428 protein-coding genes, 4 tRNA genes, 9 pseudogenes and 4 riboswitches are annotated in these 453,715 nt (G+C 67.7%); of the genes and pseudogenes, 185 read left to right on the forward strand and 256 right to left on the reverse strand.

The genetic code is table 11. The features are described from left to right. Window positions 1-144 precede the first annotated feature (144 nt). Window positions 145-1,359, reverse strand: a complete 1,215-nt coding sequence (glgC, locus tag ACJH5R_RS00005) for a glucose-1-phosphate adenylyltransferase (protein WP_406758815.1) — start codon at window positions 1,357-1,359, stop codon at window positions 145-147. A 139-nt stretch (window positions 1,360-1,498) separates the two neighbouring features. Between glgC and glgA the strand changes: the two genes are divergently transcribed. Then, the gene (gene glgA / locus ACJH5R_RS00010) at window positions 1,499-2,659 is read left to right on the forward strand and encodes a glycogen synthase (protein ID WP_406781044.1); all 1,161 of its coding nucleotides are present in this window, start codon (window positions 1,499-1,501) and stop codon (window positions 2,657-2,659) included. A gap of 69 nt (window positions 2,660-2,728) precedes the next feature. On the opposite strand, the gene ACJH5R_RS00015 is transcribed toward glgA, so the two are convergent. From ACJH5R_RS00015 to ACJH5R_RS00045, 7 genes are all read right to left on the reverse strand, one after another. Further along, window positions 2,729-2,899 carry a DUF3117 domain-containing protein gene (locus ACJH5R_RS00015; protein ID WP_064998965.1) on the reverse strand — a complete coding sequence of 57 codons (171 nt, stop codon included), beginning with the start codon at window positions 2,897-2,899 and terminating at the stop codon, window positions 2,729-2,731. 166 nt (window positions 2,900-3,065) lie between these two features. Beyond that, a complete protein-coding gene (locus ACJH5R_RS00020; protein ID WP_406781045.1) occupies window positions 3,066-3,641 on the reverse strand; it encodes a DNA-3-methyladenine glycosylase I in 576 nt (191 codons plus the stop codon). Continuing rightward, complete coding sequence (locus ACJH5R_RS00025) at window positions 3,638-3,949, reverse strand: DivIVA domain-containing protein (protein WP_406758812.1); 312 nt, start codon at window positions 3,947-3,949, stop codon at window positions 3,638-3,640. The genes ACJH5R_RS00020 and ACJH5R_RS00025 overlap by 4 nt, the downstream gene beginning before the upstream one ends. A gap of 50 nt (window positions 3,950-3,999) precedes the next feature. Beyond that, complete coding sequence (locus ACJH5R_RS00030; RefSeq protein WP_406758811.1) at window positions 4,000-4,947, reverse strand: glucosyl-3-phosphoglycerate synthase; 948 nt, start codon at window positions 4,945-4,947, stop codon at window positions 4,000-4,002. Beyond that, window positions 4,944-5,768 (reverse strand): dihydropteroate synthase, encoded by an 825-nt coding sequence (gene folP, locus ACJH5R_RS00035; RefSeq protein ID WP_406781349.1) that lies wholly within the window; start codon window positions 5,766-5,768, stop codon window positions 4,944-4,946. Before folP ends, ACJH5R_RS00030 begins: the two co-directional genes overlap by 4 nt. Before the next feature lie 177 nt (window positions 5,769-5,945). Continuing rightward, on the reverse strand, window positions 5,946-7,733 hold the full coding sequence (gene fadD6 / locus ACJH5R_RS00040; protein WP_406781046.1) for a long-chain-acyl-CoA synthetase FadD6: 1,788 nt from the start codon (window positions 7,731-7,733) through the stop codon (window positions 5,946-5,948). A 32-nt stretch (window positions 7,734-7,765) separates the two neighbouring features. Then, a complete protein-coding gene (locus tag ACJH5R_RS00045; RefSeq protein WP_406781047.1) occupies window positions 7,766-8,329 on the reverse strand; it encodes a TIGR00730 family Rossman fold protein in 564 nt (187 codons plus the stop codon). Between the two features lie 46 nt (window positions 8,330-8,375). Here ACJH5R_RS00045 and ACJH5R_RS00050 point away from each other — a divergent pair, with 46 nt between their 5' ends. Further along, window positions 8,376-10,406 carry an AAA family ATPase gene (locus ACJH5R_RS00050; protein ID WP_406781048.1) on the forward strand — a complete coding sequence of 677 codons (2,031 nt, stop codon included), beginning with the start codon at window positions 8,376-8,378 and terminating at the stop codon, window positions 10,404-10,406. Here ACJH5R_RS00050 and dapE read toward each other — a convergent pair. Next, on the reverse strand, window positions 10,396-11,475 hold the full coding sequence (gene dapE, locus ACJH5R_RS00055; RefSeq protein WP_406781049.1) for a succinyl-diaminopimelate desuccinylase: 1,080 nt from the start codon (window positions 11,473-11,475) through the stop codon (window positions 10,396-10,398). The genes ACJH5R_RS00050 and dapE overlap by 11 nt on opposite strands. 61 nt (window positions 11,476-11,536) lie before the next feature. On the opposite strand from dapE, the gene dapD reads away from it, so the two are divergent. After that, window positions 11,537-12,490 (forward strand): 2,3,4,5-tetrahydropyridine-2,6-dicarboxylate N-succinyltransferase, encoded by a 954-nt coding sequence (gene dapD, locus ACJH5R_RS00060; protein ID WP_406758859.1) that lies wholly within the window; start codon window positions 11,537-11,539, stop codon window positions 12,488-12,490. Here the strand turns inward: dapD and ACJH5R_RS00065 are convergent. Both ACJH5R_RS00065 and ACJH5R_RS00070 read right to left on the reverse strand, forming a co-directional pair. After that, a complete protein-coding gene (locus tag ACJH5R_RS00065; RefSeq protein WP_406758806.1) occupies window positions 12,487-15,384 on the reverse strand; it encodes an RND family transporter in 2,898 nt (965 codons plus the stop codon). The genes dapD and ACJH5R_RS00065 overlap by 4 nt on opposite strands. Beyond that, window positions 15,381-15,806 carry an MmpS family transport accessory protein gene (locus tag ACJH5R_RS00070; RefSeq protein WP_406758805.1) on the reverse strand — a complete coding sequence of 142 codons (426 nt, stop codon included), beginning with the start codon at window positions 15,804-15,806 and terminating at the stop codon, window positions 15,381-15,383. Before ACJH5R_RS00070 ends, ACJH5R_RS00065 begins: the two co-directional genes overlap by 4 nt. A gap of 124 nt (window positions 15,807-15,930) precedes the next feature. Between ACJH5R_RS00070 and ACJH5R_RS00075 the strand changes: the two genes are divergently transcribed. Further along, window positions 15,931-16,608 (forward strand): TetR/AcrR family transcriptional regulator, encoded by a 678-nt coding sequence (locus ACJH5R_RS00075; RefSeq protein ID WP_406758858.1) that lies wholly within the window; start codon window positions 15,931-15,933, stop codon window positions 16,606-16,608. Between the two features lie 8 nt (window positions 16,609-16,616). Here the strand turns inward: ACJH5R_RS00075 and ACJH5R_RS00080 are convergent, their stop codons facing one another. After that, window positions 16,617-16,913, reverse strand: coding sequence for a hypothetical protein (locus ACJH5R_RS00080; protein WP_406758804.1), 297 nt, complete (start codon window positions 16,911-16,913; stop codon window positions 16,617-16,619). 38 nt (window positions 16,914-16,951) lie between these two features. Then, window positions 16,952-18,358, reverse strand: coding sequence for an acyl-CoA synthetase (locus tag ACJH5R_RS00085; protein WP_406758803.1), 1,407 nt, complete (start codon window positions 18,356-18,358; stop codon window positions 16,952-16,954). Between the two features lie 128 nt (window positions 18,359-18,486). Between ACJH5R_RS00085 and ACJH5R_RS00090 the strand changes: the two genes are divergently transcribed. Then, window positions 18,487-19,203, forward strand: coding sequence for a helix-turn-helix transcriptional regulator (locus tag ACJH5R_RS00090; protein WP_406758802.1), 717 nt, complete (start codon window positions 18,487-18,489; stop codon window positions 19,201-19,203). Window positions 19,204-19,227: 24 nt separating this feature from the next. Here the strand turns inward: ACJH5R_RS00090 and ACJH5R_RS00095 are convergent, their stop codons facing one another. The 3 genes from ACJH5R_RS00095 to ACJH5R_RS00105 are packed head-to-tail and all read right to left on the reverse strand — an operon-like array spanning window position 19,228 to window position 22,165. Beyond that, entirely contained in the window at window positions 19,228-19,575 is a 348-nt protein-coding gene (locus tag ACJH5R_RS00095) for a carboxymuconolactone decarboxylase family protein (RefSeq protein WP_406758801.1), read from the reverse strand. Between the two features lie 19 nt (window positions 19,576-19,594). Then, entirely contained in the window at window positions 19,595-21,226 is a 1,632-nt protein-coding gene (pruA, locus tag ACJH5R_RS00100; RefSeq protein ID WP_406758800.1) for an L-glutamate gamma-semialdehyde dehydrogenase, read from the reverse strand. A 36-nt stretch (window positions 21,227-21,262) separates the two neighbouring features. Then, window positions 21,263-22,165 (reverse strand): pseudouridine-5'-phosphate glycosidase, encoded by a 903-nt coding sequence (locus ACJH5R_RS00105; protein WP_406758799.1) that lies wholly within the window; start codon window positions 22,163-22,165, stop codon window positions 21,263-21,265. Window positions 22,166-22,373: 208 nt separating this feature from the next. On the opposite strand from ACJH5R_RS00105, the pseudogene ACJH5R_RS00110 reads away from it, so the two are divergent. Beyond that, window positions 22,374-23,057: pseudogene (locus ACJH5R_RS00110) on the forward strand (HNH endonuclease family protein); the annotation flags it as partial. 8 nt (window positions 23,058-23,065) lie between these two features. On the opposite strand, the gene dapC reads toward ACJH5R_RS00110, so the two are convergent. Beyond that, complete coding sequence (gene dapC, locus ACJH5R_RS00115) at window positions 23,066-24,163, reverse strand: succinyldiaminopimelate transaminase (RefSeq protein ID WP_406758857.1); 1,098 nt, start codon at window positions 24,161-24,163, stop codon at window positions 23,066-23,068. Between the two features lie 162 nt (window positions 24,164-24,325). Between dapC and ACJH5R_RS00120 the strand changes: the two genes are divergently transcribed. Next, window positions 24,326-24,874, forward strand: a complete 549-nt coding sequence (locus ACJH5R_RS00120) for a PadR family transcriptional regulator (RefSeq protein ID WP_406758798.1) — start codon at window positions 24,326-24,328, stop codon at window positions 24,872-24,874. 46 nt (window positions 24,875-24,920) lie between these two features. Then, window positions 24,921-26,927, forward strand: coding sequence for an FAD-dependent oxidoreductase (locus tag ACJH5R_RS00125; protein WP_406758856.1), 2,007 nt, complete (start codon window positions 24,921-24,923; stop codon window positions 26,925-26,927). Window positions 26,928-27,008: 81 nt separating this feature from the next. Here the strand turns inward: ACJH5R_RS00125 and ACJH5R_RS00130 are convergent, their stop codons facing one another. The 14 genes from ACJH5R_RS00130 to ACJH5R_RS00195 form a co-directional block, all read right to left on the reverse strand. Continuing rightward, entirely contained in the window at window positions 27,009-29,555 is a 2,547-nt protein-coding gene (locus tag ACJH5R_RS00130) for a bifunctional FO biosynthesis protein CofGH (protein WP_406781050.1), read from the reverse strand. Window positions 29,556-29,633: 78 nt separating this feature from the next. Further along, complete coding sequence (locus ACJH5R_RS00135; protein WP_406781051.1) at window positions 29,634-30,038, reverse strand: hypothetical protein; 405 nt, start codon at window positions 30,036-30,038, stop codon at window positions 29,634-29,636. Window positions 30,039-30,213: 175 nt separating this feature from the next. After that, entirely contained in the window at window positions 30,214-31,143 is a 930-nt protein-coding gene (mshB, locus tag ACJH5R_RS00140) for an N-acetyl-1-D-myo-inositol-2-amino-2-deoxy-alpha-D-glucopyranoside deacetylase (RefSeq protein ID WP_406758795.1), read from the reverse strand. 51 nt (window positions 31,144-31,194) lie between these two features. Next, a complete protein-coding gene (locus ACJH5R_RS00145; RefSeq protein ID WP_406758794.1) occupies window positions 31,195-32,079 on the reverse strand; it encodes a hypothetical protein in 885 nt (294 codons plus the stop codon). Window positions 32,080-32,238: 159 nt separating this feature from the next. Beyond that, window positions 32,239-34,152, reverse strand: coding sequence for an ABC transporter family substrate-binding protein (locus ACJH5R_RS00150; protein WP_406758793.1), 1,914 nt, complete (start codon window positions 34,150-34,152; stop codon window positions 32,239-32,241). A gap of 65 nt (window positions 34,153-34,217) precedes the next feature. After that, window positions 34,218-36,101 carry a translational GTPase TypA gene (gene typA / locus ACJH5R_RS00155; RefSeq protein WP_406781052.1) on the reverse strand — a complete coding sequence of 628 codons (1,884 nt, stop codon included), beginning with the start codon at window positions 36,099-36,101 and terminating at the stop codon, window positions 34,218-34,220. Between the two features lie 51 nt (window positions 36,102-36,152). Continuing rightward, window positions 36,153-36,542: a MarR family winged helix-turn-helix transcriptional regulator gene (locus ACJH5R_RS00160; protein ID WP_125079740.1), complete on the reverse strand. Its 390-nt coding sequence runs from the start codon at window positions 36,540-36,542 to the stop codon at window positions 36,153-36,155. A 39-nt stretch (window positions 36,543-36,581) separates the two neighbouring features. Beyond that, window positions 36,582-36,965 (reverse strand): RidA family protein, encoded by a 384-nt coding sequence (locus ACJH5R_RS00165; protein ID WP_406758791.1) that lies wholly within the window; start codon window positions 36,963-36,965, stop codon window positions 36,582-36,584. Between the two features lie 8 nt (window positions 36,966-36,973). Continuing rightward, window positions 36,974-37,291: a DUF732 domain-containing protein gene (locus ACJH5R_RS00170; protein ID WP_406758790.1), complete on the reverse strand. Its 318-nt coding sequence runs from the start codon at window positions 37,289-37,291 to the stop codon at window positions 36,974-36,976. Continuing rightward, window positions 37,288-38,037, reverse strand: a complete 750-nt coding sequence (gene narI / locus ACJH5R_RS00175) for a respiratory nitrate reductase subunit gamma (protein ID WP_406758789.1) — start codon at window positions 38,035-38,037, stop codon at window positions 37,288-37,290. Before narI ends, ACJH5R_RS00170 begins: the two co-directional genes overlap by 4 nt. Continuing rightward, a complete protein-coding gene (gene narJ, locus ACJH5R_RS00180; RefSeq protein ID WP_406758788.1) occupies window positions 38,034-38,702 on the reverse strand; it encodes a nitrate reductase molybdenum cofactor assembly chaperone in 669 nt (222 codons plus the stop codon). The genes narI and narJ overlap by 4 nt, the downstream gene beginning before the upstream one ends. Further along, window positions 38,699-40,306: a nitrate reductase subunit beta gene (narH, locus tag ACJH5R_RS00185; protein WP_406758787.1), complete on the reverse strand. Its 1,608-nt coding sequence runs from the start codon at window positions 40,304-40,306 to the stop codon at window positions 38,699-38,701. Before narH ends, narJ begins: the two co-directional genes overlap by 4 nt. A gap of 4 nt (window positions 40,307-40,310) precedes the next feature. Continuing rightward, the gene (locus tag ACJH5R_RS00190; RefSeq protein ID WP_406758786.1) at window positions 40,311-44,111 is read right to left on the reverse strand and encodes a nitrate reductase subunit alpha; all 3,801 of its coding nucleotides are present in this window, start codon (window positions 44,109-44,111) and stop codon (window positions 40,311-40,313) included. Window positions 44,112-44,261: 150 nt separating this feature from the next. After that, on the reverse strand, window positions 44,262-44,669 hold the full coding sequence (locus ACJH5R_RS00195; protein WP_406758785.1) for a (deoxy)nucleoside triphosphate pyrophosphohydrolase: 408 nt from the start codon (window positions 44,667-44,669) through the stop codon (window positions 44,262-44,264). A gap of 33 nt (window positions 44,670-44,702) precedes the next feature. Here ACJH5R_RS00195 and ACJH5R_RS00200 point away from each other — a divergent pair, with 33 nt between their 5' ends. Continuing rightward, window positions 44,703-44,987 carry a 4a-hydroxytetrahydrobiopterin dehydratase gene (locus tag ACJH5R_RS00200; protein WP_406758784.1) on the forward strand — a complete coding sequence of 95 codons (285 nt, stop codon included), beginning with the start codon at window positions 44,703-44,705 and terminating at the stop codon, window positions 44,985-44,987. On the opposite strand, the gene ACJH5R_RS00205 is transcribed toward ACJH5R_RS00200, so the two are convergent. Further along, window positions 44,965-46,314 carry a mannosyltransferase gene (locus tag ACJH5R_RS00205; protein WP_406781053.1) on the reverse strand — a complete coding sequence of 450 codons (1,350 nt, stop codon included), beginning with the start codon at window positions 46,312-46,314 and terminating at the stop codon, window positions 44,965-44,967. The two genes, ACJH5R_RS00200 and ACJH5R_RS00205, sit on opposite strands and share 23 nt — an antisense overlap. A gap of 84 nt (window positions 46,315-46,398) precedes the next feature. Here ACJH5R_RS00205 and ACJH5R_RS00210 point away from each other — a divergent pair, with 84 nt between their 5' ends. Next, window positions 46,399-47,388 (forward strand): hypothetical protein, encoded by a 990-nt coding sequence (locus ACJH5R_RS00210; protein WP_406758782.1) that lies wholly within the window; start codon window positions 46,399-46,401, stop codon window positions 47,386-47,388. 5 nt (window positions 47,389-47,393) lie between these two features. After that, complete coding sequence (locus ACJH5R_RS00215) at window positions 47,394-48,215, forward strand: DUF4349 domain-containing protein (RefSeq protein WP_406781054.1); 822 nt, start codon at window positions 47,394-47,396, stop codon at window positions 48,213-48,215. Here ACJH5R_RS00215 and ACJH5R_RS00220 read toward each other — a convergent pair. Both ACJH5R_RS00220 and ACJH5R_RS00225 read right to left on the reverse strand, forming a co-directional pair. Then, window positions 48,209-48,355, reverse strand: coding sequence for a DUF1059 domain-containing protein (locus ACJH5R_RS00220; protein WP_308486008.1), 147 nt, complete (start codon window positions 48,353-48,355; stop codon window positions 48,209-48,211). The two genes, ACJH5R_RS00215 and ACJH5R_RS00220, sit on opposite strands and share 7 nt — an antisense overlap. Next, window positions 48,352-48,951: an HhH-GPD-type base excision DNA repair protein gene (locus ACJH5R_RS00225; RefSeq protein WP_406758780.1), complete on the reverse strand. Its 600-nt coding sequence runs from the start codon at window positions 48,949-48,951 to the stop codon at window positions 48,352-48,354. The genes ACJH5R_RS00220 and ACJH5R_RS00225 overlap by 4 nt, the downstream gene beginning before the upstream one ends. A gap of 137 nt (window positions 48,952-49,088) precedes the next feature. Between ACJH5R_RS00225 and ACJH5R_RS00230 the strand changes: the two genes are divergently transcribed. Then, window positions 49,089-49,385, forward strand: a complete 297-nt coding sequence (locus ACJH5R_RS00230; protein ID WP_406758779.1) for a DUF732 domain-containing protein — start codon at window positions 49,089-49,091, stop codon at window positions 49,383-49,385. Here the strand turns inward: ACJH5R_RS00230 and ACJH5R_RS00235 are convergent, their stop codons facing one another. Both ACJH5R_RS00235 and ACJH5R_RS00240 read right to left on the reverse strand, forming a co-directional pair. Beyond that, a complete protein-coding gene (locus ACJH5R_RS00235; RefSeq protein WP_308486005.1) occupies window positions 49,386-49,559 on the reverse strand; it encodes a DUF5302 domain-containing protein in 174 nt (57 codons plus the stop codon). 44 nt (window positions 49,560-49,603) lie between these two features. Then, window positions 49,604-50,047, reverse strand: a complete 444-nt coding sequence (locus ACJH5R_RS00240) for a PPOX class F420-dependent oxidoreductase (protein ID WP_406758778.1) — start codon at window positions 50,045-50,047, stop codon at window positions 49,604-49,606. A gap of 62 nt (window positions 50,048-50,109) precedes the next feature. Here ACJH5R_RS00240 and ACJH5R_RS00245 point away from each other — a divergent pair, with 62 nt between their 5' ends. Both ACJH5R_RS00245 and ACJH5R_RS00250 read left to right on the forward strand, forming a co-directional pair. Next, the gene (locus tag ACJH5R_RS00245; RefSeq protein ID WP_406781055.1) at window positions 50,110-50,625 is read left to right on the forward strand and encodes a DUF1697 domain-containing protein; all 516 of its coding nucleotides are present in this window, start codon (window positions 50,110-50,112) and stop codon (window positions 50,623-50,625) included. A gap of 25 nt (window positions 50,626-50,650) precedes the next feature. Further along, window positions 50,651-51,472 (forward strand): class I SAM-dependent methyltransferase, encoded by an 822-nt coding sequence (locus tag ACJH5R_RS00250; RefSeq protein WP_406781056.1) that lies wholly within the window; start codon window positions 50,651-50,653, stop codon window positions 51,470-51,472. Here ACJH5R_RS00250 and ACJH5R_RS00255 read toward each other — a convergent pair. Continuing rightward, window positions 51,469-51,846 carry a GntR family transcriptional regulator gene (locus tag ACJH5R_RS00255; RefSeq protein WP_406781057.1) on the reverse strand — a complete coding sequence of 126 codons (378 nt, stop codon included), beginning with the start codon at window positions 51,844-51,846 and terminating at the stop codon, window positions 51,469-51,471. The genes ACJH5R_RS00250 and ACJH5R_RS00255 overlap by 4 nt on opposite strands. 28 nt (window positions 51,847-51,874) lie before the next feature. Here ACJH5R_RS00255 and ACJH5R_RS00260 point away from each other — a divergent pair, with 28 nt between their 5' ends. Continuing rightward, window positions 51,875-52,588 carry an SIR2 family NAD-dependent protein deacylase gene (locus ACJH5R_RS00260; RefSeq protein ID WP_406781058.1) on the forward strand — a complete coding sequence of 238 codons (714 nt, stop codon included), beginning with the start codon at window positions 51,875-51,877 and terminating at the stop codon, window positions 52,586-52,588. 7 nt (window positions 52,589-52,595) lie between these two features. Here ACJH5R_RS00260 and ACJH5R_RS00265 read toward each other — a convergent pair whose 3' ends face one another. Continuing rightward, window positions 52,596-53,234, reverse strand: a complete 639-nt coding sequence (locus ACJH5R_RS00265; protein ID WP_406781059.1) for a class I SAM-dependent methyltransferase — start codon at window positions 53,232-53,234, stop codon at window positions 52,596-52,598. Window positions 53,235-53,377: 143 nt separating this feature from the next. On the opposite strand from ACJH5R_RS00265, the gene ACJH5R_RS00270 reads away from it, so the two are divergent. Then, the gene (locus ACJH5R_RS00270; RefSeq protein WP_096867583.1) at window positions 53,378-53,503 is read left to right on the forward strand and encodes a hypothetical protein; all 126 of its coding nucleotides are present in this window, start codon (window positions 53,378-53,380) and stop codon (window positions 53,501-53,503) included. A 293-nt stretch (window positions 53,504-53,796) separates the two neighbouring features. Here ACJH5R_RS00270 and ACJH5R_RS00275 read toward each other — a convergent pair whose 3' ends face one another. From ACJH5R_RS00275 to ACJH5R_RS00285, 3 genes are read right to left on the reverse strand one after another with little or no spacing between them, the layout of a single operon-like run. Beyond that, window positions 53,797-54,795 carry a nitronate monooxygenase family protein gene (locus tag ACJH5R_RS00275; RefSeq protein WP_406758772.1) on the reverse strand — a complete coding sequence of 333 codons (999 nt, stop codon included), beginning with the start codon at window positions 54,793-54,795 and terminating at the stop codon, window positions 53,797-53,799. Window positions 54,796-54,803: 8 nt separating this feature from the next. Beyond that, complete coding sequence (locus tag ACJH5R_RS00280) at window positions 54,804-55,556, reverse strand: 3-hydroxyacyl-CoA dehydrogenase (protein WP_406758771.1); 753 nt, start codon at window positions 55,554-55,556, stop codon at window positions 54,804-54,806. A gap of 42 nt (window positions 55,557-55,598) precedes the next feature. After that, window positions 55,599-56,684, reverse strand: a complete 1,086-nt coding sequence (locus ACJH5R_RS00285; protein ID WP_406758770.1) for a CaiB/BaiF CoA transferase family protein — start codon at window positions 56,682-56,684, stop codon at window positions 55,599-55,601. 51 nt (window positions 56,685-56,735) lie between these two features. Here ACJH5R_RS00285 and ACJH5R_RS00290 point away from each other — a divergent pair, with 51 nt between their 5' ends. Beyond that, the gene (locus ACJH5R_RS00290) at window positions 56,736-57,545 is read left to right on the forward strand and encodes an enoyl-CoA hydratase (protein ID WP_406781060.1); all 810 of its coding nucleotides are present in this window, start codon (window positions 56,736-56,738) and stop codon (window positions 57,543-57,545) included. 82 nt (window positions 57,546-57,627) lie between these two features. Here the strand turns inward: ACJH5R_RS00290 and ACJH5R_RS00295 are convergent, their stop codons facing one another. The 4 genes from ACJH5R_RS00295 to ACJH5R_RS00310 form a co-directional block, all read right to left on the reverse strand. Next, window positions 57,628-58,347 carry a lysostaphin resistance A-like protein gene (locus tag ACJH5R_RS00295; RefSeq protein ID WP_406781061.1) on the reverse strand — a complete coding sequence of 240 codons (720 nt, stop codon included), beginning with the start codon at window positions 58,345-58,347 and terminating at the stop codon, window positions 57,628-57,630. Between the two features lie 80 nt (window positions 58,348-58,427). After that, window positions 58,428-58,946 (reverse strand): gamma carbonic anhydrase family protein, encoded by a 519-nt coding sequence (locus ACJH5R_RS00300; protein WP_047317638.1) that lies wholly within the window; start codon window positions 58,944-58,946, stop codon window positions 58,428-58,430. A 5-nt stretch (window positions 58,947-58,951) separates the two neighbouring features. After that, the gene (locus ACJH5R_RS00305) at window positions 58,952-59,740 is read right to left on the reverse strand and encodes a crotonase/enoyl-CoA hydratase family protein (protein WP_406781062.1); all 789 of its coding nucleotides are present in this window, start codon (window positions 59,738-59,740) and stop codon (window positions 58,952-58,954) included. Continuing rightward, window positions 59,737-60,882 carry a thiolase family protein gene (locus ACJH5R_RS00310; protein WP_406758766.1) on the reverse strand — a complete coding sequence of 382 codons (1,146 nt, stop codon included), beginning with the start codon at window positions 60,880-60,882 and terminating at the stop codon, window positions 59,737-59,739. The genes ACJH5R_RS00305 and ACJH5R_RS00310 overlap by 4 nt, the downstream gene beginning before the upstream one ends. 106 nt (window positions 60,883-60,988) lie before the next feature. Here ACJH5R_RS00310 and ACJH5R_RS00315 point away from each other — a divergent pair, with 106 nt between their 5' ends. The 4 genes from ACJH5R_RS00315 to ACJH5R_RS00330 all read left to right on the forward strand — a co-directional run bounded on the left by ACJH5R_RS00315 (window position 60,989) and on the right by ACJH5R_RS00330 (window position 69,526). Continuing rightward, window positions 60,989-61,639, forward strand: a complete 651-nt coding sequence (locus ACJH5R_RS00315; RefSeq protein WP_406781063.1) for an SDR family oxidoreductase — start codon at window positions 60,989-60,991, stop codon at window positions 61,637-61,639. 54 nt (window positions 61,640-61,693) lie between these two features. Then, window positions 61,694-61,898: riboswitch (cobalamin riboswitch) on the forward strand. A 120-nt stretch (window positions 61,899-62,018) separates the two neighbouring features. Then, entirely contained in the window at window positions 62,019-64,313 is a 2,295-nt protein-coding gene (metE, locus tag ACJH5R_RS00320) for a 5-methyltetrahydropteroyltriglutamate--homocysteine S-methyltransferase (RefSeq protein ID WP_406781064.1), read from the forward strand. Between the two features lie 73 nt (window positions 64,314-64,386). Then, window positions 64,387-65,277 carry a mycobacterial-type methylenetetrahydrofolate reductase gene (locus ACJH5R_RS00325; protein WP_406781065.1) on the forward strand — a complete coding sequence of 297 codons (891 nt, stop codon included), beginning with the start codon at window positions 64,387-64,389 and terminating at the stop codon, window positions 65,275-65,277. 292 nt (window positions 65,278-65,569) lie between these two features. Further along, window positions 65,570-69,526, forward strand: a complete 3,957-nt coding sequence (locus tag ACJH5R_RS00330) for an HAD-IC family P-type ATPase (RefSeq protein ID WP_406781066.1) — start codon at window positions 65,570-65,572, stop codon at window positions 69,524-69,526. Window positions 69,527-69,534: 8 nt separating this feature from the next. Here ACJH5R_RS00330 and ACJH5R_RS00335 read toward each other — a convergent pair whose 3' ends face one another. Genes ACJH5R_RS00335 through ACJH5R_RS00345 form a run of 3 tightly spaced genes read right to left on the reverse strand, consistent with a single transcriptional unit; the run spans window position 69,535 to window position 71,194 of the window. Beyond that, the gene (locus ACJH5R_RS00335) at window positions 69,535-70,014 is read right to left on the reverse strand and encodes a hypothetical protein (RefSeq protein WP_406758761.1); all 480 of its coding nucleotides are present in this window, start codon (window positions 70,012-70,014) and stop codon (window positions 69,535-69,537) included. Window position 70,015: 1 nt separating this feature from the next. Further along, window positions 70,016-70,366 carry a VOC family protein gene (locus ACJH5R_RS00340; protein WP_406758760.1) on the reverse strand — a complete coding sequence of 117 codons (351 nt, stop codon included), beginning with the start codon at window positions 70,364-70,366 and terminating at the stop codon, window positions 70,016-70,018. Between the two features lie 21 nt (window positions 70,367-70,387). Continuing rightward, a complete protein-coding gene (locus ACJH5R_RS00345) occupies window positions 70,388-71,194 on the reverse strand; it encodes a MerR family transcriptional regulator (protein WP_406758759.1) in 807 nt (268 codons plus the stop codon). Window positions 71,195-71,258: 64 nt separating this feature from the next. On the opposite strand from ACJH5R_RS00345, the gene ACJH5R_RS00350 reads away from it, so the two are divergent. Continuing rightward, the gene (locus ACJH5R_RS00350; protein WP_406758758.1) at window positions 71,259-72,137 is read left to right on the forward strand and encodes a crotonase/enoyl-CoA hydratase family protein; all 879 of its coding nucleotides are present in this window, start codon (window positions 71,259-71,261) and stop codon (window positions 72,135-72,137) included. Window positions 72,138-72,421: 284 nt separating this feature from the next. Beyond that, entirely contained in the window at window positions 72,422-76,441 is a 4,020-nt protein-coding gene (locus ACJH5R_RS00355) for an HAD-IC family P-type ATPase (RefSeq protein ID WP_406781067.1), read from the forward strand. Here the strand turns inward: ACJH5R_RS00355 and ACJH5R_RS00360 are convergent. Both ACJH5R_RS00360 and ACJH5R_RS00365 read right to left on the reverse strand, forming a co-directional pair. Continuing rightward, a complete protein-coding gene (locus tag ACJH5R_RS00360; RefSeq protein ID WP_406758756.1) occupies window positions 76,438-77,265 on the reverse strand; it encodes a sterol desaturase family protein in 828 nt (275 codons plus the stop codon). The genes ACJH5R_RS00355 and ACJH5R_RS00360 overlap by 4 nt on opposite strands. Before the next feature lie 4 nt (window positions 77,266-77,269). Beyond that, window positions 77,270-77,986 (reverse strand): FadR/GntR family transcriptional regulator, encoded by a 717-nt coding sequence (locus ACJH5R_RS00365; RefSeq protein WP_406758755.1) that lies wholly within the window; start codon window positions 77,984-77,986, stop codon window positions 77,270-77,272. A gap of 86 nt (window positions 77,987-78,072) precedes the next feature. Here ACJH5R_RS00365 and ACJH5R_RS00370 point away from each other — a divergent pair, with 86 nt between their 5' ends. Further along, window positions 78,073-78,711 carry a hypothetical protein gene (locus ACJH5R_RS00370; RefSeq protein ID WP_406758754.1) on the forward strand — a complete coding sequence of 213 codons (639 nt, stop codon included), beginning with the start codon at window positions 78,073-78,075 and terminating at the stop codon, window positions 78,709-78,711. Here ACJH5R_RS00370 and ACJH5R_RS00375 read toward each other — a convergent pair whose 3' ends face one another. Together ACJH5R_RS00375 and ACJH5R_RS00380 are read right to left on the reverse strand one after the other, a co-directional pair. After that, window positions 78,712-80,439, reverse strand: coding sequence for a DUF3556 domain-containing protein (locus tag ACJH5R_RS00375; RefSeq protein ID WP_406758753.1), 1,728 nt, complete (start codon window positions 80,437-80,439; stop codon window positions 78,712-78,714). It abuts the gene before it with no gap. A 22-nt stretch (window positions 80,440-80,461) separates the two neighbouring features. Beyond that, window positions 80,462-81,034 carry a TetR/AcrR family transcriptional regulator gene (locus tag ACJH5R_RS00380; protein ID WP_406758752.1) on the reverse strand — a complete coding sequence of 191 codons (573 nt, stop codon included), beginning with the start codon at window positions 81,032-81,034 and terminating at the stop codon, window positions 80,462-80,464. A gap of 180 nt (window positions 81,035-81,214) precedes the next feature. Between ACJH5R_RS00380 and ACJH5R_RS00385 the strand changes: the two genes are divergently transcribed. Continuing rightward, window positions 81,215-82,435, forward strand: coding sequence for a cytochrome P450 (locus tag ACJH5R_RS00385; protein WP_406758751.1), 1,221 nt, complete (start codon window positions 81,215-81,217; stop codon window positions 82,433-82,435). Here the strand turns inward: ACJH5R_RS00385 and ACJH5R_RS00390 are convergent. Genes ACJH5R_RS00390 through prpD form a run of 4 tightly spaced genes read right to left on the reverse strand, consistent with a single transcriptional unit; the run spans window position 82,419 to window position 87,163 of the window. Continuing rightward, window positions 82,419-83,579 carry an acyl-CoA dehydrogenase family protein gene (locus tag ACJH5R_RS00390; RefSeq protein ID WP_406758750.1) on the reverse strand — a complete coding sequence of 387 codons (1,161 nt, stop codon included), beginning with the start codon at window positions 83,577-83,579 and terminating at the stop codon, window positions 82,419-82,421. The genes ACJH5R_RS00385 and ACJH5R_RS00390 overlap by 17 nt on opposite strands. Before the next feature lie 28 nt (window positions 83,580-83,607). After that, the gene (locus ACJH5R_RS00395) at window positions 83,608-84,750 is read right to left on the reverse strand and encodes a bifunctional 2-methylcitrate synthase/citrate synthase (RefSeq protein ID WP_406758749.1); all 1,143 of its coding nucleotides are present in this window, start codon (window positions 84,748-84,750) and stop codon (window positions 83,608-83,610) included. Next, window positions 84,747-85,661 (reverse strand): methylisocitrate lyase, encoded by a 915-nt coding sequence (gene prpB / locus ACJH5R_RS00400; protein WP_406758748.1) that lies wholly within the window; start codon window positions 85,659-85,661, stop codon window positions 84,747-84,749. The genes ACJH5R_RS00395 and prpB overlap by 4 nt, the downstream gene beginning before the upstream one ends. Beyond that, window positions 85,658-87,163: a 2-methylcitrate dehydratase PrpD gene (gene prpD / locus ACJH5R_RS00405; RefSeq protein ID WP_406758747.1), complete on the reverse strand. Its 1,506-nt coding sequence runs from the start codon at window positions 87,161-87,163 to the stop codon at window positions 85,658-85,660. Before prpD ends, prpB begins: the two co-directional genes overlap by 4 nt. Window positions 87,164-87,283: 120 nt before the next feature. On the opposite strand from prpD, the gene ACJH5R_RS00410 reads away from it, so the two are divergent. Further along, the gene (locus ACJH5R_RS00410; RefSeq protein ID WP_406758746.1) at window positions 87,284-88,729 is read left to right on the forward strand and encodes a short-chain fatty acyl-CoA regulator family protein; all 1,446 of its coding nucleotides are present in this window, start codon (window positions 87,284-87,286) and stop codon (window positions 88,727-88,729) included. Here the strand turns inward: ACJH5R_RS00410 and ACJH5R_RS00415 are convergent. From ACJH5R_RS00415 to ACJH5R_RS00425, 3 genes are read right to left on the reverse strand one after another with little or no spacing between them, the layout of a single operon-like run. Beyond that, the gene (locus ACJH5R_RS00415; protein WP_406758745.1) at window positions 88,693-89,211 is read right to left on the reverse strand and encodes a DoxX family protein; all 519 of its coding nucleotides are present in this window, start codon (window positions 89,209-89,211) and stop codon (window positions 88,693-88,695) included. The genes ACJH5R_RS00410 and ACJH5R_RS00415 overlap by 37 nt on opposite strands. 9 nt (window positions 89,212-89,220) lie before the next feature. Continuing rightward, entirely contained in the window at window positions 89,221-90,462 is a 1,242-nt protein-coding gene (locus tag ACJH5R_RS00420; RefSeq protein WP_406758744.1) for a DUF1298 domain-containing protein, read from the reverse strand. A gap of 15 nt (window positions 90,463-90,477) precedes the next feature. Further along, the gene (locus ACJH5R_RS00425) at window positions 90,478-91,371 is read right to left on the reverse strand and encodes an alpha/beta fold hydrolase (protein WP_406758743.1); all 894 of its coding nucleotides are present in this window, start codon (window positions 91,369-91,371) and stop codon (window positions 90,478-90,480) included. Window positions 91,372-91,443: 72 nt separating this feature from the next. Here ACJH5R_RS00425 and ACJH5R_RS00430 point away from each other — a divergent pair, with 72 nt between their 5' ends. Both ACJH5R_RS00430 and ACJH5R_RS00435 read left to right on the forward strand, forming a co-directional pair. Beyond that, window positions 91,444-92,295 carry an alpha/beta fold hydrolase gene (locus tag ACJH5R_RS00430; protein WP_406758742.1) on the forward strand — a complete coding sequence of 284 codons (852 nt, stop codon included), beginning with the start codon at window positions 91,444-91,446 and terminating at the stop codon, window positions 92,293-92,295. Then, on the forward strand, window positions 92,296-93,123 hold the full coding sequence (locus ACJH5R_RS00435) for an adenylate/guanylate cyclase domain-containing protein (RefSeq protein ID WP_406758741.1): 828 nt from the start codon (window positions 92,296-92,298) through the stop codon (window positions 93,121-93,123). It begins immediately after the preceding gene. 6 nt (window positions 93,124-93,129) lie between these two features. Here ACJH5R_RS00435 and ACJH5R_RS00440 read toward each other — a convergent pair whose 3' ends face one another. After that, a complete protein-coding gene (locus ACJH5R_RS00440) occupies window positions 93,130-93,291 on the reverse strand; it encodes a hypothetical protein (protein WP_109519456.1) in 162 nt (53 codons plus the stop codon). 11 nt (window positions 93,292-93,302) lie between these two features. Between ACJH5R_RS00440 and ACJH5R_RS00445 the strand changes: the two genes are divergently transcribed. Next, window positions 93,303-94,007 carry a guanylate cyclase gene (locus tag ACJH5R_RS00445; protein WP_192830881.1) on the forward strand — a complete coding sequence of 235 codons (705 nt, stop codon included), beginning with the start codon at window positions 93,303-93,305 and terminating at the stop codon, window positions 94,005-94,007. Between the two features lie 52 nt (window positions 94,008-94,059). Here the strand turns inward: ACJH5R_RS00445 and ACJH5R_RS00450 are convergent, their stop codons facing one another. Together ACJH5R_RS00450 and ACJH5R_RS00455 are read right to left on the reverse strand one after the other, a co-directional pair. After that, window positions 94,060-94,380 (reverse strand): putative quinol monooxygenase, encoded by a 321-nt coding sequence (locus ACJH5R_RS00450; protein ID WP_406781068.1) that lies wholly within the window; start codon window positions 94,378-94,380, stop codon window positions 94,060-94,062. Window positions 94,381-94,385: 5 nt separating this feature from the next. After that, on the reverse strand, window positions 94,386-94,898 hold the full coding sequence (locus ACJH5R_RS00455) for an OsmC family protein (RefSeq protein ID WP_406781069.1): 513 nt from the start codon (window positions 94,896-94,898) through the stop codon (window positions 94,386-94,388). A 102-nt stretch (window positions 94,899-95,000) separates the two neighbouring features. Between ACJH5R_RS00455 and ACJH5R_RS00460 the strand changes: the two genes are divergently transcribed. Both ACJH5R_RS00460 and ACJH5R_RS00465 read left to right on the forward strand, forming a co-directional pair. Further along, window positions 95,001-95,354 carry a Fe-S protein gene (locus tag ACJH5R_RS00460; protein WP_406781070.1) on the forward strand — a complete coding sequence of 118 codons (354 nt, stop codon included), beginning with the start codon at window positions 95,001-95,003 and terminating at the stop codon, window positions 95,352-95,354. Between the two features lie 46 nt (window positions 95,355-95,400). Next, the gene (locus ACJH5R_RS00465; protein ID WP_406781071.1) at window positions 95,401-95,682 is read left to right on the forward strand and encodes a hypothetical protein; all 282 of its coding nucleotides are present in this window, start codon (window positions 95,401-95,403) and stop codon (window positions 95,680-95,682) included. A gap of 124 nt (window positions 95,683-95,806) precedes the next feature. On the opposite strand, the gene ACJH5R_RS00470 is transcribed toward ACJH5R_RS00465, so the two are convergent. From ACJH5R_RS00470 to ACJH5R_RS00480, 3 genes are all read right to left on the reverse strand, one after another. Continuing rightward, window positions 95,807-96,109, reverse strand: coding sequence for a hypothetical protein (locus tag ACJH5R_RS00470; protein ID WP_406781072.1), 303 nt, complete (start codon window positions 96,107-96,109; stop codon window positions 95,807-95,809). 114 nt (window positions 96,110-96,223) lie between these two features. Beyond that, window positions 96,224-97,435, reverse strand: coding sequence for an acetyltransferase (locus ACJH5R_RS00475; protein ID WP_406781073.1), 1,212 nt, complete (start codon window positions 97,433-97,435; stop codon window positions 96,224-96,226). A gap of 10 nt (window positions 97,436-97,445) precedes the next feature. Then, complete coding sequence (locus ACJH5R_RS00480; RefSeq protein WP_406781074.1) at window positions 97,446-97,838, reverse strand: nuclear transport factor 2 family protein; 393 nt, start codon at window positions 97,836-97,838, stop codon at window positions 97,446-97,448. Between the two features lie 75 nt (window positions 97,839-97,913). Here ACJH5R_RS00480 and arr point away from each other — a divergent pair, with 75 nt between their 5' ends. Next, on the forward strand, window positions 97,914-98,324 hold the full coding sequence (arr, locus tag ACJH5R_RS00485; RefSeq protein WP_406781075.1) for an NAD(+)--rifampin ADP-ribosyltransferase: 411 nt from the start codon (window positions 97,914-97,916) through the stop codon (window positions 98,322-98,324). Here the strand turns inward: arr and ACJH5R_RS00490 are convergent. The 4 genes from ACJH5R_RS00490 to ACJH5R_RS00505 form a co-directional block, all read right to left on the reverse strand. Beyond that, window positions 98,261-98,572, reverse strand: coding sequence for a hypothetical protein (locus ACJH5R_RS00490; protein ID WP_406781076.1), 312 nt, complete (start codon window positions 98,570-98,572; stop codon window positions 98,261-98,263). The genes arr and ACJH5R_RS00490 overlap by 64 nt on opposite strands. A 151-nt stretch (window positions 98,573-98,723) precedes the next feature. Next, window positions 98,724-99,731 carry an alpha/beta fold hydrolase gene (locus ACJH5R_RS00495; RefSeq protein WP_406781077.1) on the reverse strand — a complete coding sequence of 336 codons (1,008 nt, stop codon included), beginning with the start codon at window positions 99,729-99,731 and terminating at the stop codon, window positions 98,724-98,726. A 130-nt stretch (window positions 99,732-99,861) separates the two neighbouring features. Then, complete coding sequence (locus ACJH5R_RS00500) at window positions 99,862-100,125, reverse strand: type II toxin-antitoxin system RelE family toxin (RefSeq protein WP_406781078.1); 264 nt, start codon at window positions 100,123-100,125, stop codon at window positions 99,862-99,864. Next, on the reverse strand, window positions 100,125-100,406 hold the full coding sequence (locus ACJH5R_RS00505) for a type II toxin-antitoxin system Phd/YefM family antitoxin (protein ID WP_406781079.1): 282 nt from the start codon (window positions 100,404-100,406) through the stop codon (window positions 100,125-100,127). The genes ACJH5R_RS00500 and ACJH5R_RS00505 overlap by 1 nt, the downstream gene beginning before the upstream one ends. Window positions 100,407-100,527: 121 nt before the next feature. Here ACJH5R_RS00505 and ACJH5R_RS00510 point away from each other — a divergent pair. Together ACJH5R_RS00510 and ACJH5R_RS00515 are read left to right on the forward strand one after the other, a co-directional pair. After that, window positions 100,528-100,746, forward strand: a pseudogene (locus ACJH5R_RS00510) (VOC family protein); the annotation flags it as partial. Between the two features lie 237 nt (window positions 100,747-100,983). Further along, window positions 100,984-101,655: a hypothetical protein gene (locus tag ACJH5R_RS00515; protein ID WP_406781080.1), complete on the forward strand. Its 672-nt coding sequence runs from the start codon at window positions 100,984-100,986 to the stop codon at window positions 101,653-101,655. Window positions 101,656-101,747: 92 nt separating this feature from the next. Here ACJH5R_RS00515 and ychF read toward each other — a convergent pair whose 3' ends face one another. Beyond that, window positions 101,748-102,821, reverse strand: a complete 1,074-nt coding sequence (gene ychF / locus ACJH5R_RS00520; protein WP_406758729.1) for a redox-regulated ATPase YchF — start codon at window positions 102,819-102,821, stop codon at window positions 101,748-101,750. A gap of 71 nt (window positions 102,822-102,892) precedes the next feature. Here ychF and ACJH5R_RS00525 point away from each other — a divergent pair, with 71 nt between their 5' ends. Further along, window positions 102,893-104,062: a DUF6542 domain-containing protein gene (locus tag ACJH5R_RS00525; RefSeq protein ID WP_406781081.1), complete on the forward strand. Its 1,170-nt coding sequence runs from the start codon at window positions 102,893-102,895 to the stop codon at window positions 104,060-104,062. Here ACJH5R_RS00525 and ACJH5R_RS00530 read toward each other — a convergent pair whose 3' ends face one another. Further along, window positions 104,063-105,079: a 4-hydroxy-3-methylbut-2-enyl diphosphate reductase gene (locus ACJH5R_RS00530; protein WP_406758727.1), complete on the reverse strand. Its 1,017-nt coding sequence runs from the start codon at window positions 105,077-105,079 to the stop codon at window positions 104,063-104,065. Window positions 105,080-105,175: 96 nt separating this feature from the next. Between ACJH5R_RS00530 and ACJH5R_RS00535 the strand changes: the two genes are divergently transcribed. The 5 genes from ACJH5R_RS00535 to ACJH5R_RS00555 all read left to right on the forward strand — a co-directional run bounded on the left by ACJH5R_RS00535 (window position 105,176) and on the right by ACJH5R_RS00555 (window position 111,670). Continuing rightward, complete coding sequence (locus tag ACJH5R_RS00535) at window positions 105,176-105,763, forward strand: lipid droplet-associated protein (protein WP_406758726.1); 588 nt, start codon at window positions 105,176-105,178, stop codon at window positions 105,761-105,763. Continuing rightward, entirely contained in the window at window positions 105,760-107,001 is a 1,242-nt protein-coding gene (gene xseA / locus ACJH5R_RS00540) for an exodeoxyribonuclease VII large subunit (protein ID WP_406781082.1), read from the forward strand. The genes ACJH5R_RS00535 and xseA overlap by 4 nt, the downstream gene beginning before the upstream one ends. Continuing rightward, window positions 106,991-107,233, forward strand: coding sequence for an exodeoxyribonuclease VII small subunit (locus ACJH5R_RS00545; protein ID WP_406758724.1), 243 nt, complete (start codon window positions 106,991-106,993; stop codon window positions 107,231-107,233). The genes xseA and ACJH5R_RS00545 overlap by 11 nt, the downstream gene beginning before the upstream one ends. 43 nt (window positions 107,234-107,276) lie before the next feature. Continuing rightward, entirely contained in the window at window positions 107,277-108,386 is a 1,110-nt protein-coding gene (locus ACJH5R_RS00550) for an NAD-dependent epimerase/dehydratase family protein (protein WP_406758723.1), read from the forward strand. Between the two features lie 74 nt (window positions 108,387-108,460). Further along, a complete protein-coding gene (locus tag ACJH5R_RS00555; protein ID WP_406758722.1) occupies window positions 108,461-111,670 on the forward strand; it encodes an adenylate/guanylate cyclase domain-containing protein in 3,210 nt (1,069 codons plus the stop codon). Here the strand turns inward: ACJH5R_RS00555 and ACJH5R_RS00560 are convergent. The 3 genes from ACJH5R_RS00560 to ACJH5R_RS00570 all read right to left on the reverse strand — a co-directional run bounded on the left by ACJH5R_RS00560 (window position 111,651) and on the right by ACJH5R_RS00570 (window position 116,495). Further along, window positions 111,651-113,126, reverse strand: coding sequence for a PE-PPE domain-containing protein (locus ACJH5R_RS00560; protein WP_406781083.1), 1,476 nt, complete (start codon window positions 113,124-113,126; stop codon window positions 111,651-111,653). The two genes, ACJH5R_RS00555 and ACJH5R_RS00560, sit on opposite strands and share 20 nt — an antisense overlap. A gap of 65 nt (window positions 113,127-113,191) precedes the next feature. Beyond that, on the reverse strand, window positions 113,192-113,377 hold the full coding sequence (locus ACJH5R_RS00565) for a hypothetical protein (protein WP_406758720.1): 186 nt from the start codon (window positions 113,375-113,377) through the stop codon (window positions 113,192-113,194). A gap of 547 nt (window positions 113,378-113,924) precedes the next feature. Then, window positions 113,925-116,495: a LuxR C-terminal-related transcriptional regulator gene (locus tag ACJH5R_RS00570; protein WP_406781084.1), complete on the reverse strand. Its 2,571-nt coding sequence runs from the start codon at window positions 116,493-116,495 to the stop codon at window positions 113,925-113,927. A 286-nt stretch (window positions 116,496-116,781) separates the two neighbouring features. Between ACJH5R_RS00570 and ACJH5R_RS00575 the strand changes: the two genes are divergently transcribed. Then, on the forward strand, window positions 116,782-117,831 hold the full coding sequence (locus ACJH5R_RS00575; protein WP_406758718.1) for an NAD-dependent epimerase/dehydratase family protein: 1,050 nt from the start codon (window positions 116,782-116,784) through the stop codon (window positions 117,829-117,831). Further along, on the forward strand, window positions 117,828-118,916 hold the full coding sequence (locus tag ACJH5R_RS00580; protein WP_406758717.1) for an AI-2E family transporter: 1,089 nt from the start codon (window positions 117,828-117,830) through the stop codon (window positions 118,914-118,916). The genes ACJH5R_RS00575 and ACJH5R_RS00580 overlap by 4 nt, the downstream gene beginning before the upstream one ends. Here the strand turns inward: ACJH5R_RS00580 and ACJH5R_RS00585 are convergent, their stop codons facing one another. Continuing rightward, window positions 118,917-119,546 (reverse strand): DUF4245 domain-containing protein, encoded by a 630-nt coding sequence (locus ACJH5R_RS00585; protein WP_406758716.1) that lies wholly within the window; start codon window positions 119,544-119,546, stop codon window positions 118,917-118,919. It lies immediately after the preceding gene. Between the two features lie 65 nt (window positions 119,547-119,611). Here ACJH5R_RS00585 and glpX point away from each other — a divergent pair, with 65 nt between their 5' ends. From glpX to ACJH5R_RS00600, 3 genes are read left to right on the forward strand one after another with little or no spacing between them, the layout of a single operon-like run. Further along, a complete protein-coding gene (glpX, locus tag ACJH5R_RS00590) occupies window positions 119,612-120,643 on the forward strand; it encodes a class II fructose-bisphosphatase (protein WP_406758715.1) in 1,032 nt (343 codons plus the stop codon). Between the two features lie 25 nt (window positions 120,644-120,668). Next, window positions 120,669-122,063 (forward strand): class II fumarate hydratase, encoded by a 1,395-nt coding sequence (locus ACJH5R_RS00595; RefSeq protein WP_406758714.1) that lies wholly within the window; start codon window positions 120,669-120,671, stop codon window positions 122,061-122,063. A gap of 15 nt (window positions 122,064-122,078) precedes the next feature. Further along, complete coding sequence (locus tag ACJH5R_RS00600) at window positions 122,079-123,428, forward strand: MFS transporter (RefSeq protein ID WP_406758713.1); 1,350 nt, start codon at window positions 122,079-122,081, stop codon at window positions 123,426-123,428. Here the strand turns inward: ACJH5R_RS00600 and ACJH5R_RS00605 are convergent. From ACJH5R_RS00605 to ACJH5R_RS00635, 7 genes are all read right to left on the reverse strand, one after another. Further along, entirely contained in the window at window positions 123,385-123,972 is a 588-nt protein-coding gene (locus tag ACJH5R_RS00605) for a TetR/AcrR family transcriptional regulator (RefSeq protein WP_406758712.1), read from the reverse strand. The genes ACJH5R_RS00600 and ACJH5R_RS00605 overlap by 44 nt on opposite strands. Before the next feature lie 13 nt (window positions 123,973-123,985). Next, window positions 123,986-124,942 carry an oxygenase MpaB family protein gene (locus ACJH5R_RS00610; protein WP_406758711.1) on the reverse strand — a complete coding sequence of 319 codons (957 nt, stop codon included), beginning with the start codon at window positions 124,940-124,942 and terminating at the stop codon, window positions 123,986-123,988. A gap of 150 nt (window positions 124,943-125,092) precedes the next feature. Next, window positions 125,093-125,908 (reverse strand): polysaccharide deacetylase family protein, encoded by an 816-nt coding sequence (locus ACJH5R_RS00615; RefSeq protein WP_406758855.1) that lies wholly within the window; start codon window positions 125,906-125,908, stop codon window positions 125,093-125,095. Between the two features lie 53 nt (window positions 125,909-125,961). Beyond that, the gene (locus ACJH5R_RS00620; RefSeq protein ID WP_406758710.1) at window positions 125,962-127,269 is read right to left on the reverse strand and encodes a PhoH family protein; all 1,308 of its coding nucleotides are present in this window, start codon (window positions 127,267-127,269) and stop codon (window positions 125,962-125,964) included. A 192-nt stretch (window positions 127,270-127,461) separates the two neighbouring features. Further along, complete coding sequence (locus ACJH5R_RS00625) at window positions 127,462-128,289, reverse strand: acyl-ACP desaturase (protein WP_406758709.1); 828 nt, start codon at window positions 128,287-128,289, stop codon at window positions 127,462-127,464. 62 nt (window positions 128,290-128,351) lie between these two features. Then, window positions 128,352-129,626 (reverse strand): serine hydroxymethyltransferase, encoded by a 1,275-nt coding sequence (glyA, locus tag ACJH5R_RS00630; protein WP_406758854.1) that lies wholly within the window; start codon window positions 129,624-129,626, stop codon window positions 128,352-128,354. Window positions 129,627-129,809: 183 nt separating this feature from the next. After that, a complete protein-coding gene (locus tag ACJH5R_RS00635) occupies window positions 129,810-131,006 on the reverse strand; it encodes a DUF885 domain-containing protein (RefSeq protein ID WP_406758708.1) in 1,197 nt (398 codons plus the stop codon). A gap of 45 nt (window positions 131,007-131,051) precedes the next feature. Between ACJH5R_RS00635 and coaA the strand changes: the two genes are divergently transcribed. Then, window positions 131,052-131,993, forward strand: a complete 942-nt coding sequence (coaA, locus tag ACJH5R_RS00640) for a type I pantothenate kinase (RefSeq protein WP_406758707.1) — start codon at window positions 131,052-131,054, stop codon at window positions 131,991-131,993. Window positions 131,994-132,015: 22 nt separating this feature from the next. Here coaA and ACJH5R_RS00645 read toward each other — a convergent pair whose 3' ends face one another. The 4 genes from ACJH5R_RS00645 to ACJH5R_RS00660 all read right to left on the reverse strand — a co-directional run bounded on the left by ACJH5R_RS00645 (window position 132,016) and on the right by ACJH5R_RS00660 (window position 135,354). Further along, window positions 132,016-132,609, reverse strand: a complete 594-nt coding sequence (locus tag ACJH5R_RS00645; RefSeq protein ID WP_406758706.1) for a DUF732 domain-containing protein — start codon at window positions 132,607-132,609, stop codon at window positions 132,016-132,018. Between the two features lie 54 nt (window positions 132,610-132,663). After that, complete coding sequence (locus ACJH5R_RS00650; protein WP_406758705.1) at window positions 132,664-133,071, reverse strand: hypothetical protein; 408 nt, start codon at window positions 133,069-133,071, stop codon at window positions 132,664-132,666. Window positions 133,072-133,170: 99 nt separating this feature from the next. Next, the gene (locus ACJH5R_RS00655; protein ID WP_406758704.1) at window positions 133,171-134,538 is read right to left on the reverse strand and encodes a hypothetical protein; all 1,368 of its coding nucleotides are present in this window, start codon (window positions 134,536-134,538) and stop codon (window positions 133,171-133,173) included. 6 nt (window positions 134,539-134,544) lie between these two features. After that, window positions 134,545-135,354, reverse strand: coding sequence for a (2Z,6E)-farnesyl diphosphate synthase (locus tag ACJH5R_RS00660; RefSeq protein ID WP_406758703.1), 810 nt, complete (start codon window positions 135,352-135,354; stop codon window positions 134,545-134,547). A gap of 75 nt (window positions 135,355-135,429) precedes the next feature. Between ACJH5R_RS00660 and trhA the strand changes: the two genes are divergently transcribed. Next, window positions 135,430-136,143, forward strand: a complete 714-nt coding sequence (trhA, locus tag ACJH5R_RS00665; protein WP_406758702.1) for a PAQR family membrane homeostasis protein TrhA — start codon at window positions 135,430-135,432, stop codon at window positions 136,141-136,143. Window positions 136,144-136,151: 8 nt separating this feature from the next. On the opposite strand, the gene ACJH5R_RS00670 is transcribed toward trhA, so the two are convergent. Continuing rightward, window positions 136,152-136,535 (reverse strand): nuclear transport factor 2 family protein, encoded by a 384-nt coding sequence (locus ACJH5R_RS00670; RefSeq protein ID WP_406758701.1) that lies wholly within the window; start codon window positions 136,533-136,535, stop codon window positions 136,152-136,154. 10 nt (window positions 136,536-136,545) lie between these two features. Next, window positions 136,546-138,564, reverse strand: a complete 2,019-nt coding sequence (locus tag ACJH5R_RS00675; RefSeq protein WP_406758700.1) for a thioredoxin domain-containing protein — start codon at window positions 138,562-138,564, stop codon at window positions 136,546-136,548. 175 nt (window positions 138,565-138,739) lie between these two features. Here ACJH5R_RS00675 and pstS point away from each other — a divergent pair, with 175 nt between their 5' ends. Together pstS and ACJH5R_RS00685 are read left to right on the forward strand one after the other, a co-directional pair. Next, window positions 138,740-139,852 carry a phosphate ABC transporter substrate-binding protein PstS gene (gene pstS / locus ACJH5R_RS00680; protein ID WP_406758699.1) on the forward strand — a complete coding sequence of 371 codons (1,113 nt, stop codon included), beginning with the start codon at window positions 138,740-138,742 and terminating at the stop codon, window positions 139,850-139,852. 20 nt (window positions 139,853-139,872) lie between these two features. After that, window positions 139,873-140,985: a PPE family protein gene (locus ACJH5R_RS00685; RefSeq protein WP_406758698.1), complete on the forward strand. Its 1,113-nt coding sequence runs from the start codon at window positions 139,873-139,875 to the stop codon at window positions 140,983-140,985. 6 nt (window positions 140,986-140,991) lie between these two features. Here the strand turns inward: ACJH5R_RS00685 and ACJH5R_RS00690 are convergent, their stop codons facing one another. The 3 genes from ACJH5R_RS00690 to mca form a co-directional block, all read right to left on the reverse strand. Next, window positions 140,992-141,315, reverse strand: a complete 324-nt coding sequence (locus ACJH5R_RS00690) for a DUF732 domain-containing protein (RefSeq protein ID WP_406758697.1) — start codon at window positions 141,313-141,315, stop codon at window positions 140,992-140,994. Between the two features lie 150 nt (window positions 141,316-141,465). Continuing rightward, window positions 141,466-141,768: a hypothetical protein gene (locus tag ACJH5R_RS00695; protein WP_406758696.1), complete on the reverse strand. Its 303-nt coding sequence runs from the start codon at window positions 141,766-141,768 to the stop codon at window positions 141,466-141,468. Next, window positions 141,765-142,637, reverse strand: coding sequence for a mycothiol conjugate amidase Mca (gene mca / locus ACJH5R_RS00700; RefSeq protein WP_406758695.1), 873 nt, complete (start codon window positions 142,635-142,637; stop codon window positions 141,765-141,767). The genes ACJH5R_RS00695 and mca overlap by 4 nt, the downstream gene beginning before the upstream one ends. Before the next feature lie 155 nt (window positions 142,638-142,792). Between mca and ACJH5R_RS00705 the strand changes: the two genes are divergently transcribed. Together ACJH5R_RS00705 and greA are read left to right on the forward strand one after the other, a co-directional pair. Next, a complete protein-coding gene (locus ACJH5R_RS00705) occupies window positions 142,793-143,215 on the forward strand; it encodes a DUF4307 domain-containing protein (protein ID WP_406758694.1) in 423 nt (140 codons plus the stop codon). 121 nt (window positions 143,216-143,336) lie between these two features. After that, window positions 143,337-143,831 (forward strand): transcription elongation factor GreA, encoded by a 495-nt coding sequence (gene greA, locus ACJH5R_RS00710; RefSeq protein WP_308485921.1) that lies wholly within the window; start codon window positions 143,337-143,339, stop codon window positions 143,829-143,831. A gap of 24 nt (window positions 143,832-143,855) precedes the next feature. On the opposite strand, the gene ACJH5R_RS00715 is transcribed toward greA, so the two are convergent. The 4 genes from ACJH5R_RS00715 to ACJH5R_RS00730 form a co-directional block, all read right to left on the reverse strand. Beyond that, entirely contained in the window at window positions 143,856-145,016 is a 1,161-nt protein-coding gene (locus ACJH5R_RS00715; RefSeq protein WP_406758693.1) for a cystathionine gamma-synthase, read from the reverse strand. Beyond that, complete coding sequence (locus tag ACJH5R_RS00720; RefSeq protein WP_406758692.1) at window positions 145,013-145,732, reverse strand: RDD family protein; 720 nt, start codon at window positions 145,730-145,732, stop codon at window positions 145,013-145,015. Before ACJH5R_RS00720 ends, ACJH5R_RS00715 begins: the two co-directional genes overlap by 4 nt. A gap of 67 nt (window positions 145,733-145,799) precedes the next feature. Continuing rightward, window positions 145,800-147,194 (reverse strand): cystathionine beta-synthase, encoded by a 1,395-nt coding sequence (locus ACJH5R_RS00725; RefSeq protein ID WP_406758853.1) that lies wholly within the window; start codon window positions 147,192-147,194, stop codon window positions 145,800-145,802. 92 nt (window positions 147,195-147,286) lie between these two features. After that, a complete protein-coding gene (locus tag ACJH5R_RS00730) occupies window positions 147,287-148,339 on the reverse strand; it encodes an alpha/beta hydrolase (RefSeq protein WP_406758691.1) in 1,053 nt (350 codons plus the stop codon). Window positions 148,340-148,521: 182 nt separating this feature from the next. On the opposite strand from ACJH5R_RS00730, the gene ACJH5R_RS00735 reads away from it, so the two are divergent. Beyond that, window positions 148,522-149,376 carry an SGNH/GDSL hydrolase family protein gene (locus ACJH5R_RS00735; RefSeq protein ID WP_406758690.1) on the forward strand — a complete coding sequence of 285 codons (855 nt, stop codon included), beginning with the start codon at window positions 148,522-148,524 and terminating at the stop codon, window positions 149,374-149,376. Between the two features lie 36 nt (window positions 149,377-149,412). Then, on the forward strand, window positions 149,413-150,630 hold the full coding sequence (locus tag ACJH5R_RS00740; protein ID WP_406758689.1) for an acetyl-CoA C-acetyltransferase: 1,218 nt from the start codon (window positions 149,413-149,415) through the stop codon (window positions 150,628-150,630). 60 nt (window positions 150,631-150,690) lie between these two features. Here ACJH5R_RS00740 and ACJH5R_RS00745 read toward each other — a convergent pair. Together ACJH5R_RS00745 and ACJH5R_RS00750 are read right to left on the reverse strand one after the other, a co-directional pair. After that, window positions 150,691-151,258 (reverse strand): annotated as a pseudogene (locus tag ACJH5R_RS00745) (hypothetical protein). Between the two features lie 109 nt (window positions 151,259-151,367). After that, window positions 151,368-152,219, reverse strand: a complete 852-nt coding sequence (locus ACJH5R_RS00750) for a Bax inhibitor-1/YccA family protein (RefSeq protein WP_406758688.1) — start codon at window positions 152,217-152,219, stop codon at window positions 151,368-151,370. 158 nt (window positions 152,220-152,377) lie between these two features. Between ACJH5R_RS00750 and ACJH5R_RS00755 the strand changes: the two genes are divergently transcribed. From ACJH5R_RS00755 to ACJH5R_RS00765, 3 genes are read left to right on the forward strand one after another with little or no spacing between them, the layout of a single operon-like run. Beyond that, complete coding sequence (locus ACJH5R_RS00755; protein ID WP_406758687.1) at window positions 152,378-153,415, forward strand: enoyl-CoA hydratase/isomerase family protein; 1,038 nt, start codon at window positions 152,378-152,380, stop codon at window positions 153,413-153,415. A 9-nt stretch (window positions 153,416-153,424) separates the two neighbouring features. Next, window positions 153,425-154,198: an enoyl-CoA hydratase gene (locus ACJH5R_RS00760; protein WP_406758686.1), complete on the forward strand. Its 774-nt coding sequence runs from the start codon at window positions 153,425-153,427 to the stop codon at window positions 154,196-154,198. An 11-nt stretch (window positions 154,199-154,209) separates the two neighbouring features. Then, on the forward strand, window positions 154,210-155,910 hold the full coding sequence (locus ACJH5R_RS00765; RefSeq protein ID WP_406758685.1) for an alpha/beta hydrolase: 1,701 nt from the start codon (window positions 154,210-154,212) through the stop codon (window positions 155,908-155,910). Here ACJH5R_RS00765 and ACJH5R_RS00770 read toward each other — a convergent pair. Both ACJH5R_RS00770 and ACJH5R_RS00775 read right to left on the reverse strand, forming a co-directional pair. Continuing rightward, a pseudogene (locus ACJH5R_RS00770) lies at window positions 155,911-156,318 on the reverse strand (rhodanese-like domain-containing protein); the annotation flags it as partial. Continuing rightward, window positions 156,315-156,860, reverse strand: a complete 546-nt coding sequence (locus ACJH5R_RS00775; protein ID WP_406758684.1) for a cysteine dioxygenase — start codon at window positions 156,858-156,860, stop codon at window positions 156,315-156,317. The gene ACJH5R_RS00775 and the pseudogene ACJH5R_RS00770, both read right to left, overlap by 4 nt. Before the next feature lie 279 nt (window positions 156,861-157,139). Here ACJH5R_RS00775 and ACJH5R_RS00780 point away from each other — a divergent pair, with 279 nt between their 5' ends. Then, complete coding sequence (locus ACJH5R_RS00780) at window positions 157,140-158,189, forward strand: patatin-like phospholipase family protein (protein ID WP_406758683.1); 1,050 nt, start codon at window positions 157,140-157,142, stop codon at window positions 158,187-158,189. 56 nt (window positions 158,190-158,245) lie between these two features. Here ACJH5R_RS00780 and ACJH5R_RS00785 read toward each other — a convergent pair whose 3' ends face one another. The 7 genes from ACJH5R_RS00785 to ACJH5R_RS00815 form a co-directional block, all read right to left on the reverse strand. Further along, complete coding sequence (locus ACJH5R_RS00785) at window positions 158,246-159,079, reverse strand: patatin-like phospholipase family protein (protein WP_406758682.1); 834 nt, start codon at window positions 159,077-159,079, stop codon at window positions 158,246-158,248. Then, window positions 159,076-159,951: a class II glutamine amidotransferase gene (locus ACJH5R_RS00790; RefSeq protein ID WP_406758681.1), complete on the reverse strand. Its 876-nt coding sequence runs from the start codon at window positions 159,949-159,951 to the stop codon at window positions 159,076-159,078. The genes ACJH5R_RS00785 and ACJH5R_RS00790 overlap by 4 nt, the downstream gene beginning before the upstream one ends. An 8-nt stretch (window positions 159,952-159,959) precedes the next feature. Continuing rightward, window positions 159,960-160,484, reverse strand: a complete 525-nt coding sequence (locus tag ACJH5R_RS00795; RefSeq protein ID WP_406758680.1) for an SRPBCC family protein — start codon at window positions 160,482-160,484, stop codon at window positions 159,960-159,962. 16 nt (window positions 160,485-160,500) lie between these two features. Further along, window positions 160,501-161,559 (reverse strand): dihydrodipicolinate reductase, encoded by a 1,059-nt coding sequence (locus tag ACJH5R_RS00800; protein ID WP_406758679.1) that lies wholly within the window; start codon window positions 161,557-161,559, stop codon window positions 160,501-160,503. Then, window positions 161,559-163,190, reverse strand: coding sequence for a long-chain fatty acid--CoA ligase (locus ACJH5R_RS00805; RefSeq protein ID WP_406758678.1), 1,632 nt, complete (start codon window positions 163,188-163,190; stop codon window positions 161,559-161,561). The genes ACJH5R_RS00800 and ACJH5R_RS00805 overlap by 1 nt, the downstream gene beginning before the upstream one ends. Window positions 163,191-163,231: 41 nt before the next feature. Next, window positions 163,232-164,269 carry a YncE family protein gene (locus tag ACJH5R_RS00810; protein WP_406781085.1) on the reverse strand — a complete coding sequence of 346 codons (1,038 nt, stop codon included), beginning with the start codon at window positions 164,267-164,269 and terminating at the stop codon, window positions 163,232-163,234. A gap of 1,002 nt (window positions 164,270-165,271) precedes the next feature. After that, window positions 165,272-165,829: a DUF4145 domain-containing protein gene (locus tag ACJH5R_RS00815; protein WP_406758676.1), complete on the reverse strand. Its 558-nt coding sequence runs from the start codon at window positions 165,827-165,829 to the stop codon at window positions 165,272-165,274. A 268-nt stretch (window positions 165,830-166,097) separates the two neighbouring features. Here ACJH5R_RS00815 and ACJH5R_RS00820 point away from each other — a divergent pair, with 268 nt between their 5' ends. Then, the gene (locus ACJH5R_RS00820) at window positions 166,098-166,457 is read left to right on the forward strand and encodes a hypothetical protein (protein WP_406758675.1); all 360 of its coding nucleotides are present in this window, start codon (window positions 166,098-166,100) and stop codon (window positions 166,455-166,457) included. Here ACJH5R_RS00820 and ACJH5R_RS00825 read toward each other — a convergent pair. The 3 genes from ACJH5R_RS00825 to ACJH5R_RS00835 all read right to left on the reverse strand — a co-directional run bounded on the left by ACJH5R_RS00825 (window position 166,443) and on the right by ACJH5R_RS00835 (window position 167,761). After that, window positions 166,443-167,201: a hypothetical protein gene (locus ACJH5R_RS00825; protein ID WP_406758674.1), complete on the reverse strand. Its 759-nt coding sequence runs from the start codon at window positions 167,199-167,201 to the stop codon at window positions 166,443-166,445. The two genes, ACJH5R_RS00820 and ACJH5R_RS00825, sit on opposite strands and share 15 nt — an antisense overlap. Window positions 167,202-167,317: 116 nt before the next feature. Then, window positions 167,318-167,391, reverse strand: a tRNA-Leu gene (locus ACJH5R_RS00830). Between the two features lie 64 nt (window positions 167,392-167,455). After that, window positions 167,456-167,761 (reverse strand): DUF732 domain-containing protein, encoded by a 306-nt coding sequence (locus ACJH5R_RS00835; protein ID WP_105295776.1) that lies wholly within the window; start codon window positions 167,759-167,761, stop codon window positions 167,456-167,458. Between the two features lie 481 nt (window positions 167,762-168,242). Between ACJH5R_RS00835 and ACJH5R_RS00840 the strand changes: the two genes are divergently transcribed. From ACJH5R_RS00840 to ACJH5R_RS00905, 14 genes are all read left to right on the forward strand, one after another. Beyond that, entirely contained in the window at window positions 168,243-168,542 is a 300-nt protein-coding gene (locus tag ACJH5R_RS00840) for a PE family protein (protein WP_406758673.1), read from the forward strand. Between the two features lie 9 nt (window positions 168,543-168,551). Continuing rightward, complete coding sequence (locus tag ACJH5R_RS00845; RefSeq protein ID WP_406758672.1) at window positions 168,552-169,790, forward strand: PPE family protein, SVP subgroup; 1,239 nt, start codon at window positions 168,552-168,554, stop codon at window positions 169,788-169,790. A gap of 11 nt (window positions 169,791-169,801) precedes the next feature. Next, window positions 169,802-171,043 (forward strand): PPE family protein, encoded by a 1,242-nt coding sequence (locus tag ACJH5R_RS00850; protein WP_406758852.1) that lies wholly within the window; start codon window positions 169,802-169,804, stop codon window positions 171,041-171,043. A gap of 45 nt (window positions 171,044-171,088) precedes the next feature. Further along, window positions 171,089-171,385 carry a WXG100 family type VII secretion target gene (locus ACJH5R_RS00855; protein ID WP_406757180.1) on the forward strand — a complete coding sequence of 99 codons (297 nt, stop codon included), beginning with the start codon at window positions 171,089-171,091 and terminating at the stop codon, window positions 171,383-171,385. A gap of 14 nt (window positions 171,386-171,399) precedes the next feature. Beyond that, complete coding sequence (locus tag ACJH5R_RS00860) at window positions 171,400-171,684, forward strand: WXG100 family type VII secretion target (RefSeq protein WP_047317298.1); 285 nt, start codon at window positions 171,400-171,402, stop codon at window positions 171,682-171,684. 203 nt (window positions 171,685-171,887) lie between these two features. Then, window positions 171,888-172,187: a PE family protein gene (locus ACJH5R_RS00865; RefSeq protein ID WP_406758851.1), complete on the forward strand. Its 300-nt coding sequence runs from the start codon at window positions 171,888-171,890 to the stop codon at window positions 172,185-172,187. 41 nt (window positions 172,188-172,228) lie between these two features. Next, window positions 172,229-173,437 carry a PPE family protein gene (locus tag ACJH5R_RS00870; protein WP_406758850.1) on the forward strand — a complete coding sequence of 403 codons (1,209 nt, stop codon included), beginning with the start codon at window positions 172,229-172,231 and terminating at the stop codon, window positions 173,435-173,437. 39 nt (window positions 173,438-173,476) lie between these two features. Further along, complete coding sequence (locus ACJH5R_RS00875; RefSeq protein WP_406758671.1) at window positions 173,477-173,773, forward strand: WXG100 family type VII secretion target; 297 nt, start codon at window positions 173,477-173,479, stop codon at window positions 173,771-173,773. A gap of 20 nt (window positions 173,774-173,793) precedes the next feature. Further along, window positions 173,794-174,078 carry a WXG100 family type VII secretion target gene (locus ACJH5R_RS00880; RefSeq protein ID WP_406758670.1) on the forward strand — a complete coding sequence of 95 codons (285 nt, stop codon included), beginning with the start codon at window positions 173,794-173,796 and terminating at the stop codon, window positions 174,076-174,078. Window positions 174,079-174,213: 135 nt separating this feature from the next. Further along, window positions 174,214-175,029, forward strand: coding sequence for a PE family protein (locus tag ACJH5R_RS00885; protein ID WP_406758669.1), 816 nt, complete (start codon window positions 174,214-174,216; stop codon window positions 175,027-175,029). 51 nt (window positions 175,030-175,080) lie between these two features. Then, window positions 175,081-176,256, forward strand: coding sequence for a PPE family protein (locus tag ACJH5R_RS00890; protein WP_406758668.1), 1,176 nt, complete (start codon window positions 175,081-175,083; stop codon window positions 176,254-176,256). A gap of 37 nt (window positions 176,257-176,293) precedes the next feature. Then, complete coding sequence (locus tag ACJH5R_RS00895) at window positions 176,294-178,807, forward strand: ATP-binding protein (RefSeq protein ID WP_406758849.1); 2,514 nt, start codon at window positions 176,294-176,296, stop codon at window positions 178,805-178,807. Beyond that, complete coding sequence (locus ACJH5R_RS00900; protein WP_406758667.1) at window positions 178,807-179,490, forward strand: response regulator; 684 nt, start codon at window positions 178,807-178,809, stop codon at window positions 179,488-179,490. Before ACJH5R_RS00895 ends, ACJH5R_RS00900 begins: the two co-directional genes overlap by 1 nt. A 67-nt stretch (window positions 179,491-179,557) precedes the next feature. Then, window positions 179,558-180,016, forward strand: coding sequence for a DUF1942 domain-containing protein (locus ACJH5R_RS00905; RefSeq protein ID WP_406758666.1), 459 nt, complete (start codon window positions 179,558-179,560; stop codon window positions 180,014-180,016). Between the two features lie 10 nt (window positions 180,017-180,026). Here the strand turns inward: ACJH5R_RS00905 and ACJH5R_RS00910 are convergent, their stop codons facing one another. From ACJH5R_RS00910 to ACJH5R_RS00965, 12 genes and pseudogenes are all read right to left on the reverse strand, one after another. After that, the gene (locus ACJH5R_RS00910) at window positions 180,027-182,579 is read right to left on the reverse strand and encodes a DUF4118 domain-containing protein (protein WP_406758665.1); all 2,553 of its coding nucleotides are present in this window, start codon (window positions 182,577-182,579) and stop codon (window positions 180,027-180,029) included. Continuing rightward, the gene (locus ACJH5R_RS00915; protein WP_406758664.1) at window positions 182,572-183,474 is read right to left on the reverse strand and encodes a potassium-transporting ATPase subunit C; all 903 of its coding nucleotides are present in this window, start codon (window positions 183,472-183,474) and stop codon (window positions 182,572-182,574) included. The genes ACJH5R_RS00910 and ACJH5R_RS00915 overlap by 8 nt, the downstream gene beginning before the upstream one ends. A gap of 1 nt (window position 183,475) precedes the next feature. After that, window positions 183,476-185,614 carry a potassium-transporting ATPase subunit KdpB gene (gene kdpB / locus ACJH5R_RS00920; RefSeq protein WP_406758663.1) on the reverse strand — a complete coding sequence of 713 codons (2,139 nt, stop codon included), beginning with the start codon at window positions 185,612-185,614 and terminating at the stop codon, window positions 183,476-183,478. 1 nt (window position 185,615) lies between these two features. Then, window positions 185,616-187,286 carry a potassium-transporting ATPase subunit KdpA gene (gene kdpA, locus ACJH5R_RS00925; protein ID WP_406758662.1) on the reverse strand — a complete coding sequence of 557 codons (1,671 nt, stop codon included), beginning with the start codon at window positions 187,284-187,286 and terminating at the stop codon, window positions 185,616-185,618. Then, on the reverse strand, window positions 187,287-187,376 hold the full coding sequence (locus tag ACJH5R_RS00930; RefSeq protein ID WP_406758661.1) for a potassium-transporting ATPase subunit F: 90 nt from the start codon (window positions 187,374-187,376) through the stop codon (window positions 187,287-187,289). A gap of 211 nt (window positions 187,377-187,587) precedes the next feature. Continuing rightward, complete coding sequence (locus ACJH5R_RS00935) at window positions 187,588-188,538, reverse strand: exopolyphosphatase (protein WP_406758660.1); 951 nt, start codon at window positions 188,536-188,538, stop codon at window positions 187,588-187,590. After that, window positions 188,529-189,020 (reverse strand): DUF501 domain-containing protein, encoded by a 492-nt coding sequence (locus tag ACJH5R_RS00940; RefSeq protein WP_406758659.1) that lies wholly within the window; start codon window positions 189,018-189,020, stop codon window positions 188,529-188,531. The genes ACJH5R_RS00935 and ACJH5R_RS00940 overlap by 10 nt, the downstream gene beginning before the upstream one ends. After that, window positions 189,013-189,657, reverse strand: coding sequence for a septum formation initiator family protein (locus ACJH5R_RS00945; protein ID WP_406758658.1), 645 nt, complete (start codon window positions 189,655-189,657; stop codon window positions 189,013-189,015). The genes ACJH5R_RS00940 and ACJH5R_RS00945 overlap by 8 nt, the downstream gene beginning before the upstream one ends. A gap of 18 nt (window positions 189,658-189,675) precedes the next feature. Further along, on the reverse strand, window positions 189,676-190,965 hold the full coding sequence (gene eno / locus ACJH5R_RS00950) for a phosphopyruvate hydratase (protein WP_406758657.1): 1,290 nt from the start codon (window positions 190,963-190,965) through the stop codon (window positions 189,676-189,678). 80 nt (window positions 190,966-191,045) lie between these two features. Then, a complete protein-coding gene (locus tag ACJH5R_RS00955; RefSeq protein ID WP_406758656.1) occupies window positions 191,046-191,780 on the reverse strand; it encodes a lytic transglycosylase domain-containing protein in 735 nt (244 codons plus the stop codon). A gap of 190 nt (window positions 191,781-191,970) precedes the next feature. Further along, window positions 191,971-192,531 carry an RNA polymerase sigma factor SigC gene (gene sigC / locus ACJH5R_RS00960; protein WP_406758848.1) on the reverse strand — a complete coding sequence of 187 codons (561 nt, stop codon included), beginning with the start codon at window positions 192,529-192,531 and terminating at the stop codon, window positions 191,971-191,973. Between the two features lie 108 nt (window positions 192,532-192,639). Further along, window positions 192,640-193,368: pseudogene (locus tag ACJH5R_RS00965) on the reverse strand (DUF2275 domain-containing protein); the annotation flags it as partial. A gap of 116 nt (window positions 193,369-193,484) precedes the next feature. Here ACJH5R_RS00965 and ACJH5R_RS00970 point away from each other — a divergent pair. Beyond that, a complete protein-coding gene (locus ACJH5R_RS00970; RefSeq protein WP_406781086.1) occupies window positions 193,485-195,002 on the forward strand; it encodes a PPE family protein in 1,518 nt (505 codons plus the stop codon). A 97-nt stretch (window positions 195,003-195,099) separates the two neighbouring features. Here the strand turns inward: ACJH5R_RS00970 and ACJH5R_RS00975 are convergent, their stop codons facing one another. The 3 genes from ACJH5R_RS00975 to ACJH5R_RS00985 are packed head-to-tail and all read right to left on the reverse strand — an operon-like array spanning window position 195,100 to window position 200,296. Continuing rightward, window positions 195,100-195,984, reverse strand: a complete 885-nt coding sequence (locus ACJH5R_RS00975; RefSeq protein WP_406781087.1) for a nucleoside triphosphate pyrophosphohydrolase — start codon at window positions 195,982-195,984, stop codon at window positions 195,100-195,102. Window positions 195,985-195,989: 5 nt separating this feature from the next. After that, window positions 195,990-199,634, reverse strand: coding sequence for a transcription-repair coupling factor (mfd, locus tag ACJH5R_RS00980; RefSeq protein WP_406781088.1), 3,645 nt, complete (start codon window positions 199,632-199,634; stop codon window positions 195,990-195,992). Between the two features lie 59 nt (window positions 199,635-199,693). Further along, window positions 199,694-200,296 (reverse strand): TetR/AcrR family transcriptional regulator, encoded by a 603-nt coding sequence (locus ACJH5R_RS00985; RefSeq protein WP_024442510.1) that lies wholly within the window; start codon window positions 200,294-200,296, stop codon window positions 199,694-199,696. 145 nt (window positions 200,297-200,441) lie between these two features. On the opposite strand from ACJH5R_RS00985, the gene ACJH5R_RS00990 reads away from it, so the two are divergent. The 7 genes from ACJH5R_RS00990 (at window position 200,442) to ACJH5R_RS01020 (ending at window position 204,874) form a co-directional block, all read left to right on the forward strand. Next, a tRNA-Gln gene (locus ACJH5R_RS00990) sits at window positions 200,442-200,513 on the forward strand. Between the two features lie 59 nt (window positions 200,514-200,572). Continuing rightward, a complete protein-coding gene (gene glmU, locus ACJH5R_RS00995; protein ID WP_406781089.1) occupies window positions 200,573-202,078 on the forward strand; it encodes a bifunctional UDP-N-acetylglucosamine diphosphorylase/glucosamine-1-phosphate N-acetyltransferase GlmU in 1,506 nt (501 codons plus the stop codon). 109 nt (window positions 202,079-202,187) lie between these two features. Then, window positions 202,188-203,174 carry a ribose-phosphate diphosphokinase gene (locus ACJH5R_RS01000; protein ID WP_308485882.1) on the forward strand — a complete coding sequence of 329 codons (987 nt, stop codon included), beginning with the start codon at window positions 202,188-202,190 and terminating at the stop codon, window positions 203,172-203,174. 1 nt (window position 203,175) lies between these two features. Beyond that, window positions 203,176-203,520, forward strand: coding sequence for an arsenate reductase (glutaredoxin) (gene arsC / locus ACJH5R_RS01005; RefSeq protein ID WP_406781090.1), 345 nt, complete (start codon window positions 203,176-203,178; stop codon window positions 203,518-203,520). Next, entirely contained in the window at window positions 203,517-204,173 is a 657-nt protein-coding gene (locus ACJH5R_RS01010; RefSeq protein ID WP_406758650.1) for an LpqN/LpqT family lipoprotein, read from the forward strand. Before arsC ends, ACJH5R_RS01010 begins: the two co-directional genes overlap by 4 nt. A gap of 57 nt (window positions 204,174-204,230) precedes the next feature. After that, window positions 204,231-204,599, forward strand: a complete 369-nt coding sequence (locus ACJH5R_RS01015; protein WP_406781091.1) for a heme-binding protein — start codon at window positions 204,231-204,233, stop codon at window positions 204,597-204,599. Further along, window positions 204,599-204,874, forward strand: coding sequence for a hypothetical protein (locus tag ACJH5R_RS01020; protein ID WP_406758648.1), 276 nt, complete (start codon window positions 204,599-204,601; stop codon window positions 204,872-204,874). Before ACJH5R_RS01015 ends, ACJH5R_RS01020 begins: the two co-directional genes overlap by 1 nt. A gap of 6 nt (window positions 204,875-204,880) precedes the next feature. On the opposite strand, the gene ACJH5R_RS01025 is transcribed toward ACJH5R_RS01020, so the two are convergent. Next, window positions 204,881-206,266 (reverse strand): DUF1254 domain-containing protein, encoded by a 1,386-nt coding sequence (locus ACJH5R_RS01025; RefSeq protein WP_406781350.1) that lies wholly within the window; start codon window positions 206,264-206,266, stop codon window positions 204,881-204,883. A 99-nt stretch (window positions 206,267-206,365) separates the two neighbouring features. Here ACJH5R_RS01025 and ACJH5R_RS01030 point away from each other — a divergent pair, with 99 nt between their 5' ends. From ACJH5R_RS01030 to pth, 3 genes are all read left to right on the forward strand, one after another. Further along, on the forward strand, window positions 206,366-207,238 hold the full coding sequence (locus ACJH5R_RS01030) for an oxidoreductase (RefSeq protein WP_406781092.1): 873 nt from the start codon (window positions 206,366-206,368) through the stop codon (window positions 207,236-207,238). Window positions 207,239-207,376: 138 nt separating this feature from the next. After that, window positions 207,377-208,006, forward strand: a complete 630-nt coding sequence (locus ACJH5R_RS01035; protein ID WP_406758646.1) for a 50S ribosomal protein L25/general stress protein Ctc — start codon at window positions 207,377-207,379, stop codon at window positions 208,004-208,006. A gap of 12 nt (window positions 208,007-208,018) precedes the next feature. Beyond that, window positions 208,019-208,603, forward strand: a complete 585-nt coding sequence (gene pth, locus ACJH5R_RS01040; protein ID WP_406758645.1) for an aminoacyl-tRNA hydrolase — start codon at window positions 208,019-208,021, stop codon at window positions 208,601-208,603. A 103-nt stretch (window positions 208,604-208,706) separates the two neighbouring features. Here pth and ACJH5R_RS01045 read toward each other — a convergent pair whose 3' ends face one another. The 3 genes from ACJH5R_RS01045 to ACJH5R_RS01055 all read right to left on the reverse strand — a co-directional run bounded on the left by ACJH5R_RS01045 (window position 208,707) and on the right by ACJH5R_RS01055 (window position 213,095). Next, complete coding sequence (locus ACJH5R_RS01045) at window positions 208,707-210,341, reverse strand: fatty acyl-AMP ligase (RefSeq protein ID WP_406756009.1); 1,635 nt, start codon at window positions 210,339-210,341, stop codon at window positions 208,707-208,709. Between the two features lie 251 nt (window positions 210,342-210,592). Continuing rightward, window positions 210,593-211,555 carry a 4-(cytidine 5'-diphospho)-2-C-methyl-D-erythritol kinase gene (locus tag ACJH5R_RS01050; protein ID WP_406756010.1) on the reverse strand — a complete coding sequence of 321 codons (963 nt, stop codon included), beginning with the start codon at window positions 211,553-211,555 and terminating at the stop codon, window positions 210,593-210,595. A 76-nt stretch (window positions 211,556-211,631) separates the two neighbouring features. Next, window positions 211,632-213,095 (reverse strand): PE-PPE domain-containing protein, encoded by a 1,464-nt coding sequence (locus ACJH5R_RS01055; RefSeq protein WP_406756011.1) that lies wholly within the window; start codon window positions 213,093-213,095, stop codon window positions 211,632-211,634. A 135-nt stretch (window positions 213,096-213,230) separates the two neighbouring features. Here ACJH5R_RS01055 and ACJH5R_RS01060 point away from each other — a divergent pair, with 135 nt between their 5' ends. Further along, complete coding sequence (locus ACJH5R_RS01060) at window positions 213,231-214,067, forward strand: serine/threonine-protein kinase (RefSeq protein WP_406781093.1); 837 nt, start codon at window positions 213,231-213,233, stop codon at window positions 214,065-214,067. Here ACJH5R_RS01060 and rsmA read toward each other — a convergent pair. From rsmA to ACJH5R_RS01075, 3 genes are all read right to left on the reverse strand, one after another. Continuing rightward, the gene (gene rsmA, locus ACJH5R_RS01065) at window positions 213,983-214,933 is read right to left on the reverse strand and encodes a 16S rRNA (adenine(1518)-N(6)/adenine(1519)-N(6))-dimethyltransferase RsmA (protein WP_406781351.1); all 951 of its coding nucleotides are present in this window, start codon (window positions 214,931-214,933) and stop codon (window positions 213,983-213,985) included. The two genes, ACJH5R_RS01060 and rsmA, sit on opposite strands and share 85 nt — an antisense overlap. Further along, on the reverse strand, window positions 214,906-216,024 hold the full coding sequence (locus tag ACJH5R_RS01070; protein WP_406756013.1) for a transglycosylase family protein: 1,119 nt from the start codon (window positions 216,022-216,024) through the stop codon (window positions 214,906-214,908). Before ACJH5R_RS01070 ends, rsmA begins: the two co-directional genes overlap by 28 nt. Before the next feature lie 122 nt (window positions 216,025-216,146). Continuing rightward, entirely contained in the window at window positions 216,147-216,992 is an 846-nt protein-coding gene (locus tag ACJH5R_RS01075; RefSeq protein ID WP_406781094.1) for a TatD family hydrolase, read from the reverse strand. Between the two features lie 18 nt (window positions 216,993-217,010). Here ACJH5R_RS01075 and metG point away from each other — a divergent pair, with 18 nt between their 5' ends. The 4 genes from metG (at window position 217,011) to ACJH5R_RS01095 (ending at window position 221,995) form a co-directional block, all read left to right on the forward strand. Then, complete coding sequence (metG, locus tag ACJH5R_RS01080; RefSeq protein ID WP_406781095.1) at window positions 217,011-218,552, forward strand: methionine--tRNA ligase; 1,542 nt, start codon at window positions 217,011-217,013, stop codon at window positions 218,550-218,552. Between the two features lie 96 nt (window positions 218,553-218,648). Continuing rightward, complete coding sequence (locus ACJH5R_RS01085) at window positions 218,649-219,827, forward strand: NAD(P)/FAD-dependent oxidoreductase (protein ID WP_406781096.1); 1,179 nt, start codon at window positions 218,649-218,651, stop codon at window positions 219,825-219,827. Then, complete coding sequence (locus ACJH5R_RS01090) at window positions 219,824-220,729, forward strand: RNA polymerase sigma-70 factor (protein WP_406756017.1); 906 nt, start codon at window positions 219,824-219,826, stop codon at window positions 220,727-220,729. The genes ACJH5R_RS01085 and ACJH5R_RS01090 overlap by 4 nt, the downstream gene beginning before the upstream one ends. Before the next feature lie 12 nt (window positions 220,730-220,741). Beyond that, window positions 220,742-221,995 (forward strand): aminodeoxychorismate synthase component I, encoded by a 1,254-nt coding sequence (locus ACJH5R_RS01095; protein ID WP_406781097.1) that lies wholly within the window; start codon window positions 220,742-220,744, stop codon window positions 221,993-221,995. Here ACJH5R_RS01095 and rsmI read toward each other — a convergent pair. Further along, the gene (gene rsmI / locus ACJH5R_RS01100) at window positions 221,965-222,801 is read right to left on the reverse strand and encodes a 16S rRNA (cytidine(1402)-2'-O)-methyltransferase (RefSeq protein WP_406756019.1); all 837 of its coding nucleotides are present in this window, start codon (window positions 222,799-222,801) and stop codon (window positions 221,965-221,967) included. The two genes, ACJH5R_RS01095 and rsmI, sit on opposite strands and share 31 nt — an antisense overlap. A 24-nt stretch (window positions 222,802-222,825) precedes the next feature. On the opposite strand from rsmI, the gene ACJH5R_RS01105 reads away from it, so the two are divergent. Next, complete coding sequence (locus ACJH5R_RS01105) at window positions 222,826-224,385, forward strand: dolichyl-phosphate-mannose--protein mannosyltransferase (protein WP_406756020.1); 1,560 nt, start codon at window positions 222,826-222,828, stop codon at window positions 224,383-224,385. A gap of 42 nt (window positions 224,386-224,427) precedes the next feature. Next, complete coding sequence (locus ACJH5R_RS01110) at window positions 224,428-225,027, forward strand: alpha-ketoglutarate-dependent dioxygenase AlkB (protein ID WP_406781098.1); 600 nt, start codon at window positions 224,428-224,430, stop codon at window positions 225,025-225,027. 17 nt (window positions 225,028-225,044) lie between these two features. On the opposite strand, the gene ACJH5R_RS01115 is transcribed toward ACJH5R_RS01110, so the two are convergent. Further along, window positions 225,045-225,701 (reverse strand): DUF5642 family protein, encoded by a 657-nt coding sequence (locus tag ACJH5R_RS01115; protein ID WP_406756022.1) that lies wholly within the window; start codon window positions 225,699-225,701, stop codon window positions 225,045-225,047. 42 nt (window positions 225,702-225,743) lie between these two features. Beyond that, complete coding sequence (locus ACJH5R_RS01120) at window positions 225,744-226,769, reverse strand: GNAT family N-acetyltransferase (RefSeq protein WP_406756023.1); 1,026 nt, start codon at window positions 226,767-226,769, stop codon at window positions 225,744-225,746. 157 nt (window positions 226,770-226,926) lie between these two features. On the opposite strand from ACJH5R_RS01120, the gene gdhA reads away from it, so the two are divergent. Beyond that, on the forward strand, window positions 226,927-228,276 hold the full coding sequence (gdhA, locus tag ACJH5R_RS01125; RefSeq protein ID WP_406781099.1) for an NADP-specific glutamate dehydrogenase: 1,350 nt from the start codon (window positions 226,927-226,929) through the stop codon (window positions 228,274-228,276). Between the two features lie 101 nt (window positions 228,277-228,377). Then, a complete protein-coding gene (locus ACJH5R_RS01130) occupies window positions 228,378-228,707 on the forward strand; it encodes a DUF732 domain-containing protein (protein WP_406781100.1) in 330 nt (109 codons plus the stop codon). Between the two features lie 9 nt (window positions 228,708-228,716). Here the strand turns inward: ACJH5R_RS01130 and ACJH5R_RS01135 are convergent, their stop codons facing one another. Continuing rightward, window positions 228,717-229,166, reverse strand: coding sequence for an SRPBCC family protein (locus ACJH5R_RS01135; RefSeq protein WP_406781101.1), 450 nt, complete (start codon window positions 229,164-229,166; stop codon window positions 228,717-228,719). Between the two features lie 39 nt (window positions 229,167-229,205). On the opposite strand from ACJH5R_RS01135, the gene ACJH5R_RS01140 reads away from it, so the two are divergent. Beyond that, a complete protein-coding gene (locus ACJH5R_RS01140) occupies window positions 229,206-229,817 on the forward strand; it encodes a TetR/AcrR family transcriptional regulator (protein ID WP_406781102.1) in 612 nt (203 codons plus the stop codon). Here the strand turns inward: ACJH5R_RS01140 and ACJH5R_RS01145 are convergent. Together ACJH5R_RS01145 and ACJH5R_RS01150 are read right to left on the reverse strand one after the other, a co-directional pair. Then, a complete protein-coding gene (locus ACJH5R_RS01145; protein WP_406756027.1) occupies window positions 229,770-230,822 on the reverse strand; it encodes an EcsC family protein in 1,053 nt (350 codons plus the stop codon). The genes ACJH5R_RS01140 and ACJH5R_RS01145 overlap by 48 nt on opposite strands. A gap of 17 nt (window positions 230,823-230,839) precedes the next feature. After that, window positions 230,840-231,742, reverse strand: coding sequence for an SCO6745 family protein (locus ACJH5R_RS01150; RefSeq protein ID WP_406756028.1), 903 nt, complete (start codon window positions 231,740-231,742; stop codon window positions 230,840-230,842). Between the two features lie 166 nt (window positions 231,743-231,908). Here ACJH5R_RS01150 and ACJH5R_RS01155 point away from each other — a divergent pair, with 166 nt between their 5' ends. Next, on the forward strand, window positions 231,909-232,388 hold the full coding sequence (locus tag ACJH5R_RS01155; protein ID WP_406781103.1) for a hypothetical protein: 480 nt from the start codon (window positions 231,909-231,911) through the stop codon (window positions 232,386-232,388). Here ACJH5R_RS01155 and ACJH5R_RS01160 read toward each other — a convergent pair. Both ACJH5R_RS01160 and ACJH5R_RS01165 read right to left on the reverse strand, forming a co-directional pair. Beyond that, window positions 232,369-233,019 (reverse strand): TetR/AcrR family transcriptional regulator, encoded by a 651-nt coding sequence (locus ACJH5R_RS01160; protein WP_406781104.1) that lies wholly within the window; start codon window positions 233,017-233,019, stop codon window positions 232,369-232,371. The genes ACJH5R_RS01155 and ACJH5R_RS01160 overlap by 20 nt on opposite strands. Continuing rightward, window positions 233,012-234,265, reverse strand: a complete 1,254-nt coding sequence (locus ACJH5R_RS01165) for a cytochrome P450 (RefSeq protein WP_406781352.1) — start codon at window positions 234,263-234,265, stop codon at window positions 233,012-233,014. Before ACJH5R_RS01165 ends, ACJH5R_RS01160 begins: the two co-directional genes overlap by 8 nt. 353 nt (window positions 234,266-234,618) lie before the next feature. Between ACJH5R_RS01165 and ACJH5R_RS01170 the strand changes: the two genes are divergently transcribed. Next, on the forward strand, window positions 234,619-235,668 hold the full coding sequence (locus tag ACJH5R_RS01170) for a MinD/ParA family protein (RefSeq protein WP_406781353.1): 1,050 nt from the start codon (window positions 234,619-234,621) through the stop codon (window positions 235,666-235,668). A gap of 198 nt (window positions 235,669-235,866) precedes the next feature. Here the strand turns inward: ACJH5R_RS01170 and ACJH5R_RS01175 are convergent, their stop codons facing one another. The 3 genes and pseudogenes from ACJH5R_RS01175 to ACJH5R_RS01185 all read right to left on the reverse strand — a co-directional run. Next, window positions 235,867-237,120 carry a type II toxin-antitoxin system HipA family toxin gene (locus ACJH5R_RS01175; protein ID WP_406781105.1) on the reverse strand — a complete coding sequence of 418 codons (1,254 nt, stop codon included), beginning with the start codon at window positions 237,118-237,120 and terminating at the stop codon, window positions 235,867-235,869. After that, window positions 237,117-237,491 (reverse strand): helix-turn-helix domain-containing protein, encoded by a 375-nt coding sequence (locus ACJH5R_RS01180; RefSeq protein WP_406781106.1) that lies wholly within the window; start codon window positions 237,489-237,491, stop codon window positions 237,117-237,119. The genes ACJH5R_RS01175 and ACJH5R_RS01180 overlap by 4 nt, the downstream gene beginning before the upstream one ends. Before the next feature lie 633 nt (window positions 237,492-238,124). Continuing rightward, window positions 238,125-238,232, reverse strand: a pseudogene (locus ACJH5R_RS01185) (helix-turn-helix domain-containing protein); the annotation flags it as partial. A 71-nt stretch (window positions 238,233-238,303) separates the two neighbouring features. On the opposite strand from ACJH5R_RS01185, the gene ACJH5R_RS01190 reads away from it, so the two are divergent. After that, window positions 238,304-238,630 (forward strand): hypothetical protein, encoded by a 327-nt coding sequence (locus ACJH5R_RS01190; protein ID WP_406781107.1) that lies wholly within the window; start codon window positions 238,304-238,306, stop codon window positions 238,628-238,630. Window positions 238,631-239,048: 418 nt separating this feature from the next. Further along, entirely contained in the window at window positions 239,049-239,813 is a 765-nt protein-coding gene (locus ACJH5R_RS01195; RefSeq protein ID WP_406781108.1) for a hypothetical protein, read from the forward strand. 288 nt (window positions 239,814-240,101) lie between these two features. Here the strand turns inward: ACJH5R_RS01195 and ACJH5R_RS01200 are convergent, their stop codons facing one another. Next, window positions 240,102-241,340, reverse strand: coding sequence for a DUF3631 domain-containing protein (locus ACJH5R_RS01200; protein ID WP_406781109.1), 1,239 nt, complete (start codon window positions 241,338-241,340; stop codon window positions 240,102-240,104). Window positions 241,341-241,637: 297 nt separating this feature from the next. Here ACJH5R_RS01200 and ACJH5R_RS01205 point away from each other — a divergent pair, with 297 nt between their 5' ends. Together ACJH5R_RS01205 and ACJH5R_RS01210 are read left to right on the forward strand one after the other, a co-directional pair. Next, window positions 241,638-242,225, forward strand: coding sequence for a helix-turn-helix transcriptional regulator (locus ACJH5R_RS01205; protein ID WP_406781110.1), 588 nt, complete (start codon window positions 241,638-241,640; stop codon window positions 242,223-242,225). Continuing rightward, a complete protein-coding gene (locus ACJH5R_RS01210; protein WP_406781111.1) occupies window positions 242,209-243,384 on the forward strand; it encodes a tyrosine-type recombinase/integrase in 1,176 nt (391 codons plus the stop codon). The genes ACJH5R_RS01205 and ACJH5R_RS01210 overlap by 17 nt, the downstream gene beginning before the upstream one ends. A 40-nt stretch (window positions 243,385-243,424) precedes the next feature. Here ACJH5R_RS01210 and ACJH5R_RS01215 read toward each other — a convergent pair. The 5 genes from ACJH5R_RS01215 to ACJH5R_RS01235 form a co-directional block, all read right to left on the reverse strand. Further along, window positions 243,425-243,497: transfer RNA gene (locus ACJH5R_RS01215), tRNA-Ala, on the reverse strand. A gap of 49 nt (window positions 243,498-243,546) precedes the next feature. Then, window positions 243,547-244,671 (reverse strand): gephyrin-like molybdotransferase receptor GlpR, encoded by a 1,125-nt coding sequence (gene glpR, locus ACJH5R_RS01220; protein ID WP_406781112.1) that lies wholly within the window; start codon window positions 244,669-244,671, stop codon window positions 243,547-243,549. Between the two features lie 147 nt (window positions 244,672-244,818). Continuing rightward, window positions 244,819-245,481 (reverse strand): GNAT family N-acetyltransferase, encoded by a 663-nt coding sequence (locus ACJH5R_RS01225; protein WP_406781113.1) that lies wholly within the window; start codon window positions 245,479-245,481, stop codon window positions 244,819-244,821. Between the two features lie 10 nt (window positions 245,482-245,491). Next, complete coding sequence (gene glp, locus ACJH5R_RS01230) at window positions 245,492-246,769, reverse strand: gephyrin-like molybdotransferase Glp (RefSeq protein ID WP_406781114.1); 1,278 nt, start codon at window positions 246,767-246,769, stop codon at window positions 245,492-245,494. Between the two features lie 51 nt (window positions 246,770-246,820). Beyond that, on the reverse strand, window positions 246,821-247,732 hold the full coding sequence (locus tag ACJH5R_RS01235; RefSeq protein ID WP_406756035.1) for a UTP--glucose-1-phosphate uridylyltransferase: 912 nt from the start codon (window positions 247,730-247,732) through the stop codon (window positions 246,821-246,823). Window positions 247,733-247,808: 76 nt separating this feature from the next. On the opposite strand from ACJH5R_RS01235, the gene ACJH5R_RS01240 reads away from it, so the two are divergent. From ACJH5R_RS01240 to ACJH5R_RS01250, 3 genes are all read left to right on the forward strand, one after another. Next, the gene (locus ACJH5R_RS01240) at window positions 247,809-248,405 is read left to right on the forward strand and encodes a 5-formyltetrahydrofolate cyclo-ligase (RefSeq protein ID WP_406781115.1); all 597 of its coding nucleotides are present in this window, start codon (window positions 247,809-247,811) and stop codon (window positions 248,403-248,405) included. Between the two features lie 94 nt (window positions 248,406-248,499). Then, window positions 248,500-248,877 carry an FmdB family zinc ribbon protein gene (locus ACJH5R_RS01245; RefSeq protein WP_406781116.1) on the forward strand — a complete coding sequence of 126 codons (378 nt, stop codon included), beginning with the start codon at window positions 248,500-248,502 and terminating at the stop codon, window positions 248,875-248,877. A gap of 65 nt (window positions 248,878-248,942) precedes the next feature. Beyond that, entirely contained in the window at window positions 248,943-249,593 is a 651-nt protein-coding gene (locus tag ACJH5R_RS01250) for an SAF domain-containing protein (RefSeq protein WP_406781117.1), read from the forward strand. Between the two features lie 6 nt (window positions 249,594-249,599). On the opposite strand, the gene ACJH5R_RS01255 is transcribed toward ACJH5R_RS01250, so the two are convergent. The 6 genes from ACJH5R_RS01255 to rpmF form a co-directional block, all read right to left on the reverse strand. Next, window positions 249,600-250,028, reverse strand: coding sequence for an MscL family protein (locus ACJH5R_RS01255; protein ID WP_406781118.1), 429 nt, complete (start codon window positions 250,026-250,028; stop codon window positions 249,600-249,602). Window positions 250,029-250,258: 230 nt separating this feature from the next. Beyond that, window positions 250,259-250,753: a molybdenum cofactor biosynthesis protein B gene (locus tag ACJH5R_RS01260; RefSeq protein ID WP_406781119.1), complete on the reverse strand. Its 495-nt coding sequence runs from the start codon at window positions 250,751-250,753 to the stop codon at window positions 250,259-250,261. 46 nt (window positions 250,754-250,799) lie between these two features. Beyond that, window positions 250,800-252,227, reverse strand: a complete 1,428-nt coding sequence (locus tag ACJH5R_RS01265; protein WP_406781120.1) for a S1C family serine protease — start codon at window positions 252,225-252,227, stop codon at window positions 250,800-250,802. Window positions 252,228-252,282: 55 nt separating this feature from the next. Then, window positions 252,283-253,734 carry an ATP-binding protein gene (locus tag ACJH5R_RS01270; RefSeq protein WP_406781121.1) on the reverse strand — a complete coding sequence of 484 codons (1,452 nt, stop codon included), beginning with the start codon at window positions 253,732-253,734 and terminating at the stop codon, window positions 252,283-252,285. After that, entirely contained in the window at window positions 253,734-254,426 is a 693-nt protein-coding gene (locus tag ACJH5R_RS01275) for a response regulator transcription factor (protein ID WP_024442851.1), read from the reverse strand. Before ACJH5R_RS01275 ends, ACJH5R_RS01270 begins: the two co-directional genes overlap by 1 nt. Window positions 254,427-254,490: 64 nt before the next feature. Then, window positions 254,491-254,664, reverse strand: a complete 174-nt coding sequence (gene rpmF / locus ACJH5R_RS01280) for a 50S ribosomal protein L32 (protein ID WP_024442852.1) — start codon at window positions 254,662-254,664, stop codon at window positions 254,491-254,493. Between the two features lie 214 nt (window positions 254,665-254,878). Here rpmF and ACJH5R_RS01285 point away from each other — a divergent pair, with 214 nt between their 5' ends. The 9 genes from ACJH5R_RS01285 to ACJH5R_RS01325 are packed head-to-tail and all read left to right on the forward strand — an operon-like array spanning window position 254,879 to window position 266,687. Further along, complete coding sequence (locus tag ACJH5R_RS01285) at window positions 254,879-256,594, forward strand: acyclic terpene utilization AtuA family protein (protein ID WP_406781122.1); 1,716 nt, start codon at window positions 254,879-254,881, stop codon at window positions 256,592-256,594. Further along, window positions 256,591-257,739 carry an acyl-CoA dehydrogenase family protein gene (locus tag ACJH5R_RS01290; protein ID WP_406781123.1) on the forward strand — a complete coding sequence of 383 codons (1,149 nt, stop codon included), beginning with the start codon at window positions 256,591-256,593 and terminating at the stop codon, window positions 257,737-257,739. Before ACJH5R_RS01285 ends, ACJH5R_RS01290 begins: the two co-directional genes overlap by 4 nt. Then, window positions 257,736-259,331 carry an acyl-CoA carboxylase subunit beta gene (locus ACJH5R_RS01295; protein ID WP_406781124.1) on the forward strand — a complete coding sequence of 532 codons (1,596 nt, stop codon included), beginning with the start codon at window positions 257,736-257,738 and terminating at the stop codon, window positions 259,329-259,331. The genes ACJH5R_RS01290 and ACJH5R_RS01295 overlap by 4 nt, the downstream gene beginning before the upstream one ends. A gap of 40 nt (window positions 259,332-259,371) precedes the next feature. Further along, complete coding sequence (locus tag ACJH5R_RS01300; RefSeq protein ID WP_406781125.1) at window positions 259,372-261,363, forward strand: acetyl/propionyl/methylcrotonyl-CoA carboxylase subunit alpha; 1,992 nt, start codon at window positions 259,372-259,374, stop codon at window positions 261,361-261,363. Continuing rightward, entirely contained in the window at window positions 261,360-262,538 is a 1,179-nt protein-coding gene (locus ACJH5R_RS01305) for an acyl-CoA dehydrogenase family protein (RefSeq protein WP_406781126.1), read from the forward strand. Before ACJH5R_RS01300 ends, ACJH5R_RS01305 begins: the two co-directional genes overlap by 4 nt. A 10-nt stretch (window positions 262,539-262,548) precedes the next feature. Then, window positions 262,549-263,328 (forward strand): enoyl-CoA hydratase family protein, encoded by a 780-nt coding sequence (locus ACJH5R_RS01310; protein ID WP_406756048.1) that lies wholly within the window; start codon window positions 262,549-262,551, stop codon window positions 263,326-263,328. A gap of 56 nt (window positions 263,329-263,384) precedes the next feature. Beyond that, window positions 263,385-263,987, forward strand: coding sequence for a DUF1707 domain-containing protein (locus tag ACJH5R_RS01315; RefSeq protein WP_406756049.1), 603 nt, complete (start codon window positions 263,385-263,387; stop codon window positions 263,985-263,987). Between the two features lie 55 nt (window positions 263,988-264,042). Then, window positions 264,043-265,503, forward strand: a complete 1,461-nt coding sequence (locus ACJH5R_RS01320) for a biotin carboxylase (RefSeq protein ID WP_406781127.1) — start codon at window positions 264,043-264,045, stop codon at window positions 265,501-265,503. Next, entirely contained in the window at window positions 265,500-266,687 is a 1,188-nt protein-coding gene (locus ACJH5R_RS01325; RefSeq protein ID WP_406781128.1) for a serine hydrolase domain-containing protein, read from the forward strand. The genes ACJH5R_RS01320 and ACJH5R_RS01325 overlap by 4 nt, the downstream gene beginning before the upstream one ends. 61 nt (window positions 266,688-266,748) lie before the next feature. Here ACJH5R_RS01325 and ACJH5R_RS01330 read toward each other — a convergent pair whose 3' ends face one another. Next, the gene (locus ACJH5R_RS01330; protein WP_406756052.1) at window positions 266,749-267,384 is read right to left on the reverse strand and encodes a TetR/AcrR family transcriptional regulator; all 636 of its coding nucleotides are present in this window, start codon (window positions 267,382-267,384) and stop codon (window positions 266,749-266,751) included. Window positions 267,385-267,452: 68 nt separating this feature from the next. On the opposite strand from ACJH5R_RS01330, the gene ACJH5R_RS01335 reads away from it, so the two are divergent. Then, window positions 267,453-268,367: an oxygenase MpaB family protein gene (locus ACJH5R_RS01335; protein WP_406756053.1), complete on the forward strand. Its 915-nt coding sequence runs from the start codon at window positions 267,453-267,455 to the stop codon at window positions 268,365-268,367. Between the two features lie 11 nt (window positions 268,368-268,378). Here the strand turns inward: ACJH5R_RS01335 and ACJH5R_RS01340 are convergent, their stop codons facing one another. Beyond that, a complete protein-coding gene (locus ACJH5R_RS01340; protein ID WP_406781129.1) occupies window positions 268,379-268,735 on the reverse strand; it encodes a hypothetical protein in 357 nt (118 codons plus the stop codon). A 178-nt stretch (window positions 268,736-268,913) separates the two neighbouring features. Between ACJH5R_RS01340 and ACJH5R_RS01345 the strand changes: the two genes are divergently transcribed. The 5 genes from ACJH5R_RS01345 (at window position 268,914) to ACJH5R_RS01365 (ending at window position 272,100) form a co-directional block, all read left to right on the forward strand. After that, entirely contained in the window at window positions 268,914-269,225 is a 312-nt protein-coding gene (locus ACJH5R_RS01345; protein ID WP_406756055.1) for a DUF2563 family protein, read from the forward strand. Next, window positions 269,222-270,613, forward strand: coding sequence for a hypothetical protein (locus ACJH5R_RS01350; protein WP_406756056.1), 1,392 nt, complete (start codon window positions 269,222-269,224; stop codon window positions 270,611-270,613). Before ACJH5R_RS01345 ends, ACJH5R_RS01350 begins: the two co-directional genes overlap by 4 nt. Window positions 270,614-270,764: 151 nt before the next feature. Beyond that, a complete protein-coding gene (locus ACJH5R_RS01355) occupies window positions 270,765-270,935 on the forward strand; it encodes a hypothetical protein (protein ID WP_192830995.1) in 171 nt (56 codons plus the stop codon). Window positions 270,936-270,954: 19 nt separating this feature from the next. Continuing rightward, window positions 270,955-271,461, forward strand: coding sequence for an LpqN/LpqT family lipoprotein (locus ACJH5R_RS01360; protein WP_406781130.1), 507 nt, complete (start codon window positions 270,955-270,957; stop codon window positions 271,459-271,461). Between the two features lie 21 nt (window positions 271,462-271,482). Next, window positions 271,483-272,100 carry a class I SAM-dependent methyltransferase gene (locus ACJH5R_RS01365; protein WP_406781131.1) on the forward strand — a complete coding sequence of 206 codons (618 nt, stop codon included), beginning with the start codon at window positions 271,483-271,485 and terminating at the stop codon, window positions 272,098-272,100. On the opposite strand, the gene mnhG is transcribed toward ACJH5R_RS01365, so the two are convergent. The 8 genes from mnhG to ACJH5R_RS01405 all read right to left on the reverse strand — a co-directional run bounded on the left by mnhG (window position 272,085) and on the right by ACJH5R_RS01405 (window position 280,103). Next, a complete protein-coding gene (gene mnhG / locus ACJH5R_RS01370) occupies window positions 272,085-272,432 on the reverse strand; it encodes a monovalent cation/H(+) antiporter subunit G (RefSeq protein WP_406756059.1) in 348 nt (115 codons plus the stop codon). The two genes, ACJH5R_RS01365 and mnhG, sit on opposite strands and share 16 nt — an antisense overlap. Continuing rightward, window positions 272,429-272,710 (reverse strand): monovalent cation/H+ antiporter complex subunit F, encoded by a 282-nt coding sequence (locus ACJH5R_RS01375; protein WP_406756060.1) that lies wholly within the window; start codon window positions 272,708-272,710, stop codon window positions 272,429-272,431. Before ACJH5R_RS01375 ends, mnhG begins: the two co-directional genes overlap by 4 nt. After that, the gene (locus tag ACJH5R_RS01380; RefSeq protein ID WP_406781132.1) at window positions 272,707-273,234 is read right to left on the reverse strand and encodes a Na+/H+ antiporter subunit E; all 528 of its coding nucleotides are present in this window, start codon (window positions 273,232-273,234) and stop codon (window positions 272,707-272,709) included. The genes ACJH5R_RS01375 and ACJH5R_RS01380 overlap by 4 nt, the downstream gene beginning before the upstream one ends. Continuing rightward, window positions 273,231-274,829 carry a Na+/H+ antiporter subunit D gene (locus tag ACJH5R_RS01385; RefSeq protein WP_406781133.1) on the reverse strand — a complete coding sequence of 533 codons (1,599 nt, stop codon included), beginning with the start codon at window positions 274,827-274,829 and terminating at the stop codon, window positions 273,231-273,233. Before ACJH5R_RS01385 ends, ACJH5R_RS01380 begins: the two co-directional genes overlap by 4 nt. Next, entirely contained in the window at window positions 274,826-275,275 is a 450-nt protein-coding gene (locus ACJH5R_RS01390; protein WP_406781134.1) for a Na(+)/H(+) antiporter subunit C, read from the reverse strand. The genes ACJH5R_RS01385 and ACJH5R_RS01390 overlap by 4 nt, the downstream gene beginning before the upstream one ends. Then, window positions 275,272-278,169: a Na+/H+ antiporter subunit A gene (locus tag ACJH5R_RS01395; protein ID WP_406756064.1), complete on the reverse strand. Its 2,898-nt coding sequence runs from the start codon at window positions 278,167-278,169 to the stop codon at window positions 275,272-275,274. Before ACJH5R_RS01395 ends, ACJH5R_RS01390 begins: the two co-directional genes overlap by 4 nt. Window positions 278,170-278,430: 261 nt before the next feature. Further along, window positions 278,431-279,087, reverse strand: coding sequence for a response regulator transcription factor (locus tag ACJH5R_RS01400; RefSeq protein ID WP_024443568.1), 657 nt, complete (start codon window positions 279,085-279,087; stop codon window positions 278,431-278,433). Then, window positions 279,087-280,103 carry a histidine kinase gene (locus ACJH5R_RS01405; RefSeq protein ID WP_406756065.1) on the reverse strand — a complete coding sequence of 339 codons (1,017 nt, stop codon included), beginning with the start codon at window positions 280,101-280,103 and terminating at the stop codon, window positions 279,087-279,089. The genes ACJH5R_RS01400 and ACJH5R_RS01405 overlap by 1 nt, the downstream gene beginning before the upstream one ends. 319 nt (window positions 280,104-280,422) lie before the next feature. Between ACJH5R_RS01405 and ACJH5R_RS01410 the strand changes: the two genes are divergently transcribed. Next, window positions 280,423-281,784, forward strand: a complete 1,362-nt coding sequence (locus ACJH5R_RS01410; protein ID WP_406756066.1) for a PPE family protein, SVP subgroup — start codon at window positions 280,423-280,425, stop codon at window positions 281,782-281,784. 21 nt (window positions 281,785-281,805) lie between these two features. On the opposite strand, the gene ACJH5R_RS01415 is transcribed toward ACJH5R_RS01410, so the two are convergent. After that, a complete protein-coding gene (locus tag ACJH5R_RS01415; protein WP_406756067.1) occupies window positions 281,806-283,794 on the reverse strand; it encodes a vWA domain-containing protein in 1,989 nt (662 codons plus the stop codon). Further along, window positions 283,787-285,184, reverse strand: a complete 1,398-nt coding sequence (locus ACJH5R_RS01420) for a sigma 54-interacting transcriptional regulator (RefSeq protein WP_406781135.1) — start codon at window positions 285,182-285,184, stop codon at window positions 283,787-283,789. Before ACJH5R_RS01420 ends, ACJH5R_RS01415 begins: the two co-directional genes overlap by 8 nt. An 83-nt stretch (window positions 285,185-285,267) precedes the next feature. Between ACJH5R_RS01420 and ACJH5R_RS01425 the strand changes: the two genes are divergently transcribed. After that, window positions 285,268-286,293, forward strand: coding sequence for an alpha/beta hydrolase (locus tag ACJH5R_RS01425; RefSeq protein WP_406781136.1), 1,026 nt, complete (start codon window positions 285,268-285,270; stop codon window positions 286,291-286,293). Here the strand turns inward: ACJH5R_RS01425 and ACJH5R_RS01430 are convergent. Next, entirely contained in the window at window positions 286,290-286,877 is a 588-nt protein-coding gene (locus ACJH5R_RS01430) for a TetR/AcrR family transcriptional regulator (protein WP_406756070.1), read from the reverse strand. The genes ACJH5R_RS01425 and ACJH5R_RS01430 overlap by 4 nt on opposite strands. Before the next feature lie 3 nt (window positions 286,878-286,880). After that, window positions 286,881-288,683, reverse strand: a complete 1,803-nt coding sequence (locus ACJH5R_RS01435) for an amidohydrolase family protein (protein WP_406781354.1) — start codon at window positions 288,681-288,683, stop codon at window positions 286,881-286,883. Between the two features lie 127 nt (window positions 288,684-288,810). Between ACJH5R_RS01435 and ACJH5R_RS01440 the strand changes: the two genes are divergently transcribed. Beyond that, window positions 288,811-290,187 carry an HNH endonuclease signature motif containing protein gene (locus ACJH5R_RS01440; protein ID WP_406781137.1) on the forward strand — a complete coding sequence of 459 codons (1,377 nt, stop codon included), beginning with the start codon at window positions 288,811-288,813 and terminating at the stop codon, window positions 290,185-290,187. Window position 290,188: 1 nt separating this feature from the next. Here ACJH5R_RS01440 and purH read toward each other — a convergent pair whose 3' ends face one another. The 5 genes from purH to ACJH5R_RS01465 all read right to left on the reverse strand — a co-directional run bounded on the left by purH (window position 290,189) and on the right by ACJH5R_RS01465 (window position 295,410). Further along, complete coding sequence (gene purH / locus ACJH5R_RS01445) at window positions 290,189-291,766, reverse strand: bifunctional phosphoribosylaminoimidazolecarboxamide formyltransferase/IMP cyclohydrolase (RefSeq protein WP_406781138.1); 1,578 nt, start codon at window positions 291,764-291,766, stop codon at window positions 290,189-290,191. Further along, the gene (purN, locus tag ACJH5R_RS01450; RefSeq protein WP_406756554.1) at window positions 291,763-292,350 is read right to left on the reverse strand and encodes a phosphoribosylglycinamide formyltransferase; all 588 of its coding nucleotides are present in this window, start codon (window positions 292,348-292,350) and stop codon (window positions 291,763-291,765) included. Before purN ends, purH begins: the two co-directional genes overlap by 4 nt. A gap of 96 nt (window positions 292,351-292,446) precedes the next feature. Then, window positions 292,447-292,926, reverse strand: coding sequence for a hypothetical protein (locus ACJH5R_RS01455; RefSeq protein WP_406756073.1), 480 nt, complete (start codon window positions 292,924-292,926; stop codon window positions 292,447-292,449). An 84-nt stretch (window positions 292,927-293,010) separates the two neighbouring features. Beyond that, window positions 293,011-294,471, reverse strand: coding sequence for a DUF6350 family protein (locus ACJH5R_RS01460; protein ID WP_406781355.1), 1,461 nt, complete (start codon window positions 294,469-294,471; stop codon window positions 293,011-293,013). 45 nt (window positions 294,472-294,516) lie between these two features. Continuing rightward, the gene (locus ACJH5R_RS01465; protein ID WP_406781139.1) at window positions 294,517-295,410 is read right to left on the reverse strand and encodes a DUF5336 domain-containing protein; all 894 of its coding nucleotides are present in this window, start codon (window positions 295,408-295,410) and stop codon (window positions 294,517-294,519) included. Window positions 295,411-295,564: 154 nt separating this feature from the next. Here ACJH5R_RS01465 and ACJH5R_RS01470 point away from each other — a divergent pair, with 154 nt between their 5' ends. Beyond that, a complete protein-coding gene (locus ACJH5R_RS01470) occupies window positions 295,565-296,413 on the forward strand; it encodes an LLM class F420-dependent oxidoreductase (protein WP_406756075.1) in 849 nt (282 codons plus the stop codon). Between the two features lie 97 nt (window positions 296,414-296,510). On the opposite strand, the gene ACJH5R_RS01475 is transcribed toward ACJH5R_RS01470, so the two are convergent. The 3 genes from ACJH5R_RS01475 to sucC all read right to left on the reverse strand — a co-directional run bounded on the left by ACJH5R_RS01475 (window position 296,511) and on the right by sucC (window position 300,215). Then, window positions 296,511-298,043 (reverse strand): acetyl-CoA acetyltransferase, encoded by a 1,533-nt coding sequence (locus ACJH5R_RS01475; protein ID WP_406781140.1) that lies wholly within the window; start codon window positions 298,041-298,043, stop codon window positions 296,511-296,513. A gap of 90 nt (window positions 298,044-298,133) precedes the next feature. Further along, window positions 298,134-299,036 carry a succinate--CoA ligase subunit alpha gene (sucD, locus tag ACJH5R_RS01480; protein WP_046286308.1) on the reverse strand — a complete coding sequence of 301 codons (903 nt, stop codon included), beginning with the start codon at window positions 299,034-299,036 and terminating at the stop codon, window positions 298,134-298,136. A gap of 3 nt (window positions 299,037-299,039) precedes the next feature. Next, on the reverse strand, window positions 299,040-300,215 hold the full coding sequence (gene sucC / locus ACJH5R_RS01485; RefSeq protein ID WP_406756077.1) for an ADP-forming succinate--CoA ligase subunit beta: 1,176 nt from the start codon (window positions 300,213-300,215) through the stop codon (window positions 299,040-299,042). Between the two features lie 288 nt (window positions 300,216-300,503). Here sucC and ACJH5R_RS01490 point away from each other — a divergent pair, with 288 nt between their 5' ends. Continuing rightward, window positions 300,504-301,505, forward strand: coding sequence for a M23 family metallopeptidase (locus ACJH5R_RS01490; RefSeq protein ID WP_406781141.1), 1,002 nt, complete (start codon window positions 300,504-300,506; stop codon window positions 301,503-301,505). 9 nt (window positions 301,506-301,514) lie between these two features. After that, the gene (locus ACJH5R_RS01495; protein ID WP_406781142.1) at window positions 301,515-302,057 is read left to right on the forward strand and encodes a hypothetical protein; all 543 of its coding nucleotides are present in this window, start codon (window positions 301,515-301,517) and stop codon (window positions 302,055-302,057) included. 124 nt (window positions 302,058-302,181) lie between these two features. Here the strand turns inward: ACJH5R_RS01495 and pcrA are convergent, their stop codons facing one another. Further along, complete coding sequence (pcrA, locus tag ACJH5R_RS01500; RefSeq protein ID WP_406781143.1) at window positions 302,182-304,491, reverse strand: DNA helicase PcrA; 2,310 nt, start codon at window positions 304,489-304,491, stop codon at window positions 302,182-302,184. A gap of 258 nt (window positions 304,492-304,749) precedes the next feature. Between pcrA and ACJH5R_RS01505 the strand changes: the two genes are divergently transcribed. Then, a complete protein-coding gene (locus tag ACJH5R_RS01505) occupies window positions 304,750-305,013 on the forward strand; it encodes a chorismate mutase (RefSeq protein WP_406756081.1) in 264 nt (87 codons plus the stop codon). A gap of 98 nt (window positions 305,014-305,111) precedes the next feature. After that, window positions 305,112-306,779 (forward strand): glucose-6-phosphate isomerase, encoded by a 1,668-nt coding sequence (gene pgi / locus ACJH5R_RS01510; protein WP_406756082.1) that lies wholly within the window; start codon window positions 305,112-305,114, stop codon window positions 306,777-306,779. Between the two features lie 20 nt (window positions 306,780-306,799). On the opposite strand, the gene ACJH5R_RS01515 is transcribed toward pgi, so the two are convergent. Continuing rightward, window positions 306,800-307,408 (reverse strand): TetR/AcrR family transcriptional regulator, encoded by a 609-nt coding sequence (locus ACJH5R_RS01515; RefSeq protein WP_406756556.1) that lies wholly within the window; start codon window positions 307,406-307,408, stop codon window positions 306,800-306,802. A gap of 169 nt (window positions 307,409-307,577) precedes the next feature. On the opposite strand from ACJH5R_RS01515, the gene ACJH5R_RS01520 reads away from it, so the two are divergent. From ACJH5R_RS01520 to cysW, 5 genes are all read left to right on the forward strand, one after another. Further along, window positions 307,578-308,024, forward strand: coding sequence for an MmpS family transport accessory protein (locus ACJH5R_RS01520; RefSeq protein ID WP_406781144.1), 447 nt, complete (start codon window positions 307,578-307,580; stop codon window positions 308,022-308,024). Beyond that, window positions 308,021-310,897, forward strand: coding sequence for an RND family transporter (locus tag ACJH5R_RS01525; protein ID WP_406781145.1), 2,877 nt, complete (start codon window positions 308,021-308,023; stop codon window positions 310,895-310,897). Before ACJH5R_RS01520 ends, ACJH5R_RS01525 begins: the two co-directional genes overlap by 4 nt. Beyond that, window positions 310,894-311,340 (forward strand): DUF5078 domain-containing protein, encoded by a 447-nt coding sequence (locus tag ACJH5R_RS01530; RefSeq protein WP_406781146.1) that lies wholly within the window; start codon window positions 310,894-310,896, stop codon window positions 311,338-311,340. Before ACJH5R_RS01525 ends, ACJH5R_RS01530 begins: the two co-directional genes overlap by 4 nt. Before the next feature lie 346 nt (window positions 311,341-311,686). After that, window positions 311,687-312,571 (forward strand): sulfate ABC transporter permease subunit CysT, encoded by an 885-nt coding sequence (gene cysT / locus ACJH5R_RS01535; protein WP_406781147.1) that lies wholly within the window; start codon window positions 311,687-311,689, stop codon window positions 312,569-312,571. Further along, entirely contained in the window at window positions 312,568-313,398 is an 831-nt protein-coding gene (cysW, locus tag ACJH5R_RS01540) for a sulfate ABC transporter permease subunit CysW (protein ID WP_406756087.1), read from the forward strand. The genes cysT and cysW overlap by 4 nt, the downstream gene beginning before the upstream one ends. 16 nt (window positions 313,399-313,414) lie before the next feature. Here cysW and ACJH5R_RS01545 read toward each other — a convergent pair whose 3' ends face one another. The 4 genes and pseudogenes from ACJH5R_RS01545 to ACJH5R_RS01560 all read right to left on the reverse strand — a co-directional run bounded on the left by ACJH5R_RS01545 (window position 313,415) and on the right by ACJH5R_RS01560 (window position 317,446). Then, the gene (locus ACJH5R_RS01545) at window positions 313,415-314,164 is read right to left on the reverse strand and encodes an SDR family oxidoreductase (RefSeq protein ID WP_406781148.1); all 750 of its coding nucleotides are present in this window, start codon (window positions 314,162-314,164) and stop codon (window positions 313,415-313,417) included. 57 nt (window positions 314,165-314,221) lie between these two features. Continuing rightward, complete coding sequence (locus ACJH5R_RS01550) at window positions 314,222-314,689, reverse strand: zinc finger domain-containing protein (protein ID WP_406781356.1); 468 nt, start codon at window positions 314,687-314,689, stop codon at window positions 314,222-314,224. 162 nt (window positions 314,690-314,851) lie between these two features. Continuing rightward, window positions 314,852-315,085: pseudogene (locus tag ACJH5R_RS01555) on the reverse strand (DNA-formamidopyrimidine glycosylase family protein); the annotation flags it as partial. Between the two features lie 63 nt (window positions 315,086-315,148). Then, a complete protein-coding gene (locus tag ACJH5R_RS01560; RefSeq protein ID WP_406781149.1) occupies window positions 315,149-317,446 on the reverse strand; it encodes a cellulase family glycosylhydrolase in 2,298 nt (765 codons plus the stop codon). 109 nt (window positions 317,447-317,555) lie between these two features. On the opposite strand from ACJH5R_RS01560, the gene ACJH5R_RS01565 reads away from it, so the two are divergent. Then, window positions 317,556-320,339, forward strand: coding sequence for an AAA family ATPase (locus tag ACJH5R_RS01565; RefSeq protein WP_406781150.1), 2,784 nt, complete (start codon window positions 317,556-317,558; stop codon window positions 320,337-320,339). Between the two features lie 14 nt (window positions 320,340-320,353). Here the strand turns inward: ACJH5R_RS01565 and ACJH5R_RS01570 are convergent, their stop codons facing one another. The 3 genes from ACJH5R_RS01570 to ACJH5R_RS01580 all read right to left on the reverse strand — a co-directional run bounded on the left by ACJH5R_RS01570 (window position 320,354) and on the right by ACJH5R_RS01580 (window position 323,928). Further along, window positions 320,354-320,746: a phage holin family protein gene (locus ACJH5R_RS01570; protein ID WP_406756091.1), complete on the reverse strand. Its 393-nt coding sequence runs from the start codon at window positions 320,744-320,746 to the stop codon at window positions 320,354-320,356. An 84-nt stretch (window positions 320,747-320,830) separates the two neighbouring features. Continuing rightward, a complete protein-coding gene (locus ACJH5R_RS01575) occupies window positions 320,831-321,121 on the reverse strand; it encodes a hypothetical protein (protein ID WP_406781151.1) in 291 nt (96 codons plus the stop codon). 35 nt (window positions 321,122-321,156) lie between these two features. Then, window positions 321,157-323,928 (reverse strand): AAA family ATPase, encoded by a 2,772-nt coding sequence (locus tag ACJH5R_RS01580; protein WP_406781152.1) that lies wholly within the window; start codon window positions 323,926-323,928, stop codon window positions 321,157-321,159. A 202-nt stretch (window positions 323,929-324,130) separates the two neighbouring features. On the opposite strand from ACJH5R_RS01580, the gene ACJH5R_RS01585 reads away from it, so the two are divergent. From ACJH5R_RS01585 to ACJH5R_RS01610, 6 genes are all read left to right on the forward strand, one after another. After that, entirely contained in the window at window positions 324,131-325,033 is a 903-nt protein-coding gene (locus tag ACJH5R_RS01585; protein WP_406781153.1) for a diiron oxygenase, read from the forward strand. Next, a complete protein-coding gene (locus ACJH5R_RS01590) occupies window positions 325,030-325,755 on the forward strand; it encodes a DUF4873 domain-containing protein (protein WP_406781154.1) in 726 nt (241 codons plus the stop codon). The genes ACJH5R_RS01585 and ACJH5R_RS01590 overlap by 4 nt, the downstream gene beginning before the upstream one ends. A gap of 82 nt (window positions 325,756-325,837) precedes the next feature. Beyond that, on the forward strand, window positions 325,838-326,710 hold the full coding sequence (locus tag ACJH5R_RS01595) for a TIGR03619 family F420-dependent LLM class oxidoreductase (protein WP_406781155.1): 873 nt from the start codon (window positions 325,838-325,840) through the stop codon (window positions 326,708-326,710). A 164-nt stretch (window positions 326,711-326,874) separates the two neighbouring features. Continuing rightward, on the forward strand, window positions 326,875-327,021 hold the full coding sequence (locus ACJH5R_RS01600) for a hypothetical protein (protein WP_406756097.1): 147 nt from the start codon (window positions 326,875-326,877) through the stop codon (window positions 327,019-327,021). A gap of 229 nt (window positions 327,022-327,250) precedes the next feature. Then, window positions 327,251-329,362, forward strand: coding sequence for a cellulase family glycosylhydrolase (locus ACJH5R_RS01605; protein ID WP_406781156.1), 2,112 nt, complete (start codon window positions 327,251-327,253; stop codon window positions 329,360-329,362). 137 nt (window positions 329,363-329,499) lie between these two features. Then, the gene (locus ACJH5R_RS01610) at window positions 329,500-331,614 is read left to right on the forward strand and encodes a cellulase family glycosylhydrolase (RefSeq protein WP_406756099.1); all 2,115 of its coding nucleotides are present in this window, start codon (window positions 329,500-329,502) and stop codon (window positions 331,612-331,614) included. 17 nt (window positions 331,615-331,631) lie between these two features. Here ACJH5R_RS01610 and ACJH5R_RS01615 read toward each other — a convergent pair. Together ACJH5R_RS01615 and ACJH5R_RS01620 are read right to left on the reverse strand one after the other, a co-directional pair. Further along, a pseudogene (locus tag ACJH5R_RS01615) lies at window positions 331,632-332,579 on the reverse strand (fumarylacetoacetate hydrolase family protein); the annotation flags it as partial. 3 nt (window positions 332,580-332,582) lie between these two features. Next, the gene (locus tag ACJH5R_RS01620; protein ID WP_406781157.1) at window positions 332,583-334,877 is read right to left on the reverse strand and encodes an ATP-dependent DNA ligase; all 2,295 of its coding nucleotides are present in this window, start codon (window positions 334,875-334,877) and stop codon (window positions 332,583-332,585) included. A 62-nt stretch (window positions 334,878-334,939) separates the two neighbouring features. On the opposite strand from ACJH5R_RS01620, the gene ACJH5R_RS01625 reads away from it, so the two are divergent. Then, window positions 334,940-335,803 carry a Ku protein gene (locus ACJH5R_RS01625; RefSeq protein ID WP_406781158.1) on the forward strand — a complete coding sequence of 288 codons (864 nt, stop codon included), beginning with the start codon at window positions 334,940-334,942 and terminating at the stop codon, window positions 335,801-335,803. A 5-nt stretch (window positions 335,804-335,808) separates the two neighbouring features. Here ACJH5R_RS01625 and ACJH5R_RS01630 read toward each other — a convergent pair whose 3' ends face one another. The 3 genes from ACJH5R_RS01630 to ACJH5R_RS01640 all read right to left on the reverse strand — a co-directional run bounded on the left by ACJH5R_RS01630 (window position 335,809) and on the right by ACJH5R_RS01640 (window position 339,779). Further along, window positions 335,809-338,625, reverse strand: coding sequence for an RND family transporter (locus ACJH5R_RS01630; RefSeq protein WP_406781159.1), 2,817 nt, complete (start codon window positions 338,623-338,625; stop codon window positions 335,809-335,811). After that, window positions 338,622-339,026, reverse strand: coding sequence for an MmpS family transport accessory protein (locus tag ACJH5R_RS01635; RefSeq protein WP_406781357.1), 405 nt, complete (start codon window positions 339,024-339,026; stop codon window positions 338,622-338,624). Before ACJH5R_RS01635 ends, ACJH5R_RS01630 begins: the two co-directional genes overlap by 4 nt. Window positions 339,027-339,173: 147 nt before the next feature. Further along, window positions 339,174-339,779 (reverse strand): TetR/AcrR family transcriptional regulator, encoded by a 606-nt coding sequence (locus ACJH5R_RS01640; protein ID WP_406781160.1) that lies wholly within the window; start codon window positions 339,777-339,779, stop codon window positions 339,174-339,176. Between the two features lie 102 nt (window positions 339,780-339,881). Here ACJH5R_RS01640 and ACJH5R_RS01645 point away from each other — a divergent pair, with 102 nt between their 5' ends. The 5 genes from ACJH5R_RS01645 (at window position 339,882) to ACJH5R_RS01665 (ending at window position 345,637) form a co-directional block, all read left to right on the forward strand. Then, a complete protein-coding gene (locus tag ACJH5R_RS01645) occupies window positions 339,882-340,673 on the forward strand; it encodes an SDR family oxidoreductase (protein ID WP_406781161.1) in 792 nt (263 codons plus the stop codon). Between the two features lie 67 nt (window positions 340,674-340,740). Further along, window positions 340,741-341,817 (forward strand): diacylglycerol kinase, encoded by a 1,077-nt coding sequence (locus ACJH5R_RS01650; RefSeq protein ID WP_406781162.1) that lies wholly within the window; start codon window positions 340,741-340,743, stop codon window positions 341,815-341,817. Between the two features lie 72 nt (window positions 341,818-341,889). Beyond that, window positions 341,890-343,128: an Nramp family divalent metal transporter gene (locus tag ACJH5R_RS01655; RefSeq protein WP_406781163.1), complete on the forward strand. Its 1,239-nt coding sequence runs from the start codon at window positions 341,890-341,892 to the stop codon at window positions 343,126-343,128. Between the two features lie 159 nt (window positions 343,129-343,287). Beyond that, window positions 343,288-344,637, forward strand: a complete 1,350-nt coding sequence (locus tag ACJH5R_RS01660) for a PPE family protein (RefSeq protein ID WP_406781164.1) — start codon at window positions 343,288-343,290, stop codon at window positions 344,635-344,637. A 70-nt stretch (window positions 344,638-344,707) separates the two neighbouring features. Next, entirely contained in the window at window positions 344,708-345,637 is a 930-nt protein-coding gene (locus ACJH5R_RS01665; protein ID WP_406756108.1) for a class I SAM-dependent methyltransferase, read from the forward strand. On the opposite strand, the gene ACJH5R_RS01670 is transcribed toward ACJH5R_RS01665, so the two are convergent. From ACJH5R_RS01670 to ACJH5R_RS01680, 3 genes are all read right to left on the reverse strand, one after another. Then, the gene (locus tag ACJH5R_RS01670; RefSeq protein WP_406756109.1) at window positions 345,634-346,551 is read right to left on the reverse strand and encodes an acyl-ACP desaturase; all 918 of its coding nucleotides are present in this window, start codon (window positions 346,549-346,551) and stop codon (window positions 345,634-345,636) included. The genes ACJH5R_RS01665 and ACJH5R_RS01670 overlap by 4 nt on opposite strands. 204 nt (window positions 346,552-346,755) lie before the next feature. Then, on the reverse strand, window positions 346,756-347,184 hold the full coding sequence (locus tag ACJH5R_RS01675; RefSeq protein WP_406781165.1) for an SRPBCC family protein: 429 nt from the start codon (window positions 347,182-347,184) through the stop codon (window positions 346,756-346,758). A gap of 27 nt (window positions 347,185-347,211) precedes the next feature. Beyond that, window positions 347,212-348,051 (reverse strand): SDR family oxidoreductase, encoded by an 840-nt coding sequence (locus ACJH5R_RS01680; RefSeq protein WP_406781166.1) that lies wholly within the window; start codon window positions 348,049-348,051, stop codon window positions 347,212-347,214. A 60-nt stretch (window positions 348,052-348,111) separates the two neighbouring features. On the opposite strand from ACJH5R_RS01680, the gene ACJH5R_RS01685 reads away from it, so the two are divergent. The 3 genes from ACJH5R_RS01685 to ACJH5R_RS01695 all read left to right on the forward strand — a co-directional run bounded on the left by ACJH5R_RS01685 (window position 348,112) and on the right by ACJH5R_RS01695 (window position 350,187). Continuing rightward, complete coding sequence (locus tag ACJH5R_RS01685; protein ID WP_308485778.1) at window positions 348,112-348,852, forward strand: SDR family NAD(P)-dependent oxidoreductase; 741 nt, start codon at window positions 348,112-348,114, stop codon at window positions 348,850-348,852. A 52-nt stretch (window positions 348,853-348,904) separates the two neighbouring features. Continuing rightward, the gene (locus ACJH5R_RS01690; protein WP_406781167.1) at window positions 348,905-349,411 is read left to right on the forward strand and encodes a pyridoxamine 5'-phosphate oxidase family protein; all 507 of its coding nucleotides are present in this window, start codon (window positions 348,905-348,907) and stop codon (window positions 349,409-349,411) included. 401 nt (window positions 349,412-349,812) lie between these two features. Beyond that, entirely contained in the window at window positions 349,813-350,187 is a 375-nt protein-coding gene (locus ACJH5R_RS01695; protein ID WP_406781168.1) for a hypothetical protein, read from the forward strand. Here ACJH5R_RS01695 and ACJH5R_RS01700 read toward each other — a convergent pair. Beyond that, window positions 350,073-351,284, reverse strand: a complete 1,212-nt coding sequence (locus ACJH5R_RS01700; RefSeq protein WP_406781169.1) for an acyl-CoA dehydrogenase family protein — start codon at window positions 351,282-351,284, stop codon at window positions 350,073-350,075. The two genes, ACJH5R_RS01695 and ACJH5R_RS01700, sit on opposite strands and share 115 nt — an antisense overlap. A 124-nt stretch (window positions 351,285-351,408) precedes the next feature. Next, a riboswitch (Fluoride riboswitch) is annotated at window positions 351,409-351,470 on the forward strand. A 26-nt stretch (window positions 351,471-351,496) separates the two neighbouring features. On the opposite strand from ACJH5R_RS01700, the gene ACJH5R_RS01705 reads away from it, so the two are divergent. Both ACJH5R_RS01705 and ACJH5R_RS01710 read left to right on the forward strand, forming a co-directional pair. Beyond that, a complete protein-coding gene (locus ACJH5R_RS01705; RefSeq protein ID WP_406781170.1) occupies window positions 351,497-352,543 on the forward strand; it encodes a PPE family protein in 1,047 nt (348 codons plus the stop codon). A 42-nt stretch (window positions 352,544-352,585) separates the two neighbouring features. After that, the gene (locus ACJH5R_RS01710) at window positions 352,586-353,644 is read left to right on the forward strand and encodes a PPE family protein (protein ID WP_406756117.1); all 1,059 of its coding nucleotides are present in this window, start codon (window positions 352,586-352,588) and stop codon (window positions 353,642-353,644) included. 6 nt (window positions 353,645-353,650) lie between these two features. On the opposite strand, the gene crcB is transcribed toward ACJH5R_RS01710, so the two are convergent. From crcB to ACJH5R_RS01745, 7 genes are all read right to left on the reverse strand, one after another. Beyond that, window positions 353,651-354,019, reverse strand: a complete 369-nt coding sequence (gene crcB, locus ACJH5R_RS01715) for a fluoride efflux transporter CrcB (RefSeq protein WP_406756118.1) — start codon at window positions 354,017-354,019, stop codon at window positions 353,651-353,653. Next, window positions 354,016-354,366 (reverse strand): DUF190 domain-containing protein, encoded by a 351-nt coding sequence (locus ACJH5R_RS01720; RefSeq protein WP_406756119.1) that lies wholly within the window; start codon window positions 354,364-354,366, stop codon window positions 354,016-354,018. The genes crcB and ACJH5R_RS01720 overlap by 4 nt, the downstream gene beginning before the upstream one ends. Continuing rightward, on the reverse strand, window positions 354,363-354,764 hold the full coding sequence (locus ACJH5R_RS01725; protein ID WP_406756120.1) for a fluoride efflux transporter FluC: 402 nt from the start codon (window positions 354,762-354,764) through the stop codon (window positions 354,363-354,365). The genes ACJH5R_RS01720 and ACJH5R_RS01725 overlap by 4 nt, the downstream gene beginning before the upstream one ends. Window positions 354,765-354,836: 72 nt before the next feature. After that, on the reverse strand, window positions 354,837-356,618 hold the full coding sequence (locus ACJH5R_RS01730; protein WP_406756121.1) for a molybdopterin-dependent oxidoreductase: 1,782 nt from the start codon (window positions 356,616-356,618) through the stop codon (window positions 354,837-354,839). 36 nt (window positions 356,619-356,654) lie between these two features. After that, window positions 356,655-356,716, reverse strand: a riboswitch (Fluoride riboswitch). Between the two features lie 41 nt (window positions 356,717-356,757). Next, window positions 356,758-357,174 carry a nuclear transport factor 2 family protein gene (locus tag ACJH5R_RS01735; protein ID WP_406756122.1) on the reverse strand — a complete coding sequence of 139 codons (417 nt, stop codon included), beginning with the start codon at window positions 357,172-357,174 and terminating at the stop codon, window positions 356,758-356,760. 83 nt (window positions 357,175-357,257) lie between these two features. Further along, window positions 357,258-357,608, reverse strand: coding sequence for a glyoxalase (locus ACJH5R_RS01740; RefSeq protein WP_406756123.1), 351 nt, complete (start codon window positions 357,606-357,608; stop codon window positions 357,258-357,260). Window positions 357,609-357,687: 79 nt separating this feature from the next. Continuing rightward, window positions 357,688-358,227, reverse strand: coding sequence for a DUF5994 family protein (locus ACJH5R_RS01745; protein ID WP_406756124.1), 540 nt, complete (start codon window positions 358,225-358,227; stop codon window positions 357,688-357,690). Between the two features lie 456 nt (window positions 358,228-358,683). Here ACJH5R_RS01745 and ACJH5R_RS01750 point away from each other — a divergent pair, with 456 nt between their 5' ends. From ACJH5R_RS01750 to ACJH5R_RS01765, 4 genes are all read left to right on the forward strand, one after another. Beyond that, window positions 358,684-358,863 carry a DUF6131 family protein gene (locus tag ACJH5R_RS01750; protein WP_406756125.1) on the forward strand — a complete coding sequence of 60 codons (180 nt, stop codon included), beginning with the start codon at window positions 358,684-358,686 and terminating at the stop codon, window positions 358,861-358,863. 62 nt (window positions 358,864-358,925) lie between these two features. Continuing rightward, window positions 358,926-360,260 carry a fatty acid desaturase family protein gene (locus ACJH5R_RS01755; RefSeq protein ID WP_406756126.1) on the forward strand — a complete coding sequence of 445 codons (1,335 nt, stop codon included), beginning with the start codon at window positions 358,926-358,928 and terminating at the stop codon, window positions 360,258-360,260. Beyond that, a complete protein-coding gene (locus ACJH5R_RS01760) occupies window positions 360,257-361,051 on the forward strand; it encodes an ANTAR domain-containing protein (protein ID WP_406756127.1) in 795 nt (264 codons plus the stop codon). The genes ACJH5R_RS01755 and ACJH5R_RS01760 overlap by 4 nt, the downstream gene beginning before the upstream one ends. Before the next feature lie 145 nt (window positions 361,052-361,196). Next, window positions 361,197-361,790: an ANTAR domain-containing protein gene (locus ACJH5R_RS01765; protein WP_406756128.1), complete on the forward strand. Its 594-nt coding sequence runs from the start codon at window positions 361,197-361,199 to the stop codon at window positions 361,788-361,790. A 16-nt stretch (window positions 361,791-361,806) separates the two neighbouring features. Here ACJH5R_RS01765 and ACJH5R_RS01770 read toward each other — a convergent pair whose 3' ends face one another. Beyond that, on the reverse strand, window positions 361,807-366,129 hold the full coding sequence (locus tag ACJH5R_RS01770) for an HAD-IC family P-type ATPase (protein ID WP_406781358.1): 4,323 nt from the start codon (window positions 366,127-366,129) through the stop codon (window positions 361,807-361,809). Between the two features lie 214 nt (window positions 366,130-366,343). Here ACJH5R_RS01770 and ACJH5R_RS01775 point away from each other — a divergent pair, with 214 nt between their 5' ends. Both ACJH5R_RS01775 and ACJH5R_RS01780 read left to right on the forward strand, forming a co-directional pair. After that, on the forward strand, window positions 366,344-366,730 hold the full coding sequence (locus ACJH5R_RS01775; protein ID WP_406756129.1) for an ArsR/SmtB family transcription factor: 387 nt from the start codon (window positions 366,344-366,346) through the stop codon (window positions 366,728-366,730). 67 nt (window positions 366,731-366,797) lie between these two features. Then, on the forward strand, window positions 366,798-369,125 hold the full coding sequence (locus ACJH5R_RS01780) for an arylsulfatase (protein WP_406781171.1): 2,328 nt from the start codon (window positions 366,798-366,800) through the stop codon (window positions 369,123-369,125). A 221-nt stretch (window positions 369,126-369,346) separates the two neighbouring features. On the opposite strand, the gene ACJH5R_RS01785 is transcribed toward ACJH5R_RS01780, so the two are convergent. Then, complete coding sequence (locus ACJH5R_RS01785) at window positions 369,347-369,910, reverse strand: TetR/AcrR family transcriptional regulator (protein ID WP_406756131.1); 564 nt, start codon at window positions 369,908-369,910, stop codon at window positions 369,347-369,349. A 135-nt stretch (window positions 369,911-370,045) separates the two neighbouring features. On the opposite strand from ACJH5R_RS01785, the gene ACJH5R_RS01790 reads away from it, so the two are divergent. The 3 genes from ACJH5R_RS01790 to ACJH5R_RS01800 are packed head-to-tail and all read left to right on the forward strand — an operon-like array spanning window position 370,046 to window position 373,729. Beyond that, window positions 370,046-370,498 (forward strand): nitroreductase family deazaflavin-dependent oxidoreductase, encoded by a 453-nt coding sequence (locus ACJH5R_RS01790; RefSeq protein ID WP_406756132.1) that lies wholly within the window; start codon window positions 370,046-370,048, stop codon window positions 370,496-370,498. Window position 370,499: 1 nt separating this feature from the next. Continuing rightward, window positions 370,500-370,907: an MmpS family transport accessory protein gene (locus ACJH5R_RS01795; protein WP_406756133.1), complete on the forward strand. Its 408-nt coding sequence runs from the start codon at window positions 370,500-370,502 to the stop codon at window positions 370,905-370,907. After that, window positions 370,904-373,729: an RND family transporter gene (locus ACJH5R_RS01800; RefSeq protein WP_406781172.1), complete on the forward strand. Its 2,826-nt coding sequence runs from the start codon at window positions 370,904-370,906 to the stop codon at window positions 373,727-373,729. The genes ACJH5R_RS01795 and ACJH5R_RS01800 overlap by 4 nt, the downstream gene beginning before the upstream one ends. Before the next feature lie 17 nt (window positions 373,730-373,746). On the opposite strand, the gene rpsR is transcribed toward ACJH5R_RS01800, so the two are convergent. From rpsR to rpmB, 4 genes are read right to left on the reverse strand one after another with little or no spacing between them, the layout of a single operon-like run. Then, entirely contained in the window at window positions 373,747-374,013 is a 267-nt protein-coding gene (gene rpsR / locus ACJH5R_RS01805; RefSeq protein WP_406756135.1) for a 30S ribosomal protein S18, read from the reverse strand. Then, on the reverse strand, window positions 374,014-374,319 hold the full coding sequence (rpsN, locus tag ACJH5R_RS01810; RefSeq protein ID WP_406756136.1) for a 30S ribosomal protein S14: 306 nt from the start codon (window positions 374,317-374,319) through the stop codon (window positions 374,014-374,016). A gap of 3 nt (window positions 374,320-374,322) precedes the next feature. Next, entirely contained in the window at window positions 374,323-374,487 is a 165-nt protein-coding gene (rpmG, locus tag ACJH5R_RS01815) for a 50S ribosomal protein L33 (protein ID WP_024441797.1), read from the reverse strand. After that, entirely contained in the window at window positions 374,487-374,723 is a 237-nt protein-coding gene (gene rpmB, locus ACJH5R_RS01820; RefSeq protein ID WP_406756137.1) for a 50S ribosomal protein L28, read from the reverse strand. Before rpmB ends, rpmG begins: the two co-directional genes overlap by 1 nt. Before the next feature lie 104 nt (window positions 374,724-374,827). Here rpmB and mrf point away from each other — a divergent pair, with 104 nt between their 5' ends. Both mrf and ACJH5R_RS01830 read left to right on the forward strand, forming a co-directional pair. Beyond that, window positions 374,828-376,018, forward strand: coding sequence for a ribosome hibernation factor-recruiting GTPase MRF (gene mrf / locus ACJH5R_RS01825; protein ID WP_406756138.1), 1,191 nt, complete (start codon window positions 374,828-374,830; stop codon window positions 376,016-376,018). Continuing rightward, a complete protein-coding gene (locus ACJH5R_RS01830; protein ID WP_220695731.1) occupies window positions 376,015-376,275 on the forward strand; it encodes a type B 50S ribosomal protein L31 in 261 nt (86 codons plus the stop codon). Before mrf ends, ACJH5R_RS01830 begins: the two co-directional genes overlap by 4 nt. Window positions 376,276-376,287: 12 nt before the next feature. Here the strand turns inward: ACJH5R_RS01830 and ACJH5R_RS01835 are convergent, their stop codons facing one another. From ACJH5R_RS01835 to ACJH5R_RS01850, 4 genes are all read right to left on the reverse strand, one after another. Beyond that, on the reverse strand, window positions 376,288-377,604 hold the full coding sequence (locus ACJH5R_RS01835; RefSeq protein WP_406756139.1) for a flavin monoamine oxidase family protein: 1,317 nt from the start codon (window positions 377,602-377,604) through the stop codon (window positions 376,288-376,290). Window positions 377,605-377,674: 70 nt separating this feature from the next. After that, window positions 377,675-378,304, reverse strand: coding sequence for a TetR/AcrR family transcriptional regulator (locus tag ACJH5R_RS01840; protein WP_406756140.1), 630 nt, complete (start codon window positions 378,302-378,304; stop codon window positions 377,675-377,677). Between the two features lie 28 nt (window positions 378,305-378,332). Further along, window positions 378,333-378,719: a hypothetical protein gene (locus ACJH5R_RS01845; protein WP_406756141.1), complete on the reverse strand. Its 387-nt coding sequence runs from the start codon at window positions 378,717-378,719 to the stop codon at window positions 378,333-378,335. A gap of 32 nt (window positions 378,720-378,751) precedes the next feature. Further along, entirely contained in the window at window positions 378,752-379,963 is a 1,212-nt protein-coding gene (locus ACJH5R_RS01850) for a TetR/AcrR family transcriptional regulator (RefSeq protein WP_406756142.1), read from the reverse strand. 117 nt (window positions 379,964-380,080) lie between these two features. On the opposite strand from ACJH5R_RS01850, the gene ACJH5R_RS01855 reads away from it, so the two are divergent. Genes ACJH5R_RS01855 through ACJH5R_RS01865 form a run of 3 tightly spaced genes read left to right on the forward strand, consistent with a single transcriptional unit; the run spans window position 380,081 to window position 383,796 of the window. Continuing rightward, window positions 380,081-380,863 carry an enoyl-CoA hydratase gene (locus ACJH5R_RS01855; RefSeq protein ID WP_406756143.1) on the forward strand — a complete coding sequence of 261 codons (783 nt, stop codon included), beginning with the start codon at window positions 380,081-380,083 and terminating at the stop codon, window positions 380,861-380,863. Further along, window positions 380,860-382,392 (forward strand): fatty-acid--CoA ligase FadD5, encoded by a 1,533-nt coding sequence (fadD5, locus tag ACJH5R_RS01860; RefSeq protein ID WP_406756144.1) that lies wholly within the window; start codon window positions 380,860-380,862, stop codon window positions 382,390-382,392. The genes ACJH5R_RS01855 and fadD5 overlap by 4 nt, the downstream gene beginning before the upstream one ends. Before the next feature lie 36 nt (window positions 382,393-382,428). Continuing rightward, window positions 382,429-383,796, forward strand: coding sequence for a TIGR01777 family oxidoreductase (locus ACJH5R_RS01865; protein WP_406756145.1), 1,368 nt, complete (start codon window positions 382,429-382,431; stop codon window positions 383,794-383,796). On the opposite strand, the gene ACJH5R_RS01870 is transcribed toward ACJH5R_RS01865, so the two are convergent. The 6 genes from ACJH5R_RS01870 to ACJH5R_RS01895 are packed head-to-tail and all read right to left on the reverse strand — an operon-like array spanning window position 383,786 to window position 390,046. Then, a complete protein-coding gene (locus tag ACJH5R_RS01870) occupies window positions 383,786-385,132 on the reverse strand; it encodes a cryptochrome/photolyase family protein (RefSeq protein WP_406781173.1) in 1,347 nt (448 codons plus the stop codon). The two genes, ACJH5R_RS01865 and ACJH5R_RS01870, sit on opposite strands and share 11 nt — an antisense overlap. Before the next feature lie 18 nt (window positions 385,133-385,150). Continuing rightward, entirely contained in the window at window positions 385,151-386,827 is a 1,677-nt protein-coding gene (locus ACJH5R_RS01875; protein WP_406781174.1) for a GMC oxidoreductase, read from the reverse strand. Beyond that, entirely contained in the window at window positions 386,824-387,285 is a 462-nt protein-coding gene (locus ACJH5R_RS01880) for a hypothetical protein (protein ID WP_406756148.1), read from the reverse strand. The genes ACJH5R_RS01875 and ACJH5R_RS01880 overlap by 4 nt, the downstream gene beginning before the upstream one ends. 9 nt (window positions 387,286-387,294) lie before the next feature. After that, window positions 387,295-388,047, reverse strand: coding sequence for an SDR family oxidoreductase (locus ACJH5R_RS01885; RefSeq protein WP_406781175.1), 753 nt, complete (start codon window positions 388,045-388,047; stop codon window positions 387,295-387,297). A 27-nt stretch (window positions 388,048-388,074) separates the two neighbouring features. Further along, window positions 388,075-389,130: a zinc-binding alcohol dehydrogenase family protein gene (locus ACJH5R_RS01890; protein ID WP_406756150.1), complete on the reverse strand. Its 1,056-nt coding sequence runs from the start codon at window positions 389,128-389,130 to the stop codon at window positions 388,075-388,077. Window positions 389,131-389,176: 46 nt separating this feature from the next. Next, on the reverse strand, window positions 389,177-390,046 hold the full coding sequence (locus tag ACJH5R_RS01895; RefSeq protein ID WP_406756151.1) for an alpha/beta fold hydrolase: 870 nt from the start codon (window positions 390,044-390,046) through the stop codon (window positions 389,177-389,179). An 80-nt stretch (window positions 390,047-390,126) separates the two neighbouring features. Between ACJH5R_RS01895 and ACJH5R_RS01900 the strand changes: the two genes are divergently transcribed. Continuing rightward, window positions 390,127-390,651, forward strand: coding sequence for a CGNR zinc finger domain-containing protein (locus tag ACJH5R_RS01900; RefSeq protein ID WP_406756152.1), 525 nt, complete (start codon window positions 390,127-390,129; stop codon window positions 390,649-390,651). Window positions 390,652-390,751: 100 nt separating this feature from the next. After that, a tRNA-Arg gene (locus ACJH5R_RS01905) sits at window positions 390,752-390,827 on the forward strand. A 109-nt stretch (window positions 390,828-390,936) separates the two neighbouring features. Here ACJH5R_RS01905 and ACJH5R_RS01910 read toward each other — a convergent pair. Continuing rightward, a complete protein-coding gene (locus tag ACJH5R_RS01910) occupies window positions 390,937-392,709 on the reverse strand; it encodes an alkaline phosphatase family protein (RefSeq protein WP_406781176.1) in 1,773 nt (590 codons plus the stop codon). Between the two features lie 124 nt (window positions 392,710-392,833). After that, a complete protein-coding gene (locus ACJH5R_RS01915) occupies window positions 392,834-394,828 on the reverse strand; it encodes a hypothetical protein (RefSeq protein WP_406781177.1) in 1,995 nt (664 codons plus the stop codon). Between the two features lie 308 nt (window positions 394,829-395,136). Here ACJH5R_RS01915 and ACJH5R_RS01920 point away from each other — a divergent pair, with 308 nt between their 5' ends. The 3 genes and pseudogenes from ACJH5R_RS01920 to ACJH5R_RS01930 all read left to right on the forward strand — a co-directional run bounded on the left by ACJH5R_RS01920 (window position 395,137) and on the right by ACJH5R_RS01930 (window position 397,957). Next, a complete protein-coding gene (locus ACJH5R_RS01920; RefSeq protein WP_406756560.1) occupies window positions 395,137-396,171 on the forward strand; it encodes a DUF1214 domain-containing protein in 1,035 nt (344 codons plus the stop codon). A 71-nt stretch (window positions 396,172-396,242) separates the two neighbouring features. Next, a pseudogene (locus ACJH5R_RS01925) lies at window positions 396,243-397,128 on the forward strand (poly-gamma-glutamate hydrolase family protein). A 10-nt stretch (window positions 397,129-397,138) separates the two neighbouring features. Then, window positions 397,139-397,957, forward strand: coding sequence for an LLM class F420-dependent oxidoreductase (locus ACJH5R_RS01930; protein WP_406781178.1), 819 nt, complete (start codon window positions 397,139-397,141; stop codon window positions 397,955-397,957). Here ACJH5R_RS01930 and ACJH5R_RS01935 read toward each other — a convergent pair. The 7 genes from ACJH5R_RS01935 to ACJH5R_RS01965 all read right to left on the reverse strand — a co-directional run bounded on the left by ACJH5R_RS01935 (window position 397,938) and on the right by ACJH5R_RS01965 (window position 406,472). Continuing rightward, window positions 397,938-398,354 carry a hypothetical protein gene (locus tag ACJH5R_RS01935; RefSeq protein WP_406756157.1) on the reverse strand — a complete coding sequence of 139 codons (417 nt, stop codon included), beginning with the start codon at window positions 398,352-398,354 and terminating at the stop codon, window positions 397,938-397,940. The two genes, ACJH5R_RS01930 and ACJH5R_RS01935, sit on opposite strands and share 20 nt — an antisense overlap. Window positions 398,355-398,363: 9 nt before the next feature. Next, window positions 398,364-399,950, reverse strand: coding sequence for an ABC-F family ATP-binding cassette domain-containing protein (locus ACJH5R_RS01940; RefSeq protein WP_406781179.1), 1,587 nt, complete (start codon window positions 399,948-399,950; stop codon window positions 398,364-398,366). A 173-nt stretch (window positions 399,951-400,123) separates the two neighbouring features. Further along, window positions 400,124-400,561, reverse strand: a complete 438-nt coding sequence (locus tag ACJH5R_RS01945; protein WP_406756159.1) for an SRPBCC family protein — start codon at window positions 400,559-400,561, stop codon at window positions 400,124-400,126. Between the two features lie 26 nt (window positions 400,562-400,587). Continuing rightward, the gene (locus ACJH5R_RS01950) at window positions 400,588-403,002 is read right to left on the reverse strand and encodes a cation-translocating P-type ATPase (RefSeq protein WP_406756160.1); all 2,415 of its coding nucleotides are present in this window, start codon (window positions 403,000-403,002) and stop codon (window positions 400,588-400,590) included. Next, complete coding sequence (locus ACJH5R_RS01955; protein WP_406756161.1) at window positions 402,999-404,570, reverse strand: serine hydrolase; 1,572 nt, start codon at window positions 404,568-404,570, stop codon at window positions 402,999-403,001. Before ACJH5R_RS01955 ends, ACJH5R_RS01950 begins: the two co-directional genes overlap by 4 nt. Before the next feature lie 4 nt (window positions 404,571-404,574). Then, the gene (locus ACJH5R_RS01960) at window positions 404,575-405,687 is read right to left on the reverse strand and encodes an MBL fold metallo-hydrolase (RefSeq protein WP_406781180.1); all 1,113 of its coding nucleotides are present in this window, start codon (window positions 405,685-405,687) and stop codon (window positions 404,575-404,577) included. 53 nt (window positions 405,688-405,740) lie between these two features. Further along, on the reverse strand, window positions 405,741-406,472 hold the full coding sequence (locus ACJH5R_RS01965) for an enoyl-CoA hydratase (protein WP_406781181.1): 732 nt from the start codon (window positions 406,470-406,472) through the stop codon (window positions 405,741-405,743). Between the two features lie 27 nt (window positions 406,473-406,499). Here ACJH5R_RS01965 and ACJH5R_RS01970 point away from each other — a divergent pair, with 27 nt between their 5' ends. After that, window positions 406,500-407,978, forward strand: a complete 1,479-nt coding sequence (locus tag ACJH5R_RS01970) for a carboxyl transferase domain-containing protein (protein WP_406781182.1) — start codon at window positions 406,500-406,502, stop codon at window positions 407,976-407,978. 74 nt (window positions 407,979-408,052) lie between these two features. Here the strand turns inward: ACJH5R_RS01970 and ACJH5R_RS01975 are convergent, their stop codons facing one another. The 3 genes from ACJH5R_RS01975 to ACJH5R_RS01985 form a co-directional block, all read right to left on the reverse strand. Continuing rightward, entirely contained in the window at window positions 408,053-408,907 is an 855-nt protein-coding gene (locus tag ACJH5R_RS01975) for an EamA family transporter (protein ID WP_406756165.1), read from the reverse strand. 190 nt (window positions 408,908-409,097) lie between these two features. Continuing rightward, complete coding sequence (locus tag ACJH5R_RS01980; protein WP_406781183.1) at window positions 409,098-410,867, reverse strand: ABC transporter ATP-binding protein; 1,770 nt, start codon at window positions 410,865-410,867, stop codon at window positions 409,098-409,100. Further along, on the reverse strand, window positions 410,864-412,567 hold the full coding sequence (locus ACJH5R_RS01985; RefSeq protein WP_406756561.1) for an ABC transporter ATP-binding protein: 1,704 nt from the start codon (window positions 412,565-412,567) through the stop codon (window positions 410,864-410,866). Before ACJH5R_RS01985 ends, ACJH5R_RS01980 begins: the two co-directional genes overlap by 4 nt. A 201-nt stretch (window positions 412,568-412,768) precedes the next feature. On the opposite strand from ACJH5R_RS01985, the gene ACJH5R_RS01990 reads away from it, so the two are divergent. Both ACJH5R_RS01990 and ACJH5R_RS01995 read left to right on the forward strand, forming a co-directional pair. Beyond that, window positions 412,769-413,470, forward strand: a complete 702-nt coding sequence (locus tag ACJH5R_RS01990; protein WP_109413587.1) for a response regulator transcription factor — start codon at window positions 412,769-412,771, stop codon at window positions 413,468-413,470. A gap of 17 nt (window positions 413,471-413,487) precedes the next feature. Further along, window positions 413,488-414,822 carry an ATP-binding protein gene (locus ACJH5R_RS01995; RefSeq protein ID WP_406756167.1) on the forward strand — a complete coding sequence of 445 codons (1,335 nt, stop codon included), beginning with the start codon at window positions 413,488-413,490 and terminating at the stop codon, window positions 414,820-414,822. Between the two features lie 19 nt (window positions 414,823-414,841). Here the strand turns inward: ACJH5R_RS01995 and ACJH5R_RS02000 are convergent, their stop codons facing one another. From ACJH5R_RS02000 to pdxH, 8 genes are all read right to left on the reverse strand, one after another. Continuing rightward, the gene (locus ACJH5R_RS02000; RefSeq protein ID WP_406781184.1) at window positions 414,842-415,558 is read right to left on the reverse strand and encodes a hypothetical protein; all 717 of its coding nucleotides are present in this window, start codon (window positions 415,556-415,558) and stop codon (window positions 414,842-414,844) included. Beyond that, the gene (locus ACJH5R_RS02005; protein ID WP_406781185.1) at window positions 415,558-415,710 is read right to left on the reverse strand and encodes a hypothetical protein; all 153 of its coding nucleotides are present in this window, start codon (window positions 415,708-415,710) and stop codon (window positions 415,558-415,560) included. Before ACJH5R_RS02005 ends, ACJH5R_RS02000 begins: the two co-directional genes overlap by 1 nt. Before the next feature lie 12 nt (window positions 415,711-415,722). Further along, on the reverse strand, window positions 415,723-416,808 hold the full coding sequence (locus tag ACJH5R_RS02010) for an OmpA family protein (protein WP_406756169.1): 1,086 nt from the start codon (window positions 416,806-416,808) through the stop codon (window positions 415,723-415,725). 80 nt (window positions 416,809-416,888) lie between these two features. Continuing rightward, complete coding sequence (locus ACJH5R_RS02015) at window positions 416,889-417,395, reverse strand: hypothetical protein (RefSeq protein ID WP_406781186.1); 507 nt, start codon at window positions 417,393-417,395, stop codon at window positions 416,889-416,891. Further along, window positions 417,396-417,764 carry an FKBP-type peptidyl-prolyl cis-trans isomerase gene (locus tag ACJH5R_RS02020; RefSeq protein ID WP_067967344.1) on the reverse strand — a complete coding sequence of 123 codons (369 nt, stop codon included), beginning with the start codon at window positions 417,762-417,764 and terminating at the stop codon, window positions 417,396-417,398. Window positions 417,765-417,769: 5 nt separating this feature from the next. After that, entirely contained in the window at window positions 417,770-419,068 is a 1,299-nt protein-coding gene (locus tag ACJH5R_RS02025; protein WP_406756171.1) for a citrate synthase, read from the reverse strand. Window positions 419,069-419,167: 99 nt separating this feature from the next. Next, complete coding sequence (locus ACJH5R_RS02030) at window positions 419,168-420,460, reverse strand: MFS transporter (protein WP_406756172.1); 1,293 nt, start codon at window positions 420,458-420,460, stop codon at window positions 419,168-419,170. 16 nt (window positions 420,461-420,476) lie between these two features. After that, window positions 420,477-421,136: a pyridoxamine 5'-phosphate oxidase gene (gene pdxH / locus ACJH5R_RS02035; RefSeq protein WP_406756173.1), complete on the reverse strand. Its 660-nt coding sequence runs from the start codon at window positions 421,134-421,136 to the stop codon at window positions 420,477-420,479. An 85-nt stretch (window positions 421,137-421,221) separates the two neighbouring features. Between pdxH and ACJH5R_RS02040 the strand changes: the two genes are divergently transcribed. After that, entirely contained in the window at window positions 421,222-422,337 is a 1,116-nt protein-coding gene (locus ACJH5R_RS02040; protein ID WP_406781187.1) for a citrate synthase 2, read from the forward strand. A gap of 95 nt (window positions 422,338-422,432) precedes the next feature. Here the strand turns inward: ACJH5R_RS02040 and ACJH5R_RS02045 are convergent, their stop codons facing one another. Further along, the gene (locus ACJH5R_RS02045) at window positions 422,433-424,124 is read right to left on the reverse strand and encodes an FAD-dependent oxidoreductase (RefSeq protein WP_406781188.1); all 1,692 of its coding nucleotides are present in this window, start codon (window positions 424,122-424,124) and stop codon (window positions 422,433-422,435) included. A 15-nt stretch (window positions 424,125-424,139) separates the two neighbouring features. Next, window positions 424,140-425,180, reverse strand: a complete 1,041-nt coding sequence (locus tag ACJH5R_RS02050; RefSeq protein ID WP_406756176.1) for a diiron oxygenase — start codon at window positions 425,178-425,180, stop codon at window positions 424,140-424,142. Between the two features lie 186 nt (window positions 425,181-425,366). Here ACJH5R_RS02050 and serC point away from each other — a divergent pair, with 186 nt between their 5' ends. After that, window positions 425,367-426,485, forward strand: coding sequence for a phosphoserine transaminase (gene serC, locus ACJH5R_RS02055; protein WP_406781189.1), 1,119 nt, complete (start codon window positions 425,367-425,369; stop codon window positions 426,483-426,485). A 138-nt stretch (window positions 426,486-426,623) separates the two neighbouring features. After that, the gene (sepH, locus tag ACJH5R_RS02060; protein WP_406756178.1) at window positions 426,624-427,400 is read left to right on the forward strand and encodes a septation protein SepH; all 777 of its coding nucleotides are present in this window, start codon (window positions 426,624-426,626) and stop codon (window positions 427,398-427,400) included. Here the strand turns inward: sepH and ACJH5R_RS02065 are convergent. Beyond that, window positions 427,391-427,666 (reverse strand): DUF2537 domain-containing protein, encoded by a 276-nt coding sequence (locus ACJH5R_RS02065; protein ID WP_046283597.1) that lies wholly within the window; start codon window positions 427,664-427,666, stop codon window positions 427,391-427,393. The two genes, sepH and ACJH5R_RS02065, sit on opposite strands and share 10 nt — an antisense overlap. Beyond that, window positions 427,663-428,496 (reverse strand): TrmH family RNA methyltransferase, encoded by an 834-nt coding sequence (locus ACJH5R_RS02070; protein WP_406756179.1) that lies wholly within the window; start codon window positions 428,494-428,496, stop codon window positions 427,663-427,665. Before ACJH5R_RS02070 ends, ACJH5R_RS02065 begins: the two co-directional genes overlap by 4 nt. Before the next feature lie 39 nt (window positions 428,497-428,535). On the opposite strand from ACJH5R_RS02070, the gene ACJH5R_RS02075 reads away from it, so the two are divergent. Genes ACJH5R_RS02075 through ACJH5R_RS02085 form a run of 3 tightly spaced genes read left to right on the forward strand, consistent with a single transcriptional unit; the run spans window position 428,536 to window position 429,917 of the window. Then, window positions 428,536-428,793 carry a DUF2530 domain-containing protein gene (locus tag ACJH5R_RS02075; protein ID WP_406756180.1) on the forward strand — a complete coding sequence of 86 codons (258 nt, stop codon included), beginning with the start codon at window positions 428,536-428,538 and terminating at the stop codon, window positions 428,791-428,793. A gap of 32 nt (window positions 428,794-428,825) precedes the next feature. Beyond that, window positions 428,826-429,284, forward strand: a complete 459-nt coding sequence (locus ACJH5R_RS02080) for an SRPBCC family protein (protein WP_406756181.1) — start codon at window positions 428,826-428,828, stop codon at window positions 429,282-429,284. A gap of 57 nt (window positions 429,285-429,341) precedes the next feature. Next, the gene (locus ACJH5R_RS02085; protein WP_406756182.1) at window positions 429,342-429,917 is read left to right on the forward strand and encodes a hypothetical protein; all 576 of its coding nucleotides are present in this window, start codon (window positions 429,342-429,344) and stop codon (window positions 429,915-429,917) included. Here ACJH5R_RS02085 and ACJH5R_RS02090 read toward each other — a convergent pair. Beyond that, window positions 429,914-430,948, reverse strand: coding sequence for a DUF3027 domain-containing protein (locus tag ACJH5R_RS02090; protein ID WP_406756183.1), 1,035 nt, complete (start codon window positions 430,946-430,948; stop codon window positions 429,914-429,916). The two genes, ACJH5R_RS02085 and ACJH5R_RS02090, sit on opposite strands and share 4 nt — an antisense overlap. A gap of 224 nt (window positions 430,949-431,172) precedes the next feature. Here ACJH5R_RS02090 and ACJH5R_RS02095 point away from each other — a divergent pair, with 224 nt between their 5' ends. Both ACJH5R_RS02095 and ACJH5R_RS02100 read left to right on the forward strand, forming a co-directional pair. Continuing rightward, on the forward strand, window positions 431,173-432,759 hold the full coding sequence (locus tag ACJH5R_RS02095; RefSeq protein WP_406756562.1) for an MFS transporter: 1,587 nt from the start codon (window positions 431,173-431,175) through the stop codon (window positions 432,757-432,759). Window positions 432,760-432,766: 7 nt separating this feature from the next. After that, the gene (locus ACJH5R_RS02100) at window positions 432,767-433,276 is read left to right on the forward strand and encodes a DUF2771 domain-containing protein (RefSeq protein ID WP_406781190.1); all 510 of its coding nucleotides are present in this window, start codon (window positions 432,767-432,769) and stop codon (window positions 433,274-433,276) included. A 3-nt stretch (window positions 433,277-433,279) separates the two neighbouring features. On the opposite strand, the gene ACJH5R_RS02105 is transcribed toward ACJH5R_RS02100, so the two are convergent. The 5 genes from ACJH5R_RS02105 to ACJH5R_RS02125 all read right to left on the reverse strand — a co-directional run bounded on the left by ACJH5R_RS02105 (window position 433,280) and on the right by ACJH5R_RS02125 (window position 438,293). Continuing rightward, window positions 433,280-434,281 (reverse strand): glutathione S-transferase family protein, encoded by a 1,002-nt coding sequence (locus tag ACJH5R_RS02105; RefSeq protein WP_406781191.1) that lies wholly within the window; start codon window positions 434,279-434,281, stop codon window positions 433,280-433,282. Between the two features lie 51 nt (window positions 434,282-434,332). Next, on the reverse strand, window positions 434,333-436,255 hold the full coding sequence (locus ACJH5R_RS02110; RefSeq protein WP_406781192.1) for an acyl-CoA dehydrogenase family protein: 1,923 nt from the start codon (window positions 436,253-436,255) through the stop codon (window positions 434,333-434,335). 112 nt (window positions 436,256-436,367) lie between these two features. After that, on the reverse strand, window positions 436,368-437,018 hold the full coding sequence (locus tag ACJH5R_RS02115) for a sterol desaturase family protein (protein ID WP_406781193.1): 651 nt from the start codon (window positions 437,016-437,018) through the stop codon (window positions 436,368-436,370). Continuing rightward, window positions 437,015-437,737, reverse strand: coding sequence for a FadR/GntR family transcriptional regulator (locus ACJH5R_RS02120; protein WP_406781194.1), 723 nt, complete (start codon window positions 437,735-437,737; stop codon window positions 437,015-437,017). Before ACJH5R_RS02120 ends, ACJH5R_RS02115 begins: the two co-directional genes overlap by 4 nt. 142 nt (window positions 437,738-437,879) lie before the next feature. Then, the gene (locus ACJH5R_RS02125; protein ID WP_406756189.1) at window positions 437,880-438,293 is read right to left on the reverse strand and encodes a cold-shock protein; all 414 of its coding nucleotides are present in this window, start codon (window positions 438,291-438,293) and stop codon (window positions 437,880-437,882) included. Between the two features lie 339 nt (window positions 438,294-438,632). On the opposite strand from ACJH5R_RS02125, the gene moaA reads away from it, so the two are divergent. From moaA to ACJH5R_RS02140, 3 genes are all read left to right on the forward strand, one after another. Next, entirely contained in the window at window positions 438,633-439,646 is a 1,014-nt protein-coding gene (gene moaA, locus ACJH5R_RS02130) for a GTP 3',8-cyclase MoaA (protein WP_406756563.1), read from the forward strand. A gap of 3 nt (window positions 439,647-439,649) precedes the next feature. Beyond that, on the forward strand, window positions 439,650-439,931 hold the full coding sequence (locus ACJH5R_RS02135; protein WP_406756190.1) for a MoaD/ThiS family protein: 282 nt from the start codon (window positions 439,650-439,652) through the stop codon (window positions 439,929-439,931). A gap of 358 nt (window positions 439,932-440,289) precedes the next feature. Further along, a riboswitch (cyclic di-AMP (ydaO/yuaA leader) is annotated at window positions 440,290-440,466 on the forward strand. 9 nt (window positions 440,467-440,475) lie between these two features. Beyond that, window positions 440,476-441,414, forward strand: coding sequence for a transglycosylase family protein (locus tag ACJH5R_RS02140; protein ID WP_406781195.1), 939 nt, complete (start codon window positions 440,476-440,478; stop codon window positions 441,412-441,414). Between the two features lie 60 nt (window positions 441,415-441,474). On the opposite strand, the gene ACJH5R_RS02145 is transcribed toward ACJH5R_RS02140, so the two are convergent. The 4 genes from ACJH5R_RS02145 to ACJH5R_RS02160 are packed head-to-tail and all read right to left on the reverse strand — an operon-like array spanning window position 441,475 to window position 443,057. After that, the gene (locus tag ACJH5R_RS02145; protein WP_406756192.1) at window positions 441,475-441,912 is read right to left on the reverse strand and encodes a molybdenum cofactor biosynthesis protein MoaE; all 438 of its coding nucleotides are present in this window, start codon (window positions 441,910-441,912) and stop codon (window positions 441,475-441,477) included. Continuing rightward, the gene (locus ACJH5R_RS02150) at window positions 441,909-442,388 is read right to left on the reverse strand and encodes a molybdenum cofactor biosynthesis protein B (protein WP_406781196.1); all 480 of its coding nucleotides are present in this window, start codon (window positions 442,386-442,388) and stop codon (window positions 441,909-441,911) included. Before ACJH5R_RS02150 ends, ACJH5R_RS02145 begins: the two co-directional genes overlap by 4 nt. Further along, on the reverse strand, window positions 442,385-442,858 hold the full coding sequence (gene moaC, locus ACJH5R_RS02155; protein ID WP_406781197.1) for a cyclic pyranopterin monophosphate synthase MoaC: 474 nt from the start codon (window positions 442,856-442,858) through the stop codon (window positions 442,385-442,387). The genes ACJH5R_RS02150 and moaC overlap by 4 nt, the downstream gene beginning before the upstream one ends. A gap of 10 nt (window positions 442,859-442,868) precedes the next feature. Continuing rightward, window positions 442,869-443,057 (reverse strand): hypothetical protein, encoded by a 189-nt coding sequence (locus ACJH5R_RS02160; protein ID WP_046282658.1) that lies wholly within the window; start codon window positions 443,055-443,057, stop codon window positions 442,869-442,871. A 62-nt stretch (window positions 443,058-443,119) separates the two neighbouring features. On the opposite strand from ACJH5R_RS02160, the gene ACJH5R_RS02165 reads away from it, so the two are divergent. The 3 genes from ACJH5R_RS02165 (at window position 443,120) to ACJH5R_RS02175 (ending at window position 447,639) form a co-directional block, all read left to right on the forward strand. Next, complete coding sequence (locus ACJH5R_RS02165) at window positions 443,120-445,438, forward strand: helicase-associated domain-containing protein (protein WP_406781198.1); 2,319 nt, start codon at window positions 443,120-443,122, stop codon at window positions 445,436-445,438. 84 nt (window positions 445,439-445,522) lie between these two features. Further along, a complete protein-coding gene (locus ACJH5R_RS02170; RefSeq protein WP_406781199.1) occupies window positions 445,523-447,178 on the forward strand; it encodes a DNA repair helicase XPB in 1,656 nt (551 codons plus the stop codon). A 35-nt stretch (window positions 447,179-447,213) separates the two neighbouring features. Continuing rightward, entirely contained in the window at window positions 447,214-447,639 is a 426-nt protein-coding gene (locus ACJH5R_RS02175; RefSeq protein ID WP_406781200.1) for a pyridoxamine 5'-phosphate oxidase family protein, read from the forward strand. A gap of 15 nt (window positions 447,640-447,654) precedes the next feature. On the opposite strand, the gene ACJH5R_RS02180 is transcribed toward ACJH5R_RS02175, so the two are convergent. Genes ACJH5R_RS02180 through ACJH5R_RS02190 form a run of 3 tightly spaced genes read right to left on the reverse strand, consistent with a single transcriptional unit; the run spans window position 447,655 to window position 451,311 of the window. Beyond that, window positions 447,655-447,939: a hypothetical protein gene (locus ACJH5R_RS02180; RefSeq protein WP_406781201.1), complete on the reverse strand. Its 285-nt coding sequence runs from the start codon at window positions 447,937-447,939 to the stop codon at window positions 447,655-447,657. Between the two features lie 12 nt (window positions 447,940-447,951). Then, complete coding sequence (locus ACJH5R_RS02185) at window positions 447,952-450,084, reverse strand: 3-hydroxyacyl-CoA dehydrogenase NAD-binding domain-containing protein (protein WP_406781202.1); 2,133 nt, start codon at window positions 450,082-450,084, stop codon at window positions 447,952-447,954. Between the two features lie 15 nt (window positions 450,085-450,099). Further along, window positions 450,100-451,311: an acetyl-CoA C-acetyltransferase gene (locus tag ACJH5R_RS02190; protein WP_406781203.1), complete on the reverse strand. Its 1,212-nt coding sequence runs from the start codon at window positions 451,309-451,311 to the stop codon at window positions 450,100-450,102. Between the two features lie 235 nt (window positions 451,312-451,546). On the opposite strand from ACJH5R_RS02190, the gene ACJH5R_RS02195 reads away from it, so the two are divergent. After that, window positions 451,547-452,737: a pyridoxal phosphate-dependent aminotransferase gene (locus tag ACJH5R_RS02195; RefSeq protein ID WP_406756564.1), complete on the forward strand. Its 1,191-nt coding sequence runs from the start codon at window positions 451,547-451,549 to the stop codon at window positions 452,735-452,737. Here ACJH5R_RS02195 and ACJH5R_RS02200 read toward each other — a convergent pair. Beyond that, window positions 452,724-453,176 (reverse strand): SRPBCC family protein, encoded by a 453-nt coding sequence (locus ACJH5R_RS02200; RefSeq protein WP_406756201.1) that lies wholly within the window; start codon window positions 453,174-453,176, stop codon window positions 452,724-452,726. The two genes, ACJH5R_RS02195 and ACJH5R_RS02200, sit on opposite strands and share 14 nt — an antisense overlap. A 57-nt stretch (window positions 453,177-453,233) precedes the next feature. Further along, entirely contained in the window at window positions 453,234-453,677 is a 444-nt protein-coding gene (locus ACJH5R_RS02205; RefSeq protein ID WP_406781204.1) for an SRPBCC family protein, read from the reverse strand. Window positions 453,678-453,715 lie beyond the last annotated feature (38 nt).

Here is a 453,715-nt window from a genome sequence, read left to right on the forward strand (position 1 = left end):
CAATCACCATCGGCAACACTCCGCGATCGGCAAGATTCCGCCCATCACCAGGTTGACCAACCTGCCTGGGCAGTACATCTAGCGCGGCAACATCCTGCCTGAGCGTGACGCCGGCTTCACGCTCGGCGAGATGGCGCCGACCCGCTAGATCCAGACGCCCTTGCCGACGGCGACCACGCCGCCGGCGCTGATGGAGAACCGTTCCCGGTCCTTCTCCAAGTCGACACCGATCATCTCGCCGGGGCCGACCACGACGTTCTTGTCGAGGATCGCGTGGCGCACCACCGCACCGCGCCCCACCCGGGCCCCGGGCATGATCACGCTGTCCTCCACGATCGCGCCGTCGTCGATCACCACATTCGACGACAGCACCGAGTTGCGCACCGAGCCCGCCGAGATGACACTGCCGGCGCCGACCACCGACTCCTGCGCCGAGCCCCCGTTGACGAACTTCGCCGGCGCCAGGTTCTCGGTCGCACCGTGAATCGGCCAGCGGTTGTTGTACAGGTTGAACACCGGGTGCGCGGACACCAAGTCCATGTGCGCGTCGTAGAACGCGTCCAGGGTTCCGACGTCACGCCAGTAGCCGCGGTCGCGCTCGGTGGCGCCGGGCACCTCGTTGTCGGAGAAGTCGTAGACCGCGGCCATGCCGTCGCCCACCAGGCGCGGCATGATGTCGCCGCCCATGTCGTGGTCGGAGTGATCATCGTCGGCGTCCGCGCGGATCGCGTCGATCAGCACCTTGGTGGTGAAGACGTAATTGCCCATCGACACATACGTGCTGAGCGGATCATCGGGCGTGCCAGGCGGGTTCGCCGGCTTCTCCAGGAAGCCACGGATCCGGCCGGACTCGTCGGCATCGATGCAACCGAACGAGGATGCTTCCGCGCGCGGCACCCGAACCCCCGCGACCGTGGCCCCGGCGCCGCTGGCGATGTGGAAGCGCACCATCTGTTCGGGGTCCATCCGGTACACGTGGTCGGCGCCGAAGACCACGATGTAGTCAGGGTCTTCGTCGAAGATCAGGTTCAGCGACTGGTAGATGGCGTCGGCGGACCCGGTGTACCAGCGCGGGCCGAGGCGCTGCTGCGCCGGCACCGGGGTGATGTACTCCCCCGCCAGGCCGCTCAACCGCCAGTTCTGCGAGATGTGCCGGTCCAGCGAATGCGACTTGTACTGCGTCAGAACGCAGATCCGCAGGTAGCGCGCATTGACCAGATTCGACAGCACGAAGTCGATCAACCGGTAGGCACCCCCGAAAGGGACCGCCGGCTTGGCCCGGTCCGCGGTCAGCGGGTGCAGCCGCTTGCCCTCCCCACCGGCCAGGACGATGCCCAGCACATGCGGCGCTTCCCTCATGGCCACAAACCTATCGGCCACTTCGAAGCCCTGCCAGGTTGACCGCACGATTGACGACGGTTCTTTACAAAAGACCGGCGACAAATCGTCGGTCGATCCGCTGTGCGGCCGGCGATCTGCGCCCGCTACCGTGCCGGTTATGCGGGTGGCGATGCTGACTCGGGAATACCCTCCGGAGATTTACGGCGGTGCGGGTGTCCATGTCACCAACCTGGTCGAGGCGCTGCGGCGGTTATGCCACGTCGACGTGCACTGCATGGGCGCACCCCGCCCGGGCGCGCACGCGCATCAGCCCGATCCGGCGCTGCGGGACGCCAATCCGGCGCTCGGCACCCTCTCGGCCGACCTGACGATGGTCGACGCCGTCAGCACAGCCGATGTCGCGCACTCCCACACCTGGTACACCGCCCTGGCCGGCCGGCTGGCGGCGCTGCTGTACGACATCCCGCATGTGCTGACCGCGCATTCGCTGGAGCCGCTGCGCCCCTGGAAGGCCGAACAGCTGGGCGGCGGCTACCGGGTGTCGTCCTGGGCCGAAAAAGAGGGGACGATCGCCGCCGACGCGGTCATCGCGGTCAGCTCGGCCATGCGCGACGATCTGCTGCGGGTCTACCCGGACCTGCGCCCGGACCGCGTGCACGTGATCTACAGCGGCATCGACACCGACGTCTGGCGTCCGCAGCCGACCGGTCCGGACTCGATGCCGGCCGAACTCGGTGTCGACCCCGACCGGCCGATGGTGGCCTTCGTCGGGCGGATCACCCGGCAGAAGGGGGTTGCCCATCTGGTGGCCGCCGCCCACCGGTTCCACCCGGAGGCGCAATTGGTGTTGTGTGCGGGCGCTCCGGACACACCGGAGATCGCCGATGAGGTCGGTGCCGCCGTCGCCGATCTGGCGGCCACCCGCAGCGGGGTGTTCTGGATACAGGAAACCCTGCCTGCCCGGCAGATCCGCGAATTATTGTCGGCGGCAACGGTTTTTGTATGCCCGTCGGTCTACGAGCCGTTGGGCATCGTCAATCTGGAGGCGATGGCCTGTGGCACCGCGGTGGTCGCCTCCGACGTCGGGGGCATCCCGGAGGTGGTCACCGACGGTGAGACCGGCACCCTGGTCCACTACGACGCCGCCGATCCGGACGGCTATCACGCCGCACTCGCCGAAGCGGTCAACGCGTTGATCGCCGACCCGGCCCGTGCGCAGCGCTACGGCGACGCCGGCAGGCGTCGCTGCGAGGAGGTGTTCTCCTGGGCGCGGGTGGCCGAGCAGACCTTGGCGGTCTACCGGCAGGCGGGCCGCTAGCCCCCGACCGTCACGCCTCGGTCCTAACGGCGACCCGCTTCGCCCGGCTCCGCCGCGCTTGCGATCGCCTTAGCCGCTGGTGACGGCTTTGAGTTCGTCGCCGAGCGCGGCGGCCTCATCCGGAGTCAACTCGACGACCAGTCGTCCACCGCCCTCAAGCGGTACGCGCATTACGATGCCTCGCCCCTCTTTGGTCGCTTCCAACGGACCGTCGCCGGTCCGGGGCTTCATCGCCGCCATCGAGTGCTCCCTCCAGGTACCAGCCCGCAGGCCGTGCCCATGATCTGCGCCGGGTGTGCACGGCAGTCGCAGCGTCCGGCTTCGAACTGCAAATTCACTCCGCCATTCTCCCCTATCGGCGACGGCGCGTGCACAAGACCCGATTCCGTAGTGCATTTTAGTGGATCTAGGCGGTTACCGGTGGCACCCAACATGCCTGGACGTGGTCGTCCACCATGCCCGTGGCCTGCATCAACGCGTAAGCGGTGGTGGGCCCGACGAATCGGAACCCGCGACGCTTCAATTCGCGCGCCATCGCCGTCGATTCCGGCGTGACGGCTGGAATTGCCGAGAGGTCCGCCGGGCGCGGACGCCGCGGCGGGGCGAATGACCACAACAGGTCCGCCAAATCGGTGGCCCCGAGGTCAATGGTTGCCCGGGCGTTGGCGATCGTGGCCTCGATTTTGGCTCGGTTGCGCACGATGCCGGCGTCGTCCATCAGCCGTGCCACGTCGGCGTCGGTGAAACGCGCGACGGTTTCGACGTCGAAACCGGCGAACGCCCGCCGGAAGTTCTCCCGCTTGCGCAGGATCACCAGCCACGACAGCCCGCTCTGGAAGGCTTCCAGGCTGACCCGCTCGAACAGTGCCGCCGGGTCCCGCACCGGACGGCCCCACTCCTGGTCGTGGTAGTCGCGGTAGAGCACCGAGGCGCTGTCGACCCAACCGCACCGGATCTGGCCGTCGTCGGTCGCGCTGCTCACCGCGACTCCGGCGCGGATGCGGCGGCCGCATTCGCCGCGGCGAGCTGGCCGCGGAGCTGGTCAAGCTCGGCACCGAGGCGCTCCAGCACCCAGTCGACCTCACCGGTGTTGTAGCCGCGCAGCACCTGGGAGAACTTGACCGCGTCGACATCGGCACCGGTGACGCCGGAAGCCGGCAGCATGGTCGCCGTCGTGGCCCGAGGCAGCGGCGGCAACTGCTCACCCCGGCCGAACAGCGTGCTGGCCACCCCGAACAGCAGCAACGCGGTGAGCACAAGGACAACGAGGTACAGCAACACCAGTGTCACGGCATCGATAGTGCCTCATCGCACCGACACGAGGGGCGGTGCCGACGGGATCAGCGCTGACGCAAGGTGTTCATCGGCGGCCGGTCGACCAGCGACAACGGCGTGGTGCGCGGCAGATAGTCCATTCCGTCCGGGCCGTCGGCTACGAACTGGGTGAGGCCCACCCCGGAATCCGGGACACCGCACCGCGACAGCAGCGTCGCGACGACTTGGCGGCTCATCACGGCCAACTCCGACAGCGGGCGATTGCGATGGGCGCGCACACCCAGGTTGACCTGGGCGATCGCCTCCAGCCCCAACCGGTCGTAGGTGTCGATCAACAGCCCGATCTCCACCCCGTAGCCGGGCGCGAACGGAACCGACGCCAACAGCTCACGACTGCCCGCGTACTCACCGCCCAACGGCTGGATCACCGCACCCAGATCGGGGCGCAGCGCGGTCAACAGCGGTCGGGCCACCAGCTCGGTGACCCGGCCGCCGCCGGTGGGTTCCTCGGTGCCGTTGACCTTCAGCGGCCGCCGGTAGAAACCTTTGACGAGGTGGACGCCGTCTCCGGTGAGCAGGGGCCCCACCAGGTTCGGCACGAACATCGGATCGGGCTCGATCAGGTCGGAGTCGATGAACACCACGATGTCGCCGCTGGTGGCCGCCAGCGACCGCCACAGGGCTTCGCCCTTACCGGGCTGCGTTGCAACCTCTGGGACGGCCTGTTCACGGCTGACGACACGCGCGCCGGCGGCGATGGAGCGGATCTCGGTGTCGTCGGTGGAGCCGGAGTCCAGCACGATCAGCTCGTCGACCAGGTTGTCGACCAGCGGCGTGATGCTGTCGATCACCGACTCGATGGTCGCCTGTTCGTTCAAAGCGGGCAGCACCACCGAGACGCTGCGACCGGTCTTGGCCTTGGCCGCCAGCAGCTCGGCCACCGTCCACTGCGGCCGGGTCCAGGTGCGCCCGGACAGCCGGGTATCGCCCGGCGCCGAGACCAGGTCGGTCATGCCAATCCCCTCACTGTGCGGGTCGGGGCCCGCACGCCCTGGATCGATGCCACCATCTCCAGTACGCGCCGGGTCGGCCCGACCTCGTGAACCCGAAACATCCGGGCTCCGGCGGCCGCCGCCAACGCGGTGGCCGCCAATGTTCCATCCAGTCGTTCGGTGAGGCCCACTCCAAGAGTCTCCCCGATGAAGTCTTTGTTGGAGAGCGCCATCAGCACCGGCCATCCGGTACCGACCAGGTCCTCCGTGTGTCGCAACAACGCTAGCCCGTGGAAGGTGTTCTTGCCGAAATCATGGGTGGGATCGATCAGCACCCGATCGCGGCCCACGCCGGCCGCCACTGCCCGCTCGGCGGCCGCGGTGACCTCGCTGATCACCGCTTTCACCACTCCGTCGACGCTGGTGCCGTAGCTCACCCGGAATGGGCGGGTGCGCGGTTTCGCCCCTCCGGTGTGCGAGCACACCAACCCTGCCCCGAACTCGGCGGCCACGGCCGGCAGCTCCGGGTCGATCCCGGCCCAGGTGTCGTTGATCAGGTCGGCACCTGCCGCGCAGGCGCGTTTGGCCACCTCGGCACGCCAGGTGTCCACGCTGATCAGCTGGTCGGGGTAGGCGCTGCGCAGCCATTCGATGAACGGCACCACCCGTGCGGTCTCGGTGTCGGCGTCGACGGTCTCCCCCGGCCCCGCCTTGACTCCGCCGACGTCGATGACATCGGCGCCGTCGGCCACTGCGCGGTGCACGGCGGACTTGGCCGCCTCGTCGGTGAACGTGGCGCCCGCGTCGTAGAACGAGTCCGGGGTGCGGTTGACGATCGCCATGATCAGCGCTCGATCAGCCGCCACCGGGCGACCGCAGAAATGGGACTGCACCGCTCTATGGTGCCTGGTGGATGTGCGACCGCGATCGTCAGCCCTGACCCGCCGAAACCGACGTTTCGCAGAGAAAGTCCGAGTAGCGGCCTGCAAAACGTCGGTTTCGGTGCACAAGCAGAAAGGTCAGCCCTGCGGACGCTTGCCCGCGGCTACTTCGGCCGGATAGTCCGCGTAGTAGGGGACGTAGCCCTCGCCCCGGCCGGCCAACACGTACAGCGGGTCCTCGATGACGGCACCCCCGCCGCCGTAGCCCTGCTCACGCAGCTCCACCTTGCGACTCTTGAACGTGGTGGTGTGGGCCATCGACGCCACCACCCGCACGAACAGCGGTACCGCATAGGACGGCAGCTGGTCATTGACCACGGCGGCCAGCCCGGGCCCGTCGAACGTCGCGCCGTCACGCAGTTTGACCGCGGCCATCCCGGCACGGCCACCGGTACCGGGGACCTCCACGCCGTAGACGGCGCACTCCTCAACCGACTCGTCGGCGCTCAACGCGGCCTCGACCTGCGTCGTAGCCACGTTCTCGCCCTTCCACCGGAAGGTGTCCCCCAGCCGGTCGACGAAGGCGGCGTGGCCCATGCCCTGTGGGCGCATCAGGTCACCGGTGTTGAACCAGCAGTCGCCGTCCCGAAACGCGTTGCGCACCAGCTTCTTCTCGTTGGCCTCCGGGTCGGTGTAGCCATCGAACGGGGAGAACCGGTTCACCGGGCTCAGCAACAACCCGGGCTGGCCGGCAGGCACCCGCTGCACCCACCCGTCGTCGCCGCGCAGCGGCAGGCCGGTGTCGGGGTCGTACTGCACGTAGGCCAGCGGCAGCGGGTAGACGCCGGTGCTGCGCGGCACGTTGAACACGTTGAGGAAGGCGCTGTTGCTCTCGCTGGCGGCGTAGAACTCGCAGACCCGCTTGATGCCGAACCGCTGGGTGAACTCGTCCCAGATCTCCGGCCGCAGCCCGTTGCCGGCGATCACCCGCACCTTGTGCGCCCGATCGGTTGCCTTGGCGGGCTGGTTGAGCAGGTACCGGCAGAGCTCGCCGATGTAGACGAACGCCGTGGCGTCCGCGGCGATCACCTCGTCCCAGAACCGCGACGCCGAGAACGAGCGGCCCAGGGCAAGCGTGGCACCGGCGTTGAGCACCGACGACACCGCGACCGTCAGCGCATTGTTGTGATACAGCGGCAGGCAGCAGTACAGCGTGTCGCTGCCGCGCAGCCGCAGCCCGACGCCCCCGAAGGTCGCCAGCGCGCGCAGCCACCGGTAGTGCGTCATCACGCTGGCTTTGGGGTAGCCGGTGGTGCCGGAGGTGAAGATGTAGAACGCGGTGTCCTTGGCCAGGACCGCGTTGACCGAGGCGGGGTTGCCGGCCGGCGCGGTGGCGGCCAGTCGCCGGAACTCCTCGATGGTCACGGGCACGTCGGTGCAACCGCATTCCTTGACGGCATCGACCAGGTCGGACTCCGCGACCAGCAGGGTGGCGTTCAGCACGCCCAGGCTGTGGGCCAGCACGTCGCCGCGCTGGTGGTAGTTGAGCATGCCGGCGACCCCACCGCATTTGGCGACGGCCAGCATCATCAACACCGCGTCCGGGGAGTTGCGCAGCATGATCCCGACGACATCGCCGTGGCCGACGCCGCGCGCGGCCAGCACGGCGGCGTAGCGATTGACGGTCTCGTTGGCTTCGCGGTAGGTCAGTTGCTGCTCACCGAACCGGATGAAGACCCGGTCACCGACTTGGGCCGCGCGGTCCTGGAAGACCTTGCCGATCGAGGCCTTGGAGGTGGGGCGGGCCCGCAGCCCGGTCCACAGCCCGCGCAGGATGGTCGGCGCGTCGGCCAACAGCCGTGGCGTACGGGCCAGAATGTCGACCAGTCCCACCTGGGTGACGGTGCCGGAGTCGTGGTCGGACACGTTATCGCCTCATTTCGCCGAAAATCGAGAGCTTAACCGGTACCGGCGGTACCGGGTGAACAGGCGTCCAGTGCCGCCTCCATCTCGCCGAACACCAGCAGGCGGTCCATCGCACGGCGGGACACGAACCCGGTGTCGATCAGCCCCGACAGCCACGTCCACAGCCCCTCGTAGTGGCCGTCGGGATCCAGCAGCACCACCTCTTTGTCGTGCATGCCCAGATACCCGGCGGTCCATGTCTCGAACAACTCTTCGAGCGTGCCGATACCGCCGGGCAGGGTCAGGAACGCGTCGGCGCGGTCATCCATCACCTGCTTTCGCTCCCGCATGGTGTCGGTGACGATCAGCTCGTCGGCGTCGACATCGGCCACCTCGCGGTGCAGCAGCGCTTTGGGGATCACCCCGACGGTGTGCCCGCCCCGCTCGCGGGCGGCCACGGCGAGCGCACCCATCGCCGAGACGTTGCCGCCTCCCCACACCAACGTCCAACCCCGCTCGGCCATCGCCGCACCGACCTTGGCGGCCAGCGCCAACAGTCCCGGATCGGTGGGACCCGACGCGCAGTAGACACAGACCGCCCATTCGCTCGACCGCACACCGAAAGGCTATCGGGCCGTTGGCTCAGACCGTAAACTCTCGGCGATGCCGATCCGGTGGAACGTCCCCGAGCATTCGGCGGCGTTGCATCAGCTCACCGCAGCGCTCGACCCCGACGCGCCCCGGGCCGGCGCGGTGGTGCTCGGTCCCGACGGGTGCGGCAAGTCCACCCTGGCCCGGTTGGCCGCTGAAGACCACGCCGACCGCCACCCCGGGACCCGAGTGTGCTGGGTGATCGGCACTCCCGCCGAGCGCGACGTGCCGTTCGGCGCCTTCAGCCATCTGATCGCGGTGGCCGACATCGGTAAGCCCGCCGCGCTGCTGCGGGCGGCGCGCGCATCGTTGGTTGATGCGGCGGGCGATCTGCTGCTGGTGGTCGACGACGCCCATCTCCTCGACATCTTGTCGGCGACGCTGGTCTACCAGTTGGCGCTGACCGGGACGGCCCGAGTGATCGCCACCGGCCGCGCCGACTGCTCCCCTGCTCCCCCGCCGCCGATCACCGCGCTGTGGGGCGACGATCTGCTGACCCGCATCGACATCACCGCCTCCGACGAAGCGGGTGAGGCCGATCGTGACGTGGACGCCTTCGTGGCGGGCTTGCCGGCCGACGCGCGTTCGGCGCTGGACTACCTGGCCGTCTTCGAACCGCTGGCGCTGGTCGACCTAATCGACCTGACCAGCGCCGACGCGGTCCGGCGGGCCGAGGAGCTGGGCGCGGTGGAGACCCGCGCTCGCGGCGGCCGCGAACCGGACCCCGTCGTCTACACGGCTCACCCGCTGTTCGCCGAGCGGGCTCGCGGCGCGCTGGGGGTGGTCGGCGCCCGCGCTCGGCGCACCGAGGTGGTGCGGGTGCTGGCGACCCGGCCGTGCGCACACGTCGGCGAGCAGCTGCGGCTGGCGGCATTGGCCGCCGACAGCGACGCCCCGCAGCCCGCCGCGGACGTGGTGGACGCGGCCCAGCAGGCGCTGCGGCTGGGCGATCTGCAGCTGGGTGAGCGGCTGGCCCGCAACGCCCTGGATCGGGCGGACGAATTGCCGGCCCGGCTGGCGCTGGCGCACGCACTCGGGTGGCAGGGTCGCGGGCGTGACGCCGACGCGGTGCTGGCCGCGGTCGACCCGGCCGGGCTCAGTGAGCCGGAGTTGATGGCCTGGGCACTGCCGCGGGCCGCCAATCAGTTCTTCATGCTCGGCGAGCCCGAACGCGCCGCCGCTTTCCTGGCCGCCACGCGCGGCCGGGTTGAGGGCCTGGCGCCGCGCATCACCCTGGACGCACTCGGCGCCACCTTCGCGATGAATGCCGGCAACATCGGCCGTGCCATGCAGGCCGCCACCGCGGTCCTGGCGGACCCGGCCGCCGACGACATGGCGGTGGCCTGGGCGGGCAGCGCCGCGGCGCTGTGCGCGGCGCGGGCCGGCCGCTTCGACGACGTCGCTCCCCTGGCACGCCGTGCGCTGGACGCCGAACATCCCGGGGTGCTGCGATTCACCGTCGGGCTCGCCGAGATCACCGCACTGCTGATGGCCGACCGACTCGATCAGGCCCGCGAGTTGGCCTGGCAGTTCACCGATTTCGCCGAGCTGTCCCAGCCCGGCCGGGCGATCGGCGAGGTGCTGGTGGCCAAGGTGCTGATCGCCGCCGAAGAGTTCGACGCCGCGACCAAGCTGTTGGCACCGGCGGCGGCCACTCTGGAGCGCACCGGCTACTCCTGGGGCCCGCTGTCGCTGACGCTGCTGGCCACCGCGCTGGCCCGCCAATCCGACATCGCCGGCGCGGCAAAAGCGTTGAGCCGGGCCGAATCCCGGCACGGCACCAAATCGGCGCTGTTCGCTCCGGAGTTGGGAGTGGCGCGGGCCTGGCAGCGGGCCGGCATGCGCGATCAGCACGGCGCGATCGCCGCTGCCCGGGATGCCGCCCGGATGGCCGAACGCACCGGGCAGTCGGCGGTGGCGCTGCAGGCCTGGTACGTGGCCGCCCAGCTGGGCGACGCCCGGGCCGTCGAGCCGTTGGGCCGGCTGTGCGCGGAGGTCGACTGCGCGTTCGGCCGGGCCGCGCTGGACCGGGTTAAGGGCTGAGGTAACCGCGCAGCAGCGCGGCCACCGTGCTGATCTGCTCGACCGGCACCCGCTCGTCGACGGTGTGAGCGAGGTTGGGATCGCCCGGCCCGTAGTTGACCGCGGGGATGCCGCGGGCGGCGAACCGCGACACGTCGGTCCAGCCGTACTTGGCCCGCACCTGACCGCCGGCGGCGGCCACCAGCGCGGCGGCGGCGGGCGCGGTCAGCCCCGGCAGGGCGCCGGCGGCGGAGTCGGTCTGCTCGATCACGACGTGCAGGCCGTCGAACACCTCCTGCACGTGGATCAGCGCCTCGTGGGGCGTGCGGTCCGGGGCGAAGCGGAAGTTCACGGTCACGCTCGCGGCATCGGGGATGACGTTGCCGGCCACCCCGCCGTCGATGCGCACCGCGGACAGTCCCTCGCGGTAGACGCAGCCGTCGATATCGACACTGCGCGGTTGGTACTCGGCCAGGCGATTCAGCACCGCCCCCAGTTTGTGGATGGCGTTGTCGCCCAGCCAGGAGCGCGCCGAATGCGCCCGGGTGCCCGCCGCGCTGATCACCACCCGTAGCGTGCCCTGGCAGCCGGCCTCGATGTAGCCGCCGGTGGGCTCGCCGAGGATGGCGACGTCGGCCGTCAGCCAGTCCGGCAGGTTGCGTTCGATGCGGCCCAGCCCGTTGGCTGCCGCCTCGATCTCCTCGCAGTCGTAGAACACGCAGGTCAGATCGTGTACAGGTTCGACGATGGTGGCAGCCAGGTGCAGGAAGACGGCGACACCGGATTTCATGTCGACGGTGCCGCAACCGTGCAGCACGTCACCCTCGTCACCGGTGGTGGTGCGCCGGCTGGGCAGGTTGCCGGCCGCCGGCACGGTGTCCAGATGCCCGGCCAGCAGCACCCGGGTCGGGCGCCCGAATTGGGTGCGGGCCAGCACCGCGTCGCCGTCACGAATGATCTCGAAACCGGAGGTCTGGGCTCGCAGGGCGGCTTCCACCTGGTCGGCGATCTGCGCTTCGTGCCGCGACTCGCTGGGGATGTCCACCAGGGCCGCGGTCAGGGCAATCGGGTCGGAGCGCAGGTCCAGCACGGCCTCAGCCTAACGGCGATCGCAAGCGGGGCGTCGTCATCGGTCCAGCCGTCCGGGTAACCTGGCCGGCGTGACTGGAGCTTCGGGCGTCGGGATAGCGACGCTGGCCGCAGATGGATCTGTACTCGACACCTGGTTTCCCGCACCGGAGTTGGGTGGCTCGGGCCAGCCCGGAACCACTCGCCTTAGCGCTGACGAGGTGCCTGCCGATCTGGCTGGGCTGCTCGGTGCCGACGAGGACCGCGGCATCGAAACGGTCGCAGTGCGCACCGTGATCGGGTCGCTGGACGACGCCGCCGTCGACGCCTACGACGCCTACCTGCGTCTGCACCTGCTGTCGCACCGGCTGGTGGTGCCGCACGGGCTCAACGCCGGCGGACTGTTCGGGGTGCTGACCAACGTGGTGTGGACCAACTACGGGCCGTGCGCCGTCGAGGGCTTCGAGTCGACTCGTGCCCGGTTGCGCCGGCGCGGCCCGGTGACGGTCTATGGGGTGGACAAGTTCCCCCGCATGGTCGACTACGTGCTGCCCGCGGGCGTGCGCATCGCCGACGCGGACCGGGTGCGACTCGGCGCGCACCTGGCTTCGGGTACCACGGTGATGCACGAAGGATTCGTCAATTTCAACGCCGGCACGCTGGGCGCCTCGATGGTCGAGGGCCGCATCTCGGCGGGCGTGGTGGTCGGCGACGGCTCCGATGTCGGTGGCGGCGCGTCGATCATGGGAACGCTGTCCGGCGGTGGGACCCAGGTGATTTCGATCGGCAAGCGCTGCCTGCTGGGGGCGAACGCCGGACTGGGCATCCCGCTGGGCGACGACTGCGTGGTCGAGGCCGGACTGTATGTCACCGCCGGCACCAAGGTCACCCTGCCCGACGGCAGCACGGCCAAGGCCCGCGACCTGGCCGGCGGGAACAACCTGCTGTTCCGCCGTAACTCACAGACCGGTGCGGTCGAGGTGGTGGCCCGCGACGGTCAGGGCATCGCGCTCAACGAGGACCTGCACGCCAACTAAACCAGCGCCTCCTCCGGCTCCCGCTGGATCGGCTGCGGCCAAGGCTGCGGAACCGGGCGTGGACGCACGATCTGCGGCCACCAGAACCAGCGCCCGAGCAGAGTCGCAACCGACGGTGTCATCAGGGACCGCACGATCAGGGTGTCGAAGAGCAGGCCCAGCCCGATGGTGGTGCCGACCTGGCCGATCACGATCAGGGCGCTGACCGCCATGGAGGCCATGGTGAAGGCGAACACCAGACCCGCGGCCGTGACCACGGCACCGGTGCCGACCATGGCGCGTATCAGCCCGGTGTGCAGACCCGCGTGGATCTCCTCCTTGATGCGCGAGACCAGCAGCAGGTTGTAATCCGCGCCGACGGCGAGCAGCACGATGACCGACATCGGCAGCACCATCCAGTGCAGCGGGATGCCCACGAGGTGTTGCCAGATCAGCACTGACAGACCGAACGCCGAACCGAGACTGAGCACCACCGTGCCGACGATCACCGTCGCGGCGACCACGGCGCGGGTGAGCACCATCATGATGATGAAGATCAGGATCAGTGCGGCCGTCGCCACGATCAGCAGGTCGTAGTTGGCGCCCTGCTGCATGTCGTAGAACATCGCCGCGCTGCCGCCGAGGTAGATCTTGGCCCCCTCGAACGGTGTCCCCTTGATCGCATCGGCCGCCGCGACCTTGAGCGACTCGATGCGCGAGATTCCCTCGGGCGTCAACGGATCACCCTGGTGAATGATGGTGAATCGCACCGCATGACCGTCCGGCGACATGAACAGCTTGATGCCGCGCTTGAAGTCGGCGGTGTCGAAGGCCTCCGGCGGCAGGTAGAACGAATCGTCGTTCTTGGCGGTGTCGAACGCCTCGCCCATGGCCGTGGAGTTCTCCTGCATCGCCATGTTCTGGTCCTGCTGGGCCTTCTGCACCTGGTACTGGTTGAGCAACGTCTGCTTCTGATTCTTCATGGACTGGATCTGCGCCGGCATCACCGCGACCATCCGGGGCATCAGCTCGGCCATGCGTTGCATGTCGGGCACGATCTCGTCGAAGTCGGCGGACATGGTGTCCACGCCGTCGAGGGCATCGAAGATCGACCGCAACGACCAGCAGATCGGGATGTCGAAGCAGTGCGGCTCCCAGTAGAAGTAGTTGCGGAACACCCGGAAGAAATCGTCGAAATCGGCCATGTGGTTGCGCATTTCGCCGATGTCGACCGCGGTGTTGGACATCTTGTCGGCCATCCGCTGCGACACTTCGGCCAGGTCCTGCTGGATGCTCATCATCTCGGTCATCGAGTCGATGCTGGCCTGCAGATCATCGGCCTGCTTGAGCAGGTTCTCCAGGTTGGACTGCATGTAGTCGTTGTTCATCAGCTGGGCTGTGCCGCTCTGGCCGACGGTATACGGGATCGTGGAATGTTTGATCGGGTCCCCGTCGGGGCGGGTGATGGTCTGCACCTGGGCGATCCCGTGCACGTTCTTGAGGGCTTTGGCGATCTTGTCTATCACCAGGAAGTCCGCCGGGTTACGCAGATCCCGATCGGTTTCGATCATCATCAGGTCCGGGTTCATCTTCGCCTGGGAGAAGTGCCGGAACGCCGCCGAGTAGCCCACATTCGCCGCGACGTCATCGGGTAGATAGATGCGGTCGTTGTAGCTCGTGTGGTACCCGGGCAGCGTGAGCAGGCCGATCAGCGCCGCCGCGACGGCGGCCACCAGTATCGCTCCGGGCCAGCGGACGGTGGCAGTACCGACCCGGTGCCACCCGGTCGACCGGGTGACGCGCTTGGGTTCCAGAATCTTGCCGAACCGACTGCACACCGAGATGACTGCGGGCCCCAGGGTTAACGCCGCGGCGACCACGATCACCATGCCGATCGACAGCGGGAAACCCATCGTCTGGAAGTACGGCAACCGGGTGAAGTGCAGACAGAACGTGGCCCCGGCAATGGTCAGACCCGAGGCCAACACCACATGGGCGGTCCCGTGGAACATGCTGTAATAAGCGGTTTCTCGGTCCTCGCCGGCTTTGCGCGCCTCCTGATATCGACCGATCAGGAAGATCGCGTAATCGGTGGAGGCGGCGATGGCCAACGTCACCAGCATGTTGGTGGCGAAGGTTGTCAGGCCGAACAGGTTGTGAAATCCCAGGAATGCCACCAGCCCTCGGGCGGCCGACAGTTCGAAGACGACCATCAGCAGCACGATCAGCGTCGTGATGATGGATCGGTAGACGCCCAACAACATCACCGTGATGACGGCGAAGGTGAGCATCTCGATGGTTTCCATGCTCTTGTCGCCGACGTGGTTCTGGTCCGAACTTGTTGCCGCCGGCCCCGTCACGTAGGCCTTCACACCGGCGGGAGCGGGCCCTTCGGACGCGATCTGGCGCACCGCGTCCACCGACTCGTTGGCCAGCGTCTCGCCCTGGTCGCCGGCGATGTAGACCTGAACGTAGGCGGCCTTGCCGTCGGCGCTCTGGGCGCCCTTGGCCGTCAGCGTGTCGCCCCAGAAGTCTTGGACGTGCTGCACGTGGGCGGTGTCGGCCCGCAGATCGCGCACCATCTGGTCATAGAACTCGTGTGCTTGGGCGCCCAGCGGCTCTTCGCCTTCGAGCACGATCATCACCGAGCTGGAAGTGTCGTACTCTTCGAACACCTTTCCGACGCGCTTGGTGGCGATCATCGACGGTGCGTCGTTGGGACTCATCGACACCGCACGCATTTTGCCGACTTCCTCGAGCTGCGGCACGACGATGTTCAGTACGGCAACGAAGGCGATCCAGGCCAAGATGATCGGCACCGCGAACTTGCGGATGAATCGGGGTAGTCCCGGGCGCGCAGCGTGACGCGCGGCCGGAATGGGTTCGGTCGGCGCTCCGGCCGTCGGCGCGTTCATGCGGCCTTCACAAAGCAGTAGGTTTCGGCGTTCACTCCGGTAGCCGTCCTTTCCTGTTTGACCTCGTCGTCGACGGTCACTCGGCAGCTGATGCTGTCGCCGTCGCCCTGGGCCAGGATGTTGGGCATCACCGAGGGCAAGGTGGTCTGCAGGGTCAGAGTCCACGGCAAAGCCACATCGGTGACGCGCTGCGGCTTGCCTTCGAGGTCCATGTAATTGATGACGGCAGTGGTGCCCGAACCGAAGATCTCGTATGTCACGAACTTCGGATTGAAGTCCTCGGCGTTATCGGAGGACAAGTCGGTCACCACGACCGGATGCGCACCGAACACGGTCCGCAGCTGTGCGACGGTGACGGCTCCCGCCACAACCGCCAGCACGATCAAAGCAGGCAGCCAAACCCGGCTGATCAGCCTTTTCATCGTCCGCCTTCCCCGACGTTGACCAGGCCGGTCGCCGTCTCCGCTCCAGGTAGCTAAGCTAACTATGTAAGCGGATTAAGTCAATCCGGTTTGATGTTGCGCCCATTACACTTGGCAGGTGAACGTGAGTGAGACGACGGACCGCCCGTTGCGCAAGGACGCCGAGCGCAACAGGAAGCGCATCCTGGAAGCGGCCCGCGACCTGTTTGCCAGCAAGGGCCTGGAGCCCAATCTCAACGATGTCGCACACCATGCGGGGGTGGGAGTGGGCACCGTATATCGGAGGTTCGCCAGCAAGGAGGAGCTGCTCGAGGCGATCTTCGTAGACGGCCTGAACCAGCTGGCGGACTTGGCGGAATCAGCTCTGCAACAACCAGATCCCTGGCAGGGGTTCGTGTGGTACGTCGAGCAGATGTGTGAGATCACCGCGACCGACCGAGGATTGCGGGAGATCGCCTTCAGCAAGTCCTACGGCGGCGACCGTGTGACGGCGGCGCAGGAGCGACTCATTCCCGTTCAGAAGAGACTCGTGGAGCGAGCGCGCAGCGACGGTCGCCTGCGCCCCGAACTGTCCGATACCGACATGCCAATCCTCGGGCTGCTGGCCGGCACGGTGAGCGAGTTCGCCGGCCATGTCGACGCGGAGCTGTGGCGCCGTTATGTGGCCATCCTTATCGACGGTATGCGCTGCCGGAGTGATCAATTACCCCTGCCGGTGTCCGCGCTCGATGACGACGGAGTCGAGTGCGCGATGCGAAGCTGGGAACCGGCCGGGCCCTGTGGCGACCGCCTCCGCGGCTGAGATGAGCGCTACAGCATCGCCCTGCTGATCTTGTCGCTGTCTTTCCCGATCGTCTTGCAGTAGGCGCTGACCGCGATCTGCGTTCCCGACAGCTCCAGGTTCGACGGCTCGCCGCCCTTGGAGTCCTTGAGCATCTTGGAGATTTCGGAGCGCTGCTTCTCGTCGGTGTGGCCGTTGAACTCTCCGCACGTGGTATCGCCACCCTTGTTGATGACCTTCTCCACCTCCGAGCACCCGCCGAGCAGGACCGTCGTGCAGGCGAGGACGGTGACAGCGGCGAGACTGAATCGGTTCCTTGGCTTCACACGGCCACCCTTCTGGTATCGATTCGCGCAAGCGGAGCCTACGTCAGCAACGCCTTCTTGAGTACCTTTCCCATCGCATTGCGCGGCAGGGCATCCACGATCCGTACCTCACGTGGCCGCTTGTGAGCCGAAAGCTGTTGACCGACATAGTCGATCAATTCGCTGGGCTGCGCAGAACTGTCCGGTGAAGCAACGACGAACGCGACGATCCGCTGCCCCAGGTCTTCGTCGGGCAATCCGACGACGGCCACTTCGGAAACCGCCGGATGGCCCAGCAACGCCGTCTCGATCTCACCGGCCCCGACCCGGAAGCCGCCAGACTTGATCAGATCGACCGATTCACGGCCGACGATCCGATGCATGCCATCGCCGTCGATCACCGCCACATCCCCGGTGCGGTACCACCCATCGGCATCGATCGCCTCGGCGGTCGCGTCGGGCCGGTTGAGGTATCCGTTGAAAAGCGTCGGTCCGCGCACCGCGAGCCGCCCGATCGTCGCGCCGTCGTGCGGCACCGGGCCGCCGTCATCAGCGACAAGCTTGGTCTGTACCCCGTGCAACGGCAGGCCCACCCATCCCGGGCGGCGTTCGCCGTCGACGCGGGTGCTCACCGTGATCAGCGATTCGGTGCTGCCGTACCGCTCGATCGGGGCGTGACCGGTCTGCGCGACGAGTGCGTCGAAGACCGGGACGGGCAGCGCCGCGCTGCCCGAGACGAACAACCGCGCCGGCCGCAACGCTGCGGCGGCGCCCGCGTCGGCCACCACCCGCGACCACACGGTGGGCACCCCGAAATACAGCGTGCCGCCCGCGGCTGCGTACGCCTCTGGCGTCGGCTTGCCGGTGTGTATGAAGCGGTTGCCCACCCGCAGCGAGCCCAACAGACCCAGCACCAAGCCGTGCACGTGGTACATCGGCAGGCCGTGCACCAGCACGTCATCGGGGCTCCACTGCCAGGCCTGGGCCAGCGCGTCGAGGTCCGCGGCCAGCGCCCGCCGGCTCAGCTGCACACCCTTGGGCGGGCCGGTGGTGCCGGAGGTATAGATGATCAACGCGGTGTCGTCTTCTTCGCCCACTTCGGGCACCTGGTGCGACGATCCGGCGCGCGCCGGGAAGTGCGGCAGGCCGGCGAGGTCGTCGGGTCGCTCCCCCAGCCAGGCCCCCGCACCCGAGTCGCGCAGGATGTGCTGGCGTTCGGCGACGCCCACGTCAGCCGGGACCGGCACCACCGGTACCCCGGCGAGCAGACATCCGGTGACCGCCAGCACGGTCTGCGCCGTTGGGGTGGCCAACACCGCGACCGTCGGCACGCCGGCAAGATCTTCGTGCACTGCCGCCGAAGTGGCACTCAACTCGGCACGGCTCAGTAGGGTGTTATCGATACGCACCGCATCGGCGATGTCCGAGGCGTTCGAGCCGTCGGCAGCCAGCGAGGTCAGCAGCATCTGGGGGACGTTACCCGGTCCCCAGCGCTGGCCCAGCCGACCAACCGGACGACGGCCGACCGCCCCAAGTGGTATTAACGAATTAGTTCCCTTAATTTGTGGGCAACTCCTCAAGGAGAGGTACTCCCATGCACGACCAGTCCGGCCAGCGGCACGGCACCCCTCGCAGTCAGCGGTTGCCACGCAACCAGCAGCGGGAACGGGTGCTGCGGTTGGTGGGCGCTGCCAGTGGTGCAGTCGATGCCGCCGAGCTCGCCGAGCGGATGCACCTGCACGTCACCACGGTGCGGTTCCACCTCGACGCCTTGTGCGAGGACGGGGCGGTTGCCCGGACCCGGATCAAACGCGACGGCGTCGGGCGACCCCGCACGGGTTACGTGGCTGTCCGTGATCGGTTGGACTACCGCAGCCTGGCCGAGATATTGGCGATGGAACTCGGCGAGACCGTCGCCGAGCGTCAGGAACGCGCCGAACGGGCCGGCCAACGCTGGGCCGATCGGATCGTGGCCTCCGACGACTCCGCCGAGGATGCCGCCACGCCGAACGGATCGGCCCCCGACGCCGGGATCGACGCGTGCGCCGACCGGATCGCGGGGATCTTCGCGCGGATGGGGTTCGGCGCGGAACTCACCGCCGCCGAAGACGGCGATGGCAGCCGCCGCACGATCCTGCTGCACGCGTGTCCGGTTCGCGATTTGGCGCGGGCGCACCCGGAGGTCAGCTGCGCCATGCACCGGGGCCTGCTGCGTGGGCTGCTCAACGCCGAGAACGCTCCCGGCGGCAGCGCGGAGTTGGAACCGTTCGTCGAACCGGAAATGTGCATCGCCAGGGTGATCGGCCGCTAGCCCGGCCGGCTCAACACCGAATCGTCAATCGGTGGCGTCGGCGAATTCGCAGAACGCCGTGTAGGCACGGGCCCCGTAAATGGTGGCCGGACCGCCGTGCATGAGAATGCTGACGCCGATGGCCTCGGCGGCCTCTTGCTTGGTGGCCCCGGCGCGTGCCGCCGCCCGGGCGTGGGAGGCGATGCATCCGTCGCAGCCCTGCACCACCCCGATCGCCATGGCCATCAGCTCTTTGACCTTGCGGTCCAAGGCGCCGGATTCGAACGTGGCCTTGCTCATTTCGCCGAACGCTTGGTAGACGCCGGGAATCTGCTGCCGAAGGTCGCGGTGCTGTGGGTTCAGCTCGTTGAGGACTTCCTGGTAATGACTCATACCCCCCAGGGTATCAGGTTCACGGCGCCGCCATGTGCGGGTAGCCGTGCTCGGTGGGCGGCAGGAAGGTCTCCTTGATCGTTCGCGCCGACGTCCAGCGCAGCAGGTTCAGCGGCGAACCCGCCTTGTCGTTGGTGCCCGAGTTGCGCGACCCGCCAAACGGCTGCTGCCCCACCACCGCACCGGTCGGTTTGTCGTTGACGTAGAAGTTCCCGGCAGCAAACCGCAGCCGCTGCAGCGCGTTACGCACCGCGTGCCGGTCCTCGGCGATGACCGCCCCGGTCAGCGCGTAGCGCGATCCGGTGTCGATGAGCTCGAGAATCTGCTCGTAATGCTCGTCGGGGTAAACGTGCACCGACAGCAGCGGGCCGAAGTATTCCGTGCTGAACATCTCGTCGGCCGGATCGTCGGCGAGCAGCACCGTGGGCCGCACGAAATAGCCCACGCTGTCGTCGTAGCCACCGCCGACCGCAACCTCGACACCAGCGGCGGCCTTGGCGCGCTCGATGGCGCGCACGTTCTTGGCGAACGCCCGCCCGTCGATGAGTGCGCCACCGAAATTCGTCAGGTCGGTGACGTCGCCGTAGCGCAGCTCTGCCGTGGCGGCCAGCAGGTCGTCGCCGAATCGCCGCCACAGCGAGCGGGGAATATACGCCCGCGAGGCGGCCGAGCACTTCTGACCTTGGTAGTCAAAGGCACCGCGAATCAGCGCCGTACGCAGTACCTCCGGCTGCGCCGAAGCGTGCGCCACCACGAAATCCTTTCCGCCGGTCTCCCCCACCAGTCGTGGATAGCTGCCGTACCGGTCGATGTTGGCACCCACCTGACGCCACAGCGCGCGGAATGTCTCCGTCGAGCCGGTGAAGTGAATTCCGGCCAGCCGCGAATCCGCCAGCGCCACCTCGGAAACCGCGTACCCGTCACCGGTGAGCAGGTTGATCACCCCCGGCGGCAGCCCGGCCTCTTCCAGCAGCTGCATGGTCAGGAACGCGGCAAGGGTCTGGGTGATAGATGGCTTCCAGATCACCGTGTTGCCCATCAGCGCCGGGGCGGTGGGCAGGTTGCCGGCGATCGAGGAGAAGTTGAACGGGGTGATGGCGTAGACGAACCCGTCCAGCGGCCGGTAATCGGTGCGGTTCCACACCCCCGGGCTGCTGATGGGTTGCTGCGTCAGGATCTGACGGGCGAACGCGACGTTGAACCGCCAGAAGTCGATGAGTTCGCACGGCGCGTCGATCTCGGCCTGATAGACGGTTTTGGACTGACCGAGCATGCCCGCGGCGGCGATGGTCTCCCGCCACGGGCCGGCCAGCAGATCGGCGGCTCGCAGGAAGATGGCCGCGCGCTCGTCGAATGGGGTTGCCGCCCAGTCGTTCTTGGCCTTGGCGGCGGCTTCAACGGCGGCGGTGGCGTCGGCGTGGGTGGCGTTGGTCAGTGTGCCCAGCACGGCGGCGTGCCGGTGCGGGGCGACGATGTCGATGCGCTCACCATCGCCCATCCGATGCCGGCCGGCGATGACGTGCGGCAAGTCGCGTGGTTGGTCGGCGAGCGCGGCCAGTGCGGCGCGCAGCCGAGTGCGCTCGGGCGAGTCCGGGGCGTAGTCATGGACCGGCTCGTTGACCGGAACCGGTACTTCGGTGATGGCGTCCATAACCCAGGATGCGCCCAGATGCGCTGCCGTGCTCGGTCACCCGGCGGCGTAAGCCACGGCGATCTCGGCGGCCAGCCGCGCATTGGCCAGCACCAGCGCGACGTTGGCGGACACCGATGCGCCGTGCGTCTCGCGGTGGAAGTAGTCGAGCAAGAACGGGGTGACGTCCTTGCCGTGGACGTCCGCGGCCTGGGCGGCGGCCAGCCCGTCGGCCAGCACCCGGTCATGCAGCTCGCGGTCCAGCTCGGCATCGGCGGGGATCGGGTTGGCCAGCACCAAACCGTAGCCGTCGGTGCCCAGCCGGTCGCGGGCGCGCAGCACCGCGGCAGCCTGTTTCGGCGTCTGCACCCACCAGTCCAGCGGGTGGCCGGAGTCGGCGAGGTAGAACGCTGGGAAACGGTCGGTGCGGTAGCCGATCACCCCGACCGACAGCGTCTCCAACCGCTCCAACGTGGCGCCGATGTCCAGAATCGACTTCACGCCCGAACACACCACCAGTACCGGGGTGCGCGACAGCGTGGTCAGGTCCGCCGACTCGTCGTAGCTGTCGCCGGCGCCGCGGTGCACACCGCCCAACCCGCCGGTGGCGAACACCGTGATACCGGCCGCCGCCGCCAGGTGCGCGGTCGAGGCGACCGTGGTCGCACCGTCGCCGCCCACCGCGGCCAGCATCGCGATCTCGCGGACACTGACTTTGATCGCCGTGCCACCGGTGGCGATACGGTGCAGCGCGTCGTCGTCGAGACCGATGTGCGGCTGGCCGTCGAGGATCGCGATGGTGGCCGGTACCGCGCCCGCCGCGCGCACGGCGTGCTCGATGGCGCGGGCGATGCGCAGATTGTCCGGACGAGGCAGACCGTGGCTGATGATCGTGCTCTCCAGCGCCACCACGGCCCGGCCGGCGGCCAACGCATCGGCGACCTCGGGATGGATGCGCATCCGCTCAGCCTATGGCGCGCGGCGAACAGCGCGCATCGCTTGTGTCGGGGCACGCTGGTAGCGTCCGCGACTGTTCACCGGTTTCATGCGGCGGTTCCAGCTTCGCCTCTCCTTCGTCGAGCCTCGCTGAACCACCGGGTTCATGCGGCGGTTCCAGCTTCGCCTCTCCTTCGTCGAGCCTCGCTGAACCACCGGGAGTGGAGGTGCCGTGGTCGACCAGCGACGCAGGTGGCCGGCGTGTTTTGCCGCGCTCACCGCGGCCCTGCTGAGCGTCGTACCGGCCGCAGCCGACCCGGTTCCGGTGGGCAGCGCCGACGGTCCGGCCGAGCTGGCCATGCTGGACACGCTGCCGATCAAGGGCCGCGCGCCCAAGACCGGCTACTCGCGCGCACTGTTCGGCGAGGCCTGGACCGATGACGTGACGGTGCCCGGCGGGCACAACGGCTGCGACACCCGCAATGACATCCTGCGCCGCGACCTGGTCGACATCGAGGTCAAGCCGGGCACCACCGATTGCGTGGTGACATCCGGTGTCTTGAACGATCCCTACACCGGCACCGCGATCGCCTTCCAGCGCGGTCGGGGTACTTCTCAGGCGGTACAGATCGACCATGTGGTGGCGTTGTCGGATGCCTGGCAGAAAGGCGCCCAGCAGTGGGATGAGCTGACCCGCCGCAACTTCGCCAACGATCCGCTGAACCTGCAGGCCACCAGCGGGCCGATCAACGAGCAGAAGGGCGACGGCGACGCGGCCACCTGGCTACCGCCCAACAAGTCCTACCGCTGCACCTACGTCTCGCGGATCGTCGCGGTGAAGTCGGGTTACGGCCTGTGGGTGACCCAGGCGGAGCACGACGCGATCGAGCGGATTCTGACCGGCGAATGCGGCGCGCCGGGCGGCTAACCCAGCCGGGTGGCCGCTGCGGCAATCCGCTCGTCGGTGGCGGTGAGCGCCACCCGCACGTGGTGCGCACCGGCCGGTCCGTAAAACTCGCCGGGCGCCACCAGGATGCCGCGCTGGGCCAGCCATTCGACGGTGTTCCGGCACGCCTCGCCGCGGGTGGCCCACAAGTAGAGCCCGCCCTGGGACAACTCGATGGTGAACCCGGCGGCCTGCATCGCGGGCAGCAGCGTTGCGCGGCGACGGGCATAGCGCTCACGCTGCTGCTGCTCGTGGGCGTCGTCGTCGAGGGCGGCGACCATGGCCGCCTGGATCGGGGTGGGCACCATCATCCCGGCGTGTTTGCGTACGGCGAGCAGTTCGGCCACCGCCGCCGCGTCCCCGGCGACGAAGCCGGCCCGGTACCCGGCCAGCGAGGACGTCTTCGACAGCGAATGCACCGCCAGTAGTCCGCGGTGGTCGCCGTCGCAGACCGCCGGGTGCAGCACCGAGCGCGGCTCGGCGTCCCAGCCCAGGCCCAGGTAGCACTCGTCGGAGACCAGCAGCACGTCGTGCTCGCGGGCCCAGCCCACGACGGCGCGCAGCTCGTCGGCGGTCGCGATCGCCCCGGTCGGGTTGCTCGGCGAATTCAGGTACACCAAGGCCGGCGGCGGGCCCTCGAGAAGCTGCGGAGCATCGCTGCGCACCCATGGAGCCCCGGCCAGCCGGGCGCCCACCTCGTAGGTCGGGTAGGCCAGTTCCGGGACCACGACCACGTCCTGGTCGCCCAGGCCGAGCAGGCTCGGCAACCAGGCGATGAGTTCCTTGGTGCCGATGACGGGCAGAATCGCTGACTCCGCCAGGCCGGTGATCCCGTAACGCCGCTGCAGCGCGGCGACCGCCGAGGCGCGCAGCGCCGCAGTGCCGGCGGTGGTGGGGTAACCCGGCGCGGACGAGGCCGCGGCCAATGCCTCGCGGATCACCGGGGCAACCGGGTCGACCGGGGTGCCGACGGACAGGTCCACGATGCCGTCGGGGTGCGCCTTGGCCAGCGCCGTCACCTCGGCCAGGGTGTCCCACGGAAATGTCGGCAGTGCGGCCGATCTGCCGCCGCGCACGGGACTCACGGGGCTGCGGCGACGCAGGGCGGATTCATCGGTCCTGATAGTAGAGGCCGCTGCCGCGCCGCGACCACCACGGCCCACTCGGCTATAGCCTATGCACTCAGTTGCTGTGCAACTAGTTGCATAGGTGGCGTACGGCTGCCTATGCTTCCCGGCGTGGCACTTCCCCACGCGATCCTGGTGTCGCTGAGCGAGCAGTCGGGTTCGGGCTATGAGCTCGCGCACCGCTTCGACCGCTCGATCGGCTACTTCTGGAGCGCCACCCACCAACAGATCTACCGAACGCTGCGGGCGATGGAGACCGACGGCTGGGTGCAGGTCACCGAGGTGGCCCAGCAGGGTCGCCCGGACAAGAAGGTCTACACCGTCGCCGAGCCCGGCCGCGCGGAGTTGGCCCGCTGGATCGCGGCCCCGCTGGCCGGGCACGGAAGCTCGGTGGTGGACAACCGGCTGCGCGAACTGGCGGTCAAGATCCGCGGCGCCGGCCACAACGACCGCGCCACGGTGCGCGAGCAGGCGCTTGCCCTGCGCGCCGAACGTGGCGAGCGCTTGGACGTCTACCGCGCCCTGGAGAAGAAGCAATTCCCGGATCCGCGCTCGCTGACCGGCGCCGCGCTCCATCAGTACCTGGTGTTGCGCGGCGGTATTCGCGCGGAGGAAAGCGCAATCGACTGGCTCGACGAGGTCGAACAGGCACTGAGGTGAAGGGGGCACTGTGACCACACAATCCACCAGTCCGTACCCGATCTTGATGTCCCCGCTGGATCTGGGCTTCACGACCCTGCCCAACCGGGTGGTGATGGGTTCCATGCACACCGGCCTGGAAGACCGCGCCGGCGACACCACCAAACTGGCCGAATACTTCGCGGCGCGTGCCCGCGGCGGCGTCGGGCTGATCATCACCGGTGGCTACGCCCCGAACCGGTCGGGCTGGCTGCTGCCGTTCGCCTCGGCCATGACCACCCGCGCCGACGCGCGACGCCATCGGCGCATCACCGATGCCGTGCACGATGCCGGCGGCAAGATCGCGCTGCAGCTACTGCACGCCGGACGCTATGCCTACCATCCGTTTTCGGTCAGCGCGTCGAGTCTCAAAGCGCCGATCAATCCCTTCCGGCCACGGGCGTTGTCCACGCGCGGGGTCGAGTCGACGATCGCCGACTTCGCCCGAGCCGCTGAATTAGCCCGCGAGGCCGGCTATGACGGCGTGGAGATCATGGGCAGCGAGGGCTACCTGCTCAACCAGTTCCTGGCACCGCGTACTAACCGGCGCACCGATCGCTACGGCGGCACGGCCGCCAACCGGCGCCGCTTCCCGGTGCAGATCGTCGCTCGCACCCGCGCGGCGGTCGGCGACGACTTCATCATCTGCTATCGGATGTCGATGGCCGACTACGTCGAGGATGGCCAGAGCTGGGAGGAGATCCTCACGCTGGCAACCGAAGTCGAGGCGGCCGGGGCCAGCATGATCAACTCCGGCTTCGGCTGGCATGAAGCGCGGGTGCCGACCATCGTGACCTCGGTCCCGGGCAATGCGTTCGTCAACATCAGCAGCGCGGTCGCCGACCACCTCACGATCCCGGTGGTGGCGTCCAACCGGATCAACATGCCGCAGGCCGCCGAACAGACCCTCGCCGAGACGTCGGTGCGCCTGATCTCGATGGCCCGCCCGATGCTGGCCGATCCGGACTGGGTGCGCAAGGCCGCCGACGGCCGGGCCGAGGAGATCAATACCTGCATCGCGTGCAATCAGGCCTGCCTGGATCACGCCTTCGTACACAAGAAGGTCTCCTGCCTGGTCAACCCGCGGGCCGGTCACGAGACCACGCTGGTGCTGGGCCCGACGCGGCGGCGCCGGCGCATCGCGGTGGTGGGTGCTGGGCCCGCCGGGTTGTCCGCGGCGGTCTCGGCCGCCGAACGCGGCCACGACGTGACGCTGTTCGAGGCGAACGAGTTCATCGGGGGCCAATTCGACCTGGCCAAGAGGATTCCCGGCAAAGAGGAGTTCGCCGAGACGATCCGCTACTTCACCACCATGCTGGACAAGCACGCCGTGACGGTGCGTCTGGGCAGCCGCGCCCACGTCGACGAGTTGACCGGATTCGACGAGGTGGTGCTGGCCACCGGGGTCAAACCGCGGATCCCGCGGATCCCCGGCATCGAGCATCCGATGGTGATGTCGTATGCCGAGGCGATCGCGGGCAGGCCGGTGGGCTCTTCGGTGGCGGTGGTGGGCGCCGGCGGGATCGGGTTCGACGTCAGCGAGTTCCTGGTCCTGGATTCACCCGATGCCTCACCGACGCTGCACCTCAAGGAGTGGAAGGCCGAGTGGGGTGCCGCCGATCCCTGGGAGGCCAGGGGCGCGCTGATTCCGCCGGACCCGGCGCCCCCGGCCCGCCAGGTCTACCTGTTGGCCCGCACCGAAGGTCCCCAGGGCCGCAAGTTGGGCAAGACCAGCGGCTGGGTGCACCGGGCGTCCTTGAAAGCCAAGAACGTCCAGCAGCTCTCCGGGGTGAACTACGACCGCATCGATGATGACGGGCTGCACATCAGCTACGGCCCGAACAAGTCACGCCCGCAGGTGTTGGCCGTGGACAACGTGGTGATCTGCGCCGGCCAGGAGTCGGTGCGCGACCTCGAGGACGGATTGCGGGCGCAAGGCATGACACCGCACATCATCGGCGGGGCCGCACTGGCCTCGGAGCTCGACGCCAAGCGGGCCATCAAGCAGGGCACCGAACTCGCCGCGCGACTGTAACTGGCCTTCGCCGAGATTGCATTCAGGGCTGTGAATTCGTCGAACTGTACGACCCTGGACGCAATCTCGACGAGGAAGCAGTCAGATCGCTAGCGGTGCGTAGTCGGTGCTGCGCTGACGGGCCGGGCGGCCGATCCCCTCGGCGATCGTCGTCAGCTCCGCGATGGTCTTGGCCGATCCGTGCTCGGAGCCGGCCATCCGCGAGATGGTCTCCTCCATCAGGGTGCCGCCCAGGTCGTTGGCTCCGCCGTTGAGCATCACCTGGGTGCGTTCCACCCCCAACTTGACCCAACTGGTCTGGATGTTGGGGATGCGACCGTGCAGCATGATGCGCGCCAATGCGTGCACGGCGCGGTTGTCGCGATGGCTTGGGCCGGGCCGCGCGCCGCCGGCCAGGTACAGCGGCGAGCTCTGATGCACGAACGGCAACGGCACAAACTCGGTGAAACCACCGGTGCGGTCCTGGATGTCGCGCAGCACCCGCATGTGCCCGACCCAGTGCCGCGGGGAATCGATGTGGCCGTACATCATCGTCGAGCTGGACCGCAGTCCCACCTCGTGCGCGGTGCTGACCACCTCAACCCACATCGAGGTCGGCAGCTTGCCTTTGGTCAGCACCCAACGGATCTCGTCGTCGAGGATTTCGGCGGCGGTGCCCGGAATGCTGCCCAGGCCGGCCTCGCGCAGGCTGATCAGCCACTCTCGAATGCTCAAGCCGCTCTTGGACACCCCGTTAGTGATCTCCATCGGCGAGAACGCGTGCACGTGCATCGACGGCACCCGCGCCTTGACCGCGCGGACCAGATCGGCATACCCGGTGACCGGCAGCTCGGGATCGATGCCGCCCTGCATACAGACCTCGGTGGCGCCCGCCAGGTGCGCCTCGTAGGCGCGTTCGCCGACCTCGGCATTCGACAGCGAAAAGGCGTCCGCGTCCCCCTTGCGCTGCGCGAAGGCACAGAACCGGCAACCGACGTAGCAGATGTTGGTGAAGTTGATGTTGCGGTTGACCACGTAGGTCACGTCGTCGCCGACGACGTCGCGGCGCAGCGAATCGGCCAGTGCGGCAACGGCATCCATGGCCGGCCCGTCCGCGGTGGCCAGCGCCAGATACTCGGCGTCGGTGCAGCCGGCTGGGTCGCGTTCGGCGGAACGCAGCGCCGCCAGCACATCGGTGTCCACACGTTCCGGCGCACGGGCGGCCAGGTCGTGGATCTGCTCGCGAATCGACTCCCAGTCTCCGAAGGCGCTGCCCAGGTCGCTGCGCGTCTCGGTGGCTCGACCGTCGACGTCGATCGCGGTGTGCAGATCCACCCGGCCGGCGGACTGCACCTCGTCGGGCTCCTGCCAGGCCAGCCCGACCGGATTGACGTCGCGGGCCCAGCCGGTGTCCGGGTCGGCCAGCGCCGCGACATGCGGGCGCACCCGCGGATCGATCCACGCGGCGCCGGCGAGCACGTAGTCCGGTTGGGCGGTAAGCCGCTGCACCAGGTCGTAGCCGGCCTGCTCGGTGATCGCGGCCAGGTCGTCCAGTGCCGGCCAGGGCCGCTCCGGGTTGACATGGTCGGGGGTCAGCGGCGACACCCCGCCCCAGTCGTCGACCCCGGCACCGACCAGCGCCAGGCATTCCTGCGCCGACACCAGGTTGGGCGGTGCCTGCACCCGCATCTTGGGGCCCAGCACCAGCCGGGTCGCCGCTACCGTGGCCAGGAAATCCTCGAAACCCGTGTCGGGCACCGCCGCCATCGCGGTGTGCTCCTTGGCCCGGAAGTTCTGCACGATGACTTCTTGAATGTGCCCGAACTCCTTGTGCACCTTGCGGATCGCGTGCAAGGTGTCGGCACGCTCGGCCAGCGTCTCGCCGATACCGACCAACAGGCCGGTGGTGAACGGGATCGAGAGTCGGCCCGCGTCGGCCAGCGTCCGCAGGCGCACCACCGGGTCCTTGTCCGGGCTGCCGTAGTGCGCCAGGCCTTTGGTCTCGAACAGCCGCCGGGACGTGGTCTCGAGCATCATGCCCATCGACGGCGCCACCGGCTTGAGCCGCGACATCTCCGACCAGCTCATCACTCCGGGGTTGAGGTGCGGCAGCAGGCCGGTCTCCTCCAGCACCCGGATGGCCATCGCCCGGACATAGGCCAGCGTGCTGTCATAACCGCGCTCGTCGAGCCACTGGCGCGCCTCGGGCCAACGGTCCTCGGGCCGGTCCCCCAGTGTGAACAGCGCCTCCTTGCAACCCAACTCGGCACCGCGGCGGGCGATGTCGAGGATCTCGTCGGGCCCCAGATACATCTGCTTGCCCTGGGCTCGCAGCACGCCGGGCACGGTGACGAAGGTGCAGTAGTGGCAGGTGTCGCGGCACAGGTGGGTGACCGGGATGAAAACCTTGCGCGAATAACTGACCGGCAGTCGTCCGCCCGGCCCACGCCGGCCACCCGACACCAGTCCGGCGTCGCGGACCCGGGCGGCGCTCGCACACAGGTCGGCCAGGTCGGCGCCGCGCGCGGTCATCGCGACGGCGGTTTCCTCGGGATTGAGGAGCACGCCGTCGCGGGCCCGTCGCAGTACGCGGCGCAGTGCCGACGAGTTCGTCATCCGCGCGTCACCCGCATCCGGAATCTCGCGCATGCCATAAACGTCACAGTAGCCGCCGCGCCAATCGGGCCTTTCAGGTAGCCCAGCGCGCACCCCGAGCCCGCCGGCCCGTCAGGCCTGCCTGGCCGTCGAGGCCGCTGCCAGCTCCTGACGGCGCCGCCACAGGACCCACCCGGGCGGCGCGCTGCCCAGCACGATCATCAACAGCACGCCGTAGGCCATCACGCCGCGGTCGGCGAAGATCAGGTCGTCCCCCGGACCGCCGAAGGTCATCAGCGCGATCGTCAGCAACCAGGCCCACAGCGGCAGCGCCGCCAACCGCAGCGACGACGCGCAGCGCAGCGCCACCCAGACCAGGCCGGCGTTGACCAGACCCCCGATCAGGGCACTGAGCGGGAAGGGCACCGCGCCCAGGTGCGCGGGCAACAGTAGCGCGGTGGCCACGGCGCAGAGCGCGCCGTCAAGGGCGAGCAGCGCCAGCACGACGAAGTTGAATACCGGCGTTTCAGTGGGCATCGCGGGCTCGATGAGCGACGCGACGGGGCTCAAGTGGGGATGCTCTCCAGCTGACTGACCAACGAACCGACCATCCACTGGTAGCTGTCGAGCCACCACTGCCAGTGTTCCAAGTTCGGGTCCAGATCGGGATCCATGCCTAAACCACCTAAGTCCGTGCCTCTACAGAAACTGCTCAGCAGGAGCCTACCTTGTGGCCGTCGTCACCGAGCTCAAGTCCGGCCAGGAGATCGGTTTCCCATCCTCGGGCGTCACGCGGACCGGCATCACCGGCGACCAGAACGTAATGCTCGGCGTCCACGATCGGCTGGACCACGTTGTTCGACAGCGCGAACGCCCGTCCGGTCGGCCCGACGGTGACCTGGGTGGCGTGGGCGGTCATGGCTGCCACCTTGGCGGCGCGAGCCTCGGCGGCCTCGATCACCGCATCGATCCGGTCGTCGGGGAAGTCCCCGACTACCTGCGCGTCCGCCGCGTCGGCCGCCATCGTCCAATGCGGCAGCCGATCGGGGTCCTGCAGCTCTGCCAGGGCGGTTCGCCGGGCGCTGCCTGCGGTCACCGTCCAGTAGAACTTCGGCGTGACCCATCCCGGTTCGGAGCCGCCATCGGCGTCCTGTGCCGCGGCGGCCAGCGCCGCAGTGGCCACGTGATGGGCGTGTATGTGGTCGGGGTGTCCGTACCCACCGTTCGGGTCGTAGCTGACGAGCACGTGCGGGCGCAGCTTCCGGATGATGTCCGCCAGTGCCCCGACGGTCTCGGCGTCGTCGGCGTCGATGAACCGCTGCTGTCGGCGCGCCGGGGTGCCGGTCATCCCCGAGTCACGCCAGCGGCCGGCGCCGCCGAGAAACTGCGGCGCGCCCACGCCCAGCGCCCGCAGCGCGGCAGTCAGCTCACCGATCCGGTAGCCACCCAGTTGGTCGGCCCCCGCCACCGCCAGGTGTGCCCAACGGTCTCCGATGACCTCGCCCTCCTCCCCCAGCGTGCAGGTCACCACTTGCACATGGGCGCCGCGGGCGGCGTAGTGGGCGATCGTCGCCCCGGTCGTCAGGGTCTCGTCATCGGGGTGGGCATGCACGAACAGCAACCGTGGAATCGGATCCGACACGCCAAAACCCTACCGCCACAGCGGTGAACGGACCTGCGAACCTCGCGTCGATCAGAACAGGCCGGCGAAGAACCCATCCCAGTCGATGCCGTCCAACAGCAGGGCAAGGTTGTCGCCCTGAATCATGTTGACGATGTCGTTGAACGCGTCTGGACTGAACCCGAGCATGGTGGTCCAGTCGGTGTCGAGGATCGCCGGGTCGAAGTGCCCGAGCAGGCTGTCGTGGGTGTCGAAGCTGATGCCCAGCATGTTGTTGAACGCGGCCTCATTCTGCGCCAGCACCGTGTTGTTGAGGCTGAAGATCCAGTTCACGACGTCGTTCAACTCGGGATTGTCGCCGGCCAGGCGCTCAGCGGCGGCCTGCTGCGCTTCGACAAGGGCATTGTTGAAATCCGCCTGCATCGCGACGATGGCGGCGTTCATGGCCTCCCTCGCGTCCGGGATCGCCTGCAGCATGAGGCTGAAGCCGGCTGCTGCGTCGGCCGCGGCGATGTTGGCGGCCTGACTGGTTCCGCCGCTGAACGCTCCGGCGCCCGGGATCTCCAACCCACTCAGGTCCGGCGTGAAAGGCACCCCGATCGGCAGGTTCTGCGGGTCGAAGCTGCCCCCGGTCAGCTCGTTCAACACGGTCTCGTCCACCTCGCCCGCGTTGAACGTCGAGCCGATGCCGAAAGCATCGTCGCCACTCCCGAAGAGCAGAGAACCCAGGTTGATCTCCTGGGCGTCGGCACCACCATTACCGACGAAGTCCGGGCGGACGTGATTTTCGATGACGTCGAGGCCCGGGCTCACGTCGACGTTCGCCGCGGCCAGGTCGATGTCACGAATCTGTACATCGGGCATGGCCGGGGTCATCGACGTCAGTACCGCGACCAGACCGCCGACACCCAGGGCTGCGGCAGCCACCGTGCCGCAGCGGTGAGCGAGGTGTTCCATGGACTAATCCCCCTCCGACGAGTCCCGCGCAGGTTTACTTAATCTTACCCAAGAATTGCCTGTGCGCAAGACTTCGTTAACGCCGATTCCAGCTGGCGGCCACCTGATTTCTCCCCCGTCGCCGCCGGTCCGGGCAAGCCTAGCGTCTGCGGCGCACCGTCAGGGCAGCTTGAGCCAGGTTCCGGCCCCGCCCACGATGCCCACCGGGACGGCCCCGGTCAGGCTGACATTGGCGACGCTGGGGCCCACGGCCACGATCGTGGTGTCCTGCAGGATCGGCAGCACCGTCGCCATGTTCCACAGCCGTGGTTCGACGGAGGCGATCACGTCGCCGATGGACTTACTGCCATCGAGGGCCGCGTCGATCTCGGCCTGGATGGCATGGTCGCAGACACCGGTGATGTTCGACGGAGCCTGTACCAGCGCCCCCGGCGAGGAGGAGCGCGGTGGAACCTTCGAAGTCGGCTTGGCCGGTGCCGGTGCAGGCGCTGGGGACTGCGGGGCCGGAGTCGTCGAGGGTGCCGGCACCGGGCTGCCCGAGGTGGGCACGGTCGTGGGGGCCAGCGCCCCGCAGCCGTAGCGCGACGCCAGCAGCGTCGCGAGATCCCCACCGGCCTGCTGCCAGCCGACGATCGCATCGACCTGCTGGGTGGCCAGCGCCTCCCGGTAGAGCTTCACCGGGTCCAGTGCAAGCACTGTGGCGGCAATGCCGACGTTGCGCAGCTGGTCCGCGGCCGTGTTGGCCACCGCCAGGGAGGTCGGGTCGTTGGCCGCCACCCCGATGACCAGCGACAGCTGTTCCCCACCCTTGCTGATCCGCCCCCGGGTGATCTCCGGCGGATGCGGCACACCGGTGGCGGAGCCGGCAGGTGGGACCAATGCGGACGGGGGCGCATCCTTCTCGACCCGGTAGCCGGCCGCCAGCAGCAGTGCCAGCGCCGCCGATTCGGACATCGCCGGCGGTGCGGTGGGCACGTAGCCGGGATCGCTGGGCGTCCGGATCTGGGCCTGGTCCAAGGTGACGGTGTTGTCGCTGCCGGCCCCCACCGTGGCCAGCAGGCCGACGTCGAGGAGGCCCAGAATGGCCCGGCGGACCCGCACATCGGCCAACTTGGGGTCCGCAGCCCGCAGTGCGAGTTGCATGATTCGCGGCGTGACCACCCGAGTGGTCTGCACGCCGGGGATCACCGACAGCTGAGCAAACGCCGCCGAGCCGCCGTGCACCTGAGCCACCTGGGTATCACCGTTGCGGATGGAGTCGGCCAGCGCCGCCGCTGAGCCGGCGCGGCGGAACAGGACCAGATCCGGCTTCGCCGGCGGGCCCCAGTAGCGGTCGTTGCGGGCAAGCAGGATCGCGTCGCGCTGCGGGTCGATGTTCTCCACCCGGAATTGGCCACCGGTGACCGGCAGCGCCCGGGCCAGGCCCGCCGGGAAACCACCGGGCACGTCCTTGACGATGTGCGCCGGAACGATGTTGTTGAACAGCTCCCGCCAGGCCGGATACGGCTTGGCGAAGGTGACCACCACCTGCTTGCCGCCTTCGACGGAGTGCACACCGGTGATCAGGTCATAGCCCGCCGGATCGACGACGCCGGGCTGGCTGACCATCTGCTGCCACAGGTACCAGAAATCGTCGGCGGCGATCGGCGCGTTGTCGGTCCAGGAAGCCTCGGGGCGGATCCGGTAGGTCACCGTGAACGGCGCTTCGGCGGTCACCTTGGCCGACACCAGCAGGGTCGGGTCCATCTCCCACCGAGACCCGGTGGGCGTGCTGGAGTCTGGGATCGGCCGAAACGCGCTGGGCAGCACCAGCGCGCTGATCGCCGCGGTGACCGGCGACAGGTCCGAGCGCAGGTGGGGGTTGAAGCCGGCCCCGATGGAATCGATGCCCATGATGATCTGGCTGATCCGCTGGGGCGGCGGCGCCGAGCTCTTAGGCGTCTCCGTACTCTGCGGCGCCGGCGGCGGATTCACCGTGCACGCCGAGGTCGCCTGCGTCAGTACCAGCATCGTCGCCGAAACCAGTGCCCCCGCCGTGACATGGGCGCGGCGGGCTGGTTTCGGCACGGCCACCAGGGTATCTGGGCGGCGATTCCGGCGCGAAGACCGTCGAGCAGCGCGCAAAACCGCGCCCAAACCTAGAGGTTCTTGGCCCGGGAGCGGCTGCGTGCCCGCAGCGTCGAGTCCAGTTCGACCTTGCGGACCCGGACCACCTCGGGGGTGACCTCGACGCACTCGTCGGCCGCGCAGAACTCCATCGCCTGCTCCAGATCGAGCTCGATCGGACGGGCCAGCGTCTCCATCACATCGGCCGTCGACGACCGCATGTTGGTCAGCTTCTTCTCCTTGGTGACATTGATGTCGAGGTCCTCGGCTCGAGGATTGATCCCCACCACCATGCCCTGGTACGTGTCCTGACCCGGCTCGACGAAGAACTGCCCACGGTCGGCCAACTGGATCAGCGCGAACGGAGTGATGGACCCGGCCCGGTCGCTCACCAGCGACCCGGTGTGCCGGGCGCGGATCTCGCCGGCCCACGGCTGGTAGCCCTCGAACACGGCATTGGCTATACCGGTGCCACGAGTCTCGGTGAGAAAGTCGGTGCGCCACCCGATCAGACCGCGGCTGGGGATGATGAACTCCATCCGTACCCACCCGGTGGTGTGGTTAGCCATCTCGGTCATCCGGCCCTTGCGTGCCGCCGCCAGCTGGGTGATGGCGCCGACGTACTCCTCCGGGCAGTCGACCGTGAGGTGCTCGAACGGCTCGTGCACCTTGCCGTCGACCTTGCGCGTCACCACCTGCGGCTTGCCGACGGTCAGCTCGAAGCCCTCCCGGCGCATCTGCTCGACGAGGATGGCCAGCGCCAGCTCGCCACGGCCCTGCACCTCCCAGGCGTCGGGACGGCCGATGTCGACCACCCGGATCGACACGTTGCCGATCAGCTCGGTGTCCAGGCGCGACTTGACCATCCGCGCGGTCAACTTGTGGCCGGAGACCTTGCCCGCCAGCGGCGAGGAGTTGGTGCCGATCGTCACCGAGATCGCCGGTTCGTCGACGGTGATGCGCGGCAGTGCGACCGGCGTGGCCAGATCGGCCAGGGTGTCACCGATCATGATGTCGCTGATGCCGGCGACGGCGACGATGTCGCCGGCGCTGGCCTCTTCGGTCGGGTTGCGTTCGACCCCCTCGGTGACCAGCAGCTCGGTGATCTTCGCGGTGGTGGTCATCGGTTCGCCGTCGACCTCACGCATCCAGGCGACCTGCTGGCCCTTGCGGATGCGGCCGTTGTAGACCCGGATCAGGGCGAGCCGGCCCAGGAAGGGCGAGGCGTCGAGGTTGGTGACCAGCGCCTGTAGCGGCGCTTCCGGGTCGCCCGACGGCGGCGGGACGTGCTCGAGCAGCACGTCGAACAGCGGGTCCAGGTTGTCGCCGTCTGGAATCTGGCCGTCGGCGGGCGCGGTGGTGCTCGCCACCCCGGCCCGGCCGGATGCGTACAGCGTCGGCAGACCGAGGGCGTGTTCCGCGGCGGCCTGCGCTTCGTCGTCGAGGTCGCTGGCCACGTCGAGCAGCAGGTCGTGGCTGGCGTCGACCACCTCGGCAATGCGGGCGTCGGGCCGGTCGGTCTTGTTGACCACCAGGATCACCGGCAGATGAGCGGCCAGCGCCTTGCGCAGCACGAATCGGGTCTGCGGCAGCGGCCCCTCGGACGCGTCGACCAGCAGAACCACGCCGTCGACCATGGACAGCCCGCGCTCCACCTCGCCGCCGAAGTCGGCGTGGCCCGGAGTGTCGATAACGTTGATGACGGTGACGGTTCCATCGGCGTTGTGGCGATGCACGGCCGTGTTCTTGGCCAGGATCGTGATGCCCTTTTCCCGCTCCAGGTCACCGGAGTCCATCACCCGCTCCTGCGCCTCACCGCGTTCTTGCAGGGCGCCGGACTGGCGGAGCATGGCGTCGACCAAAGTCGTCTTGCCGTGGTCTACGTGCGCGACGATGGCGACGTTACGAAAGTTCACCGGGCGATTCTGCCAGCGCACCCTGTCAATCGCGAAAACATGAAAGCCATGTCACAGCCCGAGGGGGGACTCCGCGGAGAACCTCTCGAGCTCCTTGACGTGCAGTTCGGTCAGCGATTGCAGACACTGCGCCGCCGTTTCGGTGAGCTGCAGCCGGATCACCCGCTGGTCGCCGCTGTCGCGGACCCGGGTGACCAGACCGGCGGCTTCGGCCCGCTGGATCAGCTCCCCGGCGCTGTGGTGGCGTAACAGCAGGTATTCCGCGATGTCGCCGACCGTCGGCCCCCGCGAGTCACCGTGGCCCCGGATCGCCAACAACAACTGGTGCTGTGCAGGGGTGAGTCCGGCCGCTTGCGCCTGGTCGGCACTCCACCGCTCAAAGCGCCTCAGCCGCGTGCGGAAAGCAAGCAGCCGGGAATAGACCTCGTCAGGCAGTGGCACGTCTGTAACTTTATGCCGACCCCCGCCGTCGCGCGCAGCTCAGCTCAGCTGTGCGGTGATGCGGATTTCAACCACCGCGCCCGGGATGGCCAATTCGGAGATCCCGACGGCCGTCCACGCGGGGTACGGCGCGGCCACAAAGGTGTCCTTGACCGCCACGAAGTTGTCGATCTGAGCGCTCAGCCCGACGTGGTAGGTGGTCATCTCCGTGACGTCGGCGAAGGTCAGCCCCACTTCGCCGAGCAGGCCGCGCAGATTTTCGAAGGCCAGCGTGATCTGCTCGGTCGGGTCTGCCGGCACGGACATGTCGGGCCGGATGCCGATCATGCCCGAGCAGCGCAGCTGATCTCCGACGATGACGGCCGGGGCGTAGTGAAAGTTGTCGTAGATCGGCTTCATCCACTCGGGAATCACGACCTTCATGGCTGCTCCTAGGTGCCGTTGCGCACCAGCTGGTCGGGGCAGTACACCTGGGCGGCGATCCCCACGAACTGGGTGCCATGCTCGGTCGTCAGGCCCGGATTGCGTGCCTTGAGGCCCTCGAGTACCTGCGGGCTGGGTTGGCCCTCGGCGATGAACCCGCACACCATTTTCGCGGTGATGATGGCCTGGTCGGCGTTGTTGTAGGTGATGCCCGCCGCCCGCAACGACACCAGAAAGGCGGTGTCGGTCTCGGAGGGATCGGCATGAGCGGGCGCCGCAAAACAGACACAGCCCAGCGCGCCGAGCAGCGCCGCGCGGATTCTCACCAGCCCCTCCGTTGCGGTCGTGAACCCATCGGCTGATTCCTCCTTGCGACGTCGCGGCTGCGATAGACGATGTACGGCCGAAACAGATACCCGATCGGCGCGCTGAAAGCGTGCACCAGACGAGTGAACGGCCACAGCGCGAACAAAGTCAACGCAATCATGACGTGAACCTGGAAATACAGCGGCGCTTGCAGCATCAAATCGCCCCGTGGATCGAGCGTGAAGATCGACCGGAACCAGACCGAGACCGTCTGCCGGTAGTCGTGCTCCTCGCCGTAGGTGGTGGTCCCCATCAGGGTGCAGCTCATCCCGACCACCAGCGCACACACCAGCACCGCGTACATCAGCTTGTCGCTGACGCTGGTGGCCTTGAACACCGAGCGCTCGGTGCGGCGCCGGTAGATCAGCAGCCCGACACCGATCAGGGTGGCGATCCCGGCGGGCAGACCCAGGATCAGCGCCTGCAGGTGATAGAGCCGGTCGCTCATGCCCAGCGCTTCGGTCCACGACTCCGGGACGAACAGTCCCATGATGTGTCCTGCGATCACCACGAAGCTGCCGAAGTGGAACATCGGGCTGCCGATCCGCAGCAGCTTGGACTCATACAGCTGCGACGAGCGGGTGGTCCAGCCGAACTTGTCGTACTTGTATCGCCACCAGGTGGCGACGCCCGCGATCGCCAGCACGAAGTAGGGCACGATGTCCCACCACAGCTCCGCGGGGCTGGTGAGGGTGACGTCCGTCATCGGGTCGGAACCTTCGGCATTCCGAGCGGTACTGCTGCCGTGAACGGTTGCAGCCCAACGGCTTCCGCCGGCGGCCCGGATGCCATCAGCTGACTCACCTGTCGCACCTCCTGATCGGTTACCGCTGGGAGTGTCGCGCAGACCGCGGCCACGGCGAAGGCATACGGCGACCCGGCGTCGCTCAACGCACGGTGCAGGATGTCCAGCGGTGCGCGGTGCGCCAGCAGCAGCCGGCGACCGGCCTGCGGAGCCACCGTCGCGGCGAACTCCAGAACCACCGGCAGGTGGTCGGGCGCCTCGCCCACCGGCGGCTCGGCCCCGGCCTCGCGGTAGGCGGTGGCAAAGGCCAGCATCTGCATCCCGCGGTTGCGGGTGTCCCCACCGGTCCAGTAGGTCAGAAACATCGTCGAGCGCCGGCGCATGTCGAAGGTTTCGACGTAGTCGACTGCGGCCGCCATCGGGTCAGCAGCACGCAGCGCGGTAACCGTGCGCCGCAACAGATTCGCCGCCGATTCCTCGGCATGGGCGAGCAGTGCCTCAACGGTGTCGAGCCGCTGAGGCAGTTGGTCATCGGGATAGGACAGCAGCAGCGACGCCGCCTGCCACACCGCCCGGTCGGCGGGTCCGCCGGCCTGGCGTCGCAGGGAATGTATGAATCGCTTCACTGGTGCTCCGGGAACATCTCCGGCACGGCCCGCTCGCCGCCACCCCAGTTGAGCAGGTTGGTCCGGCCCCGCGGCCGCTGCGCGTGCCCGTTTTCGACCAGATGGAACGACGACTTCGCCACGTCATCGGCGCCGACGAACGGATCCTCCTCGTACGCCTCCGGTCCGCCGGTGATCGAACATCCCAGGTGTTCGAGATCGTGCGCCTGTTGGCTGTAGGCGGTGGGAATCACATAGCGCTCTTCGTATTTCGCGATCGCGAGCAGCCGGTACATGTTGTACATCTGCTCCTCGGTCATTCCGACCGAGTCGGGTATGTGCGGCTGGGTCTCGCGCCCCAGGCTGATGTCACGCATGTAGGAGCGCATCGCCGCCAGCCGGCGCAGCACGCCCTCGACCACTCCGGTGTCACCGGCGGTGAACAGCTCGGCGAGATAGGCCATCGGAATACGCAACGCGGAAAGCGCCCCGAAAAGGTTGCCCAGATCTTCGCCGTCGTGCCCGTCGCGGCTGACGGCGTCGACCACCGGAGACAACGGCGGGATGTACCAGACCATCGGCATGGTCCGGTACTCCGGGTGCAGGGGCAACGCCACCTTGTAGGTGTTGATCAGCGCGTAGATCGGCGACCGTTGCGCCGCCTCGATCCAGGCATCGGAGATCCCCTCGGCGCGCGCGCCCGCGATCACCTGCGGGTCGGTCGGGTCCAGGAACACCCCGCACTGCGCCTCATACAGGTCGGTGTCCTTGTCGACCGAAGCCGCTTCGAGCACCTTGTCGGCGTCGTAGAGCACCAGGCCGATGTAGCGCAGCCGGCCGACGCAGGTCTCCGAACAGACCGTCGGCAGGCCGACTTCGATACGGGGGTAACAGAAATGGCACTTCTCGGCCTTGCCGGTCTTGTGGTTGAAGTACACCTTCTTGTACGGGCATCCCGACACGCACAGCCGCCAGCCGCGACAGCGGTCCTGGTCAACCAGCACGATGCCGTCTTCTTCGCGCTTGTAGATGGCTCCGGTCGGGCACGACGCCACGCATGACGGATTCAGGCAGTGCTCGCAGATCCGCGGCAGGTAGAACATGAACGTTTCTTCGAGCTCGGTTTTGACCTGGTCGCTGACCTTCGCCAGGATCGGGTCGTTGACCAGGGTCTCCGGTGCCCCGGCGAGGTTGTCGTCCCAGTTGGGTCCCCACTCGATCTTCATCGGCTCGCCGGTGATCGAACTCTTCGGTGCCGCAACCGGGATGGTGTCCCCCAGCGGCGCGGTGGTGAGGTTCTCGTAGTCGTAGGTCCACGGCTCGTAGTAGTCCTTCAGGCCCGGCAGGTTGGGGTTGGCGAAGATGTTGAGCAGCTTGTGGAACCGGCCGCCGGCCAGCAGGCGCAACCGACCCCGCTTGTCCAGCGTCCAACCGCCCTTCCAGCGGCTCTGGTCTTCGTAGGTCCGCGGATACCCGCCGCCGGGGCGGGTTTCGACATTGTTGAACCAGACGTACTCGGTCCCCTCGCGGTTGGTCCAGGCCTGCTTGCACGTCACCGAACAGGTATGGCACCCAATGCATTTGTCCAGGTTCATCACCATGGCCATCTGCGCCATTACTTTCATGACTTCAGTACCTCACGTCCTGGCTGCGGCGCCGCACCACCGTCACCTCGTCGCGCTGATTGCCGGTCGGCCCCAGGTAGTTGAACGCGAACGCGTGTTGGCCGTAGCCACCGGCCAAGTGGCTGGGCTTGACCCGGATCCGGGTCAACGAGTTGTGGGTGCCGCCACGCTTGTTGTTGGTCTCGGCCCGCGGGGTGTCCACGGTGCGTTCCTGCACGTGGTAGACGAACACCACCCCGTCCGGCATCCGCTGGCTCACGATCGCGCGACCCACGAACACGCCGTTGACGTTGACGGCCTCGATCCAATCGTTGTCCTTGACACCGATTTTCGCCGCATCGCCCGGGCTCATCCACATGGTGGGGCCGCCGCGCGACAGCGACAGCATGTAGAGGTTGTCTTGGTAGGTGGAGTGGAACGACCACTTCGAATGCGGGGTCAGGTAGCGCACGGTGATCCCGATGCCGTCCCCGGTCTCGCCGAGTTCGGGGGCATCGAACAGCCTCGCCATGTCCAGTGGCGGGCGGTAGACCGGCAGATGTTCGCCGAGCTCCTCGATCCAGTCATGCGCGGTGTAGAAGTGCATCCGGCCGGTCAGGGTGTGGAACGGCTTGAGACATTCGATGTTGATCGTGAACGGGGCGTAGCGCCGTCCTCCGGTCTCACTGCCAGACCATTCCGGGCTGGTGACCACCGGCACCGGCCGCGCCTGGGTGTCGGCGTAGGTGATCCGCTTCTCCTCGCTGCCCTCGGACAGGTGCGCCAGCCGCTGGCCGGTGCGCTTCTCCAGCTCCCGGAAGCCCTCCGTCGCGATCCGGCCATTGGTGGTGCCCGACAGTGCCAGCACGGTGTCGGCCATCCGCGTCGCGGTGGTGAGCGCGGGGCGCCCGGTCCCGGCACCGGACTTCATCACCCCGAATCTGGCGGCCAGGTCCTCGACCTCTTCGTGCGGAAACACCGTGTAGCCCTTGGTGGTCAGCCCCAGGGTGTCCACCAGCGGGCCCAACGTCTGCCATTTGTCACCGATAGCGGAGTAATCACGCTCCACCACAGTGACTTTGGGCATAGTCTTGCCGGGAACCGGCGTCTCGCCGCTGCGCAGCCAGTCGCGCTCGGTGCCGTCGGGATAGGCCATCGCATCCGCGGTGTCGTGCTGCATCGCGGTGAGCACGACGTCGTTGCGGACGCCGAGGTGCTTGGCCGCCAGGGTGCTGAACGTCCGGGCGATCGCGCCGAAAGCGTCAAAGTCGCTGCGGGTCTCCCAGGGCGGGTCGATCGCCGCGCTGAACGAGTGCACGTAGGGGTGCATGTCGGTCGACGACAGGTCGGCCTTCTCGTACCAGGTGGCCGCCGGCAGCACGACATCGGACATCAGCGTGGTCGAGGTCATCCGAAAATCGATCGACATGAGCAGATCGAGCTTGCCCTCGGGAATGTCGCGGTCCCAGCGCACATCGGCCGGTTTCACCCCGCCGGCGGGCGGCTCGCCGATCACGCTGGCATCGGTGCCCAGCAGGTGCTTGAGGAAGTACTCACCGCCCTTGCCGGACGCGCCGATGAGGTTGGCCCGCCACACCGTGAGCACGCGCGGCCAGTTCACCGGGTTGTCCGGATCGGTGACCGACAGCTTCAAGTCGCCGGCGGCGAGTTTCTCTGCGACGTACTCCCCCGCATCACGGCCGGCGGCCTCGGCCTCATCGGCCACCTCCAGGCTGGAGCGGTCGAACTGCGGATAGAACGGGCTCCAGCCCATCGCGGTGGCCGACGCCAGGATGTCCATGGTGTGTCGGCCGTCGAATCGGCCGCGCCCGAGCGGCGTGGTCAGCTTCTCCGCCCCGTAGGCGTCGTAGCGCCATTGGTCGGTGTGGGCATACCAGTAGGAGGTGCCCGGCACCTGTCGCGCCGGCCGCGTCCAATCGCTGCCCGCGGCCATCGTGGCCCACCCGGTCAGCGGGCGCACCTTCTCCTGACCGACGTAGTGCGCCCAGCCGCCGCCGTTGCGGCCCATCGAGCCGGTGAGCATCAGCAGCGCGAGCACCGCGCGGTAGGTGGCGTCGCCGTGGAACCACTGGCAGATGCCACTGCCCATGATGATCATCGACCGGCCGCCGGATTCTTCTGCGTTGCGGGCGAATTCGCGCGCGACCCGGATCGCCTGCGCCGCGGAGACCCCGGTTATCGATTCCTGCCACGCCGGGGTGTTGACCTGCGTGCCGTCGTCATAACCGGTCGGCCACTCGCCGGGCAGCCAGGGCCGGCGCACCGAGTAGTTGGCCAGCATCAGGTCGAACACGGTGCAGACCAGGTGCTCGCCGACCTGTCGCACCGGCACCCCGCGCTCGACGACGGTGCCGTGGCCGGTCACGGCATCGAAGCCGGGCAGCGAGACCAGCGCCGCGGGCTGATCGCCGTTGCGGAATTTCGGGTTCCGGACGCTCAACGCCGGCCGCACGTCACCGAGGTCCAGGTTCCACTTGCCCATGCCCTCGTCGCCCCAGCGGAAGCCCAGCGAGCCGTGCGGCACAACGACACTGTCGGTGACCTCATCGAGCAGGGCCGGCTTGAACGCCGAGTTCTCGGTGTCCGCCAGATCTCCGCCCAGGTCGGCGGCGGTCAGGTTCTTGCCCGGAATCAGGCGGCCGTCACGCTCCTCCAGCTTGATCAGGAACGGCAGGTCGGTGTAGCGGCGCACGTAGTCGGTGAAGAACGGCACCTCCTGCTTGACGTAGCACTCGGTGAGGATGACGTGGCCCATCGCCATTGCCAATGCGCCGTCGGTGCCGGCCGCACACGGCATCCACTCGTCGGCGAACTTGGTGTTGTCGGCGTAGTCCGGGCTGACGGTGACCACCTTGGTGCCGCGGTATCGCACCTCGGCCATCCAGTGCGCGTCGGGCGTGCGGGTGATCGGGACGTTGGAGCCCCACATCATCAGATAGGCGGCGTCCCACCAGTCCCCGGATTCCGGGACGTCGGTCTGGTCGCCGAACACCTGGGGCGAGGCGACCGGCAGGTCGGCGTACCAGTCGTAGAACGACGTCATCACCCCGCCGAGCATCTGGATGAATCGGGAGCCTGCGGCGAACGACACCATCGACATCGCCGGAATCGGGGAGAACCCCGCGACCCGGTCCGGGCCGTAGGTCTTGATGGTGTGCACGTGGGCGGCGGCGATCATCTCGGTGGCTTCGGCCCAGGTCACCCGAACCAGCCCGCCCATGCCGCGGGCCTGCTGGTAGCGCCGGCGACGTTCGGGGTCGGCCTGGATGTCCGCCCAGGCCAGCACCGGGTCGCCCAGGCGCGCCTTGGCCTCCCGGAACATCTCGACCAGTACCCCGCGCGCGTAGGGGTAACGCACCCGAGTCGGCGAGTAGGAGTACCAGGAGAACGAGGCGCCGCGCGGGCAGCCTCGCGGCTCGTACTCGGGACGGTCCGGGCCCACCGAGGGATAGTCGGTGGCCTGGTTCTCCCAGGTGATGATGCCGTCCTTGACGAAGATCTTCCAGGAACACGACCCGGTGCAGTTCACCCCGTGCGTGGACCGGACCACCTTGTCGTGGCTCCAGCGGTCCCGGTAGAAGATGTCGGCCTCGCGCCCGCCCCGGTGGGTGACGGTGCGCAGGTCCGGGGAGACCTGTCCCCGGGTGAAGAACCGGCCGCTGCGTTCCAGTAGTTCTTCGAGGGGACCACCGACCCCGGTGGTTCGGCGAGGCTCGCCGGAGTCGGCCCCCGGGCCGGCGGAGGCGAGGGGAAGCCGGGACCGCCGTAGGAACCCGGTGGTGGGCGGTCGCGCTGCGCGTGTCATTTCCGATTCTCCTTCGGCGGGTCGGCGCGCTCCGACGGACTTCACGTAGGCCGGAGCCACCGCCGCACGCCCTATCAGGCCCGAAACACCAGCGTAGCGGGATATATCGCCCAACGACCCAATCCGTCGGGAAGATTTAACAGAGCCTTTTCACCAGAGTGCCTGAGCCAGCTCCGGCAGCCAAGCTCGATCAGCAGGTACCCAGTCAACGTCGGCCAGTTGCACAGCCGTCACCCAGCGGAGCGCCTGATGGTCATGGGGATGAGGTTCGCCGCCGGTCAGGCTGACCAGGTAGGCGCGCAGGGTCATGTCCGGGTTCAGCACCACATCGGCACCGAGGCGCTCCCCCACCGTGATCGCCCCGGCGTCCAGGCCCAACTCTTCGCCGAGTTCGCGGGCCAGGGCTGCTAGTTCGCTCTCCCCGGGCTTGACCTTGCCGCCGGGCAGTTCCCAGCGACCGGCCAGCTCCGGCGGGCGGAGCCGCTGCGCGATCAGCACCGTTCGCCCGGCCGCCGATTCGGCGATGACGGCTCCGGCGACGACGATCTGGGGTGACATGGCGTGTGAGGCTATACCGTCCTACCGTCGGGTATGGCTTTGTTGACTGACGACCAGGTAAACGCGGCGCTGCCCGACCTCGATGGCTGGGAGCACGCCGAGGGAGCGCTGCGGCGCTCGGTCAAGTTCGGCTCGTTTCTGGCCGGGATCGATGCCGTGCGTCGAGTCGCCGAACGTGCCGAAGCGGCCGATCACCACCCGGATATCGATATTCGCTGGCGCACCGTGACTTTCGTGCTGGTGACGCACTCCGAAGGCGGGATCACCGACAAGGACGTGGCGATGGCCGGTGAGATCAACCAGCTTCTCGCGGCGTGACCCGCGTGGTCGCCATCCAGCCCAAGGTGACCACGGCGCCGACGATGTAGACCAGGCCGGCCCACGCCAGGTACCAGGGCCTGCCGTCCTGCCAGATCGTCGGCTGGAAGAAGCTCAGCAACCACGGCACCCCGATAAGGGTGAGCGTCAGCCACATCCAGCCCAGGATTCGGGCGCCCGGGCGATCCGCGCACGGTCCGTAGAACAGCCAGATCATCAGCGGCAGCAGCCACACCCAGTGATGGGTCCAGGAGATCGGCGAGGCCAGCAGCCCGAAGAGCTCGACCACCAGTAACGACCCCAGGGGGTCGGGGCGGGCGGGAGTACTGTTCAGCGCCCGCCAGGCCAGTACGGCCAGCACCGCGGTGACGCCGATCGCGATCAGCACCGGCGGGCTGTAACCGGCGTCGTGTCCGAGGATGCGAGAGATCCCGCCCCGCCAGGACTGGTTGAACGAGGTTCCGATCGGCCCTACCCGGTGAGCGTCACCGAGAAGCTCGGTGAAGTAGCGCCGAGCCTGATCGCCGGTGGCCCAAACCGACACCGCAATGGTGCCGGCGAAGACGACGGCCGAGAACACCGCTGCGGCCCAGCGCCGTGCCGCGGCCAGATAGACCCCGGCGATCGCCGGGGTCAGCTTCACCCCGGCGGCCAGCCCGACCAACAGCCCCGACACCCACCACCGCCGGCTGTAGACCGCGTAGAGCACCGCCAGCACCAGGATCACATTGATCTGGCCGTAGTCGAAGGTGCTGCGCAACGGTTCGGACCAGATCCCCGCGGCCGTCCACAACATCGCGACCCGGCGGTTCAGCGAGGCTCGACGAAGGAGAGGCGAAGCTGGGACCGCCGCATCAGCCGAGCGGTTCGGCAAGGCTCCGCCGAGGAGGCGCTGGCACAACCGCACCACGCCATACAGGGCGGCCATCGTGCCGATCTGCCATCCGAGCGCAACCAGACCGAACGGCAGGAAATGCAGCGGGTAGAACACCACCGCGGCGAACGGCGGGTAGGTGAACGGCAGCGGGAAGTCCGGGGTCTGGTCGGCGTAGACGTAGTCATACAGCGCGCCGGGCTGGGCCAGCGCGGCCGCGCCACTGATGTAGACGTGCAGGTCGACGAAGTTGGCGCCGTGCGGAGTCAGGTAGGTCCAGGCAAGTCGCGCCGCGATGCTGACCACCAGCAGCCATGGAGCCCACGCAGTCAGGCGATTCGTCAGGGAACGCGCAGGCAAGGTGGCCCCGGTGTTCAAGGTGGTGTCTACCGGCACGACTCTAGCGAACGGCCGCCAGATCACCGTCGCGGTTCGGGTCCGTAACGGTTCCATAAATGACACACGTGTCACTTGAGCCTCACCAGCAACAGGCTAGCTTCAGTTTTCAGGAAGCCATCGCCGACGATTGGGGAAGTCATGTCGCGCCTCCAGACGCTGATCACCACCACACGCGCCACCGCCGCCAAAGCTGCCGTCGCAGCCGGATCATCGGCCGTGCTGGTCCTCGGCGCCGTCGGCGGGGTGGCCACAGCAGACCCGGCCATGCCGGCACTGCCGCTGCCCACCGCGGGATTTCCCGGGCTGCCCGCCATCGAGCAGTTGAGCCCGGTGATCCAGCAGGCCGCCGCCGACCCCGCCGGCGCGACCTCGCTGCTGATGGCCGCGGCCGCCGCATTCACCGGAAACTCCAACACGCCCGCAAGCTCGCGGCAGGTGGCCGACTCGGTGGCGCAGTTCGTGCAGGCGCCGCCGGAGGCACTGCCGAGCAATCACGTACCGACGGCCGGCTCGGAACCCGGGCTGGTGGCCCACCTGCCCAGCGGCATCGACCCGGCCAAGTCGGTGGGCCCGCTCCCGCAGGCCGCCATCAACGCACCCGAAGCCCTGCCCGCGCCCGCCGAAGCCCTCCCCGAGGCGGCCCCGGCAGCTCCCGAAGCCGCCTCGACCGTCGCGGCACCCGACGCGGCGACGGCGGCCACCCCCGGCTTCGGCCCGGACGCCCCACCGACCCAGGACTTCATGTACCCGTCCATCGGCCAGAACTGCCAGGCCGACGGCGGCAACGTCATCGCCACTGCGCTGTCGGTGGCCGGCCCGGCCACGATTCCGACCCCCGGCCCCAAGCCCGGCCAGACCGCCTACGTGTTCACCGCCATGGGAACCCCCGGCCCGGCCGAGACGCAGAAGCTGCCGCTGAACGTCACGTGGGTGAACCTGACCACCGGCAAGTCCGGTAGCGCCACCCTGCAGCCGCGCACCGACATCAACCCCGAAGGGCCGACGACGCTGACGGCGATCGTCGACACCGGTTCGGGCAGCATCATGTCGACGATCTTCGGTCAGGTCAGCACCAAGGACCACCAGTGCAACTTCCTGCCCACCATCGGCTCGACAGTGGTGCCCTGACGGCCATGACCGTCCCCCGCACGTCGGCACCTTGGACGTTGTTGATCGGCCTGGCTGCGATGTTGCTCCTGGCGATCAGCGGTTGCGCCGGCGAACGGCCGTCGCCGGAACGGTCGCCATCCGCGGACGCGGTTTCCGCGCCGGCGCCGATGAGCCCGCCGACTCAGCAGCTGCAACGCGATGTCGTGACCACCGGCAGCCTCAATATCGCGGTGACCGACGTCGGCGCATCGGTGGAACGGCTCACCGACCTGACCACCGAACTGGGTGGCCGCGTCGATGACCGCACCGAAAGCACGGCAGCGGGACGTTCCCACACCGCCGAGCTGACGGTGCGCATCCCCTCCCCCAAGGTCGATGAATTCCTCGACGACGCAAAGCAACTGGGCGACGTCTCGTCGATCGCGTTGCGGCACGACGACGTCACCGGCCAGCGTGTCGACCTCGATGCGCGGGTCGCCGCGTTGCAGGCGTCGGTGGACCGGTTGACCGCGCTGATGAAGTCGGCCTCCACCACGGCCGATCTGCTGCAGGCCGAGAAGGAGCTGGCGTCGCGGCAGGCCGACCTCGACAGCCTGCGCGCGCAGCGCACCCAGCTCGGCGACCAGATCAGCTACGCGACGCTCACCGTTTCGCTGGCCTCCGAGTTCGAGTCGTCCGCCCCCGGATTCCTCACGTCGGTTCGCCACGGCTGGCACGCCCTGCTGTCGTTCACCCACGGCCTGATCTCGATCGCGGGTTTCCTACTGCCCTGGCTACCGGTGATCGTGGTGATCACCGGCGTCGTGGTGGTCCTGCGCCGCAGGACCCGCCGGCCGCGTCAGTAGGCCATGAACAAGATGGCGTCCCGGTCGTACTCCATACCGGGGTGCACATCGGCGAGGTGCTTTTGCACCACTACGACGAGTTCGTCCTCGTCTTTGCCCGTCATCGCCTCGCCACACGGACAGTTCAGGTGAGTTTTCACTTCGTCGCCTTTCCCTTACTCTCTCGGGCCTGCTTCGCAGCCAATTTCTGGGCCTTCTTGGTGGATCGCACCTGCTGCAGCGACGACGCATCCACGACGTCGGCGATCGACAGGTGTGTTCCGGGCTCACCGTATGCCCCGGCAGCCTCCCGCCATCCCGACGGGGTCACGCCGTATTGCTTGCCGAGCAGGGCCAGAAAGATCCGGGCCTTCTGCTCGCCGTAGCCGGGCAGTGCCTTGAGGCGCTTGAGCACCTCGGCGCCATCGGGATCACCGACCGTCCACAATGCGGTCGTGTCGCCGCCGTACTGATCCAACACAGCTTTGGCCAGGGCTTGAACACGACCCGCCATCGAACCCGGAAACCGGTGCACCGCAGGCGTTTCAGCGAACAACGCTGCGAACTCGTCCGGATCACGCTCGGCGATGTCGTGCGGATCCAGCCCACCCATCCGGTCGGCGATCTTCTTCGGGCCGGCGAACGCGACCTCCATCGGGATCTGCTGATCGAGCAGCATTCCGACCAGCAGCGCGAACGGATCTGCGCTCAGCAACGCGTCGACAGGAGGGTCCCCGACCAGCTGCAGCTTCGGCACCCGGCCAGTCTAGAACCACCCGCGACCACCCCGCAGCGCTCTACCCCGGCCAACTAAAGAGTTCCGCAGGTCTGTGTCGGTGGAGTGTGCAACCGTGTAACGACACCACGAGCGGACGCATCTCCAGGAGAAGGACCATGAGACGTGTAGCGGCAGCGCTGATTGCAGCGGCGGTTTCCGCGCTTGCCTTGGCCGCCACGGCCGGCGCAATACCGGACCAGGGCACCCCGGAATTCGACACCTACATGGAGGGCCTGGAACGCAACGGGTTCAACCTGAATCCGGACACCGCCTGGCGCCTGGCCCACCAGGCATGCGAAGGCGGACTTCCGGGCTATATCGGGTTGGAACTCGCTGCACAGGGGGTCGTCGGGCCCGGCGCGAACCAGCGGGTGATGGACGTGGCACGCAAGTACGCCTGCCCGGTGCAGTAGCTACCCGCTCTTGCGGCGGAATTCCCGACGGCTCTCCAGCGGCCCGTGCGACCGTGACTGCTTGGCGCCGCCGTCCTTGTGGTCGGAGCCGCCCGCCGACTTCGCCTTCTTACGCTCCAGCGCCTCCCGGAACTTGCGCTTGTTCTCGTCTGCGGCGGAATCTGATTCGGGCATACCCCGGAGCCTAGCCCAGCGCATGGCCTACCGGTGGCAGATGCTCAGCGCACGCCCGGTGGCATGCCGTAAAGGTGATGGATGGGCAGCGTCAGCAGCACGCGACGGTCGGTCACCATGGCCTGGCGGTACTCGTCCCAGTCCGGGTGTTCCCCGGCGATGTTGCGGTACAACGTAATCAACGCCTCGACGGTGTCGTCGTCGGGCGCGGCGGCCGGCGGCGTCAGCTGGGCATCCCCCTCGGCGACGGCATAGGACCAGCCGTCGTCGGAATCGACCAGCAGCGACGCCCTGGGATCACGGCGCAGGTTGCGGGTCTTGGCTCGCGGTTCGGTGACCGAGACCTGCACCACCAGAGACCGCGGATCGAAGTAGTACTGCACGTTCGACAGCTGCGGGCGCCCGTCGCGTTTGAGGGTGGCCAAGACACCGAGTGAGTTCCCGCTGATCAAGGCAAGCAACTTGTCGTCGAATACCTGGCGTCCCATGATCGAAGCCTACCGACGCGTCCGGTTATTGCCATCGTTCTTCCACCGATTGGAGTCGTCTCATGACCCGGTATGCACTGTTTCTGCGCGGCGTGAACGTCGGCGGAGTCAACCTCAAGATGGCCGAGGTCGCCGCCACGCTGACCACCGCCGGATTCTCCGAGGTCCGCACCCTTCTTGCCAGCGGCAACGTGCTGCTGGACTCGCCCGCCAATGCCGCGAAGGTGCGTACCACCGCCGAGGCGGCGTTGCGGGAGCGCTTCGGCTATGAGGCCTGGGTGCTGGTCTATGACGTGGAGACGGTGCGCGACATCGTGGCTGCCTATCCCTTCGAACCCGAGATCCCCGACCAGCACTCCTATGTCACGTTCGTCGCCGACGACGCGGCGCTGTCCGAACTGTCTGGGCTCGCAGCCGATGCCGAGGAGAAGATCACCCCCGGTGACGGGGTGATCTACTGGCAGATCCCCAAGGGCGACACCCTGACCAGCACGGTGGGAAAGACGATGGGCAACAAGCGGTACAAGTCCGCCACCACCACCCGCAACCTGCGCACTCTGAACAAAATGCTGCGCTAATGCGCGCACCGGTAAGGTCGCAGACGTGAGCCAGGCACAGAAAGTCACCCTGACCGGGGTCTCCGAAACCGCGTTGCTGACGTTGAACGCTCGGGCGACAGAAGCCCGCCGCTCCGACGGGATCATCGATGACCCGATGGCGATCCGCCTCGCCGATTCGATCGACTTCGATTTCGCGAAGTTCGGGCCGACGCGCCAGGACATCGCCCTGCGCGCCTTGGCCTTCGACGAGCAGACCCGGCAGTTTCTGGATCAGCACCCGTCGGGCACCGTGGTGGCCCTGGCCGAGGGCCTGCAGACCAGCTTCTGGCGGGTGAGCGCGAGCGTTCCCGGCGCCGCGTTCCGCTGGCTCACCGTCGATCTCCCGCCGATCGTCGACATCCGCACCCGGCTGCTGCCGGCGTCGCCGCAGGTCTCAGTGTGCGCCCAATCCGCCTTGGACTACACCTGGATGGACCGGGTCGATCCGGACAACGGCGTGTTCATCAGCGCCGAGGGCCTGCTGATGTACCTGCAGCCCGAGCAGTCGCTGGCACTGATCGCCGAGTGTGCCCGCCGATTCCCGGGTGGGCGGCTGCTCTTCGATGTACCGCCGCCGTTGATGGCGATGCTGATTCGCCGCGGGGTGTGGACCTCGCTGCGCTACAAGGCTCCGCCGATGCCGTTCAACCTGTCGGTGAGCGAGGCCGCCGATCTGGTGAACACCATGCCCGGCATCCGGGCCGTTCGCGATCTGCCGTTGCCGGCCGGGCGCGGCTGGCTGTTCAACACCCTGCTCTCGAGCGCCTATCGGCTGCGCTTCCTCGACCCGGTCCGTCCGTCACTGACCCTGCTGGAATTCGGCTAGGTAGCGTCGGCGCTGCCGAAGGCCGCGTCGAGGTAGCGCAGCGCATCGGCCTTGCCCAAACCGACCGCGCGGGCCGCGGCCGCGAAAGCGCCGGCCGCCTGCGTCATGGTCGCATCTGCTGGGTCACTGCTCGCCACGAAAGTGCCGAACCGGCCCCGCGTTTCGACGACGCCGCCGGCCTCCAGCTCGCGGTAGGCGCGCGCGACCGTGTTGACCGCAAGTCCCAGCTGACTCGCCAGTTCGCGCACCGTCGGCAGCCGCGTTCCCGCGGGCAGGGCCCCGGCCCGGACCGCCGCGATCAGCGCAACCCTGATCTGATCGAACAGCGGCACGTCGGCATGCGCGTCGGTTTTCAGCAGGTCCGCGAAGTCCATTGGGCCAGTATCCCGCTATCTTGGTGGCGTGCGGGTGGTGGTGTTCAGCGGTGCAGGGATCTCGGCGGAGAGCGGGATACCTACCTTCCGCGACGACGAGAAGGGGCTCTGGTCGCAGTACGACCCCTACGAGGTGTCCAGCATCGACGGCTGGAATCGGCAGCCGGAACTGGTCTGGGGCTGGTATGTGTGGCGCTGCCAGCTGGCACGCCGCTATGAGCCGAACCTGGGCCATACCGCGATTGCGGACTGGGAACAGCACGCCGACGTCCAGGTCATCACCCAGAACGTCGACAATCTGCACGAGCGCGGCGGCAGTTCCGCGGTTCACCATCTGCACGGCCGGATGTTCACGTTCCGCTGCTCGGACTGCGAGCAACCGCACGACACGCAGCTGCCGGAGCTGGCGGAGCCCGTACTCGAAATCATGCCCCCGCAGTGCGAGTGCGGCGGCTTGATCCGCCCGGACGTGGTGTGGTTCGGCGAACAGCTACCCGACGAGCCGTGGAACGCAGCGGTCGATGCCATCGATGCCGCCGACGCGGTGATCGTGGTCGGCACGTCCGGGGTGGTCTATCCGGCGGCCAGCCTGCCCGAACGGGCGCTGGAGCTGGGCAAGACCGTCATCCAGGTGAATCCGGAACCGACACCGCTGTCGGAGCGGGCCACGGTTTTTCTGCAAACCACTGCGTCGGCGGCGCTGCCGGGAATGGCACAGCGGTTGCCGTTCCTGCTGGGCTGACTCGGTATCAGGCCGGGCGGTTGGCCGAGCCCAGCGCGAATTCCGACACCGGCACCGGGGCCCATGCCGGGAATTGGTGCCCGCGCCGCGATTTGCCGACGACGAAGCCTGCGGCGGTGATCATCTGCTCGGTCTCGCGGTGGGTGTGGCAGTTGCCGAACAGTCGAGGCCAGAAGGTGGCGTCGGCCAGCCGTTGCAGTCCGCCGCGTACCCCGGCGCTGGCGACATGCTCGAAGTAGCGCAGCTCGCCGCCGGGCTTCAGCAATGCGAACAGCTGGCGCAGCACGTCCTCCGGTTGGTCGACGGAACACAAGACCAGGGAGCACACGATCGCGTCGAAGGGCTCCCCGGCGTCCAGGGCCTCCACGGTGCTCGCCACCACGGTGATCGGCACCGGAGCCGCCGCCGCGACAGATACGGCGGTATCCCGCAGCCGTGACTCGGGCTCGGCGGCCACCACCTCGGTCACGGTGCCCGGGTAGAAGCCGAAGTTGCTGCCGGTGCCGGCCCCGATCTCCAGCACGCGCCCGGACAGACCCTCCAGGTTCTCTCGGCGACGGTCCCGCAACCAGTCGGTTTCGCGGCTGGACATGAAGGTCCAGATCCGGGCGAACAGCGGGTTGTCCAGGGTGTCCGGTGCGCTCATGGCAGCCACCCTAGCTGGGCGGAGCGGGTCACCGGCACGTCCCCGAGCACAGGCCCCGCAAAGGCTACCGGTCAGTAGTATTGCCACCATTTCCCGAAACGTGACTCAATGATTCCTTAATAGTGACCAATAAGCTCAGGGTCATGTGGATCGACGACTCAAGTGCCGACGTCATCAAGGTTGACTTCGAGGCCCTCTACCACGGCGATTTCCTCGTCGAGGGCGACACCTCGGAGCAGTTCGACGGCTTGCATTCGCTGGCCAGCTGATTGTGATCGGCGCCGCGACAGCGGCGCCTTTCAATGTCGCGTGATGACGCGACGGCGGCCGCCCCCATCCGGGTAGGACGCCATCTGTGAGCCAATCCATTTTTCTAGCATTCAGGTTGAGCCCCGGGGCCGCCCTAGCCGAGCCCCGTGTGTGGCCGCCAGTCAGCACTCTCGCTGGGTCCTTCAACGCCAAACGCCGAACGTGTAACCAGACTGGAAAATCCGCGGATTCTCCGGTCTGATCGCACGTTCGGCGCTGGTAAGCGTCAGGCCGACGACCTAAAACACCGCCGTCAGGCGACGTTCTCCTCGTCCTCGTCCTCGACCATGTTGCCCAGGCGGCCCAGGATGATCTCCTCGGCCTCGGACACCATCCGCGACACCAGTTCGTCGCAGGTCGGGATGTCGTTGATCAGCCCCATCGCGGTGCCCACGGTCCAGATCCCGGCGTCGACGTCGCCTTCGTCGAACACGCGGCGGCCGCGCACACCGGCCACCAGCTCTTGGACGTCGGGGAACTGACCGCCGTTCTTGAGGATCTCCACGACCTCGCGAGACACCGCGTTGCTGGCCACCCGAGCGGTATTGTGCAGCGAGCGGAAGATCAGCTCGGTGCCGCGCTCGTCGCCGGCGACGATGGCTTCCTTGACGTTCTGGTGGATGCAGGACTCCACGGTGCACATGAACCGCGAGCCCATGTTGACGCCGTCGGCGCCCAGGGCCAGCGCCGCGACCAGGCCGCGGGCGTCGGCGAAACCGCCGGAGGCGATCATCGGGATCTCGATCTGCGCCGCGGCAGCCGGGATCAGCACCAGGCCCGGGATATCGTCCTCACCCGGGTGACCGGCACACTCGAACCCGTCGATGCTGATGCCGTCCACGCCCAGGCTCTGCGCCTTGACGGCGTGCCGCACCGAGGTGCACTTGTGCAGCACCTTGATTCCGTTGTCGTGAAACATCGGCAGGTGCGGCGCCGGGTTGGATCCGGCGGTCTCGACGATCTTGATGCCGGCGTCGACGATCACCTGGCGGTACTCGTCGTAGGGCGGCGGGTTGATCGCCGGCAGGATGGTCAGGTTCACCCCGAACGGCTTGTCAGTGAGATCCCGGGTCTTGGCAATCTCATTGGCCAGGTCGGCCGGCGTCGGCTGGGTGAGCGCGGTGAGGAAACCCAGCGCCCCGGCGTTGGCGACCGCAGCCACCAGCTCCGCACGACCCACCCACTGCATGCCGCCTTGGGCGATGGGGTGCTCGACCCCGAATGTCTCGGTGAACTTCGTTGTAATAGCCATCGTCTCTCCTACCTGGGGGCCATCCGGATCGCACCGTCGAGGCGGATGACCTCGCCGTTGAGCATCGGGTTGTTGATGATGTGCTCGGCCAGCGCGCCGTACTCGTCGGGGTCACCGAGCCGCGACGGGTGCGGCACCTGCGCACCCAGCGACTTCTGCGCCTCCTCGGGCAGCGAGCCCAGCAGCGGCGTCTTGAACAGGCCCGGCGCGATGGTGCAGACCCGGATCAGGTCACGGGACAGATCCCGGGCGATCGGCAGCGTCATACCGACCACGCCGCCCTTGGACGCCGAGTAGGCGGCCTGCCCGATCTGGCCCTCGAACGCCGCCACCGAGGCGGTGTTGATGATCACGCCACGCTCGCCGTTGATCGGCTCGGTCTTGGCGATCCGCTCGGCCGAGAGCCGCAGCACGTTGAACGTGCCGATCAGGTTGACCTGGATGATCTTGGTGAAGGCATCCAATGGGAACGCGCCGTCCTTGCTCAGCGTCTTGATCGCGTTGCCGATACCGGCGCAGTTGACGTTGATCCGCACGGGGCCAAGAGATTCCGCGACATCCAGGGCCGCGCCGACCGCCTCGGGGTCGGCCACGTTGGCCTCCACGAAGCGGGCCCGGTCACCGAGCTCGGAGACCACGTCCTCGCCCTTGAGGTCGATCACCACGACCTGGCCACCGGCGTCCAGCAGGCGTTTTGCCGTCGCCAATCCCAACCCGGAGGCACCGCCGGTGACAACGGCTACCGCGTCCTTGATCTGCACTCTCTTGGCCCCTCTCAATCCCAACCGTCTGGTTGGTCGGGACTATACCCAGTCGCTCAGGATGGACTCGTTGTCGGCTCCCAGAACGGCGGGCGGGGTCGGGACGTCGGGAACGCTGCGGGAGAACCGCGGCGCCGGCATCGGCTGCAGATAGCCGTTGACGTCGTAGAAGGTGTCACGCTCGGTGATGTGCGAGTCGGCCTGCACCTCGTTGAAGGCCAACACCGGCGCCACGCAGGCATCGGAGGTGGCGAACACCTTGGCCCAGTGGTCCCGGTCGTGGGCGGCGAACGCCGCGGTCAGCTTCTCCCGCAGCACCGGCCAACCGCTGACATCGTTCTGCGCCGGCAACTCGGCGGGGTCCAGCTCCAGCTTCGCCAGCAGTTCGGCGTAGAACTGCGGCTCGATCGAGCCGACCGACACGTACTTCCCGTCGGCACATTCGTAGGTGTCGTAGTACGGCGCACCGGTGTCGAGCATGTTGACGCCACGCTCGTCGCTCCAGAGCCCCTGCGAGCGGAAGCTCCACATCATCGCCGAGAGCACACTGGCCCCGTCGACCATCGCCGCATCGATCACCTGCCCCTTGCCGGAACGCTGCAGCTCCCACAGCGCGGCCAGGATGCCGACCAGCAGGAACATCGACCCACCGCCGAAGTCACCGGTCAGGTTCAGCGGCGGTACGGGGCGCTCGCCCTTGCGCCCGACGGAGTGCAACAGCCCGTTCAGCGAGATGTAGTTGATGTCGTGGCCGGCCTGCTGAGCACGCGGGCCGGTCTGCCCCCAGCCGGTCATCCGGCCGTAGATCAGCCGCTCGTTGACCTTGGCGCAGTCCTCCGGGCCCAGGCCGAGTCGCTCGGTGACGCCCGGCCGGAAACCCTCGATCAGCACATCGGCCTTGGCGACCAGTTGCAGCACCAGGTCGCGGCCCTCCGGCGACTTCAGGTCAGCGGTCACCGAGCGGCGGTTGCGCAGCATGGTGTCCTTGCTGGCCCCGCCACCGAATTTCGGCGGCCGCTCCACGCGGACCACATCAGCACCCAGGTCGCCGAGGATCATCGCCGCGTGCGGTCCCGGCCCGATCCCGGCCAGTTCGATGACCCGCAGCCCCGCCAGTGGTCCCGCCATATCTGCCTCCTCGTCGTGTGCCTGTGTGATCTGCATCTTAGGGTGAGGGCCATGACTGCAATCGACTCCGGCATCGACACCCTGGCCCCGGTGGCGGGCGTGTCCGTCACCCTGACCGACGGGGTGCTCTCGGTGACCATCGACCGCCCCGACAGCCTCAACTCGGTGACCACCGGTGTGCTGGCCGGTATCGCCGACGCCATGGAAGCCGCCGCCCGCGACCCGCGGGTCCGTGCGGTCCGGTTCGGCGGCGCGGGGCGCGGCTTCTGCTCCGGTGCCGGGATCAGTGCCGACGACGCGGCCGAAGGAGTGCCGACCGAGATCATCGTCGAGGCCAATCGCGCGATCCGGGCGATCGTCGCGTTGCCGCGGCCGGTGGTGGCCGTTGTGCAGGGTCCGGCGGCCGGTATCGGCGTGTCCCTGGCACTGGCCTGCGACCTGATCGTGGCCTCGGACAAGGCCTTTTTCCTGTTGGCGTTCACCAAGATTGGACTGATGCCCGACGGCGGTGCGTCCGCGTTGGTTGCTGCGGCCGTGGGCCGGACCCGCGCCATGCGGCTGGCACTGCTGGCCGAACGACTGACTGCCGCCGACGCCCTGGAATGGGGACTGATCAGCGCGGTGTACCCGGCCGAGGAGTTCGACGCCGAGGTGGACAAGCTCCTGGCCGGTTTGCTGGCCGGGCCCGCCGCGGCGTTCGCCAAGACCAAACACGCCATCAACACCGCGACCTTGACCGAGCTGGATGCGACCCTGGACCGCGAATACGTCGGGCAGTCAATCCTGTTGAACGCCCACGACTTCCGCGAAGGCGCCCGCGCGTTTCAGGAGCGGCGCTCCCCCAATTTCACCGACTCCTAAGCGGCGACGAGCGTGCGCAGAATGCCACGCTCAAGGGCGTGTCGCCGTGCAAACACGCACGCTCGCGCAAAGTTTGGAGCCGCTACATCCCGAAGATCGGGGGCAGCGCCAGCACCATCACCAGCCCCCACACCAAGTGGGTCAGCACCGGGGCCAGCACTCCACCGGTAGCGCGCCGTTCGAGAGCGCAGACGGTACCGAGCACCAGCGCGGCGACCCCCACCATGAGGTTGCCGGCGGCCATCATCGCCGCGACGTAGAGCAGGGTGGAGAACACCAGCGGGGAGCGGCGGCCGAACGCACTGAACAGTGCACCACGGAAGAACAACTCCTCGGCGATCGCGTTGACGAGGGCGATCAGCACCACCAGCCGCCAGGAGACTTCGGTGGTGTAGGCCAAGATCGCGACCACCTGATCGGCCAACGGCGGAATGTCCTGTACCGCAAGCCCGCCCAGCAGGAACACCCCGCCGAGCACCAGGCCGACGCCGGTGCCGGTGAACACCGGCCGCTCGTTACGTCCGCGGAACCGCAACACACCCAGGTGCAGCGGTCCGGCCGCCACCGCCCCCACCGTCCACACCACGGCCAAGACCAGCGACAGCCAGTAGAACGCCGCATCGCCTGGAAGCTTGCTGTGCATGGCGGCCAGTACCGCGGCGCCGATCACCACGACCACTCCGACGACGGCACGCCGCCGCTGCACCACGGCCCGTGGCTCGTGATAGGGCAGGGCGACCCTGGTCATGATGTCGGTGATCTCACGCAGCAGGCCGGGGCGGGTTGGACTGATCTGGGTCATAGGAGGACGTCCCCTCAGCGGCGGGTTGAGCAACGTCCCTAAAACGTAGCGGCCGAACGGCGGCCGGTGGCCCAAATGCGTTAGTTCGCTCGATGGACTTCGATCAGTCGCCGGTACGCCGCGGCGTTGTACCGATTGTTGCGGACCTCGGCCTCGCTCAGGTCTCGTCGTACCCGGCCCGGCACCCCCGACACCAGCGATCGGGGCGGCACCACCATCCCCTGCGGGATGACGGCACCCGCCGCGACCAGCGAGCCCTCCCCCACGACGGCACCATTGAGGACGATCGCTCCCATGCCGATCAGGCAGTCGTCCTCAATGGTGCAACCGTGCAGCACCGCGTTGTGCCCGACGCTGACGTGTGCCCCCACTCGACAGGGGAACTCCTTGTCGACGTGGACGGTCACGCCGTCCTGGATGTTGGTGTCGATGCCGATCTCGATCGGCTCGACCTCGGCGCGCAGCGTCGCCGAGTACCAGACGCTGGCCCGAGCGGCCAGGCTGACCTGGCCGATCAGGCTGGCGTTGGGTGCCACCCAGGCCTCCGGGTGTAGCTGCGGGGCGCGCCCGCGGATGGAGATCAGAAGCGGCTCCGGCACGCCGCTCAACGCGCCTTCCACACCGGTGCGCGCTTCTCGGCGAACGCCCGGGGTCCCTCCTTGGCGTCCTCGGACCGCAGCAGGGCGGAGAACTCCCGGCCGGTGCGAGCCCACCCGTCCACTTCGCCGGGGATGGCCCCGTCGTCGACGCCGTAGGCGATCCGCTTGCTGGCGCGCACCGACAGCGGCGCGTTACCGGTGATCCGTTCGGCCAGCTCCAGGGCTGCCTCCAGCGCGCCGCCGTCTTCGACCACTCGGTTGACCAGTCCCCAGCGGGCCGCGTCGGCCGCCGAGATGGGCTCCCCGGTGTAGAGCAACTCCAGGGCAACCTTGCGGGGCAGCTGATCGATGATGCGGAACACCCCGCCGGCACCGGCGATCAGGCCGCGCTTGACCTCGGGCAGGCCGAATTGGGCACGCTGCTCGGCGATCACCAGGTCGCTGGCCAGCGCGATCTCGGTGCCGCCGCCCAGCGCTGTGCCGTTGACCGCTGCGATGACGGGCTTGTCGATGAAGTGCTGCACGAAGCCGGCGAAACCCCACTCCGGGTGCTCGGGGTGGTAGATGTTCTCCCGGTTGGCGATCGCCTTGAGGTCGGCTCCGGCACTGAACGACTTGTCGCCGGCGCCGGTGAGCACTACCGCGCGGACCTCGTCGTCGTCTTGAGCCTGCGCCAAGGCGTCGCCGATGCCGGCACTGACGGCCCCATTGATCGCGTTGCGCGCGTCGGGCCGGTTGATCGTGATCAGCAGGACATTTCCGCGCCGTTCTACCAGAACGGCCGCGTCACTCACAGCAGCTCCAGGATGGTGGCGTTGGCCTGGCCGCCGCCTTCGCACATGGTCTGCAGTCCGTAGCGAATTCCGTTGGCGCGCATGTGGTAAAGCATGGTGGTCATGATCCGGGCGCCGGAACCACCGAGCGGGTGACCCAGCGCGATCGCCCCGCCGTTGGGGTTGAGCCGCTTCGGGTCGGCACCGATTTCGGCGAGCCAGGCCATGGGAACCGGGGCGAAAGCCTCGTTGACCTCGAACACCCCGATGTCGTCGACACTCAGGCCCGAGCGCTGCAGCGCCTTCTGGGTTGCCGGGATCGGACCGGACAGCATCATCACCGGGTCAGATCCGGCCAGCGTCGCGGTGTGCACCCGCGCCAGCGGGGTCAGGCCCAGTTCGCGGGCCTTGGCCGCCGACATGAACAGCAGCGCTGCCGAGCCGTCGGAGATCTGGCTGGAGTTGCCGGCGTGAATCACGCCGTCCTCCTTGAACGCGGGCTTGAGCTGGGCCATCTTCTCCAGCGTGGTGCCGCGGCGGATGCCCTCGTCTTCGCTGACCACGTTGCCCTCGGAGTCCGTGATCGAGACGATCTCGTCCTTGAAGGCGCCGGCATCCTGTGCGTTGCCGGCCTTTTCGTGCGAGGCCAGTGCGAACTCGTCGAGCGCGGTACGGCTCAGTCCCCACTGGGTGGCCATCATCTCCGCACCGATGCCCTGGTTGGGGGTCTGGCTGTAGCGCGCCTTGAAGGAATCCCCGTACGGCCGGCCGCCGTTGGCCAGCGAGGAACCCATCGGCGTACGCGACATCGACTCCACACCACCGGCGACCACGACGTCGTAGTGTCCGGCGACCACACCGGCGGCGGCGAAGTGCACCGACTGCTGGCTGGATCCACACTGGCGGTCCACCGTCACCGCGGGCACGCTCTCCGGCCATCCCGCACTCAGCACCGCCGTGCGGCCGATGTCCAGGGCCTGCTCACCGGCCTGCATGACACAACCCCAGATCACGTCGTCGACCAGGGCCGGGTCCACGCCGGCCCGGTTGACCAGCCCGTTGAGCACCTGGGCGGACAGCTCGGCCGGGTGTACCCCGGACAGTCCGCCGTTGCGCTTGCCGACAGGCGCGCGCACCGCTTCGACGATGACGGCTTCAGCCATTGGGTGCTCCTTAGTTCGTTCGGGGTCTTGTTGCCTCGATTGTCGACTGGCGCGCTCGGCCGGCGTCAGCGGGGGTCACTCCACGCTCCCGCGTACCGTCGAATCCATGGCACGCATCGTGATCATCGGCGGCCACGGCAAGATTGCCCTGCTGCTCGCCCCCGTCCTCGCCCATAGCGGCCACCAGGTCAGTTCGGTGTTCCGCAATCCCGACCACGCCGAGGAGGTCGCGGTCACCGGTGCGGTCCCGGTGGTGGCCGACATCGAGCAACTCGATACGGGTGGCCTGGCTCGGCTGGTGGCCGGCCACGACGCGGTGGTGTTCTCCGCCGGAGCCGGCGGCGGCAACCCGGCACGCACCTACGCCGTCGATCGCGATGCCGCCATCCGCAGCGTCGACGCCGCCGAGCAGGCCGGTGTGCGGCGCTTCGTAATGGTGTCCTACTTCGGTGCAGGTCCTGATCACAGTGTTCCCGCCGACGATCCGTTCTTTCCGTACGCGCAGGCCAAAGCCGCCGCCGACGCCCACCTGCGTGCCACCGATCTGGACTGGACGGTGCTGGGCCCGAGCCGGCTCACCCTTGAGCCGGCGACCGGCCGGATTGCCGTCGGCCCCGAGACCGGCAAGGGGCAGGTCTCCCGCGGCAACGTCGCAGAGATGATCGCGGCCTGCCTGGCCGACAACTCGACCATCGGCCGCACCATCGAATTCAACGACGGTCCGACCCCGATCCCGGAGGCGCTTCGAGCCGATTGACCAGGTAATCTTCATTACGCAACTGGTTTGCCGTAGCTGCCGTAAGGCGGTGTCGGCATCGAGCGCAATGCGGTTTTCCGCGGAGCGCAAGAGGGAACCCGGTGAGAATCCGGGACTGTCCCGCAGCGGTATGCAGGAACGACCGCCGTCACAAAGCACTGGTCACGGGTTCGCCCACCGACTGGGAAGCGACGGCCATTAGGAGCACCTCGGTGCGCGCCTGCGAGTCCGAATACCTGCCCGTTGTGCTGGGCGCGCCGCGCCCGGCGGATCAACGCCTCGCGGAATGGGCGTCTGGTTTTGAGGGTTATAGTGCTTTATATATAGGCACGGGACCGGATCAGCTGGGCGACTGCTGGCGTTGACCCACCCTCGTCAATTGAAGGATCAAATCGTGATCGCTCAACCCTTTACCGCCACCGTTCTCGGCTCACCTCGTATCGGGCCGCGCCGCGAACTCAAGCGCGCCACCGAAAGCTACTGGGCCGGCCGGATCGGCCAGGACGAACTGAAGACGGTGGCCGCCGGCCTGCGCCGCGACACCTGGGCCCAGCTGGCCGCCGCCGGGCTGGACTCGGTGCCGGTGAACACGTTCTCCTACTACGACCAGATGCTCGACACCGCGGTGCTGCTGGGCGCACTCCCCGCGCGGGTGGCCGGCGTCGCCGACGAGCTGGACCGCTACTTCGCCGCAGCCCGGGGCAACAAGGACATCGCCCCGCTGGAGATGACGAAGTGGTTCGACACCAACTACCACTACATCGTTCCCGAGATCGGCCCGGACACGAAGTTCGCGCTGAACCCGGCCAAGGTGCTCTCCGAGCTCGCCGAGGCCCAGGAGCAGGGCTTCGGCGGAAACGTGGCTCGTCCGGTGATCATCGGGCCGGTCACCTTCCTGCTGCTGAGCAAGGCCGTCGACGGTGCGGACGCACCGATCGCCCGCCTCGATGAGCTGACCGACATCTACGCCGAGCTGCTGGGCAAGCTGGCCGACGCCGGCGCGCAGTGGGTGCAGATCGACGAGCCGGTGCTGGTGACCGACATCTCCGCCGACGCCCCCGCGCTGGCCGAGCAGGTCTACAACCGTCTCGGCGGGCTGAGCAAGCGGCCGTCGATCTTCGTGGCCACCTACTTCGGTGACCCGGGCGCGGGGCTGCCCGCCCTGGCCCGTACTCCGGTCGAGGCGATCGGCGTCGACCTGGTCTATGGCGCGGACACCAAGATCGCGTCGGTGCCGGAGCTGGCTTCCAAGACGCTGGTTGCGGGTGTGGTCGACGGCCGCAACATCTGGCGCACCGACCTGCAGGCGGCGCTGGCCAAGCTGGCGTCGCTGCTGGGGCCGGCGGCGGCGGTGGCAGTTTCGACGTCGTGCTCGACGTTGCACGTGCCCTACTCGCTGGAGCCCGAGACCGGCCTGGACGACGCGCTGCGCAGCTGGCTGGCGTTCGGTGCCGAGAAGGTGACCGAGGTGGCCGCCCTGGCTCGCGCCCTGCGCGAGGGCCGGGACGCGGTCGCCGCGGAGATCGCCGCGTCCAACGCCGCGGTCGCCTCCCGCAAGTCCGACCCGCGACTGAACAACGCGGCGCTGCGCTCCCAGATCGCCAAGATCAAGGAAGCGGGCATCCAGCGCGGTTCGGCCGAGGAGCGTCGCGCCGCTCAGGACGAGCGTCTGCACCTGCCGCCGCTGCCCACCACCACGATCGGCTCCTTCCCGCAGACCGTGGAGATCCGCAAGGCCCGTGCCGCGCTGGTGGCCGGAGAGATCGACGACGCGGAGTACACCAACCGGATGAAGGCCGAGGTCGCCGCGGTCATCAAGCTGCAGGAAGAACTCGGCCTCGATGTGCTGGTGCACGGCGAGCCGGAGCGCAACGACATGGTGCAGTACTTCGCCGAGCAGCTGGACGGCTTCTTCGCCACCAGCAACGGCTGGGTGCAGTCCTACGGCAGCCGCTGCGTGCGCCCGCCGGTGCTGTTCGGCGACGTCACGCGGCCCAAGCCGATGACGGTGGACTGGGCCACTTACGCCCAGTCGCTGACCGACAAGCCGGTCAAGGGCATGCTCACCGGTCCGGTCACCATCCTGGCCTGGTCGTTCGTCCGTGACGACCAGCCGCTGGCTGACACCGCCTACCAGGTGGCGCTGGCGATCCGCGAGGAGACGGTGGATCTGGAATCCGCCGGCATCGCGGTGATTCAGGTCGACGAGCCCGCCCTGCGTGAGCTGTTGCCGGTGCGCGACGCCGACAAGGCGGCCTACCTGGACTGGGCGGTCGGATCGTTCCGGATGTCCACCTCGGGTGTCTCGAACGCGACGCAGATCCACACCCACCTGTGCTACTCGGAGTTCGGTGAGGTGATCGGTGCGATCGCCGATCTGGATGCCGACGTCACGTCGATCGAGGCGGCCCGCTCGCACATGGAGGTGCTCGACGACCTCAACGCGATCGGCTTCTCCAACGGGGTGGGCCCGGGTGTCTACGACATCCACTCGCCGCGGGTGCCGTCCACTGACGAGATGGCCGCTTCGCTCCGCGAGGCACTGGATGCCGTTCCGGCGCAACGTCTCTGGGTCAACCCGGACTGCGGCCTGAAGACCCGCAAAACCGACGAGGTGACGGCTTCGCTGGCCAACCTCGTCGCGGCGGCTAAGGAAGCCCGCACCGGCCTGTGACCGTCTGACATGTTGCGCCCCAGAGCGATCTCTGGGGCGCAACATGTCCATTCCATGAGATCGGAGTCCCCTGGTGCCGTTGAACACCATCGCACTGGAATTGGTGCCGCCCAACACCGATCGCGGGCCTGAGCACGCCCGCGAAGAGGCATACAAGGTTCTACAGCTATCCGAGCAAGCGGGTATCGCAGGCCGGATCGGTCACGTCATGATCCCCGGATTGATCCCCGAGGATGACGATCGGCCGGTCGAGATGAAGGCCAAACTCGACGTATCCGACTTCTGGTCGATCATTCACCCCGAACTGCCCGGCGTCCGCGGACTGTGCACGCAGGTAACCGCATTCCTCGATGAGGCGGCGCTGCGGACGCGCCTTACCGGCCTGCGTCAGTCCGGGTTCGACGGAATCATCTTCGTAGGTGTCCCCCGCACGCTGAACGACGGTGAGGGCGGCGGCGTCGCACCCACCGACGCGCTGTCGAAGTTCGACGACCTGGTCGATAACCGGGGCGTCATCCTCATCCCGACCCGGGACGGCGAGCGCGAACGCTTCGACTTCAAATGCGACCGGGGCGCCACCTTCGGAATGACGCAGCTGCTCTACTCCGATGCGATGGTCGGATTCCTCCGCGACTTCTCCGAAGTCAGCGACCACCGGCCCGAGGTCCTGTTGTCGTTCGGCTTCGTGCCGAAGATGGAGTCCAAGGTCGGACTGGTCGATTGGCTGATCCAGGACCCGGGCAACGAAGCCGTCGCCGCCGAGCAGGCCTTCGTGCGGACACTGGCCGCGGGCGAACCCGACGTCAAACGCCGCCAGTTGCTCGATCTGTATAAGCGGGTCATCGACGGCGTGGCCGAGTTGGGCTTCCCGTTGAGCCTGCACTTCGAGGCTCCTTACGGTATTTCGAAACCGGCATTCGACACCTTCGCCGAGATGCTCGCCTATTGGTCGCCGCGGGCCTGAACCCGGCCCGAAACCGTCTGCAACGCAGAGCATTCACCGGCATTTCAAGTAGGGTCTCGCCGGTGTTCAGCTGGACGCTGCCTACCGGTCCTACCTTCGAGCGTGAAGGGGAGTAGTTCCTACCCGCCACACCGGTGGCGGATGTGAATGGTCGTCAATACGGCGAGTCGCCTCGCCCGGTCATTCAGCGGACCCAGGACTTTCGCGAGCGAGACCTTCGGACGATTCACCATGTCGACCGAAGGTTCCGCAGGCTGTCTCTGAGGCTTCGGTCGCCGAGCGAAGGAGACCGATGCCCCCCTCGATACCCGCCCTGATCGACGATGCCGAACCCGGCTATGACGTGGTTGCCGGCCCACCGGCGGAGGCTGATCGCCCACGGCGACACCTTCGCGCGGCCCCCGAACCCGGCGATGGTTTGATAGCGGTCAGCAGCGCCGCGATGGCCGGCATCAACGCCGTCGGCCTGGGTCTCGCAGTTGCCAGTCGCGTTCTGCGGTTTCGCCGGTTGCCCTCCAGTCTCCAGGGCGCTGTAATCACCCTGGACCACCAGCCGCAACTGCGCCGCCTGCTGGAGGAACGAATCGGCAAGCGCGCCACCGCCACTGCGTTGGGGATGGCGACCACCGCGGTCAACGCACTCGGTGCGGCGCCGTCGATGCTGGCGGTGGACCTGGCGATCAACACCATCAGGGCCGCCGAAGCGCGCGCGGACACCCGGGCCTGGGCGCGGCGAGAGCCGGAGCTGGCCCGCCCGGTTGCCTCATCGGCCCGGCGCACGGCGGAATCCCCGGAGAGCCCGGTCGACCAACACCTACAACGCGGGACCTGGATTCAGGCGATCGGCGCAGCCGTCGTCGCCGCGACCAGTCGCGACCCCGAACTGGCCGGTAATGCCGCATTGGTCGCGGTGCCCAAAGCTGCCCGAGCCACTCACGAGTCGTTCGCAGCCACGTTGGGCCGCGGGCTGGCCAACCGGGACGAGGCACTGCAGATCGACCCTGACAGCCTGCGTCGACTGGACCGCATCGACGTGGTGATCCTCGATCCGCGGGTGCTGCGGACCGAATCGTTGCGCTTGACGCGACTTCGCGGCGCCGACGAGAAGGATCTGACCGCCTGGGAGAGCGCCCGGGCGATGCTTGCGGAAGGTGACCTGCGGCCAGGTTGGCATCCCGTCACCGGCCGCCCCGGCACCGAGGCGCTGTTTGCTCCGGCGCCGCATCCGCTGGCGGCCGCGACGCTCGCTGAGACACAGCGCGCCCAGGTGCAAACAGTCACCGTGGACGACTCCACCGGCCTAGGAGTACTGCGGCCCGCATTCGACGAAATCGCGCCAATGACAGGCGATTCGATCGATGACGCGCTGCTCGATGCGGTACGCGACTACCAGCAGGAAGGCCACACCGTCGCGGTGATCTCCTCGACGGCCGCCCAGGCGCTGTCGGCGGCCGACCTCGGGGTCGGCATCCTGCCCGACGTTAGCGAGCCGGTGGCGGATCTGATCGTCGATGACCTGTCCGGGGTATGGCGAGTACTGCATGCCCTGCCCGCGGCCCAGTCGGCCACCCGCCTTGGTATCGCATTATCCACCGGCGCTTCAGCATTGGGTTCGATGCTGCTCATTCCCACGGTGCGAGGACGCGGTCCCGAACCGGTCGCGCTGGGCGCGGCTGTGGGTCTGGTGTCCGGCTACTGGTCGGCCCGTCAAGTGATCACGGCGCCGCTGCCCCGACCGGTCCCCGTCGACGAATGGCATGCGATGTCGGTCGAACAGGTGCGTGACGCCTTGGCCTCGCCGTCGCAGCCCGACTTCGCACCGGACGCCGGAACTGCCACCCGGCACGTGGTCTGGCAGTTCCTCGACGCGGTGCGTGACGAACTGTCCGACCCGCTGACGCCCGTGCTCGGGCTGGGTGCCACTGCCACCGCGCTGCTGGGCGCACCAATCGACGCGCTCATGGTGGGCTCTGTCCTGGTCAGCAACGCCGTCCTGGCGGCCGGTCAACGGTTGAGCGCCGAGCTGCGGCTGGATCGGCTACTGGCCGAGCAGATCCCGCCCGCCTGGAAGGTGACGATCCGGCCCGATGGCACCCGCGACCGGGTTCAGGTGCTCCCCGAACAGCTGCAGCGTGGCGATCTGATCGAGGTGGGTCCCGACGATGTGGTGCCCGCCGACGCCCGTGTGATCGAACTGGAGAAGTTGGAGGTCGACGAGGCCTCACTGACCGGTGAGTCGTTGCCGGTGACCAAGCAGATCGACGCCACTCCGGGCGCCGAGCTGGCCGAGCGGCGCTGCATGCTGTTCGCTGGCACCACCGTGGCCTCCGGGACCGGTCTGGCGTTGGTGACCGCGGTGGGTCCCGACACTGAGGTGCGGCGCGCCGCCGACCTTGTCACCAGCCGGCATGGGGATATCGGCCTGACCCATCAGCTCGGACAGATCACCAGCCGGACCTGGCCGCTGAGTCTGATGGCCGGCGGTCTGGTCAGCGTGCTCGGGGTGTTGCGGGCCACCCGGCTGCAGCAGGCGGTGGCCAACGGAGTGTCGGTGGCCGTCGCCGCTGTCCCCGAGGGCCTGCCGGTGGTGGCGACGCTGGCTCAGCACGCCTCGGCGCAGCGCCTCACCAAATCCGGTGTGCTGGTGCGGGTCCCCCGCTCCGTGGAGGCCCTGGGCCGCGTCGACGTGGTGTGCTTCGACAAGACCGGGACCCTAAGCGAGAACCGGTTGCGGGTCACTGAGGTGCGCACGGCAGCCGATCATTCCCGTGACGAGGTGCTGCGGTGCGCGGTGCGCGCAACCCCGTCGGCCAAGGGGCAGAGCCACGTCGACGCCACCGACGCCGCGATCGTGGCGGCGGCGGCACCGGTGTCCGGCGCCGTCGCGCCGGGGGCCGCCGACGCCCATCTGCCGTTCCGTTCCGGGCGGCCCTTCGCGGCATCGGTGTTCGGTACCGAATTGACCATCAAGGGGGCACCCGAGGTGGTGCTCGCCGCCTGCGACAGCGTCCCGGCCGATATCAACGATGTGGTGGAGCAGCTGGCCGACGAAGGGCTGCGGGTTCTCGCGGTTGCCCGACGCGAGCTCAGTCCGGCTCAGGTGCAATCGCTTTCGGCTGATCCCGACGACGCCGAAGCCCAGCTTGCCGCCATGGCCCGCCAATGCGCCGACGGTTTGACCCTGGTCGGTTTCGTCGGCATCTCCGACACTCCGCGCGCCGGGTCGGCCGGCCTGCTCGCCGAGCTGCACCGCCGCCAGGTGCCGGTTCGGATGATCACCGGCGATCACCCGACCACCGGCCGGGCCATCGCCCGCAAGATGGGCGTGCAGCTGTCTCCCGATCAGGTCATCACCGGCTCGGAATGGGAAACCCTCTCGGGTAAGGAGCAGGAACGTGCGGTGGCTGAGCGGGTGGTGTTCGCCCGCATGTCGCCGGCGAACAAGGTGCAGGTGGTGCAGGCGCTGGAACGCAGCGGCAAGGTGTCGGCGATGGTCGGCGACGGCGCCAACGACGCCGCCGCAATCCGGGCCGCCACGGTCGGGATCGGCATCGTCGCGCACGGCAGCGACGCCGCGCACACGGCCGCCGACGTGGTGCTGCTCGACGGCAAGATCGAGACCCTGCTGGACGCCCTCAACGAGGGCAGCCAACTGTGGCAGCGGGTGCAGGCGGCGGTGGCGGTGCTGCTGGGCGGTAACGCCAGCGGCGCACTGTTCGCGATCATCGGCAGCGCGCTGACGGGTCAGTCGCCGTTGAGCACCCGGCAACTGCTGCTGGTCAACATCGTGACCGACGCGTTCCCGGCCACCGCGCTGGCGATCAGCCAACCGCGGCGCCCGATGCCCTTCGGGGGACGCGGGCCCGACGAGAAGGCGTTATTGCGCGCGGTGGCGCTGCGTGGCTCGACCACCGCCGGTGCCACGATCGCGGCATGGATGATGGCCCGGCTCACCGGCTTTCCCCGACGCGCCTCCACCGTGGCACTGGTCGCGCTGGTGACCACTCAGCTGGGACAGACCCTGTTGGAGTCACGCTCGCCGGTGCTGGTGGCTACCGCGGCCGGCTCGTTCGCGGCGATGGCACTGCTGATCAGCATCCCGGGGATCAGCCAGTTCATGGGATGCACGCCGCTGGGCCCGATCGGCTGGACCCAGGCATTGGGATCGGCGGCGATCGCGACCACCGCGGCGGGCATCGCACCCCGGTTCCTCTCGCGTACCGAGGCGAAAGACGCTGTCACCGCCTGACACCGGATTCAGCGGCGGCGGGCGAGATACTCCTGCTTGAGCACCCAGGTGCGCCCGTCGTCGCTGCGTTCATCGCGCCAGCGAAACGAGTCCGGGCCGATGTCGCGGAAGCTCCATCGGATGGCGGAGCCATCCGGCAGCGTGCCGTCCTGCACGATCCCGTCCGCGTCGGCCTTGCCCAGTTGGTGCAGCCGAAGTCCCAGTTGCGGTTCCGTCCACTGGATGTGCCAGGCATCGATAGCCGGGTCAAAGATGCGCAGCGTCGACCCGTGAAAGAGTCCTTCGGCGTGCCAGACGTCCTGGACGGCCCGTCCGTCGAGCACCCAGTCCGCGACCATCCAACCCGCGACGTGCCGGGTGCCCTCGTCGCCGAACCAGGTGATGTCAAGATCCCAGCGGCCACCGACCAACCACCCGTAGAGGGCCATCGCGTCCCGATGTTCGGCGGTCGGTCCGGCGGCGACCAATGCGTTTGTCAGCAAGGACATGTCAGGCCGCCACGAGGTCGAACTCGTTGCCCTCGGGGTCTGTCAGTGTGGTCCACCGGTAACCGCCCTCGGCATGATCGGCCAACCGGGCGGCGCCCAGTTCCAGGGCCCGTTCGACTGCGGCGGTCAGGTCCGCCGCGACCAGGTCGAGATGGATTCGGTTCTTGACCTGCTTGGCTTCTGGCACCTGCACGAACACCAGGCGTGGAGGCGTCTGCGCTGAGATGCCGATTGAGGCGATCTCGGCGCTGGCTCCCTCGTCGACCGGTCGGGCCAGCAGCTGCGACCAGAATCGCGCCAGCTTGCCGGCGTCGGCGCAGTCGAAGGTGACGGTGTGCAGCGTGATGTCCATGGGAGAACTCCTTGTCGTGGGTCAGGATTTGGTGCGAAAGATCGGCCAGCACACCTCGGTGCGATGCGCTGTCTCGTCGTCGGTGTCGTAGCCGGACACCCGGTAGTACTCGCGGATCGGTCCGTCGACACCCAGTTCGCGTTCGGCAACATGGGTGCCCAGCGCGCCGTAGGTGCGGTCCAGCTCGCCGAACGCCCCGCGGTGCACCGCGACCGCCAGTTCCGCTGCAGGAATCTCCAGCGTGCGCACCCTGCCCCGGGCCGTCGCGGCGCTCGCCGGCCGGAACGCGATCACCTCTCCCCCGCCGGCTTCGAAGAACTCCGCCGAGTACAACGCAGCGCGAACCCCGGGGGCGTCATCGGCGACCGCGGCATCGAGCTCGGAGAACGCCTGCGCCCACCAGTCATCGATGTCTGCCATCGCCACCTGGTCGACGACCGCGGCCGCCGACGTGGCCGGCACCGACCGGTAAGTGACGTCGCAGGCGTCGCCGGAGTCTTCGAGCAGCGCCCGCAGCGATTCCACGCTGGCCTGGGTTTGCGCCAGGCGGTCTTGGAGCCGTTGCAGGTGAGCCACGATGGCCCGGTTGCGGTCGGTGACCTGCTCGGCGCGGACCACTTCGGTCAGCTCGTCCAGCGGCATGCCCAGATCGCGCAGCCGGCGGATGACTTGGGCGATCGGCACCTGGTCCGGGCTGTAGTAGCGGTACCCCGACGACGGGTCCACCTGCACGGGTGCCAGCAGGCCGCGCTCGTGGTAGAGCCGCAACGCCTTGACGGTCAGATAGGTCATCCGGGAGAAGTCCCCGATGGGCAACAGTGTCGTCATGCGCTCCAGTGTCGAAGCTCCCCCGGGGGCAGAGTCAACAGGTCGGTGCAACTAGCCTCGGGAGATGGAGTTCAACACGCTGCGCCACGAGGTCGAAGACGGCATTCTCACCGTCTACCTGGACCGACCGGACAATCTCAACGCGTTCACCGTCGAAATGGCCGAGGAGCTGGAGCGCACCTTCGTCGAGGTCAACGACGACGATGCCGTTCGCGCGGTGATCGTCACCGGCTCCGGACGCGCGTTCTGTGCGGGCATGGACCTGTCCAGCTCGGGCAATGTGTTCGGGCTCGACGAGTCCAAGTCGCCGTCGCTGGCCGCCATGGCCGACCTCGATGATCCCGAGCTGGCCCGGGTGCGCGACACCGGCGGGCGGGTGACGCTGGCGATCTATGGCTGTCGCAAGCCGGTGATCGCCGCGGTCAACGGTGCGGCGGTCGGGATCGGCGCCACCATGATGCTGGCGATGGACGCGCGGCTGTTCTCGACCAAGGCGCGTTTCGGTCTGGTGTTCGGGAAGCTGGGCATCACCCCGGAGGCGTGCTCGACGTGGTTCCTGCCCCGTATCGTCGGTGTCCCAACGGCTTTGGACCTGCTATACCGCGCCGACATCCTCGACGCCGAGGGGGCGCGCGCCTGTGGGATCGCCCAGTCCATCCACGAACCAGAGACACTGCTGACGCAGGCTCGGGCGCTGGCCGACGCGTGGACCAAGGGCCGCTCGCCGGTTTCGTTCGCGTTGATCCGCCAGATGCTCTACCGCAACTCCGCGCAACCCGACCCGGTCGAGGCGCACCGGGTGGACTCGCTGGCGATGTTCTACACCAGCATCGGCGACGGCGCCGACGGGGTGCGGGCCTTCCTGGAGAAGCGCGACGCGCAATTCACCGCGCGGGCCTCGGCCATGCCGCCGTTCTACGACGAGTGGGTCGGCAAGCACTAGGCATCACCAGACCCGGTGCTAGGTAAAGCATTCACCGGAACTTCAAGTCAAATCTCGCGGACGTTCAGCCGACCGCCGCCAAGCGGTTCTAGCGTCGGCCGCGAAGGGGAGTAACTCCTACCCGCCGCACCCGTGGCGGATGTGAATGGTCGTCAATCCGGTGGGCCCGCCCCACCCGGTCATTCAGCGGACCTCTGACACACCGCGAGCCAGACCTTCGGACGATTGGCCATGTCGACCGAAGTTTTCGCCCGGCAGATTCGGTCGCCAAGCAAAGGAGACCGATGCCCCCCGCGATGCCTGTTCTCGCCGAAGACCTCATCCCGGCACTGGACGCGCTCTACGAGGCCGAACCCGACGACGACCCCGATAATCCACCGCCCCTCGGCGACCTGTACGACGTCACCGAGGGGCGACCCACCACCCGCTCCACCCCCGAACCCGGCGACGGGTTGATCGCGGTCAGCAGCGCAGCGATGGCGGGTATCACCGCCGTCGGCATGGGCATCGCACTGGCCGGCCGCGCCCTGCGGATCCCCCGTCTGCCGGCCAGCATCCAAGGCGCCGTGGTCGCCTTGGATCATCAGCCGCGGTTGCGCCGCCTGATCGAGGAGCGAATCGGCAAGCGCGCCACCGACACTGCATTGGGGCTGGCGACCACTGCCGCCAACGCGCTCGCCGCAGCACCGTCGATGGTGGCAGTGGACCTGGCAATCAACTCCTTCAAGGCTGCCGAAGCACGGGCCGAAGAACGGGCACGGACTCGACGTGAACCGCAATTGACCCGCCTGACCGGCCGGCCCCACGAACTGCCGGACCCCGCCACCGATATCCGGCCGACTGGACCAGTCGAACGACACTTGCTGCGCGGCAGTTGGATTCAGGCGATCGGCGCGGCCGTGGTCGGTGCCGTCAGCCGCGACCCGAACCTGGCCGGAAACGCCGCGCTGGTTGCCGTACCCAAGGCCGTCCGGTCCACACAGGAATCATTCGCGGCGACTTTGGTCCGCGGCTTGGCCGACAACGACGAGGCCTTACAGCTGCACACGGACGCCTTACGTCAGCTGGACCGAATCGACGTGGTGATCCTCGATCCGCGGGTGCTCCGCAGCGACAAGTTGCGCCTGGTGCGGCTTCGCGGCGCCGGCGACAAGGATCTGACCATGTGGGAGCGCGCTCAGGCCATGCTGGCGGCGGGCGACCTGCAGCCAGGCTGGCACTCAGTGGCCGGCACGCACCGCAACAACGGGTGGAACGGCACGGAGGCGCTCTTCGCACCGGCGCACCATCCGCTGGCGGCCTCGACGCTCGCCGAGACACAACGAGCTGACGTGCGGGTGGTTTCGGTGGACGACCCCGCCGGGTTGGGTGAGTTGAGGCCGGCGTTCGATGAGATCGCACCGGCGACGGGCAACTCGATCGACAACACCCTGCTCGACGCTGTGCGTCGCCATCAGCAGGACGGTCACAGCGTCGCAGTGATCTCCTCGACGGCCAACCGGGCGCTGGCGGCCGCCGATCTCGGGGTGGGCATCCTGCCCGACGGTGCCGCCGAGACCCAGCCGTGGAGCGCGGACCTGATCGTGGATGATCTCGCCGGGGTGTGGCGGGTGCTGCATGCGATCCCCGCAGCCAAGGCCGCCAGCAAACGGGGTATCGAGTTGTCCATCGGCGCTTCGGCGATGGGTTCGCTCATGCTGATTCCGACCGTCCAGGGTCGCGGCCCAGAAGCGGTCGTCGTGGGCGCGGCTGCGGGCCTGTGGTCCGGATACCGGTTGGCGCGCGCGGTGATCAATGCACCGCTGCCCCGGCCGGTTCCCGTCGATGAGTGGCATGCCATGTCGGTCGAACGGGTTCGTGCCACGTTGGCTTCATCGTCGGACCCCGCATCCGCTGGGCTCGCCGCGGATGCGGCGCCGCGCCACATGATCTGGCAATTCGTCGAGGCGGTGCGTGAGGAATTGTCTGACCCGCTGACTCCGATACTGGGGCTGGGTGCCACGGCCACTGCGATCCTGGGCTCGCCGATCGACGCCGCCCTGGTCTGCTCGGTATTGGTCAGTAACGCGTTCCTGGCTGCCGGGCAACGCCTGAGTACCGAGCTACGGCTGGATCGGCTACTGGCCGAGCAGATCCCGCCTGCATGGAAGGTGACGATCCGGCCCGACGGCACCCGCGAACGCGTACAGGTGCTGCCCGACGAGCTGCAGTGTGGTGACCTGATCGAAGTGGGGGCCAATGATGTGGTGCCTGCCGATGCCCGCCTGGTCGAGCAGGAGAAGTTGGAGGTCGACGAAGCATCGCTGACCGGTGAGTCGTTGCCGGTGGCCAAGCAGATCGATGCCACCCCGGGCGCCGAGCTGGCTGAGCGGCGCTGCATGCTTTTCGCCGGCACCATCGTGGCGGCCGGAACGGGCCTGGCGTTGGTGACCGCGGTGGGTCCCGACACCGAGGTGCGCCGCGCCGCCGACCTGGTCACCAGCCGGCATCACGATATCGGGCTCGGTCATCAGCTCGGCCAGATCACCACCCGGATTTGGCCGCTGAGCCTGGTGGCCGGCGGCTTGGTCAGCGCATTCGGGTTGTTGCGTGGTACCGGGTTGCACCAGACAGCGACCGACGGTGTTTCCGTGGCCGTCGCCGCCGTCCCCGAGGGCATGCCGGTGGTGGCGACGCTGGCACAGCAGGCGTCTGCACGTCGACTCACCAAGTCCGGTGTACTGGTGCGGGTCCCGCGCTCGGTAGAAGCCCTCGGCCGGGTCGACGTGGTCTGTTTTGACAAGACCGGGACCCTCAGCGAGAACCGGTTGCGGGTCACCGAGGTGCGCACGGCAGCCGATCATTCCCGTGACGAGGTGCTGCGGTGCGCGGTGCGCGCGACCCCGTCGGCCAAGGGGCAGAGCCACGTCGACGCCACCGACGCCGCGATCGTGGCGGCGGCGGAGCCGGTGATCGGTGCCGCCGAACCGGGTGGTGCTGACATTCATCTGCCGTTCCGTTCCGGGAGGCCGTTCTCGGCGTCGGTGATCGGGACCGAACTGACCATCAAGGGAGCACCCGAGGTACTGCTCGCCGCGTGCACCGATGTTGCGGCCGACGTCTATGAACTGGTCGAGCAGCTCGCGGCCGACGGACTGCGGGTCCTGGCTGTGGCCCGGCGCGAGCTCAGCCTCGAACAGGCGCAGTCACTTTCGGAAGGCCCTGACGATCCCGACGCTCAGCTGGCTGCCATGGCTGCGCTGTGTACCGGGGGGCTGACTCTGGTCGGGTTCGTCGGCATCTCCGATACCCCGCGCGCCGGGTCGGCGGGCCTGCTGGCCGAGCTGTCCCTGCGGGAGGTGCCGGTTCGGATGATCACCGGCGATCATCCGACCACCGGTCGTGCGATCGCCCGCAAGATGGGCCTGCAGGTCACCGCCGAGCAGGTCATCACCGGCATGGAGTGGGAGGCCCTGTCGGGTAAGGAGCAGGAGCTCGCGGTGGCCGAGCGGGTGGTCTTCGCCCGCATGTCACCGGCGAACAAGGTGCAGGTCGTCCAGGCCCTGGAACGCAGCGGCAAGGTGTCGGCGATGGTCGGTGACGGCGCCAACGACGCCGCCGCCATCCGCGCGGCCACGGTCGGGATCGGCATCGTCGCCCAGGGCAGCGACGCTGCCCACACCGCCGCCGACGTGGTGCTGCTCGACGGCCGGATCGAGACGCTGCTGGATGCTCTCAACGAGGGCAGCCAACTATGGCAGCGGGTACAGGCGGCAGTGGCGGTGCTGTTGGGCGGCAACGCCAGCGGCGCGGCATTCGCGCTCCTTGGCTGCGCGCTGACCGGCCGGGCTCCACTGAACACCCGCCAGTTGCTGCTGGTGAACATGGCGATCGACGCATTTCCCGCCACCGCGCTGGCGATCAGCCAACCGCGGCGCCCCATACCGTTCGGGGGGCGTGGGCCCGACGAGAAGGCGCTGATGCGCGCGGTGGCGCTGCGTGGCACGACCACCGCCGGCGCCACCATCGCGGCGTGGATGATGGCGCGGCTCACCGGCTTTCCCCGGCGTGCCGCCACGGTGGCTCTGGTCGCGTTCGTCACCACCCAGCTGAGCCAGACCCTGTTGGAGTCACGCTCACCGCTGGTAGCAGTCACTGCGGGCGGTTCGTTCGCGGCGCTGGCGATCCTGATCAGCACACCGGGGGTCAGCCAGTTCCTGGGCTGCACACCGCTGGGCCCGATCGGCTGGACTCAGGCGCTGGGATCGGCGGCGGTCGCCACCACCGCGGCGAGCATCGCACCGCGGTTCTTGTCGCGTGCCTAGCCGGCCGGCTGCCATCCCGGGCCGCGAAACAGGTGACCCAGCGCGGCACGCCAACTGCGCGCCGCACGGATGTCACGCCAGATCGCGACGTACTCGTGGGTGGCCACCCGCACCGGATTGAACGTGTCGATGTTCTTGGTCAAGCCGTAGACCACGCGCTCGTCTTCGGGCTGGAAGGTGCCGAACAGCCGGTCCCAGACGATGAGGATTCCCCCGTAGTTCTTGTCGAGGTACTGGGCGTTCGCCCCGTGGTGCACTCGGTGGTGCGATGGGGTGTTGAAGATGAATTCGATTGGCCGCCAGAGCTTGCCGACGCGCTCGGTGTGGATGAAGAACTGGTAGAGCAGGCTGACCGACTGCTGCAGCAGGATCATCCACGGGGCGAAACCGGCGAACGCCAACAGGATCCAGAACGGCACCGCGGTGAACGGCGTCCAGGTCTGGCGCAGGGCGGTGGACAGGTTGTAGTGCTGACTGGAGTGGTGCACGACGTGGCTGGCCCAGAACACCCGGATGGTGTGGTGGGTGCGGTGATACCAGTAGTAGGCGACGTCGTCTGCGACGAACAGCGCGATCCAGGTCAGCGGGTTGCCGGCCGGCAGGTGCACCGGGGCCAGCAGGTAGACCCCGCTGAAGACCGCCAGCACCACCAGCTTCCAGCCGATGTTGATGACCACATTGCCGATGCCCATCGTCAGGCTGGTCCGGGTGTCCCGCAGTTCGTAGCCGCGCTCGTCGTCGTCGGGCCGCACGACGAACGACACGGCCTCCAGGATCAGGCAGAGCACGAAGACCGGGATGGCGTGCGCGATGAGGTCGAACATGCGGCTATTCCTCTTCCTCGGCGCCGGCCTGGCACGCCGTGACGAACCGGGTCAGCAACTCGTCGGCGAGGCGGTACGCCGTATCCTCGTCGGCGGCGGCGATCGCGGCGGCCAGGTCGATGTGTGCGCTTCGGTCGGCGAACTCGGCGGCTCCCAGCGCGTAGATGGCCTCGCGGCCGATCTCGTCGTAGGCGGCGACCAAGGTGTTGAGAGCCAGCCGATAAGCGATATTGCCGGATCCGTCAATTACGGCGACCCAGAACGCCAGGTCGGCATCGCTGATCGCCGCGAGATCCCCGGCGGGCGGGTATTCCGCGGCGGCAGCGGTGATCGCGGACCGCTGCTGTTCTGAGGCGTTCCGCGCGCACAGGCGTGCGGCGTCCGCGGCGATCGAGCGCCGCATAACAGCCACGTCGCCGATGATCTGGCGTGCCGGGATCGCCCCGGCGACGGCCAATCCGGTCAGGGCGTCCAGGCCGGCGCTTTGGCGCCAGTCCAGCACCCGGGTCTTTCCGCCGTGACTGATCCGGACCAGTCCCGCCTGCTGCAGCCGCTTGAGCGCTTCGCGGACCGCGTGCCGGTTGACCTGCAGGGTCAGCGCCAGTTCGCGTTCCGATGGCAGCGGCTCGCCGGCAGGCAGGCGTCCGGTCAATATCTCTTCGACAAGCCGCACGAAGATCGTGTCGGAGAGTGCGGTGCGGGAGATGGGCGCCAGGTCCATGGTCTACATGGTCAGGCACCCCGCCCCACTGGTCAACTGGTTGTACCAGTTATCTGGATCACATCGCGGCGGCGCACAATGGGGCGATGCGCACACAGTTGATCGCGGCCGCCGCGCTGCTGGCCAGCACCGCGCTCCTGGCAGGGTGTCGCCACGACGCGGTCGCGGCACCCTCGACCGACGATGTGTCGGTGCCCAATCCCGACCCGAGCCCCCAAATCAGGGGCTGGCTGACACAGATGCGCGGCGCGACGACGAATTCCATCGTTGACTACCCCACCTGCGACAAGGACGACGCCAACTGCCTGTGGTACTTCCCGAACTCAACATCGTTCCGCACCCCGGCTGGCGCGGTGTTCTGCACCGCATTCGACGCGCCGGCCCATGGGACGTTCAATTGTGCGGTACGCAATGCGCAATTCACCCTGCCTACGCGACCGCCTGAGCCGCATAGCCAATGGCATGCGAGCGACATCCGTCAGGGCGACCAGGGCTGGACGATCGGTAATTTCGTCGGCCAGCCCAGCGTTGCCCTCGAAGCCAATCCGCTGCCGTATGACACCAAATTGGTGCTTTCACACCTGAAGAGCCCGTCTGGCGAGGCACCGCGGCTGGAATGCGGGAGCTTTACCCACGGTATGGTCTGCCTGGACCACATGTCGGCCAAGGGCTTTCACGCCTCACGTGATGACTTCACTCCGTTTTCTTACCCCTCGGCACTGTAGTCACGCACCCGCCTCGACGTAGATCGGCAGGTCGTCCTGCCAGGGCTGGCGCTCCACCATGTCCGCCACGTTGACGTGGCCGCGTTCGAACTCACCGGTGGCGGCGTCCACTAGCCGATAGGCCTGGGTCTGGCGGTGGATCGGCTGCGCGTCGAGAATCACCACGCGCACCTCCCCCGGTTCGAAGCCGCAGCGCTGCTGCAACGCCTCGATCAGCTGCTCGTTGGTCATGTGGCCATCACCGAAGTTCCAGCCGACCGCCGTAGAACAGATCCGCTCGCCATCGGTCAGCGAGTAGTCGCTCTCGTCGCCGTCGGCCATCGCCCGATGCGCCAGGCTGAACAGCGCCCGGCCGTGGGTGTTGAAGCCGCGGAACGCATATCCCATGTAGATCGGAATCTGCGCGGCCTCCGCGCTGCCGTAGAACCGTTCCAGCTGCGCGGCCGGCATGCTGGCGATCGCGAGGACGCCGCGCGCGATCTTCTCTTCGGCCGACGGCTTTAAGCACCACAGCGTGGTGTCCCAGTTGCCGGCGTAGTACCGCATGCCGGGAAGGAACGAAACCTTGTGCGGGAACAGGTTGCCCAGCACCACCGTGCCCGCGCTGACAGCGAACAGCAGCGCCACCGCCAGCGGGTTGTTGAGGTCCGACAGTCCGAGATCGGCGTGCGCGACGAACAGCGACAGCACCCCGAAGATCATGAACACGTTCCACTCCAGCGGCACCCCCATCGGGATCGCCGCCAGGATGCCGAGGTGGAAACAGACCATGACGAAGGCGGCGATCGCGGTGGGCAGGCCGCCGTGGCAGAAGAACAGCGGTAGCGGAACCAGCATCTCGATCGCCGTGCTCAGATGCGCCAGCGCCTTCGACGGCCCACCGGGGCGCAGGTCTTCGGGGAAATTCTTGAAGAAGGCGCGCTTGAGTGCCTTCGGCCGAATCAGCGGGTTGTTGCTCATCATCGTCGAGATCACGAACGGGAAATGCCGGTTGAGTTTTGAGGTCGCCGCGCCCATCCAGATCACCATGAAGATCGCCTTTGCCGCGATGATCATGTCCACACCGGTGAACAGGAACGCCGCCGCCAGCGGCGCATAGACCTCGCCGCGCGCGGCCAGGAAGATCACCTTGTCCCGTAGGCCGATCGCCGCCAGGATGCCCAGAATCGTCAGGATCTGCCAGTGCGGCAACACCCCGACTTCGGTGTGCAGCGCGGCGATGGGGCCGGTCCCGTCCGAGACCAGTGCGACCAGCAGCATCACCAGTAATGCCGCGTACAGCGCGGCGTCCGCCGGGGTGCGGCCGGTGCCGCTGGTCAGCGGAATGCGCCGCGGCCACGGTGGCAGCCGAATGGTGCCGGGCCGCAACCAGTACAGGATCGAGCCCATCGGCGGGAAGAAGCGGTTGTTGAGGGGACCGAAGCCGCAGCCCAGGCCGATCACCTCGAACAACATCGTGTAGAGCACGACCTTCTCGAAGACGATCGGTTCGCTCCACCACTGCCGCACCTCGGTGAAGCCGTCGACACCGGCGGTGCTCAACGCGAACAGCCACGCGCCCAGCACGTAGAGGCCGATCTTGAGCACGTAGAACAGGTGCAGCACCACCGGCGTGCCGAAACCCACCTCGGCCCAGTGCCGGGCCATCGGCCGGATCTTCTCGCTGCGCGTGCCCTTGCTCCATTCGGCGAAGTCGACAACGGGCAGTTCAGGTTTGAGAAATCCCATGACGGCCAGACTAGAACGTGTTCTAGGTCTGCGCGGCGAAACCGTCCCCCGCGAACGCCGGCGCGACGAAGCGCTCCAGAATCTGCTGCTCGGCCTCGGCATCGCCGATGGGCCAACACAACAGCGACAGCACCACCCGCACGACCCACTGCGCGGCCTGTCGATCGTCCTCGCTCAGGCCGCTCAGATCGCGGGCGAAACCGGCGACCATGGGCGATGCGGCCAGTCGAGTCATCTCCTGTGCGCCGCGCACCGAGCCGACCATCGGTTGGACGAGCGGATCCGAGCGGATGCGCTGCAGTGCCGCCGCTATCGCGGCCACCACCCGTTCGGCCCCGCTGCGCCCGGCGACCGCCTGCCGCACGGTGTCCACGATGCGTGCGGCCGCCCGGGCCAGCACGGCATCGCGAATCTCGGCCTTGCCGCCGGCATGCCGATAGATGGTGGCCCGCGAGCAGTGCACCCGGGCGGCCAAGACGTCGATATCGAGGGCATCCAGCCCATCGCGAATCACCAGGTCCATCGCGGCGGTGTAGATGCGTTCGGCGCCGGCGGTACGGCGGTCCTCGCCCACCAGCCAGTCATGCCCCGCCATCGCAAGCTCCCTCCGCCTGGAAACTTTATCTCAGCGTGAGACAGAAAACGACTGAATTCTCACCGGGTCTGCAGGTCCGCGACGCGCTCTGAGACGATTCCCGGCGGTCGGCTCCGTCGGCGGCTTTCAACTTTGCGCGGCGCATTGACGCAGGTAGCACGCCCTGAGCAGCCTAGAGCCATGCCAGTACGAATAGACCCGATGGGCCTGCGCCTGTTCGACGACGCGTGCATTCAGGACCCGTATCCGCTCTATGAGCGGATGATCACGCAGTCGCCCGTCCACCCGGTCGGTGATTCCGGCTTCTATCTCGTGTGCGGCTGGGATGCGGTCACCGAGGCCGTGGCGCGAGTGCAGGACTTCTCCTCGAACCTGACCGGGACGATGCTCTATCAACCCGACGGCACGGTGGCCACGTTCCCGATGCCCGGACTCGGCGACCCCACCCATGTGCTGGCCACCGCCGACGACCCGGCACACGCCGCGCACCGCAAGATGCTGGTGCCGCAGCTGGCGGCCAAGCGGATTCGTGCCTTGGAACCGTTCATCTCCGAGACGTTGGACCAGCTATGGCACGACGGCGTCCGCGATGGGCGCATCGAGTGGATGAGCACCGTCGCCAACCGGCTGCCGATGATGATCGTGGCACGGCTGATCGGTGTGCCCGACGAGGACGTGGATCAGCTGGCGGCATGGGGTTACGCCGGCACCCAAGTGGTGGAGGGGCTGGTCGACGCCGACCAGCTCGCCAGCGCGGGTGTCGCCGTCATGGAGCTCGCGGGCTATATCAGCGACCACTTCGGGCGGGCCGCGCACGATCCGCGCGACAACCTGCTCGGCGACCTGGCCACCGCCTGCGCCTCCGGCGCCCTCGACACCCTCACCGCCCAGGTCATGATGATCACCCTGTTCAGCGCCGGCGGCGAATCGACGGCATCGCTGATCGGTTCGGCCGCCTGGACTTTGGCGACGCGCCCGGAGATTCAGCGTCGGGTTCGCGAGTCACCGGAGCTGATCGGCCCGTTCCTCGAAGAGGTGCTGCGGTGCGAGTCGCCGTTTCGCGGTCACTACCGGCACGTCCGCCGCGACACCAGCCTCGGCGGGGTGGACCTGCCGGCCGGATCACGCCTGCTGCTGCTGTGGGGGGCGGCCAACCGGGACCCGTCGCGCTACGCCGAGCCGAACGACTTCCGCTTAGACCGGCCGCCGCAAAGTCACCTTGCCTTCGGCAAGGGCGCGCATTTCTGCGTCGGCGCCGCCCTGGCGCGCCTGGAGGCCAGAATCGTGATCGGCGAACTGCTGGCACGCACCGCACACATCGCCGTCGCGGAGGCCAGCCGTTGGTTGCCCAGCCTGCTGGTGCGCCGGCTCGAGCACCTGGAGCTCACAGCGATCGGCTGATGATCTCCTTCATGATCTCGCTGGTGCCGCCGTAGATCCGGTTCACCCGCGAACCGGTGTACATGTTGGCGATCGGGTATTCGGCCATGTAGCCGTAGCCGCCGAAGATCTGCAGGCACTTGTCGACCACCTGATCGGATTTCTCCGCGGCGAACAGTTTGGCCATCGACGCGGTCATCGGGTCGTTCTTGCCGCCGACGTACTGGCTGATCGCGTAGTCGACCAGGGTCTTGATCGCGAGCGTGTCCGTCTTGCATTCGGCCAGCACGAATTTGGTGTGCTGAAAGTTGCCGATGGGCCGGCCGAACGCCTCGCGCTCCTTGGAGTACCGGATGGCCTCCAGTACGGCGGCCTCGGCCAGCGCCGCGCACAGCGTCCCGATGATCAGCCGCTCCCGGGCCAGCTGGTCCATCAGCTGGTAGAAGCCCAGGCCTTCCTTCTCCCCGAGCAGGTTGGCGACCGGCACCCGCATGTCGGTGAAGTACAGCTCCCGGGTGTCCTGGCCGTGCTGGCCGATCTTCTGCAGCACCCGACCACGCTCGAAGCCGGCCAGTCCGTTGGTCTCGGCGACGATCAGCGACACCCCCGCCGCCCCCTGGGACGGGTCGGTCTTGGCGACGATCACCAGCAGATCGCAGTGGGTCCCGTTGGAGATGAACGTCTTCGAGCCGTTGATGATGTAGTGGTCGCCGTCGCGCACCGCGGTGGTGCGCACCGACTGCAGATCCGAGCCGGTGCCCGGCTCGGTCATCGCGATCGCCAGCACCGCCTCGCCGCTGATGACCTTGGGCAGCCAGCGTTTGCGCTGCTCGTCGTTGCCGTAGGCGTACAGGTAATGCGCCACGATCGGCGAATGCACCGAGAAGCCGAAGCACTGGTCGTGGGCGTAGACCAGTTCTTCCTGGACCACCGAGTGCATGGCGTAGTCGCCGCCGGCTCCGCCGAACTCCTCGGGCAGATCCAGTCCCAGCAGACCGGCGTCACCGGCCTTGTTCCAGAACTCGCGGTCCACGCCGTGTTGGGCGACCCAGCGCTCCTGATGCGGGGTGGCCTCCTTGCGCAGGAACTCCGCGGCGTGCTTGCGCAGTTCGCGGTGCTGGTCGGTCTCCCAAAGCGGGCGGTAATCGGGGAACAGTTGCGACATCCCCGGATGGTAGCCCCCTGGGCGAACCTCAGACCGCGCCGACGACGCGCTGCGGACTTCCCGAATAGGCACTCAGCGGGCGGATCAGCGCATTGGACGCAGTCTGCTCGATGATGTGCGCGGTCCACCCGGTGATGCGGCTCATCACGAACAGCGGGGTGAACATCGGGATGTCGAAGCCCATCAGGTAGTAGGCCGGCCCGGTCGGGAAGTCCAGGTTGGGCTTGATCCCGGTGGCCGCGAACATCTCGGCCTCCAGGATCTGGTAGATGTCCAACCAGCGCTGGCCGCCGCGGGCCGCCACCACCCGTTCCAGCGCCGCCTTCATGGTCGGCACCCGGGAGTCACCGTGCTTGTACACCCGGTGACCGAAGCCCATCACCTTGTCCTTGCGAGACAGCTTGCCGTGCAGCCACTCTGCGGCCTTCTCTGGCTCACCGATCTCGATCATGTCGTGCATGACCGCCTCGTTGGCTCCACCGTGCAGCGAGCCCTTGAGCGCGCCGATGGCCGCGGTGACCGCGCTGTAGATGTCGGACTGGGTGGAGGTGACCACCCGCGCGGCGAAGGTGGACGCGTTGAAGCTGTGCTCGGCGTAGAGGGTCATGGACTGCTCGAACGCCTGCACGATCACCGGCTCGGGCACCTCACCGAAGCACATCCGCAGGAAGTTCTCCGAGTAGCCGAGATGGCTGTGCGGCGCGATCGGGTCCAGACCGCGCCGGCGGCGCATGTCCGCGGCCACGATGGTCGGCAGCACCGCGAACATCCGCAGCGCCTTGGCGAAGTTCGCCGACTCGGACGGGTCGTCCTCTTCCGCGTCCTCGGCACCCAGGTAGCTGATCGCGGTACGCACCACGTCCATCGGGTGACAGTTCTCCGGGAGCTTTTCCACCAGCGACAACAGCGACCGGTCCGCCCGCCGGGCCGCCCGCTCGCGCTGGCAGAACAGTGCCAGTTCGGCGTCGGTCGGCAGCTCACCGTGCCAGAGCAGGTAGGCGACCTGCTCGAAGCTGCAGTGCGCGGCCAGGTCCTGCACGGGATAGCCGCGGTAGGTCAGCGAGTTGGTCTCCGGCACCACCTTGGAGATCGAGGTGGTGTCGACGACGACGCCCGCGAGTCCCTTGCGGATTTCCGGTGCTGAGGCGGCGTCGGAGGGGGCGATCGTCATTGGGACGCTCCTAACGTGAAGTTGAAGATGTCGTCGTCGAACTGGCTGTACTCGGCGTACCGCAGCAGCTCGTAGAGCCGACTGCGGTGCTGCATCTGATCCAGAAGCCCGGATTGCGTTCCGGCCGTGTCGATCTCCCGCAGCCCGACTTCGACGGCGAACATGGCCAGCCGCAGGGTGGTGACGGGATAGATGACCGCGTTGTAGCCGAGGTCGGTCAGTTGAGCGGCGGTCAGCAGCTCCGATTTGCCGAACTCGGTCATGTTGGCCAGCAGCGGAACATCGACCGCGGCGCGGAACTGTTCGAAATCGGCCGGCCCGCGTAGCGCTTCGGTGAAGATCAGGTCCGCTCCGGCGTCGGCGTAGGCCTTGGCCCGGTCGATCGCGGACGAAAGCCCTTCGATGCCCGCGGCATCGGTGCGGGCGCAGATGATGAAGTTCGGGTCCCGGCGTGCGGCGACCGCGGCCCGCAGGCGCTTGACCATCTCGCCTGCCGGCACCACGGCCTTGCCGTCGAGGTGCCCGCACCGCTTGGGGTTGACCTGATCCTCGAGGTGACAGCCGGCCAGCCCGGCGTCTTCGAGCGCCGTGATGGTGCGGGCGGCACTCATCGGCTCGCCGAAGCCGGTGTCGGCGTCGATGAAAGTCGGTAGGTCGGTGGCGGCCGCGATCTGCGCGCCGCGCCCGGCCACCTCGGTCAGCGTGGTCAGCCCGATGTCCGGCAGCCCCAGATCGGCCGAGAGCACCGCACCGGAGACGTAGACGCCCTCGAAGCCGATCTCGGCAACCAACTTGGCGACCAGGGGCGAGAACGCCCCCGGGAACCGTTGCAGCCGACCGGATTGCAGTCCGGCCCGAAAGTCCGCCCGCTTGTCCGCCGGGACCGCGGCGGCCCCGAGCAACCCACTCACCGGAAGATCCCGTCGGGCGTCGCCGGCGACTGGCTCAGCACCGCGGGCTCGACCACGATGTTGAGTTCGCCGAGCTGAGCACCGGAAAGCCCCGCCAGACCTTCTGCGGCGGCGAGGAACCGTTCCTGCTCGGCAGGCGTCACCACGCCCTCGGCGAGCTCGGTGAACTTGGCGATGTACTGCTTGCGTTCGAACGGCCGCGCCCCCAGCGGGTGCGCGTCGGCGATCGCGAGCTCGTCGGTGATGACTTCCCCACTGGCCAAAGTGATCTCGGCGCGCGCCCCGAAGGCCTTCTCATTGGGGTCGGTCGAGTGGTAGCGCCGGGTCCACTCCGGGTCCTCGACGGTGGAGATCTTGCGCCACAACGCGATGGTCTCGGGCCGGTGCGCACGCTCCGGGGAGTACGACCGCACGTGGTGCCAGCTGCCGTCCTCCAGGGCGACGGCGAAGATGTACATCACCGAGTGGTCCAGGGTCTCCCGCGAGGCGTCCGGGTCGAACTTCTGCGGGTCGCCGGAGCCGGTTCCGATCACGTAGTGGGTGTGGTGGCTGGTGTGCAACTTGATCGTGGCCACCTGGCTCAGGTCACCGACCCGCTCCCGCAGCCGCTTGGCCAGGTCGATCAGCGCCTGGCTCTGGTATTCCGCGGAGTATTCCTTGGTGTAGGTGTCCAGGATGGCGCGCTTGGCCTCGCCGGGGCCGGGCAGCGGCACCTGGTAGGTGTGGTCCTTGCCGGACAGCATCCAGGCGATGACGCCGTCCTCGCCCTCCCAGATCGGAGCCGGTGCGCCCTCACCGCGCATCGCCCGGTCCACGGCCTCGATGCCGACCTTGCCGGCCCAGGCCGGCGCGTAGGCCTTCCAGCTCGAGATCAGGCCCTTGCGGGACTGGCGGGTGGCGGTGGTCAGGTGCAGCGCCTGGCCGACCGCCTGGTAGATGACCTCGGGGTCCAGCCGCAGCATGGTGCCGATCCCGGCGGCCACCGACGGGCCGAGGTGCGCGACGTGGTCGATCTTGTGCTCGTGCAGGCAGATGCCCTTGACCAGGTCGACCTGGATCTCGTAAGCGGTGGCCAGGCCGCGGATCAGGTCGGCGCCGGAGAGGCCGAGCTGCTGGGCGACCGCTACCAGCGGCGGGATGTTGTCGCCGGGGTGCGAGTACTCCGCGGCCAGGAAGGTGTCGTGGAAGTCCAGTTCGCGCACCGCGGTGCCGTTGGCCCAGGCCGCCCACTCGGCGGAGTAGGTGCCCTCGATACCGAAGACCGCGGCACCTGGCTTCGACGGGTGCGCCTGAGCCTGCCGGCGGGCCACCGTCACCGGCCGACGCAGTACCGAGGCAGCACTGACCGACGCGTTGTCGATGATCCGGTTGATCACCATTGCCGCGGTGTCGTCGGGAACGGCCACCGGGTCGGCGGCCACCTGTGCGATCTTCCAGGCGAGGTGCTCGGAGCGGGGGAAGTCATCGGCACTGCGGCGGGTCTTCACGTCATGTAGCTGCATGTTCCACACCCTACGCACGACCGGTAAACACCGATATGCATGGGAAATGCGTATTAATGCGTCCTAAGTTGGCCAGAATTGCGAACCTCGCGAATGCATCCGCAGGTTACGCTCCACGACATGGCACCCACCACAACCCGGACCTTCGCCGGGGCCCGGCTGCGACGCCTGCGCGAGGAGCGCGGACTGACCCAGGTGGCACTGGCACGCGCGCTGAACCTGTCGACCAGCTACGTCAACCAGCTCGAGAACGACCAGCGGCCGATCACCGTGCCGGTATTGCTGGCGCTCACCGACCGATTCAGCCTGCCCGCCCAGTACTTCTCCGGGGACGCCGATGCCCGGCTGGTGGCCGACCTGCGTGACATGTTCACCGCAACCGCCGGCGAACACGCCGCCAGCGACAGCCAGATCGAGGAACTCGTCGCGCGGATGCCCGATATCGGCAACAGCCTGCTGACCATGCATCGCCAGCTGCGCGGTGCCACCGAGGAATTGGAGTCGTACCGGTCACAGATCTCCGGCGACTCGGCACAGTCGGTGGCCCGGCCCATGCCGTTCGAGGAGGTCCGCGACTTCTTCTACGACCGCAACAACTACATCGGCGAACTCGACAACGCCGCCGAGAAACTGTTCGTCGAGACCGGGATGCGCTTCGGCGGCTTGGACATTCAGCTGTCGACGCTGATGGCCGAGCGATTCGACATCACCGTCGCGATCGTCGACGACCTGCCGGCGGGCACCAAGCGGGTCTTCGACCCGGCGACTCGGGTGCTGCGCATCGCGCATTGGCTGCTGGCGGGGCAACGGGCCTTCCAGATCGCCACCCAACTGGCACTGCTCACCCAACAGCAGCTGATGTCGGACATCGTGGCGCAAGACCAATCGTTGAGCCCGGAGTCCCGCGAAGTCGCCAAAATCGGGCTGGCCAACTACTTCGCCGGCGCTTTCCTGCTGCCGTATCGGCAGTTTCAGCGTTCCGCAACCGACCTGCGCTACGACATCGACCTGCTGGGACGCCGCTTCGAGGTCGGGTTCGAGACGGTGTGCCATCGGCTCTCGACCCTGCAACAGCCCGGACGACGCGGGGTGCCGTTCATCTTCGTGCGTACCGACAAGGCGGGAAACATCTCGAAGCGTCAGTCAGCCACCGCGTTTCACTTCAGCCGGGTCGGTGGCAGCTGTCCGCTGTGGGTGGTGCACGACGCGTTCAGCCAACCCGGCCGGATCATCACTCAGGTGGCGCAGATGCCCGACGGCCGCAAGTACTTCTGGATCGCCACCACCACGCCGCCCGAGGGGCGCGGCTATCTGGGGCAGCACAAGACTTTCGCCGTCGGACTGGGGTGCGATCTGGCGCATGCCGACAAGCTGGTGTACTCCACCGGCGTCGCCCTGGGTGACGCCGCCACCGTGGTACCGATCGGTGCGGGTTGCAAGATCTGCGAACGCGAGGCGTGCCCGCAGCGGGCATTTCCGTTTCTGGGCCGGCGAGTGGTCGTCGACGAGAACGCCGGCAGCGGGCTGCCCTACTCGCCGGTCGTGTCGACTGCACCCGGACGGTAGAACAGCGCCAGCTGGCCGACGGCGCCCGCCAGCCCGAGACCGACCGAGATCCACAGGCCCGGCCAGCCGTTCTTCCAGCAATGGCAGAACATCTGGTGGTCCACGCTGAGGTAGCCCGGCCCGAGCATCGCCACCACGACGGCGCCGGTGGCCAGCACCAGGTTGTACTCCCAGCCGTTGGTCAGCACGAAGAAGCCGTTCGCGCGGTGCACGGTCCACACCGCCACCGCCATCAGAGCCACGAATCCGGCGGCGGCGATCGGGGTCAGCAGACCCACCGCCAGGCCCAGCCCGGCGGCGATCTCCGCGGTAGCAGCCGTCACCGCCTGGAACTTGCCGTACTTCATCCCGATGCTTTCGAACCAGCCCGCGGTGCCGGGGATTCGGCCTCCGCCGAAGAACTTGTTGAACCCGTGCGCCGCCATAGTCAGGCCGAGAACCAGGCGCAGGAGCAGCAATGCGACATCAGCAGCAGTGACCATCTGCTCAAACTACAACGCAGCGTCCAGCAATCGCAGATATACCTCGATATCCCGGACCGCCGACTGGGCGGCATGCACGCTGATCACCACGGTGTCGCCGATGCCGTGTACCCCGTGGGTCAGGCCCATCGCCGGGGACAACGACGGGAACCCCGCGGTCAGCAGTACCGGTGCCGCACCGAAACGCAGGTCTTTGGCGCCGCGGTGCACGCTGGAGACCACGGTGTTGCCGGTGACCCGCTCCGGCCGGGCGTCGGGGTCGAAATTGTCGATGCCCCAGCGCAGCAGCGCCGCGGGTGTCGCGGCGAAGGCCCGATCGGCCGCGGCCGCGGCCGGGTGGCGACCGCGCAGCCGGCCTCCGGCGATGTCGGCGGCGATCCGTTCGCAGCGGGTGTCGGGGCCCAGATGCGGGTACAGGCCAACCGGAATACTGCCGAAGTGGTTGTGGGCCTGGCGCTCACCGGCTTTGGCCATCGGCACTTCGGCGCCCAGATCCTCGCAGGGTTCGTCGAGATACTCCGACAGCGCCGCCGACACCGCTGACAGCACCGCCACGGTGACCGTCGGCCCGCGCAGTTCCTGTCGCTGCCGCACCAGGGTGCGCACTGTCCGGCCACCGGCCGGCCGGTTGTTGGTGGCCAGCGCCGGGCGGTCGCCGACTGGAGGCGGCAGGAGTCCCGCCGCAGTGTCCTCGACCCGCTTGCGGTGGGCCCGCGCCGCGGCGACCGCACGCCACGGCAGAAAGCCACGGCCCGGTGTTTGCACCGCGGGCACCGGTGCGGCCCGGCCGAACAGCCAGGCGGCCAACGCTGAAGCCCGCCCGCCGTCGGCGAGGGCATGCGCCACTTGCAGCACCAACACCGTGCCCGCACCGCGGTGCCCGGGAATGCCGTGGACCGGCGCGAACACGTGCAACCGCCAGGGTGCCGCCCGGACGTCAAGCTGGTCGTCGGTCAGGCGCGCGACGGCATCCAGGCAACCGGCCCAATTGTCACCGGGGGCCCGGGTCGCGGCTAAGTCCTCGCTGAGCTCGGTGAGCGGCACCCACCGCGGGTAGCGCAGCGCACCGGCGTCGGCGACTCGGATGGCCAGGTCCGGGATCGTTCGGGATCGGTCGAGTACGTCTGCGATCGCGTCGTCGAGGTCGGCCGGTACCCCGGCGAAGGCGTAGAGCAGGAACTGGTCGCTGGGGATCTTCGCGGACATCCAGTAGAACTGCGCGTCGATCGCGGTCATGGGGCGTCCGCGCATCAGGTCAAACCCCGCTCATCGGGACAGAAAGGGCAGCACCCGATCGGCGACCTCGTCGGGCTGCTCGAGTTGCAGGAAATGACCGGCATTCTCGATGACGGCCACCGCACTGCCTGCGGGCAACGCCGGCTGCACCCACTGCGTGAATCCCGGCGACATGCAGCCATCGGTGCGCCCGTGCAGGTACAGGGTCTGCAACCGCGGGAGCTGCAGCCAGTACCGGTGCAGGTCGGCGTAGCGATCGGGAGCCCGCAGACTGCGCAGCGCCCGGTACGGACCGAGTGCGGCGCGCCAGCCCTCCGGCGTTCCGATGGCCGCGTCGACGTGCCGCAGATCCTCTTCGGCGGCATACCCCGGCGACCACCGCCGCCACAACAGCGGCAGCACCCACGAGGCGGACCGATCCGGCAGCCACGGCAGTTGGAAGTAGCTGATGTACCAGCTGCGCAGCAGTTGCGCCGGCAGATAGCCGGCCAGGGTCAGTCGGTCTTTCCCGCGGACCGCCCGCAGCGATGCCGGCGGCGGCACCGACATGATCACCGCCTTGGTGAACGGACTGTCCGGCAACGCGGCCAGCCCGGTGGCGGCCATCGCGCCCCAGTCATGACCGATCACCACGTCGCGACCGGTCCCGCCGACGGCGGCGTGCACCCGCAGTGCGTCGTCCATCAGCGCGCCGATGTGGTAGCTGCCGTCGGTGGGAATCGACGACGGCGCGTAGCCCCGCATGAACGGCGCCACCACATGCCAGCCGGCCGCGACCAGGTGCGGGGCCAGCCGGCGCCACCCGTAGGCGGTGTCAGGAAACCCGTGCAGGCACAACGCCACCGGGTCACCCGGTGTCCCCCAACTCAGTGCCTTGAGCGCGACTCCGGGCGTAGACACGTCGATCCACCGCGGTTCAGTCATCACATACCCCCAAGACCGGGCCGGGCAGGCGTTTCTGTCCGCCCTGTCGTTCAAACTATCTACCATCTTGAGATGCGCACAGCCCAGACCGTCGAGTACGACGGCGTCGGCGGAGTAACGCTGGTCGCCGACGAGTGGAACCGGGGCGCCACCGAGGCCGCCGAGCATCCGACGATCGTGATGCTGCACGGCGGTGGACAGAATCGGCACTCCTGGCACAAGACCGGCCAGATCCTGGCCGACCGCGGTTATCACGTCGTCGCGCTCGACACCCGCGGCCACGGTGACAGCGACCGCGCACCCAACGCCGACTACGCCATCGAGACGCTCACCGCCGACGCCGTCGCCGTCATCGAGGCGATCGGCCGGCCGGTGGCGCTGATCGGGGCCAGTATGGGTGGGCTGACCGGCATCCTGGTGGCCGATGAGGCCGGGCCACAGCGGGTGACCAAGTTGGTGTTGGTCGACGTGGTGCCGCGTTACGAGAAGGACGGCAGCGCCCGGATCCGCGACTTCATGTTCGGCCACATCGACGGCTTCGACTCCCTGGAGCAGGCCGCCGACGCGGTGGCCGCGTACCTGCCGCACCGGGCCAAGCCCCGCAGCCCCGAGGGGCTGAAGAAGAATCTGCGGTTCCGCGACGGCCGCTGGTACTGGCACTGGGATCCGGCGCTGATGACCAAACCCGGCGACGATCCGGCGCTGCGCACCGAGAAGATCGAGGCCGCCGCCATGGGGCTGCAGATCCCGATCCTGCTGATCCGCGGCAAGTTGTCCGACGTGGTCAGCGCCGAGGGTGTCGCCGACTTCTTGTCCAAGGTGCCCGGCGCGCGCCTGGTCGAGTTGTCCGACGCCGGGCACACCGCGGCCGGCGACGACAACGATGCCTTCAGCGCAGCCGTCGTCGAGTTCGTGTCGGGCTGAATGTTCGGGATCGGATGGCTGACGCCGACGCTGCTGGCGGCCGGTGTGCTGGCGGCGGTGGCGGTCACCGAGGCCGTCGCCCTGGCGGTGTTGACCCGACAGTTACGGACGGCTCAAGCCGAGATCGATGCGCTGCGCGGTCGGGTCGACACCCGCAACCTTCTGCTGGCCGGCGGACGTGAGGCCGTCAAGACGGTGTGGCAGACCGCGAACCTGGTGCGCAAGCAGGGGTTTGGTGCGGCCGTGCGCAGTTCGATCGAAGACCTCGCCGACTGGGCCGAAGTGGAGCGCCCCGATCTGGCCCGGATGACCCCGAACGGGCATGTGGTGGTGCTGTTCACCGACATCGAGGGGTCCACCGCGCTCAACGAGCGGATCGGCGATCGCGCGTGGGTGAAGCTGATCGCCCGGCACGACGAGATGGTGCAACGATTGGTCGCCCAACACTGCGGGCATGTGGTCAAGAGCCAGGGCGACGGCTTCATGATCGCCTTCGCCCAGCCCGACCAGGCGGTGCGCTGCGCCATCGGCATCCAGCACGCGCTGGCTTCGCGACGCGGGCGCAAACCGCAGCACCCGATCCGGGTCCGCATCGGGGTGCACATGGGCCGCTCGGTGCGCCGCGGTGACGACCTGTTCGGACGCAACGTCGCGATGGCCGCCCGGGTGGCCGCGGCCGCCGAGGGCGGCCAGATCCTGATCAGTGGACCGGTGCGCGACGCCGTCAAGGAATGCGACGACATCACCGTCGGCGCCGGCCGCGACGCCGAGCTGAAGGGCTTCGCCGGCACGCACCGCCTCTACGCCGTCGACGTCACCACGGAATAGTCCGCGCTAGTCCTCGCCGCCGGCCTCGGCCAGCCGCTCATGCAGCCGGGCACGGATTTCGTCGGGCGTGTAGGCCCGTCGCCGTCGCTGGTCCCGCGCCACCAGCACTCCCCCGGCGGCAACCCCGACCACGCCCGCCAGGCCGATCCATTTCCAGATGCTGCGCACGCTCACACTTTATGGTGCTGAGCGTGGACGAACACACCGTGACTTTGGAGCGGGCGCTGGCTGAGACGCGCACCGGCGACATCTGGCTGTTCCGGGGCCGCTCCGGCCCAGACCGCGCCATCCAAACGCTGTCCAACTCTCCGGTGAACCACGTCGGGATGACGGTGGCCCTCGATGACCTGCCGCCGCTGATCTGGCATGCCGAGCTCGGCGACAAGCTGCACGACTTCTGGACCGGCACCAACCACCGCGGAGTGCAGCTCAACGACGCCCGGGCCGCCGTCGAACAGTGGATGGGCCGCTACGAGCAGCGCTGCTGGTTTCGCCAGCTCAGCGGGACCATCACCCGCAAGCAGGAGAACCACCTGCTGCAGGCGATCGCGCGGATGGACGGCACCGCGTTTCCCACCACCGCACGGCTGACCGGCCGGTGGCTGCGGGGGCGGCTGCCGACCGCCAGCGACTGGACCCGCGGTATCCCGTTCCTGGACCGCAAGGTTCACGAGATCAGCCAGCGGCGTAAGGCCCGCAACAGCAAAGTCGCGTTGCAGACCGCGTACTGCGCCGAGACGGTGGCCATCACCTATGAGGAGATGGGACTGCTGTCGACCGACAAGAATTCGAACTGGTTCGACCCCGGGTCGTTCTGGAGCGGCGACATCTTGCCGTTGACCCCGGGTTATCAGCTGGGCCGGGAGATCGTCGTCGTGCGTTAGGCGATTTCGGCGCGGTTTCGCCCGCTCAGCGGGAGTTATCGCGCCGAAATCGCTAGACCGTCAGCTCGCCCATCTCCGACCAGTCCGTCGCGTCGATCTGCTGGCTGATGATCTTCGGCGTCGACACCAGCGCCTGCGGCATGTCGGCCATGGCCTGCTTGAAGTGGTCGCTATTGACGTGTGCACTGCCGGCGTCGCCGTCGCGGAAAGCCTCGACGAGCACGTACTCGTTCGGATCCTCCAGACTGCGCGACCAGTCGAACCACAGGTTGCCCGGCTCGGCACGGGTGGCCTCGGTGAAGCCGGCCACCAGCTGCGGCCAGCGCTCGGCCCACTCCGGCTTGACCGCGAACTTGACCACGATGAAGATCATCGCCGCTACCCGATTTCCAGCGTGCTGCGCACCGGGGTGATGTTGGTGGTCAGATCCAGTACCGGGCAGTGCTTTTCGACGACCCCGTGCAGTTCGCGGTAGCGCTCCTCGGTTTCCGGGCCGGTCACCGTGACGACCACCCGCACCTCTTTGAAGCCGGGGCGCACCGAGTCGTCCAGGCCGAAGAACCCGCGCACGTCCAGGTCGCCCTCGGCCCGCCCGGTGATCTCATCGACCGCGATACCGAGCTTCTCGGCCCAGTACCGCCAGGTGACCACCTGGCAGGACAGCAGCGACCCCAGGTAGTACTCGACCGGGTTGGGTGCGGTGTTCTCACCGCCGAGCGCCGGCGGTTCATCGACCTCGACGCTGTAGCGGCCCATGGTGATGGTGCTGGCCACTGCGTCGTGCGCGACGGCCGAGGCACGGAAGACCACCTGGGAGCCGGCGGGGTCGGCGGCAGCCGGGTCACTGGTGGCGGCGACGACGGCGGCCAGGCGAGTTGTCGAAGAAGTCATGCCGGTAAGGGTAGAGACCCCTCCGACAGGTCGGCGAACGACGCGACCACCAGGTCGCCGAAGGAATACCATTTGCCGCCGCCAGGGGCTAGCCTGAGCGACGTGGAGGTACTACGGCACGTAATAGTTCTGCTGCACATCGTCGGATTCGCGGTGACCTTCGGTGCGTTGGTCGCCGAAGCCGTTGCGCGGCGCTTCCAGCTCACCCCGGTGATGGACTACGGCGTGGTGCTGTCGCTGCTGACCGGACTCGCGTTGGCCGCCCCCTGGCCCGCCGGCGTGGTACTCAACTACCCCAAGATCGAGATCAAGCTGGTGATCCTGATCGCCCTCGGTGCCGTGCTGGGCATCGGCCGGGCCCGGCAGCGCAAGTCAGGCGGGGAAGCCCCTCGCCCGCTGTTCTACGCCGCAGGCGCGCTGGCCTTGACCGCCGCCGGGCTCGCCGTCATCTGGTAGTCGTCACGTCACGCTGATTTCGCTCAGCGTGATCGGGGCGGCGAACATGGGTGCCCTCGGTGCCCTACGGCAGATAGCCCAGATCTCGTCGGGACTGGGCCATCGCGCGTCGTACTTCGGCGTTCTCCCGGCTAGCCGCGGCCTGCCTGCGATCCGCATGGTCGTCCACCCGTTGCATTCGCTCGCGTTCGCGCTGCGCAGTCGCTCCCTCACGCTGGTCCGCACGCGCCTCTCGCTCGTCTGCGTCCTGTTCACGGGCGTCTGCGATCCGGTCCCGCTGGTCAGCGATCCGATCTCGTTCGTCGGCGACCCGCTCGCGCCGCAATAGCTCCGCCTCGCGCCGTGCGAGGACCTGCCGACGGTCATCGGATGCGACCACCACACAACCCTAGCGCCGCGACCGCTCCCTGCGTTGCCACGCCAAGACCGCCCAGGAGTGCCCGCTCCCGGTCTCAGCCGGCGCTGACCAAGGCGATGTCGATCGGCGGAAGCATCGGGCACTGATAAGTACCGGTAAGCGAAGACTCGTCGAGAGTGGTCTTACAGCCGCCGGTCGTGGTGCCCGCCCATGCATTGCCTTGCCTGTGCAGCTGCCCCGACGGCGCAATGGTCAGACAGTCCGAACCGCACGAGCTGAGCTCCCAGTAGAAATCGTCCTGCAGACCTTGCCCGGTGACGTGGTATCTGCCGCTCGGCGGATCGGCGCAGGCCGGACCGGCCAGCACCATCGCACCGCCAGCTAACACTCCCGCCAAGATCGCAATTCTTTGACCTCGCATTTTCATCTCCATCGCGATCGGTGGGCCAACTTTTTGCCCACTATTCCCGGAGCCTAACAGCGGCTGCCGAACCTGATTGCAGATCGCGATCTAGCCGCCCACCGCGACGTCGCCGGCCTCGCGGATCAGCCCGACCAGCGTCGACACCAACGCCACGACGTGCTCGTAGTGGTCGCCCCAGTCCACCTGGGCGAGGCCGAGGTAATCCTGCCCGGCAAGCTCCAGCAGCGCACGATCCTGTCCCGTCAGTCTCGGTGCGACACGTTGCGCGGCAACGTCCTTGGGCACAATGTGCCCGGTCTCGATGGTGACCAGCATGCGAGCCAAGGTCAGCAGGAAGAACCGCTCCTCGCCCGCCGGGTCGTTCAGGAGCTCGGGCAGCAACGCGAGCTGGGCGTTCCGGAGCAGCTCGGGCGGCACCGGAGCGACGAGATCTTCGAGCGGCTGGCCAAGCAACACCCGGTGAGCGCTCTGGGCGGTGGCCAGCAGCACGACCACATCGGGATCGATAACAGCAGGCGGCATCTGGCCATCCAGCAGCTCCGCGCGCAGCCATTCGCCGAATTGAAAGTCGCGCCGGGGCGTCTGCGGCAATGGATCCACATCGGCCACCACGAGGCTGGTCAGCTCCAACGGCCGCCGGTCGGCGACTTCGGGGAACCGGGCAGCGTGCCCGCGCCACCCGGACACACTCAGCAGCACGGAGACCAGCGACGTCCGCTCGGACTCCGACAGCGATCTGCGGGTGAGAACCAACAGATCGACGTCGCTGTCCGGCCGCAGCCCGGAGGTTGCCGCCGAACCGTAGAGGTAGACCCCGACCAGGTCTCCTGGCCGATGGTCGTCCAGATAGCTCAGGACCGATGTGAGCAGTGCCTCCATGTGCAGGATCGGATATGGCCGACCCGCATCGTCAAGCTCGCTGCGTCCGGTGACGACGAAACCGCGTCGCACGTAGAACCCGACCGCCTGCTCGTTCTGCTCGTTGACGTCCACCAAGCGGATCTGCTGTTCGGCGATCGCGTGATCGAGGAGAGCTGTCCCGACGCCGTGGCCGCGAGCATCGGCGTGGACGAACAACATCTCCAGGTTCTCCCCCGCCGTGCCGGCGAAACCCACCGGCTTACCGTCGATCTCGGCGACGGTCAGACGAACATTCGGGAAATAGGCCTCCGCCAGTTGGCCCTCGATGGCCGCGCGGTCGGCTTCTGCCAGAAAGTCGTGCGTCGCATCGACGGCGCTGCGCCAGATCGCCACCAGCCGGGGATATTCGGCCGGGCCGACGCAGTCACGAACACGCACCGCGATCAGGTTACCGGCCAAGGGCAGCCGAAAGCGCTTTGGTGTCAGGAAGAATGATCTCCTCCACGACCTTGCCCCACACCACGCGCCCGAAATAGACGCCGCGATAAACGAGCTGGCCGTCTTGTTCGGTGTGGTAGCGAGTCGCCACCCGGGTCGACCAAGGGCCGCCTTCGACGAGCGTCTCGTCGACCACGAACCGTAGGTTCGGCAGCCGGGCCAGCAACTGATCGCGCAGCCAATTGCGCACCGTCTCGGCCCCGCGAAGGTCGGCCGCCAATTCGTGGTCGCCGAGGAAGACAAAGTGCATGTCGTCGGCGAGTGGAGTTTCGTCGAACCGCTGCTCGGACAGTCGTTGCCACCCAGCCGCAGCCTGTCTGCGTACCAACCAGCGATAGATCATCCTGCGAGCGTAGGCCGTGCGCCGCGCGGTCAAGCCGAAAACGGCAGTCCACCGCGGATCGCTACCCTCTAACCGATGGACGCGATCGACGACGAAGGCCCGTTCTTCCACGGCACCAAGGCCGACCTGACTGTTGGGGATCTACTCCTCCCGGGCTTCCGTTCCAACTACCGGCCCGAAATCGTCATGAACCACATCTATTTCACTGCCCTGCACGACGGTGCCGGCCTGGCGGCCGAGCTCGCCGCCGGCCACGGCACGCCTCGGGTGTATCGGGTCGAACCGACCGGAGAGTACGAGAACGATCCGAACGTCACCGACAAGAAGTTCCCCGGCAATCCGACCCGCTCCTACCGCAGCAGCGAACCCCTGCGCGTCGTCGAAGAGATCCACGATTGGCCGCGCCTGACACCCGAAGCCCTTCAGGAGTGGCGTGACCGCTTGGCGGCGATGCGGGCAGAGGGAATCGACGTCATCATCAACTGAGCGATGCTCCCGAGGATGCCGCTGCCGGCAACCACCCGCTGAAGAACGACGGCACCGCCGGCGGCCAGTGCCCGGTACGGGACGATGGCGCGCTCGATGGACAGCCGCACGGTGTCGATCAGCCCGGTCACTTGGCGCCGCCTGGCGCGAAGCTTGACCAGGTAGTGGCCTCCGATGCACGCCGCGGCCACCACCACGACAATCCACAGCACCGCCGCGACCAGATAGATCGCCTCAACCACCGACATGAGGACGAGCCTCCCCTACCGCCGTCGCGGTGAGGTTACCGGTGAGACACACGTCGGAGACTTCTCTGCGGGCGAACCGCAGCTGCTGGCGCTGCCCCTTCCCCCATTCGGGGGCGTTCAGACCATCGCTTATCAGGCCAGAACCCGCGGGTCAGGTGGCGCTGCGGCTGTCCGTCAACGCGCGCAGCAACTCCTCGTCCGGATCCGCCACCCCTGGGTCGGCCGCTCCGTCGGTGAGCAGCCGACGCCACCGTTCCAGATCGAAATCCAGCGGCACCGTGCTGGTTATGAAGTCGTCGACGAGGTCGGCGAACCGCAGGGGGTCGTCACGGAACGGGAAATGACCGGAATCGACGAAGGTTTCCAGCCGCGAATGCGGCATGGCGGCGTGTGCGAGCTTGGCGTGCGAATACGGCAGCACCAGATCGTGGGTGCCCCAGACGATCATGATCGGGAGCCGTTCGGTGAGATAACTGCGGTCGAGCATCGTGACCATCTGCCCGCGCCAATCCACCACTGCGCGCAGCGTCCGCACGAATGCCGCCCGCTTTTTCGGCGAACTCAAATCACCTAGCACCCGCAGGATCTCGGGCAGATCGACCAGAAGCGCCGGCAGGTTCACCTTGTCGATCCGCCCCCGAACCATCCGAAGCGCTGTCTCAAATCCTGGCACTGAAAGTGCGGCCAGCGCCTGCGGTGCGGCCGGCAGCGACGCCAGCCGCAGCGCGGGGTTGACCTCGCGCTTCACACCGCCGGCGGCCACCAACACCAGCCGCCCAACCATCTGTGGGTACTGGTAGCAGAACTGCATCGCCACCCCGCCGCCCAAGGAGTGCCCGATGACCGTCGCCTGGTCAAAATTCAAGACCGACAGCAGATCTCGCATGCCGTTGGCGAACGCGGCGACGGAATAATCAGCGCGCGGCTGATCCGAGAGCCCGTGACCGAGGAGATCCGGGGCGATCACCGTGTACTTCTGCGCCAGCAGCGGGATCAGCGGCTCCCAGGTCGACGAATTGTCTCCAATCCCGTGGATCAACAGCAGCGGCGGCCCGTCCCCGGCCACCCGATACGCCCGGCGATATCCGTGCACGGTTCGGTATTCGACTCGGGCCGGATCATTCGAGACCCGCCGCAATCGCGGCTTATGCGCAGCCATCCGGCGCCCCCTCTGTCCGCAGTTACCGCCAGCTAACCGCCTATTGGCCCGTTGCGCACCCGATGTTTCGAGGATTTAACGCACGACCCGTTCCCACCACCCGGCCCGCTCGCCGCAAACCCGGATCGCGTCACCGATAAACGTCACGGCGATGTCGTACGTCGATTATCCGGACAACGACAATGTCCTCATGAATCTCGTAGACAACCCGAAACGCGCCGCGCCGCGCCGACCAGCGGTCAGCCAACTCGTCACGCAGGCGCTTGCCGACCCGATGAGGGTCCTCGGCGAGCGGACCGCGAATGAACTCCCAACAGGCCGCGGCGACAACCTCGGGAAGCTCCTCGGACAGACTTCGCCGAGCACGTCGAGTCAGTTCGACCCGGTAGGTCATTAAGTGATGATGCCCTTCGCGCGGAGTTCGGCCTCCACCTCGTCCAGCGGGTAGACCCGACCAGCGGCGATATCGGCGTCCGCCTCACGGATGGCCTCCATAGCTTCTCGATCACCCAGAATCTCGAGCGTCTCGATGAGAGAATCGTAGTCGTCGGCACCGATCAGGACGGCGGCGCGACGCCCGTTCTTGGTCACCTCCACCCGCTGATGAGTACGCACCGCCTCGTCCACCAACTTGGAGAGGTTGGCCCGTACATCCGCGATTGGCAATGTAGTCATGTACAGAATTCTAGCGCGATGATAGAACGGGTGTGGCGTCAGTAGCCGAAAAGTGTGGATAGACGGGGGTGGCATGGCCAATCGCTGGTCAGGGTGACGATCGACTGCACCGGCAAGCCTCGGATCTCGATCAAGTGCAACGCCGCGACTGACCTTCCATCGGGTGCATGGGTCGAAGTCGACGAAGTTCCGCATCCACCTCCACATCCAGGTAGACGACATCGAAGCGGGCCATTGCCAGGTCGAAGACCTCGGCGGGGGCGGTGGTGGTCACGAAGATGCGGACCAGGAGGGCGTGGCGATGATGGCTATGCGGGCGGGCTTGCTGCGCCTCATGTGACGGTGAGCGTCACCTACATGCGAAGGGCTGTCGGGGCCCTTTCATCGTGGCGCCTAGCAACGAAAGATCGCGCAGGCCGCCCCGTTCACACGCCGGAGCGCGGCGATTTGAGGCGGTTAAGAACGCCGGTTCTCTTGAGCGTCGTTCGCGCACAGCGGGGCCTCGTGAGGTATATGTTCACGCAGGTACCGGTTGGTTGAGTGAGGGATCATCGTGGAGAGCAGCCGATGGTTACGGATGGGCGGTATCGCCGGAATTCTTTACGTAGTGATCGCATTGGTCGCGGGCGCTCTTCCAGGAGCGGCCCCAACGGCAGACGGTAAAGCCATCACCTATCAGAACTACTTCATCTCAAAGCAAAGCCTGCTCGTCATGCAAGGGTGGTTGTTCCCGCTGGCCGTGCCGCTGCTGTTGATGTTCTCGGTTGCCGTAAGCCGGACGTTGCGCCGTTCGAACGGCTACCTTGGCGAACTGTTCTTGACCGCCCAGATGATCATCGGGGCTCTCCTGATCGTCACCATGGGCCTTCAGATCGCCATCGCGCAGGCTGCCGCCGAGTTGGATAGCCAGTTGCTCTACACCATCGGCGCCCACTTCCCCGCGATCACAATCCTGGCGTGGGGTTTCGTCACCGGAATCGCCGCATTTGCCTACGCGTTCAGCGTTCTCAACACCGCGGACTTGCCGCGCTGGACGGCTTACGTCGCGACCTTGACAGTGCTCGTGTGCGTAGGTTCCACAGTCGGCGTGTTCATCACCGATGGCCCCTTGTCGCCAGAAGGCGGGTTCACCGCGTTTGCTCCGGCCGTGTCGACCTTGGCCTGGTATCTCGTCGTCTCCATCGCCCTGATTCGGGCCTCGGAGCGGAAACTCCACCAGACCGCGCTGCCGAACAATGTCACCGGCTGAATACGGCGTTGCCGCCATCAGCCGTCGACTCTGCGGTCAGGGCGCAAAAGTTCGAGAACCGCTCGCCATGGCTGCAGAGTCAACAGCCGGGCCTACACGTTAAACCGGAACTCGACCACGTCCCCGTCTGCCATGACGTAGTCCTTGCCCTCCATGCGCACCTTGCCGGCGGACTTGGCGGCGGCCATCGATCCGGCCTCGACCAGGTCGTCGTAGGAGACCACCTCGGCCTTGATGAAGCCCTTTTCGAAATCGGTGTGGATCACCCCGGCCGCCTTGGGCGCGGTGTCGCCCTGGTGGATGGTCCAGGCCCGCGCCTCCTTGGGCCCGGCGGTCAGATAGGTCTGCAACTTCAGGGTGTGAAAACCGGCCCGCGCCAAGGCATCCAGGCCGCGCTCGCTCTGCCCGATCGACTCCAGCAGCTCCATGGCCGACTCGTCGTCGAGCTCGGCGAGCTCGGCTTCGATCTTGGCGTCCAGGAACACCGCATCGGCCGGGGCCACCAGCTCGCGCAGCGCGGCGACCCGCGCGGCGTCAGTGAGCACCGACTCGTCGGCGTTGAACACATAGAGGAACGGCTTGGTGGTCAGCAGGTTCAGCTCGCGCAGCGGCGCGGTGTCCACCCGTGCGGCGAACAGGGTCTTGCCGGTGTCGAGGATCGCCGCGGCGGCCACCGCGGCCTCGTGCATGGGCTTGCGGTCCTTGTTGTTGCGGGCTTCCTTCTCCAGCCGCGGGACCGCCTTCTCCAGGGTCTGCATGTCGGCCAGGATCAGCTCGGTGGCGATCACCTCGATGTCGGCCTCAGGGTCCACCTTGCCGTCCACGTGCACCACGTCGTCGTCGGCGAAGACGCGCACCACCTGGCAGATGGCGTCGCACTCGCGGATGTTGGCCAGGAACTTGTTGCCCAGGCCGGCGCCCTCCGAGGCGCCCTTGACGATGCCGGCGATGTCGACGAACGTCACCGGCGCCGGCAAGATCCGCTCGGAGCCGAAGATCTCGGCCAGCTTGACCAGCCGGGGGTCGGGCAGCGGCACCACACCCTCGTTCGGCTCGATAGTCGCGAACGGATAGTTGGCGGCCAACACATCGTTGTGTGTCAGCGCGTTGAACAGGGTCGACTTACCAACGTTGGGCAACCCCACGATTCCCAGGCTCAGGCTCACGGGTAGCCAAGTCTAGAGCCCGGGGCGTGCCGCCGTGCGCCCCCGCCGCCGCCAGCCGGTACCGTCAGTGTGTGGCAGTAGCGCGGGAGAAGTCGGCAGTGGCCGCTGACCACCGTTCGATTTTGCCGAGCATCGCCGGTTTGCCGTGGTGGAGTGCCGTGGCCGTGGCGGTGGTCGCGACCGCGATCGGGGTGGCGTTCGACGCCGGCTCCGGAGACAAAGAACTGACCATCGTCTTCTCCGCGCTCTATGCGATGGGCTGTATCGCCGCGGTGCTCATGGTGCAGCAATCGGCCGTGTTCACGACGGTGGTCCAGCCCCCGCTGATCCTGTTCGTCAGCGTGCCCAGCGCGTACTGGGTGCTGCGCGGCGGCGGATTCCCCGGCCTCAAGGCCATCGTCATCAACTGCGGCTATCCCCTGATCGAACGATTCCCGCTGATGCTGTTCACGGCCGCGGCCGTGCTGCTGATCGGGATGGTTCGCTGGTATCTCGGGATGCTGGGCGGAACCGCGAAGCGCGACACCCAGGACGACGCCACTTCGAAGCGGGCCACGCTCAGCGACCGCATCGGCGCCATGCTCACCTCGGCCCTCACCCGCAACCCAGCGCACGCCATCGAGCAGCCGGCCTCCCGCGAGGAGCGCCCTGGCCAGCGCCCCCGCCGAGCCACCGCGGAATCGCGTCGGGCCGCCCGCGCGGCCTCCGGGTCCCGCTCCCGCACCCGCTCCACCGAGCGCCGCGGCGCAGCCAACGGCTCGGCGCCGACGCGTTCGCGGCACGTCCGGCCGGAGATGGACGCCCGCGCCGCCGAGCAGCCGCGCCCGCGCCGTCGTCCGGCAGCCGACGGACGCGACGAACCCATGCAGCGGCGGCGACGCCCGGCCCCCGAGGCGCACGATGAGCGCCAACCCCGCCGGCGGCCGGCGCCGGACTGGCAAGACGAGCCGCGGCGGCGTCCGCGCCCGCCCCAGGACTCACCGCGCTCCGGTGACCCGCTCTCGAGGACCAACCGGGATCCGCATCCGCGCAGCTACCGCCCTTCCGACGCACCCGACTCGATGCCCCGGCGCCGACCGGCCCCGACAGGTGGCGAGGGGCGCGGCAACGGGACCGACACTCGGCATCCCGTTTCTCAGGTGCGTTACCGCAGGTCCGGAGCCGACGAGGCCGAGGCGCAACCCCGCGCCCGCTCCCGTCAACCGCGCGATGACGTCGACTCCTGGGAGTTCGACGTCTAGCTACCGGCGACTCGGCCGGATCTCGCGGGGCAAGGCGAACACCAGGGTCTCGTTGGCGGTGGCCACCGGGAACACCGTGCCGTAGCCGTACTCCCCCAGCCGCTCCAGCACGCCGCGGACCAGGATCTCCGGCACCGACGCACCCGAGGTGACGCCGATGGTCTGCACCTCGCCGGCCTCCGGGGCCAGCCACGCCGGGTCGATGTCTTCGGCGTAGTCCACCAGGTGGGCGGCGCGGGCACCGGCACCCAGCGCCACCTCGACCAGTCGGCAGGAGTTCGAGGAGTTCCGCGAGCCCACCACGATCACCAGCTCGCACTCCGGGGCCATCGCCTTGACCGCGGTCTGGCGGTTCTGGGTGGCGTAGCAGATGTCGTCGCTGGGCGGGTCCTGCAGGTTCGGGAACCGTTCACGCAGCTTGAGCACTGTCTGCATGGTCTCGTCGACGCTGAGCGTGGTCTGCGACAGCCACACGATCTTGTTCTCGTCGCGGACCTGCACCGAGTCCACCGCGTCCAGCCCGTCGACCAACTGCACGTCGTTGGGGGCCTCGCCGATGATCCCGACGACCTCTTCGTGGCCGGCGTGGCCGATCAGCAGGATGTCGTAGCCGTCTCGGGCGAATCGTTTGGCCTCGTTGTGCACCTTGGTCACCAGCGGGCAGGTCGCGTCGATCACCCGCAAGTTGCGGTCGGCGGCCGTTTCGTGCACGGTCGGCGCGACGCCGTGCGCGGAGAACACCACGATCGCGCCTTCGGGGACCTCGTCGGTCTCGTGCACGAAGACCGCGCCCTTGTTCGTCAGGGTGTCCACCACATGCTTGTTGTGCACGATCTCGTGCCGCACGTACACCGGGGCGCCGTGCTTCTCCAGGGCCCGCTCGACGGTCTCGACCGCCCGGTCCACGCCCGCGCAGTACCCGCGTGGCTCCGCCAGCAGCACCCGCTTGCCAGCGGGGGCGCCGCTCGCCCGCGCGGCTGAACTGTAGGCGATCTCCACGTCGACGGTTTGGGGCATGGCAACCAGCGTACGGTCTGCCGACACGAGACCGCCAGCTCGCGTCAGGCCGGTCAATACTTGGAGATGACCGGCAGGTAAGGCAGGCTGGGGGCCATGGCAAACGCACCCTTTGGAGTCCGGCTTCTGGTCGGCGCGGCCACCGTCGCGGTCGAGGAGACCCTGAAGCTGCCGCAAACCATCCTGACCTACCCGATGACGCTGGCCAGCCAGGCCGCGCACGCGGTGATGCGCTGGCAGCAGGGTATGGCTGAGCTGGTCAACAAGGGCGACACCACCCTCGAGTCGCTGTTCCCGCCGAAGGATGAGCAGCCGGAGTGGGCGACCTTCGACGATGACGTGGAGGACAGCGTCGACGGCGCGGCCGCGACCTTCGATGACGACGACGACACCGGCCCGCGTACCGACGGACGGTTCGCCCTCTATTCGTTCAGCGAGGACGGGGCTACCCCTCCCGTGGAGAACGGCGCGCCGAGCACGACCGCCAACTCCGACGTGCCCGTCCCCGATCTGGTCGACGAACTGGACTACGGCTCGCTGACCCTGGCCCAGCTGCGGGCCCGGCTGGCCTCGCTCAGCCTCGACGAGTTGGAGACCCTGCTCGCCTACGAAGAGGCCACCAAGGCCCGGGCACCGTTCCAGACGCTGCTGGCCAACAGGATCACCCGCACCACCGCAAAGTGACCGCCCCCGCGCCGGGCGAAACCGCCGAGAACCCGTTCCCGGTCCGCGCGGTTGCCATCCGGGTCAAGGGCTGGATCGACCGGCTGGGATCGGTGTGGGTGGAGGGGCAGCTCACCCAGATCAACCTGCGCCCGGGCGTGCGGACGGTGTTCATGGTGCTGCGCGACCCCGCCGCCGACATGTCCCTGACGGTGACGTGCAGCCCCGAACTGGTGGCTTCAGCGCCGGTCAAGCTGACCGAAGGCACCCAGGTGGTGGTCTGCGGCAAACCCAACTTCTACACCGCCCGGGGCACCTTCTCGCTGCGCCTGACCGAGATCCGTGCCGTCGGCATCGGTGAGCTGCTGGCCCGCATCGAGCGGCTGCGCCGGCTGCTGGACGCCGAGGGACTCTTCGATCCGCGACTCAAACGGCCGTTGCCGTTCCTGCCGGGCACGATCGGCCTGATCACCGGGCGCGCCAGTGCCGCCGAGCGCGATGTCATGGCGGTGGCCGGCACCCGCTGGCCGGCGGTGCGCTTCGCGGTGCGCAACACCGCCGTGCAGGGACCCACCGCGGTCGCCCAGATGGTCGAGGCGCTGCGGGAGCTGGACGCCGACCCGGCCGTGGAGGTGATCGTGCTGGCCCGCGGCGGCGGCAGCGTCGAGGACCTGCTGCCGTTCTCCGACGAAACCCTGTGCCGGGCCATCGCGGCGTGCCGTACCCCGGTGGTCAGCGCGATCGGTCACGAACCCGACAGCCCGTTGTGCGATTTGGTGGCCGACCTGCGCGCGGCTACCCCCACCGATGCGGCGAAGCGGATCGTCCCGGACGCCGCCGCCGAACAGGCCCTGGTCGATGACCTGCGGCGACGCAGCGCGCAGGCCGTACGCAACTGGGTGGTGCGCGAGGACCGGGTGCTGATGCAGCTGCGTAGCCGGCCGGTGCTGGCCGACCCGTTGCGCGCGCTGACCGAGCGCGGCGAAGAGGTGCGGCGGGCGCTGGCCGCGGTGCGCCGTGATGTCGCCCGGCTGATCGCCGTGCAGAGCGAACGGGTGGGGCACCTGTCGGCACGGCTGGCTACCCTGGGCCCGGCCGCGACCTTGGCGCGCGGCTACGCGGTCGTCCAGACTGTCGGCGCGGCGGGACCGCACGTACTGCGGTCGGTCGACGATGCGGCGGCCGGCACCCGACTGCGAATCCGGGTGGCCGACGGGGCCGTCGCGGCAACGAGTGAGGGGTGTGTCGATGGCAGCTGAGCAAGCCGATCCGGTGACACCCGTTAGTGAGCTTGGCTATGAGCAATGCCGCGACGAGCTGATCGACGTGGTGCAGCGGCTGGAGCAGGGCGGGATGGATCTCGACGCGTCGCTGAGCCTGTGGGAACGGGGCGAGCAGCTGGCCAAGCGGTGTGAAGAGCACCTGGCCGGCGCCCGGCGCCGGGTGCAGGAAGTGCTGGAATCCGAGCCCGGCGATGACGCCCGCGGGTGACTTCAACCACAAGAACTGAAACACGTTCAGTTATGCTCGCCCGATGGGTGATCCTTCACTGACTACTGAACTGGGCCGGGTACTGGTCACCGGCGGCTCCGGCTTCGTCGGGACCAATTTCGTCAAGACCCTGCTGGAACGCGGCTACCAGGTGCGCTCTTTCGACCGCGCACCGTCGAGCCTGCCCGACCACCCCAACTTGCAGAAGCTGGAAGGCGACATCTGCGACCCGCAGACGGTGGCCGCGGCGGTCACCGACATCGACACCGTGTTCCACACCGCCGCGATCATCGATCTGCAGGGTGGCGCGAAGGTCACCGACGAGATCCGCCGGCGCAGCTTCGCGGTCAACGTCGACGGCACCAAGAACCTGGTGCAGGCCGGACAGCGGGCCGGGGTGAAGCGGTTCGTCTACACCGCCTCCAACAGCGTTGTGATGGGCGGCAAGGCCATCTCCGGCGGCGACGAAACCATGGCCTACACCACCAAGTTCAACGACCTCTACACCGAGACCAAGGTGGTCGCCGAGAAGTTCGTGCTCGGCGAGAACGGCGTTGACGGCATGCTGACCTGTGCGATCCGGCCGTCGGGCATCTGGGGCGACGGGGACCAGACCATGTTCCGCAAGCTGTTCGAAAGCGTGGTCGCCGGGCACGTCAAGGTGTTGGTCGGCAGCAAGCGCGCCAAGCTCGACAACTCCTACGTGCACAACCTGATTCACGGCTTCATCCTGGCCGCCGAGCACCTGGTTCCCGGCGGATCGGCACCCGGTCAGGCCTACTTCATCAACGACGGCGAACCGATCAACATGTTCGAGTTCGCTCGACCGGTCATGGAGGCGTGCGGAGAGCGCTGGCCCCGGATCCGGGTCTCGGGCCGGATGGTGCGCGACGCGATGTTCGCCTGGCAGTGGCTGCACTTCCGGTTCGGTCTGCCCGAGCCGATGTTGGAACCCGGTGCGGTGGAACGGCTTTACCTCAACAACTACTTCTCGATCGCCAAGGCCGGCCGCGACCTCGGCTACCAGCCGTTGTTCACCACCGAGCAGGCCATGGCCGACTGCATGCCCTACTACAAGAAGCTCTTCGAGGTAGTCAAGGCCGAGGCGAATCCGCACCTGGCGACGGTGGTCGCCGAGCCGCACCCGGAGTAGCCCCAGCTCAGCGCTGGGAAGTTTCTCGGCGAACGCGGTATCCAGCTATGGGTCCGCGGTGACACGATAACGACGTGAACGGCGTTGGGCCGCTGTCGGAACTGCCAGCCTTGGTGTGCAGTTCATGCGGCACGGGGCTGCCCGCGACCTTCAAGTTCTGCAATGAGTGCGGAGCGGCGGTTCTGGCAGCACCGATACCGGCTGAATACAAGCAGGTGACGGTGCTGTTCGCCGACGTGGTGCACTGGATGGACATCGCCGCGGCGGTGGGTTCCGAGCGGTTGCGCGAGATCATGGCCGACCTCGCCGACCGCTGCGCGGAGGTGGTACAGCGCTACGGCAGCACGGTCGCACAGTGGACGGGCGACGGGATCATGGTGGTGTTCGGCGCCCCGGTCGCCGTGGAAGACCACGCCGTGCGGGCCTGCCTGGCCGCCTTGGATATTCAAGAGGAGTCGAAGCGGCTTGCCGTCGAGGTCGCCGAGCGCGACGGCATCGAGCTGCGGCTGCGGGTCGGGTTGAACTCCGGTGAGGTGATCGCGGGCGGGATCGGCTCGGGACAGTTCGGCTACGCCGCGGTGGGTGAGCAGGTCGGGATGGCCCAGCGGATGGAGTCGGTCGCGCCACCGGGCGCGATCATGCTGAGCACGTCGACAGCCGGGCTGGTCGAGGGCGCGGCCGCACTGGGTGATGTCGAGTGGGTTCGGATCAAGGGCGCCTCCGAACCCGTGCCCGCCCGCCGCCTGTTGGGCATGGCCGAGCGGCATCGCGCGGTCCGGCGGGCGGAGTCCAGCCTGATCGGCCGGCGCGGGGAGCTGGCCACCGTAGCGGCGATGGTGGACCGCGCGATCCACGGTCACGGCGGTGTGGCCGGTGTGGTGGGGGCGCCGGGCATCGGGAAGAGCCGGATGGCCCGGGAGGTCGCGGCGGCCGCGGCAGGTCGCGGCGTGAAGGTGGTGTGGGCATTCTGCGAGTCGCATGCCGGCGATATCCCGTTTCAGGCCGTGTCGAGGCTGCTGCGGGCGAGCATCGGCGTGGATGACCTGTGGGACGAGGACGCCCGCGCACGGGTCCGCGACCGCTTTGGGCACGCCGACGCGCAGGATCTGCTGCTGCTCGATGATTTGCTGGGTATCGCCGACCCTGATGTGACACTGCCCCAGATCGACGCCGATACCCGCCGCAGCCGGCTGACAGCTCTGATCAACTCGGCGTCGCTGGCCCGCACCGAACCAACTTTGTTCATCATCGAGGATGTGCACTGGATCGATCCCGTCAGCGACTCCCTGATCGCGGACTTCTTAGCGGTGCTCCCCCACACCCCCTCGATGGTGCTGATCACCTACCGCCCCGACTACCGCGGCGCGCTGACACATCTACCCTATGCACAGAAAATAGTCCTTGCCCCGCTGGATGATTCGGACATCACGGCGCTGACCGGCGAGCTGTTGGGATCGGATCCGTCGGTCGGCGAGCTGGCCGCGATCATCGCCGGGCGAGCCGCCGGGAATCCGTTCTTCGCCGAGGAGATGGTGCGCGAGTTGGCCCAGCGCGGGGCGCTGGACGGCGAACACGGTGGCTACGTCTGCCGCACGCGGGCGGCGGACGTCACGGTGCCACCCACGGTGCAGGCTGCCATTGAGGCGCGCACCGACCAGCTGAGCAGTGGGGCCAAACGAACATTGAACGCGGCCTCGGTGATCGGAGCGCGCTTCGGCGCGGAGCTGTTGCCCGCACTGGGCGTCGATGCGGTGTTCGACGAGTTGCTCGCGGCCGAGCTGATCGACGAGGTCGACCTCACCGCGAGTGCCGAGTATGCCTTTAGGCATCCGTTGATCCGCACGGTGGTTTACGAATCGCAGCTCAAGTCCGATCGCGCTCACTGGCACCGGAAGCTGGCCGCCGCGATCCAAGAACGGGCTCCCGGCTCGCTGGAGGACAACGCTGCGCTGATAGCCGAACATCTGCAGGCTGCCGGTGAACTGCGCGCCGCGTATGCCTGGCACATGCGCGCGGGGGCATGGTCCACCAACCGCGATCTGGTCGCGGCCCGGGGCAGCTGGGAACGGGCCCGCCGCATCGCCGACGCGCTACCGACAGCGGACCCAGAACATTTGTCGATGCGGATCGCCCCGCGAACCATGTTGTGCGCCACCGACTGGCAAGCCCGAGAGGTCCAGGAAAGCCGCAGTCGCTTCGAGGAACTGCAAGCGTTGTGCGACGCGGCCGGCGACCAGGTGTCGCTGGCCATCGGGATGACCGCGCTGGCCACCGAGCTGCTCTACGCAGGCCGCTCGCGTGAGGGCGCGCAGCTGGCATCCCGGCAGATGGCGCTGTTCGAGTCGATCGGCGATCGCTCCCCGACCATGGGCTTGGCGTTCATGGCGTTCGTCAACTGGCTCTGTGTCGGTGAATTCGGCGAGATCTTGCGGTGGTCGCAGACCATCGTCGACCTGGCCGAAGGCGACCCCGCCAAGGGCGCCAACTTCGGAGTGGGATCACCTCTCGCGATCGCACTGGCATGGCGTGGCAGTGCCCGGTGGTGGCTGGGCCGTGCCGGATGGCTCCAAGACCTCCATGATGCCGTTGCGATGGCCTTGTGCAGTAACGCGGAAACCCTGGGCAGCACCGTCGCCTGGACCTACGGTTTCGCGTTGCAGTACGGGGTGCTTCGCCCCAGCGCCGCCGCGCAGCGCGCGTGCGAGGAGGCGGTGCAATGTGCCCAACGGGCCAGCAGCGATCGCGCACTCGGGCTGGCCGGCTATGCGCTCGGTGTCGTGCTGATCAATCGGGACAACGCCACCGACCGTCATCGGGGGCTGGAATTGATCCTGCAGAGCCGCGACATCTGGCTGCGCAAACGCGCACTCTTCCTCATCCCGGTCACCGACGTGTGGGCCGCCCGGGAGACCGCCCGCAGCGGTGACTACGACGCTGCCATCACGGCGATGCGCGCCGCGGTTGACGACTTGCGTAACGCCGGAAATGTCTTCTACGGCGTGTGGGGGACCGGCGTCCTGGTGGAGACACTGCTGGAGCGAGGCGCCGAGGGCGACCTGGCCGAAGCCGACGAGGCAATTCACTGGTTGGCGAGCCTCCCGGCGGGTCAATGCTCGGCGATGTGCGAGATCGCCCTGCTGCGGCTGACTGCACTGCTGTGCCGTGCACGCGGTGATGTCGTGGCCGGCGCTGAAGCGGTGAATCGCTATCGCGCACTGGCGGAATCGCTTGGCTTCGAACGTCATATCGACTGGGCGGGGGCGCTTACGAGAACAGCTCCATGAAGTTATCCAGGGTGCCGAGGGCCGCGAACAGTGCCGGTGGAGCCCCGAGCAGCAGATCGAACGGGACCAGACCTGAATAAGCCGCCAGTGGAAGCCCGATCGCGTCAAGAAGGTCACCGACCAGAAGCTGGTCGACAAAGATGTTCGCGGCATACGCGGGGAGGCTGGTGAACAGCGCACTGACCGCGTCGGCGGCGGGCAGCAGCGCCGAGTAGTCGTAGGCCAGCGTGCTGTTGATCATGGTGATGATGTCGGCCACCGGTGAATTGAGCGTCACGTCGGAAACCGGGAAGCCGGCGAGCGTGAGGAGCCCCTCCATCACATCGTTAAACGTCGGGTTCTCCGGAGCGAATCCGTGGGTGTAGAGCGAGTCCGCGAACGGCAGCCAGGGCGCGATCTGCTCTTCGTAGCTGACCGGATTCGCAAGGGCGTTGAGGGCGTCGGTGATTCCCTGCTGCAAGCCGTTGCCCAGAGCCGTAGAAAGCTGGCCCAGGTCGATCTGCGGGAACAACCCGAACGTCGTGGGGACATTCGCCGGCCCCTGATTCCATCCTTCGTCGATGCTGCCGTAGCCCAGGTTCACCAGGATCCGGGTGACGGGCTCCAACAAGTCATACAGGGGCTGGCCGATCCCGGGGAGGAACAGCAGCGGCATCAGCAACGGCAGGCTCGCGCTCGGGATCATGTAGTACTCGGTGAGGCCTTCGCCGGACAGTGCCTCGGATCCCGGCAACAGAATCGCACTTTCAACCTGCTCCGGGGTGAGGTTCGCATAGATGAAGTGCTGGGTGAAGTTTCCTATCAGGGCGTTGAGGACCGACAACAGATTCAGCGGATAACGCGGAAAGTCGGCGCTGGCGTCGTATTCGAGGCTGTAGATGTCGGTCGGATACAGATCCGACGGGGTCGGGGGGCTGAACGGGAAGTTCGCCGCGGTGAAGGCCCAGCTGTTGCCGGCCGGAAAGTCGAAGGTGTTCAACAGGCCGCCGTTTGGGTTGTTGACATCGCCCACCAGCACGAAGTGCACCAGGTCGCTGGGGACACCCGCGTCGCGCAGTTGCGGCATGATCTGCGAGGCCACCGCGGCGCTCTGCGAGTAGCCGAAAACCACGAGGGGATTCTCCGACGTCACCCCGCCGGCGGCGATCTGGTTTTGGATGTCGGAGAGCATGATCGGCTGTCCGTGGCTCACCGACGCCCCGAACCCCATGCTCTTGACACCGGTGATCGGATAGAGCTCGTTGGGCAGCAGCGCGGCCTGCATCGTGCCGGTGAAGCCGCCCGGCTCCAGATACAGCGTGTTGATCGCATCGAGAAACTGCGGGGGCGGCAGCATCGGGCCGCCGCTGCCGTCATACACCAACGCCGTACCGCCGCCGGTGAGTTGGATGTCTCGGGCCTGCGGGGCGGTCGATGCCGCCACCAGGGGGACGGCGATCAGGCTGGTGCCGGCCACCACCGTACTTATGGCAAGAAAGACGACCGGCAAAGTCGGTGTACGCCTCATCGTCCTTCGCGCCGTCATAGTCGGCGCATCTCTCGTGCCAACGCGGCATTCTCGAGAAAGGAGCTGAGGTCCGGCGGATAGTGGATCCGTTCCGGCCGAGTTCCAATGTGGAACATCGCCACGACGGCTTCCATCGCATGAAGGTGCTTGAGGTGCGGCACGTGCAACGGATGGGCGTGTACCGCAGACAACGTGGACATGATGGGTCTTCTTTCTGCTGCACTGTGATCGGAAAATCGTGACTCTGTTCCGACACGCAGTACGCAGTGGTGGACTACTGCAATCTCCCGCGGTTGCACTGGCGCAATACCGAGCTCATCCTCGGCACCCGCGCGCCGATTCCTCTCGGACGGATGCGCGAAACGCGGCGATCTACTTCAGCAACGACGAAGTCAGCCGCAGGAGTGATGGGACCGGCCCTCCAGCATGTCACTGCCGCCCAAGGAGTTCGAGGCCGACCGACTATGTCTGCGCCCACCGCAGTGCTGTCCGGTGCACCTCTTCAACGGAGCCCCTGAACAGCTGGATGACTTGCAGGTTCCGGTCATAATGCGTCGCGACCCAGCCGATACCGCGTTCGCAGTCAACGCGCAGCAGGGTGCCGTCTTTGGCCCAATCGTGACCGCACGATCGTGGGGCAATCATGTCAACCCTCCCCGCTTGGTGCCTGGTACCGATGCGTCCATATCAATCATCACGGGCATGGGGCGGGTGTAGTTCAGTGGTGCACTACTGCAGTCTCCGGGTCTACCGGCGGTGAGGGCGCAGGGCTGCGAGTTCGTCACGGCAGTTGGTGTCCGTCTTCAACATGGCCCGGTAGATGTGGCTTTCGACAGTGCGAACAGAAACGGTCAGCCGCTCGGCAATCTCCCGGTTGGACAATCCCGCGCTGATCAACATCACGATCTCTTGCTCGCGATCGGTCAGCGGCAAGGGCTGTGCGGCCTGGCGCAGCGCCGGGGTGCTCGCGCCACCGCATTGTTCGGCCAGGGCGGCGGCGCGGGTCGAGCAGACTAACGCTGTTCCGCGCAGGTCTTGGCGGCGGTACTCGATCGCTGCCTGGGCGGCAGCATCGACTGCGGCAACCAGATCCCCCATCCGCTCGAAGTCCAGTGATACCACGGCCATTTCCCCGGCATCTCCGTCGCGTAGCGCGGCGGCGAACCGGGCTGCCAGGCCTACCCGCGGCCCCTCGACGACATCTTCGAGCTCGCGTAGCCGGGCCGCACCGGTGCGATCGCCGAACTGAGCGGCGGTCTGCAGACAGATCACTTCCGCCGCGAACTGCCCTTTGGCCGCGGCGGCCTGGGCCGCCGACCTGACGACCGCGATCGCCTCCCTGACTGCGCCCTGGCCGGCGACCACCCACGCCCGGGCCAGGCTCCGGTCACAATCGAGCAAGCGGAACGGACGTGGCGGCTTGTCGAGCGTGGCGAGGGCCGCGGCAGCCTCATCGGTTGCACCTCGCATGGCTGACGCGGTGATGCCCGGCACCAGATAGCGGTATCCCCAACCGATGGCATGGCCGGCGGACAATCCTGCTTCCGCCTGCTCCAGCAGCCGGCACGCGGCGTCCAGGCGGCCCGCACCCAGGGCCGCCAGGCCCGCCACGGCGACACCGAGCGACCCCGCCGCCCCCGGTAGCTGGGCGGCCTGCCGGCTGACCCGCTCGGCCGCCTCGACGGCTTCGCCCACCCGTCCCGCCATCAGCAAGGCGCCGATGTGTGCATCGGCGATGTTGAAACTCATCTGCGGAGCGTCAAGCGAACGGGCCGCGACGCCATACCCCGCCTCGGCGGTGGCCACGGCCTCGGCCGTTCGCCCCGCGTCCGCGGCGATGGCGGCAAGCACCCAGGCAATCTCGGCGCCGACAACGGCGGGCAACTCCTCCATCTCAAGCACTTCGGCGGCCTGCCTCGCCGCATCCGGGCGGTCCACGGCAAACCAGTACACCGTGAGGAAGGCATCGATGTAACTGTGCGCCTGCCGCGGCACGGTGCGCGAAACCTCATCGATGAATTCCTTCGCCCGCGCGGGCTCACCGAGCGCCCAGAGCATGTTGCTGGCCCGCAGAAACGCCAACCGGGCCCGCTCGCCGTCGGCCAAGTCGCCGGCGGCGATCTCGGCGAGCACACTGTCGGCCTCCCGGCCATGGCCCAGCCACGACAATGCGTGTGCACGAACGAAACTCGCCTCCGGCCCGCCACCGCCGCGGATCGCCGCTCCGGCAAGTCGCTCGGCGAGGGGCAGGTCCGCCAGCCAGACGGCGCCACGAGCAGCCCGGATCAGCAATTCGGCGTCGGGGGTGAGGTCGGAGTCCAGACTCAGGGTGGCGCGCCGCACCACCACCTGAATGTCGTCTCGATCATCGGCTTTGGCGAGTTCAGTGGCCACCACTCCGCGCAGACGCCGTAGCCGGGTGGCCGGCGCTCGGGTGCGGTGCACTTCACCGTAGAGCGGATGCGCGACCCGCACCTGAACACCACCGACGCTGGGCTCCAGCGTGATCAGGCCGCGAGTATCGGCCTCTTCGACCGCGACAGGGTCGGTGATCCGGGTCAGGACGGCCAGATCGATCGGCTCCCCGACCGCCAGCGTGTCGATCACATCGCTGATCGGCCCGGGCAGGGTCCCGAAGCGAGATTCGATGAGCTCGACCAGGCTGAGCGGCATGATCGGATCCCCAATCCACCGCCAGTAGCCGCGCTGTTGCGCAATCCGGCCGTCGGCGACCTCCTGCTCGACGATGTGACGCAGATACAACACATTGCCGTGAGTCAGCTTCCAGAGCCGCTGGACCGCATCAGGATCCACCGGTCCCGCCATGGCCGCCGACAGCAGCGTGGCGGTCTCCTCGATCGACAACGGCTGCAGGTCGAGCCGCTCGAACCGACCAGAGGTCCAAATCTCATGCACCGCAGCGGGAATGGACTCGCCGTCACGTACGGCCAGAATCACCTTCGCCATGTTCCGTTGCACGATCTGGTGCACGACGAAGGCCGACAGGTCGTCGAGCAGATGTGCGTCATCGACGCCCACCACAACCATGGCGCCGGCGGGGGCGGCCACCAGTGATTCGATCACCCCTCGCAACAGCTGGACCGTGTCGGTGACACCCGGCGGCATCCACGCCGCGAAGGCGCCGAGTGGAATTGCGCGCGCCGCAGATGTGCCTACCGCCCAACGTGTTTCACTGCCCCGCGACTCGGCAGCCGACAGTGCTTCACGTGCGATCCGGCTTTTCCCCACACCCGAAGCGCCATGGACGACGATTCCGGAGATCTCCGAGGCCACGAGGGCAGTCTCGAGAGTCCGCATCTCCGCCGGACGGGCGGTCAAAGGCCACGACAAACGCACGATCCCGCCCCGATTGTCACGCTCATCGCTACGCCGCCGATCCGGAATTCATCCGATCGGAAAAGAATAGACTTATCCACCCTGACCAGCTGCTTATCGGGAAATTAGGGCTCCCTGCAGTACCGAGATCCCAGGCCGGCCGCGTCCTTGCCGACGCGACATTCCGCGAGGCGTTTACCCGGAAGATCGGTCGCTGAGCCGAGTTTCCCGGCAAAATCGCGAGAACACTTTCCAATCGAGGGGTCTCATGGACACGGTCCTGGTCACCGGCGCGTTCGGGCTGGTCGGTTCGGCAGTGGTGCGTCGGTTGGCCGCCGAGGGCCGCGCCGTTGTCGCGACCGACCTCGACATCCCGGCCAACCGCAAGGCGGTCGCCGCACTGCCGGCGTCGGTGCAGGTGCGCTACGCCGATCTGACCGATCCGGCGGCCGTCGACGCGCTGGTCGGCGCTGTCCGGCCCGCCGCGATCATCCACCTGGCGGCAGTGATCCCGCCGTTCATCTACATGCGCCGCGACCTGGCGCGTCGCGTCAACGTCGAGGCCACCGGGCATCTGTTGGCGGCGGCCGCCGCCGAAACTAAACCGCCGCGATTCGTGCAGGCCTCCAGCATCGCGGTGTACGGGTCACGCAACCCGCACACCGTCTCGGGCGTGCTGACCGCCGACACCCCGACCAATCCCGCCGACGTCTACGGCGACCACAAACTGCAGGCCGAACAACTGGTGCGCGCCTCGCCGCTGGACTGGGTCATCCTGCGGCTGGGCGGGGTGATCACCGTCGACCCGGGCTCCTACATGAAGCTCGACAACCTGTACTTCGAGCAGCTGCTCCCCAGCGACGGCAGGTTGCAGACCGTCGATGTGCGCGACGTCGCCGCGGCGTTCGTCGCCGCCACCACCGCGCCCGTCGTCGGGGAGACCCTGCTGATCGGCGGCGACGACTCGCACCGCCAGATCCAGGGCGACGTCGCACCGGCGATGGCCGCTGCGTTGGGACTGGTCAACGGTCTGCCCGCCGGGCTGCCCGGTAATCCCGACCGCGACGAGGACTGGTTCAACACCGACTGGATGGACTCGCGGCGGGCCCAGGAGGCCCTCGGCTTCCAGCACCACTCCTGGCCGGAGATGCTTGCCGAGACGGCGGCCCGAGCCGGCGCACAGCGCTATCTGCTGCGGGCCGTCTCGCCCCTGGCCCGCGCCGTGCTGCGAACCCGCGCCCCCTACTACCGCAATGGCCAGCGGTTCGCCGGACCCTGGCAGGCCATCGCCGACAAATGGAGTGAGCCACGCCCATGAATCACGAATTCACTCCCACCCAACGTCGGGCGCTGGCGGTCTTCACCGTGATCGCGCTGATGTTCGGCGCCTATTTCCTGCGCACCTACTTTGTGCTGATCGTGGTGGCCGCGGTCGGCGCCTACCTGTTCACCCCGTTGTTCCGGATGCTCAACCGCAGGGTGTCTACCGGGCTGGCGGCCACCGGGTCCCTGTTGGCTGCCCTGGTCGCCGTCATCGTCCCGGTCGGATTGTCGGTCTTTCTGGCCGTCGTGCAGATCTCTCGCACGGTCGGCGAGGTCGCCGAATGGGTGCAGGCGACCGATCCCAACGCGCTGGGCGACAAGGTGCTCAAGTTCATCAACGGCGTGCTGGCCAAGGTGCCGTTTGTGCACGTCGAGCTGACCATGGAATCGCTGCGCGGGGCGATGGTCAACGTGGCGCAGAAGGGCGGCGAGCTGCTGCTGCACGTGTTGCAGGGCGCCGTCGGCGGAGTGGTGGGCGCGGTCACCTCGGCGATCATCTTCTTGTACGTGTTCCTCGCGCTGCTGACCCACCGCGAGGAACTGCACACCCTGATTCGCCGGCTCAACCCACTCGGCGCCGAGGTGACCGATCTGTACCTGGCCAAGATGGGCTCGATGGTGCGCGGCACCGTCGGCGGACAGTTCGTGATCGCGTTCTGCCAGGGCGTCGCCGGAGCCGCGTCCATCTACATCGGCGGATTCCACCAGGCGTTCTTCATCTTCGCGATCGTGCTGACCGCGCTGTCGATCATCCCGCTCGGCGGAGGCATCGTGACCATGCCGTTCGGCATCGGCATGGCGCTGTTCGGCAACGTCATCGGCGGGCTGTTCGTGTTCTTCTTCCACCTGGTCGTGGTGACCAACATCGACAACTTCCTGCGCCCGGTGCTGGTGCCGCGCGACGCCCGGCTCAATTCCGCGCTGATGCTGCTGGCCGTCTTCGCCGGCATCGCCATGTTCGGCTTCTGGGGCATCGTTATCGGCCCGGTCCTGATGATCATCATCGTCACCACCATCGACGTGTACCTGGCGGCGTTCTCCAGCGACCAGACCAGCGAAGAGCTGTTGGCAGAGGGTTAGCTACCGAGTCGCCGGCAGCGGCGCCTGCGACTGCACGGCCGCCGCCACAGTCCGGAACAGCTCGGGGCCGCCCGCACCGGAGATCGCCAACTGGGCCGCGCCGGCCTTTCCGGCCAGCCGGGTGGTCCACACCGGGTCGCCCTCGCCCTGGTACACCACCCAGCGGGTGCCGTCGACGTCCTCGCTGCCGGTCGGGTGCAGTCCGGGGCTGATGGAGGCGACCAGCGGGACCTCGTCGGCGTTGCTCTGCGTCAGGCTCACGTACATCCCGGTCGGGCTGACGTAGCCCACCCGCGAGGTGACCGCGCGTAACCGCTGGCCTTTGGCGTCGCCGCGCCCATCGGTGATGCTGCCGCGGGAGCCGGAGTTGGGCTGCCAGCCCTCGGGCAGCTGCGGCAGTCGGACCGGGAACCCCAGGGTCTGCGCATCGGCCTTCAACGCCGTGGCGGCGTCGTAGGACGGCACCGGCCCGGCGGTGATCCCGCCCGGGCGAAACGCGCACGTCCCGGCCAGACCGGCCAGCGCGACACAGGCCAACACCAGCGGCACGATTGACCAGAACATGTCACGCCAGTCCTGCAGTATGCGTGGTTTGGCAGGCTTGGGTGCCGGCTGGGGCTCGTTGCTCACGGAAGCCAGTATCCCAGCTCAACAGTGCGGATCCGGCTCTGGGAGAATCAACAGCCGTGACTGGCATGACGGGACCAACTCGACGCGAAGCCCCAGACCGCAACCTGGCCTTGGAGCTGGTGCGGGTGACCGAGGCCGGTGCCATGGCATCCGGCCGCTGGGTGGGCCGCGGCGACAAGGAGGGCGGCGACGGCGCGGCCGTCGACGCGATGCGCGAACTGGTGAACTCGGTGTCGATGCGCGGCGTGGTGGTGATCGGCGAGGGCGAGAAGGACCACGCGCCGATGCTCTACAACGGCGAAGAGGTGGGCAACGGCGACGGCCCCGACTGCGACTTCGCTGTCGACCCGGTCGATGGCACCACCCTGATGAGCAAGGGCATGCCCAACGCCATCTCGGTGCTGGCGGTGGCCGAGCGCGGCGCGATGTTCGACCCGTCGGCGGTGTTCTACATGAACAAGATCGCCGTCGGCCCGGAGGCCGCTGACGTGCTGGACATCACCAAGCCGATCGCGGACAACATCGCCGCGGTCGCCAAGGTCAAGGGCCTGTCCGCCCGGGACATGACGGTCTGCATCCTGGACCGCCCGCGGCACGCGCAGCTGATCGCCGACGCACGGGCCACCGGGGCGCGCATCAGGCTGATCACCGACGGCGACGTGGCCGGCGCGATTTCGGCGTGCCGGCCCGACTCGGGCACCGACATGCTGGCCGGGATCGGCGGAACCCCCGAGGGGATCATCGCCGCGGCCGCGATCCGCTGTATGGGCGGGGCGATCCAAGCCCAGCTGGCGCCCACCGATGACGCCGAGCGGCAGAAGGCCCTCGACGCCGGCTACGACCTGGACGCGGTGCTGACCACCGAAGACCTGGTCTCCGGGGAGAACGTGTTCTTCTGTGCCACCGGCGTCACCGACGGCGACCTGCTCAAGGGGGTTCGCTACTACCCCGGCGGCTGCACCACCCAATCGATCGTGATGCGCTCGAAGTCCGGCACCGTCCGGATGATCGAGGCCTATCACCGGCTGTCGAAGCTCAACGAGTACTCGGCCGTCGACTTCACCGGCGACTCCCACGCCGCCTATCCCCTGCCCTGACCGTCAAGCGAGGACCGGAAAAGCTATGAGCGAGATCGAATACCGCATCGAACACGACACCATGGGCGAGGTCCGGGTGCCGGTGACCGCGCTGTGGCGCGCCCAGACCCAGCGTGCGGTGGAGAACTTCCCGATCTCCGGGCGGGGCCTGGAGCGCACCCAGATCCGGGCGCTCGGTCTGCTCAAGAGCGCGTGTGCGCAGGTGAACGCCGACCTGGGTCTGCTGGCACCGGAGAAGGCCGCCGCCATCAAGGCCGCCGCCGCCGAGATCGCCGAGGGCAAGCACGACGACCAGTTCCCCATCGACGTCTTCCAGACCGGCTCGGGCACCAGCTCGAACATGAACACCAACGAGGTGATCGCCTCGATCGCTTCGGCCAACGGCGTCACGGTGCACCCCAACGACGACGTGAACATGTCGCAGTCGTCCAACGACACCTTCCCGACCGCCACCCACATCGCGGCCACCGAAGCCGCAGTGCGCCACCTGATCCCGTCGCTGCAGGTGCTGCACGACGCGCTGGCCGCCAAGGCCGCGCAGTGGCGCACCGTGGTGAAGTCGGGCCGCACCCACCTGATGGACGCCGTCCCGGTCACCCTGGGCCAGGAGTTCTCCGGCTACGCCCGCCAGATCGCCGCCGGTATCGAGCGGGTGCAGGCCACCCTGCCCCGCCTCGGTGAGCTGGCGATCGGCGGCACCGCCGTCGGCACCGGCCTGAACGCCCCGGACGGCTTCGGCGCCAAGGTGGTCGAGGTGCTGGTCGCCGAGACCGGCATCACCGAGCTGCGCACCGCGGCCAACTCGTTCGAGGCCCAGGCGGCGCGCGACGGCCTGGTCGAGGCCTCGGGTGCGCTGCGCACCATCGCGGTGTCGCTGACCAAGATCGCCAACGACATCCGCTGGATGGGTTCAGGTCCGCTGACCGGCCTGGCCGAGATCCAGCTGCCCGACCTGCAGCCGGGCAGCTCGATCATGCCGGGCAAGGTGAATCCCGTTCTGCCCGAGGCGGTCACCCAGGTGGCCGCGCAGGTGATCGGCAACGACGCGGCGATCGCCTGGGGCGGCGGCAACGGCGCCTTCGAGCTCAACGTCTACATCCCGATGATGGCCCGCAACATGCTGGAGTCCTTCACGCTGCTGTCCAACGTCTCGCGCCTGTTCGCCGAGCGCTGCATCGTCGGGCTGGTCGCCAATGAGGAGCACCTGCGGGAACTGGCCGAGTCCAGCCCGTCGATCGTGACGCCGCTGAACTCCGCGATCGGCTACGAGGAGGCCGCCGCGGTGGCCAAGCAGGCCCTCAAGGAGCGCAAGACCATTCGCCAGACCGTGATCGACCGCGGCCTGATCGGCGAGAACCTGTCGGAGGCCGAGCTGGACAAGCGCCTCGACGTGTTGGCGATGGCCAAGGTAAAGGACTGATCCGCCAGGCCGCGGATGAACCCTGACCCCGCCGCGGCGCAGCTGGGCCGGGCGACGCTGGCAAAAGTCTCCCGTCGGCTGATCCCCTTCCTGGCGCTGCTGTTCGTCGTCAACTACCTGGACCGGGTCAATATCGGCTTCGCCGGGCCCAACGGGATGAACGCCGAGCTGGGCCTCACCGCGACCACGTTCGGATTCGCGTCCGGGATCTTCTTCTTCGGCTACCTGTTGCTGGAGATACCCAGCAACATCGCGCTGCACAGGTTCGGCGGCCGACGCTGGCTGGCCCGGATCATGCTGACCTGGGGAATCGTCAGCACCGCAATCGCTTTCGTGCCCAACGCAGCGACGCTCGTCGCGCTGCGGTTCCTGCTGGGGGTGGCCGAAGCCGGCTTCTTCCCGGGCATCATCCTCTACCTCACGTTCTGGTTCCCGGAGAAGCATCGATCCCGGGCGGTCTCGCTGTTCATGGTGTCGGTGCCGGTTTCCACGGCCATCGGCGCCACCTTGTCCGCGCTCGTCATCGACTGGGGCCATGGCGTTTTCGGTCTGGCCGGGTGGCGGTTCATGTTCCTCGTCGAGGGGTTGCCGGCCATTGCGTTGGCGTTCGCCTGCTGGTTCTACCTGACCGATCGCCCGGCCGCGGCCGGCTGGCTCGACGCCGACGAACGCCAATGGCTGGAAACCACGTTGGCCGACGAGCGTGCGGTGGCCGAGGCCGGTCAACACTGGCCGCTACGCAAGGCGCTCAGCCACCCGAGGATCCTGGCCCTGGCGTTCGTCTACTTCGGGATCGTCTACGGGCTGTACGCCGTTGGGTTCTTCCTACCGACCATCGTCTCGGGATTTCAGCAGCAGTACGGCAGCCACCTCAGCATCATCGGACGCGGCCTGGTGACCGCTATCCCCTACGCGATCGCGGCGATCGTGATGGTGCCCTGGGCTCGCCACGCCGACCGGACGGGCGAACGCGTCTGGCATGTGGCGATCCCCGCGATCGCCGGCGGGATCAGCATTCCGGCAGCGCTGTATATGGCCAACCCGTATCTGGCGATGGTCGCGATCACTGTGACCACGTGCTCGATCATGTGCGCCATGCCGGTTTTCTGGGCGCTGCCCTCGACCTTCCTCACCGGGACCGCGGCGGCCGGTGGCATCGCGTTGATCAACTCGCTGGGCAACATCAGCGGCTTCGGTGGTCCCTACGTGACGGGTTGGCTGACCGATCTGACCGGCGACGGCAGGGCCGCGCTCTGGGTGGTCGGGGCCTTCTCGCTGGCCTCGGCCGCCGTCGTTCTCCGGCTCGGTTCCGCCCCAGCGGCTACCAGACCAGCGGCGCCAGATACTTATTCGCGTAAGCGCTGACCGCCTGCTCGTCAGCCGGGTCGAGCACCGACGTCGACACTTGGGCGATCGAAGCGGCCAGGCGCACATGCAGTTCGGCGGCAGCCACCAAATCGCCGTCGGGCATGGTGGCTCCGGCGGCGCGTAGCGCCTTGGCCATCGCGCTCGACGCGCTGTCCAGGAATGCCTCGGCCTCCTGGTACATCCCGGCCATCGTCGGCACACCGGCGTCCAGCCGCAGCAGCTTCCGCACCACCGGATCGGTGGTGAGCAGCCGCAACCCGGCACGAAACGCCGCAACCGCGGCGTTCTTCGGCCCGGAGTCCACCGCGACGGTGCGCAGCTGAACCATCGCATTGTCGAAGGCCCGGCGACCGAGCTCGGTGATCAGTGCGTCGCGCGTCGGGAAGCGCCGGTACAAGGTGCTGCGACTGACTCCTGCCTGGCGGGCGATGACATCAAGGCTGGCGCGGCCCACCCCGACCAGCCCGACTTCTTCGGCGGCCGCTTTGAGGATGGCCGCCTCTTGCTCGGCTGGGCTCGCGGTACTGCGTCGCGATGTCATCGGCACCAGTGTGTCATCCCATCGGGCAGCCGCCGGGCGGCGCAAAGGAATCCAGCGCGACCGAGCGGTGCATCTTCACCAGCTTCTCGTACTGCAGCCGGTTGTAGGCCAGCGGCACCAGCACGACGCGATCGGGCAACACCCGCCACGCCATCTGCAGCAGCTGGGTGTAGAAGTTGAATTCGACGTCGTGGTGCGGCTGCCACCGGAAACCCGTCAGCTCCCGAACCCCGGGGTGCATGATCCCGAACGAACAGATCTTGACCACGCGGCCGGCCCCCGCGCTGAGGACCGACCACAGCGGAGCAGCCGCGGCCCGTACCGGGGCCGGCAGGGCCGACGGCAGCGGCAGCTTGCCCAGCCCGGCGGTGACCCGATCCAAGAACGGGTTGGCCGCCAGGTCGGTCTGCACCATCTGGTCGTAGTACTCGGCGGCCTCGACATAGGTCGCGGGGAACTTGCCGGCCTTGCCGGGCAGCTCGAGAGCGCTGAACGCCTCGACCAGTTGCTGGTAGGCCGCCTCCCGCTCGGCGTCGTTCCATTTGATGCCGGTGACGGGGGTGAACGAATTGAGGGTCACGAACATGCCGCTGACGGCAATCCAGTTCCACAGCCGCGGGTTCAGCGCGCTGTAGCGGACGTCGGCGAAGTCGCCCTTGCCGTGGCCGTGCACGTCGCGGTGCATCCGCTTGAGTCGCTCGCCTTCGGCCGCGCGGTCCTCGGCATCACCCCAGATGGCAAGCAGGGCAGAGAATCCGCTGCGGATGGCGCGGTCGGTGAAGTTGCGTTCGAAGCGCCCGGTCTTGTCCACCGCGGCGGCCACCGGCACCAACGCCACCTCGTCGAACGCCGCGGCGCCGAACAGGCCCGACAGCACGCTGCCGGAGTGCCTGCGGAATTGGGCCATCACCTCGGGCCGAACCCGAGAGGCAGGGTCGATGCTGGTGACACGACTGATCACTGCCGTCATCTGAGGCCTCCTCGACTCACTTGACACAAAGAATAGTTTTTTGTGTCAAGGTGTCAAGGGTCGAGACCAAGCCGCGAGATCGCAACTATGCAGGAAAAGTTCGAGTAGCCACCTGCGTGAGCGCAATCTCGCGAACAAGCACCCCCGCGCTCACGCGCCGTTGTTGGGTCCCCCGGAATTCGCCCCGGCAATGTCGGTGATCGGGAAGTTCGGCATCGGCGGCGGCGACGGCGTCGCCGGCAGCCCCGGGATGTCCGCGGGTGGGATGTCCTGCAGCTCATTGACCGGCGGGCCGTTGTCCCGGCTGCCGTACACGCTGCCCGGCGTGCGCGGACCGAGCAGCTGGCTGACCGTAACCACGTGGTAGCCATTGGCTTTGAGCACCGGCAGGAACTGGTAGACCAGATCCACCGTGGATGAGTAGGTGTCGTGGAACAGCACCACCGAGCCGGGCTTGATCTGGGTCATCAGCATGTAGCGGGTGGCATTGGTGTCGGCGTCGTTGATCCAGTCGAACGGGATGACATCCCACAAGATCGCAGCCTGTCCGGCCTCGGCGGCCCGCGCATTGACCGCCGCGTCGGTGAGCCCGCCGGGCGGGCGCCACAGCGTCGGGGTGACGCCGGTCGCGGAGCGGATCGCGTCGGTGGCCTTGGCGAACTGCGCGGGCACGTCCGCTGCCGGGATCGTGGTCATGTTCGGGTGTTCCCAGGTATGACTGCCGATCTCCATGCCGGCGTCGGCGATCCGCTTGGCGCCCGCCGGGTCGGCCGCCACCTTGTTGCCGATCAGGAAGAACGTGGAGCGCGCGCCGGCGTCGTTCAATATCCCCAACAGCCGGTCGGTGTAGGGCGACGGACCGTCGTCGAAGGTCAGCGCCACACACTTGTCCACGGCGCAGTCCACCGGTTCGGCCGACGCCTCGTGGACATGGCTGGTGCAGGCGCCGAGCACCGCAACGGCCATCGCAACCACACCGACATGCCAGGGTTTTGCCACCCCGGCAGCCTACCGGGGGCTCAGCTCAGGTCGGGTCCGCTGATCTCCTCGAGCATCTCGGTGACCAGGGCGGCGATCGGCGAGCGTTCGCTGCGCAGCAGGGTGATGTGGGCGAACAGCGGGTGACCCTTGAGCTTCTCGATCACCGCGGCGATGCCGTCGTGCCGACCGACCCGTAGGTTGTCCCGCTGCGCGACGTCGTGGGTGAGCACCACCCGCGAGCCGGTGCCCAGCCGCGACAGCACGGTCAGCAGCACGTTGCGCTCCAGCGATTGCGCTTCGTCGACGATCACGAACGAGTCGTGCAACGAGCGCCCGCGGATATGCGTCAGCGGCAACACCTCCAGCATGCCGCGTGACAGCACCTCCTCGAGCACTGCCGGGCTGGCCAGACCCTCGAGGGTGTCGAACACCGCCTGAGCCCAGGGCCCCATCTTCTCGTTCTCGCTGCCCGGCAGGTAACCGAGTTCCTGACCGCCGACGGCGTACAGCGGGCGGAACACCACCACCTTGCGCTGGGTGCGCCGCTCCAAGACCGCTTCCAGGCCGGCACACAGCGCCAGCGCGGACTTACCGGTGCCGGCCTTGCCGCCCAGCGAGACGATGCCCACCGATTCGTCGAGCAGCAGATCCAGCGCCACCCGCTGCTCAGCGGACCGCCCGCGCAGACCGAACGCCTCCCGGTCGCCGCGGACCAACTGGACCTGCTTGGCCGCGTTGACCCGCCCCAAGGCATGCGAACTGCCCGCCAGCAGACGGATTCCGGTGTGGCACGGCAGATCCCGTGCAGAGGCCAGATCGATTTCGCCCTCGTCGAACAGCGCGTCGACGTCCTCGACGGACGCCTCGACCTCGTCCATCCCGGTCCAGCCGGAGACGATGACGTCCTGGGCGTGGTATTCGTCGGCAGCCAGACCCAGCGCGGCGGCCTTGACCCGCAGCGGAATGTCCTTGCTGACCAACGTGACGTGGCGTCCTTCGGCCGCCAAGTTGGCCGCACAGGTCAGGATCCGGGAGTCGTTGCTGTCGGTGCGGAACCCGGTCGGCAACACCGCGGGGTCGCTGTGATTGAGCTCGACGTGCAGCGTACCGCCCTGTGTCCCAACGGGAATGGGCTGGTCGAGCCGTCCGTGCTCTAGTCGCATGTCGTCGAAGATGCGTAGCGCCTGGCGGGCGAACCAGCCGAGCTCATGATGGTGGCGTTTGGCCTCCAACTCACTGATGACCACCAGCGGGACGACAACCTCGTGTTCGGCGAACCGGGTGCAAGCCCACGGGTCCGACAGCAGTACGGAGGTGTCGAGCACGTACGTCCGGATTTCAGGCACTAAGCGCTCCAGCGGTGAGGGCACGCGCGACCCCGCGCGAACATTTCGACGGGGGGCACGGCACAGGACCGGGGCCGGTCCTGTCGTAATCACGACCGGTGGTGCCGATGAGACAGCGAAGCGTGTGGCTAGCCATCGATTGCGACGGTACCCCCGTCGGCGCGTGCGCGCTGCGCAGGCGCGCCGGAGTTTTCAGCCGATGACGAACGGCTTCAGATCGGGGTTGGCAGCCAAGCCCCAAGCGCTGATTCGGTCGGAGATCACCCGGCGCAACTGGTCGGGCCCGAAGATGCCGGCCTCGGCGAGTGCGGCCTGCCGATCGGCGTAGGCGTCGATGTCGGCGCCGACGACCTTGAGCTCGGCGGCCCGGGCGGCGATCGCGGCCACCGTCTCGTCGTGCACGAAGTCCAGGCAGTGCGCGACAAGGTTCGCGAAGAACTCCTCGTGCCGCTCCTCGTCGCCGGCGATCCGGCCGATCAGCCCCTTGAGTACGGGCTCATCGATCTGGTCGGCCAGGTTGCGGCAGAACTCGGCGCAGGCGCGTTCGTAGAAGGCCATGAACACCAGCGTGTCGACCTGGCTGTAGCGGTCGGCGCGGTAGCCCTTCTGCACGTGCTCCATCCGGACACGCTCGTTCTCGTCGGGGTCGATCTCCCGGGTCACGATGAGGTACTCGCGCAGCGCGATGGCGTGCAGGTGCTCTTCGGCGGTCCACCGGCCGATCCAGCGGCCCCACTTGTCCTCGAGGATGAAGTGCTCGACCAGCTCACGGTGGTAGCCGGCCAGGCTGTCCTTCTCCACGAGCAGGATCTCGCAGGCGTCGGTGATCAGCTTGGGCAGCGTGACCTGCGACGGGTCCCAGTCCTGGCCGCCGAGAAACGCGAAGTTCTGGCCCTGCTCGAACGGCACGAAGTCGTGCGCGTACCACGGGTCCACCGTGTCGATGTGTCGGACCAAGTTCGCGTCGACCACCGGCTCCAGCTCGCGGATCAGTGCATTAGCAACGGGACGTTCAGCCATGAAAGTAACTGTAACCCGAATTCACACTATCCTGTCAACTCGGGGTACGGCGTGTTCGCCAGTCAGGCGAGCTTCCAGTCCTCCAGGCCGTCGTACAGCGGGAAGTCCTGCGCCAGCTTGGCAACCCGGGCCCGCAGCGCCGGCACGTCAGCGGCCGAACCGTCCGCCAGCGCGGTGGCGATGACATCGGCGACCTCGGTGAACTCGGCGTCGCCGAAACCACGAGCGACCAGCGCCGGGGTGCCCACCCGAAGCCCGGAGGTCACCATCGGCGGCCGCGGGTCGTTCGGGACCGCGTTGCGGTTGACGGTGATGCCGACCTCGTGCAGCAGGTCCTCGGCCATCTGGCCGTCCAGCGGCGAGTCCCGCAGGTCGACGAGCACCAGGTGCACGTCGGTACCGCCACTGACCACCGAGACGCCGGCCTTGGCCACGTCGGCGGCCAGCAGCCGCTCGGCGATGATCTTCGCGCCGGAGAGCACCCGCTGCTGGCGCTCGGCGAATTCGGGGGTGCCGGCGATCTTCAGCGCGACGGCCTTGGCGGCGATCACGTGCATCAGCGGGCCGCCCTGCTGGCCCGGGAAGACCGCCGAGTTGATCTGCTTGGCGAATTCCTTCTGGCCGACGATCAGACCGGACCGCGGGCCGCCGAGCGTCTTGTGCACCGTGGTGGACACCACCTGGGCGTGCGGCACCGGCGACGGGTGCAGACCCGCGGCCACCAGCCCGGCGAAGTGCGCCATATCCACCCACAGCGTCGCGCCGACCTCGTCGGCGATCGACCGGAACGCCGCGAAGTCGAGGACACGCGGGTAGGCCGACCAGCCGGCGATGATCACCTTCGGCTTGAACTCCAGCGCCTGGGTGCGCACCACGTCCATGTCGACGCGGTGAGTGACCGGGTCGACGCCGTAGAAGGCGTTCTCGTAGAGCTTGCCGGAGAAGTTCAACCGCATCCCGTGGGTCAGGTGTCCCCCATTGGCCAGGTCCAGGCCAAGCAGGCGGTCGCCGGGCTCCATCAACGCCTGCAGCACCGCGGCGTTGGCCTGCGCACCCGAGTGCGGCTGGACGTTGGCGAAGTCAGCGCCGAACAGTGCCTTGGCACGGTCGCGGGCGATGTTCTCCACCACGTCGACGTGCTCGCACCCGCCGTAGTAGCGCCGGCCCGGCAGGCCCTCGGCGTACTTGTTGGTCAACACACTGCCCTGTGCCTGCAGCACCGCCCGCGGGACAAAGTTCTCCGAGGCGATCATCTCCAGCGTGTCGCGCTGACGGCCCAGTTCCTTGCCGAGCAGCTCGGCGATGTCGGGGTCGAGTTCGGCCAGCGGGGTCGACATGGTGGACGCGGGGCGGGTGTTCGGTGCGGCAGTCACGCCCTCCAGTTTGGCACGCGGACCTTCACCCGATTGCCGCAGGCCAGCGATCGCTCCCCTGCGCCAACTGTGCGGATTTATCCGCAAATCACGAGGTCCAGTGTGTAAATCCACACACTCACCCGGCCGGCCCGGCGCCCCGGGGCCTCAGTCGGCCCGCAGCGTCGACGGGGTCAACGGTTCGTCGAGCAACCGACCGAACCGCTCGGTGAGACTCACCCCGGGCGGCGCGGCGTCCAGCCAGCCGCGCAGCAGCCGGTAGCCCTCCACGTAGGTCGAGGTGTAGGCCCGCCACAACGGCGAGGACAAGAACCGCAGGCTCTGGCGGGCCCGGTCATCGGTGACCAACAGCCAGCGCCGCAGGTAGTCGGCCACCTCGTCGGCGTCGCGATGCTCGTCGTGCAGCATCAGCGCCGCGTCCTGCCGCACGTCGGCCAGCGCCGCGGCGGCCTCGGACACCGCTTCGGCCCGGGCCCCGTCGAACTGCAGGCCCAGGTCGGCGTAGATCTCGGCGGCCCAGCCACCCCAACCCGGCCCGACCGCCGCATACAACGCCAGATCGGCCAGGCCCTCGGCCATCAGACATTGCGGGGTGTTGACCAAGAAGATGGTCTGCTCGGCCTGGCCGAGCTTTTCGACCAGCCCGGCCTCCTTGCGGCAGTGCTCGGTGTGATGACCCGGGTAGGACTCGTGGGCCACCAACCGCGGCAGATTCGACATCAGCTGCTTGAGATCGGCGTTGACCGCCACCGTGGAGCGGTAGTCGCCGCGGTAGTAGTTGAACCCCGACCACGGCTTGTCGGTGACCACTTCGTAGGTGATGGTTTCGGTCTCCGGCAACGGGAAATGCACCCGCACCCGGTCGCGCAGCGCCGAGGAGAACGCGTGGATAGCGGCTTCGAGCCGCTCCGGCGGAATCTCCTCGGCCTTCCGGTGCGCGGCCATCCGCTCGGCCAGCGGGCCGGTGCCACCCAGCGCTTCGTCCAGCCGGGCGTGGGCTTGGCGATAGCGGTCGGTGTCGCCCTTGACGATGTCGACATCGAAGTAGTCGCGGACCTCCTCGACGAAGCCGACCTGCTCCCCGGCGAACTTGCGCCCGGCGCACGCCAGCGCCCGCAGGTGCACCCGCAGGTACTCAGCGCGCGCCGGATCGAGGCCGCCCGGCAGCGCAGCGACCAGCTTCTCGGCCTGACGGGCCAGGTCGGACGGGTTGGGCATCGGCTCGTTGGCGACCAGTCGCTGCAGCTCGGGGTCGCCGGTGAAGGCGTCGACGTAACCCTGCTCGATGCGGTCAAAGCGCAGACCGAGCAACAGGTATTCACGGATCAAGGCGGCGGGCTCCATACCCGATCAGGTTAACCGTCGCGGCTACTGCAAGACTGTATGGTCATGCGGCGGCTGAGCGAGCCGACTCCCTACGTGGAGTTCGACCGACGTCAATGGCGGACACTCCGTATGTCGACGCCGATGCCACTCACCGAAGCAGAAGTCGTCGCACTGCGCGGCCTCGGCGAGCAGGTCGACCTGTTGGAGGTCGAAGAGGTCTATCTGCCGCTCGCGCGTCTGTTGCACCTGCAGGTCGCCGCCCGCCAACAGCTCTTCGCCGCCACCGCGGAGTTCCTCGGTGCCGAGAACGACCAGAATCCCGATCGGCCGGTGCCGTTCGTCATCGGGGTGGCCGGCAGCGTGGCGGTCGGCAAGTCGACGACGGCCCGTGTGCTGCAGGCGTTGCTGGCCCGCTGGGATCACCACCCGCGGGTGGATCTGGTCACCACCGACGGGTTTCTCTACCCCAATCATGAGTTGCAGCGCCGGAACCTGATGCACCGCAAAGGGTTCCCGGAAAGCTACAACCGCCGCGCGCTGATGCGGTTCGTCACCTCGGTGAAGTCCGGTGCGGACTACGTGTGCGCGCCGGTCTACTCACACATGAGTTACGACATCGTTCCCAGCGCCAAGCAGGTGGTCCGCCACCCCGACATCTTGATCCTCGAGGGCCTCAACGTTCTGCAGACCGGCCCGACGCTGATGATCTCCGACCTGTTCGACTTCTCGCTGTACGTCGACGCCCGGGTGGAAGACATCGAGCACTGGTACGTCTCGCGGTTCCTGGCGATGCGCTCCACCTCGTTCGCCAACCCCGACTCGCACTTCCACCACTACGCAGCGCTCAATGATCAGCAGGCGGTGGCCGCAGCGCGCGACATCTGGCGCTCGATCAACCGGCCCAACCTGATCGAGAACATCCTGCCCACCCGGCCGCGAGCGACGCTGGTGCTGCGCAAGGACGCCGATCACTCCATCAACAGGCTGCGACTGCGCAAGCTTTAGCCCGTGGCTCCAGCGGCGACCGCTAGGGCTGCGTCGCGGTGCCCGGCTGCGGCTGTCCCGGCGGAGGCGCCGGCTCCGGCGGCGGCGGGGGCAGCTCCCCTGCGGGTGCAGGTGCAGGCTCGGGCGGCGGCGGGAAACCGGGTGGCGGCGGGAAGTCCGGCGGCGGGGGGAAACCCGGGGGCGGCGGGAAGCCTGGGGGCGGCGGGAAACCGGGCGGCGGTGCCGGGTCGGCCGGCGGTGGAACCTCAGGCCCCGGTGACGGCGGTTCGCCCGCGCCCGGCGGCGGCACCGCCGGCGTCGGCGTGGGGGTGGCGGCGGCAGCCAAGGTGTCCGGGCACATTTCGCGTTGCGCCCCGTCGATCATGACCTTGGTGACGCCGTCGGCGACCTTCGTGCCGAACCGGTCCTTGGCCGGGCGGCCCTTCCGCAGGTTCTCGCAGATGATCTTGCCGAACTGCACCGCCCCGGAAGGAGTGGTCAGCCCGGGACTGTTCTGGTATTTGAAGCCGTGCGACTCAAGGTAACTGAGGTAAGTCTTCTCGTCGGCCTGCGCCGGCGCGGCGGCGTAGATCAGGGTTCCGGGGATCAGCGTCATCGCCGCCAGCCGCCACTTCATGGGAGAGAACTGTAGACGGTGACGGCCGCGGCGACACGTTGAGTGGGCTGCATCTCAGCCCAGGCGGCGCAGCCCCCGGTACTGCATCAGTGCGAAGAACGCGGTGTAGACCGCGCTCGCCAGCATGGCCACCACCCCGATTCCGGTCAGCGGCAGTACACCTGCCTCGACCACCGCGACGGCGGCCACGGTGCACGCCACATTGGCGGCAATCACACCGATACCCGCGCGGCGCAGGTCCGGCAGCGCGGACAGGAAGTAGACCACGACGCCGTAGAGGATGCAGAAGGCGGCCAGGGCGTATTCGTGGGCCGCGGTGAGGCCTTCCAGTGCCGCCATCGGGCGGGCGGCGAGCGCGCCGGCCAGGCCGACGGTTCCGACGATGACGGCGTCGGCGCGCAGCGCGAAGCGCAAGAGTGAGTCGGTCGAGTCGGACAGGACCGGGGTGGTGATGGCGGTCATGAGGAAACTCCCTTCGAGGGTGGTGCGGACACCCTCGACCTTGCGGCGCAACCACTGCCACATCGACCCGTGGCACTGCCAAGCACTGCCACGCGCAGGTCAGAGCGCCGACGACACCGTCATCCGGCCCCGTAGGTCGGCGGCGATCACCCGGGCCCCGGCGTTCTGCCAGTTGTGCAGTGAACGCTGCGGCACCTCGGTGACCAGCCACTGCCAGGCCTGCCGGGCGGTGGGGTCCAGCCCGGCCGCGGTGGCGTTCTGTGCGTAGGCGCGCACTCCGACGACGTAGGGGAAATACAGGGCGTTGTAGTGACGCCACTGCTCGGTGGTGCCGAACTCGCCGCCGTCGCGCGGCTTGAGCGCGGCGATCCGATCGGCCAGCACGGCCTTGAGCTCGTTGGCGCGTTCCAGCGGGGCATCGGGCGCACCGCGGGCGGCCAACCGCTCGTCGATGACCGGCAACGCGGTCAGGGGGCTGGCGACGAGCTTCGACAGATCCCCGTAGTGCCCCAGCGCCCGGCGGGTCAGCCGGACGAAGGTCTCCTCGTCGAGGTCGTCGAGCGGGCCGGTCGAGCGCAGCGCCAGCGCCGCCTCGGTGCCGCGCAACACGGCGCGGTCGGCGCGCAACGCCGGGGACCGCCAGAACGCCAGCCGGTCCCAGAGTCCGGCCAGCCGGTCGACGAACACCTGGACCTCGATCCCGACCGCGATCGTGGTGAACAACAGCACCGTCAGCGCGGTCTGCGCCACGGGTTCGGCTCGGGTCAACCACAGCCCGATCAACACCTGCCCACCCAGCAACGCCGCCATCGCGACGCAGGCAAGAAACGACCGCAACATGTCCAAGCGCAGCGCCTGCCCTTCGTCGAAGGCATCCCACAGCGCCACCGCCAGGCCCAGGAGCAGGACGTCGACGCCGGTGCTGGCCAGCGCTATCCCGCTGGGCACCACGCCCAGCGGGATGATCAGGATCGCGTTGGCCAGGGCGAAGAACAGTGTCGCGACGGCGGCCACACCGAGCACCGAACCGGGCTGCGCGGGCCGGATCAGCGCCTTGACCATCGCCGCCAACGTCGACACCGAGATCACCGCGAACAGCAGCCAGTGTCCGGCCCGCGGCGGGCCTTCCACGCTGCCGGCCCAGGTCGCTCCGACCAGCGCGGCGGCCCCGACCGCGCCGATGAACGTCACGTCGCGCGCCCGGCCGGTCCATCGGTCACACGGCCTGGCCAGCTCCAGCAGCACCGCGAACCAGGCCACCCCGGGCAGCACCGCGAGGTAGATCTCCACCCGCCCGAGCAGCACCGGATGCCACACCTCCCGGACCGCGTCGGCGGCCACCACGGCGGCGAAACCGCACAACCCGACCGCGGCCAGCACCAGCACCGGTTTGCGCGGGTCGCGCGCCAACAGGTACATCCCGAGCCACCAACTCAGGGTGAAGACCAGCGCCGACAACATCACCACGGCTCGCTACCGCCCGAATCTCCGGTGCCGCACGCTGTAGTCGCGCAGCGCTCGCAGGAAGTCGACCCGCCGAAACGCCGGCCAGTGCGCCTCGGTGAACCACATCTCCGAGTAGGCGCTCTGCCACAGCAGGAAGCCCGACAACCGCTGCTCCCCGGACGTGCGGATCACCAGGTCCGGATCGGGCTGACCCGAGGTGTAGAGGTTCTCCGAGATGCCCTCGACGGTCACCGCGTCGACCAGCTCCTCGGCGGTTGCGCCGTTGGCCAGCTGCTTGCCGAGCAGGCCACGCACGGCATCGACGATCTCTTGGCGGCCGCCGTAGCCGACCGCGACGTTGACGTGCAGGCGCGAGCTTGCGCGGTCAGGATCGGCGGTGCTTACTGTGCCTTCCGTGGCCTCACGCAGGCGACGGGCGGGTTCTTCGCCCAGCAGCGCCAGGTCCCCGACGGTGCGCACGCTCCACCGATTCGCGGGCGCACAGATCTCCTCCACCACGTCGGTGATGATCTCGATCAGCGCGGCCAGTTCGGCGGGGTCGCGCTGCAGGTTCTCGGTGGACAGCAGGTAGACGGTGGCCATCTCGATGCCCGCGTCGGCGCACCAGCGCAGCATCTCGGCGATCTTGGCCGCACCCATCCGGTAGCCGTAGCTGACGTCGTCGTAGCCGGCGTCGCGCGCCCACCGCCGGTTACCGTCGCAGAGCACGGCGATGTGGCGGGGCAGCGTCGACCGCGACGCCGCCAAGCCCTGCCGGAGGCGCAGTTCGTAGATCCGGTACAACGGCTCCTTCAAGCGCGCCGGGATGATTGCCACAAAAACCCAGACTACTGTGATCTGAAAGCAATGACGGGAATCAGTCCGGGATCCGCGTGGAGTTCAGGAAGGCCCATGAGCACCCACACCGACACCATCGCCGAGCCGAATCCGAACGAGCTGCCGGCGGACCTCACCGTGCCGCACACCAAACCGCGGGCACGCGGGTGGATTCACCTCGTGTCGGCCATCGTGGCCGTCATCGCCGGGATCACCTTGACCGCGGTGGCCTGGTCGCTGGCCGGGCTCGAGGCCGGCCTGGCCACCTTGGCCTACTCGATCTCCGTGGTGGGCATGTTCGCGGTCAGCGCGACTTATCACCGGATCACCTGGAAGTCTGTCGCCGCCCGGATCCGCATGAAGCGGCTCGACCACGCGATGATCTTCATCTTCATCGCCGGCACTTACACCCCGTTCGCACTGCTGGCCATGGACCACGGCGCCCAGGAACGGCTGGTGATGGCGATCGTGTGGGGCGGTGCGCTGGCCGGCGTGGTGCTCAAGCTGTGCTGGCCGACCGCCCCGAAGTGGGTCGGGGTGCCGCTCTACCTGCTGTTGGGCTGGGTGTCAGCGTTTTTCATCGCGACGATCATGCACAACGCCGGTGTCGCGGCGATGGTGCTGCTGGCCGTCGGTGGCGCGCTCTACAGCATCGGCGCGATCATGTACGCGCTGAAGTGGCCGGACCCGTGGCCCGAGACGTTCGGGTACCACGAGTTCTTTCACGCCTGCACCGCTGTGGCCGCGATCTGCCAGTACATCGCGATCTGGTTCGCGGTGCTCTCGTAGCCGCGCGGCTACAGCTGGGTGATGTTCTCCGCCGACCAGTAGGCCTTCATCCCGGCGATCTTGCCGTCGCCGTCGAATACCATCACGTCGATCGGCTCGATGCGCATCCGGTGGTCACCGTTAGTGATGGTCAGCGCGAAGTGGAACGCCGCCTCGTTGCCGGCGACCCGCAGCGTCACCAGCTCGGCCTTGCGGTCCAGCCCGGTGATGGCCGAGTAGAAGTTGCGGATGGCCTGGTGGCCGATGTGCACCTCGCCGCCGACCGGGTCCTCCAGGGTGGCGTCGGAGGCGTAGAGCTCGACCAGCGCATCGGCGTCGCCGCCGCCGACCAGCTCGATGTAGCGGTGGACGGTCTCGGTGATGGCCTGTGCCCGCTCGGGTGCGCTCGTCATGTGCCGCACGTTACACGGATGCCGGATTTGCGGGCACCCCAAGGGCAACGCCAAGTGCGGAGGCCAACTGCGCCGCGCTGCCCACCGGCAAGTCACACACCGGGCCCCGACAGACGTAGGCGGCGTCGGCGCCGCCCACCCGGCTTCGCCCGATCAGCAGCTCCGATGAGTCGGCCGCCCCGCCGACCACGATCGTCCCCCCGGGCGCCAGCCGGCGCGCCTGTGCCAGCAGCGCGGAGTCTGGGCCGTCGCAGGCCACCGCGATCTGCAGCGGACCCCGCACGTAGGCCTCGGCGATGCCGAGCCAGTGCCCGACCGCGCGGGGTACGCGCTCCAGCAGCGCGGCATGGGCCGCCAGCGCATCGGTGGCGGCCTGGCGGTACCGCTCGCTACGGTCCGCGGCGACCAGGTGGGCCGCGGTCAGCAGCGCTTCGGTGATCAACGCCGCGCCAGACGGGGTGGCGCCGTCCATCGGGTCGCTGGGTCGCAGCACCAGCGCCTCGGCGTCGTCGGCGCTGTCGAACCAGCGCCCGGGTGACTCCGGATCGGTGAAGTGGGCCAGCGCGGTGTCCAGCAGGCCGGCGGCCGCATCGAGTAGCCGCTGCTGACCGCCGAGCTGGTACAGGCTGAGCAGTCCGGTGGCCAGCGCGCCGTAGTCCTCCAGGATCGCGGCGCTGCCGCCCACCCGACCGCCCAGGCTGGCCCGGCGCAGCCGGCCGTCCACCAGGTGCAGCTCAAGCAGCTTGTCGGCACACTCCTGCGCCGCGGCAGTCAGGGTCGGATCTCCCAGCGCCACAGCCGCTTCGGCCAACGCCGTGATCGCCATGCCGTTCCAGGCGGTGACCACCTTGTCGTCGCGGCCGGGCTGGGGCCGGGACCGCCGGGCGGCCAGCAGCTCCTGGCGCACCCGCTCGAGCCGCGCTGGATCATCGGGATCGACCGGAAGCTGCAGCACCGACGTGCCAGACTCAAAGGTGCCGCTCGCCGTGACCCCGAAAACGTCTGCGGCCCACGCCCCGTCGTCGGCACCGAGAACCTCGGTCAGCTGCTCGGGTGTCCACACATAGGTCAAGCCCTCCTGGCCGTCGGCGTCGGCGTCCAGCGACGAGATGAACATCCCACGGTCGGACAACTCGTCGAGTAGGAAGCGGGCCGTCTGGGCGGTCACCCGGGTGGCCAGCGGGTCGCCGGTACGTCGGGCCCAATGCGCATAGGCCCGCAGCAGCAATGCATTGTCGTAGAGCATCTTCTCGAAATGCGGTACCACCCAGGCGTTGTCGACGCTGTAGCGGGCGAAGCCGCCGGCGAGCTGGTCGTAGATCCCACCACGGGCCATCGCCGCACCGGCGCGTTCCACGGCCTGCAGTGCCGGGCGGGTCGCCGTCCGTTCGTAATGACGCAGCAGGGTCTCCAGCAGCGCCGACGGCGGGAACTTCGGCGCGCCGCCGAATCCCCCGTGGGTGATGTCCTCGTCGCGCAGCACCGCGGCCACGGCAGCGTCGCAGAGCATCGCATCGACCGGCGGCCCGTCCCCCGGCAGTCCGGCGGCCATCGAGCGCAACTCGGTGGCAATGTTGTCCGAAGCCTCCTCGACTTCCCCGCGACGCTCGTTCCAAGTGGCGGTGATCGCTGAAAGCAGGTTCAAGAACGCGTCTTTGGGGTAGTACGTGCCGCAGTAGAACGGCCGGCCATCGGGGGTCAGGAAGCAGGTCATCGGCCAGCCGCCGCGCCCGGTCAGCGCCTGGGTGGCGGTCATGTAGATCGCGTCGATATCCGGGCGCTCCTCCCGGTCGACCTTGATGCACACGAAGCCCGCGTTCATGGCCGCCGCGACTTCTGCGTCCTCGAAGGAACCGTGCGCCATCACGTGACACCAGTGGCAGGCCGCGTAGCCCACCGACAGCAGGATCGGCACGTCGCGTTCGACGGCCTCGGCCAGGGCCTCGGGCGTCCACTCCCACCAGTGCACCGGATTGTCGGCGTGTTGACGCAGGTAGGGGCTGGCGGACGTTGCGAGACGGTTGGCCATCCATCCACGCTAATCCTGTGGCACTCGGCGCGCCGACGGACCCGCAGGCAGACGCTTCCTGCCCGGCTGATGACCAGATCGAAAACGGTTGCTGAACTCTTGAATTCTCCTGCGAAGTACCAATGTTGCGGGTACACGCCATTGCTACATTCGCCGATGAGACGACCCGAGGGGTGTGGTTGACATCAATCGACGTGCCGTACCGAGCTTGCTGGCCGTGGGCGTTGCGCTGCTGTCCGGATGCGGAGGCGGCCATGACGCGACCGCACCGAGCCATGCGGCACAGGCCCCGGCATCCGGGGTGGACTGCGGCGGAGACCCGAACCTGAAGGCCAGCGGATCCACCGCTCAGGCCAACGCCATGACGCGGTTCGTCGCGACCTTCAGCCAAGCCTGCCCTGGCCAGAGCCTGACCTACCAGCCGAACGGTTCCGGTGCCGGCATCGACGAATTCCTGGCCGACCAAACAGATTTCGGCGGATCTGATTCGCCGCTGAGCAAGGGTGAATACGACCGCGCCCAGCAACGCTGCGGTGCGCCGGTATGGAACCTGCCGATGGTGTTCGGACCCATCGCCATCGCGTTTCGCCTGGGTGGCGTGACATCGCTGAACCTGGACGGCCCCACCGCGGCCAACATCTTCAACGGCACCATCACCAGCTGGAACGATCCGGCGATCGCCGCACTCAACACCGGCATAGCCCTGCCCGCCCTGCCGATTCGGGTGGTGTCGCGCAGCGACGCTTCCGGGACCACCGACAACTTCCAGCGCTACCTGGACACCGCGTCCGCGGGCACCTGGGGCAAGGGTGCCGGGCGAACCTTCAACGGCGCTGCCGGACAGACCGCCCACGGCAACGAGGGCGTCGCCGCGGCCGCGGCCGAACTCGAAGGGTCGGTCACCTATACCGAGTGGTCGTTCGCGCAGAACCACCAGCTGGGCATGGCCAACGTCATCACCTCGGCGGGCCCGGACCCCGTCGCGATCAGTGAGGACTCGGTCGGCAAGACCATTACCTCGGCCTGGTTCATCCGCGACGGCAACGACCTGGCCCTGGACACCATCTCCTTCTACCGGCCGAATCAGCCCGGTGCGTATCCGATCGTGCTGGCCACCTACGAGATCGTCTGCTCGAAGTATCCCGACCCACAGGTCGGAACCGCGGTGCGCGCCTTCCTGCAGAGCGCGATCGGCGACGGCCAGCACGAGCTGGCCGACCACGGCTACGTCCCCATCCCCGACGCGTTCAAGTCGCGCCTATCGGCCGCTATCAGCGCGATCGCCTGAACGAGCCACCACCACGGGTCATGCAGTCCATAACCGCGCCCCCCGAGGTCACCTCCGCGCTGGTCCACACCGGCCCCGGTGCGAGATCCCTCGTCGAGGCGTCCGGCGCGTGGCGGCAGCTTGGCGGTTACCTCGATGAATACGCCGACGACTATGTCGCCGCGCTGTCGGCATTGGTGGACTCGTGGCGCGGCCGGTCAGCGGCCGCGATGGTGCAGTCCGCCGAGCCCTACCTGGTGTGGCTGCGCTCCACGGCACAGCAGTGCCGGCGGACCGCCGCCTCGATCCAGGCCGCCGCGGCGGCCTTCGAAACGGTCCGCACCGCGGTGGCCCCGACCGCGGCGATCAAGGCCAACCGCACTCGCCGGGTGCAACTGCTGGCGACCAATCGATTCGGGAACAACTCTGCGGCGATCGCGGAGAACGAGAGCCAGTACCTGGGCATGTGGACGAACAACGCCGCCGCGATGAGCCGCTATCAGGCGGCCTCGGCGCAGGCCACCACACTTCCCGCGTTCAGCTCCCCGAAGCCCGCGACAGCCGGCAGTAGAACCACCTCTGCCGATTCGACTTTGGCGTCGTTGGAGTCGTCGCTGACCTCATTCGACCCGAACACCAGTTGGACCGGCCTGGCGAACACCTATGCCAACCAGTTCGTGTCCTCCGGTTTCCCGATCAACCTGCTCAGCTATCTCGCCCAGAACACCTCGGCGCAGGCGTTGCAGAACGTCAACGCCGCGATGGCGCAGGGCCTCGCCGAGGGCGAGTCCGCCTTGATCCCGGCCATGCCGCTCGGGGGGCTGGGGGCGCTGGGCGCCGCCGGCCTGTCCGAAATACCCTCGGCTGCAATCGGTGTCGGGGTGAAGGTGGGCCCGCTGAGCGCGCCGCCCGCCGCGGCGGGATTTCTGGCCGCGGCTCAGACGCCGGTGCAACTGGCGTCGTCGGCGGCGCCGCTGCCCGCAAACCAGTCCACGACGTTCGCTGGCATCCCGCCGATCATGCCGCCGATGGTGCCCCCATCGAATTCTGCGGGCAGCGGCTGGCGCAAGCGCAAGCAGCAGAAGTACGAGGACCTGGAAGTCGGTTTGGAACTGCGGGGCCCGGTCATGCCGAAGCCGCCCTCTGCCGGCTGAGCAGGACTAACCGTGATGCCTCGGGCAGAACGCACTGACGCTGACCCCGACGAAGAAACCGGCGTGGTAGCCGTCGAGCTGGCTACTCTGCATCACTTCGGAGACCACGTCGTTCTTCTGCCGGCCGCTGTCGAGCTCGTCGCAGACCTCATGACCGGCGATGACCGCAGACTGCCCGTTGGCGAAGTCGATGCCCTTGGAGTTGAGGGCGCCCAGGAAAGTGGTGTCGACCGCGTCGGCATGCACGGCCGGAACCTTGATGAGGCCGACCAGTAGCACCATCAAGATGATCGGCGACAGCGCCAACCCGGGTGAGCGATCTGCGAGCATGGCCAACCCCGAACCTTTCTCCCAAGCCGCGGTTCAGGGCAATCATCGCATGCCGCGCTGGGGTCGGCGATATTCGCCATAGCGACGAAACCCCAAGGGGCAAAGGTTAATCCGGCAGTCGCATGTGCGAAACCCGGCGTTGGGGAGCTGTTAGCTCGACGACTGCTGCGACGCTGAGCCCGGCCCGTCATCGCCCGGGAGATCGCCGGACGAAGCGGACCCGACGGTCCCCTCGTCGGCGGCTTGGTCCGCGGCGGGGTCCTCCCGGTCGAACGATTCCGGCAACTTCTTGAGCTGCCGGTTCATCGACCACACCAGCGCGAACGTGCCGAGCATCAGCAGCACGATGACCAGCAGCCCGAACGGGCTGGCCTTGCCGAAATCCGGCCCGGTGTCGCGCGGCACGCCGTCGTCGGCGGCCATCCACAGCACAGTCAGCACAGCGTGGTTCATCCGTTGTCCTCGATCCCGGCGAACAGGTCCGTCTCCGGCAGAGTAACCGGCACCCGAGACCGGGCCAGCTCGAACTCCTCGGTCGGCCAGAGTCGCTGCTGCCACTCGATCGGCGCGGCGAAGAAGTCGCCGTTGGGGTCGATCTGGGTGGCGTGCGCGCGCAGCGCGTCGTCGCGCTGGCTGAAGTATTCGGCGCATTCGACACGGGTGGTCACCCGGTCGGCGAACACGTCGTGGTCGGGCTGCCAGTGTTCCAGCCATTTGGCGAACGGGCCCACCTCGCCGTTGCGGGCGAACTCGTCCTGCAGTAGCTGCATCCGTTGCCGCAGGAACCCGTGGTTGTAGTAGAGCTTGGCCACGGACCAGGGCTCACCGGCGTCGGGAAAACGTCGATGGTCGCCTGCCGCCTCGAACGCGGCCAGCGACACCTGGTGGCAACGGATGTGATCGGGGTGCGGATAGCCGCCGTTCTCGTCGTACGTGGTCATCACGTGCGGACGGAACGTGCGCACCGCCCGCACCAGGGCTTCGGTGGACACCTCCAGGGGCACCAGCGCGAAGCAGTCCTCCGGCAGCGGCGGCAGCGGGTCGCCCTTGGGCAGACCGGAGTCGACGAATCCCAGCCAGTGGTGTTCGACCCCGAGGATCTCGGCGGCCTTGGCCATCTCGTCGCGACGCACGTCGGCGATACGGCCGTGCACGTCGGGCAGGTCCATCGCCGGGTTGAGGATGTCGCCGCGCTCGCCACCGGTCAGCGTCACCACCATCACCCGGTGCCCAGCGGCGGTGTAGCGGGCCACCGTGGCCGCGCCCTTGCTGGACTCGTCGTCGGGGTGGGCGTGCACCGCCATCAGCCGCAGTCCACTCATGCGCACATTCCCCGTTCCCTCCAGGTTCCTCCTGCCGGAACTCCGGACCGGACGCCTATAGTTCCAGATGGTTTCCGGCCCCCATCGTTACACCACCTGCGACGGGCGCGGTAACCGCTCCCGACTCCACCGGCGACCATGGGACACACCTGACGATGACCGACTCCAAGCCGGCCCGTTACGGGGATACCCGGGGCAGTGCCCTGCCCCGTCGACTGCTGGCGATCGCACTGGCTGCACTGGCGATCGCCACCGTCGCCGCCATCGCGGTGGTGGGCTACCAGCGCTTCGCAACCGCCGAGGTCAAGGGCGAGCTGTACGGCTACGAGGTGCTCGACGACCAGACGGTCAAGGTTAGGTTCAGCGTGACTCGATCCGAGCCGTCGCGCCCCGCGGCGTGCATCGTGCGAGTTCGGTCCAGCGACGGCAGCGAGACTGGCCGCCGCGAAGTGCTGATCCCGCCGTCGGAGTCGGCCACCGTACAGGTGACGACGACGCTGAAATCTTCCCAGCCACCTGTCATGGGAGACGTCTACGGTTGCGGCAGCGACGTCCCGGATTACCTACGATTGCCGTGATGCCGCGGTGGTACCCTGTACGGATACACGGTTCCAGCTGGGACCGTGTATTGCTGCATTAGAACGATGTCGCCCCGCTGCCCGACGGCGCCGGATCCGACGACACAAGGAGCACAGTGAGATGACGGACACCCAGGTGACCTGGTTGACGCAGGAGTCACACGACCGGCTCAAGGCGGAGCTGGACCAGCTGATCGCGAACCGTCCGGTGATCGCCGCGGAGATCAACGACCGCCGCGAAGAGGGCGACCTGCGCGAGAACGGCGGTTATCACGCCGCACGCGAGGAGCAGGGCCAGCAGGAGGCCCGCATCCGCCAGCTGCAGGAGTTGCTCAACAACGCCAAGGTCGGCGAGGCCCCGACGCAGTCCGGCGTGGCACTGCCGGGCTCGGTGGTCAAGGTCTTCTACGACGGCGACAAATCCGACACCGAGACCTTCCTGATCGCCACACGCCAGGAGGGCGTCAGCGACGACAAGCTCGAGGTGTACTCACCGAACTCGCCGCTCGGCCACGCCCTGCTCGGCGCCAAGGTGGACGAGGAGCGCAGCTACACGGTGCCCAGCGGCAAGACCGTCAAGGTGACCCTGGTCAGCGCGGAGCCCTACCACTCCTGAGCCCCGCAGCGGGGGCTGGTCGCTTCAGTCCAGCGCCTGCTTCAGATCGGCGATCAGGTCGTCGATGTCCTCGATACCCACCGACAGGCGCACCAAGTCGTCGGGAACCTCGAGTTGCGAGCCCGCCGTCGACGCATGCGTCATCGCGCCGGGTAGTTCGATCAGCGACTCCACGCCGCCCAGCGACTCGGCCAGGATGAAGATCTCGGTTCCGGCGCACAGCTTCTCGGCGGCGGCCCGACCACCACGCATCCGGACCGACACCATGCCGCCGAATCCGCGCATCTGCGCCGCGGCGACATCGTGGCCGGGGTGCTCCGGCAGCCCCGGATAGAGCACTCGACTCACCGCGGGATGGCCGTTGAGGAATTCGGCGACCGCGGCGGCGTTCTCGCTGTGCCGCTGCATGCGTAGCACCAACGTCTTCAAGCCGCGCAGGGTCAGGTAGGCGTCAAAGGGGCCAGGTACGGCCCCCGCTCCGTTCTGCAGGAACGCGAAAGCCGCATCCAGCTCTTCGTCGTCGGTGACCAGCGCACCGCCCACCACGTCGGAGTGTCCGCCGATGTACTTGGTGGTCGAATGCAGCACCACGTCGGCGCCCAGCGTCAACGGTTGTTGCAATGCAGGCGAGGCGAAGGTGTTGTCCACCAGCACCTTTGCGCCGGCTTCTTTGCCGATGGCCGCGATGCCCGCGATGTCGGCGATCGACAGCAGCGGGTTGGTGGGGGTTTCCACCCAGATCAGCCTGGTCTTGTCGGTGAGCGCCGCACGGACCGCGTCCAGGTCGGACAGCGCCACCGGGGTGTGCGCCACACCCCACAGGGTGAAGACCTTGTCGATCAGCCGGAAGGTACCGCCGTAGGCGTCGTCGGGAATGATCAGGTGATCGCCGGGGCGCAGGATCGCCCGCAACGCGCAGTCCGTGGCGGCCATCCCTGACGCGAACGCCCGGCCGAACCGGCCGCGCTCCACCGCGGCCAGCGCGTTCTCCAGCGCGGCCCGGGTCGGATTGCCGGTCCGCGCATATTCGTATCCGCCGCGCAGACCACCGACGCCGTCCTGGGCGAAGGTGCTGCTGGCGTAGATCGGTGCGTTGACGGCCCCGGTTGCCGGGTCCGGACGGAATCCGGCGTGGATCGCCGTGGTGGACAGGCCCTTATTGCTGTGCGATTGGTTCTGGCTCAACGGATCGGCAGGCAGACGGTGGTCATGATCTTGTCGGCGATCGTCTGGCGTTTGGCGTCCCACAGCGGGAACAGGTAGCCGATGCACAAGATCGCGCCGTCGATGATGTGTGCCAACTGGCGCACGATCGACATCCCGAACCCGATGGGCTGACCGGTCTGCTCGGAGACCACCTTGAACTTCAGCACTGACTTACCGATGCTCGATCCGGTGGTGCCCTGCCGATAACCGAAGTTCCAGATCCCGTAGGCGAGCGCCGCCAACCAGCCCACGAACATCAGTGCCGCGCCGGTGCTCGACGGCGTGACCGTGCAGGCGAATCCGTCGGAGCTGGTGATGCACTCCTTGTCGGCGGTGGTTCCGGCGATCATCGACGGAATGCCATAGAGCACCAGGATCGGCAGGAAGTCGACGAAGTAGGCGCCGACGCGAGTCAGCCACGAGGTGTACGCCGTTTGCGGCAGCTGACCCACTGGAGTACCGGCCGCACCCGGGTACGCGCCGTAGCCCGGAGGGGCCGGCGGGTAGTTACCCGGAGGCGGCGGAGGGTAGTTGCCCGGAGGCGGCGGGGGATAGCTCCCGGGCGGCGGGGGCGGGTAGTTGCCCGGGGGCGGCGGGTAGTTGCCGGGAGGCGGCGGAGGGTAGTTGCCCTGCGACGGGAAGTCACCGGACGGGGGTGGGTAGTTGCCCTGCGGGGGCTGCGGAAAGTCGGTCATCTCCACCCTTTCGGGTCGTGTCGGTGAACGGTCCAAACGCTACCGCAGGACAGTGAACGTCAAGCCCTTATCGACGGCGTGGCCCGTCGGACAAAAAGCCCAACAGGTCGTGGCGGGTGATGACGCCCACAGGTTTGCCGTCCTCGACCACCATCACCGCGTCGACGTCGGCCAGGGCGGTGGCGGCGACGCCGACGACCTCGCCGGATCCGATCAGCGGCAGCGGCGGGCCCATGTGCTGCGACACCGCGTCGGCCAGCTTCGCGCGGCCCTCGAACACCGCGGAGAGCAGATCGCGTTCGGACACGCTGCCGGCCACTTCGCCGGCCATCACCGGCGGTTCGGCGCCGACGACGGGCATCTGCGACACCCCGTACTCCCGCAGGATCCCGATGGCGTCGCGCAGCGTCTCGGCCGGGTGGGTGTGGACCAGGTCCGGCAGCACCCCCGCCTTGGCCCGCAGCACATCGGCGACCGTGGGCTGCACCGTCGAACCGTCCAGCCGGGACCGCAGGAACCCGTAGGACGACATCCAGGAGTCGTTGAACAGCTTCGACATGTAGCCGCGGCCGCCGTCGGGCAGCAGGACGACGACGAGCGACTCGGGGCCGGCTTTGACGGCGGTCTCGACCGCCGCGACCACGGCCATCCCGCAGGAGCCGCCGACCAGCAACGCCTCTTCCCGGGCCAGGCGCCGGGTCATGTCGAACGAATCGGCATCGGAGACCGCAATGATGCCGTCGGGAATGCTCGGGTCGTAGGCGGCCGGCCAGAAGTCCTCGCCTACCCCTTCCACCAGGTACGGCCGGCCGGTCCCGCCGGAGTAGACCGAACCTTCGGGGTCTGCGCCGATGATCTGCACCCGGCCACCCGACACCTCTTTGAGGTAGCGGCCGGTGCCGGTGATGGTGCCGCCGGTCCCGATGCCAGCGACGAAATGGGTGACCTGGCCGTCCGTGTCGGTCCAGATTTCCGGACCGGTGGTCTCGTAGTGGCTCTCGGGGCCCGCCGGGTTGGAGTACTGGTCTGGCTTCCAGGCGCCGTCGATCTCCTCGACAAGCCGGTTGGAGACGCTGTAATAGCTGGCCGGGTCGTTCGGCGGTACCGCCGTCGGGCACACCACCACTTCGGCGCCGTAGGCCCGCAACACGTTCTGCTTGTCCTCACTGACCTTGTCCGGGCAGACGAACACGCACTTGTAGCCGCGGCGCTGGGCCACCAGCGCCAGGCCGACACCGGTGTTGCCGGAGGTGGGTTCGACGATGGTGCCGCCGGGCTTGAGCGCGCCGCTGGCCTCGGCGGCGTCGATCATCTTCACCGCGATGCGGTCCTTGGAGCTCGCACCCGGGTTGAGGTACTCGACTTTGGCCACCACCCGGCCGGCGCCGGGGGGAACGATCGAATTCAGCTCGACCAGGGGGGTGTTGCCGATGAGGTCACTGATGTGGCGCGCTATCCGCATGCCTGCCATCGTCTCAGGTTATTTGGCCGGGCGGTTCAGCGAGGCTCGACGGAGGAGAGCCGAAGCTCGAACCGCCTTATGAACCGGGCGGATCAACCGGTGGCTTCGCGGATGTATTCGCCGATCTGGCGCAGCGAACGAGTGGCCTCCGGCACGAACGGGGCGGCGATCTGGAAGACGTGAATCTGACCTGGCCACACTCGCAGCTCCACCGGGACACCGGCGGCCGCGAGCACCTTGGCCCCCAGCCGGGCGTCGTGCAGCAGCACCTCGGAACCCGAGACGTGGATCAAGGTCCGTGGAAGTCCGGGCTTTACGTGCTGTAGCGGCTCGAGGACGTCACTGCCGTGGGTGCGGTCGCGGCGGGCGGCCGCTTCCACCAGTTCCACCAACGCGTCAAATGCCTTGGGCGGGAACATGGCACCGGTGTGGATGTTGGGGTGTGCCTTCTTGGCTTCCTTGGCGATCTCCAGCAGCGGCGACATCGTGACGATCGCCGCGGGCATGTCTTCGTCGCCCTCCTCCAGCAACCGCTCGGCCAGCGCCAGCGAAAGGTAGCCGCCGGCCGAGTCGCCGGCCAGCACGATCTGGTCCGGTTGGTAACCCTGGCGGCGCAGCCAGCGGTAGCCGTCGTAACAGTCGTCCACGGCGTCGGCGATGGAGTACTTGGGAATCATCCGGTACTCCACCACCAGCACCGGGCTGTCGGCATACTTCGACAGCTTGGTGACGAGCCGGCCGTGGGTGTTGGCCCCGCAGGTCAGAAAGGCCCCGCCGTGCATGTAGAGCACGACGCGGCGGGTGCCGTCGGCGGGCAGGACGCCGGCGGCGCGCACCATCTGCGCCTTGCAGCGCGGCAGCCGGATGGTGGCGCGGATGGTGCCCGGCGCCGGCAGCATCGCCTTCGCGGCGAAGTCGAGCAGGCCGAACGGCCACGGCATCCGCGGTAGGTAGCTGCCGACCGAGAGAACGGGCCGAATGGTGGCCCGGGCCGCCAGCCACGCCAACCGTCCCTCGACGCTGGTCGACTCCTCGGCGACCTCGACGGGCAACCCATCATGACGACCGTAACGGTAGGGTCGCGGACTGGGGTACAAGCGACTGCGAACACGTAACGAGCTGGGAATTGTGTCGGGTGCGGTCATGATGGACACTCCCTCCAGCCGGCCCGGGCCGGCACAGCCAACGCGGTACCACGTATCGTCACACGCAGAAAATTGAGAAGAAATCTTACGATTCGTTCCGATGCAGCATCGGGTCCTCTTCGTGACCATATTTGTTTGCTGCACTCAGGTGACGTGGGCCTCCCTTCCCTAAAATCACAGGCATGGCGATCGGGGCAACGCGACGCTCAGCGGTCACGCTGACCACTGCGGGCGTGTTCGCTTTCAGCGGCACCCTCTACGTGGGTGTGCGCAATCTTCTGGCGGGCCAGGCCGACCGGGCCCGCCAGACCATCCCCAAGGCTTGGGGCCTTCCACCCCGTGCTGATGGTTTATACGGTCGCGACGACGCCGAAGTTCAGCCGTTTCACCGTGGGGAGAACGTCGATCTGCACCTGATGGTCTTCGGCGACTCCACCGCGACCGGCTACGGCTGCCTTTCCGCGGACGAGGTTCCCGGGGCGCTGATCGCCAAGGCGCTGGCGCAGCGCACCGGCTTGCGGATTCGGTTGAGCACCAAGGCAATTGTGGGCGCCACCTCCAAAGGCCTGGCCGGCCAAGTGGACGCGATGTTCGTCGCGGGCCCGCCACCGGACGTGGCGGTGATCATGATCGGCGCCAACGACATCACCGCGCTGCACAGCATCGCCGGCTCGGTGCAGCGACTGCGTGTCGCGGTGAAGCGGCTGCGCGCCAGCGGTGCGGTGGTGATCGTGGGCACCTGCCCGAAGTTCAGCGCGATCAGCGCGATACCGCGACCGCTGCGCTGGGTGGCGCACGCGAGGGCGTGCCAGCTGGCCCGGGCTCAGACCCTGGCGGTCAAGGCTGCCGGCGGGATCGCGGTGCCCTTCGCCGACTTTCGCGCACGGGAGTTCCATGACAGTCCCGGCCTGCTGTTCGCCGCGGACCAGTACCACCCGTCGGCGGCGGGCTACGCCCTGGCAGCGGGCCAAATGATCCCGGCGCTCTGCGCTGTGCTGGACCGGCCCGATTCCCGCGTGGTGGCCGCTTCGGGCTAGATTCGGCTCTATATACCCGATCTCAAGGAGCCTGAAGTGCCTGAAGCTGTAATCGTCTCAACTGCGCGTTCGCCGATCGGCCGGGCCGGTAAGGGATCCCTGGTCACCATGCGGCCCGACGACCTGGCCGCCCAGATGGTGCGCGCCGCCCTGGACAAGGTGCCCGCGCTGGACCCGCGCGAGATCGACGACCTGATGATGGGCTGCGGCCAGCCGGGCGGCGCCTCTGGCTACAACATCGGGCGCGTCGTCTCGGTGCTGCTCGGCTACGACTTCCTGCCCGGCACCACGGTGAACCGGTACTGCTCGTCGTCGCTGCAGACCACCCGGATGGCGTTCCACGCGATCAAGGCCGGCGAGGGTGACGCGTTCATCTCCGCCGGTGTGGAGACCGTCTCGCAGTTCGCGATCGGTGCCGCCGACGGCGCCCCGAACAGCAAGAACCCGCTGTTCAACGACGGGATCGCCCGCTCCGAGGCCGCCGCAGCCGGTGCCACCGAGTGGCACGACCCGCGCGGCGACGGCCTGCTGCCCGACGTCTACATCGCGATGGGCCAGACCGCCGAGAACGTGGTGCTGCACACCGGCATCAGCCGCGAGGACCAGGACCACTGGGGCGTGCGCAGCCAGAACCGCGCCGAGGAGGCCATCAACAGCGGCTTCTTCGCCCGCGAGATCTCGCCCGTGACGCTGCCCGACGGCACCGTGGTGAGCACCGACGACGGCCCGCGCGCCGGCACCACCTACGAGAAGATCAGCCAGCTCAAGCCGGTGTTCCGGCCCAACGGCACGATCACCGCCGGTAACGCCTGCCCGCTGAACGACGGCGCCGCCGCGGTGATCATCACCAGCGACACCAAGGCCAAGGAGCTGGGCCTGAAGCCGCTGGCCAGGATCGTGTCCACCGGGGTGTCGGGCCTGTCGCCGGAGATCATGGGCCTGGGCCCGATCGAGGCCGTCAAGAAGGCGCTGGCGAACGCGAAGATGTCGGTCTCCGACATCGACCTGTTCGAGATCAACGAGGCCTTCGCGGTGCAGGTGCTCGGCTCGGCCCGCGAGCTGGGCATCGACGAGGACAAGCTGAACGTGTCCGGCGGCGCGATCGCCCTGGGCCACCCGTTCGGTATGACCGGCGCCCGGATCACCGCCACCCTGCTGAACAACCTGGCCACCCACGACAAGCAGTTCGGCGTGGAGACCATGTGTGTCGGCGGCGGCCAGGGCATGGCCATGGTGGTCGAGCGGCTCTCCTGATTTCGTTGACTCTGCGCTCAGGGCGGGAAAGTTCGAGTAACCCCCGCCCTGGGCGCAGAGTCATTTTCGCCTCAGGGCGTCCCATGACTGGCGGACGCGTCGAACGACGTCGTAGCCCGGGTGTTCGGCAAGCACCGTGACGCGCGTCCAGCCCGCCTGCTGGATGTACTCCAGCCGCTCGACGTCCTTGACGAACTGTGGGCGGCTGGTGCGGTGCTGGTCGCCGTCTGGCGACCGCCTGATACAACGGACCGCGTCGGCCCAGGTCGAAAGCGGTGCGCTCGGGAGTGGTGGCGACGACGCCGCCAAGGTGCTGGGATTCGCCCTCCAGAATCAAGTCGGCACGGGTCTTGACGCCGTGCGGGGCCCGCGCGTTGCGCCAGATCAGTTCGACGATCGCGTCGTCGTCGACCCAGTTCGCGCCGTGCAGGGCGGCCGCGGCCAGGCCGCTGACGACCGCTTGGCGGTGCGACCACAACCAGGCGGCCTGGGTCCGGTGCAGGAGCGTGGGTTCGGCGGGCTTTTCCTGGTAGACGTTCGGCAGGACTGCGGTGTGGAACTGGCGCAGCTCATGGCGGCTCAAAGTTCCAGCAGCTAATGCCTCGCTACCGATGAATGGCTGTCCCATGTCGGCATGCTGCCCGGGGCCACCGACATAAAAAATGACTCTGCGCTGAGGGCGGGTGCTACTCGCACTTTCGCGCGCTCAGCGCAGAGTCAACGGGAAAGCTAGCGGGTCACTCGCTCTGGAAGTAGCTGAGCAGACGCAGGATCTCCAGGTACAGCCAGACCAGGGTCACGGTCAGGCCGAGTGCGATACCCCAGGCGGCCTTCTCCGGCGCGCCGGCACGGATCAGCTGGTCGGCTGCGTCGAAGTCGATCAGGAAGCTGAACGCGGCGATACCGATGCACACCAGCGAGAAGATGATGGACAGCGTGCCGCCGCTGCGCAGGCCCAGGCCCTCGCCGCCGCCGACGCCGAACAGCGACAGCACCAGGTTGCCGATCATCAGGGCCAGCACACCGAACATGCCGGCGACAAGCATCCGGGTGAACTTCGGGGTGACGCGGATGGCGCCGGTCTTGTAGACGACCAGCATGCCGCCGAACACGCCGAGGGTCCCCATCACGGCCTGACCGATCATCGAGCCGGCGTTGCCGGTCCCCACGGTGAAGGCCGTCAGCACCCAGGAGATGGCACCGAGGAACAGGCCCTCGAGCACCGCGTAGCTGAGCACCACCGCCTTGTTGTCCTGCTTGCGGGCGAACATGGCGACCATGACCACGGCCAGACCGCCGAACGCACCGATGAAGGTCAGCGGCCCGGCCAGCGCTTGGTTGGCCGACACCATGAAGAAGGAGATGATCGCCGCCACGCTCAGCACGCCGAGCGTGATGCCGGTCTTGGTGACGACGTCATCAATGGTCAGCGGGCGAGTGACCTCCCGCTGCTGGTACTGCGCCAACGACGGGTCGACCTGGTAGGTCTGACTCATCTGCTGAGTGGCACCGGCCATACCGGTTCCGAACTGCGCGTAGCCGCCCTGTTTGGGCAACGAACGAAATACCGGGTTGCTGGTCTCCCGCACCGTCCCGATCCTCTCCTGGGGCTGTGAAGCTAAGGGTTTACGAATACTGAATCAACGTTTCCCGACTCGCCGGAGTTCCCGACGGCGTTCGGGCCGCTCTGCTGCCAAACCTTACCCGCGGATCAGTGACCGCGCGTAGGGATCTACATTGCGAAGGCGTGACAGGTGAATCTGACGAGGTCCTGGCCCGCGTTGACAACGGGGTCGGCCTGCTGACACTCAACCGTCCGAAGGCGATCAACTCGCTGAACCTTCCGATGGTGACCGCCATGACCGCGGCGCTGTCCAGCTGGGCCGAGGATCCGGCGGTCACGGCGGTGGTGCTCACCGGTGCCGGCGAGCGCGGACTGTGCGCCGGCGGCGACGTGGTCGCGATCTATCACAGCGCCAAAGCCGACGGCGCGGATGCGCGACAATTCTGGTACGACGAGTACCTGCTCAACGCGCAGATCGGCGGATACCCCAAGCCGTACGTGTCGTTGATGGACGGCATCGTGATGGGCGGCGGCGTCGGAGTCGGGGCGCACGCCAACACCCGGGTGGTCACCGACACCACCAAGATGGCCATGCCCGAGGTCGGTATCGGCTTCATCCCCGATGTCGGCGGCACCTATCTGCTCGCCCGCTCCCCCGGCCGGCTCGGTCTGCACGCCGCACTGACCGGCGCGCCGTTCTCCGGCCCGGATGCCATTGCGCTGGGCTTCGCCGACCACTACGTGCCGCACGCCGCGCTGGAGGCCTTCACCGCGGCGATCATCGCCGACGGGGTGGACAGTGCATTGGCAGCACACGCGGTCGAGGCGCCGCCGAGTCAGCTTGCCGCACACCGCGACTGGATCGACGAGTGCTACGCACACGACACCGTCGCCGAGATCGTGGCGGCGCTGGCCGGCCACGCCAGCCCCGACGCCAACGCCGCTGCCGAACTGATCGGCACCCGGTCCCCGGTCGCCTGCGCGGTGACATTGGAGGCGGTGCGCCGGGCGGGCCGGCTCGCCACCTTGGAAGACGTGCTGATCCAGGAATACCGGGTTTCCTGCGCGTCGCTGCGCTCGCATGATCTGGTGGAGGGCATCCGCGCCCAGTTGGTCGACAAGGACCGCAATCCGCAGTGGTCACCGGCGACGCTGGCCGAGGTGACCGCCGCCGACATCGAGACGTACTTCGTGCCCGCCGAACCCGACCTGACCTTTTAAGGAGAACCCATGACTTACGAAACCATTCTCGTCGACCGCGACGGCCGTGTCGGCACCATCACGTTGAACCGGCCGCAGGCACTCAACGCCCTCAACAGCCAGGTGATGGGCGAAGTCACCACCGCCGCAGCCGAATTCGACGCCGACCCGGGCATCGGGGCGATCATCATCACCGGCAGCGCCAAGGCGTTCGCCGCGGGAGCGGACATCAAGGAGATGGCCGATCTGAGTTTCGCCGAGGTGTTCGCCGCCGACTTCTTCGCCGCCTGGTCCAAGCTGGCTGCGGTGCGCACCCCGACCATCGCCGCGGTGGCCGGGCACGCCCTGGGCGGCGGCTGCGAACTGGCGATGATGTGCGACCTGCTGATCGCCGCCGACACCGCCAAGTTCGGCCAGCCGGAGATCAAGCTGGGTGTGCTGCCCGGCATGGGCGGCTCCCAGCGACTGACCCGGGCCATCGGCAAGGCCAAGGCCATGGACCTGATCTTGACCGGCCGCACCATCGATGCCGCCGAAGCCGAGCGCTCCGGGCTGGTGTCCCGCGTGGTGCCGGCCGACGACCTGCTGGCCGAGGCCGGCAAGGTCGCCGCCACCATCGCCGGGATGAGCCTGTCGGCGGCCCGGATGGCCAAGGAAGCCGTCAACCGGGCCTTCGAGTCCACCCTGGCCGAAGGACTGCTCTACGAGCGCCGCCTGTTCCACTCGGCGTTCGCCACCGAGGACCAGACCGAGGGCATGGCGGCCTTCACCGAGAAGCGCGCGCCGAACTTCACCCACCGCTGAGTCGATCTCCGATGAGCGCGACAGCCACCGACACCGCCACCGCGGAAACACCGCCGGAAGCGGCCGCGCGCGCACCCTGGTGGGTCCGGCACTACACGTTCACCGGCACCGCGGTGGGCCTGGTGTTCCTGTGGCTGTCGCTGACGCCGTCGCTGCTGCCGCGTGGGCCGCTGTTCCAGGGTTTGGTCAGCGGCGGCTCGGGCGCCATCGGCTATGCCCTGGGTGTGTTCAGCGTCTGGCTGGTCCGCTACATGCGCTCGAAGGACACCAGCCCGCCGGCCCCGCGGTGGGCCTGGCTGGTGCTCATCCCCGTCGCGGCGATCATCCATCTCTGGGTGGTGTGGACGATCCACGGCTGGCAGGACCAGATGCGCGACCTGATGGGTGTGCCGCGGCTGACTTGGTACAACTACCCGCAAGCCGGCGCGATAGCGGTGGTCACACTGTTCATCCTGGTCGAGATCGGCCAGCTGATCAGGCTGCTGATCCGCTTTCTGATGCGCCAGCTCGAACGCGTTGCGCCGCCGCGGGTTTCGGCCGTTGTCGCAGTGTCGTTACTGGTGACCCTGGTTGTGGCGGTGCTCAACGGCCTGGTGCTCAAGACCGCGATGCACGTCATGAACAGCACCTTCGCCTCGGTCAACGAGGAGACCAGCCCCGACCGGGCGGCCCCGTCGACCCGGCTGCGCTCCGGCGGGCCGGAGTCGCTGGCCTCCTGGGAGTCGCTCGGCCATCAGGGCCGCATCTTTGTGGCCAATGGACCGACCGTCGCCCAGCTCAGCGCGTTCAACGAGAAACCGGCCACCGAACCGATTAGGGCCTACGCCGGCCTGAATTCGGCCCACGGGATCAAGGAGACCGCGGAGCTGGCCGCGGCCGAGTTGGCCCGCACCGGTGGACTGAGCCGCGCGGTGGTGGCCGTGGCCACCACGACGGGCACCGGCTGGATCAACGAGGCGGAGGCCTCGGCCCTGGAATACATGTTCAACGGCGACACCGCGATCGTGAGCATGCAGTATTCGTTCCTGCCCAGCTGGCTGTCTTTCCTGGTCGACAAGGAGAACGCTCGCCAGGCCGGCCAGGCGCTGTTCGAAGCCGTCGACAAGCAGGTGCGGGCCCTGCCGGAGGCCAAGCGCCCCAAACTGGTGGTGTTCGGGGAAAGCCTCGGTTCCTTCGGCGGCGAAGCCTCCTTCATGAGCCTCAACAATGTGCTGGCCCGTACCGACGGTGCCCTGTTCTCCGGCCCGACGTTTCAGAACACCATCTGGACCGACCTGACCATCAACCGCGACCCCGGTTCCCCGCAGTGGCTGCCGATCTACCACGACGGCCGCGCCGTGCGGTTCGTGGCTCGCCCGGATGACCTGGCACGCCCCGACAACCCTTGGGGCGCACCGGATACGCCGCGGGTGGTGTACCTACAGCACGCCTCCGACCCGATCGCCTGGTGGCATCCCGATCTGCTGTACCACAAGCCGGACTGGCTGAAAGAGCCCCGCGGCTACGACGTGCTGCCGCAGGTGCGCTGGACTCCGATCGTGACGTTCCTGCAGGTCTCGGCCGACATGGCGGTGGCTATCGACGTGCCCGACGGCCATGGCCACAGCTACGTCGCCGACGCCGCCGACGCGTGGGCGGCGATCCTACATCCAGCGACGTGGACCCCGGACAAGACTGAACGGCTCCGCCCCCTGTTGCACTCCAACGCTTAGTCCGACCAGTGGGGCCGGCTCCACCAACTCCCCGACGGCGGCCAGGGCCTGATAGCCGCCGATGACGTCGGTGGCACGGTGTAGCCCCAAGTCCTGCAGGGCGGCCGCGGCCAGGCTCGAGGTGTAGCCCTGCGAGCACAGGATGACCCACTGCACGTCGTCGTCCACCGCTTGCGGCAGCCGCGCGTCGCTGGTCGGATCGCAGCGCCACTCCAGCACGTTGCGTTCGATCACCAGCGCTTCGGGCACTTGGCCTTCCTCCGCGCGCTGGGCCGCCGGCCGGATGTCGACCAGGTGTGCGCCATTGCGCAGCGCCTCGGGCACTTCATCGGCGGTCAGCCGGTGCAGCTTGGCGCGGGCGGCCTCCAACACCCGGTCGATGCGGCTGGTCACGTGCGTTGTGGTCATGACGCCTCCGGGTGCGAAGTGAGTTCGGTGCGCTGCCTACGCAAAGTATGGTCCTGCGAGACGTCGTAGTAGGACATTTCCACCAGTGGCGGCGAGTAGGCGTGCACGCTCAGCGTCGGGGCGGCCGGTTCGAACTGGTTTATCGGCGGCGCCCAGACCACATCGTGCACCCAGCCCTGGGTGAACGCGGCCTGGTCCCCCGCATCCAGCCGTCGCTGCGCCAGCTCGCGACCATTCCAATGGAACTCCTCCAACGAGCCGGACAACACGGTCAGCGCGCCGAGCGAGTCGCCGTGATCGTGCAGCTCGGTGGCGTGGCCCGGCACCCAGCTGATCAGCCAGATGTCGAGCCGATCGTCACCGTGGATTCGAGCGAACCAGCGCTGATCGTCGGGCAGCCCCGACTCGGGCAGCAAGTGGTTGTAGCGGCCTTGCAGCACCGCGTCGGCGGCCAGGTCGGTGGTCTGCAAGAGGTCGGGCAGGCGCAACGAGCGCGACCGCGAGGGTGAGCGCCGCAGCGCGATGGGATCAGCGATAACCATGGTGAGAACTCCAGAGAGGATGGGGTGGATTCAAGGAAGGGGTCGGCGGCAGCGTTCAGCTGCGGCAACAACAACCCCGGAACCCGACGTACTCCATCACAGCGGCCATGCTATGCGGGTGCGGCGCCGGCCGCATCGGCGGGTCGCCCAGAGTACGCACGTTTCCAGGCCCTCCCGGCGCGGCAATACCCGCCGTGACCTGCTGGTTCCTGTCGGTACTACGGTTGTAATCGCAATGACGGAAAGAACCGGCGCGGTATTGCCCGCAAAATGGTGGACATGACTTCTGCTGCGGAATCCCGCGCGGCCCGAGCACCCCGGGTGGCCCTGGTGCTCGGCAGCGGCGGTGCGCGCGGCTATGCCCACATCGGGGTGATCGCCGAGCTGCGCGACCGCGGCTACGACATCGTCGGGATCTCCGGATCGTCGATGGGTGCGCTGGTGGGTGGGCTGCAGGCCGCCGGACGACTCGATGACTTCGCCGAATGGGCCAAGTCGTTGACCCAGGGCGCGGTGCTGCGCCTGCTGGATCCCTCGTTCACCGCGGCCGGGGTGCTGCGGGCGGAGAAGATTCTCGATGTCGTCCGGGACATCTTGGGCGATATCGATATCGAAGAGCTGCCGGTCCCCTATACCGCTGTGGCGACCGATCTGATCGCGGGCAGATCGGTGTGGCTGCAGCGCGGGCCGGTCGATACGGCCATCCGCGCCTCGATCGCCATCCCCGGGGTGATCGCACCGCACGTGGTCGATGGGCGCCTGCTCGCCGACGGCGGCATCCTCGACCCGCTGCCGATGGCTCCGTTGAGCGCCGTCAACGCCGACCTGACGCTGGCGGTGAGCCTCAACGGCGGCGACCCGACCGCCGCCGGCCCGGCCGCCGAGGATTCCGAGCGAGACGTGCCGGCTGGTCGATTGAATCGCATGTGGCGCAGTACGTCTGCGCTGCTGGACACCAGCGGCGCACGCTCCCTGCTGGACCGGCCGACGGCACGGGCGATCCTGGACCGGTTCAGCAGCGGTGAGTCCGAGCCCGGCGGTTCAGCGAGTCTCGACGCAGGAGAGGCGAAGCTGGGACCACCGCATGGGCCCGGCGAGGACGAGGAGTCGGCCCCCGGGGTGCCCAAACTCGGCAGCTTCGAGGTGATGAACCGGACCATCGATATCGCCCAGGCGGCGCTGGCCCGCCATCAGCTCGCGTCGCACCCGCCCGATCTGCTCATCGAGGTGCCCCGCGTCGCCTGCCGCAGCCTGGACTTCCATCGCGCCGCCGAGTTGGTCGACGTCGGCCGGGAACTCGCCGCCCGCGCCCTCGACGCCGCGCTTTGACCCAATGGCGACGACCCGCAGCGCCCGACTCCGTCGCGCTTGCGATCGTCGCAGCCCTAGCCAGCCAAAAACTGGGCGATGGCGCCGGCTTGCCGTCGGCCCTGTTCGCGTCCGGCCTGCGCCGACGGCAACCGGCACGCCGGGTCGAGCGGATTGCCCCCGAAGGAGCGCAGCGCGTCATCGTCGGCCAGCACCGCGCACACTCGGCCCGCGAACGCCGCGATCTCCCCATCGACTCCGCCACCGGTGGGCACCAGCAGCACGGCCTCGTCGCAGTCGGCGGCCACATCGAGGTTGACCGTGCTGCGCACCCCGCCATCCATGTAGCGGTGCGTGCCGATCACCACCGGGGGCCAGGCGCCCGGCACCGCGCAACTGGCCGCCACCGCGTCGATGAGTTCCACACCGGAGTCGCGGTCGAAGACCGTCAGCTCCCCGGTGTCGATGTCGATCGCGGTGATCCGCAGCGTGCGCTCCGGCCAGTCGTGTGACGGCAGGCGGTCGGCGATGATCCCGCGCCGCACCGGTGCGGCAACGGTCTGCGCCGACAGGGCCACCGCGCCGATGCCCTGCAGTTTCTGCGCAGTGGTCGTGTTGGGCTCGGTGATTGCCGCCACGAACAGCTCGGTAAGCGCATCGGCACCGACCCCCGGATCGATCTCCGAGCAGGTCTGCGAAACCTGGCGGGCGAACAACTGCTCCAGGCTCAGCCCGCTGCCGATCTGGGCGGCCACCGCCGACCCGGCCGATGTCCCCACCAGCACAGCGGATTCCAGCAGTTCCCACGCGGCGTCGGGCGACTCGTCGGCGATGCCGCACAAGACGCCGGTCTCCCAGGCGATGCCCGCTACCCCACCGCCGCCGAGCACCAGGGCGCGTTTGACTGTCATGTCCGTCCATTCCATGGGTGTTGGGCCTCCTGGGCGGCGGCAGTAAGATCTTCCCGGCGCAGTTGCCGGGCGGGCGGATCGGGCAGCACCAATTGGCGGGTGATCCGCAGGCCCGCATCGACGTGCACCAGCTGGCCCGGCTCGATCGGTTCCCAGCGGGTGTCATCGTCCATCGGTTCGGTGGCGAACACTACCGCGGGTCGGCCGCGCAACTTCGCGGCATCGGCTCGAATCCGCTTGGTGCGCAATGTCAAACCTCCGGGCGCTGTGCCGTCTCGCCGGTCCAGGATGTAGAGCTCGTTGGGCAGGGGGTACCGCAGCGCCCACATGTCGGTGGAGGTGCTCAGCAGCAGATTGAGCGCGTAGATCGGCACGTTGGCGGCCAGCCACCGCACAGCGTCGACCAGGCCGCCCGTCACGTCGCCGCGCCGCGCCCGGATCGCGGCGGTGATGAGGGCGAAGATCCGTTCGGAGTCGGTATCGCCTCGCACCATGCCGTAGCCGTCGACTTCGCGCAGCCGCTGGTCAATCGCGGGAAGATCTTCGACAACGCCGTTGTGCGCGAAGATGCGGTTGTCCTGCAGGAACGGGTGAGTGTTGGCGACACTCCGAGCGCCGGTGGTGGCGTAGCGTACGTGCGCGACGAAGGTGGTGCCGGTCAGTTCATGTGCAGCGGTAGCGAATTCGGTGTCCTGCCACGCCGCGATCGGCTGCTTGCGCAGCTGCGATTGCCCGTAGCCGTCGAACACACCCAGGCCCGTGCCGTCGGGGTTGCGCCGGCTCTGTTCGGCCAGATTGTCCGCGGCGTCGAGCAGCCAGAACGTTGAGGTCACGACGCTGGTCCCGGCGTGCAGCCCGAAAAGTCGGCACATCGGCGGACTCAGCCCTCCAACAGGGCGGACAGTCGTGCCAAGGCCTGACGCGCGTAGCCCTTCCACAGCCAGCCGAGCACCGGCAGCACCGGCGCGGCCAGCCTGGACCGGGGGTGGATGACCCAGCTCCAGGTGACCGTGGTGCCCGAACCAGCGGGGGCGAACTGCCAGCGGCCCTCGACGTGGGCCACCAGCGGCGCCATCGGGCCGGTGATGTCGGTGAGCCGGTAGGCGAACGCCCGGGGTGGATCGACCTCGGTCAACTCCTCGCGCATGCTGCCGCCGCCGGTCAGTACCACCGTGCGGGTCTGCCCGACGCTCGCCCACTCACCGTGCTTATGCGGTGGTCCCAGCTTCGCCTCTCCTTCGTCGAGGCTCGCTGAACCACCGGTTTGGTCCCGGACCTCTTTGATCGGCGGGATAGGCCCGTACCAGCGGCGGAAGAGCTCCGGCAGCGGCAATGGCAGTGTTGCGGCGAATGCGTCGGCGACGGTCGCCGGTACCGTCCGAGACTGTTCGACAACCAGGGCCATCAGCCGAGGGTAGCGCTCAGCGCGCCAGGTGCGGAGCGGCCCGGCCGGTGATGAGCGGCAGCTCGAAGAACCCGGCGAACCCGGGCGGTGCCGCACAAGTAGCCGGGATGGCGTTGACGCAGTGCGCCGCGGTCGCCACGACACCCGGGTTGCTGACCAGGCCGGCTTCGACCGTCTCGGGCTGCCAGCCCTTCACGGTGACGAACGTGTCGGGGTTGCCCCGCACCTCCATCTCGTAGCGCTCGCCCGCGGGTCCGAAACTCCATGGCGGGTCGAGGTTCTCCTCGCCCATCTGCCAGTTGACCGTGACCCGTGCCACCACCTCGTCGCCGACGGTCGCCTCCCAGTGGAACCGGCGCCCGGCCACCTGACCGGGTTCGATCGCACCGATCGGCGAGTCGATCGGTGCGGTGGCCACCGCCACCTCCTGCGAGGAACGGATGTGCTCATCGGCGGCGAAACCCAATCGGTCCACGCACAAACGCACCGATTGGCGGAACCCGCCGTCGAGCAGCTTCTGCATCGGGCCGCTCAGCGCCTGATCGGGGGTACCGCCGAAACCCATGACGTACCGCAGCACGTCCGGGGCATCGTAGGTACGCAGGTCCGAATACTCTTCGCCGCGAATGAATGTCACGCCGGTGGACATCACCGACAGCAGCAGCGGGAACAGTTCGAAGGCCGCACCCGGGCCGATACCGGCGCCGTGCAGGGTCACGCCACCTTCACGCGCTGCGGCCTCCAGCGGTCCCACCTCCTTTTCGGAGGGGTAGAACCAGCCGACCGGGGTGATGACGTTCTTGCCCGAACGCAGCAGCGTGGCGACCTCGTCGGGGTTGGGCATCAGGGGCGCGTAGATCACCGCGTCGGCGTCGAGCGCCAGGATCTCCTCGACGCTGTCGGTGGCGGTGACGCCCACCGGTTCGGTGCCGATGATCTCCCCGACGTCCTTGCCGCTCTTGGACTTCGAGTGCACCCAGCAGCCGACCAGCTGCAGGTCGGGGTGCTCGAGCACACCCTTGATCGCGGCGACGCCTACCCCGCCGGTTGCCCATTGGATGACACGCAGGCTCATCAGTCACGCACCTCGCTCACTTGGTATTGATCCTCGGAGTACCTGGCCCGGATGGTCTTCTTGTCGTACTTGCCGACGCTGGTGCGCGGGATCGCCTCGACGAACGTCCAGCGCTCCGGCAGCCACCAGCGGGCGACCTTGTCGGACAGGAACGTTCGTAGCTCGGCACCGCTGACCGAAGCGCCGGTGCGGGCCACCACGACGGCCAGCGGCCGCTCCTGCCAGCGCTCGTCGGGCACCCCGACCACCGCGGCTTCCACGACGTCGGGGTGCGCGATCAGCTCGTTCTCCAGTTCCACCGAGGAGATCCACTCCCCGCCGGACTTGATCACGTCTTTGGCCCGGTCGGTCAGCGTGATGAAGCCCTGCGCGTCGATGCGGCCGACGTCGCCGGTGCGCAGCCAGCCCGAGGAGAACTTGGATTCGTCCTGGCCGCGGTAGTAGGCGCCGGTGATCCAGGCGCCGCGCACCTCCAGTTCGCCGACCGCCTCGCCATCGTTGGGCAGCACCGCGTCCTCGTCGTCGACGATGCGGGTCTCGACACCGCAGACCGGCCGGCCCTGGGTGCCCCGCAGCGCCCAGTGCTGTTCGTCCGGGGTGCCCGGCGGCGGCCAGGCCATGGTGGCCATCGGTGAGGTCTCGGTCATGCCCCACAGCTGCCGCACCTGCACGTCGTGGCGCTGCTCGAACGCCTGCATCAGCGAGACCGGAACCGCCGACCCGCCGCAGGCCGCCAGCCGCAATGACGAGATGTCATGGCCGGGTTCGCGTTCCAGGTAGTGCATGACGTCGTTCCAGATCGTCGGCACCGCACCGGCCACGGTGGCCCGCTGCGATTCGATGAGGGCGACCAGCGACTTGGCGTCCAGGTGCCGGTCGGGCATCGCCAGGTCCGCGCCGGCCATCAGCGCCGAATACGGCAGCCCCCAGGCGTTGGCGTGGAACATCGGCACGATCGGCAGCACGCAGTCGATCGCGCCGATCCCGGTGCCGTTGGTGGTGCATCCCGCCATGGCGTGCAGGTAGCTGGACCGGTGGCTGTACACCACACCCTTGGGGTTGCCGGTGGTGCCGCTGGTGTAGCACATGGCGGCCGCCGAGTTCTCATCGATGACCGGCCAGTCGAACTCGTCGGGCTCGGCGGCCAGCAGCTCGGCGTAGCCCAGCACGGTCTTGCCGGAGGCCTCCAACGCCGCACGGTCGCCGTCGCCGACGAGGATCACGGTGTGCACGGTCTCCAGTTGCGCCAGCACCGGGGCCAGCAGGGGCACCAGGGACTCGTCGACCAGGATGATCCGGTCCTCGGCCTCGTTGGCGACGAAGACGATCTGCTCGGCGAACAGCCGGATGTTGAGCGTGTGCAGCACCGCGCCCATCGCCGGAACCGCCAGGTAGGCGGCCAAGTGTTCGGTGTTGTTCCACATGAAGGTGGCCACCCGCTCGTCGCCGGTGATACCCAGACGCCGCAGGGCATTCGCCAGCCGGGCGACCTGCCCACCGAGCTCGCGATAGGTGGTGACCCGATATCCATCGTCGGCCGCGGTGGTGACCGTGCGGTCACCGTGGACGGCCGTGACGTGGTTCAAGATGGCGCCGACCGTCAGCGGCCAGTGCTGCATGGTGCTGTGCATCGACCTATTCGATCACGCCACCATCGCGCACGTGGCGTGGGTTACAGCGCGGGTTCGAGTTGCAGCATGCGGGTGACGGCGTCGTCGAGTTCCAGCTGCTCGTGCAGCAACGCTGAAGGCGCCGGCAGGTCGGTCAGCGACGCGATGGTCACCTTGCCGTCGAACCCGGCGATGTAGAGCCGGCTGCCGTCGGCGCTCTCCGCGGCGCAGGACGCCTCGGCGATGCCGGTCAGCGTGCCCAGGGTTTCGCTGGTGCGCGCACACAGCACCAAAACGGCGCCCTGCGTCACCAGGTAAACCCGCTGGCCGTCACGCCCGGCGATCAGCTGGACCAGCTGCGCCTCCAGGGCACGGCTGGCGGTGACCGCGTGGGTGCGGGCGTCGACAACGTGGACCCGGCTGCGGCCGTCGGGACCGGCAGTCGCCACGTACAGCCGGGCACCGTCGGGGCTGACCGCGACATCGATGATGCTCGCGCCGATCCGGATGGTGTCGATGATGTTCAGGTCGCGGTCCAGCACCGTGATGGTGTCGCCGGTGGGCTGGCGGACCGCCGCGTACAGCCGCCGGCCGTCCGCACTGATCCGCAGGCCGGCTGCTGCCGCCCCCGGGTGCCCGGACACCGCGGCGGACCCGGCGGGGCGCATGGCCGCGTCGAGCACCAGCACGTCGACACCGGCCGAGCCGGTACGGGTGAGGTAGACGCGGCTGCTGGTCGGGTCGGCGACCAGGTCGCCGATGTCCATGGCCACCGGGTAACACCCGGCGACTTCGGCGGTGTCGACGTCGATCGCCAGCACGGCGTCCAGAGCGGTCGAGCCCGCGGTGACGTAGGCCCAGCCGGTCCCGGCAGGACCGGCGGCGATCGAGAACGGCTCGTCGGCCTGGAAGACGGTGTTCACGATTTTGCAGCTGACGGTGTCGATGATCGAGACGGTGTCGTCGCCGTAGTTGGTGGCCAGCAGGCGCCGGCCGTCTGCGGTGACCGCGAGGCCGCCGATCGGGCCGCGGTCCAGGGTCACGGTGTTCGCGACGAGGGATGCAGATTTGGCCAATCTATAAGCCGGCACGTCGTCCACATCGCTCCTATCAACCACTGTTCGCATCGCTTCGTTCGTATCGTCACTGCCCTCGCACCCGCACGGCCATCGCAGCGCGACCCGGTCGAGACCGGGATGCCGGGGCGGGGCGTCCGATCGATCTTAGCGGTGAATTCGAGGTAACAGGAAAATGTCGTAATTATTGTGATCGAGGTCGCAGGCTAATCCCAACCGCACCATGTCCCACCGGGCAAAATCGCAGGATCCAGGCCTGCTAGCAACTTCATTGATAAGCCCTGAACAGCCCGTATTACTCCGGTGGCTAACTTGTGATGTGTGCCGCGATTAACATTGAATAAGAAATTAAGAACTCCCAACAGGAAATTCGGCGCTTCCCGTCGCAGCGCCCTTGCAAATTCTCGGGTGGGCGGGTATGGGCCAGACAAAGACGCCGGTCAGGCGGTGCGGCGCGGCCCGATGGAGCCCTGCCGGACCTAGGATTCGCACGCCACGCCATCGCCGTCTCGATCAAGTCGTAGACGTCGTTGCCGACGACCGTGACGGGGCCTTGAACGTACGCCGGGCCGTTACCGCCCTTGCCCTGGCAGTCGACGTCACGTGCGATCGGCACACAGGCGCCCGCGTAGTTGGAATCACACTGCGGGTCCTGCTGCTGTGACGTGGGTAGCGCGCCGGCCACCGGAGCGAGGGCAAGCGCGGCAGCGATGCCAACTGTCAGCACGATCTGTTTCCGCATGCCGGCAGACAGTAGCCGCCGCAGGTCGTTCATCGAGGGGAAATGGACGCCCCCAGTCGGACTCGAACCGACACTGGGCGGATTATTGGAACGGACGGGCGGCCTCTCTGAGCGCTCGGGTAACCCCTGGTAGATGGTCCTTCAGCTAACCCAAATATCAACTGCAACTGCTACTTTAGCCCGTTTAGCACACGGTTACGGCACGGAGCCGGTACGGCCCCGATATGCCCCTGGCCGCCGGGGTGTGCCGGGGGTAGCGGCCTGGACCAGCGCGGGCGTTCGGGTTAGCACGGCGCATCCTCCTCGCTGGCTGCAGCAGCCACCTCGCCAGTGTGTTCTGCGACCATCGCCGGAAGCTCGTAAGCGAGGCGGATCAGTTGACGCGTGAATAGCGCGACGTCCATCGCTTCGTCCGGTGTCGTGGACGGAATTTCGTGGTTAGCCTCGTTGCCGACATCTTTGATCTTGTCTACCCAGGGTCGCATGAGTTTAGTGATGACGCCTTCACTCTCCAGATGACTCAGTGCTTGCTGGAAGGTCGGGGCGCGGCCGTTCTTGTCCTTCTCAGGCAGGCCGTGCGCTACCGCAATGTGGAACAGAAGCTTGCGGCACATCATGACCGCAGCCGTGTTAGCGCCGACTGAAAGACAACCGAGGGCTTCAGTCCACGCAGCAAGGTCGTCGCCCTCCAGAACACTCGGAATGTCAAGCGGACGAACACCGGGACTTACGGTGCCTTCATTGTCTACGTGGCCTCGGAAGCAACTTACGCATCGAAGCCAAATTGTGAGGGGGCGCCCACTGATGTTGTTAACGGGTTTAGTTCTGCCGACGACGATCATTTGATTGCCTCCGCAGTACGCGCATGGGACTCGCACCGAAGTGTCGTCGTCGTTTACGTCGAACTGCGAATAGCCACCGACGAGGTATAGGTCCTTGCGAACACCTGCCACGTGCCCGATTGTCGCACCACTAACCTACAAACAACGACAGAACCAGTCCCGCCCCGGCTGCGTCTTTGTGGCCGTCACGGAAGAACGGCGACGGGACCGGGCGACCGGGCGACCGGGTAGCAGTATGCGGTGCCACTGGATTGGTCACCCGCTCGCTATGTGGACGTTCTACGACACGATCATGATGCCCGCGTTGGAGGCGGTCGGGCTACCGGCGAGTCGACCGCTCGCCAAAGACGGCACCCTGATCCCAGCCGTTCGCGGGGTCCGGCTCCACGACCTACGCCACACGTTCGCCGTGCTCGAGCTCTCGGCGGGGGTCCACTTCATGCAGGTGTCGAAGTGGTTAGGACACGGCACGTTCACTCTAACTCTCGACACTTACGGTGACGGGGCCCCTCAGGACCACGGTGGCGCGCTCAACGACCTCCCCGCCCCAACTCGGGTCTCGATCTCCGCGCCGACCACCGAACCTGAACCGGAACTCGTACCGGTGATCCTGCTATTCGGCCGATGACTCGGATGTCGCCAGGACATCTCGGGACGCCGACACAAAATCAGAAACCGCAGCCTCAACCCCGCTGAATATTGCGGCAAGCTCCATTCTGTCATTGTCGCGTACGTTCACGAGAGTCGAAGTCGCTTCACTGCTGAGCGAGGCGGTGTTCGCGAGCATGCGGACTGCCTCATTCATTTCAATTACTAACCTTCTGGTCTCCGCGCGGTTTGCGAGTTTCACCAACTCCAGAACGCGCGCCTTCAGGGACTCCTCCCCCATGACCTCGAAAGCTGCAGCTAAGCCATCGAGCCGTCTTACCTGTACATTTTGCAACTCAAGTGCACCCGACGCGGAAGCATCGGTCCGCTTGTCGTATGCGAGCATCCGGTAGCCCTCAACTGCGCCGATTGCGCAATCAACAACGTCCATCACCATTCTGAGCAGCGTGTCCCGCCGCCAGACTCGGTACTCTTGACTACGAGCTTCCACCCAGTACGCCCTGGCGCGATCTTCCGCTGCGGCGATGGTGTCATTCGTCGCATTCCGGGCTGCCAATCGATCGTCCTCGGCCGCGGCATGGGCCGCACTGCGATCGTTATCTGCTCTTGCGTTGGCTGCGTCGATCGCTTCGCGGTTCACCTTGTTGCTCCGCCACATTACGACTAGCGCGGCGCACGCCACGATGATGGAGCCCAGCACTGGCAGCCACGACTGCCACAAATCAGCACCGCTGATGAGTTCGATTTTCAACGGCTCGTCCACTGCATGATCGTCTCACGAGCCGTTGACTCCACTGCTTATATTCTGGCCGTCGGGGTGAAGCGCATGGGCTCCCCGATCCAGCCGAGTGAATAACTCATCTACCAGCACTTATGGCGTGCCCCCAGTCGGACTCGAACCGACACTGGGCGGATTTTAAGTCCGCTGCCTCTGCCAATTGGGCTATGGGGGCTCGCGGCGAATCTAACGTGGCGAGCGCGCCAGGGCCCTACCGGCACTCCGTGAAGGTGCAGAAATCAGGCGTGCTCGGGGCAGTAGTTCTGCGCGGCGATCCGGGCGAACTCCGCGGCACGCTGCAGGGTGAAGCCGGGGTTGGTGGTCTGAACGGCGACCACGGTGTCCATCGGGGTGAGACCGGCGTCCATCAGCTGGCACACCGAGTGACCGGCCGAGATGGCCACCTGGTCCGAGCCCTTGTGGCTCAGGCCGGCCCCGGTCAGCTGGGTCAGGAAGGCGGCGTCGCTGCCCACCGGCTCTGCGTGCGCCGGTGCCGCCAGCCCGACCAGCGCGGTGAGGCCCGCTAGCAGCAGAAACCGATTCATAGCTCGTAGTGTGCTGAGCGTTCGTTAATAGCGTGTTACGCACCGTTTACTCCTCCGGATCCGGATGTTAAATCCGCGTTACCGGGCCCTCACCACCCCGAAGCGTGCGGCCGGTTCGATGGGCTGAGACGGACTAAAAATGTTGCCCATCAACCTAATTGACAGCCAGCCAGGCAGCGCCGAGATGGCTGCGGCCACGCCCAGGGTGTCAGTGTGAGCTGGACCACGCCGTCGCAACGCGAAAGCCCTACGGCGAGCACCCAATACCGGCACGCACGGCTTTTGCATCCAAGCCCTCGGTCGGCCTCGGGCCCGCGAGATCGTGACGCCCCACACACCGCAGACACACCTGCACTGAGGTGCATGTAAAGAGTTCCGACACCACGGTTAAGAAGCGGTTAACCAGCTTTCACAATCGCCCAGTCATACGCAACGGTGGTGCCAGGAGCCGCGTCGTCACGGGCTCCGTAAGGAGAACCCCATGTCTTTCGTGACCACCCAGCCGGAGGCGCTGGCGTCGGCGGCCAGCACCCTGCAGGCGATCGGCGCGGCGCTCAACGCCCAGAGCGCCGCGGCGTCCGCCCCGACCACCGGCGTCGCTCCCGCGGCCGCTGACGAGGTCTCGGCGTTGACCGCCGCGCAGTTCGCCGCGCACGCCGGCCTCTACCAGACGGTTGCCGCGCAGGCGTCGGCCATTCACGACATGTTCGTGGCCACGCTCAAGAGCAGCTCCGCGTCGTACGCGGCCACCGAGGCCGCGAACGCGGCGGCAGCGGGTTAGGCGGAAATCATGTGGGACTACGGAGCACTGCCCCCCGAGATCAACTCCGGGCGCATCTACAGCGGACCGGGGTCGACCCCGATGATGACGGCCGCCGCGGCCTGGCGCGGACTGGCGGCCGAACTGAGCGCAGCCGCCCACTCCTACGAGACGGTGATCACCGAGCTGTCCGGTGAGGAATGGCTCGGTCCGGCCTCCTCCTCGATGGCCGCGGCCGCGGCCCCCTACATCGCCTGGATGAACAACACCGCCGCGCTGGCCGAGCAGGCCGCGGTTCAGGCCACCTCCGCCGCCGCCGCATTCGAGACGGCCCGGGGAGCCACGGTGCCGCCGGCGGCGGTCACCACCAACCGGGTGCAGCAGGCGGCGCTGGTCTCGACCAACATCCTCGGCATCAACACCCCGGCGATCGCGGCTCTGGACGCCCTCTACGCACAGATGTGGGCCCAAGACGCCGCAGCCATGTACGGCTACGCCAGCGGTTCGGCCGCCGCGACGCAAGTCACCCCGTTCAACGAGCCGGCCCAGAACACCAACCCGGCCGGGCTGGCCAACCAGGGAGCGGCGGTCACCCAGGCCGGCGGCAGCAGCACCGCCAACAGCACCGCGCAGACCGCACAGATGATCTCGTCGCTGCCGAATGCCCTGCAGAGCATGGCCTCGCCGGCAGCCTCGACCGACTGGATCGAGCAGATCATCGAGTTCCTCTACAACGACCCCACAAACGGCTACGCGTACATGTTCGGCACCCCGCTCTACAACCTGTTCAACACCGCCGGCACCGGCGCAGCCTTCATTCCGTCTGCGCTGCTGCCAAGCCTCATCGGTTTCATGACCGGTGGCGGCTTCAGCGGCACCACCGGCAGTGCGCTCGGAGGCGGTCTGGGAGCGGCGCTGAGCCCCGGTGGTGCACTCGGCGCCCTGGGAGCACTCGGCGGCGGCCTGTCCAGCGGCGTCAGCAGCGCCTTCGGGGTCAGCGCCGTCACCCCGGCCGTCACCGCCGGTATGGGGAAGGCCTCGCTGGTCGGGACGTCGTTCTCGGCGCCGGCGAGCTGGGCGGCGAACACCCCCGGCGCTGCGGCCCTGACCAGCGGGCCCGGCGGTTGGGCGGTCCCCACCGAGACCCACAACAACATGGCCTCCATGCCCCCTCCGGTGCCGACCGGCGTCGGGCAGCGCGGCATGAACTACGGCACACCGCGTTACGGGTTCCGACCCAAATTCATGCCCAAGCCGATGGTGGTCTAGGAGCAACGATGATCGACTACGCACTGCTGTCGCCGGAGATCAACTCCGGACGTCTGTACGCCGGTCCCGGCTCCACGCCGATGATGACGGTCGCCTCCGCCTGGCGCGGGCTGGCCGCGGAGATCTCCTCGGCGCTGACGTCGTACGAAACGACGATCACCCAACTCGTCGACGAAGAGTGGATAGGCCCGGCATCGGCCTCGATGTCTGCCGCCACCAAGCCGTATCTGACGTGGATGGCCGACACGGCGACCAAGGCCGAGGAGGCGGCCACCCAGGCCACCTCGGCAGCGGCCGCGTTCGAGGCGGCCCACGCGGCCACCCCTCCCCCAGCGGTGATCGCTGCCAACCGCGCGCAGCAGAAGCAACTGGTGGCGACCAACGTCGTCGGCCAGAACTCGGCCGCGATCATGGCAAGCGACGCACAGTATTTCGAGATGTGGGCCCAGGCCGCCGACGTCATGTACAGCTACGCCGCGTCGTCGGCGGTGGCGACCAAGGTGACGCCGTTCAACGAGCCCAACCAGACCACGAACCCGGACGGGACGGCCAACCAGGCCGCCGCGGTCACCCAAGCCAACGGCAACACCGCCGCCAACAACACCGCGCAGACGGCACAGGCGATTTCGTCGCTGCCGAACACGTTGCAGACACTGACCTCGCCGAGTCCCGCCGACGCCGGTCTTCCCCCGCCCACACTGGCCGGGCTGCTCGAAGCCATCGGCCGCAACGCGTCGATCAATGGTGTTGTGTCGCTGGTGACTTACCCGTTCAACGGCCTGATGAGCTTCACCGGAACCTCGGCGGCGTTCACCCCGGCAAGCTTGATCCCGACCATGACCACATTCTTCTCCGGTGGTGGTTTCAACGCCCTCGGCGGTGGTGCGGCCGGTGCCGGCATCGGTGCCCTGTTGGCCCCGGGTGGTCCGTTGAGCAGCCTGGGCGCGCTGGGCGGCGCGTCGGCGTTCACCGCGAGCGCCCCGTCGGTGTCGGCCGGCGTGGGTCAGGCCACCTTGGTCGGCGAGCTGTCCACGCCGCCGACCTGGGCCGCAGCCGCTCCTGCCGCCAGCGCAGTTGACTCTGCCGGCGCCTTGCAGGCCAGCAGCTGGGCCGCCGCCCCCGAAGAGATCGAGTCGATGGCGGCCATGCCCGGCGGCATGCCGATGGGTGCCGAACGGGGTGGCTTCGGTCTGGGCACCCCGCGCTACGGCTTCAAGCCGACCGTCATGGCCCGACCGGTAGTTGCCGGATAAACCCCCTCACCGTAAAAACGGAACCGCAGACAAGGAGACACAGCAGTGGCAACACGTTTTATGACCGATCCGGACGCGATGCGTTCGATGGCGGGCCGTTTTGATGTGCACGCGCAGACGGTGGAGGACGAGGCTCGTCGGATGTGGGCGTCCTCGACGAACATCTCCGGTGCGGGCTGGGGTGGTCTGGCGGAGCGGACCTCGATGGACACCATGGGTCAGATGCAGACCGCTTTCCGCAACATCGTGACCATGCTGCACGGTGTGCGGGACGGGCTGATCCGCGACGCCAACCACTACGAGCAGCAGGAAGCTGCTTCCCAGCAGATCCTGTCGAGCTAGAAGGAGAACCGCAGATGTCGATTAACTACCAGTTCGGTGATGTGGATGCCCACGGTGCGTTGATTCGTGCGCAGGCTGCGTCGTTGGAGGCTGAGCATCAGGCGATCGTGCACGATGTGCTGGCTGCCGGTGATTTTTGGGGTGGTGCTGGTTCGGTGGCGTGCCAGGAGTTTGTGGCGCAGTTGGGTCGCAACTTCGCGGTGATCTACGAGCAGGCCAACAGCCACGGTCAGAAGGTGCAGTCGGCCGGCAACAACATGGCCAACACCGACGCCTCGGTGGGCTCCAGCTGGGCGTAACGTCAGCCAAGACCCGGGAAACCCGACGCAGCAGAGGGGGCTGCGTCGGGTTTTTCCGTTTCTCGGCATCAAGAACTCATCAAGGTTCGATTCCGCCGCGTTAAGAGCGCATAAGGGCAGCAGCTAACCGAGCACCGTTGCGGCACGGTGGATCTCGTGGTCGGCACCATGCCGGCCCGATCGGTTAGGAGATGGTGATGTTGATGTCGTTCGTGAGCGCGCAGCCTTTTGAGCTGACGACCGCGGCCGGCGAATTGACCGGTATCGGCTCGGCGATGGCCGCCCAGAACGCGGCAGCCGCCCCAGCCACCACCGGCGTGATCCCCGCGGCGGCGGACCCGGTCTCGGCGTTGACCGCCGCACAGTTCGTCGCGCACGCCGGCCTGTACCAGGCGGTCAGTGCCCAGGCGAATGCGATTCACCAGATGTTCGTCACCACTCTTACGACCAGCGCGGCAGCGTACGAGGCGACCGAGGCCGCCAACGCGATCGCAGCGCGCTGAGTCACGCAAAACCAAGCAAGACAAAGGAACTCAAGAACATGATGGAGTTCGGTGCGTTGCCACCGGAAGTCAACTCCGCGTGGATGTACACCGGGCCGGGAGCGGCGCCGCTGATGGCTGCCGCCACGGCCTGGCGCGGACTGGCCGCGGAGCTGGGGTCGACGGCCGCCGCCTACCAGGCGGTGATCGCCCGGATGGCCGGTGAACTGTGGGCCGGTCCGGCGTCGGCGTCGATGGCCGCCGCGGCGGCTCCCTTCGTGGCGTGGATGAACACCACCGCCGCTCAGGCCGAGCAGGCCGCCACCCAGGCCACCGCGGCCGCGGCCGCCTTCGAGACCGCGTTCGCGATGACGGTTCCCCCGCCGGTGATCGTGGCCAACCGCAGCCTGCTGATGCTGCTGGTCGCGACCAACCTGCTGGGGCAGAACACCCCGGCGATCACGGCCACCGAAGCGCAGTACGCCGAAATGTGGGCGCAGGACGCCGCCGCCATGTACGGCTACGCCAGCGGTTCGGCCGCCGCGACGCAGGTGACGCCGTTTGCCGAACCCGCCCAATCCACCAACCCGGCCGGGTTGGCCGGCCAGGCCGCCGCGGTCACCCAGGCCGCCGGCAGCTCCGCGGCGAGCAACAGTCAGGCCAGCCAACTGATCTCGGTGTTGCCCGGCGTACTGCAGAGTCTGGCATCGCCGACCCAGGGCAGCCCATCATCAGCGTCTTCAAGCCTGTCGGGGATTCTGGGCGGTCTGTTCGACAACAGCCAGATCACCGACAGCATCAACGGGATGGTGAACACCGGCGCCTGGAACGTCGCCAGCACGCTGTCGACCGCGGTCGGCTTCTTGAGCAGTCTCGGCAGCAGCGCGGGATCCTCGCTGGGAACCGCGGGCTCCGCGGCTGCCGGCGGGCTGAGTTCGGCCGTCGGTGCGGTGGCACCAATGGCTTCGCTCGGCTCGGTCGGATTGGCCGGGCTGGGTTCATTCGGCGGCGCGCCGGTCTCGGCGGCCCTCGGTCAGGCCGGTTCGGTCGGCATGCTCTCGGTGCCGCAGAACTGGGCTACCGGAGCCACCGCCAGCGCCGTCTCGGCACTCCCGAGCACCGGCTCGGCCGTTCCCGCGGCAAACGGGGCATCGGCCGTACCGGCCGGCCTGCCGATCGGTGCTGCTGGGGGCCGCAGTGGCCCCAGCGGGAATCTGCCTCAGTACGGATTCAAACCCAGTGTCGTCGCACATCCGGTCCTGGCCGGCTGACGACGAAAGACCGCAACCAACAATCAAGGAGTTACCGCAGTGACCACCCGTTTTATGACCGACCCGGACGCCATGCGTTCCACCGCGGCCCGTTTCGACGCGCACGCGCAGACCGTCGAGGACGAGGCCCGGCGAATGTGGGCATCGACGACCAGCATCTCCGGCTCCGGCTGGGGCGGCCTGGCCGAGCGCACGTCCTACGACACCATGGGCCAGATGCAGACCGCTTTCAGCAACATCGTCAACATGCTGCACGGCGTGCGGGACGGACTGATCCGAGACGCCAGCCAGTACGAACAGCAGGAATCTGCCTCGCAGCAGATCCTGAGCAGCTAACACAAGGAGCAATGATTCAGATGTCCATCAACTACCAGTTCGGCGACGTCGACGCCCACGGCGCGTTGATCCGCGCCCAAGCCGCCGCCCTGGAGGCCGAACACCAGGCGATCGTGCAGGACGTGCTGGCCGCCGGGGACTTCTGGGGCGGCGCCGGCTCGGTGGCCTGCCAGGAGTTCGTCACCGCCCTCGGGCGGAACTTCCAGGTCATCTACGCCCAGGCCAACGCCCATGGTCAGAAGGTGCAATCGGCCGGCAACAACATGGCCAACACCGACGCCGCCGTGGGCTCCAGCTGGGCCTGAAAGCAAACCGTCAATAATCCGTGCGAGACCGTAAAGAACTCGTTAACGACCTCTGGCCGTCGGGAGTCCGACGAAACAGTGGAGCGGTGACCGAGCCCCGCTTGGGGTCCGGCTCGTATCCGCCGAGGAGATGTCATGTCGTTCCTGACCACCCAGCCCGAGGCGCTGGCTGCGGCGTCCGGCAATCTACAGACGATCGCCGGGGCGCTGAACGCCCAGAACGCGGCCGCAGCCGGCCCGATCACCGGGCTGGCCCCGGCCGCCGCCGACGAGGTCTCCGCACTGCAGGCCACCCAGTTCTCCGCCTACGGCACCCTGTACCAGCAGATCAGCGCGCAGGCCGCGGCAATGCAGGAGATGTTCATTCACACCCTGCGCGTCAGCGCTGATTCCTACGGGGAGACCGAGACCGCCAACTCGGCGGCGGCGACCACCACGGCGGGGCTAGGCACTGCCACAGGCCTGGGGAACGCCGGTACCGGAGCCGCCGCCGACCCGACCTTCGGGCTGGGTGGAATCGCCAGCAACTCCGCCATCCTGGCCGCCATGAACGCCGCAAACGTCGGCTCCGCCACCTCGGCATTCACCGGCTTGGGCACCGGCTTCATCACCAACCCGTCCGGCGTCATCCACCACGTCGAGGGTGTCAGCCAGGGCAACCTGGTCTCCCAGAGCACCCCGGGCGCAGCAGCCCCGGTGGCCGCCGCAGCCGGCCAAGGGGCCCCGATCAACAAGATGTCGGCACCGCCGAACTGGGCAGGCGAAGCCGCGCCGGCAGCCGAGGCGCGCCCGCTGGTCGCCGCAGGATCGTCGGAAGTCGAGCCGCGCGGCGCCGCCACGGTCCCGGCAGGAGCACCGGCAGTCGCCTCTTCCGATCGTGGTGGCCCCGGTTTCGGCCGGCCTCGCTACGGCGTCAAGCCAGTCGTGATGCCGCGCAAGCCGATCGTCTAGCGGCAACCCGCGCCTGGCCGAAACCGACTAGAGGAAACGGACTTCCACGAGATGGACTACGCAGCACTGCCCCCGGAGATCAACTCCACTCGGATGTACTCGGGCGCCGGGGCCGCGCCGATGACGGCTGCCGCAACGACATGGAATGCGCTGGGCGCCGAGCTGGCCACGACAGCGGCCTCCTACGAGTCGGTGATCTCGACACTGACCGACGAAGAGTGGCGGGGCCCGGCCGCAGCGGCGATGGCCGCCGCAGTCCGGCCCTACGTGGCGTGGCTGAACACCACGGCCGCCGCCGCCGAGCACGCCGCCGCCCAGGCGTCGGCATCGGCCGCGGCCTACGAAGCGGCGTTTGCGATGACGGTGCCCCCGGCGGTGGTGGCCGCCAACCGGGCACAGTTCGCGGCGCTGGTGGCGTCGAATTTCCTGGGGTTCAACACCGCGGCAATCGCGGCGGTGGAGGCGCAGTACGCCGAGATGTGGGCACAGGACGCCTTGGCCATGTACGGCTACGCGGCCTCCTCAGCGCTTGCCGGGACGCTACAACCGCTGAGCTCACCCGCTCCCAGCACCAACCCGGCCGGGATCGCCGGTCAGGGTGCGGCCGTCGCCCAGGCCTCGGTCGGCAGCGCACAGAACGGGTTGTCGCAGCTGGTGTCGGGATTGCCGACCGCCATGCAGACCCTGGCCTCGCCCTTGGCCGCCGGATCAGCCCAGAGCGGGCTGGGCGACTTCCTGTCCAACTTCATCAACTCGACGCAGAACATCGGCATCTGGAACGGGGTTCAGACCTACAGTTCGGCGTTGACCAACGCCGGCGCGTGGCACGCGTTCGCCGGTATCGCCAGCGCCATCGCCATCGCGCACGGCGGTGCGGCGGAGGCGGTGACTTCGCCGTTGCTGGTGGACTCGGTTGCCGCGCCACCAGCGACGCCCCTGGGCCGCGCGCCGGTGCTGGCCGGCATCGGAAACGCCGCCCCGGTGGGCGGACTCTCGGTGCCGCAGAGTTGGCCGGCGGCCGTCCCGACAACGGCGACGTCGATCCCCGAAAGCAACGCCACTCTGGTCAGCCATGGCTGGACGGAGGCCGAGGAGGCCGGCACCGTCAACACGGTGGGCGCCGGTGTGCCGGGAGTGGCATCGGCCGGCCGCGGCGGCTCCGGTCTGAGCAACCCGAGGTACGGGTTCAAACCCACTGTGATGGTGCGGCCTGTCGTCGCTGGCTGATGCCGTCGGTTGCCGCGATGATGGTCTGGTGAGTCTCGTGAGACAAGCCGGGCAGCCTGCAGAACCACGGGGAGAACTCCGCATCTACCTCGGAGCCTCGCCCGGGGTCGGTAAGACCTACGCGATGCTCGGCGAAGCGCACCGCCGCACCGGCCGCGGCACCGATGTGGTCGCGGCTGCGGTCGAGACCCACGGCCGCAGCATGACCGCCGAACTGCTGCAGGGCATCGAGATCCTCGGCGAACCCGGCGGGCCACTCGATGTCGACGCCGTGCTGGCCCGCCACCCCGAGGTGGTCCTGATCGACGATCTCGCGCACACCAACCCCGCAGGCAGTCGTAATCCCAAACGCTGGCAAGACATCGAAGAACTGCTTGCCGCCGGGATCACCGTGGTCTCCACCGTCAACGTGCAGCAGCTGGAGAGCCTGAGCGACGTCGTCGCCAAGATCACCGGCACCACCCAGCACGACACCGTCCCCGACGCGGTCGTGCGCCAGGCCGCGCAGATCGAACTCATCGACGTCGCACCGGAGGCGTTGCGCCGCAGGCTATCCCACGGCAACGTCTACCCGCCGGAGAAGGTCGATGCGGCGTTGGCCAACTACTTCCGCGGCGAGACGCTCACCGCGCTGCGGGAATTGGCGCTGCTGTGGCTGGCCGGGCAGGTTGACGCGACGCTCACCCGCTACCGTGCCGACAAGAAGATCACCGAGACCTGGGAGGCGCGGGAACGCATCGTCGCCGCGGTGACCGGCGGCCCGGAATCGGAGACCCTGGTCCGGCGGGCCTCCCGGATCGCCTCGAAGGCCGGCGGCGACCTGCTGGTGCTGCATGTCCTGGGCGGCGATGGGATCTCTGGGGCGCCGGCGCCCCGGGTGGGCAAGATCCGCCAACTGGCGATCAGCCTGGGCGCCTCGCTGCACACCGTGATCGGCGACGACGTGCCGACCGCGCTGCTGGACTTCGCCCGGGACGTCAACGCCACCCAGTTGGTGATCGGCAGTTCACGCCGTTCCCGTTGGGCACGCATCCTCGACGAGGGTGTCGGTGCGGCGGTGGTGCAGCAGTCCGGCGATATCGACGTCCACATCGTCACCTACGAGGACGCCAAGCCCAGTTTCCGGGGGCTGTCGATCTCGCCGCGGGAACGGCGTGCGGTGTCCTGGCTGGCCGCCGTCATCGTGCCGTTCCTGATGTGCGCGATCATGGTGGGCTGGCTGGACCGCTACTTCGACGCCGGTCAGAGCGCACTGTTCTTCGTCGGGGTGCTCTTGGTGGCCCTGCTCGGCGGCATCGCCCCGGCCGTGCTCTCGGCGTTGCTGTCCGGGGTGTTGCTCAACTATTTCGTGCTCGCACCTCGACGCGATTTCACCATCGCTGAGCACGACGTCGCCGTGACCGAAGTCGTCCTGCTGTTGGTGGCCGTCGCGGTGGCCGCCCTGGTCGACGGCGCGGCCAAACGGACCCGGGAAGCCGGCCGCGCCTCCCGCGAAGCGGAGCTGATGACACTGTTCGCCGGGTCGGTGCTGCGCGGCGCGGACCTGGACACCCTGCTGGAACGGGTTCGCGAAACCTACGCACAGCGGGCGGTGAGCCTGGTGCGCGTCCCGACGAACACCGCGACGCCCGAAGTCGTCGCCTCCGTCGGCGAAAACCCCTGCACCTCGGTAGATCTCGCGGATACCTCGATCGATGTCGGCGACGACGAGTTCTGGATGCTGATGGTCGGCAGACAGTTGGCCTCACGTGATCGCCGGGTGCTCTCGGTGGTGGCTCGGCAGGCGGCCGGACTGGTCCGCCAGGAGGAACTGGCCGCCGAGGCCGGCCGGGCCGACGCGGTGATGCGGACCGACGAGCTGCGCCGGTCCCTGCTGTCGGCGGTCAGCCACGACCTGCGCACCCCACTGGCAGCAGCCAAAGCGGCGGTGTCGAGTCTGCGCGCCGACGACGTCGACTTCTCCCCCGGCGACACCGCCGAACTGCTCGCCACCGTGGAGGAATCGGTTGATCAGCTCACCGGCCTGGTGGGCAACCTGCTCGATTCCTCGCGACTGGCCGCGGGTGTGATCCGGCCGGAGTTGATCAAGGTGTATCTGGAGGAGGTGGTGCAGCGGGCCTTGATCGGAATCGGCAAACGCAGCAACGCCTTCGGCCATGGCCGCGGCCTGGACCAGGTAAAGGTCGAAGTGGGCCCGACCGTGGTGATGGCCGATGCCGGTTTGTTGGAGCGCGTGCTGGCCAACGTGATCGACAACGCGCTGCGCTACGCCTCCGACAGCGTGGTGCGGGTGACGGCCGGCCGAGTCGGCGAGCGGGTGCTGATCAACGTCGCCGACGAGGGCCGCGGGCTGCCCCGCGGCGGCGAGGCGCACGTGTTCGATCCGTTCCAGCGCCTCGGCGACCGCGACAACACCAGCGGCGTCGGTCTCGGACTGTCGGTGGCCCGGGGCTTCACTGAGGCGATGGGCGGCACCATTTCGGCGACGGAGACGCCGGGCGGCGGGTTGACCATGGTGGTAGACCTGGCCGCACCGGCAGGAGAGAGCTGATGAGCACACGAGTTCTGGTAGTCGACGACGAGCCGCAGATTCTGCGCGCGCTGAAGATCAACCTGTCGGTGCGCGGCTACGAAGTCGTCACCGCGGCGACCGGCGCCGGCGCCTTGCGTGCCGCCGCCGAGCAACGCCCGGATGTGGTGATCCTCGATCTGGGGCTGCCCGACATCTCCGGCATCGAGGTGCTGGCCGGGCTGCGCGGCTGGCTGACGGTGCCGGTGATCGTGCTGTCGGCACGCACCGACTCGGCCGACAAGGTGGAGGCGCTCGACGCCGGCGCCGACGACTACGTGACCAAGCCCTTCGGAATGGACGAGTTCCTGGCTCGGCTGCGCGCCGCCGCCCGGCGCAACGCTGCGACCGCCGAAATCGACCAGCCAATAGTGGAAACCGCCTCGTTCACCGTCGATCTGGCGGCCAAGAAAGTGATCAAGAACGGGGGCGAGGTCCACCTGACTCCCACCGAATGGGGAATGCTGGAGATGCTGGTGCGAAACCGGGGAAAGCTGGTCGGCCGCGACGAATTACTCACCCAGGTGTGGGGCCCGGCATACGCGAAGGAAACCCAATATCTTCGGGTCTATCTGGCGCAGTTGCGCCGCAAACTCGAGAACGATCCCTCAAACCCCAAACACCTGCTCACCGAGGCGGGGATGGGCTACCGATTCGAAGTGTGAATTTTTGAGGTTTTGAAATCCGTCGGCGCGGATATGCCTGGGAGAACCTAGCGGAAGGAGCTTTACCGTGATGTTCTCCCAGATCGCCAAGAAGACGGCAGTTGCAGCGGCCGGCCTCACGACGGCCGGAATGCTTGCGGTGGCACCGGCTTCTGCGGACCCCCAGGTGGTCGGATTCGGCCAAACCCAAGAGATTCAGAGCCCCGGTGGGGCCATCGATTACACCGTCTCGGACCTGCAACCCAGCGGGCATAACGACGGCATTTGGTACTCGGAGGTGACCGCCCGGGCGGTAAGCGGTTCCCCCACACCGAACATCGCTGACTTCAATGCGCGTGCGGTCAACAGTTCGACGTTCGCGGTGATGAAGGGCAACGAGGTCGACGGCCTGCCCAACGGGCCGATCGCCGCGGGCAGTCAGACCAGCGGCCGACTCTACTTCGACGTCAAGAACGGCACCGCGCCGGACAGCGTGGTCTACCGCGACGCCGCCGGAGTCGACAAGGTTGTCTGGAAGCACGCATAACCCGTCGTAGTCAGATCGCCGGGGGCGCGGCCAGATCCACCACCATGGTGAGGCCGCCACCCGGCGTCTCGGTGGCGGAGACCGTTCCGCCCATCGACTCGACGAACCCGCGTGCCACCGACAAGCCCAGCCCGATACCGGTGGTGTTGTTCTGATCGCCGATCCGCTGGAACGGCTCAAACAGGTGCTCCCCGCCCGGCGGTAGGCCGCGTCCCTGGTCGGCAACGTTGATCAGAACCCGATCACCGACCTGACACGCGCTGACGCGGATCGGGCCATCGGGGGCATAGCGCAACGCGTTGTCCAGGAGATTGGCCAGCACCCGTTCCAGCAGTCCGGCGTCGGCCAGCACCACCCCGTCAGCAACGTCGACTTTGACCCTGTCGATGCCCGGACGGAAGAAGCCGGTCTTGCCCCGTCCGATACTGACCAGGGCCCGTTCCACGACTTCTTCCAGGTACACCCGACCCAGTTCGGGGTGTACCACTCCGGCGGCCAACCGGGACGAGTCGAGGAGGTTGCCGACCAAAGCGGTGAGTTGGTCGATCGACTCCTCCACGGTGGCCAGCAGTTCGCCGGTGTCCTCCGGTGAGAACCCGACGTCGTCGGAGCGCAGACTCGACACCGCTGCCTTGGCGCCCGCCAGCGGCGTACGCAGATCATGGCTGACGGCCGACAACAGCGAGCGGCGCAGCTCATCGGCCCGCATCACGGCCTCGGATCGGCTCGCCTCGTCGGTCAATTCACGTTGCCTGACCAATCCGGCCGCCTGCTTGGCCACTGCGGACAACACGCGTCGATCACGCGCCGCCAACTGCCTGCCCGCGATCAGCATCCAGAACTCGTCGTCGCCGACGTCGATGGCGGTGTCCGCCGAGTCGATAGTCGTACACGGGTCAGTGCCCGCGGCGGCAATCACCGTCTGACCGGTCTGCTGGCCCTCGACGGTAGAGATCCGCAGGATGCTCACCGCCCGTAGCGCATAGGTCTCCCGGACGCGTTCCAGCAGCGTCCCGATGTCGGCGCCCCGCAATACCGACCCAGCGAACAGAGCCAGCAACTCCGCCTCTTGGGATGCCCGCCCGGCTTCCCTGGCGCGTTCGGCGGCGCGATCCACCAGCACCGACACCGCGACCGCAACCAACAGCAACACGACCTCGGTGATCGCCGAATCGGTTTCGGCGATGGTGAAACTGTGCCGGGGATCGATCAGGAAATAGTTCAGCAGCAGACCCGAAATCACGGCCGAGAGAATTGCCGGGGCCACACCGCCGAGCAGGGCCACCGCCAGGACGCTGACGAAGAACAGCGCACTCTCCCCGCCCAAGCGCAGTACCGGATCGAGCCATGTCGTCGTGATCGCGCAGACCACAGACGGCACGAGCAGTGCCGCCAGCCAGGGCAGCGCGCGGCGTTGCCGCGGTGAGATGGGTGTGATCCGGAAACCTTGCTTGGACTCTTCATGAGTCACGATGTGTACATCGATCTTGCCGGACCGCCGCACCACCACCGCGCCGATGCCCTCATCGAACAAGCGCGCCCAGCGAGACCGCCGCGACGTCCCGATCACCAACTGGGTGGCGTTGACTTCCCGGGCGAAGTCCAACAGCGCGGTCGGCACGTCGTCGCCGACGACGATGTGCAGTGAGGCACCGAGGCCGGCCGCCAACTCACGGATCTTTCCCATCCGCGCACTGGGAACGGCCGAGTGGCCGTCGCCGGCCAGCACATGAAGCGCCAGCAGCTCGGCGCTCGATTTCGATGCGATCCGCGAGGCACGCCGTACCAGCGTCTCCGATTCCGGGCCGCCGGTCACGGCCACCACCACCCGTTCGCGGGCTTCCCAGGTGTCGGTGATCTTCTTGTCCGCGCGGTACTTCGCCAGCGCGGAGTCCACCTGGTCGGCCACCCACAGCAGTGCCAATTCCCTTAGCGCGGTGAGGTTTCCGCTGCGGAAATAGTTGGACAATGCCGCATCGACCTTCTCCGGTGCATAGACATTGCCGTGGGCGAGCCGGCGGCGAAGCGCCTCCGGAGCGATGTCGACGAGTTCAATCTGCGACGCCTGACGGACGAACGAATCCGGCACCGTCTCCAGTTGCTCAACACCAGTGATCTGTGCGACGACGTCGTTGAGGCTCTCCAGATGCTGCACATTGACCGTAGAGATCACCGTGATCCCCGCGGCGAGCAGTTCCTCGACGTCCTGCCACCGTTTGGCGTTGACGCTGCCCGGCGTATTGGTGTGGGCCAACTCGTCGACGAGCACGACCTGCGGTCGTCGCGCCAGCACCGCTGGGACGTCGAGTTCGGGGAAACGCTTGCCCCGGTAGTCGAGCAGGCGGGGCGGGACGACCTCGATTCCCTGCAGCAGTTCCGCCGTCTTTCTCCGACCGTGCGTCTCGACCACGGCGGCCACCACGTCGGTCCCTCGTTCCAACCGCCGGTGGGCCTCGCCCAGCATCGCGTACGTCTTGCCGACCCCGGGGGCCGCACCCAGATAGATGCGCAACTCCCCACGTCTGGCGCGGGAGCCATAAGCACTCACCGATAGATCATCCATCGGAACAGCAACCGGGGACAGGATGCTCGTGGTCGAGTTCCAGGTTTACCGCAACCACATTGACGCGGGCCTCACCCAGGAACCCGAGCAGTCGGGGGCTCTGGTGAGCGCGGACCACGGCACGGACCTGCTCGGCGCGTATCCCCCGGGCCTTGGCGACTCGGTCGATTTGAAGCTCGGCGTAGGCCGGCGAGATATCGGGATCCAGGCCGCTGCCGCTGGCGGTGACGGCATCGGCGGGAACATGCGGATATTCGGCCGCTGCCCCCCGGACCGGCACGATCTGGCCGGCCGAGTAATCCTCACCGGGCCGGGCGCATTCCACCCGAACGCCGTGATAGCCGGACACAAACGGTTCGCCACCGCGGGCACACGGCTCATTGACGCTGACCACGCGGGTCGGACGGGCGACGGTGCCGCTGGGGCCGCGCGGGCCGAACACAGCCAGCACGGCGCCCCGCCCACTGGCGGTGCAGAACGGTCGCGACGCGGCCCCCGCGTCGAGGCCTTCGGCCTTCGCAACGGCCACGCTGCGCGTGCAGACCTCGGTGAGCAGGCTCGGCGCAGCGGGCATGTCGACGATGCTCTCCGGGCCCAGATTGCTCGCTCCACTGGCCAAGGCGTCGTAGCCGATGCCGGCCTTCGACGGCCTGCTCTGCAAGTACTGCGGCAGCGGCCGGCCGGCGGTGTCGGTGAACGACTGCCCGAGCAGCGCGCTGGCGACTGGTCGGCCACCGGCGTCGGCGACCAGTGCCCCCTCCGCACGCTGATGCAGACCCGGGACCTGCGCCACCAGCCAGACCAACACCGGGTAGCCGATGCCGAGCACGACGGTCAAGACCAGCAGTGCACGCAGCGCGGCCCCATAGCCCCGCACCAAGCCCGCAAATCGCATGTCATGCCATCCCAGGAAGAAGTTGAACCAGCAGGTCGATGAGCTTGATCCCGACGAACGGGGCCACGATCCCGCCCAGGCCGTAGACGGCGAGGTTTCGGCTGAGCAGTTTGGAAGCGCTGCCCGGAACGTAGCGGACCCCACGCAGTGCCAGCGGGATCAGCGCGGCGATCACCAGCGCATTGAAGACCACCGCCGACAGGATCGCCGATTGCGGGCTGTGCAACCTCATCACGTTGAGCAGACCCAAGCCTGGGAAGATCGTCACGAAAAGCGCTGGAATGATGGCGAAATACTTGGCGATGTCGTTGGCGATCGAGAAGGTGGTCAGCGCGCCTCGGGTGATCAGCAGTTGTTTGCCGATCTCCACGATCTCGATGAGCTTGGTGGGGTCGGAGTCCAGGTCCACCATGTTGCCCGCCTCCTTGGCGGCGCTGGTGCCGGTGTTCATCGCCACCCCGACGTCGGCCTGCGCCAGCGCCGGTGCGTCGTTGGTGCCGTCACCGGTCATCGCGACCAGTCGTCCACCCTGCTGCTCGCGTTTGATCAGCATCAGCTTGTCTTCGGGGGTGGCTTCGGCGAGGAAGTCGTCAACACCGGCCTCATCGGCGATCGCCTTGGCGGTCAACGGGTTGTCGCCGGTGATCATCACGGTCCGGATACCCATCTGTCGCATCGCGTCGAACCGCTCTCGCATGCCCTGCTTCACCACGTCCCGCAGATGAATGACACCGAGCACCACGGCCGGCCCGCCGACGAGCACCTCACCGACCACCAGCGGTGTTCCGCCGGCAGCGCTGATGCCGTCGACGATCCGGCCGAGCTCGGCGGGGATGTCCCCGCCGTGGCCACGCACCCAGTCGCTGACGGAATTGGCGGCGCCCTTACGCAATTGGCGGCCGCCGATGTCGACACCGGACATCCGGGTCACCGCGGTGAACTCGACCCAGGACGCCGCGGTGAGCTCGCCCGGTGTCCGGGTTCGCAATCCATAGGCCTCCTTGGCGTAGACCACGATGGAGCGGCCTTCGGGAGTTTCATCGGCAAGGCTGGACAGTTGCGCGGCGTCGGCGAGCTCGGCGGCGGACACCCCAGATATCGGAAGGAAATCCGATGCCTGCCGATTGCCCAGCGTGATCGTGCCGGTCTTGTCCAGCAGCAATGTGTTGACGTCCCCGGCGGCCTCGACCGCCCGGCCGGACATGGCGAGCACATTGCGCTGCACCAGCCGGTCCATGCCGGCGATGCCGATGGCGGACAGCAGCGCACCGATCGTGGTGGGGATCAGGCAGACCAGCAGTGCCACCAAGACGATGCCGGTGACACCGTTGTCATCGAGCGCCGCCGTATCCGAGACGCCCGGGTTGTTGGCCTTGGAGTAGATCGCCAACGGTTGCAGCGTTGCGACCGCCACCACGAAGATCAGGGTCAGCGCGGCCAGCAGGATGTTCAGCGCGATCTCGTTCGGGGTCTTCTGCCGGTTGGCGCCCTCGACCAGCGCGATCATCCGGTCGACAAAACTCTGTCCCGGCTTCTGGGTGATCCGGACCACGATCCGGTCCGACAACACCAGCGTCCCGCCGGTGACCGCGGAACGGTCGCCGCCGGATTCGCGGATCACCGGCGCCGATTCTCCGGTGATCGCCGATTCGTCCACCGACGCGATGCCCTCCACCACGTCGCCGTCGCCGGGGATGATCTGACCCGCTTCGACAACGACGATATCGCCCCGTTGCAGCAGGGGCGCCGCGACCGACTCCTCGGCGCCGGGCGTATTGGGCCCCCAACCACGCAGCCGACGTGCGACGGTGTCGGACTTCGACTTTCGCAGGGCGTCGGCCTGCGCCTTCCCGCGACCTTCGGCGACCGCCTCGGCCAGATTCGCAATGACCACGGTCAGCCACAACCAGCCCACGATCAGAGCGCCGAACCAAGTCGGCTCGCCGATGACCAGCACCGTGGACCACACCGCGCCGACCTCGACGATCAGCATCACCGGGTTGTGCCACAGCGTCCCGGGATCGAGCTTGCGCAACGCCGCGGGCAGTGCCGACAGCAGCATCGCGGAGTCGATCAGCCCGCCCGATACCCGCCGATGATCGGTGGGCGGCGGCGAGGAGATGGTTGTGGCCGAATGCATTTCAGTGCAGCCCTTCAGCGAGTGGCCCCAAGGCCAGTGCCGGCAGGAAGGTGAGGGCGACCAGGATGAGTGTTACTCCGACGACCATGCCGACGAATTGGGGCTTGTGGGTGGGCAGCGTGCCAATGGATTCCGGGGTCTGACCCTGTGCGGCCAGCGCCCCGGCCAGCGCAAGCACCAAGATCATCGGTAGGAACCTGCCGGCCAGCATCGCGATCCCGAGCGCGGTCTCGTACCACGTCCCGTCGGCCGCCAAGCCCGCGAACGCCGAACCATTGTTGTTCGCCGCGGAGGTAAACGCGTAAAGCACTTCGGAGAGCCCGTGCGGTCCGGTGTTGGCCATCGCCGAGCGCGGGCCCGGCAACGCAATCGAGATGGCCGTTCCGCACAGCACTACCAACGGGGTGACCAGGAAATAACTTGCCGCCAGCTTGATCTCGCGCGGGCTGATCTTCTTGCCCAGGTATTCCGGGGTACGCCCGACCATCAACCCGGCGACGAACACGGTGATCACCGCGAGGATCAAGATGCCGTACAGGCCCGAGCCGACGCCCCCGGGAGCGACCTCCCCCAGCTGCATGTCGACCATCGTCAGCAGGCCGCCCAGGCTGGTATAGGAGTCGTGAGTGGAATCCACTGCGCCGGTGGAGGTCAGCGTGGTCAACGCGGCGAAGACCGCCGAGTCGGCCACTCCGAGCCGCTGCTCGATCCCTTCTGTCGCCGCCCCCACCGCGGTCGGGACGGTGCCGTGATGCGCCAGCTGCGACCAGCCGAGCAGGCTGACGCTCAGGAGGGCGATCACGGCCATGACGGCGGTGATGGCGTGGCCTTGCTTGGCGTTGCCCACCATTGCGCCGAATGTGCGGGGCAGCGAGAAGGCAATGACCACCAGCAGGAAGATCTCGACCCAGTTGGTCCATGCGGTCGGGTTCTCGAACGGATGCGCGGAGTTGGCGTTGTAGAAGCCGCCCCCGTTGGTGCCGAGCAGCTTGATCACCTCCTGGCTGGCCACCGGACCACCTGGAATGGCCTGCGGCGCACCAGTCAGGGTCGTTATTGTCTGGTCGTTGAGGTGAAAGTTCTGGACCACCCCGCCGGCGATCAAGACCGTCGCGCCGATGACCGCGATCGGCAACAGGATGCGCAGTGTGCCGCGAACCAGGTCTACCCAGAATGAGCCCAGCACCGCGGTGCGCCGACCGATGAACCCGCGGACGAACGCGACGGCGACCGCCATGCCGACCGCGGCGGAGACGAAGTTCTGCACCGCCAGGCCGGCCATCTGCACCAGATGCCCCTGCGTCGACTCACCGGCATAGGCCTGCCAGTTGGTGTTGGTGACAAAGCTGACCGCGGTGTTCCACGCCAACCCAGGGGTCATCGGTGTCGCCGGATCATCCAGGTGCAGGGGAAGTTTTCCCTGGATGAGCTGCAGCACGAACAGGAACACCACGCACACCGCGGAGAACGCCAGAACACTGCGCGCATAGCCGACCCAGGTCTGTTCGGACTCCGGGTTGACCCCGATCGACCGGTAGACGAATCGCTCGCTGCGGGAGTGCGTTTCGCGGGTGTAGACCCGATACATGTAGTCGCCCAACGGTACGTGCACCGCGGCCAGCGCCACGACCAATGACGCCAGGAACAACACGCCCGCCGTTGTGGTACTCAACTAGAACCGTTCCGGGAACAGCAGTGCGGCCACCAGCAGCGCCGCCACCGCCAGGGCCAGCGTCAGACCGACGGCATTGGCAAGACTCACAGTCGCTCAACCAACTTCAACGCCCCGCCGAGCAGGGCGAAGATCACCGCCGTCAACAGTAGATACGCCACGACAGCCACGTGCACTCCGTTCTCGGGACCGGGTCTGACCTGAAAGTTAGACCCGGCTACCCGGAACGTCGGAGAGCGTTGACGCTTTCTTTACGCTCGACGAGGCGACCTTTACGTCTTTACGGCTCGCCGGTGGATCGCTAGGCGATCGAGAGCACAATGCCGTCCAGGATGTCGTGTTCACTGACCACCAATTCGGCGATACCGGCACGCTCAGACATGATGCGGGCCAGCTCCTGCACCACGATCGCCCCGCCGCCGATGACGTCGACACGGCCGGGGTGCATGGGCCCCAGGGCGGCCCGTTCGGCGCGGGTCATGGCGATCAGCCGATCGCAGACCGCGGTCAGATCATCGAAGCCGACCCGTGACAGATGTATTGCGGCCGAATCGTATTCGGTAAGGCCGTGCGCCAGGGCCGACAGCGTGGTCATGGTGCCCGCCACCCCCACCCACGTTCGGGCGTGCCGCACCGGCACCGCCTGCACCGCCGCCCCGAGGAGCTCGCGGGCCACCTCGCGAGCGGCCGAGACTTCCCCGGCGGTCGGCGGGTCGGAGTGCAGGCACCGTTCGGTCAATCGGACGCAGCCGACGTTGGCCGAGTAGCTCGCCGACACCCCGTTGTCCGGATCGCCGAGCACCACCTCGGTCGAACCACCACCGAGGTCGACGACCACGAACGGCCCGTCAGCACTGTCCAATTCACCCACCGCGCCACGGAAGGACAGCTCCGCTTCCTCGTGGCCGGTGATCACCTCGGCGACCGCCCCCGCAACGGCGCGTCCCAGCACCTGCGCCGTCATGTCGAAGAACACGTCACGGTTGGCCGCGTCGCGGGTGGCCGAGGTCGCCACCATCCGCACTCGTGAAACACCGTGTGCCACCAGCAACTCGGCGTAGTCGGCCAGTGCCGCGCGGGTGCGCTCGATCGCCTCGGGGGCAAACCGCCCGGTGGCATCGACGCCCTCACCCAAGCGGACGATGCGCATCTCGCGGTGGATATCGCGCAGCCGGCCCTCGACCGGCTCGGCGATCAGCAGGCGAATCGAGTTGGTGCCGCAGTCGATTCCGGCCAGTCGGGTCACAGCCACTGCTCCGGTGCCAGGATCCCGGCCATCGCCGGCTCGGCGGCCAGGATGGCCAGCGCCTCGTCACCGAACGGGTTGACGCCGCGCCCCTTGGCCAGGGAATGCGCCATCAGCACGTGCAGGCATTTCACCCGGTCGGGCATGCCCCCGCCGGTGAACGTGGTTCCCAGCGATTCGATCGCGTCCCGTTCGGCGAGATAGGACTCGTGAGCCACCCGGTAGCCGGCGGCGAGTTCGGGATCGTGCTGCAGCCGCTCGGTCATATCGGCCATCAGGCCCGACGATTCCAACCGGCTGGCCGCGGCGGTCAGCGCCGGGTGCGTCAGGTAGTACAGCGTGGGAAACGGTGTTCCGTCCGGCAGCTTGGGGGCCGTCTTGACCACGGCGGGTTCGCCATTGGGACACCGATAGGAGATCTCCAGGACGCCGCGAGGCTCTCGGCCCAGTTGCCGGCCCACCGCGTCCAGGTCGGCGGGATCAACCAACGGACACCACCGGTACGGGCGGACCGGGAAGCCCCGGGGGACTTGGCGGCGCCGGCGGGGGATGCGGCGCGTCGGCGATGGTGTGCCACAACGCGGTGTACCAGGGATCGCCGCTGGGGGCGGCCAGCGGTTCGGCGCCCGGCTCGCCCGGCACCTCAGCCATCCCAGGCAGCTGGACCTGATACGGAATCTCGCCGGGCATGACGAAGCCGAGCCGCTGGCGGGCCTGCGCCCGGATGTGCGCGGGGTCGTCCAAGTTGGCCTTCTGTTGCTGCAGGTCGGTGATCTGGCGGTGCAGGGTGGTCTCCAATTGGGACTGCTGTTTCATCTCCGCATGCTGGGCGAAGAACGTACGGACCGGTCCGGCGACGGTCAGCGTGAGCACGCACATCACGGCTGCCAGGATGACCGCCCGCCGGGCGGTGAAACCGACCCGCAGCTCCGAGCTCTGCTCGGTCGCCGCCGCAATGGCCCGTTTGACCGCTCCGGCCGGTGATGGCAGTGGGTTGCGCGAGGCGCCCGTCCCGCGGCGCACCGCCGCCGACCGGCGCGGGTGCGCACGCCCGTTCTCCCCGCCCCGTCCCGGCCGCGACGTCGCGGCACGCCGCTTGGCGTCAGGCCGTTTCGGATCGGTCATGGCATCGGCCCCTGGCGGCTACTTGCTCTCCGGCGCGTAGCGGGGGAAGGCCAGCTCGCCGGCGTAACGGGCGGCGTCGCCGAGTTCCTCCTCGATCCGCAGCAGCTGGTTGTACTTGGCCACCCGCTCACTACGGGCCGGGGCACCGGTCTTGATCTGACCGCTGCTGACGGCCACCGCCAGGTCGGCGATGGTGGTGTCCTCGGTCTCGCCGCTGCGGTGGCTCATCATGGTGCGGTAGCCGCTGTGGTGGGCCAGGGTGACCGCGTCCAGGGTTTCGGTCAGCGTGCCGATCTGGTTGACCTTGACCAGCAGCGCATTCGCCGCGCCCCGCTCGATGCCCTCCTCGAGCCGTTCGGGGTTGGTGACGAAGAGGTCGTCGCCGACGAGCTGCACCCGGTCGCCGATCGCCGAGGTCAGCGCCACCCAGCCGTCCCAGTCGTCCTCGGACAGCGGGTCTTCGATGGACACCAGCGGGTAGCTGTCGAGCAGCTTGGCGTAGAACTCGGCGAGCTGGGCCGCGGTGCGGTTCTGCTTCTCGAACGCGTAGCCGCTGCCCTCGGTGTAGAACTCGGTGGCCGCGACATCGAGGGCCAGCGCCACGTCGGTGCCCAGCTTCAGCCCAGTGGCCTCGATCGCGGTGCTGATCAGGTCCAGCGCGGCGGTGGTGCCGGCGACGTCGGGGGCGAAGCCGCCCTCGTCACCGAGGCCGGTGGACAGACCCTGCTTCTTGAGCACTGCCTTCAGCGAGTGGTAGACCTCGGTCCCCCAGCGCAGCGCCTCGGCGAAGTTGGGGGCGCCGATCGGGGCGACCATGAATTCCTGGACGTCGACACCGGTGTCGGCGTGGGCGCCGCCGTTGAGGATGTTCATCATCGGCACCGGCAGGATGTGGGCGTTGGGACCGCCCAGGTAGCGGTACAGCGGCAGCGCCGCGGAGTCGGCCGCGGCCTTGGCCACCGCCAGCGACACCCCGAGCATGGCGTTGGCGCCCAGCCGGGACTTGTCCGGGGTGCCGTCGAGGTCCACCAGAGCCTGGTCCACCAGTCGCTGGTCGTCAGCGCTGATCCCGATGACCGCCGGCGCGATCTGGTCCAGTACCGCGGTGACCGCCTTCTGCACACCCTTGCCGCCGTAGCGAGCGCCACCGTCGCGAAGTTCCACGGCCTCGTGCTCGCCGGTTGACGCGCCGGAGGGCACCGCGGCCCGGGCGAACGTGCCGTCTTCCAGCGCGATCTCGACCTCGACCGTGGGGTTGCCGCGGGAATCGAGGATCTCGCGGGCGCCGACCTGCTGGATGATGGGCACTGACTTCTCCTTGAACGTGATGGGGCTGGCCTTCTTGTCCTATCGGGGGCCTGCTGGGAGCCTATCCCGTACCAGACACCTCACAGCGGGCGACCGGCCGCGTACGCGGCGGCCCAATCCCGGACGGCGCGGGCGTAGATCTCCGACTCGTTGTAGGCCATCAACGCCGTCATCCAGCCCTTGGGGGTGGCCAGATCTTTGCCGCGCCAGCACAGATAGCCGGCCGCCGACAGGGCGGCGTCGTCGATGTTGTCGGGGCTGACGACGCCGTCGTTGTTGGCGTCGACGCCGTAGAGCCGCCAGGTCTCCGGAATGAACTGCATGGGGCCCATGGCGCGGACCACTCCGTCGTCATCGGCCAGATCCGGCTGCACGTCCTCGACGATGTGGAGATTTCCTCCGGAGCCGTCGAGCCGGACCCCGCGGATCTTGGGCCGCACGTCGCCGTTGCGCGCCACCGTGGCGTTGTTGTAGTGACCGTGATGACTCTCGATCTGGCCGATGCCCGCCAGGGTGGTCCAACCCAGATGGCAGTTGGGGTTCTCCACCTCCGCGACCCGCGCGGCGTAGGCGTAGGCCTCCAGCGCGGTGATCGGGATGCCCAGCATCGGGGCCCGCTCAGCGGCCCAGTGATAGAGCTGGTCGGCCGGCCGGCCGGAGGCGACGTCCGTACTCACCGGCGGGACCGGATCTCCGGGTGGCGGCGGCACGCCCTGCGGGATGGGATTACCGAGCTGCCAGCTGCAACTGGACGCCAGCAGCACAGCCGTCGCGCCGACGACGGCGGCCGTCCGCAGCCAACGTAGCGCCGACACCGCTCTCCCCAACCTCGAAGCTATGGTTTTGCGTCCATCGTTCCATGACTAGTCGACGGGCGAGACGCCGCCGACCGCCCGCACCGCCCGCGCGCGCCGCAAAAACCGGCTCTGCCAGCGCGAACTCAGACGAGTCTATGCGGCGGTTCCAGCTTCGGCTCTCCTGCGTCGAGCCTCGCTGAACGGCCGGCTAACCGGTCAGCTCACCGCGTTCCGGATCGGCCAGCAGCGCATCACGTGCGCGCGCGACCCGGGATCGGATGGTGCCCACCGGGCAGCCGCAGACCGCGGCGGCGTCGGAGTAGGACAGCCCGAACAGTTGGGTCAGCAGCAGCGCCTCGCGCTGATCGGTGGACAGGCCGGCGATCAACGCAGTCACCTCGACGACGTCCTCGAAACCACGGGAAGGCCGGTCGCGGTCGAGCAGCAGCTCGGGGTCGGCGCCCGGGGCGGTGCGCGGACGCGACTTGAGGTAGCGAATGTGATCGGCCACCACTCGCCGCGCGATGGCCAGCAGCCAGGTCCGTGCGCTGGAACGGCCGGCGAAGCGCGGGATCGCGCCGATGGCGCGCAGGAAGGTCTCTTGGGTCAGGTCATCAGCGCTGACACCGTCGAAGAGGTAGGCCACGAATCGCCAGACATCGTGCTGAGTGGCCTTGATGAATGCCTCCAGCGCGCGGGCATCACCGGCGGCGGCGGCAACGGCGAGAGCGGTGACTGCATCGTCGTCGACCCGGTCAGCTCCCGCCATGAACACCCACCTTAGACCCGCGGTTGCGGCGCTATTACGACGCATGGTCGTAGAGCCCTCGGAGCGGTTGACCGACCGCAGATGGCGCCGGCGGCCGCGACTGACGGCAGCCTCGCGAGCGGCCCCGTCCGCGGCGCCGTCGGCGTCCCACCGGGCCGGGCGCGGGCCTGCGCCGCCCATGCGCTGACGCGCCACCAGCAAAGCGAACACCAATCCCAGCAGCACCGGCAGGTGGCTGGCGATCCGAGCCGCCGTCACCTGACCGTGGTAGGCATCGATAGCCACGTAACCGCCCAGTGCCACCGCGTATACCCCGGCGATCGCGGCGACACCGGCCGCCACCGACGGCCAGACACCGGCGGCGATCATTGCCCCGCCGAGTGCCAACAACCACGCCGTGGATTCATGCAGCAAATGCGCGCCGGTGGCCGCAGGGTGGCCGTGGCCGTGCGCCGACACCATGCCGAAGTCGACGCCGGCGATCTGTACCGCCGCCATCGCCACCTGCAGCACGCCGACGGCAATCAGCGCCGGCCGTCGAAATCCCCACCGCGACCAGAGGCTGTCGTCGGCGTCCTCGGCGGTGACCGATGTCACCCCGGCGGCCGCCAGGATCTGGGCGGCCAGGTCAGGGCCGGCATCACTCTCGGTGCCGCCGTTGATGTCCGTCAGCCGGCGGGCCTGGGCGGCAGCGCCGACCAGCCAGCGCCGGCAACCGCGGCACGATGCCAGGTGCGCATCGACCTGCTGCGCCGGCAACTCCTGCTGCTCGCCGTCGAGCAGCGACGACAGGGTCTCGCGCACTACCTCGCACCGCATGCCGCCATAGTCGCTCATTCGGCGCCTGGAAACAAAGGTTCGTCCGCAGGGAACCAAATCAGCCCACCACGCGACTACTGATTGATCGCTCAAGATCGCGGGAGCGTCGGGAATGGGAAAAGGAGGTGTGTTCGATGACCGCACCGGTCTGGCTGGCGTCGCCGCCGGAGGTGCACTCGGCGCTGCTGAGCGCCGGGCCCGGACCCGGTCCGCTGCTGGAGTCGGCGACGGCGTACTCGGTGATGAGCGCCGAATACGCCGAAGTGGCGGCCGAACTCGACGCGGTACTGGCCGGAGTGGCCGGCACCTGGCAGGGCCCCAGCGCCCAGCAGTACGCGGCCGCACACGCCCCGTATCTGAGCTGGCTGGCTGACAGCGCCGCCAAGAGCACCGCCGCCGCCGGTCTGCACCAGACCGCGGCCGCGGCCTACACCACCGCACTGGCCGGCATGCCCACCCTGGCCGAACTGGCCGCCAACCATGCCGTGCACGCGACACTGCTGGCGACGAACTTCTTCGGCATCAACACCGTCCCGATCGCGCTGAACGAAGCCGACTACGCCCGGATGTGGGTCCAGGCCGCCGAGATGATGACCGTCTACCAGGGCATCGCGGGCGCGGCGCTGGCCTCGGTTCCGCTAGCGACGCCCGCACCGCCGATCGTGGCCCCCGGGGCTGCCGAGGCCGCTGCCGCCCCCAGTTGGGAACAGCAACTCAAGGACCTGATCACGCAGTTCAACATGGGCTTTGCCGACCCGATCGCCAAGTGGTTGTGGGCGCAGTTGGGCGTCGACGGATATCCGATCGAGGCGTTTCCGTTTGCCAGCGCAGTCACCCAGATGCTGGTGCAGATCCCGGGGATGTCCCCGATCCTGGCCGGGGCCCTGGGCTGGTTCACCTTTCACACGCTGATGCTGTTGTGGCCGATGGGCCAGATCGCGGTGCAGATGGCGATCCCGATCGTGATGGCAGCGGCGCCGGCGCTGGCCGCAGCGGCCGGGCTCGGTGCGCTGGGCGCGATCGGTGCGGTCGGGCTGGACCAGGCCGTCGAGCCGACCCCGCCGATGCCGGTGGGCGGCAGCGTCGGCGCGCCGGTCGCCGCGGGCGCCCCGGTGCCCGCGGGCGCCGAGGCGTGCGCCTGCGCGGACCCGATCTCCTCGGCGGGCCCCACCGCCCCCGCCACCGCGGGCGCCGGCATGCCGGCCGGCGGCGGCGCGGGCGGCGGACCGGGCGTCGGGTTCGGGCCGACCTCCTGCCTGTATTTGGTGAGCAGTGTCTCCTCCTCGGCGCGCAGCTCCAGCGGTTCGCGGCGTTCCCGCAGTGCCGACGAAGAGGCGTCGGAGAGCCAGGGCGCCCCCGGTGAGGCCACGGCGCAGGCGCTGGCCGCCAAGCGCCGGCAGCGGCAGCGCGCCAAGCAGCGCGGGTTCGGCGACGAATACATGGATATGAACATCGATGTGACGCCGGAGTGGGATGGGCCCCCGGGCGCGGCGAGCGCCTCGGACTCCGGCGCCGGCCCGCTGGGCTTCGCCGGTACCGCGACCGGGACCAGCCGTCAGGCCTCCGGAATCGCTGTGCTGACCGGTGACGGCCTCGACACCGAGCCGCGGATGCCGATGCTGCCGGGCAGCTGGGGCGAAAACCCGAACTGACCGGCGTCAGCTCATCGAGACCGACGTTTTGCAGCGAAAGTGCGAGTAGGTACCTGCAAAACGTCGGTTTCGGCGCAAGAGTGCCGGGGCGCCAGCGCTACAGCTGCGGCCAGTGGGCGCGCCACTGTTCTTCGGTGGGCTCGCCAATGATCACCTTCTCGACGGCCCGGACGCTGTCCATGAGTTCCAAAACCGCTGTCCGCAAGTCGTTTTCAGCATCGATGCCGGCGGCAATGGTGACGGTGGTGATCGTCTTGGGGATCAGATCAGCGGGCACGCCGGCGCGGGCGAGCCGTTGCAGCACCTTTTGGGCCAGCGCTAGCGCCGGCTGGGCGGTCGGCAAGTCGTCCATGATCGAGTCTCTGGACTTCTTCTCCAGCGACTTGCGTTCCTCCCACTGCGCCACCTGGTCGGCCAGCGAGATCTCCTCGCCGGCGAGCACCGCCGGCGCCCGATTGACCAGCTTGCGCAGCAGCGAATCCGCGACGTCGTCGATGGAGAACGGGCGCTCCAGTGCGTCCTCGGCGATGCGGGCGTGGAACAGCACCTGCAGGAGCACATCGCCGAGCTCCGCACACAACTCGTCGGCGTCGCCGCTGCGGACCGCGTCGAACAGTTCGTAGGTCTCCTCGAGCAGAAACCGGCGCAGCGAGTCGTGGGTCTGCTCGCTCTCCCAGGGCCCGGTGGTGCGCAACCGGTCCATGATCGCGACCGCGTCGATCAGCCGCTCCCCCGGCGGCGCATCCGGCGCCGCGATCAGCGTTTCGCCGGCCGCCAGCCGAGCGACCACGTCGGGATGGTTGCGGTCCGAAGACAGCAGCACCGGGGCTTCGACGCCCGAGAGCACCGATCGTGCGGCCGGCAAAGACCACGGCACCACGATCGGCAATTCCTCGGTGTAGACGATCTCACCGGCGAGCAGCGTGAGGGCTTCGACCGGGACAAGCGAGGGCCGGCGGGGGTCGACCAGGACAACGGTCATCGTGGCTACCGTACTGCGGGCGTCGTGCCGGTGACGTCGATGAGACCCTGCGGCTTGCCGTCCAGTGCCGAAATCAGATCGGCCACCATCTGCACGAGTTCGACGTCGCGGATGCGCGGCGCCCCGACGGGCGCGCCGGCACCGCCGGCGCGCGGGATCGGGACCTGGATGGTGGCGGTGGTCGCGCGGTAACTGGCCGAAGGATGCATCCGCTTGAGTCGCAACTGGGCGGAGTCCGGCAGGGTCATCGGGGCCAGCCGCAGCGTCGTCGCCGATGCCGCCGAAACCTCGGTGATCCCGGCTGCCCGGCACAGCAGCCGCAGCCGGGCCACCGCCACCAGCCGGCCGGCGGGCTCGGGCAGCGGCCCGTAGCGGTCGGTCAGTTCCTCGATGACCGCGGCGATCTCGTCGTCGCCGGGAGCGGCGGCCAACCGCCGGTAGGCCTCCAGCCGCAACCGGTCCGAGTTGATGTACTCCGGCGGCAGGTGGGCGTCGACCGGCAGGTCGATCCGGACGTCCTTGACCTCTTCGGTGGTGACCGTCTCGCCGTTGAAGGCCGCCCGGTACGCCTCGACCGCCTCGCCGACCAGCCGCACGTACAGATCGAAACCCACCCCGGCGACGTGCCCGGACTGCTCCACCCCCAGCACGTTGCCGGCGCCGCGGATCTCCAGGTCCTTCATCGCCACCGCCATGCCGGCGCCCAATTCGTTGTTCTGGGCGATGGTGGCCAGCCGGTCGTGGGCGGTCTCGGTCAGCGGGCTCTCCTTCGGGTAGAGGAAGTAGGCGTAGCCGCGCTCTCGGCTACGGCCCACCCGGCCGCGCAGCTGGTGCAGCTGCGAGAGCCCGAAGGTGTCGGCCCGCTCGACGATCAACGTGTTGGCGTTGGAGATGTCCAGGCCGGTCTCGATGATGGTGGTGCACACAAGGATGTCGTATTCCCGATTCCAGAAGCCCTGCACCGTGGTTTCCAGCATTTCTTCGGGCATCTGGCCGTGCGCGATGACCACCCGGGCCTCGGGCACCAGGCCGCGCACCCGGGCGGCGGCCGCGTCGATGGAGCTGACCCGGTTGTGCACGTAGAACACCTGGCCGTCCCGCAGCAGCTCCCGGCGCAGCGCGGCCGCGACCTGCTTGTCATCGTGGCCGCCGACGTAGGTCAGCACCGGATAGCGATCTTCGGGCGGCGTCAGGATCGTCGACATCTCCCGGATGCCGGCCAGGCTCATCTCCAGGGTCCGCGGGATCGGCGTGGCACTCATGGTGAGCACGTCGACGTGCGTGCGCAGGGCCTTGATGTGTTCCTTGTGCTCGACGCCGAACCGCTGCTCCTCGTCGACGATCACCAGGCCGAGGTCCTTCCAGCGCACCCCGGTCTGCAGCAGCCGGTGGGTGCCGATCACCACGTCCACCGAACCGTCGGCCAGGCCGTTGACGGTCGCCTTGGACTCTTGGGCGTCGGTGAACCGCGACAGTCCCTTGACGGTGACCGGGAAGCCGGCCATCCGGGTGCTGAACGTCTGCAGGTGCTGATCGGCCAGCAGCGTGGTGGGCACCAGCACCGCGACCTGCTTGCCGTCCTGGACGGCTTTGAACGCCGCGCGCACCGCGATCTCGGTCTTGCCGTAGCCGACGTCACCGCAGATCACCCGGTCCATCGGGACCGGCTTTTCCATGTCGGCCTTGACCTCGCTGATCGCCGTGAGCTGGTCCATGGTCTCGGTGAAGCCGAACGCGTCCTCCATCTCGGCCTGCCACGGGCTGTCCGGGGCGAACGCGTGGCCGGGCGCGGCCTGACGTTTGGCGTAGAGCGCGACCAGTTCGTCGGCGATCTCTCTGACCGCCTTGCGGGCCTTGGTCTTGGTCTGGCTCCAGTCGCTGCCACCGAGCCTGCTCAGCGCCGGGGCCTGGCCGCCGACGTAGCGCGACAGCTGATCGAGGGAGTCCATCGGCACGTAGAGCTTGTCGGTGCCGTTCGCGCCGCGCTTGCCCGAGGCGTACTCCAGCACCAGGTATTCCCGGCGCGCCCCACCGACGGTGCGCTCGGTCATCTCCACGAATTTGCCGATGCCGTGCTGGTCGTGCACCACCAGGTCGCCGGCGGTCAGCGCCAGCGGATCGACCGCGTTGCGGCGCTTGGCCGCCAGCCGCTTGCCTTCCGGGCCGCTGACCCGGTTGCCGGTCAGGTCGGCCTCGGTCACCACCACCAGGTCGGCGCCCGGGATCACCAGACCCTCATGCAGCGGGCCCTTCAGCACCCCGACCACCCCGGGCTGCGGCGCGGCACCGGCATCCAACAGCGTTGCCGCAGTCTCGGATTCGGCCAGCTGCTCCACGATCCGGCGTGCGGTTCCGACACCCGGCGCGACGACCGCCGCACGACCCCCGGTCGCGATGTGCGCCCGCAGCATGGCGAAGATCTCGTCGATGTCGCGCTGCCGGCCGCGGGCCGACGGCGACGGACGGACGTCGAGTTCGGTCGCCTCCGGGTCGGGCAACTGGCTCAGCGTCCACCACGGATGGGCGGTGTCGAGCGCCGCCTGGCGCACCTGCGCGAACTCCCGGAATCCCGACCCACCGAGCTGTTCGATGTCGATCGGTGCCTCGCCGCCGATCGCGGCGACCGACCAGGACGCCTCCAGGAATTCACGTCCGGTCTTGATCAGATCGGCGGCGCGGGCCCGGACCTTCTCCGGATCGCAGACCAGCACCGGGGTGCCCGGGCGCAGCTGATCGGTCAGCAGCGCCTGCGGACCAGGCCGCAGCACCGGACTCAGCGCCTCCATCCCGTCGACCGGGATGCCCTCGGCCAGCTTGGCCAGCATGTCGCCGACCGTGCCCGAGACGGCGTTGTCGGTCTGTGGCTGATCGCGCGCCAGCTCGGCCGCACGATCCCGCACGTCGTCGGTGAGCAGCAACTCCCGACATGGCACCGCGACAACGGTGCCGACCTCGACCTCGGGGATGGAACGTTGATCGGCGACCGAGAACGGCCGGATCTCGGTGACCTCGTCACCCCAGAACTCGATGCGCACCGGATGTTCGGCGGTCGGCGGGAACAGGTCGAGGATGCCGCCGCGGACCGCGAACTCGCCGCGCTTGCCCACCAGGTCCACTCGCGAGTAGGCCAGCTCGACCAGCCGAGCGATCACCTCCTCGAACGGGACCTCGTCACCGACGGCCAGCATGACCGGCTCGATCGCGTCCAGTTGGCTGGTCATCGGCTGCAGCAGCGACCGGGCCGCGGTGACCACCACGCGCAGCGGCGGCCCCAGCCGGGCGTCGTCGGGCGCAGACAGCCGGCGCAGCAACAGCAGGCGGGCGCCGACGGTATCCACCCCGGGCGAGAGCCGCTCGTGCGGCAGCGTCTCCCAAGACGGGAACAGTGCCACCGTGTCGCCGTAGACACCACGCAGTTCTGCGGTCAGGTCGTCGGCCTCGTGGCCGGTGGCAGTGACCACCAGCAGCGGGTTGTTGCGGGCCAGGGCGGCAGCCGTGAACGGCCGCGCACCGACCGGACCGACCAGCGCGAGTTCGGCGGGCGGGTCGCCCGCACGCTCGATCAGTTCGGTGAAGGCCGGCGCGGTCAACGCCAGGTCTACGAGCCCCGCAATCGGGTTTTGGACAGTCTGGTACCCCGGTGCGGTCATGATGCGGGCAATTCTAGGCGGTGCGGTGCGGGTCGCCGATTTGCGTTGCGGTGCATGCCCTATTCGTCGTGCAGGGTCGGATCGGACTCCAGGTGAGTCAGTCCGTTCCAGCAAAGGTTGACCAGGTGCGCGGCCACCACTTCCTTCTTGGGTTCGCGTACGTCGAGCCACCATTGGGCCGTCATCGACACCGAACCGACCAGCGCCTGGGCGTACAGCGGCGCGGTCTCGGGGTCCAGGCCGCGCTTGGCGAAGTCGCCGGCCAAGATCGACGACACTTGGCCGATCGCGTCGTTGAGCAGGGTCGAGTAGGTGCCGGAACTGATCGACGCCGGAGAGTCGCGGATCAGGATGCGGAATCCGTCGGTGTGCTCGTCGACGTAGGTCAGCAAGGCCAGCGCCACGCGCTCCACTCGCAGCCGGGACTGGTTGTTGGTCGCCTTGGTCAACGACGTGGTGATGCCGTCCAGCAACGCCGACATCTCACGGTCGACCACCACGGCGTAGAGCCCCTCTTTGCCACCGAAGTGTTCGTAGACCACGGGCTTGGACACGTTGGCGCGCTGCGCTATCTCCTCGATGGAGGTGCCCTCATACCCGCGTTCGGCGAACAGCGAGCGGGCGACGTCGATCAGTTGGTGACGACGCTCGCTACCTGTCATCCGGGCTCGCGGCGCCCGGCCGTCCTTGTCCAGACCAGCCACGCGACCAGGGTAGTCCGTTGGACTGGACCGGATTGTCCGACTTCTTACTCGGGCCGCGGGCGGCCCTCGCCGTCGTCGGACTAAAGTCACTGCGGAACACCGATCCGTCGTGGTGTAATCGGCAGCACCTCTGATTTTGGTTCAGATAGTTCAGGTTCGAGTCCTGGCGACGGAGCTCACGGAATTGCCCCACCCCTTTGCCGCGAACGTGCGCAGAATGACAGGCTAGGCGGCGTGTCGACGCACAAACACGCACAGTCGCCCCAGGAGGCAGGCCAGGACGCCGTCATCGTCCTGGCTGCTGGAGCCGGCACCCGGATGGTCTCCGACACCCCCAAAGTGCTGCATGAGCTGGGCGGGCGCAGCATGCTGGCGCACTGCCTGCAAGCGGCCGCCGGCGTCGGCCCCCGTCACCTGGTGGTGGTGTTGGGCCACGCGCACGAACGCATCACCGGGCCGGTCGCCGAGCTGGCGCAAGCCCTGGACGTTCCCATCGACATCGCCCTGCAGGACCAGCAGCTCGGCACCGGACACGCGGTGCTGTGCGGCCTGGCAGCCCTGCCCGACGACTTCACCGGCACCGTCGTCGTCACCTCCGGCGACATTCCGCTGCTGGACAGCGCCACACTGCAGGCGCTGATCGACACCCACCGCGTCGCCCCGGCCGCCGTCACCGTGCTGACCACCACGCTGGCCGACCCCACCGGCTACGGCCGCATCCTGCACACCCAGGACGGCGAGGTCACCGCGATCGTCGAGCAGGCCGACGCCACCGAATCGCAGCGCGAGATCCGCGAGGTCAATGCCGGGGTGTACGCCTTCGACATCGCCGCGTTGCGTTCCGCGCTGGGCCGGCTGGGCTCGGACAACGCCCAGCACGAGCTGTACCTCACCGACGTGATCGGCATCGTCCGCGGCGACGGCCAAGTGGTGCACGCCCGCCATGTCGACGACGCGGCGTTGGTGGCGGGCGTCAACGACCGGGTGCACCTGTCCGCGCTGGCGGGCGAGCTCAACCGCCGCCTGGTGGCCACCCATCAGCGGGCCGGCGTCACCATCGTCGACCCCACCACCACCTGGATCGACGTGGACGTGACCATCGGGCGCGACACGACGGTTGCCCCCGGAACCCAGCTGCTGGGCCGCACCGCCGTCGGGGCGCACTGCACGATCGGGCCCGACACCACCCTGACCGATGTCACGGTGGGCGACGGTGCGTCGGTGATCCGCAGCCACGCCACCTCGTCATCGATCGGCGACGGTGCGACGGTCGGCCCGTTCACCTACCTGCGTCCCGGCTCCGCGCTGGGCGCCGACGGCAAGCTGGGCGCGTTCGTCGAGACCAAGAACTCGCGCATCGGCACCGGGACCAAGGTTCCGCACCTGACCTACGTCGGCGATGCCGACATCGGCGACCACAGCAACATCGGCGCGTCCAGCGTCTTCGTCAATTACGACGGCCAGACCAAACGACGGACCACCGTCGGCTCGCACGTGCGCACCGGCTCGGACACCATGTTCGTCGCGCCGGTCACCATCGGCGACGGCGCCTACACCGGTGCCGGGACGGTGGTGCGCCATGATGTGCCGCCGGGCGCACTGGCGGTCTCAGCCGGCCCGCAGCGCAATATTGAGAACTGGGTGCAGCGCAAGCGGCCCGGCAGCCAGGCCGCCGCGGCGGCCGACAGAGCGAACAGTGCCGAACAACCCGGCCAGACTCCACCCGATCTGTCATCGTGAGCTTGATCGCGTTGAGGCAGCCCGAGGCGAAATCGCGCACCGGGCTACGTACCATAAGGCCCGAGTTAACTCGACCGAAATCCACAATCTCCTACGGCGGGGGCAGCACGTGAGCCACGACTGGACAGACAATCGCAAGAACCTGATGCTCTTCGCTGGTCGTGCGCACCCGGAGCTGGCTGATCAGGTCGCCAAAGAACTGGACGTACCGGTAACCGCGCAGACCGCCCGGGACTTTGCCAACGGCGAGATCTTCGTGCGTTTCGACGAGTCCGTGCGCGGCTGCGACGCCTTCGTTCTGCAGTCGCACCCCGCGCCGCTGAATCAGCACCTGATGGAACAGCTGATCATGATCGACGCGCTCAAGCGGGGCAGCGCCAAGCGGATCACCGCGATCCTGCCGTTCTACCCCTATGCCCGCCAGGACAAGAAGCACCGCGGCCGCGAACCGATTTCGGCCCGCCTGGTCGCAGACCTGCTCAAGACGGCCGGCGCCGACCGGATCGTCACGGTGGACCTGCACACCGACCAGATCCAGGGCTTCTTCGACGGCCCGGTCGACCACATGCGCGCCCAGCCGCTGCTGTGCGGCTACATCCGGGACAACTACCTCAACAACGGCAAGGACGTCGTGGTGGTCTCCCCCGACTCCGGCCGGGTGCGGGTCGCCGAGAAGTGGGCGGACTCGCTGGGCGGCGTACCGCTGGCCTTCATCCACAAGACCCGTGATCCGCGGGTGCCCAACCAGGTCAAGGCCAACCGGGTGGTCGGCGAGGTCGCCGGCAAGACCTGTGTGATCACCGACGACATGATCGACACCGGCGGCACCATCGCCGGGGCGGTCGGCCTGCTGCGCGAAGCGGGGGCGGTCGACGTGGTGATCGCCGCCACCCACGGCGTGCTGTCCAGCCCGGCATCCGAGCGGTTGGCGGCCTGCGGCGCCAGCGAGGTGATCGTCACCAACACCCTGCCGATCACCGAGGACAAACAGTTCCCGGCGCTGACCGTTCTGTCGATCGCTCCGCTGCTGGCCAGCACCATCCGGGCGGTATTCGAAAACGGTTCAGTCACCGGGCTTTTCGACGGAGACGCCTGACATGACTGACGCGGTGGTCTATCACAACCCGCGCTGCTCGACTTCGCGCAAGACGCTGGATCTGCTGCGCGAGAACGGTATCGAGCCGACGGTCGTGGAGTACCTGAAGACCCCGCCGTCGCGTGCGGAGCTGGCGGAGATGATCAGCGCCGCCGGCATCGGTGTGCGCGACGCGGTGCGCACCGGCGAGTCGGTCTACGCCGAGCTGAACCTGGCCGGTGCGTCCGACGACGAACTGCTCGACGCGATGGCCGCGAACCCGATCCTGATCCAGCGGCCGTTCGTCGTCACCGGCAACGGCACCCGGTTGGCCCGTCCGATTGACGCGGTCCGCGAGATCCTGTGACCTCGCTGCGCTTGGCGGCCGTGGCCCTGGCGTGCACGGCGATAGTCAGCACGACATCCGCGTGCGGCACCAAAACCCCTGACTATCACTCGATTTGGGGCAACGGCAGCACGCCCACCACTTCCTCGGAGCCGGAGGCCCCGGTCAGCGTGGGACGCTACCTCGAGGATCAGGGAGTGGCCGCCGAGGCGGTGGCCCCCAACGCGCCGACCGACCTGACCGTGTCGATCCCGACACCGGCGGGCTGGACAAAGAAGGAAAACCCGATGCTGCCGGCCACCACTCTGGTGCTCGGCAAGGGCGAGAAGTTTCCCCGGGCGATTCTGAGTGTGGTCAAGCTCAACGGGAAATTCGACTCGAAAGAGGCCATCAAGCACGGAGTGGTCGACGCCCAGCTCTCACCGAACTTCCGACTGCTGGACGCCTCCAACGAGGACTACCAAGGTTTTCCGTCCTCGATGGTCCAGGGAACCTACGACATGGACGGTCAGCGCCTGCATAGCTGGTTCCGGATGGTGATCGCCACCGGTTCGGCGCCGGCCGAACAGCGTTACCTGGTGCAGCTGGCGGTCACCGCCCCGGCCGAAGAGGCGCCCAAGGATGCCACCGACGTCGAGGCGATCATGAAGGGCTTCACCGTCGCGGCGAAGTGACCCCCACCGGACTCAGGTCTTGTTAAAGTGACGCACCCGCCTGAAGGGAGTTCCGCGATGTCCCTCGTTCGCCTGTCCTCACTGAGCCTTGCCGGCCTCAGCGCGGCCACCGTCGCGACCGGCCTGCTGGCACCGGCCACGGCGCTGGCAGACCCGCAGCCCGGTTGCACCGCCGCCGACATGGCCAACGTGGCCACCGGCGTCGCCGCCTCGACGTCGGGTTATCTCTACGCCCATCCGGACGTCAACGAGTTCTACACCGGTCTGCACGACCGGCCCGACGACCAGGTACCGGAGGCGGTTCGCAGCTTCTTCGCCGACAACCCGCAAGCGCACTCCGACCTGCTGGGGCTGCGCCAGCCGCTGGCTGACTTCCGCGCCCGCTGCGGATTGCCCCAGCCCGAGCGCCCGCTGCTGGATCAGTGATGTCGCGCCGCATCTGGGTCATCGCAGCACTGGCCTTGACCAGCCTGCCGGGGACCGTGGTCGTGTTCACGCCGGCCGGCACCGCCACCGCACAGGGCTGCGTCGGGGTGGGCCGCCGGGTGTATGTCAGCGGATGCGCCGACCCGGTGCCACCGCCGGCCTACTACGCGCCGCTGCCCGAAGACGTACCTCCGCCGCCGCCCCCGCCGCCTCCGCCGATCAACACCTGCGTGGGCTACAACGGCCGTTGGGTGCACGCCAACAACTGCAACTAAGCCGGGCTAGTTTTTCACCGCTTTCGGCGGTGCCCAGGTGCCGCCCAGCGCTTCTTCCTTGGGCCAGTACAGCCGCAGGATCATCTGGAACGGTCCCTCGGGTGCGGGCAGCCAGTTGGCTTCCTTGCCCGCGCCCGGGGATTGGTTCTGCACAGCGATGGTGATTCCGCCGTCGGGATCGCGGGTCAGATCCGGCAACATCGGCGAGTTGATCAGGTACCGGTCGATCGGGTTGGCCACCAGCAGGCTTTCCGGCATCTTGTACATGGTCAGCGACCAGAACGAGTTGACCGGCGGCAGCGCATCCGGCGCGAACCGCAGCGTGTATCCGTTGGCACCGCTCAGCGGCGCGCCGTCGGAGTCCACGGCCACCACCGGATAGATGGCCTCCTCCTGCGAGTTGCCGTAGATCCCGAGCACCGCACCGGCCATCCGGTACAGGTAGTTGCCGGCGAGGAACTCCCGGGTGCCGAACAACTGCCCCGAGGTCACCTGGCCGGTGTCCAGCTTGTCCGTCTTGAATGTGTTGAGTTCCGCCCAGGCCTGCGCCATCCCGGCCTGGACGGCGTCGCGACTCTCGGCGCTGAGTTCGTCGGCGTTGAAGGTGCCGTCGGGGCCGATGCCGATACTGGCGAACCGGGCCCGCAGGTCCTGCTCGCCCGGCAACACCGGCGCGTACTTCAACAGGAAGCTCAAGATCTCGAAGAACTTCGGCGACGTCTTCTGCTCGTCTGGTGTCAGTGGCGCAATGAAATCCACCGGCGGGGCGGTTGGCGCGGATTGCTTGAGGTAGGCCGACAGCGGCTCCACGCTGTAACCGGCCTGGATCTTCTTGACGTTGTCGATGTCGGCCGGGTCGAACAGCTGGGTGCGGTAGATGACCTGCGCGAAGTCGGTCTCGGCGCGGATCACCGCATCGACGCCGTCGGGCTTGTCGCCCGTCCAGCCGGGTCCGGCCAGCAGGTACCTGCCGCCGTTGTTACCGGTGGTCCGGCTGCCCACGTAGGCGAAGTTGTAGGTGTATGCGTCGATGAATTGCAGCGAGTAGTAGCGGCCGGCCTCGATCACAGGCACGGTGAGCACCAACGGCTCGGCCCGCAGGTCGGCGCCCAGCATGGTGTAGGGCGTGTCGGAGTTCGGCGTCTGCACGGTGGTGTCATCGGGGGTGTAAACCCTTGCGGCGCTGTGCGTCTGATTCCAATCACCCTTGTACTGCGGACCCGATCTGTCGACGAAGTAGGCGTGCCGGATGCGGTAGGAGTCCACCATCGGGAAGCCGTAGACGTAGGCCTCCTTGGCGATCAGACGGACCTGATCGGCGGACTGGGCCGGCGCCGGGCTAGCGGGCTCGGCCGACTGCCGGTTGCCGCAGCCGCCGACCGCGGCCAGCATCACGGCGATCAATCCAAGGGTGGTCCATGGCTTCACGTCGCTCCTCAAGTCGGATCGGCATTCCGGCGCAGCTCCCGGCGCCTCGTTAGAGTGTCAGCCATGGCTTCCTGGTCTGCCACCGATCTGCCGTCGTTCGCCGGCCGATCCGTCATCGTCACCGGAGCCAACAGCGGTTTGGGCGCCGCGACCGCGCGCGAACTGGCCAGGGTCGGCGCCGCCGTCACCCTGGCGGTCCGCAACACCGCCAAGGGCCAGGCCGCCGCGGCGGGCATGCCCGGTGACGTAACGGTTCGCGCCCTGGATCTGGCGGACCTTGCTTCGGTGCGACGGTTCGCCGAGGAGACCGCGCAAGTCGACGTGCTGATCAACAACGCCGGGATCATGGCGGTGCCCTACGCCAAGACCGTCGACGGTTTCGAGGCTCAGATCGGCACCAATCATCTGGGTCATTTCGCGCTGACCAACCTGCTGTTGCCCAAACTCACCGACCGGGTGGTGACGGTGTCGTCGGCCCTGCACCGGATGGGCTACATCAGCCTCAAGGACCTGAACTGGGAGTCGCGCCGGTATTCGGCGTGGCTGGCCTACGGCCAGGCCAAGCTGGCCAATCTGCTGTTCACCAGCGAGCTGCAACGCCGGCTCGTGGCGGCGGGTTCACCGCTTCGCGCGCTGGCCGCCCATCCCGGCTATTCGAGCACCAACCTGCAGGGCCAGACCGGCAACCGGATCGGCGACCTGGTGATGCGCACCTTCGGCAACGGCCTGTTCGCCACCAGCCCCGACTTCGGGGCGCGCCAAACCCTCTACGCGGCGTCGCAGGACCTGTCCGGCAACACCTTCATCGGTCCACGCTTCGGCATTGTCGGCCGCAGCGGGTCGGTGGGCCGCAGTCTGCTGGCCAAGCGCGGTGCCACAGCCGCCGGACTGTGGGAGCTGTCTGCGCAGCTCACCGGGGTTCAATTTCCGCTCTGAGCTGCCGATGCGCTAGCCTGACCAGGCGTCACGGCGAGGGCGGCCACCATTCGGCCGCCGTTATCGACGAGGACCTCCTAGATGGTTGTCGCGATCTGGCCGTGCCTCATGCACGCCGTAGCAACCAAGGAGTTCCCCATGGCTAAGAACGCATCCACCACCAACCAGCTGACCGTCTCGGTGCGGACCGAGACCGGCAAGGGCGCCTCCCGCCGGGCCCGCCGCGCCGGCCGGGTCCCCGCGGTCCTCTACGGCCACGGCACCGAGCCGCAGCACCTGGAGCTCCCGGCCCACGACTTCGCGGCCGTGCTGCGCCACTCCGGCACCAACGCCGTGCTCACCCTCGACATCGAGGGCAAGGAGCAGCTGGCGCTGACCAAGGCTCTCGAGATCCACCCGATCCGTCGCACCATCCAGCACGCCGACCTGCTGGTCGTGCGCCGCGGCGAGAAGGTCACCGTCGAGGTCAACGTCGTCATCGAGGGCGACGCCGCTTCCGGCACCCTGGTCACCCAGGACGCCACCGCCGTGGAGATCGAGGCCGAGGCCCTGTCGATCCCCGAGCAGCTGACCATCTCGATCGAAGGCGCCGAGGCCGGCACCCAGTTCACCGCCGGCGCTCTCGAGCTGCCCAAGGGCGTCAGCCTGATCTCCGACCCCGAGCTGCTGCTGGTCAACGTGATCGAGGCACCGAGCGCCGAGGAGCCGGCCGAGACCGAAGCGGCGGGCGAGGAAGCCGCCGAGGCCCCAGCCGCCGAGTCCGAGTAAGCCGAGCACCGCGTGGCCGAGTCACCACCGATACTGGTGGTCGGCCTGGGCAACCCGGGCCCGAACTACGCACGTACCCGACACAATGTCGGCTTCATGGTCGTCGACCTGCTCGCCGAGCGGATCGGGTCGGCGTTCAAGCTGCACAAGAAATCGGGTGCCGACGTGGCCACCGGGCGCCTGAGCGGGCGCTCGGTGGTGCTGGCCCGGCCGCGCTGCTACATGAACGAATCGGGCCGCCAGGTGGGGCCGTTGGCCAAGTTCTATTCGGTCCCCACCGGCGGCGTCGTGGTGATTCACGACGACCTCGATCTGGACTTCGGCCGGATCCGGCTCAAGCAGGGCGGCGGTGAGGGCGGCCACAATGGCCTGCGCTCTATCGCGACCGTCTTGGGCAGCAAGGACTTTCAGCGGGTCCGCCTCGGGATCGGCCGACCGCCGGGGCGCCAAGATCCAGCAGCCTACGTGCTGCAGGCGTTCGGTGCCCGCGAGCGCGACGAGTTACCGACAATCTGCGAGCAGGCCGCCGACGCCACCGAGTTGCTGATCGAGCTGGGGCTGGAGCCGGCCCAGAACGTCGTCCACGCCTGGGGCTGACCCCGCATTCCGCGGCGAGCGTGCGTGCTTGTACGCAAAAGTCCGGCGTGTCGTGTACAAACACGCTCCCTCGCGGGAAAGGGGGAAGGGCGAAGGGCGCGCGCTAGGTGACCAGCGCGACGGAGTTGGCCCGGCGCAGCTTGCCCGACGGAGTCTTGGGGATGCTGCCCGGCCCGAGCACCACGACGTTGCGGGGCCGCATGTCGACCTCGGTGACCACCTCATGGGCGACCTGGTGCTCGATACGCCGCACCTCGACCGGGTCCTGCCAGGCATTGGACTCCACCGCCACCGCGAACGTCTCCCGGGAGTGCCCGGCGTCCAGGCGCACCGCGACCGCACAACCCGGGCGGACGCCCTCGACGCGGCCCGCGGCCCGCTCGATGTCGGTCGGGTAGATGTTGCGGCCCGCCATGATGATGACGTCCTTGACGCGGCCGCAGACCACGACGTGGCCGTCTTCCATCTGGTAGCCCAGGTCGCCGGTGTCATACCAACCGTGCTCGTCCTGTGCCGGCAGGAAGCCCGCCATGGTCAGGTAGCCCGGCGTCACCGGCTCACCGCGCAGCTGGATCACTCCGACCCCGCGCGGCGGCAACGAATTGCCGTGCTCGTCGACGATCCGGATCTCGATGCCCTCCAACAGCGGCCCCAGCGAGGCCAGTCGGCGGGTGTTGCCCTTGGTGGCCGGCACCGCCTGGCGCAGCGCGGCCAGCAGGTCGGCGTCGATCTCGTCGACCACCAGGCCCGCATTGCACTTGGAGAAGGACACCGCCAGCACCGTCTCGGCCATGCCGTAGGCCGGCAGGATGGCGGTCGGGTTCAGCCCGAACGGCCTACCGGCGTCGATCAGGTCCTCGACGTCGGCCGGCTCCACCGGCTCGGCACCCGAGAGCGCGAACCGCAGCGTGGACAGGTCGAACTGCCCCGGCGTGGCCTGCTTGCGCAGCCGCTTGGCGAACAGCGCGTAGGCGAAGTTCGGGGCCGCGGTCATGGTGCCCTTGTACTTGTCGATCAGCTTGGCCCACAGCAGGGTGTCGCGCAGGAAGTCCATCGGGGTGATCTTGACCAGCTCGGCGCCGAAGTACATCGGTACGGTGAGGAACCCGATCATGCCCATGTCGTGGAAGCACGGCAGCCAGCTGACCATGACGTCCTTTTCGACGTCGTACTCGGCGCTGATGAACATCGCCTCGGCGTTCGAGTAGATGTTGCGGTGGGTGATCTGCACGGCCTTCGGCGAACCGGTCGATCCCGACGTCAGCTGCATCAACGCCAGATCGTCCTCACCGGCTTCTTCCGGGTCGATCGGCTCGGCGGCCAGCAGGTCAGCGACCGTGACGACCTTCAGGCCCTTCTCTTCCAGCACGGGGGCTGCCGGCATGAACGGGTCGGAGATGATGACGGCCTTGGCGTCGATCATGTCGACGACGGTCATGGTGTCCTCGGCCCACACCGCCAGGTCGGTGCGCGGGGTCGGCTGGTGCAGCATGGTCAGGCTCGCCGCGCGCATCCACACGCCCTGGGCGGTGGGGGCGATTTCCACCGGGGCACCGGCCAGCACCCCGACCGCGTCGCCCGGGCCTACGCCGGCCGCGGCCAGCCCGCCGGCGATACGCCGGGCGCGTTCATGGACCTCGGCCCAGGTGTGCCGGACGGGCGTGTGCGGCTCACCCGTCACCATGCCCTTCGACGACTCCCGGGCACTGCGGAACATGTTGTCGGTAAACCTGCTCACGACGGCCTCCTAGCCGGCACCAGTACATTCCATACGGGCTCAGATTTCATGTTCCACCTGCTTTAGACCACATCGCGAGAGGCACACGCACACAATTCGGTGGCGGTTAGATCTCGATACCGTAATGCGCGGCCCACCAGAACGGAGAGCGTCTGGCTGGCAGGGTTGTCCTGGCCGCGAATAGTCACCGCGGGCCATCTTAAACTCCTCTTAATCCACGGGCAAATCTATCCCGCGGATCGGCTGCTCGATCAGGCCCCGCTCACCGACGACGGCACCACGCGAGCGCCATAGACCGGGCCGCTGGCCACCCGCACCGCCCGCCCCGCGCCGAGCGCCGACAGTTCGACGGCGACGTCGGCCGCCGACTGCGCCGAGGAGCACAAGAACGCACACGTCGGGCCGGAGCCGGACACCACACCGGCCAGGGCACCCGCCTCTACCCCGGCGCGCAAGGTGCGGCGCAAGCCCGAGTTGAGACTGACGGCCGCGGCCTGCAGGTCATTGCCGAGCAATCCGGCCAGCCGCTCCGGATCACCGGCGGCCAACGCCGCCAGCACCGGCTCGGGCTCACCCGACTCCGGCAGCTTGCGCCCGGTTTCGCGCAACCGGTCCAGTTCACCGAAGACCGCCGGCGTCGACAGCCCACGGTCGGCGAACGCCAGCACCCAGTGGAAGGTCTCACGGGTGAGCACCGTCGCCAGCTCCTCGCCGCGTCCGGTGCCCAACGCGGTGCCGCCGTGCAGCGCGAACGGCACGTCGCTGCCCAGCTTGGCGGCCAGCGAGTGCAGGTCGCGGCGCGGCACGCCGAGCTCCCACAGCACGTTCATGCCGACCAGCACCGCCGCGGCGTCGGCGCTGCCGCCGGCCATGCCGCCGGCCACCGGAATGGACTTGTCGATGCTGATCGCCACGTCCGGAGCCCGGCCCACGTACTCGGCCATCAGCTCGGCGGCCTGCCACGCCAGGTTGCGCTCATCGGTGGGCAGCACATCGGCGCCCTCGCCGCTGACCCGCAGCGACAGCACGTCGGCGTCGCGGACAGTCACCTCGTCGACCAACGAAACCGCGTGGAACACGGTGGTCAGCTCGTGGTAACCGTCATCTCGACGGTCACCGACGGCCAGGTAGAGGTTGAGCTTGCCCGGTACCCGCACCGTCACCGAACCGGTCGGGGACCACTCGGTGGCGGTATTGCCGTCGGATGCGGTCACGCCGATGAGACTATCGGGCTACAGCGGCTCCGAGGGGCCGTAGTACCCCGGGCTCGGGCCAGGAGTGCCTACCCGATCAGGAGAACAGGTCGGAGAAGTCGGCGCTGATCGAGCTGAAGGCGTTCATCAGGACCTCCACCTCGAACCCGCCGGCCATGGTGACCAACCCGGTGGTGGCGGCCAGCGGCATGCCGATCGCGTTCAGCAGATCTCCCGACATCAGTTCGTTGAAGAACAGGCTCGCGGAGTAGGCCGGCAGCGTGGTGATCAGCGAATTGATGATGTCGGCGGTCGGCAACAGCGTCGCGTACAAGGTCGCCGCGGCGCTGCTGAAGGTGTTGACGATCTCCGTCAGACTCGGCAGCGAGAAGTCCGCGGGGCCGCCACTGAAGTCGAACAGGTCAGACGCTCCGCCGGACCCGATGTTCTGCAGGTCGGCGATGAAGTCGTTCCAACCCTGCTCGGCACCGTTGACCAGTGCGGTCAGCACGTCCATCGGGTTGACGTCGGGGAACACCCCGAACGGCGTGGAGATGTCCGCCGGGCCCTGGTCCCAGCCGTGCTCGATGTTGCCGTAGCCGAGGTTGATCAGCACCCGCAGGGCCGGCTGCAACAGGTCGGCAAACGCGTTGCCGAATGCGTTGCCGCGCAACAGCTCCAGCAGCGGCAGATTCTCGGTGGGGATCATGAAGTACTGGTTGTTGCCGGTGTAGTCGCCGGAGGTGTCCAGCTCGATGGCCGTCGCCAGCTGGGCGTCGGTCAGTGTCGGGTAGGTGCCGTGGATGAACATGATGCCCAGGAAGGCGTTGATGTCGGCCAGGAAGTTCAGCGGGTACTTCGGGAAGTCCGCGAAGCCGTCGTATTCCTGGATGTAATTGACTGTCTCCCATGGCGTCTCAGACGGGGCACCCCCGCTGAACGTGACGCCGAGGGCGGGCAGGCTCAGCGGAACCCCGGGGACGTCGAACCGGGCCAGCAGGCCGCCGTTGGGGTTGGCCGGGCTGCCCAGCGTCACGAAGGACAGCTCGTCGGAGGTCGGGCGCTCGTCCTCGGGCAGCGCCAGCAGCTGGTCCATGACCAGCCCGTTGATCACACCACTCTGCGAATACCCCAGTACGACAAGGTCATTGCCCTTGCCAACCTCTTCCATGATCTTCTGGTACAAGATGGTGGAGCCCTGGGCCAGCGAGGTGTCCAGCGGCAGCGTCTTCACACCGGTCAGCGGGTAGAGACCCTCCGGGGTGAACAACGGGTTGGTGGCGTCCACATGGAAAGTGGGCTGACCGTCGAACTTCGGGGTCGCAGGCGAGATGAACCGATCGGTCAGGGCGGCCAGGTACTGCGGCGGCGGGATCGGCAGTCCGCTGCCGCCCATGATCCACGACTCGGTGTCCAGCAGGGTCGTCTGGGCGACCACCGTCTTGGCGGTCGCGGCCAGGGTGGGCGCCACCACGGGTGCGACACCGAGGGCGGCAATGGCGGCCAGGGTCAGAGGCACGGCACCGATGGAACTCAGGTTGCGATGGGACAGAGTTGTCATGACGGCCTCCCTGGATGCTGCTGCAATAGGTCGATTATTCATCTCGCACCAGCGAAATGTCATCGCTTTTTTGTAATTCGATCATGCTACTCTCAGTTTTCTGCGAGGTAGCTGTGCGCGCCCTAATCTGAGGTCATGAACGCAGCCGGCGACTACGGCGGCTACCTGATCGAGCGCGAGATCGGCCGCGGCGGGCACGCCGGGGTCTATTTGGCCCACCACCACGGCGCCCCTGACGTGCCCGTGGCACTGAAGGTCCTCGACGAGGCGCACCGCTCCCCCGCCGAGCAGGCCCGGCTGGATCGCGAGTTCGCGTTCGCGGGCGCCCTCAAGCACCCCAACATCGTCGCGGTGTACCGGCACGGCCCGTTCTGGTTGGCCATGCAGTACGTCGACGGCGGCAAAGTGACCGGTCTGCGCTCGCTCGACGATCGCCTGGCGGCGCTGACCCAGATCGCCGGCGCGCTCGACTACGCACACCGTCGCGGCATCGTGCACTGTGACGTCAAACCCGCCAACATCCTGATCCATGCCGACTTCGGCCGGGCCGGGGCGGTGCTGACCGATTTCGGAGCGGCCCACGCCGTCGTCGAAGACGTGTGGCACCGGGCCCGACATTCCGAAAACCCCGAAGTCTCATTGCCCTACACCGCACCGGAGATCCTGCAGGGCAAGGCTTCGTCGGCAGCCACCGACGAATACGCCTTGGCCTGCACGGCGGTCGAGCTGTTTACCGGAGCGCCGCCCTTCCCCGCTCAGTGCGCAGCCGATCTGGCCGATGCGCACCTGCGGCTGCTACCGCCGCCGCTGTCCGACACGCTCGGTCCGGCGGCGCGGGCCGCCGATGTGGTGGTGCAACGTGCGCTGGCGAAGTTTCCGGCGCGCCGCTACGAGTCCTGCGCCGATTTCGTCGAAGAGTTGTCCCGCGCGCTGGTCTCGCACGCCGGGCCCGCCAAAGCCGCCGAGACCTGAAGCAGCCGTACGAAGTCCGCGATCGCCAGGGTCTCGCCGCGACTCATCGGATCGATGCCCGCCGCCTCCAACAGCTCGGCAGCCCGCGCGCCCGAGCCGGCCCAGTCGGCGATCGCGTTGCGGGCGGTCTTGCGGCGCTGGGCGAATGCCACGTCGATCAGCCTGAAGACCTGTCGGCGAAACGCGTCGTCGACCGGCCACGGGGCGGCCTCGTGGCGGTCGATGCGCACCAGCCCGGAATTCACTCGCGGCACCGGCCAGAACACGCTGGGCGGCACCGTGCCGCAGCGGCGCACCGCGCCGAAGAACCGTGCCTTGGCGCTGGGCACCCCGTAGTCCTTGCCACCCGGCTCGGCCGCCAGCCGCTCGGCCACCTCCAACTGCACCATGACCGTGACGGTGCGAATGGAGTCGAACTCCGACAGCAGGTGCAGCAGCGCCGGGACCGCCACGTTGTAGGGCAAATTCGCCACCACCGCCGTCGGCGCGGTCGCCACCTCGTCGCGGCGCAGGGTCAAGACGTCGGCGCCGAGCACCTCCAACCGGGGCACGTCGGCGGGCGCGTGTTCGGCGATGGTCTGCGGCAACCGGGTGGCCAGCACCGGATCCTTTTCGACGGCGATCACCGTCGGGCCGTGTTCGAGCAGCGCCAGGGTCAGCGAGCCGAGCCCAGGTCCGACTTCCAGGACATGGTCGTCGGCGGTGATACCGGCGCCGTCCACAATCCGGCGCACGGTGTTCGCGTCGTGAACGAAGTTCTGTCCCAGCGATTTCCGGGGCCGCAGGTCGAGTTCATTCGCCAGGGCCCTGATGTCACCGGCCCCGAGTAGCCCGATGGTCAGCGTCTCCCGCTGCACACCGGCCAGGCGCCCCAGCCCTGCCGGGCCTGGGTGACCTCTGCGATCGCGATCTGCTCTTCGCGGGTCGCCATATCCGCGCGCGGTGCGTATTTCAGACCGCCGTTGGCCACCCAGGTGCCGTAGTCGAACTGCACGCCGCCATAGAAGCCGTTGCCGGTGTTGATCGCCCAGTTCCCGTGCGACTCGCAGTTGGCGATGCGGTCCCAGGCTGCGCCGTACACCGACGGCGGCACCTCGGTGCCGGGCTTGGCGCCGACCCGCAGCACCGAGTCGCGGGCCGGGGCCACTACCGCGTTGGCGACCGGCAGGCGGCCGGTCTCGGCGCCGTTGACGGTGGCCACCGAGTAGGTCACGTCTTGGGTGCCCGGAGTCCCCGGGTCCTCGACGACCTGCCGGCTGATGTTCAGCGCCGGGTCTTCGATGCGACGGGCGGGCGGGGGAAGCGGCACCCGCTCGGTGACCTGCTTGACCCGGATCCGCGTCACCTGGATCGCCATGCCCTCGGTGATCGGGGTCGACGCGGCCGGGATGACCTTGTCGGCCTGCTCCAGCGGGGCGCCGTCGGCGGCCAGCAGTTCGCCGACATTGGGCGCGGCCAGGTGCACCGTGCGCACCACACCGCCGTCGTCGAGCGTGACGGTCTTGGCACTGACGACCGGCAGCGCCATCCCGGCCAGCGGGACCCGGCTGCCGCGCGATGCCGCGGCGGGGGCGGTGTCGGTCATCGACAGCTGCGCCAGCGCTTCGTCCACCGACAGCGCCGTCGTCCACACCTGCTGGGGCTCGCGCCCGTCCAGGGACACCTGTAGTGGCCGGCCGCGACGGACCATGATCGTGTCGGAGTCGTTCACCCGGGCGGTGCGCGCGGGGCTCACATCGTCGCGCTCGCCGAGGTTGAAGCCGTTCTCGGCGACGACGTCGATGACCCGCGACCGCATGGTGGTGACGGTGATCGGCGTTCCGTCAACGTCCAACGTCACGGTCTTGACGCTGGCGACCGCGAAGCCGCCGGCAAAGGTCAGCACCAGTAGTAAAGCGCCGACCAGAAGCCGCAGCATCGGCGATGGCGCCTGGTGCAGCCTGGTCAAAGCGTTCAAGTCAGAAAACCTCACGACGTTGAATACACAGCAAAGGGGCAGTGGCTCTGCCCCCCAGGTTCGATAACGGAACGGTAACGAACCTACCGGCGGTCGGCAACCGAATGTGACCTGCTCGACCTTCAGTCCAGCCCGTACACACGCCGGGCGTTGCGGTTCGTCACCTGCGCCAGCTCCTCCGCCGATGTTCCCAACAGCTCAGCCAGCGCCCTGACAGTGTATGGCAGACAGTAGGGCTCGTTCGGTGCACCGCGGTACGGATGGGGAGTCAAGAACGGCGCGTCGGTCTCCACCAACAGCTGCGCCTCCGGTATCAATGCCGCCGCTTCCCGCAGGTCACGCGCATTTTTGAAGCTGACCGTGCCGGACAGGCTCAGTATCCAGCCGGCTTCGACGCAGGTGTGAGCCATCTCGGGGCCCGACGAGAAACAGTGGAAGATCACCGTCTCGGGAGCGCCTTCGGCGCGCAGCACATCGAGCACGGCAGCGTCGGCGTCGCGGTTGTGGATCATCAGCGGTTTGCCCGTGCGTTTGGCCAGGTCGATATGCCAGGCGAAGGCCTCGCGCTGGGTCTGCGGGTCCGCGCAGCCCTCCAAGCGCCCGGGCCAATACAGGTCCATGCCGGTCTCCCCGACCGCCACCACCCGCGGGTGGGCGGCCAGCGCCTCGATCTCGGTGCGGGCCGCCTCGCTCAGGGTGCCGGCCCGGGTCGGATGCAGCGCGACCGCCGCATAGACCCGATCGTCGGCGTCGGCGGCCTCGGTCACCCAGCGAGCCGACGCCAGGTCGTCGGCCACGGTCACCGCCGCCTGCACCCCGACCGCGGCGGCCCGATCCATGATCGCCCGCACCGACGAGGCGTCGGAGGCGCCGCAGGCATCGAGGTGGGTGTGGGCGTCGACCAGCGGACCGAGCTCCTGCGGTGCGGGCGGCGGAGTTTTGCCTGATCGTTTCGAGCTCACCCGCACACAATAGGGTGAACGGTGATGAAGCCTTTCTACCTCACCACCGCGATCACCTACCCCAACGGTGACCCGCATATCGGCCACGCCTACGAGTACATCGCCACCGACGCGATCGCCCGATTCCATCGGCTCGACGGATTCGACGTGCGGTATCTGACCGGCACCGACGAGCACGGGCTGAAGATGGCCGAGACCGCCGCCGCCGAGGGCATTCCGACCGCAGAGCTGGCGCGGCGCAACTCCGATGTGTTCGAGGCGCTGCAGCGCAAACTCAACATCTCCTTCGACCGGTTCATCCGCACCACCGACGCCGATCACCTGGAGGCCTCCAAGGCGATCTGGCAGCGCATGGTCGACGCCGGTGACATCTATCTGGACGCCTACTCCGGCTGGTACTCCGTGCGCGACGAGCGGTTCTTCACCGAGGGCGAGACCCGGCTGACGCAGGACGGCTCGCGGGTGGCCAACGAAACCGGGGCGCCGGTCACCTGGACCGAGGAGCAGACCTACTTCTTCCGGCTCTCGGCCTATGCCGACCGGTTGCTGGCGCACTACCAGGCGAATCCGGACTTCATCGCCCCCGAGGTGCGCCGCAACGAGGTGGTCAGCTTCGTCTCCGGCGGGCTGCGGGACCTGTCCATCTCGCGCACCTCGTTCGACTGGGGCGTGCCGGTTCCCGGGCACCCGGACCACGTCATGTACGTCTGGGTGGATGCGCTGACCAACTACCTGACCGGCGTCGGCTATCCCGACACCGACTCGCCAATCTTCAAGCGGTACTGGCCCGCCGATCTGCACATGATCGGCAAGGACATCATCCGGTTCCACACGGTGTACTGGCCTGCCTTCTTGATGTCGGCCGGGATCGAGTTGCCGCGCAGGGTTTTTGCGCACGGCTTCCTGCTCAACAGCGGCGAGAAGATGAGCAAGTCGGTGGGCAACGTGATCGACCCGGTCGAGTTCGTCGACAAGTACGGCGTGGATCAGGTGCGCTTCTTCCTGCTGCGCGAGATCCCGTTCGGCCAGGACGGCAGCATCTCCGACGAGGCGATGATCGGCCGGGTCAATGCCGATTTGGCCAACGAACTGGGCAATCTGGCGCAGCGCTCGCTGTCGATGGTGGCCAAGAACCTCGACGGGGTGGTGCCCGAGCCGACCGCCCAGGCCGCCGACGGCGACGAACTGCTGGCACTGGCCGACGCGCTGCTGGAGAAGATGCGGGCGGCGTTCGGCACGCAGTCCATGCACGTGGGACTGGAAGCGATCTGGCAAATGCTGGGCGCAGCCAACCGGTACTTCTCGGCCAACGAGCCGTGGAAGCTCGCCAAGAGCGAGTCAGCGGCCGATCAGGCCCGCTTCGGCACGGTTTTGTACACCACGCTGGAGTCGGTGCGAATCGCGGCGCTGCTGCTGCAGCCGGTGATGCCCGAATCGGCGGGCAAGCTGCTGGACCTGCTGGGCCAGACCGATGAGCAGCGGATGTTCACCGCCGTGCCCGAGCGCCTGGCGCCCGGGCTTTCGCTCCCGGCGCCGTCCGGGGTGTTTCCGCGCTACCAACCCTGAACGTGACGGCGGGCCCGTGATCTGGGCCACAAGCTGTCACATCTGGCAGGCGTGCGGTGTCTTGAGGGCATAACCCTTGAGAGACAGGAGCACCTCATGACCCGCATCCAAGTTGTCATCATCGGCGGCGGCTACGCCGGCACCCTGGCCGCCAACCGGCTGCGCCAGCACCCCGACGTCGACATCACCCTGGTCAACCCGCGCCCGGCATTCGTCGAGCGGATCCGGTTGCACCAGTACGTCGCCGGCACCGGGACGGCCACCATCGACTACCCCGACCTGCTCGGCGACGGAGTCCGGCTGCTGGTCGACTCGGCCACCCGGATCGACGCCGCCGACCGGCGCATCCAGCTGGCATCGGGCACCGTCCTGCGCTACGACTTCCTCATCTATGCGGTGGGCAGCACCGGGGCGATCACCCCCGCGGTTCCCGGTGCCGCCGAATTCGCCTACTCGATCAGCGAATTGGAGCACGCGAGCCGGCTGCTGGCGCGCCTCACCGCGGTGGCGCCGGATGCCCCGGTGACCGTGGTGGGCGGTGGACTGACCGGAATCGAAGCGGCCTCCGAACTGGCCGGTCAAGGTCGGCCGGTGACCCTGGTCTGCGGCGAGATGCTGGGACCGTCACTGCACGCGGCGGGCCGGCGCTCGGTGGCCAAGGCACTGCGCAAACTGGGTGTCGACGTGCGCGAGGGCGCGGTCGTCGCCGAGGTGCGCGCCGACGCACTGGTGCTGCGTGACGGCACCGTGCTGCCCAGCGCGGTGACGGTCTGGACGGCAGGCTTCGGCGTGCCGGACCTGGCCGCAGCCAGTGGACTGGCCACCGACGCGTTGGGCCGACTGCTCACCGACGACACCCTGACCAGTGTCGACAACCCGTGGATCATGGCGGCCGGGGATGCCGTCGCCCCCTCGGGCCAGCCGCTGCGGATGAGCTGCCAGGCCGCCCTGCCGCTGGGCGCCCAAGCCGCCAACACGGTGTTGGCCCGCATCGCCGGCACCTCACCGGTCGCGCTGGACCAGGCGTTCGTGTCGCAGTGCATCAGTGTGGGGCGCGATGCGGCGACCGTGCAGTTGTCGCGCCGCGACGACACCCCGATCAAGGCGTTCATCGGCGGCCGCCTTGGCGCCGTGGTCAAGGAGTCGATCTGCAAGTACACGGTGAAGTGGATTCGGGGCGAGGCCGCCAAGCCGGGCTCGTACCGTTGGATGAAGGGCGGCGCCCGGGCGGCCCAGGCCGCACAGGGCCAATCGGAACGGGGGGCTGCGGTGTGAGAAGCGAACACGCCCAACGGTTCACCGAGCTCCGGCCGCTGCTGTTCACCATCGCCTACGAGATCCTGGGCTCGGCAACCGAATCCGACGACGTCTTGCAGGACAGCTACCTGCGCTGGGCCGAGGTCGATCTGGCCGAGGTCCGCGACGTCAAGGCGTACCTGGCCAGCCTGGTCACCCGTCAGGCGCTCAACGCGCTGCGGGCCGGGGCCCGACGCCGCGAGGAGTACGTGGGGCCGTGGCTGCCCGAGCCGCTGCTGCTCACCGAGCACGATCCCTCGGCCGATGTCGTACTGGCCGAGTCGGTCTCGATGGCGATGCTGGTGGTGCTGGAGACGCTGCGTCCCGAGGAGCGGGCGGTGTTCGTGCTGCGCGAAGTGTTCGGCTTCGACTATGACGAGATCGCGGCCGCGGTCGGCAAATCTGCGGCCGCGGCCCGTCAGGTCGCGCACCGGGCCCGCAGCCACGTCCAGGCCCGCCGGCCGCGCTACGCCCCGGTGGACCCGGAGGAGAGCGCACGGGTCACCGCGGAGTTCATGACCGCGGCGGCGGGCGGCGACCTCACCACGGTGCTGTCGATGCTGGCCCCCGACGTGGTGTGGACCGCTGACAGCGGCGGCAAGGCCAGCGCGGCCCGGCGGCCCGTCGTCGGAGCCGACAAGGTCGCCCGCACCGTCATCGGGCTGCTGCGGCAGGGCGCACAGATGCCCGACGTGCGGGTGGACATGGGCGTCTGCAACTCCGCACCCGCGGTGCTGCTCTACAGCGCCGACCGCCTGGAGGGCGTGTTCACCGTCGAGATCGTCGACGGGCTGATCACGAACTTCTACGCGATGCGCAACCCGGACAAGCTGGCGGCGGTGGCGGCCGCCCGCGAGATCACCCGCGGCGCTGACGTCTGACAAGCTAGTGCCGTGCGGATCGAGCGTCTCGGCGACTTGGGTGCGGCACCGGAGGTGCTGCGCGCGGTCGGCGATGCCACCGACCGACATGGGCTGCCGTCGCCGGCCGCGCTGACCGGCGAGTGGTTCGGCGCACGGGCGGTGATCGCGCCCAGCGTGGCCGTCGAGCCGGTCGGCCCCGGCGAGGTCTTTGACGTGCCGAATAGCTCCGCCCTTGGTGCGCAGTCCGGCGTGGTGGGTGGCGGCTGGATCGGCTATCTGTCCTACCCCGATGCCGGCGCCGACGGCCTGGGCGCTCGCATCCCCGAGGCTGCCGGCGGCTGGACCGACTGTGTGCTGCGCCAAGACCACGACGAGCAGTGGTGGTTCGAAAGCCTGTCCGGCGCGGCGATGCCGAGCTGGCTGGCCGAGGCGCTGACGACTCCCGCCCCGGCCCGGGGATGCCGGATCTACTGGGAGACCCCGGACCGGCAGGCGCACCGCGCCGGCGTGCTGGCCTGCCTGGAGGCCATCCGCTCCGGCGAGGTGTATCAGGCCTGCGTGTGCACCCGCTTCACCGGAACCGTCACGGGTGCCCCGCTGGACTTCTTCGCCGACGCCGTGGCGCGCACCTCGCCGGCGCGTGCCGCCTATGTCTCGGGTGACTGGGGCGCGGTGGCCTCGCTGTCACCGGAGCTGTTCCTGCGCCGCCGCGGTCAGGTCGTGGACTCCAGCCCGATCAAGGGCACCCTGCCGCTGTACGCCCGCCCGTCGGCGCTGCGCGCGTCGACCAAGGATGTCGCGGAGAACATCATGATCGTCGATCTGGTCCGCAACGACCTGGGCCGCGTGGCGATCACCGGCACCGTCACCGTGCCCGAACTGTTGGCGGTACGGCCCGCCCCGGGTGTGTGGCATCTGGTGTCGACCGTCTCGGCCCGGGTGCCCGAGCAGCTGGCGATGGCCGAGTTGCTGGACGCGACATTCCCGCCCGCATCGGTAACCGGCACTCCCAAACACCGTGCCCGCCAGCTGCTTTCGGAGTGGGAATCGTCGCGGCGCGGCACCTACTGCGGCACGGTGGGGCTGGCGTCACCGGTGGCCGGTTGCGAACTCAACGTCGCGATCCGCACCGTGGAGTTCGACGCCGCCGGCGGTGCGGTGCTGGGGGTCGGCGGCGGAATCACCGCGGACTCCGACGTCGACGCCGAGTGGCAGGAGTGCCTGCACAAGGCCGCCCCGATCGTCGCCGACGGTCAGTCCCGGGAACGCAGCACCGCGTCGTAAAGCTCGCGTCGCGACACCGCGGCCGACACGTCGGCGATCACCTGCGCGCAGGCGTCCTTGACCCGCATCCCCTCGGCCGCCAGCCTGTTGACCTCGTCCACCAATGTCGCCAGGTCCGCGCGCGGGGTCGCCCCGGCCAACACCACGGTGATCTCCCCCAGCACGCCGTCGACCGCCCAGTCGGCCAGCTCGGCCAGCGTCCCGCGCAGCACCTCTTCGTGGGTCTTGGTCAGTTCCCGGCACACCACCGCGCGCCTTTCGCCGCCGAGCTCGTCGACGGCGTCACGCAGGCAGTCGGCCAACCGCCGCGGCGACTCGAAGAACACACAGGTGCGCCGTTCGTCGGCCAGCGCGGCCAGCCACGCCCGGCGGGCCGCCTGCTTGCGGGGCGCGAAACCCTCGAAGCAGAACCGCTCCGAGGCCAACCCGGACACCGCCAGCGCGGTCGTCACCGCCGACGGGCCGGGCAGGCAGGTCACCGGCAGCCCGGCCTCGGCGCATGCGGACACCAGGCGGTAGCCCGGGTCGCTGATCAGCGGCATCCCGGCGTCGCTGACCACCAGCACGGTGGCCCCGGCCTCGAGATCGGCAAGCAGCGTGGGCACCCGCGACGCCTCGTTGGCGTCGAACAGACTGACCACCCGGCCGCCGATCTGCACGTCGAGGGCCTTGGCCAGCGTGCGCACCCGCCGGGTGTCCTCGGCGGCCACGACGTCGGCGGTGCTCAGCGCTTCGACCAGCCGCGGGGAGGCGTCAGCGGGCTGGCCCAGCGGGGTGGCACCCAGCAGCAATCGACCATCGGGCATGGCGCACAGCCTACGATCGTCGGAATGAGCGCTCCGACCGCTACCAGGCTCGCGGCCGCGCCGGAGCGCACCGCTCCGGTGATCAGCCCGGGGCTGCTGGTGCCGGTCGCCGATTTCGGGCCGACCGACCGGGCCCGGGGCTGGGCGGTGACCGCGGCGGTGACGCTGCTGGCCGCGGTGACGCGGTTCTCGAACCTGTACACACCGACCGACGCCGGCACCCCGATCTTCGACGAGAAGCACTACGCGCCGCAGGCCTGGCAGATGCTGCACAACCATGGCGTCGAGGACAATCCCGGCTACGGCCTGGTGGTGCACCCGCCGGTGGGCAAACAGCTGATCGCGATCGGCGAGGCGCTGTTCGGCTACAACGGGCTGGGCTGGCGGTTCACCAGCGCGCTGCTCGGGGTGCTCGCGATAGCGCTGTTGGTGCGGATCGTGCGGCGGATGACCCGCTCGACGCTGGCCGGCGGGATCGCCGGACTGCTGCTGGTGGGCGACGGGGTCAGTTTCGTCGCGGCGCGCACCGCGCTGCTGGACGGTTTCCTGACGTTCTTCGTGGTGGCCGCGTTCGGGGCGCTGATCGTCGACCGCGACCAGGTGCGCATGCGGATGCACACCGTGCTGACCGACGGTCGGTGCGGCGCGACACCCTGGGGCCCTCGGCTGGGGGTGCGCTGGTGGCGTTTCGGCGCCGGGGTGTTGCTCGGGTTGGCCTGCGCCACCAAATGGTCCGGCCTGTACTTCGTGGTGTTCTTCGGCGCGATGTCGCTCGCGTTCGACGTGGCCGCGCGACGGCAGTATCGGGTGCGGCGGCCGTGGCTGGGCACGCTGCGCCGCGACGTCGGCCCCACCGCCTACGCCATGGTGCTCATCCCGTTCGCGGTGTACCTGGCGTCGTATGCGCCGTGGTTCGCCTCGGAGACCGGCGTGGACCGCCACGAAGTCGGCCAGTCAATCGGGTTCGAGAGTCGGTTTCCGATCCCCGATGCGCTGCGCTCGCTGTGGCACTACACCTACCAGGCGTATCACTTCCACGCCGGACTGACGAACGCCGCGGGCAATCACCACCCGTGGGAGTCCAAGCCGTGGACGTGGCCGATGTCGCTGCGCCCGGTGCTCTATGCGATCGACCAGCACGACGTGCCCGGCTGCGGCGCGCAGTCCTGCGTCAAGGCGGTGATGCTGGTCGGCACCCCGGCGATGTGGTGGCTGGCCGTGCCGGTGCTGGGCTACGCGCTGTGGCGCTCCCTGGTGCGCCACGACTGGCGCTACGCCGCGGCGCTGGTGGGCTACTGCGCGGGCTGGCTGCCCTGGTTCGCCGACATCGGGCGGCAGATGTACTTCTTCTACGCGGTGCCGATGGCCCCATTCCTGGCGATGCTGCTGGCCCTGATCTGCGTCGACATCGTCAACGACGGGCGAACCCGTACCGAGGAGCGCTGGGCGCTCGGGCTGCTGGCGGTGTCCGGCTACCTGGCGCTGGTGCTGACCAACTTCGCCTGGCTGTATCCGATTCTGACCGGGGTGCCGATCTCCCCCGTCACCTGGAACATGGAGATCTGGCTGCCCAGCTGGTCTTAGGGCATCTCGACGAATCGAACTGATGTGCGATACGCTGCGTTCGTGGCGATACCGGTACAGGAGTCGCTGTTCGACCTCAGCGAACGCCGACAGCTCGGTGACGGTGCCTGGCTCGACGTTCGTCCGGGCTGGCTGTCCGAGGAAAGCAGCGAACTGGTCAGCGAGCTGCAATCGGCCATCCCCTGGCGGTCCGAACGCCGCCGAATGTATGACCGGGTGCTCGACGTCCCCAGGCTGGTGAGCTTCCACGACCTGGCGACCGGTGATGCGCCGCACCCGGCGATCGCCAAGCTGCGTCGCCGGCTCAATGACATCTACGCCGGGGAACTCGGCGAGCCGTTCACCACGGTGGGGCTCTGCCTATACCGCCACGGAGGCGACAGCGTGGCCTGGCACGGCGACACCATCGGCCGCGGCGCCAGTCAGGACACCATGGTCGCGATCGTCAGCGTCGGCGCCACCCGCACCCTGGCCCTTCGGCCGCGCGGCGGCGGCCCCGGCCTGCGATTGGCGCAACACCACGGCGACCTGGTGGTGATGGGGGGCTCGTGTCAGCGGACGTGGGAGCACTCGATCCCCAAGACGGCCATGCCCACCGGCCCGCGGATCAGCATTCAGTTCCGCCCGCGCGGCGTGCGATAGCTCAACGGACGGATCCGCTAGTTGCGTATCGCGTCCACCGCGGCCACCAACAGCTCACGGGCCCGGGCGGTGTCGACCGGTGCGACGGGCTTGCCCGGCTGCACCAGGGGGTTGGCGGTGACAAGCACCTGGTAGGGGCCGAAGTAGGCCGAGTAGTTGTAGAGCTCACCGACGCGGGACTTGCCGGCGGCGACGGCCTCGATCACCCGGTGCACGCCGAGCGTTTTCACCCCGTCGATGTGCGGCGCCTCCACCGTCTCGATCAATCCGCGCATCTGGCCACCGGAGAAGCCGATCCGTCGGCAGGTACGTCCCGGTTCGCTGACCGGAACCGGCTCGGAGGTCTCCAAGGCGATGGTGATGAACCGGTTGCCCTGGCCTTCGGCGGCGACGGCGGCCATGTTGCCCTGTACGCCCTGCGGCAGTTGCTGACTGATGGCGAACTTCGAGCAGTCAGCCGGGTCGAAGGTCAGGCCCGGGGGCAGCGCGGTGCCCGCCAGCAGCTTGGGATCGATCCCGGTGCGCGAGATGGCCTTGGCCTCGAAATCCGGGCCGAACGAAGACTTGAGATCAACCACCTTGCTGATGTCGGCGGAAACCTCGGCGGGGCTGGAGCTGCAGGCGGCGAGCAGGCAGACACAGCCGATAGCCAGCACCGCGCGAAGGGTCAACATCGCAGCCAATTTACCCAACGCGACCTGGGCCGTTGGCAGCGGTTACCCCACGGCTTGGATCGCTTGGCGGCCAACCTCTTTAATCTGATCGGCGGTCGCACGGTCGAACGGCAGCTGGTCCTCGCCGGGAACATCGAGGACGGTGGTGACAACGCCCGGGTCGTCGCGCTCCCAGAAGGCGCCCAGATGATCAAGGATGGCGCGCATGGGCGCATTCTCCGAGAGCACCCGCGCGGTGAACTTCTCGATGCCCTCGAGCCGCGCGATCACCGCCACCGCCCCCATCAGGTAGGTGCCGATGCCGCGGCCCTGGTAGCTGTCGCCGACGATGAACGCGACCTCGGCGAAGGTCGGGTTGTCGGGATCGCGGACGAATCGCCCGTCGGCGACGAACGAGCCGTCGGGCTCAGTGATGACCCACACGAAGTGGTCGACGTAGTCGACCTCGAACAAGTAGTGCATCAGGGCCGGACTCGGGGTCCGGGTGGTCTGGAACCGCCGGTAGAGCGTCTCGCCGGAGAATTCGACATGGCCTGAGACGGTTCGCGCGCTGTCGCCGGGCAACACCGGCCGCAACAGCAGCTCGGTGCCGTCGCGGGCCCGGATCGGGACGGCGGAAAGATAGGCCGCCAGGCGCTGACGCGCGATACGCACCAGCCGACCCATGACCTCGGGCACATGCACCATCGCGTGGAAGGCCTGCTCGTCACCGATCCAGCCGGTCAGCGGCGTCGAGGTGGTGACGGTCGCCGTTCGCAGACCCTTGCGCAGCAGCGCGATCTCACCGACCACCATGCCGGACGTCACTTCGTTGACTACCACGGTGCCGTCGTCGCCGATATGCTTGACCTGGGCTGATCCCGACGAGATCAGGAGGAACGACAGCGCCTGCTCGCCTTGCCGCATCAGTTCGGCACCGGCAGGGGCCTGCAGGGGCCGCAACCCGGCGGCCAGCGGCGCCAGATCAGCCGCGGAGCACCCGGCGAAGATCTCCATCTCGGCGAGGTCGGCGGCGGGTAGAGCTCCATCGGGTGCTGCGGAATCCGGGTCCCGCCGCGACATCACCATGGAAGTGCTCCGCCCCTTGTTCGCCAACCAAGGTTAACCGGTGCCCCGCGAATGTTAATGATTTAACAATGATGTAACGGCCAGGATTCGGCGTTAGCGATTCCGGCCGCTAGCCTGTGGCCGCTGACTGCGACACGCGAGGAAGAGATCATCCAATATGACCGAACTGAATCCGAAGCTGCACGACATCTACGACGAGGTGCTCCGGCGCAACCCCGGTGAGGCCGAGTTCCATCAGGCCGTTTTCGAGGTGCTCAGCAGCCTCGGCCCGGTGGTGACCAAGCACCCCGAGTACGTGGATCGCGCCGTCATCCGACGGATGTGCGAGCCCGAGCGCCAGATCATCTTCCGGGTGCCGTGGCTCGACGACAACGGCGACGTGCAGATCAACCGGGGTTTCCGGGTGGAGTTCAACTCGGCCCTGGGCCCCTTCAAGGGCGGCCTGCGCTTCCACCCGTCGGTGTACCTGGGGATCATCAAGTTCCTGGGCTTCGAGCAGATCTTCAAGAACTCCCTGACCGGTCTGCCCATCGGCGGCGGTAAGGGCGGGTCGGACTTCGACCCCAAGGGCCGCTCCGACAACGAGATCATGCGGTTCTGCCAGTCCTTCATGACCGAGCTCTACCGCCACCTGGGCGAGTACACCGACGTTCCGGCCGGTGACATCGGCGTGGGCGGCCGCGAGATCGGTTACCTGTTCGGCCAGTACAAGCGCATCACCAACCGCTACGAGTCGGGTGTGCTGACCGGCAAGGGCCTGACCTGGGGCGGGTCGCAGGTCCGCACCGAGGCGACCGGTTACGGCGCGGTGTTCTTCGCCGACGAGATCCTCAAGACCTCCAAGGACTCCTTCGAGGGCAAGCGGGCCGTGGTCTCGGGTTCGGGCAACGTGGCGATCTACGCCATCGAGAAGATCCACCAGCTCGGCGGCACCGTGGTGGCCGCTTCGGACTCCAGCGGCTACATCGTCGACGAGAAGGGTATCGACCTGGAGCTGCTCAAGGAGATCAAAGAGGTCAAGCGCGACCGGATCGAGGCCTACGCCAAGGCCCGCGGCGGGGCGACCCAGTTCGTCAGCGACGGCTCCATCTGGGACGTGGCCTGCCAGATCGCGATCCCCTCGGCCACCCAGAACGAGCTGGACGGCAACCACGCCGCCACGCTGGCCCGCAACGGCTGCAAGATCGTCGCCGAGGGCGCCAACATGCCGTGCACCCCGGAGGCCGTGAAGCTGTTCAGCGAGGCCGGTGTGACCGTGGCCCCGGGCAAGGCGGCCAACGCCGGTGGTGTGGCCACCAGCGCGCTGGAGATGCAGCAGAACGCGTCGCGGGACTCGTGGAGCTTCGAGTACACCGAGCAGCGGCTGGCGGCGATCATGCAGAGCATCCACCACCGCTGCCTGGTCACCGCCGACGAGTACGGCGCCCCCGGCAACTACGTGCTGGGCGCCAACATCGCCGGCTTCATCCAGGTCGCCGACGCGATGACCGCGCTGGGCCTGATCTAGCCTCTGTTGACTCTGCGTCCATGGCGGGGTGCACTCGCACTTCTCCGCCATGGACGCAGAGTCAACGTGCTTTGGACCCCTTATCGCTTAGCATCGCCGGTATGAATCGGATTCTGGGTGCCGCCGTGTTCGTCGGGAGCGCCGCCATCGCCCTGCTCGGCAGCGCTCCGGCCTACGCCGACGACGCCAGCTATCTCGCGGCACTCGACGCCAACGGCGTCTTCAAGTCCGGTCCCCCCAATGCGCGCCTGTCGGCGGGACACCGGTTCTGCAGCCAATTGCGCGGCGGCTCCACCCCCGACCAGGTCGTCAACGATTACGTGCGCCGACCGTCGTTCGGCGGTCCGTCGATGGTCGACGATCTGACCGTCAACCTGCGCCCGGTGATCGACATCGCGCAGCACGAACTGTGCCCTGACACCCTGCACTGATTCGTCGGCCTAGCCGGCCTTGCGCTCGGCGGCCGCGACGAGCTTGCGCGTCAGCGTCCCGAGCACCACCCGCAGGACCAGCCAGTAGGCCACACCCACGACGCGCCAACGCGTCTCGTACCGCCCACGCCACGTCACCTGGGTGCCCTCGGAGTCCTCAACGAAGGTCACCTCGGCTTGATAGTCGCGGATCGGGCCATCGATGAGCATGGTGTAACCGTGGCGGCCGGGAGGCTCGTGGATGGTGACCATCTCGCGGGTCGGCCGTTTGCGCCTCCCGACAGCGCGGATCGCCCCTACGCCACTATCGCCGGCCGGGCTCAGCGACTCCCATGTCGAGTACGGGATCAACGGCGCAGCCCATCTGGACCACCCGGCGCCATCGGAGACGAGAGCGAACAGGGTCTGCGGTGTGGCCGTGGTGCGGCTCAAGATGACGCATTCGTAGCGGTGAACCATGGCCGAGACGATAACAGAACGTTGTTCTATTATGGGTTGGTGCCAGCACCCCGCCCCCTGCCGTTCGCGCGCGCGCGCAACGAGGCGCAGCGCCACGACCGGTTGACGCAGCTCACCGCCGCCACCCGCGCGCTGCTGACGCAGACCCGGGCCACCGCTCTGACGCTGGGCGACGTAGCCGCGGCGGCCGGTCTGGCGAAGTCGGGCATCCTGCGCTACGCCGGGTCGCGGGAGGCGCTGCTGCTGCGGGTGATGCATGAGGAGCACCTGGCCTGGATCGACGCGCTGACCGGCGAACTGCCGCACACCGGCCCGGCGACAGCCCTGGCTCACACGCTCGCCGCTCGCCCCGTCCTGTGCGACCTCATCGCAGCGTCACCGGCACTGATCGCCAAGCTCGGCCCCGACGAGATGCGGGTCCTGCTCGCCCAGGCCAGCGACGCGCAACGGCGTCTCGGTTCGGCGCTACAACCCTGGCTGCCGCTCTCCGACGACCAGCTCGGAACCCTGACCGCGGCGGTGCACGCCTTCACCGGCACCGCGTGGGCCTGGATGGACCCGGATGCCACCCGGCCAATGGTCACCGACTTCGAGTCGACCGTCCTACGGCTGCTGCAGATCTTCATCGCCGGGTTGGAGTCGACCAGCTGACCGGTCGAGTATCTCGTCGACCAGCGGGATGTCGACATCGCCGCCGGCAATCACCGCCGGCGCCCACAGGCCGGCGTCCAGGTCGTACTTCTCGGTGAGGAACCGCAGCCGATAGGCCTGTTGTGAGCGTTCGAATGTCTGCTGCGCGATACGGGCGTTGAGCCCACCATTGACCACCGCGCCCAGGATCGGAACCGCCTGCGCCAGCTTGCGTTTGGCCAGCCGGAATCCCAGCGCCATCCAGACCTGACTGATCACGTTGTCGGCCTGCTGCGGCTGCAGTTGGTGCCACGACTCCTGACGCATCATCTGCTGGGTCAATCGCGACAGCGAGGCCAAGGCTGCGGCCTTCTCCGCGGAGTTGCCGGCGGTGGAATAAGCGATGACCCCCGAGGCGAACGCCTGCTCGTCTGGCTCGCGAACGTCGTAACCGTAATGCGCCGCAACCAATGCCACGATCCGGCCCATACCCACCAGCACCGCGGTCACGTCGGCCACAACGGCCGACGCAGCGACCGGCAATGTGGTGCCGCCGGTCACCGCGCTCGACACCGCCGAACCCGTCACCGCCAGCGACGACGCCGCACCTTCGGCCACCGCCAAGACGACGTAGCGCTCCTTGCGGCGCGGGACCGAGCTATCGCAATGCTTCAGGTCGAGGTTCTTGACCTGCGCATAGGACTGCACGCTGATGCCTTCGTCGGCGAACATCGCGAAGACGTTGGCCGGCTTGACCGAATTGAGTCCACGCTCGACCAGCACGGTGTGCAGAGTTTCCAGGGCCTTGGTGGTGAGCTGGTCCACCTTGCCCATGGCCGCCGTGGCGCCCGGGACCTGTTCAACCCCGGAGCGGACTTGGGAAACCACGTCTTTGGCGCGATCCGCGATGCCCTGACTCAGGCCTTCAAACCACCGGGGCGATTCCGCGCCGGTGGCCGCGTCCAGCAGCGCGTCCCATTGCTTGCGCTCGTAGGCGGACATGTCCGGCCGGCCAGACTGAGCCACGTGGGAAATCCTACCGCTCACTGCCGTTCGAGGAGAGGGCGAAGATCAAGGCCCATCGGCGAATCAAGAGGGATCTCACCGGCCGCCACCACGGCCCGGGTCAGCGGGTGCAGCGCACGGATCAAGTCGTGCCGTTCGGTATCGGTCAGCGCGTCATAGCCCGCAGCGGCGAGCCGATCGGTTTGTTCTTCGATCTGCGCCTTGAGCCGGACGCCTTCCGCGGTGAGCCCGTCGGTTCCGGCAAGGCCCTTGTCGCGCAGTGCGTTCGCCAGCCGGTTCCATTCGTCATCGGTGAAGTCGCGGGCGACGGTGTAGGTATGGCGCGGGGTTCCCGAGGCCAGGGCGTGGAACACATGGGATTCGCGGCCCTCGACGCCGGCAGCCAGAAGAGCCGCGACGTGGCCGTCGCCCCGGTGCTCACGCAGCACCGTGGCCGCGTGCCACAACCGCGCCAAGGGCTGTTCGGGCAGCGGAAGTGCATGATTCGCAGCACCCAGCACCCGGCCGGCGAGAGGCACCTCCGCCGCCGCTCGCGAGGCGAGCTCGGCGGCGCGGGCCACCTCGGGACCCTCCGCCAGATCCGCGAGCTGGCGCCGCAAGGCGGCGACGGCACCCACTTGGCGTGCCTGGAGGGCAGCTTCGGGCGGGGCGAAGCGCCACGCGGCCGGCAGCGCCTTGGCGACCCGTTCGAAAGAGAAGTTGTAGAACGCCGCATGCACGACTTCGGCGCCGACCGCACCCAGTGGCGCGGCACGGCCCGCGAAGTAGCCCATCCAGAATCCGCGATAGCCGGCGGCGTCGAGTGCGGCCAGGGGTTCCGGTGCGAAGTAGACGACCGCGTGCAGGGGCTCCAACAGCCGCCAGGCGTCCCGGGCGCTAGACACGTCGCCAACCGATTGTGCGGCGGCGCGAACTGACATGAACACGGTCTTACCACTACCTCGCTATCGCTACCTCCGCCGCCAGACCGCCTTCGAAATGACGTGTACGGAAAGTGACGGTACGGTTAACAAACGGTGAACTGATGTTTGCCTGGTCCGTCAGAGCGTGTGTTGTTGTAAGCCGAAATCTAAGGATTACGCCCCCATGTCCACCCATCTGATCACCGGTTCGATCATCGGCATCGTCACCTTCGGCGCGGTTGCCTTCGCCGGCTTCTACAGTCCCCCGGTCGCCCGCGCCGACCTCCCCGCCAACTGCGATTCGCGTCCCTGGGGCTTTCTGGGCAGAGAAACGCGGGTGATCTGCGATTCGCCGATCCGGCCAGACGGCTACTGGACACGCAACCGGATCATCGGCATTCCCGCCCACTACGAGAACGCGACCAGTCGCTGTTCGAACCGCAGGTACTACAGCAACTGCACGTACTACCCCGGTGGCTGGGTCAGCACCCGGATATCAAGCCAGGACACCTACCAGGTCCGCGCCGACAACGTTCTCCCCGACGAACCCGGGCACATGCCCGACCCGGCGCCGCTCCCCCCTCCGCCCGAGAACTCCGCGCCCCCGGGCGGCTCCGGACCGGTATTGAGCAACCACATCACTCCTACCGGCCCCCAGGGCTGAGCCCGTCCCGCCCCTGAGCCGGCAGTGCCGTCAATCGTGGATAGAGAATGGCCGGCCCCAACCATCGAGCGATGAAGCCGCGTAACGCGAGTCCGGTGCGCGGCACGTGCCCATGATCGGTCAACAGGGACTGCACCGTGCGCAAGGTCATCTCGGCGAGTTCACGCAGAGCCGCAGCATCGAAGCCGTGAAGCTTCCAATCCACATCGAAGCGGTGAAAAACAGACAGGCAGAACGTGATTGCCGTGTCGGAGGTCAGCGAGACGATGGCTTCGCCTTCATCTCGCCGGGTCAACAGGCTTTCCAGCTGCGGATCACCGGAGAGGTTCTCAACTCCGAACGAGATGCTTTCAACCACCGCGGCAACCGGGTCGTTGAGGCCGCTGACGTGGTCTGCGATCTGGTCGATGAATCCGTTGACCGCACGCATCGCACTGGCGATGAGCAGCGCGTCGGCATTGGGAAAGTAGCGGTACACCGTCTGGCGCGTAACCCCGAGCCTGCGGGCGACGTCGGCTAGGCGCACCGCCGCTCCGCGCTCGGCGACCTCCTCGTCCACCGCACTCAGGATGCGCGAGATGGCTTCCTCATCCGATGCGGGCGTCGAACCCGCCCAGCCTCGACTACGCATCGGCCGTCACCAGCCTTTCGCTGGTGAACTCGATCGAAAGTGTTGTCGGACCCGTCATTCCGAGCACCGGTTTCCATGGGGCCGGACCCACGCGATGGGCGGCGGGGAGCCGGCGGGTGAGCACTGTCAGTGCTTCGGCCAGTTCCCGGCGTGCGAGGTTCGCCCCCAGGCAGTAATGCGCGCCGCCACCGAACGTCAGAATTGCGGGGAGGTCCCTGCGCGCAATGTCGAAGCGGTCGGCATCGTCATAGATCGCTGGATCTCGGTTGGCGGCAAAGGTGTTCGCCAGCACAAATGTTCCTGCCGGGAACAGGTAGCCGCCGAACTCGACATCGTCGACGGCGGTTCGCGGCACGATGCAGGCCGCCGGTGAGTGACGCATGCTCTCCTCGACCGCCTGCATCGCAAGTTCTGGATGGTCGCGCAGCTTCGCCCATTGATCCGGATGCTCGCAGAGGACCTGGACCGACGCCGCCAGTTGGTTCCGTGTCGTATCCGTCCCCGCCATCAGGAAGCCGGCAACCAGCATGCGGAGTTCGTCGAGACTCAGACGCTCGCCTTCGCTTTCGGCGCGGATGAGCTCGGAGAGCAGATCATCGGTCAGATTGCCTCGGCGGGCGGCGACCATGTCGTCGACGTAGGCGTCGAGTTCGCTCCAGGCGCGCATGATCGCAGCTTCGTCAAAGGTGGCATCTGGCTGGAAGTTGAAGGCCTTGAACACCTCCTCGGTCCAGTCCGCGAACAACTGCCAGTCCGCGCGAGGCGCACCGAGCAGTGCGCACATGATCGGCGTGGGGTAGGGACGCGCGATGTCGGCCACGACGTCACACCGCCCGGCGTCCATCACTCGATCAATCAGTCCGTTGACCACCTCGTGGATCGTGTCGTGGAGGCGCGATGTGGCGCGGGGGGTGAACGCCTTGGAAACCAGCTTGCGCAACCGAGTATGGGGTGGGCCGTCCAGGCCCAGGAGGCTGCTCGCCAGCTTGTCGAACAACGGGCCCGATGTGATGCCCTGCGCGGCCAGAGTGATGCCGGGCGGCAGACGGAATCTGTTGTCGCGCAATATGTCGCGCGTCAGCTCGTAAGACAGGATTTCCGGGCCCAGTGGCCCGATGGCGATGGGCGCGCGTGATCGGGCGAGCCGGAGGTCTTCGAGGATGTCGTGCGGAGTGGCAGTCAGGTCGTAATCGACGGCGGGAAGCCCAGCGTCAAAGACGCTGGGGGCGGCGCGGTTCACAGCCATCGACATTCACGCCCTTCCGCTAGACCTGCGTCGGCCTTGAGGAGACATAATTGCCAATAGCGTATGACCATCGCCCCTGATCCGTCAATGATTGAGGATTTCTACCCAGTTGGGCCCAGGTACCGCCGATCATGGTCATACGCTTTAGAGGTGATTGTCCAGATGAGGCCGCCGCCTGGGGCGCGGCGCATGTTCGTCGACGGATCAGCCGATCCCGGGACTTCCCTGGCCCGTCGCGGCACCGGATCGTAACGACCGGCAAACAGTTGTGTCTTGCTGTCATAAATTGTCTATTAGCAATTGACCGCCCGTGCTACTAATGCCTCGTGACCGACCTGCACCGACCGTCACCGATGCCGCATGAGTGGAGCACTGCCGGCACGGAACGGGGTTCGCATCGGCGTCCGAATCAGGCAGGTGCCCACCGGATCCGCAGCGAAGCAGGTCGACGTCCCCATCGGCATTACCCGATCGCCGAGATCCTGCATATGCCGGATCTGCAAGCGCCACGGAAAGCCGCACCGGCCTCCGGCTGGCGCAAACTCGTTTATGCCGCCTCATTCCGCGGCATCAATGCCGGGGAATCACCGCTTGAACAGCATTACCGCGCACTCCGCGACCAGATCCGTCAGCGCATGCACAAACACTTGGTCATCGGCGTGGTGTCCGGTAAAGGCGGCGTCGGAAAAACCACGATGACCACGTGCATCGGCGGCATATTCCGGGAATCGCGATCAGACAACGTCGTAGCGATCGACGCCACACCGGGCTTCGGGACGTTGGCCGACCGGATCGACACCGCCTCACCCGACGGCTACACCGAGATCATCGCCAAGATCGATGTTCGGGGCTACACCGATATCCGAGAACATCTGGGCCACAACAGCATCGGCTTGGACGTGCTGTCGGGCAATCGGACGTCCGACCAGCCTCGTCCGCTAGTGCCTTCGATGCTGAACGAGGCGCTGGCCCGGCTGCGCCGCACACACCAGATCGTCCTGATCGACACGTCGGACAATCTGGACCATCCGGTGATGAAGGCGGTATTCAACTCCTGCGACGCCTTGGTCTTTGTGTCCGGACTTACCGGTGATACCGCACTGCCGGTCGCGCGTTCCATCGATCTGCTGCGTTCAATGGACTACCACGACCTGTTGGCGCGTTCGATGGTCGTCCTCAACAACAGCCGGAACCACGCCACTCCGAATGCGCGACGTTACCTCACCGATCTGTTCACCGAGGCCGAGATCCGCGCCGAATACATGCCGCACGATCCGCACCTTGCCAAAGGCGGCATTATCGACACGCAGTACGAGCTTCGCCCGCAGAGCCGGCTACGGCTGTTCGAAATAGCGGCGACGCTGGCGGATCAACACGTGCGCAAAGCCGATCGACCGATCTGACCAGCTACCCAACCTCTGTGGAGCTAAGGGGAATCGAACCCCTGACCTTCTCGATGCGAACGAGACGACTTGGGCGTTTGAGTCGATGACAGCGTTGGTGGCGGGCTAAACCCGCATGCTAGGAGGTTGGAGCCGTTGGCTCATGATGAGCATTGTTGGAACCACTGCGGACGCACTGCGGACGGGAATGCCTGCCACCTAGGCGTCGAGGGTGGCAGCCAGTGCTCTAGTTTCGCGCACCAGCGCCTCGCTCAACTCTGCTAGCCCCTCCCCACTGCTCTTCGACGCAACGTCGGAGATTACGGCTGGCAAGTCTGTCATCATTTCGCGAGTTCGGGCAACAAGCCGGTCGGGGTCGGTTCCAGTGTTGGTCGCGAAGCGTTCGATGTGCCTCATTCTTACGTCGCCAAACTTGTTGTGGCCGCCGAGTGACATCGCGACGCGATCAAGACCTGATCCCTCCCGGCGCTCGTACGGGAGAATGCTCGCAACGTCATAAATGGGCGCGAGCGTGACATCCTCGCCATCAAGGATTGCCGAGTAGTTCTTGGCGTGACCGTCCGGTGCGCCTAAGAGATACTGCGCAACTACGACATCCGTGAATCGGTCGACGTCACGTTGAGAAGCAACTTTCGATAGCAGTTTACTGATGTCGACGGCCGACGGCCCCCCGTTGGATGTGTACTTGTTCTGCGGCCAGACCGACAGTGCTTGGCACATGTCTTCTTGGTGAATCCGCACGATCGTGCCGTTCGGAAGACGGAGTCGATCGTAACGTTCTACAGCAATCGCTTCGACTCCGTCGAATGACGTGAAATCTGTCTTCGCCGTGACGATCCCTACCTGTTCAAGCGCGCGGAGGCAAAGGTGTTCATTGAGGGCTTGGCCTGGATAGCGCCCGATACCAGGTTTGATGATGTGCGTGCTAGGTGCACTACCGTGTGCCCACGCCCATTCATTATCTGGCGTTCGAGCTACGGTGAACTTTGATTGAGCACCGGCGAGGCTCCATCCCTCGTCGGCGTCTGCCCAGTGAGATGGATGAGAAACCAGTTCGCGTAGGCGCTTTCCGATTATTGCCTCCGAGACGACCTCCAAACTTCCCTGTCGGGCAAGGACGTTCTCAATCTCGGCCGGGGCTGCTAGTTGCACCGCACCCGCGACATCGTGGCCGACCTGCTCAAGTAGTTCAGTCGCGTTGCTGGCTGAAACTCCCATTTCACGCGCCCAATTCTCACGGACCCGGTCGTCGTCTGGAAGCAAGTTAGAAAGCCAAGGTGCGGTGACGCGATAGTCGTAGTTTTTCCCTATCGCAAGCGGCATCGACAGCGATAACGGAGTTGCGTCTGGGTCGTCTGCATACTCGTCGATGTAGGTAAATCTGGGTTTGCCATCGACCTGAGTAATTGCTCCGATGATCCGACCACTGAGTGCTACGACTAGCTCAGTCATCTGACCTCGCCAGGGGGATTCAAGGGTTCAGTGTGAGCGAACCGTTTGATTTCATCTAGATATTCCTTCACCGTTCTGCGATCACTCGTCGGCTTCGGCGACTTGCGTGGGGTGATGGTGAGCCTGTAGCCGAGCGCTGCTGCGATTTGGGCAACACGGCCCACCTCCCCCCTGGGGCTACCGGACTCCACGCGACTGACCAACTGTCGGGAGACACCGGCACGATCACCTAGCTCATCCTGGGTCAGCCCAGCTTCGATCCGCGCGTTGCGCAACGCTGAACCAAGTTGCATGAGCTGTCGATCGACCCGTGGATGAGACATGATGTCATAGTACCATAACATGATTAATATGTTATGGAGCCGGAACATGACCCCGCCAGTCCGGTTAGGTCAGATCGTCGTTTTAGCAGTTCAATAGCGGGTTAGATGCGCACGCACTCGTCCGGTCGAGTCAGCGAGACGTAGCACCATATGTTCTAGGTGCGCAACATAATCCTAGCGTTATGGTTCCATAACACGCGCACCTAGTGGCTAGTCCTCGCTTGAGGTTGACACTGCCCGTCGTTGCCAGTCGGCGTCGTTCGGTCGTCGTTCGCCGTCGTCGGTCGTCGTCGGTCGTCGTTCGCCGCCGCCACCGCCGCTGATGCCGCTGATGCCGCTGATGCCGCTGATGCCGCTTGATCCGGTGGGTAGCCGATTTGATGGCGACGATCTTGAGTGGAGTTCAGGATCTTGAGCGGAAGTCCCGCCGACACTCCCCTTAAGGGAAAGGGGTTCGTGCAACTCACCGATCGGGTGCTCACGTCGGAGAGAGAGAAGGTGCTGGCCGTACGAGGTGGGATGTCGCGCACCGAAGCCCCCCTCACACACACCCCTGGTATCGCCGAAAAGCGCAGCGCGCTTGGCTCCCGATTCGGCGCCCCCGGCGCTCTAACGCGCATCAACGCTGGCTTAGGCGTATTCGTGTCGCAGGGGAAGACATCCGGGCTTAGGTAAGCCTCACTAGCCTGCTGCGCCGTCCTCAGCGAGAACGCGGTAAACGGTCGCCCTACTGACCCCTAGGGTTGCTGCGATTGTGGACACCGGCTGTGCCATCTCAAGCCAACGCTGGACCTAGGCGTTATCCGTCTTGCGGGAACTCCCAGCCCATAGGCTGATGCCACCACGAAGGGAATGCAAATATGAGGAAGACCGTCGTCTTGAAGGCTGCAACTTTAGCCGCGACGCTCACCGCAGTGGGCACCGCGACAGCGTATCCCAACACTTCGGGTGTCCATTTCAGCGATGCCAACCTGGCGAATGCCTGCTTCATCCGTAAGGGCAACGTGTTCCACGTCGGTTCCGGCATCTATAGCAATCCCGCCGCGGTTGCCAAACTCGCCACCCAATACGGCCTGAAGGCTAGTGATGCCAAGAGTTGGCTGTCGTTCGACGGCGAAGATGAGTGCGGCCAGGTCGATCCGGTGTTCGCGACATCCGAAGAGGGCTTCGCGAAGATGGGTTGGTAGGTGCGGTGCCGAAATACCGGGCGGTTGCGCCTGCAGCAACAGCCCAGACTAAGCCAACCCGGCGAACCCGCTTTGCCGCACTTGGTGAGTGCCCGGCAGGCAGGCAGCCAGGTACCACTGTAACGCCAGACTATGCACTAGTCGTTGGTAGACATACCCCATTCGCCGGTAGCGTGGTTGATCAACTTCGCTGGCCCCGATACTTTCGCTGCGGCTTTCGAGAAAGCCGGAACGTTAGTTTCGCGACCACAAGACCGGCTCATCTCGTACTAAGTTGAAGCAGACGAGAGGAAAGACTTTGACGCTCACGGCAAACCCCGCGGTCGCTTTACGGAACATTCTCAAGCACGTAGCCGACTCGGGCAGCAGAACGGTCCTGGCGGGATGGGAAACGACCCTGCACGCGCAGGGGGGAACCGTGCAATTCGCCCAAAGGCACGGCGAGGTTGTCGCTCTCTTCAACCGGGTTTACGCACGCTTGGTCGCCCTGCCGCCAGAGACGGACGGGCGCACCCAATACATGCGACTGCTGCCAGCCTGGTATCAAGCGATCGTTTTCTTTGATCACTGGAGGAGCACCGGTTCGCCGGCAGCGTCCATCTGCGATTCTCAGACCCTGGATCAACTTACGGGCTTAGGTTACGCGTTCCAGGCGCACTCGCTCGCCGCGGCGGCGCCGTCGGACGACGCCATCAGTCGGCTTCGGGAATCGCTGGTCGTCTGGGACGAAATCCTGGGCAGCGGCGAGATTGACGAGCGGCTCGCCAACGAGCTTCGAGCGCACGTTGATCGGCTGAAATTTCTTCTCGCCGAAGATGTGCTGAACACATTCGGCACGGAGCCGGTCGTCGAGGCGAGTAAGACACTGCTCGGTTGGGCGCTACCGGCCATCACTCGCGTGCCTGCACAAGTCGCCAAGAAAATGACCTATGCCATGGTGACTGCGGCTGCTCTCCTGCACGGAGCTAACGAGGTCCTCGACGAGACTAACGCGCTATTGGAGAAGGTAGACACTCTGCGGGAATATATTGTTGAACTGCAAAATCCGCCCCGTGCACTTGAGCAAAAGACGCCCGGCGAGCTTGGGAGAGGCGAGCATCCGACCGCGGACCCGATGGACGACAACACGATCGACGCGGAGGTCATTGACCCCGACCGTGATCAAGAACGGGCCATAAACTAGTGACCTAGGGTGCGGACTAACACACTTTCAGGACTGCAGGGGGTGGGTTGAAATCTCTCGATCCGTTGACCGCACACCCTTCGCTGGGCATACGCGCGTTAAAGCGAGTTTTCCAAAATAGTGGCGCGGGGAGTCCACCGTTCAACAGTTCGGTCGAGCGACAGCTCCCGGCAGCTCTGTTAACCAATGCATCGATTGCCGCAACGTCCGCGCTCGCAATCGCGAGCAGGACCGGCTCAGCGTAGACCCGTTCATGGCGTGTTTAGCGCAATAGCACTGGTCCGCAGGCTAGTTGACCGAAGCGCCCAGAAGCGCGTCCATCTTCGGGACCACGTCATCGGGATGGTGCAGTTGGTTAACCTGGCGCTGCCGACGGCCATCGTCGTCGTATCTACCGACTGCGCCGACTTCACCAGGTGCACCAGGTTCAATACGAAGCCGCTTCCAGACCGGTTCGAGCATTGACCGCTGGTAACCGCGCCGACCTCGCCCCCCAGGCCGCGATGACGTCACCTTCGCAGCCTGCACTACGATCCGGCCGAACCGGGTTTCGGTCAATGCCTTTCCGTAGCTGCTGTTCTGGCCCCAAAAGTCCGGGTTGTGCGCGATCAGCCTTTCCACCAAATCGCTTGTTGGTACGAACGTTTCGCCAGCCGGCCAGACAGCGTACAGGTCGATCATTATCACCATGCCCGGCGGCAACACCTTCAGCCCAGCCGCGTTCTCGGCAGCATCCTCGGCCAAGCTCTGGCTGATGAGGCGATCCGCGATTGCAGGCCAGGCGCCGCCCGCGAGCGCCGCGATCCGCTTGAGCGGGCGCCATCTCTCCTTCGAGCGCCCAATGCATTCGGCCGGCAAGTCGACCGCCATGCCCTTCACCTGGCCCCGCACCGTCTCCGTCCACGCTTCGATGTCCGAACGCAATTTCACTGCATCGCCTTCGATCAATTCCCAGTCAGAATCTTCGGCATCTCCATCGAGGTCGGGCATCAACAGGATGCGTATGCATCGAGAGACGGTATCGGCCGGAAGGCGCGGAGAATTGCCTGCCATCGCTACCGGAGCGAACGTCGGCATCTCCCTGGTGTCCCAGTCGCCGCCAGGAGCTGACACAAGAACGGGACGTGTTGCGCCAACGCGATATCCGGCGTTCAGCACGGCTAGCAGATCACCGACACCAGACCGTTCTGCGCTGAGAGTCCGGTCCACCTCATCCAGCAGGATAGTGCGTGGACCGGCGTCGAGCATACGAGTCAACTGGGCCGATGAAGTCAGCGTCGCGGCATGAACGGGTTTGAAACACAACCGGTTAAGGTGATCAAGGAGCGTGGTCTTGCCGCTCCCCGGCATCACCGAGTCGATCATCAGTCGGGGACTGGTGTACAGGTCGGTAGCCAGATACGTATGGGCAGTCCACAAAGCCAGTATGTTGACGCCATCGGGATGAGTGAATCGGATGAACCGGCCGAACCACACAATGAGCTGGTCAAGCGGCGAAGACTCGCGGTTCACAAGGTCTTCCGGCATCACAGATCGCCCCCACGCACGGCAGCAGCTTCTTGCTCAGCCAGCCACGCCAACACAGTCGACCTCTTCCACACGCGGCGACGGCCGATCTTGAAGCTGACAGGGCCCCAGTTGACACTCGCCCAGTAGCGCCATGTAGCCGCTTTGGTTCCAGTCATCTCCTCCAGGTCGAGCGCGCCCAAGAACTCGTTCTGCACTTCATAACCTCCCAATTTCGAATGGTTGCCGTTCTAGCACGTACACCCAGTTGACCAGCACAGTTGCGGATCGTCAACCCAAAACGGTAGTCTTGCGAAAATGGGAAGCAAGAAGTGGAGTGATTCCTCTTTCGGCAAGCGCGTCCAGGGCGAGCGAGCGAGCCGCGGCTGGTCGCAGGCCGAGATGGCGAAGATGTTGTCCGACAACGGCATCAATCCGATGCATCCAACGACGGTCGCCAAGATCGAAGCGGGACAACGATCCGTCAGGATCAACGAGGCCCTGGGGATAGCCGAGCTATTCGAGACGTCGATCGACTCCATGGTCGGCCACGAACCGGGTACCAGAAACAGTGAATTGCAGTACGCACTGCGCATCCTGCGAGACACAGCCCGCCAGTCGTCCCACCAGGTTTTCACGGCGCTAGAGACGCTTCGCGAACAGCTTGAAGAATTACCGAGAGAACTCGATGGCGCTAACGCGCTTCACAATCTGGGCCACCACGTCTGGAGCACGAATCTGCACCTGGCCAATCAGGCACTATTGCTTCTGACCGAACTGTCGGAGGCACTACTGCGGAAAGAGCAAGGAAGACCGTCGATTTCAGACGACGGTCTGCTGGAGCTGAGGGTGGAGAACCTCATGGACATGGAAATGGAGGCGTACAAGAATGCAGCGCAGCCGTAGGTCCGGTGTCGAGGACCGGTGGAACAAGACCGTCCGAAATGAAGCCGGCGACGCCCAAACGGTACCCAGCGCCGCAAGTGGAGTCGGAAAGCGTTGGCGTGCAAGATACGTCGACGACGACGGCCGTGAGCATGCGAAAGGCTTCACCCGCAAGATAGACGCTCAGCAATGGCTCGATACTGAGGTCGCCAAGCTCACCACCGGAACGTACGTGAGGCCGTCAGCAGGGCGAGTCACGGTAGCCGCCGTCTACACAACGTGGTTCGCGGCACTGTCGCATGTCTCGGCGAAGACTGCCTCGTCACGCCAGAGCGCGTGGAACTGTCGAGTTAAACCCCAATGGAGCGATGTGCTGGTGGCGGACGTCCGGTCATCGACGGTTCGTGCCTGGATCGCATCGATGGTCGCCGCCGGGGCCGGAACGCCGACGATCGAGAACGCATTCGGTGTTCTTCGGCAAGTCATGGGAGCCGCGGTCGAGGACGGCCGCATAGCCCGCAACCCCTGCGACGGCGTGAAGCTACCCAAGCGCCAGCACGCCGACCGCGGATACCTGACGCATCAGCAGGTTGCCACGCTTGCGTCCGCGGTCGAAAGGGATGCCATCGTCGTCCGCTTCCTGGCGTACACCGGGCTGCGATGGGGCGAGATGGCCGCGCTGCGCGTGCAGGACTTCGACATGCTGCGGCGGCGTGTCAACGTATCTCGCTCGGTAACCGAGTTGGGCGGCCTGCAGTGGAGCACCCCGAAGACTTGGGAGCGGCGGTCCGTGCCCTTCCCTGCCGTGCTCGTCCCTGAGCTAGCCGCGCTGATGTCCAGTAAGGAACGCGACAGCTTGGTGTTCACCGACCGACGTGGCGGCGTTCTGAGGAACTCCAATTGGCGGGCGCGAGTATTTCGGCCGGCGATCGTTCAATGTCAGGCCGCGGACCCCGCGTTCCCAGCCATCACGCCTCACGACCTACGCCATACCGCGGCCAGCCTGGCTGTCAGTGCGCGGGCCAACGTGAAGGCTGTTCAGCGAATGCTCGGGCACGCGAAGGCGTCCATGACCCTCGACACTTATGCCGACCTGTTCGACGACGACTTGGACCAAGTTGCAGACCGTCTCGATGCTGCGATCAGGACTGCTGCGGACGCACTGCGGACTGCTCAATAGCAGGAATGGAAGGCCAGTTTCCTGACCTGCCATTACTCTGTGGAGCTAAGGGGAATCGAACCCCTGACCTTCTCGATGCGAACGAGACGCGCTACCAACTGCGCTATAGCCCCTGACCGATAGGAGATTACCAGCCCCTAGCGGGTGCCCTGAAACCGAGACCTATTGACCGGAGGCGCGCGCCAGGTCGCCGCGCCAGTTGTACCGGCCGGAACTCGACGTGTACTCCAAGTGCTCGAACACCGGGTCCTCGTCGTCGATCTCCAGCACCGCCACGCCCGGACGGCGCAGCCGTGACGGCACCACCTCGAACGCGTCGGTGTGGACACTCTCGCGCTGCATACGCGGCCGCTCGGAACGCCGTGCCCGGCGGGCCCGCACCTGCTGCTCGATCCGGGTCTGACGCCGCAGGTAGGCCAGATAGAGCACCGTTGCGCCAGCCGCGCCACCACAGATCCACCACGCACTGGGCGCCACGGTGAAGGCGGTGAGCGCCGAGAGCACCAGGACGACCGCCAGCGACATCAACACGCGCTTGCGGAACTCGTACTTGCGCGCGCTGACGGCCGCCGCGGTGTCGATACGTGGCCGGCGACCACGGGCCGACAGACCGGCCCCGCGCGCGGAGGACTCCGCCTCGGGCTCGAGCCCGGAGCTGTCCTCGACGTACTCGTACTCGTAACCGTCGGATTCGGCTTCGGCGGCCGGCTCCTCGTAGGCGCCCTCGTCGGCCTCGGCTTCGACCTTGGCCGCCAAGGCCTCGGCCGCCATGGCGGCCTCCTCCGCAGCGCGAGCTTCCGCCTCGGCGGCGGCCTGGGCTTCGGCCTGGGCGCGCGCCTCGGCTTCGACCTCGGCGGCAAGCCCCGCTTCCGACAGCGGGAGCACGTCGGAGTCATCGGCGACGACGTCGACGTCCAAGTAGTCGAGCTCGGTCTGCTCACCGACCTGCTTTTCCGCGGTGGCGACGAACACGGCCGCCGCGGCGACGAACACCCGCGAGCCGTCCTGAGCGGGCTCGCCCTCGACCTCGTCGACATCATCGATGTCGGCGTCCTCGTCGACATCGTCGGCGCTGTGCTGCCAGTCGGGGTCGCTGCGGTGGCCGGTGGCCGGGCCGCCGCGCTTGAGCAGCCGGGCGCTGGAACCACTGGTCAATACCCTGGTCGCCAAGGCGACGTCACTGGTACGACGCACCGCGTCGCGCTTGCTGACCAGCATCGGCACCAGTACGAACAGCCAGAGAACGACCAGTGAGATCCAGAGCAATGATTGCGGGATGCTGGGCATGGTTGGCCTGCTCCTTTCCGAGCCAAGGCTAGGTGTGGGACCCACACGACCTCGGACGACGCGCCGAACCAATTACACAGTTGTAATTTACTCGCTGACCTCGTTAGTCACAACTACCACACGGGTAACAGCTCGCCCGAATTTGCGTCAGACCCGGGCGGCGCGGCCGGACCGGATCAGCGCCGCGGTCACCGAGCCGGCGACCTCCTCGGCCGTCATCGCGACCAGCAGGTGGTCACGCCACGCCCCGTCGACGTCCAGGTAGCGCTGCAACAGCCCTTCCTGGCGGAAACCGGCCTTCGCCAACACCGCTCGGCTGGCCGCGTTCTCCGGCCGGACGGTGGCCTCCACTCGGTGTAGCCGTACCGGCCCGAAGCAGTGGTCCAGCCCGAGCGCCACCGCACCGGTCGCCACTCCCCCGCCGGCCACCGCACTGGACACCCAATAGCCGATCCAGGCCGAGCGCAGCGCCCCGTGAGCGATGTTGCCCACCGTCAGCTGGCCGCAGAATCGGCCGTCGAGTTCGATCACGTACGGCAGCATCCGCCCGTAGCGGGCCTCGGTGCGCAGGCTCGAACACAACGGCGGCCAGGACGCGCTGCCGTGCCGGGTCACCCAGTCCACCTCCACGCTGGGTTCCCACTGCTCCAGGTAGCCGCGGTCGGCCAGCCGGATCCGGCTCCATGCCACGCCGTCACGCATACGCACCGGCCGCAGCCGGATCACCCCCGCCTGCACCCGCAGGGGCCCAAGCACACTCGGCCAGCCGGGGTGCTCAACGGCCTTGAACGGCCACAGATTGACCAACATGGACTCGGGTTCAACCCCGCTGAGCCAGGAAGGCGACATCCACCAACTCGCCGGCGGCGACCTGTTCGACCTCCTCGGGAACCACCACCAGACAGTTCGCCTCGGCCAACGTGGCGAGCAGGTGCGACGACGTGCCGCCGGAAACCCCGAGCACCTGCACCAGGTATTCGCCGGTGTCCTCGTCACGCATCAGCTGGCCGCGCAAGAATCCCTTGCGCCCGGGCATCGAGCTGATCGGACCGAGGGTGCGGGCCTGCACCATCCGGCGCATCGGCTCGCGCTTGCCCAGCGACAGCCGGATCAGCGGGCGGATCATCACCTCGAACACCACCAGAGCGCTCACCGGATTGGTGGGCAACAGGAACGTCGGCACCCCTTCCGGGCCGAGCTGGCCGAAACCCTGCACCGACCCGGGGTGCATCGCGATCCGGGCGACTTCCATGTCGCCGAGGTCGGCCAGCACCGCGCGCACCTCATCGGCCGCGGCGCCCCCGACTCCACCGGCGATCACCACCACTTCGGCGCGATTGAGTTGTCCCTCCACCGTCTCGCGCAGTTTCTTGGGGTCATTGCTGACGATGCCGACCCGGTTCACCTCCGCGCCCGCGTCACGACCGGCCGCGGCCAGCGCGTAGGAGTCGACGTCGTAGACCTGCCCGTTGCCGGGGGTGCGATTGACGTCGACCAGTTCGCCACCCACCGCCATCACCGACAGTCGGGGGCGCGGGTGCACCAGCACACGGTCGCGGCCCACGGCGGCCAGCAGCCCCACCTGGGCCGCGCCGACCACCGTGCCGGCACGCACCGCGACGTCACCGGGCTGCACGTCGTCACCGACCCGGCGCACATAGTCGCCCGGGCGCACGCCGCGCAGCACCCGGACCCGGGAGTTCCCGCCGTCCGTCCAGCGCAGCGGAAGGACCGCATCGGCCAGGGTGGGCATCGGCGCCCCGGTCTGGATCCGGGTGGCCAGCTTGGGTTGCAGCCGGGTCGGGGTGCGCGCACCGGCTTCGATGACACCCAACACCGGCAGGGTGACCACGGTGTTGGAGGCATCATCGCGCCCGGCCCCATCGGAGCTGTCGCCGATCGCGTCGGCACCCAGCACATCGACGCTGCGCACCGCGTAGCCGTCGATGGCGGCCTGGTCGAATGCGGGCATCGGCCGCTCGGCGACCACCTCTTCGGCGCACATCAAGCCCTGCGCCTCGGCGATCGCTACCCGGACCGGGCGGGGCGCCACCGCGGCAGCCGAAACCCGGGCCTGCTGCTCCTCAACCGAACGCACGGTGCGCCTTTCTCCGTTGCTGCATCGGTCCGATTCTCCGCAGACGTCAGCTCAGTTCTCCGCCAAGCCCAGCCGCGCCACCAACCACCGACGCAGATCCGGACCGTAGTCGTCGCGGTCCAAGGCAAAGTCAACCGCAGCTTTGAGGTAGCCGCCCGGATTTCCCAGGTCGTGTCGCGACCCCCGGTGCACGACGACGTGCACGGGGTGGCCCTCGGCGATCATCAGCGCGATGGCGTCGGTGAGCTGCACCTCGCCGCCGGCCCCGCGATCGATGCGCCGCAACGCGTCGAACACGGCCCGGTCCAGCACATAGCGGCCCGCCGCCGCATACGTCGACGGTGCGTCCTGCGCCTTGGGCTTCTCGACCATCCCCTTGACCCGCATCACGTCCGGGTTGTCGCTGTCGGGCAGCGACTCGACATCGAAGACGCCGTAGGCGCTGACCTCGTCGGGACTGACCTCGATCGCGCACAACACGGTGCCGCCCCGGCGGGCACGCACCTTCGACATGGTCTCCAGCACACCGGTGGGCAGCACCAGGTCGTCGGGAAGCAACACCGCGACGGCATCTTCGTCGGGGGACAACGTGGGCTCGACGCAGCTGATGGCATGCCCCAGGCCCAGCGGCTCGGCCTGCACCACCGACTCGACCTTGATCAACTGCGGGGCCCGGCGCACCTTGGCCAGCATCGCCTTCTTACCGCGGGCCTCCAGCGTGCCTTCCAGCACCAGGTCTTCGACGAAGTGCGCGACCACGCCGTCCTTGCCCTCGGAGGTGATGATCACCAACCGCTCGGCGCCGGCCTCGGCCGCCTCGGCAGCTACCAGTTCGATTCCGGGGGTGTCGACGACCGGCAACAGCTCTTTGGGCACTGTCTTGGTCGCGGGCAGAAAGCGGGTGCCCAAACCTGCCGCGGGCACAATGGCAGTGCGCGGAATCGGGACCTTCGGCGTGGGCATTGCTCACACGATAACCGCAATCCACTTGATCTCTTCGGCTGGCGGTAGGCGAGCCGTTGCTGACAGTCTGGTTGCCGTGACCGACGACGCGGTGGTGGCCGCCAAGTCCGCGTTGCGGGCGCGGCTGCTCGCCGACCGACGCGCGGTACCCCCCGATGTGCACGCCGCCGAGGCTGCGGCGTTGGCCGAGCACCTGCAACAACTGGCGGGCCAGGCCACCACGGTCTGCGCCTATGTCCCGATCGGCAGCGAGCCGGGCTCGACCGAGATGCTCGCTCGCCTGACCCGTCGCGGCGTGCGGGTGCTGTTGCCGGTGGTGCGCACCACCGACGACGGCACCCCGCTGGCGCTGTTATGGGGGGAGTACCGGCCGGAGTCCCTGGCCACCGCCCGGTTCGGCCTGCTCGAACCACCGCAACCGTGGCTGGCCGCCGACGCGCTGGCCGAGGCGGACCTGATCGTGGTGCCGGCAGTGGCCGTCGACCGCCGGGGGGCCCGACTGGGGCGCGGCGCGGGCTTTTACGACCGCTCGCTGCAGTGGCGCAGGCCGCAGATTCCGCTGGTCGCAGTGGTCCGCGACGCCGAGCTTCTCGACAAGCTGCCTGCCGAGGCCCACGACGTGCCGATGACCCATGCCCTGACACCCGGGCTCGGCCTGGTGGCGCTGGGCTGAGCCACAGTGGCCAGGAATGAGGAAGGCCACATAGTGGTTCTAGCACTTAGCACGGTAGAGTGCTAAGCCGATTGTTCGATTCACGGAGGTTCACGTGCCCACCTACAGCTATGCCTGCACCGAGTGCAGCAACCGCTTCGATGTGGTCCAGGCCTTCACCGACGACGCACTGACCAACTGCGAGGAATGCAACGGCCGGCTGCGCAAGATCTTCGGCAAGGTCGGCGTGGTCTTCAAGGGCAGTGGCTTCTACCGCAACGACAGCCGCGAAGCGGGCAAGTCCGGGAAGTCAACGTCCAACGGTTCCAGCAACGGCAGTAGCTCCGCCAGCTCTACGAGCTCTGGTGACTCCGGCAGCGGTTCGAGCGACAGCGGCACCAAATCGGCCGACAGCGGCGCCAAGTCCAGCGACAGCGCCAAGGCCAGCACCGCCTCGTCCGCGTCTTCGAAGCCGGCGACCACCTCGGCCTAGCTCGTTATCCACAGGCCGGCACCGCATCGACGAACCGTGGCGGGCCGGCCGCCTAGCGTGACGCCATGGGCGATCCGCTCAACCCCACACTGATCAGCCGGATGTCGCAGGCGTTGCGCCCGGACTGGACCCGCACCGTGCGCGCCCGTCGGGTGACCGCAGCCGCACTGGTCGTGCTGGCCGGCGTCGCGACGATCCGCTCCAACCCGCAGGGCGACCGGCTCGATGTGGTAGTGGCAAGCCACGATATCGCGCCCGGCACCGCCCTGACCATCAACGATGTTTCCCTTGAAAGCCGTTCGGCCCAAACAGTTCCCGACGGCGCCGCCACCGATACGGCGGCGGTGGTGCAGTCCACGCTGGCGGGTCCGGCCCGCCGCGGCGAGATACTCACCGATGTGCGTCTGTTGGGTCGCCGGCTCACCGAGGCCGCTGCCGGAACCGACGCGCGCATCGTGGGAGTGCACCCGGCCGACGCCGCCCTGATCGATCTGGTGCGCCCCGGCGATGTCGTCGACGTCGTGACCGCCGCCCCCGACGATGCCGCCGGTCCGCCCGGCACCGCCCGGGTGCTGGCCAGTGGCGGGATCGTGGTGCTGGTGTCCGACAAGCACAACCACGACGACCGGGTGGTACTGGTGGCGTTGCCGGCCACCGCCGCGGTGGCGGTGGCCGGCGCCACGCTGGGTCAGGCCGTCACGCTCACCCTGCGCTGAACGCCGCTAAGCGGCGGCGGGCTGCACGCTGGCGCAGAACTTGCACCTGTTCGCGTCGGCGGCGATTTCGGACTTGCACTCGGGGCAGGTCTTGGTCGGTGCCGGGTCGCCGAAGACGGTGTTCCCGCGGCGCTTCTGGATGTGCTTGTAGGGCAACACGATCAGGAAGTAGATCGTGGCCATGAACACGACGAAGTAGATGATCGCCGAGATGAAGGCGCCGAGGTCGATGAACGTCGCTTCGTTGCCCTCCGCGCCCAATTGGTAGCCCAGCCCCAGCCCGGCGGTATCGGGCTGGGCGGCGGAGACCAGCGGGTTGATCACGCTGTCGGTGAAGGCCTTGACCAGGTTGGAAAACGCCAGCGCCACGACCAGACCGATGGCCACGGTGATGACGTCATCGCGCATCAGGAAATTCTTGAACCCCTTGAGCACCGCAATTCCCCTTCCGTACGGATGCACTGCGAAGCGGCGCCACGCCGCCTACGGCGAACCGTAGTAGCCGCTGCGGAGTCCGTACGGGGGATTTCGCGAAGTCGAACCTCAACCGTGATGCGGCGGGATGTTGTCCCGTAACCAGCGCTCGCGTTCCTCGGCTTCCCGGGCGTCGTCCGGGTCGCGTTCGTCCGACGAGGACTGATGCTCTTCGAGTCCGGGCATGGCCGCTAGATCTCCAGGCTGGACAGTTGGCCGATAATCGCCGCGGCCAGCGGGTTCAGTGTGGCCATCCCGTCGCGCACCGCAGCCCGGGACCCGGCCAGGTTGACCACCAGGGTGCTGCCCGAGACCCCGGCCAGGCCACGCGAGAGCCCGGCGTCGGCGATCCCGGCGGACAACCCGGAAGCCCGCAGCGCCTCGGCGATGCCGAGAATCTCGCGATCCAGGAGCTCACGGGTGGCCTCGGGTGTGACGTCGCGCGGGGTGACCCCGGTGCCGCCCACCGAAACAACCAGGTCGACCCCGCCGATCACCGCCGTGTTCAGCGCGTTGCGGATCTCCACCTCGTCGGCGGAGACGGCGACCACACCGTCGACCATGAATCCACCCTCGGCCAACAATTCGGTGACCAACGGGCCACTGTGGTCCTCATCGCCGTGGGCGGTGCGGTCGTCAACAACGACGACGAGGGCGCGGCCGGCGAGTTCTCGGGACTGCTCCATGGGTGCAACCGTATATCCGGATTCCGACACCGCAGTCACCAACCCGTCACTGCTGCGCTTTACCCAGCGTGACCTGCGCGGTCTTGGACGCTCCACCGGCATCCAAGTAGGTCAGCGTCACCTGGTCGCCGGGCGCCTTGGACCGCACCGCGGCCACCAGCGCGTCAGCGCTGCCGATGGGGCGCTTGTCGAACGCCGTCACCGTCGCGCCCTCGGGCAGGCCGGCCTTCGCGGCCGCCTCACCGGGCACCACTTCGACCACCTTGGCGCCGTGCAGGCTGCGCTCGCTGGTGACGCGGACGCCGAGCGAGGCGTGCGACGCCGTGTGGTCCGGCGAGTTGATGAGTTCATCGGCGATCCGTTTGGCCTGGTCCACCGGTATCGCGAAGCCGAGGCCGATCGAGCCGCTCTGCGCTTCGGCGGAATCGCCGCCCATGGTGGCGATCGCGGAGTTGATCCCGACCAGGTCGCCGTTCATGTTGACCAACGCACCGCCCGAGTTACCGGGGTTGATGGCGGCATCGGTCTGGATCGCGTCGAGCACGGTGTTCTGGTTACCCGCCTCACCGCTGGTGGACACCGGCCGGTTGAGCGCGCTGACGATCCCGGTGGTCACGGTGCCCTCGAGGCCGAGCGGCGACCCGACCGCCACCACGTTCTGGCCCACCCGCAGGTCTGCAGAGGAGCCGATCGTGATCGGGGTCAGATCCGACACGCCCTGGACGCGCACGACGGCGATATCGCTGGCCGGGTCCGTCCCCACCACGGTGAACGGCGCGGTGCGGCCGTCGGCGAAGGTCACCGTGGTCCTCGGCGCCCCCTTGGTCGCTCCGTCGGGCTTGCTGCCCGGGTCCAGCTTGGCGCCCGGGTCGGGCTTGGCGGCAGCGGCGGCCACCACGTGGTTGTTGGTCAGGATCAGGCCGTCGGCCGACAGGATGATGCCCGAGCCCTCTTCGGACTGGCGGCCCAGATCGGTCTCCAGCATGACGACGCTGGGCACCACCTTCGCCGCAACCTTCTCCACGGAGCCGTCCGGCAGATTCACCGCGGCCGGCACACCCGGCGCCTGGATGCTCGACGAGTGGCTTCCGGTGGCGACCGGCTTGTGATCGGAGTGCAGCGCCGAGCCCACCACGCCGCCCATCACACCGGACATCGCCGCGATCGCCACCGCCCCCAGCACCAAACCTCCGGTGCGAGAACGCTTCGGCGGTGTCCCGCCGGGACCGCCCGGACCGACCGGAATCCCGGGGCGGCCGTAGGAGGTGTCATAGGCGGAGCGGTACGCGGACTGCTGGTGCTGCTGCTGGCCCTGCTGAGGGGCGTAACGCCAGTCGTAGGGCGGCGGGTACGAACCCTGCGCGGCCCGGCCCGGGTAACCGGACTGTCCGCGTTGGTCCGCCGCCGGCCCACCGGTCGGGTTGGCCCGTTCCGGTTGCTGAGGCGGCGGGGGGTACCCGGGGTAATTCGTCATGTTTGCTGCCTACTCCTAGGGACACGACTGCGGCGACGTTGCCTCACCACCATGCCTACGTGGACTGAGAAGCGCCTGTGACTGCTCCGGCCGGTATTTGCTCGGCCGACGTGGCCCCGCCAGGCAACACCATTCGGAACGAAGTCCCAGGCGGCGTCCCCCCGGGCATGGTCTCTCCGATGGTGATCTTTCCACCGTGTTTGAGCACCACCTGTTTGACGATCGCCAGCCCCAGCCCGGAACCGGGCATCGCGCGTGCCGAGTCCGATCGGTAGAAACGCTCGAACACCAATTCCCGTTGGCTCTCCGGGATTCCGGGCCCCTCGTCGGACACGACCATCTCCACGTGCGTGGGGTCGAGCTGCCGCATCCGCAGCCCCACCACGCCGCCCGCGGGACTCCACTTGGCGGCATTGTCGAGCAGGTTGAGCACCGCGCGGGACAGCCCCGCCGCATCGCCGTACACGTGCCACGGCACCACCTGGATGTCGAACTCGATGTCGTTGCGGCGCCGCCGGACCCGCTCCATACTGCGGTCGACGACCTCGGTGATGTCGACCTGCTCGTAGGCAACCTCGCGTTGATCGTCGCGGGTCAGGTCCACCAAATCGCCCACCAGCGTGGACAATTCCTCGATCTGACCGATTGCGTCAGCACGCAATTCGGCCATCTCCTCCTCCGGCAGCTGCGGGGCACCCGGCGCCGCGGACGCCATCAACAGCTCGACGTTGGTACGCAACGACGTCAACGGGGTCTTCAGCTCATGCCCGGCGTCGGCGACCAGTCGTGCCTGCCGCTCCCGCGACTCGGCCAAGGCCCGCAACATGGCGTTGAATGCCTCGGTGAGTCGGGCCAACTCGTCGCTGCCGTAGACCGGGATCGGTCTCAAGTCATCGGTGCGTGCCACCCGTTCGGCCGCCTCGGTCAGGCGGCCCACCGGTCTCAGCCCGGTTCTGGTGACCATGCCGCCGGCCACCGCGGCCACCACGACACCCACCCCGCCGACGACCAGCAGCACCCATCGCAGCTTCATCGTCACCGCCCGGGTAGGCGCCAGGCTCTTGGAGATCAACAGCGTGCTGCCATTGGGCAGGTGCACGGCCAGGACCCGCTGGCCGGACGCGGTGCGGCGCGACAGGAACAGCTCGCCGCGGATGACGGCCTTCTCCTGCTGGCCGACCGGCAACCGCTGACCGGGCTGATTGGCGGTGTAGATCGACCGGCCCGGGTTGACCAGCATGGCGTTGACGTCGGAGTAGGCGGTGCCCTCGATCGCTTTACGCGGATCGGCGGCCAGTGAGCCGCTGGCGATCAGCATCTCAGCACGACTCTGCAGCTGATTATCGATGTCGTTGTAGAGCGCCGCCGAGATCACGGCGTAGACGGCCACCGCCATCAACACCACCACCAATGCCACCATCGACATCGCCAGTAGCATCACCCGCCAGCGCAGTGACAGGGATGTCTTCTTCGCCTCTTCACCCTGTCGGCGGCGGAACGATTGCATCAGGGAGGAGTCTCGCGCAGCACGTAACCCACCCCGCGAACGGTGTAGATCAGCCGCGGCTCACCTTCGGCTTCAGTCTTGCGACGCAGGTACCCGATGTAGACCTCCAGCGCGTTGCCCGAGGTGGGGAAGTCGAAGCCCCACACCTCCTCGAGGATCCGGCTGCGGGTCAGCACCCGACGCGGGTTGGCGATCAGCATCTCCAACAGGGCGAACTCGGTGCGGGTCAGGCTGATCTGGCGATCACCCCGGGTGACCTCGCGGGTCACCGGGTCCAACGTCAGGTCTTCGAACGACATCGCCACCGATTCAGACAGGTCCTCGGCGGTGGTGCGGCGCAGCAGCGCCCGCATCCGCGCCAGCAGTTCCTCCAGTGCGAACGGCTTGGGCAGGTAGTCGTCGGCGCCGGCATCCAGGCCGGCGACCCGCTCGGACACCGAGTCCCGTGCCGTCAAGACCAAGATCGGCAGGTCGTCACCGGTGCTGCGCAGCTGACGACAGACTTCCAGTCCGTCCAGCCGCGGCATCATGACGTCCAGGATCATCGCGTCCGGACGGTCGCTGGTGATTGCCTCAAGCGCCTCGACGCCGTCGGTGGCCAGCGAGACCGAGTAACCATTGAACGACAAAGACCTGCGCAACGACTCGCGCACAGCGCGATCGTCATCAACAACCAGTACCCGGGTAGCCATGGGTGCTATCCAATCATCCGAAAGGCGATCTGGAGGGTCAGGAGCAGGTCGTGTCGGAGCCTAATTAGCGACGGTCGAGGTCGATAAGGCCCAGGCGTGCAGCTTTGAGGAGGCGACGCGGCACCTTGTGCGCGCGGCCGGCGACCGTCACGTTGACCAGGCCGGTTGCCTCAGCCTTCCACTGCGCGCGGCGACTACGAGTGTTCGCACGCGACATCCTGCGTTTCGGCACGGCCATGGTCGAGCCTCTCCTGTTGTTGGCATAGTGCCGCTTCGATACCAGCGGCGGGACTATCCGAAAGGATAGCCGGTGACCAGCGTCGGCTCCAAAATAGCGAATACGGCGGTTCAGCGAGGCTCGACGAAGGAGAGGCGAGGCTGGGACCGACGCCTTGACGCGGCACCGGCGGTACCGGCTAACCTACCGGTTGGTTGAGGGATGGGATTTGGGGATGACAGCAGCCGTTCGGATCGGCAACTGCTCGGGGTTCTACGGCGACCGCCACGCCGCCATGCACGAGATGCTCACCGGCGGCGAGCTGGACTACCTCACCGGCGACTACCTGGCCGAACTGACCATGCTGATCCTGGGTCGCGACCGGATGAAGCACCCGGAACGCGGTTACGCTAAGACCTTCCTGACCCAGCTCGAACAATGCCTCGGACTGGCCCTGGACCAGGGCGTTCGCATCGTGGCCAACGCCGGCGGGCTGAATCCGGCGGGCCTGGCCGACGCGGTGCGCGAGCTGGCGCAGCGCCTGGGCGTTCCGGCCCGCGTCGCCCACGTCGAAGGCGATGACCTGCTCCCCCGTGTGGCCGAGCTGGGATTGGGCACTCCGCTGACGGCGAACGCCTACCTGGGCGCCTGGGGCATCGCCGAGTGCCTGGCCGGCGGCGCCGACGTGGTGATCACCGGCCGCGTCACCGATGCATCGGTGATCGTCGGGCCCGCCGCAGCTCATTTCGGCTGGAGCCGCACGGACTACGACCAACTCGCCGGGGCCGTGGTCGCCGGCCACGTCATCGAGTGCGGAATCCAGGCCAGCGGCGGCAATTACTCCTTCTTTACCGAGATTCCCACCGAGAAGTTGCTGCACCCCGGGTTCCCGCTCGCCGAGATCCACGCCGACGGGTCGTCGGTGATCACCAAGCATGCCGGCACCGGCGGGCTGGTCAGCGTGGACACCGTGACCGCGCAACTGCTCTACGAGGTGACCGGCGCGCGCTACGCGAACCCCGACGTCACGGCGCGGATGGACAGCATCGAGCTGGCCGCCGACGGGCCGGACCGGGTGCGGATCTCGGGCGTGACCGGTGAGGCGCCGCCACCCACCTACAAGGTGTCGCTGAACAGCATCGGTGGGTTCCGCAACTCCACCACCTTCGTGCTGACCGGCCTGGACATCGAGGCCAAAGCCGCGCTGCTGCGCACGCAGCTCGAGGCGGCCCTGACCGTGCGGCCGGCCGAGCTGGACTGGACGTTGTCGCGCACCGACCACCCCGACGCCGACACCGAGGAAACCGCCAGCGCCCTACTGCACTGTGTGGTGCGCGACCCGGACCCGGCGAACGTCGGCCGCAAGTTCTCCGCGGCCGGCATCGAACTCGCACTGGCCAGCTACCCCGGGTTCTGTGTCACCGCCCCACCCGGCGACGGCCAGGTCTACGGGGTCTTCACCCCCGGCTATGTCGATGCCGCCCAGGTGCCGCACGTCGCCGTGCACGCCGACGGCACCCGGGTGGACATTCCCTCCGCCACGCAGACCCTGGAACTCGCTGCGGCCGCCGACCCGGAGCTGCCCGAGGCACTGCCGGCCGGCCCAAGCCGCCGCGCGCCACTGGGGACGATCGCCGGCGCCCGCAGCGGCGACAAGGGCGGCTCGGCCAACGTCGGAGTCTGGGTGCGCACCGACGAACAGTGGCGCTGGCTGGCCCACACGTTGACTCCTGACAAGCTGCGCGAACTGCTGCCCGAAACCGCCGAGTTGCCGGTCACCCGTCACCTGCTGCCGAAATTGCGCGCGGTGAACTTCGTTATCGAGGGCATCCTCGGGCAGGGCGTCGCCTACCAGGCCCGGTTCGACCCGCAGGCCAAGGGGCTGGGCGAATGGCTGCGAAGTCGTCACCTCGAGATACCCGAGCAGCTGCTGTCAGAAGGGGAACTGTGAGTATCTGGACCACCGCCGAGCGCCAAGAGCTGCGCAAGACCGTGCGCGGCTTCGTCGAGCGCGAGATCCTGCCGCACGTCGATGAGTGGGAACGCTCCGGCGAGCTGCCGCGCGAACTGCACCGCAAGGCCGCCGAGGTCGGCTTGTTGGGTGCGGGCTTCCCCGAGGAGGTCGGCGGCAGTGGCGGCGACGGCGCAGACGCGGTGATCGTCTGCGAGGAGATGCACCAGGCCGGGGCGCCGGGCGGGGTGTTCGCCTCCCTGTTCACCTGCGGCATCGCGGTACCGCACATGATCGCCTCGGGCGACGCTCGACTGATCGAGGAGTTCGTTCGCCCCACGCTGGCCGGCGAGAAGATCGGTTCGCTGGCCATCACCGAGCCTGGCGGCGGCTCCGATGTCGGACACCTGCGCACCACAGCGCGCCTCGACGGCGACCACTACGTGGTCAACGGCTCCAAGACCTTCATCACCTCCGCGGTGCGCGGCGACTATGTCGTCACCGCGGTGCGCACCGGCGGGCCGGGAGCGGCCGGGGTGTCGCTGCTGGTGGTCGAGAAGGGCACGCCGGGGTTTGAGGTGAGTCGCAAGCTGGAGAAGATGGGCTGGCGCTCCTCGGACACCGCCGAGCTGTCCTACGCCGACGCGCGGGTGCCGGTAGCCAACCTGGTCGGTGTCGAGAACACCGGCTTCGCCCAGATCGCGTCGGCCTTCGTCTCCGAGCGAGTCGGGCTGGCCGCGCAGGCGTATTCCAGCGCGCAGCGTTGCCTGGACCTGACCCTGACCTGGTGCCGGGACCGGGAGACGTTCGGCCGGCCACTGATCTCGCGGCAGGCGGTGCAGAACACCCTGGCCGAGATGGCCCGCCGCATCGATGTGGCCCGGGTCTACACCCGCCACGTCGTCGAGCGGCAGCTGGCCGGTGAAGCCTTCCTCATCCCGGAGGTGTGTTTCGCCAAGAACACCGCGGTGGAGGCCGGTGAATGGGTGGCCAACCAAGCGGTGCAGCTGTTCGGCGGCATGGGTTATATGGCCGAGTCCGAGGTGGAGCGTCAGTATCGGGACATGCGCATCATCGGCATCGGCGGTGGAACCACCGAGATCCTGACCTCACTGGCCGCCAAGACCCTGGGATACCAATCGTGAGCACACTCAGATCCACTCTCGATCCGACGTCCCCCGCCCACACCGAGGCGGCGGAGGCGCTGAACGACAAACTCGCCGAGATCGATGCCGAGCACGCCAAAGCACTCGCCGGCGGCGGACCCAAGTACGTCGAGCGCCACCATTCCCGCGGCAAGCTCACCGCCCGGGAGCGCATCGAGGCGCTGGTCGACGCCGACTCACCGTTCCTGGAGCTGTGCCCGCTGGCCGCCTGGGGCAGCGCTTTCCAGGTCGGGGCCAGCCTGGTCACCGGGATCGGCGCGGTCGAAGGCGTGGAGTGCATGATCGTCGCCAACGACCCGACGGTTAAGGGCGGCACGTCCAACCCCTGGACGCTGCGCAAGATCCTGCGGGCCAACAAGATCGCCCTGGAGAACCGGCTTCCGGTGATCTCCCTGGTGGAATCCGGCGGAGCGGACCTGCCCACCCAGAAGGAAGTCTTCATCCCCGGCGGCCAGATGTTCCGCGATCTGACTCGGCTGTCGGCCGCCGGCATCCCGACCATCGCGCTGGTTTTCGGCAACTCCACCGCGGGCGGGGCCTATGTGCCCGGCATGTCCGATCACGTGGTGATGATCAAAGAACGTTCCAAGGTATTTTTGGCCGGGCCACCGCTGGTGAAGATGGCCACCGGCGAGGAGTCCGACGACGAGTCACTCGGCGGCGCCGAGATGCACTCGCGCACTTCGGGGTTGGGCGATTACCTCGCCAACGATGAGCTTGACGCGGTGCGGATCGGTCGACGGATCGTGGCACGGCTGAACTGGGTCAAGCAGGGCCCGAGGCCCAAGACGGTGACCGAGCCGCTGTTCGACTCCGAAGAGCTGATCGGCATCGTGCCCGCGGACCTGCGCGTCCCGTTCGACCCGCGCGAGGTGATCGCCCGGATCGTCGACGGCTCCGACTTCGATGAGTTCAAGCCGCTCTACGGGTCATCCTTGGTGACGGGTTGGGCACGGCTACACGGATATCCGATCGGCATCCTGGCCAATGCGCGGGGAGTGCTGTTCAGCGAAGAATCCCAGAAGGCCACCCAGTTCATCCAGTTGGCCAACCGCTCCAACACCCCACTGTTGTTCCTGCACAACACCACCGGCTACATGGTGGGCAAGGACTACGAAGAGGGCGGGATGATCAAGCACGGCTCGATGATGATCAACGCCGTGTCCAATTCGACGGTGCCGCACATCTCGCTGCTGCTCGGCGCCTCCTATGGCGCCGGGCACTACGGCATGTGTGGGCGCGCCTACGATCCCCGCTTTCTGTTCGCCTGGCCGTCGGCCAAATCCTCGGTGATGGGCGGAGCACAGCTCGCAGGCGTGCTGTCGATCGTGAACCGGGCGGCCACCGAGGCCCGCGGGCAGCAGGTCGATGAGGCGGCCGATGCCGCCATGCGCGCCATGGTCGAAGGGCAGATCGAAGCCGAGTCGCTGCCGCTCGTCCTGTCGGGGATGCTCTACGACGACGGGGTGATCGACCCGCGCGACACCCGCACGGTATTGGGCATGTGTTTGTCCGCCATTGCCAGTGGCCCGGTCGAGGGGACGTCGAACTTCGGCGTCTTCCGGATGTGAGCGCGATGAGCGCTTGCACGAAGAGCAGAAGGCAGAGTCAATGATCAGCACTGTTCTGGTGGCCAACCGCGGCGAGATCGCCCGACGGGTCTTCGCCACCTGCCGTCGGCTGGGCCTGGGCACGGTCGCGGTCTACACCGACCCCGACGCGGGCATGCCGCACGTCGCCGAAGCCGACGCGAAGGTCCGCCTGCCGGAGACCACCAGCTACCTGTCCGCCGAGGCGATCATCGCCGCGGCGCGGGCCGCCGACGCCGACGCCATCCACCCCGGCTACGGATTCCTTTCCGAGAACGCCGACTTCGCCGCCGCCGTGCAGGCCGCCGGTCTGACCTGGATCGGGCCGCCGGTGGCCGCGGTGACCTCGATGGGCTCCAAGATCGAGTCCAAGAAGATGATGGCCGCGGCGGGCGTGCCGGTTCTCGAAGAACTCGACCCGGCGACCGTCACCGCCGCTCAACTGCCGGTGCTGGTGAAGGCCTCCGCGGGCGGCGGTGGCCGCGGCATGCGGGTGGTCAACGAATTGTCGGCCCTGGCAGGCGAAGTCGAGGCCGCCCAGCGCGAAGCCGCTTCGGCATTCGGCGACCCGACGGTGTTCTGCGAGCGCTACCTGCCGACCGGGCACCACATCGAGGTGCAGGTGATGGCCGATCAGCACGGCACGGTGTGGGCGGTCGGTGAGCGGGAATGCTCGATTCAGCGCCGCCACCAGAAGGTCATCGAAGAGGCGCCGTCGCCGTTGGTGGAACGCACCCCCGGAATGCGAGCCAAGCTGTTCGAGGCCGCCCGGCTGGCGGCCAGCGCGATCGGCTATACCGGCGCGGGCACCGTGGAGTTCTTGGCCGACTCCCGCGGCGAGTTCTACTTCCTGGAGATGAACACCCGGCTGCAGGTCGAGCACCCGGTCACCGAGGAGACCACCGGTGTCGACCTGGTCGAACTGCAGATCGCGGTGGCCGACGGTGCCCGGCTGGACGCCGAGCCGCCGGCCGCGCAGGGACATTCGATCGAGGTTCGCCTCTACGCCGAAGACCCCGCCCACGGCTGGCAGCCGCAGGCCGGGCTCGTGCACGCCCTCGACATCCCGGGCGTGACGGCACAGTTCGAGACGCTGTCCCGGCGCACCGGCGTCCGACTGGACTCCGGCATCGTCGGCGGATCGACGGTCTCCATTCACTACGACCCGATGCTGGCCAAGGTGATCAGCTACGCACCGACCCGCCGGCAGGCCGCGACCGTGTTGGCCGGCGCGCTGGCGCGAACCCGGCTGCACGGCCTGCGCACCAACCGCGACCTACTGGTCAACGTGCTGCGCCATCCGGCCTTCCTGGACGGGGCCACCGACACGGCGTTCTTCGACACCCACGGTCTGGCGGAACTGTCGGCGCCGCTGGCCGACGCCGCCACAGTGCAGGCCAGCGCGATCGCGGCCGCCCTGGCCGACGCCGCACACAATCGGGCCACCGCGGAGGTGTTCGGCTCCATCCCCGGCGGTTGGCGCAACTTGGCCTCGGGTTTCCAGTCCAAGGGCTACCTCGACGACGCAGGCACCGAACATCGGGTCGAATACCGTTTCACCCGAACGGGGTTGATCGTCAACGGCGCCGAAGTCACCCTGGTTTCGTCGGCTCCAGATGAAGTGGTGCTGGCCGATCCGGCCGGCGTCGCCCGCACGTTCACCGTCGCCCGCTACGGCTCGGATGTCTACATCGACTCCCCCGCCGGCGGTGTCCACCTGGTGGCGTTGCCTCGATTCGGAGATCCCGAGTCGGCGGTCGCGCAGGGATCGCTACTGGCGCCCATGCCCGGCAACGTGATCCGGCTGGGCGCGGCGGTCGGTGACCAGGTGAGCGCCGGCCAGCCACTGATCTGGCTGGAAGCCATGAAGATGGAACACACCATCAGCGCGCCGTCCGACGGCGTGCTCACTGAACTCGACGTCAAGCCGGGCGACCAGGTAGAGGTCGGCGCCGTGCTGGCCCGTGTCGAACAATCCGAAACAGCATCCGAAGCAGAAGGAGATCCACTGTGACCGATTCCAAGAGCGACACCAGCTTCATCGAAAGCGACGAACGACGCGCACTGCGCGAGTCGGTCGCAGCGGTGGCCCGCAACTATGGCCAGGACTACTACCTGGAGAAGGCCCGCGCCGGCGAGCACACCGACGAATTGTGGAACGAGGCAGGCAAACTCGGCTTCATCGGCGTCAACCTGCCCGAGGAGTACGGCGGCGGCGGCGCCGGCATGTACGAGCTGTCGCTGGTCATGGAGGAGATGTCGGCGAACGGCTGCGCGCTGCTGATGATGGTCGTCTCACCGGCCATCAACGGCACCATCATCTCCAAGTTCGGCACCGACGAGCAGAAGAAGCGGTGGATCCCCGGTATCGCCGACGGCTCGCTGACCATGGCGTTCGCCATCACCGAGCCCGATGCCGGATCGAACTCGCACAAGATCACCACCACCGCGCGCCGCGACGGCTCCGACTGGATCCTCAAGGGCCAGAAGACCTTCATCTCCGGCGTCGACCAGGCGCAGGCCGTGCTGGTGGTCGGCCGCAGCGAAGACGCCAAGACCGGCAACCTGCGGCCCGCGCTGTTCGTGGTGCCCACCGACACCCCCGGACTGAGCTGGACGCCGATCGAGATGGAGCTGGTCAGCCCCGAGCGCCAGTTCCAGGTGTTCCTCGACGACGTGCGGCTGCCGGCGGACGCGCTGGTGGGCTCCGAGGACGCCGCCATCGCGCAGCTGTTCGCGGGCCTGAACCCCGAGCGCATCATGGGCGCGGCCAGCGCGGTCGGCATGGGCCGCTTCGCGATCGGCAAGGCCGTCGACTACGTCACCACCCGCCAGGTGTGGAAGACCCCGATCGGCGCGCACCAGGGTCTGTCGCATCCGCTGGCGGCCAACCACATCGAGATCCAGCTGGCCAAGCTGATGATGCAGAAGGCGGCGACGCTCTATGACGCCGGCGACGACTTCGGTGCTGCCGAGGCGGCCAACATGGCCAAGTACGCCGCCGGCGAGGCGTCGACGCGGGCGGTCGACCAGGCGGTGCAGTCGCTCGGCGGCAACGGCCTGACCAAGGAGTACGGCATCGCCGCGGCGGTCACCTCGTCCCGGCTGGCGCGGATCGCACCGGTGAGCCGGGAGATGATCCTCAACTTCGTCGCGCAGACCTCGCTGGGCCTGCCTCGAAGCTACTGAGGCCGTACTGATGGACACGCTGGTCTCCTACACCGGGCCGGAAGACACCGGCGACGGTTCGGCCCGGCTGACCCTGGACTCACCGCACAACCGCAACGCGCTGTCGTCGAAGCTGGTCGCTCAGCTGCACGCCGGGCTGCGCGACGCGGCGGCCGACCCGAACGTGCGGGTGGTGGTGCTCGGGCACACCGGCGGCACGTTCTGTGCCGGCGCGGACCTCAGCGAAGCGTCCGGGGGTGATCCCGGCGAGCTCGCCGCGGACCGGGCCCGCGAAATGGCGGCCCTGCTGCGCGCGATCGTCGAGTCACCGCGGCCGGTGATCGCGGCGGTCAACGGCCACGTACGGGCCGGCGGCATGGGGCTGGTCGGCGCCTGCGACCTCGCGGTCGCCGGGCCGGCCAGCACCTTCGCCCTGACCGAGGCCCGCATCGGGGTGGCTCCGTCGATCATCTCGCTGACGCTGCTGCCCAAGCTGTCGCCGAGGGCCGCGGCCCGCTACTACCTGACCGGCGAGAAGTTCGGCGCAGCCGAAGCCGCGGCGATCGGGCTGATCACCCTGGCAGCCGAGGACGTCGGCGCGGCCGTCGCGGACCTGGTCGCCAATCTGCGGCTCGGGTCACCGCAGGGGTTGGCGGCCTCCAAGGCCCTGACCACCGCGGCGGTGCTGGCCGGGTTCGATCGGGACGCCGAGCCGCTCAGCGTGGCGTCGGCGCGGATGTTCGTCTCCGACGAGGCCCGCGAAGGGATGCTGGCCTTCCTGCAGAAACGTCCCCCGAGCTGGGCAGAGTAACTACTTTGGGTAACCCCGCTTGCGGCGAACGCGGTTAGTCGTAGGCTACGTATCCGATGAGGAACTCAACCCGGCGTAGTCACGACGACAGCAACGCCACCACGTCGCGCGCCGCTGACACCGACCGGATCCAGTTGGCGCAGGTGCTCGGCGACGCCGTCGCGCAGGGTCAACTGCCGATGAGCGAGTACGAAGCCCGGCTCGCCAAGGCCTACGCGGCACAGACCTACGACGAGCTCGACGGTCTGCGTGCCGACCTGCCAGGCTCCTCGGTGTGCCCGCACCGCGGTGGTGACTGCAAACCCGCGCCCTCCACGTTGCTGCTGGCCATCATGAGTTCTTTCGAGCGACGCGGCCGATGGAACGTGCCCAAGCGGCTGACCACGTTCTCCCTGTGGGGCGGCGGCGTCATCGATCTGCGCTACGCCGACTTCACCTCACCGGACGTGGAGATCAACGCCTACTCCATCATGGGCGGGCAGACCATCCTGCTGCCGCCCGAGGTCAACGTCGACATCCACGGTTACGGCGTGATGGGCGGCTTCGACCAGCGTGTCGAGGGCACAGGCACCCCCGGTGCACCGACGGTCAAGGTGCGCGGTTTCTCGCTGTGGGGCGGCGTCGGCATCCGGCGCAAGAGCCGCAAACATCGCAGCTGACAGCCCTGCACGTCGGCCTCGACAGGTTCGCTAGCGCAGGCGCACACTTTTGGGCATGGAAGCGCCCCGCCGCTGTCTGAACGGCATCTCCGACGTGCGCGCGTTCTTCCACACCAATACCGCGCCGCTGTACTTCATCTCGCCGACCCCGTTCAACCTGTTGGGTATCGACCGCTGGGTTCGAAACTTCTTCTACCTGACCTACTTCGACTCCTTCGAAGGCACCCATTCACGGGTGTTCGTGCCGCGGCGGCGCGACCGCATCGACTTCGACTCCATGGGAGACGTGTGCAACCACCTCTTGTCCGATCCCGAGACACTTGAGTTCATCGCGGGCCGGGGCCCCGGTGGCAAGGCCTGCTTCGTGATGATGGAGGAGGAAACGCAAACGCTCGCGCGGCAGGCCGGTCTGGAAGTCATGCACCCCTCGGTGGCGGTGCGCAATCGCCTGGGCTCCAAGACCGTCATGACGCGCCTGGCCGACGCGGCGGGCGTGCCGAGTGTGCCGCACGTGATGGGTCGAGCCGGCTCCTACGAAGAACTGCTGACGCTCGCGCGGGATGCCGGATTGGGAGATGACCTCGTCATCTCCATCCCCTACGGCAACGCGGGTAGCGGAACGTTCTTTGTGCGCGGTCAGGCCGACTGGGACCAGCACGCCGGTGCGCTGACCGCGGAGCAGGAATTCAAAGTCATGAAGCGGATCCGCAATGTCGAGGTGTGCATCGAAGGTGCGGTGACTCGCCACGGAACCGTGATCGGCCCCGCGATGACCAGTCTGGTCGGTTATTCGGAGCTGACCCCCAATCCCGGCGCCTGGTGCGGCAACGACATCTGGCGCGAGGTGCTCCCGCCGGACCAGACGCACGCCGCCCGAGAAATGGTGCGAAAGCTGGGCGACATCCTGAGCCGGGAGGGCTACCGCGGCTATTTCGAAGTGGACCTTCTGCACGACCTGGACTCCGACGAGCTCTACCTCGGCGAGGTCAACCCGCGACTGTCCGGCGCCAGCCCGATGACGAACCTGACCACCGAGGCTTACGCCGACATGCCGCTGTTCCTCTTCCATCTGCTCGAGTACATGGACGTGGAGTATGCGCTCGACATCGACGAGATCAACGCGCGCTGGGAGCGTGGCTATGGCGAGGACGAGGTCTGGGGCCAGGTGATCATCAACGAGACCTCGCCGGATGTCGAGCTCTTCACCGCGACGCCACGCACCGGGGTGTGGCGCATCGACGACGACGGTCGGGTGTCCTTTGCGCGGTCCGCCAACGACTGGGCCACCTTGCTCGACGGGTCCGAAGCGTTCTACATGCGCGTCGCGGCACCCGGCGACTTGCGTTCCGAAGGCGCCCAACTCGGCGTACTCGTCACCCGCGGACACCTGCAGACCACCGACTATCGACTAACCGAACGCTGCCAGCGCTGGGTCAACGGCATGAGAGCGAAATTCGTCTCAACACCCCTGACACCGGCCACACCGATCGTCTCCCGGCTCGTCGCGCGAGCGTGAGCGACGCCGCGCCCGGTCGCCGCCCGGCCGGGATCTCCCTGGACAACTGGCTGTCCGAGCCTTATTCGCGGTGGTCGTTTCAGCACGTCGAAGACTTCGTGCCGACCGCGGTGATTGCGCGCGGGACCGGGCCCGTCGCGGCGTTGCCCGCGTCCCGCGCTGAGCTGGCCACGGTCCCGGTGACCGCCTCCGACGGGGCCCCGACCACTGTCGGCGCGATCATGGCCGTCACCGCGACCGATGGGTGGGCCGTCGCGCACCGCGGCACGCTGGTGGCCGAGGAGTACGTCGGCGCTCTGGAAGCACACATCCGGCACTTGCTGTTCTCGGTGAGCAAGTCGATGGTGGCCGCCGTGGTCGGCGCGCTGCACGGGGCCGGGGTGATCGCCCTCGACGCCCCGGTCACCACGTACGTGCCCGCCCTGGCGGACTGCGGCTACGCCGGCGCAACGGTGCGCCACCTGCTGGACATGAGGTCGGGTATCGCCTTCTCGGACAACTACCTGCATCCGACCGCGGAGATACACGCCCTCGACGAGGCAGTCGGGTGGGCGCCCAGGGCCAGCGAGGACGGTCCGGCCACGCTGCGCGACTTCCTGCTGACGTTGCGGCAGATATCGGCGCACGGCGGCCCGTTCCGATACCGGTCGTGCGAAACCGATGTACTGGGCTGGATCTGCGAGGTCGCCGGCGGTCAGCGGATGCCCGAGCTGATGTCGGAACTGCTGTGGCGCCGCATCGGTGCCCAATGTGACGCCACCATAGGCGTGGACCCGGTCGGCACTGGATTTTTCGACGGGGGCATCAGCGCCTGCCTCACCGACCTGATCCGGTTCGGGTCACTGTTCTTACGCGACGGCGTCTCGTTGACCGGCCGGCAGGTAGTCCCGCCGGCGTGGATCGCCGACACGCTCGACGGCGGTCCCGATTCACGCCAGGCGTTCGCCGCCAGCCCCGACGAAACCGGAATGCCCGGCGGGATGTACCGCAATCAGGTCTGGCTGCCGTACCCGGGCAGCAATGTGGTGCTGTGCCAAGGCATGTGCGGTCAGATGATCTACGTCGACCGCGCCGCGGAGGTGGTCGGCGCCAAGGTGTCCACCCAGTCCTACGCGGCGGACTCGCGGATGCTGGCCGACACCCTGCGTGCCTTCGATGCGATCACACAGAGCCTCGCGGGGTGAGGCGGCCTAGCGGTGGTCGCAAGCGCGGCGAAGCCGGGCGCAGCGGGCCATCGCCATCGACCTAGCCGCGGAACAGGGCCGGGTCGTCGAGTTGGCCCAACAGCGCGGTCAACTGGTCCACCAACTGATCCGGCGCCAGGTGTACGTCACCAGCCAGCCAGGCGCTGATGGTCTGGGCCACCCCGCCGACCACGAAATGCGCGACCGCCTTGATCCGGTCGTTGCCCGGCACCCGCAAGACGTTCTGCATGTGGCGGCCGGACAACATCGCGAACAGCGCACTGGATTCGGCTCGCTTACGCACCAGCAGCGCGTTGGTCAGCTGGGTGCTGAACAGCATCCGGCCGACGCGGAGGTCCCCGGCGATGGCAGACACCAGGTGGGCCATCCCGGCTCGGGTCTGCTCGGCAGAGGGCACCGCGGCAACGGCGGCTTGGGTGCTGGCCGCCAGGTCGCCGACCACCCGGTCGAAAACCGCGACCACGAACTCGTCCTTGTCGGCGAAGCTCTCGTAGAAATACCGCGACGCCACGCCGGCCCGGTGGCAGATCCCTCGCACCGTCAGCTCGATCAAATCGCGGGCACCCAGCACGTCGAGCCCGGCCGTCAACAGGCGTTCCCGGCGCTCAGCCAGCCGATCGGCTGCTTGCACACCCCGGTAAGGACGCTCGGGCACGGCGGAGACCACGTTCACCATCTTGACACCGGGCCCACAGCTGGGCAATATCGGGAAACCGACGTTCTCACAATCAGCGAGGTGCAGTCATGACAATCAGCGAGCCCGTTCCCCTGGTGGAGCGTTCGGTGAACGACTCGCTGAGCGCGCACCCCGCGCCGCGCAAGCGTTCCTGGCTGCCGCAGGTCACCTGCGACGACAACATGATGATGGGCGTCGCCTTGTTGGCCGGACCAGCCAACGTGATCATGCAACTGGCGCGGCCCGGAGTGGGCTACGGCGTGATGGAGAGCAAGGTCGAAAGCGGCCGGGTTGACCGGCATCCGATCAAACGGGCTCGTACCACGTTCACCTACCTGGTGGTCTCCACCCAGGGCAGCGACGAGCAGAAGGCCGCGTTCCGCGAGGCGGTCAACAGTGCCCACCGTCAGGTTCGTTCCACGGCCGACAGCCCGGTGAAGTACAACGCATTCGACCGTGACCTGCAGCTCTGGGTGGGAGCCTGCCTGTACAAGGGCAACGTCGACATCCACCGCATCTTCCTCGGGGAGATGGACGACGAGCACGCCGACCGGCACTACCACAATGAGGGCAAGGCGATGGCCACCATGCTGCAGGTGCCCGAGGACATGTGGCCGGCCGACCGGGCCGCTTTCGACCGGTACTGGCAGGACCAGCTGGACAAGGTCCACATCGATGACGCCGTCCGCGAATACCTGGAGCCGATCGCGGCGAGCCGGCTGCGGGGCCTGACCCTGCCCGGCCCGTTGCAGCGGACGAACGAGCGGATCGCGACGCTGATCACCACCGGCTTCCTTCCGCAGCGCTTCCGCGACGAGATGCAGCTGCCGTGGGGCCCCGACAAGCAACGTCGGTTCGACCGGCTGATGGGCGTGCTCCGCGCAGTCAACAACGTGCTGCCGCAGTTCTTGCGCGGCTTCCCGTTCAACTTGATCCTGTGGGACCTCGACCGTCGTATCCGCACCGGTCGCCCGCTGGTGTGACCCGGCCGCCTTCAGGCGTTCTTGGTCAACACCCACCAGATGGTGGCTGACGAGCCGGCCAGCTTCCCGGCCAGGGTCTTCTGATCGAAGGAATGGGTCAATTTCCCATCGTTGACGGTCCATACCCATCTGTTGCCCTCGAGGTGGGCATCCTTGTCCCAGCCGATGGCGGTGTCGCGAACGTTGAGACAGCCCGTGCCGCACGGCGCCAAGAACCACGGGTAGGCCGATCCGGCGCGGACGATTCCGGCGCCATCGGTGATGGTCATGGTGTAGGCACCCGACAGCGGTCCCGGCCCGCTCGGGCTGACCACCTCGACCGCGGCGCCGACCAGGGCCGCAGCAACGACAAGACTTCTCGGGCCCACGGCGGGCGCTCCTTCCCCTCCCGACCTTCCGCTCTGGGCCGAATCTAGGATTCGCCGACCCGGTGACGAAACAGGGTTTTCCCTTGCGTCTGCGCCCAATCTGCCGCGGGTGAATTGACGGTTGCGCGCCCGTCGGTAGGCTTTGACCTCGACACAAGCGGACGGAAGGTGACCGGCGATGCACGTCAACCCCCATGTGTTGCGCACCGGAGCAAACGTGTCCGACGACGCCGGCGGGCACGCCAATGACGGTGCTCAGCGCCTCGACGTGGCCGGCGTGACGTCCAAGATGTTCGGCGACTTCGACGACGCAGACGGTTTTCACGCCGCGCTGGGCAGCGCCAAGGACAGTCATCGCGACGCCCTGCAGGGCCACCACCAGAACCTCACCGGCATCGCCGAGAACGTGCGCACGGCGGCCGCGGGCTTCACCCAGATGGACGACCACAACGCCAAACTGTTGCGAGACGTCGCCGGCCCCCGGCAGTGAGTCGTCCCACCCTGCAGCACCTGCACGTCGACGATCTCATCGCGCAGGCCGGCGGTGATCCGTGGGCGATCGATGACAGTCTGCAGGCCGGCAGCCCCACCCAGATCAACTTCCTGGCCCAGGCGTTCCACTCCGCCGCCGGCTCGGCCACCGCCGCCGAAGAGTCCTTCCGCACCGCCCAAGAGCACTTCACGCAGTTCAACCGTGAAAACGGCGAGCAACCCATCAACAACGGCGCCGAAGTCCAGCGCGTCAAAGACAGCCTGCACGCCACCAATGAACAGCTCGGTCAGATCGCCGCCGACCTGGAGACCATCGCTGCCGCCCTGGCTCAGGCCCGCGGAACCTCGCGGGGCAACATCAAGTCACTCAATGAGAACCTGGGGACCGCCGACTATCTGATCGGGCACTACCTCGACCTGGAGAGCCAGGGCCTGGATCGCGACGCCGACATCGAGGAGGTTCGTCGGGCCGCCAAGGCCGACACCGAGACGGCCCTGCACAACGAGACGTTTATCCGCAACGACTACTCCAAGACACTGAAGCAGGCCCTGACCAACCTGCGGGTCAAGGACGGCTACGACCCAGACGTCGTGGTACGCAAGTTCGACGCCGAGGGCGAGCCCACTGCCGGCAACGGCACTCCGGGGGCCGCCAGCCCCACCAACGGCACACCCAACGGCGGTGCCGGGCAGACACCGCCGGCAGGCGGTACCCCGACGGGAGCCGATGGCGGCGCCGGTGGCACTGGCGGCGCCAACGGCCAAGCTCCCGGAACGCCGGACGGCAAGGCCGGCGACGGCGGCGCCGGAGCCACCCCGCCGTGGGTGCCACCGGGCACGCCCGTGATGGTCCCCGGGTCACTACCGCCGCCCACCCCACCCACCCAGATCAACGGCAAATGGGGCAACGTCGGCGACGGCCTGGCCGCGGCCGGTGAACGAGCGAACGTACCCGCCAACGTTGGGAAGTTCGTCCCGGGCGGATCGCCGAGCGCCGCAATTCCGGGCGGCGTCCCCATGGGTACTGCGTTGGAGACCGTCGAGAGGTTCGGCAAACGTCTGGGTTTGGCCGGAAACTTCGTCACCGGTGTGAACGGGATCATCGAAGGCGCAAACGACGTGAGCAACGGTGCCGCCCTGAGCACCACTCTGGTCGACGTCGGCGCCAAAACCGCGGGTGATATCGGCGGTGGCTTGGTCGGCGCCACCACTGGGGCCGAAGCGGGGGCCTGGATCGGGACCATGATCGCCCCGGGGGCCGGAACCGTGATCGGCGCCGGCGTCGGAGCGGTGGTCGGCGGCGTGATCGGCAGCGAGATCGGAAAGAAGATGGGCGAAGAGATTTCGGATGTGTCCCACAGTGTTTGGCGTAGCCTCTTCGGCTGAGCTGGCCCATAGGTAAGGGAGATCGATCACCATCAATAACGCAGAGCGCATCATCTTTGCCGCCGGGGCGGTGATGTTTCTTGTCGCAGTCCCCGTGGACCCCCGTAAGGACGCGAAGTCGAAGTGGCTGTTTTGGCTCATCGGCCCTCTGGTGTGTACAACGTTATTCGCTGTCGCGCTCTACAGCGCCGTGAAGAACCCCGAGACGTCAGACCTGATCAGCGCGGCCATCGGAGCAGCGTTCTTCTCCTACCTCGGCTTCGGCGCCGCCTACGTCCGCAAACGCTGGCCGATCGGGCGATGGCCTGGTTCTCGTTCTTGACGCACCGAAAGGACTTGACGTGGAACCCGAAAGTCAGCCAGCCAGCGAGGGACCCATCCAACTCGATCCCCGCACGCCCGACGAACCAACGATCACCCTCCCCCAGCCGCAGGGTTGGGGGTTCATGCCGGGCAAAGACGAGACGTCGATCCGCGGCATTCTGTTCAACCAGGAGCTGCGGCGGCACGGCTTCACGCCCAACGCGGTGGTGACGTGCGAAGAGCTCACCGGCCAGGTGGGACTCCCATCGCAGGCCCTGGCCAAGGAGCGCGCCGCGGTCATCGACCTCGTCGGTGACCTCGACACCGACATCGCAGGCACGGTGTCGGGCTTTCCCAGCAGGACGATCACCTACAACCTGCAGGGCCGACCCACGACCGGCCTGCTCATCGCGGTGCAGAACACCAAGGCCAGGATCTGGGCGATCACGGTCACCCTGCAGACCACCGACGCCGACAACCCGCACTACATCGCCGCCAAACAGGCACTGCTGGAGTCGATCGACGTCCGCCTGCCCACCCCGTGACGCCCCTGGAAGAATGCACTCATGGTCGAGCAGAGCCTCTGGATGCAGAAAGTCGCCGCCGATCCCGGGCATTCGCAGTGGTATATCGAACGCTTCCGCGAGATGGCCCGCGCCGGTAAGGATCTGGCCGGCGAAGCGCGCTTCATCGACGCGATGGCTTCCCGTGGCGCCCGGATCCTCGACGCCGGCTGCGGCCCGGGCCGGGTCGCGGGCGTCCTGGCCACGTGCGGTCACGACGTGGTCGGTGTCGACGTCGACCCGGCGCTCATCGAGGCCGCCGAGCAGGACTATCCCGGACCGCGCTATCTGGTGGGCGACCTCGCCGAACTCGACCTGCCCGCCCGCGGCATCTCCGAACCGTTCGACATCATCGTGTCGGCGGGCAACGTCATGGCATTCGTGGCCCCGAGCACGCGCGCGGAGATCCTGCGCCGGTTGCACGCTCACTGCGCCGACGACGGCCGGACCGTGATCGGCTTCGGCGCCGACCGGGACTACGACTTCGATCAGTTCCTGCGTGATGCGTCGGCCGCCGGTTTTGCGACCGATCTACTGCTGGCCACCTGGGACCTGCGGCCCTTCACCGCGGACTCCGATTTCCTGGTCGCGGTGCTACGGCCCGATCACAGCGGCAGCTGATCCTCCTCGGTCAGCTCGCCGAGCTGATCAACGGTCAGCACCTCGGTCATGTCCTGCTCCTGATAGGCCAGCCGACCCACCCGGTGCGCGACCACCGGCGCGGTGATCAGGGTGAACAGGATGCTCACGGTCACCATTCCCGCGTCGTGGCTGCCGCGTAGCCGGATCAACGCGCCGAACAGCACCAGCAACAGGCCCAATACCTGCGGTTTGGTGGCCGAGTGCATCCGGGCCAAGGTATCGGGGAACCGCACCACGCCTATCGCCGCGGTCAGCGCCAGCACCGACCCGGCGAGCACCAGCACGCCGGCGAACACGTCGAGCAGGATCACGGCTGCCTCCCCAGATCAGGTGCGTCGTCGGGCACCCGGAAACGCGCCACACTCACCGAGCCGATGAAGCCGACCAACGCCAGTGCCGCGAGGCTGTAGGTCACGGTGGTGTCCCGGCTGACCGCGGCCCAGATACCGATACCGCACATGGTCATCGCGGCCAGCGTGTCCAGTGCCACCAGCCGGTCCAAGGTGCTGGGTCCGGCCAGCAACCGATACATGGTGATGACCGCGGCGATGCCCAACAGCACGCCCGCGGTCGCCCAGATCACGTTCATGCGCTTGCTCCCGCCGGCAGCCATTCGTCGTCGCGCTCGAAGGCGGCGATCAACAGTCGCTCCACCTGCGCGACTTGCTGAAAGAAACGTTCCACCGCCGGCGCAGACCCGACATCGATCACATGGCAATACAAGATGCGGCGCACCTGATCGATCTCGAGCACCATCGATCCGGGAATCAACGTGGTGATGTTGGCGGCAAGCACCAAAACCAGGTCGGACTTGATGGTCAGCGGCACCCGTAGCACCCCGGTGCGCGGCGGCGGTCCGGGCCGGATCGCCAGCCACATCAGCTGAATGCTGGACTCCATCAGGTACCAGGTGAACAGTCCCAACAGCTTCATCAGCGGCACCAGGTGCACCCGGCCCTGCACCGGCACGGGCGGCATGGGCAGCAAGACCAGGATCACGATCGCGACCACGATCCCGGTGGCGATGTTGGGGATCGTGAAGCGGCCCCACAGCAGCACCCACACGGTTGCCAGCGCGGTCACCGCGAAGATGCGCAGCGCGAGGGCCCTCATGGTGTACCCACCGACAACACGGTCGAGATGTATTCGCCCCGGTCGAGAACCTCCGCCGCGGCCCGCTGGGTGTAGGCGAAGATCGGTCCGGCCAGCACGCTCAGCGACAGGCCCAGTCCGATGAGTGCGAGTGTTGGAACCACCATCCACGTCGGCATCTTTCCGACATCATCGCGGTCGTCGTAGGCAATGTCACCGACGTCGTCGAGCAGCACCGGCGGAGCGGCGAGCACCAACTCCCCCTCGGGGGCGTCCACCCGGCGGCGCCAAAATGCCATGGTCCACACCCGCGCCAGCACGTACAACGTCAGCAGACTGGTCACGACCGCCCCGCCCACCAGGCACCAGGCCAGCACCGATCCGTCACCCACGCCGGCCTGCAGTACGGCGGTCTTACCGATGAAGCCGGAAAAGGGCGGAATACCACCGAGATTGAAGGCCGGAACCAGGAAAACGAAGGCCAACAACGGGTTGGCGATCAGGCCACCCAGCCGCTGCAGCGACGAGGCGCCGCCCTGGCGTTCGATCAGTCCCGCCGCCAAGAACAGCGTGGTCATCACGATGATGTGGTGCATCACGTAGAAGATGGCGCCGGCCATGCCCTGCTGGCTCGACAACGCGACCCCGAACATCATGAAGCCGATATGGCTGACCAGCGTGAATGACAACACCCGCTTGATGTCACTCTGCGCTATCGCACCGAAGATTCCGATCAGCATGGTCAACAGCGCCGCGACCAGCAGCACCGAGTCCAGTCCGCCGTCCGGGAACAGCAGTGAGTGCGCCCGGATGATCGCGTACACACCGACTTTGGTCAGAATCCCGGCGAACACCGCGGTGATCGGGGCGGGCGCGGTGGGATAGGCGTCGGGCAGCCACGCCGACAGCGGGAACACCGCGGCCTTGATGCCGAACGCCACCAGCAACACCGCGAACACGGCACTGCGGATGCCGCCGGGCAGGTCGCCGGTCCGCGTCGCCAGCTCGGCGAGGTTCAGCGTGCCGGTGGAGGCGTAGACCAGGGCGATGCCGAACAGGAAGACCAACGACGAGGCCATCGAGACCATCACGTAGCCGATGCCGGCGCGGATGCGTTCGGCACTGGCGCCGATGGTCAGCAATACGAAGCTGGCCGACAGCAGCATCTCGAACCCGACGAACAGGTTGAACAGGTCGCCCGCCAGAAACGCCAGGGAGACGCCGGTGGCCAGGGTCAGGTAGGTGGGCAGGAAGATGGACACCGGCTGGCGGTCGTCGCCGTCGCGCACGCCCTGCCCGATGGCGTAGACCATGACCGCCAGCAGCACGACCGCCGACACCACCAGCATCAGCGCAGACAATCGATCGACGACCAGGCTGATGCCCAGCGGCCCCAGCCCCTGATCGGTCGGCCCCCAACCTCCGACATGCAGCACCAGCGTGCCGTTGCGGTCGGTCAGGTACAGCAGCACCGCGCTGACCGCAGCTACCGCGCACAGCACTCCGATGGTGATCGGCCGCTGCAGCCGGGGACGACGGCCGACGATCAGCGTCACCGCCGCGCCCAGCGTGGGCAGCAACACCGGCAGCGGCATCAAGACGGCGGCAAGACTCACCGTGACACCTCGCTTTCGGGAACGGCGTCGAGCTCACCGGCCGCCACCGGCACGCCCTGTTCTTGTTCTGCGGCGATGACCTCTTCGTCGGACAGCTGCGAGACGCGGGTCGCTTCCTGGTCGTCGCCGATGTCATCGGTGGTCGTCAGGTTGTAGGAGCGGTAGGTCAGGGCAAGCACGAAGGCGCCCACGCCCATGGTGATGACGATGGAGGTCAACACCATGGCCTGAGCCAGCGGGTCGGCGTCGGTTTCCTTGCCGGAGCTGGCCCAAAGGATCGGCGGATTCCCGTCAGGTCCGCCGACATCGATGATCAGCAGATTGATGGCGTTGCCGATCATCATCAGGCCCAACAACATTCGGGTCAGGCTGCGTTCCAGCAACATGTAGACCCCGCACGAGCTGAGCCCGGCGGCCATCAGCAAGGGAACCAGATGGGCGGTCATGACACTCCTGCCATCGGTCGGGCAGCGGACTGCGATTCAAGCTCCTGGTCCAATCGCACCCCCAGGCTGCGCAGCACATCAAGCACCATGCCGACCACCACCAGGTACACGCCCAGATCGAAGAACAACGACGTCACCACGTCGACGTGCCCCACCACCGGAAGCGTGAAGCTCAGCACCGCCGAGGACAGCACCGGCGCCCCCAGGAACAACGACCCCAACGCGGTCCCGCCCACCAGGGCCAGCCCGACGCCCAGGATCTTGCTGGAGTCCAGGGGCAGCGTCTCGCCGAGCTCGTATCGTCCGCCGGCCAGATAGCGCAACGCCAGCCCGAGTCCGGCGGCCAGACCGCCGGCGAAGCCGCCGCCCGGATAGTTGTGCCCGGCGAACAGGAAGTAGATCGAGACCACCATGATCAGCGGGAAGATGATCCGGGTCGCGACCTCCAGCACCAGCGACCGCTCATTGGGATCGTGGTACGCGCTGCCCCGCAGCCAGGTGGTGGACCCGATTGCCGGGCTGTACGGGGTGGCGATGCCCCGGTTCTTGCGCCCGGCGCCGGCGTCGGCGATCCGTGGGGCCCGACCGAACCGGCGGTTGCGGAACACCATCGAGGCCACCCCGGTCGCGGCGACCAGCAGCACCGAGATCTCGCCGAGGGTGTCCCAGGCCCGGATATCGACCAGCAGCACGTTGACGGTGTTGGCGCCGTGGCCGCGGACATAGGCCGCCTCGGGCAACGCCTCGGCCACGCCGTCGCTGGCGCGCGCCGCCATCGCGAAGGCCGCCAGCACCGCGACGCTGATACCCACCCCTGCGGCCAGCACTATCCGCGGCAGCCTGTTCAGCGCCATGGTGGGTCGCTCGGCCTCCGCCGGCAGAGTGCGCAACACCAGCACGAAGATCACCAGGGTCACGGTCTCGACCAGCAGCTGGGTCAGCGCCAAGTCGGGCGCGCCGTGGAAGGCGAATGCCGCCGCGCACCCGTAACCGGTCACGCCGACCATCAACACCGCGGACAGCCGGTTACGAGCCATCGTCGCGCCGATCCCGCCGGCGACCACCAGCACCGCGACCGTCAACTGCAGCGGCGTATCCCACAGGTGCAGCTCGACGTGGTTGCGCGCACCCAACGCCAGCGCCGTCAGCGGGAGCACCACCAGCGTCGCGAAGATCATCCCCTGGTTGAGCGGCAGGGAGCCGCGCTGAGTGACACCGGTCAGCCGGACCGCTGCCACATCGAGCAGCCGAAGCACTTCGTCATAGATGCGGTCGGCCTTGCCCAGCGGTAGCCGCCGCAACCGGGTGAGCTGCAGTGGTCCGCGGGCGGCGAAGATACCGGTGCCGACCACCAGCACCAGCGCCGACAGCATCACCGGCAGACCCACGCCGTGCCACAGCGCCAGGTGATAGCCGGTTCCGCCGGGCATGGTGTCGGCGTAGCTGCGCAACACGGTGTCGAGGGTGAGCGCACACAACCCCAAGGCCAGGCTGGCGGCGGCCAGCACGGCCGGAGGTGCCAGGAAGGACACTTCCGGTCGGTGCAGCCCGGCCACAGGAGCACTCGGCGCGACCCGGCCCTTGCTGGAGAAGCCGCCCCACACGAACCGCACGCTGTAGATCACGGTGAACATCGAGGCGAGCACCCCGGCGGCCAGCACGTACGGACCGGCAGAACCCAGGACCGGGGACTGTGCCTCGGTCCCGAAGATGGTCTCCTTGGCGATGAAGCCCACGAACGGCGGCACCCCGGCCATGCTGGCGGCGGCAGCGGCAGCGACCACGAACAGCCCCGGGGCACGGCGTCCCAATCCGGCCAGTTCGCGCAGATCGCGGGTGCCGGTGGCATGGTCGATGATCCCCACCACCATGAACAGCGTCGCCTTGGCCGCCGCGTGCGCGCACATGGCAGTCAACCCGGCCAGCATGAGATCACCGGTGCCGGCTCCGACCAACACGATCATCAGCCCCAGTTGGCTGACGGTGCTGTAGGCCAGCAGCAGCTTGAGGTCGTACTCGCGCACGGCCCGCCATCCCGCCAACAGTGCGGTGGCCAGTCCGAGAATCATCAGCGTCGGCCGCCAGCCAGGCGAATCGGCGAACCCCGGCGCCAGCCTGGCCACCAGGTAGATCCCGGCCTTGACCATCGCCGCTGCATGCAGGTAGGCACTGACCGGTGTCGGTGCCGCCATGGCGCCGGGCAGCCAGAAGTGCAGCGGCACGATCGCCGACTTGCTGAGCGCACCGACCAGGATCAACAGCACCCCGACAGTGACGACGGTCCCCGACGGCGGATGTGCCACCAGCTCCGAGAGCAGGTAGGTCCCGGCGGCGTTGCCCACCATGATGATGCCGACCAGCATGGCCAGCCCGCCGGCGGTGGTCACCAGCAATGCCTGGGTGGCTGCCCGGCGATTGATGGCGCGTTCGGCGTAGTGGCCGATCAGCAGGAACGACAACACCGTCGTCATTTCCCAGAACACGTAGAGCACCAACGCGTTGTCGGCGACCATCAGCCCGAACATCGCTCCGGCGAAACCGACCATCTTGGCGGCGAAGCTGGGCAGCCGCGGATCGGTGTCGGTCTGCGACCCGACGGGGCGGAAGTATGCGGCGCAGTAGAACAAGACCAAGGCGCCGATCCCCAGCGCCAGCACGCACATGATCGCGCTCAGCGAATCGAACCGCAACGCGATGTCCATCGACAGTCCAGGCACCCAGGGCACCGTGACGCGGTGGTCGTCAGCCGGACCGGCCGGCCAGTTCGCCACCACCCAACCCAGCGATACCAGCGGGATCAATCCCAGCGGATAGAAGGCCGTCCTGCCCCACCTGCGCACCAACGCCGGTGCAGCAGCTGTGCCAACAACATGGGCAAGCAGTATCGCCAGCATCACGCTCCACGGGCCGTTTCGTTTAAGTCGATGCGTTCAGTCGTGGCTAATCGTGAGGAGACCGCGGACGCGCCCAGAGCACGTCCGCACCCATCTCCCACCACCACTAAAACCAGTCTGTGTGGTGCAGCGGCCTCGCGCCATGGAATACAACCCCCATTCGGCGGGGGGTTAAACACCCATTACGGCTGCGCTTGCGAACGCCGCTACGGCTCGGGCGGCGTCCCGCTGCGCCCGGCTCCGCCGCGCTTGCGAACGCCGCTACGGCTCGATCAGCCCGGTCCTGATCGCGTACCGGGTGAGCGCCAGGCGGTCACGCAGGCCCAATTTCTGCAGGGTGTTGGTCCGGTGCCGGTCGACTGTTTTGGCGCTGATGCCGAGGGTCTTGGCGATCTCCCGCGCCGAGAAGCCCTCGGCGATCAACTTGAGGACTTCCTCTTCACGCGGCGTGAGGATGGTTTCAGGCAGCGTATTGCCGTGCCGCGCCCGATGCAGGTAGTCCCGAATCAGCGCGGTCACCGCCCCGGCGTAGAGAAACGGCTCACCACGAATCGTCGCCCGGCATGCCTCGAGCAGGTCGCGGTCGGCTACCGACTTCAAGACGTAGCCCGACGCGCCGGCCTTGAGAGCTTCGAAGAAATACTGCTCGTTGTCGTGCATCGACAGCATCAGCACCCGCACGTGGGGATGGTTGCGGTTGATCTCGCGGGCGGCCTGCAATCCCGTCATCCGCGGCATCGCAATATCCAGAATGGCCAGGTCAACAGGGGTTTCCTGCAACACTGCGAGCGCCTCGGCCCCGTCGGCGGCCTCGGCGACGACGGACAGGTCTGGCTCGGCGTCCAGGATCATCCGCAGCCCACTGCGCATCAGGGCGTGATCGTCGGCCAGCAGGATGCGTGCCGGCTGGGTCGGCATCATGACCGTCCCACCCCCGGCCGGGCCGGCACCACCAGCCGGATTTCGGTACCTTGGTCGGCCGACGAGGTGATGGTCAGGGTGCCGTGCACCAGCAGTGCGCGCTCGCGCATTCCGGTGATGCCCGCACCTTCTGCGCTCATCCCGCCCGTGCCGTCATCGGAGATCCGCAGGGTCAGCTCCCCCGCTGCATCGACGTGCAAATCCAGCCACACTTTCTGCGCACCGGAGTGCCGGGCGATATTGGTCAAGCTCTCCTGCACGATGCGGTAGCACACCAACTCCACGTTGGGATTCAACCGTTCTGCTTGCGGACCAATGTCTTTGACGACGTCAATACCGCTCGCCTGGGTGAACTGGTTGCACAGCGCCTGCAGTGCGCTCTGTAGGCCGAGGTCTTCCAAGGCATCCGGGCGCAGCCGTCGCGCAATGTCGCGCACTTCGTCGAGACTGGCCCGCACGATCTCCTGCGCGTCCGCGAGGTCACCGCGTATTCCGTCCGGCGCCGCGTCGACAGCTCGTTTGAGGGTGAGCAGGGCAACGGTGAGGGTCTGGCCGATCTCATCGTGCAACTCGCGGGCGATCCGCTGCCGCTCGTTCTCCTGCGCGGCCAGCACCAAAGCACTCGATGAGGCTCGTTCGGTTTCCAGCCGGTCCAGCATGGCGTTGAACGACGCCATGAGATGGTGCAGATCGGCGTCGCCGGTGTCGTCCACCCGGTCGGTGTGCCGGAGCAGATCCACCCGCCGCATGGACGCGGCGAGACGGTCCAACGGGGCCAAGCTTGACCGCAACAGCAACGCGTTGGCCCCCACCACGACTGCCAGCCCGATGACCAGCACCGGGATCTCGGTCAATCGGACGGGCCCCGAAACGGTGGCGGGCGACATGGCCAGCACCAGGGTGCCGAAGGTGAAGACCAAACCGTTGATCAGGACGACACGCCGTATAAACCCCCGCGCGGGCGCGCTCGCCCGCCGCCGAAATCGGTCGACGAGCCCAGTCCAACGGCTCATACCACCACCCTGGTCTGCGCGACACACAATGTCCATACGGGTCACCGCAGCGCGCGATTGGGTGTCAAACACCATGGCGAGTCACCGGTTCGGGCTCGGAGAATGGTGGTACGCCCAGCGCATCGTCGGCCTTGACGCCATGGTCGAGGTGTTTGCCGCCCCGGAGTGTCGAGCCCCCCTGTGGAGCGCCGGGCGAGTTAGATCGACGGATCACACCACCACCGACCCGTGACCGGAGGGATGCAACTGCAATGGACCGCTGTTCCCGAGCGCGGCGTTCCGCTACGCGGGCGAACGCCGCTACAGGCGCGCACGGGCAATGAACTTCGCGGCGTTGCCGCCGGAAGTCAACTCCGGCCTCATGTACCTCGGCGCCGGCTCGGGGCCGATGCTGGCCGCTGCGACTGCCTGGAGCGGACTGGCGACTGAACTGCATACGGCGGCAGCAGGTTACGAGTCCGTGGTTGCCGAGTTGACCAGCGGGGCATGGTCGGGCCCCTCGTCGGCGGCGATGACGGCCGCGGCCACCCCGTTCGTGGCGTGGTTGAACACCACCGCCGGACAGGCGGAACAGACTGCCCTACAAGCCAAAGCGGCGGTGGCCGCCTACGAGGCCGCGTTCGCCCTGACGGTTCCTCCGTCGATCATCGCGGCCAACCGCGCTCAGTTGCTGACGTTGCTGGCCACCAATCTGCTGGGCCAGAATGCCGCGGCGATCGCGGCCACCGAAGCCCAGTACGGCGAAATGTGGGCGCAGGACGCCACCGCGATGTACAGCTACTCGGCCCTGTCGACGACCGCCAGGGAACTGGAGCCGTTCGCGCCGCCGCCGCAGACCAGTAACCCGGCCGGACCAGTCGGCCAGACCGGCGCTCAGGCCAATCCCGCCGCCAACCTCGCGCAGACGGTGTCGTCGCGGCTGGCCTCCACACTGGCCGGGCCCGGCTCGGCGGAGGCCGCGCCGGGGTTGCCCGGCATGGCATTGCCGAGCGACATCCCTTCTGGATTCTTCGACTGGATGGGCGTCATCGCCGACGAGACGGCCCTTGGGATCGCCCTGCCGATGTCGATCCTCGGTGTCTTCCTCGCCGGCGCGGCAATGCATTTCGCGGAGCAGGACTCCCAAGAGATCTTCGACACGCAGGACATCCTGCGCGGCGGCCAGCGCAGCATCTTGGAGGCGTTGGGCCAGTTGGGTGGAGTCGCGGAACTGCCGGGCACGGATACGCTGCGCATCCCGCACGTCCCGGTGGTGGCGTCCAGGGGCGAGGGGTTTCCGCTCGGGGCGCTTTCGACGCCGATCAGTTGGGCCGAGCTGGCCCCCGAGATCCGCCATGCCAGCTTCTCGACGCCGCTGGGCGCCGCCCCCACGTCGGCGGCTGGGCTGGGCACCGCATTCGGCCAGATGGCTCTGGCCGGTATGGGCGGCAGTGCGTTGGCCGGCGCCCTGAACCAGCGCCGCTCGGATTCCGGGAAGGCGACTGTGGCCGCCGCATCCACGGGGGGCGGCAAGCCGTCCTCGGATTCGGCCGAGCAGACAGCGGTGGCGGTGGCGCATGCTCCGCTGAGCTCGGTGGTGGAGTTGGCGGCCGGGATCCGCGAACTCGGCGAACTGCACGACGCCGGCTATCTGACCGGCGAGGAGTTCGCCGCCCAAAAGCGCCGGCTGCTGTCCCGGTGACCCCCTAGGGCCGCGCACCACTTAGCGGCGGCGCGACCTCAGGTAGTCACCGACCACCGCCGCGCCCAGACCGTCGAGTTCGGGCACCACGACCCGGCCCTCGACCCGACGCGCCACCTGGTCGATGAAGCGGGCCAGCCCGGGATCGTCGCCGAGCCGGAAGATCGTCACCTGGGCACCGAGCCGGGCGACGTCGTCGAAGCCCCTGACGGTGTGGGCGATGGTCCGCGGGTGGGGCGGGTAATCGAAGAACACCGAGGGGCCCGTCGTGCCGCGGCCGTCATAGTCCTCCAGGTGTGCCGTCGGCTCGCCGTCGGTGACCACCAGCACCACCGGCTGGGCGTTGGGATGGCGGCGCAGGTGCCGGCCGGCTAGCGCCAGCGCATGGTGCAGATTGGTGCCCTGCTCGTAGACGCCTTCCAAGCCGGTCAGCTCGGCGGCGGTCACCGTGCGCGCGTAGCGACCGAACGCGATGATCTGCAACGCATCTGAGCGGAACCGAGTGCTGATCAGGTGGTGCAACGCCAGCGCGGTGCGCTTCATCGGCAGCCAGCGGTTGTCCATCACCATCGAGAAGGACGTGTCCACCAGCAGCGCAACGGCAGACTGGGTGCGAGTCTCGGTCTCGGAGACCTCGACGTCGTCAACGCTGATCGACAGCCGACTGCGCGTGGCGGCCGTGCCCGGTTCGGCTACTTGGCGCAGTACCGCGTTGGTCAGGGTCCGGGTGACGTTCCACGGCTCGGTGTCGCCGAACTGCCAGGGCCGGGTCGCCCCGGTCAGCTCGCCGGCCGCCCCGGCCCGGCGGTGGTCGCGTTCGCCGCGGCGCCCCGAAAGTTGCCGCGCCACATCGCGCAGCGCGGTCTCGCCGAGCCGGCGCATCGCTTTGGGCGACAGCCGCCACTGCCCGTCGGAGCTGCGGTCCAGGAACCCTTGGTTGAGCAGTGCACGTTCCAGTTCGGCCAGGGTGCGCGCGTCCACGGCGGCCTGGTCGCCGAGTTGGCGGGCCAGCGCGTCAAGGTCGACGTCGTCCATGCTCGCGCCCGGATACGCCTGCGAGAGCTGCTCGGCCAGCTGCTCGAGCTCGGCGATATCGGCCAGGGCCTGGGCGCCCTCCCCCATGCCGAGCGGGTTGTTGCCGGAGAACTCCGACGAACCGGTCCAGTCCTCTCCCGGCCGCGCCGCCTGCAAATGCGCGTCCAGACGTCCCAGCGCCTGCTGCAAGGCCGGGGAGCCGAACGCCTGCTCGGCCAACGCATCCAGCTCGGCACGCTGCTCGGCGCTCAGGCTGTTGCGGAAGCGCTGCGCTGCGGCCGCCCGCTGGGCCAGCGAATCCAGCAACTCCTCGACATTGCGCGGGTTCTCCGGGAAGAACTCGCCGTGCTTGTCCATGAACTGCTGAAAGTCTTGCTGGGTATCTTCGCCGCGAGAGTGCTTGTCCAACAGGTCGTTGAGGTCGTCGAGCATGTCGCTGACCCGTTGCCGGTCGGCGTCGGTGGCGCCTTCCAGTGCCTGCTTCATGCCGGAGAAACGCTGGTCGAGCATCTCGCGGCCAAGCAGGTCCTTGATCTTCTCGTAGGACTCGCGGGCCTCGCTGCTGCGCCAGTCGTAGTCGGCCAGCTCCTGCACCGCCTTGGCCGGCGACGGCGACAGCCCCTCGATCTGCATCTCGGCGAAGCGCGCGTCGTCGTCGAGCGCGCGGGCCAGTTCTTTGCGTTCGGCGAGCACCGCTTCGTCAAGCAGCTTCTTGACGTCGGCCAGGGTTCCGTCCAAATTGTTGCGGCGCAACAATTCCCGACGACGCCGTTGCGCCTCGGCGGCCAGCTGGTCGGCTCCGGTCAGGCTCTTGGTGCCGCGGCGGAGCAGCTCCTGCAGCGCCCGCCGTGGCGAGGTCCCCTCCATGACGTCGCGCCCGATCTCCTCCAGCGCCTCGGCCAGGTCGACCGGCGGCGCCAAGGGATCCGGCCCACCGGAGTAGGCCGAGTACCGGGAGGAATGGCTTTTAGCCATAGACGGTTTCGCCCTCGTCGGAGGTCTTGTCGATGCGCTTAGCCAAATACAGTGCTTCCAATGCCAACTCGAGCGCCGCGGCGCGTTCGCCGTCGGATTCCGCACCCAGGCGCTGCGCGACGGCGTCGATCACCGGCAGATCCGGCAACGCGGCCAGCACCGCCTTGGCTGAGATCCGCTCTCCCGTGGTCACCGTCGCGTTCTCGACCGCCGCCACCAGCGGGCCCACGTCGATCCCGCCCAGCGCCCGCGATGCGGTATCGGCGGTGGCTCGGCGCAGCAGGTGCTCCAGCACTGCCTGCTCGCGACCCTCCTCGCCGGATTCGAATTCCAGTTTGCCGCGCAACACGTCGACGATCGTGCTCAGGTCCACCACTCGGGCCACCGGATCGGTTTCGCCCAGCAGCGCGCCGCGGTGCCGCGCCGAAGCCGCGACGGTTTCCGCGGCGGCGATCGCGAAGCGCGCCGAGACGCCGGAGCGCTGATCCACCGAGCGCGACTCACGCAGGTAGCGGGCGAATCGGGCCAGTACCGCCAGCAGGTAGTCGGGCACCTGTGCACTCAGATGCGCCTCTTGGGCGATCACGCCGACCTCGGCGTCCAGTTCCAGCGGGTAGTGGGTGCGGATCTCGGCGCCGAAGCGGTCCTTGAGCGGGGTGATGATGCGGCCGCGGTTGGTGTAGTCCTCCGGGTTGGCGCTGGCGACCACCAGCACGTCCAGCGGCAGCCGCAGCGTGTAGCCGCGCACCTGGATGTCGCGCTCTTCCATCACGTTGAGCATCGCCACCTGGATGCGCTCGGCGAGGTCGGGCAGTTCGTTGACGGCGACGACGCCGCGGTGCGCCCGCGGGATCAGTCCGTAGGCGATGGTCTCGGGGTCACCCAGGCTGCGTCCCTCGGCCACCTTGATCGGGTCGATGTCGCCGACCAGGTCGGCCACGCTGGTGTCGGGGGTGGCCAGTTTCTCGGTGTAGCGCTCGCTGCGGTGCCGCCACGCCACCGGCAGGTCGTCGCCGAGCTCGGCGGCCCGGCGAATCGACTCGGGTGTGATCGGCGAGTACGGGTGCTCGCCGAGTTCGGCGCCGGCGATCACCGGGGTCCACTCGTCGAGCAGCCCGGTCAGCGCTCGCAACAGTCGGGTCTTGCCCTGACCGCGCTCGCCGAGCAGCACGATGTCGTGACCGGCGATCAGCGCCCGCTCCAGTTGCGGCAGCACGGTGTCCTCGAACCCGAAGATGCCGGGCCAGATGACTGCGGCGTCGTCACCGTCGCCGAGTCGGGCCAGCAGGTTCTCGGCAATCTCCTGCTTGACCCCCCTTTCGCGATGGCCGGCGGCGCGCAGCTCACCGAGAGTTTTGGGCAGATCGTGCGGGGCATTCGGCGCGGTCACCACTCCACGCTACGACGGGCGCGAAAGTCCGTCACGATGTCCTGTGTTTATCCGGACGCCCAATACCCGATACCCTGGGTACCGTGAACTTTCCGGAATGGCGTGAACGACCGGCTCAGACCTATTTCGGTCCGGCTTCCTGGCAGGCCCGACTGCTGGCCGCGGCCGCAGCCATCTTTCTGCGCACTTCGATCGCAGTGCTGACGTTGGTCGGCATGGTCGTCAACCGGTTCTGGCCGGCGGGCTTGCAGCGCGCACGCCTCGATCTCATCGACCAGCCGATGCGCTACATCCGGGCACTGCCGGGCACCGAGGTGACACCGGAGCGGTTGACCGACTGCCCGGCGGAGTGGGTGGTGGCACCGGAGGCTCGCGACTCGAACCGGGTGATCGTCTACTTCCACGGTTCGGCACTGGTGACGCTGGGCCTCAATTCGCACCGCCGTTTCGCCAGCAAGCTCTCCGCGGTCACCGGCGCGAAGGTGTTCAACGTCGGCTACCGCTTGGCGCCGCTGGCCGGCGTCGACGAGGCTGTCGCCGACGGCCTGTGCGCCTACCGCCGCGTGCTGGATGCTGGTTTCACCGCGGATCGCATTGTGGTGGCCGGAGATTCAGCCGGCGGGCTGATGGCGGTGAACACCGCCCTGGCCGCACGCGACGCCGGGCTGCCGGCGCCCGCAGCTCAGGTCTTGATGTCACCGCTGACGTCGTCGGACATGGAGATCAAACGACAGGCCGCGCGCACCCACCGCGACCCGTTCTTCCCGTTCATGGCGTTCATGTTCATCTACCGGGTGTTCGCCACCGTGAACGGCACCCGCGAACTGCCGGTGATGCCGCCGGAGGCAGAACTGCGCGGGCTGGGACCATTCCTGCTGCAGGTCGGCAACGACGAGATGCTGCGCAACGACACCTTCGTGCTGGCCGACAAACTCACCGCCGCCGGTGTGCCGAACTGGGTTCAGGTTTGGGACCGCGCGTTGCACATGTTCCAGCTCACCTTCGACTTCAACCCCGACGCTCGGCGGGCAGTCGCCGAGATCGCCGACTTCGTGGAGTACGCGGTGGCCGACGCTGCGCCCAGCGCCGAGTCGACTCTCGGCGCCTAGGCCTGCCCCTGCAAAAGGGCCAGCAGCAGCGGAATGCGGTTGGCCTCGATCTCGGGCTGCGGCAGCACCGCGCGCACGATTGCCGCACCATCGAAGGTGTTGGTAAGCAATGCAACCAGATTCGGGAAGAGCTCCGGCGGAAATGCGTCCGCGGTGGGAATCGCCCGGGCGGCGTCGCAGATCTTGTCGCTGTAGTCGGCCAGCACGTCCTGCAAGACGGTGCGCAGTTTGTCGTCGGTGCGCGCGGCGATCAGCAGCTCGTAGACCACCGCATTGGTGGCGTTGGCGGTCAAGTCACGCAGTACCGTCAACACCGCCTCCAGCGCCGGCACGTCCGCCGGGATCTGAGCGACCTGTTTCCCAAACAGCTCCAGCTGACGTCGCAGCACCTCCTGTGCGGTAGCCGCCATGAAGTCGCCCATGGTGCCGAAGTGGCGGAACAACGCCCCATCGGATACCCCGGCGCGCGCGGCGATCACCTTGGCCGACGCCCGGGCGTAGCCGATCTCGGAGATGGTGGCGATGCTGGCGTCGAGCAATCCAGCGACGGTTGTCTCGCGGCGCTCCTGCTGAGTTCTGGCCATGCGCTAGACCGATTGCAGCTCACGGGATCCGGCGCGCAGGAAACGGCCAGACTTCACCGTCGCTCCGTAGCCGTCGCAGAACTGCCCGTTGCGGAACACCACGGTGCCACCCACGCCGGTCACGACGACCGCATCGTCGTTGCGGTTGACCATCCGGCTCAGGTCGCCGTAGAACGGCACCTTCTCCTCGTGGTAGCCGTCGACGGCGTCGGTCAGACCCGCCGGATCGATCACCACGAAGTCCGCGCGGTCACCTCGGCGGAGCGTGCCGGCGTCGAACCCGAACCAGTCGGCGACCTCGGAGGTCAGCCGATACACCGCCCGCTGGACGCTCATGAACGGCCGGCCGGCGGCCTCGGCGTCGCGAACGCGCTTGAGCAGGCGCAGCGAGAAGTTGTAGAAGGCCATGTTGCGCAGGTGTGCTCCGGCGTCAGAGAAGCCCATGTGGATCACCGGCTCGTTGGCCAACTTGTCCAGCTGCTTGGGCCGGTGGTTGGCGACGATCGTGGTCCAGCGGACGTTGCGTTCGCCGTTGTCCACCAACACGTCGAGGAACGCATCCAACGGGTGCAGCCCGCGCTCCTCGGCGATCTGCCCGAAGCTCTTGCCGACCAGGCTGGCGTCCGGGCATTCGACGATCACCGCGTCGTGGAAGTCGCGGTGCCACAACGACGGACCCAGCTTCTTGCGGTCGAAGGCCTTGCGGAACTTGCGGCGGTATTCGGTGTCGGCCAGCAGCGCGTTGCGCTCCAGCTGGTCGCGCAGGTGCAGCGCGGCGGTTCCCGCACCGAATTCCTCGAACACCGGCAGATCGATTCCGTCGGAATACAACTCGAACGGCACCGGCAGGTGCTGGAACCGAACGCTGGAGCCGAGCACGGCGTTGAGCAGCCGGGCACCGGGACCGAAGACCCGCACCGCGCCCGGCGCCGACTTGGCGTCCGCGGAGACCAGCAGGCTCATCCGGACCCCGCGTCGCCGGCCGAACATCCCGCTGCTGGTCAGGAAGAAGTTCAACGCCGTCAACGGGTTTCGGACGTCGGGCGCGCTCTGCAGCATCCGGCCGCGCTTGCGCAGCACCTTGATCAACCGCCGGCGCTCCCGCCAGGTGGCGAACGTCGACGGCAGCGCCCTGGAGCGGAATCGGTCGCCGTCGAGCTTGTCGATGGGGGCGTCCATCCCGGACATGCCCAGCAGTCCGGCTTCAAGGCCCTGATCGAGCAGCGTGGCCATCTTCTCCAGCTCGGTATCGGTCGGGACGACGCCGTCGGTGGTGGCGCGGTCCAAGCCGAGCACCGCGGTCCGCAGATCCGAGTGGCCGAGCATGGAGCTGATGTTGGGTCCGAGCGGCAACTCCTCGAGGGCGCGCACGTACTCGGCGGGCGTGGACCATGTCTTCTTGGACTGCAGCGCGTCCAGTACGAATTTGCGCGGGACCGCCTCGACGCGGCTGAACAGGTCGGCGGCGTCCTCGGACTCGGCGTACACCGTCGACAGCGAGCAGTTGCCCAGCAGCACCGTGGTGACGCCGTGGCGCACCGATTCCCGCAGGCCCGGGTCCAGCAGCACCTCGGCGTCGTAGTGGGTGTGCACGTCGATGAAGCCTGGGACCACCCACTTGCCGGCCGCGTCGATCACCTCCGGGCAGCCGGACTCATCCAGCTCCCCGGCGACGATGTCGGCGACGATGCCGTCACGGATGCCCAGGGTGCGGACCTGCGGTGCGTTGCCCAGGCCGTCGAACCACAGTCCGTTGCGGATGATCAGGTCATAGGCCACTACGTCTCCCAACTTCGAGGTTGAGATAGATAGTGAGCGCTGACAATCTTTCTGTCAAGGGGTCGATCCAGGGCAGTTATCCCCAGTTCGAGTTTGATCCACAGATTCGCGTTCTGCCTGCACCAATCCCGGACGGGCGCCATAGAATTAGCACATGCGTTCGAATTGCCGGGAAGCGGTCGTCGAGGTGTTCGACGCGCTGGCTGCCGACCTGGACCGCGCGCTGGATCTGGACTTCGAGGCGCTGACCCCGCGGGAATGCCTGGCACTGCTGCGGCGCTGCGAACGGCTGCGGCGGCGCCTGCCTGCAGTGGAACATCCGCTGGTCAACCAACTCGCCGCCACCGACCCCGCCGAGATCGGCGGCAAACCCCGCTGGGTGCTGGCCGACGAACTCCACATCACCCGCGGGGAGGCCGGGCGGCGTATCACCGAGGCCGCCGAACTGGGGCCCCGCCGGTCCATGACCGGTGAAACCCTGGAACCGGTATTACCCAGCGCGGCCACCGCCCAACGTGCAGGGCAGATCGGTGCCGCCCACATCGCGGTGATCCGCGCGTTCTTCAGCTACCTGCCCGCCGATATCGACGCGGGCACCCTGATCCAGGCCGAACAGCACCTCACCGCATTGGGCACCGAGTGCCGTCCCGACGAACTGGCCAAACTCGCGCAACGCCTGGCCGACCACCTGCACCCCGACGGCAACTACACCGATGACCAGCGCGCCAAACGCCGCGGTGTGGTGCTCGGCCCCCAAGACCGCGACGGCATGACACCCATCAAGGGCTACCTCGATCCGCAAGCACGCGCCACCCTCGACGCGGTGCTGGCCCGCTGGGCCGCCCCCGGCATGTGCAACCCCAACGATGAGATCCCCTGCACCGCCGGCACCCCCTCACAAATCGCGATCGACACCGATGCGCGCAGTGCGCCGCAACGCAACCACGACGCCCTGACCGCCATGGGGCGCGCCTTGCTGGCCTCCGGAGATCTGGGGCAGCACAACGGGCTACCGGCCACCATCATCGTCTCCACCACCCTGGCCGACCTGGAAGCCGGCACCGGGAAAGCTCACACCGGCGGCGGCACCTGGCTGCCCATTCGTGACGTGATCGCCATGGCCAGCCACGCCCACCACTACCTGCGGATCTACCACGGCGCCAAAGAGCTGGCGCTGTTCCACACCAAACGGCTGGCTTCGCCGGGGCAACGCATCGTGCTCTACGCCAAAGAACGCGGCTGCTCCCACCCGGGCTGCCCCATACCCGGCTACCACTGCGAAGTCCATCACGACCACGATTACGCGAAGACCAGGCGCACCGACATCACCGACCTGACTCTGCGGTGCGGCCCCCACCACCAGCTGATTACCTCAGGCGGATGGAAAACGCGCAAACAACACGATGGGACCACCCAAACCCTGCCGCCGCCACACCTCGACCACGGCCAACCCCGCACCAACCACTACCACCACCCCGAAAAACTGTTGGGCGACAACGGTTCCGGTGCCGACGAAGACGAGGGGCCCTAGCTCAGTGCGCGAAGTGCCGCGCCCCGGTCAGGTACAGCGTGATCCCGGCTTCGGCCGCAGCCGCAGTCACCTCGTCGTCGCGCACCGAGCCGCCCGGGTGCACGATCGCCTTCACCCCGGCGGCGGTCAGCGTCTGCAGCCCGTCGGGGAACGGGAAGAACGCGTCGGAGGCAGCCACCGCACCGGCGACCCGCTCGCCACCGCGCTCCACCGCGAGCCGGGCCGCGTCGACCCGGTTGACCTGGCCCATGCCCACACCGATGGTGGCACCGTCGGCGGCGACCACGATCGCGTTGGATTTGACCGCGCGGCAGGCCCGCCACGCGAAGACCAGGTCGGCCAGCGTGGCCGGGTCGGCCGGTGCCCCGGTGGCCAGTGCCCAGTTCGCCGGGTTGTCACCGGCGGCGTCGAGGCCGTCGCGACTCTGCATCAACAGCCCACCGCTGATCTGGCGCCATTCGGTGCCGCCGCGCAGCGGCTCGGAGGCCAGCAGCACCCGGATGTTCTTCTTGCGCGACAAGATCTCGACGGCGCCGGCCTGGTAGGCCGGTGCGACGATCACCTCGGTGAAGATGGTGCTGACGTACTCCGCCATTTCCACGCTGACCTCGGTGTTGGCCGCGATAACGCCGCCGAACGCGCTCAACGGGTCGCACTCGTGCGCCTTGCGGTGGGCATCGGCCACCGAGGTCGCCGAGACTGCGATACCGCACGGGTTGGCGTGCTTGATGATGGCCACACACGTCTCTTCGTGATCGAACGCGGCGCGCCACGCGGCATCAGCATCGGTGAAGTTGTTGTAGGACATCTCTTTTCCGTGCAGCTGCTCGGCCTGAGCCAAGCCCGGCCACGCGCCGGCGTCACAGTAGAGAGCCGCCTGCTGGTGCGGGTTCTCGCCGTAGCGCAGCTGCGCAGCCCGACGATAGGTGCGCCCGTACCACTCCGGCAGCGCCTGGCGCGGCTCTCCGGCCTGTTCGAAGGGTGCCAGCGTCGTCGACATCCAACTGGCGACCGCTACGTCGTACTCGGCGGTGTGCCGAAATGCCAGTGACGCCAAACGCTTCCGCTCTTCGAGGGTGAAACCGCCGGCGTTGACCGCAGCCAGCACACCCTCGTAGCCGAGCGGGTCGACCACTACCGCGACGCTGGGGTGGTTCTTGGCGGCCGCCCGGATCATCGAGGGCCCGCCAATGTCGATCTGCTCGACGCACTCGTCCTCGCCGGCACCGGAATCCACGGTCTCGCTGAACGGGTACAGGTTTACGACCACCAGCTCGAACGCTGCGATCTCCAGCTCGTCGAGCGCCGCGGCGTGCTCGGGCTTGCGCAGGTCGGCCAGCAACCCGGCGTGCACCCGGGGGTGCAGAGTCTTGACTCGGCCGTCGAGAACCTCCGGGAAGCCGGTCACCTGCTCCACCGGCGTCACCGGAATGCCTTTGGCCGCTATCGACTTGGCGGTGGATCCGGTGGAGACGATATCCACGCCGGCGGCGTGCAGGCCGGCGGCCAGGTCGACCAGTCCGGTCTTGTCGTAGACGCTGATCAACGCCCGACGAATCGGTCGCTTGCCGTCGGTCATCCTAGGGTTGCCTTTCGTCCGTTCCAGGTCACGCCGCCGGTCGCCAATGCGGCCAGTACGTCAACCAGGAGCTTGCGCTCCACCTTCTTGATGCGTTCATGCAAAGAGTCTTCGTCGTCGCCGTCGAGCACGGCGACCGGTTCTTGGGCCAGCACCGGGCCGGTGTCGGTGCCGGCGTCCACCAGGTGCACGGTGCAGCCGGTGACCTTGACCCCGTAGGCCAACGCCTCGGGCACCGCGTGCGCTCCCGGGAAGGAAGGCAGCAGTGCCGGATGGGTGTTGACGGTGCGCCCCAGGAATCGGGACAGGAAGTGCGAGCCCAGGATTTTCATGAAGCCCGCCGAGACCACCAGATCCGGACTGTGGGCCGCGGTGGCCTCGGTCAGCGCAAGGTCCCATGCCGCCCGGTTCGGATAGTCACCCATCCGGACGGTGAACACCGGCAACCCCGCCGCCGCGGCGATCTCCACGGCGCGGCAGTCCCGGTCGGTGCCGACGGCAACCACCCGCGCGGGGTAGTCCTCTACCGCCGCGGCCAGCAGCGACTCGAGTAGCGACCCGGTGCCTGAAGCCAGCACCACCATTCGGGCGGGGACGCTGGGAGCCACATGGATCGGTTGCACGGTGACTGAGCCTAACGCGGTGATGATTGCGAACGTAGCGAAGGTGGGCGCCGTGGTTCAGGCGGAGCGCGGCGCTCGATCCCGGGCGACCCGCAGTGCGGCCGCTACGCCATCCGTCCAGATCTCGACCATGTCCCAGGTGACCTCGGGGTGACCGATCGGCTGGGTCATCTTGCCGAGCTTGCTGACCCGCCCGTACGCCAGATCCTGAAAGTCGGGGTCGTCCAACTCGGGGAACTCGTCGTATTCACTGCAGAACCCCGCGCCCGCCAGCTGGTCATAGAGGGCCTCCGCCAGATCATCGGTCAGTCCGATCCTGCACGATTGCGGCGACGGCTCGATCATCTGCATCCCGGCCTCGACGCCGTCCACCCAGATCAGCGCCACGACGTCGAGCACCCGCTCATGGCCCGGCGGCAGGATCAGCCCAGTCAGCAGTTCGGCCCGGGCGCCGGCCAGCATGTGCAGATTCCGCCGCCTCGGCACGCCAGCGGGGACGTTCTTGCCGGCGGGCTCGGTACTCACGACGTCGGTCATGTCGTCCCCTTGGAGTTCGGACGGGTCGGCATTACCCATCCGATCAGCCAACGGCAACATATATAAGGGACCGAAGTCCTCGATTTAGCGGTCGTATCCGTCGTCGTCGGTGAACATCAGGTCTTCGGGGTCTTCCAGCGGGCCCGGCGGCTGCGTCGGCGCGTGCGACCGGAACGGTCGCGGCGGCTCGGGTTCCGGCGTCCAATTCAACTCGCCGTCGTCGGTGACCTCGTCGGCTTGGAAACCCGGTTCGAAGTCCGCATCGAACAGCTCGGCCGGTTCGAAAGGTTCTCCGGCTGAGGCGAGGTCCTCGGGATCGACGTCGGCGATGGGCGGCGGGCTCGGTTCGGAGACCTGTTCGGGCTCCGCCGGCCGCTCCGGGGCGGGCGGCAGCACGCGCTGTGTGCCGGGCACCGCATCAGCCCGGACGCCACCGATCATCACCACCGTCAGGGCTCCGATCGCGGCGAACCAGCCGAACACCGCGGGACCGAACGTCAGTTGATCCACCCCGACGTCGCCGAAGTTGCCCAGCCGTCCCCCACCGGCCAAGCCCAGTACGGCCATCGACACCGCCGCGATCAAGGCGGCGACGGCGACCTTGGCCAGCGCCGGAAGCAGCGGCAGCGGCCGGCGGGCGCACTGCTGGCCGACGGCCACTCCCGAAGCCGCGCCGATGATCAGTAGCGCCACCCACGCAGGACCCAATGGCGGGGCGGGTGCGGCAGCCAGGATCGGCAGTGCAGGAATATCGCCGCCGAGCACAGTGAACGCGCTGAACAGCGCGGGGCCGATGTGTGCGCTCGAGCCGACCGCCATCGCCGTCGCACCGACCAGGACGTTGGGCACATACAGCACCGCCAGCAGGGTCAGGCTGAGCTGGCCGAACAGTGAATCGGTGATCGCGTAGAGCTCGTGCATGGTTCCCCAGTGCCAGACCAGGGACAGCACCGTCACCGCGCCGGCCAGCCCGAACAGTGCCAGCATGCCGGTGACCGCGGCGCGGACCGAGTCCACCAGCCAGTCCGGCAGCCGCGTCTCGGCAAGCGCCCGCCGGCCCACCCGCGTGCCCACTCCCAGTGCCGCTCCGATCGCGTGCACAAAAAACACGTGCGCGAAGGCGCTCAGGGCATGCGGCGTCTGTAGTTCGGTGATGACCGACGCCGCATCGTGGATGACCGCCAGGGAGACCGCGGCGATCAGCAGTGGCCCGCCCACCGCGGAAGCCACGATCCAGCGGATGACGAACCATGAGGCCCCACGGGCGGTGGCCTGCGCGGTGGTGCGCGCCGTCCCGGCCACCATCAACAGCACCGGCAACAGGGGCAGTGCACCCAGGTCACGGCCGCCGATGGAGACCGGCACCTGGTGCACGGCCAGCCACATGCTGGCGATGGCACCGGAAGCCCCGGTCATGTCGCTGTTGGCGATCAGCAACTGCAGCAGCGTCACCGCTGCGATCACCGTCAACGCCACCACGGACGGCCCGAAGGCGACCCGCAGCAGGTCGCGGGTCGGGTTCGAGCCTGGTTTGCCGCCGGTCACCGATGTCACGCTGCGAGCACGTTCAACTCGGCGCGCGGGCGCGGGTTAGGGCTGCGCCGGCCCCGACGAGGCCGAGCCGCCCTGCGACTGCTGGCCACCCGTCGAGCTCTGATCCGAACCGGCTGCGCTGTGGCCACCGGTCGACGCACTCCCCGAACCACCGGACGACGGCGGGTTGTAAGAGGGGAATCCGGTCGGCGGGGTCGGCGGCCCCTGCGGTGCCGCCTGCTGGGCGCCGGAGTTGAAGGCGCCCGACGGAGCGGAGCCAGGTGCCTGCTGCGCGCCGAAGCCGCCACTGGCGGGCCCGGACGGGTAGCTGCCATACGACGACGGGTAGCCAGACTGCTGCGGAGCCTGGTGGCCCTGGTGGCCATAACCCTGCTGGCCAGGCTGACCGTAGTAGTTACCGCCCGGCGGCAGCCCGTACTGCGCGTAGGGGTCGTACTTGGGACGCGGCGCCGGCGCGGTCACCACGCCGGCCTCCAGCAGCAGCGATCCGACCGCGGCGGCGGCTTGCAGAACGCTGAAGATCAGGATCAGCCACAGCCCCCAACCGATGGTGTAGCTGCCGCTGGCATCGGCGACGGTCGAAATGGCCAGCAGCGCACCCAGTGCCGAGACCACGGCGACCACGGCCGTGTAGCTCTTCGCCTTGGGCAGCAGGGCCGCCCCGGCCAGCAGTGCCGCCAGCACCGCCAGCGGAACGGTGTGGCCGGCGTCGCTGAGGATCAGCGGGTAGTCGACGTCGGTGATCGTCACGATCGGCCCGAAGTTCGCCAGGTAGACACCCAGCCCCAACGCAACCACCGCGATCCGGAGGTACTGCGGCAATTTGCTCTCGACTTCGCCGCCCGATTTCGCGAACGACGGGGTCGATGGCCCATACGAGCCTGGTGGTTGAGAAGGCTGGAAGCCGGGGTTCCCGGGCGAGTAGGTCATGACCTCTCCTGTGCTTGTGGCAGGGCGCTTGTGGGCGGTGCGGCGCGCTTCGACCATCCACGCTAGCGCACTTGCGGGCCGAGTCGCTGGGTCAACACTGCGCGACAAGGACCCCCCCGTTGCCCGCCGAATAGGAACACGTTCTAATCGGGATATGGATTACGGGCTCGTGCTATTCACCAGTGACCGTGGAATCAACCCGGCAGCGGCCGCAAAACTCGCCGATGATCACGGCTTCACCACCTTCTATGTCCCGGAGCACACACACATTCCGGTCAAGCGACAGGCCGCTCACCCCACCACCGGGGACGAGTCGCTGCCCGATGACCGTTATATGCGCACCCTGGACCCCTGGGTCAGCCTGGGAGCTGCCTGCGCGGTGACCTCGCGAGTGCGGCTGTCGACTGCGGTGGCGCTGCCGGTCGAGCACGACCCGATCACGCTGGCGAAATCGATCGCCACGCTGGACCACCTGTCCGGCGGCCGGGTAAGCCTGGGTGTCGGATTCGGTTGGAACACCGACGAACTGGCCGACCACGGCGTCCCCGCCGGACGGCGGCGCACCATGCTCCGGGAGTACCTGGAGGCGATGCGGGCACTGTGGACGCAGGAGGAAGCGTCCTTCGAGGGCGAGTTCGTGAACTTCGGCCCGAGCTGGGCTTGGCCCAAGCCGGTGCAGTCGCACGTTCCGGTACTGGTCGGCGCGGCCGGGACCGAGAAGAACTTCAAGTGGATCGCCCGCAGCGCCGACGGCTGGATCACCACGCCGCGTGACTTCGACATCGACGCACCGGTCAAGCTGCTGCAGGACACCTGGGCGGCCGCCGGCCGCGACGGCGCACCGCAGATCGTGGCACTGGACTTCAAGCCGGTTCCCGAGAAGCTGGCGCACTGGGCCGAGATCGGCGTCACCGAGACGCTGTTCGGGTTGCCGGACAAGTCCGAGTCCGAGGTGGCGGCCTACGTGGAGCGCCTGGCCGCCAAGCTGGGGCTCAGCGCCTAGAACCCGCGCGAAGCCCCACCCGCGCGAAGGTGCGTGTTTGCACGCCGACACGCCCTTCGCGCTGACACTCCGCGCACCCTCGCGGCGCGGCGGGGGCTCAGCGCGGGGAGCAGCGGTTGCCGTAGTCGAACGCGTGCACCGTCACCGGAGTGCCCAGCGGATCGCCGTCGGACAGCAGGGCCACCAGATCCTCGTCTTCGGTGGTCGCCAGGAACCGGGTGCCGTCGGCGTCGAGTCGACCGATGATGATCCCGGTCCGGGTCTCCCAGTCATAACGAACGCTGTAGGTCTCGATGGTGGCCGGCCCCTGGGCGCTCTCGGTGACTGGCACGGCGGGTGCGGTATCGGCCTGCGCCTGCAATTCCGCGCTGCGATCCGGCGTCCACGGCACCGCAGTGGTCGAGTACACCCCGACCGCGTACTTGCTCATCATGCCGCCGTTGGCCCCGACGAACGTGAATTGCCCTGGGACACTTCGCGCTGAGGCGACGGCTTCGGCGATCGCATGCATCGAGTAGTTGTTGCCGGCGCCACCGAAGAAGGGCAACCCACCGGTCAGGGTCAGGCCGCGCGGGTCGTCGGCAGACAGACCGAAGGCGTCGCAGATGGCGAACACCGGGACCGGGAAGCAGCTGTAGAGGTCCATGGCCGCGATGTCGTCGAAGCCGATCCCGGCCATGTCGAGCGCGTCGGTGGTAGCCGTAATAGCGGCCGGATAGGCACTCAGGTCGGGCCGTTCCAGCAGGCGCTGGGCGCGCTGGTCGGCGTGACCGTGCAGGTACACCCAGCGGTCTTCGGGCACACCCAGGCGGCGGGCGGCCTCGACCGACATCACCAGCACCGCGGCGCCCTGGTTGACCTGATCGCGCGCCACCAGCAGCCGCGGGTAGGGGTCGCAGATCATCCGGTTGCCGGCGCTGATCGTGGCCAGCTCATCGACCGACCGTTCCACCGGCGAGGCCGAGAACGGGTTCTTGGCGGCGATCTTGGTCATCGGCGCGAACAGTTCCGCCATGGCCTGCAGGTAGTCGGCGGTGCTCATGCCCAGCCGGGCACGCCGGGCGTTCTCCAGCAGGCCGTACTGCACCGGCGCACCGGTCAGCCCGTGGATAACGGTGTAGCGCTCGACGAAGTCCTCCAGACCGAAGCCGCGGTCTTCGAGCTGGCCGTCGATGGTCTCGGTGAAGTCCGGCTTGTTGTCGGCCTTGGCGAAGTGGCGCAGCGTCGAGGTCGCGTCGGACCCGCACAGCAGCACCACGTCGGCGGTGCCGGCCACGATCTCTTCGGCGAACTCGGTGAGCAGCTTCTGCGGCCCCTGGCCGCCCACCTTGTCCAGCACAGCGCGCGCCGGCTCCGCGCCGAGCAGACGCGCAACCGACCGCGGGAAGTTGTTGGACTTGCCCAGCGGTGCTGGGGCTTTGGGAATCGAAATCTCGAACTGGCGGGTGGCCACCACCGCATCGATGGCCGACGCGATCTGCTCCGAGCTCGCCCCGCAGTCGGCCAACGCCGCCTGTGCGGCGGCTGCGGCCAGCTCCACCGGCGACATCGCGCGGTAGCCGGCGTCGTCGATGCGCTCGGCGGCCTGCCCGACGCCGACGATGACGGGAGTGCGGGGATCGATGCTCATGGATTCACCTCACCACAAATGCCGAACGTGCCGTTTCGTACGACGCGCTGGTGGCGGCGTACGAAACGGCACGAGCGGTGCTGCTGTTACCTACAGGCTCTCGAGGATCTGTCGAGCCAGGGCCGCGGTGGCCGACGGGGTCTTGCCCACCTTCACACCGGCGGCCTCCAGGGCCTCCTGCTTGGCGGCCGCGGTGCCCGACGAGCCGGACACGATGGCGCCGGCGTGGCCCATGGTCTTGCCCTCCGGCGCGGTGAACCCGGCCACGTAGCCGACGACGGGCTTGGTGACGTTGGCCTTGATGTAGGCCGCGGCCCGCTCCTCGGCGTCGCCGCCGATCTCGCCGATCATCACGATGACCTTGGTGTTCGGGTCCTTCTCGAATGCCTCGATGGCGTCGATGTGGGTGGTACCGATCACCGGGTCGCCGCCGATGCCGATGGCGGTGGAGAAACCGAAGTCCCGCAGCTCGTACATCATCTGGTAGGTCAGGGTGCCCGACTTCGACACCAGACCGATGGGGCCGGTGCCCGAGATGTTGGCCGGCGTGATGCCGACCAGGCACTCACCCGGGGTGATGATGCCGGGACAGTTCGGCCCGATGATCCGGGTCTTCTCACCCTTGTCCACGTTGTAGGCCCACGCGTAGGCGCTGTCCTGCACGGGGATGCCCTCGGTGATGACCACCAGCAGCGGAATCTCGGCGTCGATGGCCTCGATCATCGCGTCCTTGGAGAAGGCCGGCGGCACGAAGGCGATCGACACGTCAGCGCCGGTTTCCTTCATGGCCTCGGCGACGCTGCCGTACACCGGCAGCTCGACGGCGTTACCGTCCTTGTCCTTGTGCGAGACGGTGGTGCCGGCCTTGCGGGCGTTGACGCCACCGACGATCTGGGTGCCGGCGGCAAGCATCCGCGCGGTGTGCTTGGTCGCCTCGGCACCGGTGATGCCCTGGACGATGACCTTGCTGTCCTTGTTGACGAAGATCGACATGACTTAAGCGTCCTTTCCGGCGTTCGCCAGCTCGGCAGCCTTGTCGGCGGCCTCGTCCATGGTGGCGACGACGGTCACCAGCGGGTGGTTGGCCTCGGCCAGGATCGCCCGACCCTCCTCGACGTTGTTGCCGTCCAGGCGCACCACCAGCGGCTTGGTCGCGGCGTCACCGAGGATCCCCAGCGCCGACACGATGCCGTTGGCCACCGCGTCGCAGGCGGTGATCCCGCCGAACACGTTGACGAACACGCTCTTGACCTGCTTGTCACCCAGGATGACGTCCAGGCCGGCGGCCATCACCTCGGCGGAGGCGCCGCCCCCGATGTCGAGGAAGTTGGCCGGCTTCACGCCGCCGTGCTTCTCACCGGCGTAGGCGGTGACGTCCAGGGTCGACATGACCAGGCCGGCGCCGTTGCCGATGATGCCGACCTCGCCGTCGAGCTTGACGTAGTTCAGGTCGTGCTCTTTGGCCTTGATCTCCAGCGGGTCGGTGGCGTCCAGGTCCGCGAACTCGGCGTGGCCCGGCTGACGGAACTCGGCGTTGCCGTCCAGGGTGACCTTGCCGTCCAGCGCCAGAATCTGGTCGTCGGGGGTGCGAACCAGCGGGTTGACCTCGACCAGGGTGGCGTCTTCGGCGACGAAGACCTCCCACAGCTTCTGGATGGTCACCGCGGCGGCGTCGAGCACCTCGGCGGGCAGGTGGCCCTGCTCGGCGATCGAGCGGGCGAACGCCAGGTCGACACCCTTGACCGCGTCGACGGGCACCTTGGCCAGGCGCTCCGGCTTGGTGGCGGCGACCTCTTCGATCTCCATGCCACCCTCGACCGAGCACATGGCCAGGTAGGTGCGGTTGGAGCGGTCGAGCAGGAAGGAGATGTAGTACTCCTCGGCGATGTCGCTCGCCTCGGCTACCAGCAGCTTCTTGACAACGTGGCCCTTGATGTCCAGACCGAGGATGTTCTGCGCGTGGGTGAACGCGTCGTCCGGGGTGGCGGCGTACTTCACGCCACCGGCCTTGCCACGGCCGCCGACCTTGACCTGCGCCTTCACCATGACCGGCCGGCCGATCTCGGTGGCGATGGCCTTGGCGTCCTCAGCCGAGGTGGTTACCCGGCCGGGGGTGGTGGGCACGTTGTGCTTGGCGAACAGCTCCTTCGCCTGATACTCGAAAAGATCCATGGGCTCACTGTCTTATTGCGGGTCGCCGGCAAGCCGGCGCTGTCGGATTGTGAGAGATTTAGCTCCCGAGGCACTGTATCGAGAGTGCGGCGGGGTTCCCTCCTCGCGTACCACTGCTGTGGCACATCTCACCGCCAGAAAAACGTGATTCGTTTCACATTAATGACTGGATTCGGCCGATAGCTTGCCAGGCCCCAGCGGGAGTGGTTACCGTCACCAGGTCCAGGTCTTTATAACGTTCTGATCACGACCAGAGGAACTTCCAGACTGATGCAGCACGGTGCACCGATGCGTCCGGTTTCCGGCGGGGCTCTCCCTCGACGTCGAAACGGCGCCACGGCAGCCGCGATCCGGCCTTCGGCTCCCAGCCCCGCCGAGGTCACCGACATCATTCCGTTCAACGAGTTCGGCTGGCCCGAGGACGCCTTCAGCGAAGACACGTTCGACGAGGCCTCCGACGTGTTGCTGGCCCCCGAGCTCGATGACATGACCGACACCGACAACATGCCGGTGCTGCAACTGGCGTTCCCCCGCGGTGGTTACTCGGAGCGCCACTACCGCCGGTACGAGGTGGCCCAGCCGCCCGCGCGCGGCGGCAAACACCGCAACCAGCCGGCCAGTGCCGTCAAGAGCCGGGTGATGATCGCCGCGATGGCCGCCGGCGCAGCCGCTGCTGCCGCACACGCCGCCACTCACCCGTCGGGCGACACCGTCGCCCGGCCCGCCGTGCTGGCGGCCAGCAAGACGATGCTGAACGACGGCACCACCACCACTTCCAGCCACGGCCTGCAGATGATCACGGTCAAAGCCGCGGCCAACGTCGTCGTGCACAACGAGGAGCTGGCCAAGGGCGTGGCGTACGCGCAGGAGCGCGCCGAGCGTGAAGCCCGGTTGCAACGCCCACTGTTCGTGGCTCCCACTCAGGGCGCGTTCACGTCGAACTTCGGCTACCGCTGGGGCGTGCTGCACGCCGGCATCGACATCGCCAACGCCATCGGCACCCCGATCCTGGCGGCTTCCGACGGCGTGGTGATCGAGTCGGGCCCCAGCGCCGGTTACGGCATGCTGGTCAAGCTGCGCCACTCCGACGGCACCGTGACCCTCTACGGCCACATCAACCGGTCGCTGGTCAGCGTCGGCGAGCGGGTGATGGCGGGCGACCAGATCGCCGAGATGGGCAATCGCGGCTACTCGACCGGCCCGCACCTGCATTTCGAGGTGCTGCAGAACGGCACCAACCGGATCGATCCGGCTTCCTGGCTCGCCAAGCGCGGCATCAACTTCGCCTAATCTGGAATGGTGAGCGACCGCCACCACCCACCTACCGGCGCAAACCCTTCCGGCCAGAGTCCGGCGAGTTCCCCCAGCCGCATCATCCGTCGGGCGCCCACCGGCGCCATCCCGATCGTCACCTCGTCGTCGCGGATACCGCCGCCCTTCCAGCCCAGCCCAGCGTCGCTGCCGGCGCGATTCCCGTCATCCGGTGTCGCGATCGGCGCCTGTGTGCTCGCCCTGGTGGGCTGCTGGGCCACCTCGGTGGTCTCCACCGACCTGATCGCCAGCTGGTGGCACACCGACCGGCTGTTCTGCGTCGCGGTCGCCTTCTTGAGCCTGGTGTTCGCCGGGACGACGGTGTCCGGGGTGATCATGCTGCTGCTGCGGCGCCCGGTCGGCCGCTACCTGATCGCGGTGGGAGCGGTGGTCGCCCTGCTGACGTTCGGCAGCCTGTTCCTGGCCGGAGCACGGGTGCCGGGGATCGTGCACGTTATCCCGTTCATCGAGATCGCCACCGTCGCGGCGGCACTGCACCCGGCCACCAGGCGCTGGATTTTCGGCAGTTAGTGAGCCTCGACGGAGGAGAGGCGAAGCTGGACTGCCGACTCAAGCCCGGCAGTTAGTGAGCCTCGACGAAGGAGAGGCGAAGCTGGACTGCCGACTCAAACCCGGCGGCTAGGGAACCCAGCGGTCAGAGCTTGGTCACCGGCGCGTGGTTGTGCATCAGCTTGACCCGCCCGGAGCTGCCGAAGTCGATCAGCGACATCGCCGACTCCCCCACCCCGGAGACTTCCTCCACCCGGCCCAGCCCGTACTTGTCGTGCGACACCCGATCGCCGGCCGCCAGCACCAACAGCGGCCGGTTGCCCGATCGGCTCGGTGCCGGTCTGGGGGTTCCGAACCGGCCGGCACCACTGACCGGAGCGCTCGGTGAGGCGGTGACGTCGGTACGCCGCCAGTCGATGAGCTCCTGCGGGATCTCCCGCAGGAATCGCGATTCCGGGTTCAACATGGGCTGGCCCCAGGACGAACGCACCTTGGCCCGGCTCAGGTACAGCCGTTGGCGCGCCCGGGTCAGACCGACGTAGGCCAGCCGGCGTTCCTCGGACAGCTCGCGGGCATCCCCCAGCGAGCGCATGTGCGGGAACATGCCGTCTTCCCAGCCGACGACGAACACCACTGGGAACTCCAGCCCTTTGGCGGTGTGCAACGTCATCAAGGTGACCATGCCGGACCCGTGCTCGGGGATCTCGTCGGTGTCGGCGATCAGCGAGACCCGCTCCAAGAACGCCGCCAGCACTCCGACGTCGGGCACGTCCTCCTCCTCGAGGATGCCGTCCTGGTCGGCGAGCGCGTTGGCTCGGTCAATGCTGAATTCGTGTGCGACGCTGACGAGTTCGTTGATGTTGTCCAGGCGGGCCAGATCCTGCGGATCGGTCGAGGCCTCCAGCTCGGTGCGGTAGCCGGTGCGGTCCAGCACCAGCTCCACCAGAGAGCCGAGGTCGTCGTCGCAGGTGTTCAGGTGCGCCCGCAACTCCTCGAGCATCGCCACGAAGGCGGCGATCGCGTTCTGCGAACGGCTGTTGAGCATCGGTACGCCACCCTCGGCGGCGGCAGCCAGCGCGGCGGCGAATCCGGTACCGGTGTTCTCCGCGTGCACCGAGACGCACGCCTCGGCACGGTCGCCGATACCGCGGCGCGGGGTGTTGAGGATGCGCCGCAAGCTCACCGCGTCGCCGGGATTGTCCAGCACTCGCAGGTAGGCGATGATGTCGCGGATCTCTTTGCGCTCGTAGAAGCGCACGCCGCCAACGACTTTGTACGGGATGCCGCTGCGGATGAAGATCTCTTCCAGCGACCGCGACGCGTTATTAGTCCGGTAGAACACCGCGATGTCGCTGTAGTTGACCGCGCCCGCATCGGTCAGCTCATCGATCTCCTGTGCGACGAACCGCGCCTCGTCGTGTTCGTTATCGGCGACGTATCCGACGATCAGCTCGCCGTCACCGGCGTCCGTCCACAGCCGCTTCTCCCGGCGCCCGGAGTTGTAGGCGATCACCGCATTGGCCGCCGAGAGGATGTTCTGCGTGGAGCGGTAGTTCTGTTCCAGCAAGATGGTGGTCGCGTCGGGGTAGTCGCGCTCGAAATCCTCGATGTTGCGGATGGTGGCGCCGCGGAAGGCATAGATCGATTGATCGGCGTCACCGACCACGCACAGTTCCGCCGGGGGGATGTCGTCGGGCTGCCCGCCGTGCCCCGCAAGCTCGCGCACCAGCATGTACTGGGCATGGTTGGTGTCCTGATACTCATCGACCAGGATGTGCCGGAATCGGCGCCGGTAGTGCTGCGCGATCTCGGGGAACGCCTGCAGAATCGCGACCGTCTCACCGATCAGGTCGTCGAAGTCCAGCGCGTTGGCCGAGCGCAGCCGGCGCTGATACTCGGTGTAGACCGCGGCCACCACCCGGCTCAGGTCATCGGAGCTCTCCGTGAGGTCGGCCAGCGCCCGGTCCGGGTCGATCAGTTCGTTCTTCAGGTTGGAGATCGAATTGGCAAGCAGTCGCGGCGAGTGCCGCTTTACGTCCAGGCCCATGTCTCGGCCGATCATCAGCAGCAGGCGGCGCGAATCGTCGGCGTCATAGATCGAGAAGTTCGAGTTCAGGCCGGGAACCACCGAGGCCTGGTTACGCAGGATCCGCACGCAGGTGGAGTGAAACGTCGACACCCACATCACCCGGGCCCGGGGACCGACGAGGCTCGACACTCGCTCACGCATCTCGGCGGCGGCCTTGTTGGTGAAGGTGATGGCCAGGATCTGGCCCACCGAGACGTCGCGGGCGGCCAGCAGATAGGCGATGCGTCGGGTGAGCACCGCGGTCTTGCCCGAGCCGGCTCCAGCCACGATCAATAGCGGGGAGCCCTCGTGCAGCACGGCCCGCCGCTGCTGCGGATTGAGCCCATCGAGGAGGTGATCGGTCTGCGGAGTCGCGTGCACTGTCATATCGCAACCCAACGTACCGCCGCCCGACGACACTCTTTGCGCTGGCACGGCCCTTAGTGGCAGACTCGTTTCGTGCTCGACATGCAGCGTCGATTTTGCTTTTCCAATTCCTATGGGCAGTGGTACGCGGAGCCCATGGTTTAGCTGCAACGCCAAGCCCCGCGGTCCGCTTCGCCGACCCGGGGCTCGTCTGTTGTGTGAGGCCGGATCGCCGATGGGACCAGAAACCACCAACAGCGAGAACCTGGAGTTTTGATCATGTCTGCCCAACCCCAACAGCTGCCCGACATTGACGACCTGCGCCACGAGATCGACCGGCTCGATGCCGAGATCCTGGCCGCGGTGAAGCGCCGCACCGAGATCTCGCAGGAAATCGGCAAGGCCCGGATGGCGTCCGGCGGCACCCGCCTGGTGCACAGCCGCGAGATGAAGGTGCTCGAGCGCTACAGCGAACTCGGCCAGGACGGCAAGGACCTGGCGATGCTGTTGCTGCGGCTCGGCCGCGGCCGGCTCGGCCACTAGGGCGCCGCGCCCGCAGTTGCCGCCGGGCTGATTGGCGCCGACCCGCTGTAACGTCCGGCGCCGCACCGACGACGGCGACCCGCCGCTAATGTCGGGGTATGAGCTCCGTTCCCCAGATCCCGGACATCTCAACCACCCCGGCCTGGAACGCGTTGCGCAAGCATCACGAGCAGATCGGCGACACCCACCTACGCGAGTTCTTCGCCGACGATCCCGAACGCGGCACCCGGTTCACCGCCACCGTCGGTGACCTCTACATCGACTACAGCAAGCACCGCATCACCTCCGAGACCGTGCGTCTGCTGGTCGATCTGGCCCAGACGGCCGGCCTCGAGGACCGGCGCGACGCGATGTTCGCCGGGGTGCACATCAACACCTCCGAGGACCGGGCAGTGCTGCACACCGCTTTGCGGCTGCCGCGCAACGCCGACCTGCACGTCGATGGCCAGGATGTGGTCGCCGACGTGCACGCGGTGCTCGACGCGATGGGCGATTTCACCGACCGATTGCGCAGCGGTGAATGGACCGGCGCCACCGGGAAACGCATCGAGACCGTGGTCAACATCGGTATCGGCGGCTCGGACCTTGGCCCGGTGATGGTGGACCGGGCGTTGCGTCACTACGCCGACGCCGGTATCTCGGCACGTTTCGTCTCCAACGTCGACCCGGCCGACCTGATCGCCAAGCTGGCCGGCTTGGATCCGGCCAGTACGCTTTTCGTCGTCGCCTCCAAGACGTTCTCGACCCTGGAGACGCTGACCAACGCCACCGCGGCCCGTCGCTGGCTTACCGAGGCGCTGGGCGACGCGGCGGTGTCCAAGCACTTCGTCGCGGTCTCCACCAATGCTGCGTTGGTCGAGGAGTTCGGCATCGACACCGCGAACATGTTCGGATTCTGGGACTGGGTCGGCGGGCGGTACTCGGTGGATTCGGCCATCGGGCTGTCGGTGATGGCCGTCATCGGCCGGGAGCGCTTCGCGGAATTCTTGTCCGGCTTCCACATCGTCGACGAGCACTTCCGCACCGCGCCTTTGGAATCCAATGCGCCGGCGCTGCTGGGCCTGATCGGGCTGTGGTACTCCGACTTCTTCGGCGCCCAGTCCCGCGCGGTATTGCCCTACTCCAACGATCTGGATCGCTTCGCCGCCTATCTGCAGCAGCTCACCATGGAGTCCAACGGCAAGTCGACCCGCGCCGACGGCACGCCGGTCAGCACCGACACCGGTGAAATCTATTGGGGCGAGCCGGGAACCAACGGCCAGCACGCGTTCTACCAACTGCTGCACCAGGGCACCCGGCTGATACCGGCCGACTTCATCGGCTTCGCCCAACCCGTCGACGACCTGGCCACCGCGGACGGTACCGGCAGCATGCACGACCTGTTGATGAGCAACTTCTTCGCCCAGACCCAGGTGCTGGCGTTCGGCAAGAGCGCCGAGGAGATCGCCGCCGAGGGCACCCCCGCGGACGTCGTGCCGCACAAGGTGATGCCCGGCAACCGCCCGACGACCTCGATTCTGGCGACCCAGCTCACCCCGTCGGTGCTGGGACAGCTGATCGCGCTCTACGAGCATCAGGTGTTCACCGAGGGTGTGGTGTGGGGCATCGACTCCTTCGACCAGTGGGGCGTGGAGCTGGGCAAGACGCAGGCCAAGGCACTGCTGCCGGTGCTCACCGACGACGCCGCCCCACCGCGCCAGACCGACAGCTCCACCGACGCGCTGGTGCGCCGCTACCGAGCCGAACGCGGCCGGGCTTCGTCGTAATTTGCGCTGCCCGACGGTGGCTAAGTCGGCCGTCGCCCCGCACCCTTGGCCCGCAGGCTGGGCAGCAGCACGTCGTCGACCACAACACGAACCGTTTCCTGCGTCGGAGGCCGATCGGAAACCAGTGCCCGGAACACCAGGTAGCCCGGGAGCAGATCGTAGATCTCCTGGTTGATCACCGAGGCCTCGATCTCACCGCGTGCGACGGCATCGGCCAGCACGGAGTCGATCACAACGTTGCGATGCTGGATGAACTTCTGCTGCATCACCTCCTGCAACGCGGGGCTGTGAGACATCTCGTTCAGCACCGCGCGCATCGTGCGCATCTGTTCCAGCGCTTGCCCACAGGTCCAGCGGCCGATCTCCAGCAGGTCACCACGCAGTGAGCCGGTATTGGGAGCGGCTGCCGACGCACGGGTGCCTTCGATGAACGCCGCGAGCACCAGGTCGGCCTTCGTGGGCCAACGCCGGTACATCGTGGCTTTACTGGCCTTGGCCCTGGTCGCCACCGCCTCGACGGTGAGGCGGTCGTATCCATGCTCCTGCAACAGCTCCAGCGTGATCGCCAACAGCTCGGCCTCCCGCGCACTCCACGGGCACCCCGAGTCATCGCCACGATCCTTGGAAATCGTCGTCTCCTTCCACCCGCACCGCGGTTGTTCCGCGAGAGCAGTGTTTTGCGCAGATGTCAAGCAGGTTGCGATACATCGGCACGGTACCGTACCGTTCCATCTTACGTGACAATTTCTCCGCGTCGCATTCGGCGAGATCGTCAGCGCGGCGTCGAAAGGCTTTGTTTTGAAAAAGTTTTCGGTAACCAAGTTGGTCCGCCGGCAGTGGGTGGCGATCGTGGCGATCGTGGTGGTCGCCCTGGTCGGGTTCAGCGTCGACCGACTGCGCGGCATCTTCGGCTCGAACAACGAGGTGTCGAGGCCCGGCTCAGAGGCTTTGGAGAACACCGGCTACAACCCCAAACAGGTGTTGTTCGAGGTGTTCGGTTCGCCCGGGTCCGTGGCCACCATCAACTTTCTGGACATCAACGCCCAGCCCCAGCGCGTCGAAAGCGTCCCGCTGCCGTGGTCGCAGGAGCTGACCACCGACGACCCGACGATGTACGCCGACCTTCGCGCCCAGGGCGACGGCAACACCATCGGCTGCCGAATCACCGTCAACGGCATCGTCACGGATGAAAGGTCTACGAACCACGTGAACGGATACATCGCGTGCCTGGACAAGACCGCATGAGTGGCCAGCACACCGATACCGCCCCTGAAGCCCACGAGGGCTCCCTGCCGGCGCGGCTCATCCGGAGGCTGTCCCTACCGATCCTGTTGATCTGGATCGCCATCGCTGCCATTTCGAACACCGTCGCACCCCAACTCGAGGTGGTCGGCTGGGAACGCTCAGTCGGGCAGAACGCGCCCGATGCGCCGGGCATTCTCGCGATGCGACACATCGGGCAGGTCTTCGACGAATTCGATTCCGACAGTGCGGCCATGATCGTTCTCGAAGGCGATCAGCCCCTGGGCCCCGAGGCACACGAGTACCACGACGGCCTGGTGAAGAAGCTGCGGGCCGACACCGAGCACGTCGAGCACGTCCAGGACTTCTGGGGTGACCCGCTGACCGCCGGCGGCTCACAGAGCAAAGACGGCAAAGCGGCCCTTACGCAGATCTACCTCCGCGGCAATCAGGGCGAGGCGATGTCGAACGAATCCGTCGACGCCGTCCGCAAGATCGTCGCCGCCACGCCACCCCCACCCGGCGTCAAGGCCTACGTCACTGGCGCGTCGCCGCTGGTGACCGACAACTTCGAGGTCGGCAGCGCCGGCACCAACGAGGTCACCGCCGTCACCTTCCTGGTCATCGGCCTCATGCTGCTGTTCGTCTACCGCTCGGTGCTGACCATGGCGATCGTCCTGCTGACGGTCGCCGTCGAGCTCGCGGCGGCCCGCGGTGTGGTTGCGGTCCTCGCCCACGCCGGCGTCATCGGCCTGTCCACCTACGCGACCAATCTCTTGACGCTCTTGGCTATTGCGGCCGGCACCGACTATGCGATCTTCGTCGTCGGCCGCTACCAAGAGGCGCGTGGCAAGGGGATGGACCGGATCGCGGCCTACCACGACATGTGGCGCGGCACCGTCCACGTCATGGTCGGATCGGGGTTGACCATCGCCGGCGCGGTCGCGTGCATGGGCTTCACCCGGCTCCCCTACTTCCAGACCCTCGGAATACCGGCCGCCATCGGTGTTCTGGTGACCTTGGCTGCCGCCCTGACGCTGGGGCCCGCCGTGTTGTTGATAGCCACCCGGTTCGGGCTGATGGAACCCAAGGTCGCTCAACGGACGCGGGGCTGGCGCAAGATCGGCACCGCCATCGTGCGCTGGCCCGGACCGATCCTGGTAGTCACCGGCGCGACCGCACTCATCGGCGTGCTCGCATTGCCCGGCTACCAGACCAGCTACGACAACCGCCCCTACATCCCCGACAGCGCACCCGGCGTCGTCGGGATGGAAGCCGCCGAACGCCACTTCACCGAAGCGCGGATCAATCCCGAATTGGTGATGATCGAAACCGATCACGACATGCGCAACCCGGCAGACATGCTGATTCTCGAACGTGCGGCCAAAGCGATACTCCACACGCCGGGAATCGCCCTGGTGCAGTCCATCACGCGACCGCTCGGAACGCCGATCACGCACAGCTCCATTCCGTTCCAGATCAGCGCGTCGAGTGCGAGCCAGATCATGAACCTCGACTACCAGAAGGACCGGGCCAACGATCTGCTCAAGCAGGCCGGCGAGATCGACAACACGATCGAGGTGCTCCGCCAACAGCTCGCCCTGCAGCAGCAGAGCGCTGCGGTCACCCACGAACAGACCCAGGCGTTTCACGACACCGTCACGACGATGAACGCGCTGCGGGACAAGCTCGCCGACTTCGATGACCAGTTCCGCCCGCTGCGCAACTACTTCTACTGGGAACCACACTGCTTCGACATTCCGATGTGTTGGGCGCTGCGGTCGGTGTTCGACTCACTGGACGGGATCTCAGAGCTGTCCGAGAAGTTCGGCTCCATCACCGCCAGCCTCGACAACCTCGACGCGCTGCAACCACAACTGGTGGCCCTGTTGCCACCGCAGATCGCGATTCAGGAGCGCAACCGCGACCTGACGCTGTCGAATTTTGCGACGACCGGGGGCATCAACACCCAGAGCGAAGAAGCCCTGAACAACGCCACCGCGATGGGCAAGGCGTTCGACGATGCCAAGAACGATGACACGTTCTACTTGCCGCCGGAGGCCTTCGACAACGCCGACTTCAAGCGCGGCCTCAAGCTGTTCCTGTCGCCCGACGGCAAGGCGGCCCGGATGATCGTGACCCATCAGGGCAATCCCGCCAATCCCGAGGCGATTCCGCACATCAACGCCATCAAAGAGTCGGTGTTCGATGCCCTCAAGGCGACGCCGATGTCGGACGCCAAGATCTATGTCGCGGGTATCGGCTCTACCAACAAGGACATCCAGGAGGGGATGAAGTACGACCTGCTGATCTCGGCGTTGGCCGCGGTCGCTCTCATTCTGCTGATCATGGTGATTGTGACGCGCAGCCTTGTCGCCGCCTTCGTCATCGTCGGCACCGTCGTCCTCTCCTTGGGGGCATCGGTGGGTTTGTCGGTCCTGGTGTGGCAGTACATCTTCGGGATTCATCTGTTCTGGGTCGTGGTGCCGCTGGCCATCATCCTGCTGCTGGCGGTGGGAGCGGACTACAACCTGCTGTTGGTGTCGCGATTCAAGGAGGAGATGGACGCGGGCCTCAACACCGCCATCATCCGGTCGATGGGTGGCACCGGTTCGGTCGTCACCGCCGCCGGCCTGGTTTTCTCGGCGACCATGGCAGCCTTCATCTTCAGCCCCCTGGTGATCCTCGGGCAGATCGGTACAACCATCGGTCTGGGCCTGTTGTTCGACACCTTGATCGTGCGGTCGTTCATGACGCCGTCGATCGCGGCGTTGCTGGGCAAGTGGTTCTGGTGGCCGCAGCTGGTGCGCCAGCGTCCGGTTCCCGCGAAGTGGCCCGATCCCGTCCAGCGGCAGCCCGAGGAGGTCCCCGCGTGAAGTATGCAGTCCACCTCGGCATCGCCACGGCAGCCCTGATCGGCGCCGTGACCACCGCCGGTGTCGTCGCCGCTGACGCCACCGACGACTACCCGATCCCCAGCCGCATCCTGCGCACCCCCTGTTCGGCCGAACAGATCATGGCCGCAGCCCGCGACGTCGCGCCGGTCTACTACGAGCGCTACATGATCGACTACAACAACAAACCCGCGGCCGACCGGCAAGGCGCCCAAGACCGCATCCACTGGTTCTTCGGCATGGACTACGCCGGCCGCCGCCAATATTCCGAAGACACCGCCTCCAACGCCTTTTTCGAAACCATGTCGTGGCGCTGGCCCAACTGGGCCAAGCTGTTCTTCAACAACAAGGGCGTGGCCGCCCACACCACCGACATCTGCATGAACTACCCGGCAGGCGACATGTCGGTCTGGGACTGGAAGTAGCCATAGCCTTCGGCATTTCCCTCACGCTGAGTTTTTGCCGCCGGGCGTCGATGTCGGCCCTGCTGAAGTGCGACACATGGCATTTCAGCCGGGATACCTATCGCGGCACGACAAAGATTTCGACGTCCAGGTTTCTCTAAGCTACGCGCCATGCAGATGCCATCCCGTGCTGGGCGGAGCGCCGCACCGGCGTTCGGCCGCCACCGCGGTGCCTTCGCGCGCTTTCTGCACTGTTGTCGCTGACTCTCCCGCCACTTGCTAATTCTCGGTAGTCACTTTCGGTGACCGGTGCCGAACATCTCGGGCATGGGAAGGCCAGCATGCATTCTTCATTCGGGTCCACCCGATGACTGTCACGACTCCCGTCGAGCCGGCTGCACGAGTCCAAATCCACCCGGAGGCCGCCGACGCCACGACGGCCCTTCACGGCGCTTCGAGCCGGTCCGTCATCACGTCGCTTCGCATCGGCGTGACCACACTGTGGCTGTCGGTGATCGTGCTGCTGCCGCTGGTGGCCATCGCCTGGCAAGCCGGCGGTAGGGGCTGGAACGGCTTCCGGCTGGCCGTCACCTCACACGCGGCACTCGAGTCGTTCCGTGTGACGCTGACGATTTCGGTGCTGGTCACCGTGCTCGACGTGGTGTTCGGTCTGGCGACCGCCTGGGTTCTGGTGCGCGACGACTTCGTCGGAAAAGGAGTGATCGATGCGCTGATCGATCTGCCGTTCGCGCTGCCGACCATCGTCACCAGCTTGGTGATGCTCGCCCTCTACGGCAACGCCAGCCCGATCGGCATTCACCTGCAGCACACTCCACCCGGGGTGGCGATGGCACTGGCGTTCGTCACGTTGCCGCTGGTGGTCCGTGCCGTCCAGCCGGTGCTGATGGAGATCGACCGGGAAGTGGAGGAGGCGGCCGCGGCCCTCGGCGCGACGCGCCTGGTCACCTTCAGGACGGTCGTGCTGCCATCGTTGCAGCCCGCGTTGTTGACCGGTGCCGGACTTGCGTTTTCGCGGTGTGTCGCCGAATTCGGCTCGGTCGTGACGATCGGTGGCGCCGTGCCGGGCAAGACCGAGGTGTCGTCGCAGTGGATCCGCTCACTGGTGGAGAACGACGACCACACCAGCGCGGCGGCGATTTCGATCGTGTTGTTGGCGATCTCGTTCGCGGTGTTGATGCTGCTTCGGACCGTGGGTGGGCGTGCGGCCAAGCGCGAGGAGGAGGCCGAGTGACGGCGCGGCTGGAGAAGCGGCACTTGCTGCGCTTCACCGTCTTGACCTATATCGGCGTCATGTTGATCGCTCCGGTGTCGGTGATTCTGTACCGGACGTTTGAGCCCGGGTTGGGCCAGTTTTGGGCCTGGATCAGCACCCCTGCGGCGATCTCGGCGCTGAAGCTGTCGCTGCTCCTGGTGATCATCGTGGTGCCGCTGAACGCATTGTTCGGCGTTTCGACATCGATCCTGCTGGTGCGCAACAAATTCCGGGGCCGATCAACGCTTCAGGCGATCCTGGACCTGCCTTTTGCAGTCTCACCCATCATCGTCGGGGTCGCCCTGATCGCATTGTGGGGGTCATCGGGCGCACTGGGCTTTGTCGAGAACAACCTGGGATTCAAGATCATCTTCGGGTTGCCCGGGATGGTGCTGGCCAGCATCTTCGTCACCCTGCCGTTTGTGGTGCGCGAGGTCCAGCCGGTGCTCGTGGAGATCGGAATCGAACAGGAGCAGGCCGCCGCCACACTGGGTTCCAATGCGTGGCAGACACTTTGGCGGGTCACGCTGCCGTCGATCCGCTGGGGGCTGACCTACGGCGTGGTATTGACCACGGCGCGCACCCTCGGCGAGTTCGGCGCGGTCATCATGGTGTCCTCGAACCTGCCTGGACACTCGCAGACCCTGACCTTGTTGGTCAACGATCGCTACCACCGCGGGGCCGAGTACGGCGCCTATGCCGTGTCCACGCTGCTGATGGGCGTGGCCGTTGCGTTCTTGATCGCCAAGGCGGTCCTGCTGATCTACCGCAGGCGGGCCAAAGCCCTGGACTGGATGGCCCGCTGACCCGAGCCGGGACCGATCAGGCGAAGCGTTTGGTGTACTGCGGGGGCATGCGGCGCAGCAGCCATACCAGGGGAGCCCATGGCCAGGACGGGACCACGGCCCGGCCGGTTTCGCGTTCGATGGCCCGCACCATGGCCTTGACCCCGGACGCGTTGTCCACCATCAACAGGGTGGACGCCGACTTGGCGGTCATCTCCGATTCGATGTAGCCCGGTTCCAGCACCGTGACTTTGATAGGGCCGCGCGAGTACTCCGCGCGCAGCGACTCGCCCAGCGATGACACCCCGGCCTTGCTGGCGGCGTACGCCGCCTTGACGCCCGGAACGCCCTTGTTGCCCAATACCGATGAGATCAGTACCAGGTGGCCGCTGCCGGCAGACTTGAATATCTCCAGCGCGGTCTCGATCTGCACCAGCGCAGCGACCAAGTTCGTTTCCACGGTTGCCTTGTTGGCCCACAGCTTGCCGGAGCCGAGCGGGGCACCCTTGCCGATGCCGGCATTGACGATGACCCGGTCGATTCCACCCAACTCGGCGGCGAAGTGGTTGAACACCTTGGGTATTTCGTCGTGGTCATTTACATCGAGCGCAGCCACCGCTACATTGATTTTCGGAAACTTGTCTGTCAGTTCGGCTTTCAGTTCATCAAGTCGGTCCGTCCGGCGGGCGCACAGGGCCAGATCACGTCCCTGCGCAGCGAAAACGCGGGCCATGCCGGCACCCAGTCCTGAACTGGCCCCAGTGATGAGGATTCTCTGACGGGTCACCAGGGCAGCTTAACGGCGGTCGCCGGCTGTCGAAGTCACGTCGAAGATTTAGAAGAATTACTTGAGCAGTCGTGACATCCGACGGTCGGCGAGTACCTTGCCGCCGGTCTGGCAGGTCGGGCAGTACTGAAACGACTTATCGGCGAAAGATATTTCCCGGACCGTGTCGGCGCAGACCGGGCACGGCAGCCCGGTTCGGGCGTGTACCCGCAGACCGGAACGCTTCTCCCCCTTCAAGGTGGCGGCCTGTTGGCCGACCGAGCGGGTCACCGCATCGGTCAGCACGGCACGGGTGGCCTCGTGCAGTGCGGTCAGCTGAGCTGTCGACAATTTGCCGGCGGTGGCGAATGGCGACAGCCGCGCGGTGTGCAGAATCTCGTCGCTGTAGGCGTTGCCGATCCCGGCGATCACCTTCTGATCGGTCAGGACGGTCTTGATGCGACCGGTATTGCCGGCCAGCAGACCAGCCAGCTCCTCGGCGTCGATCGCCAGCGCATCGGGACCCAGGGTGGCGATGCCCGGCACCTTCGTCGGGTCGTCGACCAACCAGACCGCCAGTCGCTTCTGGGTGCCGGCTTCGGTCAGATCGAAGCCGGGGGCCTTCCCCGGGACACCCAGGTGCACCCGCAGCGCGATCGGGCCCTTGCCCGGGCGCAGCGGAGCAGCCGCCAGCTGATCCGACCAGCGCAGCCAGCCCGCCCTGGACAGGTGCGCGATCAAGAACAGCTCGCCTGCCTGCAACCCCAGATACTTGCCCCAGCGGTGCGCGCCGGTCACCTGCTCGCCATGCAACGCCGTCGGCGGCGGGTCGAAGGTCTTGAGCACCGACAGTGCCGCCACGTCGATCCGGCCGATGGTGCAGCCGACGGCGTGCCGGCGCAGATGATCGGCGAGTGCTTCGACCTCGGGCAGCTCCGGCATGCCCCCGAGTCTGCCCGTTTCGCTGCCGGCGCGCCCGACTCTTTCGGCCCGTGGGGCGAGTTGTCAGCCCGTCGCGGCGGCGGGGCTCACCACGACCGAGACCGTAGCGGCACCGGAGTCGGAGGCAATGGCCAGTTCGGCGGCATCGGCCGCCGAGACGACGTGCCCGCCGCTGACGAAGACGTCATAGCCGCCGGGATAGGCGAGCGCCGGCACCGAAATGGTGGTGATGGAACCGGCGGCGAAGCTGCCCGACCCGTTCGCCATCACGGTGGAAAAACTGAAATGCAGTGCGCCGTCGACGACGGACCAGGAGGTCGGGGTGCCGGACACCAGCTGCGGGTACGGCTCGGCCAACAGGCCCAACTTCGCGGCGTCTACGTTGTCGCCCGTCGGTGCCACCGCTGGGTCGTGGACCAGCCACCCATGGCCGCCTCCGGTGGTGGTGATGTCGCCCCGGTCGCTGTACTCCCACTCGGTCCACCCGATGAAGTTCTGGTCGGCAGCGCCCATGGTGGCGCCGATGGTGTCCAGGTCGGCGCCTGAGCCGAATTCGCTCATGAATGTCGGGATGCCGTGGGTGCTCGCATAGGCCATGGCGTTGTTCACCGCGACGCCGGTCAGTGGTCCGACGTAGCCGAGGTAGTTGTGAAACGAGAACACGGTGTTGGGGTCGTCGACCGTGCCCAAGCTGATCGGGAATGCGATGCCGTTGATGACCTCGGGCTCGAAGAACACTGGGGTGTGCGGGTCGACAGCACGGATCGCGGCGTCCACCTGGTTGTAGAACGGTGTCAGCTCCTGGGTGCCGAAGTGGGGGCTGAACAGGCTCGACAGGGTCTGGAAGCCCGCGGCCGGTTCGTTCATGATGCCGTAGCCGGCCACTCCGGGGTTGCCTTTGAAGTAGTCGGCCACGTGCTCCCACATCAGCGCGTAGTGGTTCTGCAGCCCGGCCTGGTCGGGCGCGGGCGAGTTGGACCAGAACGCATCCCACGCGTGGTTACTCGCGGGGTTGAGGAGGCCGTTGAGCAGGAAGCCGAAGTCGAGGTTGGGCAGACCGCCGTCTTGTGCCGCCCAGTCGGGCGCTCCTTCGCCGGCGAACATGCTGGAGTAGTCGTCCTGGTGCATGTCGAGGATGGCGGTGATGCCGTAGTTATGCAGGATCTGCACGGTCTGGGCGATCGACGAGAGGTAGGCGTCGTCGAAGACGCCGGGTTGCGGCTCCACGCCGGCCCAGATGACGCCCAGGCGCACCACGTTGAACCCGTTGTCGGCGAGGAAGGCCGCGTCGTCGTCGCCGAATCCGATCGCCGAGGGTTCGTACGGCGCAAGCTTGTACACCTCGTTGAGGCCGTGCAGGATGACGACCTGCCCGTCGGCATTGGTTATCCAGCCTCCTGTGCTGGCCAAAGCCGCCGGGTCCACCGGCCCCCGGGTGGGATCGGCGCCGAAGTGGCCGACCGCGCCGTGGGTACCTAGCGTGCTGCCGTTGCCGCCCGCTCCACCCAACGCCGGCAGGCCCGTGGCAGGCCCGCCCACGCCGCTGTCGCCACCGTCACCGCCGTGACCGCCGCTGCCCAGCAACCCGGTGCCGTCGCCGCCGTCACCGCCGTGGGAACCATCGGCCCCGCTGCCGCCGTGCCCGCCGGCGCCGCCGATCCCGAACAGCAGCCCGGCCGCCTGGCCGCCCGCCCCGCCGACGCCACCGGTCGCGCCCGACGCGTCACCGCCGGCGCCCCCGGCCCCGCCGACACCCAGCAACACACCGCCCGCTCCGCCGGCACCCCCGCCTGCGCCCGCGCCGCCGGCCCCGCCGATCCCCCCGTTGCCGAGCAATCCCGCCGCTCCTCCGGCACCGCCGGCGACCTGGGCGGTGGTGCTGTCATAGCCGGCCCCGCCGTCGCCGAACAGCCAGCCGCCCGCATAGCCGTCGACATGCTGCGCGGTGCCGTCGGCTCCGTCGGCAACCATGGGCCCGAGGCCGACCGCTTCGCTGAGCTGGTTCAGCCCGTCAAGCAGCGGGGTGGGAGTCGAACTGTGAATCCAGTTCTCGATGCCGGTGTGCAGTGGGGTGTAGACGTTCTGGTCGAACCATGCGGCCGCGTCAAGTGCGGATGCGTCGCCACCACCCGGCCATCCGAGGTCCGCGAAGGCGGCCTCCCAATGGGCGGAGTCGAAGAAGGCATTCCAGGCCGACGGCGCCCCCAACGCCTCCCAGTCAAGACCGTTGGTCGCTGCGTCGACCAACGGCGCCAGCGCCTGATCGAGCAGCTCGTCGACGACATCGGCGTGCGCTGCCGGCGCCATCATGGCCAGGTCCAGCAGCACCGCGGCCACCGCGGTCACGCCAACGCGAATCATTTCGGACGGCCCCCACCCGCTGAAAAAAATATGAGATTCAGCTAAGGGGAACGTTACTCCGGTCGCATTCACTGTCAACCGGTTCCGCAAGCCGCCGTTCGTTGCGACCATGTTGATCGTGTCGGGAGGGTTGGCGGGGAGGGAAGCCGAAATCCGCGCGATATCGGATTTCCTTGTGCGCATCGGGGACGGCCCGGCGGGGCTGATGCTGGAGGGCGAACCGGGCATCGGCAAGACCACCTTGTTGGTCGACGGCACCGATCAAGCGCTGACACGCGGGTTTCAGGTGTTGTCGGCACGGGGTTCGCCGGCCGAAGTCAGCTATGCCTATTCGGCGGTCGCTGACCTGTTGAGCGGTGTCGATGACGCGGTGCTGGCTCAGTTGCCCGACATGCACCGCCTGGCCCTGGGCCGCGCGCAGCTGGGCGATGTCGCGGACGGCCCGGCTACCGACGAACGCGTGGTCGCCACGGCCTTCTTGTCAGTGGTCGAACACCTCGGCGTCCAGGCACCGGTGTTGCTGGCCATCGATGACGCGCAATGGCTGGATCGCTCCAGCAAGGCGGTGATCAGCTATGCCGCCCGCCGACTCAGTGGACGAGCCGGACTGCTGGCCAGTATCCGCATCGGGGAACCGGACTCGCTCGATATGCGGTCGCGGCTGCAGTTCCGCCGTCCGGAGGCCCTGACCCGACTGCGCATCCGGCCGCTGCCCCTGGGCGGCTTGCATGCCCTGATCGCCGCGCGATTGGGCCACACGCTGCCGCGGCCGACGATCACCCGCATTCACGACATCTCCGGCGGTAACCCGTTCTTCGCCCTCGAACTCGCGGCCCGTACAGCAACCGGCGAATCCGATTCCATCGTCGACCTGCCGGACAGTCTGTCGGCGTTGGTGCGCGGTCGAATCGGGGACGCCGACGATGAGGAGACCACGGTACTGCTGGCCGCGGCATGCACAGCGGCGCCCACCGTCGAATTGATCGCCCAAGGAGCCGGCTTCACCGCGGCCCGCGTCGTCGAGCTGCTGGACTCGGTGGCAAGTCGCGCCATCGTCGGGTTGGACGGGAATCGGGTGCGGTTCACCCACCCGCTGTTCGCCACCGGCGTCTACACCGGCGCCCCGCCCGCACGTCGGCGGGCGATGCATCGCCGGCTCGCCGACGTCATCGATCAGCCCGAGATCAAGGCACGCCATCTGGCCCTGTCCGTGGTCAGCGGTGACCAACTCACGCTGTCGGCGCTCGACGCGGCCGCCGAGTCCACCTCCGCGCGAGGCGCACCGGCGGTCGCCGCCGAATTGATCGAGCTGGCAATCAAATTAGGCGGCGACACCCCGCAGCGACGCATCCGCGCCGGAGAGCTGCAGTTCCGCGCGGGATCGCTGATTGCAGCACGCCGACATCTGCAGACGAGCTTGCAGGACGCGCCCCCGGGGGTGCTGCGTTCGATGGCACTGATGTGGCTGGGCGCGGTGCTCGGATACGACGACGACACGGTGGGCTCTGCGGAGACGATGGCCGCAGCGGCCGACGAGGCCGGCGACAACGCCGCGCTGCGACTGCTGTGCCTGCTTCGGATGATTCTGCCGCTGGCCATGCTCGACCGCCTCGACGATGCCGTCGCACGGGCACAGGAGGCCGTTGGCCTCGCCGACCAGCTCGGCGTGCCGAACCTGCGGAGCCAGGCGTTGTCGATCTTGGTTTTCACCAGGTTCGCGCGCGGCCTCGGCGAGGATCGCGACGCTCTGCGGCTGGCGCTGGAACTGGAAGATCCGCACGGTGGCGCCACCACCTGGTTTCGGGCCAGTGGCGTGGCGGCGATGATGCCCGCCTACAGCGGTGACCTTGGCCGTGCACTGACCCAGATGCGCGCATTTCAGCAGCAACTTCGGGTCGGCGGCACCGAGGTGGACATTCTCTGGGCGGCCGTTCGGATATCCATGATCACGCTGTGGGCGGGCCGCTATCAGGAGGCCGATGCCGCGGCACGCGAGGCGGTGGAACGCGCCGAGCAGATGAATGCGCGGCTGGCGTTGGTCACTGCCTGGACGGTCCAGGCCGCTGTCGCGGCATACACCGGCCGCGAAGCCGAAGCCCGCGGTGCGGCGGCGGGTGCGATCGATACCGCCGGTCGGATCGGGGCTCCGCTGTTGGCCAAAGAACCCGCTGCGGTCCTGGGTTTCCTCGAGGTCTCGCTCGAGAGCTATCCGGCGGCGCTGGCGGCACTGCGGCCCCTGTTGGACGGATTCCGCACCGCCCCCAGCTGCGACGTTCAGGGCGGCGGATATCTCCCCGACGCCATCGAAGCACTGACCGCTCTGGGTCACCTCGAGGACGCCGCGTATCTGGTCGACACGCTCGAGCAGCATGGCGACACCCATGGTTGGCCGTGGACGCTGGCCGTGGCGGCACGCGGGCGCGCCCAGGTGTTGACGGCCCGCGGCGAATTCCCGGCCGCGATCGAGGCCCTCGATCGGGCGATGACACACCATGCCCGGCTGCCGATGCCGTTCGAGCAAGCCCGCACCCAGTTGCTGCTGGGCACGGTGCAGCGCCGCCGGCGACGCCACTCCAGTGCAATGGCAAGCCTGGGTGCGGCGCTGAAGACCTTTCACCAGCTCGGCGCGCCGCTGTGGGCGGCGCGAGCACAAGCCGAACTGGGCCGCATCGACCAGATCCACGGCGACCGCGCGACTTTGACCGCCGCCGAGCACCGGGTGGCGGTACTTGCGTCGGAAGGCATGTCCAACAAGCAGATCGCCGCGCAGCTGTACATCTCGGCCAAGACCGTCGAAATGAATCTGAGCCGGGTCTACCGCAAACTGGGCATCCGGTCGCGAGCCGGGTTGTCCGCGGCATTGCCCGGCGCCCACGCCGCCGACGATGACTGATCGCCGCGACTGACCTACCTGGCGATGCGGCCGGCGACCAGCGACAAGACCCAGCCCACCAGCGACAAGACGATCGCGGCCCAGATCGCGTCCCACCAGAAGTCGGCGATGTAGAGGCCCCAGTGCTTGGCGGTCTTGTCGGTGATCCACGCGGTGATCCACAGCATCAGTGCGTTGATCACGATGTGGAACAGGCCCAGGGTGAGGATGTACAGCGGTATCGACAGCAACTGCACCACCGGTTTGATGAAGGCATTCACCAGCCCGAAGATCAAAGCGATGACGAAGATGATGCCCACCCGTTGCAGCGTGGTGTCACCGCCGACGATCTCGACCCCGGGAACGATCTGAGTGACGATCCACAAGGCCAGCCCGGTCAGCGCGGCGCGGAGCAGGAAGGGTCCCATGCGCAGATCTTGCCACGGCGCAAACGACGAAAACCCGACTTTGTGAATTGCGTCGGGCGGGAAGCCCGAGACAATCCAAGCCCGCTAGAGCCAGCTCCCAGCAGCTCCAACCCGGGCCTGCACCCCAGCAGTGATCCGGTCGACCTGCCATCCGGCTTGACGGCAAGCCGTCACAACCGCGTCAGAAGAGTCGGCAGCGACCACCCCGAACAAGGTCTCGTCGCGCGGCGAGGTCAACGCAACCACCAGCCTCCCGCGCACATCGGCCGCGGCGGACGCCAGCCGGTCGATCACCGCGTCGACGGTTGATTCGGCCAGGTCCGGTTGGTACCACTCCACCAAGAAACACTGACGCGCCGATCCGCTGTCGCCCATGTGCCCGACGCTAACCAAACCCGTGCCGCAGCGAATCAGGGTTTTCCCTGGACATCTCCGGGATTGAGCGCCGCAAACAGCCCGGCGCGCGAGCGGATGCCCAACTTGCGATACACGGTGCTCAGCGTCATTTCCACGGTCTTTTCGGCGATGAACAGCTCCGCGGCGATCTGCTTGTTCGACAACCCCGCCGCCGCGTGTTCGGCAACCCGCCGTTCGGCCGAGGTAAGTCCCGTGCCGGGGACCGCCGCAGTCATCCGGTCCAGCTCGGCACGAGCACGTCGGGCCCACAATGGCGCGCCCAGCCTTTCGAAGGTGGCCAGCGCCGTATTCAAGCTCGCCTGAGCGTCCTGTTTGCGCCGGCGACGCCGCTGAACCTGACCCAACAACAACTGCGTGCGCGCTGTCTCGAACGGCATCGGCAACCGCCCATGGTGCACCAGTGCCTCCAGCGCGGTCCGCTCGGCGGCGTCGAGTTCACCACGCGCAGCCAGCCAGTGGCTGCGCCCGCGGGCGCCCACCGCCAGCATCCACGGCCGGTCAAGCCGCGCGCCGTTGGTCTCCAGCGCAACGATCAGCGGTTCGGCCTCGTCGAGGCGTCCCAACGCGACGAGCGCCTCGACGGCGTCGGGCAGGTAGGCGCCGACCATCATCTCGGTGTCGTGGTCCGGATCGAACGCGGCCAACAAGGGCGCCAGCGTCGTGATCGCTGCCGTGTGGTCGCCCAACGACACGTCGATGAAGCCCAAGGTGGCTGTTGCCGCTTGCCGGTGCAGCACATCTCCGCTGAGGCGGGACGCGTCGATGACAGCGCCCGCTGCGCAGCGGGCAACGTCGACGGCTCCGGTGTAGGCGGCCACCGCGGCACGCCGTGCCCGCGCGCATACCAACACCATCTCAGCGCCCATCTGCTCGGCACGTTGCATGGCCTCGTCGGCGATCTCACCCGCCGCCGCAAAGTGCCCCAGCCAGAGTTCGACCATCGTGGCGTAGTCGGCCATCCAGAGGATGTCGGTCTCGGTCCCGCCTTCGAGAAGCCGGTGCCGGACGCTACGGATCTGGCGCGGCGCATCAATGAGTTCCCCCGCCCAGGAACGAATCACCGGCGCGACAGTGCTGGCCCGGTAGGTCGCGGCCGCGCCGCCGTCCGGATCCTCCAGATCCAACGCCAGTTGCAAAGTGGGCGGATCAATTCCAAGCCCATGCCAAAAGCGGACCACGGCCTGAATCGTCAACGCCTGGCTGTGTAATCCGGGGATACCAAGCTGATCGGCTTGCGCCACGGCGACGCGCGCGAGGTCGACCGATTCCCGACCGTTCCCGATCACCCTCGCCAGCGGCACCAGCAGGAGTCTGGCCTGAAGCTGAAGCACCGGATTGTCGGCGGATTGGTCGATGGCCTGCGCCAGCAGCTCGGCTGCGGCCACCAAACTCCCGTCGTAGCCGGTGACCGCGGCAAGGGCGATCATCGCCGTACAGCGCAGCCCGGGCGGCGACGACGACCCGTCCAAGATCCATTGCAGATGGGCACGGGTAGGCGTGATAGCTCCGGCGCGAAAGTGCTGTTCGGCAGCGGCCATCCGCCGCAACGGGGTATCACCCCCCAGATTGATCGCGAGTTCGATCAGCTCTGCCGCTACCGCGGGGGCGCCGCGCGCCCGGGTGACTTCGGCGGCCTCATCGAGCGCTTGCAATACCTGCGGGTCGGCGCTGGTGGCCGCCAACGCCAGGTGACGCGCGGTCAGCTCAGCCTCTTCGACAGTCTCGGCAAGGCGACGGTGCATTGCCCGGCGCGCGGCCGGCCCGGCAGCACTGTAGACGCCAGTGGCGAACAGCGGATGGTGAAACCGGATCCGGCTGCCGTCGATCTCGACCACCCCGTTGGCCTGCTGGGATTCGACCAGCTCGACGACGCGATCGGCGTTGATTCCGGTGGCGAGGCTCACCCGTTCGACAGTGGGCGACGCGGCGCACGCCGCAGCCAGCAGCACGGCGGCGACGTCGTCGTCCTCGGAACAGCCGATCTGATGGCCCACCAGCGCGGCAAGGGCTTCGGGGAGCTCGACCGCGGCCCGGGCGGGATCCTCGGCGATGAACCTTGCCAGTTCGAGAGCGAAAAACGGGTTGCCGCCTGATATTTCATAGATCCGGGTGATCGAAGGGCGGGGCAACGTGTGCCCCAGCCGGGCGGAAATCAGAGCATGCACGCCGCCCAGGGTCAGCGGAGCGATCCGCAGCCGCGCCACCGCCCCGGGCCGTGCTGAACTCAGCCAACTCATGTCGGCAGCGCCCATGGCGCCGGTTCGAACCGCGAGCAACAGACCGACCCGTCCGCTGAGCCGTCGTTGGGCGAACCCGATCACCATCTGACTCGACATGTCCAGCCACTGGACGTCGTCGACACACAACAGCACCGGCGCGACCGAACTCAACCGGCGAAGAACCGCCAGGAACGCGGTGGCAACCATCCGCTCATCGCTGCCCGGCCCGTCACCACCGCCGAGCATGATCCGATCCACTGCCGCGCGCTGTTCGTCGGGCAACTGTGCCAGCGTCTCCGCGTGGACACCACCGAGCAGGTCCGCCACCGCGGCGTAGGCGTAGCGGACCTCGGTCGGAGCGCCCGCGGCCGAGAGCACCTGGTAACCCCGCGCGGCCGCGGCCGCGGCCGCCTCCCACAGCAGCGTGGACTTTCCGATGCCCGCTTCGCCTTCGAGCAGCAGAGTGGCGGGCTCGGTCAAGGCCGCGTCGAGGAAGGCGCACACAGCTGACGCCTCAGCTCTTCGGTCCGCCAGACCTGGTCGCATGGCCACAATTGTGGCAGCCGAGGGCACCCTCGGTCATGGTTGCGCCGCGGTCTCGACGGCACCGATTCAGCGGGGATACCGCCCAGCCAGATGGTGTGACGGGCCTCACACAAAGAACCGCAGGTATCCGGTACCGTCGGTATTGACATGTCTTGTCGCGACTCTTAGTTTTTACAGGTCCGAGCGAGAAGGGATTTCCGTCATGACCACTGCGGTGCGGCCGAGCGAACCGACCCGGGAGGAATTTGCCGAGCGTCTGCTGAAGGGCTCAGTGAAGAAGTCCTATGCACCGGTCGTCGACATCGACTGGAACGCCCCGCTGGAGGACGACAAGTTCTTCCTGCCGCCGCGGATGTGCACGCTCTACGGGACCGGTCTGTGGGAAGCCATGACCCGCGAACAGCAGATCGAGATGTCGCGCCAGGAGCTGGTCAACGTCCTGTCGGCGGGCATCTGGTTCGAGAACATCCTCAACCAGGCGCTGCTGCGCGACATGATGCACAAGAACCCCACCGCGCGCACCACGCACTACTCGCTGACCGAACTGGGCGACGAGACCCGCCACATGCTGATGTTCGGTAAGACCATCGATCGGATCGGCGGCGTACCGGTGCGCCCGCGACTGCACCAGCGCATCGTTATCAACGCGCTTCCCTTCCTGTTCCGCGGCAGCATCTTGTGGGGAGCGGCGCTGGTCGGCGAGGAGATCTTCGACTCGCTGCAGCGCCAGATCCTCGACGATCCGGACCTGCAGCCGATCGTGCGACGCGTGATGCGCATCCATGTCACCGAAGAAGCCCGCCACATTCAGTACGCCCGCGACGGTCTGCGACGCAGCGTGCCGGCGATGCCCCGCTACCGCCGTGTCCTGCTGGCCAACCTGCAGGGGGTCGGCGGACCGTTCTACCGCCACCTGTTCACCCTGCCGGTCGTCTACAGCCGAGTCGGGCTCGACGGCCGCGAAGCGCGCCGGGTGGCGCGAGCCAACCCGCACTTCCATGCCGCTTCCCGCTCGTCGTTCGCACCGCTGGCCGCGTTCTTCACCGAAGTCGGACTGATGGGTGGGCTGGCCCGACGGATGTGGCGGCGGGCCGGATTCCTGTGAGCCGCAACGGCGTCCTGGACGTGGTGGTGCTGGGCGACCCGGCGCACCTGTACGGGTTGGTCGATGTTGCCCGCGCCGTCGACGCGACGAACGTGTCCACCCGATTCGACAGCGGCAACGACACCTGGACGGTGACCACTGCCGACGGCGAGGAGCTGATCGCCCGCATGTTGATCAGCACGGCCGCCTCAACCGACGACGTCGTCGCCAGGCATGGCGCCCCCAACCGATTCCAGATTCCCGGCCCGCACACCCGCAGGCAGGCCCGGTATGTGGCCCGGCTCATCGATGCCCTACGGCGAAGCGGAGCCAGCCGGATCGAGTCCCACTCGCCGCGGCTGCGGGTGCACCCGCTGCTGCCGACCCGGGGAATCTCCCGGTTCTACCTCACCGGCCGCGGAGGCGTGGACTTAGAAAACGCCGAAACCTATGACGGGCCGGCGGTTCTCAGCCACAACGGCGAGGACTACCCGACACGAGTGCGCCTGACCGGCCACTTTGATCCGATCGATGGCCAATACCATTGGCAAGGAATGTTTTTCAACGAATTGCCGGGCGCAAGTGTTACCGGCTCAAAGGTCAGCATCCGGATCGGCGAGCACACCGCCGAAGGGCGCGTCGCGGAGCGGACGCCGTGGGGCACGCTGACCGTGATCGGCGCCGCCGGATATCCGCCGTTTCCCCTGGAGGACGTCGAGATCGCGATGCCGCCGCGCATCTGATCGCACTCCCCGCTCAGGTCGGGCCGGGCCAATCTGCTATGCAGAGAACAGCGCCCCATCACCCAAAGACCGAGGAGACGACGTGCGGTTCACCTACGCCGAAGCGATGACCGACCCGAGCTACTACATTCCGCTCGCCAAGGCCGCCGAGGCCGCCGGGTACCACAGCATGACGATCCCCGACAGCATTGCCTACCCGTTCGAATCGGACTCGAAATACCCCTACACCCCCGACGGCAACCGGGAATTCCTCGATGGCAAGGCCTTCATCGAGACCTTCGTCTTGATCGCCGCGCTGGGCGCGGTCACCAGCACGCTGCGGTTCACCCCGTTCGTCGTCAAGCTGCCGATCCGCCCGCCGGCCTTGGTCGCCAAGCAAGCCGGCTCGCTGGCCGCGATGATCGACAACCGGCTGGGCCTGGGCGTGGGCACCAGCCCGTGGCCGGAGGACTACGAGTTGATGGGGGTGCCGTTCGCCCGGCGCGGCAAGCGGATGGACGAGTGCATCGAGATCATCCAGGGGCTCACCACCGGCGACTACTTCGAGTTCCATGGCGAGTTCTACGACATCCCCAAGACGAAGATGGCCCCGGCTCCGTCGCAGCCGATCCCGATCCTGATCGGCGGCCACGCCGAAGCCGCGCTGCGCCGCGCGGCCCGGCACGACGGCTGGATGCACGGCGGGGGCGACCCGGCCGAGCTGGACGGGCTGATCACCCGGCTGGGGCAGCTCCGCGAGGAGGAGGGCCGCGCCGACGATCCCTTCGAAATCCACGTGATCTCGGTTGACGGCTTCACCCTCGACGGCATCAAGCGACTCGAGGACAAGGGCGTCACCGACGTCATCGTCGGATTCCGGGTGCCCTACATCGTCGGAGCCGACACCGAGCCGTTGGACACCAAGATCCGCAACCTGGAGCGGTTCGCCGAGCACGTCATCGCCAAGGCGGGGTGACGGCGGTCACGTCTTCGCCCGCACGTGTGCACGCTCACCGTTTTGCCCGGCCGAATCGGGATACATTTCGTCGCCGCCGGCGTTGATCGGTACGTGCACTGACCGCCCACCCACCGCGGTCGGGTACTGCAGTTCTCGTTGCGTGACCTGCAGGGGGTATTCACATGAAGAAATACACGTACCTACCGCTCGATCCGCGAGCCGGTCATGTCGACCGCCAGCGGGTGATCCACCTGCTTCGCGCCGCAGCCGCTGAGGCCGGGCAGAGCGATGCCCGGCGTCAGTGGATTCGCGCCGCGACCCAATGCTGATCGGGCCGACGAAATAGTTGTCGTAGCGAACTATCGCGCGATTTCACCCATGCCGGCGTTGTAACGCGCCCACCAGCTATTACCGCTAGTCCGGCAGCGACGCGGGCACGTCAGCCGGGCACCTAATCGCATCCCTTTTCCGCCGCACCCTTGCGCGTTGTTAAGTAACTCATTTAGCTTCTCAGACAGGCCTCAGAAAAAGGCGCGTCCATGAGAAGGGTTCGTCGCGATGTCTCGTCACCGCAGCAAGGTTGTGGGCAGCAAGGTTGTCGGTATCGCCGCGTTCTTGGCGATCGCCCCGATCGCCCCGACCGCTCATGCTGATTTCGACGACATGATGGACGTGTTGTTCACGCCGTTCGTCACCACCGAAGGCGCCCTTGACGGTGACGCCCTGTTCGACACCACCGCATGGGACACCTTCTTGTCCTCCGCACACTGGGACGCCGCCTTTGCCGCACTGTCCGAGCCCAGCCCCGCTCTGGCCTTCGACCTGTACACCGGCCTGCACGACATCGCCGAGAAGTGGATCGAGAGCGACCTCGGCATCCAGGTCAACGGCGCCATCAACACCCTGTTCGGCTCCACGGTCATCGGCAACGGCGCCGACGGCACTGAGGACAACCCCGACGGCGGCGACGGCGGCTGGCTCTTCGGAGACGGCGGCGCCGGCTGGAACAGCACCACCGACGGCGTCGCCGGCGGCCACGGCGGCTCGGCGGTCGGGCTCTTCGGCAACGGCGGCGCCGGTGGTGACGGTGGAGCCGGTGCCGTCGGCGGCGACGGCGGTGCCGCCGGCTGGCTGTGGGGCAACGGCGGCCACGGCGGCGACGCCGGTGACGGCGCCACCCTGGCCGGGCTGCCCGCACTGGGCGGCGTCGGCGGTGTGGCCGGCCTGCTCTATGGCACCCACGGCGAGGTAGGCCACTACGGCGCACTCCCGGGCGGGATCACCGGAACGGTCGCCCCGCCGGTGGAGGTGTCCAACGGCTGGCTCACCAACAGCGACGGCCAGGTCGTCATGTGGCATGGGCTCAACCAGGTCTACAAGGTCGCCCCCTACGAGCCGTCCGCCGGCGGGTTCAGCGACGACGATGCCGCCTTCCTGGCCGCCAACGGCTTCAACGCCGTACGCCTGGGCGTGATCTGGGCCGGGGTGGAACCAGAACCGGGGGTCATCGACTACGGCTACCTCGCGTCGCTCCAACAGACCGTCCAGATGCTGGCCAACCACAACATCGTCGCCATCCTCGACATGCATCAAGACCTCTACAGCGGCAGCCTGGGCGGCGACGGTGCGCCGGACTGGGCCGTCTTGACCGGCGGGCTGCCCAACGTCGAGGCAGGCTTCCCGGGCAGCTACTTCGTCAGCCCGGCGCAGAACCACGCTTGGGATGCGTTCTGGGCCAACTCCAACGGACCCGACGAAATCGGGCTGCAGAACCACTACGCACTGATGTGGCAGGCCGTCGCCAACTACTTCAAGGGCGAGCCCAACGTGGCGGGCTACGAGATCATGAACGAGCCCTGGGCAGGCACCCAAACCCTGGGCAGCCTGTTGGGCAACCCCTACTTCGACGCCCAACAGCTGACCCCGTTCTACAACCAGATCACCGAAGCCATCCGCTCCGTCGACCCGAACAAGACGGTGTTCTTCGGACCCACCACCCTCGAGGCCAGCCTGCCGGTGCCGAACCACCTGGGCACGGTCGACGACGACAACACCGTCTTCTCGTTCCACCACTACTGCATGGTGAATGCGCTGTTCCCGACCCTGAGCTTCGGCTGCGACTGGAACGCCGACGTCTCGTTCGGATTCGCGATGGACTACGCACAGGAGCACAACATTCCGGCGTTGCTCAGCGAGTTCGGCGCCACCAACAACATCCCGGCGATCAACGCCGGAATGAACGCCGCCAATCAGCATCTGATCGGCTGGACCGAATGGGCCTACACCGGCGGCGACATCACCAGTACCTCACCCAACGATCAGGCACTGGTATACGACCTGACCAAACCGCCGGACGGCGACAACGTCAACTGGGACAAACTCGACGCCCTGTCCCAGCCCTACCCGCAGGTGATCTCGGGCATTCCGACTTCCTGGTCGTTCTCGGGCGGTGTCTTCTCCTTCAGCTACTCCACCGACCAGGCCGACGGCTCCGGGGCCTTCGCAGCCGGATCGCAGACCACCATCTCCGTTCCGACCAGCCAGTACCCCAACGGCTACAGCGTCAACGTGACCGGCGGGCACGTCACCTCCGGACCCAACGCGTCGCAGCTGATCATCACCTCGGACTCCGGCGCCTCCACCATCAAGGTGACGGTGACCGCGGCGTAATAGCGGATCACTTCGGGTTGGGTCGACAGCTGCTGCCCTCGCGCGCCCTACCGTAACCTTGCGCAGGGTAAGTAACTCGTTTACCTTCTCAGACAGACTTCAGCATCGGCCGTTGTCCATGAGAAGGGTTTGTCGGGATGTCTCGTCACCGCAGCAAAGTTGTGGGCAGCAAGGTTGCCGGAATCGCCGCGTTTTTGGCGATCGCCCCGATCGCCCCGACCGCTCAGGCTGACTTCGACGACATGATGGACGTGCTCGCCACCCCGTTCGTCACCACCGACGGCGCGCTCGACGGTGACGCCCTGTTCGACGCGGCCGCGTGGGACACCTTCCTGTCCGCCGAGCATTGGGACGCCGCCTTCACCGCGCTGGCCGAACCGGGCCCCGCCTTCGCCTTCGCTTTCGACCCCTATGCCGGGCTGTACAGCCTCGCCGAGAAGTGGATCGACAGCGATCTGGGCATCCAGGTCAACGGCGCCATCAACACCCTGTTCGGCTCCACGGTCATCGGTAACGGTGCCGACGGCACCGAAGACAACCCCGACGGCGGCAACGGCGGCTGGCTCTTCGGTAACGGCGGCGCAGGCTGGAACAGCACCACCGACGGCGTCGCCGGCGGCCACGGCGGCGCCGCCGTCGGAATCCTCGGCAACGGCGGCGCGGGCGGCGACGGCGGTGCCGGTGCCGTCGGCGGCGACGGCGGCGCTGCGGGCTGGCTGTTCGGCAACGGCGGCGACGGCGGGAACGCCGGCGACGGCGACACCGCCAGCGGACTACCCGCACTCGGCGGCGTCGGCGGTGTGGCCGGCCTGCTCGACGGAACCCACGGCGCCGTAGGCCACTACGGCGCCCTGCCCGGCGGCATCACCGGAACAGTCACGGCACCTGTCGAGGTCACCAACGGTTGGCTCACCAACAGCGACGGCCAAGTCGTCCTACTGCGCGGACTCAACCAGGTCTACAAGATCCCGCCCTACGAGCCGGCCGCCGGCGGCTTCAGTGAGGAAGACGCGGCCTTCCTGGCCGCGAGCGGCTTCAACTCGGTCCGCCTGGGCATCATCTGGGCCGGCGTGGAACCGCAGCCCGGCGTGATCGACTACGACTACCTGGCCTCGGTAAAGGAGACGGTCGAGATGCTCGGCCGCCACAACATCGTTGCGATCCTCGACATGCACCAAGACCTCTACAACGAGGAGTTCGGCGGCGAGGGCGCTCCGGATTGGGCCGTCCTCACCGGCGGACTGCCCAACCCGCTCCTGGGCTTCCCGGGCACGTACCCGCTGAACCCGGCGCAGAACTTTGCCTGGGATTCGTTCTGGGCCAACGACAAGGCACCCGACGGCATCGGGCTGCAGAATCACTACGCGCTGTCGTGGCAGGCCGTGGCCAACTACTTCAAGGGCGATCCCAACGTCGCCGGCTACGACATCATGAACGAGCCGTGGGCGGGCACCCACGCATTGGGCAGCATTTTGGGCAACCCCTACTTCGACGCCCAGCAGCTGACCCCGTTCTACAACCAGATCGACGCCGCGATCCGGTCGGTCGACCCGAACAAGACCGTCTTCTTCGAGCCGAACACCCTCTTCGGCAGCCTGCCGGTCCCGACGCACCTGGGCACGGTCGACGACGAGAACTCGGCCTTCTCGTTCCACCACTACTGCGTCACAACGTCACTCATCCCCGGCTCGAGCTTCGGCTGCGACTGGAACGCCGACATCGTGTTCGGGTATGCGTCGGAATACACCCAAGAGCACAACATCCCAGGCTGGCTCAGCGAGTTCGGTGCGACGAACAACCTCGGAGCCATCGGGGCGAGCCTGACTGCCTCGAACAAGTGGCTCTTCGGCTGGTCTGAGTGGGCTTACACCGGCGGTGACATCACCAGCGCGTCACCGAACGATCAGGCACTGGTGTTCGACCTGAGCAAGGCGCCGGTCGGGGACAACGTCAACTGGGACAAGCTTGACGTCCTGTCTCAGCCCTACCCGCAGGCGATCTCCGGCATCCCGACCTCGTTGTCTTTCAACAATGGAGTCTTCTCCCTCAGCTACTCCACCGACCAGGCCGACGGATCCGGATCCTTCGCCGCCGGATCACAGACCACCATCTCAGTGCCACCCAACCAATACCCCAACGGCTACACGGTCAATGTGACCGGCGGACACGTCACCTCCGGACCCAACGCGTCGCAGCTGATCATCACCTCAGACGGCGCCTCGACCATCAAGGTGACCGTCACGGCGTCCTAGGCGTTCTAGGCACCCTAGGGCCGCGGGCGCTCGGGCAGCGGTATCGGCGGTGCGCTGGCGCGCACCGTCTGGCGAACCTCGCCGAGGCCCTGCACCTGCAGAGTCACCACGTCACCGTCGCTCAGCCAACCCGGAAACGGTTGCGGCAGGGCGGGATCGAGGTGTTCGAGCAGTGTGCAAGAGGGTACGGTGCCGGACCCGAAGACGTCACCCGGCTCCAGCGGCACCCCGCGCGATGCATAGCTGATGATCTCGCCGAAGGTCCAGTCCATGGCCTCGGTCGACCCGAGGCCCACGATCACGTCGTTGACGATCGCGGTGACGTGCAGGCTGAGTCTGCCGTTGCGGCGGTAGGGCTCCAGCTCGTCGGGGGTGACCAGGTAGGGCCCCAGCGTGACCCCGCTGTCCTTGCCCTTGGCCTGCCCGATGGCCAGCACCCCCTCCTGAGCCTGCAGGTCCCGCGCCGACCAGTCGTTGAAAATGGTGTAGCCGATGATCGCCTGCTCGGCTTGCTCCACCGACAGGTTCGCCCCGGCCGTGCCGATGACCGCGGCGACCTCCAGCTCGAAGTCCTGGCAGACACTGCCGGGTGCCATGGGGACATCGTCGTAGGGACCCAGAACCGTTGCCGGGCAGGCGAAATAGAATGCTGGTATTCGATACCAGGTGTCGTCGAGCTCGCGGCTGCGTCCGGTCGCGGCCAGGCAGTTGCGCATGTGGTCCAAAAAGCACAGGCTGTCGCGGATCGACGGCGGACGCGGGATCGGCGCCATCAGCGCCGCCTGGTCGGCCCGTACCGTCGCCGACGGGGCGTTCAACGCCCGTTCGCCGGCGTCGCGCAGTCCGTCGGGGCCGAGCCGGATCAATTCCAGCAATGTCACACCGGGCGGCAGCGCATGGATCACGCCCTCGTCCAGCACTCCCGTGCGCTCACCGTCTTCGCTTCGATAGGTCACCCATCGCACCGGTCAATCCTCACCCACCACATCGTCGGGGGCCTTATCGGGCCGCAGTCCACGCCAGCTGGGCTGACGCAGTCGGCCATCGCCGGTCCGCTCGCTGAAGCGCACCTCCCCCACCACGGTCGGCTCCACGAATGTGACGCCCTTGGCGTCCGCCGTGGGAAGCGGTGCCCCGAAAGGTGATTCACCGGCACGCAGCGGCACCAACATCTTCTTCAGGGCGGCCAGCTGACGCTCGGTGAAACCGGTACCGACCCGGCCGACAAAACGCAGGCCGTCACCGTCGGGAATGCCCATCAGCAGCGACCCGATCCCCCCGCTCGTGCCTTTCCGAGCGCTCTCCCTTCTGGCCCGCCAGCCGCCGATCACCACCTCCTGGGTCCGCCAATACTTCTCCTTGACCCACGCCGTCGAACGACGCCCGGCCTGATAGGGCGAATCCCACTTCTTGGCGACCACCCCTTCCCAGCCCAGCCGGCGAGACTGGTCGAGCGCCTTCGCGCCGTCGGACGTCAGGAGGTCTTTGACCACCAGATCGGTTCCGCGCGCAAGGGTTTCCAGGAGACGGCGACGATCTCGATAGGCCACCCGCAGCAGCGGGCGCCCGTCGAGAAAGAGCAGGTCGAAAGCCCAGAACTGCAGGCGGGCCGAACGGGCGCTGTTCTGCATCTCGGCGAAGCTGGGGACACCGTGGTCGTCGAGCGCGACGAGTTCACCATCGAGCACCACGTGGTGCTCGGCCAGGTCGGCGGCTGGAAACGGCAGCTGCGGGTATTCGCCGGTGACGTCGCGTCCGCTGCGGGCACGCAATCGGACCCGGCCGTGGTCGGCTTCCACCAACAGCCGGTACCCGTCCCATTTGCCTTCGAATGCCCACTGGCCGGCGTCCAAGCGCGTCACCGAGCCGTGAGTGGCCAGCATCGGCGCCAGCTCGTTGAACGTGAATGCCTGCTGGTCTTTCATCCGGTGCGCCAGCCACTGATCTCCGCCGGTACGGATCAGTGCGTATCGCCCGGAGATCCGGCTGCCGGCCAGTACGACGATCACCTCCCCCTTCTCGGGGGTGTCCTCGAACTTCTCGGTCACGTAGGTACCCGAATCCCAGATATTCACCGTGCCGGCGCCGTACTCGCCTTTGGGGATGGTTCCTTCGAAGCGGCCGTACTCCAGCGGATGGTCCTCGGTGCGCACCGCGAGATGGTTGACCGACGTCGTGTCGGGGAGGTTCTTGGGCACCGCCCAGCTCATCAACACCCCATCGCGCTCCAGCCGGAAGTCGTAGTGCAGCCGGCGGGCGTGGTGCTCATGGATGACAAAGCTGTTGCCCTCCCCCGGCGCCGGTGCCGCGGCCGGGACGGGTTCGGGAGTCCTGCCTGCATCACGCTTGGATCGGTACACCGACAGTCGATCCTGCCCGGTCAGGGGGCGATCCAGGCCGGCCAACAGATCGCCGTCGCGGCCGACGCGGTCCAGCACCTCGTCAAACCGCAGCTGCCGCAGGTCCGGGTCGTCCAGCTCGGCCCAGGTGCGTGGGGCGGCGACCGTCGGGTGGTCGCGGCCGCGCAGCGAGTACGGCGCGATGGTGGTCTTGGCCGCATTGTTCTGACTCCAGTCGAGAAAGACCTTGCCGGCCCGCAGCTTCTTGGCCATGGTCGCGGTCACCAGCTCCGGCAGGGCGCTTTCGAGTTGTTGCGCAACGCGTTTGGCCACCGTGGCGGCACCGCTGCTGCTCACCGGACGCTCGAGGGCGGCGTACAGGTGCAAGCCCTTGCTGCCGCTGGTGACCGGGAAGGTGTCCAGGCCGAGCTCAGTCATCAGGTCGCGGATGGCGCGCGCCACTTCGGCGAGCTGGCTCATCGTTACGCCCTCGCCGGGGTCGAGGTCGAATACCAGCCGCGTCGCCAGACCTGGCTTGAGCACCTTCCCGCCGTGGGACCACTGCGCCTCGAAACGCCACTGCGGGACGTGAACTTCCAGTGCGGCCTGCTGGGCGATCCAGGCCAGGCCGTCAAGGTCCTCGACGATCGGATAAGTGGTGATGCCGGAGCGATGCTGAATTTCGGCGCGGGCCAACCAGCCCGGCGCCGAAGTGGCGAGCTGCTTTTCGAAGAACGATCCCTGATCGACACCGTTGGGCCAGCGTTTGCGCGTCACGGGGCGCCCCGCGATGTGCGGCAGCATCACTTCGGCGATCCGGGTGTAGTAGCCGTAGACCTCGGCCTTGGTGGTGCCCGTGGCGGGGTAAAGCACCTTGTCAGCGTTGGTCAGCTTGACCCGGGTCTGGACGGACTCAGCGGCCATCTCACCAACCTACGTCGCGCTAAAGCAGGTTATCGGCACTCTCGCGTGGGCATACTGGCCTCATGCGTTCCATCTGGAAGGGTTCGATCGCATTCGGTCTGGTCAATGTGCCGGTGAAGGTCTATAGCGCCACCGAAGACCACGACATCAAGTTCCGTCAGGTGCACGCCAAGGATCACGGGCGGATCCGCTACCGGCGGGTGTGCGAGGAATGCGGGGAAGTCGTCGACTACGGCGACATCGCGCGGGCCTATGAATCCGATGACGGCCGGATGGTCGTGATCACCGACGACGACATCGCGAACCTTCCCGAGGAGCGCGACCACGAGATCGCGGTGCTCGAGTTCGTCCCCGCCGGCGACCTGGACCCGATGCTCTATGACCGCTCCTACTTCTTGGAGCCGGCCACAAAGTCGATCAAATCCTATGTGCTGCTGGCCAAGACACTCGCCGAGACCGATCGGGTGGCGATAGTTCATTTCACGCTGCGCAACAAGACCCGGCTGGCGGCGCTGCGGGTCAAGGATTTCTCCAAGCGCGACGTGATGATGGTGCACACCCTGCTCTGGCCAGACGAGATCCGCGACCCGGACTTCCCCGCACTGGACACCAAGGTGGAGATCAAGCCGGCCGAGCTGAAGATGGCCGGGCAGGTGGTCGACTCGATGGCCGACGATTTCGACCCCGACCGGTACCACGACACCTATCAGGAGCAGTTGCAGGAGTTGATCGCGGCCAAACTCGAAGGCGACGAGGCGTTCACCCCCGAGGAGCGCCCGGCTGAACTGGATGCGACCGAGGATGTTTCCGACCTGCTGGCCAAACTCGAAGCCAGCGTGAAGAAGCGGTCGTCCGCCGAGAAGAACCCGGCCAAGAAGACGGCCGCGAAGAAGGCTCCGGCGAAGAGAGCGGCGGCCAAGAAGTAACGGGCTTAACCGCTCGCAGTCACCGCGGGCCGCTGACGCACCCGTTGCGGCCACCAGAACCAGCGTCCTAGCAGCGCCGCGACGGACGGCGTCATGAACGATCGCACGATCAACGTGTCGAACAGCAGGCCGAGCGCGATCGTGGTGCCGATCTGGCCGAGGATCCGCAGGTCGCTGAAGATGAACGAGGCCATGGTCGCGGAAAACACCAGCCCGGCGGCGGTCACGACCGAGCCCGTGCCCCCCATTGCCCGGATGATCCCGGTGTTTATGCCGGCGCCGATCTCCTCGGAGAACCGCGAGATCAACAGCAGGTTGTAGTCCGAGCCCACCGCCAGCAACAGAATGACGGCCAGGGCCAACACGATCCAGTACAGATGGATGCCGAACAGGTACTGCCACACCAGCACCGACAGCCCGAACGAGGCGCCCAGCGAAAGCGCCACGGTGCCCACGATGACGATCGCGGCGACCAGGCTGCGGGTGATGATCATCATGATCAGCAGAATCAAGCTCAGTGCGGCGATTCCGGCGATCAGCAGGTCGTAGCGGGCAGCGTCGGCGATGTCCTTGTAGGTCGAGGCGGTGCCGGCGAGATAGATGTGTGAGCCCTGCAACGGGGTTCCCTTGACCGCTTCTTTGGCGGCATTGCGAATCGAATCGATGTGCGCGATGCCCTCGGGGGTTGCCGGATCACCCTCGTGGGTGATGATCATCTGCGCCGCTCTGCCGTCCGGCGACAGGAACAACTTCATCCCGCGTTTGAACTCGGCGTTGTCGAACGCTTCGGGCGGCAGGTAGAAGGAGTCGTCGTTCTTGGCTTCGTCGAAGGCCTGGCCCATGGCGGCCGGGTTGTCGTTGGCGGCGGCGGACTGGTCGCTGATCCCGGAGTTGGTGGCGTAGTTGTTCAGCGCCAGATCGCGGTTGACACGCTGACTTTCGATCTGGGACGGAATCAGCTCCACCAACTGCGGTTGCAGGGCGTCCAACTTGTCCAAGGTGGTCGTGAGCTGTCCGAGTTTCTCGCTGAGCTTGTCGATGCCGTCCTGCAGGTCGAACACGTTGCGCAGCGCCGCACACACCGGGATGTCGTAGCAGTGCGGTTCCCAGTAGAAGTAACTGCGGATCGGACGGAAGAAGTCGTCGAAGTTCGCGATCTGGTCACGCAGATCGTTGGTGAGGTCGACGGTGTCGTGAAAGCTCTGGGTCTCGGAGTGGGTGGCGTCGGCCAGCTGCTGCTGCAGCGCGTATTGCTGTTCCAGCGTGTGGATCGACTTCTCGGCTTCGGCCGCCTGCTTGAGCAGATCGGCCGCCCGATCCATCTGGTACTTCAGATTCTGGGTCTGGGCGACACTGCCCTGGCCGACCGAAAACGGTATCGACGTGTGCTTCAGCGGTGTGCCCAACGGGCGTGTCATCGACTGCACCTTGGCGATACCCGGCGTGTGGAACACGGCCTTAGCGACGCGTTCCAAGACCAAGAAGGACGCCGGGTTGCGCAGGTCGTGGTCGGCTTCGATCATCAGCAGCTCGGGGTTCAGCCGAGCTTGCGAGAAGTGGCGTTCGGCGGCCGCGTACCCGATGTTGGCCGGGGCACGATCCGGCATGTAGATCCGGGCGTCGTAGCTGGTCTTGTAGCCCGGCAGGGCCAGCAGCCCGATCAGGGCCACGCCGCACGCCACCACCAGGATCGGCCCGGGCCACCGGACGATGGCGGCACCGATCCGGCGCCAGCCGCGGGTCCGCATCGCCTGGGTGGGCTCGAAGAATCCGAACCGACTGCCCAGCGTGAGCACCGCCGACGTCAGGGTGAGCGCGGCGATCAGCGCGACGAAAATGCCGATGGCGGCGGGCAGCCCCAGGGTGTGGAAGTAGGGCAGCCGGGTGAAGGTCAGGCAGTACACGGCACCGGAAATGGTCAGGCCCGAGCCGATCACGACGTGGGCGGTGCCGCGGTACATGGTGTAGAAGGCCGTCTCGCGATCTTCACCAGCCGCGCGCGCCTCCTGGTAGCGGCTGATGATGAAGATCGCGTAGTCGGTTCCCGCGGCGATCGCCAGCAGGGTCAGCAGATTCGTTGAGTACGTTGATAATCCGATGATCTCGCGGTACCCGAGCAACGCGACGAATCCACGCGCGGCAGCCATCTCGATGGCCACGGTGAGCAGCGCGAGCACGGTGGTGCCGACCGAGCGGTAGACCGCGAACAGCATGAGCGCGATCACCAGGAAGGTGATCGCGGTGACCTTGTTGGTGCCCTCGCTACCGACCGAGAACTGGTCGGCGACCAGCGGGGCCGCGCCCGTAACGTAGGCGTGAACGCCGGGCGGCGCCGGCGTCTGCTCGACGATCGCGCGGACGGCGGCCACTGACTCATTGGCCAACGTCTCGCCCTGGCTTCCGGCCAAAAACACCTGCGCCAGTGCCGCTTTCCCGTCGTTACTCTGCGAGCCGGCGGCAGTCAGCGGGTCGCCCCAGAAGTCCTGGATGTGCTGGACGTGACGGGTGTCGTCCGCAAGCTTGGCGACCAGGGTGTCGTAGAACCGGTGGGCGTCGGCACCCAGCGGCGCCTCGCCTTCGATGACGATCATCGCCGCGCTGTCGGTGTCGTACTGCTGGAACACTTTTCCGATGCGCTTCGCCGCCTGATACGACGGCGCGTCGTGCGAGCTCATCCCCACGTTGTGGGCTTCGGCCACGACCTCCAGTTGCGGCACGAGGCTGTTCGTCACGGCGGCCAGCGCCACCCAGAACAGCACGATCGGCAGCGCCAGTCGGCGGATGGTGCGTGGCCAGAACGGCGGCCGGCCGGACTCGCTCATCCGGACTTGTCCAGGCAGTAGATGTAGGCGCTCACGGCGTTCGCGGTCCTCTCGTCCTTGAGCTCGCCGTCGATCACGATGCGACAGCCCAGCGTGTCGCCGTTGCCCTGTGCCCGCAGATCGGCGATGACGGCCGGCTCTGTCGTCGTCGCCTGATATCTCCAGGGCAACGGGGCATCGATGACCTGCACAGGAGCGGCATTGACATCGAGATAGTTGATGGTGGCCACCGCCCCCGGTGCGCCGAAGACCTCGTAGACGACGTCCTTGGGGTTGAACGGGACGATGTCCTCGGCGGCGTCACTACTAGTCGATGTGGTGTCACCCGAGCCGAAGATGCCGTGCAGTCGGTATACGCAGAACGCCGCGACGGCGACTACCGCGACCGCCACCAGAACCATCCACCCGCGCCGGACCAGGAGGAAAAGCGACGGTCTCTTCACCGGAAGCCTCCCGGTATCGGTGGGCTGCTCGAATGAAAATTAGCGTACGGTACCGAACCGTACGGTTCAATAGCGCGCCGCGCCCCGATGGCGCGCGAGGCGACGTCAGTCGGCGCGGCGGGTAAGACCCGGCAGAACCACCTGATCGACGAGGTCGGCCACGGTATGCGCCGTGGGCATCCGGCCCGAGACCAGGGACCGGAAGATCAGATATCCCGGCAACACGTCCCACAGGTCGTCGTCGATGGCGTCGGCGCCGATCTCCCCGCGGTCGACGGCTTGCCCCAGAATGTGCAGGACCAGCGCCTTGCGCTGATCGACGAAGTTACTCTGCATCACCTCGTTCAGCGCCGGGTTCCGCGACACCTCCACCAGAACCGCACGCAGCGTGCCGGCATGCTGCGCGACCTGTTGGCAGACCAACTCGCCCAGCCGCAGCAGATCGCCGCGCAGCGTGCCGGTGTCGGGCGGGACCGCGACCTGGCGGATGCCCTCGGTGAATGCGGCCAACACCAACTCGGCCTTCGACGGCCAACGCCGGTACACGGTGGCCTTGCTCGCTCGCGCGGCAGCCGCGACAGCATCAACCGTCAGCCGGTCGTAGCCGTTCTCCTGCAGCAGCGCCAGGGTGACTTCCAACAGCTCGACCTCACGCGGCGACCACGTCTGGGCGCCCGCAACGTCGATGTCCTGGCTCACGGCATCAACCATAGAATGCCGCCGACGTACCCACGGGACAACGCCCAACGACAAATTAGAACGTGTTGCAGAAAACTGCTTCACGGCGTTGTCAATTCTTGTTACGGTGGCGCGGTGATATTCGACAAATTCCGAATCGACAACCAAACAGCCGTGGTCACCGGCGCTGGCCGGGGCTTAGGCGCCGCCATCGCGGTGGCATTCGCCGAAGCCGGCGCCGACGTGGTGATCGCATCGCGCACCCAATCCGAACTAGAGGCCGTCGCACAGCAGGTCCGCGCGGCGGGTCGTCGTGCCCACATCGTGGTCGCCGATCTGGCCCAGCCCGAGGAGACGGCCAAGCTGGCCGCCGAAGCGGTCGAGGCGTTCGGCAGGCTCGACATCGTCGTCAACAACGTCGGCGGAACCATGCCCAACACCCTGCTGACCACGTCGACCAAAGACCTCAAAGACGCGTTCACGTTCAACGTCGCCACCGCCCATGCGCTGACCATCGCGGCGGTGCCGCTGATGCTGGAGCACTCCGGTGGCGGATCGTTCATCAACATCACCTCCACCATGGGCCGGGTGCCCGGGCGCGGATTCGCCGCCTACGGCACCGCCAAGGCCGCGCTGGCCCACTACACCCGGCTGGCCGCACTGGACCTGTGCCCGAAGATCCGCGTCAACGCCATTGCCCCGGGATCGATCATGACCTCGGCGCTGAACGTGGTGGCCGCCAACGAAGAGCTGCGCACCCCGATGGAGAAGGCCACGCCGATGCGTCGTCTCGGTGACCCCGAGGAGATCGCGGCCGCCGCCCTGTACCTGGCTTCCCCGGCCGGTAACTACCTGACCGGCAAGGTGCTCGAAGTCGACGGCGGCATCACCTTCCCGAACCTTGACCTGCCCGTCCCGGACCTGTGAGGAACTGCTGACCTATGACGACCGCAACGACGATGCAGAGCGAAGCGATGAGGAGGAGTGGCGAACGATGACACTGCGTGTTGCTCAGATCGGCACCGGCAACGTCGGTGTCCACGCACTGAAAGCGCTGATCACCAACCCCGAGTTCGAACTGACCGGGGTGTGGGTGTCCTCGGACGCCAAGGCCGGTAAGGACGCCGCGGAACTGGCCGGCGTGGAGACGGCGACCGGCGTGACCGCGACGACCGACCTGCAGCAGGTGCTCGACACCAAGCCCGACTGCGTGGTCTACACCGCGCTGGCCGACAACCGGCTGGTCGAGGCGCTGGAGGACTTCAAGCGCATCCTGAACGCCGGCATCAACGTCGTCGGCAGCAGCGCGGTGTTCCTGCAGTACCCGTGGAACGTCATCCCCGCGGAGATGCTGACCCCCATCGAGGACGCCGCCAAGGCCGGCAATTCGAGCTTGTTCATCAACGGCATCGACCCGGGCTTCGCCAACGACCTGCTGCCCCTGGCGCTGGCCGGCACCTGCCAGAGCATCCAGCAGATCCGCTGCATGGAGATCGTCGACTACGCCACCTACGACAGCGCGGCCGTCATGTTCGACGTGATGGGCTTCGGACAGTCGATGGACGAGACCCCGATGCTGCTGCAGCCCGGCGTGCTCAGCCTGGCGTGGGGTTCGGTGGTGCGCCAGCTCGCAGCCGGCCTGGGCCTGGAACTCGACTCGGTCGAGCAGTCCCACATCCGGGTGCCCGCGCCGGAGGACTTCTCGATTTCCTCGGGTGACATCGCGAAAGGCACCGCCGCGGCGTTGCGGTTCGAGGTACGCGGGATGGTTGACGGCAAGGCCGCCGTGGTCCTCGAGCACGTCACGCGGCTGCGCGAAGACCTGTGCCCGGACTGGCCGCAGCCGGCCCAGGAAGGCGGTTCGTACCGCGTCGAGGTGACCGGGGAGCCGTCGTACGCGCTGGACCTGTGCCTGTCCAGCCCCAACGGCGACCACAACCACGCCGGCCTGGTGGCCACCGCGATGCGGGTCGTCAACGCGATTCCCGCGGTGGTTGCGGCCGAGCCGGGCATCCGGACCACGCTGGACCTGCCGCTGGTCACCGGCCGCGGCCTCTATAACGCCGGCTGACCACAGCGGCGCCGTGACCGCGGACCGTCGGCGAAATTCCGGTTACCCTGACTTTCCTGTTCGTTAATCCGGATGGAAAGGGTGTCGGTGGCCGCAGACACCGCGGTTCGACTGAAGCCGGGCTGGGCATTGCTCGGCCCGGCTTTCGTCGCTGCGATCGCCTACGTTGACCCGGGCAACGTTGCCGCCAACGTCAGCGCGGGAGCGAAATTCGGTTTCCTGCTGGTGTGGGTCATCGTCGCGGCCAACATCATGGCCGCGCTCGTGCAGTACCTGTCGGCCAAGCTCGGATTGGTGACCGGACGCTCGTTGCCGGAGGTGATCGGCGCCCACAGCCGAAAGCCGGTCCGGATCGCCTATTGGTTCCAAGCCGAATTGGTAGCCATGGCAACAGATCTCGCCGAAGTGGTGGGCGGTGCGATCGCGTTGAACCTGATCTTCGGACTACCGCTGGTGCTTGGCGGCCTCATCACCGGGGTGGTGTCGATGGCGCTGCTGGCGGTCGGTGACCGGCGCGGGCCGCGGGTTTTCGAGCAGGTGACCAGCGGGCTGCTGATCATCATCGCCATCGGATTCCTGGCCAGCCTGGTGGTCGCCCCACCGGCGCCCGCCGACGTCGCGGCGGGCCTGCTGCCCCGCTTCGACGGCACCGAGAGCGTGCTGCTGGCCACCGCTATCCTCGGCGCGACGGTGATGCCGCACGCGGTGTACCTGCACTCAGGCCTGGCCCGCGATCGGCACGGGCAGCCCGAACCCGGACCGGCGCGACGACGGCTGCTGCGAGTGACGCGCTGGGACGTGGGCCTGGCGATGCTGGTGGCCGGAACGCTGAACCTGGCCATGCTGGTGGTGGCCGCCAACAACCTGCGCGGCATGGACGACGCCGGTTCCATCGAGGGTGCACACGCCGCGGTCGGCAACACCCTGGGGCCGACAGTCGCACTGTTCTTCGCGATCGGACTGCTGGCCTCGGGATTGGCGTCGACCTCGGTGGGCGCCTATGCCGGCGCGATGATCATGCAGGGCCTGTTGCGGGTGTCGGTTCCGCTGCTCTGGCGCCGGTTGATCACGCTGGGCCCGGCGCTGGCGATCCTGGCCCTCGGAATCGAGCCCACCCGGGCACTGGTGATCTCGCAGGTGGTGCTGTCCTTCGGCATCCCGTTCGCGCTGGTACCGCTGATCCGGGTGACCGGCGACCGGGCGCTGATGGGTGCCGACGCCAACGGGCCGCTGACCTCGGCCGTCGGTTGGGCGATCACCGCGGTGATCGGGACGCTCAATGTGGCGCTGATCTATCTGACCGTGCGCTAGGTGTACTGACCTGACGGCTCCACCTTTCCTGCCGAGCGTTCTTTCGACGTTAACTCCTGCGCCGCCCACCCTTCCCGCCCACGTCGATAACCGCTCCTAGCGTGACTATTGCGCGTTCGTCGTCGAAGTAGTTCGTCGTCGAAGGAGTTGATGGGCTAATTGCATCCGATTGCGCCGACGTGGCTGGCTTCGCCGCCCGAGGTCCATTCCGCATTGCTGAGCAGTGGACCGGGCCCGGGGGCGCTGATCGCCGCCGCGTCAGCGTGGTCATCATTGAGCTCTGAATACGCCTCGGCAGCGGCGGATTTGAACACCACCCTGGGCACCGTTCAGACCGGAATCTGGATGGGACCAAGCGCAGAACGCTATGTGACTGCACACCAACCATATTCGGCGTGGCTCATGCAGGCCAGCACCGACAGTGCGCGCGCCGCCGCCCAACACGAGATCGCCGCGGCGGCCTACGCCAGCGCTTTGGCCACCATGCCGACCATGGCCGAGCTGGCGGCCAATCACGCCACGCACGCGATCCTGGTGGCGACGAACTTCTTCGGTATCAACACCATCCCGATCGCCCTCACCGAAGCCGACTACACCCGGATGTGGATCCAGGCCGCCGTCACAATGGGCACGTATCAAACGATTTCGGACACGGCATTGGCCGCCGTGCCCCGCACACCGTCGCCGCCGCCGATCTTGGCGTTCGAGAGCGACGGAGGCGACGATGACGGCGGCGCCGGCGGCAACCCAGCCGACGCCCTTGCGGCCCTGTACGAAACCCTGGCGATCTTCCTCGAGATCGCCGACATCCTGGACGGCCCGATCATCGCGATCATCGTGGAGATCGTGAATCGCATCATCGAGGCCATCAACGCCGCGGCATCCCAGGTCGCGAACGTGCCACCCATGGCGCCGGTGATCGCGGCCGTGGCAAGACCCGTCACCGTGGTCGCGGCAAGGGTGCCGGCGGTGCTCATGGCGCCACCCCCCGATGACGTGCCGGCAGCGGGATTTGCGCCGGGCTCGCCGACTCCCGCCACCTCGGTCACTGCCACCACCCCGACTCCCGCCACCCCCGCCCTCATCCCGACAGCCGTAGCTATCGCTCCGGCTGTCCGCGCGGCGGCACCGTCTGGCCACGGTCCCGACAAAGGGTTCGGCCCCACGCTCAACGACCGGGAAGCGGCGCCCGCCGCGGGCGTTCGGACCCGGAAGGCCGCCTCGAGCCCAGCGCGTCGCCGACGCCGCACCGCGGCCAAGGAGCCCGGCGCCACCATGGCCATGGACTCCGAACCACTCGTACCCGATGCACCAACGCCCCCACCGTCGACGGCGGCGTCCGACCGTAACGCGGGCGCCTTGGGCCTGGCCGGAACCCAATCGCGAGGCAGCGGGGAACCCGCAACCGGCTTGGCGACGTTGGACGAGGACGCCTTCGGCAGCGGCCCGACGGTTCCGATGCTGCCCACCACCTGGACCGCGGAGCCGAAACCACCGTCCGGTTCGTAAGTTTGTTAAATAGACTAATTAATTGCTAGACTAAGCAAATCGCCCTGTCCATCACCTCAAGGAGCGCTCAATGGCACGCACCGACAACGACACCTGGGACCTGGCCACCAGCGTGGGAGCCACCGCGACGATGGTCGCCGCCGCCCGGGCGATCGCCACCAACGCCGACAATCCCCTGATCGACGACCGCTTCGCCGAGCCACTGGTCCGGGCGGTCGGCGTCGACTTCTTGACCAAATGGGCCGGCGGGGAGCTGGCGGGCACCGATCTCGACGACCACGAGTCCGGCTGGAAGCTCGGGCAGATGCCCGATGCGATGGCCGCCCGCACCCGCTTTTTCGACGCATTCTTCGCCGACGCCACCCAGGCCGGCATTCGCCAGGCAGTGATCCTCGCATCGGGTCTGGATGCACGTGCCTACCGACTGACGTGGCCCTCCGGCATGACGATCTTCGAGATCGACCAACCCGCGGTGCTGGCATTCAAGACCGCGACGCTGGCCGACTTGGGCGCCGAGCCCACCGCCGATCGCCGCGGCGTCGCCGTCGACCTGCGAGATGACTGGCCGGCCGCGTTGATCGAGGCGGGGTTCGACCGCACCCAGGCCACCGCATGGATCGCGGAGGGACTGCTCGGCTATCTCCCGCCCGAAGCACAGGACCGGCTGCTGGACAACATCACCGCACTGAGTGCCGACGGCAGCCGACTGGCCACCGAGGCCATTCCGAACATCTCGGCGGCCCAGCACGAGCAGGCCAAGGAGATGATGCGCAGCGCCACCGAGAAATGGCGAGCGCACGGCTTCGACCTGGAGTTCTCCGAGCTCGGATACGAAGGTGAGCGCAACGACGTCGCCGACTACCTCAACGCCTTGGGCTGGACCTCGACGGGCCAGACCATGACCGAGTTGCTGACGCAGTACGGACGTCCGACGCCCGCACGGGGCGCCGACTCGGTGTCGATGGCCGACACGACCTACTACACCTCGATCAAGGGCTAGGCGGAGACGGTCTCGCGCGCCTTGGCCTTCTCTTCGTAGTAGGTGGCCCGCTCGTCGACCATCTTCATGAAGCCGATCACCTGCTCGCGAGCCTCGTCGCCCGCAGCACCGAAGTCGTTGCGCTCTTGGATCTTCCAGAAACGCAGCACCGGCTGGATGACGTCGTCGTGGTGGATGCGCAGGTCGTAGATGCCGGCCTTGGCGATCAGGATCGCGTTCTCCTGGAAACCGGGCATGTTCATCCCGGGCATTGAGAAGCCGAGCACCTCGTCGCGGATCGCGCACATGGCCTCGTCCGGGGCGATGTCGAGGGCCGCCTGCATCAGGTTGCGGTAGAACACCATGTGCAGGTTCTCGTCGAGGGCGACCCGGGCCAGCAACTGGTCGGCGAGGGGGCATCCGGAGGCCTTGCCGGTGTTGCGGTGCGACACCCGGGTGGCCAGTTCCTGGAACGACACATACGCCAGCACCTGCAGCGCGGACTTACCCCCGGCGTCATAGCCGGCGACGGTGTGCTGCATCCGCATGGTCTCGAGGTTCACCGGGTCGATACCGCGGGTGACGATGAGGTAGTCGCGCAGCGCGATGCTGTGGCGGCCCTCCTCGGCGGTCCACTGGCCCACCCAGGTGCCCCAGGCGCCGTCACGGCTGAAGGTGGTGGCGATCTCGCGGTGGTAGGACGGCAAGTTGTCCTCTGTCAACAGGTTCACCAGCAATGCAGCCTTGGCGACCGGGTCCAGCGGCGAGTCTTCGGGGACCCAGTCCTCGCCTCCGAGGAACGCGAAGTCGCGCCCCTTGCTCCATGGCACGTAGTCGTGCGGCAGCCACGGCTTGGCGGCCTTGAGATGCCGATTGAGGTTCTGCTCGACAATCGGTTCCAGCTCATGAAGCAACGCCGTCTGGACATTCACCATCGTTTTTAGTCCCCTCCTGATCGACAGGTGGGCTGTCGTTTGGCCCCCCAGCCAACCTACGGTCCCGTAGGTTTGGTCCACGGTAAGCAGCCGCGCCGACCCGTGTCAACCGTTAACTTAGCTGCCTTGGTGCGCTCCGTGCTGAAAACCCGCTTTCCCACCAGCCGCAGCAGCCGCCGATCCCGGCCAAATGGCGGCGACCCGCTAGGGCGCCGCTCGACCTTCCGACTGCCGCTTGAGCCCGTCAGCCTCCATATCGACGTAGCGACGAATCCGACCGCCGGCCAGCAGGCCGGCCAGCCAGGCCATCGGACCGGTCAACGTAAAGGTCAGCACGGCCCGCACCCCCGACCCGGTCGGCGACAACTCGTGGAAGCCGGTGAAGCGGATGCCCGCCGTCGACGCCGTCCAGGTGAAGGAGCGCTCGTCGACCAGTTCGGTGACGGTCCACACCATCGGGCGACCAGCAGGCTGGCGGACACGGGCGGTACTGCCGACTCGCAGCGGACCCGAGTCGAGGCGGGTGATCTCACGCATCGACGTCGTCCAGTCCGGCCAATGCTCGACATCGGTCAGGACGGCCCAGACATCGCTGGGACAGGCCGCGATGGGATCGGTGCGGGTGTAGTGCATCGGCGCCCCCTTCCCCTCAACGGCACGCTACCCAAGTTCGGCGGCCACCCGGGCACGTTCGCGCATCGAGGCGACCACTCCCCCGTCGGCGAGGATGTCGGCGCCGGTGAGGTAGCGGCACTTGTCGCCGGCGCAGAAGGCGAACAGCTCGGCCATCTCCTCGGCCGTACCCCACCGCGGGATCAGCGCGTCGGGCATCATCAGGCCCACCCCGGCCTTCTCTTCGCGCCGGCCCATCTCGGTATCGATGTTGCCTGGCGACACCGACACGATGCGCAGCCCGCGCCCGCCGAAGCGTTCGGCCTGCGAGGCGCAGTACCACTTCACGAAGGCCTTGCTGACCGTGTACGAGAAGCCCGAGCGCATCTGCTCGGGTGCGTTGTTGCAGTACGCCGTCATCGCGGCCACGAAGGCGTCGCCGTCGCTGTACGCCAGCGGGAACTGCTTGGTGGGGTACGCCTTGTCGGGCAGCAGCTGCGCGGCCATCGAAGCCACGTTGACGATCACCGCGCCGTCGGGCGCGACGTCGTGGAACACCTCGTTGACGACGAGGGTGCCGAACGCGTTGATCCGCATGACGAACTCGGCGTCGCCCATGCTCGGGCTGACCCCGGCGGTGTGGATTACCGACGCCAGCGGCCCAAGGCCCGATGCGGTGTCGAACAGCCGCATGACCGCGTCACGATCGGTGACATCGCAGTTGACGGCGGTCGCGGCGAAACCGAGTTCGGAGAGCGCGACCTGCGCGGAGTCGAGCCGCTCCTGCCGAACATCGCACAGCACCACCGTGTGATCTCGACCGAGGATCTTGGCCGTCGCCAGGCCCATGCCGCCCGCGCCTCCGGTGATCACTGATACTGAAGCCATAACTGGACGGTAGACGGCTGCGCATCAGTGCCGGTCGACTGGGTGATGCGGAGAGTCGAAATGACCGATCTGTCAGGCAAAGTGGCGCTGGTAACCGGTGCGTCGTCCGGCCTGGGCGCGGCGACTGCCCAACTGTTCGCCGCCCGCGGCGCGACGGTGTTCGGGTTGGCGCGCGACGCCGAGCGGTTGGCCACGGTGTTCGCCGACGTTCCCGGCGGGCAGTACGCCCCCACCGACATCAGCACCGCGGCAGCCTGTGCTGCGGCGGTCGAGCAATGCGTCGCCCAGTTCGGCCGGCTCGATGTTCTGGTCAACGTCGCCGGCGCCCATCAGATGCGCCACACGCAGGCCGTCACCGACGACGAGTGGGCCCATGATCTGGCGGTCAACCTCAACGGGCCGTTCTTCCTGTGCCGCGCGGCGCTGCCGCACCTGCTGGAGACCGCCGGCAATATCGTCAACGTCGCCTCGATCGCCGGGGTGGAGGGGCAGGCGTACTCGGCGGGCTACTGCGCAGCCAAGCACGGGCTCGTCGGGCTCACCCGGGCATTGGCCGTGGAGTTCACCGCGGAGAAGCTGCGCGTCAACGCGATCTGCCCAGGCGGGATGCTGACCCCGCAGGTGACCAACTTCCAGCTTCCCGAGGGCGCCGACGTCAACCTGATCATGCGGGTGGCTTCGCCACGCGGGATGAGCGCCCCGAGTGACGTCGCCGAGGTGATCGCCTTTTTGGCCAGCGATGCCGCGGCCGCGGTGCACGGCGCGGTCTATATGACCGACAACGGGAAAACGGCCGGGTAGGCGGTCGCGGCATCACCCGCCGTTGTCGGGCGGCGGCGCTAGCGTGCGGGTCATGGAACCGAAACCGGACCCTGCTGCGACACGTCCCGTCCTGCCCGAGGGTTATGGATTGCCGAGTTCAGTAGAGGGCTTGTTGAGCTGGTCAGACGTGGAACAGCGACTGCTGGCCGCACAGCACTATTGGTTGAGCACGGTGCGCCCGGACGGCACCCCGCATTCGGTGCCGCGCTGGGGCGTGTGGCTCGACGGCCGGTTCTACTACGACGGCGCGCCAACCACCCGCCACGCACGCAACCTCCAAGGCAATCCGGCCTGCACGCTGACGCTCGAAAGCGGTACGCAGGTGGTGATCGTCGAGGGCGTCTCCACCGCGACCTCGGCAGACCCGGACGGCCTCGGCGCCCGGCTCGCGACCGCGTTTGAGAAATACCACCCGCAGTACGCTCCCAGCCCCGATGCCTGGTCGGGGCAGGACGGCGGCGGACTGCGCATGCTCATCCCCCGGCGAGCACTGGCCTGGTTCGCGTTCCCGACCGACTGCACCCGCTTCACCTTCTGACCGAGGTCCGCGTTTGGCATCCGCGGCGCGGCTGGCGGATTAGCATCCGCGGGTATGGCGCAGCGAGCACGGATGCGCACGGCGTTGGCAGCGGCAGCGGCAGCGGCAGCCAACGCGTGTCTGTCGGCGGCAAAGTACGGCATCACTCACATCGACTCCGCACCGTCGGACAGCTTCGACGATCCGATCCCGCGGGGGCACCTTTCACCTCGACCGCTATCCGAGCTGCCGGCGGTCCGGTCAACATCATCACGCCGGCGCCCCACCGATCCGAACTTCCGGTGGGTGTCCTCGAGCCCGGGCGTCCGCGACGTCGAAGCTCCTGGGGTGCAACCGATTTCCACGCAGCAACTCGATGCGGTGCTGAGCCAGCAATGCACCGACGTCGGCCAGGCGATGTGGTGTCCACCTCGATGGTCCCGGCGGCATCCGCGACGTCGCGGATCATCGTCCTGAACGGCTACACCGAAGCCGACGGCTGGGAGGTGACCGGGCTGGATTGGCAGACCGGGGAGACGGTGCACCGCACCATCTTCGGTCAGTCGAATCTGGGCAACGGCGCGTACGCCCTGATCGAGGGACTGCCCAACGGGGACCTGCTGTTCGGGCAGCGTGGGCGGACCACTGCGCGCAACGATCGCGAAGTAGCCGGCCGGGCTGCTCAGCGCAGCGGCAACCCCGTCAGCGCCCGGGCGATGACCAGCCGCTGGATCTCACTGGTGCCCTCGAAGATGGTGAAGATCTTCGCGTCGCGGTGCATTCGCTCGACCGGGTAGTCGCGGGTGTAGCCGTTGCCGCCGAGAATCTGGATCGCCTCGTCGGTGACGTAGACAGCGGTCTCGCTGGCGAACAGCTTGGCCATCGAGCCCTCGGCGTTGTCGAAGGCCTTGTTGTTGCGTCCCATCCAGCCCGCGCGCCACACCATGAGCCGGGCGGCGTCGATGCGGCTCTTCATGTCCGCCAACTTGAACGCCACCGCCTGGAACTCGCCGATCTTGCGACCGAACTGCTCACGCTGGCAGGCATATTCGAGGGCGTACTCGTAGGCGGCGCGGGCCACGCCGACCGCCATCGCGCCGACGGTCGGGCGGGTCCGTTCGAAGGTCTTCATCGCGGCCTGTCCCCCGGCCGACGCACCGGACTTGACCCGGGCGACGCGATCCTCGAATTTCTCCCGGCCACCGAGGATCATCTCCTCGGGCAACCGGACGTTGTCGAGCACGATCTCGGCGGTGTGCGAGGCCCGGATGCCGTGCTTCTTGAACTTCTGACCCTGCGCCAGGCCCGGAGTGCCCGGCGGGATCACGAAGCTGGTCTGTCCGCGCGAACCGAGTTCGGGATAGACCGAGGCGACCACGATGTGCACGTTGGCGATGCCTCCGTTGGTGGCCCAGGTCTTGGTGCCGTTGAGCACCCATTCGCGGGTCGCCTCGTCGAAGCGGGCACGGGTCCGGATCGCACCGACGTCGGAACCGGCGTCGGGTTCCGAGGAGCAGAACGCCGCGAGCTTGGGGTCATCAGCGGTGCCGAACATCTCCGGCAGCCATTGGCCCAGCTGTTCGGGAGTTCCGTTGCCCGCCAGGGCTGCGGCGGCAAGTCCGGTGCCCAGAATCGATAGGGCGATGCCGGCATCGCCCCAGAACAGCTCCTCGAACACCGTCAGCATGCCGATTCCGCTCGGTTCGGCGGCCTGGGTGGCGAACAGTTCCGGCGAGTACAGGCCGATCTTGGCCGCCTCCTGGATGACCGGCCACGGCGTCTCTTCGCGCTCATCCCATTCCGCGGCGGCCGGGCGGACGACCTCGGCGGCGAACTGGTGGACCCAGTCCCGCACCTCGATCACGTCATCGCTGAGCTCTACCGAGAACGACATGACTACTCCTGGAAGGACTGGGCGGACGCCACGGGACACTGTCGGGCTCGATTGTGACACCTCGTCCTGGCAGCGGTCAGGCAGCGTCAATTAACACGACACTCACCGACCGGGCCGGTGTAGCATTCCGATAGGCGATGAAGCCCGCCTCAACCGCCGCCTTCGGCTAATGGCTTCTACCCCGATCTAGTCGTGGTAGAAGGCGGTGCCGGATGATCCGCAGCAACTTCCCTTCCGTCGCGATAAGACCGGATTTCGGCGCACTTCCCCCAGAAGTCAATTCCGGGCGTATATATCTCGGCCCGGGCTCCGCGCCGCTACTGACCGCCGCAGGCGCCTGGGGCGTGCTCTCCGACGAGCTGTCCATCGCCGCAAGCGGCTACACCTCGGTCGTTTCGGAGCTGACCAGCCTTGCCTGGCTGGGACCGACATCGGTGGCGATGGCCGGGGCGGTAACACCGTTCGCGACCTGGCTTCATGAAACTGCCGGCGCCGCAGCCGAGATCGCCGGGCAGGCCCGAGCGGCGGCCGCTGCCTACGAGTTGGCCTTCGCGATGACAATTCCGCCACCAGTGATCGCCGCCAACCGCACGCTGCTGCTCACCCTGGTCGCCACCAATTTCTTCGGGCAGAACTCCCCGGCGATCGCCGCCACCGAAGCGCATTACGCGCAGATGTGGCTCCAAGACGCCACCGCGATGTACGTCTACTCCGAATCATCGGCAGTTGCATCGACGTTGCCGGGGTTCAGCGATCCCCCGCGCAGGCCCAATCCGGCTGCTACCACAGCCCAACAGATCCAGACGGTGTTGTCTTCACCACTGGCGCAGATCCTCGAACACGTCCCGAACGTGACCAACTCCGTGCTGTCCTCGGCGAACGCCGTCACCTCCGGCCGCGGAATCTCTGTCATCAACCTGCGGCTCGCGGCGCAAGAGGCCGTCGGGCCGCCCTCGCCGATTCGTTTGGTTGCCCGGCAGGCCGCAGCACCTCGCGCGGTCGCAGCCTGGGGACGGGCCAGGCCGATAGGAACGCTCTCCGCGCCACCGTCCTGGTTCGCCGCGGCACCCGAGGCACGGCCGGTTGAGCTGGCGCTGACGGATTCGGTGGTGAGCACCGCCCCGGCCGACTCGGCCGACCCCGCCGGCCGCGGCACCGTCTTCGGCCAGTCAATGCTGGGAACGCTGGCCCGGAACGAGCCCCGGTTCTCGCGCGCCAAAAGCAAACCGATCATCGTGCGTTCTCCGGCCGCCGGTTAGCGCACGTCATCCCAGAACCGATCAGGAAAGGATTCGTGTGCCATGTATTTCGATATGGACTTCGGCGTCCTACCACCGGAGATCAACTCGGCAAGGATGTACGGCGGACCCGGCAGCGGCCCGATGCTTGCAACGGCCAGCGCCTGGGACCAGCTTGCCCGCGAGCTGAATACGTCCGCAGCGTGCTGCCGCGCGGTGATCGCCGGCCTGGCCACCGACGCCTGGCGGGGTCCGTCGTCGGCGACGATGACCGGCGCGGCGGGCCGATACGTGGATTGGCTGCACGCGACCGCCGGGCAGGCCGAGCAGACCGCTGTCGCAGTCAGGGCCGCCGCGGCGGCCTATCAGACCGCGTGGGCGGCCACCGTCTCGCCGCCGCTGATCGAGGCGAACCGGCTGCAGTTGAGGACGTTGGTCGCCACCAACTTCTTCGGGCAGAACAGCCCGGCGATCGCCGCCACCGAAGCTGACTACGAGCGGATGTGGGCACAAGATGCCGCCGCCATGCGCAGCTACGCGGTATCGGCATCGGCCGCCTCGACGCTGACACCGTTCAGCGCTCCGCCCGCGGTGACGACGACGGCCGCTGCGACCCCGGCGGCAGCGACAGTGGATCCCGCCACGCTGCTGTCCTTGGCGCTGGACGTCCCGTCGTTGACCAGTGCGGCTGCGTCGACGACGAGCTCCACCTTCTCGGGGGCCGCCATCCAGACCACCAACCACGCACTGGCGGTCAACGCGATGCGCGACGGGCAGCAGGGCATCGGACCGTTCATCGTGAGCGCGAACCGGCCCGTAGCGGCTACCGGTCCGGTACTCGTTGCCGCGCCTACGGTTTCAGCGCTGATAGGCCGGGCCAGCGCGGTCGGCAGACTGTCGGTGCCGCAAGGCTGGGCGGCCATGCAGCCTGCAGCGGATCCCGCTCCGGGCCTCATCCCGCGCTCCCAGAGCCCGGCGACTGGGCCGACGGCGTCGCAGGCAGTGCCGCCGGGCGTGTTCGGCGAAGCCATGCTGGGCACCCTGGCCGGGCGCGGAGCCAACAACGCGGCGGCGAAACATCTACGGCGCAGCGTCATACCCCGGTCACCGGCGGCCGGCTGATACCGCTCACGCCCAGATAGCCTGCCCCGCAATGCTACCGACGTAGTAGGCACCAAGTCCGCAGCTCAAGGTGAGCACCAGATTGGCCACCGCGTAGAGCCGTGCGCCGGCACCGGCGAGCTGCAAGGTCTCGTAGGAGAAGGTCGAATACGTGGTCAGCGCCCCGCACAGGCCGGTGCCGATCAGCAGGTGCAACCGCTCGTCGCCGGCACTGACCGCACCGGTGAGTGCACCCAAGATCAGGCAGCCGAACACGTTGGCGGTGAACGTGCCCCACGCGAAGGTGGTGTTATGGCGGGATTGGACGAATCGGTCGGTCAGGTACCGCAGTGGCGCCCCCACCGCGGCGCCGGCGATCACCAGCAGCCAGGTCACTGGCCCTCGGCGGGTCGACCGACGTGTCGGACCACCTCGACCTCGTCGAGCATTATCAGCCCTTCGGTGACTAACTCGTCCAGTTCCGGCAGGAAGGCGCGGATTCGCTCGGCGCTGTCGACGATGATGATCGAGACCGGCAGATCCTCCGACAGCGACAGCAGCCGGGTGGTGTGAATGGCCGAGGATGCGCCGTAACCCTCGATTCCGCGGAATGCTGTCGCCCCGGCTAGGCCGGCCCGGCGGGCCCGGTGCACGATCTCGCTGAACAGCGGCTTGTGGTGCCAGGTGTCGCTTTCGCCGACCAACACCGTCATGCGCAGTGCGGATCCGATGAGCTGGGTCATGATGTTCTCCTGATGATCAGACGTCGGGTGAGGCCGGCCATGGTCCAGGTGGCGGTGAGCACCAGCACCGGCGTGGTGAGTAGATACAGCAACGCCCGCACCGGATGGCCGGCGGCGGCCAGGGTGTCGACATCGCCGGCGAATGTGGAGAACGTCGTGTAGCCGCCCAGCACACCTGTGCCCAACAGCGGCCGCAGCAGCCGATGCCCCACCCATAGTTCGGTGATCGCCACCATCAACGCCCCCATCAGCGCGCACCCGCTGACGTTGACAGCCATTGTGGCCCAGGGGAAGCCGCCGGAGGGGGCAGGCCAGGCCAGTTCGATGCCGTAGCGGGCGCTTGCGCCGATGGCGCCGCCGACCGCGACCGCCGCGACCACCGGCGCCTGATCGCGCACCGCAGAGGATCGCCGGTGCCGAACAAACAAGTCAGGGCCGGCGGTCACGTCACGACCGGAAATCTGCATGGCTCAGATGGGCATTCGGTAGCCGTAATATTCGTGGTCCTCGTTGTAGCCGCCCATCCCGAGGCCGCGATGGCGGAAGTCGTCGATGAACTCGATTGCCTCGATCCATTTCACCATTTTGAAGCCGAGTTCGTGCTCATTGCGGAGCCGCAGCGGTGCGCCGTGCGCTTCGGTGAGCGGTGCGTTGTTCATCTCGTAGGCCAGCAGCGTCGTGGGTTCCCTCATGTGGGCGATCTTGTGGCAGTCGTAGTAGCGGCCCTCGTTCGACGGGCCGGATCCTTCGGCAAAGGAATAGAACGCCACCCAGCGCGCCGACGGCAGTGGCCGCACCAGCTCGACGATGTCCGACATCCGCACCCCGGCCCACTTGGCTACTCCGGTCCAGCCCTGAATGCAGTGGTGGCCCGTGATCTGTTCGTGTTTGGGCAGCGCCAACAGCTGTACGTAGGTCAAGGCGACCGGGTTCTCCACCAGTCCTTCGATCCGCAACACGTAATCGGACCACTCGCCGTTCTGCAGCGCGCGGTAGTGCTCGGAGGTGGGCAGTGTTCCGTTGGGCCACAGGTACGGTGAAAGATCTTTCTCCGCGTAGGTAGTGTTCGGATGCGGGAGTTCCAACAATTCGGTGAGCCAGCCGAGCATCGCGGTGCCGACTTTGTGGACCATCGCGGGATAGCGCAGCGTCAGCGGGGAGGCTGCCAACCACAGCAGGACGATGACAACCACGACGATCAGATAAACGACTACCGGCCAATATGATTGGGTGTCGGTGCCGATCACGATGTGGTTGAGATTGCCCACCAGACCAGTGGTGAACACCATCAGGGTGTGCACCGCGATGAAGAACACCATCCACAGCAGCACCGAGAAGTGCACGGTCCGCGCCACCTGCTGATTCAGCGGTCCCCGGTCCAGGCCGAAGCGTGCGGCGATGGCCGGCGACTGCAGCAGCCCGGTTCCGAAAGCCAGTGGTGCGGCGATGAATACGGTACTGAAGTAGGCAATGACCTGAAGCGCGTTATAGTTGGTGAAACCTTCGTTTACCGGAAAGTCCAGTGACGCATACTGAATCATGGTCGATACCGCGTTGGGCAGCACCTCCCATGACTGCGGAACGATCCGGCGCCACTCGCCGCTGGCGAACAGCAGCACGTAGAACACCACGCCGTTGAGCAGCCACAGCAGATCAAAGGTGAAGTGCCACCAGCGCGCCAGGCCCACCGTGTGGCGAACGCCGGGGATGCCCAGCCACTTCGGCAGCGCCACCGAATCATCCTTGGCAGTCCACATGTGCGCGGCGTCGGCTTCGTTCATCCGGTCCTTCGGCACTGGGCCGCGCATCCGCAGCCAGGCCGTCCCGGGCCTGCAGCCCTGGTTGAGGTACAACCGCGGGTGATCGGCAAGGATCTGCAGACCCGCCCGCATCAGAAACATCATGAAGACGATGTTGAACAGGTGCTGCCAGCGCAGCCATGCCGGAAAGCCGGTGTCGATCGTTGGCGTGACGTGCGTCGACGTACCCGGGTAGGCGGCGATGAAGCCTTGCATCCAGTCGTATTGGCGCAGCTGCTGAGCCAGCGCGATCCCGATCACGAGCCCGACCGCGCCCAGCGGGATCAGCCAGACCGAGGACACCCAGCGCTTACCGAACCGCAGCGCGGGAACCTGCGCCATTTCCTGGGGAATCGATCCGGCCCAGTGCCCGATCTCGACCCGGCGATCCAGCGCGCCGCGGCGCGGTCCCTGATCGAGTAGCGATGGCAAATCGTTTAGATACGAAGCCATTTCGCGCCTCCTACCGGTACGACCAACGTGTCATTGGAAGTGGTAGAAGCTATCAGCCGGGGCGGCGGTTCATGGCGAGCTTCATCGCCTCCATCCACTATAACCGCTGGCTGCGAGGTGTGCAGCGAGGTTTTCTCCGCTAGGCGGAGCCGCCGTGCCCATGCGGCGCGGCGGCGGCCTCACGGGTGATCTGCTCGAACTGCTGCGCCATGGCTTCGGCCAGCGCGGTAGCCGCCGACAGCGGCCGGACCATCACGACGAAGTCGTCGATCTTGCCGTCGTCGTCGAAGTGCAGGAAGTCGCATCCGGTGATCCGTTTGCCGTCGACCGACGCTTCGAAGATCAGGGCATGGTCGCGCCCTCCAGGGTCACCGATCTCCCGCACGTAGTGAAAATCCTCAAAGACGCGCATCACCGCCCGCAGGATCGCCGCGGTGACCGGCTTGCCCGGGTAGGGCTTGAACGCCACCGGGCTGGTGAACACGACATCGTCGGACAGCAGCCCCTCGATGGCCGCGGCATCGCGGGCCTCCACAGCTTGCCGAAAAGGGTGCACAGGACACCTCCACTAGTCAACGTATTGCAATGCCCTACGGTAGACGCATCAGCCGTCCTACGCGGCCGGTCCACCGAGTCCGATCACCGGAATCGTCGGTCGATGACCTCACGTGGAAGCTGGTGGGGGGTCGGATAGGTGACCAGTACCCGAATGCCATCCGGATCAGCGCCATCGACGAAACTGATCTCACCCAAGGTGTTTGAGTACGTGCTCGGATCGTGGACTCGCATACGTTGTTCAACCTGCTGCAGTTCCTCTTCGCTGCCGACAGACCAGATGATCTGCTCGACACCGACGCCGGTGATGCCACCCGCCCTGGACGCCTCATGCGTGCGCAAGTAGATCTCGAAGCCGTCCGGCGTCAAGAGAAGTGCCGCATCCTTCTCGTAAATGGCTACATCGCACTGGAATACGTGGCAGTAGAACTTCACGGAGTGGTCCAGATGCGACACTCGCATCAAGCACGATGCAACCCTGGCCGTACTCATCCGCCTCCTGTTCGCGATCGGTTCAGCCTGCCGTAGCCGGCGATGCCGCACTTCCCCCATCTGATTCCCAGCCATCAAGAGCAGTAGCTGCCATATTGCGCCGTTCCCGGCTACGCGAACTGACCGTCAGCAGATCACTCACTGTCACTGCATTTTTCGGCTGTGCCGCAGTCATCATGGTGGTGTGCGCATCGCTCGCCTCGGCGCGCGCGGGAACCACTACCAACGTGAGACGGTCACCGTCGAGCCCGAGAAGTTCAACCGTGTCGACCGGCTGAAGCCGGTACCCATCCAGCCGTACCGGCTGCCCGTCACTGACGAGTTTCCGAGGCGCGCCCACCCACTCGTTCAGGTTGTACAAGACCCGGCTGATGCGACCCAATCGAACGGAGAGCACCGCCAGCAGGTCAGGTAACTCCACGACCAGGTCATCGGTGTGAGGCCACCATGCCCCATCGACGTATCCGCTCTGCGAAGCTTTGCGCTTCAACCGCAGCCGCGGCGTCTGCAGTGGCGACGTGGAGTTATCGGGGCTTTTGCGTGTTGTCTTGTGTCGCGTCATGATGACGCTCCCATCTGAGCCCTAGCGGCCAGAATTTCCGGCGATGACAGGACTTAAAAGCACCACGTGTACTGAAGTACCGCCGCTGCCAACAACCCTACGCCATCCGGTCCGAGCGCCGGAGCGCGCAGGATCGCCCCGCGTTCGACCATGAGTCAAACCGCATCGCATTCCACGGCTCGCCTGTCGGCCGCCCGCGAAAGCGGAAAGCGGGTAGTGTTAAGGGTGCTGAGACCTTCAGCCGGTGCGGAAGCGAGTTCGGCTGTACGCCGCCGATTTCGATGAGTTCTTATTCGAGCCGCACATTCCGATCTCTACCGACGATGCTGTCGAACAAGCGTGGACACCTTGCCCATTCTCACCGGCAGACCAGCCGAATTCGAGTTGGCAATGACACCGTCACGACTTGAACCGCAAGTACTCCCACACCCGCTACCCAGAAACCAGGCAAACACCATGATTACTCTCGGAGTGATCCTCATCGTCCTCGGGCTCCTCTTGCCCGCTCTTGTCCCCACCTTTGCCTATGCCCATCTCTGCTTGGTCATCGGCGTCATCCTTCTTGCCGTCGGGTTGCTCCTGACCCTGATGGGACGGATGGGGCATGCAGTCGGCGGGCGCCGCACCTACTACTAACCCGCAGATGTATTCAGCGACTCCCCGCTCGCCCGACCGAAGGCCGACGAAAGGGGAGACCGGTGGCGATCACTGATATTTCGGTCTTCGCCCATCTGACCGACGCCGATATCGACGCTTTGGCCGCTGACTTGGACGCAATCCGGCTGGACATCGAGGATTCCCTTGGCGAGCGCGATGCGCTCTACATCCGCCGTACTATCGCCGCACAACGTGCCCTGGAAGTGGCGGGGCGGCTCCTGCTGACCGCTGGTTCGAAACGCCTGGTCTGGTGGACGGGCACGCTGACCGTCGCTCTGGCCAAGATCATCGAGAACATGGAGATCGGCCACAACGTCATGCATGGCCAGTGGAACTGGATGAACGACCCCGAGATCCACTCCTCGACATGGGAGTGGGACATGGCCGGGGTGTCGAAGCATTGGCAATTCACCCACAACCTTCGCCATCACAAGTACACGAACATCGTCGGCATGGATGACGACGTCGGCTACAGCACTCTGCGAGTCACTCGGGACCAGCCCTGGCATCCGGCCAACATCGGGAACCTGCTGTTCAACATCGTTCTCGCGCTCGGTTTCGAGTGGGGAATCGGCTTGCAGCCCATCGAATTCGGCAACATCGCCAAGGGCGGCTCGGATCGCGAAACCGCCCTCGGAAAGGCACGCGAGTTTGTGGCCAAGGCCGGCAGGCAGGTGTTCAAAGACTACTTAGTGTTCCCCGCACTGACCTCCCTGTCACCGGCAGCCACCTACAGGGCGACGCTGAAGGCCAACACCCTGGCTAACGTGATCCGCAACGTCTGGGCGAACGCGGTGATCTTCTGCGGGCATTTCCCCGACGGCGCAGACAAATTCATCAAGACCGACATGATCGGGGAATCCCAGGGGCAGTGGTATCTGCGCCAGATGCTGGGCAGCGCCAACTTCGACGCCGGGCCGACAATGCGGTTCATGAGCGGCAACTTGTGCCATCAGATCGAGCATCACCTTTATCCCGACCTGCCGAGCAACCGGTTACACCAGATCTCGGCCCGGGTGCGTCAGATCTGCGACAAATACGACCTGCCCTACACCACGGGCTCGTTCCTGACGCAGTACGGCAAGACGTGGCGCACCGTCGCCAAGCTGTCGCTGCCGGATCGCTACCTGCGCGAGACCGCCGACGATGCCCCGGAGACGCGCAGCGAGCGCATGTTCACCGTGCTGCCGACCGACTTCGTCGGCACCGACCCGGCGACCGGGCGCCGCCGCGGGCTCAAGTCGGCGATCGCGGCGGTGCGCTGTCGGCGCCGCGCCGCCGGGATCAGTCCCGGCACACGTGGATTACGCCGATCCGCCGACCTAGAATGTCAGCGTGAGCTCGCCGCGATTCAGCAGGTGACGGTGCGGTCGTGACCGACGTATCCGAGCCCGGCAATCGGCCGGCGCCGACTGCGGAAGGCGCCGACCCGGACGCCGACGATCTGCGGTCCGGTCTGGCCGATCTCGCCGGTCTGGTTGCAGACTCACTGGGCCTCGAGGAACTCCTTGCCCGGGTGGCCACTTTCGCGGTGCAGGCCATCCCCGCCGCTGACGGCGCGGGGTTGACGTTGCTGCGCACTGACCGCACGGACAACCGGGTCGAGGTTCTGGCTGCCAGTGCCCCCTTCGTGCAGCAGATCGATGAGATTCAATACGTCGAGGTGAACGAGGGCCCCTGCATCACCGCGGCGTTGGAGCGACGCACCGTGCGGTCCGGGTCGTTAGGCGGCGAAAAGCTCTGGCCACGCTTCGGCCCGCGGGTGGGACGCCTCGGCGTGCACAGCGTGTTGTCACTACCGCTGCTGCTGCCCGGCCAGGTGGTCGGTGCGATCAATGTCTACGCGCACCGCAGGGACGCCTTCACCGAACGCGCCGCCGAACTCGGGGAACTGTTCGCCATTCCCGCCGCCGTCGCCGTCCACAACGCGCACGTGCTCACCCAGGCCCGGGCGTTGACCGCACAGCTGCAGGCAGCGCTGTCCACCCGACCGGTTATCGACCAGGCCATCGGTATTCTGCGAGCCCGTTCCGGGGGAACCGCCGAGGAGGCGTTCGACCGGCTGCGCCGGATCAGCCAGACCGAGAACATCAAACTGGCGGTGGTCGCACGAGGCATCGTCGACGAAGCGGTGCGCCGCGCTCGTGCTCGCAACACCGCCCGTTGACCGCGAGTAGCGTTGGGTATAGGCACTGTTAGACCCGGATCCCTGATCCGTGGTCAGATATTGCGCCCGGGCAGTCGCGACCTGCGGCACTCGGCTTGGACCGAAAGATCGGCGTTCGGGGCGTCAATGGGGAGCACGACCCGTTGTGGACATCTCCGCGGCGCTGGCTGCCGATCTCGCGGCCCTGACCGAAATTCTGGACGAGCCTGACCTCGACCTCACCGACACGCTGCGCCAGTTGGCGGACAACACCAAACTCGCAGTGGGGTCGTATCTGGGACTTACGGTGATCATCACCGTCTTGGGTCGTCGAACCAGCTTCACTGTGCTCGAGGAAGGCACCGAGTCTGGCGACATCGTCACCTCACTGTGCCTGCCGATGCCTCCAGACGGGTCCGACGACAGCGCCGCGCCGCACGCGGTCCTGATTCTCTACGCCGGCCACCCCGGCGCCTTCGTCGACCTGGCCGCCGACCTCGCCTGGCTGACCGGCCACGCCCTGAGCGAGTTCGTCCTGGACCAGCACCGCGCCCCTCCCCTAGCCGGAGCCGCGCCCGGCGGGCTCGCAGCGACCTCGCTGATCGATCAGGCGATCGGGGTGTTGATCGCCCGCGGCTATGCCCCCGAACATGCCCACCGCGAACTCGATTCCCGGGCCCAGCGGCTCGGCGTGAGCCGCAGCGGCAGCGCGAACGACATCCTCAGCGAATTGAATCGACCGGTCTCCGAAGACGATTGACACCCATCGCAGGCCGTCAGGCCGTCGAAGAATTCTCCAGCTCTGCCGGGTGATGGTTGATGCCGGTGCGGGCTACAGTCCGGCGCGGCCGGCCGTCGGGAGGCCCGCTCAGCGCTTGCACCGCGGCCATCTCTCCTGGCCTCCTGGCGTGCGGCGGTGCAGCGTCGGCGCCGCTCTCGGAGGCCTGCGAGCCGCGCCGCCCAGCCGGCAGCACGTGCGGCGCCGCGCCGATCGCCAGGACTGCGGCGCCGGTGGCCCCCAGTGCCCGCGACCAGCCCAGCGGTCCGACGGGGACGCAACCCAGCAGCTGGCTGATTCCCGGCAGGCTGATCATCGCCGCGAACGCCGCGAACGAACCGGCGGCGGTGAGCAACACCAACGGCGCGTGGGAGTCGACCAGGGTCTGGGCAAGCTCGGTGGTGACCAGGGTGATCAACGCGACGGTGGCGGCGCGCTGGCGAGCGCCCGGTACAGCAGAAAGGCGAGCCATCCCCCATGCGACGCTGGCCGCGGCCCCGGTGATCGCCCCGCGGACCGCGACGGCGCGCATCAGGCTGCGTTCGTCGATGCCGTGCACCACCCGATGCGAGGAGCCGGCGGGGGTGCTCACCGCGACCGCGGTGGCCGGCAGCGCGTCGGTCAGCATGTTCATCAGCAGCAGCTGGCGATTGTTCAGCGGCGAGGTCCCGGACAGTGCAGTGCCGATGACGCCGAAGATCACCTCGCCGACGTTGCCGCCGAGCAGACCGGTCACCGCCAACTGCACTCCGCGCCACAGTCGCTGGCCCTCGTCGATGGCATCCACCAGTGCACCGATGCGCCCATCGGTCAACACGATGTCGGCGGTGAGGTGCGCCGAATCGCTGCCGCGCGCGACGACACCCAGACCCACGCTGGCGGCCCGGATCGCCGCCGCGTCGTTGGCGCCGTCTCCGACCATGGCGCACACCCGTCCGCTGCGTTCGAGGGTCTGCACGACCTGCACCTTGTTCTCCGGCGACATCCGGGCGAAGATCATCCGCTGCGCCACCGCACTTTCCTGATCCTTGCGCGACAGCGCGTTCCACTGGGCCCCGGTGATGACTTGCTCGGCGGCGACCGGCACCCCCAATTCCGCAGCGATCGCGGTGGCGGTGACGGGGTGATCACCGGTGATCAGCCGGATCCCGACGCCGCGGTCCGCCAGGTCGGCGAGCAGTTGTGGCGCTTCGGCACGGGGAGTGTCGGAGATACCGAGGTACCCGGTGAGTGTCAGCCCGGCCTGGCACAACCCGGCGAGGATGTCCGGGTCGTCGGCGAGGGCCTTCACCTGAGCGGCAGTGAGCCGACGCTGCGCCACCGCGATCACCCGCAGCCCACCGGCCGCCAGTTCGGCGACCGGCGCGTCGCTGTCCGGGCCGAGGCCCGTGCAGGCGGACAGCACGACTTCCGGAGCTCCCTTGATCATCAACTCCCTGCCCAACACCGATGCCGAGAACGCCCGGCCGGAGCGGAACGGCAGGTGCGCGTCCGGGGTGGTCCACAGGGGTGCCCCGCCATCGGATATCGCGGCGGAAGCCTCAGTCACGGCCTGGTCGGTGGCATGCGCGTGGGGGTCGCCCTCGGGGGCCGGCGCGGCGTTGGCCGCGCACCGCAGCACGTCGTCGTGCGCGTGGCCGGAGACCGGGTACACCCGGGTGACCCGCAGCCGGTTCTCGCTCAACGTTCCGGTCTTGTCGAAGCAGACCACCTCGACTCGGCCCAGGGCCTCCACCGAGCGTGGAATACGCACCAGCGCACCGGAATCGGTCAGGCGTTGAGCCGAGGCATGTTGGGCCAGGGTCGCCATCAGCGGCATGCCCTCGGGCACCGCGGCGACCGCGACCGCGATCGCATTGCCCAGGGCCAGGCGCAGCCCACCGCCGCGCAGCATCCCCAGCAGACCCACCATCAGGCCGCCGCCGGCGCTGGCCGGGAAGGCACGGCTCATCAGCTGACTGAGCTGGTGCTGCAGGCCGACCACCGGCAGATCCCCGGCGGCCAGTTCGGCGGCACGACGGGCCTGAGTGTCGGCGCCGACGGCGGTGACCACGGCCCGTGCCGTGCCGGCGACAACCGTCGTGCCGGCGTAGAGCATGCAGCGCCGTTCGGCGAGTTCAGCACCGGGCAGCACAGCCGCGGTCTGCTTGTCCACCGACAGTGATTCGCCGGTGAGCGAGGATTCGTCGACCTCGAGATCGGTGGCCTCGATCAGCCGCGCGTCGGCGGGTACGACCTCATTGCTGCGGACCTCGATCACGGTGCCGGGGATCAGGCGGTCCGCGACGATCTCGGCGTAGCGGTCGGTGCCCGGCTCGACGGTGCGGGCCGGTGGGGTCTGTTGGGCCAGAAGCCGGTTCAGCCGGTTCTCGGCCTGCAGTTGCTGGGCTGCCGCAAGCATGCAGTTGCCGATCAGCACCGTGCTGACCATCAACGCGTCGACCGGCGAACCCAGCATTGCGGTGGCCGCCGAACTGAGCGCCAGCACCGGCATCAGCGGATCCGACAGTTCGGCGCGCACCGCCTTGATGAACTGCCAGGCCATGTGCGGCGGCACAACATCGAGTTCGGCGGCGGCGCAGGCGACGTCGGGGACCGGCAGGATCGCGCGGACCTCGTCGAGCGACATCGCATGCCACTCGTAGGACGGTGCGGGTCGCGGCGCCGGCGTCCGAGCGACCTGGCGCGCCAGCAGATATCCCGAGAGCAGCCCGGTGGCCGCCCCGGCGGTGACCGGCCCGGGGCCGCGCCCGCCCCGTACGCCGGGAACCATCAGCAGCGCACCGAGTGTCGAGGCGCCGGTGGACAGGGAGATGCCGCGCTGGGCGGCCGCGCGTGCCGCCGGTATGGCATGCAGCACCCGCCAGGCACCGGCCAGGTCGGCCAGCAGCAGATCCGCTTCCCACGGCGGCGCCGTCTCCGCATCGTCGGGCAGGATCCCCAGGCCCACGTCGGCGCTGGCGAGTGCCTGCGCGCCGGTCGACGTCAGCACCGCAACGGTGCGGCCGTCTTGCTGCCGTGCCGTCAACGCGGCGGCCAATGCGTCGTCGAGTTGTTCATCGTCGGCGGCGATCTCGACCGGCGCCAGTTCGTCGAACGCGGGTCGCAGTTCCCCCAGGGACTCGACGTCGAGGGTGACCAGTTCCGCCCCGGACGCCCGCGCCTCGGCCAGCAGCGCCGCGGCCAGTGGGTGGCGTGCATTCGCGGTGCAGAGCAACCGCGGATCGATGAGAACGGCGTCGACGCGATCGAGTCGGCGCACACCCTCCGGGCGCAACGGCAGCGCCGAGTGCTGCTCGACCAACGACCGGCTCAGGGTGGCCGCGAAGGACTCCGTCGTGGTGCGCATGGCCTTCGGGCCGGCGACCACGGCCGCGGTGGCGGCCGTGGTGACATTGCGGGTCAGCACTCCCACCAGGCCGGCCCCGAACAGCTGGACGTAGCCCGCCCGCCTGCCGTGCCGGTCGATCGCTCCCTCCGGCAGGGGCACCGGCCGCGACGACACGTGTACCTGCGCCTGGTCGGCGTGCCTGGCCAGGTGCGGCTCGTGGCGGATCCAGGCCTGCGCCGCGGCCGCAGATTCGGCGGCCTTGACGCCTTGCAACGCCAAGTCCACTGCCAGCGTGGCCGGCGACAAGGTGGCGATGCGCGCTCCGGTGGAGATCAGCGACAGCACCGTGTCGGCCGGACCCCGGCCGATTCGCTCGGCAAGTTGCTGGCGCAGCCACGGCTGGTAGTTCGCCAGCGCCGCGACGGCGTCGACGGTGATCGGCGCCTGCGGCAGCCGCAACGCGCGCCCGGCGACCGCGATGGCCAGCCCGGCGGCGTTGACGCCGACCATCACACCCCGGGCCATCAGCAACAACCCGTCGCCGGGCAAGACGGTGGCCGGTGCCGCGCCGTTCGTAGCTGCCGGGCCTTCGGCGCGGCGGTAGCCGCGTTCGACTCCGGCGATCAGGCGGCACAGGTCATTCAGCGATACCTGCTCGTCATCGACGGCGAGCTCCACCACGACCCGCGACAACGGGCGGTTCAGCCGCGCCGACACCACTCCGGGCTCGGCGGCGAGCGCGTCGAGCACCCGCTGCCCGAGGTCGGCGGATTCGCTCAAGCCACGGACCTCGATCCAGGCGCGGTTCTCCCCGCGCCAGCACCTGCGGGTCAGCGTCGCCGTGGTGGATTCGCCGGACAGCACCCGGGTGGCTTCACGAATCGGCAGCGCGGCGACCTGCAGTCCGGCCGAGGTGATGGCCCCCACGGCCTCGGTGGTGGCCGATGCACTGCGAGCGGCCGCGCCGACGACGGCTGAGGCAGCACGGATGCCCAGGGCGGCCGGGCGCAGCAGCAACGATGTCGGATTCAATTCGGCAGCAACCAATCCTGTGGTCTGACAGCGGGCTTGGGTCGCACCCGCCGGGCGGCCAACACGCCGCGTGAACTGCCCAATTCTGGCGACACTTTGGCGATTGCGCAACTATATGAATGTGTCGTTCGGCGAATCCCGTCATGGGAGTTGAGACAAAATGAATGCCGCCATGGCTAAAGATGAAGAACGGCTGCCCGAAGAAATCAGTTCAGGCAACCGGCCCGATGAACCCACCCAACCCCAACTGGCATCCGCCGCGAGTACGTTCGCGCTGCTCAGCAGTCCGGCACGCCTGCACGTGATGTGGCTGGCCGCCCAGGATGCCTACGACGTGACAACCCTGGCGCGGCGAGCGGGCGTCAATGTCGCCACCATGAGCCAGCACCTGACCAAGCTGCGACTGGCCGGCCTGATCAATGCCCGCCGTGACGGGCGCCACCACATCTACACCGTCGATGACCCGCACATCTTGACGCTGCTGCAGCAGATCTTCGCCCACATCGCCCCGGACGGCAGCCTGGCGCCCGACCCGCCACGAGGCGGCTCGAGTAGCTGAACGGCCGGCGGCATACGACGATGTGTCCGACGCAGCTGACGATGCACCTCAGGTAAGGAGACCGGCGTTGGGCGATCAGATAGTGGCTCCGGTGTTGCCCAACGGCGCGGTGCTGCCGTTCCCGCCGGTCGGGTCCGGCAGTGTCGCGGGCCGGACCCTGCAGGAGTCGACCTACAGTCCGCGGCCGGTCCCCCGGCGACTGCACGCCGATGCACCCAATGTCGTCATCGTGCTCATCGACGACGCCGGCCCCGGCCTGCCGTCGACGTTCGGCGGCGAGGTGACCACCGCGACCCTCGACCGGATCTGCGGGCAAGGCGTGTCCTACAACCGGTTTCACACCACAGCCATGTGCTCACCCACCCGGGCGTCGTTGCTCACCGGCCGCAATCACCACGAGATCGGCAACGGACAGATCGCCGAGCTGGCCAATGACTGGGACGGCTACGCCGGCAAGATTCCAGCATCAAGCGCCACGGCAGCCGAGGTGCTCAAGCAGTACGGCTACGCCACGTCGGCCTTCGGGAAGTGGCACAACACCCCCGCAGAGCAGACCACCGCCGCCGGACCGTTCGAAAACTGGCCCACCGGTCTGGGTTTCGAATACTTCTATGGATTCTTGGCCGGCGAAGCATCCCAGTACGAGCCCAACCTGGTGCGCAACACCACCGTGGTGGCCCCGCCGAGGACACCCGAAGAGGGTTATCACCTGTCCGAGGACCTGGCCGACGACGCCATCTCCTGGCTGCGGCGGCACAAGGCCTTCAACGCCGACAAGCCGTTCTTCATGTATTGGGCCAGCGGCTGCCTGCACGGCCCGCACCACATCATGAAGGAATGGGCCGACAAGTACGCCGGCAAGTTCGACGACGGCTGGGACGCCTATCGCCAGCGGGTGTTCGAACGGGCCAAGACCAAAGGATGGATTCCCCAGGACTGTTCGCTCACCGAACGCGACGAGACCCTGACCGCCTGGGACGACATCCCCGAGGACGAGAAGCCGTTCCAGCGCCGACTGATGGAGGTTGCCGCCGGTTACGCCGAGCACGTCGACGTCCAGGTCGGCCGGATCGCCGACGAGCTGGAAAGCCTCGGCTACGCCGACAACACGCTGTTCTTCTACATCTGGGGCGACAACGGCTCCTCCGGCGAAGGCCAGAACGGCACCATCTCGGAGCTGTTGGCCCAGAACGGGATCCCCACCACGGTGCGTCAGCACATCGATGCCCTCGACGCACTCGGCGGCCTGGACGTGTTGGGATCTCCCCTGGTCGACAACCAGTACCACGCGGGGTGGGCCTGGGCCGGATCCACCCCGTACAAGGGCATGAAACTGCTGGCGTCGCACCTGGGCGGCACCCGCAACCCGATGGTGGTGCGCTGGCCGGCCAAGATCGCCGCGGACTCGGCGCCGCGGGACGTTTTCCTGCACTGCAACGACGTGGTACCGACCATCTACGAAGTCATCGGGATCGAGGCACCCCAGACGGTGCACGGACAACCACAGCTGCCGTTGGCCGGGGCCAGCTTCGCGCGCACGCTGGCCGACCGGAATGCGACCGGCGGCAAGAAGACCCAGTACTTCGAGATCATGGGCAGCCGCGCGATCTACCACGATGGCTGGATGGCGTCGGCCCGCGGTCCCCGACTGCCGTGGGTGCCCGGCCAACCGCCCGGCATAGCCACCTGGACCCCCGACGCTGACGTGTGGGAGCTCTACAACCTCGACGAGGACTGGACGCAGGCCCGCGATCTGGCCGCACAGATGCCCGAGAAACTCGCCCAGCTGCGCGAGGTGTTCATGGTCGAGGCGGCCCGCAATGCGGTGCTGCCCATCGGCGGTGGCCTGTGGGTGCCCGTCTACCACCCCGAGTTGCGCATCGCCCCGCCCTACACCGAGTGGGACTTCACCGGCGATACCGTGCGGATGCCCGAATTCTGTGCGCCGGCGCTTGGCAACAAGAACAACGTGGTCACCATCGATGCCGACATCCCGGCCGACGCGAACGGAGTGCTGTATGCCCTCGGGGCCGGCGCCGGCGGCCTGACGTGCTACTTCGACGACGGTCATCTCTGCTACGAGTACAACCTGTTCATCTTGTCGCGCACCAAGATTCGTTCAGCGACCAAGGTGCCGCCCGGACGCGCCACCATTGCCGTGACCACGCAGTATGCGGAACCGCGCCCGGCCGGACCGCTCGACATCACCGTGGCCGTCAACGGCGACACTGTTGCCGAGGGCCAGGTGCCCGTCAGCGCACCGTTGTTGTTCACCGCCAACGACTGCCTCGACGTCGGCACCTGCCTGGGCTCGCCGGTGTCCCTGGACTACCGGGAGCGCGCACCGTTTCCGTTCGAGGGCCACATCCACCGGGTTCGCGTCGCTTACACCTGAGCCCGCGCAGCAACCCAAGTGATCGCGGTCACAGACCAAAGTCCCGAGATGACGTGATCGGCAACACTTTTGCATTTCCTACAACCCGCGGCTGTATAACGTCTCGATCCATGAAAGATCCAGTGCTTGTTCTCCCGGTACTCGCCGGAATCCTCGGACTGCTCGTCTTCGGATTCCTGGCCCTGGAGGTCGTGTTCCACATCGGCTGAGGCCACCGGCCGCTAAGACCGGGTGTGCTGCGCGACAAGCTCTTTGAGCAGTTGCCCGGTCCGCAGCAACGGCGCCGCCGATTTGGCGGCCAGCGACATGATCACCGCGCCCTCAACCGCTGCGATGGTGGTGGTGGCCAGCTGCTGCGCGGTCTCGGGCGCGACATCGGCCTCTTCCAGCCGATCGGCCAGTAGGTGCTCCCAGTCGGCGAACACCGCGCCGGCGACATCGGCCGCATCGGGCGCTTCGGAGCGTCCCAACGCTGCGGCCACAATCGGACAGCCCGCACGAAACTCGCTGCCGATCAAGGCTTCCTTCCACACCGCAATGAACGCCTCGACGGCCGTCACCGCATCCGCCTCGGCCAGCAACCGCCGGATCATGTCAGAGGTAGTCCGACCAGCGGTTCTGGCCGCATTGGCGACAAGTTCGGCTTTGCCACCGGGAAAATTGAGGTACACCGAGCGTCGCGCGATCCCGCTATGCGCGAGGAGTTCGGAAATCCCAGTACCTGCAACACCTTTGCGCTGCAGTAGTGCGATCGCACTGCTGATGAGCCGGTCACGCGCCGCCATCACCATCACCTTTCCCGACCCCGACTGTTTGCGATATACCGATCAGTCTACTAGCCTCGCAGCACACGAGTAGACCAATTGGTATACCGCGGTCGCCGGGCTGGTTCATCGGCGCAGGGGGATGGGGAGTCAGCGATGACACGAAGCGCCGAGCAAGCCCTACGCAAGTTCCGCGCCGAACGACGAGTGGGGCGCTACATCGCCAACCCCCTGGTATCGGCACTGGCCCGCCTGGGCATCAGCACCACACTGGCCACCGAACTGCAGACCATCGGCCGCAAGACAGGAAAGACGCGGCACGTTCCGGTCGCCGCCTGCTTCGACGACAGCGGCGCCTGGGTGATCTCCCAGCATGGGGCACGGTCGGGGTGGGGAGCCAACATCACCGCCAATCCACAAGTCCGCATACGCCAGGGCAAGCAATGGCGCAGCGGACTCGCACGGTTCCAACCCGACGACGACGTGACGGCCCGCGCACGCACCTTCGCGTCCCGGCCCGCCTTCGCCGGCTTGGCCGTGGCCACGTTTCGCGCGCTGGCGAGCGCGCCGGTCTCCGTGCGCATCACCTTCACCGACGGTGCCGTGTGAGATGCGTTCCGCCTGGGTGTATCTGGTCGTGGCAGCAACGCTGGGCGCCACCGGGGTGTTCATCGCCCATCTGAGGCTCAGCGACATCCCCGACCCAGCGGTCGGCCACTCGCCGCGCCCTCCGGCGGTCGGCCGACTCAAAGAGAAGGTCGTCGAATACCGCGTGGACGGTCCGGCCGGCACCCCGGTATTCGCGTCCTATCTCGACGTCGACGGCTCGGTGCGCCAGGTATCGGCGACCCTGCCCTGGCAGACCACCCTGCGCACCCAGCGCATCACCGTGCCCACCGGGGTGATGGCGCAATCCGAGACCGAACCGTTGTCCTGTCGCGTCGTCATCGACGGGCAGGTACGCGATGAGCAATCGTCCATGTCGTCGGCGGTGGCATGCAAGGAGCCGGTCGCATGAGTGCGCCCGAGAGCCGGCCCCTGATCGCCCGGCTGCTCTATCGGTTCGCAGTGCCCATCATCGTGCTGTGGGTGGGCGCCGCCGGCGCGCTCAATCTCGCCGTCCCGCAATTGGAAACGGTCATCACCGAGCACGCGAAGTCTTTTCTGCCCGACGATGCCGCGTCGGTGCAGGCCATCGTGAAGCTGGGCGACCACTTCGGCGGCGCCGGCACCAACAACTTCGTCTACCTGTTGCTCGAAGGCGACGAACCCCTTGGCCCCGACGCCCACCGCTACTACTCCACATTGCTGGATCGGATTACCGCCGACACCGCGCACGTCAACTCGGCAATGGATCTCTGGTCCGATCCCCAGTTCGCCTCGGCGAACGAGAGCGCCGACGGTCATGCCGCCTACGTCTTGCTCAACCTGAGCGGCAACATGGGCACCGCCCTGGCGATGTCCTCGACCCAGGCCGTTCGCGACATCATCGCCGCCACCGAGCCCCCTGCGGGGATCACCGCACACCTGACCGGTCCGTCAGCGGTCGTCAACGACGAACTGGTGTCGATCAACGACTCGATCCTGCTGCTGCTGATCGCCTGCGGCGCGCTCGTCGGCGCCATCTTGTTCTGGGTCTACCGCTCACCGATCACGGTGGCGATGCCGATGCTGGTCGCCGGAGCCGGACTCGGCGTCGGCCGGCCGGTGGTCGCACTGCTGGGCAGCCACCACGTCATCGGCGTCTCCATCTTCGCCTCAGCACTGATGGCGGTCATGGTCCTGGGAGCCGGAATCGACTACGGCATCTTTCTCTTGGGTCGCTACCAAGAGGCACGCCGGGCCGGGGCCGACCCGTCCGCCGCGTACTACGCGGCGCTACGCGGTGTGCAACACATCATCATCGCCTCGGGCCTGACCATCGCCGGGGCGACCGCATGCATGACATTCACCCGGCTGGCGATCTTCAGCACCTCCGGGTTGCCGTGCACCATCGCGGTCGTCATCACCCTCGCCGCGGCACTGACGCTGGGGCCGGCCATCCTCGCGGTCGGCAGCCGGTTGGGGTTCTTCGAGCCGCACAAAGGCCGCGATCAGAAGTCGCTGCGTCGCTGGCGGCGGATCGCCACCACCGTGGTGCGCTGGCCGGGCCCGGTCCTGGTGGGCTCGCTGGCGGTGCTGAGCCTGGCCCTGCTGGTGCTGCCGACGTTTCATCCCAGCTACAACGAACGCATCGCCCAGCCCAGCAACTCACCGGCCAACCTGGGCATCGCCGCGGCCGACCGCCACCTTCCGCCCAACATCATGTCTCCCAGCGTCTTCCTGGTCGAAGCCGATCACGACATGCGCAATCCGTCGGACATGATCGCCCTGGCCAAACTGGCCAACGCGGTGCTGGCGATTCCCGGAATCTCCAACGTTCAAGGCATCACCCGCCCCCTGGGCGCGCCGCTGCAGCAGGGCACGCTGACCTCCCAGGCCGGCTACCTCGGTCAACGACTGACGCAGATGACCGATGTGCTCAGCCAACGCGCCGATGACCTGCTGATCCTCAACGGCGAGGTGGGACGACTCCAGCTCACCATCGCCGGGATTGAGCAGGCCCTGCACAGCGGGCGCGCCGGCAGCGATGAGATCAACGGCAGCGCAACCGAACTCCAGGCCGCCCTGAGCGGCGTCGTGACGAAGATGGATTCGCTGCGCGACGCCGCCGCGCCCGCCCGCGTGTTCATCGATTCCATCCCCAACTGCCGGGACAATGAACCGTGCCGGGCGGCACTCACCAGCTTCTCGCTCTTCGAAGACCTTCATCGTTTCGACGGACTGGTGGACCGACTGGCCGGCGGAACCCACGCCGTCGCCCGCACCCTGCCCGAGCTGTCCGCACAGCTCGACAGCCTGAAAGGCTTCGCAGCCCAGGTCAATGCCGCGACCGAACCGGTGCGCGCCACCCTGCAGACGTTGGTTCCCCAGATCGCCGAAATCACCACGTTCACCGAGGAACTCAGCCAAAGCTTTTCCGGCGGCGACCCCAACGGTTCGTTCTTCCTGCCCAGTCAGGCCTTCGACAATCCGCTGTTCAAGAACGCTATGCCCTACTTCTTCTCCCCCGACGGCATGATGACTCGCATGGTCGTCACCCCCGAGATGGAGGGGTTCAGCCGCGAAGCGATGGATGTCAGCGCCAACGTCATCCCGACCGCACTGCAAGCGATCAAAGGCACATCGCTGGCCGGCAGCACGGTAAGCCTCGGTGGCCCCGGGGGCACCCTGCTCAATATCGAGGCCTTCGCGCGGGAAGACTTCATCACCAGTGCGGTAGCCGCGTTCGCGTTCGTGTTCTGCGTGATCCTGATCCTGCTCCGCAGTCTGGTCGCGGCGATCGCGGTGATCGGAACCGTGGCCCTGTCCTATCTGGCGGCACTGGGTTTGACCGCTTTCGTCTGGCAGGACCTCATCGGCAACCCGCTGCACTGGTCGGTGGCCCCGGTCTCCTTCGTGTTTCTGGTCGCGGTGGGCGCCGACTACAACATGCTGCTGGTCGCCCGGTTCAAAGAGGAGATCGGGGCCGGCATCAAGACCGGCATCATCCGCGCCATGGTCAACACCGGCGGGGTGGTCACCACCGCCGGGTTGGTGTTCGGGTTCACCATGTTCGCCATGCTGGCCGGCTATGCGCACAACATCGCCCAGACCGGTACTGCTGTCGGCCTGGGACTGTTGCTGGATACGCTGCTCATCCGGTCCCTGGTCATCCCAGCCGTCGCAACCCTGGCCGGTCGCTGGTTCTGGTGGCCGATCGTGGTGCACGACCGACCCACCAAACAGCTACCGGCGTGATCCGGCTCGGTGCGTCGTCAGCCCTCGACCGTGGGCCCCGGATACGGCAGGAGTGCCATTTCCCGAGCGTTCTTGATGGCGCAGGCGACCTGGCGTTGTTGACGAACGGTGAGGCCGGTGACGGCACGTGAGCGGATCTTGCCGCGCGGAGAGATGAAGATGCGCAGCGCGGCGGTGTCTTTGTAGTCCACAACCGTCAGGCCCAGTTTGGCGAGGAGGTTCGGCTTGGCAGACCTGGGCGCGCTCCGCGAAACACGCCGCGACTCTTTGGGTTTGATCGCCATCTACCAGCTCGCCTTCCGGACGCCGGGCAGGTGGCCTTCGTGCGCGAGTTGGCGCATACGCACGCGCGAGAGTCCGAATTTGCGAAGGTAGCCGCGGGGGCGCCCGTCGGCGCTGTCGCGGTTGCGCAACCGGACCGGGCTGGCATCGCGCGGGTGGCGCGCCAGCGCGCGCTGGGCGGCCAGTCGCTGCTGCGGGCTGCTCGCCGTCGAACGAATGATCTCCTTGAGCTCAGCGCGCCGCTCGGCGTAGCGGGCCACCAGCACTCGGCGCTGCTCGTTCTTCACGATCTTGGATTTCTTGGCCATGGCTCAGCGCTCCTCCCGAAAGTCGACATGGCGACGGACCACGGGGTCGTACTTGCGCAGCACCAGGCGGTCGGGGTCGTTGCGCCGGTTCTTGCGGGTGACGTAGGTGTAGCCGGTGCCCGCGGTGGAGCGCAGTTTGACGATGGGACGAATATCGGTGCGCGCCATCAGATCCGCTGTCCTTCGCGTCGCAACCGGGCCACCACGGCCTCGATGCCGTCCCGGTCGATGACCTTGATGCCCTTCGCGCTGACCCGTAGCCGGATCCGGCGATCTTGCGACGCCAGATAGTAGGTCCTGACTTGGATGTTCGGCGACCAGCGGCGCCGGGTGCGGCGATGCGAGTGCGACACCGCATTCCCGAATCCGGGCACCCGGCCGGTGACTTGGCAGCGTGCAGACAACGGAGCTCTCCTTCAACCCTTATTGAAAATGATTGTCGACAAGCGACGCGCTGGAGGCTACCGTAGGGACGGTCTTAATGACAATGATTTTCAGTAGGAGGATGATGCGGACTCCGGTGATCCTGGTGGCCGGGCAGTACGGCACCGACGCAGCGACCAAAGCCTTGCAGGCCAAGGCGGGCACGGTGACCGTCGCCTACGGCCTGGACGGTCACGTGGTGGTGCGGGAAACCACCAGCACGACAGCGGTTGCCACGACGTTGGCCCTGGAGCTGGCGCACGGCTGCGTGTCCTGCACCCTGCGCAACGACCTACTGGTCCTGTTGCGCCGACTGCACCGGCGGGCCGGCGTTGAACGCATCGTCGTTCAGCTGCCCAATTGGCTGGAGCCGCAGCCCATCTGCTGGGCGATCCGCAACGTGCGGGTCCGCGTGGGACCGGGATACATCGACGGACCGGCCGGCCGCGATGTGGCGGTCGCCGCGGTCGTCACCTGCCTCGATGCCACCGCGTGGCTGCCGCAAGCGCTCGGCGACGACGAACTCGACGACGGCCGTACCATCGCGCAGGTGGTGGTCGGCCAGGCTGAGTCCGCCGATGCCCTGGTGGTTTACGCCCCGGACCCGACGGCTCTGGCGATACTGCGCCGGTTGGCTCCGCTGGCGCGCATCACCGCCGGAACCGATCGCCTTGAACAGGCGCTGACCCATCTCGATGACGGCGCGCGCCGCGGTCGCGGCGATGATCCACACGCCCCGCTGCTGGCCGGTCAACCGCCGCTACGGGCCGAGGGCCCGGTTGAGCTGATCGAATTCCACGCCCGCCGACCGTTTCATCCGCAACGCCTGCACGCGGCCCTTGATGCCCTACTCGACGGAGTGATCCGAGCTCGCGGGCGGCTGTGGTTGGCCAACCGGGGCGAGCGAGCGATCTGGCTGGAGTCGGCGGGTGGCGGGTTGCACACCTGCGCAGTGGGCAAGTGGCTGGCCGCGATGACGGCCGAGGAGGCCGCCCGCGTCTCCCCGGAGCGGCATGCGTTCGCGGATCTGATCTGGGACCACCGTTACGGCGATCGGCACACCTCGCTGGTGGTTCTGGTCTGCGGCGCCCGACCCGAGCGGATCCGCGAGGCACTGTCGGACGCACTGCTCACCGACGACGAGCTACGCAGCCCGAACCAGTGGGCCGGCTACCCCGACCCGTTCGGCGATCACCACCAGGAACCGTGCGACGAAACCCCCACGGCCACTGCAGACATTTCCCTTTACCGCACCCGAGACGGAGACCAGCGATGAAGCCCGGCATCCACCCCGACTACCACCCCGTCGTCTTCCAGGACGCCACCACCGGCCAGACGTTCCTGACCCGCTCCACCGTGACCAGCGACCGCACCATCGAGTGGCCCACCCCTGCGGGCCCTCGCAGCTATCCGCTGGTGATCGTGGAGATCAGCGCGGCCTCGCATCCGTTCTGGACCGGAAACAGCCGAATCGTCGACTCCGCCGGGCAGGTCGAGAAATTTCGCCGCCGCTACGGACAACGCCAGGCCTGACCGCGCCGTGCTTCATTGGGAGAACGACAGCGCCTCGAGCACCTCACGGGCCGCCCGGGTGCCCGACTCGATGGCGCCCTCCAGATATCCCGCGTGGTCACGCGCCGTCTCGCTACCCGCCCAATGAATGTCGCCGGTCGGGGTGCACTCGATCGGCGGGATACCGTCGGTGGTCCCGGGCAGCGCCAGTGCGACGTAGCCGCCGCCGACGTATTCATCGAGGTGCCAGGACTTTTCGTGCCAGCTCGCCGGTTCGAGAACGTCGGGACCGACGTAGCGGGCCAGCGCACCGAGCACCGCGTTGCGCCGCTCGAGAGCATCGAGTCGGTCGAGCTCGCGCGCCTCCGGACCCCCTACGAGCACGCACAGATGGCCGGGACCGCCCGGCGCGCCGGTGTCGAACACCGCCCGTCCGGGTTTGTCCAGGACCAGGAACTCGCCGCCGGCCCGGTCTCTCCAGAACGGGCGTGGATAGACCGCCACGCCCTTGTACACCGAACCCATATAGGTATCGGACGCCAATGCGGCACGATCGGGCGGGAGCGGCGGGTCGTAGGTGATTCGTCCGGTGAGCGGCGGCGGCACCGTCACAATGACTTTCGCGGCACGGATGTCACCCGCGGTCGTTCCGACGGTGACGCCATCACCGCTGTGCACGATCGAGGTGACCCGGCGCCCCGGGAGCACCCGCGAACCGAGTTCGACGGCGAGGCCATCGATCAGCGAGCCGATCCCTTCGGCGACCAAGGACTCCTGAGCGCCCCCGGCCGTCGCCAACATGGTTCGCAGCCCGCCCTGCTGGCGGATGCTCCGCGCCATCGCGTGAACGGAGCAGCGATCAAGGTCAGCGGTCCACGAGATGTACGCCAGCACTTCGAGCAGCCGCCGAGCGCGCCCCGGCACTCGGCGCAGCCAGGCCTGCACCGTCTTGGCATTCCACCGTTGCGTCTTGGCGATACGGGACCACACCTCGACGCCGACCAGAACCAGAAGGGTCACCAGCATCGACGGCCCCGCGGCGCGTAGCCGGCGCGCCCCGTCGACCACGATCGGCAACGGCCGGGTGTGCATCCGAAACTGCGTGGCGCCCAGTTCTGCGGCCAGCGCCATGATCCGGTGGTGGTCGTGGCCGATCCACTGACCGCCGAGGTCCACTCGCGACCCCAGGGAGCTCGTCTCGGTCATGGCCCGTCCGCCGAGCCGGTCCGCGGCCTCGAGAACCAGTACGTCGATGCCGGCCCGGTGCAGATCGCGGGCAGCCGTCAATCCGGACATCCCCGCACCCACTACGGCCACCGTGGTGGCCACCGCCGCGTCGCCTGACTGCACGCTCGATAATCTAAGTCGGTCAACCGACCGAGTCAAGGTTTCGGCGACTTACCGGGCGGCGGTCCAAGAATCAGCCGCCGTGGCGCGGGCGGTCACCGATGGGCTGCGGGTCGGCGAACTGCACGACCATGTCCACGGCGCGGTCGAGGTCGCGCCGTGCCCGCTCAGAGTCCGGGTTTGTCACGTACTGCACAATCAGGCCGTCCACCAGGGCAAGCGCGAGCCGTCCGAGACTGTCGAAATCAACGGCGCAGCGCTCCCCCGCCGCCTGCGCGGCTTGGGCGCAGAACTGGGTGACGAGCGCGGTGTAGCGCTCATATTGCAGCTGGGCCAGGCCACCCGAGCCTTCGCTGCGCACCGAGTACATGGCCAGCTCGTATTGCATGATCTGCAGGCCGGTGTCGCTTTCCACCAACGTGGTCCAGAAGTTCGTCACGCCCTGCCGCAGCGCATGGGCCACCCCCCGGTCGAGTTGCAGATCGGCGCGCACCGCGTCCACAACGTCGTCCATGACCGCGGCGATCACCGCACGCAGCAGCAGGTCCTTGGACGGAAAGACGTAGTGCAATGTGCCCAGTGGGATTCCGGCTTCAGCGGCAACCCCACGCAACGTCGTGCCCGCTACGCCGACGTCACGCAGTACCCGCATCGCGGCCGCGACGATCTGTCCCTCGCGCTCGGACGCCTTGACGTAGGCCATCTAGGCCACCACATTCATCAAGCCACCACTAACCGGTGCGCCACACCCGCAACGCCGCGACGATCATCGGAATCTGCAACGGCAGGCGCGCGATCGCCCCCGCCCTCAACCACGGTTTGGCCCACAGTAACCGGACCGAGTGGATATTCGCCGGGTACACCGCGACGAACAGGGCGGCCGCGGCCAGCCCGGCCCTGCGGCGGGTGCGCGGCGCCAACAGCAGGGCACCGATGACCAGCTCGGCGACTCCCGACAGATAGGTGTACATGCGGGCGCTGCCCGGCAACTCCGGCGGAACGATCGCGTCGAACGGTTGAGGGACGACGAAATGTCCTGCCCCGGCACCCAGCAGCAGTCCGGCGAGCCCTCGCGCGGCGGTGACGGCGTTTCGCTGTCCTGTCGGTGCGGCAGTCATCGCTCGATCGTAGCCAGCGTGGCGGTCTGCAGTCACCGGCCGCCGGTGCCGAAAAGTACGGCCGCCATCAAGGCATGGATCCGGGACCGCTGTTCGTCTCGATCATCAAAGTTAACCAGGCGTCCTATATCGACGACTAGCGCAAGCGCCGCATGGACGCGGAAGACCGCTTCGGTGTCGCCTGCGCCGACCTGGCTCACCAGGTGAGCCCATTCGTCGACGTTCTGCCGCTGCAGACCGCGCAGTTCGACGCGGTCGGGTTCGGGCAGGTTGGCGAACTCGGCGAAATAGATGTTGATCAGCTCGGGCGCGGCGAACGCCAGCGCGGTATAGCGCTCGGCGATGCGCAGGGCCGCCTGCCGCGCACTGGTCGACTCGGCCAGGGAGTCGGTGATGGCCATCAGCACTCGGGCGCTGGCCCGATGGAAGGCGACGGCCAGCAAGGCCGCCTTGCTCGGGTAATAGCGATAGGCGCTGGAGCCGTTCAGTCCGGCCGCGGTGCCGATCTCCTCGATGCTGACTTCGTAGAAGCCGCGCTGGCCGAACATCCGGATCGCCTCCGCGAGCAGCCGTTCCCGCTTGGATGTGCTGGGCAGACCCCGCTCCGGTCGTCGGGGCGCGGGACCCGACGGCGCCGGGGGCAACTCGACGGTGAGCACCGACCAGCACAGCTCCGCCAACAGTTCCGCAAGTGCGGCGGCGGGCAATCGCGTTCGGTGAGCGGAGATGCTCCCGATCACGCTCAGGGCGGCGGCGGCCAGGATCGCGGTGTCGGCCTGGGGAAGTTCCGGGCGCAGCGCCGCCAACGGCTCGGCGATCGCGGCGTTGAGCGCGTCATAGCCGGCCCGGATGTCCTTGCGATCCGGCAACTGCAGGTACCGCCGCTCCCACCGGTAGAACGCGCCCTCACGCCGCGTCCCGATCGTGGTCTCGATCAGCGCGGCGGTGATCGCGCGCAACCGCTCCGGCGCCGGCCGGCTCGGATCGTCGGCGGATCGCGCGGCGCTCACCAGCGCCCCCGCCGTGTACTGGGCCGTCGCGACCAGCAGCGCGTACTTGTTGGCGAAGTGCCGATACAGCGCAGGTCCGGAGATACCGACCTCCGCGGCGATCTCGTCGACCCCGACCGCGTGGTAGCCGCGTTCGCTGAAGGCACGGGCCGCGGCGCGCACGATCTGCGCCTTGCGGTCCTTGGGGCGGCGCTGCACCGCAGTGACCGATCCCGCAGCCATGGACGCGGCCATTTTCACCCCCGTGTTGACTGTTGGACCCGACGCCCATACGTTAACCACAATTTACGTTTTCATCCACGGAGGAAGTGACGTGCTGCAATCCCGGTTCATCGAAGGGCGGGTCTGACCGTGTCCGAGAACGCCAGCTCCGCCAAACTCACCGCGACCCGCGACGGCCGGGTGTTGCGGGTGACGATTACCAACCCCGCCCGGCTCAACGCGATCGACTACGCCACGATGGCGGGCCTGGGTGACGTCATCGCCGGCGCGGCCGACGACCCCGGTGTGCGGGCCATCGTGATCACCGGCGAAGGCAAGGCCTTCTGCACCGGTGCCGACCTGTCGGCCACCGCCGGCGGCGTGAGCCCCGAGGAGGTGATGGACTGCGCCTCGCGGCTGGTCAACTCGGTCGCGCAGACCCCGGTACCGGTGATCGCGCGGATCAACGGTCCGGCCGCCGGCGTCGGCGTCGGTCTGGCGCTGGCCGCGGATCTGATCTACGCCGCCGAGAGCGCCTACTTCCTGCTCTCGTTCACCAACATCGGCCTGATGCCCGACGGCGGCACAACCGCCCTGGTCGCGGCGGCCGCCGGACGGGCGGTGGCCAACGAGATGGCCCTGCTCGGTGAGCGCCTGTCGGCGACCGCCGCCCGCGATGCCGGCCTGATCAACGCGGTGCTCGGCGAGGCGGAGTTGGACGCCCGGGTGAATGAGGCCGCCGAGAAGCTGGCCCACGGACCGCGTCGCGCCATCGAATTGACCAAGCGTGCGCTCAATGCCACCAACCTCGCAGCGCTCGACGCCGCGCTGGCCCGCGAGAAAGCCGGTCAGGTGGAGTTGCTGGGCTCGCCCGACTTCTTCGAAGGCGCCGCCGCGATGCTGCAGAAGCGCAAGGCGGTGTTCGGCGAATGATCGCTCAGCCGCTGCGGTCTCGCCGCAACCACTGGATGAATCAGGTGGCGACCCACGCCGAAATGCGTCCCGACGCCGTTGCCTTCCGCTGCCGCGGCAACGACACCACCTGGCAACAACTGCACGATCGCTCCGAGCGCCTGGCCGGGGCACTGTTCCGGCGCGGCATCTCCTTCGGCGATCGGGTACTGATCGTGATGCTCAACCACACCGAATACATCGAGGCGACCTTGGCGATCAACGCCCTGGGTGCCATCGCCGTACCGGTCAACTTCCGCCTCACCGACCCCGAGATCAGCTACATCGTCACCGACAGCGGTGCCAAGGGCGTCATCACCGATCAGCTGCTGGCACCGCTCATGGAGGCAGTCCGCAAGAACACCCCCGGACTCGACGTGGCCGTGGTGCTCGGCGATGACTACGAATCGCTGATCGCCGAGCCGGGCGACCCGCACCCCGGCGCCGACGTCCCAGAAGACACCCCGGCCCTGATCATGTACACCTCGGGAACCACCGGAAGTCCCAAGGGCGCCATCCTGTCCCACTCGAACCTGCTGGCCCAGTCGCTGACCTGTATTCAGGCGCTGCAGATCAGCCCGGACAGCGTGTACTTCTGCGCCGCGCCGATGTTCCACATCGCCGGCCTGGGCAGCATCGCACCCAACCTGATGCTGGGCACCAAGACGGTGATTCACCCGCTCGGCGCGTTCAACGCCACCGACACCCTGGACGCCTGGGAGCGCGAGCGCGCCACCTCGGTGTTCCTGGTTCCGGCACAGTGGCAGGTCATCTGTGCCGATCCGACTGTGCCGCAACGAGACCTGGCGCTCGAAGTGATCAGCTGGGGGGCGGCTCCGGCGTCCGACACCGTACTGCGGGCCATGGCGGAGACCTTCCCGGACGCGCTCAACGTCGCGGTGTTCGGCCAGACCGAGATGTCACCGGTCACCTGCGTGCTGCAGGGCAAGGACGCGATCCGCAAACTCGGCTCGGTGGGCAAGGTGATCCCGACCATCTCGGCGCGGGTCGTCGATGAGAACATGAACGACGTGGCGCCCGGTGAGATCGGCGAGATCGTCTACCGCGGGCCGACCATGATGCAGGGCTACTGGAACAAACCCGAGGCGACCGCCGAGGCGTTCGCCGGCGACTGGTTCCACTCCGGGGATCTGGTCCGCGTCGACGACGAGGGTTTCGTCTACGTCGTCGACCGCAAGAAGGACATGATCATCTCCGGCGGCGAGAACATCTACTGCGCCGAGGTGGAGAACGTGCTGTTCGAGCACCCACTGATCCAGGAGGCCGCCGTGATCGGGCGTGCCCACGACAAGTGGGGCGAGGTTCCGGTGGCCATAGTGGCGGTAGCGGCCGGCGAGGCGCCGCTGACGCTGGAAGACCTCGAACCCTTCCTCAACGAGCGCCTGGCCCGCTACAAGCACCCGAAGGAACTGGTGCTGATCGACGCATTGCCCCGCAATGCCAGCGGCAAGGTGGTCAAACCGCAGCTGCGCAAGCAGTACGGCTCGTAGCGGCGACGGACTGCTCGATCCGGGTAGCGTCGTGACATGAGCCTGGTCTTCTCCAGCGAGCTCGAGGCACCGCGTGATGAGGTCTTCGCCTGGCACGCCAGGCCGGGGGCCTTCACCCGGCTGAGCCCGCCGTGGCAGGCGATGCGCTTGCGACGCGAAGCCGACTCGCTGCGCGACGGTATCGCCGAGCTGGCGCTGCCGGGTGGGCTGCGCTGGGTGGCCGAACACCAGGCGAGCGACTATGACCCGCCCCGGCAATTCGCCGACGAGCTCGGCAGCGGCGGCCTGGCGTCACTGCCGGCGAGGTGGGTGATGAAGTGGCAACACATCCACGAATTCGACGATCTCGGCGACGGCCGGACGCTGATGACCGACCGGGTCGACACCCCGGTGCCCGGGGCGTTGCTGCGGCCGATGTTCGTCTATCGGCATCGCCAGCTCGCCGATGACCTCGCGGCGCACCAGCGCGCCAAAGCCCATGGCCTACAGCCGCTTACGGTGGCGGTCAGCGGCGCATCCGGGCTGGTGGGTTCGGCGCTGACGGCATTTTTGAGCACCGGCGGTCATCGGGTGATCCGGCTGGTGCGGCGCACCGCCGGCAGCCCCGACGAGCGGCAGTGGAATCCCGACGATCCGGATCGCGATCTGCTGGCCGGCATCGATGCGGTGATTCATCTGGCCGGTGCGTCGATCGCGGGACGCTTCACCGCGCAGCATCGCCGGGTGATCCGCGACAGCAGAATCGGTCCGACGCGCAGACTCGCCGAGCTGGTTGCCGCCACGGCCGCCGGGCCGAGCGCCCTGATCTGCGCTTCGGCGGTCGGCTATTACGGCTATGACCGCGGCGACGATGTCCTCACCGAGGACAGTCAACGCGGGGACGGCTATCTGGCCGACGTCGTCGCCGCCTGGGAGGACGCGCTGGCGCCGGCGGAGCAGTCCGGGACCCGCGTCGTGCGCGTTCGCACCGGCATTGTGCAGTCGCCGCGCGGCGGCACGCTGCGGCTGATGCGGCCGCTGTTCGCCGCCGGCCTGGGCGGTCGGTTGGGCAGCGGCCGACAGTGGCTGCCCTGGATTGGGATCGACGACCTGATCGACATCTATCACCGAGCCCTGTGGGACACCGGACTTTCCGGACCGGTGAACGCCGTCGCTCCGCATCCGGTACGAAACAGCGACTACACCAAGACACTGGGTCGCGTGCTGCGCCGGCCCACGATTCTTCCCGTCCCGGGCCTGGGACCACGCCTGCTGCTCGGCGCCCAAGGCGCGCGTGAACTGGCCTGCGCGAGCCAGCGAGTGCTGCCGGCGCGCCTGAGCGCGGCCGAACATCGGTTCCGTGCCCCCGAACTCGAACCGCTGCTGCGGCATCTGTTGGGGCGTGCGGGCAGCGCTACGTACTGATCCGCTGATACCGCCGCAGCGCCTCGGCCCGCTCGTGACGATGGTCGACGATCGGCTCCGGGTAACCCGGCGGGCGCCCGGGCCGCAGCAGGTGGGCATCGGTGACATCGGCCAACTCCGGAACCCAGCGACGTACGTAGGACCCGTCGGGATCGAACTTTCGGCCCTGCAGCGTCGGGTTGAACACGCGAAAGTACGGCGACGCATCGGTACCGGTCCCCGCGCACCATTGCCAGCCATGCTGATTGTTGGCCAGATCGCCGTCGACCAACTGATCCAGAAACCAGCGGGCACCCCACTGCCAGGGCAGGTGCAGGTCCTTGACCAGGAACGAGGCCACGATCATTCGCGCTCGGTTGTGCATGAATCCGGTGGCGAGCAGTTCGCGCATGCCCGCGTCAACAAGGGGAAAGCCGGTGGTCCCGGCCTTCCAGCGTTCGAAGTGTCGTTGTGCCTCGGCGTCGGTATCGGTCTGGATCGCGTCGAACTCGGTGTTCCAGTTCTCCCAGGCACTGCGTGGCCAGTGGTGCAGTACCGCGGCGTAGAAATCCCGGAAAGCCAACTGCCGCAAATACGCTGCGGGTCCTGGGCGGTGCGCGTCGAGGTCGGCGGCCATGGTGCGCGGGTGGATGTTGCCGAACTTCAGGTAGGCCGACATCCGACTGGCCCCGTTACGGCCGAGCAGGTCGCGGTCTTGGTCGTAGCGGTCTAACCCGCTGGCCACAAACGTTTTCCAATGCTCACACGCGGCGGCTTCCCCGGCCGGGACGTCGGCCTGCCCGCCGAAGTCGGGGACCTCCACCGCTTGCGCACCCTTGCCGGACAGCTCCGTGGGGTCGATCCAGTGCGCCGATTCGGAGCGTGACAGCGCCGGACGGCGCCAGCCGTGTTCGCGCCACCGCCGAAAGAACGGCGTGAAGACCCGATACGGCGTGCCGTCGTCTTTCACGACGCGGCCCGGCGAGATCAGGTAGGGCGATCCGGTTGCCACCAGCGGGATCTGGCCGAGCGCGGCCCGGACCTGCTGGTCACGACGGCGCCCGAACGGTGCGAAATCGTCCGAGACGTGCACGGCCGTCGCCGAGATCTCGGCGGCGAGCTGTGGGATCCGCTGCTGCGGGAGCCCGCGGGTGATCAGCAGCCGGCCGCCGAGGTCATCACGCAGCTGGCGCAGACTTGCCCCGAGGAACTGCAGTCGGCGCTGCCCCGATGAGGCCTCCAGCCGTGGGTCCAGCACGAAACAACCCAGCACCTCGGGGTCGTCGGCGACCGCGGCCGCCAGGGCCGGCAGATCACCTACCCGCAGATCGCGGCGATACCACAGCAGGACCGGCATTCGGCGAGGCCTGAGCCCTCAGGCCGGTGCCAGCGGCAACCGCAGCGCACCGGGGGAACCGTCGGGCACGGTCGGGTGGTGCGGCGCGACCGGCGCGATGCGCCGATACGGCTGCCCCAGGGGCGGGCGGGAATCGGGCTCACCGTTGTTGGGCCACAACGCCATCGCCCGTTCGGCCTGCGCGGTGATGGTGAACGACGGGTTGACACCCAGGTTGGCGGTGATAGCCGAACCGTCGACCACGTGGACGCCGGGATGGCCGTAGGCGCGCTGATAGGGGTCGATGACCCCGGTTTCCGCGGATTCACCGATCGGGCAGCCGCCGATGAAGTGCGCCGTCAACGGGATATTGAGCGCGTCCAGGTAGGTGCCGCCGGCCATCCCGCCGACCTTTTCCGCCATCCGCCGGGCTACATCGTGGGCGGTCGGGATCCAGTCCGGATTAGGCTCGCCCACACCCTGTTTCGCCGTCATGCGAGTGCCGAACAGGCCACGCTTGCGGTAGGTGGTCAGCGAGTTGTCCAGCGACTGCATCACCAGCACGATGATCGAGTGCGAGGACGCGTTGCGGGGGAACATGCTGTGCAGCATCATCGCCGGGTGGCGTGCGATGGTCAGCATCAGCCGGGCGAAGCGCCACGGCCCGCCGTCGATCAGATGGGTGCCCATCATCGACAACAGGTTCGATCCCTTGCCGTAGCGGCACACCTCGACATGGGTGTTGGCCTCCGGGTGGATCGACGAGGTGATCGCCACTCCTTGGGCGAAGTCGTCACGATCGGGCGCGAACACCACCGGCACCTCTTCGGAATTGGTGCGGGTCAGCTCACCCAGCCGCGGCGAGAGATGCGGTAGTGATCCGGTGTCGCGCAGCTGGTGCAGCAACCGCTGGGTGCCCAGCGAGGCCGCGGCGAACACCACCTGGCCCGCGGTGAAGTCCCGCTTGCGCTTGCGCACCCACCGGCCGGTGCGCACGGTGCTGACCACATATCCGTCGCCAGCGGGCCGCACATCGGTGACCATCGTCATCGGATGGATCTGAGCGCCGGCGTGCTCGGCCAGATACAGGTAATTGGTCTCGGTGGTGTTCTTCGCGTTATGCGGGCAACCGGTGAAGCACTGCGCGCAGCCGATACAACCGGCGCGGTCGGGGCCTGCCCCGCCGAAGAACGGATCCGGGACGGTCTTGCCGGGCTCGTCACCGAAGAAGACTCCGACGTTGGTCGGGTGGTAGGTGTCCTCGACCCCCAGATCGCGGGCCACCGCCAGCAACACCTCATCTGCCGGAGTGGTGTGCGGGGTGGGCGTCACCCCCAGCATCCGGCGGGCCTGTTCGTAATACGGCGCCAGCTCGGACTTCCAGTCGGTGATGTGCGCCCACTGCGGGTCGCTGTAAAACCGTTCCAACGGCTCGTAGAGGGTGTTGCCGTAGATCAACGAACCGCCGCCGACCCCAACGGCGCTGGCGATGAACGTCTTCCCCAACACGGTCAGCCGTTGCGGACCGAAGCAGCCCAGTTTCGGTGCCCACATCGCCTTGCGCACGTGCCAGTTGTTGGGCGGGAAATCGGTGGGAGCCCAGCGGCGGCCCATGTCCAACACGCCGACGCGATAACCCTTCTCGGTCAGGCGCAGCGCCGCCACACTGCCGCCGAATCCCGATCCGATCACCACAACGTCGTAGTCGTATGTCACGTGTGGTCCTCGGTGGCGCGGCTGCGTGCGGGGATGAGCAGGGTCAGCGACAACACCAGCAGCAGGCTGAGGCTGACGACGTTCAGCACCGCATCACGCGGGCCGTACATGTGCAGCATGCCGACGTGGTAAATCAGGTGCAGCGCATTGAAGACCGACCAGCTGGCCCCCGTGATCAGGACGACGGGCCGGTTGCGCAGGTAGTACAGCGCCAGGGCGCTGAGCACCGCGAGCCCGGAGAACAAGGAGCCGACGTCTTTCACGAAATGCTCGTTGTACGGGCCGAGCACCGGCAACCAGTGCATGCCCATGCCGGGGAATGTGCTGTACCAGTTCAGCGGAGCGAAGTATGCCCACACTCCGAGGCTGATGCCGGCGATCGTCAACAAGATGAGGCATACGCGATGCACGTTGGGGTTCATGCTCGGTTGACGACGCAGCGGGCGCGTTTGTGACATCCGGTTTCCTTACCTGTTGTCCTGTGCGAGCGCGGCCAGCCACTCGGCATAGGTTTGGTGGCCGCGGGGCCCGGGCTGGGTCGGCAGCAGCGCGCCGTTTGCCATGCCCTTCCCAGCCGCACCGGGAATACGCAGTCCGATGACCGGCCGGTGCTGCCCGCGCCGCCGGATCAGCTGCCGAACCATGTCGACGACCGATTCCACGCGGGGGCCTGCGAGTTCGGGTGCCATCTGCTGGGGTTCTCCGGTGACCAGGCCGCACAGGTGAGCGGCGACTTCGCTGACCGCGATGGGTTGCGACTGCATTTTCGGCACCAGGGCGATCGGCCCGGGCACCTGCGCCAGGACTTGGTCGGCGAATTCGTGAAACTGGGCGGCCCGCAGAATCGTCCACGGGACGGCGCCGGCCTTCACCACTTCCTCTTGCCGCAGTTTGCCTTGGTAGTAGCCGCTGGTTGCTCGGTCAATGCCGATGATCGACAGCGTGACGTGGTGGCGAACTCCGTTGCGCTGCGCGGCGGCCAGCAGATTGGTGGTGGCTGCGCCGAAGGAGGCCCGTGCCTTCTTGGCGTTCATGGTTGCGAAATCGGAGACGTCGATGACGGCCTCGACGCCGTCGAGCGCCGCGTCAATCCCGGTGTTCTGGATCAGGTCGACCCCGTGGGCGCGGGCGAGGATCACTGGGTGGTGGCCCTGGCTGTGGAGATGCTCGACCACTTTGCGTCCGGTCTTGCCGGTACCGCCGGCAACCGCGATCTTCATGGGTGCATCCTTCTACTTGCCTGGATGTCAGTCGACCAATACCACCATTTTGCCTCCGGCCTCCCCGGATTCCATGACGCGATGCGCTTCACGGACCTGATCAAAGGAGAAGACATGCGAGGGCGCGGCTTGCAGGCGCCCCGCACGGACCTTGTCGGCGATGTCCTGCAGCGGAACATCCGACAGCGCGAACCCGGGCGTACCGAACACGAAGCTGCCGAAGAAGCTGAGGTTGACACCGCTGGGCATCTGCAACAGCGGGTTGAAATCGACGATCGGATCCAGTCCACCGAGCCAGCCCGCCAAGCACGCCGTACCGCCCCGGCGCAGGATGTTCAGAGAGTCGAGGATCGTGCTGTTGCCCACCAGGTCGAGAACGGCGTCGACGTGCTTGACCTCAGCAAGGTGCGCACTGAGATCGGGAATCTCCAGCTCGGCACGTTCGACGCCGAGCGAGGTCAGCAAGCCGAACCGTTCCCGGTTGCGGGTGGTGGCGATCACCCGCGCACCGGCCTCCACGGCCAGCTTCACAGCCGCCTGCCCGAAAGACGATGTCGCCCCGCGGATCACGATGGTCTGCCCGGCGGTCAGGTCGAGGTTGCGAAACAGACAGGTCCATGCGGTGGCGTAGGTTTCCGGCAGCGCGGCCAGCTGATCCCACGGCAGGTCCGTCTCGATCAGCGCGACGTTCGCGGCGCGCACCCGGGTGAATTGGGCGTAGCTGCCGTTAATGGTGCGGCCGAGCCCGCCCATCAGCGCAGCGACTTTGGCGCCGACCGGGAATTCTCCGCCCGGGCAGGCATCGACAATGCCGACGCATTCGATACCACTGACTTCGGCGGCCTGCGCCCACTCGCCTCGACGCATGTGCATTTCGGCGTGATTGATGCCGAATCCCTTGACCCTGATCACGACCTCGCCGGGCTTCGGCAGCGGCTTGGGGAGGTCGGTGTAGGTCAAGGCGTCCAGGCCGCCGAATCCGTCGAGAATGATCGCCCGCATGGTCGGGCCGCCTGGCACTTCGCGCACCACTGCGGGCGCGGTCGGAACAACCGGCGTCTGTGTTGTGTCCATTGGTGTCATCTCCTGGTGAATATTGTTGGTGTATTGGATTTTTCGAGGACAGCTGTCACTGTCCGGTGCGGCGCAGGAAGTCCTTGATCAGTTCGGCGACTTCGCCGGCGGCGGTCTCCAGCAAGAAGTGACCGCCATCGAGCAGATGGATTTCGGCATTGCGCGCGTCCCGGCCGAACGCCCGGGCGCCCGCCGGCCCAAAGATCGGGTCCCCTTGTCCCCAAACGGCCAGCACCGGAACTCCGCTGGTGCGCAGGTATTCGTGCAGAGCGGGGTACATCGGCGAATTGGTGGCGTAGTCCCGGAACAACTTGAGCTGAATCTCGTCATTGCCCGGGCGACCCAGCAGCGCGGCGTCCAGGGTCCAGGTATCCGGGCTGACCAGCGCCTCGTCCGGCACACCGGTCAGGTACTGCCATTTGATCGACTCGACATCCAGCGCCGTGCGGATGGCCGCCTCCGTGGCCGCGGTCTGCTCACGTTGGTAGTCCCAGACGGTTTTCCAGAAGGCCTCGACGAAGCCCTCGTCGTAGCCGTTGCCGCTCTGCGTGATGATCGCGCTGATGGATTCGGGCCGGTTCAGCGCCAGCCGCCAGCCGATCGGCGCCCCGTAGTCCTGGACGTAGATCGCGTAGCGGCCCAGCCCGAGATGATCCAGCAGCCCCCGGGTGAGCTCCGTCAGATTGTCGAAGGTGTAGTCGAACTCGGTCACCAGCGGCATGTCGGAGTAGCCAAAGCCGAGGTGATCGGGAGCGATCACGTGATAGTCGTCCGCCAGGCGAGTGATGAGGTCCCGGAACATATACGAGCTGGTCGGAAAGCCGTGCAGCAGCACGATCGCGGGCGCGCCAGCGCTTCCCGCCTCGCGGTAGAACAGACGTCGCCCGGCGATGGTGGCGTACCGGTGCCTGACCGAAGGAACCATAGCTAACCCCTTAACTAGATTTTGATAGTTAGGAGTCAAACACTGGTGGTGTAACCTGTCAATAGCATTTTGGAGGTTATATGGAGATTGTTGTGACGGGGCCCGCCGACGAGGCCCTGCTGCTGGACCTGCTCAACACCACTCCGGTGATCGATGGCGTGCCACACGATGAACTCGAAGATCCGGCTGCGGGGCGGGCCTGGCTGTCGGCGCACGACCTCGATTCCGCATGTGAGCAACTGCAGGAGCTGGTCGACGCGCGGACCGCATTGCAGGCGGTGGTGCGCGGCGAACTGGCCCCGCAGACGTTGCAGCCTTTCCTCGAAGGCGTTGAGCTATCCCCCGTCATGTCTGACGGCGGCATCGCCTGGACGTTGGCTACGCGCGATTCCTCCCGCGGCGCCGCGCGGGCGATACTCGCGTGGGACGCGCTACGCATCTCCAGCCCCGGACGGCTGCGCCCCTGCGCCAATTCCGACTGCCAGCTGTTCCTGATCGATCGCAGCAAGCCGAACACCGCCCGATGGTGCTCGATGGCCATCTGCGGCAACCGCATGAAAGCGCGCCGGCACTACCAGCGAAGCAAAACCACGACCAGCGAGTGACCTCCGCAGGAAAGTCGCGAGCCCAATACCTACAACGCCAGCTCGCCGACTACCATGAGCTGTCCCTATGGGTTCCAGTACCTACCTAGCTAGGTCCCGCGCCCCCGTAGCTCAGGGGATAGAGCACGGCTCTCCTAAAGCCGGTGTCGCAGGTTCGAATCCTGCCGGGGGCACCAAGTGCGTGTATGACTTCGGGTGATGCTTGACAGCGGCTTCGGTTGATCCTTGACACTCCCTAGATGAGGGGGCACCAAGCGCGCGGTCATACGTGCCGGCGCGCGACCACTATTTCCAGAAGGCGTTCATGGGCTGGGCGTACATGTCGTTGTCAGTGAGCGGGGCCAGAGTTCCCGGCGAGGCACGCAAGGCGTCTTCAATGGTGGCCATCAGGCTGTACTCGTTGTAGTAGTCGTCGGTGGTGAAGTTGCCGGACTGCATACCGCCGGCCACCGCGCCCGCACTCGGGATGACGATCATCGGAACGTTATTGCCCTGGTTACCGAAGCCCAGTGAGAGGTTGTTGTTGTCCTCGTCCGTGACGAGGATGATCGCGTCCTTCTCGTTCGGGTCGGTCCAGGTATTCGAGCTCTCGATGGTGGAGACCTCCTGCTGGACGAACTGGTCGGCGGCCGCGACGTTGTACTGATGGTCTCCAAGCTGGGTGGCAATGAACTGGAGAACGCCGCTAAGCGAGTCGACCGGGCCTTCCCCGTTGTTGTCCTCGTTGGCGGCGATCCAGGTGAATCCGGGGAACGTGCTCGGGTCATTGAGGTCGGTGGCCAACTGAGTCAGCGGAAGCAGGTGCTCCTGCAGGTAGTCGGGGGTGTTGCCGTAGACGTAACTGAATTGGGTGAACGGCAGTTCGTCGGCGGAGTAGTCACCCGATGACACGATGGAACCCGCCGACGGCATGCTCTGCGCGTAGCCGGCCCAGGTGATGCCCGCCTGATCCATTTCCTCCATCAGACTCGGGGCAGTGATGGAGTTCGGCGCAGAGTTGTAGTCGATGCCGAAGTCCGAGCCGCCCAGGATCCGGAAGTAGTTGGGGTCGCTGGGGTGGCCCAGCGCGTAGTAGTTGTCGTCATATCCGTAGGTGTTGATCAAGCTGTTCATGTACGGCGCGTTGGGGCTGCCGACGATGTCGGCGGCCCCCTTGTTCTCCATGTAGATCACGAACACGTGATCCAGTTGGCCGACGTCAGACGTCGGCGTGGACAGCGCCGCCGGGACGAGGTTGGGATCGCCGACGGTGAACGACTCGTTGTCGGCGTAGGCGCCGTTGTAGTCACCGAGGTACTGGTTTTCGTCGGTGAACGTCGTGGTCACCTTCGCAGAGACGGCGCCTTCAGGGACAGTCCCGGTGATCTCACGTTGCTCAAACCCGGTGAAACCCCAGCGATCCCATACCGTGACGGGGTTGAGCGAGCCGCTGCCCACCACGTTGCCGTCGGCGTCGAGGAAGCTGACCTGTACAGAGGCGTACGACGGGTTCCATGTTTGGCCACCGAGATCCGCACTGAGCGCATACGGCGTTCCGGCCGCGCCGGTGAGGTCGACGGTCTGGCTGATGGTGGACGTGCCCACCGGTCCCCCGCCGGCGAAGTTGTCGCCGCCGCCCGGCGGCGGGGTCTGCGGAAAGCCGAACAACCCCGACACCGTCGGGAGCGGAAACGACACCGGGGACGGATAACCGACCGGGGTGCCGTAGCCGATCACGGTCGGCGTGCCGGTCTCGGTCCAGCCCGGTATGGTGACCCCGCTGTAGCCCGACCCGGACGGATCGGCCGTCTCAAAACTCGGGTTCACCAACAGGTTCTGGCTCATCGCCTGCGCGTCGGCGCTCACGGCGCCGACCGGATCAAGGCTATTGAGCCAGCTGACAAGCTCGGTATCCGCTTGCGGACCCAACACCGTGCTGACCGAGTCCTGCTCCAGGAAACTTGTCATCACATTGAGGACCTGGTCGATGAACAGGTCGAACTCGTCGGCGTGGGCGTCGGGCGCAGACGCCAGCTGTCCCAGTCCCAGCGCCACAAACGCGCTGGCCGCGCCCGTCATCCCCATCCTCAGACGCCGAAGAGCCATGGCTCTGACAGTCCTCAGGCATCGCTAGGCCGTCAAGAAGCTCCAGCTAATACGTTTCAGAGACACAGCAAGTCGACAGACTCGCACCACCGTGGGATCAGCCGAACAGATCCGCCAGGCTGAAGCTCGGCGTATTGGCGATCAGGTCGGACATGTTCGCCCACTGCTGGGCCGCCTGGGCACTCAGTTCGGTCGGCCAGTCGTTGTTGCCGCTCAAGATCGCCGTCGCGAAGTCATCGCGGGCGTTGAGCAGCCCGGCCAGGATGCTGGTGTTCGGGTTGAACAGCGCGTCGTCGATGGCCGGGATCAGCATCTGCGGCATCAACACAGACATCGCGGTCTGGGCCAGCGCCAGCGTGATCGGCATGGTGATGTCGTTGCTCAGCACCGGCAGGGCGTTCCACACCGAGGTCAGGCTTTCCATCGGGTGGTCCAAGACACTGCGCAGGACGGCATCCCAGTCCGGGCTCAGCGCGTCGGTGAATCGCAGCTCGATCGGGGTGAACGGCTGGGTGCCGAACACCGACTCGAAGTTATCCCTGCCCATCAGGGCCGAGAGCGCGTTGAGTTCGAGATGCTGCAGCACCCAGGCCGGCTGGGCGTGGATCCGCGACACATCCAGGCCGTAGCCGTAGGAGAACACCCGCCGGGCCATGTCGGCGGCGAACTCCTCAGGGCTGACGGTGGGGGTGTCGCTGGGCAGGTACTGGGCGATGTCGTCAAGCGACACCACCTGAGCGGTCACGCCCTGACCGATCGCGGCGTCGCGGTCGTCGACGTTCTCGAAGCGGGCGAAGATCTCACCGCGCGTCAGACCGCCGGTGTCTAGCCAGTTGGCCACGCCCGGATTCGTCGCGCTGACAACGTAATAGGTGTAGCCGTCGTCGGCGTAGTAGGTCTGGGTGTGGTTGAGGGTGGTCTGGGCCATGACGTAGGGCAGCGCGCCACCGTAGACGTTCATCAGCTCGATGCCGCTGTAGGCCGCGTCGATGGTCGGCACCTTCAGGATCAGTGCCTCACCGGGATCCAGGTCGAAGTTGCCGCCGGTGACGACCGCGGACTCCAGACCGACGCCATAGCTGGTCTCCGGGGCCAACGTCATCATGGTGTTGGCGGGCACCTCCATGCCCACCGATGCCCCGCCCTCGATGCTGCGCTGGTTGAACGGGACGACGATCTGGGCGAAGGCACCGAACAGCATGTTCAACACGTCATCGACGGAGCCGATGCTGCCCGGCCCGGATGGCGCGTCGGTTCCGCCGTCTTCGGTGGGGAAGAATCCACCGGCCGGGATGGAGAAGAACGGCGGGCAGTCGGAGACACACTGCAGGCTGATGCTGCCGGGACCCTTGGCCCAGTCGCCCAGCATGTCCCGAATCAGCAGGGACGCGGCACCGCCGACCGTGGCCTCGGTGGAGTCCAGGAAGTTGACCGCGCCCGGCGGCGCTTCCGGTCCGATGTAGATGGTGAAGTTGCCGTTGGCGTCGACCACCAGGCCGTGGTTGAGTTCCAGGTCCTCGATGGTGTGGGCGGTGGCACCGGTGACGGCCATGGTGCTGATCGACATGTGCTCGGTTCCCCCGCCGAGGTTTCCGGTGAGCACGTAGGTCGCACCGGGAGCCAGCCCGGCCGTGACGTGGTAGTAGATGTCGGGCGTGAAGTAGTCGAAATACTGGCGCGAGTCGGCGACATTGCCGGCGACCACTTCGGGCGACTGGAAGAACACTCCGTTGAACAGCTCGGTGACCCGCGACAATCCGGTGGTGATCAGTTGGTAATTGGTGTTCTGCAACATCCTCATCAGCGTGTCCGCGTCGCCGGGCGAGGCATAGGGCAGTGACAGGTCGTAGGCCTGCGCCTGCTTCATGGCGTCCAGCAGGGCATCGAGGGCCTGCTGGTACCCCGCGGTCAACGTCACCGCGGGCGTGACGCTGCCGGCGGTGGCCATCGGGCTGCCCATCACCATCGACAGCGCGCCGCCGACCGCCACTGCGGCGGTCCCCAGTCGTCGTCCGTGGGCCGAGGAGAGCAGCCAGGACGCAACCCTCGAAGGACGTTGCGCTTCGATGTTGCCCGTCGTGTCCACGGCCACCCTTCCCCCATCTCGTTAATCATTTTCTCTTTTTACTCACGGCTGATTTTTATTGGGACCATACGTCTGCATCGCATGACGTGCAATAGTCGTCGCGCAGATTGAGACGGCCGTGTCGCGAAACCCGTTGCCGACATCAACCGGTGTCGACCGGTAGGTTGCGCTGCATGTCCATGCGATGGCTTTCTGCGTTCGGCGCGGTGACGACGGCCCTGGTCGTGAGCGGATGCGGGCTGACGGTGACCAAGAACGGCACCGACCCGGTGGCGAACCTGGCCCCGCGCAGCACCCCCAACGGCATGGTGTTGGTGTCGCCGGACAACTTCGTGCGGGCCGTCACGGACCAGGAATTCACCAATATCGTCAACGAGAACGGCTTCGGCCGGTTCTTTCACATGCGCGAAGTCACCCCGGTCGACCGGCAGCTGGTGGTGCGCTCCAACCGGGACACCTTGTATTCGGCGGCGGTGTTCGACCTGCAGGCCGGTCCGGTGACGCTGACACTGCCCGATCCCGGTCAGCGCTACATGTCGGCGCAGGTGATCAACCAGGACGAATACGTCACCGACATGTTCTACGGCGGCGGCGAGCACGCCCTTGATCAGCAGCATGTCGGGACCCGCTATGTGGCCGTCGCGGTACGCATCCTGGCCGACCCCAACGATGCCGCCGACCTGGCCACGGCACATCGGCTGCAGGACGCGATCACGGCGCAACAAGACGACACCGGCAGCTTCGATGTGCCCCGATGGGATCCGGTCAGCCAGAAGAAGGTCAACGACGCGTTGTTGGAGCTGGCCCAGACCATCCCCGACACCCGGGGCATGTTCGGCACCGAGGCCGACACGGACCCGGTACGGCATTTGATCGGAGCCGCTGCGGCGTGGGGCGGAAACTCCGAGAAGGAGGCGCTGTACCTCAATGTCACCCCGGCCCGCAACGACGGCAACACGGTGTACCGCCTGAGGGTCAAAGACGTTCCGGTGAAAGCCTTCTGGTCGGTCACGGTCTACAACAAGAACGGTTACTTCACCGAGAACCCGCAACAGGCGTACTCGGTCAACGACATCACCGCGGACAAAGCGGCGGACGGATCGGTGACCGTGCAGTTCGGGGGTTGTTCGGACGACAACACAGCCAATTGCCTGCCCACCACGCCGGGATGGAACTACATGGTCCGGCTCTACCAGCCGGACAAGGAGATCCTGTCGGGCAAGTGGGTCTTCCCGACGGCGCAGCCGGAAGACTCGGCGAGCAGCGAGACCCGCTCTCCCGCGGCGCCGCCCCCACCCTCGCCAGCACCCACCCCGACCCCGACGCCCCCACCGCGCCCGGGGCGCTGATCGCACCGCGGATCGTCACCGCGGTGGTTAGTCTGCTGGACATGGTGTCGATCTGGCTGGCGCTGGGCTGAGTGCCGGCGACGCGGCATGCCTACTTCGCGTACGGGTCCAACCTGTGCGCACAGCAGATGGCACGCCGCTGCCCCGATGCGGTGGATCCTCGCCCAGCGACGCTGGCCGACCACGATTGGCTGATCAATCAGCGCGGCGTGGCGACGCTCGAGCCGTTTCCCGGATCACGGGTGCACGGCGTGCTGTGGTGGGTGTCCGACGACGACCTGGCCGCGTTGGACAGCGCCGAAGGTGTTCCGCTGCGCTACCGCCGAGACCAGCTGACGGTGCACACCCTCGATGGACCGTCGGTGGCGTGGGTGTACATCGACCACCGGGTGCAGCCCGGGGCGCCGCGGCCCGGCTATCTGGAACGCATCATCGGCGCAGCCATGCAGCACAAAGCAGATGACCGACGTGATCGCCGAACGCGCCGCACAAGCCTCCGGCGCATCGGTGTATGTGGTGCGCCATCCCGACGGCTATCCGCGCCATCTGCCGTCGACGCGGTATCGCGCCGAGGAGTCCGCGCGGCTGGCCGAATTCCTTGACCACGTCCACGTCGTGGTGTCGCTGCACGGCTACGGCCGGCTCGGACGCAGCACGCAATTGCTGGCGGGTGGCGGCAACCGCAGTCTGGCCGCACACGTCGCCCGATGCCTCGACCTGCCGGGCTACCAGGTGATCACCGATCTCGACGCGATGCCGGCGAAGCTACGCGGCCTGCACCCGGCGAACCCGGTCAATCAGGTACGCGGCGGCGGAACTCAGCTGGAACTCTCACCTCGGGTGCGTGGGATCAGCCCGCGCAGTCAGCCGCCCGGAGCCGACGGGCTGTCGCCGGCCACGGCGGCACTGGTGCGCGGACTGACGATCGCGGCCACAACGTGGCGGTTTGACACTTAGGAGGTAGTTGGTGGACAAGCAGTTTCGCTTCGGCGTGGGCCTGAACCCGATCAGATCTGCGACCGCACTGGCCGAGACCGCCCGGCGGCTGGAGGGTTTCGGCTTCGATGTGCTGCACGTGCCTGACCATCTCGGTGCCCCGGCCCCCTTTCCGGTCCTGGTCGCCGTCGCCGCGGCCACCTCGACGATCCGGGTGGGCACCTACGTGCTCAACGCCTGCTTCTACAAGCCGGCACTGCTGACCCGCGACATCGCCGACACCGACGTGCTGTCGGGCGGACGACTGGAAGTGGGCCTGGGTGCGGGCTACGTCCGCGCGGAATTCGAGGCCGCCGAGCTGCCGTTTCCGAGCGCCGGGCGCCGCATCGACTACCTCGAGCACGTGACCAAATACGTCGCGACGCACCAGCCGCGGGTGCCCATCCTGATCGCCGGCAGTGGCGACCGGCTACTCACGGTGGCAGCTCGCCACGCCGACATCGTCGGATTGACCGGGGCGCGGGTGGCCGGTGCCGACGATCCCCTGGCCGAGCGGATCGACTTCGTCCGGGCGGCCGCCGGCAACCGGTTCGACGCCCTCGAACTGAACCTGGCCATCACGGCGGTGCCGACCGACGGCTCCGGGATGCCCAATCTGTCGCTGACCCGTCGATTCGCGCCGACCCTGTCGGACGAGGAACTGCTGGCCTCACCCGCCGTGCTGTCCGGATCGGCCAGCGACATGGCCGACACCCTGCGCGAACGCCGCCGTCGCTACGGGGTCAGCTACTTCACCGTCCAGCAGGACCACGCCGAAGCCTTCGCCGAGGTCATCGCCGCATTGCGGTGACCAACGCCCACACCGAACAGCCGAGTGCCCCCGCCACTGCGACGGCGCCGATGTAGAGCCCATATCCGGCGGCGATCGGCGCAGCGACGTTCAGCCGGTAGTACCAGAAGCCCAGTGCAGCGATGAGCACAGAGTCCAGCACTGCGACAGCCGCGGCCAGCCGGGTGAAGAGTTCCCGGGCCACCATCGCGCCGGCCACCAGCAGCACGGCGGCCAACAACACGATCAGCTGACCGACGCCGAAGCGGGGCGGCAGCGCGATGGCGCCGGCGCTGCCGCCGATCGCGCTGGCATGCCCGCCGCCGTTGGCCGACGTGGTCAGCCACGGCAGCCATGCACTGCCCGACAGAAGGGCCGCGCACAGCGCAATCAGCCAACCGGGACGCCAGCGAGTCATGTTGTGACACTAGCTCGCATCGACCAGCTCGCCGCTGCGCGGCATCGTCAACGTTCGCGTCAGGCCGAGCCGTGCCAGGAATTCCTCGTCGTGACTCACCACGATGAAGGCGCCTCGATAGCCGTCCAGTGCGTCGACGAGCTGACCGACGCTGGCCAGATCGAGGTTGTTGGTCGGTTCGTCGAGCAGCAGCAGCTGCGGTGGCGGGTCGGCGAGCAGTAGTTGGGCCAGCGCGACGCGGAATCGCTCACCGCCGGACAGGGTGCCGACCGGCCGCGCCACACAATCGGCGGTCAGCAGGAACCGGGCCAGTTGGGCCCGCACCGCCTGCGGCTGTCTGCCCGAGACCGCCGACACCGCGTCGAACGCGGACACTGCGTCGTCCAGATGGTCCAGGCGTTGTGGGAGGTAGCCGACCCGGTCGGTCAGCAGTCGCCCGGCTTCGCCCGCCAGCAGTGCTTCCAGCACCGACGTCTTGCCCACCCCGTTCGGGCCGTCCAGGGCGATGCGTTCTGGCCCCTGCACGACGATCGGCCCGTCGAGGCCCGGCAACTCGGCCAGCCGGCGGCTGTTGGGCACCTGGGGGTCAGGCAGATCGACGCGAATGTGTTCGTCGCGCCGCACCCGGGCGGACGCGGCGTCCAAATCGGCTTGGGCGTCCCGGACCCGCCCGTCAAGGTTCCCGCGCAACTTACCGGCCGAAACCTGGGCATTGGCGGCGTTCTGGTTCATCACGATCTTCGCGGCGCGCTTGTTCTGGTGGGCGACCTGGGCCGCCCGGTTGCGTCGGGCCAGTTTGGTCTCGGCTTCCACGCGTTGGCGCTTCTGGACCTTGACCACCTGCTCTGCGGTGCGGGCCGCCGTCCGGGCGGCGGCCTGCTCGGCCTCCAGGTGCGCCCGCCAGACGCTGTAGGGACCGCCGAAGGTGGTGAGTCGCCCGTCGTAAAGCTCGGCGGTGCAGTCCATCTGCTCCAGCAGCGCGGTGTCATGGCTGGCCACGATGAGCGCGCCCGGCCACACCTCGACCAGCCGCGCCAGCCCGGTCCGCGCGGCACGGTCCAGGTTGTTGGTCGGCTCATCGAGCAGGGTGATCGGGGCGGCCGCCAGCCGCAGCCCGGTCAACGCCACCAGCATGACCTCCCCGCCGGACAGCTCGGCGACCCGGCGATCGAGGTCGTTCGCCGAGAATCCGATGTCGCGCAGCGCCGCATCGGCGCGGGATTCGATGTCCCAGTCGTCGCCGACCACCTCGAAATGGGCCTCCGCGGCATCACCGCCTTCGATCGCCCGCAGTGCGGCGACGCGATCGTCGACACCGAGCAGCTCGGCGATCGAGGCGTCGGCGTCCAGGGTGAGCAGCTGTGGCAGATAGGCCACTCGCCCGGCCGTCGTGATGTGCCCGCTGGTCGCCCGGAGTTCCCCGGCGATCAGCCGAAGTAGTGTCGACTTTCCGGCGCCGTTGGCGCCCACCAGGCCGGTACGGCCGACGCCGAACGAGCCGGTGATGTCGGCCAGCGCGGTACTGCCGTCGGGCCAGGTGAAGCCGACATCGGTCAGGGTGACGACAGCATGGGAATCAGAAAAAGGTAGGGACATGGGGTCTCCGGGAAGGTCAGCGGGAGCGCTGACAACCGGGACCGGACTACGGCAACTCGGCGGTGATCAGCGCGCGGACGACGGCGTGAGACCGACGATGCCTGTCATTCCATGACCTCCTGTGAAACGTACGGCCGCCACCCTAGCTGCGGGATGGCTGGGCGTGCAACCGATTAACCCGGCGCGAAAACCGTGACGAACTTGCGCAGCGACTCGTTGATGTCGCTTTTGAGTGCCGCGGCCACCAGCATGCCGATCGGGCCGAACAACGCCGGACCGCCCAGGTGCACGTCGAAACTGACCTTGGAGCCATCACCTTCGGGTGCGACCTTGGCGAGCAGCTTGATCTTGACCCCGCCCTTGCCGTCGCCGTTGAGCGTCATTCCGGTGGGCGGCTTGTAGTTCACGATCGTCCACCGGACCTTGTTGAGCATGCCCTTGACCTCGACGATCGAGTCCAGCTGCGTGCCCTTGTCGAGGGTCTCGGGCAGCACACTGCGCCACACCCGGTGAATGGTCAGCCACTCTTTGTAGCGGGACAGATCCGAGGCGTGCGCCCAGGCCTCTTCGGGAGGCAGCGGGACGTCGATGGATCCGGAGAGCTTGGCCATGTCGTGCTTTCCCCTTGTGTCACGGTTTATCGCTGGGTCATTGTGGCCGTTGCCGACTCCCGCCACAACTTCGGCTTCTCACCGAGCATGCCGCCCCGTGCCCACCACATCGCCTCGATGGCGGCCGCGCCGAGCGCTCCGATGCCGAGTGCCAGCAGCGTCAGTGCCACGTTGGAGGGGTCCAGCAGGAACTTCTCCCGGGTCAGCGGCATCGCGAAGATCGCCACATAGGCCAACCCGCAGCTGATCACCAACAGCAGCCGCCACCATTGATAAGGCCGCGCCACCACGGCCAGCACCCAGCCCGCCGTGGTCAGCAACGTGATCAATGCGCTGGTGGAGGCCTGGATCTGCTGGACCGGCGTGGCTTCGCTGCCGCGGTAAGCCACCAGATAGGACGCGAATGTGGCGATGCCCACCACCACGCCGGCCGGCAGCGCCCCGCTCATCACGCGCCGCACGAATCCGGGGTGCGCCCGCTCGTTGTTCGGTGCGAGCGACAGGATGAACGCCGGGATACCGATGGTGAACCACGCGGCGACCGTGACGTGGATCGGCTGGAACGGATACAGGAGCGGTTTGGTGCCGAACAGCGCCGACGCCAGTCCGACCAGCCCTACCAGCAGCGCGAGCAGCACCGAATACACCGTTTTGGTCAAGAACAGGTTCGCCACCCGCTCGATGTTGCCGATCACCCGGCGGCCCTCGCCCACCACGTAGGGCAGGGTGGCGAACTTGTTGTCCAGCAACACGATCTGCGCCACCGAGCGCGCCGCCGAACTCCCGGCCCCCATCGCGACACCGATGTCGGCGTCCTTGAGTGCCAGCACATCGTTGACGCCGTCGCCGGTCATGGCCACGGTGTGGTTGTGCGCCTGCAGGGCGTGCACCATGGCCCGCTTCTGATCGGGGCGCACCCGGCCGAACACGGTGTGTTCCTCCAGCGCTCCGGCCAGTTCGTCCGGTTCGGCCGGCAGCTTGCGGGCATCCATCGCGTCCCCGGGCAATCCCAACTCCGCGGCCACCGCGCCCACCGAGACGGCGTTGTCGCCGGATATGACCTTCACCGACACTTCCTGCGCGGCAAAATAATCCAGGGTCTCGCGGGCGTCGGGGCGTAGCTTCTGCTCGAGCACCACCAGTGCCGCCGGAGTCACCTGCCCCGGGGCGTCGGGATGGTCGACGGGCTGGTCACAGACCCCCAGCAGCAGCACCCGCAGACCACGCGCCCCGATCTGTTCGGCCCGTTCGGCGGCCCCCGATGACGGGTCGAGCAGCACGTCGGGAGCACCGATCACCCAGTTGCCGTGCTCCCCGTACGAAACGCCGCTCCACTTCGTCGCCGACTTGAACGGAGCGCACGCGCTCGACGTCCAGCCCGGCGATGCCGGGAAGGCCTCGGCAATGGCCTGGATGCTGGCGTTGGGGCGGGCATCGTCGGCGGCCAATGCGGCCAGCGCTTGGTGTACCGGAAGGCCTTCCCCGCCATCGAGTTCGGCGACCTCCGAGACCCGCATCCCGTTCTCGGTGAGGGTGCCGGTCTTGTCGGCGCAGACCACGTCGACGCGGGCCAGGCCTTCGATCGCGGGCAGTTCCTGCACCAGGCACTGCCGTTGTCCCAGCCGCACGACACCGACCGCGAACGCCAGCGACGTCATCAGCACCAGGCCCTCGGGAACCATCGGTACCAGGGCACCCACCGTCGCCAGCACCGATGCGCGCCAGCCCACGTCGGTGGTGAACATCTGCGTGTAGATGATCAGCAGCCCGGCCGGGATCAACAGGTAGGTGATGAATTTCAGGATCTGGTTGATACCGGTGCGCAGTTCGGATTTCACCAGCGTGAATTTGCTGGCCTCCTCGGCCAGTTTGGCGGCGTACGCCTCACGGCCAACCCGGCTGGCGCGGTAGGCACCGCTGCCGGAGATCACGAAGCTGCCCGACATCACCTGGTCGCCGAGGTCCTTGCCGATCGGGTCCGCTTCACCGGTGAGCAGGGATTCGTCGACCTCCAGGTCGGCTGACTCCACGACCTCGCCGTCGACGACGATCTGGTCACCAGGGCCCAGCTCGATGACGTCGTCGAGCACCACCTCGCCCGGCGGGAGCTGCTTTGTACCGGACTGCCTGCGCACCAACGGTTTCGCTTGGCCGACGATGGCCAGCTTGTCCAGCGTCTGTTTGGCCCGGATCTCCTGCACCATCCCGATGACGCTGTTGAAGACGATGAGTAGCCCGAACAGCCCGTTGATCAGGGATCCGGTGGTGAGCACGATGGCCAACAGCACACCCAGGATCGCGTTGATTCGGGTGAAGACGTTGGCCCGGATGATCTCGGGGACGCTGCGCGCGGCCCGGGCGGGGATGTCGTTGGTCTGGCCCTGCGTGACCCGCTGGGCGACTTGCGCGTCAGTGAGTCCTGGGGTTCGCGCTGTCGTCACCGGGTGAACCTTCCCAGCTTGTCGTGATCGAAGTACTCCAGCTCCACCGCGTCCTTGCTGAACGTAGCGGTGGATATCGTTCCGTCCGGAGCATTCTCGCCCTGCAGGGCGAAGGTGAAGGTGTCACCGTCGTAGTGGCTCAACCGGAATCGTTGATGCTGCGGCCCGAGCGTCACATCGAGCGCACCGTGGTCCTCGGTGACGGTGGCCGGGCCCCAATAGGGGTTGGCGTACTCCCCGATGTAGTCCGACAGCGGCCGGGCCGGACCCGGATGGGCCGGCGGCCCCGCGCCCACCAGCGCGCCTTCCGGTTCTGACATCGGCGCCAGCGCCTGCCGGTACAGCGTCGGCCAGTTCTCGCGGATCTCGCCGTACTGGACCAGGTCCAGGAATTGGGCGATCAAGGTCTCCGGGACGCCGATCGGTGTGGCATTGCTCAGCACGACGATTCCGACGTCTTGGGACGGCAGCGCCGAAAACGCCGTCGCGGCGCCCAGCAGGAAGGCACCCGAGTGGCCGTACTGGGTGCGCCCCGATGAGGTGATCGACACGTTGAAGCCCTCGCCGTAGAACCCTGGCCGGGCGGTGCCGACCCCGGCGGGGGCGCTGATCACCTGTGGCGTGATCGCGGGCAACAACGCTTCGGGCGCGATGATCTGGGTGCCGTCGTGACTGCCGTTGGCCAGCACCATGGCCAGCCAGCGCGCCATGTCGTTCGCCGACGAACTGACTCCGCCGGCCGGCGACTGCGCGTCCGGATTGCGTTGATATCGCGGCTGATAACTGTCGCCGTCCTTGACGTGGGTGAGCGCGCGATTGGGTCGCGCGAGGAAGTCTGCGTGGCGGGAACTGGTCGACGTCATCCCCAACGGTCGGTACAGCACGTCGGCCGACAACTGCTCCCACGGCACGCCCGCCGCGCCGGCGACCGCCTCTGCGGCGGCGGTCAGCCCGAAGTTGGTGTAGTCATAGTTGTCGCGGAACCGGGCCAGCGGTAGGTATTTGAGCCGTTGCAGCACTTCCCGGCGGTCGTAGCCGAGGTCTTCGAGCCGATCTCCGGCGTGATCGGGCAACCCGGACCGATGCGCATACAGGTCAGCGATGGTGAGGTGGTCGGTCACGTAGGGGTCCGACAGCGCGAACCAGGGCAGCTGCGTCACCACCGGGGTGTCCCAGGCGATGGCCCCCGCACTGACCTGTTGCGCCACCACGGTGGCGCCGACCGATTTGGACACCGACGCCAGCTGGAACACCGTGTCGGCGTTCACCGCATTGTCCGGTCCGGCACCGTTGTGGGTGTCGCGTACACCAAAGCCTTTGGCGTACACGGTCTTCCCGCCATGAACGACCGCGACGGCCAGTCCGGGTATTCCGGTGCCGTCCATCAGTTCCCGCGCCAGGCCGTCGAGTTTGGCCACCGCGGCTTCGACGCGGCCCGCGGGGATGTCCACTCCCGACACCTCGTTGGGCGCGGTTTCGTGTTGCGCGGTCGGAGTCGCCGCCGGAGTGCACGCGCTCAGAGCAACGGCCAGCACAGTGGCCCCGGCCGCAGCCGCCCACCTGGTCATGGCGCTACAGCCTCCACCACGCTCTGGGTGCGGCGGCGCCGGGCTGCACCCGGCCACCGGGTTTGGGCACCGCCGTCGATACCCCTGCGGCGTCAGCGGCGGCCAGCAACCGTTCCACCGGCTCGGCCCATCGATGCGGCGCCAACCGGAACGTGCCCCAGTGAATCGGCACCAGCAGACCCGACGCCGAAGCATTCAGGTCGAGATGCGCCTGGACCGCCTCCTCCGGGTTCATGTGGACGTCGGGCCAGGCGGTGTTGTACGCCCCGATCGGCAACAGCGTCGCGTCGAACGGGCCATGCTCGGCACCGATCGCAGCGAAGCTGCCGGTATATCCGCTGTCGCCGCCGAAGTAGACCCGGTGGGTGGGACCGGCGATCACCCACGACGCCCACAGCGTCTGGTTGCGGGTCAGGAATCGTCCGGAGAAATGCCGCGCCGGTGTGCAGGTCAGGGTGAGATCGCCCAGCGTGGTGTGCTCGTCCCAGTCGAGTTCGATCACCCGTTCCGCGGGGACACCCCACGCGCGCAGGTGCGCCCCGACGCCCAGCGGGACCACGAACGGCGCCCACTGGCTGCGGGCGAGCGCGGTGACGGTGTCGATGTCGAGGTGGTCGTAGTGGTCGTGGCTGACGACGATCGCGTCGACCGCGGGCAGCGCCCCGAGCCCCACCGGCGGGGGATGCAGCCGCCGCGGCCCGACCGCATCCGACGGCGAGCAGCGTTCGCTCCAGACCGGGTCGGTCAGGACGCGGTAGCCGTCGATCTCAACGAGTGCCGTCGCGTGTCCCAGCCAGGTGATCGCCAGCGGATCGACGTCGACGCTGAAACCGGGCACCTCCAGCGGGATCGGCGCCGCGGGCCGTCGCCCGATGCGGTCGGCGAACAGCTCGCGCACCATCAGCCGCTGTTGTTCACGGTCCATGTTGACCATGGCGGCGCGTTCGATGTTGTGGAAGATCCCGTCGCGGTAGTTCCTCGACCGGGTGGCCACCGCATCGATCGCGCCGGGCGCCGCACCCAACGCGGCGGGGGTGCCGCGCAGCGCACGAAGCGTCCAGCCACCGGCGGCCAGCGACGCCGTGGTTCCCGCCAGTCGAAGTGCCCCGCGCAGCATGACGACGAGTCTATGGTGGCGAACCGCGGGCTCCGCCATTTCGATGGCGCCGGTCAGGCGCCCTGGAACTTGGGCGGGCGCTTCTGGACGCGAGCCACCTGGGCCTCGATGACGTCCTGGCTGCCCCAGGCCTTGTCGAACAGTTCCTTGTGCACCGGCTGCTGTTCCTCGTAGGCGCCGTCGTCGTTGAGCACCCGCTTGGCGTGCTGCAGCGCCAGGGGCGCCAACCCGGCGATCTCGCGCGCCCAGGCCTGCGCGTCGGCAACGGTGCCGATCCGGTTGGCCATCCCGGTCAGCAGTGCCTCCTCGGACGGCAGCTTCTCCGCGGTCAGCATCATCGCCCGGGCCCGCCCGTAGCCGACCAGTGAGGTCAGCCGCCGGATGCTCCAGTTGTCCAGCGCCAGGCCGTACTTGGCGACCGGGAACTGGAAGAACGCCTCCGGGGCCACCACCCGCAGGTCGCAGACCATGGCCAATTGCAGGCCGGCGCCGATTGCGGCCCCGTTGATGGCGCCGATCACCGGCACCGGGACATCGGCGATGCTCTGGTGCAGGGCAACCAGCTTGTCGGGGTAGTCGGCGGCGAACGCGTCACCGGACAGATCCGCGCCGGCGCAGAACACCGTGCCCTGCCCGGTCAGCACGATCGCCCGGACGTCGTGGGTGGCGGCGTCCAAGACCGCCTCCCGCAGCTCGGTGACGAGCTGGGAGTTCAACGCGTTGCGACGCTCGGGGCGCTGCAACTCGATAGTCGTGACGGCTTCATCGCGGGTAACACCGATCATGACTAGCCAGCCTATTAGCCTCGAGCTGTGAGCCGGACCGGGGCCGACGAAGTGCGCGACGCGGTGCTGGATCGCGGCTCGTTCCTCAGTTGGGACGCCGAGCCGCTGGCCGTGCCGACCAGTGACGCATATGCCGCCGAGCTGGCCGCGGCCCGGGCTGCCAGCGGCCGCGACGAGGCGGTGCTGACCGGCGAGGGCCGGATCAACGGCCGCCGAGTGGCGGTGATCGCCAGCGACTTCGACTTCTTGGCCGGCTCCATCGGAGTGGCGGCGGCCGAGCGGATCACCGCCGCCGTCCAGCGCGCCACCGCCGAGCGACTGCCGCTGCTGGCGTCGCCGAGCTCGGGCGGCACCCGCATGCAGGAGGGCACCGTCGCGTTCCTGCAGATGGTGAAGATCGCCGCCGCGGTCGAGCTGCACAAACGCGCTCACCTGCCCTACCTGGTCTACCTGCGCCATCCCACCACCGGCGGCGTGTTCGCCTCCTGGGGTTCACTGGGGCACGTCACACTGGCCGAGCCGGGAGCCCTGGTCGGTTTTCTGGGGCCGCGGGTCTACGAACAGCTCTACGGTGCCCCGTTCCCGCCGGGCGTCCAGACCGCCGAGAACCTGCAGGCCTACGGCGTGATCGACGGCGTCATCCCGCTGAAGTGGCTGCGGCGCATCTGCTCGCGGGCACTGAAGGTGATGCTCGACGATCCGGGTCCGGCTCCTGCGCGGCCGGCCGCTGAGCCGATCCCCGACATTCCGGCGTGGGACTCGGTGTGTGCGTCTCGGCGTCCGGACCGGCCGGGCGTCGGGTTTCTGCTGCGGCACGGCGCCACCGAGCGGGTCTTCCTGTCCGGCACCGGCAGCAGCGAACGCGGTGCCACGATCTTGCTGGCGTTGGCGCGCTTCGGCGGCCAGCCCGCGGTGGTGTTGGGGCAGCTGCGCGGCGCGGATCGACTGACCGACCCGGTAGCGCTGCGCGATGCCCGCCGCGGCATGGCGCTGGCCGCCGGTCTGCGGCTGCCGCTGGTGCTGGCTATCGACACCCCGGGCCCCGCTCTTTCGGTGGAGGCCGAGCAAGGTGGCCTGGCGGCCCAGATCGCGGCATGCCTGGCCGAGCTGGTCACGCTCGAGGTTCCGACGGTGTCGGTGCTGCTGGGTCAGGGCAGTGGCGGCCCGGCACTGGCGATGGTGCCGGCGGATCGGGTACTGGCGGCGTTGCACGGCTGGCTGGCGCCGTTGCCGCCGGAGGGCGCCAGTGCCATCGTGTTCCGCGATACCGAGCACGCCCCGGAACTGTCCGCCGCACAGGGCATCCGTTCAGCGGATCTGCGGGCCCACGGGATCGTGGACGTGATCGTGGCCGAGCACCCGGACGCCGCCGCGGAGCCGATCGACTTCGCCAAGCGAATGTCGCGGGCCATCGCGGTCGAGCTGCACGCGCTGGGCAAGGTGCCCGCCGAGCAGCGAATGGCGGCCCGGTTGGAGCGCTACCGCCGGATCGGGCTGCCCGGCTGACCGCCGACACCGACGTCTTGCAGGGAAAGTGCGAGTGGCGAACTGCATAACGTCGATCTCGCGGAGGCGATCACCTAACCGGTGATCATCGCCACCGCGACACCCGCCAGCACCATCCCCACCACCTGGCGGAGGCGCACCCGCTCCCCCAGCAGCACGACCGCCAAGATCACCGTGGCGGCCGGGTACAGGGAGATCAATACGCTGGCCAGCGAAAGCAACGCGAGCTTCAACGCGAACAGCATGGTGACGTTGGCGGCGGTGTCGAGCAATGCGATCACAAACGCCAGCCGCAGCGGTATGCCTGTCGGCACCTTCAGATTGCGACTGGCCGCCGCGACGGCGATCACCAAGATGGTGGCCGCGCCACGGGCGAACAACAGGGGCCACAGGCCGGAATCCGACGGAGTGCGGTCCAGGAAGACGAAGTTCAACCCCAGGGCCACCCCCGAGGCGACCGTCAACCAGAGCACACGGTGGCTGAGCCCCGGCCGATGAACGCCGTCGTCGCCGGCGTGCCAGCTGATCAACACCACCGCGCCCAGCGCCAACGCGATACCGGCGCTGGCGAGCATGCCGGGGCGCTCCCCCAGAATCCGCCCGACGCACACCGGCACGCCGGCATCGACCACCGCGGCCAGTGGCGATACCACCGAGATCGGGCCCGCGGCCATGGCGGCGTAGAACCACCAGATGCCCAGGGCCTGGCTGAGTCCGCCGAGCATGCCCAAGACGATCGTGCTGGTCGTGATGTGCCCGCCGCCGATCATGGCGAGCACTCCAAGCATCACCATGGAGACCGGCGTGGACACCAAAACCACGCGAAGCGCGGCGACCCGCCGCGAAGCGACTCCCCCAACGAAGTCACTGATTCCGAAACTGGTGGCCGACGCTAACGCCAATCCCTGCGCGGTCGGTGAACCGATCACGCAGCTGCCTTGGCAGCTTCGGCGGCCTTAACGTTCGATGTGACGATCACGGCGGAAAGCCTAAGTGGGCAATTAGCTTGGAAAGTCCTGCGTTTGCGGGATCTTTGCGCCCAACGGCCCGATGTTCGCAGGTCGGTGCATTTAAATTCACTTGGATTTAACCCGCCTCGAGGCGCTCGCCGACCGCCGTTCAGGCCAACGAGCGCAGCCACGCGTCATGCAGGGCGGCGTAGTGCCCCTCGGCGCGGATCAACTCGGCCGGCGGGCCGTCCTCGACGATTCGCCCGCCCTCGATCACTAAAACCCGGTCGGCGATCTCCACCGTGGAGAGCCGGTGGGCGATCACCAGCGCGGTCCGCTGGGCCAACACGCTGCGCAGCGCCTGCTGCACCATCCGCTCACCGGGGATGTCCAGCGACGACGTCGCCTCGTCGAGGATCAGCACCGCCGGGTCGGCGAGGAAGGCCCGCGCGAACGCGACCAGCTGACGCTGACCCGCCGAGAGCCGCCCGCCCCGCTTGGCGAGATCGGTCTCGTAGCCCTCCGGCAACGCGGTGATGAACGCATCGGCGCCCACGTGCGTCGCCGCGGCGGCCACCGCGGCGTCGGTCGCACCCGGACGGCCGAAGCGGATGTTGTCGGCGACCGTCCCGGTGAACAGGAAATTTTCCTGGGTGACCATCACCACGTGGCGCCGCAGCGCCGCCTGCGTGAAAGCCCGCAGGTCGACACCGTCCAGTGTCACCGCGCCCGACACCGGGTCATAGAACCGGGCGATCAGTTTGGCGATGGTGGACTTGCCGGCGCCGGTGCTGCCGACCAGCGCCACGGTCTGGCCGGCCGGGATGTTCAGCGACAACCCGTCCAGCACCGACTGACCGCCCCGGTAGCCGAACCGCACGTCACGCAGGGCGATCTCACCACGCACCTTCCCCACAATGTCCGCGGACTGCGGGCCGGGCGGGTCGGCGACGGCGGGCGTTTCGGCCAGCACCCCGGCCAGCTTCTCCAGTGCCGAGGTCGCCGAGGAGAAGGTGTTGAGGAACTCGGAGATGCCCTGCATGGGTTCAAAGAACATCCGCAGATACAGCAGGAAAGCGGTGAAGGTTCCGATCGTCATGTGCCCGTGCAACACTCGCCAGCCCCCGTAGAGCAGCACCACCCCGGTGGTGAGGTTGCCGACCAGCTTGACCCCGGGTGCGAAGATCGCGACCAGTCGGAAAGCCTTCTCGTTCACGGCACGGTAGCCGTCGGCGACGCTCGCGAAGATCTGCTGATTGCGGGCCTCACGGCGATAGGCCTGCACCGCCTTGATCCCGGTCATGGTCTCGACGAACTGCACAATCACCCGCGCGGCGTGCTCGCGGACCGCGGCGTAGTTCTTCGAAGATTCGGCCCTGAACCATCTCAGCAACGCCACCAGCACCGGAAAGGCGATCAAGCACATCAGGCCCAGCCGCCAGTCCAGCACGATGAGCAGCACGGCTGTGCCTGCCATCGTCAGTGCGGCGCCGACCAGGCCATCGAATCCGGTGAGCAACATCTCCTGGATCGCGTCGACGTCGTTGGTCAACCTGCTGACCACTCGGCCCGAGGTGTAGCGCTCGTGGAATCCGACATCCAGTCGCTGAAACTGTCGGAACACCCGCCTTCGCAGCTCCAGCAGCATCCGCTGCCCGATCTTGCCCGAGCTCTGCAGGAACAGCATCCGGCTGACGGCCTGCGTGAGCACCACCGCCGCGAGCGCGGCCACGATCATGCTCAGTTGCCGGATCGAGCCGTCTGCGGCGATCGGCGGGATGCCCCGGTCGATCCCGCGCTGGGCAAGCATCGGAACCGCAAGCCGGGCAGCGTTTTCCACCACGATGGCCACGACCATCAGCAGCACCGCACACCGGTACGGGCGCAACAGCGACCACAGCAGGGCCCGCGCCGCGGCCCGGCCCGGCTCGGCCGTCACCGCCGCGCCCAGTCGACGAGGTGTTCGGCGCCGTCGTCGAGCTCGTCGTCTGCCGCCAGCAGGTAGCGGTACCGCGGCACCGCGGCCAGCAGCTCGGCGTGAGTACCGACCGCCGTGATGGTGCCGTCCTCGACCAGCGCCACCCGGTCGGCCAGCGCCACGGTGGATGCCCGGTTGGCCACCACCAGCCCGGTGATCGGCTGCGGCCCGGTGCGCAATACCCGGCGCAGCGCGTCGGTCACGGCGGCCTCGGTGTGCACATCCAGCGCAGACAGCGTGTCGTCGAGCACCAGGATCGTTGGCGCCGCCACCAGGGCTCGGGCCAGCGACAGCCGTTGGCGCTGCCCACCCGACAGGCTCATCCCCTGCTCACCGATCCGGGTGTCCAGCCCGAACGGGAGCTCGTAGACGAAATCCGCCGAAGCCACGTCCAGGGCGCGGGCCAGTTCCGCGTCGCTCGCGTCGGGCCGCCCCAGCCGCAGGTTCTCGGCCACCGACATCGAGAACAGGGTCGGATCGTCGAAGGCCGTCACCACCGCCGAGCGCAGCGCCGCCAACGTCAGTGTCCGGATGTCGCGCCCGCCGATGAGGATCTGTCCCTCACGTGCGTCATAGAGCCGGGACAACAGCATCGCCAGCACCGACTTGCCGGAGCCGGTGGCGCCCACCAGGGCGACCGTCTCGCCGGCGTCGACAGTGAGATTGACCCCGCGCAGCACCCACGGGCCGGCATCGTCGAAACGGAATCCGACATCGCGCAACTCCAGCCGGCCCACCGGGGGCACCGGGTCGTCACCGTCGGTGATCTCGATGGGCGCATCGAAGATCTCGGTGATCCGGTCGGCGGCCGTCATCGCCTCCTGGGTGGCCGACAGCAGGAAGCCCAACGACGACAACGGCCAGATCAGCGAGAGCATCAGCGTGACGAACGCGACCAGGGTGCCCATCGTGACCAGGTGGTTCCCGGCGGCGTACGCGCCGACGGCGAGCACGCCGATCAGCGTGAAGTTGGGAATCACCTCCAGCAGGGTCCAGAACTTCGAGGACACCACCACCTTGCCAATGCCGAGGTCGCGCAGCTTGGCGGCTTGGGCGTCGAAGCGCGCAAACACGTAGTCCTCGCGTCCGAACGCCTTGATGGTGCGCAAACCCAGCGCGGACTCCTCGACGAGGGTGGCCACCTGGCCGGCCTGGTCCTGCGCTTGGCGCGTCAGCCGGGTGTACTGCCGTCGGAAGTGCTGCACCGCCAGCATCACCGGTACCAGCGACGCGCACACCACCACACCAAGCGGCCAGTAGAGCACCAGCAGAATCGTCGTGACCGCCACGATCTGCACCGTGTTGAGCACCAGGAACACCACCACGAACGACAGGAAGCGCCGCACGGCGGACAGGTCGTTCATGATCCGTGACAGCAGCTGGCCGGACTGCCAGCGGCCGTGAAAGGTCATCGGCAGGATCTGCAGCCGCGCGTAGAGGTCCTTGCGGATGTCGGCTTCCACACCCATGGTGGTGGGCGCGACCAGCCAGCGCCGCACGAACAACAGCAGCGCCTCGGTGACTCCGAGCGCGGTGGCCGCCGTACCCAGCACCCACAAGCCGGGCTGGTCGTGGTGCAGCACCGGTCCGTCGATGACGGCCCTTGTCATGAGCGGGATCACCACGGTGGCGACGAGGCTGAGCACGGCCACCGTCACCATCGTGATCCACCGGGCCCGGTAGGGGCGCAGGTAGGGCAACAGGCTGCGCAGCGCGGACGCCGGTTTCACGCAGTCGACCCTAGATTGATGGCGGCGACCCGCGGCACGCGACTTCGTCGCGATTGCGATCGCCGCGAGATTGATCGGAGCGACCCGCGGCGCATCCCGCGCTTGATTGCCATGTTCAGGCAAAATGGCGCCATGGACAACGCAGCTGCCTCGCCCCGAGTCTTGGTCGTCGACGACGACTCCGACGTGCTCGCCTCGCTGGAACGCGGACTGCGCCTGTCCGGCTTCGAGGTGGCGACGGCAGCCGACGGCGCGGAAGCATTGCGCAGCGCCAAGGAAGCCCGTCCCGACGCCATCGTGCTCGACATCAACATGCCGGTACTCGACGGCGTGAGTGTGGTGACGGCATTGCGGGCAATGGGTGACGACGTGCCGGTCTGTGTGTTGTCCGCGCGCAGCTCGGTCGACGACCGGGTCGCCGGGCTGGAAGCCGGTGCCGACGACTACCTGGTCAAGCCGTTCGTGCTTGCCGAGCTGGTGGCCCGGGTTCGGGCGATGCTGCGGCGACGCGGGTCGGCGGCGAGCTCCTCCTCGGAGACGATCACGGTGGGCCCGCTGGAGGTCGACATCCCCGGCCGCCGCGCCCGGGTCAAGGGCGTCGACGTGGACTTGACCAAGCGGGAGTTCGACCTGTTGGCCGTGCTCGCCGAGCACAAGACCGCGGTGTTGTCGCGCGCCCAGCTCCTCGAGCTGGTCTGGGGTTACGACTTCGCCGCCGACACCAACGTCGTCGACGTGTTCATCGGGTATCTGCGGCGCAAGCTGGAGGCCGGCGGCGCTCCACGGCTGCTGCACACCGTGCGCGGGGTCGGCTTCGTCCTGCGAACGCAGTGAGGGCAGGCGTGAATGTCATGAAGCTGTTGCGGCGCATCTTCGCCCGAACACCGTCGCTGCGGACCCGGGTGATGCTGGCAACGGCGATCGGCACCGCGATCGTGACGGTCATCATCGGCGCCATCGTGTGGGTCGGTATCACCAACGACCGCAAGTACTGGCTGGACCGCCGGCTCGACGAGGCGGCCGGGCTGACCGTCCCGCTGATCGGCCTGGGCGAACTGCCCCGATCGGCCGGCCCCACCGACGCGGTGATCACACTGCGGCGCCCCAACCAAGTGACGTCGAACTCCGCCGTGGTGCTGCCAGAGCTTGAGCCGGGTTACGCCGACACCGAGATCAACGGCGTGCTCTACCGGGTGCGTACCGTCGACATCCCCGGGCCGGGGCCGCGGTCGCTGGCCGTCGGCGCCACCTACGACGCCACCCTCGCCGACACCAACAACCTGCACCGCCGGGTGATCCTGCTCTGTACCGCCGCGATCGGGGCGGCCGCGCTGCTGGGCTGGCTGCTGACGGCATTCGCGGTGCGGCCCCTGCGGCGGCTGGCGGAGCAGGCGCGATCGATCGACGCCGGCGACGAACGGCCGGAGATCGAGGTGCGCGGGGCAACCGAGGCGGTGGAGATCGCCGAGGCGATGCGCGGCATGCTGCAGCGGATCTGGAAAGAGCGAGACCGGACCCAAGAGGCACTGGCCTCCGCACGGGACTTCGCCGCGGTCTCCTCCCATGAGCTGCGCACCCCGCTGACCGCGATGCGCACCAACCTCGAAGTGCTCACCACCCTGGACCTGCCCGACGACCAGCGCAAGGAGGTGCTGCACGACGTCGTCCGGACCCAGACGCGGATCGAGGCGACGCTGTCGGCCCTGGAGCGGCTGGCGCAGGGCGAACTGTCCACCTCCGACGATCACGTGCCGGTCGACATCACCGATCTGCTCGACCGGGCGGCCCACGACGCGATGCGGGTCTTCCCGGACCTGAACGTCTCACTGGTGCCGTCGCCGACCTGCATCATCGTCGGCCTGCCCGCCGGACTGCGGCTGGCCGTGGACAACGCGATCGCCAACGCGGTCAAGCACGGCGGTGCGACCCAGGTGCAGTTGTCGGCAGTCACCTCACGCGAAGGCGTGGAGATCGCCATCGACGACAACGGCGGCGGGCTTCCCGAGGAAGAGCGCCGCATCGTCTTCGAGCGGTTCTCGCGCGGGTCCACGGCATCGCATTCGGGGTCCGGCCTCGGACTGGCGCTGGTGGCTCAGCAGGCCGAACTGCACGGCGGCACGGCATCGTTGGAAGACAGCCCGCTGGGCGGTGTACGTCTGCTATTGCAGCTTCCGCCACCGCGCTGAAGGCGCTACGCCAGTATGGTCACTTCTTTTTCTTCTTGTCCTTGCGCCAGCTGTCCCAGCGTTCGAAGCCGGCCGCCGCGGCCGTCTGTTCGTCCTTGAACCACACCTCGGCGATCGTCGCGTCGTAGGCCGGGCTCGCCGGAGCGTGGTAGAGCATCGAGTCCTCGTTGCCCTTGACCGTCCAGCCCAGCGGGCCGCTGCCACCGGGGCCGGCCTTGGTCGACCCCGGACCGTACGGGCCGGGCGGCACCTCCTCGACTTCGGCGACCAACTTGGCGGTACCGCTCTTGGCTCGACCCTTGTCCCAGCGGGTGAATCCGGCTGCGGCGGCGGCACTCTCCTCGGCGAACCACACCTCGGCGATCGTCTGGCCGTACCAGGGGCTGTCCGTCGTGTGGTAGAGCATCGAGTCCTCGTTGCCCTTGATCGTCCAGCCAGTCGGGCCGACACCACCGGCACCCGCGCGTGCCGAGCCCACACCGTAGGGCGCTCCGCCGATCGCCATCGCGCTGGTCTCAGCCTCCGAGGGGAGCTTGCCCCCGGCGAGCTTCGCCGTCGAGCCCGGACCGGTGCTCGCACCGGCAGTCGGGATGGGGGTGGTGGGTGCGCTCGCCGCTGCACCGAGTGTCGCCGCCACGGGCACTTCGCGTTTGACCCGCCGGACGGTGAAGGCGAATGTGAGCGCCAGACCCAACAGAAATGACAGTCCCATCAACCAGCAGTTGACCCCGTGCATCAGTGGGCTCCTATCTCACGCGAGCCGGGAAGCGCCGCAACGGCTTCTTCGGCGCTGGTGCGGCGGATCGAGACGATGGTGAGCAACCAGGCGACCGCCGAGCCCACCGCGAACGCCAGCAGGTACCACAGCCAGTGAATGACGAAATCCATTGCAGATGCTCCTTAGCTCACGGTGATCGCGACGCGCCGGTTTTGGGCTCGACCGTCCGGTGTCGCGTTGCTGGCAACCGGGTCGGCCGACCCGAACCCCTTGGACGTGACGCTATTGGCGGGGACGCCCTGGGTCACCAGGAAATCGGCGACCGACTTGGCGCGGGCGGTGCTCAGCGGCACATTGATGCCGTCGTTGCCGGTGTTGTCGGTGTAGCCGTTGACCGCGATGCGGGCGGTGTGGCAGCCCTTCACCTTCTCCGCCACCCGGCTCAGTTGTTCCTTCGTGCCCGCCGACAGGGTGTAGCCATTGGTGACGAACCTAACCGGTGTGCTCATCAACGCGGTGACGTCGGCCTGCAGATTGCCGCAGTCACCGGCCGGGCCCGGGGCCGGCGTCTGAGCCGGGGCACTGCCCGACGGCGCCGGAGCCGGGGCGGGTGCCGGGCTCGGCGTCGGAAGCGGCGTCCCGGTCGCACTCGGAGCCGCCTGGGTCTGCCCCGTCGAGACCTGAATGTCGTTGAGCAGCTTGAGGTTCGGCCAAGCAGCTTTCGCCGCCGCCTCGACGGCGGACTTGACCGCATCGGAGGCCGCGGTTCCGATCAGTGTGACGGTGTCGTCGACGATCTTGAATTTGAAGTCCGGCATGGACACCGCGGCCTTGAACACCGCGCCCAGACTGGACAGGTCGGGTGCGGTGACGCCGGCCTTGATGTTGAGGTTGTCGACCAGCTGCACACCGCTGCCGAACACCCCCTTGAGCATGTCGAGCAGTCCGGTTCGCGTGGCGATGTCAGGCAGATCTCCGTTGAGGGTGATCACGTTGCCGTTGCGCAGAATCGCCAGCGGGGCAAACGACCATCCCGGCAGACTCGCACTCGGTACCGACAGCGACAGCGACGGCGCGGCGACGTCCGGTCCATTGATGTTCGGGGGGTTGACGTCGAGTTTGGACCGGTCGGTTATCCCGTAGCCGATCAGCGCCAGCAACAACGGAATGGCCGCCAGGGCTAGGAGCCAGCCGAAGCCGGGAGGCCGGCGGTAAAACCGCGAGGCCTTTCGCCAGCCAGTCACAGTCGGGTTGTCTGAGCCTGGCATGGATCCTCCTTGAAGACCGAAAACACCCGCGAGTCCAAGACACCGCGAGTGTAGGAGTTCCCATTTGTTAATGGAGGCAATTAGTCGTTTTTGGTGGACTTTCCCCCGGCTGGGGAGCTGGTCACCAGCTCGTTGACGATGTGGGCCCGCGGCCAGGCGTCTTCGGCCGCAGCCCGCACCGCAGCCGCCTCGTCCGCCTTCGCCGCGGTGCCGCCCAGCGTCACGGTGTCACCGTCGATCTGCAAGGTGAAGTCGCCGATGCCCGCGGCCGCCTCGAACACCGGGGCCGCATCGGAGAAGTCCACCGCCGCCGCCCCGGGCGCCACCCCGATCCGATCGACCACGGTCACCTCGTCGCTCGAGGTGATCACCGCGTCCAACAGCTCTCGTTTGGCCGCGGGATCGGCCACGTCACCGGCCAGCGTGAACTCAGCGCCGCGACGGACCACCGACAGCGGCACCGGCCCTACCGGCCCAGCAGCGGGTTGCGGTGCAGCGACCGGTTGGTGGGGAAGTTCGAGTAAGCCATAACCGATCGCAGCGAGCAACACCGTTGCCAGCGCCGCCCCGATCAGCCGGGCACGCACTCAGCGGGTGCCGAGCAGATCGATCACAAAGACCAGGGTCTTGCCGGCCAGCGGGTGACCGGTACCGGCGGGCCCATAGGCCAGCTCCGGCGGGATCACCAGCTGACGCCGGCCGCCGACCTGCATGCCCGGGATGCCGTCCTGCCAACCGGCAATGAGCCCGTCCAGCGGAAATTCCAGCGATTCGCCGCGGTTCCACGAACTGTCGAACTCCGCGCCGCTGTCGTAGTCGACGCCAAGGTAGTGCACGTTGACGACCCCGCCGGGCACGGCCGCGGGGCCCTCCCCGACGACGATGTCTTCGATGACCAGCTCGGCGGGTGCCGGGCCGGTCGGAACGGTGATCTGAGGCTTGGCCGGATTGGTCATGGTGGTTACCGTCCTCCGATGCCGACGTAGTCACGCTCGGTGTAGCCGGTGTAGATCTGACGTGGCCGGCCGATCTTGCTGTCACCCTCGTCGTGCATCTCGCGCCAGTGCGCGATCCAGCCGGGCAGCCGGCCCAGCGCGAACAGCACCGTGAACATCTGAGCCGGGAAGCCGATCGCCCGGTAGATCAGGCCGGTGTAGAAGTCGACGTTCGGGTACAGCTTGCGCTCGACGAAGTAGTCGTCGGTCAGCGCGGCCTCTTCGAGGTCCTTGGCGATGTTGAGCAGTTCGTCGTCACCGCCGAGCTTGCCGAGGATCTTGTCGGCCTGTTCCTTGACGATGCGCGCCCGCGGGTCGTAGTTCTTGTAGACCCGGTGACCGAAGCCCATCAGCTTGACGCCGTCTTCGCGGTTCTTGACCTTGCGCACGAAGTCGGTGACGTTGCCGTTCTGCTGGTCGCGGATCTGCTCCAGCATCTCCAGCACCGCCTGGTTGGCGCCGCCGTGCAGTGGGCCCCACAGCGCGTTGATGCCGCCGGAGATCGAGGTGAACAGGTTGGCCCGCGAGGAGCCCACCAGCCGCACCGTCGAGGTCGAGCAGTTCTGCTCGTGGTCGGCGTGCAGGATGAACAACATGTCCAGGGCGCGGACCACCTCGGGGTCGGCCTCATAGGGCTCGGCCGGCAGGCCGAAGGTCATCCGCAGGAAGTTCTCCACCAGGCTCAGTGAGTTGTCCGGGTACAGGAACGGCTGGCCGGCCGACTTCTTGTAGGCGTAGGCGGCGATGGTGGGCAGCTTGCCCAGCAGCCGGATGGTCGACAGCTCCACCTGGTCGTTGTCCGACGGGTCCAGCGAGTCCTGGTAGTAGGCGCTCAACGCGTTCACCACGCTGGAGAGCACCGGCATCGGGTGGGCGTTGCGGGGGAAGCCGTCGAAGAACCGCTTCAGGTCCTCGTGCAGCATGGTGTGCCGCTGGATCCGGCCGGTGAACGCGGCCAACTGCTCGGACGTCGGCAGCTCGCCGTAGATCAGCAGATAGCTGACCTCGATGAAGGTCGACTTCTCGGCCAACTGCTCGATCGGGTAGCCGCGGTAGCGCAGGATCCCGGCGTCGCCGTCGATGTAGGTGATGGCGCTCTTGACCGGCGAGGTGTTGGCGTAGCCGTTGTCGAAGGTCGTGTATCCGGTCTTGGCGAGCAGCGAACCGATGGCGAGAGCGTCGGACCCCTCGGTCGCCTTGACGATCGGCAGTTCTAGCTCGCCGCCCGGATACCGGAGAGTGGCGGTTTCGTCGGTTGCGGCCACAAGGAACCCCTTTGCGCTATTCGGCTAACCAGATTGGGCGTGTATAGGAAAAGGTAGTCGGTTCCGGGCCGGCGCGCCCGCCCGGGGCCGGGGTATCTCCTAACCGCGCTGCGGTGGCGACTCTCGGCGTACATCACCGGGCCGGCGATAACGCAGGAATGCGGGCGCTGCCAGGGCGGCAAGCACCACGCCCACCACCACCAGGGCACCGCCGCCGGCGGACGCCGCGGCCGTCCCCACCACCGCTCCGGCGGCACCGTGCACGGCGTCGGCGAGCCGAGGTCCGCCGGCGACGATCACGGTGAACACCCCCTGCAACCGGCCGCGGATCTCGTCGGAGGCGGCCTGCTGCAGCATGGTCGACCGGAACGCGGCCGAGACCATGTCCGCGGCACCGCCGACCGCCAGGAACACCAGCGCCACCCACAGCGCCCGACCGGCGTGCCCTCCGCCGTGGCCGACCGCGACTCCGAAGCCGATCATCGCCACACCCCAGACCACGATCGCGGCGACGACGGCCACGCCCTGACGGGTGATCCGCGGCAGCCACCCCGAGAACACTCCGCCCAGCACCGCGCCAGCCGACATCGCCGCGGCCAGCAGCGCCATGGTGGTGCCGCCCTCGACCGGTCCGCCGAAGTCCGCGCTGGCGATCTGCGGGAACAGCGCCCTGGGCATGCCGAGGATCATCGCGATCAGGTCCACGACGAACGACATCAGCACCACGGTGTTGCCGGCCAGGTACCGGAACCCATCCAGCACGGCCCCGATCCCGAAGCTGGACGGGCCGGCCGATGCGACCGGCGGCATGGGGGCCAGCCGGAACGTCGCCCAGATCGGGAAGATGCACGTCGCGGCGTCGATCAGGTAGAGGGTGGACAGGTCCAGCCAGCCGAGCAGCAACCCAGCCAGCAGGGGGCCCACGATCGCCCCGAACTGCATGACGGTCATGTTCAGTGAGTTGGCGGCCGGCAGATCGCTGCCGGCCACCAGCCGCGGAATCGCCGCGGATCGGGTCGGGGCATTGACCGCATAGAACCCCTGCTGCACCCCCAGCAGTACGAGCACCACCCAGACGTTCTCGAGCCCGGCCGCGGCCTGGATCCACAACAGCAGCGAGGCCACCGCCAACCCGCAGGAGGCGATGATCAGTAGCTTGCGGCGGTCCATGGCGTCGGCCCACGCACCGCCGAGCAGACCGAAGACGACCAGCGGCACCACCGCGAACAGACCCGACAGCCCGACGTAGGCCGAGCTTCGGGTCAGCGCATAGATCTGCACCGGGACCGCGAAGATGGTCAGGTTCGCCCCGATGACGGTCGGGATCCCGGCCACCCACAACCGTCGGAAGTCGGGACTGCGCAGCGGGGTGGTGTCGGCGAAGATCCTCACCGCAGCGGTACCGGACTCACGGCTGGAGCCGCTCCACCCGCCCGCCGGTCACCCGAATCCGGTTGTGTAAGCGGCCTTCCCGGCCCTGCCAGAACTCCACCACCTCCGGGGCGATCCGGTAGCCACGCCAGTTCGGCGGCGCGGGGATGGACTCGGCGCCGGAGAATTGGGCCGTCACCGCGTCCAACTGCGCCAGCAGTGCGGTCCGCGACGCGATGGGCTGCGACTGCTGAGATGCGCAGAAACCCAACTGGGACGCCCGTGGTCGGTGCGCCCAGTACTGGGCGCTGACCGACTCGTCGAGCTGAGTGACCGGTCCGCGAACGTGGACTTGGCGGCCCAGCTGGTACCAGGGAAACGTCACCGACGCATACGGTGTCGAGGCCAGCTCGGCAGCCTTGGCCGAGTCGGAGTCGGTGAAGAACGTCACACCGCTCGGGTCAAGGTTCTTGCACAGCACCGAGCGGCTGACCGGACGGCCGGATTCGACCGTCGCCAACACCATGGCGTTGGGTTCGGCGATCCCTGCGCGCTCGGCATCGCCGATCCAGTTGCGCAGCAAAACCTCCCAGCCCTCCTCGAGCCAGTCCGCGTCGAGGTCGCCGCTGTTGTCCTTCTCCTGGTATTCCACTCGCATCGCCGCCAGGTGCTCGTTGTCGGGGCCGGTCCTGTGCACCGCCCAACGCTACGCCCCGGTGCAGACCAGCCGTCGTTACCGGCCGGTAGCAACGGCCGGGCACCGGGGTGGAAGAATCCAAGGCATGACTGCTGCGGTCCCGGAGAACTTCGTTGCCGGCTTGGAAGGCACGGTGGCCTTCACTACTGAAATCGCCGAACCGGACAAGGACGGCGGCGCGCTGCGCTACCGCGGCGTCGACATCGAGGACCTGGCCGGCAAGGTCGGCTTCGGCGACGTGTGGGCCCTGCTGGTCGACGGCGACTTCAACCGCCCGCTGGCGCCCGCCGAACCGCTGGAGCTGCCGATTCGCACCGGCGACGTGCGGGTCGACGCCCAGGCCGGGGTGGCGATGCTGGCCCCGCAGTGGGGCTTTGAACCGCTGTTGGACACCGACGACGCCACCGCCCGTGACCAGCTGGCCCGCGCGTCGGTGATGGTGCTGTCCTACGTCGCGCAGTCGGCTCGGGGCCAGGAGCCGGCGGTGTCGCAGCAGACCATCGATGGATGCGCCACCATCACCGAGCGGTTCATGACCCGCTGGCGCGGGGAGCCCGACCCGCGCCACACCGAGGCGATCGACGCCTACTGGGTGTCGGCGGCCGAGCACGGCATGAACGCCTCGACCTTCACCGCCCGGGTGATCGCCTCCACCGGCGCCGACGTCGGTGCGGCGCTGTCCGGCGCGATCGGCGCGATGAGCGGCCCGCTGCACGGTGGCGCCCCCGCCCGGGTGATCCCGATGATCGCCGAGGCGGAACGCACCGGTGACGCCCGCGCGGTGGTCAAGGGCATCCTGGACCGGCGCGAGAAGCTGATGGGCTTCGGGCACCGGGTGTACCGCGCCGAGGACCCGCGCGCCCGCGTGCTGCGAGCCACCGCCAAGCGACTGTCGGCCCCGCGTTTCGAGGTGGCCGCGGCGCTGGAGCAGGCGGCGCTGGCCGAGCTTCGGGAGCGTCGCCCCGACCGTGCCATCGAGACCAACGTGGAGTTCTGGGCGGCGGTGATCCTGGACTTCGCCGAGGTGCCCCCGGCGATGATGCCGGCGATGTTCACCTGTGGCCGCACCGCCGGCTGGTGCGCTCACATCATGGAGCAGAAACGGCTGGGCAAGCTGGTGCGCCCGTCGGCGATCTATGTCGGACCGGGGCCGCGCAGCGCGGAAACCGTTGCGGGCTGGGAACGGATCGCTACAGCCTGACCGGCGGCCCTTGCGCCGAACGTGTAATCAGGGCGGGATTCTGCGCGATTTTTCGCGCTGAGTACACGCTCGGCGGTGGCCGAAGGTTGGCTGGTTCAGCTCCGTCGCAGCGCGCCGAGCAGGTTCTGCAGTAGCGGCATATCCGAGTGGTCCTTGACCTCGTCGAGCATGTCCGGAACCCGGGTGAATTTCACCCGCGGCCGGTCTTGCGCTCGGCCACGGGCGATCTCGGCTTTGTCGATGGCCTTCCAGCCGGCGGCGTCGATGACGTCGGGCTGGTGGGCATGGACCATCCGGGCGACCGCGCGCGGTCCGGCGATCGGCTCAGTCAGCAGGTCTGCGTTGTAGTCGGCGGCCAGCGTCTGAATCGTCTTGAGCGAGTCGGACTTGTTGGAGCCGATGAAACCGTTGGTACCGCGCTTGATCCAGCCCGACACATACGCTCCCGGAACTCGTTCGCCGGTCGCCGGGTCGATCACGCGGCCGCCCTCGTTCGGGACGACGCCGGCAGCGTCGTCGAACGGCAGGTCCGCGATCGGCGTTCCGTGGTAACCGATCGACGACAGCACCAGTCCGGCGTCGATGCGGCGCACCTGATCGGTCCCGGTGACAGTGAACTCCACTGCGCCACAGCGGTCCTCACCGAGGACTCGGGCCGGGGTCAACTCGTAGGCGAATCGAATCCGGGGCCAGGTGATCGGTGCCGAGGCATCGCCCAGCTTGGTCAGTATCTCCAGCTTCTGCCGGGTCAAGGTGTCTGCGACGGCGGCCAGGTCTTCGCGTACCCGAGCATGATCCTCGGCGTCTAGTACCACCTCGGCGGTCTGTGTCAGCCCCACCAATTCGGGCAGCGTGAACGCGGACGAAATCGGACCGCGCCGAGCGACGACCACCACTTCCTGAACCGCCGAGTCACGCAGCGCGGTCAGCGCATAGTCGGCGATGTCGGTGCGAGCCAGCCGATCCGGGTCGGCAGTGAGAACGCGCGCCACATCCAGGGCGACGTTTCCGTTGCCCACGATCACCACCCGCTCGTGACTGAGATCGACTGGCAGGTCGGCGAACTCGGGATGCCCGTTGTACCAGCCGACGATCTCGGTCGCGGTGCCCGTTCCGGGCAGACCCATGCCGTCGATCTCAAGCCGCCGGTCGTGCATCGCACCCGAGGCGTAGAGCACGGCGTGGTGGTGCTTCAGCAGGTCGGCGTGGGTCAGGTGCTTGCCCACCTCCACGTTGAGGAAGAACTGGAAACCGCGGCGCCCGGAGATCTCGTCAAACAGCCGGGTGGCCAATTTGGTGCGCTGGTGATCCGGGGCGACGCCGGCCCGCACCAACCCGTAAGGGGTAGGCAGCTTCTCGAACATATTCACCAGCACGCCCTGCTGGGTCAGCAGTTCATCGGCCGCGTACATGGCCGCGGGCCCGGAGCCGACGATGGCCACGGTCAGCGGGTACTTGCCTCGCTGATGCAGCTCGGCGGCCGGCAGGATGGGAGCCAGCTTGGAGGTCGGCGGCAGCTTTACCCCGGCAGGCCGTTCCGGGTAGAACGACCTGTTGATCTCCATGAACGGCAACTGTTCGGTCATCACCTTGGTGTGCGGGACGATCGCGTCGACCGGGCAGGCCCGCACGCAGGCTCCGCAGTCCACACACGCATCGGGATCGATGTAGAGCATCTCCGACGTGGCGAAACCGGGCTCGTCCGGCGTGGGGTGAATGCAGTTCACCGGGCAGGCGAACACACACGACGCGTCGTTACAACACGCCTGGGTAATTACGTGCGGCATAACCTGAGGGCGGCGCTATGCGACCGAAGCGGCAACGGGCGTGAGGTGCGCACGCTGCGGCTGGCTGCGGAACCGGGACGGCGCGCCGTGGATCCGGCAGATCCGCCAGACCAACTTGGCAACCGGGTTCATCAAACCGGTGTCGTGGCAGAGCATCCGGACGTCGCCGAACATGTCCTGCAACATCTGCCGGGCTTCCGCCGACCGGAAGAAGATGTCCTTGCGGACCTCGCGCGGAATGTCGAACTCGGTCCAGAACGCCTTGGGCGGCACGACGATCGCCGAGCACAGGATCCGCATCACGATCGGAACGTACAGCGACAGCCAGAACCGCTTGCGACGCGGTAGGTGCGGAATGCGCTTGTGCAGGTACTCGTGCGCGAACGAGATATGCCGCGCCTCCTCGGCCACGTGAATGGCCATCACCCGCTCCATGATCGGGTGCAGCGTCTTGCCCTCACGCAGGATCGCCTTCTGAATGTGGTCGATGGGCTCCTCGCCGGCGAGGATGCCGAACCAGAACGGGATCGGCAGCGGTCCGGCGACCAGCGGGATGAACGGCTGCACCCACTTGAGCAACCGCGGCATACCGGGCACGTCGGCGCCGATGTGGTTCACCATCTCCTGGAACATCATGGTGTGGTTGCACTCTTCGACCGCCTCGTGCAGGCAGTAGCGGTACTCGGGTGAACCGTTGGGCACCCAGAACGCGTACTCCATCAGGCCACGGATCAGGATGGACTCGAAGTGCAGCCCGACCTTGGCCACGTTCGCCTGGCGCCACATGCCGATCTTGATCTGAACGTCTTGAGGCTGGGCCTGGTACCACCAGTGCCGACCGATCGGGTCGGTGCCCGGCAGGATCCAGCGCGGGTCATTCTCGGTGACCTTGAACTCGGGGGTGTCCCAGTCGATGTCGGTGTACGGATTGAAGTTCCGGCGCACCGATCCTTCCGACAAGGTGTTGAGGATCTCGACGTAGTTCGCGTCGTCGGTCACTTCCATGTTGGCTCGCCACCGGCGCACGATTCGGGTTCGAGCGGCTTTCTGAGCCATCGGAGACACCTCCACCAGTCGTTTACATTTACTAGGCTTATGTACAACGGTACCGCAGGTACCGGGTACCCGTCCAGACCTTGGATCAACACTGTGGGCGTGACGGGTGTCGAGTAACTCGGGTGATCCACATCACAATAAACCTGCCCTGCGGACGCCCGCCTGCCGCTGTCTACGCTAGAGGCCATGGCTGAGCAGCTCACGATCCCGGACACCATCAAGCCCGCTGACGGACGGTTCGGCTGCGGGCCGTCGAAGGTCCGCCCTGAGCAGTTGAACGCGCTGGTCACCACGGCGGCGCCACTGTTCGGCACCTCCCACCGTCAGGCGCCGGTCAAGGACTTGGTGGGCCGCGTCCGCTCCGGACTGCGCGAACTGTTCTCGGTGCCCGACGGCTACGAGGTGGTCCTGGGCAACGGCGGGTCCACGGCCTTCTGGGACGCCGCGGCGTTCGGACTGGTCGACAAGCGGTCCCTGCACCTGACCTACGGCGAGTTCAGTGCGAAGTTCGCCTCGGCGGTGGCCAAGAACCCCTTCGTCGGCGACCCGATCGTCATCAAGGCCGACGCCGGCAGCGCCCCCGAGCCCCAGTCCGACCCGTCGGTCGACGTGATCGCCTGGGCACACAACGAGACCTCGACCGGAGTGGCAGTGCCGGTGCGCCGGCCCAGCGGTTCCGGGGACGCCCTGGTCGTGATCGACGCGACCTCGGGTGCCGGCGGCCTGCCGGTCGACATCACCGAGGTCGACGCCTACTACTTCGCGCCACAGAAGAACTTCGCCTCCGACGGCGGACTGTGGCTGTCCATCATGAGCCCGGCCGCGCTGGCCCGCATCGAGGCCATCGCCGCGTCCGGCCGGTGGGTGCCGGAGTTCCTGTCCCTGCCGATCGCGGTGGACAACAGCACCAAGAACCAGACCTACAACACCCCGGCGATCGCCACCCTGGCGCTGCTGGCCGAGCAGCTGGACTGGATGCTGGGCAACGGCGGGCTGGACTGGGCGGTCAAGCGCACCGCGGACTCCTCGCAGCGGCTGTACTCGTGGGCCGAGGAGCGGCCGTTCACCACGCCGTTCGTCGCCGACCCGGCGTTGCGGTCGCAGGTGGTGGGCACCATCGACTTCGTCGACGACGTGGACGCGGCGGCGGTGGCCAAGGTGCTTCGGGCCAACGGCATCGTCGACACCGAGCCCTACCGCAAGCTGGGCCGCAACCAGCTGCGGGTGGCGATGTTCCCGGCCGTGGAGCCCGACGACGTGAGCGCCCTGACCCAGTGCGTGGACTGGGTGGTCGAGCGCCTCTGAGCTCGGTGCGCAGCAGCGCTGCGAACCACGCCCCGACCACTCCGTAATCGGATCGTTATAACGCCCGCGTGTCACGACAGGCGGGGCCGTTCACTGGACTAGAGTCCGCACGTAACCGGGCGTTCGCAAGGAGAAGTCATGCGGGAACTGAGGGCCATCGGCCTCGACGTCGACGGCAAACACATCATCTGCGAAAGCGCCGGCGACGGCGAAGACCACACCGAGATGTTCCGGGTGCGTATCGACGACCGGCTGCGCGGCGCGGTCCGCGGCGAGGGCCACCGCGTGGGTCAGAACCCGGCCGACGCGGGCAGCAGCATGCTCCGACCCAAGGACATCCAGGCGCGGATCCGCGCCGGGGCATCGGTCGAACAGGTGGCCGCCGCCGCTGGTGTGGACGTCGCCCGGGTGGAGCGCTTCGCCCACCCGGTGCTGCTGGAGCGGTCCCGGGCCGCGGAGCTCGCGACCGCCGCCCACCCGGTGCTGTCCGACGGCCCGGCCGTACCGACCCTGCTGGAGGTCGTCACCTCCGCACTTGTGTCGCGCGGCTTGAGCTCCGACAGCAGCAGCTGGGACGCCTGGCGCAACGACGACGGACGATGGACGGTGCAGCTGGCCTGGAAGGCCGGACGTTCGGACAACGTCGCCCACTTCTGGTTCACTCCGGGCGCGCACGGCGGGACGGTGACCGCTGTCGACGATGCTGCCATGGAGTTGATCGACCCCGGCTTCGGCCGTCCGCTGCGGCCGGTTGCCGCGGTGGCCGAGTTGGACTTCGAGGCTCCGTCCGCCCCCGCAGTCATCGAAGAGGAGCCGGTGCAGCAGCGCCCGGGGACCCGCGCCCGCCGCAGCAAGCCGGAAGTCCCGGGGTGGGAAGACGTCCTGCTCGGGGTGCGCTCGACCGGTCAGCGCTGAGCAGCCAGCGCCAACAGCACCAGCCACGCGCCCGCCACGCCGATTCCGGCGCCCAATGCCAACCATCGCAGCACCGGGGTGCGTCGCCAGCCCCACACCGTGGGCGCCAGCCCGCCCACCGCAATCAGATTGAGCGCCACCGCCAGTGCCGGGTGGACGCGCAGCAGCCCCAAGCTCAACACCGTGATCGCGGTCCCGGTCACCGCCGCGACGAACCCCGCCACGGTCAAACCCGTCCCCCACGGCGTACTGGGGGTGGACGTCATTCCGGCAGCCTAATGCGCTCGTAGAACGCCAGTGCGGCCGCGGTGGCGACGTTGAGCGAGTCGGTTCCCCGCGACATCGGGATGCGGACCCGCATGTCGCTGGCGCGCATCGCCCGCTCCGACAGGCCCGGCCCCTCCGCACCGACAAGCACCGCCACCGGCTCGTCGCGCACCTTCGCCATCGCACTCGACAACAGCTCGGCCCGCGGATCCGGCGTCATCGCCAGCAGCCGGAAACCCTGCCCGCGCAGCATCGCCAGATCCCCGGGCCAGTCCGCCGAGCGGGCGAACGGCACCAGCAGGGCGTGCCCCATCGAGACCCGCACCGAGCGCCGGTAGAGCGGGTCGGCGCAGCCACTGCCGAAGACCACCGCGTCCACGCCCAAACCGGCACCGTTGCGAAAGATCGAACCCAGGTTCTCGTGGTCGTTGACGCCCTCGAGCACCGCGATCGTCCGGGCCCCGGCGACCAGGTCTGCCACCGACGGCTCCGGCACTCGCGAGGCGGCGGCCAGCACACCCCGGTTGAGGTGAAAGCCCACCGCTTCGGCCATCACCTCGGCGGACACCCGGTAGTACGGGACGTCCGGGGCACCGGGTTCGGTCAGGTCGGACGTCAACTCGGTCAGCCGGCGATCGGTGCCCAGCAGCGCCCGCGGGGTGAACCGCGATGCCAGCATCCGCTGCACCACCAGCACCCCTTCGGCGATCACCAGCCCCTTGCCGGTGGGCAGGTCCGGGCGACGGTCGATGCTGTTCAGATCGCGGAAATCATCCAGCCGGGAATCGCGGGGGTCATCGATATCGACAACATCGACGATCCTGGCCACTGCGGGGACTTTACCGGCGAGGCGCTAACGTCAACGGCGATGACCCCTCAGCACTCCCCCGAGCCGCCACCGTTGCCGACCGCCCTGCTGCGGATCTGGCCGGTGATCGGCGCCGGCGTCACGGGTTTCTGCTGCGCGACCATCGCCGCGTTCACGGTGCCCGCGCTGGAAGGATGGCGGCCGGTGAGCGTGGCGGGGCTCGGCGTCGGGATGGTGGGCACCACAATCTTTCTGGTGCAACGCGGGGCGGCACGACGCGGCGCGCGCGGTGCCCAAACCGGGCTGGAACACGAATAGAGTTACGAACCGACGATTCGAGGAGGAACGCCATGGCAGCCCCGCTGTTGACGGCACAGGTCGACATCAATGCACCGGTGGCCAAGGTCTGGGCACTGATCTCCGACTTCCGGCGGATGCCCGAGTGGAGCCCGCAGTGCCGGTGGATGAAGCCGCTCGGTGCGGTGGGCCAGGGGACCCGCACGATCAACTTCAACCGGCGCGGCTGGATGTACTGGCCCACCAGCTCCGTCATCACCGAGTACATCCCGGAGCGCAAGCTGGCCTTCCGCGTCACCGAGAACCACAGTGTGTGGACCTATGAACTCGAGCCGACCGCCACCGGTACGCGGGTCGTCGAAAGTCGGCACGTCGAAAACGGCAACACCACCAAGGTCTCGGCGTTTTTGGTGGGCAAGTTCATGGGCGGTACGCCCACCTTCGAACGCGAGCTGGTCGAGGGTATGAACGCATCGCTGGGCAAGATCAAGGCCGCCGCAGAGAACGCCTGACGCCTCTGTGGCGGCGGAGTAACGTCCCCTGAAGTGGGGAGACACTGGGAGGAATCCATGGAAACCGTGAAATCCGCAGTGCGACTGCCGAGTATCGCCGTGGCAGCGACCGCGCTGGTGGCCACCGGCCTGACCCCGGTGGTCGCGTCACCCGAAATCAGCACGCGCGCCGCGGCCGCGGTGTCGGCCGAGGTGACGCTGGCCGCCAACGCGGTCGTCGACAGCTTCGACACCCTCGCCGGGCTCGCGCCTTTCGACATGTCCAGCATTGCCGACGAGCTCAACGTCCCGGGCACAGTCGACCTGTCCGACCTCCTGCCCGGCGCGGCCGACGCGTTGGACGTTCCCGGCGCCGCCGACGCGTTCGACATCGTCGGCCTGTTCAACGCGGAAGTGGCTGCCGCCGTAGGACTGTTCAACCGGTTCATCAGCCTGCCGTTCACGTTGTTCAACGACTTCGAGAACCTGTTCACCAGCCTGATCAACCTGGACTTCGGGATGGCCTTCAGTCAGGCAGCCACCATCCCGCTGGACATCGTCAACTACGTGGTCGGTCTACCGGGCGCGGTGGTCAACACCGCTTTCAACATGCTCTTTGTGCTCCCGGGCGAGTACCTGTTCAACTTCGGTTAGGGCGTCTCCGGCTCGCCCGGCTCCCCGGATTCCCCTGGGACGTCGGCGATGTCGGCGGATGCTTCGACGACCGTCTCAGCAGCGTCAGCCTCGGCGTCGGTTCCGGTTTCGGCCGGTTCCGGCGCCGCTGCTGTCTCGGCGAGCGCTTCGACGGGAGCTTCGATCGATTCGTCTGCCGGCTCGACGGTTTCGGTCTCTTCGTCAGCCGCGTCAGCCACCGGCTCAGCCGCCGCGCTCACCTCACCAACCGGTTCGGCTGCGGGAACCGGTGCGACGTCGACGATCTCCAGCACGCCGTCGTCGTAGGGCTCGTATGCCGGGGATCCGGCGCCTGCGGGCGCCGGAGTGTCACTGTGCGCGCCGCAGCCGTACCGGTTCTCAACCACGTGTCCGTCGGCGGACATTTCGTTACCGCAGACGCCGAACACCGTGCCCAGCTCACCGGCGAGCGGCAAGTAGAAGCCGCAGTCGCGGCAGACCCGCTTGGTCGACCGCGCCATCGCCGAATCCGGACCGTGCTCGCCGTCGTGCCAGCGCTGCGCCGCATCGGCGCGGCCCACCGGGCTCATCAGCCAGCGTCGGCCCAGGCCGATCTCCCCGGCCACCTCGTCGAGCTGCGGGTCGCCGCTCGAGGTGTAACCGGGCACCAGTCGCGGATCGTCGGCGGGCGGCGCCAGCAGGTCCCCCGGGCCCAGGTCGCCGGGCCGCACTCGCTGGTCCCACGGCACCCACTCCGGAGCCAGCAGGGCCGTGGGGCCGGGCACCAACACGACCTCGCTGACCGTGGGCTCCGTGGCGCCCGGGATGGCCGCGACGACGACGGCCCACTGCCAGCCCTGATAACCGGGCAGCAGCGCACCGAACCGGTGGGTGGCGGCGGTCGGGTCCTCATAGTCGACCCCCAGGTGCTCACCGACGGTGTCGGCGCCGCTGAACTCGGCGACGGCCGAGCGAGCCTGCTCGACGGCCGCGGCCAGCACCGTGGGTACGGCGATGGTCGCAGTGGCTGATTCTGCGCTGGGTCCGGTCACGCGGGTCCCTTCCGTTCAATGACGCCCCTCATACTGCCGCAGCGTGGCTCCATCAGCCACATGCAGGCACGACCACGGCCTGCGCGGTCGCGCGGCGGACATAGGGAAGAATCGCGGATGTGTCTGCACGGCGTCGTGAACCCTCCGAACCGGGCCGGCGCCGCCGTCCGCCCCCGGCCCCCGGCCGCGGTGCGCGCAACGGCTCGGCCGGCCAGCACCCCGGCATGGCCAACTACCCCAGCAACAGCACCGGTGACCAGCGGCAGCGCAAGCCCATGCCGAGCTCCAATCGGTACCTGCCACCGCTGCGCGAACACACCGACACGCCTCGCCGTCCCGAGCCTTCGGGCGGTTCGGGTGCCGGCGACCGCGTCACGGTAACCCGAGCCGCCGCTGCCCGAAGCCGCGAAATGGGCTCGCGGATGTATGGGCTGGTGCAACGGGCCGCCACCGCCGACGGCGCCGACAAATCCGGACTGACCGCACTGACCTGGCCGGTGGTGGCGAACTTCGCGGTGGACGCGGCGATGGCCGTCGCGTTGGCCAACACCTTGTTCTTCGCGGCGGCCGCCGGGGAGAGCAAGGGCCGGGTGGCGCTGTACCTGCTGGTGACAATCGCGCCGTTCGCAGTGGTCGCGCCGCTGATCGGTCCCGCCCTGGACCGCGTCCAGCACGGCCGGCGCGCAGCGTTGGCCATGTCATTCGCGCTGCGTACCGCCTTGGCCCTGGTGCTGATCGCCAACTACGACGGCGTCGCGGGCACCTTCGGCTCCTGGGTGCTCTACCCGTGCGCGTTGGCGATGATGGCACTGTCGAAATCGTTCACGGTGTTGCGCAGCGCCGTGACGCCCCGCGTGATGCCACCGTCGATCGATCTGGTTCGGGTCAATTCCCGGCTGACGATGTTCGGCCTGCTCGGCGGAACGATCGTGGGCGGCGGCGTCGCCGCAGCGGCCGAGTACACCTTCACCCGACTGTTGCAGCTGCCGGGCGCCTTGTTGGTGCTGGTGGCGGCCTCGGTGGCCGGGGCGGTCCTGTCGATGCGGATCCCGCGATGGGTGGAAGTGACCACCGGCGAGATCCCGACCACCTTGAGCTACCGCTTCGACGAACGGCCCCGAAGCTGGCCCGAACAGGTCCGGCGGGCCGGCGGCGCGTTGAGCCAACCACTGCGGCAGCCGCTGGGCCGCAACATCATCGCCGCGCTGTGGGGCAATTGCACCATCAAGGCGATGGTCGGGTTCTTGTTCTTGTACCCGGCGTTCGTGGCCAAACAGCACGACGCCGGCGGGTGGGTGCAGCTCGGCATTCTCGGGTTGATCGGAGCTGCCGCAGGCGCAGGAAACTTCGCCGGCAACTTCACCAGCGCCAGACTGCAACTGGGCCGCCCCGCGGTGCTGGTGGTGCGCTGCACCATGGCGGTGACCGCTGTCGCGCTGGCGGCAGCGGTGGCCGGCACCCTGGTGATGGCGGCGGTCGCCGCGCTGGTGACCTCGGGAGCCAGTGCGATCTCGAAAGCGTCGCTGGACGCCGCACTGCAGGACGACCTGCCCGAAGAGTCCCGGGCATCGGCGTTCGGCCGCACCGAATCCACCCTGCAACTGGCCTGGGTGTTGGGTGGCGCGCTGGGGGTGCTGGTATACACCGACCTGTGGGTGGGCTTCACCGCGATCACCGCTCTGCTGATCCCGGGTCTGGCCCAGACCATCCTGTCGTTCCACGGCGACTCGTTGATTCCCGGCCTGGGGGGCAACCGGCCGGTGCTGATCGAGCAGGACGGTGCCCGCCTCGATCCGGCAAGACAGGGGTGATGTACAGGTGAAACGCTCGACGGCCGTGCTGGTGGCGGTGCTGACGGTGGTGACCGCGGCGCTCGCCGGATTCGGCACCTGGTGGTTCACCCGGACCGAAGAGCCGCTGCCGCCGCAGATCAGCGCGTACTCCATCGGGCACCTCACCCGCACCGGGCCGTACCTGTACTGCAGCGTGCTCAATCTCGATGAGTGCCTGCTGACCGAATCGCGAGGCACGTTGACGGTCGACTCACGTCATCCCGTGCAGCTGTCGGTGGACGAGAGCATCGGTCGAGCGCCGTGGCAGCTACTGCGGCTGTACGACGACCCGGCCGACTCCACCGGAAGGGTGTACCCGCCGGGCAGCACCCTGGCCGTCACCGTCCCCACCGTGGATGCGCAGCGCGGTCCGCTGCGCGGGTTGGTGGTGCAGCTGCTCACCCTGGTCGTCGATTCCAGCACCGGCGAGCAGTTCGCGGTACCGCACGCCGAGTGGGCGGTGGGTATGCGCTGGAATCATCACGCGCTGGGTTGACGGCTAGGCGCCGTGGCCGGCCGGCACCCGCTCGTCGGAAGCAACCGGGCCCGGCGGAGTTCCGTCACCGAACGGCCTGCCGCCCAGCGCTTCACGTCCATGCGGTGACAGCCAATTGGCCAGGTCCGGGCCGTCGGGAACGATCCGCGACGGATTGATGTCGGCGTGCACGATGTAGTAGTGCTGCTTGATCTGGACGAAGTCGGTGGTGTCGCCGAAGCCGGGCGTCTGGAACAGATCCCGGGCGTAGGCCCACAGCACCGGCATCTCGGACAGCTTCTGCCGGTTGCATTTGAAATGTCCGTGATAGACCGGGTCGAAGCGGGCCAGCGTGGTGAACAGTCGGACATCGGCCTCGGTAATGGTGTCCCCCACCAGGTATCGCTGATCGGCAAGACGCTCGCTGACCCAATCCAGCGCGGTGAAGAGCCGGTCGTAGGCGGCGTCGTAGGCCTCCTGGGTGCCAGCGAAACCGCACCGGTAGACCCCGTTGTTGATCTCGGTGTAGATCCGCCGGGCCACCTCGTCGATCTCGTCGCGCAGCGGTTCGGGATACAGCTGCGGAGCCCCGTCGCGATGGTAGGCCGTCCACTCGGTGGAGAAGTCCAGAGTCATCTGGGCAAAGTCGTTGGTCACCACCGCACCGGTGGGCACGTCGACCATCGCCGGAACGGTGATGCCCTTGGGATACTCCGGTATGCGCTTGAAGTAGGCGTCCTGCAGCCGTGGGATCTGCAGCACCGGGTCGACGCCGCCGGGGTCCAAGTCGAAGGTCCAGCTGCGCTGATCGTGGGTGGGGCCGCAAAACCCTATGGAGATAACCTTTTCCAGCCCGAGTAGCCGCCGCACGATGATGGTGCGATTGGCCCACGGGCAGGCCCGTGCGACGACCAGCCGGTAGCGGCCCGGTTCGACCGGATAACCATCACGGCCATCGGCGGTGATCCGGGTGGAGATGTAGTTGGTGTCGCGCTTGAAGTCGCCGCCGGCGAGGTAGCTGGCCATGACTACCAGAGTGCCACGACTCGAGCGCCGCAGACGGTCCGAAGTTCCCGGCTAGCCGAACCGGCGCGCCACGTTCGACTCGGTGGAGGCTCCCGGTTCCCAGTGTGCGATCCACGGCCCGGTGCCCTCGGACGGATCGAGGATGCCGTCCTCTAGCCAGATGTAGCGGTCCTCCAACACCGCGTGGGCCAGCCGGGTGTCGGCGCGGTCGGTGTTGGTCCACAACGCGGCGAACAACGCCTCGACCCGCAGCCGGGACTGCTCGCAGAACGCGTCGGCCAGTTGATAGGCCTGCTGACCTTCGGCCCGGTCGGCCACCCGCTGCGATTCAGCGCGCACGCACACCGCGGCCATCGCGAACAGCTCCGCCCCGATATCGACGACGCGCCCCAGAAATCCCTGCCTTTTCTCCAGGCCGGCCTGCCAGCGGGCCATGCCGTAGAAAGTGTTGCGCGCCAGCTTGCGTGAGTGGCGTTCGACGAAACGCAGATGCGTCGCCAACCCGCCGAACTCGCGATACGCCAGGGGGCGTTGCCCTTCCCCGAAGAGCAACTGCGGCAACCATTTTGCGTAGAAGCCGCTGGCCGCAGCGGCGGATTTGACCTTCTGCCCCAGCCTGGCCTTGGCGTTGGCGAGTTCCCCTGCGGCGCTCAGATGGGTATCGACGGCCTCACGCGCGATCAGCAGGCGCATGATCTCGCTGGAGCCCTCGAAGATCCGATTGATCCGCAGGTCCCGAATCTGCTGCTCCACCGGTACCGCTCGTTCACCGCGCGCGGCGAGTGACGGGGCGGTCTCATAGCCGCGGCCGCCACGAATCTGCAACAACTCATCGGCGATGACGCACGCCATCTCGCTGGACCACAACTTGGCCAGCGCCGCTTCGATCCGGATGTCGTTGCGGCCCTCGTCGGCCATCTGGCCGGACAGCTCCAGTACCGCTTCCAGCGCGTAACTGGTGGCGGCGATGAACGCGATCTTCGTGGCGACGGCTTCGTGCTCGCCGACCGGCCTGCCCCACTGGACCCGCTCCCGGGACCACTGCCGAGCGATCTTCAGTGACCATTTCGCCGATCCGGTCGCCATCGCCGGAATGGCCAAGCGACCGGCGTTCAGAGTGGTCAGCGCGATCCGCAGGCCGTCCCCCTCGCGTCCCACCAGGTTCTCGGCGGGCACTCGAACCTTGTGCAGCCGGGTCACGCCGTTTTCGATACCGCGCAGCCCCATGAACGTGTTTCGGCGTTCGACGGTGATCCCGGGTGAATCGGCTTCCACGACGAAGGCACTGATGCCTCCCCGGTGGCCGTCGCCCTTGGGCACGCTCGCCATCACCACCAGCAGTTCGGCCACCACGCCGTTGGTGGTCCACAGTTTCACCCCGTCCAGCTCGTAGGCCTGCCCATCCTCGATCGGTCGTGCCGTGGAGGCCAGTCGCGCCGGATCGGAGCCCACGTCCGGTTCGGTCAGCAGGAATGCCGAGATCGCGCCGGCCGCGCAACGCGGCAGGAACATCTGCTTCTGCTGGTCGGTGCCGGCCAGCTTGAGTGGTTCGGGCACCCCGATCGACTGATGGGCACTCAACAGCGCCCCGAGGCTGGGATGCACGCTCGACACCAGCATCAGGGCCCGGTTATAGGCGACCTGCGACATGCCCAGGCCGCCATACTCGACGGGGATCTTCAGCCCGAAACAGCCAAGACCGGCCAGTCCCTTGACGTATTCGTCGGGGATCTGTGCGTCACGCTCGATGACCGCGCCGTCGACGGTGTCGAGGAACTCCCGCAGCCTGCCCAGAAACTCCTCGGTGCGCGCTGCATCGTCATCGGCCGGCCGCGGAAAGGGATGGACGAGCGGTAGGGGAAACCGACCGAGGAACAACCCCTTGGCGAAAGAAGGTTTGTCCCAGCCGCTCTCGCGAGACTCCTCGGCAACGGCTCGTGCCTGCTCCTCGCTGACCTGCACCTGCTGCGTCATCGGACACCTCCTGAACCAGCCACCGCCGGAGAACCGCTGCCTCCGGAGAATTAACCAGTTGGTGTCAAACCAAACGCCGTCGTGCCGCCGCGGCCACGAGCGGCACGGCGATTCAGCCGGTCACCGTAGGCGCGTGCAGGTTTCGCACCGTCGGCGACGACTCCACCGTGCGCGGATCCGGGTAGGTGCCCAGCAGTCGGTCGGCGGTACCGGAGCTGGTCACGGTGAACCAATAGTTCTCGTTCTTGAAATGGTGATACCGGTGGTTGCGCCACACCGCACGGTAGATCGCATGGCGGGGCTTGTAGTCCGTGTGGACGAGGTAGTGAATCCACTCGTAGAAGACCAGGAACGTCGCGATGGTGAGCACGAACGTGAGCCCTTTTCCGGTGTCCCCGAAGGGGAGCAACACCAAGGGCGTTAGGGCGATGATCACAATCAGGCTGGGCCACGGAATGAAGATCAGCGGGATGTCGCGCGGGTCGCGGTGATGCAGACGGTGGTCACGGGCCAGGCGCGAGTCGAGCGTGATGCCCACCACGGTGCGCGGGCGCCAATGCAGGATTCCGGTATGGATCAGCCACTCACCCAAGGGCGAGAAAGCAAGGAGCGCAACAGCAATGATCGCGTCACCGATCGACCAGCCGCCCACAGCTAGGCGCGCCGCCCACAGTGTGACCGCCCACGTGAGGAGCATCCAGGGGCTGGGGTGCCGAATGAACTCGGCGAAGGCCTCCGGCAGCGTCTGCTGTTTCCGCGTCATCGCGGGCCCTCCAACTGGCTGGCGAGCTCGGCGAAGGCGGCACTGCCCAGGTCAAGCAACTCCGCCGCGGCCAGACGGGCGCCACCTCCATCACCGGCGGCGATGGCTTCGGCAAGCGATCGGTAGTGCTCGATGTCGTTGACCTCGGCAGCCATCACGTTGACGAGCGCGTCGAGGACGGGCACGTATGCCTGATTGAGCGTGTTGAACAACAGCCGAAAAGCGATGGACTCGGCGCTGTCCACGATGAGTTCCCAAAACCCAAGGGCACGCCACATGCGTTGCACGGGTTCCGATTCGGCTTCCAATTCCTCGACCACGGTGCGCAGCCGGGCGCGGGTGTCGTCGTTGACGCGGGCCGCTGCCAGCGCGGCCACCTGCGGACCGATGATGGCGCGGGCCTCGATCACGCTGGCCAAGGTGGCGCGGTCGACGTCGCCGCCGTGCACCAGCAGCAGCGGCAACACGTCGAAACCGGCTTCGGCACGGAAGTCACGAACCACCGTGGACCCACCCTGGCGGACCTGGATGAGGCGCGCTCGGTCCAGGCGGCCCAGCGCCTCCCGGACGGCGGCGCGTGATACCCCGAGCGCCTCGGACAGGGTCCGCTCGCTCGGCAGGGTGTCCCCGGGCGTCCGGTCACCGGAGAGGACCTGGCCGGCGAGCTGGGCGAAGATCTCGTCGGGTATCGACTGACGATTGATCGGCTGCAGGGTCATGACCGAAACCCTAACACGAAAAATGGCCGGAGGTCTGGTGGTCAGACCAGTTGTCGCGGGCGGCGCTCCGCCGCTGCTGTCTTTTCAGTAGTCAGTCAACGACGATCGCCACCCGCAGTGGGCTCGCCAGCACCGGCTGGGTTCAGGCGTCCAGTTCGCGAGCCACGGCCTTGACCACCTCGGAGATCTGCCGAGCGGTCTTGCGGTCCGGGTATTTGCCCTTGCGCAGCTCCGGCTGCACGGTGCCTTCCAGCAGGGTGATCATGTCCTCGACCATGCCGTGCAGCTCATCGGGGGTGTGCCGGTGCTCGACAGCCGGCGCCGCCTCACGGCGGGTCCGCGACAGGCTCGGCGGCGGGTCGATCAACTTCACCGTCAGCGCCTGCGGCCCGCGACGTCCGGCGGCGACGCCGAACTCGACCCGCTGGCCCGCCTTGAGACCCTCCACACCGTCCGGCAGGGCGGAGGCGCGGACGTAGACGTCCTCACCTTCTTCCTGGGACAGGAAGCCGAAGCCCTTCGCGGCGTCGTACCACTTCACCTTGCCGGTCGGCACTGGTCTCACCTGCTTGTCTTGCTTGATCACGTACTCGGGGACATAAAGGAAGCGTCCCGCCTGCGCAGGACGCGTCAGCAGCCGATCTTACTAGGACACAGACCCGCAAAACACCCAGGTTTCCTCGGTAGGCTGGCGAAGCCGCTGGAGGAGACCAGGACCGGACACCGAAGTCGCACGGTCGCTCCCCGGCCGACCGAATCGGATACAGATATGACGTTGAGGCAACCGGGTCCGCGCACCCCGGCACCACACACGGATGCTGCCGACGCGGACCACCAAGAGGCGGCCCGGAAGGCCGCCTTCCACGAGGCCGTGGAGCGTGCCGTCGCCACGCAGATGCCGACCACCGGGCCGCTGGTGGACACCTTCGGCCGGGTACACACCGATCTGCGGATCTCCCTGACCGACCGCTGCAACCTGCGCTGTACCTACTGCATGCCGGCCGAGGGGCTGGACTGGATTCCCAGCAAGCATCTGCTGAGCGACGACGAGCTGATTCGCCTGATGCGGATCGGCGTCACCCGACTGGGCATCGCCGACATCCGGTTCACCGGCGGTGAGCCGCTGCTGGCCCGCCACCTCGAAGGGGTGGTGGCCGGCGCCGCGGCACTGCGCCCGCGGCCCGAAATCGCCTTGACCACCAACGGCCTGGGACTGGCACGCCGGGCCGGCGCCCTGGTGGCGGCCGGGCTGGACCGCATCAACGTGTCACTGGACACCGTCGACCGCGCCCACTTCGCCGAGATCACTCGCCGCGACCGACTGCCCGACGTACTCGCCGGCCTCGACGCAGCCGCCCAGGCCGGGATGCGGCCGATCAAGGTCAACGCCGTGCTCGATCCCAAGATCACCGGCGACGACATCATCAGCCTGCTGCGCTTCTGCCTACTCCACGGCTATCACCTGCGGGTCATCGAAATGATGCCGCTGGATGCCGACCACAACTGGAACCGCGACGCCGGGCTCAGCGTCGAACAACTGCTGGAGACGGTGCAGGCCCAGTTCACCCTGCGGCCCGATCCGAAGCCGCGCGGCTCCGCGCCGGCCGAGCTCTGGCTCGTCGACGAGGGCCCGCAGACCCCGGCAGGCACGTTCGGGATCATCGCGTCGGTGTCACGGCCGTTTTGCGGGGACTGCGACCGGACTCGACTCACCGCCGACGGCCAGATTCGCAACTGCCTGTTTTCTATCGAGGAGTACGACCTGCGTGCGCTACTGCGAGACGGTTCCGATGACGACGCCATCGAGCAGGCGTGGCGGGCCGCGATGTGGACCAAGAAGGCCGGCCACGGCATCAACGATCCGGATTTCATCCAGCCGGACCGCCCGATGAGCGCGATCGGCGGCTGATCCATGACCCATCAGACCGACGTCACCGATACCGGCGTGGCGGTGACGGTCCGCTACTTCGCTGCGGCGCGGGCCGCGGCCGGGACCGAATCAGAGACCGTCAGCGTGCCCCTCGGAGGCGGGGTGGCCGTCTTGGCGCAGGCCCTCGCCGCCCGCAATGAGCGGCTGGCGGCGGTGCTGAACCGGTGCTCCTACTTGCGCGATGGGGTCGCGGTGCGCGACCAGGAGGCGGCTTTGCGGCCCGGCGAAACGGTCGACGTACTGCCTCCGTTCGCCGGCGGTTAGCGAGGCTCGACGAAGGAGAGACGAAGCTCGACCGCCGAATCAAACCCGGCGGTTAGCGAGGCTCGACGAAGGAGAGACGAAGCTGGCCCGCCGAATCAAACCCGGTGGCTAGCATGATCTACGTCACATAACGAATTGATCACGGACCGACAACAGCTTGATTTAGTGGCCTCTGACCTGCATAAACGCTGGCGGTTCCTGGTGGTTTGAGAAGAACCAGCGATGAAAACACCCGGGGGCGTCAAGGGTGACTCGGCGGGTAAGACCGGTTACGGTACATCTCCGGGTGTATCGAAAATTTTCCGTTCGATCCACCTTTCCTCACCCGTAGCGCCGAGCTCCATCCAACGGGAGAGGAAAACCACAAATACCTGATGGATGGAGGCGGGGGACCCACCGGGTCCGCCGAGAGCGGCCCTGAGGCCCTAACCGGCCTCTCGGGGTGAAGCCGACGACGCACCGCGTGCATCAAGGCCGGGCAGTCCCCCCTGTCCGAACCCGACGCTGACCTCGCAGGCGTAGACAGAGAGGAATTCACCACCGTATGAGTGGACGGCATCGCAAGCCCACCCAATCGAACGTCAACATCGCCAAGATCGCTTTCACCGGAGCTGTGATCGGTGGCGGCAGCCTGGCCCTCGCCGGGACCGCAGCCGCGGCTACCGATGACGAATGGGACCACGTAGCCCGGTGCGAATCCGGCAACAACTGGGGCATCAACACCGGTAACGGCTACCAGGGCGGGCTGCAGTTCTCGCCGAGCACCTGGAGCTCGCATGGTGGCAGCAAGTACGCCCCGTCGGCTCACCTGGCCAGCCGCGAGCAGCAGATCGCGATCGCCGAGCACGTGCTGGCAACGCAAGGCCGTGGCGCCTGGCCGGTCTGCGGTCGCGGACTGTCCGGCGCATCGCAGCGCGAGGTTCCGGCAGCGCCGCCGGCCGACGCCCCGATCGACAACCCGGAGGTCAACGGCGAGGCCGTAGCCCTGGACAACCCGATGGCTCCCCCGCCGGCTCCCGAGCCCGCACCGTGGTGGGCCCCCCCGGCCCCCGAGGCCCCGGCTCCCGCAGAGGGCGCCGCACCGGTGGCGCCCGCAGGCTGGTTCCCCGAAGCTCCGGCTCCCGAGGCCCCGGCACCTGAGGCCCCGGCGCCGATCGCCGAGGACCTGCCGCCGGCTCCCGAGGCTCCCGCTCCGGAAGCCCCGGCCCCCGAGGCTCCGGCACCCGAGGCCCCGGCCCCGATCGCCGAGGACCTGCCGCCGGCCCCCGAGGCTCCCGCGCCTTGGTGGAACCCGGAGGCTCCGGCACCCGAAGCCCCGGCGCCCGGCGACGAGGTAGCTCCGGCTCCCGGTCCGGACGGCAACCGGCAGGAAGCGGTCTCGGTCGGCTTCCACCAGCAGCTGTGGCAGGCCGTTCGGTCGGAGAACATCAGCGGCAACGACGCGCTGGACGCGTTCGCGCAGCAGCCCAGCCGGGTTATGTAACGCACCTACGAAAGACGGGGGCCGGATCACCGGCCCCCGTCTTTTGTGTCCTCGCGGCCATCAGGCCGAGCCGACCCACTCCTCGGTGTCGTCGGCGAAGAACTGGTGCTTCCATACCGGCAGCCGCGCCTTGATGGTGTCGACAAGCAGCGCGCAGGCCGCGAAGGCCTCCCGGCGGTGATCGGCCGCCACGGCGGCCACCAGGGCGGCGTCACCGATGTGCAGCACACCGATGCGGTGGCTGGCCGCCAACGCGCGGACCCCGACGGCCTGCTCGGCAACCTCGGCCAGCACTTCGGCCATCACCTGCTGCGCCGTCGGGTGTGCGGAGTACTCCAGTCGGGTGACCTGTTGGCCGTGGTCGTGATCGCGGATCATGCCGACGAATCCGACGATTGCTCCAGCGGCGCGGTGGCCCACCAGCTCCTCGTGTTCGGACAGCACGATGGGCTGCTCGGTGATGGCGGCCCGCAGGACCTTCGGGCCGGGGGCCGTCACCGGTGGTCTCCGCCGGCGAGCTGGTCCAGGGCGTGATCCAGGACGTCGGCAAGCACGCCCAGCCCGTCGCGCACCCCACCGGACGATCCGGGCAGGTTGACGATCAGGCTGCGACCAGCCACGCCGCACACGCCGCGAGACAGTACCGAGGTCGGCACCTTCGGCAGCCCGGACCGGCGGATGGCATCGGCCAGGCCGGGGATCTGGTAGTCGAGCACGGTGAGCGTCTGGGCCGGGGTGTCGTCGGTCGGCGAGATCCCGGTGCCGCCGGAGGTGATGATCAGCTCGGGCCGAGCGGCCACCGCGGCGCGCAGGGCGGCGCCGACCGGCTCACCGTCAGCCACGACCTCCGGCTGCACCGGGGCGAAGCCGCGCTGCGCCAGCCAGTCGGCGATGATCGGCCCGGTGCGGTCGGTGTACTCACCGGCCGAGGCTCGGGTGGAAGCGATGATGATGCGGGCGGTCCGGGCGCTCATGAGCGCTCCCAGGCGCCGGTACGGCCACCGTCCTTGCTCAGCACCCGGATGTCGTCGATGACGGCGGCGCGGTCGACGGCCTTGATCATGTCGTAGAGGGTCAGTGCGGCCACGCTGACCGCGGTCAGCGCTTCCATCTCGACCCCGGTGCGGTCAGTGGTGCGTACCGAGGCGGTGATGTCGATCTGGGATTCGCCGATGGTGAAGTCGACGTCGACTCCGGTCAGGGCCAGTTGGTGGCAGAGCGGAATCAGATCGCTGGTGCGTTTGGCGGCCATGATGCCGGCCACCCGTGCGGTCGCCAACGCGTCACCCTTGGGCAGTCCGCCGGCCGAGATCAGCTGGACCACGTCGGCGGTGGTGCGCAGCACGCCGCCGGCGACCGCAACACGCTTGGTGGTCGCCTTGGCGCTGACGTCGACCATGTGGGCCGCACCCCGATCGTCGAGATGTGAGAGCGGCCCGGTCATGGCGTCACCGCTACCGGTTGACGACGGTGACCGGATGCAGGTAGGGCAGCTCGTCGGACGGCAGCGGGAACACGAGGTCCCCGAACGGCGACAGTGCGCCGGTCCGATCGGTGCGCAGCTCGCTGACAGCGGGTTCGCCGTCGGTCTTCGGCCAACCGTTGTCGACGTACCGGTTCTTGTTGTCCTGGTTTCCAGCCACGGCACCATTCTGACAGGTCGCGATCGACGACGTTCACCGGTTGGGCCTTACGCTGGTCGTCGATGACCGAACGCGCCCGGGGTGTCCCACTGGGGTCGTGGCTGGCCGACCTGCCCGACGAGGATCTGATCCGGCTCCTGAAGCTACGGCCCGACCTCGCCCAACCACCGCCGGGCAGTATCGCCGCGCTGGCGGCGCGGGCCCAGGCCCGTCAGTCGGTTCGGGCTGCCACCGATGAGCTGGATTTTCTGCGGCTCGCTGTCCTGGATGCGCTGCTGGAATTGCATGCCGACGCCACCGGCGTGCCGGTCGCCGATCTGCTGGCCCTGCTCGGCGAGCGCGCCCCCGCCGACGCGGTGACCGCGGCACTGTCCGACCTGATTGCGCGGGCGTTGTGTTGGGGGTCGACCGAACCGGACGGCGTGTTGCGCATCGCCGCCGAGGCAGGCGCTGGCCTGCCGTGGCATCCGGGCCAGGTGACCCGCGAGGATCCGGCACACGGTGAGGCCGACATCGCCGCGCTTCGCGAAGCCATCGCCGATCTGGCAGCGCCGCAGCATGACCTGCTGGACAAACTGCTGACCGGTTCCCCGATCGGGCGCACCCGCGACGCCGCGCCCGACGCGCCCCCGGAGCGTCCGGTGCCCCAGCTGCTGGCAGCGGGACTGCTGCGCCGCGTCGACGACGAGACGGTGATCTTGCCGCGGCTCGTCGGGCAGGTGCTGCGGGGCGAACAGCCGGGCCCGATCGCGTTGCACGAGCCCAACCCGGTGGTGTCGCAGACCACCGCGGCCGACGTGGACGCGGCCGCGGCCGGCGCGGTGATCGACGTATTGCGCGAACTCGACGTGATCCTGGCCAGTCTGGGCGAAACGCCGGTGCCGGAGCTGCGCAGCGGCGGGCTGGGCGTACGCGAGGTCAAGCGACTGGCCAAGACCACCGGTGTCGACGAGATCCGGTTGGGCCTGCTGCTTGAGGTCGCCGCGACCGCCCGGCTGATCGCGGCCGATTTTCCCGACCCGGCGAGCGTCGATCAACGGGACTGGCCCGACGCCGACGGGCCGTATTGGGCGCCGACGGTGCTCGCCGACCGGTTCGCCGAGCAGTCCACCGCGGAGCGCTGGCAGCTGCTGGCCGCCACCTGGCTGGATCTGGCGGCCCGGCCGGGTCTGATCGGCAGCCGCGGCGCCGACGGCAAACCCCGGGCGGCGCTGTCCACCCCGCTGTTCTCCACCGCCGCCCCGATGGATCGCCGACTGCTGCTGGGCATGCTCGCCGAACTGCCCGCGGGCGCCGGGGTCGACGCCGTGACCGCATCGCAGGCGCTCGTCTGGCGCCGGCCACGCTGGGCCAACCGGTTACAGCCCGGCCCGGTGGGCGAACTGCTCGACGAGGCACACACCCTGGGTGTTCTGGGCCGCGGCGCGCTCAGTTCCCCGGGACGGGTCCTGTTGGCCGGCGGCACCGACAACGCCGTCGATGGTGCCGCCGCGGTGGCCGCGATGGCCAAGGCGTTGCCCGAGCCGATCGACCACTTCCTAGTACAGGCCGATCTGACCGTGGTGGTGCCGGGACCGCTGAAACGCGACCTCGCCGAGGAGCTGGCCGTCGTCGCCACCGTGGAATCGGCCGGCGCGGCGATGGTCTACCGGGTCTCCGAACAGACCATCCGGTCCGCCCTGGACGTGGGCCGTACCGGTGCGGGGCTGCGGGCATTCTTCGAGAAGCACTCCAAGACCCCGGTGCCGCAAGGGCTGAGCTACCTGATCGACGACGTCGCGCGCCGGCACGGCCAGCTGCGGATCGGGTTGGCGGCCTCCTTCGTGCGGTGCGAGGATCCCGCGCTGCTGGCCCAGGCCGTCGCCGTTCCGGCCGCCGAGGCGCTGTGCCTGAGGCTGCTGGCCCCGACCGTGGCGGTGGCGCAGGCTCCGCTCGCCGACGTGCTGGCGGCGCTGCGCAACGCCGGTTTCGCCCCGGCCGCCGAGGATGCCACCGGAACGATCGTCGACATCCGGCCACGCGGGATGCGGGTGCACACCCCGGCGGAGCGTCGCGGGCACCGACCACACCCCGGTCCTGGTGATGACAGCCTGACCGCACTGGTCCGGGTGCTGCGCACCGTGACGTCGGCGCCGTTCGACAACATCCGGCTGGACCCGGTGACCGCGATGATCATGCTCAAGCGCGCCGCGCTGGAGCGGGCCACGGTGCTGATCGGCTACGTCGACGCCGCCGGCGTGGCCACCCAGCGCGAGGTCGCCCCCACACAGGTCCTGGGCGGCCGCCTGATGGCATTCGATTCGACATCGGGGCAGATGAAGGATTTCGCGATTCACCGCATCACGTCGGTCTCGTCGGCCCCCGACGACGCAGCGCACTAGCGACGCATGTCGGGGCGGTCCGGATAATGGGCCCATGCGCGCTGCCGACGATGCAGAGCGCCAGCGATGAGGAGGAGCAGCGCCATGAGCGGTGCCGACGGGCCGTTGATCGTCCAATCCGACAAAACCGTGCTGCTCGAGGTCGACCACGAACAGGCCGGTTCGGCGCGCGCCGCCATCGCGCCGTTCGCCGAGCTCGAGCGCGCCCCGGAGCACATCCACACCTACCGCATCACCCCGCTGGCGTTGTGGAACGCCCGCGCCGCCGGCCACGACGCCGAGCAGGTAGTCGATGCCTTGGTCAGCCATTCCCGGTACGCGGTGCCGCAGCCGCTGCTGGTCGACATCGTCGACACCATGGCGCGCTACGGGCGTCTGCAGCTGGTGAAGAGCCCGGTGCACGGCCTGACCCTGGTCAGCCTGGATCGCGCGGTGCTCGAGGAGGTGCTGCGCAACAAAAAGATAGCGCCGATGCTCGGTGCCCGCCTCGATGACGACACCGTCGTGGTGCATCCCAGTGAGCGCGGCCGGGTCAAACAGATGCTGCTCAAGATCGGCTGGCCGGCAGAGGATCTGGCGGGTTACGTCGACGGCGAGGCCCATCCGATCGACCTGGCCCAGGACGGCTGGCACCTGCGCGACTACCAGGAGATGGCCGCCGACTCGTTCTGGTCGGGTGGCTCGGGGGTGGTGGTGTTGCCCTGCGGTGCCGGCAAGACACTGGTCGGTGCCGCGGCGATGGCCAAGGCGAAGGCCACCACGCTGATCCTGGTCACCAACACCGTCGCGGGCCGGCAATGGAAACGCGAACTGGTGGCGCGCACGTCGCTGACCGAGGAGGAGATCGGCGAGTACTCCGGTGAGCGCAAGGAGATCCGGCCGGTCACCATCGCCACCTATCAGGTGATCACCCGGCGCACCAAGGGCGAATATCGGCACCTGGAGTTGTTCGACAGCCGCGACTGGGGGCTGATCATCTACGACGAGGTGCACCTGCTGCCCGCGCCGGTCTTCCGGATGACCGCCGATCTGCAGTCCCGCCGCCGCCTGGGCCTGACCGCGACGCTGATCCGCGAGGACGGTCGCGAAGGTGACGTGTTCTCGCTGATCGGGCCCAAGCGTTACGACGCACCGTGGAAGGACATCGAGGCGCAGGGCTGGATCGCCCCGGCCGAGTGCATCGAGGTGCGGGTCACCATGACCGAGAGCGAGCGGATGACCTACGCGGTCGCCGAGCCCGAGGAGCGCTACAAGTTGTGCTCGACGGTGCACTCCAAGATCGCGGTGGTGCGCTCGATCCTCAAACAGCATCCCGGCGAGCAGACCCTGGTGATCGGCGCCTATCTCGACCAATTGGAGGAACTGGGCGAGCAGTTGGACGCCCCGGTGATCCAGGGCTCGACACGTACCGCCGAGCGCGAGAAGCTGTTCGACGCCTTCCGCCGCGGTGAGATCTCCACCCTGGTGGTGTCCAAGGTCGCCAACTTCTCCATCGACCTGCCGGAAGCCTCGGTGGCCGTGCAGGTCTCGGGCACCTTCGGGTCACGGCAGGAGGAGGCCCAGCGGCTGGGCCGGCTGCTGCGCCCCAAGGCCGACGGCGGCGGCGCGGTGTTCTACTCGGTGGTCGCCCGCGACAGCCTGGACGCCGAGTACGCGGCACACCGGCAGCGGTTCCTGGCCGAGCAGGGCTACGGCTACATCATCCGTGACGCCGACGACCTGCTCGGTCCGGCAATCTGAGGCAACCCACGCCGATCGCGGATAGCCTGAAAAACATGGCCCTGTCCAAGGACGAACGCGAGCAGTTTCTGGCCGAGCCGCACATCGCCGCGCTGTCGGTGAACGCCGGCTCCGGGCGCGGCCCCCTGACGGTGCCGATCTGGTACCAGTACGCTCCCGGCGGCGAGCCCTGGGTGTTGACCGGGGCCGGGTCGCGCAAAGCCAAGCTCATCGAGGCAGCCGGAAGCTTCTCACTGATGGTGGAGCGCACCGAGCCCACGCTGCGCTACGTCGCCGTCGACGGCACCGTCAGCCGCATCGAGCCCGGCAACGACGACCTCCACGCCGAGCTGGCCCACCGCTACCTGCCGGCGGAACGGGCCGAGAAGTTCCTCGAGTACGCGCTGGCCGAACTGGGCGAGCAGGTGGTCATCTATCTGCGTCCCCAGCACTGGATTTCGGCAGACCTGGGGGCGATCTAAACCCGGTTTCGCGGCTCAGCGCACGCAGACGTCGGCCGGCAGCAGCAGCATCACCGGCCACAGCGCCACCGATGTCACCGTCGCCACTTCGTAGATGCTCGACGGTGGTATGCCGTACTGCCGCTCGGCCTGCGCTTGGAGCCGTTCGACACCGTCGGGGTGCAGGAACAGCCACACCACACCGGCGATCACATAGACCAGGCCGAGCCACAGCGCCGCCTCGATCAGCGCCCCGACGCTCACCTGGCGGTCCAGGAAACGCAGAATCCCCCGAAACCGCGGGGTTCCGGGGGATTCCACGTTGTCACCTGATTACAGCAGCGATGCCGGCGGGTTGAACCGGTCGCCGTAGGTGGCGGCCAGTTCCTTCGCCCGGGCCACGAAGGCGGCCTTGCCGCCGGGGTAGCCGGTGATGAACTGCGCGGTGCCACCGGTCCACGCCGGGAACCCGATGCCCATGATCGCGCCGATATTGGCGTCGGCGGTCGAGGTCAGCACGCCCTCGTCGAAGCACTTCTGGGTTTCGAGCACCTCGGCGAAGAGCATCCGGTCGATCATGTCCTGCAGCGGCGGAGTGGAGCTGCCCGAGTTGAACGTCTCCCGCAGGCCCGACCACAGGCCGGTGCGCTTGCCGTCGACGTACTCGTAGAAGCCGGCACCCTTCAGACGCGACGGACGACCGATCTCGATCATCTTGTCGACGACCTCTTCGTTGCGCTGCTTGGCGAGGGTGCCACCGGCCGCCTCGACACCCTCGCGGGTGGCGATGGCGATCTTCTGCATCAGCTCCAGGTTGAGCTCGTCGCAGAGCTGCAGCGGAGCGGCCGGGTAGCCGGCCTGCAGACCGGCCTGCTCGATGCTGGCCGGCTCCACGCCCTCACCGAGCATCATCAGCGCCTCGTTGACGAAGGTGCCGATCACGCGGGAGGTGTAGAAGCCGCGGCTGTCGTTGACCACGATCGGGGTCTTCTTGATCGCCAGCACGTAGTCGAACACCCGGGCCAGCGCCTCGTCGGAGGTCTTCTCGCCCTTGATGATCTCCACCAGCGGCATCTTGTCGACCGGCGAGAAGAAGTGGATCCCGATGAAGTCCTCCTGGCGCTTCACGCCGGTCGCCAGACCGGTGATCGGCAGCGTGGAGGTGTTCGATCCCAGCAGCGCGTTGGGCTCGACGATGTCCTCGATCTCCTGGAAGACCTTGTGCTTGAGGTCCTGGCTCTCGAACACGGCCTCGATCACGAAGTCGACGCCGGCCAGGTCCTGCGGGTCGGCGGTCGGGGTGATCTTGTCCAGCAGCGCCTGCGACTTCTCAGCGGTGGTGCGACCCCGCTCGAGCGCCTTGGCTTCCAGCTTCTCCGAGTAGCCCTTGCCGCGCTGGGCCGCCTCGAGGGAGACGTCCTTGAGCACCACGTCGTAGCCCGCCTTGGCCGACACGTAGGCGATGCCGGCGCCCATCATCCCGGCACCGAGCACACCGATCTTGCGGATCGGGGTCTGCGCGATGCCCTCGGGCCGGCTGCCGCCGCCGTTGATGTGCTGCAGGTCGAAGAAGAACGCCTGGATCATGTTCTTGGCGACGTTGCCGGTGACCAGCGAGATGAAGTAGCGGGTCTCGATGCGGCTGGCGGTGTCGAAGTCCACCTGCGCGCCCTCGATCGCGGCGGCCAAGATCGCCCGCGGCGCGGGCATGTTGGCCCCCTTGACCTGCTTGCGCAGCAGGGCCGGGAACGACGGCAGGACGGCCGCCAGGGCCGGGGTGGCCGGGGTGCCGCCGGGCATCTTGTAGCCCTTGGCGTCCCACGGCTGCACACCGGCGTCGGGGTTGGCCTTGATCCACGCCTTGGCGGCGGGCACCAGTTCCTCGACGGTGGGCAGCACCTCGTCGACCAGGCCGATCTCCTTGGCCTTGGCCGGCTTGAAGCGGGTGCCCTGCGCCAGCACGTTCATGAAAGCGTTCTGGATGCCCAGCATCCGCACGGTGCGGGCGACGCCGCCGCCGCCGGGCAGCAGGCCCAGGGTGACCTCGGGCAGGCCGAGCTGGCTGCCCTTGGCGTCGGCCGCGATGCGGTGGTGACACGCCAGCGCGATCTCCAGGCCACCGCCGAGGGCGGCGCCGTTGATGGCGGCCACGACCGGCTTGCCCAGGGTCTCCAGGGCGCGCAGGTCGGCCTTGATGCCTTCGCACTGGTCGAAGACGGCCTGGGCGTCGGCCGGGCCGACGTGGATCATCGCCTTGAGGTCACCGCCGGCGAAGAAGGTCTTCTTCGCGCTGGTGACGACCACACCGGTGACCGAATCCTTCTCCGTAATAAGGCGCTGGACCGCGTTGTGCATGGACTCGCGGTAGTGGTCGTTCATGACGTTGGCCGACCCGGTCGGGTCATCCAGGGTCAGCGTGACGATGCCGTCGGCATCCTTGTCCCACTTGATGGTGTTCTCTGCCATTTTTTACAAGCCCTCTCAGACGCGCTCGATGATGGTGGCCACGCCCATGCCGCCGCCGATGCACAGCGTGATCAGGGCACGCTTGGCACCGCGACGCTCAAGCTCGTCGACCATGGTTCCGGTGATCATGGCGCCGGTGGCGCCCAGCGGGTGACCCATCGCGATGGCGCCACCGTTGACGTTGAGCTTCTCGTTGGGGATGCCCAAGTCCTTCTGGAACTTCAGCACCACCGAGGCGAACGCCTCGTTGAGCTCGAACAGGTCGATGTCATCGACGGTCAGGCCGGCCCGGTCGAGTGCCTTGACGGTGGCCGGGGTGGGGCCGGTGAGCATGATGGTCGCGTCGGCGCCGGTGGTGGCGGTGGCCACGACCCGGGCCCGCGGGGTCAGGCCCTGCGACGCGCCCGCCTTCTCGCTGCCGATCAGCAGCAGCGCGGCACCGTCGACGATGCCGGAGCTGTTACCGCCGGTGTGGACGTGGTTGATGCCCTCGACCCAGTGGTACTTCTGCAGCGCCACGTCGTCGAAGCCGCCCATCGAGCCGATACCGTCGAACGCGGTGCGCAGCTTGCCCAGGCCCTCGAGGGTGGTCTCGGGGCGCATGTGCTCGTCGTGGTCCAGGATCAGCAGACCGTTCTGGTCGCGCACCGGGATGACCGACTTGGAGAAGTAGCCGCCCGACCAGGCCGCGGCCGCACGCTGCTGGCTCTGCAGCGCGTAGTTGTCCACGTCCTCGCGGGAGAAGCCCTCGATGGTGGCGATCAGGTCGGCACCGATGCCCTGCGGGGCGATGTAGTTGTCGTAGGTGAAGGGCACGTCGGAGAACATCGCGCCGCCGTCGGAGCCCATCGGCACCCGGCTCATCGACTCCACACCGCCGGCAAGCACCAGGTCGTCCCAGCCGGAGCGCACCTTCTGCGCGGCGACGTTGACGGCCTCGAGCCCGGAGGCGCAGAACCGGTTGAGCTGCACGCCACCGACGGTGTCGGGCAGGCCCGCGGCCAGCACCGCGGTGCGGGCGATGTCGCCGCCCTGGTCACCCACGGGCGAGACGCAGCCCAAAACGACGTCGCTGATCAGGCTCTCGTCCAGGTCGGGGTGGCGGGTGCGCAGTTCCTCGATGAGGCCGACGACCAAGCTGATCGGCTTGACCTCGTTCAGCGCGCCGCCGCGCTGCTTGCCGCGCGGGGTGCGAATGGCCTCGTAGATGAAGGCTTCTTCGGACATGGGCGATTCCTCTTCAGTATTTGGTATTCGATGCGGATCGACTGCGTCTTGGTCGGAGCGTAGTCCCCGAATTCCCACCCTAACAGGGTGGCCTATCAACCGGATGGTTGGTCCGTCTGGCCCGCTCCCCAACCGAGCGTGAAGTTGGCTTCACGCCGGCGGCCTGAACGTGAAGCCAGCTTCACGCTCGACCCTGCGACGACGCCCTTTAGGCTCGGATCCCATGACGGCGCGGATGGTCTCACGGCTGCAGCCCTATGCCACCACGATCTTCGCCGAGATGTCGGCACTGGCCGCACGGATCGGCGCGGTCAACCTCGGTCAGGGCTTCCCCGACGAGGACGGACCGCCGGCCATGCTCGAGGCCGCCCGGGCCGCGATCACCGACGGCGTCAACCAATACCCGCCCGGGCCCGGCATCCCCGCCCTGCGCGAAGCCATCGCCGGGCAGCGCGCGCGCAAGTACGGGATCGACTACGACCCCGACACCGAAGTCCTGGTGACGGTCGGGGCTACCGAGGCCATCGCCGCCGCGGTGCTCGGCCTGGTGGAGCCGGGTTCGGACGTGGTGCTGCTCGAGCCGTTCTACGACTCCTACTCCCCGGTGGTCGCCATGTCCGGGGCGCGACGAGTCAGCGTGTCCCTGGTTCCCGACGGGCGCGGGTTCGCCTTGGACGCCGACGCGTTGCGGCGGGCCATCACCCCGGCGACCCGGGCGCTGATCGTGAACTCACCGCACAATCCGACCGGCATGGTGTTCACCGAGTCCGAGTTGGCCGAGATCGCCCGGATCGCGGTGGAGGCCGATCTACTGGTGATCTCCGACGAGGTCTACGAGCACCTGGTCTTCGCCGGACGGACCCATCGCCCGCTGGCCGCCTTCGAGGGGATGGCGGAGCGCACCATCACCATCTCCAGCGCGGCGAAGATGTTCAACTGCACCGGCTGGAAGATCGGGTGGGCGTGCGGACCGGCGGAGCTGCTGGCCGGCGTGCGAGCCGCCAAGCAGTACCTGAGTTATGTCGGCGGGGCGCCGTTTCAGCCGGCGGTGGCGCTGGCGCTGAACACCGAGGACGCCTGGGTGGCGGCACTGTGCGCGACCATGCAGGCGCGCCGCGACCGGTTGACCGAGGGCCTGCGGGGCATCGGATTCGAGGTGCACGACAGCTTCGGCACCTATTTCCTGTGCGCCGATCCGCGCCCGCTGGGCTATGACGACAGCACGGCGTTCTGCGCCGAGCTGCCCCACCGGGCCGGGGTGGCCGCGATCCCGCTGTCGGCGTTCTGCGTGCCCGGTTCGGAGGCGACCGCTCCCGATGTCTGGAATCACTTGGTGCGGTTCACCTTCGTCAAACGCGAGGACACCATCGACGAGGCGATCCGGCGACTGGAGACGCTGCGCGACGGGCCCGCTACGACTCGGTAGTGGCGTCTTCGCCCATGATCTGCTGACGCAGCCGTTCGGTGGCGATGCTCAGCACCAGCTTGCTGGCGCGCCGCACGATGAACTCGGGGATCGGCCCGGACGGTTCGACGGTGATGTCGAAGCGCACCCGCGTGCTGTCGGGACCTTCGCGAGTCAAGGTGTATTCGACGTGCTGGGCGCGCTGCTGGGCCGTCGCCTTGGCATCCCAGACCATCCAGTCCGGGCCCCAGTGGTATTCCAGGATCTCCTTGTCCACCAAGCCCAGAATCTTGATGGTGGCCAGCACGTGATGGGGACGGCCATCTTCGTACTTGTCGAGGACTTCGATCCGCTTGTGCACCGGCGACCACGACGCCAACTCGGACACATCAGCGAGCGCGTCGAGGATTTTCTCCGGCGGCGCGTCAATCACAATTTCCCGCGATGCTCGAACAGCCACTAGATCGAGCCTAACGCCGAGCCCTCCCGGCGGCAGGATTTCATCGCAGAGGAAAAGTCAGCGGCCCTTCTTGATCTTGAGCACCTGGTCGCGCAGCCCGTCCGTGGCGGTCTTCATGCCGCCCTTGAGGGTGCTCTTGAGCAGGAACCCTGGGATCGGGATCGACGGGTCGACGTTCATGTCGAACCGCACCTTGGTCTTGTCGCCCTGCGGGGTCAGCGTGTACTTGGCGTCCTGCGCCTTGAGCTGACCGGCCGACACCAGGGTCCAGCCGACGCTGTCGTCCGTCCAGCTGTATTCGACGACCTGCTCATCGGTGAGGCCCGCAGCCTTGATCTTCATCCGCACCCGGCGTGGCCGGCCGTCGTCGTAGGTGTCGAGCACCTCAGCACTCTGGTACTGCGGCGACCAGGACGGAACAGACTCGACGTCGGCGAGGACGTCGAAGATCTCCTCCGCGCTCGCTTCGATAACCACTTCGCGGGAATCCTTGACTGCCATGGCAGGCACCCTAACCAGGCGGGCGGTGATGCGGGGGG

Source organism: Mycobacterium sp. SMC-19 (assembly GCF_045310815.1).
Taxonomy (GTDB): domain Bacteria; phylum Actinomycetota; class Actinomycetes; order Mycobacteriales; family Mycobacteriaceae; genus Mycobacterium.

Bases quoted from the DNA above. Each gene is read 5' to 3' on its own strand.
- ACJH5R_RS01060 (WP_406781093.1), top strand. From the start codon at position 213,231: ATGAACGCAGCCGGCGACTACGGCGGCTACCTGATCGAGCGCGAGATC.
- ACJH5R_RS01700 (WP_406781169.1), bottom strand. From the start codon at position 351,284: ATGTCGTTCTCGGTAGAGCTCAGCGATGACGTGATCGAGGTGCGGGAC.
- ACJH5R_RS01670 (WP_406756109.1), bottom strand. From the start codon at position 346,551: ATGGTGAATGTCCAGACGGCGTTGCTTCATGAGCTGGAACCGATTGTC.
- ACJH5R_RS01960 (WP_406781180.1), bottom strand. From the start codon at position 405,687: ATGCTGCGCGGGGCACTTCGACTGGCGGGAACCACGGCGTCGCTGGCC.
- ACJH5R_RS01390 (WP_406781134.1), bottom strand. From the start codon at position 275,275: ATGACCGCCCATCTGGTTCCCTTGCTGATGGCCGCCGGGCTCAGCTCG.
- ACJH5R_RS01375 (WP_406756060.1), bottom strand. From the start codon at position 272,710: ATGAACGTGATCTGGGCGACCGCGGGCGTGCTGTTGGGCATCGCCGCG.
- ACJH5R_RS00565 (WP_406758720.1), bottom strand. From the start codon at position 113,377: ATGTCCACGTTGTCTGCGGTACACGCCCATCCGTTGCACGTGCCGCAC.
- ACJH5R_RS01840 (WP_406756140.1), bottom strand. From the start codon at position 378,304: ATGGCCTACGTCAAGGCGTCCGAGCGCGAGGGACAGATCGTCGCGGCC.
- arsC (WP_406781090.1), top strand. From the start codon at position 203,176: ATGACTGACGCGGTGGTCTATCACAACCCGCGCTGCTCGACTTCGCGC.
- ACJH5R_RS00425 (WP_406758743.1), bottom strand. From the start codon at position 91,371: ATGACTGAACCGCGGTGGATCGACGTGTCTACGCCCGGAGTCGCGCTC.
- ACJH5R_RS01260 (WP_406781119.1), bottom strand. From the start codon at position 250,753: ATGGAGCAGTCCCGAGAACTCGCCGGCCGCGCCCTCGTCGTCGTTGTT.
- narH (WP_406758787.1), bottom strand. From the start codon at position 40,306: ATGAAAGTAATGGCGCAGATGGCCATGGTGATGAACCTGGACAAATGC.
- ACJH5R_RS01685 (WP_308485778.1), top strand. From the start codon at position 348,112: ATGACCGATCTGTCAGGCAAAGTGGCGCTGGTAACCGGTGCGTCGTCC.
- ACJH5R_RS01225 (WP_406781113.1), bottom strand. From the start codon at position 245,481: ATGTTGGTCAATCTGTGGCCGTTCAAGGCCGTTGAGCACCCCGGCTGG.
- ACJH5R_RS01115 (WP_406756022.1), bottom strand. From the start codon at position 225,701: ATGTTGACCCTTCGCGCGGTGCTGGCTATCGGCTGTGTCTGCCTGCTC.
- greA (WP_308485921.1), top strand. From the start codon at position 143,337: ATGACGGACACCCAGGTGACCTGGTTGACGCAGGAGTCACACGACCGG.
- ACJH5R_RS00380 (WP_406758752.1), bottom strand. From the start codon at position 81,034: ATGGCGGGGCATGACTGGCTGGTGGGCGAGGACCGCCGTACCGCCGGC.
- rpmG (WP_024441797.1), bottom strand. From the start codon at position 374,487: ATGGCGCGCACCGATATTCGTCCCATCGTCAAACTGCGCTCCACCGCG.
- ACJH5R_RS01750 (WP_406756125.1), top strand. From the start codon at position 358,684: ATGATTACTCTCGGAGTGATCCTCATCGTCCTCGGGCTCCTCTTGCCC.
- ACJH5R_RS00105 (WP_406758799.1), bottom strand. From the start codon at position 22,165: ATGCGCATCCATCCCGAGGTCGCCGATGCGTTGGCCGCCGGCCGGGCC.
- ACJH5R_RS01895 (WP_406756151.1), bottom strand. From the start codon at position 390,046: ATGGTTCCTTCGGTCAGGCACCGGTACGCCACCATCGCCGGGCGACGT.
- ACJH5R_RS01705 (WP_406781170.1), top strand. From the start codon at position 351,497: ATGATCCGCAGCAACTTCCCTTCCGTCGCGATAAGACCGGATTTCGGC.
- ACJH5R_RS01025 (WP_406781350.1), bottom strand. From the start codon at position 206,266: ATGCTGGCCGCGGTCGGCGGCTGCGGCAACCGGCAGTCGGCCGAGCCC.
- ACJH5R_RS02175 (WP_406781200.1), top strand. From the start codon at position 447,214: ATGGCCCTGTCCAAGGACGAACGCGAGCAGTTTCTGGCCGAGCCGCAC.
- ACJH5R_RS00685 (WP_406758698.1), top strand. From the start codon at position 139,873: ATGCAGTCCATAACCGCGCCCCCCGAGGTCACCTCCGCGCTGGTCCAC.
- ACJH5R_RS00395 (WP_406758749.1), bottom strand. From the start codon at position 84,750: ATGACGATCGCCCCCTCCGACGCCGCCTCAGCACCGGAAATCCGCAAG.
- ACJH5R_RS01830 (WP_220695731.1), top strand. From the start codon at position 376,015: ATGAAGCCCGGCATCCACCCCGACTACCACCCCGTCGTCTTCCAGGAC.
- ACJH5R_RS00430 (WP_406758742.1), top strand. From the start codon at position 91,444: ATGCGCACAGCCCAGACCGTCGAGTACGACGGCGTCGGCGGAGTAACG.
- ACJH5R_RS01610 (WP_406756099.1), top strand. From the start codon at position 329,500: ATGTCTCGTCACCGCAGCAAAGTTGTGGGCAGCAAGGTTGCCGGAATC.
- ACJH5R_RS00610 (WP_406758711.1), bottom strand. From the start codon at position 124,942: ATGACGGCAGTGATCAGTCGTGTCACCAGCATCGACCCTGCCTCTCGG.
- ACJH5R_RS00840 (WP_406758673.1), top strand. From the start codon at position 168,243: ATGTCTTTCGTGACCACCCAGCCGGAGGCGCTGGCGTCGGCGGCCAGC.
- ACJH5R_RS00295 (WP_406781061.1), bottom strand. From the start codon at position 58,347: ATGACCCAGATCAGTCCAACCCGCCCCGGCCTGCTGCGTGAGATCACC.
- ACJH5R_RS02185 (WP_406781202.1), bottom strand. From the start codon at position 450,084: ATGGCAGAGAACACCATCAAGTGGGACAAGGATGCCGACGGCATCGTC.
- ACJH5R_RS02110 (WP_406781192.1), bottom strand. From the start codon at position 436,255: ATGACGCAGCAGGTGCAGGTCAGCGAGGAGCAGGCACGAGCCGTTGCC.
- ACJH5R_RS00315 (WP_406781063.1), top strand. From the start codon at position 60,989: ATGGCACGCATCGTGATCATCGGCGGCCACGGCAAGATTGCCCTGCTG.
- ACJH5R_RS00515 (WP_406781080.1), top strand. From the start codon at position 100,984: ATGGGCGGTATCGCCGGAATTCTTTACGTAGTGATCGCATTGGTCGCG.
- ACJH5R_RS01270 (WP_406781121.1), bottom strand. From the start codon at position 253,734: ATGCAATCGTTCCGCCGCCGACAGGGTGAAGAGGCGAAGAAGACATCC.
- glgC (WP_406758815.1), bottom strand. From the start codon at position 1,359: ATGAGGGAAGCGCCGCATGTGCTGGGCATCGTCCTGGCCGGTGGGGAG.
- ACJH5R_RS02005 (WP_406781185.1), bottom strand. From the start codon at position 415,710: ATGGATTTCGTCATTCACTGGCTGTGGTACCTGCTGGCGTTCGCGGTG.
- ACJH5R_RS01990 (WP_109413587.1), top strand. From the start codon at position 412,769: ATGGACAACGCAGCTGCCTCGCCCCGAGTCTTGGTCGTCGACGACGAC.
- ACJH5R_RS00370 (WP_406758754.1), top strand. From the start codon at position 78,073: ATGCGCACACAGTTGATCGCGGCCGCCGCGCTGCTGGCCAGCACCGCG.
- ACJH5R_RS00095 (WP_406758801.1), bottom strand. From the start codon at position 19,575: ATGAGTCATTACCAGGAAGTCCTCAACGAGCTGAACCCACAGCACCGC.
- ACJH5R_RS01955 (WP_406756161.1), bottom strand. From the start codon at position 404,570: ATGACCAGGTGGGCGGCTGCGGCCGGGGCCACTGTGCTGGCCGTTGCT.
- folP (WP_406781349.1), bottom strand. From the start codon at position 5,768: ATGGCGATCGTCAACCGCACCCCGGACTCGTTCTACGACGCGGGCGCC.
- ACJH5R_RS00335 (WP_406758761.1), bottom strand. From the start codon at position 70,014: ATGTCCTTGCTGACAAACGCATTGGTCGCCGCCGGACCGACCGCCGAA.
- ACJH5R_RS00330 (WP_406781066.1), top strand. From the start codon at position 65,570: ATGCCCCCCTCGATACCCGCCCTGATCGACGATGCCGAACCCGGCTAT.
- ACJH5R_RS00240 (WP_406758778.1), bottom strand. From the start codon at position 50,047: ATGGGACGCCAGGTATTCGACGACAAGTTGCTTGCCTTGATCAGCGGG.
- ACJH5R_RS00285 (WP_406758770.1), bottom strand. From the start codon at position 56,684: ATGGCGGGACCACTGGCGGGGCTGCGGGTCATCGAACTGGCCGGGATC.
- ACJH5R_RS01635 (WP_406781357.1), bottom strand. From the start codon at position 339,026: ATGGTTCTGGTGGCGGTCGCGGTAGTCGCCGTCGCGGCGTTCTGCGTA.
- narI (WP_406758789.1), bottom strand. From the start codon at position 38,037: ATGACGGACGTCACCCTCACCAGCCCCGCGGAGCTGTGGTGGGACATC.
- ACJH5R_RS00165 (WP_406758791.1), bottom strand. From the start codon at position 36,965: ATGAAGGTCGTGATTCCCGAGTGGATGAAGCCGATCTACGACAACTTT.
- ACJH5R_RS00015 (WP_064998965.1), bottom strand. From the start codon at position 2,899: ATGGCGGCGATGAAGCCCCGGACCGGCGACGGTCCGTTGGAAGCGACC.
- ACJH5R_RS00200 (WP_406758784.1), top strand. From the start codon at position 44,703: ATGGCTTTGTTGACTGACGACCAGGTAAACGCGGCGCTGCCCGACCTC.
- ACJH5R_RS02095 (WP_406756562.1), top strand. From the start codon at position 431,173: ATGGCCAACTACCCCAGCAACAGCACCGGTGACCAGCGGCAGCGCAAG.
- ACJH5R_RS02020 (WP_067967344.1), bottom strand. From the start codon at position 417,764: ATGACCAATCCGGCCAAGCCTCAGATCACCGTTCCGACCGGCCCGGCA.
- ACJH5R_RS00490 (WP_406781076.1), bottom strand. From the start codon at position 98,572: ATGTCGGTGGTTGAGGCGATCTATCTGGTCGCGGCGGTGCTGTGGATT.
- sucD (WP_046286308.1), bottom strand. From the start codon at position 299,036: ATGTCGATCTTCGTCAACAAGGACAGCAAGGTCATCGTCCAGGGCATC.
- ACJH5R_RS00890 (WP_406758668.1), top strand. From the start codon at position 175,081: ATGGACTACGCAGCACTGCCCCCGGAGATCAACTCCACTCGGATGTAC.
- ACJH5R_RS02195 (WP_406756564.1), top strand. From the start codon at position 451,547: ATGGTCTCACGGCTGCAGCCCTATGCCACCACGATCTTCGCCGAGATG.
- ACJH5R_RS00385 (WP_406758751.1), top strand. From the start codon at position 81,215: ATGCCAGTACGAATAGACCCGATGGGCCTGCGCCTGTTCGACGACGCG.
- ACJH5R_RS00230 (WP_406758779.1), top strand. From the start codon at position 49,089: ATGAGACGTGTAGCGGCAGCGCTGATTGCAGCGGCGGTTTCCGCGCTT.
- ACJH5R_RS02040 (WP_406781187.1), top strand. From the start codon at position 421,222: ATGACTGCTGCGGTCCCGGAGAACTTCGTTGCCGGCTTGGAAGGCACG.
- ACJH5R_RS00435 (WP_406758741.1), top strand. From the start codon at position 92,296: ATGTTCGGGATCGGATGGCTGACGCCGACGCTGCTGGCGGCCGGTGTG.
- ACJH5R_RS01015 (WP_406781091.1), top strand. From the start codon at position 204,231: ATGTCCCTCGTTCGCCTGTCCTCACTGAGCCTTGCCGGCCTCAGCGCG.
- ACJH5R_RS00690 (WP_406758697.1), bottom strand. From the start codon at position 141,315: ATGCTCGCAGATCGCTCACCCGGGTTGGCGCTGTCGCCGATCATCTTG.
- ACJH5R_RS00495 (WP_406781077.1), bottom strand. From the start codon at position 99,731: ATGGCTGCGCATAAGCCGCGATTGCGGCGGGTCTCGAATGATCCGGCC.
- ACJH5R_RS00445 (WP_192830881.1), top strand. From the start codon at position 93,303: ATGGTGCTGAGCGTGGACGAACACACCGTGACTTTGGAGCGGGCGCTG.
- ACJH5R_RS01320 (WP_406781127.1), top strand. From the start codon at position 264,043: ATGGAAGCGCCCCGCCGCTGTCTGAACGGCATCTCCGACGTGCGCGCG.
- ACJH5R_RS00790 (WP_406758681.1), bottom strand. From the start codon at position 159,951: ATGTGCCGACTTTTCGGGCTGCACGCCGGGACCAGCGTCGTGACCTCA.
- ACJH5R_RS00375 (WP_406758753.1), bottom strand. From the start codon at position 80,439: ATGGGATTTCTCAAACCTGAACTGCCCGTTGTCGACTTCGCCGAATGG.
- ACJH5R_RS00570 (WP_406781084.1), bottom strand. From the start codon at position 116,495: ATGCGGACTCTCGAGACTGCCCTCGTGGCCTCGGAGATCTCCGGAATC.
- ACJH5R_RS00625 (WP_406758709.1), bottom strand. From the start codon at position 128,289: ATGGCTGAACGTCCCGTTGCTAATGCACTGATCCGCGAGCTGGAGCCG.
- ACJH5R_RS01985 (WP_406756561.1), bottom strand. From the start codon at position 412,567: ATGGTGACGGTGGCCGTGCTCAGCCTCGTCGCCACCGTGGTGATCCCG.
- ACJH5R_RS01085 (WP_406781096.1), top strand. From the start codon at position 218,649: ATGACCCGCATCCAAGTTGTCATCATCGGCGGCGGCTACGCCGGCACC.
- ACJH5R_RS00390 (WP_406758750.1), bottom strand. From the start codon at position 83,579: ATGTCGCAACTGTTCCCCGATTACCGCCCGCTTTGGGAGACCGACCAG.
- glgA (WP_406781044.1), top strand. From the start codon at position 1,499: ATGCGGGTGGCGATGCTGACTCGGGAATACCCTCCGGAGATTTACGGC.
- ACJH5R_RS00480 (WP_406781074.1), bottom strand. From the start codon at position 97,838: ATGATCTATCGCTGGTTGGTACGCAGACAGGCTGCGGCTGGGTGGCAA.
- ACJH5R_RS02135 (WP_406756190.1), top strand. From the start codon at position 439,650: ATGACCCATCAGACCGACGTCACCGATACCGGCGTGGCGGTGACGGTC.
- ACJH5R_RS02080 (WP_406756181.1), top strand. From the start codon at position 428,826: ATGGCAGCCCCGCTGTTGACGGCACAGGTCGACATCAATGCACCGGTG.
- ACJH5R_RS01205 (WP_406781110.1), top strand. From the start codon at position 241,638: ATGGGAAGCAAGAAGTGGAGTGATTCCTCTTTCGGCAAGCGCGTCCAG.
- ACJH5R_RS00500 (WP_406781078.1), bottom strand. From the start codon at position 100,125: ATGACCTACCGGGTCGAACTGACTCGACGTGCTCGGCGAAGTCTGTCC.
- ACJH5R_RS01935 (WP_406756157.1), bottom strand. From the start codon at position 398,354: ATGACTCGCTGGCGTCCCGGTTGGCTGATTGCGCTGTGCGCGGCCCTT.
- ACJH5R_RS00760 (WP_406758686.1), top strand. From the start codon at position 153,425: ATGACTTACGAAACCATTCTCGTCGACCGCGACGGCCGTGTCGGCACC.
- ACJH5R_RS00145 (WP_406758794.1), bottom strand. From the start codon at position 32,079: ATGGAACACCTCGCTCACCGCTGCGGCACGGTGGCTGCCGCAGCCCTG.
- ACJH5R_RS01910 (WP_406781176.1), bottom strand. From the start codon at position 392,709: ATGACGGGCGCGGCCAGCGCGTTTGTGGCGCTGGGACTGGGACAGCTG.
- ACJH5R_RS01200 (WP_406781109.1), bottom strand. From the start codon at position 241,340: ATGCCGGAAGACCTTGTGAACCGCGAGTCTTCGCCGCTTGACCAGCTC.
- ACJH5R_RS00785 (WP_406758682.1), bottom strand. From the start codon at position 159,079: ATGACAGTCAAACGCGCCCTGGTGCTCGGCGGCGGTGGGGTAGCGGGC.
- cysT (WP_406781147.1), top strand. From the start codon at position 311,687: ATGACTGTCACGACTCCCGTCGAGCCGGCTGCACGAGTCCAAATCCAC.
- ACJH5R_RS01345 (WP_406756055.1), top strand. From the start codon at position 268,914: ATGCACGTCAACCCCCATGTGTTGCGCACCGGAGCAAACGTGTCCGAC.
- gdhA (WP_406781099.1), top strand. From the start codon at position 226,927: ATGACCGAACTGAATCCGAAGCTGCACGACATCTACGACGAGGTGCTC.
- ACJH5R_RS00870 (WP_406758850.1), top strand. From the start codon at position 172,229: ATGGAGTTCGGTGCGTTGCCACCGGAAGTCAACTCCGCGTGGATGTAC.
- ACJH5R_RS01380 (WP_406781132.1), bottom strand. From the start codon at position 273,234: ATGAGGGCCCTCGCGCTGCGCATCTTCGCGGTGACCGCGCTGGCAACC.
- ACJH5R_RS01030 (WP_406781092.1), top strand. From the start codon at position 206,366: ATGGCTTCCTGGTCTGCCACCGATCTGCCGTCGTTCGCCGGCCGATCC.
- ACJH5R_RS01175 (WP_406781105.1), bottom strand. From the start codon at position 237,120: ATGACTGAGCTAGTCGTAGCACTCAGTGGTCGGATCATCGGAGCAATT.
- ACJH5R_RS00595 (WP_406758714.1), top strand. From the start codon at position 120,669: ATGAGCGAGATCGAATACCGCATCGAACACGACACCATGGGCGAGGTC.
- ACJH5R_RS00885 (WP_406758669.1), top strand. From the start codon at position 174,214: ATGTCGTTCCTGACCACCCAGCCCGAGGCGCTGGCTGCGGCGTCCGGC.
- ACJH5R_RS00065 (WP_406758806.1), bottom strand. From the start codon at position 15,384: ATGAACGCGCCGACGGCCGGAGCGCCGACCGAACCCATTCCGGCCGCG.
- ACJH5R_RS00695 (WP_406758696.1), bottom strand. From the start codon at position 141,768: ATGAACCACGCTGTGCTGACTGTGCTGTGGATGGCCGCCGACGACGGC.
- ACJH5R_RS02170 (WP_406781199.1), top strand. From the start codon at position 445,523: ATGAGCGGTGCCGACGGGCCGTTGATCGTCCAATCCGACAAAACCGTG.
- ACJH5R_RS00835 (WP_105295776.1), bottom strand. From the start codon at position 167,761: ATGAATCGGTTTCTGCTGCTAGCGGGCCTCACCGCGCTGGTCGGGCTG.
- rsmI (WP_406756019.1), bottom strand. From the start codon at position 222,801: ATGCCCGATGGTCGATTGCTGCTGGGTGCCACCCCGCTGGGCCAGCCC.
- ACJH5R_RS02010 (WP_406756169.1), bottom strand. From the start codon at position 416,808: ATGCCAGGCTCAGACAACCCGACTGTGACTGGCTGGCGAAAGGCCTCG.
- ACJH5R_RS00820 (WP_406758675.1), top strand. From the start codon at position 166,098: ATGTGGACGTTCTACGACACGATCATGATGCCCGCGTTGGAGGCGGTC.
- ACJH5R_RS00090 (WP_406758802.1), top strand. From the start codon at position 18,487: ATGCACGACCAGTCCGGCCAGCGGCACGGCACCCCTCGCAGTCAGCGG.
- ACJH5R_RS00270 (WP_096867583.1), top strand. From the start codon at position 53,378: ATGTGGATCGACGACTCAAGTGCCGACGTCATCAAGGTTGACTTCGAG.
- ACJH5R_RS01885 (WP_406781175.1), bottom strand. From the start codon at position 388,047: ATGAAGATCGCGGTTGCCGGCGGTACCGGCAAGACCGGACGCAAAGTG.
- ACJH5R_RS01120 (WP_406756023.1), bottom strand. From the start codon at position 226,769: ATGGTGATGTCGCGGCGGGACCCGGATTCCGCAGCACCCGATGGAGCT.
- ACJH5R_RS01180 (WP_406781106.1), bottom strand. From the start codon at position 237,491: ATGTTCCGGCTCCATAACATATTAATCATGTTATGGTACTATGACATC.
- sigC (WP_406758848.1), bottom strand. From the start codon at position 192,531: ATGGCGGGAGCTGACCGGGTCGACGACGATGCAGTCACCGCTCTCGCC.
- ACJH5R_RS00645 (WP_406758706.1), bottom strand. From the start codon at position 132,609: ATGAAGTGGCGGCTGGCGGCGATGACGCTGATCCCCGGAACCCTGATC.
- ACJH5R_RS01055 (WP_406756011.1), bottom strand. From the start codon at position 213,095: ATGACAACTCTGTCCCATCGCAACCTGAGTTCCATCGGTGCCGTGCCT.
- ACJH5R_RS01580 (WP_406781152.1), bottom strand. From the start codon at position 323,928: ATGCGACCAGGTCTGGCGGACCGAAGAGCTGAGGCGTCAGCTGTGTGC.
- ACJH5R_RS02045 (WP_406781188.1), bottom strand. From the start codon at position 424,124: ATGCCGCACGTAATTACCCAGGCGTGTTGTAACGACGCGTCGTGTGTG.
- ACJH5R_RS00675 (WP_406758700.1), bottom strand. From the start codon at position 138,564: ATGGCCAACCGTCTCGCAACGTCCGCCAGCCCCTACCTGCGTCAACAC.
- ACJH5R_RS01275 (WP_024442851.1), bottom strand. From the start codon at position 254,426: ATGGCTACCCGGGTACTGGTTGTTGATGACGATCGCGCTGTGCGCGAG.
- ACJH5R_RS00310 (WP_406758766.1), bottom strand. From the start codon at position 60,882: ATGGCTGAAGCCGTCATCGTCGAAGCGGTGCGCGCGCCTGTCGGCAAG.
- ACJH5R_RS01795 (WP_406756133.1), top strand. From the start codon at position 370,500: ATGCGTTCCGCCTGGGTGTATCTGGTCGTGGCAGCAACGCTGGGCGCC.
- glyA (WP_406758854.1), bottom strand. From the start codon at position 129,626: ATGTCGACCCCGCTGGCCGAACTCGACCCCGACATCGCCGAGCTGCTC.
- ACJH5R_RS01560 (WP_406781149.1), bottom strand. From the start codon at position 317,446: ATGATTCGCGTTGGCGTGACCGCGGTGGCCGCGGTGCTGCTGGACCTG.
- ACJH5R_RS00815 (WP_406758676.1), bottom strand. From the start codon at position 165,829: ATGATCGTCGTCGGCAGAACTAAACCCGTTAACAACATCAGTGGGCGC.
- ACJH5R_RS00190 (WP_406758786.1), bottom strand. From the start codon at position 44,111: ATGACACGCGCAGCGCGACCGCCCACCACCGGGTTCCTACGGCGGTCC.
- ACJH5R_RS01675 (WP_406781165.1), bottom strand. From the start codon at position 347,184: ATGCACTACACCCGCACCGATCCCATCGCGGCCTGTCCCAGCGATGTC.
- glpR (WP_406781112.1), bottom strand. From the start codon at position 244,671: ATGCCCAGCATCCCGCAATCATTGCTCTGGATCTCACTGGTCGTTCTC.
- ACJH5R_RS00605 (WP_406758712.1), bottom strand. From the start codon at position 123,972: ATGACATCGCGACGCAGTACCGCGAGCCCAGCCGAGCAAGAGGCGGCC.
- purN (WP_406756554.1), bottom strand. From the start codon at position 292,350: ATGGTGGTGCTGGCTTCAGGCACCGGGTCGCTACTCGAGTCGCTGCTG.
- ACJH5R_RS00765 (WP_406758685.1), top strand. From the start codon at position 154,210: ATGAGCGCGACAGCCACCGACACCGCCACCGCGGAAACACCGCCGGAA.
- ACJH5R_RS02190 (WP_406781203.1), bottom strand. From the start codon at position 451,311: ATGTCCGAAGAAGCCTTCATCTACGAGGCCATTCGCACCCCGCGCGGC.
- ACJH5R_RS00915 (WP_406758664.1), bottom strand. From the start codon at position 183,474: ATGCGATTTGCGGGCTTGGTGCGGGGCTATGGGGCCGCGCTGCGTGCA.
- ACJH5R_RS00530 (WP_406758727.1), bottom strand. From the start codon at position 105,079: ATGCCCCAAACCGTCGACGTGGAGATCGCCTACAGTTCAGCCGCGCGG.
- ACJH5R_RS01800 (WP_406781172.1), top strand. From the start codon at position 370,904: ATGAGTGCGCCCGAGAGCCGGCCCCTGATCGCCCGGCTGCTCTATCGG.
- purH (WP_406781138.1), bottom strand. From the start codon at position 291,766: ATGACCGACGGCAAGCGACCGATTCGTCGGGCGTTGATCAGCGTCTAC.
- ACJH5R_RS01785 (WP_406756131.1), bottom strand. From the start codon at position 369,910: ATGGCGGCGCGTGACCGGCTCATCAGCAGTGCGATCGCACTACTGCAG.
- ACJH5R_RS00550 (WP_406758723.1), top strand. From the start codon at position 107,277: ATGGGTGATCCTTCACTGACTACTGAACTGGGCCGGGTACTGGTCACC.
- ACJH5R_RS01900 (WP_406756152.1), top strand. From the start codon at position 390,127: ATGGAGATTGTTGTGACGGGGCCCGCCGACGAGGCCCTGCTGCTGGAC.
- ACJH5R_RS00465 (WP_406781071.1), top strand. From the start codon at position 95,401: ATGGGTGCCCTCGGTGCCCTACGGCAGATAGCCCAGATCTCGTCGGGA.
- ACJH5R_RS01575 (WP_406781151.1), bottom strand. From the start codon at position 321,121: ATGGGCGACAGCGGATCGGCGCGTCAGTGTTTCTTGGTGGAGTGGTAC.
- fadD5 (WP_406756144.1), top strand. From the start codon at position 380,860: ATGATCGCTCAGCCGCTGCGGTCTCGCCGCAACCACTGGATGAATCAG.
- ACJH5R_RS02075 (WP_406756180.1), top strand. From the start codon at position 428,536: ATGACCCCTCAGCACTCCCCCGAGCCGCCACCGTTGCCGACCGCCCTG.
- ACJH5R_RS01335 (WP_406756053.1), top strand. From the start codon at position 267,453: ATGACAATCAGCGAGCCCGTTCCCCTGGTGGAGCGTTCGGTGAACGAC.
- ACJH5R_RS01745 (WP_406756124.1), bottom strand. From the start codon at position 358,227: ATGACGCGACACAAGACAACACGCAAAAGCCCCGATAACTCCACGTCG.
- ACJH5R_RS01190 (WP_406781107.1), top strand. From the start codon at position 238,304: ATGAGGAAGACCGTCGTCTTGAAGGCTGCAACTTTAGCCGCGACGCTC.
- ACJH5R_RS01235 (WP_406756035.1), bottom strand. From the start codon at position 247,732: ATGCCCACGCCGAAGGTCCCGATTCCGCGCACTGCCATTGTGCCCGCG.
- ACJH5R_RS00135 (WP_406781051.1), bottom strand. From the start codon at position 30,038: ATGCCCACTGAAACGCCGGTATTCAACTTCGTCGTGCTGGCGCTGCTC.
- ACJH5R_RS00265 (WP_406781059.1), bottom strand. From the start codon at position 53,234: ATGAGCGCACCGGACACCCTGGACAACCCGCTGTTCGCCCGGATCTGG.
- kdpB (WP_406758663.1), bottom strand. From the start codon at position 185,614: ATGCATTCGGCCACAACCATCTCCTCGCCGCCGCCCACCGATCATCGG.
- ACJH5R_RS00245 (WP_406781055.1), top strand. From the start codon at position 50,110: ATGACCCGGTATGCACTGTTTCTGCGCGGCGTGAACGTCGGCGGAGTC.
- sepH (WP_406756178.1), top strand. From the start codon at position 426,624: ATGCGGGAACTGAGGGCCATCGGCCTCGACGTCGACGGCAAACACATC.
- ACJH5R_RS00345 (WP_406758759.1), bottom strand. From the start codon at position 71,194: ATGACGACACTGTTGCCCATCGGGGACTTCTCCCGGATGACCTATCTG.
- ACJH5R_RS01870 (WP_406781173.1), bottom strand. From the start codon at position 385,132: ATGCCGGTCCTGCTGTGGTATCGCCGCGATCTGCGGGTAGGTGATCTG.
- pruA (WP_406758800.1), bottom strand. From the start codon at position 21,226: ATGGACGCCATCACCGAAGTACCGGTTCCGGTCAACGAGCCGGTCCAT.
- ACJH5R_RS00210 (WP_406758782.1), top strand. From the start codon at position 46,399: ATGTCGCGCCTCCAGACGCTGATCACCACCACACGCGCCACCGCCGCC.
- ACJH5R_RS01650 (WP_406781162.1), top strand. From the start codon at position 340,741: ATGACACTGCGTGTTGCTCAGATCGGCACCGGCAACGTCGGTGTCCAC.
- ACJH5R_RS01410 (WP_406756066.1), top strand. From the start codon at position 280,423: ATGAACTTCGCGGCGTTGCCGCCGGAAGTCAACTCCGGCCTCATGTAC.
- ACJH5R_RS00775 (WP_406758684.1), bottom strand. From the start codon at position 156,860: ATGGTTATCGCTGATCCCATCGCGCTGCGGCGCTCACCCTCGCGGTCG.
- moaA (WP_406756563.1), top strand. From the start codon at position 438,633: ATGCCGACCACCGGGCCGCTGGTGGACACCTTCGGCCGGGTACACACC.
- ACJH5R_RS01415 (WP_406756067.1), bottom strand. From the start codon at position 283,794: ATGGCTAAAAGCCATTCCTCCCGGTACTCGGCCTACTCCGGTGGGCCG.
- ACJH5R_RS01170 (WP_406781353.1), top strand. From the start codon at position 234,619: ATGCCGCATGAGTGGAGCACTGCCGGCACGGAACGGGGTTCGCATCGG.
- ACJH5R_RS01850 (WP_406756142.1), bottom strand. From the start codon at position 379,963: ATGGCCGCGTCCATGGCTGCGGGATCGGTCACTGCGGTGCAGCGCCGC.
- trhA (WP_406758702.1), top strand. From the start codon at position 135,430: ATGAGCACCCACACCGACACCATCGCCGAGCCGAATCCGAACGAGCTG.
- ACJH5R_RS01250 (WP_406781117.1), top strand. From the start codon at position 248,943: ATGGGCGATCCGCTCAACCCCACACTGATCAGCCGGATGTCGCAGGCG.
- ACJH5R_RS00215 (WP_406781054.1), top strand. From the start codon at position 47,394: ATGACCGTCCCCCGCACGTCGGCACCTTGGACGTTGTTGATCGGCCTG.
- ACJH5R_RS00945 (WP_406758658.1), bottom strand. From the start codon at position 189,657: ATGACCGATCCGAAACGGCCTGACGCCAAGCGGCGTGCCGCGACGTCG.
- ACJH5R_RS01330 (WP_406756052.1), bottom strand. From the start codon at position 267,384: ATGGTGAACGTGGTCTCCGCCGTGCCCGAGCGTCCTTACCGGGGTGTG.
- ACJH5R_RS01680 (WP_406781166.1), bottom strand. From the start codon at position 348,051: ATGGCTTCAGTATCAGTGATCACCGGAGGCGCGGGCGGCATGGGCCTG.
- ACJH5R_RS01300 (WP_406781125.1), top strand. From the start codon at position 259,372: ATGATCAGCACTGTTCTGGTGGCCAACCGCGGCGAGATCGCCCGACGG.
- rpsR (WP_406756135.1), bottom strand. From the start codon at position 374,013: ATGGCGATCAAACCCAAAGAGTCGCGGCGTGTTTCGCGGAGCGCGCCC.
- ACJH5R_RS01285 (WP_406781122.1), top strand. From the start codon at position 254,879: ATGACAGCAGCCGTTCGGATCGGCAACTGCTCGGGGTTCTACGGCGAC.
- ACJH5R_RS00235 (WP_308486005.1), bottom strand. From the start codon at position 49,559: ATGCCCGAATCAGATTCCGCCGCAGACGAGAACAAGCGCAAGTTCCGG.
- ACJH5R_RS00900 (WP_406758667.1), top strand. From the start codon at position 178,807: ATGAGCACACGAGTTCTGGTAGTCGACGACGAGCCGCAGATTCTGCGC.
- ACJH5R_RS00420 (WP_406758744.1), bottom strand. From the start codon at position 90,462: ATGCGCGGACGCCCCATGACCGCGATCGACGCGCAGTTCTACTGGATG.
- ACJH5R_RS00050 (WP_406781048.1), top strand. From the start codon at position 8,376: ATGCCGATCCGGTGGAACGTCCCCGAGCATTCGGCGGCGTTGCATCAG.
- ACJH5R_RS02120 (WP_406781194.1), bottom strand. From the start codon at position 437,737: ATGACCCTGCAGCCGATCAATCGTCAGTCGATACCCGACGAGATCTTC.
- ACJH5R_RS01490 (WP_406781141.1), top strand. From the start codon at position 300,504: ATGCGTCCGGTTTCCGGCGGGGCTCTCCCTCGACGTCGAAACGGCGCC.
- ACJH5R_RS01265 (WP_406781120.1), bottom strand. From the start codon at position 252,227: ATGACGAATTACCCCGGGTACCCCCCGCCGCCTCAGCAACCGGAACGG.
- ACJH5R_RS01730 (WP_406756121.1), bottom strand. From the start codon at position 356,618: ATGGCTTCGTATCTAAACGATTTGCCATCGCTACTCGATCAGGGACCG.
- ACJH5R_RS01430 (WP_406756070.1), bottom strand. From the start codon at position 286,877: ATGGCCAGAACTCAGCAGGAGCGCCGCGAGACAACCGTCGCTGGATTG.
- pcrA (WP_406781143.1), bottom strand. From the start codon at position 304,491: ATGACAGTGCACGCGACTCCGCAGACCGATCACCTCCTCGATGGGCTC.
- ACJH5R_RS00360 (WP_406758756.1), bottom strand. From the start codon at position 77,265: ATGTTCGACCTCATCGCGCACGCCATCCCGGTCTTCGTGCTCTGCCTG.
- ACJH5R_RS01665 (WP_406756108.1), top strand. From the start codon at position 344,708: ATGGCACGCACCGACAACGACACCTGGGACCTGGCCACCAGCGTGGGA.
- ACJH5R_RS01605 (WP_406781156.1), top strand. From the start codon at position 327,251: ATGTCTCGTCACCGCAGCAAGGTTGTGGGCAGCAAGGTTGTCGGTATC.
- ACJH5R_RS01710 (WP_406756117.1), top strand. From the start codon at position 352,586: ATGTATTTCGATATGGACTTCGGCGTCCTACCACCGGAGATCAACTCG.
- ACJH5R_RS00970 (WP_406781086.1), top strand. From the start codon at position 193,485: ATGACCGCACCGGTCTGGCTGGCGTCGCCGCCGGAGGTGCACTCGGCG.
- ACJH5R_RS01150 (WP_406756028.1), bottom strand. From the start codon at position 231,742: ATGTCAGTTCGCGCCGCCGCACAATCGGTTGGCGACGTGTCTAGCGCC.
- ACJH5R_RS01630 (WP_406781159.1), bottom strand. From the start codon at position 338,625: ATGAGCGAGTCCGGCCGGCCGCCGTTCTGGCCACGCACCATCCGCCGA.
- ACJH5R_RS00450 (WP_406781068.1), bottom strand. From the start codon at position 94,380: ATGATCTTCATCGTGGTCAAGTTCGCGGTCAAGCCGGAGTGGGCCGAG.
- ACJH5R_RS01475 (WP_406781140.1), bottom strand. From the start codon at position 298,043: ATGAGCATCGATCCCCGCACTCCCGTCATCGTCGGCGTCGGGCAGGCC.
- ACJH5R_RS01310 (WP_406756048.1), top strand. From the start codon at position 262,549: ATGGACACGCTGGTCTCCTACACCGGGCCGGAAGACACCGGCGACGGT.
- ACJH5R_RS01620 (WP_406781157.1), bottom strand. From the start codon at position 334,877: ATGGCCGCTGAGTCCGTCCAGACCCGGGTCAAGCTGACCAACGCTGAC.
- ACJH5R_RS00780 (WP_406758683.1), top strand. From the start codon at position 157,140: ATGACTTCTGCTGCGGAATCCCGCGCGGCCCGAGCACCCCGGGTGGCC.
- ACJH5R_RS02050 (WP_406756176.1), bottom strand. From the start codon at position 425,180: ATGGCTCAGAAAGCCGCTCGAACCCGAATCGTGCGCCGGTGGCGAGCC.
- ACJH5R_RS02065 (WP_046283597.1), bottom strand. From the start codon at position 427,666: ATGACGTCCACCCCCAGTACGCCGTGGGGGACGGGTTTGACCGTGGCG.
- ACJH5R_RS01965 (WP_406781181.1), bottom strand. From the start codon at position 406,472: ATGATCGGTGTTACCCGCGATGAAGCCGTCACGACTATCGAGTTGCAG.
- ACJH5R_RS01775 (WP_406756129.1), top strand. From the start codon at position 366,344: ATGGCTAAAGATGAAGAACGGCTGCCCGAAGAAATCAGTTCAGGCAAC.
- ACJH5R_RS00130 (WP_406781050.1), bottom strand. From the start codon at position 29,555: ATGCGCGAGATTCCGGATGCGGGTGACGCGCGGATGACGAACTCGTCG.
- ACJH5R_RS02085 (WP_406756182.1), top strand. From the start codon at position 429,342: ATGGAAACCGTGAAATCCGCAGTGCGACTGCCGAGTATCGCCGTGGCA.
- ACJH5R_RS00085 (WP_406758803.1), bottom strand. From the start codon at position 18,358: ATGCTGCTGACCTCGCTGGCTGCCGACGGCTCGAACGCCTCGGACATC.
- ACJH5R_RS01600 (WP_406756097.1), top strand. From the start codon at position 326,875: ATGAAGAAATACACGTACCTACCGCTCGATCCGCGAGCCGGTCATGTC.
- ACJH5R_RS00910 (WP_406758665.1), bottom strand. From the start codon at position 182,579: ATGGATGATCTATCGGTGAGTGCTTATGGCTCCCGCGCCAGACGTGGG.
- ACJH5R_RS00975 (WP_406781087.1), bottom strand. From the start codon at position 195,984: ATGACCGTTGTCCTGGTCGACCCCCGCCGGCCCTCGCTTGTCCCGGTC.
- ACJH5R_RS00985 (WP_024442510.1), bottom strand. From the start codon at position 200,296: ATGACAGGTAGCGAGCGTCGTCACCAACTGATCGACGTCGCCCGCTCG.
- ACJH5R_RS01505 (WP_406756081.1), top strand. From the start codon at position 304,750: ATGTCTGCCCAACCCCAACAGCTGCCCGACATTGACGACCTGCGCCAC.
- ACJH5R_RS02000 (WP_406781184.1), bottom strand. From the start codon at position 415,558: ATGCACGGGGTCAACTGCTGGTTGATGGGACTGTCATTTCTGTTGGGT.
- ACJH5R_RS00705 (WP_406758694.1), top strand. From the start codon at position 142,793: ATGACCGACTCCAAGCCGGCCCGTTACGGGGATACCCGGGGCAGTGCC.
- sucC (WP_406756077.1), bottom strand. From the start codon at position 300,215: ATGGATCTTTTCGAGTATCAGGCGAAGGAGCTGTTCGCCAAGCACAAC.
- glpX (WP_406758715.1), top strand. From the start codon at position 119,612: ATGACGGGACCAACTCGACGCGAAGCCCCAGACCGCAACCTGGCCTTG.
- ACJH5R_RS00635 (WP_406758708.1), bottom strand. From the start codon at position 131,006: ATGGAGCCCGCCGCCTTGATCCGTGAATACCTGTTGCTCGGTCTGCGC.
- ACJH5R_RS01035 (WP_406758646.1), top strand. From the start codon at position 207,377: ATGGCTAAGAACGCATCCACCACCAACCAGCTGACCGTCTCGGTGCGG.
- ACJH5R_RS01995 (WP_406756167.1), top strand. From the start codon at position 413,488: ATGAAGCTGTTGCGGCGCATCTTCGCCCGAACACCGTCGCTGCGGACC.
- ACJH5R_RS00455 (WP_406781069.1), bottom strand. From the start codon at position 94,898: ATGACTTCTTCGACAACTCGCCTGGCCGCCGTCGTCGCCGCCACCAGT.
- ACJH5R_RS01165 (WP_406781352.1), bottom strand. From the start codon at position 234,265: ATGGCTGTGAACCGCGCCGCCCCCAGCGTCTTTGACGCTGGGCTTCCC.
- ACJH5R_RS01565 (WP_406781150.1), top strand. From the start codon at position 317,556: ATGTTGATCGTGTCGGGAGGGTTGGCGGGGAGGGAAGCCGAAATCCGC.
- ACJH5R_RS01135 (WP_406781101.1), bottom strand. From the start codon at position 229,166: ATGGTTCACCGCTACGAATGCGTCATCTTGAGCCGCACCACGGCCACA.
- ACJH5R_RS02105 (WP_406781191.1), bottom strand. From the start codon at position 434,281: ATGGCCAGCTACCTCGCCGGCGGCGACTTCAAGCGCGACACCAACTAC.
- ACJH5R_RS00615 (WP_406758855.1), bottom strand. From the start codon at position 125,908: ATGGCCGTTGCGGTGCTCGGCGCCTGCACCAGCCATGTCCACGAGGCG.
- ACJH5R_RS00030 (WP_406758811.1), bottom strand. From the start codon at position 4,947: ATGACCGACCTGGTCTCGGCGCCGGGCGATACCCGGCTGTCCGGGCGC.
- ACJH5R_RS00410 (WP_406758746.1), top strand. From the start codon at position 87,284: ATGGCACCCACCACAACCCGGACCTTCGCCGGGGCCCGGCTGCGACGC.
- ACJH5R_RS01210 (WP_406781111.1), top strand. From the start codon at position 242,209: ATGCAGCGCAGCCGTAGGTCCGGTGTCGAGGACCGGTGGAACAAGACC.
- ACJH5R_RS00350 (WP_406758758.1), top strand. From the start codon at position 71,259: ATGGAGTTCAACACGCTGCGCCACGAGGTCGAAGACGGCATTCTCACC.
- ACJH5R_RS01155 (WP_406781103.1), top strand. From the start codon at position 231,909: ATGTCCACCCATCTGATCACCGGTTCGATCATCGGCATCGTCACCTTC.
- ACJH5R_RS00795 (WP_406758680.1), bottom strand. From the start codon at position 160,484: ATGGCCCTGGTTGTCGAACAGTCTCGGACGGTACCGGCGACCGTCGCC.
- mrf (WP_406756138.1), top strand. From the start codon at position 374,828: ATGCGGACTCCGGTGATCCTGGTGGCCGGGCAGTACGGCACCGACGCA.
- ACJH5R_RS00125 (WP_406758856.1), top strand. From the start codon at position 24,921: ATGTCCCCGCTGGATCTGGGCTTCACGACCCTGCCCAACCGGGTGGTG.
- ACJH5R_RS01940 (WP_406781179.1), bottom strand. From the start codon at position 399,950: ATGTCCCTACCTTTTTCTGATTCCCATGCTGTCGTCACCCTGACCGAT.
- ACJH5R_RS01525 (WP_406781145.1), top strand. From the start codon at position 308,021: ATGAGTGGCCAGCACACCGATACCGCCCCTGAAGCCCACGAGGGCTCC.
- ACJH5R_RS00355 (WP_406781067.1), top strand. From the start codon at position 72,422: ATGCCCCCCGCGATGCCTGTTCTCGCCGAAGACCTCATCCCGGCACTG.
- serC (WP_406781189.1), top strand. From the start codon at position 425,367: ATGGCTGAGCAGCTCACGATCCCGGACACCATCAAGCCCGCTGACGGA.
- ACJH5R_RS00415 (WP_406758745.1), bottom strand. From the start codon at position 89,211: ATGGTCACTGCTGCTGATGTCGCATTGCTGCTCCTGCGCCTGGTTCTC.
- ACJH5R_RS00340 (WP_406758760.1), bottom strand. From the start codon at position 70,366: ATGGACATCACGCTGCACACCGTCACCTTCGACTGCGCCGACGCCGGC.
- ACJH5R_RS01395 (WP_406756064.1), bottom strand. From the start codon at position 278,169: ATGCTGGCGATACTGCTTGCCCATGTTGTTGGCACAGCTGCTGCACCG.
- ACJH5R_RS00205 (WP_406781053.1), bottom strand. From the start codon at position 46,314: ATGGAACCGTTACGGACCCGAACCGCGACGGTGATCTGGCGGCCGTTC.
- ACJH5R_RS01640 (WP_406781160.1), bottom strand. From the start codon at position 339,779: ATGGTTGATGCCGTGAGCCAGGACATCGACGTTGCGGGCGCCCAGACG.
- ACJH5R_RS00600 (WP_406758713.1), top strand. From the start codon at position 122,079: ATGAACCCTGACCCCGCCGCGGCGCAGCTGGGCCGGGCGACGCTGGCA.
- ACJH5R_RS01130 (WP_406781100.1), top strand. From the start codon at position 228,378: ATGAATCGGATTCTGGGTGCCGCCGTGTTCGTCGGGAGCGCCGCCATC.
- ACJH5R_RS00880 (WP_406758670.1), top strand. From the start codon at position 173,794: ATGTCCATCAACTACCAGTTCGGCGACGTCGACGCCCACGGCGCGTTG.
- pgi (WP_406756082.1), top strand. From the start codon at position 305,112: ATGAGCTCCGTTCCCCAGATCCCGGACATCTCAACCACCCCGGCCTGG.
- ACJH5R_RS00580 (WP_406758717.1), top strand. From the start codon at position 117,828: ATGAATCACGAATTCACTCCCACCCAACGTCGGGCGCTGGCGGTCTTC.
- ACJH5R_RS01455 (WP_406756073.1), bottom strand. From the start codon at position 292,926: ATGACCGACGTCGTGAGTACCGAGCCCGCCGGCAAGAACGTCCCCGCT.
- rpsN (WP_406756136.1), bottom strand. From the start codon at position 374,319: ATGGCCAAGAAATCCAAGATCGTGAAGAACGAGCAGCGCCGAGTGCTG.
- ACJH5R_RS01720 (WP_406756119.1), bottom strand. From the start codon at position 354,366: ATGACCCAGCTCATCGGATCCGCACTGCGCATGACGGTGTTGGTCGGC.
- ACJH5R_RS00860 (WP_047317298.1), top strand. From the start codon at position 171,400: ATGTCGATTAACTACCAGTTCGGTGATGTGGATGCCCACGGTGCGTTG.
- ACJH5R_RS00290 (WP_406781060.1), top strand. From the start codon at position 56,736: ATGACTGCAATCGACTCCGGCATCGACACCCTGGCCCCGGTGGCGGGC.
- rpmF (WP_024442852.1), bottom strand. From the start codon at position 254,664: ATGGCCGTGCCGAAACGCAGGATGTCGCGTGCGAACACTCGTAGTCGC.
- ACJH5R_RS01865 (WP_406756145.1), top strand. From the start codon at position 382,429: ATGAGCCTGGTCTTCTCCAGCGAGCTCGAGGCACCGCGTGATGAGGTC.
- ACJH5R_RS01790 (WP_406756132.1), top strand. From the start codon at position 370,046: ATGACACGAAGCGCCGAGCAAGCCCTACGCAAGTTCCGCGCCGAACGA.
- ACJH5R_RS01470 (WP_406756075.1), top strand. From the start codon at position 295,565: ATGGATTACGGGCTCGTGCTATTCACCAGTGACCGTGGAATCAACCCG.
- ACJH5R_RS00070 (WP_406758805.1), bottom strand. From the start codon at position 15,806: ATGAAAAGGCTGATCAGCCGGGTTTGGCTGCCTGCTTTGATCGTGCTG.
- ACJH5R_RS01315 (WP_406756049.1), top strand. From the start codon at position 263,385: ATGAGGAACTCAACCCGGCGTAGTCACGACGACAGCAACGCCACCACG.
- ACJH5R_RS00670 (WP_406758701.1), bottom strand. From the start codon at position 136,535: ATGACGAGCGCACCCGAGCGGGCACAGGCCATCACCGAGACCGTCCAC.
- ACJH5R_RS00505 (WP_406781079.1), bottom strand. From the start codon at position 100,406: ATGACTACATTGCCAATCGCGGATGTACGGGCCAACCTCTCCAAGTTG.
- ACJH5R_RS00805 (WP_406758678.1), bottom strand. From the start codon at position 163,190: ATGCACAGCACCATGCAGCACTGGCCGCTGACGGTCGGCGCCATCTTG.
- ACJH5R_RS01570 (WP_406756091.1), bottom strand. From the start codon at position 320,746: ATGGGACCCTTCCTGCTCCGCGCCGCGCTGACCGGGCTGGCCTTGTGG.
- ACJH5R_RS00650 (WP_406758705.1), bottom strand. From the start codon at position 133,071: ATGACCGCCATCACCACCCCGGTCCTGTCCGACTCGACCGACTCACTC.
- ACJH5R_RS00720 (WP_406758692.1), bottom strand. From the start codon at position 145,732: ATGACCGACTTTCCGCAGCCCCCGCAGGGCAACTACCCACCCCCGTCC.
- ACJH5R_RS01465 (WP_406781139.1), bottom strand. From the start codon at position 295,410: ATGACCTACTCGCCCGGGAACCCCGGCTTCCAGCCTTCTCAACCACCA.
- ACJH5R_RS01365 (WP_406781131.1), top strand. From the start codon at position 271,483: ATGGTCGAGCAGAGCCTCTGGATGCAGAAAGTCGCCGCCGATCCCGGG.
- coaA (WP_406758707.1), top strand. From the start codon at position 131,052: ATGCGGCGGCTGAGCGAGCCGACTCCCTACGTGGAGTTCGACCGACGT.
- ACJH5R_RS00535 (WP_406758726.1), top strand. From the start codon at position 105,176: ATGGCAAACGCACCCTTTGGAGTCCGGCTTCTGGTCGGCGCGGCCACC.
- ACJH5R_RS00865 (WP_406758851.1), top strand. From the start codon at position 171,888: ATGTCGTTCGTGAGCGCGCAGCCTTTTGAGCTGACGACCGCGGCCGGC.
- mca (WP_406758695.1), bottom strand. From the start codon at position 142,637: ATGAGTGGACTGCGGCTGATGGCGGTGCACGCCCACCCCGACGACGAG.
- ACJH5R_RS01945 (WP_406756159.1), bottom strand. From the start codon at position 400,561: ATGGCCAAGCTCTCCGGATCCATCGACGTCCCGCTGCCTCCCGAAGAG.
- ACJH5R_RS01405 (WP_406756065.1), bottom strand. From the start codon at position 280,103: ATGAGCCGTTGGACTGGGCTCGTCGACCGATTTCGGCGGCGGGCGAGC.
- ACJH5R_RS01625 (WP_406781158.1), top strand. From the start codon at position 334,940: ATGCGTTCCATCTGGAAGGGTTCGATCGCATTCGGTCTGGTCAATGTG.
- ACJH5R_RS02205 (WP_406781204.1), bottom strand. From the start codon at position 453,677: ATGGCAGTCAAGGATTCCCGCGAAGTGGTTATCGAAGCGAGCGCGGAG.
- ACJH5R_RS01880 (WP_406756148.1), bottom strand. From the start codon at position 387,285: ATGTCACAAACGCGCCCGCTGCGTCGTCAACCGAGCATGAACCCCAAC.
- ACJH5R_RS01690 (WP_406781167.1), top strand. From the start codon at position 348,905: ATGGAACCGAAACCGGACCCTGCTGCGACACGTCCCGTCCTGCCCGAG.
- ACJH5R_RS00730 (WP_406758691.1), bottom strand. From the start codon at position 148,339: ATGACCGCACCCGACACAATTCCCAGCTCGTTACGTGTTCGCAGTCGC.
- ACJH5R_RS00735 (WP_406758690.1), top strand. From the start codon at position 148,522: ATGGCGATCGGGGCAACGCGACGCTCAGCGGTCACGCTGACCACTGCG.
- ACJH5R_RS01890 (WP_406756150.1), bottom strand. From the start codon at position 389,130: ATGACACCAATGGACACAACACAGACGCCGGTTGTTCCGACCGCGCCC.
- ACJH5R_RS01585 (WP_406781153.1), top strand. From the start codon at position 324,131: ATGACCACTGCGGTGCGGCCGAGCGAACCGACCCGGGAGGAATTTGCC.
- ACJH5R_RS01655 (WP_406781163.1), top strand. From the start codon at position 341,890: ATGGAAAGGGTGTCGGTGGCCGCAGACACCGCGGTTCGACTGAAGCCG.
- ACJH5R_RS00575 (WP_406758718.1), top strand. From the start codon at position 116,782: ATGGACACGGTCCTGGTCACCGGCGCGTTCGGGCTGGTCGGTTCGGCA.
- ACJH5R_RS00725 (WP_406758853.1), bottom strand. From the start codon at position 147,194: ATGCGGATAGCGCGCCACATCAGTGACCTCATCGGCAACACCCCCCTG.
- ACJH5R_RS00255 (WP_406781057.1), bottom strand. From the start codon at position 51,846: ATGGACTTCGCGGACCTGCTGAAAACCGACGCGCATGCCGACGTGCCG.
- mfd (WP_406781088.1), bottom strand. From the start codon at position 199,634: ATGACCGCACCGGGGTACCAGACTGTCCAAAACCCGATTGCGGGGCTC.
- prpD (WP_406758747.1), bottom strand. From the start codon at position 87,163: ATGCAGCTACATGACGTGAAGACCCGCCGCAGTGCCGATGACTTCCCC.
- metG (WP_406781095.1), top strand. From the start codon at position 217,011: ATGAAGCCTTTCTACCTCACCACCGCGATCACCTACCCCAACGGTGAC.
- ACJH5R_RS01400 (WP_024443568.1), bottom strand. From the start codon at position 279,087: ATGCCGACCCAGCCGGCACGCATCCTGCTGGCCGACGATCACGCCCTG.
- ACJH5R_RS01020 (WP_406758648.1), top strand. From the start codon at position 204,599: ATGTCGCGCCGCATCTGGGTCATCGCAGCACTGGCCTTGACCAGCCTG.
- moaC (WP_406781197.1), bottom strand. From the start codon at position 442,858: ATGACCGGGCCGCTCTCACATCTCGACGATCGGGGTGCGGCCCACATG.
- ACJH5R_RS02165 (WP_406781198.1), top strand. From the start codon at position 443,120: ATGACCGAACGCGCCCGGGGTGTCCCACTGGGGTCGTGGCTGGCCGAC.
- ACJH5R_RS00365 (WP_406758755.1), bottom strand. From the start codon at position 77,986: ATGGACCTGGCGCCCATCTCCCGCACCGCACTCTCCGACACGATCTTC.
- ACJH5R_RS00800 (WP_406758679.1), bottom strand. From the start codon at position 161,559: ATGAGCCTGCGTGTCATCCAATGGGCAACCGGCGGGGTAGGCGTCGCC.
- ACJH5R_RS01105 (WP_406756020.1), top strand. From the start codon at position 222,826: ATGAGCGCTCCGACCGCTACCAGGCTCGCGGCCGCGCCGGAGCGCACC.
- ACJH5R_RS02115 (WP_406781193.1), bottom strand. From the start codon at position 437,018: ATGACGCGGAAACAGCAGACGCTGCCGGAGGCCTTCGCCGAGTTCATT.
- ACJH5R_RS00845 (WP_406758672.1), top strand. From the start codon at position 168,552: ATGTGGGACTACGGAGCACTGCCCCCCGAGATCAACTCCGGGCGCATC.
- ACJH5R_RS01440 (WP_406781137.1), top strand. From the start codon at position 288,811: ATGCGTTCGAATTGCCGGGAAGCGGTCGTCGAGGTGTTCGACGCGCTG.
- ACJH5R_RS00545 (WP_406758724.1), top strand. From the start codon at position 106,991: ATGGCAGCTGAGCAAGCCGATCCGGTGACACCCGTTAGTGAGCTTGGC.
- arr (WP_406781075.1), top strand. From the start codon at position 97,914: ATGGACGCGATCGACGACGAAGGCCCGTTCTTCCACGGCACCAAGGCC.
- ACJH5R_RS01845 (WP_406756141.1), bottom strand. From the start codon at position 378,719: ATGACTGCCGCACCGACAGGACAGCGAAACGCCGTCACCGCCGCGCGA.
- ACJH5R_RS00275 (WP_406758772.1), bottom strand. From the start codon at position 54,795: ATGGCTATTACAACGAAGTTCACCGAGACATTCGGGGTCGAGCACCCC.
- ACJH5R_RS01160 (WP_406781104.1), bottom strand. From the start codon at position 233,019: ATGCGTAGTCGAGGCTGGGCGGGTTCGACGCCCGCATCGGATGAGGAA.
- ACJH5R_RS02140 (WP_406781195.1), top strand. From the start codon at position 440,476: ATGAGTGGACGGCATCGCAAGCCCACCCAATCGAACGTCAACATCGCC.
- ACJH5R_RS02150 (WP_406781196.1), bottom strand. From the start codon at position 442,388: ATGAGCGCCCGGACCGCCCGCATCATCATCGCTTCCACCCGAGCCTCG.
- ACJH5R_RS00195 (WP_406758785.1), bottom strand. From the start codon at position 44,669: ATGTCACCCCAGATCGTCGTCGCCGGAGCCGTCATCGCCGAATCGGCG.